The organism is Sphingomonas sp. Tas61C01 (genome assembly GCF_052567495.1).
Genome location: NZ_CP199583.1, coordinates 744,951 through 1,196,853, shown reverse-complemented (window position 1 = coordinate 1,196,853; position 451,903 = coordinate 744,951). Strand labels below are relative to the sequence as shown.

Genomic DNA, 451,903 nt, shown 5'->3' with positions numbered 1-451,903 from the left:
CCGAACTGATCGTCTACGGTGCGATGGAAACCGTCGAGCAGCGCGCCAAGCGCGAGCCGGTCGGTGTGTTCCACGACGCGCTGAACAACATCAAGCCGGGCATCGAGGTCCGTTCGCGCCGCGTCGGCGGTGCGACCTACCAGGTTCCCGTCGAGGTTCGTCCCGAGCGGGCCCAGGCACTGGCGATCCGCTGGCTGATCACCGCTGCGCGCGCGCGCAGCGAGAACACGATGGCCGCACGGCTGTCCGGCGAGCTGCTCGACGCGTCGAACAACCGCGGCAACGCGGTGAAGAAGCGCGAAGACACCCACCGCATGGCCGAAGCCAACCGCGCCTTCTCGCACTACCGCTGGTAGGGTTGGAAGCGTCCATTACCTGAACTATATCGTGGGGAGCCGGCCAGAAGCCTGCTCCCCACATCGCTAAGGAAGCACCGATCATGGCCCGCAGCCATCCGCTCGAGAAGTATCGCAACATCGGCATCATGGCGCACATCGACGCCGGCAAGACGACGACGACCGAGCGCATCCTCTATTACACCGGCAAGTCCTACAAGATCGGCGAAGTGCATGAGGGCACCGCGACGATGGATTGGATGGAGCAGGAGCAGGAGCGCGGGATCACGATCACGTCGGCTGCGACGACGTGTTTCTGGAACGATCACCGGATCAACATCATCGACACGCCCGGCCACGTCGACTTCACCATCGAGGTGGAGCGGTCGCTGCGCGTCCTCGACGGCGCGGTCGCATGCTTCGACGGCGTCGCCGGCGTCGAGCCGCAGTCCGAGACCGTGTGGCGTCAGGCCGAGAAGTATCACGTCCCGCGGATGTGCTTCGTCAACAAGCTCGACCGCACCGGCGCGAGCTTCGAGCGCTGCGTCTCGATGATCAAGGATCGCCTCGGTGCGCGTCCGGCGGTGCTGTACCTGCCGATCGGCATCGAGGGCGGCTTCAAGGGTCTCGTCGATCTGGTCGAGAACCGCGCGATCATCTGGCTCGAGGAATCGCTCGGCGCGAAGTTCGAATATCAGGATATCCCCGCCGAGATGGCCGATGCCGCGGCGACCGCGCGCAGCGAACTGATCGAGATGGCGGTGGAGCAGGACGATGCGCTGATGGAAGCGTATCTCGAAGGCACCGAGCCGACCACGGCCGAGTTGAAGGCGCTGATCCGCAAGGGCACGCTGAACTTCTCATTCGTCCCCGTGTTGTGCGGATCGGCGTTCAAGAACAAGGGCGTTCAGCCGCTGCTCGACGGCGTCGTGGACTATCTGCCGTCGCCGCTCGACATCAAGGACGTCGAGGGTCTGAAGCTCGACGGCGAGACGACCGACTCGCGCCCGCCGCGCGACGATGCGCCGATGTCGGCGCTGGCGTTCAAGATCATGAACGATCCCTTCGTCGGCACGCTGACCTTCGCGCGCATCTATTCGGGCAAGCTCGACACCGCGTCGGTCGTGCTCAATTCGGTGAAGGACAAGAAGGAAAAGGTCGGTCGCATGCTGCTGATGCATGCGAACAGCCGCGAGGACATCCAGGAGGCGTTCGCAGGCGACATCGTCGCGCTGGCAGGGCTGAAGGATACCACGACCGGCGACACGCTGTGTTCGCAGCAGTCGCCGATCATCCTCGAGCGCATGGAATTCCCCGAGCCGGTGATCGAGCTGTCGGTGGAGCCGAAGACCAAAGCCGACCAGGAGAAGATGGGCGTCGCGCTCAATCGCCTGGCGCGCGAGGATCCGTCGTTCCGGGTGTCGTCGGACGCCGAATCGGGTCAGACCATCATCAAGGGGATGGGCGAGCTCCACCTCGAGATCCTGGTCGATCGCATGAAGCGCGAGTTCAAGGTCGAGGCGAACGTCGGTGCGCCGCAGGTGGCGTACCGCGAATATCTCGGCAAGAAGGTCGACATCGACTATACGCACAAGAAGCAGTCGGGCGGCTCCGGCCAGTTCGGCCGCGTGAAGGTGACGGTCGTTCCCGGCGAGCGTGGCTCGGGCTACCAGTTCTTCGACGAGATCAAGGGCGGCAATATTCCCAAGGAATATATTCCCTCGGTCGAGAAGGGCATGCGCGAGACGGCGGAAGGCGGCTCGATGATCGGCTTCCCGATCATCGATTTCGAGGTCCACCTGACCGACGGCGCATACCATGACGTCGATTCGTCCGCGCTGGCGTTCGAAATCTGTGCGCGCGGCGCGATGCGCGAGGCGGCACAGAAGGCGGGCATCAAGCTGCTCGAGCCGATGATGAAGGTCGAGGTCGTGACGCCCGAGGATTATCTAGGCGACGTGATCGGCGACATGAACAGCCGTCGCGGGCAGATCCAGGGCACTGACAGCCGTGGCAATGCGCAGACGGTGGAGGCGATCGTGCCGCTCGCCAACATGTTCGGCTACGTCAATCAGCTGCGGTCGTTCACGCAGGGCCGCGCGCAGTACAGCATGCAGTTCTCGCATTACGACGAAGTCCCGACGAACGTCGCCGAGGAAATCAAGGCGAAGCTGGCGTAAAGTTCGTGTCGAAGCTCGCGGCAAAGCGAGCTTCGAGGCACCGCGAACGCGTGAACGCGCGTTTCCGACGGACTGCGGTCCGCACGGGGCTGGCGTAACCACAATCCAGCCGCTATGGGGCCGCGTTCGCGTGACCCCCGGCGGCACCGGAATTCGAATCAGAAGGTAGGAAAGCAATGGCAAAGGCGAAATTCGAGCGGACCAAGCCGCATCTCAACATCGGCACGATCGGTCACGTCGATCACGGCAAGACGTCGTTGACGGCAGCCATCACCAAGGTGCTGGCCGAGACCGGCGGCGCCACGTTCACCAGCTACGACAACATCGACAAGGCGCCGGAAGAGCGTGAGCGCGGCATCACGATCTCGACCGCACACGTCGAGTACGAGACCGCGGCGCGCCACTATGCGCACGTCGATTGCCCGGGCCACGCCGATTACGTGAAGAACATGATCACCGGCGCCGCGCAGATGGACGGCGCGATCCTGGTCGTGTCGGCGACCGACGGCCCGATGCCGCAGACCCGCGAGCACATCCTGCTCGCCCGTCAGGTCGGCGTCCCGGCGATGGTCGTGTTCATGAACAAGGTCGATCTGGTCGACGACGCCGAGATCCTCGAGCTCGTCGAGCTGGAAATCCGCGAGCTGCTCAGCTCGTACGAGTTCCCGGGCGACGACATTCCGATCATTCAGGGTTCGGCAGTGGCAGCACTGAACGACAAGACCCCCGAAATCGGCCATGACGCCGTCCTGAAGCTGATGGCGGCAGTCGACGAGTACATCCCGCAGCCCGAGCGTCCGCTCGACAAGCCGTTCATGATGCCGATCGAGGACGTGTTCTCGATCTCGGGTCGTGGCACGGTCGTCACCGGCCGCGTCGAAACCGGCATCGTGAAGGTCGGCGAAGAGGTCGAGATCGTCGGCATCAACGACACCCGCAAGACCACGGTCACGGGCGTCGAGATGTTCCGCAAGCTGCTCGACCAGGGCCAGGCCGGCGATAACGTCGGCGCGCTGATCCGCGGCGTGGGCCGTGAAGAGGTCGAGCGTGGCCAGGTTCTCTGCAAGCCGGGCTCGATCAAGCCGCACACCGACTTCTCGTCGGAGGTCTACGTGCTGTCGAAGGAAGAGGGTGGCCGTCACACGCCGTTCTTCGCCAACTACCGCCCGCAGTTCTACTTCCGCACGACCGACGTCACCGGCACCGTCGAGCTGCCCGAGGGCACCGAGATGGTCATGCCCGGCGACAACGTCGCGCTCGGCATCAAGCTGATCGCGCCGATCGCCATGGACGTGGGCCAGCGCTTCACCATCCGCGAGGGCGGTCGTACCGTCGGCGCAGGGGTTGTCAGCGGCATCACGAAGTAATATAGCGCGTTTCATCGGCCGGCTCCCTCTCACGGGGGAGTCGGCCGGTTTGCTTTTTATGTAACAGGTTACGGAGTGGTCCGGGTTCCACGCCGTCGTGTCGGGTCAGCCCGACAGGGCGGATACCGGGACGGCTCCTCGCTCTTTCGCATCGGTAGGGACTATGGACAGCAACATTCGCATTCGTCTGAAGGCATTCGATCACCGCGTGCTCGATCAGGCGACCGGCGACATCGCCGATACCGCCCGTCGCACCGGCGCGCTCATCCGTGGCCCGATCCCGCTCCCGACCCGCACCGAGAAGTTCACGGTGCTCCGCGGGCCGCACATCGACAAGAAGTCGCGCGAGCAGTTCGAAGTCCGCACCTACAAGCGGATGCTCGACATCGTGCAGCCGACGCCGCAGACGGTCGATGCTCTGATGAAGCTCGACCTCGCCGCCGGCGTTGACGTGGAGATCAAGCTGGCCTAAGGGCCTGCTTCCGCGGTCGACCTTCAGGTCCCGCGGATCGCCTCCCTGCCCAGGCAGGGGCCAGACTGGGTTCCCGCAATGCGGGGACGCAACTGAAACTCGAAGAGATACCGCTGGTGGCTTGCCACCGGGTCAGCGTCTCCCGTCCGTTCCCTCGCAGGAACACCAGCCCGGGACGGGGGCACGCTTCGCACATCCGGGCTGACGGGATCCGTCGAACAGCAGTTCGGCGGGACCCGGCACGCACCGACGGAATCCTCCGGCGGTGCCTCTGTATGAGGAGCTTTGATCATGCGCACTGGCGTGATCGCGAAGAAGATGGGGATGACCCGCCTGTTCAAGGACGATGGCCGCCACGTGCCGGTTACCGTTCTTCAGCTCGAGGCGCTTCAGGTCGTTTCCGTTCGCGAAATGGATCGTGACGGCTACACCGCCGTCCAGCTTGGTGCAGGCGTCGCCAAGACCAAGAACGTCGCCAAGCCGCAGCGCGGCCACTTCGGCAAGGCCGAGGTCGAGCCCAAGGCGGTCGTCCACGAATTCCGCGTCACCGAGGACAATCTCCTCGACGTCGGCGCCGAGATCTCGGCGGAGCATTTCGTCGCCGGTCAGCTGGTCGATATCCAGGGTCGTACCCAGGGTAAGGGCTTCGCCGGCGGCATGAAGCGCTGGAACTTTGGCGGTCTGCGCGCGACTCACGGTGTTTCGGTGTCGCACCGTTCGCTCGGGTCTACCGGTCAGCGCCAGGATCCGGGCAAGGTCTTCAAGAACAAGAAGATGGCCGGGCACATGGGCGACAAGTATCGCACCCAGCAGAACCTGGAAGTGGTCGGCACCGATGTCGAGCGCGGCCTGATTTTCGTGAAGGGCTCGGTGCCCGGGTCGAAGGGTGGCTGGCTGTTCGTGAAGGACGCCGTGAAGGTCGACCGTCACGCCGACGCACCCTATCCCGCCGGCCTCCGCGCCGCCGCCAACAGCAACACCGCCGCAGACACGCCAGCCGAAACGGTTGACGCGCCTGAAGCGACCGACGGCCAGGAGGGCTGAACGTGAAGGTCAAGGTTCAATCCTTCGCCGGTGCCGCGAACGCGGATGTCGAGCTCAACGACGAGGTCTTCGGCCTCGATCCGCGCGCGGACATCCTGCACCGCGTGGTCACCTGGCAGCTCGAGAAGCGCCGCGAGACGGCTCGCGGCACCCGCGAGCGCGCCGACGTCGCCCGTACCGGCAAGAAGTTCGGTCGCCAGAAGGGCGGCGGTACGGCGCGTCACGGCGATCGCCGCGCGCCGGTCTTCATCGGTGGTGGTAAGGCTCACGGCGCTCGCGTCCGTGACTTCAACCCGTCGCTGAACAAGAAGGTTCGCGCGCTGGGCCTGAAGATGGCGTTGTCGAGCCACGCCAAGGCGGGTTCGCTGGTGATCATGGACAGCCTGGCCGTCGAAGGCGGCAAGACCAAGACGCTGCTCGCCAACATGGCCGAGCTCGGCTTCGGCAAGAAGGCGCTGGTGATCGATGGCGACATGGTCGAGACGAGCTTCGTGCTCGCGGCCGGCAACATCGGCAACCTCAACGTCATGCCGGCGGCGGGTGCCAACGTCTACGACATCCTGAAGCATGACACGCTGGTGCTGACGCGCGCTGCGGTCGAAAAGCTGGAGGCGCGCTTCAATGGCTAAGAAAGCCGACAAGGTCGTCGACAACCGTCATTATGACGTGATCGTCGCGCCGCACATCACCGAGAAGGCGACGCTGCTCAGCGAGCACAACGCCGTCGTGTTCAAGGTCGCGAACGACGCGACCAAGCCCGAGATCAAGGCAGCCGTCGAAGCACTCTTCGGCGTCGACGTCCTGGGCGTGAACACGATCGTCCAGAAGGGCAAGACCAAGAAGTGGAAGGGCGCTCCCTACCAGCGCTCGGACATGAAGAAGGCGATCGTCACCCTGAAGGACGGTCAGTCCATCGATGTGACGACGGGGATCTGAGATGGCACTAAAGCAATATAATCCAACGAGCCCGGCACGCCGTGGCCTCGTGCTGGTCGACAAGTCGTCGCTCTGGAAGGGCAAGCCGATCAAGGCGCTCGTCGAGGGCAAGAACAAGTCGGGCGGCCGCAACAACAAGGGCCATGTGACGTCGCGCGGCATCGCCGGCGGTCACAAGCAGAAGTACCGCTATGTCGACTTCAAGCGTCGCAAGTGGGACGTCGAAGGCACCGTCGAGCGGCTGGAGTACGACCCCAACCGTACCGCGTTCATCGCGCTGCTGAAGTATCCCGACGAGGAACTCGCCTACATCATCGCGCCGCAGCGTCTCGCTGTCGGCGACAAGGTGATCGCGGGCAAGAAGACCGACGTGAAACCGGGCAATGCGATGGAGCTCGGCCAGATGCCGGTCGGCACGATCGTGCACAATGTCGAGATGAAGCCGATGAAGGGTGGCCAGATCGCCCGTTCGGCCGGCACCTATGTTCAGGTCGTCGGCCGCGACAAGGGCATGGTCATCGTCCGCCTGAATTCGGGCGAGCAGCGCTACATCCGCAGTGATTGCATGGCGACGGTCGGCGCGGTTTCGAACCCCGACAACCAGAACCAGAACCTCGGCAAGGCCGGGCGTTCGCGCTGGATGGGCAAGCGTCCGCTGACCCGCGGCGTGGCCAAGAACCCGGTCGACCATCCGCACGGCGGTGGCGAAGGCCGGACCTCGGGCGGCCGTCATCCGGTTACCCCGTGGGGCAAGCCGACCAAGGGTGCGCGCACCCGTCACAACAAGTCGACCGACAAGATGATCATCCGGTCGCGTCACGCCAAGAAGAAGGGCTGATAGATGGCTCGCTCCGTATGGAAAGGCCCGTTCGTCGAACTGAGCCTGCTCAAGAAGGCCGAGACCGCACAGGACTCGGGTGGCCGCGCGCCGATCAAGACCTGGTCGCGTCGCTCCACTATCCTGCCGACCTTCGTCGGGCTGACGTTCAACGTGTATAACGGCCGCAAGTTCGTCCCCGTCTCGATCAACGAAGACATGGTCGGCATGAAGCTGGGTGAGTTCGCGCCGACGCGCTACTTCCCCGGCCATGCCGCGGACAAGAAGGGCAAGCGCTGATGTCGAAAGCGAAATCCCCCCGCAAGGTCGGTGACAAGGAAGCCTTGTCGGTTGGCACGCAGATCCGTGGCTCGGCACAGAAGCTGGGCCTGGTCGCAGGGCTGATCCGCGGCAAGAAGGCCGGCGACGCGATGAACATCCTGGCCTTCTCGACGAAGGGCATGGCGGTCGACGCGCGCAAGGTTCTGGCATCAGCCATCGCCAATGCCGAGAACAACCACAATCTCGATGTCGACGCGCTCGTCGTGTCGGAGGCGTCGGTCGGCAAGTCGATCACCATGAAGCGTTTCGCGACCCGTGGTCGCGGCAAGTCGACGCGCATCCTGAAGCCGTTCAGCCGGCTTCGCATCGTCGTCCGCGAGCAGGAAGAAGAAGCGTAATGGGTCAGAAGAGCAATCCGATCGGGCTTCGGCTGCAGATCAACCGCACCTGGGACAGCCGCTGGTTCGCCGAAGGGCATGACTATGCCCGCCTGCTGCTCGAGGATCTCAAAATTCGCAACTTCATCGTCAAGACGCTGCCCCAGGCCGCGATCTCGAAGGTGGTGATCGAGCGTCCGGCCAAGCTGTGCCGGATCTCGATCTTCGCGGCGCGCCCCGGTGTGATCATTGGCAAGAAGGGCACCGACATCGAGAAGCTGCGCAAGACGATCGGCGCGATGACCGCGTCGGACGTCTCGCTCAACATCGTCGAGATCCGCAAGCCCGAGGTCGACGCGAAGCTCGTCGCACAGTCGATCGCCGACCAGCTGGAGCGCCGCATCGCGTTCCGTCGTGCCATGAAGCGCGCGGTTCAGTCGGCGCTCCGCCTCGGCGCCGAGGGCATCCGCGTCGCTTGCGGCGGCCGTCTCGGCGGCGCCGAGATCGCGCGGTCTGAAAGCTATCGCGAGGGTCGGGTTCCGCTGCACACGCTGCGCGCGAACATCGATTATGCCGAGGCCCAGGCGCATACCTCCTACGGGGTGTGCGGCGTGAAGGTCTGGGTCTTCAAGGGCGAGATCCTGGGTCACGACCCGATGGCGCAAGACCGGCTGATGATGGAGGCTCAAACCTCCGGCGTCCGCCCGGCGCGCGACGACCGGCGCTAAGGAACGAGCAGATGCTGCAACCGAAAAAGACCAAGTTCCGCAAGGCGTTCAAGGGCCGGATCCATGGCGATGCCAAGGGCGGCACCGCGCTGAATTTCGGCGCCTATGGCTTGAAGGCCATGGAGCCCGAGCGGATCACCGCGCGCCAGATCGAGGCGGCTCGCCGCGCGATCACGCGTCACATCAAGCGCCAGGGGCGGTTGTGGATCCGCATATTCCCGGACGTGCCGGTGTCGTCGAAGCCCGCCGAAGTCCGCATGGGTAAGGGCAAGGGTTCGCCGGAGTTCTGGGCCGCACGGGTCAAGCCCGGTCGGATCCTGTTCGAGCTCGACGGTGTCGAAGGCAAGATCGCCGCAGAGGCGTTCGAGCGGGCAGCGATGAAGCTGCCGATCAAGGTGAAGGTGGTCGCCCGTCTCGGCGACACCTCGCATCTCGGAGGCGAGTAAGATGGCCCAGAGTAAGAAGAACGGGATCGATTTCGTCGGGAAGACCGACGACCAGCTGTCGGAGGATCTCGGCCAGCTGAAGCGCGAGCAGTTCAATCTGCGCTTCCAGGCTGCGACCAACCAGCTCGAGAAGCCGAGCCGCGTGCGCGAAGTGCGCCGCGACATCGCGCGGATCAAGACCATGCAGGCGCAGCGCACCAGCGCTGCGTCGGCCAAGTAAGGAACGAACGACATGCCGAAGCGCGTGCTGACCGGGCTGATCGTCTCGGACAAGACCGACAAGACGGTTGTGGTGAACGTCGAGCGTAAGGTGAAGCACCCGCTCTACGGCAAGATCATCCGCCGGTCGAAGAAGTACCACGCCCATGACGAGGGCAACGAATTCAAGCAGGGCGAGACCGTGCGGATCGAAGAGACCGCGCCGATCTCCAAGCTCAAGACGTGGAAGGTGATCGAGCGGGTCAACACCCACGCGACCCCGGAGCGGGCGTCGGCTGAAGGTTGATCCGCTGCCGCCCCCGGGCGGCAGATCGGAAAGGCCGGGCCTTGTGCCCGGCGGGTGGAACGGCTAGGTGGCCGCTCCCCCCGGTGCAGGTCTCCTGCGCCGGGGTAGTTTTTTAGGCGGGGCTCGGTCGGAATCGACCCCAAGAGAGAGAAGGAAGCGGATCGATGATCCAGATGCAATCCAATCTCGACGTCGCTGACAATAGCGGCGCGAAGCGGGTGCAGTGCATCAAGGTGCTTGGCGGGTCCAAGCGCCGGGTGGCGGGTGTCGGCGACATCATCGTCGTCAGCATCAAGGAAGCGCAGCCGCGCGGTCGCGTGAAGAAGGGCGACGTGCATCGCGCCGTCATCGTCCGCACCGCCAAGGACATTCACCGCGCCGACGGATCGACCATCCGGTTCGATTCGAACGCTGCCGTGCTGGTCAACAAGAACGAGGAGCCGATCGGCACCCGTATCTTCGGGCCGGTGGTGCGCGAGCTTCGCGGCAAGAAGCACATGAAGATCATCAGCCTCGCGCCGGAGGTGCTGTAATGGCCGCCGCTCGCATCAAGAAGGGTGACCGCGTCATCGTCCTGTCCGGCAAGGACAAGGGCAAGACCGGCGAAGTGACGCTGGCCATGCCGAAGGACGGCAAGGTCGTCGTGTCGGGCGTCAACGTCGCGACCCGTCACAAGAAGCCGACCCAGGCGAACCCGCAGGGTGGTCTCGAGAAGATCGAGGCGCCGATGCACATCTCGAAGGTCGCGCACGTGACCGCCGACGGCAAGCCCACCCGCGTGCGTTTCGAGACGCAGGACGGCAAGAAGGTCCGCGTTGCGGTGAAGACCGGAGACAAGATCGATGGCTGATTACAAGCCCCGCATGAAGGCGATGTACGACGACTCGATCGCGAAGGCGATGACCGAGAAGTTCGGGTACAAGAACGTCAACGAGGTCCCGCGGCTCGAGAAGATCGTGCTGAACATGGGCGTCGGCGAAGCCACCCAGGACAAGAAGAAGGTCGACCAGGCCGCGTCGGAAATGGAGCTGATCGCCGGGCAGAAGCCTGTCGTGACCAAGGCGAAGAAGTCGATTGCGCAGTTCAAGCTGCGCGAGGGCATGCCGATCGGCGTGAAGGTCACCCTTCGTCGCGAGCGCATGTACGAGTTCCTCGACCGCTTCATCACCATCGCGCTGCCGCGGGTCCGCGATTTTCGCGGGCTGAACCCGAAGAGCTTCGACGGACGCGGCAACTATGCCTGCGGCCTGAAGGAGCAGATCGTGTTCCCGGAAATCAACTATGACCGGATCGACAAGGTCCGCGGCATGGACGTGATCGTGACCACGACCGCGAAGACCGACGACGAGGCGCGCGAGCTGCTTCGCCTGTTCGGCTTTCCGTTCCCGATCGAGGAAGCCGCCGGCGACGAGAAGAAGGCGGCGTAATATACCTGGATGCGCCGCCCCGAGCGGGTGGTGCATCCTTCTATGGACTGGGTCCTCGCCTTCGCGGGGACACATAAGGACTTAAGTCGATGGCGAAACTGAGTTCAGTACTGAAGAACGAGCGGCGCAAGAAGCTGGTGAAGCAATACGCCGGCAAGCTCGCGAAGCTGAAGGCGACCGCGAATGACGAAAAGCTGGACGACAGCGAGCGTCTGATCGCGCGTCTCAAGATGGCCGAGCTGCCGCGCAACGCGAATTCTACCCGGATCCGCAACCGTTGCCAGCTGACCGGGCGTCCGCGCGGCAATTATCGCAAGTTCGGGCTCTCGCGCATCATGATGCGGGAATTGGGCAACAAGGGCCTGATCCCCGGTCTGACGAAGTCGAGCTGGTAAGGATCTAGAAATGGCAGTGACCGATCCCGTGGGTGACCTGCTCACCCGCATCCGCAATGGCCAGCGCGCGCGGAAGGACTCCGTCCTGACGCCAGCGTCCAAGCTGCGTGTCCGCGTCCTCGACGTGCTGCAGCGCGAAGGCTATATCCGTGGCTATAGCGAAGAGCAGATGGGCCCGGCGGCCGGCCTTCGTATCGAGCTGAAATATTTCGAGGGTCAGCCAGCGATCAAGCATGTCGCGCGAGTCTCGAAGCCCGGTCGCCGGGTCTATTCGGGCTCGCAGGAACTGCCGCGGGTCATGAATGGCCTCGGCATCACGATCGTCTCGACGCCGCGCGGCGTTCTGTCCGACGCCGAAGCGCGCGAACAGAATGTCGGTGGCGAAGTGCTGGCGGAGGTATTCTGATGAGCCGCATCGGCAAGAAGGCAGTCCCGGTTCCGGCCGGCGTCACCGCCAGCATCGACGGCAGCACGCTGAACGTGAAGGGCCCCAAGGGCACCCTGGCGCTCGCGATGCGCGACGAGATCACCTATACGATCGAGGACGGCGGCATCTCGGTGCAGCCTGCCAACGACACCAAGCAGGCGCGCGCCTTCTGGGGCATGCAGCGTACGCTGGTCCAGAACCTGGTGACGGGCGTGACCGACGGCTTCACCAAGAAGCTGCTGATCACCGGCGTCGGCTATCGCGCCGCGGCGCAGGGTCGCAACCTCCGGTTGCAGCTCGGCTACAGCCACGACGTCAATGTCGACGTGCCGGAAGGCCTCGAGGTCAAGACGCCGGACAACACGACGGTCGAGATCAGCGGCACCGACAAGCAGAAGGTTGGCCAGCTGGCCGCGGAGATCCGTCGCTGGCGCAAGCCCGAGCCGTACAAGGGCAAGGGCATCAAGTACGATGGCGAGTTCATCTTCCGCAAGGAAGGGAAGAAGAAGTAATGACCAAGGGACTTTCTCTCTTCGCGAAGCGGCGCCGCCGCAATCGTACCGCGCTCCGGGCGCGTGCAGGCACCCGTCCGCGGCTGTCGGTGCATCGTTCGGGCAAGCACATCTACGCGCAGGTGATCGACGACGAGGCCGGCAAGACGCTGGCATCGGCATCGACGCTGGAGAAGGACGTGCGCGGCACGTCGGGCGCCAACATCGACGCGGCGACCCAGGTCGGCAAGCGCGTCGCCGAGGCAGCCAAGCAGGCGGGCGTTACGCAGGTGGTATTCGACCGCGGTGGTTTCCTGTTCCATGGCCGCGTGAAGGCGCTGGCCGAGGCCGCGCGTGAAGCCGGATTGGAGTTCTAAGATGGCTGACGAGACCAACACAGAAGCACAGGTCGCAGCACCCGAAGCAGCCGCACCGCAGGAGTCCAATCCGGGCTTCGGTGGTCCTGGCGGCGGCGGCAATCGCCCCGGCGGTCCGCGTGGCGGCCGTGGTCGCGGTGGCCCCGGTGGCGGTGGCGGCGGTGGCAACCGCGGCGGCCGTGACGGCGGTCGCGGCGGACGCGACGGCAATCGCGGTCGTCCCGGCAGCGACGATGGCGGCGAAGAGCTGATCGAGAAGCTGGTCCACATCAACCGCGTCTCGAAGACGGTGAAGGGCGGCAAGCGCTTCGGCTTCGCGGCGCTGGTCGTGGTCGGCGACGGCAAGGGTCGTGCAGGCTTCGGCCACGGCAAGGCCCGCGAAGTGCCGGAGGCGATCTCCAAGGCGACCGCAGCCGCCAAGAAGAAGATGATCCGCGTGCCGCTGCGCGACGGTCGGACGCTGCATCACGACGGCAACGGGCATTTCGGTGCCGGCCGCGTGACGCTTCGCTCGGCGCCGCAGGGAACCGGCATCATCGCCGGCGGCCCGATGCGCGCGATCTTCGAATCGCTCGGCGTGGCCGATGTGGTGACCAAGTCGGTCGGCACGTCCAACCCCTACAACATGATCCGTGCGACGTTCGAGGCGCTGGGCGACCAGACTTCGCCTAAGGCCGTCGCGCAGCGTCGTGGCAAGAAGATCGCCGACTTGCTCGGCCGCGGTGGGTCGCAGACCGCCGAGGCCGATGCGGCCGCGATCGCGGAGTAATCGATCATGGCTACCATCAAGATCACGCAGACCGGTTCGCCGATCCGCCGCGAGAAGGACCAGCGCGCGACGCTGATCGGTCTCGGCCTCAACAAGATGCACCGGACCCGCGAACTCGAGGATACTCCCGAGGTTCGCGGTATGATCCGCAAGGTGCACCACATGGTGTCGGTCGAGGGCTGAACCCTCCGCCCGACCAGTGACAATGCGAGGGAAGGGGGCTAGTCGCCCCCTTCCTGTTTTTACCAAGCGCGACAAAAGCGAAAGCGAGTGCACGACATGAAACTGAACGAACTCCGCGACAATCAGGGCGCCCGCAAGTCAAAGATCCGCGTCGGACGCGGCATCGGCTCGGGCAAGGGCAAGACCGGCGGCCGCGGCCAGAAGGGCCAGAAGAGCCGTGAGGGCGTGTCCATCGCCGGCTTCGAGGGTGGCCAGATGCCGTTGCACATGCGGTTGCCGAAGCGCGGCTTCAACAACATTTTCGCCAAGGATTACGCCGAGGTGAACTTGGGCGCGATCCAGAAGGCGGTCGACGCCGGCAAGATCGAAGCGAACGCGACGCTCGACCACGACGCGCTGAAGGCCGCTGGCCTTGCACGCGGCGGCAAGGACGGCGTGCGGCTGCTCGGCAAGGGCGCGCTGACCGCGGTACTGAGCTTCACGGTCGCCGGCGCGTCGAAGGGCGCGATCGAGGCGGTCGAGAAGGCCGGCGGCAAGGTCGACGTCATCCACCTCGTCCCGGCCGCCGAGAAGGCAGCCGCCAAGAAGGGCGTGATGTACAAGGAACGCCAGGCGAAGAAGGCCGCGTTCAAGGCTTGATGCTAACTACGTTCGTCCTGAGTAGGGGCCGAGCGGAGGCGAAGACCCGTATCGAAGGACGATGCCCCCAGCCGGCTGGTCCTTCGATACGCGGCTTCGACAGGCTCAGCGGCTACTCAGGACGAACCGTTGGTTGGGGCAGCGTTCGGCTTCGATCGCTCCCGGCATTAGACAAGCCCGCACGGGCGCCTATATGAGCGGCGGGGCGGGCGAAACGCATCCCGCCGTTCCTTGTTTCCAGGACACCTGAATACGATGGCATCCGCAGCCGACCAGATGGCGCAAAGCATCAACCTGGCGAAGTTCGCCAAGGCGACCGACCTCAAGAAGCGGCTGTGGTTCACGATCGGTGCGCTGATCGTGTTCCGGCTGTTGAGCTACGTGCCGCTGCCGGGGGTCGATCCGACCGCGCTCGGCCTGCTCAGCGAGCAGACCAAGGGCGGCGTGCTCGACTTCTTCAACACCTTCTCGGGCGGTTCGCTCAGCCGGATGTCGCTGATCGCGCTCGGGGTCATGCCGTACATCACCGCGTCGATCGTGGTGCAGCTCGCGACATCGCTGTCGCCGACGCTCGCGGCGATCAAGAAGGAAGGCGAGAGCGGGCGCAAGCGGCTCAACCAGTACACCCGCTACGGCACCGTCGGGCTGACCGCGGTGCAGGGCTATTTCATCGCGGTGGGGCTGGAGACGCTCGGCGCGACCCAGGGCATCCAGGCCGTGATCGAGCCCGGCATGACGTTCCGCATCGCCGCGGTGATCAGCCTGATCGGCGGCACCATGTTCCTGATGTGGCTCGGCGAGCAGATCACCAGCCGCGGCATCGGCAACGGTGTCTCGCTCATCATCATGGCGGGGATCGTCGCGCATCTGCCCACGACGCTGTTCAATCTGCTCGAAGGCGGTCGGTCGGGCTCGGTCGATCCTGTCCGGCTGGTCGGCATCGTCGTCGCGGTGATCGGACTGGTGCTGCTGATCTGCTTCATGGAGCGGGCACAGCGGCGGATCCTCATCCAATATCCCAAACGACAGACCCAGCGCGGCATGCAGGCCGATCGCAGCCATTTGCCGCTCAAGATCAACACCGCGGGCGTGATCCCACCGATCTTCGCCTCGTCGCTGCTGCTGATGCCGCTGACGATCAGCCAGTTCGCGGGCCAGCGCGTGGCGGGCGAGAGCGCCTGGGGCGACTTCATCATCACGCTGAATCAATACCTGCAGCACGGATCGCCGGTGTACATGGCGCTCTATGCGGCGGGGATCATCTTCTTCTCGTTCTTCTACACCGCGGTGGTGTTCAACCCGGAAGAGACCGCGGACAATCTGAAGCGCTATGGCGGCTTCATCCCCGGCATCCGTCCGGGCAAGAACACCGAGACCTATTTCGATTACGTGCTGACGCGCATCACGGTGATCGGCGCGGCCTATCTGACCTTCATCTGCGTGGTGCCGGAATATCTGGTAACGGCGCTGCAGATCCCCTTCTATCTGGGCGGCACCAGCCTGCTGATCGTGGTCAACGTCACGATGGACACGGTAACGCAGATCCAGTCGCATCTGTTGGCGCATCAATATGGCGACCTGATCAAGAAGGCGAAGCTGAAGGGTGGCCGTCTCCGCTGAAGCGGGGCGGGGCTCGGATAGGTTCGGGGCTAGATTCTGGAGAGTGACGGCGTGAACATCATCCTTCTCGGGCCGCCGGGGGCAGGCAAGGGCACTCAGGCGAGCAAGCTCGTCGCCGATCGCGGCATGGTCCAGCTGTCGACGGGGGATATGCTCCGCGCGGCGGTAAAGGCGGGTACGCCGACCGGGCAGCAGGCGAAAGCGGTGATGGAATCGGGTGGGCTGGTGTCCGACGAGATCGTCTCCGCGCTGATCGGCGAGAAGCTCGATGCGCTCGACACCGCGACCGGCGTGATCTTCGACGGCTATCCGCGCACCGCGGCGCAGGCGACCGCACTGGACGAGCTGCTGGTGTCGCGCGGCCGCACGCTCGACTATGTTATCGAGCTGGAGGTCGACGAAGCGGCGCTGATCGAACGCGTCACCGGCCGCTACACCTGCGCGAATTGCGGCGAGGGCTATCACGACCGGTTCAAGCAGCCGAAGGTCGCGGGCGTCTGCGACGTCTGCGGCTCGACCGAGTTCAAGCGCCGGCCCGACGACAATGCCGAGACCGTGCACACCCGGATGGCCGAATACCGCGCCAAGACCGCACCGATCCTGCCGATCTACGAAGCCCGCGGGTTGGTACGGCCGATCGATGGCATGGCGGACATCGATCATGTGAGCGCGGCGATCGATGGGATCCTGGACGGGTAGCTCAGGCTACGCATCCGCGTGTCCCCGCAGAGGCGGGGCCCAGTACTGGGCTGCCGCCTGCCCGGGAGCACGGAGAACCTAACCAGATCCAATCTGGTATCGTCACCCGGATTTGAGTCTGGGCCCGCTAGGCTGCGCATCTAAGGGCCTCGTCCTTCGACTAGTAAGCGGAACCCCGGATGAAGTCCGGGGTGACGGAGTAGTCTTGCAGGGATTTTGCCTTCGTGAGAGCACAACCACGGGTAGCCCAAGCACGCCGGCGAATGCACCGACTCAGTTTAGTCACGGCCACGACACGGCTCGTCTCGCTGGGCAGGCTTCGTAGTTAATCGATTGATAAGCCCTCCACTCTACGATCGATAGCGAACGTGCGGCCGGGGGGTCGTCGGGGCAATCGGAAGGGACCGCTAATGTTGGGGGCGATCGTATTTACCTATGGGATGCTGGCGAGCTTCGTGCTGTCGGGCGCGTCGCGCAATCGCAAGATGCGCCGGCCCAATCCGCCGATCCTGGCCTATGTCGGCTATGTCCTGTGCGGGCTATCCGGTGGGCTGGCGCTGATGCTGTTCGTGGCGGCGTTCACCACGCCCGAGATCGTCGTCTTCTGATCCGCCGCGAACGCTGCGTCAGGCGGCGCGGCGTTGGTGCAGCGCGGCGTCGAGTCGTTCGATCAGATCGGCGATGGCGGGCGGCGTGTAGTCGGCGATGGGCGGGGATGACGCCGAGAGCAACTGCTCGATCAGGGCGAGTTCGCGATCCATCGTCGTCACTATCATGCTCCGCCTTTACTGCGACCCGATCTTGACGCGGCATGACTAACGAGTGGTGAAGATCGCCGGCCGGCCTGCGGCAAGCGGTTGAGATCGTGGATCGATATCGCGGCCGATCACGGCCGGACTGCCCGGTGCGAGCGTCACGACGCCGGAACCGATCGCTTGACACGGCGTTGGCGCGCGCTTAACTGATCCTTACTCCGACACACCGGTTCCCGGCGGCGCTTGTTTGCGCTCGCCGCAATCGTGCGTTCGGAGCCATTGCGTCGAGATGGGGCCGCGCTGCCATGCCGGATCCCGTGGAGCTAGGAGAACAAGTTCATGGCACGTATCGCGGGTGTCAATATCCCGACCAACAAGCGCGTGGTGATCGCGCTCACGTACATCCACGGCATTGGCCCGACCAAGGCCAAGGCAATCACGCAGAAGCTGGACATCGCTCCCGAGCGTCGCGTTCAGGATCTGACGGACCAGGAGGTCCTGCAGATCCGCGAGACGATCGACGCCGACCATACGGTCGAGGGTGATCTTCGCCGTCAGGTCGCGATGAACATCAAGCGCCTGATGGATCTCGCCTGCTATCGCGGTCTGCGCCATCGGCGTGGCCTGCCGGTCCGCGGCCAGCGCACGCATACCAATGCGCGCACTCGCAAGGGCAAGGCAAAGCCGATCGCCGGCAAGAAGAAGTAAGCTTGAGCCGCTCGCGAGGGCGGCTCGCTTCTCAGCTTTCAAGGATTACCAATGGCCCGTGAACCGCAGCGTATTCGCCGTCGCGAACGCAAGAACATCACCTCCGGCGTCGCGCATGTGAACGCCAGCTTCAACAACACCATGATCACCATCACCGATGCCCAGGGCAACGCCATCTCGTGGTCGTCCGCGGGCGCGATGGGCTTCAAGGGCTCGCGCAAGTCGACTCCGTACGCGGCGCAGGTCGCGGCCGAAGACGCCGGCAAGAAGGCCGCCGAGCATGGCGTCCGGACGATCGAGGTCGAGGTCAAGGGCCCCGGCTCGGGTCGCGAATCGGCGTTGCGTGCGCTCCAGGCGGTCGGCTTCCAGATCACCTCGATCCGTGACGTGACCTCGATCCCGCACAATGGCGTGCGGCCGTCGAAGCGCCGCCGCGTCTGATTCCTTCTCCGTGGGACTGACGAGTCCCGCGTGCTCATCTCCGGCCGCGGCAGCCCCCGCTGTGGCCCAAATTTAGGGGACCCATGTGTCTGTCAACGCAAAGAACTGGCAGGAACTCAAGAAGCCGCACGGCCTCGAAAAGAAGTCGGGTGGCGATGGCAAGCGCAAGGCGACGTTCGTCGCCGAGCCGTTGGAGCGTGGCTTCGGCCTGACGCTCGGCAACGCGTTGCGCCGTGTTCTCCTTTCTTCGCTTCAGGGCGCGGCGGTGACGTCGATCAAGATCGAGAACGTGCTTCATGAGTTCTCGAGTCTGACCGGTGTCCGCGAGGACGTGACCGACATCGTCCTCAACGTGAAGCAGATCGCGCTGAAGATGCAGGGCGAAGGGCCGAAGCGCCTCCAGCTCTCCGCGACCGGCCCGACCACGGTGAAGGCCGGCGACATCGCGGTGTCCGGTGACATCGAGGTGATGAATCCCGAGCTGGTGCTCTGCCATCTCGACGAGGGTGCGACGCTCAACATGGAGCTGACCGCCGACGTCGGGAAGGGCTATGTGCCCGCGACCGCGAACCGTCCGGCGGATGCGCCGATCGGCCTGATCCCGGTCGACGCACTGTATTCGCCGGTGCGCCAGGTGTCGTACAAGGTCGACCCGACCCGCGTGGGCCAGGACCTCGATTACGACAAGCTGACGCTGACGATCGAGACCGACGGTACGATCACCCCGGAAGACGCGGTCGGCTATGCCGGTCGGATCCTCCAGGACCAGCTCGCGCTGTTCGTGCAGTTCGACGATTCGTCGATCACGCGCTCGGCGGCACCGATCGGCCAGGCCGCGCCGGCATCGTCGGGCGAGGTGTCGGGCGATACCCAGCAGATCAATCGTTACCTGCTCAAAAAGGTCGACGAGCTCGAACTGTCGGTGCGTTCGGCCAACTGCCTAAAGAACGACAACATCATCTATATCGGCGATCTCGTCGGCAAGACCGAGGCAGAGATGCTTCGGACTCCGAACTTCGGCCGCAAGTCGTTGAACGAGATCAAGGAAGTGCTGTCTTCGATGGGGCTGCGGCTGGGGATGGAAATCCCCGGCTGGCCGCCCGAGAATATCGAGGAAATGGCCAAGAAGCTCGAGCAGGAAATTATGGGCTGATGCGCATGCGGGCAGCGAAAGCTGCTCGCATATCGCGGCAAGCCCGGCCGGCGGGCCTTGGCCCGTCCGACGTTCCCGACGCGGCTTCGCCGCGGCGTCGTCATCCCAGGACCGTGTCCCGGCGTTCGCCGGGGACTTGGTCGGCGCATCATCCGGTGGGCAGCGCCCCCACCAGGTCTGGGGTTCCGTCAAACGGCCCCTTAACGAACGAAGGAAGACATCATGCGCCATCGCGTAGGCGGCCGTAAGCTACAGCGGACCTCGGCCCACCGCATCGCGCTGTTCCGCAACATGGCGGCAGCGCTGATCAAGCACGAGCAGATCACCACCACCGTCGCCAAGGCGAAGGAACTGCGCCCCTATGTGGAAAAGCTGATCACGCTGGCGAAGAAGGGTGGCCTGTCCAACCGCCGCCTGGCGCATGCGCGCCTGCTCGACGACGCTCAGCTGGTGAAGCTGTTCGACGTGCTGGCCGAGCGCTACGCATCGCGTGCCGGCGGCTACACCCGGATCATCAAGGCGGGCATCCGCGCTTCGGACGCGTCGCCGATGGCGGTCATCGAATTCGTCGACCGCGACGTCTCGGCCAAGGGCCAGGATTCGGGGCCGGTGATGACTGATAACGAGTATGACGAGGCCGCTTAAGCCGCGACATCATCGATTGTGACGGAGGCCGTGCCCAGCGATGGGCGCGGCCTCTTTCGTTGTCGGGATCATCTGGCTATGCGGCATCGATGGAGCACCCCCACAGCATCCTCATCGTCGATTTCGGCAGCCAGGTAACCCAGCTCATCGCGCGGCGCGTCCGCGAGGCGGGGGTCTATAGCGAGATAGCGCCCTTCCAGTCCGCCGCCGCCGCGTTCGAGCGCATGCAGCCCAGGGGCATCATCCTGTCGGGCAGCCCCGCGTCGGTGGTCGACGCCGACAGCCCGCGCATTCCCGACGCGATCCTCGCCAGCGGCCTGCCGATGCTCGGTATCTGCTACGGACAGCAGGCGCTGATCCACCAGCTCGGCGGGACCGTCGAGAAGGGGCATAGCGGCGAGTTCGGCAGCGCCTTCATCGAGGTGTCCGACGGCTGTTCGCTGTTCGACGCGCTATGGGCACAGGGCGATCGGCACCAGGTGTGGATGAGCCATGGCGACAAGGTGACCGAGCTTGCCCCGGGCTTCCGCGCCGTCGCCGCCTCGCCCGGCGCGCCGTACGCGGTGATCGCGGACGACGAACGCCGGATCTACGCGATGCAGTTCCACCCGGAGGTGGTGCACACGCCCGATGGCGGCAAGCTGATCGCCAACTTCGCGCGCCACGTCTGCGGGCTGGCGGGCGACTGGACGATGGCGGAGTTCCGCGCCACCAAGATCGCCGAGATCCGCGCGCAGGTCGGCACGGGCAGGGTGATCTGCGGGCTGTCGGGCGGAGTCGATTCGGCGGTGGCCGCGGTGCTGATCCACGAGGCGATCGGCGAGCAGCTAACCTGCGTCTATGTCGATCATGGGCTGATGCGCGCGGGCGAGAGCGAGCAGGTCGTCAGCCTGTTCCGCGGGCATTACAATATTCCACTCATCCACGTCGACGCCGAGACGCTGTTCATGACCGGGCTCGCCGGCATCACCGATCCCGAAGCCAAGCGGAAGTTCATCGGCAAGACCTTCATCGACGTGTTCGAAGCCGAGGCGAAGAAGATCGGTGGCGCGGAGTTCCTGGCGCAGGGAACGCTCTATCCCGACGTGATCGAGAGCGTCAGCTTCACCGGCGGCCCGTCGGTGACGATCAAGAGCCACCATAATGTCGGCGGGCTGCCCGAGCGGATGGACATGAAGCTGGTCGAGCCGCTGCGCGAGCTGTTCAAGGACGAGGTCCGCGAGCTCGGCCGCGAGCTGGGGCTGCCAGAGATCTTCGTCGGGCGGCATCCGTTCCCGGGGCCGGGGCTCGCGATCCGCATTCCCGGTGAGGTCACGCGCGAACGCTGCGACATCCTGCGCAAGGCGGATGTGATCTATCTCGAGGAAATCCGCGCGGCGGGGCTCTACGACGCGATCTGGCAGGCGTTCGCGGTATTGCTGCCGGTGCGGACGGTGGGGGTGATGGGTGACGGGCGCACCTACGACTTCGTGCTGGCGCTGCGAGCGGTGACCTCCACCGACGGCATGACCGCCGCGGCGTTTCAGTTCCCGGGCGACTTCCTGCCGCGGGTGGCGACCAGGATCGTCAACGAGGTAGCGGGGATCAATCGCGTGACCTACGACTATACGTCGAAGCCGCCGGGCACGATCGAGTGGGAGTGAGCGGCGAGGACCGTTGAGCGGATCTGCGTCCTGGTAGCGCCCTGCGTCGCCGGGCCGGGGCCAGAGGTGGCAAATCGGCGCCTCATCGGCTATGTTGCAAGCCGCGAAAGGAGCGGTGGCTGAGATGGTTCTCCTGGCGGATTCGACTCCCGCGGGGATGCGGGCGCTGCGGCTCGTCACCGACAGTCCGATCGCATCGGTGATCAGCGACCCGCGGAGGCCCGACAACCCGATCGTCGCATGCAATCAGCCATTTTGCGATCTCACCGGCTATCCCGCGGACGAGGTGGTCGGGCGCAATTGTCGCTTCCTGTCGGGGCCGGGCACCGAGCCCTGGCTGTCGGAGGAAATCCGGCGCGGGGTGCGCGAGCATCGTCCGGTGCTGGTGGAGATCCTCAACTACAAACGCGACGGCCAACCCTTTCGCAACGCGGTGCTGGTCGCACCGATCTACGACGAGGACGACGCGTTGTTGTATTTCCTCGGGTCGCAGATCGAGATCGACGCCGACGCCGCGGCACCGGGTAGCATGCGCCGCATCCGCGCCGCCGAGATGGTCAACGCGCTGTCACCGCGGCAGGGCCAGGTGCTGAAGCTCGTCGCCAAAGGAATGCTCAACAAGCAGGTCGCAGCGGAACTGGGCTTGTCGGAAAAGACGGTGAAGATGCACCGCGCGATCCTGATGGGGCGGCTGGGGCTCAGCACGACGGCGGATCTCATCCGACTCGCCGTGGAGGCCGGGCTCTGACGAATAAGCGCGCTACGGCTTAAGGTCCGTATCGCAGGCCGCTCGTCACGTCGCTATTTGGGAATAGGTCGTCACAGCGGTCGCCCCACGGGTTGTTTTTAGCCACCCGGCCCGTGGTTCGGAACGAAGCCCTCTGTTGCCATGCAACCGTTGTGACGCCAACTTTCCCGCCGTTCGCGAGCTTCTATTTGTAATAGCGTACCATTTCGAGATTCCGCGAAGCAGCAGTTTCCGTAGCTATTCTGCACGATTTCGGTTAATGACTTGGTAACGGATCGGCCAAAGGTCGACCAAGGGTTGCAGACCAAGAAACTCGAAGTCAGGGAAATCTCATGATCAGCAAATTCGCAGTTGCAGCCGTACTGGCTGTCGCGACGGCTGGGCCGGCCTATGCCGCCAGCGTCGTCACCACCCCGGGAAGCACTACCTCGTTCGCACCGACGCCCGGTCTCGTCGTCGACTTCAACAGCGGCGTTCCCGCGTCGTTCGCGTTGACGACGTCGGGCACTGCCGGCATCGTACAGGGCAACTCGCCGACGTTCTACGCCCAGCCGGCGTACAGCGACGGCAGCCGTTACCTGGCGGTCCAGGCGGGTGCTTCGGCTACGCTCCAGGGAGCCGTTGGCTATAACAGCGTCAGCTTCTTCCTCGGGTCGATCGACACGTTCAACTCGGTCTCGTTGCTCGACACCGCCGGCAACCTGATCCAGTCGTTCAGTGGATCGGATTTCATCATCCCGGCGAACGGCAACCAGTCGCTGCCGCTGACCAATCGTCGCGTGACGATCACGCGCGGTGCGTTGGAGGCCCAGATCGGCGGCATCCGTTTCGCTTCGCGCCAGAACGCGCTCGAAGTCGACAACGTGGTGTTCGCGGTTCCCGAGCCGACCACGTGGGCGATGATGTTCGTCGGCTTCGGCATGATGGGCGCTTCGATGCGCTATCGTCGTCGCAGCACGAAGTTCGTCACCGCCTAAGCTTCGCGCTTTGCGGTAACAGAGGGGAGCCGCCGGCCTGTGGGTCGGCGGCTTTTCTCGTTCTGGGATGCGGCGTGCTGGCGCGCCCGGGTGGATTCGAACCACCGACCACAAGCTTAGAAGGCTCGTGCTCTATCCAACTGAGCTACGGGCGCGCACCACCGTCGCGTAGCGCGGATTGCGTGGGCGGGGAACCGGGATCATGATCGACGGCATGGACCAGGGGGATGAGCAGGCGGTCGCGGCGGGCGGCGGGGTGCCGCGGCAGTTTCGCTATTTCGACTTCGTGATGGCGGCGTTCGTCACCATCCTGCTGCTGTCGAACGTCATCGGCGCGGGCAAGCGCGCGGTGATCGATCTGCCGATCGTCGGGCTCTGGCCGTTCGGCGCGGGCATCCTGTTCTTTCCGGTCAGCTATGTGCTCGGTGACGTGCTTACCGAGGTCTATGGCTACGCGTATGCGCGGCGGTGCATCTGGGCAGGGTTCGCGGCGTTGCTGTTCATGGTCGCGATGTCAACGATCGTCGTTGCGCTGCCCCCCGATGCCGGATGGACGGGGCAGAGCGCCTACGAAGCGGTGTTCGGCCAGGTGCCGCGGATCGTCTTCGCGTCGATCTGCGCGTTCTGGGCGGGCGAGTTCGTCAACGCGTACGTGCTCGCGCGGATGAAGCTGTGGACCGGCGGCAAGCATCTCTGGGCGCGGACGATCGGGTCGACGATCGTCGGGCAGGGGGTAGACAGCCTGATCTTCTACCCGCTTGCCTTCTACGGCGCGGTCGGCTGGACCGGCGTGCAGGTCGGGCAGGTCCTGTTGACGCAATGGGTGCTGAAGGTGTCGTGGGAGGTCATCCTAACGCCCGTGACCTATGCGGTGGTCGCGTTCCTGAAGGCGCGCGAGGGAGTCGACGTGTTCGACCAGGGCACGGATTTCTCGCCGTTTCGGGCGCGGGTCTGATCCGGTTCAAGCGCCGACGGTCGCCAGCAACCCTTCGAACAGGCGTCGGCCGTCGGTGCCGCCATGCGCGGCCTCGATGCGACGTTCGGGATGCGGCATCATGCCGAGGACGTTACCCCTGGCATTGACGATCCCGGCGATGTCGCGCGCCGAACCGTTGACGCGTTCGGCATAGCGGAACGCGACCTGGCCCTCGCCTTCGACCCGGTCGAGCGTGTCGGCACCGGCGAAATAATTGCCGTCATGGTGCGCGACCGGAACGGTAATGCGCTCGCCGGGTTCGTAGCCGCCGGTGAAGCGCGATGCGCCCTCCACCTTCAGCGCGACGTCGCGGCAGACGAAGTTCAGCCCATCGTTGCGCATCAGCGCACCGGGCAGCAACCCGGTCTCGGTCAGTACCTGGAAGCCGTTGCATACCCCCAGCACCGGCAGGCCGTCGTTCGCCCGCTCGACCACCGCGCGCATCACCGGCGACCGCGCCGCAATCGCGCCGGAGCGAAGATAGTCGCCATAGGAAAAGCCACCCGGCACCGCGACCAGTGCGATATCGTCGGGCAGCGCGGCGTCGCCGTGCCAGACCATGGCCGGCGCGGTGCCGGTCACGGCCTCAAGCGCGACGGCGAGATCGCGATCGCAGTTCGATCCCGGAAAGACGATGACCGCGGTCTTCACGCGCGCTCGATCCGGTAGTTCTCGATCACGGTGTTGGCGAGCAGCTTGCGGCACATCGCGTCGACGGTGGCGTCGTCGGTCGCGTCGGCGACCTCCATCTCGATAAGCTTGCCCGCGCGGACATCCTCGACGCCGGAAAAGCCGAGCCCGTCGAGCGCGTGGTGGATCGCGCGACCTTGCGGATCGAGCACGCCGGGTTTCAGCGTCACGAAGATCCTGAGCTTCATCTTGTCATCCCGCTTGCGATCTGTCCGCGGTCCCTATGCCGCGGGGCGGGGACGAGCAAGCGCGGGATGGGTCAGAAATAGCGGGCGAGGGTGAATTCGTAGCGGCTGCGGCTCGTCTTGTAGAGGGTCAGCGACGAATCGATCCGCGACAAGGACCAACTGACCTGCGGCGACAGGCCGAGCACGCGGATCTTGCGGTTGCCGAGCGTCGCACGGCTGACGAAGCGCCAATCGTGGCGCGGGGTGGCGTCGAACAGCGTGAGCGGCGCGTCGTAGCGGGCATGCGAGACGCCGGCACTCAGCCCGAAGTTGATGCCGTAGCGGAGCTCGCCGCCGATCCCGGCATTGGCGCCGATCTCGGTACTGGAATAGGCGCGTTCGTTGAGCCAGTCGCGGCGCACGAACGGCCCCGCAGACAGCACGACCGCGGGCGACAGGCTCTGTTCGTAGGTCCCGTAGAGGCCGCCCTGCCAGCCGCTATAGCCCGAATCGAACAACGCGGTGGTGCGGCGGGCGTCGATCTGGAAGCCGATGCGGCGCTTGGTGCCGAGCACGGTCTGGGCGCCGCCGCGGACGCCGATCTGGCGGCTGACCGCGTCGCCGCCGAACCAGCGGCTGGCGCCGACGGTCTGGAGCGAGGCGCTGGTGCGATCGGTGAAGCGATACTCGCCGCCGAGCGCGAGCTGCGCAACATAATCGTCGAACGACGATCCCGAATAGTTGGTGCCGTTGAGGTCTAGGTCGGCGAGCGCGGAGAGCTTCTTGGCGGTGGGCAGGCGGAGGCGGGCGGAGAGCTGGCCGGTTTGGCCGAGCCCGGATCGCTTGCGGGCTCGATCGTCGAGCGTCAGCGGGATCGGGGTGTCGCCGAGCATCACCGTGACGGTATCGACCGCGGTCGCGTTGTTGATGTTGCTGTCGGGGGCGATGCCGACGCTGACGTCGACCTGCCAGGCTCGAGCGCTGCGGATCGTGTCGCGGACGGTGCGGATGGTGCGCAGCACCTCGGGCGAGAGCGTGGCATCCTGTTCGGCAATGCGGAACTGCTTGTCGGCGGCGGCGGGCTGCCGCATCGCCAGCATGATCTTGGCGAGCTCCAGCCGCACCGCGGTCTGCCGCGGATCGTCCGTGAGGATCGCGCGATATTGCGCGGCCGCCTCGGGCAGCTTGCCGGTCTGCGCGGCGATGAAGCCGGTGAGGAACCGGGTCTGCATGGTGAAGCCGGGCGCCTGGCGTAGCGCGGCGATCAGCGGGGTAGCTTCGGCGAAGCGCTGTTCGCGCACCAGCCGTTCGGCGGCGGCGAGCAGCTGTTGCGGGGTGAGCTGTAGCTCACACACGCCCGCTTCACATCGCGACCGTACGCCCGCCGCAGCGTTGCTGGGTGCGAGAATGCAGCCGCATAACGCCACGGCGCCGGCGATCAACGCCATCCGCATGGTTCGTCCCCCTCTGCGGGAAGCTACTTCTTCGCGCCCGTGAACGCGCCGAGTATGTCGATCCGCTGATCCGGGACGCCGCCGGTGATGCGGAAATTGCCGCCAACATTCTCCGCCCCGGGGCCGTAGAAGGCGCCGTCGATCGAGCTTGCGCCGGCGACGCTGCTGGCGGCGCTGATCGGCGCGAAATCGATGTTGGTGCGGGTCGCGCCGCTGGTGAAGTAGGCGTTCGTGAACTTGCCCGCGAAGCTGGTGCGCGAGCCGGTGAGCGAGGCGGTGCCGTTGGCGGTGAACACCGCCCCGGTCGGGATGTCGGAGAAGAAGTCGTTGACCGGCGAGTTGTTGACGAAAGTCTTACCGACCGTTCCGGTCAGACCCAGCGCAAGCGTCGACTTGCCGAAATCCACGTCGACCGAGCTGGTGCCGCTGATCCACTGGAGAGGCAGGCTGACCGACGCGGTTGCGCCGCCCGCGATCATCGTGGCGAGGAAGTCGCCGTCGAAATGGCCGCTGCCGGTGGAAGGGATCTGCAGCAGTGTGGACTTGCTGCCGAAGACCATGACGCCGCGCTCGGAGTGGAAGGCGCCTGTTGCGGCATCGAGCTTGCTCCGGTGGGTGAACCCTGCGAGCGTCACGAAGCTCGCGGTGTTGCCGGGACGCTTATAGAAGAAGGTGTCTGCCAAGCTGTCGCTCGACGCCGCCTCGAGATAGTTGAACGACGGCAGATCGGGAATCTCGCTCTGGACGAAGCCGATGTCGGTGCGATGCGCGGGATCCTGGTAGTTTACGTTGCGTGTCACGCCCGCAGCGGTATCGGCCAGCGCGACGGTGAAGATGCCGTCGCGGGGATTGAAGGTGATCGTCCCACTGGGCGTTCCGACCGTACTGGCGTTGCCGGTGTAAAGGCTGGCGCCCTTATCCGTGACGTCGATCGCATGAAGAGCGCCGATCGCATCGAAGGTCGTGGTCGTCTTCACGTCGAGGAACGACGTTGGCGTGCTGGTTGGCGTCGGTGTCGGAGCAACGGATACGACCCCGCCGCCCGACACGGTGCCGCCGGCGATCGGCGGGGCGATGGTGCCGAGCGACTGGGTGCCGCCGCCGCCACTACCGCCGCACGCGGCGAGGGACAGGAGCGGCAGAGACAGAATCGCAAGAGTGGCGCGCATGACAGGACCCCTTCAGACCCATGTTTCGGGTATGAGGGCGGGATACCGGCACAGGGTTAACAGCGTCTAAAGGGTGGCGTGTTGCTTAGCTTAAAGCTCGGTGCCACCGCTATTTACTGTCAGGATCACGCCAGACGACCGGGCTTTTCTGTGCTCCCGAGAAGGCGTGAGCCTAGCACTGAGTCCCCGCCTTCGCGGCGACACGATGCGCCGAACCTCAGGCCGGCTTACTTGCCGCGGCGCTTGCGGTGGCTTTCCAGGTCGAGCACGGCGTTGTCGCCGCCCTCGGGCAACAGGCCGAGACGGCGGGCGACCTCCTGATAGGCCTCGACCTCGCCGCCGAGATCGCGGCGGAAGCGATCCTTGTCGAGCTTCTCGTCGGTTTCCATGTCCCAGAGCCGGCAACCGTCGGGGCTGATCTCGTCGGCCAGGATGATCCGGCCATAGTCGTTGTCCCAGATCCGCCCGAATTCGAGCTTGAAGTCGACCAGCCGGATGCCGACCGCGGCGAACAGGCCGCAGAGGAAATCGTTCACGCGGATCGCGAGGTCGGCGATGTCGTGCATCTCCTCCTGGCTCGCCCAGCCGAACGCGGCGATGTGTTCGTCGGTGATCATCGGATCGCCGAGCGCATCGTCCTTGTAGTAATATTCGATGATCGTCCGCGGCAGCTGCACGCCTTCCTCGATCCCGAGACGCTTGGACAGCGAGCCCGCGGCGACGTTGCGGATCACGACCTCGATCGGAACGATCTCTACCTGCCGAATCAGCTGCTCGCGCATGTTGAGGCGGCGGATGAAGTGGGTCGGCACGCCGATCGTGCCGAGCAGCGTGAAGATGTGCTCGCTGATCCTGTTGTTGAGCACGCCCTTGCCGTTGATCGTGCCCTTCTTCTGGGCGTTGAACGCGGTGGCGTCGTCCTTGAAATATTGGATCAGCGTGCCGGGTTCCGGACCCTCGTAGAGGATCTTGGCCTTGCCCTCGTAGATCTGGCGGCGACGAGCCATGCGGGCGTTCCCCTGGAAATGAGCAGCCCCGGCGCACGGGTGAGCGGCCGGGGCGTAGGATCGAGCGGCGTATATCGAAGGGGGGCGGGGCGCGCAATCGGGAGGCGTCGCGGCGACCAAGAGTCACAAGAGTCTCACCTACACGCGTGTGCGTGGGTTCGGGGTGGCTGACAGACGATGAGAAACAGCGTGGCCGAGGGCTGCGCGTTGAAATCCTACATTGCAAGGTCGTCGCTGAGCATCTGCCGTCATCCTGGACCCGTTTCGGGGTCCACCGGTCCGCAAGAGCAGAAGCCGTCGAGTGCGCGGCACCGTGGACCCCGGAACTGGTCCGGGGTGACGGAGGGTGTGGCTGCGCCGGTGTCCGACGCAAGAACCCCACATCGCAGCGCAAGCGTGCAACGGGTCAGGTGACGGCGAGCCGTTGCGCGAAGCGGGGGTCGCGCCAGCTTCCCGTGGCGGTCACCTCGCCCAGGATCTCGCCGGCACGCCAGACGTCCTCGTGGCTCAGGTACAACGGCGTCAGGCCGAGGCGGAGGACGTCGGGGTCGCGGAAGTCGCCGATGACGCCGCGGCCGATCAGCGCCTGGGTGATCGCGTAGGCATCGGGGTGGCGGAAGCTGATGTGGCTGCCACGCGTCGCGGGATCGCTCGGGGTGATGCAGGTCAGGTCGTGCGCTTTTCCCGCGGCGGCGAGGATGTCGAAGAGGGCGGCGCTCTTTGCCCAGAGGGCGTCGCGGTCGAGGTCGTGCCAGAGCGACAGTCCGGATTCGAGCGCGGTCATGGCGAGGATCGGTGGGGTGCCGGCAAGCCAGCGGGTCATGCCGGGGGCGGGGCGGTAGGCGTCGGCGAAGGCGAACGGCTCGGCATGCCCCATCCAGCCCGACAAGGGGCTGGCGAGCCGGTCCTGCCAGCGTTCGGCGACGTAGAGGAAGGCAGGCGCGCCGGGGCCGCCGTTGAGATACTTATACGTGCATCCGACCGCGAGGTCCGCGCCCGCGCCGGTGAGGTCGACCGCGACGGCGCCGGTCGAGTGGCTGAGATCCCATAGCACCAGCGCCCCGGCGGCGTGCGCGGCGGCGGTGAGGGCGGCCATGTCGAAGCGCTCGCCGGTCTTGTAATGGACATGGGTGAGCATCAGCACCGCCGTGTCGTCGCCGAGCGCGTCGAGCAGCGCGCCGCGCGGCACTGCGTTCAGAGTCGCGCCGTCGACGCAGCCGATCGCGCCCTCTGCGATATGGAGATCGGTCGGGAAGTTGCCGGTCTCGCTAACAATTGCGCGGCGTGCAGGATCGATGCGAAGTGCGGCGACCAATAGCTTGAAGAGATTGGCGGACGTCGAATCACCGACGATCACCTCAGACTGTCCGGCGCCGATGAGCGGGGCGATCGCGGCGCCGAGGCGCTGCGGTGCGTCGATCCAGCCTTCGTTCCAGCTGCGGATCAGCCGATCGCCCCATTGCCGCTCCGCCGCGTCCGCGATCGCGGCGGGAGTCGCGCGGGGGAGCGCGCCGAGCGAGTTGCCGTCGAGATAGATCACGCCGTCGGGCAGCACGAACTGCGATCGCAGCGGCGCAAGCGGATCGGCGGCGTCGAGAGCGCGAGCCTGGTCGCGGTTCATCGGGTGAGCGCCGCGCGGATCAGCCGCCTGGTGGTGGCCCAGGCGGCGCTTTCGGGCACCACCAGCTCGACATGGCCGGTGTTCGCGACCTCGTGCAGCGTCGCCTCGTCGCCCGCGGCATTGGCGGCGGCGACGTAGGAGACCGCCATGCGGAACGGGATGATCTTGTCCTCCCTGCCGTTGACCAGATCCTGCGGCACCCCGAGCGGCAGCAGCCGCGGGACCGAGGTGTCGGCATAGGGATCGGCGCGGCCGGTGCCCACCAGCTTGGCGACGATCTCCGTCCCGCAGCCATTGTCGGGGCTGGCGGCGGTCGCGGCGAGATCGGGCAGGCCGCCGAGGCTGATGACGTGCGCGATTTGCAGGGGCTTGTCGCGCCGCAGCGGGCTGGACGCGGGCAGGCGCGGGCGTCCGGCGAGCCACAATGCGAGGTGACCGCCGGCGGAGTGGCCGACCGCGATGACCCGGCCGGTGTCGAGCCGATAGCGGGCCGCGACGTCGCCGAGCCGATCGGCGGCGGCGGCGGCGTCGGCGAAGGTGCCGGGATAGCCGCCGCCGACGCGATCGACGCCGCGATAATCGATGTTCCACACCGCGATGCCGCCCTGGCGCAGATCGTCCGCAATCCAGTCCATCAGGCGACGGTCGGCGATCGAGCTCTGCCAGCAGCCGCCATGCACCATCAGCACGACGGGGAAGGGGCCCTTGCCCTTGGGCAGCCACAGGTCGACCTTCTGCATGGCGTCCCTGCCATAGGCGATCGTCGCGCTGGCGACCGGGTGTTTGCGCTTGGCGAGATCGTCCCAGGTCAGGAGCGTGGGTTGGGCTGCGGTCAGCAGCAACGGGGCGAGCAGGGCGGGTAACGGCATCGCGCGACGCTAGCCGAGCGGGCGGTACGGGAAAAGTAACCTGCATACGATAGGACCCGCGGCATGAAGATCCTTACCCTGTCGAGCCTCTACCCAAATTCGGTGCAGCGCCGCCACGGCATCTTCATCGAACACCGGGTCGCGCATGTCTGCCGGCTGAGCGACGAGACCCGCGTGGTCGCGCCGGTGCCGTGGTTCCCGAGCGGGCACCGCATGTTCGGCCGCTATGGCGAGTTCGCGCGCGCGCCGCAGAGCGAATCGCGGCGCGGGGTCGACGTGACGTATCCGCGTTATCCGACGCTGCCGAAGATCGGCATGACGATGGCGCCGTGGCTGATGGCGACCGCGCTCTACCCGCATGTCGCGCGCCTGCAGCGCAGCTTCGACTTCGACGTGATCGACAGCTATTACCTCTATCCCGATGGAATCGCGGCAGCAATGCTGGCTCGGCGGTTCGATCGGCCATTCACGATGAGCGCGCTCGGCACCGATGTCAGCCTGATCCCGCGCTATCGCCGCCAGCGGGGCATGATCCTCGCCGCGATCGAGCGCGCGGGTGCGGTGACGACGGTGGCGGCGGCGCTGCGCGACGAGCTGCTGTCGCTCGGCGCGCATCCGGACAAGGTATCGGTGGTCGAGCACGGCGTGGACCTGGTGCTGTTCCGCCCGCCCGCGGATCGCGCCGAGCTGCGCGCGCGCTTCGGCCTGACCGGGCCGACGGTGCTGTCGGTGGGGCATCTGATCGACCGCAAGGGACATGACCTCGCGATCCGCGCGATCGCCGAGCTGCCCGACGTCAAGCTGATGATCGCGGGCGACGGGCCGCGCGAGGCGGACCTGCGGGCGCTCGCCAACACGCTGGGGGTCGCGCGACGAGTCGAGTTCCTCGGCCATGTCGATCAGCCGCGGCTCCCAAACCTCTACGGCGCCGCGGACCTGACGGTGAGCTGTTCGGACCGCGAGGGGATCGCCAACGTGCTGCTGGAGTCGCTCGCCTGCGGGACGCCGCTGGTCGCGACCCCGGTGTGGGGGTCGCCGGAGGTGGTGAAGGTGCCCGAGGCGGGGTTGCTGGTCGCCGACCGATCCGTCGCGGCGATCCGCGACGGCATCGCGCAGCTGCTCGCCGCGCTGCCCGATCGCGCGAAGACGCGTACCTATGGCGAGCGCTACAATTGGCACGAGACCGGGCGGCAGCATCGTGCGCTGCTCGACCGCGTGGTGAAGCGGCCTTCCTCGGCGACCGCCGTGGATTGATTGCCGAGCGGGCGATGCTATCGCGGGCTAAGGGTTCAAACCCAATCAGAACAGGGATCGTGATCGCCCGTGGAAGACCGCCGACAAGGAGCGCAGCGAAGACGCGTAGCTCCGCTACGCGCAAGCAAGCGACGCCGCTCGGCGGTCTTCCACGGGCGACCGCTTCGCGGCGGGCGGAATTTGGCGCCATGCGGCGTCGCGCGTCGGTCACGATGCGAGAGCATCGCTCCCTCCTTGCTCCTTGCCTGGCGCCAAATTCCGCTCCGTCACGACCCTGTTCTGATTGGGTTTGAACCCTGATGGTCGACGACTTCAAGGATCCCTTCGACAGCATCGTCGATTCGCCGTTCGATAGCGCGCTGTCGGAGCGGTATCTGGTCTACGCGCTGTCGACGATCACCGCGCGATCGCTGCCCGACGTGCGCGACGGGTTGAAGCCGGTGCATCGGCGGCTGTTGTGGGCGATGCGGCTGCTGCGGCTCGATCCGAGCCAGGGCTACAAGAAATGCGCGCGCGTCGTCGGCGACGTGATCGGCAAATATCATCCGCATGGCGATCAGTCGGTCTACGATGCGATGGTGCGGCTCGCCCAGACCTTCTCGCTGCGGTATCCGCTGGTCGACGGGCAGGGCAATTTCGGCAACATCGACGGCGATAACGCCGCCGCCTACCGTTATACCGAGGCGCGGCTGACCCAGGTCGCGATCGACCTGATGGACGGGCTCGACGAGGACGCGGTCGCGTATCGCCCGACCTATAATGGCGAGGAGCAGGAGCCCGAGCTGTTTCCCGGCGCCTTCCCGAACCTGCTGGCGAACGGCGCGGCGGGGATCGCGGTGGGGATGGCGACGAGCATCCCGCCGCACAACGCCGCCGAGCTGCTCGACGCCGCGATCATGCTGATCGACCGGCCCGAGGCCGACGACGCGGCGGTGATGGGGTTCGTTCGCGGGCCCGATTTCCCGACCGGCGGGCTGGTGGTCGATCCGCCCGCGGTGATCGCGGAGAGCTATGTGACCGGGCGTGGCGGCTTCCGGGTGCGAGCGCAGTGGAAGAAAGTGCCCGAGAAGGGCGGCGGGTGGCACGCTGTCATCTGGGAAATCCCGTACGGCGTCCAGAAGGGCAAGCTGATCGAACAGATCGCGGCGCTGATCAACGACAAGAAGCTGCCGATCCTGGCCGACGTCCGCGACGAATCCGACGCCGAGGTGCGCATCGTGCTCGAGCCGCGCAGCCGCACCGTCGATGCGGGCGTGCTGATGGACGGGCTGTTCCGCCTGACCGATCTGGAGACACGGGTCAGCCTCAACCTCAACGTGCTCGACAAGGATCGCACGCCGCGGGTGATGAGCCTGAGGCAGGCGCTGGCGGCGTGGGTCGACCACCAGTTCGTCGTGCTGCGGCGGCGCACCGAGCACCGGCTGGCGAAGATCGCGGACCGGGTCGAGCTGCTCGACGGCTATCTTGTCGCCTATCTGAACCTCGACCGGGTGATCGAGATCATCCGCACCGAGGACGAGCCCAAGGCGGTGATGATCGCCGAGTTCGCGCTGACCGACCGCCAGGCCGAGGCGATCCTCAACATGCGGCTGCGATCGCTGAGGCGGCTGGAGGAGTTCGAGATCCGCACCGAGCGCGGCAAGCTCGACAAGGAACAGGCAGATCTGACGACGCTGCTCGGGTCCGACGCGCGGCAGCGGACACGGATGAAGCGTGACCTGACCAAGATCCGCGACCGCTACGGTGCCGACACTCCGCTGGGGAAGCGTCGGACGACGATCGAGGAAGCGGCGCCTGCGCGCGAGATCCCGCTGGAGGCGATGATCGAGCGCGAGCCGATCACGGTGCTGCTGTCGCAGCGCGGGTGGATCCGGGCGATGCGCGGGCATGTCGAGCTCGCCTCGGCGGAGACGCTGAAGTTCAAGGAGGGCGATGGCCCCGCCTTCGCCTTTCATGCGCAGACCACCGACAAGCTGCTGCTCGCCGCCGCCAACGGACGGTTCTACACGCTCGGCGCGGACCGGCTGCCGGGCGGGCGCGGCTTCGGCGAGCCGGTGCGCGCGATGATCGATCTCGATGGCAATGTCGGCATCGTCGCGCTGCTGAAGGCGCGCGGCACCGACAAGCTGTTGCTGGCGGCGACCGATGGCCGCGGCTTCGTGGTGCCGGTGGCGGAAACGATCGCGGAGACGCGCAAGGGCAAGACGGTGATGACGCCGCGCATCGGGTCCAGCCTGCTGGTGGTTCGGCCGATCGCCGCGAAGGACGATTACGTCGCGGCGATCGGCGACAACCGCAAGATGCTGGTGTTCCCGCTCGCCGAGCTGCCCGAGATGACGCGCGGGCAGGGCGCGCAGTTGCAGCGGTTCCGCGAGGGGAGCCTGTCCGATGCGACGACCTTCGTGTTCGCGGAAGGGCTGAGCTGGCCGATGGGCGGCGACACCGGGCGGACGCGGAGCGAGCCCGACCTGTCGATGTGGCGCGCGGCGCGCGGCGCGGCGGGGCGCACGCCGCCGACCGGCTTTCCGCGCGACAACCGCTTCGGCTGACGCCGCCGGTGCGGGTCGGGTCGCCTCCCTAAAATAGATCAGGGTTTATCGCCCTTTAACGATCGCGGGTTAGACGGAGCGGATGGCATCCGCCGCCACCGACGCGCCCGGCGCCCTTTTCCTGACTCCAGGCATGCTGGAGCGCGGGCTCGAACTGATGCCGATCCCCGCGGCGCATGTGTCGCGCGGTGAGGACGGTTTCACGGTAGTCGCGGTCAATCGCGCCTATCGGCTAGCCGGACTTGGGGTGAATGCGGCGCGCTCGCCGATGCTGATCGCGCTCGGCGAGCGGATCGAGGAATTCCTGGACGGTGGCGAGCTGCGGCTCGATTTCGACTGGACGGTCGGCGACGCGATCGACTGCCGCTATTACCGCGTCACGATCGCGCGATCGGCGCTGACGTATCGCAACCGCTGCACGATCGCGTTCATCGACCAGACCTCGCAGATCCATACCGAGCGCACGCTGCGCCGCGAGATGACGACCGACAGCCTTACCGGGCTGCCAAATCGCGAGGGCTTCATCGACATGATCGAGCCGCTCTGCGCGTCGGGAACGCGGCATGCGGTGCTGATCGTCGACCTGCTCCGCTTCGGCCGGATCAACGCCTGCCTCAGCAGCCTGGCGGGCGACGAGCTACTGATCACCGTGGCGCGGCGGATCAAGGGTGCGCTCCGCGCGCGCGACGGGCTGGCGCGGATCGGCGGCGACGAGTTCGGGATCGCGATGACGATCGACGAGGACCCGCACGAGGCCGCGCAGCTCGCCGACCGGATCCAACGTGCGCTGATGGCGCCGTTCCGGCTTACCGACTACGAGATCGGGGTGGAATGTTCGATCGGTGTGGCGCTGAACGCCGATGCGGTCGAAGATGTCGAGGAGCTGATCCGCCACGCGCAGTTCGCGCTGAAGCGCGCGAAATCGACCGGCAAGACCGAATTCTACCAGACCCAGGCGTTCGCACTGGCGCGCGAGCAGTTCGCGATGGAGACCGCGTTGCGGCGCGCGATCGATCGACGCGAGCTGCGGCTGACCTACCAGCCGATCTGCGACCTATCGACCGGCGAGATCGTCTCTTTCGAGGCGCTGGCCCGGTGGCGCGACGAGGACGGGCGCGATCACATGCCGACCGACTTCATCCCCGTTGCCGAGGAATCGGGGCTGATCGTCCCGCTCGGCCGCTGGGCGATCGACGAGGCGGCGCAGACGCTTGCGGCCTGGGATGCGGCGATGGGCGGCGATTGCGGCGTGAAGGTCGCGGTGAACCTGTCCGCGATCCAGCTGCAACGCGACGACATCGCACCGGTGGTGGAGGCGGCGCTGATCCGTCACGGGTTGCCCGGCGACCGGTTCACGCTGGAACTCACCGAAAGCGCGATCGTCAGCGACCCGGATCGGATCGCGGGGATCATGCACGCGCTCCGCGCGCTCGGCACCACGCTGGCAATGGACGATTTCGGCACCGGCTATTCGAACCTCGCCTATCTGCAGAAGCTGCCGATCGACGTGCTGAAGATCGACCGCAGCTTCGTGACCGGCATGCTGGCGGATCGCGACAAGATCGCGATCGTGCGCGCGGTGCTCAGCCTCGCCCAGGCGCTGGGGATGAAGACCACCGCGGAGGGGATCGAGAGCAACGAACTGGCACAGACACTGGCGGCGCTCGGCTGCACCTATGGCCAGGGTTATCTCTACGCCAAGCCGCTCGAATCGGCGGATGCGTTGTCGATGCTCGATGCGCGCAGGGCCGCCGCGACGGCTTCGTCGGCGAGCTGATCGACTCGCGTCCTGTCGGGAAAGCCCTCGGCTACCCAGACGGTTTCGATCTTTCGTAGCGTCGCAGCGACTTCCGGGCCTTTGCGAAGACCGCGTGCGACCAGCGCACCGCCGCCGATCGGCATCGCCGGCGGGCTCCAGTCGGGCAGATCGTCGACCGGTTCGCCGGCCAGCAACAGGCGATCGACCGCGTGGGTGACGCCTACCCGGTAGGCGAGCGCGCGCGGACCTTCGTCACCCGGGCCGGCGGTCGCGGCGATCAGCCGGCGGCGGTCCGCGATCGACAGCTTGAGCCGTGAGCCGATCGCTTCGGCGGCGTCGGCCGGAACCAGCGCCGCGAGCCGGCGAATCGGATCCGGCACGATCCCTGCCGCAGCCTCGCGCTCGGCCAAAGTGGCGAGCGCGGCGGCGTCGGTGATCTCGGGCAGGACGGCGCGCAGGATCGCGCGGTTGATCATCAGCGCCACCGCCGCGACCGCGCCGGGCGCGACCAGCAGCTTCAGCAGCTCGCTCGCGATCCGCTCGCGTGACAAGGCCATCAGATCGTTGGCGCGCGCTGCGCAGGCGGCGAGGCCGTCGGCATCGATCGTCTCGCCGAAACGGGCATGGAAGCGGAAGAAGCGCAGGATGCGGAGATGATCCTCGGCGATCCGTGCGAGCGGATCGCCGATGAAGCGTACCCGGCGCGCGGCGAGATCGTCGAGACCGCCGAAATAGTCGAACACCTCGCCCGTCGCGGGATCGGCATAGAGCGCGTTGATCGTGAAATCGCGGCGTGCGGCGTCCTCCCGCCAGTCGTCGGTGAAGGCGACCACCGCGTGGCGGCCGTCGGTCGACACGTCGTGGCGCAACGTCGTCACCTCGACCGGGCCGGAGGGCAGGACTGCGGTGACGGTGCCGTGCGCGATGCCGGTCGGGACCGACCTTATCCGCGCATCCTGCAGCCGCGCGACCACCTCCTCGGGGGGATGCACGGTGGCGATGTCGAGATCGGCGGCGGCAATGCCGAGCAACGTGTCGCGAACGATACCGCCGACGTAGCGCGCCTCGCCCGCGCCGAGCGCGTCAAGCAATGCGGGGAGGCCGGTACGGTCGCGGAATGCTGCGGGGTCCAGCGTCAGGTCCATCGCAGCCGCCGGGACAGGTTGACGATCATCGCTGCGGTCGCGCCCCAGATCCGGCGATCCTGCCAGAAGATCTCGGTAAAGCGTCGCTCGGTGCCCTGCCACATCGCGCGTGCATCGCGGTGATTGGCGGGATCGAGCAGGAAGGCGAGCGGCACTTCGAACACGCTCGCGACCTCCGCCTCGCTCGGGCGCAGCGGCAGATCGGGCGCGACCACGCCCACGACGGGGGTAATGTGGTAGCCGGTGCCGGTGCGATAGCGATCGGCCAGCCCGGCGACGCGGACCGCAGTGGGCGGCAACCCGATCTCCTCCTCCGCCTCGCGCAGCGCCGTGGCGACCGCATCGACATCCTCCGGGTCGGCGCGCCCGCCGGGGAAGGCGACCTGACCAGGATGTTTGCGCATCGTTTCGGTACGCTGGGTGAGGATCACCCCCGGCTCGGCGCGATCGGTGATCGCGACGAGGACGGCCGCCTCGCTCAACGGATCGTCGGTGGCGGCGAGCGGGCCGTCGCCGATCAGATAGGGGTGATCGGGCACGCGGTTGGCGGTGAGCGCGTCGGCGAGCCGCTCGACCAGCGTCACGACGTTTCGCCGTCCTGCGGCTCGATGCCGAAGAACGCGCCGTCGCTCCAGACGCCGAACGCGCCGTCGTCCCCTTGCCCGGCACGGTCGGCTAGTTCGTAATAGACCGGGCGCGCGACGAGCGCCTCCATGCCACCGCGAACCGCGAGATAGGGGCGGGGGCCGTCCTCGCCCGCCGCGAAACGCAAGGGATTTGCAGGCCCCGCGGTAACGAGATCGCCGGTGTTGAGTCTAAAGGCGAGGCGGGTGTCGCGCCCCGACCCTTCGGCCTTCAGCTCGACCGCGACGAAGGGCGCATCCTCGACCACGATGTCGAGCTTTTCGACCGGGGTGACGAGCACGTGGCTGCCGTTAGGTTCGCGCCGCAGAATCGAGGCGAACAGCCGCACCATCGCCTCCCGCCCGATCGGCGAGCCTTGATGATACCAGGTGCCGTCGCGCGCGATCCGCATCTCGCTGTCGCCGCAATGTGTCGGGTTCCACTTGTCCACCGGGGGCAGGCGGCGCTCCTCGACCAGACGCACGATCTCGGCAAGGCTCAGCGTCGCGAGATCGGGGAGCGGGTCCATCGGCATGGCCGCGAGGTAGGGAGGCGCGCCGCTTGCGTAAAGCCCGGCGTTCGCGGTCAGGCGGTGGCGGCGACGCGCCGGCCGAGCATGCCCGGCGCGCGGGGCACGCGTGCGCCGCGGGCGAGGAGGCGGTGGCGCTCGACCGGGCCGGGCAGGCGCCAGTCGGTCGTGGCATTCGCGACGAAGCCGAAGAAGCGGCTGTAATAGTCCGGGTCGCCGATCAGCATCAGCGCGTCGTCGCAGCCGGTGGTGGCCGCAGCCTGGAGCATGTGGGTCATCAATCGCCGGCCGATGCCATCGCGCTGGCGGGCAGGATCGACCGCGACCGGACCGATCATCACCAGGTCGGACGTGGCGCCGCTGTCGGCGATCAGCGCGATCGGCCAGCTCTGGATCGAGCCGACCAGTATTTCGTCCTCGATCGCGGCGAAGCTCAGTGCGGGGATAGCGGGGGCGTCGCCGCGGATCTTGTAGGCGGTGCGATAGATGCGGTCGCGGCCGAACGCACGATCGAGCAGGTCCTCGACCGCGGTGGCATCAATTCGGGACAGGGGCACGATCTCGATCATCTGACGCCTCCCCGGTCAAATCGGCCCCGCGCGGGCGACGCAGCCGGTCGCGCGCAGTAGCGTGGATCGCGGCGAACGCAAGCCGGGCGCGCGATGGGTGGCGGCAGGAGGCTTCCCCGCGCCGTCGCGTCTGCTAGAGGCGCGCGATGGAAGACAGCCTCCAGCTCGAAGTGCACGACATGGAAGTGCCGGTCCTGACCGGCATCTATTCGGAGGAGACGCATCTCCCGCAGCCACTCCGTATCTCGATCACGGTCGACCTGCGCTGCCCGGCGCGGTTCGATCCGGATACGCCGCTGGCGGCGTCCAAGAATTATCTCGACCTGAAGCATGCCGCGACCACCGCGCTGCCGGCCGGGGTGCATTTCACGCTGATCGAAGGGGTTGCGGATCATATCTGCGAAACGCTGTTCCTTACCGACGAGCGCGTGCTGCGGGTAACGGTCAAGATCGTGAAGCTCGCGATCTCGGAGGCTGGAGAGGCGATCGGCATCACGCTGGTGCGGCACCGGCGCTGATGCGGCTGGAGCTGCGCGAGGCCGACGACCTGCCTGCGCGGGTGCGCGCGGTGGATGCCGAGTCGGTGGTGGTGGTGATCGATGCGGGCTGGTCACCGCTGGCGTCGGCACTCGCGCTGGCGTCGATCGCGCCGTTGGCGATCGAACGCGCCCCGGCAGGGCGGCTGAACCTCGTGGTCCGCGGCGCGGATGCGGCTGCCGCGGCGGTGGATGCCGCGGTGGCGTTCCTGGAAGGCGCGCGATCGACGACCGGGCAGGTGCTTACCGTCAGCTAGACCGACGGCAGGGGCCGAGCGCGGCGATCACGGTCGCATAGTCCTCGCCGGCGATAGCCGCGTTGGCCGCGTCGAGTGTGGTGGTGCTGCGTTCGGGCAGCGTCGCGGGCAGGGCACAGGCGAGGCGATACCAGAGCAGCGTGTCGCGCGCGGGCGGCGCTGCGGCCTCGTCGACGATCTCGCTCAGCGCGACCGCCCAGCGGGCCTGCTCGCCGGGGCGGCGCAGGATCGACAGCGACACCGGACGATTGTCGGCGGTCGTAAGGAAGATCTGGGTCTCGCCTTCGCCGGGCAGCGAGCCCGGGACGTGGAAGGCATTGCCGATCCCGGTGATCGTCGGGGGCGCCTCGGCCGCGACCAGCTCGGCCGCGATTCGGCGAGTGCGTGCATCCGAATCGGTCGTCCAGGGCAGCTGCGCCGACGCGCCGACGAGCTGGACCTGGCCGGGCGATCCCGAAACGGGACGCGCGAACAGTAGTACGCGTTGCTTCTTGAGCTTGGGCGGCCGGCCGCGCGCGTCGAGCGGCGCGTCGACCACATAGCCGATCCGCGGCGCGATGCCGCCGCTGCCGCGGACCAGCGAGGTGACGTCAGCCTCGGCGTAGAAGCGCACATGGCCGGGGGCGACCGATGCCGCTTCGGGGCCCTTGATCAGCGTCGCCGATCGGATCGTCGCATCGGCGATCACTGGGGCGGCGACTGCGAGATCGGCCAGGTCCGCGTAGCTCGGGCCGATCACGGCGGGTGCCTGGACAGCCTGTTGTGGCGACGTCGGAAGAGCGGCGGGGGGGGACGCGGCGATCAGCAGCGCGGCGAGGGAAAGGCTCGTAACCATCGGATCGCGCTAGCGCAGGCCACCTGAACGTTACAGAAATAATTCCCGGGCGCACCCATTGAACGTTTGTTGCGTTAGACAGTTTGCGTCCGACAAAGCGTTTGCGTGTCAAAGGGCGGGGCGATAGGACTCGCACTCCGTCGCGGGTGAACAGCCGTAGCGGACGGCCTCCTGCGTGCAACGCCGCGCCGGGGAGCGCCGTCAGATTTAGGGAGTGTCGTTGCTGAATGGCCTACGTTGACCAAAAGATGTCCGGTGGCAAAGTGGTCGCGATCGTTATCGTGGCGCTCATCCACGCGGCTCTGGGCTATGCTTTCGTCACCGGCCTTGCGTACCAGTACGTGAAAAAGGCCCAAGAAAAGCTTAATACGTTCGACGTGGAGGAGCCGCCTCCCCCGCCGCCGGACGAGCCCCCGCCGCCTCCGCCCGATCAGCCGATGACCCCGCCGCCGGTGGTGTCGCCGCCGCCGATCGTGCAGAATCCGAATCCGCCGCCGATGGTGATCAACACGGTGCCGACGCCCCCGCCGGTCTATATACCGACGCCGGTCGCCGCACCGCCCGCTCCGCCAGCGCCTGCTCCAGGACCGCCCAGGGTCGCCGTTCCGGTGTCCCCGCGCGGCAACCAGGGCGACTGGTTCCCGCAGGACAGCTATCCTGCCGCCGCACGCCGTGCGGAAGCGGAGGGTCGCGTGAGCGTCCGGGTGACGGTCGGTCCTAACGGGCGGGTCACCGCCTGCTCGGTGACGTCGTCGAGCGGCAACGCCGATCTGGACAGCACCACGTGCCGCCTCGCGCAGCGCAACGGGAAGTTCAATCCGGCCAAGGATGCCGCCGGCACGGCGATCGAATCCTCGTTCACTCTGCGCAACGTCGTGTGGAAGCTCGAGGGTAATTAACATCACGGCGGTGGCGCGGCATCTGGCCGGGCCACCGCCGCACTCCATCGTACAAGCTATCGCTGAATTAGAGGGATCAACCTGACCATGCTCATCACCATCCTCGCTGCTGGCGGCGAAGCGGCCGCCAAAGGCGCCAACCCGTACGGCCTCGGCCCGGCACTCCGCGAAGGCGGCCTCATCTCGCAGGCCGTGTTCTCGATCCTCGTGCTGATGTCGATCGTGTCGTTCTACATCCTGTTCTCGAAGCTCTTCGAGCAGCAGAAGGTCATGAACCAGGCCAAGCGCATGCGTCAGGGCTTCTGGAATGCCGGCAACCTGCGCGAAGGCTCGGCCAAGCTCGAGAAGAACTCGGCCTACAAGCAGATCGTCGACGACGGTCTGGCCGCGCAGGAGCAGCACACCCGCCTGACCGACCCGGTCGAGGCGCATGACTGGCTGCACGGTTCGCTCGCCCGTTCGGAAGCGGCGATCAACTCGAAGCTCGGCAGCGGCCTGGCGTTCCTCGCGACCGTCGGTTCGGTGTCCCCGTTCATCGGCCTGTTCGGGACGGTTATCGGCATCTACCGCGCACTGATCAAGATCGGCGCGGCAGGCCAGGCGTCGATCGACGCGGTCGCCGGCCCGGTCGGCGAGGCGCTGATCATGACCGCACTCGGCCTGGTCGTCGCGGTTCCCGCGGTGCTCGCGTACAACTGGCTGCAGCGCCGCAACAAGGCGATTGCCGAGGAACTGTCGACCTTCTCGAACGACGTGCTCGGCTATCTCGCCTCGAACGGTGCGGTTCGCCCCGTGACCGCAGGCGGCACCAAGGGCCCGGCGCCGGTGAAGACCACCGCGTCGACGACCACTGCCGGCCAGACCGGCGGCGTTCAGACCCGCGCGTGATCGGATGCGGCGGGGCGGTCCGGTGGATCGCCCCGCCACCCGTCGGCCGTGTGGCCGGCGGGACTGTTGATTGAATAGGAAAGCTCTCACATGGCGATGAGCGTTGGTGGCGATACCACCGATAAACCGATGTCGGACATCAACACGACGCCGCTGGTCGACGTCATGCTGGTTCTGCTCATCATCTTTCTGATCGCGGTGCCGGTCGTGGTCCAGACGGTGAAGCTGAAGCTTCCCGACGTGAAGTTCGATCCGACCACGACCAAGCCCGAGAACGTGTCACTGTCGGTGACGACAAAACCGGATGGATCGTGCGCGGTATTCTGGGGCACGTCCCCGGTGACGAGTGGGGAACTGCTCGATCGTGCGGTCGAGAAGCTGAAGGCCGAAATCGCGCGTCAGGGCGGCGTCGGCAATCCGGAGCTCGAACTGCCCGAGGCGCACATTCGCGGCGACGTGAACACGCCGTACCGCTGCGTCGGCGGGACCATCTACACCATGCAGATGGCGGGCTTCGCGAAGGTCGGCTTCATTTCCGAGCCACCGCCGGGATCCACCACCGCACGCATGTAATTCGGGCAACCGACCAGGAGTATTTTAGAAATGGCAATGAGCGGCGGCAGCGAAGACGGCGAGCCGATGATGGACATGAACATGACGCCGTTGATCGACGTGCTGCTCGTGCTCCTCATCATGTTCATCATTACCATCCCGATCCAGACCCATGCGGTTAAGGTCGATCTGCCGGTCAACGATCCGCGCCAGTCGCGGCCACCCGTCGACCCCGAGAAGAACAAGGTGTCGATCGATCCGGCCGGCACGGTGTCGTGGAACGGCGCACCGGTGGACGAGATCACGCTTCGGCAGTATCTCGACACGTCGGCGGGAATGAACCCGGAGCCGGAACTCCACTTCCAGCCCGATCCGTCGGCGCGATACGAGGTGGTGGATCGGACGTTGGCGGTGATCAAGCGGTCGCAGATCAGCAAGCTCGGCTTCATCGGCAACGAGCAGTATCGCAACGATTTCTAGGTTTTTCCCTCGCGGGAACAGCGATAGTCGAATGCAGGGCGGTCCTTCGGGGCCGCCCTTTTTCGTTGCGCGTCATCGCGGGACGGGACGTCGAAAGCGCCTCTTGCCGCGGAGTCTCAAAAGTGACACACTCGTGTCACAAATCTGAAACCTTTCGCCCCGGTAGTGAGGACGGAAGGGCAGCTGAGGAGACGATCGATGCGCATGATTGCTGTTCTCGCACTTGGCCTCGCCGCGGCGACCCCCGCCTTCGCCGCCGAACGTACCGGGTTCCAGGCGATCGCCGCGGGGAACTTCCCGATGGCCGAACGCCAGATCAATGCGGCTCTGCGTGCCGCGCCCGATCGCCCCGAACTGATGCTCAACCTGGCCGCGGTGTATCTCCAGACCGGCCGCTCCGCCGACGCACGGCGGCTTTATGCCGCGGTACTGGACCAGCCGGCGGTGGCGATGGACATGCCCTCGGGCGCGGTCGTGTCGTCGCACGACGTGGCGACGCGCGGCTTGCAGCGTTTCCCGAACCAGAGCTTCGCTTCACGCTGATCGCCACGCCAATGGTTGGAAAGGGTGGGCGCTGATCGCCCGCAAAATCGCGGTCGCTCGGCCTTCATAGTTTGGACGCGCATTCGATCAGGACCGATCACCCTCACCTTTCCGCGGCTTTGCCGCTCCCTCCCTCTCCCGCCGGGAGAGGGAAATACGCCGAAGGCGGCGAAGGGTGAGGGTGAGCATGGGTGATCGAAGACGGGTCTAATTAGCTGATGCCGCTACTGTATGACGGTACTCCGGAGAGTTTAGTCGACGATCATCTTAGCGCGATCGGTGGCTCTGCGCTGCATGCAGCGACCTGCGAGCCAGCCTTCGAATATGCCGAATGCGCATGTGGAGCACGTTCCTTCGCCATCCCGGACCCTTCGACTTCGCTCAGGAAAGCCTTGTTCCGGGATCCACCATTCCGCAGGAGTGGCGTCCTTTTCTCCGGCACAGTGGATCCCCGAACAACGCGGCGTGACGAGGCTGTTAGTTTGGTCGATGACGACCGTTTAGTCTTCAGGCGCCAATCAATCCTGGCGAAGCCCCGGATTGAGTAAGTCTTGAGTTCCGCCTCCGCGGAATCGACGGGCGAGCGCCGGGAGTGCCGCAGCTTTTTGCTCTTCCCTCAACCATCAAAGCTTCGGCAACGTCACCCCACGTTGCCCCATATATTTACCTGCCCGGTCCGCGTAACTCACCTCGCATGGTTCGTTGCCCTTCAGGAACAGGAACTGACACGCGCCTTCGTTGGCGTAGATCTTCGCGGGCAGTGGGGTGGTGTTCGAGAACTCCAGCGTCACATGGCCTTCCCAGCCGGGCTCAAGCGGGGTGACGTTGACGATGATCCCGCAGCGGGCATAGGTCGATTTGCCGAGGCAGATCACCAGGATGTCGCGCGGCACGCGGAAATATTCGACGGTGCGGGCCAGCGCAAAGCTGTTGGGCGGGATGATGCACACGTCGGTCTTGCGATCGACGAAGCTGTTCGACGCAAAGTCCTTGGGGTCGACGATCGCGCTGTCGACATTGGTGAAGATCTTGAATTCGTCGGCGACCCGCGCGTCGTAGCCGTACGACGACAGGCCGTAGCTGATGCAGCCGTCGCGACGCTGGTTCTCGACGAACGGCTCGATCATCGCCTGGGTCTGCGCGGCTTCGCGGATCCAGCGATCGGACAGGATGGACATGGTGGCTCCCCTTTGCGAGCGTGTCTCGCCGCCTTTGCCGCGCGAGGCAAGCGGGCTGGAGAGGCGATCCGATGAAGAAGCGCTGGCTCGATCGCGCGTACCGGTTTCGTCGGCGGGTCCAGGCGCTGGTCGGCTGGCGGACCCGCGGTGTGAAGGTAGCGGCGTTCCACCAGTCGGGCGAGGTGTTGCTGGTTCGGCATCGCTATGGCGATACCGCGGCGTTCATGCTGCCGGGTGGCGGGGTGAAATGGCGCGAGGACCCGCTCGACGCCGCGGCGCGGGAGATCCGCGAGGAAATTGGCTGCGGGATTACCGGGGTGACGATCGTCGGCACCTACCTGGCGGCTGGGGAGGGGCGGCGCGACACCGTGCATCTGTATCGCGCCATGCTCGTGGGCACGCCGATGCCGGATCGGGTAGAGATCGCCGAGGCCGCGTTCTTCGCGCTCGACCGGCTGCTCGCGACCGCATCTCCCGCCACGCGGCGGCGACTGGACGAGATCGCCGGCCGCGCGCCGATCGACGCCGCCTGGTAGGTCAGCCGATACCGAGATCGGCGGGCCCGAACGCGTCGGGCAGCAACTGCGACAAGCGATAGGTCGTCACCGCATCGCCGGTCGCGGCGCCGCAATGGACCAGGATGTCGCGGTGACCCATCTGTGCGGCCTCGTTGATCACCTGGCGGCAGCGGCCGCACGGGCTGACCGGCGTGGTGCCACTCGCCAAGCCGGCTGCGTCCATCGCGCCGCCGATCACGCCGATCGCGACGATGTCGGCGATCCGGCCCTGCGCGCTGGCGGAAGCGATGGCGACGGTTTCGGCGCAGAGCGACAGACCGTAGCTGGCGTTCTCGACATTGGCGCCGGTGACGATGGCGCCGTCGTCGAGCAGCAAGGCCGCGCCGACCGCGAACCGCGAATAGGGTGCATGGGCGTGGCGTGCCGCGTGCCGGGCAGCGTCGATCAGGCGGGCGATGTCGTCGTTCATGGCGCTACCACGTCCCAGTTGACCGGCCCTTCAATGCCGTCGACACGGCGGAAGTCGCTCGCGCGCCACATCCGCCAAGGCCGCGCGGCGTAATCCGAACGAACCATGTTGGCCACCGTCCAGATCGGTCGCTGGATCGCGCCGGTGATCTTGTACGTGCGTTCGGCGTCGCGGCCGATGCGCAGGAGCAGCGGCTTCTTGGTGTGCGTCTCGACCATCGTGACGAAGGTTTCGAGATCGGCGATCAACGCGGCGCGATCGGGGCGGGCGGCGCAATCGGCGCGGAACGAGACATCGACCGCGGCGGGCAGTGCATCGTCCGCGCGGGGCACGAAGGCGTTGAAGGCGTTGGCCTGTGAGCGTGCGGGCTGGCACAGCGAATAGAGGTGGATCGCACCGCGCCGCAGCCCCGCCTCGGGCAGCGCCGCCCAATGCGCCTCGAAGGCGGGATCGCGACGGTCGGCGCCCGAGGTCGCGACGACATAGGCGAAGTCGGCCCCGCGCGCGCGAACCATGCCCCATTCGACGGGCCCAGACTCGGCCCCGAGATCGACGCCCTGCAGCGGATATTGTGCGGTCGACGGCGCCCAGCCGGTGGCGCCGTGCCAGCCTAGCACGCCGACCAGCCCGATGCCCGCGAGCACCGCGGCTCCCTTGATCATGAACCTAGCCATCAGCCGCGGATATGAAGCACGCAGATCAACGTGAACAGCCGCCGCGCGGTATCGAAATCGACCTCGATCTTGCCGTCGAGCCGCTCCTTCAGCAGCTCCGCCGCCTCGTTGTGGACGGCGCGGCGGGCCATGTCGACGGTTTCGATCTGCTGCGGGGTGGAGGCGCGGATCGCTTGGTAGTAACTGTCGCAGATCGCGAAATAGTCGCGGATCGGGCGGCGGAATCGGCCGAGCGCGAGCACCAGCAGCTCGAGCGGGGTGTCGTCGGCGCGCTTGATCTGGATCGCGAGACGGCCTTCCTCGACGGACAGCGTGATCTTGTACGGGCCGGCATAGCCATCGGGATGCTCGCGCTGCGGGGCGAAATGATTGCCCTCGATCAAGTCGAAGATCGCAATTCGGCGCTCCTGCTCGACATCCGCCGACCGCCACAAGATGGTGCGTTCGTCGAGTTCGACATCGATGATCCGCGGATCGGCCATGGCCGCAGCGATAGCGAGGCGGCAGGAGGCTGTCACTTATCCCCATCATTCCAGCGCAGGCGGGGTTGAGGGGAGGCGCGCCGGGGGCGTATTACGCGGCGATGGCCACACTCGCATTCCCCACGCCAACTCCGGTCGAGCCACAGCAGCTGCCGCGCAACGTCGAGGCGGAGGCGGCGATGCTCGGCGCGATGATGATCGACAACCGGCTGGCGGACGACCTGCTCGACCGGCTCGAACCCACGCATTTCTACGAACCCCTGCACGGGCGGATCTTCGCGGCGATCAAGACGCTGCGGTCGAACGACATGCTGGCGTCCCCGGTAACGCTGCGGCCGATGTTCGAGGCGGACGAGGGCATGCGCGAGCTGGGTGGGCCGGCCTATCTGGCGGGGTTGACCGGCAGCGGCGCGGGGCTGATCGGTGCGCGGCAGTTCGCGCAGCAGATCTACGACCTGGCAATGCTGCGCGCGCTGGTCTCGGTGGGGCGCACGCTGGTCGATCGCGCGATGGACACGTCGGAGGAGGTCAATCCGCGCGGGCAGATCGAGCTGGCGGAGGAGGAGCTGTTCAAGGTCGCCGCGGACGGCGGCGCGGAGAGTAGCGTCAAGACCTTCGCACAGGCGACGACGATGGCGGTCAAGATGGCCGAACGCGCGCTTAATTCGGGCGGCAACCTGTCGGGCGTGACCACGGGGATCGACAGCATCAACGCCAAGATCGGCGGCATGCACCATTCGGATCTGATGATACTCGCGGGCCGCCCGGGGATGGGCAAGACCTCCCTCGCGACGAACATCGCGTTCAATGCGGCGCGGCGCTGGATGCGCGACATGGCGGACGGGATCGCGCCCGCCGATTCGGTCGGCGCCAAGGTCGCGTTCTTCTCGCTCGAAATGTCCGCGGACCAGCTGGCGACCCGCATCCTGGCCGAACAGTCGCGGATCAGTTCGGAAAGCCTGCGCATGGGCAAAATCAGCCGCGCCGAGTTCGGCCAGCTCGCCGCCGCCGCCGCGGAGCTGGAGAACCTGCCGCTGTTCATCGACGATACCGGCGGGCTGACGATCGGCGGCCTTCACACCCGCGTCCGGCGACTGCAGCGGCGCCACAACAACGAGATCGGGCTGGTGGTCGTCGACTACCTCCAGCTGCTGACCGGATCGGGCAAGAACAAGGACGGCAACCGAGTCCAGGAAATCTCCGAGATCAGCCGCGGGCTGAAGACGCTGGCCAAGGACCTCAACGTTCCCGTGCTGGCGCTGTCGCAGCTGTCGCGCGCGGTCGAGAGCCGCGAGGACAAGACGCCGATGCTGTCGGATCTGCGCGAATCGGGATCGATCGAGCAGGACGCGGACATGGTGTGGTTCGTCTACCGCGAGGATTACTACGTCGCCTCGAAGGAACCGAAGCGTCCGGTCGAAGGCGACAGCGCCAAGGTGCACGAGGACCACAACGCCTGGATGGCGGAGATGGAGCGGGTCTACGGCCTCGCCGAGCTGATCGTCGCCAAGCAGCGCCACGGCGCGACCGGCAAGGTACGGATGCGGTTCGACCCGACCTATACGAAGTTCTCGGACCTGGCGGAGTAGGGTGGAGGAATTCACCCGTCATTCTCTTCCGTAAATCATCACGTCACCCCGGACTTGATCCGGGGTCTCGCTGAACCGCACGAACACAGGTCTGTGGTTTCGCTGAAAAGCGGGATCCCGGATCAGGTCCGGGGTGACGGGAAGTCATACATGTTCCGGCCTTCGCGAGAAGTCGCAAGTTCGGTGTCTCGCAGGCGCACGCCCTCACCGATACGGCGCGAGGGCGATCACCAGTTCGGCCTGGCGGCGGGTGCCGGTCTTCTGGAAGATTGATTTGAGCTGACTGCGGATCGTCTCGATGCCGACACCGCGGCGGGTCGCGATGGTGGCGAGGTCGTGGCCAAGGCCGAGCAGCTCGGCGACCGCCGCTTCGGCCGCGGTCATGTCGAACGCCTTGCGCAGCGCGTCGGCGGTGGAGGTCGGTAGTTCGGGGCGCGGGGTGCGGACGGTGAGCAGGACGCGGGCATTGGCGGACCCTTGCTGATCGCGGCGGGGCAGGCGGTGTAGCTCCAGCAGCATCGGGGATCGATCGCGCACGCTGACGACGACGAGCTTGATCGGTACGCCCGGCATCGTTCCGGGGGCGATCGTGCGCCGGAAGGCTGCATCGAGCGCCGCCTCGCATTGCGCGATCATGGCACCGAGCCGGCCGGCGCGCATCGCCAGATGACTACCGCGTCGGAGCAATGCCTCGGCTTGGGCGGAAACGCCGACGATGCCGCGGTCGGGTCCGAGCAGGATCGCGGGTCCGCTCAGCATCTCGACGGTATCGAGCAGGGTGCCCGCCTTGCTACCTTCGAGATGCGTCGAGAGCGATAACGCCGCCGCCAGCGAAGGGGCGAGTGCCTCGACGATACGGCGCTTGAAGGTGTCGGCGGCGCCGGCGCTGGTCGACCAGAGGATGGTGAGCCCACCCATGCCATCCGCGGGCGAGGACGACAGCGGAACAAGCCCCGCGTGCGGCACATCGTGCGGCCTGAACAGCTCTTGATAGATCGGAGAGCGCGCGGCCTCCTGCGGGTCGATGAATTCCTCGTCGACGATGCACCGCATCGCCTGCCCGCTGACGATCGCGCGACTACGTGGATTGACCGCAGGGTCGTAGCCGCGCCAGGCCATATAGTCGTCGCTGGTGTCGAGCGCGTGCTGGGTGAAGACGTTCAGCAACAAATTGCCATGGCCGTCGACCATCGCGAGCTGGCCCATTTTGGCGCCTAGCATCTCGGTCAGCTCGGTGAGCGGCGCCATCCACGGCTCGCGGCCCACCGCAGCCGAGCGGAATCGCTCCTCCAGCCTGGCCATGTCGTGCATCGTTGTCCCCCGTCGCCCCGCACCAGTTCGTTACCGAAACGAACCATCTGCGCAAGCGTCACCCGAACGGGTGATGAAGCCCCGCACCCCCGTGGTTAGGGAGCACGGCGTCGCGACGGGGCGGGGAAGGTCCGCGGTCGCATCAACAGGGAGGGTATAATGAAGACGATCGGATGGTTCATCACCGCGGGGGCGGCGGCGCTGTCGGGCCAGGTGGCGGCGCAGGATGCGCCGGCGACGGCGAGCGGGCGTGGCGTGGTCTCGGCCGCGGTGACGGCCGGTACGCTCGGCATCGGGCCGGACGTCGGGTTCCGGTTCTCCGACCATGTCGGCGTGCGGGGCAGCGCAACGTTCCTCGGGGTGTCGAGCGACTTCGATTCGGACGACATCACCTATCGCGGCAAGCTGAAGCTGAAATCGTTCGGGGCGATGGTCGACGTGTTTCCGTTCGGCGGCGCATTCCGCATCTCGGGCGGCGCGCGAATCAACCGCAACCGCGTCAACGTATCGGCGACGCCGAGTGCGGACAGCACCGGCACCGTGACGGTCGGCGACGAGGAGTTCACCGCAGCGCAGGTCGGCACGCTGACCGGCCGCGCGACCGTGAAGAAATTCGCGCCTGCGCTGACGCTGGGCTGGGCGGGCAAGAACCGGCCCGGCTTCTTCTTCATGGCGGAGGGCGGCGTGCTGTTTCAGGGCGCAGCGCGCCTGCGCGATTTTCGCGCCAGCGGATCGGCCTCGACCAGCGCGCAGTTCAACGCGGCGCTGGAACGCGAACGCCGCGACCTGCAGGACGATGTCGACAAGGTGAAGGTCTATCCGATCCTGCAGATCGGCATCGGCTACCGGTTCTGATCGGCGGTCCGGCGCCTCCGGGAAGGCGCCGGACATCCTAGAGGAGTTCGTGATCTGACCTACTCATCCCTCCCCTTCAGGGGAGGGGCCCGGGGTGGGGTCTCTCCACGAGCGACTGCGTCCGAGGAGAGGCCCCACCCGCAACCCCTCCCCTAAAGGGGAGGGGCTTGATGACCGTAGCATCACGAACCGGGCTAGAAGATCGGGTCCTCGCCGGGTTCGGTCGGCTGGTGGATGCCGCATTCGACCTTGTCCCAGCCGCGCCAGCGACCGGCTCGCGGGTCTTCGCCCGGTTGGACGCGCGAGGTGCAGGGGGCGCAGCCGATCGACGGGTAGCCGGCCGCCTCCAGCGGGTGACGCGGCAGTTCGTGCGCGGTGAAGTATGCGTCGAGCCGGCTCTTGGTCCAATCCGCGAGCGGGTTGATCTTGAGCCGGCCCTCGTCGACCTCGAACCGCGGCAGCGCGAGGCGGGTGCCCGACTGGAAGCCCTTCCGGCCCGAGATCCACGCATCGAAGGGTGCCAGGGCGCGGCGCAGCGGCTCGACCTTGCGCAGGTCGCAGCAGCCGTCGGGATCGTAGGACCAGCGCAAGCCGGTCGCGTCCTTCGCCGCGAGCAGCCGCGGATCGGGGCGGAACACCCGCAGATCGGTGAGCCCCAGCCGCTCGGAAAGCTCGTCGCGATAGGCGAGCGTCTCGCCGAACATCTTCTGGGTATTGGTGAAGATCACCGGCACGTCGCGATCGATCGTCGCCACCATGTGCAGCAACACCGCGGATTCGGCACCGTAGGACGACACGGCCGCCGTGCGCCCGGCGAGTTCGCCGGTGAGCAGCAGGCGTAGCAAGGCCGGCGCCTCGACCCCGGCGTAGCGCGCTTCGAACGCCGTCGCATCGGCCGCGGTGAAGGCCGGCGCGACGTCGATCAGGTCGAGCTGGCGCGCGGCTTCACCCATGCCGCAGCTTCCACACCGGCACCGCGGTGTCGGCGGCAGGCTGATAATCATGATCGTAGCGATCGAGGCTGCGCTGGAGCACCGCGGGATCGATCGGCGCTTCGGGCGCGAAGCTGTCGAAGCCGCAACGGCGCATCAGCGGAACCTGATCGACCATTACGTCGCCCGCGGCGCGTAATTCGCCGGCATAGCCTGCCTCGCGCAGCACCCGCGCCGCCGAATAGCCGCGGCCGTCGCGGAAGGAGGGAAAGCTGACCTCGACGAGCCCGAGCTGACCGAGATGCGGCAGCAGCGCGCGCGCATCGTCGCCGGCCTCCAGCCGGACCGCGGTGGCGTTGGTCTGGCCTTCGAGGAACGCGTCGAGCGTCACCGCCGGTTCGTCATGAACCTCGTCGTCGCGGAAGCGGAGCAGCGCATCGGTGTTGCCGGCGAGATCAGCCATAGATCGCTTCCTTGAAGGCTTCCATGCCGACCCGGCGATAGGTGTCGAGGAAGCGCTCGCCCTCTTCGCGGACGACCAGATATTTGTCCGTGACCCGCTCGATCGCGTCGACGATGCCGTCTTCGGAAAAGCCGGGGCCGGTGATCTTGCCGAGGCTGACGTCCTCCGCACCAGACCCGCCGAGCAGCAGCTGGTAATTTTCGGTGCCCTTCTTGTCGACGCCGAGGATGCCGATGTGGCCCGCATGATGGTGCCCGCAGGCGTTGATGCAACCGCTGATCTTGAGCTTCAGTTCGCCCAGTTCGCGCTGCCGGCCGAGGTCGGCGAAGCGGGTCGCGATCTTCTGCGCGACCGGGATCGATCGGGCATTGGCGAGGCTGCAATAATCGAGGCCGGGGCAGGCGATGATGTCGCTGATCAGGTCGAGATTGGCCTCTGCCAGCCCGGCCTCGGCGAGCGCCTGCCACACCGCGTAGAGATCGGCCTTGCGCACGTGCGGCAGGACGATGTTCTGCGCATGGGTGACGCGGAGCTCGTCATGGCCGAAGCGCTCGGCGAGATCGGCCATGACGTCGATCTGGTCCGCCGACGCGTCACCGGGGATCTGGCCGATCGGCTTGAGGCTGATGTTGACGATCGCGTGGCCGACGCGCTTGTGCGGCTTGACGTTCTGGTCGACCCAGATCGCGAAATCGGGATCGCTGCGATCGATCGCGTCGGGCGCGTCGACGTCAAAATCGGGTTCGCCGAAGAAGGCGGTGATCCGCGCGAGTTCGGCGGCGGGCGGATTGATGCCGAGCGCCTTCACCGCGACGAATTCCTCCTCGACCTGCCGGGCATATTCGGCCGCGCCGAGTTCGTGGATCAGGATCTTGATCCGCGCCTTGTAGATGTTGTCGCGGCGCCCATAGCGATTGTAGACCCGCAGCGCCGCCTCGAGATAGCTCATCAGATCGTCTGCGACCACGAAGTCCTTGATCTCGGGCCCGATCATCGGCGTGCGGCCCATGCCGCCGCCGACGAAGATCTTGGCGCCAAGAACCAATTTTCCGGTTCCGTCGGCACGCTCCACCAGCTGGATGCCGATGTCGTGCAGCCGCATCGCCGCGCGGTCTTCGTCGGCGGCGATCACCGCGATCTTGAACTTGCGCGGGAGGTAGCTGAATTCAGGGTGGAAGGTGCTCCACTGCCGGATCAGCTCGGCCCAAGGGCGCGGGTCGGCGACCTCGTCCGCGGCGGCGCCGGCGAACTGGTCCGAACTGATGTTGCGGATGCAATTGCCGCTGGTCTGGATCGCATGCATTTCGACCGTGGCGAGATCGGCGAGGATGTCGGGTGCGTCCTCCAGCTTGATCCAATTATACTGGATGTTCTGGCGGGTGGTGAAATGCCCGTAGCCGCGATCATATTTGCGCGCGATGTGGCCGAGCATCCGCATCTGCCGCCCGTCGAGCGTGCCGTACGGCACCGCGACGCGCAGCATGTAGGCGTGGAGCTGGAGGTAGAGGCCGTTCATCAGCCGCAGCGGCTTGAACTGGTCCTCGGTGATCTGCCCGGCGAGGCGACGCTTCACCTGATCGCGAAATTCATCGACGCGGGCATCGACGATCGCCTGGTCGTAGCTGTCGTATTTATACATGGGCGGGGCCTTGCGATTTAGTCGATCTAGATCCTCTCCGGTACGGGGAGGGGGACCAGCGTAGCTGGTGGAGGGGGCTCTCCACAGGCCATACCTCTCGGGGGAGCCCCCCTCTACCAGCCTTCGGCCGGTCCCCCTCCCCGTGCCGGGGAGGATTTGCCGTTGCCGTCATATCACCCAGCTCCCCGCCGCCGGATCGGTCGGCTTCAGCGTCAGGTCGGGGCGTACCGTGGGTCCGAGCGCGCGGATGCGGTCCTTGATGTGCGCGGGGCGGGGGCCGTCAGCGGTTAGCGTCGCGTCGATCACATAGGGGCCGTTGACGCGGCGGGCGCCTTCCTCGGCCCGGGCGATCGCCTCGCCCTGGTCGGACACGTCCGTCGCATCCTCGACGTGGCGCGACCAGCCGCTGCCGGTCCACCAGATCACATCGCCGGTTGGCAGGTCGTTCCCGGTCAGCAGCTTCATGCGCCCATGCTCTCCGATACGCGCGCCCAGCGCGCCAGCTTGTCCTCGGCGTCCGACAGCTCGACGACCTCACCAACGACGATGATCGCGGGGCTCTGCACGCCCTCGCGCGTCACCATCGGGCCAAGATCGGCGAGCAGCGTCCGCATCGCGCGGTGATCCGCCAGCGTGCCCTTTTCAAGCACCGCGACCGGCATGTCGGGTGCAACGCCGTCCGCCATCAGCTTGTCGGCGATGTCGCCTGCCGTGGCGACGCCCATGTAGATGACGAGCGTTCTGCCCTGGCCCGCGAGCCCCGCCCAATCCTGATCGCTCAGCCCCTTGCACTGACCCGCGACGAAGCTGACCGCGCTCGAATGGTCGCGGTGGGTGAGCGGCAGCATCGCCTCCGCCGCACAGCCGAGCGCGGCCGACACGCCAGGGATGACCTCGACCGGCAGGCCGGCGGCGCGCACCGCCTCGACCTCTTCGCCACCGCGACCGAAGATGAACGGGTCGCCGCCCTTCAGCCGCACCACGATCGCGCCGGTCTTCACGTGCGCGACGATCAGTGCGTTGATTGCGTCCTGCGACAGGGTGTGGCGCGCGCGTTGCTTGGCAACCGAGATCCGCTGCGCGTCGGCAGGCGCGAGATCGAGCACGCGCGGGTCGATCAGGCCGTCATGGACGACGACGTCGGCGGTCTCGAGCGCCTTCACCGCGCGAATGGTGAGCAGACCGGGATCGCCCGGCCCCGCACCGACGAGGATGACGCGCCCGCGGGCGGTTGGGTCGAGGAGACTAGCCATGCCCCGCGAGATGGGCGCTGGTGGCGGTAAGCGCAAAGCAGCGATGCTTGGCGCGCGGGTAGGAGAGGTTTGGCGCCGCCTCAATGCGATGCGCGGGCCTTCCCGATCGCATGCACGACGAAGGCGATGATGCCGCCGACGATCAGGCCGACGATCCCGGACCCGATCGCGGTCACCACCCAGCTCGCGATCCCCGCGATTGCGCCGAGCGAATGGCCGACCGCCTCGGCGGCGTGGTGCAGCGTCTCCGCGGGCGCCGCGAGCCCGAGCGTCTCCGCGCCGTGCAGCAGGATGCCGCCGCCGACCCAGATCATCGCCGCGGTGCCGATCACCGATAGCGCGCTCATGATCACGGGGACACCCTTCACCAGCCCGCGCCCGATCGCGCGCAATGCCGGCGACTGCCGACCGGCGAGGTGGACGCCGACATCGTCCGCCTTCACGATCAGCGCGACGACGCCGTAAACGCCCGCGGTGATCACCACCGCGACGACCGCGAGGACGATGCCCTGGGTTACGATCGGCGAGGTCGCGACCTCCGCCAGCGCGATCGCCATGATCTCCGCCGACAGGATGAAATCGGTCCGCACCGCGCCCGAGACCTTCTGCTTCTCCAGTTCCTCGGGCGTGCCCGCGACCTCGTCGTCGTCGGCATGGCCGTGGCCGGTGATCGCCTCGATCACCTTCTCGGCGCCTTCGAAACACAGATACGCGCCGCCGATCATCAGCAGCGGGGTGATCGCCCAGGGTGCCAGCGCGCTGAGCGCCAGCGACACCGGGAGCAGGATCAGCAGCTTGTTGCGCAGCGATCCGAGCGCGATCTTGCCGATGATCGGCAACTCGCGCTGCGGGCTGAGCCCGACGACGTAGCGCGGGGTGACCGCGGTATCGTCGACCACCACCCCCGCGGCCTTGGTGCCCGCCTTGGTCGCCGCGGCGCCGACGTCGTCGAGCGAAGCGGCGGCGAGCCGGGTCAGGCCGGCGATGTCGTCGAGCAGTGCGACCAATCCGGAGGGCATGGTGGTTCCTTAGTCAAGCGGTGGTCGCTGATCCCACCTTCCGTTCGTCTCGAGCAGGGATCTAGCGAAGTCGAGAGCCTGTATCGAGAGACTGGGCCTGAGGAGGGGACCTCTCGATACGCCGTCTCGACAAGCTCGACAGCTACTCGAGGCTAATGGAATGGGGTGAGGGTAGCATCAGAGTCTCAAGCATCCCGCAGCCCCACGCCGAGCGACGCCCGCGCGCTTTCGGCTTCGTTGCTGACGACCGGATAGGCGCAGTAATCGGCCGCGTAGAACGCGCTGGGGCGGTGGTTGCCGGACCAGCCGACGCCGCCGAACGGCGCCGACGACGAGGCGCCGTTGGTGGGCTTGTTCCAGTTGACGATGCCGGCGCGGACGCCCGACCAGAAGCGGTCGTAGAGCGCTGGGGTCTGGCTGATCAGCGAGGCGGAAAGGCCGTAGCGGGTGTTGTTCGCCTCCGCGATCGCGGCGTCGAAATCGTCGGCGCGGATCACCTGGAGGATCGGGCCGAACAATTCGATGTCGGGCCGGTCGGTGACCGCGGTGACGTCGATGATCGCAGGCACCAGGAACGGCTTGTCCTCGATCGTGCGTTCGAGATGGCGGATCGGGCGGCCGCCGCGCATCAGCAGCGCCAGGAAGCTTTCGGTCAGCTGGTCGGCGACGTCGTTGTCGATCACCGGGCCCATGAACGGCGCGGGATCGTCATGCGGGCTGCCGACGATCAGCCGCCCGACCATCGTGTTGATGGTGTCGATCAGCGGATCGTAGAGCTTGTCGTCGACGATCAGCCGACGCGCGGCGGTGCAGCGCTGTCCCGCGGTGGTGAAGGCGGACTGGATCACCAGCACCGCCGCGGTGTGCAGGTCGGGAGTGTCCCAGACGATGATCGGGTTGTTGCCGCCCATTTCGAGCGCGAGGATCTTCTCGGGCTTGTTGGCGAAGGCGCGGTTGAGCGCCAAACCGGTCCGCGCCGATCCGGTGAAGAGCAGGCCGTCGATCTCGGCGTGATCGGCCAGCGCCTTGCCCTCCGCGGGGCCGCCGATCAGCAGCCGGATGCAGGCGTCGGGCACGCCGGCAGCCCGGTAGCAATCGACCAGGAAGGCACCGACCGCCGGGGTCTTCTCCGACGGCTTGAACACCACCGCATTGCCCGCGAGCAGCGCCGGGACGATGTGGCCGTTGGGCAGATGCGCAGGGAAATTATAGGGGCCGAGCACCGCGAGCACGCCGTGTGGCTTGTGGCGCAGCGCCATGCGACTGCCCATCGGCGCGTCGAGCCGGCGCTGGCTGGTGCGTTCCGCATAGGCGGCGACCGAGATGTCGACCTTGGCGATCACGCTTTCGACCTCGGTGCGCGATTCCCACAAGGGCTTGCCGGTTTCGCGCGCGAGCAGATCGGCGAAGGCGTCGGCGCGCTGGCGGACGACGTTGCCGAAGCGGCGCATCGTCTCGATCCGGACGGTCAGCGGCAAGGCGGCCCAGCTCGCCCAGCCCGATCGCGCGGCGGCAACCTCGGTATCGGCATCGCCGATGTCGCCGCTCCACAACAGGGTGCCGGTCGCGGGTTCGTAGGAATGGAGCTGGTCAGCCATGCGCGCCTCTATCGACGCTCGATCGGTCCGCTGCAAGGCGGGTCACGCGAGCGCTTCGCCCATCGCGCGGATCGCCGTCACCTTGGCGTCGAGCGCGGACCAGTCGTCGGCCTCGGCGATCCGTGCCCAGATCGCCTCGACCTCGTCGATCAGCATCGAACAGGGCGCGCCGAACCAATAGGGGTGGGCGCGATCCTTCCGCGCGCTGCGGCCGTCCAGCATACCGCGGACCTCGGCCCACTCCTCGCCATAGCCGTCGGGCAGATCCCCGCCGAATGCGTCGAAGAAGAAGCGGTCGATCGGCACGGCGGTGTCGCGCAGCGATCGTTCGACGGCCTTGACCAGGAGGCGATCGGCGTCGGCTTCGCCTGGGCTCACGCCGAGCCGCCACAGGATCGCCTCCGCCACCGCCTCGCCGTAACGCGGCGCGAACCGGTCGAGCGCGGCGATCAGCGGTTCGGTGTCGACCAGCTGCCGCAGCGACACCGCGAGCTGCATCACGTCCCAGTGGATCGCCTCGGGCTGGCGAGCGAAGGCGTAGAGGCCCTGATAGTCGAAATAGGCCGCGGTGAAACCCGGGTCCCAGGTCGGCGCGAACCGCCAGGGGCCATAGTCGAAACTCTCGCCGGTCACGTTGATGTTGTCGGAATTGAGCACACCGTGGACGAAGCCCGCCGCCATGTACCGCGCTGCCAGGGTAGCGGTGCGCGCCACGACGAGGTCGAGCAGCCGGACGGGATCGTCGCTGTCCTCGCCATAGAGGTTGCGCAACACGTAACCGACCAGCCGCCGCAACGCCGCCTCGTCCTGCTCGTAGGCGAGCCGCTGGAACGTGCCGATGCGGACATGGCCAAGGCTGAGCCGTACCAGCACCGCCGACCGCGTGGGGGAGGGTTCGTCGCCGCGTGCCAGCTGCTCGCCGGTCTCGATCAGCGACAGCGTGCGCGACGTCGGCACGTTCAGCGCCTGAAGCATCTCGGTCGCGAGGATCTCGCGCACGCCGCCCTTCAGCGTCAGTCGGCCGTCGCCGGAGCGGCTATGGGGGGTGGTGCCCGATCCCTTGGTGCCGAGATCCATCAGCCGACCTTGCGCATCGTGCATCTGCGCGAAGGTGAAGCCGCGGCCGTCGCCGATGTCGGGATTGTACGAGCGGAACTGGTGCCCGTGGTAACGCAGCGCGAGGGGCGACGGCAGCGTGTCCGGCAGCGGATCGAAGCGGCCGAAATGCCGGATCCACTCCGCGTTGGTCAGCGGATCGAGGCCGATCTCGGCAGCGGCGCGCTGGTTGCGGAAGCGCAGCCGCGTCTCCGGGAAGTCGGCGGCGGCAACGGCGTCGAAGAAGCCGTCGCCAAGGGTCAGAAGGGCGGTGGCCGGCCGATATGCTTGCGGGTCGAAGGGCATATCGCGATATGGAGGCCGCCAACCCGAGGACGCAACCATGCCCGCGTATGAAAATCGCTACTGGTGGTCCAACGACGGGCTGCGGCTCCACTATCGCGACTATGCCGGACCCGATGATCGGCCACCGATCCTGTGCCTGCCAGGGCTGACCCGCAACGCGCGCGATTTCGAGGGGCTCGCGGGTCGGCTCGCTGGGCAATGGCGGGTGATCGCGGTCGATTTCCGCGGCCGGGGCGAGAGCGCCTACGCCAAGGATCCGATGTCCTATGTGCCGCTCACCTATGTCCAAGACGTCGAGGCGCTGCTCGGCGAATTAGCGATCGACCGCTATATCGCGATCGGCACCTCGCTCGGCGGGATCGTCACGATGCTGCTCGCGGGCACAGCGCGGGCGCGGCTGGCGGGGGCGCTGCTCAACGACATCGGCCCGGAGATCGATCCGCGCGGGCTGTCGCGGATCCGCGGCTATGTCGGCAAGGGTGGGTCGTTCCCGACCTGGATGCATGCGGCGCGCGCGGTGGCGGAGGTCAATGCCGCGACGCATAGCGACTGCGCGATCGAGGATTGGCTGGCGATGGCCAAACGGCTCTATCGCCTGAACAGCGCCGGGCGGATCGTGCTCGACTACGACATGAAGATCGCCGAGCCGTTCCGCGTGGCGGGCAACGAGGCGGGACCCGACATGTGGCGGGCGCTGGCAAGCCTAGGCGGCGTGCCGACCTTGGTGGTGCGCGGCGAGAAGTCCGACCTGCTGTCGATGGCGACCGCGGAGCGGATGGTCGCGACCCTGGATGACGCGCGGCTGGTGAGCGTGCCGGGGGTCGGCCATGCGCCGCTGCTGACCGAGTCCGTGTTGGTCGCGCCGATCGACGACCTGCTGGCACGGGCCATGGCGACGGCATGAACCCGGTCCATATCCTTCACCTGCATTCGAGCTTCGACCTCGGCGGCAAGGAAGCGCGCGCGGTGCGGCTGATGAACGCGTTCGGCGACCGCGCACGCCACACCATCGTGTCGGGCGTGCCGGATGCGCTGTCGGCGCGGCAGTCGATCGCCAAGGGAATCAAGTACGAGATCGCCCAGGACCCGCCCGCGCTCACCGGGCGACCATCGGTGGCGCGGTACGAGGCGATCGCACGATTCATGCGCCGCTTCGATCTGGTGCTGACCTACAATTGGGGCGCGATCGACGGGGCCATGGCGAAGCGCGTCTTCGCCAAGGGGGCACCGCCACTTGTGCACCACGAGGACGGCTTCAACGCCGATGAGGCCGCGGGGCTGAAGATCGAGCGTAACGTCTATCGCCGCATCGCGTTGGGCGCAGCGGAGGCGCTGGTGGTGCCGTCCGACCTGCTCGAATGGATCGCGCGGAACCGCTGGAAACAGCCCGAGGCACGGATCCACCGCATCGCCAACGGCATCGACACCGCCCGCTATGCGGCGAAGCCCGATCCGCGCGCGATCCCGGGCTTCGTCCGGAACGAGAAGGAGGTCGTGATCGGCGCGCTCGCCGGCCTTCGCGAAGTGAAGGACCTGCCGATGCTGGTGCGCGCCGCAGGCGGGCTCGCGGGGCGGTTCCGGCTCGTGATCGTGGGAGAGGGGCCCGAGCGCGAGGCGATCCTGCGCGCGGCGTCGGCAATGGGGATCGCGGACCGGGTGGTGCTGCCGGGATTTCTGCCCCGGCCGGACCGGTTCGTCGGGCTATTCGACATCGTCGCGCTGTCGTCGAAGAGCGAGCAGTTCCCGATCTGCGTGGTCGAGGCGATGGCCGCGGGCGTACCGATCGCGAGCACCCCGGTAGGCGACGTCGCCAAGATGGTCGCACCCGAAAACGCGCCCTATATCGCCGAGCACCAGGGCGAGATCTGGCTGCGCGACGCGATTCAGCCGCTGCTCGCCGACGCGGCGCTTCGCCGCAACGTCGGCGCCGCGAACCAGGCGCGGGCGCACGCGATGTTCGACGAAGCGACGATGATCGCACGCTATCGTACCCTGTACGAAACAGCGATGGGCAGGCCCGGCGCATTGACCTGAAGTGGTATTTCCTCGCAACCGGGCGTCCAGGCGTTATAGCGGAGCGTCTTTTCGCTGAAGGGGTATGCGACGCCGTGTTCAAGGGCCTGAAGCCGATCCTGTACAATGGCCAAGAGGTCTGGCCGCTCGTCGAGGGGGGCAAAGGCGTTGCCGCGACCAACCACGCGTCGGCTGGCGCCTGGGCAGCCGCGGGCGGCATCGGCACGGTTTCGGCGGTGAATGCCGACAGCTATGATCCCGAAGGCAAGATCATCCCGCAGGTCTATCGCGCGCTCACCCGCCGCGAACGCCACGAGGAACTGGTCGAATATGCGATCGAGGGCGCGGTGCAGCAGGTCAAGCGCGCGTTCGACATCTCTGGCGGCCGTGGCGCGATCAACATTAACGTGCTGTGGGAGATGGGCGGGGCGCAGCGCGTGCTGCACGGCGTCCTCGAACGCACCCGTGGGATGGTTGCCGGGGTCACCTGCGGGGCGGGCATGCCGTACAAGCTGAGCGAGATCGCCGCTTCGTACAACGTTCATTACCTGCCGATCATCAGCTCGGGCCGCGCCTTTCGCGCACTATGGAAGCGCGCCTATTCGAAGGCCGCCGAATGGCTGGCGGCGGTAGTATATGAGGATCCCTGGCTCGCTGGTGGGCATAATGGCCTGTCCAATGCCGAGGATCCGCTGAAGCCGCAGGATCCGTATCCGCGCGTGAAGGAACTCCGCGACGTCATGCGCGAGGGCGGCATTTCCGACGACGTTCCGATCGTGATGGCGGGCGGCGTCTGGTATCTGCGCGACTGGAACGACTGGATCGACAACCCGGAACTCGGCGCGATCGCATTCCAGTACGGCACCCGCCCGCTGCTGACCCAGGAAAGCCCAATTCCGCAGGGCTGGAAGGACCGGCTGACGACGATCGAGGAGGGCGAGGTGCTGCTGCACAAGTTTTCGCCGACCGGCTTCTATTCTAGCGCCGTGCGCAACCCGTTCCTGCGCAGCCTGGAAGCCCGCTCGATCCGCCAGATCGCGTTCTCGACGCAGGAGGCGGGGGACCATGTCTTCCAGCTCGACGTCGGGGTGAAGGGCAAGAACTTCTGGGTGACGCGCAACGACCTGCTGCTGGCGCGGCAATGGTTCGGCGAGGGGCATACCGACGCGCTGAAGACCCCGGACAATACGCTGGTGTTCGTCAGCCCGCAGGAAAAGGGTATGATCCGCAAGGACCAGGCGGACTGCATGGGCTGCCTGTCGCAATGCTCCTTCTCGAGCTGGGCCGATACCGAGACTAACTCGACCGGTCGCTTGGCGGACCCGCGGTCGTTCTGCATCCAGAAGACGCTGCAGGACATCGCGCATGGCGGCGACATCGATCAGAACCTGATGTTCGCGGGGCACGCGGCGTACAACTTCAAGCGGGATCCGTTCTATTCCAACGGCTTCGTGCCGACGGTCAAGCAGTTGGTCGACCGGATTCTGACGGGGGATTGACGGTCGCCGCGTAGAGGCTCTGGGTTCGGCGCGACAGAAGGATTTAGGTTCGCGCGGAGACGGGGAAAACGCAGAGCTGGTATGCTCGAGGGATCAGCGGAGAACTGCGGACCTGCGGTAATTTCTGGACGGCGAGTCTTCAGTCTGGGGAGCGTCGCCATTACTTACATCCGGCAGCCAGTATCAATTCGCGCTTTCGCGGGGATGACGGGAAGGCAGGGGTTACTCTGCACAGCCAACATCGTCGATGCATCGTCCTCCACTACTCGGCACGCTCTCTGCGTCCTCCGCGACTCTGCGCGAGAAGCACTTCCCTTGGGCCCCTAGACCCAGCCCTCCAGCACCTGGTCGGGAGGGCGGTGACCGTCGGCCCACATGCGGATGTTGAGGATCACCTTCTCGCCCGAAGCGACGCGTCCTTCGTAGGTGGCGGAGCCCATGTGGGGGGTCATCACCACGTTCGGCAGCGCGAGGAGGCGGGGGTCGATCTGCGGTTCGTGGGTCCAGACGTCGAGGCCGGCACCCGCCAGACGCCCGGCTTCGAGCGCGTCGACCAGCGCTTCCTCGTCGACGATGCCGCCGCGGCTAGCGTTGATCAGGTAGACGTGCGGGCGCAGCAGCGCGATGCGGCGGCGATCGATCAGGTTCTCGCTGTCGGCATTGCGAGGCGTGTGGATGGTCAGGATGTCGACCGCGGCGAGCATCTCGTCGAGCGACGCGTGCCAAGTTGCGGCGAGCTGCGCCTCCAGCACCGCGGGCAGACGGTTGCGGTTGTGATAGTGGATCGACAGGCCGAACGCGCGCGCGCGCAGCGCCACCGCCTGACCGATCCGCCCCATGCCGACGATGCCGAGCGCCTTGCCGCCGATGCGGCGGCCGAGCATCCCGCCGGGGCTCCAACCCTTCCATTGCCCCGATCGCACCAGCTGTTCGCCTGCGGCGAGCCGGCGGGGCACCGAGACGATCAGCGCCATCGTCATGTCCGCAGTGTCTTCGGTGAGCACGCCGGGAGTGTTGGTGACGATGATCCCGCGCGCGCGCGCCGCACGCAGATCGATATGGTTCACGCCGGCGCCGAAATTGGCGATCAGCTTCAGCCGCTCGCCCGCCGCCTCGATCAGCGCGGCGTCGATCGTGTCGGTGACGGTCGGCACCAGCACGTCGCAGTCCGCGACCGTAGCGACGAGCTGGTCGCGGGTCATCGCCTCGTCGGTGCGGTTGGTGACGCTGTCGAAGAGTGCGTCGAACCGGTCCATGACGATGTCGGGAAGCTCGCGCGTCACGATCACCCGCGGATGAGGCACTCTGGTGGTGGCAGGGCGGCGGGTGTCGGACATCGTTCGCTGGATTGGCGAAGCCCATCCGGCGCGTCAACGGTGGTTGATGCGCGTCGCGGCTTCGCTACAGGTACGGGATCGTAAAGGACCGGAACCATGCGCCACCTCGCCCTCATCCTCGCCGGAGTCGCGATGCTCGCGCCCGACCTGGCGGCGGCGGCGGACGCGAAGAGGACCCCGCCCTATTACGCCTCGATCGCGGCCGGGCGTGCGCGGATGCGGACCGGCCCCGCGCGCACCTATCCCGCGAGCTGGCTGTACCAGCGCGCCGACCTGCCGGTGAAGGTGATCGCGATCTTCAAGGAATGGCGCCGGGTCGAGGATCCCGACGGCGCCCAGGGCTGGATGCAGGCGAACCTGCTCAGCGAGAACCGCACCGCTATGGTCCGCGGCACCCAGCCGATCGAGATGCGCGAACGACCCCAGGCCAGCGCCCCCCTGCAATGGCGCGCAGGGCCTGGGGTGGTCGGGCGGCTGAGCAAATGCGCCGACGGCTGGTGTCGCTTCGACGTGAAGGGGCAGGCGGGGTTCGTCCAGGTCGCGGGGCTCTGGGGCGTGGACGGCGGCGAGGTGCTGCCCTGAACGATTGCGCCACATACACCCCTTGGATCCCCGCAAAGGCGGGGATCCGGTGCCGTGCTCCCTGCCTTCGCCGGAGCACAAGCTCGGCCATCAGCGTAGGCATCGGTCGCCTGAAGGCCGACCGCCCTTAATTCATCAGCTCCACGGCCATCGCGGTGGCTTCGCCGCCGCCGATGCAGAGCGACGCCAAGCCGCGACGTTGGCCATTGGTTTGGAGCGCCGACAGTAACGTGGCAAGGATCCGCGCGCCGCTGGCCCCGATCGGGTGGCCGAGGGCGCAGGCGCCGCCATTGACGTTCACTTGCGCGTGATCGAGGCCGAGGTCGCGCATCGCGATCATCGCGACTGCGGCGAAAGCTTCGTTGACCTCGAACAGGTCGACATCGTCCTTGCTCCAGCCCGCACGGTCGAGCGCCTTCTTCATCGCGAACACCGGTGCGGTCGTGAACAGGGCGGGAGCGTGGGCGTGGGCGGCGTGACTGACGATGCGCGCGATCGGCGTGAGGCCGAGGCGCTCGGCGACACTGGCGCGGGTCAAGACCAGTGCCGCGGCGCCGTCGGAGATCGATGAGGCGTTGGCGGCGGTAATCGTACCTTCCTTCGAAAAGGCGGGCTTCAGCGTCGGGATCTTGGCGACGTCGCCCTTGGCGGGCTGTTCGTCGAGGATGATCGTGTCGGTGCCCTTGCGGCCCTTCACCTCGACTGCGACGATCTCGCGCTCGAACGCGCCGGACTTCTGCGCACGCTGCGCGCGGGTCAGCGATTCGATCGCGAAATCGTCCATCGCCTGCCGGGTGAACTGATAGTCGAGCGCGGTGTCCTCGGCGAAATTGCCCATCAGGCGCCCGGGTTCATAGGCGTCCTCGAGGCCATCGAGATACATGTGGTCGTACATCGTGTCGTGGCCGATCCGCGCACCGGAGCGGTGCGTTCGCGAAAGGTAGGGCGCGTTGGTCATGCTCTCCATTCCGCCCGCGACGAGCAGGTCGATCGATCCCGCGGCGAGCGCGTCCGCGCCGAGGATCGTGGCCTGCATGCCCGATCCGCACATCTTGTTGACCGTAGTCCCCTCGACATGATCGCCGAGCCCGGCCCCGATCGCGGCCTGACGGGCCGGGGCCTGGCCGAGCCCCGCGGACAATACGCAGCCCATGTAGATCCGCTCGACGTCCGCCGCGGATACCCCGGCGCGCTCGACCGCGCCGCGCACCGCCGCCGCACCGAGTTCGGTCGCGCCGACGCCGGCAAGGCTGCCCTGAAACGATCCCATCGGCGTGCGCGCATAGGACAGGATGACGATCGGATCGGTGGTCATGACAGGCTCCGGCAAGATGATGCAGCCGATCTGGGGTGTTACGCACGAATATGCAAAGCCCGGGTGTTTCGCTTGTGTCGGCGCGTGCGCTCGCTAGGCGTGCGGGATGCAGGGCGAGATGGTGACGGCCGCGATGATCTGGCCCCTAGGGCTCGGCGTGCTCGGGGCGATCGTCGGCAGCTTCGTCGCGGCGCTGGTGATCCGTTGGCCGCAGGACCAATCAGTGATGCACGGCCGATCGGCCTGCGACGCCTGCGGGCGGACGCTGACCGCGCGCGATCTGGTGCCGTTGCTAAGTGCGCTCTGGCTGCGCGGGCGCTGCCGGACCTGCGAGGGGCCGATCGATCCGCTGCACTGGCGGGTCGAAGCGATCGCGGCGTTGATCGGGGTGCTCGCCGGCGTCGCGACTGCATCGCCGCTTGCCGTGGCCGGCGCGATCTTCGGCTGGCTCTTGCTGGCGCTTGCGGCGCTGGATGCGACCGCCCTTTGGCTGCCCGACCGATTGACGATCACGCTGGCGATCGCGGGGGCGGGGACCGGGTTCGCCGGCGTGCCGCCTGCGATCCCGGATCGGCTGATCGGAGGAGCGGCGGGGTTCCTTACGCTCTGGGCGATCGCCGCGGGATATAGGCGCTTGCGTGGCCGCGACGGGATGGGCGGGGGCGATCCCAAGCTGTTCGGCGCGATCGGGCTGTGGCTCGGATGGCGGATGCTGCCGGCGGTGCTGCTGCTGGCGAGTCTCGTCGGGCTGGCCTGGGTGGTGTTCGCGGCGGTGCGGGGGCGGCGGATGGCGCGCGATGCCGCGCTGCCGTTCGGGGCGCTGCTCGCGGTGGCGGCTTACCCGGCGTGGATCGCCATGATAGTGTCGTCATCGTGATCATGACTCTGTTCCTGGCCGCGCAGGCGGCGACCATAGCCGCACCGTCGCCGATGTCGTTGGATGCGATCGGGCAGCAGAAGATGCCGGCGAAAGGCTGCGCGGCGTTCGTCTGGAGCATGGCCGACCGCAAGCTGGTGGCGATGGCGACCGCGGAGCCGGCGCAGATCCGGCTGTCGATCGACGGCCGCACCGTCGATCTCGCGCGCGTCGCCGAGCAGGGCGAGGGCGGGCTCGGGTTCGGCGGCAGCATCGACTATGCGGGGGGAGACGTAACCGTGAATTTCGAGATGAAGATCGTCGCCAGGCGCGATCTGACCAAGGGCGCGCAGGTCACCGATGCGGTGCTGCGGGTCGAACGACGCGGCGGCGACGCGCTGGTGGTACCGGTCGCCGGCCTGATCGGTTGCGCATGACCGCGCTGATCGACACGCTCGCCGCGCAGCGCGCCGCCTTCACCGCCGAGCTGCCGGTGCCGATCGCGACCCGCAAGGACCGGCTGAAGCGCGCCGCAGCGATGATCCGCGACAATGCGGATCGCTTCTGCGATGCGCTGTCGGAAGATTTCGGCCATCGCAGCCGCGAACAGTCGATGCTGACCGACATCGGCGGATCGATCGCGCCGATGGCGCATGCGCTGAAGCAGGTCGATCGTTGGGCGCGGCGCGAGCGGCGGGCGGTGCAGTTTCCGCTCGGGCTGCTCGGCGCACGGGCGTGGGTCGAATATCAGCCGAAGGGGGTGGTCGGCGTGATTGCACCGTGGAACTTTCCGGTCAACCTGGTGATGTCGCCCCTCGCGGGAATCTTCGCGGCGGGTAATCGCGCGATGGTCAAGACCAGCGAGTTCACGCCGGCCACCGCGGCGTTGTTCGAGAAGCTGTGCGGGCGTTATTTCGACGTGACGGAACTCGCCTTCGTCGCGGGTGGGGCGGAGGTGGGTAGGGCGTTTGCGGAGAAGCCGTTCGATCACCTGATCTTCACGGGGGCGACCGGCATCGGGCGCCACATCCTGCATGCCGCGGCGGACAATCTGACGCCGGTCACGCTCGAGCTAGGTGGCAAATCGCCGGTGATCGTCGGCAAGGGCGCCGACATCGCGCGCAGCACGGAGCGGATCGCGATCGGCAAGATGCTCAACGCCGGGCAGATCTGCCTCGCGCCCGATTATCTGCTGGTCGATGCCGCGGACGAGGCGCGGGTGGTGGACGGGCTGAAAACCGCAGCAAGCGCGATGTACCCGACGCTGCTCGCCAATCCGGACTATACCTCGATCATCAACGATCGGCATCACCAGCGGCTCGCCGACTGGCTCGACGATGCGCGTGCGAAGGGTGCGACGGTGGAAACGGTCAACCCGGCGGGCGAGGATTTCGCGGCGTCGAACAGCCGCAAGATGCCGCTCCACATCGTCCGCGACGTCACCGACGACATGACCCTGATGCAGGAGGAGATCTTCGGCCCGATCCTGCCGATCGTCCGCTATGCGGGGATCGACGACGCGATCGCGCAGGTGAACCGGCGCGACCGGCCGCTCGGCCTCTATTATTTCGGACCCGACGAGGGCGAGCGTCGACGCGTGCTCGACCGGACGATCTCGGGCGGAGTGACGATCGACGACGTGGTGATGCACGTGTCGATGGAGGACCTGCCGTTCGGCGGGATCGGGCCGTCGGGGATGGGGTCGTATCACGGGCACGACGGCTTCAAGACCTTCAGCCATGCCAAGGCGGTGCTGAAACAGGCGCGGATCGACGTGGCCAAGCTGGCGGGGTTGAAGCCGCCTTATGGCAAGGCGCTGCGGCGGTCGGTAGCGAAACAGATGAAGATGTGATTGCCTCTGTTGCTACCACCCCGGCGGAGGCCGGGCCCAGTTATGTAGGTAGTGGTAACGAAGCGCAGCGGCCGATTACCTTCGTCTCCCGACTGGGCCCCGGCCTCCGCCGGGGTGGTAGAAGCGCGAATTGGCGCCGATACAAACCCGCTTTACCCACGAAACCAATTGGAATTCCGCGCGTTGCGGGTAATGAGGGGCTGGGTCGAAAACGATCGTCCCGTAAAAGGGAATCGTTTTCGCGTGGCAGCTTCGACCGGTCGACACTATTGGCTTGCCGTTGCGCTCGTCGCCGCTTCGCCTGCGTTCGGACAGCTCAACAAGCCAGGAACAGCGCCGGCGCGCGGCCCCGATGCGCCGAAGGTCGAGACCGAGAAATCGTCCGCCAGCACGATTGAGGCCGATCCGCAGGGCAATGCGTCGATCGTCCCCGAAAGCGAATTCGACGCAGCCCTGCCGCCGCTTTCGGGTGACATCAACGCACCGCTCGAGGCGATGCCCGGCGTCGCGCCCGCCGCCCCGGCTAGCAGCGCGGAAGCGGCCGCGGCGGCGCCGATCGGCGACACGCTGCCGCCCCCCGCCGCGGAGGATCCGCAACTCGCCCAGCCGCTGGCGCCGCTGGGCACGTTCGACACTGCGCCGCTGGTCACCGCCGCCGACATCAAGGACAAGGACGCGCCGGAGATACGGTACGAGGCCGTGCTGCGCGGGCTCGAGAAGCTGGAGCTGAACGACGAATTCAAATCGCTGTCGGCGCTGGAGAAGGGGGACGGCAAGGCCGCCAACGCCACCCAGGTCGCGGCCCGCGGCAAGGAAGACGAGGCGCTCGCGGTGCGGCTCGCCAAGTCGATCGGCTATTACGACGCCACCGCGATCTCGACGATCGAAACGCCCGCGGTCGAGGCGGGCAGCGACAAGCCGGGCAAGCTGCGCGCGATCGTCAGTGTATCGCCGGGTCGGCTCTACAAGCTGTCCTCGGTGACGGTGAACGCGGCGGCGGTGACCCCGCCCGACCTGATCACGCGCAACCTGCCGCTGAAGGCCGGCGACGCGATCGAGGCCGCGCGGATCCAGGGCGCGGAGGCGAATGTCAGCCTCGTCCTGCCACAGCAGGGCTATCCGTTCGTGGCGGTCGGGGATCGGGACATCCTGCTCGACGATGTCGCCGCGGAGGCTACCGGCGCGTACACGCTGCCGGTCGATCCGGGTCCGCGTTCGAGCTTCGGGCAGCTTACCACCGCCGGCGATCCGGTGTTCGATATCGATCACCTCAACATCTTCCCACGGTTCCGGCAGGGCGATCTCTACGACCAGCGCAAGCGTGACGATCTGCGCGATGCGCTCGTCGCGACCGGCTTGTTCTCGACCGCATCGGTGGAGCCGGTACGCACCGGGCGCCCCGGCCCCGACGGCACCGAGCAGGTCGATCTGCTGGTCCGCCAGACCGCGGGACCGGCGCGATCGCTCGCGGGCAATCTGGGCTATTCGACGGGGCAGGGGTTCCGGGCCGAGGGGTCCTGGACCCACCGCAACCTGTTCCCGCCCGAAGGCGCGCTGATCGCGTCGGCGGTCGGGGGGACGCAGGAACAGGGGCTGTCGGGCACGTTCCGGCGCAGCAATGCGGGCAAGCGCGACCGGACCTTCACCGTTCTCGCCGCGGCGACGCACAGTAACTACGACGCGTTCAACGCCTTCACGGGCACGCTGTCGGCGCGGTGGAGCTACGACTCCACGCCGATCTGGCAGAAACGCATCACCTATTATTATGGCGGCGAACTCGTCGGCACCAACGAGAGCGTCTACGACTTCGCGGCCGGGGAGCGGCGTCGCCGCACCTATGGCATCGCGGCGTTGCCGGGGCAGGTGCAGTGGGACGCGTCGGACGACCTGCTCAATCCCACCCGCGGTTACCGCGTGCGGCTGACGGTGAGCCCGGAAACGGCGGTCAGCGGCGGCATCAAACCCTATGTCCGGACGATGGTCGAGGGCACCTTCTATTATCCCGCGACGAAAAGCCTGGTGGTCGCCGGGCGTGCGCGCGCCGGATCGATTCAGGGCATCGCGCGCGACGACCTCGCGCCGTCGCGTCGCTATTATGGTGGTGGCGGCGGATCGGTGCGCGGCTATGGCTATCAGCGGCTCGGGCCGTTCGACCCCAATGGCGATCCGGTCGGCGGGCGCAGCCTCAACGAATTCTCGCTGGAGGCGCGCTATCGCTTCGGCGATTTCGGGATCGTGCCGTTCGTCGACGCGGGCAACAGCTATGCGAGCAGCCTGCCCAAGGGCAGCGACCTGCGGATCGGCGCAGGCATCGGCGGGCGCTTCTATACCAATTTCGGTCCGATGCGGATCGACGTCGCCACGCCGCTCAACCGGCGTCCGGGTGACGGCCGCATCGCGCTCTACATCTCGATCGGGCAGGCATATTGATGGCCGACGAGCTGCCACAGGACAACGACGTCACCACCGAGCATGACGCGATCGCGGCCAAGCGACCGCTTTGGCAGCGCATCCTGAAGTGGATCGCGCTGACGCTGCTCGGGCTGGTGGTGCTGGCCGGGGTGGTGGTGCTGGGGATCAACACCGATCCGGGGCGGCGGTTCGTCGCCGATCAAATCGGCGGCTATTCGACCGCGTCGGGGCTGAACATCAAGGTCGGGCGGATCGACGGATCGCTTTACGGCGAGATGGTGCTGAGCGACGTGCGCGTCGCCGATCCCAAGGGCGTGTTCCTGACCAGCCCGCGGCTGGCAGTCGACTGGCGCCCGTTCGCCTTCGCCAACAATCATGTCGACGTGCGATCGCTGTCAACCGAGCTGGTGACGCTCGCGCGCCGTCCCGAGCTGAAGCAGACGCCGAGCGATCCGAATGCGCCACTGCTGCCCGATCTCGATATCGACATCGCACGGCTGCATATCGGCCGGCTGGTGCTCGCCAAGCCGATCACCGGGCAGGCGCATGCGATCCGGATCGACGGCAAGGTGCATGTCGCGGACCGCCGCGCGCAGCTGGTCACCGATGCCGCGGCGCTGCGCGGGCCGGGCTTCGCGGGCGGCGACACGCTGACGCTGCGGCTCGATGCGGTGCCCGACGACAACAAGCTCGATGTCGATGCGAAGATCTTCGCGCCGGTCGGCGGCGTGCTCGGCACGATGGGGTCGCTGAAGGCGCCGCTGACCGCGACGGTCGGCGGCAAGGGCAGCTGGGCGTCGTGGCAGGGCCGCGCGCGCGCGACGCTCGGCGCCGGGCAGCTTGCGGATCTCGCGCTCACTGCGAAATCGGGGCATATCGAGGTGCGCGGCTTCGCCAAGCCCGGCCTCTACCTGGAAGGGCCGGTCGAGCGGCTGACCGCGCCGCAGCTCGACATCGCGATCGACACCACGCTCGCCGAACGCCGCGCCGACACCCGGATGAAGCTGCGGTCGGACGCGCTGACGGTCGATGCGGGCGGGATCCTCGATCTGGCGAACAGCCGTTTCGGCAATTTCGCGGTCGACGCGAAGCTGCTGACCCCCGGTGCGATCGCGCCCAACCTGCGCGGGCGCGACGTCCTGGCGCGGGTGGTGCTCGACGGCGCGTTCGCGACGCCGACGGTGGATTACAAGGTACGCGCGGCGTCGATCGGCTTCGGCACCACCAACGTCGAGAACGTGTATGCCGAAGGGCTGGCGCGGGTGAATTCCGATCGCATCCTGGTGCCGATCAGGGCCAAGGCGCGCCGCGTCACCGGGCTGAACGCCGCGGTCGGCGGGCTTGCCAACAACGTGTCAATCGCGGGCGACTTCGCGATCTCGATGCCCAACATCCTGTCGGACAATCTGCGGATCAAATCCGACAATATCGACGCGACCGCGCTCGTCGTCGCGAACACCGCAACCGGGCGCTACACCGGCGCGCTGAAGGGGCGGATCGACAATTATCGCGTCGATAGCATCGGAATCATCAACCTGCAGACCGATGCCAAGCTGGTGCCCGGCGCCAATGGCGGCTTCGGCATAACCGGGCGGGTCGTTGCGCAGACCAAGCAGCTGTTCAACGACGGCGCGCGCAATTTCCTCGGCGGCAACGCGATCGTTCGAGCCGATGTCGGCTACAGCGCGGAGGGCATCGCGACCTTCCGCAACCTTCGCCTCAACGCGCCGCTCTTCCGCGTCACCCGCGGCGAGGGTCGCTTCGATCCGGCGACCGGCAGCGTGCTGGTCGATGCCGATGCCTTTTCGTCGCAATATGGGCCGCTCTCCGCCCGCGTCACCGGCAGCGCGACTGCGCCCGTGGTGGTGCTTCGCGCGGCGCGGCCGGGAGTCGGCATCGGGCTGGTCAACCTCAACGCCCGCGTCGTCGGCCGCGGCGGCGCCTATGCGGTGAACGCCACCGGCGGCACCAATTACGGGCCGTTCAGCGCCGACGTGCTGGTCCGTCCGGGCGCGCAGTTGACGGTCGACGTCCGCCGCGTGCTGTTCGCGGGGATCACCACCACCGGCCGGGTGGTGCAGACCGCCGCGGGGCCGTTCGCAGGGGCGCTGCGCTTCGCCGGGCGCGGGATCAACGGCAACGTCCAGCTCGCCAACCAGGGCGGCAACCAGCGCGCGGATGTGAAGGCGCGCGCCTTCAACGCGACGGTGCCGGGCACCGCCGACTTCACGATCGGCCGCGCGATCCTCGACGCCAGCGTGGTGATGTTGCCGCGCGCGCCGCAGGTGATCGCCGACGTTCAGATCGCCGACCTGCGCTACAATGCGGTGGTCATCCAGGCGGCGCGCGCGAAGGTGAACTACACCGGCGGGCGCGGCACTGCGCAGGCGCTGCTGACCGGATCGAGCGGCGTGCCGTTCCGCGTCGCGCTCAATGCCAAGCTGTCGCCGAGCGACTATCTGGTCGCATTGCAGGGCACCGCCAACAACATCGCGTTCCGCACCGCCAACCCGGCGCGGATCACCGCGTCGCGCGGCGCCTATCGCCTGCTGCCGACCCGGATCGATTTCGGCGGCGCGACCGGCGGATCGGCGCGGATCGCAGGGTCGTTCGGCGGCGGCACGACCGCGGCGCAGGCGCGACTCGATCGGCTCGACCTGTCGGTGCTCTCGGCATTCGCGCCGAGCCTCGGCATCTCGGGCAAGGCGACCGGCAGCGTCGATTACCGGCAGCAGGGCGCAGGCATCCCGCAGGCCGACATGCGGCTCAACATCGCCAATTTCCAGCGCACCGGGCTTGCCGCGGTCTCGGATGCGGTCGATCTGCAGATGGTCGGCCGGCTGGTCGCCGATGGCGGCGAGGCGCGCGCGATCGTCAAGCGCGGGCCGACCGTCGTCGGGCGTCTGGTCGCGACGCTGCGGCCGTTGCCGCCGGGGGCGGGATCCTGGACGACGCGGCTGATGCAGGCGCCGCTGTCCGGCGGAATCCGCTACAACGGCCCCTCCGCGGTGCTGTTCAGCCTTGCGGCGCTGCCCAACCAGCAATTGTCCGGGCCGATCGCGGTCGCGGCGGACTTCTCCGGCCGGGTCTCCGCGCCGCGGCTGACCGGGCTCATCCGCGGCGACAGCCTGACCTACGACAACGAGACTTATGGCACCCGGCTGTCGCAGATGCGGATCGCGGCGCGGTTCAACAACGATCGCCTCGAACTCACCAACCTGTCCGCCAAGGCCGGCGACGGCACCGTCCAGGCGCAGGGTTCAATCGGGCTCGCGGCGGACAGCGGCTTCCCGATCGATCTGCGCGCGACGCTGAACGAGGCGCAACTCGCCAAGAGCGACGCGCTGTCGGCGACCACGACGGGCACGATCCACCTGACCAACGGCCGCGACGGCGGGCTGATCGAGGGCGATCTTCGCATCCCCTCCGCGCGCTACGAGATCATCCGTCAGGGCCAGGCCGAAGTGCCCGAACTGACCGGCGTCCGGCGGAAAAGCGAGCTCCGCGTCGCACGGCCGACCGATCGCCCGAAGGTGGCTCCGGTCGGGTTGTTCAAGCTCGCGCTGCGCGTCCGCGCCCAGAACCAGCTGTTCGTGTCGGGCATGGGGCTCGATTCGGAATGGTCGATGGACCTGCGGATCGGCGGCACCTCCGCCGCGCCGGTGATCACCGGCGGGCTCGATATCGTGAAGGGGGCCTATTCGTTCGCCAGCAAGCGGTTCGAGATCAGCCGCGGCACGATCCGCTTCCGCGGCGGCGCACTGACCGATCCGGATATCAACATCCTGGCGACGACGACCACCAACGGCATCACCGCCAACATCGCGATCACCGGCACCGGGCTGCGCCCGCAGATCGCCTTCACCTCGACCCCGACGCTGCCGCAGGACGAGGTGCTGAGCCGGTTGCTGTTCGGCACCAGCCCGGCGAACCTGTCCGCGATCGAGGGCATCCAGCTCGCCGCTGCGCTCAACTCGCTGCGCGGATCGGGCGGGGGCGGGCTCAACCCCCTCGGCAAGCTGCGGTCGGCGACCGGGTTCGATCGTCTGCGCGTCGTCGGCGCGGACGAGGCGACCGGGCGCGGCACCTCGCTGTCGGCGGGCAAGTACCTGACCAGCAACATCTACATCGAGATCATCACCGACGCGAAGGGGATGACGGCGACCCAGCTGGAGATCGCGCTCACCAAGTCGCTGAGCCTGTTGTCCTCGGCGGGATCGTTCGGTGGCACCAATGCGAGCCTGCGCTACTCGCGCGATTATTGAGGGCGGCTGCCGGCGGCACCGCCCCAACGTTCGGGCCACTCACAAATCGAGAGACACCCTGCGCACGGTGCGATAGGTTCCTCTTAGCAACCGATCATAACGGTTGAGGAGGATGGCCGTGGTGGAACATGTCGACGTCGTCATCGTCGGTGCGGGGATTTCCGGCATCGGCCAGGGCTATCATCTCCAGACCCGCTGCCCCGATCGCAGCTACGTCATCCTGGAAGGGCGCGCGGCGATCGGCGGCACCTGGGACCTGTTCCGTTACCCCGGCATCCGGTCCGATTCGGACATGCACACGCTGGGCTTCTCCTTTCACCCCTGGACCGACGCCAAGTCGATCGCCGACGGCCCCTCGATCCGCACGTATGTCGAGGAGACCGCGCAAACGTTCGGCATCGATCGTCACATCCGCTTCGGCCACCACGTCAAGTCAGCCGCCTGGTCGACCGAGGAGGCACGCTGGCATGTCGAGGCCACCGGCGCGGACGGGGCGGCGGTCACCTTCACCTGCAATTTCCTGTGCATGTGTTCGGGCTATTATAACTACGCCAAGGGCCATGCGCCCGAGTTCGCCGGCGGCGACAGTTTCGGCGGAACGATCGTCCATCCCCAGTTCTGGCCGGCCGACCTCGACTATGCAGGCAAGCGCGTCGTCGTGATCGGCAGCGGCGCTACCGCGGTGACGCTGGTCCCCGAGATGGCGAAGCAGGCGGCGCACGTGACGATGCTGCAGCGCTCGCCGACCTATGTCGTCTCGCGTCCGGGCGAGGACAAGATCGCCAACTGGCTGCGGACCAAGCTGCCGAGCAAGACCGCGTATGGCGTGACGCGGTGGAAGAACGTGCTGTTCGGGATGCTGTTCTACCGCACCGCTCGACGGAAGCCCGAGCGGACCAAGCAGCGGCTGCTCGGCATGGTCCGCGAGCATCTCGGCCCCGATTACGACATCGCGACCCATTTCACGCCGCGCTACAATCCGTGGGACCAGCGCATGTGCCTGGTCCCCGACGCCGACCTGTTCGAGGCGATCAAAGCCAAGCGCGCCGACGTCGCCACCGGCACGATCGAGCGTTTCACCCCTGCGGGTATTCTGCTGGCGTCGGGCGAGGAGATCGCGGCGGACGTGATCGTCACTGCGACCGGGCTGGAGATGCAGTTGATGAGCGACGTCCGCTTCAGCATCGACGGCGACCCGGTCGATCTGTCGAAGGCGCTGCAGTATAAGGGCATGATGTATTCGGACGTGCCGAACCTCGCCTATACCTTCGGCTATACCAATGCGTCGTGGACGTTGAAGGCGGATCTGGTCGCGAAATATGTCGCGCGGCTGCTGAACACGATGAAGAAGCGCGGACTGCGGCAAGTGACGCCGCGGATCGGCGATGCGGCGATGGAGGCGGAGCCGTTCGTCGATTTCAGCTCGGGCTACATCCAGCGCGCGGCGCACATCCTGCCCAAGCAGGGATCGCGCAAGCCGTGGAAGCTGAACCAGAACTACGCGCTGGACGTGGTGTCGCTGAAGTTCGGGTCGGTGGATGACGATATGATGTTCAGCAACCCGGCGTCGGAGCGGACGATCGCGGCTTGAAGCGGATTTCTGCGTCTCGCGGGAACCAGCATCATGTTCAAGCGTATTTAACGCCAGATCCTGGTGAGCGCGCTTTTGTCGCGTAAGGATCGTGCCGCGGCGGGCCTATGCACCCCGCGGCTGGGCGGGTCGTGGATTATCGGCTCGGAAGCCGACCGATCGCTGCCTAAGCAGAAGCCGGCGGAGGATCCCGAGCCGACGGTACGGCTTACCAGGGACGGATGTCCGTCCCGTAGATCAGCGCCAAAATCAACTTCAGCATGGTTTTCTCCCTATTTGGCATCTCGAGGATGCCTTATCTGCTTAACGCAAAGTTAACGTGGTCACAATGGGCTAACATTGTTCACGCGTGCCGGTGGGGGCTCTGGACACCAGGCTTAAGGGTATCTTTAGCGGTGCGATCTACTCGTCCGCATCATGATCAACGCCGCCCGTCTCCCCGATCGGACAGCAAGCGCTGGGCAGGACGCCAAGGTCTTTCCCGAGCGCAAGCTGATACAGGATAGTCGAGCACTGCTGTTTCACCTGCTGGTCGAGGTCGCAAATTTCGCCGCCTTGCGCCGCCACATCGGTTTTCCTCGCGCAGAGTTGCTTGCCGCCGACCTGGCACAGCGGACGATAGCCGCCGTTCCCGGTGTCGACGTCGCTCCCGTCGGCCGGGCGGCGCTCGGCTTGTGGTTCTACGGAAGCGAGCGGCGCGAGATCGATCGCGTCGAGCGCCTGGTTCGTGCGGCATTTGCGCGGCCGATCGATCTGGACGGCGAGCAACACCTGGTCGAGCTGATCGTGGGCGGCGCATTCGCTCCGTCGCACGGTGCCGATGAAGTCCGGATCGCCGAAGATGCGGAGAGCGCCCTGTCGGCATCACGCATCGCGTACAAGGGCCAGTCTGCCGGCACGGATACGTCCGAAGCAACAGATGCTCGAGCGTTGGCGCGCGAACTCGATCACGCGATCGGCAACGACGAGCTGTTGCTGATGTATCAGCCGAAGATCCATGTACGGCGTCAGGAGATCAGCAGCGCCGAAGGATTGATGCGCTGGCGGCATCCTACCCGCGGGTTGATCCTGCCTGGCGATTTCATTCCGGTCGCCGAGGAGTCGCACCTCATCGGTCGTATGACCTTGTGGGCGATCCGCCAGGCGATCACCGATCAGCAGACGTTGGCGGCCAGCTCGCACGACCTACGACTATTCATCAACATTTCGGGCCAGTTGCTAGCCGATACGGCGTTCGTGCGTGAAGCATGTGACCTGGTTGCCAATAGCGACACCAAGCTGGGCTTCGAAATCACCGAAACCTCGGTGATCCGCGACCCCGCGAGTGCGATCGCCAATCTGCAGCTGTTCGCCGATTTCGGCATTACCATCGCAATCGACGATTATGGGGCCGGACTCTCGTCGCTGGCCTATCTGAAGCAACTGCCCGCGCGCGAGCTGAAGATCGACAAATTATTCATCACCAAGCTGACCAGCTCGAATCGCGATCCGCTGATCGTGCGATCGACCATCGATCTAGCTCATGCGCTCGAGATGGAAGTGGTCGCGGAAGGCGTAGAAACGCACGCGGCGCTGGCGCTACTCACCGTGATGGGTTGCGACATGGTGCAAGGCTTTCTGATCAGCCGACCGATCGCGCTCGATGCCTTGATCGCCTATCTCGACGAGGGTCGCCACCAGGCAACGCCCCTGGATGCACGATCGTCGCTGACCGATCTTGCACGCAACTGGAAGCGCGGCTGATCGTGCGCACGGCATTGTCGGCAGGGGGGCTCAGCCTGCTGCTGCTCTGGAGCTCGCCGACGCCGGCAGCCCCGGCGGCGCAGGTTGCGCAAATGGCGACCGCTGATCGCGCCGACACGCTGATCGCCGACGCGACCGCAGCGATGCTCGCCAATCCGGGCATGGCGGTCGATCGCGCGTTCGCGGCGGAACGGTTAGCGCGATCCATGCCTCCGTCGAACCGACGCGAGATCATGCAGGCGACCGCTCAGTGGCTGCGCGGAGAGGCTAACATTCGGCTCGAACGTTTGGCAATCGCGCGGCCGATCATTGCTCAGGCACTGGCTACGGCGGGGCGGATCGCTCCCCGCACCAGGCTCCACGCGGATCTGCTTTTGTCGAGCGGCGGCATCAACACCGTTTCCGGCGATGTCGGCCAAGCCTTGGCGGACTACCAGGGCGCCCACAGCATCTACGTAAAACTGGGCGAGGTACGCAGCCAGTCCAAGGCTCTGCAATCGATCGGTTCGCTTTACGGCAGTGGCAACGATTATGCGAACGCTCTGAAATACTACGATCAAGCTCTCGCAGCTTATCGCGGCGATCCTAATCTGCTGCTGTCGCTCTATAACAACCGGGGCAATGCCTACAAGGAACTGGGCCGCTTCGATGCGGCCGAAGCGCAATATCGTGAGGCGCTGTTGCTGGCCGAACGCATGGACAGCCCGCTGCTGCGCATGCTCGTCCTCAGTAATATCGCGGAAGGTTGGCTAGGCTCCAAGCGGCTCGATTTGGCGGCGCGGGCGATCTCGCAGGCGGGGGCAGTAGCCGCTGCTGGTCCGGACACCGCCGCCTTGCGGATGAAACTGGTGGCGCTTTCGGCGCAACTCGCCTTGCAGCGTCGCGATTATCCGCTAGCCAAATCCTTGATCGATCGGCGATTTGCGCGGGAGGACCTCAGCCGTACGACGCTGATGGATCGGGAGGCGCACCGGACCGCATACCATGTCTACGCCGCCACCGGCCGCAACGATCTCGCCTTGCCGCATCTCGCCGCACTCAAGCGTATCGACGACGAGGCGACCAAGCTCGCGCGGTCGACCAATGCGGCGTTGATGGGTGCGCGGTTCGATTTTGCGAATCAGGAACTGAAGATCGCCAAGCTTCGGCAGGACGAACTGCAGCGCAACGTCGCCTATGAGCGCGCGAGTGCGCAGACGCAGCGGACGATGTTCCTGGGGGCGGCGGTCGCGACGATGATCGTCATCGCGCTGCTGATCTTCGCGCTGTTCACCAGCCGCAGGAGCCGTGCGACGGTGCAGGCGGCGAATGCCGATCTCGCGGTCACCAACGACGCGCTCGGCAAGGCCCTCGCCGCCAAAACCGAGTTCCTGGCGACCACCAGCCACGAGATCCGGACGCCGCTGAACGGCATCCTCGGCATGACCCAGGTGATGCTCGCCGATGCGACGCTGCCCGCGCCGACCCGCGACCGGATCAGCGTCGTGCACGGTGCGGGCGTCACGATGCGGGCGCTGGTCGACGACATTCTCGACGTCGCCAAAATGGAGACGGGGAACCTAACGATCGAGGCGGCGCCGTTCGACCTGCGCGCGACGATCGCCGAATCGACGCGCCTTTGGGACGATCAGGCTGTCGCCAAGGGGCTCGCCTTCGTGCGCCGGCTCGATGCGTGTCCGACGATGATCGAGGGCGATTCGGCGCGGCTGCGGCAGATCGTGTTCAACCTGTTGTCGAACGCGCTGAAGTTCACCGCGTCGGGCGAGGTGTCGCTGACGATCGCGCCGTACGGCGACGATCGCTACCGCATCCTCGTCGCGGATACCGGGATCGGCATTCCCGCGGAGAAGCGCGAGGAAATTTTCGAGTCGTTCCGTCAGGCGGACGCGGGGACGACGCGGCAGTTCGGCGGCACCGGGCTCGGCCTGTCGATCTGTCGCAACCTGGCGCGGGCGATGGGCGGCGAGGTGACGGTGGAAAGCGTCGCGGGCGAGGGCACGACCTTCGTGGTCGATCTGCCGCTGATCCGCGTCGCAGCATCGACGGCGTCGGCGTCCGACGACGAAGCGGCACCGGGGCTGCTGATCGTCGATCGCAACCCGATCACGCGGTCGATGCTCAAGACCTTGTTCGCGCCGCGTTTTCATCGGATCGAGCTGGTCGGCAGCATCGACGACGCGATCGCTGCGGTCGATCGGGGGAGCATTGCGCGGGTGCTGATCGACGACGGTGCGGTCCGTGCCGGGGGCGAGCCGCTGACCGACCTGCGCCGTCTCGCCGAGGCTGCCGAGGGGCAGGGCGTCGGCGTCGCGCTGCTCTGGCCGGTATCCTCGCCAAGCGAGCGCGCCGAGTTGTTGGCGACCGGTATCGGGAGGGTGATCGCCAAGCCGATCACCGGGGCGGCGCTGGTCGCGGCGATGTTCTGCGATCCGGCGACGAGTATCGTCGATCCGCCGCTTGTGCCACAGGCGGCTTGAAGCGTAGACGATCGTCTATGCGACCCCTATCACTGCCCATGCTCATCGTGCGATTGCGCATATGAACGTTCTCTTCATCGAAGATGATCGGATGAATCGCCGCGTCGTCAAGGACATGCTCGACGTCGCTGGCGCGACGATGGAAGAGGCGGAGAATGCCGAGGAGGGCCTGAAGGCACTCGATTCGCATAATTACGATATGCTGCTGGTGGATTTGCGCATGCCCGGCATGGATGGGATCACCGCGATCCAGCATATTCGCGCACGTGGCGACGCGAAGGCGGCGGTGCCGATCATCGTGATCACCGCGGATACCGCGGTCGATCTGCGCGAACGCTGCCTCGCGGCCGGCGCGGACGAAGTGCTGTTCAAGCCGGTGGCGATGGACGCGTTGTTCGATGCGATGGGGCGGATACTCGCCCGCGACGACGACGGCGTCATTATCGGCTGACACCGCCGATACCCCGGCGACAGCGATGCCGCCGCCGGGGATTTTCGATCAGGCGTAGACGATCGAGGTCGAGCGGCGACGGTAGCGCGTCGCGGCCGCGACCATGCCGAAGCCGATCAGCATCATCGCCCAGGTGGTGGGTTCCGGCACCGCACTGATCGCGATTCCGAACAGGGCGCGATCGGTCTTGCCGAGTGCGGTGAGCGCGCCGGTGCCGAGATTGACGCGGTACAGCGTGTTGCCGTTGAACGCGAAGGCGTCGCCACCGGCGATATCGAAACTGGTGCGCGAGCCAAGATCGAGGCCGAGGGCACCGACGGTGGTCAGCGTTCCGGCGCTGTTCGCCTGCTTGGTGAGGACGTTGGCCGCGGTATCGATCGAATAGAGCTGCGTCGTTCCGGCGGGCTGACCGAAGCGCGACGTGGTGTAGGCGGCGGCGGTAATGTCGGGCATCGCACCCTGGTTGGCGTCACCCGCAGCATAGAAGACCGGGGTGGCGGGGGCCGCAAGCGTGCCGTTCTCCGGATTGAACACGTAATTCTCATTCGAATCGCTGACGATGCGCAGCCGATCGATCGTCGGGTTGAAGTCGAACCCGAATTCGCTGCCGGTGATCGCGAGCGGTCCGCTGACCGCGGTGGCGACACCCGTCATCGTATCGATCGTGTAGACGACCTTGTCGGTGCCCAGCCCGTACAGAACGTTGTTCCGCGGGCGGAAATCGAGCGCCTGGAAGCTGTTGGTCAGCCCCGTGATCGCGACCGACGAGACGACGGTGCCCGGCGCGGAACTGTCGAAGGTGATAAGGTTGTTGGTCTCGTCGATGCCGAACACGGTCGCCGCATTGGCGTTGGTCGACAGCAATAGAGCGGATAGCCCGCCCAGCAGCAGCTTGTTCATGGATCATTCTCCCGATGTTATGATGAGCGGAGTCGTGCGCAACGCCACCATCGCCGTAGAGAAAGGTTAACAAGCGGTACTCTGTCAACAGAAAGTCAGCATGAGTCATGGTTTGATACATAATGATGCGCGAAAACATTTACGGTTGCAGCTGCATCTTTATCTTCGCCCGCCCGTAGTCTTCGATTGCGTACGATTAGTATAGCGTCAGGATTTACGCGCCTGTGCAAGAGCCTGTGCGAGCGACGAGGTCGCGCTGCCGCGTTTGGCGGGCTTGGGCTGCGAGGCGTCGGGTGCCCAGGCGGTCAGGAAGACGATGTCGACGCGTTCGTGGGTGCGGCCGTCGGCATCGGCCGCCACGGCGAAGCTGGCGGCGGCGGCGGCCAGCGTGCCGCGGGTCAGCGCGACCCGGGTCTTCAGCAGATTGGTCGCCGCCATGCCGCGCAGATCGTCGAGCATCGTGGCGAAGTTGCCATAGTCGACCTCCAGCGTCTCGACATCGGCGACGGGCAGCGCGAAGCCGGCACGGACGAGCAGGTCGCCCGCAGACCGCACGTCGATCGGCGGGTGAAGCCGTGCGGCGGGGCGATCGCCCTCCGCGGCGCGAAACGCGGCACGTAACGTGGGCAGGCTGCCGCCGCCGACGAACGCGCCGAGAAACAACCCGTCGGGGCGCAGGACGCGCCGCGCCAGCGTCAGCGCACCGGGCAGATCGTTGACCTGATCGAGCACGCCGGCGCTGACGACACAGTCGAAGCTCGCATCGGCGAACGGCAGGCGGTCCTCGTCGGCCTGGACGCCGCCGGCGGCGCGCGCGAAGGCGAAGCCGGGGTCGAGCCGGGCGATGCGCGCGCCGGGCCGCGCAAAGCCGGCATCGAAGCATCCGAGGTCGAGAATATCGGCGAAATCGCGCTTCACGCTGTCGAGGCGCTCGGCGATGCCGTCGAGCATCGCCGCCCTGACGAAATCGAAGCGCGGAAAAGCGGGCTGGGCGCGGTCGCGGCGGCGGCGGCGCGCGGCACGATCGAAGATGTCGGTGATTTCGGGCACCACGGCCTTGTGCCCGGTGCGACCCGCAGCGACAAGCATCGGGTGGACGACCGTGCGATCCTGGGAGCCGGCTGGATAGCGCGCGCTGCGTCGATCGCGCTGCCGCCACGTTGCCCGGGTTGCGGCGTGTCGGTCGGGCGGGACCATCATTTCTGTGCGCGATGCTGGCAGGAGCTGCGCTTCCTGGGGCCACCCTGGTGCGCGGGATGCAACAAGCCGTTCGCGTTCGATCGTGGCGACGCGCGGTGCGCCGTATGCCTCGCCGATCCGCCGCGACATGCCGGGATCCGTGCCGCGGTCGCCTATGGCGATGTCGCGCGCCGGCTGGCACTGCGGCTCAAATATGCGGGCAAGACCGGCGGCGCCGAGACCATGGCGCGACTGATCGAGCGCGTCGTGCCCGCCGACATCGAGCTGCTGGTGCCGGTGCCGCTATACCGATGGCGGCTCTGGTCGCGCGGGTACAACCAGGCGGCGTTGATCGCAGTGGCGCTGGGCGAGCGGATGGAAATACCGGTCGATCGCGACGTGCTGGTGCGGCGTTCCCGCACCCCCGTGCTGCGCGGGCTGAGCGGCAGCCAGCGGCGGCGGGCGGTCCGTGGCGCCTTCGCGGTGACCGACCGCGCGCGGATCGCGGGCCGCGCGATCGGCTTGGTCGACGATGTCCATACCAGCGGCGCGACCGCCGACGCGTGCACCCGCAGCCTGCTCGCTGCGGGCGCAGCGTCGGTGACGATCCTGTGCTGGGCGCGAGTGCTGCCCGACACCGGCGGCGATTGACAATCGCGCGACCAGTCCACACTTCGTCACGATGGCCAAAGTCGAAATCTACACCAAGGCGTTCTGCCCCTATTGTTCGCGGGCAATGAAGCTGCTCGCCAACAAAGGCGTCGAGCCCGAGGAATATGACATCACGATGGGCGGCCCCAAGCGCCACGAGATGATCGAACGCGCCGGCGGGCGGACCACCGTGCCCCAGGTCTTCGTCGACGGGAAGCACATCGGCGGGTCGGACGATCTCGCTGCGCTCGATGCGCGCGGGGGGCTGGATCCTTTGCTGGCGGCATGAAGCTCGCGCTGCTGCAGATGACGAGCGGGATCGATCCCGCGCGCAACGCAGCAACGCTGGTCGATGCGGCACGAACGGCGCGGCGCGAAGGCGCGGCGATGCTGTTCACCCCCGAGATGTCCGGTTTGATCGACCGCGATCGCGAGCGGGGCAGTCGCTCGATCGTGGCGGAAGACGAGGACCCGGTGCTGGCCGCGGTCCGTGCATCGGCGGCGGCGGAGCGGATCTGGGTGCATCTCGGCTCGCTCGCGATTCGGCGCACGGACGGCAAGTTCGCCAACCGCGGATTCGTGATCGACGACCGTGGCGCAATCCGGGCGCGCTACGACAAACTCCACCTGTTCGACGTCGACCTGCCAACTGGGGAGCGCTGGCGCGAGAGCGCGGCGTATGCGACGGGCGAGCGAGCGGTGGTGGCAGCGACGCCGGCCGGGCCGTTGGGGCTGTCGATCTGCTACGACCTCAGGTTCGCCGGGCTCTATGCCGCGTTGAGCGGCGCCGGGGCGACCGTGATCGCGATCCCCGCGGCATTCACCCGGCCGACCGGCGCGGCGCACTGGCACGTGTTGATGCGAGCGCGGGCGATCGAGAGCGGCGCCTTCGTCGTCGCGGCGGCGCAGACCGGCGTGCACGAGGACGGCCGCGCGACCTATGGCCATTCGCTGGTTGTCGATCCCTGGGGCGAGGTATTGCTCGACATGGGCGAGGCGCCGGGGCTCGGCTTCGTGGAGATCGACCAGGCCCGGATCGCGGACGTGCGCGGCCGCATCCCGGTGATCGATCATCGCCGCGCGATCCCCGCGGTCGAGCAGGCACCGTGATCGTCTTCGACCTGCGATGCGCCAACGGGCATGTGTTCGAGGCGTGGTTCGGATCGAGCGATGCGTTCGCCGAGCAACGGTCGGCGGGGCAGCTCGCCTGCCCGATGTGCGGTGCGGCGGACGTCGACAAGGCGCTGATGGCACCAGGCATCCCGGCCAAGGGCAATCGTCGCGCGGACCTACCGTCCCCGCAGGCAGTGAAGGCAGCGCTCGCGACGCTGGCGAGCGAGCAGGCGAAAATGCTGGCCAAGTCGAACTGGGTCGGCGGCGCTTTCGCCACGCGTGCGCGGGCGATGCACCATGGCGAGGAGCCCGATGCCCCGATCCATGGGCAGGCGACGGTCGCGGAGGCGAAGGCACTGGTCGAGGAGGGTGTGCCGATCGCGCCGCTGCCGCTGCCGGTGGTGCCGCCGGAGACGGCCAATTGAGGTTTTCTGGAAGAAAGTCAGCGCCGTTGGTCGATCATCGGCGGCGCTGCCGGTGCTCGTGCTCCCGCGAAGGCGAGACCTCTGCGAAAGGCGCCGATCTCGCCTAATCCCTTCGTCACTCCGGACTCGTTCCGGGGTCCACCATCCCGCAAAGTCAACGGCTTATGCCGGTGCGGAACAGTGGATCCCGGAACAAGTCCGGGATGACGGAGTGAGTTTCGCAGACGTCGCGCGAACGCGGGAGTCCGGCACTTGGTCCCGCGTTCGCGGGGACACGGGGATGGTGGATGTCGGCCAGTAGATGGATGGGCGGGGTGTGGCAGCCGCTTGCTAGCCACTCGATCCTGCCATGTTGACCCTCGCCCGGCCGCCGCGTAATCGCGTCGGTGGCGCCCCCGTAGCTCAGCAGGATAGAGCGACGGTTTCCTAAACCGCAGGTCGGAGGTTCGAGTCCTCTCGGGGGCACCAGCGCCGATGCGCGGGCCCCCGATGGACGTCGTGATTACGCCTTCACGTGCTGCGAGATGTACTTGTTCATCTCGAACATGGTGCACTTGTCGCGGCCAAAGACCTTCTTGAGCTTTTCGTCCGCGAGGATCTCGCGCTTGTTCTCCGGATTCTGGAGTTTGTTGGACTTGATATAGTCCCAAACCTTGCTGATCACCTGGCTGCGCGGCAGCTTCTCGTTGCCGACGATCGCGCCGAGCTCCGGAGAGGGCTGGACCGGGGCATGAATCCCGCCGGTCTTCGTAGTGGTAGCCATCGCATTCCTTCCTGTTCGCGTCCGATCCTGTGCCGGACGTTCCAAGTCACGCTGGTTGTGAGCGCCCGCGCCTTGTGCGCTGCCTTTCGCGACTTGTCACTCTCTACGATGCGAGAGCCAGACAGCCGGTCGTGAGGGGCGATCGTCAGGGGCGATCGTCAGGGGCGGTTGTCAGGGGCGGTTGGGGCTGGGTAGAGGAAGCGCGATCGAGGAGACCTGTGATGAAGACCCGCGCCGCCGTTGCCTTCGAAGCCAAGCGACCGCTCGAGATCGTCGAGCTGGACCTCGAGGGCCCCAAGGCGGGCGAGGTATTGGTCGAGATCATGGCGACCGGGATCTGCCATACCGACGCCTATACGCTCGACGGGCTGGACAGCGAGGGGCTGTTCCCGAGCGTGCTGGGCCACGAAGGCGCAGGCGTGGTGCGCGACGTCGGCGTGGGGGTGACGTCGGTCGCGGTGGGGGATCACGTGATCCCGCTCTACACCCCCGAATGCCGGCAGTGTAAGTCGTGCCTCAGCCAGAAGACCAACCTGTGCACCGCGATCCGCGCGACGCAGGGCAAGGGGCTGATGCCCGACGGCACCTCGCGGTTCAGCTACAAGGGCCAGACGATCTTACACTATATGGGCTGTTCGACCTTTTCGAATTTCACCGTGCTGCCCGAGATCGCGGTGGCAAAGATCCGTCCCGACGCGCCGTTCGACACCAGCTGCTATATCGGCTGCGGGGTGACGACCGGGGTGGGGGCGGTGGTCAACACCGCCAAGGTCGAGGTCGGCGCGACAGTGATCGTGTTCGGGTTGGGCGGCATCGGACTGAACGTCATCCAGGGCGCGCGGCTCGCCGGCGCGGCGCGGATCGTCGGCGTCGACATCAACCCGGACCGCGAGGAATGGGGACGGCGGTTCGGGATGACCGACTTCGTCAACCCGAAGGACGTCGGCGATGTCGTCGCGCACCTGGTCGCGCTGACCGACGGGGGTGGTGACTACACCTTCGACTGCACCGGCAACACGACGGTGATGCGCCAGGCGCTGGAGGCGTGCCATCGCGGCTGGGGCGAGAGCATCGTGATCGGGGTCGCGGAGGCGGGCAAGGAGATCAGCACGCGGCCGTTCCAGCTGGTCACCGGACGGGTGTGGAAGGGCACTGCGTTCGGCGGCGCGCGCGGCCGCACCGACGTGCCGACGATCGTCGACTGGTACATGAACGGTCGCATCGAGATCGATCCGATGATCACGCATCGGCTGACGCTCGACGAGATCAACAAGGGGTTCGACCTGATGCACGCGGGCGAGAGCATCCGCAGCGTGGTGATCTTCTGATGGAGGTGGTGAGCACCACCAAGGCGCATGGCGGGGTGCAGGGGGTCTATCGGCACCAGTCCGATGCCACCGGTACGGCGATGACATTTTCGGTGTTCGTTCCCGCACATGCGCCCGGCGATCGGCTGCCGGTGCTCTGGTATCTGTCGGGACTGACCTGCACCCATGCCAACGTCACCGACAAGGGCGAGTATCGCGCCGCCTGTGCCGCGCGCGGGATCGTCTTCGTGGCGCCCGACACCAGCCCGCGCGGCGAGGGCGTGCCCGACGACGAGGCGTGGGACTTCGGGCAGGGCGCGGGGTTCTACGTCGATGCGACCGAGGAGCCCTGGCGCGGTAGCTTCCGGATGCGGTCCTATGTCGAGGACGAGCTGCCACAGCTGATCGCGTCGGCGTTCCCGGTCGACATGGCGCGGCAGGGGATCACCGGCCATTCGATGGGCGGCCACGGCGCGCTGACGCTGGCGCTTCGCAACCCAGAGCGGTTTGCGAGCGTCTCGGCGCTGGCACCGATCGTGTCGCCATTACGATGCCCGTGGGGGGAAAAGGCATTGGGCGGGTATCTGGGCGCCGACCGCGCGGCATGGCGCCCGTACGACGCGTGCGCGCTGATCCAGGACGGCGCACGGGTCGCTGCGCTGCTGGTGGATCAGGGCGAGGCCGACCCATTCCTGGCGGAGCAGCTGAAGCCCGAATTGCTGGCTGAGGCGTGTGCGCAGGCGGGCATCCCGCTGACGCTCAGGATGCAGCCGGGCTATGATCACGGCTATTCGTTCGTGTCGACGTTCCTGGCCGATCATGTCGGCTGGCATGCCGATCGGCTTGGGTAAAACGGGCTCTCCCGCAGGAGAGCCCGTGAAGGTCAGAACTTGAAGCCTGCCGCGACGCCGTAGCGGCGGGGTTCGACGGTGAAGACGTTGGTGAACAGGCCGGACGACTGATCGGTGACGTACTGGCCGGTGATCGCGTCATTGTTGGTCAGGTTGGACACGAACGCGCGGGCGTAGAAGCGCTCGTCGGGGCCGTTGACCTGGATCTGGGCGTTGACGATCTCGTAGCCCTGCACCCGATCGATGGTGTCGTTGAAGATCGAGGCACTGAACCCGCCGGTATAGTTGAGGTCGGCGCGCGGCACGATCGTCCAGCCGCTGGTGCCCATGTCGACGGTGTACTGCGCACCCACGGATGCCTTGTAGGTCGGCGCCTGTGGCAGGCGGTTGTCGCGGATGTTCACCTCGACCCCCGAGCCGAGCACCGAGATGCCGCCGAACGCCGCACCGACCGCGGAGGCCTGTGCGGTCAGCGCGGAGCAGATCCCGAAGGCGCCCGTGGTGTTGGTGCCCGCGACCGGGGTCGGTGCCCGCAGCCCGACCGCACTGTTGATCGCGGTGACGAAGGCGTTTGCGCCTGCCGCGTTGCCCGCGGTGGTTGGGACCACCGCGCAGTTGGATGCGTTGGTGATGTCCTTGATGATCACCGCGTCCGAGCGGCCACCCGAAGGATCGCGCGGATTGGCGAGGAATTTGTCCGCGGACACCTTGGACTTCAGGTAGCTCGCATTCATGTTGACCACGAACGCGGGGATCGGGCTGATGATCGATTCGAGCTCGACGCCGTAGATGTCGGCATTGACGTTGTCGTTGACGGCGGTGCGCGCGACGATCCGGCTGAGCTGGAGCCCTTGATATTTATAGTAGAAGCCGGTGACGTTGAGACGGAAGGTGCCGTTACCGAAGGTATTCTTCGAGCCGATCTCGAACGAGTCGACCTTCTCCGGCGAGAAGGTGGTCGGGACCGAGAACACCGCCGACAGCGGCGGGTTGATGCCGCCGGATTTGTAGCCGCGCGAATAGGACGCGTAGAGCAGCTTGTCGGGCGAGATCTTGAAATCGATCACCGCGCGGCCGGTGATCCGGTCGAAGCCGACCGAGCCTTCTGCGAATTCCTGGTTGCCGGGGGTGTTGGCATCGAAATCCAGCCCCGAATAACCAAGCGCCTGGTTGATGTTGGTCGAGCCGTAGGGGACGACCACGGCGAGCCCGTTGGCATCCTGGATGTAGGTGGTGCGGGCGCGGACGAACTTCTTGTCGTTGTTGTAGCGCAGGCCGGCGGTGAGTTTCAGGCGATCGTTGATGTCGAAATAGGCTTCGCCGAATGCGCCGTAGGATTTCAGGCGGTAGAAATCGGTGTTGTTCCGGTAGAAGGGCGAGGCGCGGAAGACGTTCGGATAGGTCGCCGCGCCCGCAGCCCGCGCGCCGATCGTCTGCGCGGCGCCGAGCAGGCCCGCAGCGTAGTCGAGCCCGAAGGCGTTGACATAATAGCTGTTGTTGTAGGTCCGCTTGTCGACATAGATGCCGCCGAGCAGGAAGTTGAACGGCCCGTCGAAGCTGCTGTCGAGATGCCCTTCGAGCGAATATTGCTTGTTGGTCTCGCCCGATTCATCGAAGTCGAGGCTGGTGGGATAGCAGCCGATGCTGTTCCCGCCATAGATGCCGACATTGTTGATGTCGGTATTCGACTGGCAGATCCCGCCCGCGGGGCCATTGGGGATCAGCGTGTTGCGCACCGCGGCGATCGGCCCCGGCACGAGCCCGCCGACCGGCCCGAACACGCCCGCCGCCTGCGCCGGGGTGAGGTTGGCGACGTTGTTGAGCGCGACCAGACCCGGATTGTTCGCGTAGCTGTTCTCTACCGCGAGGTTGTAATCCGACTGCGATCGCACCGTATTACGCGCATAGCCGCCGGTCAGGTTGAGCGAGATCGACCCGAAATCGTGGAAGAGCTTGCCCATATATTGCTCTTCTTCGGCGAAATAGGTCGGCTTGAAGTCGACCCGGACGGTACGGTTGTCGGCCGGGTTGACGACGCCGGTATAGGTGTCGGCGCCATAGACGCTCTGCAGCCCGAAATTGCGGAAGACGTGGCCAAGCGCGCCGAGCGCGATGCCGAGAAATTCGCGCGACGACTGCACGCCCGCCAGCGTCGAATTGCCGTTGGTGTGCTCATATTCCAGCCGGTCGGGCGAGCAGCCGAGCACGCCGGTCGCGTCGCGGTTGCAGAGCTGCTTCTGGATGCGGCTGCGGTTGTCGTTCTCGCGGAAATAGTAGGCCATCAGATCGAGCCGGGTGTCGCTGTTGGGCTCGTAGGACAGCGTACCGCGTACTGCGTAGAGATCGCGGTCGTCGATCCGGGAATTGTCGAACAGGTTCTTGGTAAAGCCGTCGCGCTTCAGATAGGTGCCGGCGACGCGGACGCCCAGGGTGTCGGTGATCGGCAGGTTGAACATGCCGCGCACGCGCTTGGAATCGTAATTGCCGTATTCGAACTCGCCCGCGGCATGGATGCTCGACAGGTCTGGCTTGGCGGTAATGAAGTTGACCACGCCCGACGTCGCGTTGCGGCCGAACAGCGTCCCCTGCGGCCCACGCAGCACCTCGATCCGTTCGAGGTCGAAGAATTCGGTCTCGAACAGGCGGGTCGTCAGCAGCGGCATGTCGTTGACGTGGATCGCGGTGGCCTGATCGCAGGTCACGCCGACGCAAAGATCGCCGATGCCGCGGATCGTGAAGCTGGACGAGGTGAAGTTGGTCTTGGTGAAGGTGACGTTCGGCAGCGATTGCTGCAACGCGACCGGATTGACGATCTGCTGCTTCTCCAGATTTTCGGCGGTGAAGGCCGACACCGCGATCGGCACGTCCTGCAGCCGCTGCGACTGGCGCTGCGCGGTGATGACGATATCGCCCACGCCGAGCTGCGCGGTTTCGGGTGCCTCGGCCTGGCCGGTGACGGCTTCCTGCCCCGCTCCGTTCGTCGGCGCTGTATTTTCGGCGGAGGTCGTGGCACCAGTCTGCGCCGTGGCCGGTACGGCAACGACCATGACGAGTGCGGATGCGGCAAGCAGTTCGAATTTCTTCATGGGCGTCGTCCTCTCCTGACCACGTCGGTCTTCTGCCGATCTGCGGTTGTTCAAACTTCCGGTATGCAGGCTAGGGTCGAGAAATTGCCGCCGTCAAATGAATTTTCATAGGATATCCGCCGCATTCGGCACATGTTGCAAGGATGGAACAGTTGCAAAATCGAACTTATGTTTTGCCGAGTGGCGGATGCCGTAACGTAAAGACCGCAGTCGGATGCTGCCATGACTGAGATCGTCGGATCGCCGGGCGACGGCGACTTGATCGAAGCCGCGCCGAGCAAGGAGATCCCCGCCGACGTGGCCGAGGCGATCCGCACGCTGATCCGCTGGGCGGGCGACGATCCAGCGCGGGAGGGACTCGTCGACACGCCGCGCCGGGTGGCCAAGGCGTGGAAGGAATATTGCGCGGGTTACGGCGACGATCCCGCCAAGCACCTCGAGCGCGTGTTCGAGGAGGTCGGCGGCTATGACGAGATCGTTCTGCTGCGCGACATTCCGTTCCAGTCGCATTGCGAGCACCACATGGCGCCGATCATCGGCAAGGCGCACATCGCCTATCTGCCGAGCAACTGGGTGGTCGGTATCTCCAAGCTGGCACGCGTGCTCCATGCCTATGCCCGGCGACTGCAAGTGCAGGAGCGGCTGACGGCCGAGGTCGCCAACTGCATCTGGGACAATCTCAAGCCGCTCGGCGTCGCGGTGGTGATCGAGGCAAACCATGCCTGCATGAGTGCGCGCGGCGTGCGGACTCCCGGCGTCTCGATGGTGACGAGCCGGATGATGGGCGTGTTCCGCGACGACGAACGGAGCCGCAAGGAAGTGCTCGCGCTGATGGGCATGAAGGGGTGAAGCGAACCGTTCTGGTTACCGGTGGTGGCAAGCGGCTTGGCGCGACGATCGCGCGGCGGCTGGCGGAGCTCGGCCACCGCGTGGTGATCCACCAGCATGACGAGCATGGCGAGGGCGGTGCGTTGGCTGCGGAGATCGGGGCGGTGACGATCGCGGGCGACCTCGCCGCTTTGGATACAGTCGGCGACTTGTTCGGCCGCGCGCGGGGGGCCGCAGGCGCACCGATCGACGGGCTGGTCAACAGCGCCTCGGCGTTCGTGTTCGATGATCCCGTGGCGATCGACCCGGCGCTGTATGCGCGGCTGGGCGCGATCAACGGCGGGGCGCCGGCAATGCTGGCGGCTGCCCTGGCGGCGCAGGACGATGTCGCGGACGGCGCGGTGGTCAACATCCTCGACCAGAAGGTCGCCAATCCGAACCCCGATTTCTTCTCCTATAGCTGCGGCAAGCTGGCGCTGGCGGGGGCGACCGCGATGCTGGCGCAGGCGTTCGCGCCGCGAATATCGGTGAATGCGGTGTCGCCCGGGCTGACCCTGCCGAGTGGCGACCAAAGTGAGGAGGAGTTCGCCGCGGTGGCGTCGATCAACCTGTTGCGGCGCCCGGTCGGCGCGGAGGCGGTGGCGGATGCGGTCGCGTACCTGATCGGTTCGCGCGGGGTAACCGGGCAGAACCTGTTCGTCGATTGCGGGCAGCGGTTCCTGCAGCGCACCCGCGACGTGATGTTCGAGCGCGACCATGGTTGAATTCACCACGATCCTGGAGGGGCTGGAGGTCGCGATGCGGATCGGCATCCACCCGCACGAGGTGGCACCGCAGCGGGTCAGGCTCTCGGTGTGGATGACCGTGGTCTATGACGAACCGGTACGAGACGACCGGATCGAGAGCGTGCTCGACTATGATTTCGTGCGAACCGGGGTGCTGGCGCTGGCGGACGCGCGTCATTTCGCGCTGCAGGAGACGCTGTGCGAGGCGGTCGCGGCGCTGTGCCTGGGCGATCCACGGGTGCGCGAGGTGCGGGTGCGGTCGACCAAGGTCGACGTCTATCCGGACGCGGCGATCGGGTGCGAGATCGTGCGGGGGCGGTGATCCGGTCGGTCGGCGTCCTGGATCAAAACTAAGGATGTCAATTGTGCTCCCGCGAAGGCGGGAGCCCAGTACTGGATCCCCGCCTTCGCGGGGACACAAGAAGAGGTGCATGCCCGAAAAGGGTGAGCGCTTAACAATTCCGGGAAAGGTAGGTTTCGCTGGCGCCGGGCGACCGAAATGTCAGGCCCGGTTCGCGGCGCTCAGCACCGCGCGGACCGAGGCGGTGGCGATGTCGGTGTCGAGACCGACGCCGAACACGGTGCGGCCTTCCGCGGTGCGGCATTCGACATAGGCGGCGGCCTGGGCGTCGGCGCCGTGGCCGATCGCGTGCTCGCTATAGTCGACGACGTCGAGCGCGGGGCCGGTGCTCTCGCCGAGCGCGGCGATCACGCCGGAGATCAGGCCGTTGCCACGACCCGAGATCGATCGTTCCTCGCCGTCGACATCCACGCGGCCGACGAACAGCCGCTGGCCGGCGCTGCCGCTCTCCTCGTAATCGCGCAGCACGAAGCGATCACCGGGGCGCGGCAGATACGCGGCTTCGAAGCGCTGCCAGATGTCGGCGGCGTTGAGTTCGCGGCTGGTCTCGTCGGCCATCGCCTGGACGTGGCGGCTGAAATCGGCCTGGAGGCGCTTGGGGAGTTTCAGCCCCTTGTCCTGTTCGATCACCCAGGCGACGCCGCCCTTGCCCGATTGCGAGTTGACGCGGATCACCGCTTCGTAGCTGCGGCCGAGATCGGCGGGGTCGATCGGCAGGTACGGGACCTCCCAATATTCGTCGTTGCGGGCCTCCTGCGCGGAGAAGCCCTTCTTGATCGCGTCCTGATGCGAGCCCGAAAAGGCGGTGAAGACGAGGTCGCCGGCATAGGGCGTGCGCGGGTGGACCGGCAGGTTGGTGCAGTAGTTCACGGTCTGCACGATCTCGTCGATGTCGGAGAGATCGAGCATGGGGTCGAGCCCTTGCGTGTACATGTTCAGCGCGACCGTCACGAGATCGCAATTGCCGGTGCGCTCGCCATTGCCGAGCAGGCAGCCCTCGACCCGGTCGGCGCCCGCCATCAGCCCGAGCTCGGCGGCGGCTACCCCGGTGCCGCGGTCGTTATGGGTGTGCAGTGAGATGACGCAGGCGTCGCGCCGGCGGATGTGGCGGCCGAACCATTCGATCTGGTCGGCATAGACGTTGGGGGTCGCGCATTCGACGGTGGCGGGCAGATTGAAGATGATCGGGCGATCGGGCGTCGGTTGCAGCACGTCCATCACCGCCTCGCAGACCTCGACCGAGAAATCGAGTTCGGCGGTAGAGAAGGTCTCGGGGCTGTATTCGAACTGCCAGTCGGTGTTCGAGCGCTTGGCGGCTTCGTCGCGGAGGATGCGGGCGGCGTCGACCGCGATCTGCTTCACCTCGGCGCGCGACATGCCGAAGACGATCTTGCGCCAGGCGGGCGAGACCGCATTGTAGACATGGACGATCGCGCGCGCTGCACCGTCGAGCGAGGCGAAGCTGGTTTCGATCAGGTCGCGGCGCGCCTGGGTGAGGACCTGGACTGCGACGTCGTCGGGGATGCGGCCGGCCTCGACCAGCCCGGCGATGAAGTCGAAATCGGTCGCACCTGCGCTGGGGAATCCGACCTCGATCTCCTTCAGCCCGACCTTCACAAGCAGGTCGAACAACCGGGTCTTCTTCTCGGCATCCATCGGATCGATCAGCGCCTGGTTTCCGTCGCGCAGGTCGGTGGACAACCAGCGCGGCGCGCGGGTGATGGTGCGCGACGGCCATTGGCGGTCGGGCAGGTCGATGGGGGGAAAGGGACGGTATTTAGTCGACGGATCGCGCAGCATGGCCTGTCTTCTCGTAACGGAGCGAGGGGAGCGGGTCAGCCCTTAGGCGCGGGCGGCGTGCGGCGCACGCCAAGCAACGTCGCGCCTAAGGGCGCGTAAGTCGTAGCAGCGAGAGGCGCGGTGCCGGATTCATCGAAAGGGGCCTACCGCGGCGTGGCCGTGCTTGTCCAGCACGTACCGTGGCCGCGGTGGCAGGCAGATTACTTCTGGAAGGCGGCGGCGATGTCGAGCTTCACCGAATCGCCGATCATCGGCAGGCCAAAGCCCAGGCCGAACTGGCTGCGCATGATCGTGCCGACCGCGTGGAAGCCGACATTCTCCTTGCCGCCCATCGCGGCCGGCATCTTGCCGGCGCCGTAGAAGTGGACGTCGAGCGTCACCGGCTTGGTGACGCCGTTGAGCGTGAGGTTGCCGGTCAGCTTCGCGTTCTGGCCGCTGGCGACGACCGAGGTCGAAACGAAGCGCGCATCCGCCGCGGCGGCGCCGAAGAAGTCGGGCTTGCCGCCGTCCTTGGCCGCGCGGGTGAGGTGAGCGGTGAGGCCGCTATTGGCGGTCGTGACCTTCGACACCGGGATCGTCATGTCGACCTTGGTGGCGTTGGGGTTCTTGGGGTCGAGCGTCAGCGTGCCCGACACGTCGCCGAAGATGCCGGTGTATGGCGTGAAGCCGAGATGATCGAGCGTCCAGGTGACGAGGGTATGGTTCGGATCGGCAGTGTAGGTGCCTCCGGTGATCGCGGCGATGTTCTTCGAGCCCGGCGCGGCGGTCGGCGCCTGCGCGAGAACGGGTGCGGTAGCGAGCGCCAGGATGGCGATGAGGGGAAGGCGCATGCGGGACACTCCGGGTGATTGTTCGCCGAGTTAACCATGCTTCGCCGGGAGGCGGAAGGGGCAAAGGCGAAACGGAGTGTTGGGGGTGGTGGTGATCATCGCCCGACTCGTCATCCCGGCGTACGCCGGGATGACGAAGGGGGTAAGCGGGCGATCTACTCCCAACTTCCAATCAGTTCTTCGCCTTGTCGACCAGCTTGTTGGCGCCGATCCACGGCATCATCGCGCGGAGTTCGGCGCCGACCTGTTCGATCGGGTGCGCAGCGGCGGCCTTGCGCGCGGCCTTCAGCTCGGGCTGGCCGGCGCGATTGTCGAGGACGAAGTTCTTCACGAAACGGCCACCCTGGATGTCCGCGAGAACGCGCTTCATCTCGGCCTTGGTCTCGCTGGTGATGATCCGCGGGCCGATGGTGATGTCACCATATTCGGCGGTGTTCGAGATCGAATAGCGCATGTTGGCGATGCCGCCTTCATACATCAGGTCGACGATCAGCTTCACCTCGTGAAGGCATTCGAAATACGCCATTTCCGGTGCGTAGCCGGCCTCGGTCAGCGTCTCGAACCCGGCCTGGATGAGGTGGGTGAGGCCGCCGCACAGCACCGCCTGTTCGCCGAACAAATCGGTCTCGCATTCCTCGCGGAAATTGGTCTCGATGATCCCGCTGCGGCCGCCGCCGACGCCGCTGGCATAGGCCAGGCCGATATCGTGGGCGTTGCCGCTCTTGTCCTGATGGACCGCGATCAGGCAGGGCACGCCGCCACCGCGGACATATTCGCTGCGCACGGTATGGCCCGGGCCCTTCGGCGCGATCATGATCACGTCGAGATCCTCGCGCGGCTCGATCAGTCCGAAATGCACGTTGAGGCCGTGCGCGAAGGCGAGGGTGGCACCCTGCTTCATGTGCTGGTGGTAATCGTCGGCGTAGATCGCCGCCTGATGCTCGTCAGGGGCGAGGATCATGACGATATCGGCCCAGGCCGCGGCATCGGCGTTGGACTTCACCGCGAAGCCCGCGTCGATCACCTTGCGCGCGGTCGAGGAGCCTTCGCGGAGCGCGATCGCCACGTCCTTCACGCCGCTGTCGCGCAGGTTCTGCGCATGGGCGTGACCCTGCGAGCCATAGCCGACGATCGCGATCTTCTTGTCGGTGATCAGGTTCAGATCGGCATCGCGATCATAATAGACACGCATTGTTGTTCTCCCTTTTCGTCACCCCGGCCCTGAGCCGGGGTCCCGCTGTTTTCCCGCCGTCACAAGGCAGCGGGACCCCGGCGCGAGGCCGGGGTGACGGGGTGGTTAAGTGATGATTCAGGCCGCCTCGCGGCCTCGTGCGATCGCGACGATGCCGGTGCGGGCGACCTCGATCAGGCCGACCTCGCCCATGAGCTCGACGAACTTGTCGATCTTGTCGCGGCCGCCGGTGACTTCGAAGACGAAGCTCGACGTCGTCGCGTCGACCACGCGAGCGCGGTAGACGTCGCCGAGGCGAAGCGCCTCGATGCGGTGGTCGCCGGTGCCGCGCACCTTCACCAGCGCGAGTTCGCGTTCGACATGCGCGCCCTGCGCGGTGAGATCGGTGACGGTGTGAACCGGCACCAGCCGGTCGAGCTGCGCGACGATCTGTTCGAGCGTGGCCGGGCTCGCCGAGGTGACGATGGTAATCCGGCTGACGGTCTTGTCGGCGGTGATCTCCGACACCGTCAGGCTTTCGATGTTGTAGCCGCGCGCGGTGAACAGCCCCGCAATCCGCGCGAGAATGCCGGGTTCGTTGTCCACGACGACCGCGAGCGTATGCCGCTCCGACTTCTCCTGCGTGATCCGCATCAGACGAGCGCCTTGGCTTCGTCGTCCATCGTGCCGGAGACTTCGTTGGCCTGGAGGATCATGTCGGTATGCGCGGCGCCCGACGGGATCATCGGGAAGCAGTTGGCGAGTTTGGCGACGCGGCAGTCGACGATCACCGGCCCGTCATGATCGAGCATCGCGGCAATCCCGTCGTCGAGCTGATCGGGGCGTTCGATCAGGATGCCCTTCCAGCCGTAAGCCTCGCCGAGCTTGACGAAATCGGGCAGGCTTTCCGAATAGCTTTCCGCATAGCGGCTGGAATAGGTCAGCTCCTGCCATTGGCGGACCATGCCCATATACTGGTTGTTGAGGATGAAGATCTTGACCGGGAGCCGGTACTGCGTGGCGGTCGCGAGCTCTTGGATGTTCATCTGGATCGACGCTTCGCCGGCGATGTCGATCACCAGCGCATGCGGATTGCCGAGCTGCGCGCCGATCGCCGCGGGAAGGCCGTAGCCCATGGTGCCGAGACCGCCGCTGGTCAGCCATTTGTTGGGCCCTTCGAAGCCGAAATGCTGCGCGGCCCACATCTGGTGCTGGCCGACCTCGGTGGTGATGATCGGGTTGCGGGCGTGGGTCGCCTCCCACAGCGCGCGGACCGCGCGCTGTGGCATGATCTCGCCGTTGTTGCTGTTCGGGGCGTCTTCGGGGAAGTCGAGGCACTTCTTCGCGCGCCAGCCCGCGATCCGGTTCTGCCAGTCGGTGGTGTCGGGCTTGGGATGCTGGCGCGATTTCCAGATCCGCACCATGTCCTCGAGCGCGTGCCCGGCATCGGCGATGATCGCGAGATCGACGCGGACGTTCTTGTTCACGCTCGACCGGTCGATGTCGATATGGACCTTGCGACTGTTCGGGCTGAACGCGTCGAGCCGCCCGGTGACGCGGTCGTCGAAGCGGCTGCCGATCGCGACCACCAGATCGGCCTCGTTCATCGCCATGTTGGCTTCGTAGGTGCCGTGCATCCCGAGCATGCCGAGCCATTGCGGGCCGGACGCGGGGTAGGCGCCCAGCCCCATCAGCGTCGATGTCACTGGGGCGCCGGTGATGCGGACGAGTTCGCGCAGGATCTGGCTGGCGGCGGGGCCGGCGTTGATCACGCCGCCGCCGGTGTAGAGGATCGGCCGCTCGGCGGCGGCGAGCATGTCGACGAGTTCCTCGATCTGGCTGCGATCGGCCTTCAGCGCGGGGCGATAGGTCTTGTGCTGGATCGGGCCGGGCTTGCCGTAGCGCGCGGTCGCGACCTGCACGTCCTTCGGGATGTCGACGACGACCGGGCCGGGGCGGCCGCTGGTCGCGATGTGAAATGCCTCGTGGATCACCGCGCCGAGCTGGGCGGGGTCCTTCACCAGATAATTGTGTTTGGTGCAGTGGCGGGTGATGCCGATGGTGTCGGCTTCCTGGAACGCATCGGTGCCGATCAGCGCGGTCGGCACCTGCCCGGTGATCACCACCATCGGAATCGAATCCATCAGCGCGTCGGTGATCCCGGTCACCGCGTTGGTCGCGCCCGGTCCCGAGGTGACGAGCACCACGCCGGGCTTGCCAGTGGAGCGCGCATAGCCCTCCGCCGCGTGGGTCGCCGCCTGTTCGTGGCGGACGAGCACGTGCTTGATCCGCTTCGACCGGAACATCGCGTCGTAGATCGGCAGCACCGCGCCGCCCGGATAGCCGAAGACGATCTCGACACCGAGATCGCACAGTGCCTCGACGAGGATGTCGGCTCCGCTTTGCTCGGTCATGTCGATCACCTTGGCCTTCTGAGTGGATTGCGGAAGCGCGGCTAGCCGCAACGGCATGTCGCGTCAACCCAGGTCATCATAATAAAGTTACGAGATTGGCGTCCGCTTCATTCGAATCTGTCGCTAGAAACCAGGTTTCCGGCGATTGATTGCGAAACCAGGTATATTGCCGCTTGGCGTAGCGTCGCGTTTCGAGTTGCAGGCGCGCGACCGCGGCCTGCTCGTCCAGTCTTCCGGCGAGGAGTTCCAACAACGGCGCGACGCCGATCGCACGGCGGATCGGTGCGTCGGCGGGTATCTCGGCACGTGCGGCGAGCGCCGCCACTTCGTCGAGCGCACCCGCAGCGAGCATGTCACGGGAACGCCGATCGATCCGCTCCATCAGCTGCGCGCGGGGCGGCAACAGGACGGCGGCGGCGAGATCGATTCGATCGCCGATGCCGCCGGTCCGCTGCCGCTGCCAATGCGCGAGCGGGCGACCGGTGGCGCGGACGACCTCAAGCGCGCGGGCGACGCGCGTGGTGTCGGCGGCCGCCAGGCGGGCGGCGGCGGGGGGGTCCTCGATCTCCAGTAGGGCATGCGCCTCTGCGACCGGGATCGCACGGACCGTGGCGCGGATTGCGGGATCGATGGAAGGGACGGGTGCGATCCCGTCGATCAGCGTGCGCATATAGAGCCCGGTGCCGCCGACCAGCACCGGCAGCAGGCCGGCAGCGTGCGCGGCGTCGATCTCGTGACGCGCCTCGGCGGCCCAGCGTGCGGCGGAATAGCCGGGATCGGCGCCGTCGACATGGCCGAACAGGCGGTGCGGTACGCGCGCCTCGTCGGCGGCGGAGGGCCTCGCGCTCAGGAGGCGCAGGTCGGCATAGACCTGGCTGGCATCGGCGTTGATGACAACGCCGCGGTGTCGCTCGGCGATCCTGATCGCGAGCGCCGACTTGCCGCTGGCGGTCGGCCCTGCGATGAGCGCCACCTTCGGGTGGGAGTTTGCGATGTTCACGGCGACGCTCATAGCAGCGCAGGCGCTAGCCGCGGGGGAGATTTCGGCAGCGGCGGATCGCCTTGCGGATGCGGGCTGCGCGCCGGCGACCTCGGGGTGGATCGACGAAGGCAAGGCCGCGGACCTGTGGTTCGGGATGGACCCCGCCGCGGCGCGCGCGGCGCTGGAGGGGCGGTTCGATGGGGTCGATATCGTCGTCCAGCCGTCGGAGGGCAGGGCCAAGGCGCTGCTCGTCGCGGATATGGATTCGACGATGATCACGGTCGAATGCATCGACGAACTGGCCGACTACGCGGGGATCAAGGAGCAGGTCGCGGCGGTTACCGAGCGTGCGATGCGCGGCGAGCTGGACTTCGAAGCGGCGTTGGACGCGCGGGTGGCGCTGCTCGCGGGGCTCGACGAAGCGGTGATCGAGCGGTGCCTGGCCGAGCGGGTCACGATCATGCCGGGCGCGACGGCGCTGGTGCGGACGATGCGGGCACGCGGGGCGCTGACGGTGCTGGTCTCGGGCGGGTTCACGCGGTTCGCGGAGCCGGTGGCGGCGGAGATCGGCTTCGACCGGGCGATCGCCAACCGGCTGACCATTGAGGGCGGAAGGCTGACGGGGACGGTCGCGAAGCCAATCGTCGGCGCCCAGACCAAGCGCGCGACATTGCTGGCGGCGGTGGAGGAGCGGGGGCTGGACGCGTCCGCGACGCTGGCCGTCGGGGACGGGGCCAACGATCTGGCGATGATCGAAGTGGCGGGGCTTGGAGTGGCCTATCACGCCAAGCCGATCGTGGCGGCGGCAGCTGGCGCGCGGATCGAACATGGGGATCTGACGGCGCTGCTATATGCGCAGGGGATCGGGCAGGCTCACTGGGTGGTGTGAGGCGGCGTTGCGTCTGGGGGAGGCCCCCTCCACCACGGCCTTCGGCCGCGGTCCCCCTCCCCCGCTTCGCGAGGGAGGAATCTACATGCTCTCTCGTTCTACGGTGGCCATTGGGCTGACTTAATTGAGTCGCGATCAGGGTGCCACGACGACGCAGCTCGTTCCCGCCGACGAGCAGGCGCGATTGGCTTCCGCCTTGCCCGCGTAGCCGCCAGCCTGGAGGCGGATGACGGCGCCGGCTTTCACGTAGGTCGGCTGGGCGCCGCCGAGCTTCGCGCGAACCTGCTTCCACATCGATTCCGCATTGGCGCGATCGTGGAAGGCGCCGAGCTGGATGCGCCAGGCGCCGTCGAACCTAGGCTTCGGGGCTGCCCGCGCGAGCTTCGGTGGCGCCGGCGGCTTGGCGACGGCGACCTTCGCGGGCGCGGGCGCGGGCGCGGTCGTGGGCGTGGGCTCCGGCTTCGGCGCCGGCGGCGTTGCGCCCGACAGCAGCCGGGTGCCCTTCTCGCGGTCTCCCGAGGAAATGTACTGGTCCATCTGCGCGAGCGTCTCGGAGGCGGATTTCAGGCCCTTCTGCGAGGCGAGGGTCATCAGCGAATAGGCGCGGGGGACGTCGCGAGCGACGCCGTCGCCGTTGAACAGCATCGTCCCGAGGACGAGCTCGGCGCGCGCTTCGCCGCGTGCGACCGACTTCTCCAGCCAGGGCACCGCCTCGCTCTTGCGACCGGCGGTGTAGAGCGCGAGGCCGTAATTGTCCTCGGCCTGTTGATGGCCTTGCCGCGCGGCCTTCAGGAACCAGTCCTGCGCCGCGGTCGCATCGAGCGGGACGCCGCGGCCGAGCTTGTAGGCCTGGCCGAGGTTGAACTGCGCGTCGGGGTCGCCGGCGAGCGCGGAAGGCCGCCATTTCTCGATCGCCGCCGGGTAATCGCCGCGCGCCCAAGCATCGACACCAAGCTTGACGTCGCCGGCGTTTACGGTCTGCGCGAGGGCCGGTGCCGTGGCGACCCCGAGTGTCGCCGCCGCGATCGTGCCAAGCCAGATCATCTTCGTCCCTCGCATCATCCCGACCCCCGTGAGCTCCGCGCGCGCACCATGGCGCACACCGTGCGTATGGCAAAGGTTCGCTTTACCATCTGTCGGCCCCGTCTATGACCAATCGGCGTTAACGGCTTCTTAGCGCCCCGCATGGCAATCCTCCCCTCGGTTAGCGGGAGTTCAGAGGTCCTATGCGCGTTCTCGCGATGGCATCGCAAAAAGGTGGTTCGGGCAAGACGACCTTGTCGGGGCACCTTGCGGTGCAGGCACAGATGGCCGGTCACGGCCCGGTCGTTCTCATCGACATCGATCCGCAAGGGTCGCTGGCGGATTGGTGGAACGAACGCACCGCCGAATATCCGGCATTCGCCCAGACGACGGTGGCGCGGCTCGCCGCCGATCTCGAGGTGCTGCGTCAGCAGGGCTTCAAGCTGGCGATGATCGATACGCCACCGGCGATCACCATGGCGATCCAGAGCGTCATCAACGTCGCCGAGCTGGTCGTCGTGCCCACCCGGCCGAGCCCGCACGATCTGCGCGCGGTCGGCGCGACGGTGGACCTGTGCGACCGCGCGGGGAAGCCGTTGATCTTCGTCGTCAACGCCGCGACGCCCAAGGCGCGGATCACCAGCGATGCCGCGGTCGCGCTGTCGCAGCACGGCACGGTGGCACCGATCACGCTCCACCAGCGCACCGATTTCGCGGCGTCGATGATCGACGGGCGGACGGTGATGGAGTGCGATCCGAAGGGCAAGTCGGCGGCGGAAGTCGCGGCACTGTGGTCGTATATCGCCGATCGGCTCGAGAAGAATTTCCGCCGCACCGTGTTTTCGGTGCCGAGCGCGAACGGCGGAGCGGGCTTCGGCCAGCGCAACGCCACCGGCGGCTTCGGTCGCCGGGTCGTCGGTTGAAGGGCGGCGCGATGCTGGGAAGTGCCAAGATCGGCTCGCTTTCGTCCAGCCTGCTCGCCCGCAAGGGACAGGCGCGGCCGGCGATGCGCAGCCAGGGTTATGCAGGGTTCAGCGGAGTCGGGCAGGGGCTCGACGATCTCGGCTGGAACGACATGGGATCGGGCGAGGCGGCGCCGCTGCCGGTAGCGTCGGTCGACGTCGCGCCGGTGGTCCGGATCGAGCCCGTCGAAAGCGAAGTGCCCGTCGAAGCGCCGGTGCCTCAGGTGCTTGTCGAGCGCGAAGCGCTGGAGGAGTTCATTACCGCGCCGGTCGCGGTGAAGTCGGTCTCGGTCGCGACCGCGACGCGGTTTCGGCGCGAGACCGCGCGGACGGGCAAGGCGGCGTTCACGCTGCGGCTCGATGCCGAGCGCCATCTGCGGCTGCGGCTCGCCAGTGCGGTGACCGATCGGTCGTCGCAGCAGCTCGTCACCGAAGCGCTGGACGCGCTGTTGAAGTCGGTCACCGAGGTGGAGACGCTGGTCGCCCAGCTCTCCGCGGCGACACGCAAGCGCTAACAAGGAAATAGATCGATGAAGATCCGGTTGGTTCTGACGCTCGGCCTGTCCGCGCTGGTGTTCGGCGGCACGATGGTCGGCTGCACCGCGGGCGGCGGCACGGGCGTCGCGTCGGCGAGCGACCGCAACACCGGTCTCGTCGCCAAGGCGGCGGCGGACAACGCACGCAAGGCCGAGAAGGCGCTGGCGCGTCGGGACGCAGGTGCCGCGATCCGCTTCGCAGAAGCCGCGGTCCAGCTGGCGCCGCGCACCGCGGGCTATCGCATGCTGCTCGGCCAGAGCTATCTCGAAGGCGGCCGCTTCGCGTCGGCGCAGCAGGTGTTCAGCGATGTGCTGACGCTGTCCCCGGGCAATTCCAAAGCGGCGCTCAACCTGGCGCTGACCAAGGTCGCGACCGGCGATTGGGCGGGCGCGCGGCGGACGCTGGATGCGAACGCGGCGGTGATCCCGGCGGCGGATCGCGGGCTGGCGATGGCGCTGGCGGGGGATCCCAACGGCGCGGTCGCGCTGCTGACGCAGGTCGCGCGAACTCCAGAGGCGGACGCCAAGGTGCGCCAGAACCTCGCGCTGAGCTTCGCGCTGGCGGGGCAGTGGAACATGGCGCGGGTCGTCGCGGCGACCGATATGTCGCCCGCCGATGTCGACCACCGGATCGAGGAATGGGCGGCGTTTGCGCAGCCCCAGGCGGCGTCCGACCAGATCGCGACGCTGCTCGGCGTGAAGGCGGCGGCGGATGGCGGCATGCCGGTCGCGCTCGCGCTCAACGCGTCGGCGCCGGTGATGCCGGCCGCAGTCGCGGTGGAACCGGTCCGGACCGCCGCGGTCGAGCCGATGGTGGTGCCCGTTTCGTCGCCGATCGCGGCGCCGTCGCCGGTGCCGGCGATGCTGGCCAAGATCGCGTTCGCGGCGCCGAGTGCGGTCGTCCAGCCGCTGCCGGTGACGCTGATCCGCGCCGACCGCATTCCGATGAAGGTCTTCCGCGCCGCGCAGGTGCAGTCGCAGATCGCCTCCCGTGTCGCCGCGAAGGGCAATTGGTACGTGCAGATCGGCGCGTTCCAGAACGCCGGGACCGCCAAGAACGGCTGGAGCCAGGCCTCCCGTCGCTTCGCCGTGCTGCAGGGCCATGTCCCGACCGGCACCGCGTTCAGCTCGAAGACCGGGTCCTTCTACCGGCTGTCGGTCGGCGGCTTCACCCGTGGCGACGCCGATGCGATGTGCCGCCGATATCGCGACGCGGGCGGGGCCTGCTTCGTCCGTGCGGGCGCCGGCGACCAGACCGCGCAATGGCTGCGCAAGCCCGACACCCAGCTCGCGTCTAGCTGATCTCGCGCCCGCCCTTCCAGAGCCGCAGCACGCGGCCCTGGACTGGGAGACCATCGAACGGGGTGTTGCCCGCCGACGCGCGCATCGCGCCGGCATCGATCCGCCACGGCGCATCGGCATCGAACAACAACAGGTCGGCGGGCTGGCCCGGCACCAGCGTGCCGGTGTCGAGCCCGAGCACCCGCGCCGGATTGCGCGCGAGCAACGCGAACAGCGCGGGTAGCGACAGCAGCCCGTCGCGCACCAGCATCGCCGCCAACGGCAGCAACGTTTCCGCCCCCGACATGCCCGCCGACGAATCGGCGAAGGGCAGGCGTTTCTGTTCGGCGCTGCGGGGATCGTGGCCCGACGCGATGACGTCGATCGTGCCGTCCGCTACCGCGGCGCGCGCGGCCAGACGGTCGCTTTCGGCACGCAGCGGCGGTGAGAGATGCGCGAAGGTGCGGAAGTCGCTCATCGCGATGTCGGAAAGGTGGAGATGCGCAGGCGTGATCCCGCAGGTCACCCGCACGCCGCGGCGCTTGGCGGCGCGGACCAGCTCGAACCCCGCCGCGGTGGTGACCTGGCGGATGTGGATCGCGGCGCCGGTATCTTCCGCCAGCATCAGGTCGCGCGCGATCGCCAGCGCCTCGGCGATCGCGGGAGCCGCAGGCAGGCCGAGCCGGGTCGCGGTCTCGCCCTCGGTCGCGACCGCGCCGGCCACCAGCGCGCCATCTTCGGCATGCACGACCACGACGATGCCGAGATCGTTGGCATAGGCGAGCACCCGGCGCATGACTCCCGAATCGGCGATCCAGCGATTGCCGGTGCCGACCGCGCGGGCGCCGGCGGATCGGCAGACCGCCATCTCGGCGAGGTCGGTGCCGTCGAGCCCGCGGGTCGCGGCCGAGATCGGGTGGATCCAGAGGTCGGGCTTCCCGATCAACGCCGCCCGCTGGACGATGCCGGGATCGTCGAGCACCGGCGAGCCGTCGGGGACGAGGCCGACGCGGACGATCCCGCCGGCGCGGCAGGCGGCACGATCGATCGCGAATACGCCGAGATCGACGATTCCGGGCGCGAGCACCGTGCCGCCGCCGTCGACGCGATCGGCATCGGCAGGCACGTCGACGTCGCCGATCGCCGCGATGACGCCGTCGCGGACGAGGATGTCGCCGCGGCGCTCGCCCGCGACCGGGCAGACCAGCCGGACATCGAGAATCGCGAGCGTCATGCCCACCCCGCCACGCCGCGTGCGCGCCGGGTCAAGACGTCGAGGCACGCCATCCGTACCGCGACGCCCATCTCGACCTGCTCGGTGATCGCGGATTGCGGACCGTCGGCGACGCTCGAATCGATCTCGACCCCGCGGTTCATCGGACCGGGGTGCATCACCAGTGCGTCGGGGAGCCGCGCGAGCCGTTCGGGGGTGAGGCCGTAGCGGAGCCGGTATTCGCGGCTCGACGGGATGTAGCCGCCGGCCATGCGTTCGTTCTGGACCCGCAGCATCATCACCACGTCGGCGCCGACCAACGCCGAATCGAAATCGGTGAAGGCGGTGACGCCCATCCGCTCGATCGCGGCGGGCATCAGCGTCGACGGCGCGCAGACCCGGACCTCGGCGGCGAGCGCGGTGAGCGCGAGAATGTTCGACCGCGCGACCCGGCTGTGGAGCACGTCGCCGCAGATCACCACGCGCTGCCCGGCGATGCTGCCGCGGCGGCGGCGGATCGTCAGCGCGTCGAGCAGCGCCTGGGTCGGGTGTTCGTGGCGCCCGTCGCCGGCGTTCAGCACCGGGCAGTCGACCTTGTCGGCGATCAGCCGCACCGCGCCCGACGACATGTGGCGGATGACGATGACGTCGGCGCGCATCGCGTTGAGCGTCTGCGCGGTGTCGATCAGCGTCTCGCCCTTCTTCACGCTCGATTGCGCGGCATGCATGTTGACGACATCGGCGCCGAGCCGTTTCCCCGCGATCTCGAACGACAACAAGGTGCGGGTGCTGTTTTCGAAGAAGGCGTTGATCAGCGTCAGCCCGGCGAGCCGCTCGTCGGGGGTAGCGTGGGTACGATTGGCGCCGACCCACTGCTCCGCCTCGTCGAGCAGGAACGCGATCTCATGCGGCTGGAGACCGTCGATCCCGGTGAGGTGCCGGTGCGGAAAGACGGCGCCGCCCTCGATCAGGGTGGCGGGGCGGTGATCCGATCGCGTCATCAAGCATGCCGGGTAGCGGCGGGGCGGGGCGGGGGCAAGCGGGTAGGGTCGCGGCGGTCGATCCCGCCAGCCACGGTCGCGCCGTCGGCAGGACGCGCGGCGCGAATGTTGAATAAGTTGAAGGTGGGTCGCGCAGTCGCCGGCATCGGTCCTCCCCCTGTTGGTTGTGCGCGAATGAACCTCGCCGGTCGGCCAGGGTGACACGAACGACGCGTGTAGGACAGCGCATGATCGGCCCGGCGACCGTTCCCCGCCGGGTGCGACGGCGGACGGGCAGTCAAGCTTTCCGGACGCTGGGTCAAATACGAGCGCCGCGCGCCGCCGTATATCGATGGGGTCGCTTCGGAGAGGCGGATCGGATCAGAATCGGACGTGGGATCGTCGGGCGGCATGCGCTTCGCCGCCGCGCGGCCTGGAGGAATCATGACGCGCAATCATCTCGTGGCCATCACCCTGGCGAGCCTGTCGCTGAGCGTCGCCGCACCGGCGGGTGCGGCTACCTATGTGTTCACCGATCTGGGCGACCTGCCCCTCGGAACCGACCAGAGCTTCGCCTACGGCATCAACGATGCCGGGCAGGTGGCGGGGTATAGTGGCGCGGTGAACGGCAACCGGGCGTTCCTGTGGAGCGCCAAGACCGGCATGGTCGATCTGGGCGAGCTTCCGGGCGGGGGCGACAACAGCCTCGCCTATGCGATCGACAAGGCAGGGAACGTCGTCGGTTCGAGCCGCGCCGCCGCGGGCACCCGCGCGTTCCTGTGGAATGCCAAGACGGGCATGCAGAACCTCGGCAACCTGACCGGCGGGGCGGGCGACAGCATCGCCTATGCGATCAACGACAAGGGGCAGGTCGCGGGATCGAGCCAGATCACGACGGGCACCCGTGCCTTCGCCTGGACCGTCAGCGGCGGCATGCGCAATCTCGGCGATCTGCCCGGCGGACCCGACAACAGCATCGGCTACGGCAACAACGAGGCGGGCGTCGTGGTGGGATCGAGCGCGGTGGCGTCCGGCCGGCACGCCTTCCGATGGGACGCGGTGCTCGGGATGCGCGATCTGGGCGACCTGCCCGGCGGACTGGACGTAAGTTACGCCTACGCCATCAACGAGGCGGGGCAGATCGTCGGTTCCGGCTCCGCGGCGAGCGGCCAGCGTGCGTTCCTGCTGAACCCGGGCGGGGTGATGCAGAATCTCGGCGACCTGCCGGGCGGGGCAGATACCAGCGTCGCCTATGCGATCAACGATAGCGGGCGGATCGTCGGATCGAGCGGTGGCGCGAAGGGCGATGTCGCGGTGCTGTGGGACGCGGCGGGGCGGATGCAAAACCTCAACAACCTGATCGACCCGCGGACCGGCTTCACGCTTGCGGTCGCGCGGGGGATCAACGCGCGCGGGCAGATCACCGGCTGGGGAACCAACGCGGCCGGGCTGACCCACGGCTTCCTGCTGACGCCGATCCAGGCCGCGGTGCCCGAGCCGGCGACCTGGGCGATGGTGCTCGTGGGGTTCGGGCTCGTCGGTGCGGCGATGCGCCGGCGGAGCAAGGTGCGTGTGACCTACGCCTGAGAGCGGCGGAAGGTCGGCTTCACTCGATTCCAGTGACACATTCAGGAGAACAGACATGAAGATCAAGATGACCGCACTCGTCGGTGCAGCCTGCGCGATCCTCGGCGCGAGCGGTGCGTCGGCCGCCGAGATCGTCAACGACCGACCGCTGCGCGGCGGACTTCAGATCTCGTACTTCGGTCCGATCGGGCAGAGCTTCGTCGCCTTCGCGCCGATGCTCACCAGTATCGGGTTCGTCTATCGCGTGAGCACTTCCTTCGTGCCGATCGCGCCGGTGACGATGAATCTGTACGGCGGTGCCGGGTTCGCTGGCGATCTGATCGCGACGCGGACCTTCACGCCGAGTGCGGACGGCAATAACTTCTTCGATACCGATTTCACCGGAACGGCATTGACCGTTGGATCGACCTACACCGCTGCGGTATCGACGCCGACCGCCTATTTCGGGATCGGCGTCACACCGAACATCTATGACGGCGGGCAGGCCTATACCAGGATCGACCTGGCGGACTACCCGATCGGCGCCGGCGGACGCACCCTCGACCTGCAGTTCCGCATCGTCGCCACGGATGCGATCGCCGCCGTACCCGAGCCTGCGACATGGGCGATGATGCTGGTCGGGTTCGGGTTGGTCGGCGCTTGGCTGCGGCGGCGGGCGCCTGCGGTGAAGCGGTCGGTGCGCTTCGGCTGAGGGTTTCGATCCTCCTCGGTGAGGGGCCATCGTCGATGGCGTGCGGCGTCCGATACCAAGTCGTCACCCCGGGCTCGACCCGGGGTCCCGCTGTCCTGGGCTCTAGGGGTCCGGCACGTGCGAGAAGCGGGACCCCGGATCAAGTCCGGGGTGACGAAGAGGAAGCGTAAGTTGCGAGAAGGTTACCGGTCCTAAATCATCACCAGCGCGTCGATCGCGGCTTGCAGGATGTGCGCCGCGGCGAGGTTGTCGATGCGTTCTGCGCGTTTGGCGCGGCTCATGTCCTGTTCGATCATCGTGCGTTCGACCGCGACGGTGGACCAGCGTTCGTCCCACAGCAGGATCGGGCCGAGGTCCTCGCAATTGCGCGCGAAGGCGCGGGTGGACTGAGAGCGCGGGCTCTCGGTGCCGTCGAGGTTGAGGGGCAGGCCGAGGACGAGGCCGCGGACGCCCTGCGCCGCGATCAGATCGGCGAGCGCGGCCTTGTCCTTGGTGAACTTGGTGCGGCGGACCAGCGTCGCCGGGCTCGCGAAGCTCCAGCCGGCGTCGCACAGCGCGGTGCCGATCGTCTTGGTGCCGAGGTCGAGGCCGATCAGCCGCCCGCCGTCCGGCAGCGCGTCGCGGAACGCCTCGCGTGCGGTGGTGATCATGGGGGAGTGATCATCGCTTCGTGAACGCGGCGAGGCGCCTTGCCGCGTCGGCGCGGACGTTGGCCCAGAACAGGCTGTAGTCGTAGACGTGATAGTTGTTGCCGGGGAGCACATAGCTGCCGAGATCGGGCGCGGCGCCGATCAGCAGGAATCCGCGGCGGTCGCATTTCGCGGGCACCGTGCCCGGGCGGATGTCCGCGGTGGCGAGGTCGGCGGCGGGGTAGAGCGTACCGAGATTGGCGGCGGCGGGCGCGGTGGCGCCGGGCGTGCCGGTCAGCGGGTTGGTGCAGATCATCGGCTGGTCCTTGCGGGGGCGGCCGTCGAAGCCCTTGGTAGCGTCGTACACGCTCAGGATCTGCGTGGGGTCGGCGGGCTCGGCGAAGCTCTGCCACGACAGCAGGCAGCCGGCCTGATCGGCGCGGGTGCATTCGGGCAAGCCCATCGCGACGAGATCGTTGGCGCGCGAAACCGGCCACCCGACCACATAGGCGGCGACGATCCGTCGCGCGATCGGCTTGCCGGCAATGCGTTCGCGGAGCAGCCGGGTGAGGTGGAGCGCGCCCTGGCTGTGGCCGGCGAGGATGATCGGACGGCCGGGATCGACCTGGGCGACGAACGCGTCGAAGGCGGCGAGCACGTCGGTATAGGCGAGCGCGAGCGCGCGGTTGGCGTCCTCCGCACTGGTCAGGAACGCGCCGAAGGTCGCCTGGCGGTAGCGCGGCGCCCAGACCTGGCCGACGTCGTTGAAGGCGCTCGCCTGGCCGCGGAGGAAGATGTCGGCGCGGGCATTGGTTTCGGCATCGGTCAGCGCGGCGTTCCAATGGTCGCGCCCGACATAGGAGGTCGGGTGGACGAAGAAGACCGCGGCGCCGGGGGTCTTGGCGGGTGCGTAGCCGGCGGGCGTCCACAGCGCGGGGTTGCGCGCGATATCGGGACGGGCGATCCACATCCGCGCGTCGCGGTACGCACCGGGCGCCACCGCAGCTTGGCTCCGGAACGCTTCGCGCGGAACGAGGGCGAAGCGCAGCATCTCCGGGCCGTAGAGCCGGTAGGCCACGAGGCCTGCGATCCCGAGCGCGACGAGGACGACGATTGCGTAGAGGAATTTACGGGCCAAGCGTGGACTTTCCGGGGCAGGAGCGCCGGCTACGCCTAGCCGCTGTGCCCGGCGGGGAACAAGGGCGCTGACGATCGATCGGCGCTTCGCGGTTGCGCCGCAGCGAGCCGGGATGCTAGCCGCTGCGGCCATGTCCGTAGACACTCAAACCGTGAACAAGATCGCGCGCCTGGCGCGCATCGCCATATCGGAGGAGGAGGCGAGCCGGCTCGCCCCCGAACTCGACAACATCCTCGGCTGGATCGAGCAGCTCGGCGAGGTCGACACCGCGGGCGTCGAACCGATGACCGCGGTGATCGCCAACACGCTGCGGCTGCGCGACGACGTGGTCGACGACGGCGGCGTGCGCGAGCAGTTGATGGCGAACGCGCCCCAGGCCGAGCACGGCTTCTTCACGGTGCCGAAGGTGATCGAATGACCGATCTGACCGATCTGACCGACCTGGGCGTCGCGGCGATCCGCGATGGAGTGCGCGGCGGGACCTTCTCCGCGGTGGAGGTGGCCGATGCCTTCGTTGCGAAGGTGGCGCGGGCCAAGCCGCTCAACGCGTTCCTGGTGGAGACGCCAGAGCACGCGCTAACCGCAGCGCGCGCGGCGGATGCGGCGCGCGCGGCGGGCGAGACGCCGAAGCCGCTCGCTGGCGTGCCGATCGGGATGAAGGACCTGTTCTGCACCAACGGCGTCGCGACCACGGCAGCGAGCCACATCCTCGAAGGCTTCGTGCCGCCGTACGAATCCGCGGTGTCGCAGAATCTGTGGGACGCGGGCGCGGGGATGCTCGGCAAGCTGAACATGGACCAGTTCGCGATGGGATCGTCGAACGAGACCAGCGCATTCGGCAACGTGATCTCGCCTTGGCGGCGCAAGGACGGCGGCAACGCGGCGCTGACTCCGGGCGGATCGTCGGGCGGCAGCGCTTCCGCGGTCGCGGCACGGCTGTGCCCGGGCGCGACCGGTACCGACACCGGCGGCTCGATCCGCCAGCCGGCGTCGTTCACCGGGATCAGCGGGATCAAGCCGACCTATGGACGCTGTTCGCGCTGGGGCACGATCGCGTTCGCCTCGTCGCTCGACCAGGCCGGGCCGATGGCGCGCGACGTTCGCGACTGTGCGATCCTGCTGGAGGCGATGGCCGGGTTCGACAAGCGCGACGCGACCTCGCTGAAGCTCGACGTGCCGGCGTGGGAACGCGGGTTGTCCGGAAGCATGGCGGGCAAGCGCGTCGGCATTCCCCGCGAATACCGGGTCGACGACATGCCGCGCGAGATCGAGGCGCTGTGGGAGCAGGGTATCGCCTGGCTGCGCGATGCGGGCGCGGAGATCGTCGAGGTGTCGCTGCCGCATACCAAGTACGCGCTGCCGGCCTATTACATCATCGCGCCGGCCGAGGCGTCGTCGAACCTCGCGCGCTACGACGGCGTCCGCTACGGGTTGCGCGACCTGCCCGAGGGAGCGGGGCTGCAGGACATGTACGCCGCGACCCGCGCGGACGGCTTCGGCGACGAGGTGAAGCGGCGGATCCTGATCGGCACCTATGTGCTGTCGGCGGGCTTCTACGACGCCTATTATACCCAGGCGCAGAAGGTGCGCACGCTGATCGCGCGCGATTTCGAGCGGGCGTTCGCGCAGTGCGACGTGCTGCTGACCCCGACCGCGCCCTCGTCGGCGTTCGCGCTGGGCGAGAAATCGGCGGATCCGATCGCGATGTACCTCAACGACGTGTTCACGGTGCCGTCCTCGCTGGCCGGTCTGCCGGCGATGAGCGTGCCGGGGGGCGTCGACGGTGCGGGGCTGCCGCTGGGCCTGCAGATCATCGGCCGGCCGCTCGACGAGCAGGGCGTGCTGAACGCCGGGCTGGCGATCGAGGAACGCGCCGGCTTCGCGGCGCGGCCGGAGGCGTGGTGGTAGTGGGGTCGCTGGACCATATTCGGGCGATCGCGTAAGCGTTGTCGCATGGGTAAACAGAGCCGCCTGACCAACGAAGGACTGGTCGCCATCCCCGATGACGTCCGCGAGAAGCTGGGTTTGCGCCCGGGGGATCTGGTCGCGTTCGAGCAGATCGACGGCACCATCCATGTGGTGAAGGGCGCGGAAGTCGAGCAGCCTAGTTTCGACGATCGTCTGCAACGGGCGCGAGCGCTGGCGGTGCCGTTTCCACTCGGCATGACGACGGACGAGTATATGTCGATGATCCGCGAGCCGTTGCCACCGCACCGGGCATGATCTTCGTCGACAGCAATATCGTCATCGACCTGGTCGAGGACGGCGCCTGGACGGAATGGTCGAAGCGCGTGCTTTCGGATCGGCAGGAGCCGTTGATCGCGAACCAAATCGTCTTCGCAGAAATCGCGCGCACGTTCCGCTCGGCCGCAGCCGTGAGTATTTTCCTGGCAGAGATCGGCATTGGGCTCGATCCGATCACGCCGGAGATCGCCTATGCGGCGGGGCGTGCGCATGTCGGATATCGGCTGGCAGGAGGAGGCCAGCAGTCGATCCTGGCCGATTTCCTGATCGGTGCTCATGCCGCGCATGTCGGCGCTGCGCTCATGACGCGAGACAGACGCCGCTTCGCTACCTATTTCCCCGATCTCACCCTCATCACGCCAGAGACGCATCCATGACCGACACCGATTACCGCATCCATGGCGACACCGGCGCGTGGGAGGTCGTGATCGGCCTGGAGGTGCATGCGCAGGTCACCTCGAATGCGAAGCTATTTTCGGGCGCGGCGACCGCGTTCGGGGCGGAGCCGAACACGCAGGTGTCGCTGGTCGATGCGGCGATGCCGGGGATGCTGCCGGTGCCGAACCGCGAGTGCATCCGACAGGCGGTGCGTACCGGGATGGCGATCGATGCGCAGATCAACAAATGGTCGCGATTCGACCGCAAGAACTATTTCTACGCCGATCTGCCGCAGGGCTATCAGATCAGCCAGCTCTACCACCCGCTGGTCGGCGAGGGGGCGATCGACATCAGCCTGGACGACAAGAACCCCGATGCCAGCGGCAAGCGGATCGGGGTGGAGCGCATCCATGTCGAGCAGGATGCGGGCAAGCTGATGCACGACCAGCATCCGACCCGCAGCTATGTCGATCTCAACCGGTCGGGCGTGGCGCTGATGGAGATCGTCAGCCGCCCGGACATGCGCTCGCCCGCCGAGGCCGGCGCGTACCTGCGCAAGCTGCGTGCGATCCTGCGCTATGTCGGCAGCTGCGACGGCAACATGGAAGAGGGATCGATGCGCGCCGACGTCAACGTCAGCGTGCGCAAGCCCGGCGACGAGCTCGGTACGCGAACCGAGACCAAGAACGTCAATTCGGTGCGCTTCGTGATGGCAGTGGTCGAGCAGGAGGCGCGGCGGCAGGTCGCGGTGCTGGAGCAGGGCGGGGCGATCGTCCAGGAAACGCGGCTCTACGATCCCGATCGCAACGAAACGCGGTCGATGCGGTCGAAGGAAGATGCGCACGACTATCGCTACTTCCCCGATCCCGATCTGCTGCCGCTGGAGCTGGACGACGCGTTTCTCGACGAATGCCGGGGGTCGTTGCCCGAGCTGCCCGACGCCAAGCGCAAGCGCTACGAGACGGCGGGGATCAGCGCCTATCAGGCGGCAGTGCTGACCGCCGAGGTCGAGGCGGCACGCTGGTTCGATGCGCTGCTGGAGACGGGCACGAAGCCGGTCGCCGCGGCGAACTGGACGACGTCGGAGCTGTTCGGCGCGCTAAATCGCACCGGCAAGGACATCGAGCATTCGCCGGTGTCGCCGGCGCAGGCCGCCGAGCTGCTCGGGCTGGTCGCGGACGGCACGCTGTCGGGCAGCCTCGCCAAGCAGGTGTTCGAGGTGATGCTGGAAACCGGCGAGAGCCCCGCGCGGATCGTCGAGGAGCGCGGGTTGAAGCAGACCAGCGACACCGGCGCGATCGACGCGGTGATCGCCGAGATCATGGCCGCGAACGCCGACAAGGTCGCCGACTATCGCGGCGGCAAGGACAAGCTGTTCGGCTTCTTCGTCGGGCAGACGATGAAGGCGATGGGCGGCAAGGCCAACCCCGCGGTGGTCAACGAACTGCTGAAGACTGCGCTGGGCTGACGGCCTCAGGCGGCGCGCTGGTCGGGCAGGTGGAGCGCGGCCAGGAAGGCGTCGGTGTCGAGCAGGATCACCGGATCGCCGGGCGTCTGGATGATCGCCTCGACGCCGTTGCCCGCCGCGCTGCCGAGTCCGGGACCGCTCATCCGGTCGGCGGGGACGGTCATCACTTCGCCCAGCGCGTCGACCGCGAGACCCTTCAGGCCCCGGTCGGTGCGGATCATGATCACCGGGCGGTGGGAATCGATCGCGGGAGGTAGCGCGAAATAGCTGCGCGGATCAACGACGAGCACGCCGCGGCCGTCATGCACCGCATAGCCGGCGATGCCGTGCGCCCGGTCCGATCTGCGCGCCATGCGATCGGGGATCACCGCCTCGACCAGCCGGTCGCAGGGTAGCGCGAGACGGTGCTGTCCGACCCGGAAGGTCGCGACGCGACGGCCGTCGCCCGAGGGACGGCCGGTGGCGATGGGGGTCACGGTGGCGGCGACGGGCTGTTGCTCGCCCAGCGGCACCAGGCAGATCGCGTGGACGGGGTTGCGATAGGCGTCGGCGGGGCCCTTGTATTCGCGGTAGCCGGCGCTGGCGCCGACGCCGACAGCATGGGTTCGGCCTCGCCACGGAACCAGCCGGGTCGAGGCGCCGGCATCGAGCGGAACCGGCGCGGCGAAGACGGTGCCGGGCGGATGTTCGTCCGAGGTGCTCGACAGGATGCGCCCGGCCGCGTCGACGAAGACCAGCGCGGCGCCGGGCAGCACGTCGCCCGCCGCGTCGGTGGGGAGCGCATCGGTCAGCATCGAGGTGAATTGCGGCGCGCCGTCGAAGACGATCGCGATGCCGCCGATCGCGCGGGCATGGTCGCGCGGATGCAGGACCGGCGCGCCGTAGATATAGGTCGCGCGGTCCGCGTAGAGCGGGGTCGGCTTGAAATCGGACACGCCGTAGAAGGCGGTGGCGGGGCGGGCCATGAAGCGCGCCGCGAGGCCGTCGGGAAGAATCGTGCCGACGAGATGGTCCTGCGCGGGATCCGAGACGGCCTGGATCCGGCCGTCGTGATCGAACAGGATCAGGTTGGTGTACACGGTATAGAGATCGTTGATGTAGCGCAGGATCGCGGTCAGCTCGTCGCGGGCGGCGACGATCGTGTCGGGCGCGGCGAGTGCGTCGCGGAAGCGGGTGGTCAGCGCCCACCAGCGGCAGTCGTTGGCGCGTTCGTAGAGGTTGCGGTCCATGATATCGACCGCGAGCGTCGCCGACGCCGCGCAATCCGCGGCGATGGCCTCGACCGCGGTGCGGGTCAGCATCGCGATCGCGTCGGCGAACACCTGCCGGGTGCGCGCGCCGGTGCCGCTGATTTCCGCGAGCAGCGTCCGTCGGGCGGCGGCATCGTGGCCGCGGCCATCGGCATCGTCGGTGCCGTCGATTATCGCGAGGGTGCCGTTCCACACGGTGAGGTTGAGCGCGGCCTGGATCGCCTCGGCGCGGCGCGGGATGTCGCGGACCGCGGGCGAGAAGATCTCGCTGTCGCAGGCGATCATATCCGCCGGGCCGGAAGCCGCGGTGTCGTCGGCGTCGAACGCGACCTCGACCGGGATCAGCGCGCAGCCGCGCCAGCCGGGGCCGGCATAGCCCTGGTATCCGCCGGTGGTGCGTGCGGCGGCGATGTAGCGGCGGCCGGCGAGGCGGACGATCTGCTGGTCGCGGCGGGGATCGACCGGCAGCGCGGTGCCGATCGGCAGCTGGGCGTGATCGCTCGACGCGAGCACCGCGCCGGCCGAATCGAGCAGCGCCGCAATCGTCCAGTCCTCGGGCGCGAGCAGGGTGTCGAACACGCCGGCGAGTTCTTCGGCGAAACCGAAGACGAGGGCGAGCACGCCCAGCGGGCGGCCCGCGGCGTCTTCGATGCGGTGCGAATAGATGAGCTGGGGGGCGGCGTCTTCCCCGAGGTCGGAGGGGGCGAAGGTCTCGACATAGGGCGCGGCGGTGGCGAGCGCCTGGGTGACGAAGGCGTCGTCGCTGCGATCGGGCAGGGCGGCGGGATCGGCGGCGGCGCGGACCCGGCCGGCGGTGTCGAGCAGGACCACGTTGCGGTACACCGAATATTTGGCGCGATATTCGATCAGCCGCTGGCGGATCGCGTCGGCGGTGAGGTTGCTGCCGGGCGTCAGGAAGCCGCGCAGATCCTCGTCGGTGGCGAGGAAGCCGATGTCGGCAGTGCGTTCGAACAGGTTGCGGACGACGATGTCGACGACGACCTGGGCCCGGGTGCCGATCGAGGCGGCGACCTTCTTGAGGCTCTCCTTCGCCAGCGCATCGATCAGCGCGGCGTTGAGCGCGCTGAATTCGCGGCGGGTGCGGCTGACCTCGGTCGGCACGTCGATGACGCGGCCGAGGATGTCGAGCAGGTCCCAGCGCTGCTCGAGCGCGGTCAGCGCCTCGCGACTTTCGTCGACGCACTCCATGTAGCGAACGACGTCCCGTACGCGGTCCGACACGGTGATGCCGCGATATGTCGCCATAGCCCCGATCCCGTCGCTCCCATGCCAGCGGGAGCCGCCGTGCAGTCGTCGAACCCTCCAGCTATTATATGCGGCGGTGCGGCATGTCGGGCGGGGCCGGCCTTTCCCGCACGTCGGTGGAGAAACCCTCCACTGGCACGGCATCAGCAGATATCGGGTCTTACAGGTAATGTAACACACCATACAAACGGTTGCTCGATAATCGATATCGGCAGCACATCAATATCACCGTCGTGCAAACAATTAGCTACTACAACTATATTATCTGCCAGTGCGAGGCAAAGATTTGTAAATCGAATTTATTGCTAAATTACATTATCGCTTATAGTCTGAAGGGATGGCCGGTAGCAGAAACACTGCGCCGGCGATCCGGGGAACTGACCTATGAGGCTGAAGCACTTTACCGCGGTTCTCGTTGCGATCGCAGGGCTGGTTCCATCCGCATCCGACGCGGCCAGGATCGTATTGATCGACCAGGGCGGCGTCGCCGGATCGGGAGCCGAGCGAGGCTACGAGATCGCGGCCGCCTATTGGGGGTCGATGATCAGCAACGACATCACTATCCGCCTCGGCGTGGACTTCCTGCCGCGGGATGAATGGGCGCTCGCCAGGGGTGGAACCTATTCGATGGCCTATGCGGTCGCAGACTGGGAGGCCGGTGTGTCACGGACGAAGAGTGACTCGCTGCTCGATCGCACCGTCAAGCTACCTACGCTCACCAACGGCGCCGCCGCCTTCGTCAAGAACGCGCCGGCACAAGGAGCAGGCGGCGTCGACCTTACCAAGCGCGTCTATGACGACGACAGCAGCGGGCCGGCCGCAACGAACAACAAGATCCTGGATCTGGGGGGCGCGCTCGTGAAGGCGATCGGGGGCACCCCGGTCTATGCGGCAAACAATGGTCTTCAGTTGGACGGCGGGATCGAGGTCGGCGCGCAGCACGACTATGACTTCGATCCATCCGACGGGACGCCTGCCGACAAGTTCGACTTCGTCGGCATTGCGACTTCACGAGATGGGGCACGCGCTCGGCTTCGTTAGCGGTATAGAGTCCTACGATTATTGCGCGACACCGGGAAGCGTTTGCGATGGCCCGGGCGACTGGAACGCGGTGAACTGGGACGAGCGCGGCGTGCTGACTCCGCTCGACATGTTCCGCTACAGCAGCGATCCAGCCGGCGGGGCACCGATCAGCCCCGTGCTCGACATGTCGGTAGGCACGGCCTCGTTCTTCTCGATCGACGGCGGCACTGCGCTGTTCGGGAACGCGTTCTCGACGGGTTATAACGGCGATGGACAATCGGTGTCGCATTGGCGGCACCGCACCAATTGCGTGAACCTCGCCGGAACCATGGAGCCGTTGACCTGCCCAGGGCAGCAGGATTCGGTTACCTCGCTCGATCTCGCGACCTTCGACGCCATGGGCTTTAATCTGACGGTGGATGTGCTGGCGGGCGGCGGCACGTACCGGCGCAGCAGTGCCCAGATCGCGGCCTGGTATGCGACGCTCGTGCCTGAACCTGCCACCTGGGCGACGATGCTGGCGGGCTTCGCGATGATCGCGGCGGCGCTGCGCCGCCGTCCGTCGATGCCACCGATGCCCGCTTTCGCCTGATGCGACGTGCGCTCGGCAAGAAGGGGCTGTTGCGCTCCGGCATGATGCTGTCGATGCTGGTCGCTCAGGGCGGTGCGCAGGCGGAGACGTGGCGAGATCGTACGTTCCGGTTCGCCGAGGGGCGGGCGGTCCGGATCGTCGTGGTCAAGGCGGAAGTGCTGGTCGGCTCGATCGATAGCGGCGGCGTCGAGACCGCGGATCCGGATTGGACCGCGGCGGCGCACGCGAAGCTGGTGGCGCAGATCGAGGCGCAGCAGCGGGCGATCGGCAACGAGATCGTCTTCATGCCCGAGCAGACCGGCGAGCAGGCGAAGCTGATCGCCGCGTACATCGCCCTGTTTCGGGTGGTGTGGACCGCGGCGGCGGCACAGGAGGTCGAACGCGGGTCGTTGCCGGCCAGGCGCGCCGGCGGGCGGTGGACGCTGGGGCCGGGCGCCGCGCGGATCGGGGAGATCGGCGGCGGCGACTACGCGCTGGTCGTGCAGAGCTACGATGCGTTCGCGACCGGCGGGCGCAAGGTGTTCAGCGTGTTGCGGGGCAAGGTGGCCGACGTCCTGCTGGAGGGCGCGAGCATCCATCGCGGCTATGCGGCGCTGGTCGATCTGGCGACGGGCGATCTCGTCTGGTTGAACGCCGATCGTCATGCGGGCGGGGATCCGCGCACCGACGACGGCGCGGCGAAGCGGGTTCGGCAGCTGCTCGCCGACTTTCCAACCAGGGAGCGGGCGCGGTGATCGCCCTGCTAGCTGGTGAGATGCGGGATCGCGTCGCTATCGCGCTGGCGGCGGCGATCCTCGCGCTATTCGCCGCCGGCGCTGCCGCCGCGCGTCCGACGGGTGCGGATCGGCTGCCGGCGGCGGGGCCTGGCTATGTGCCGACCGATGCCGATGAGCGTGGGCTGTGGATGCGGATCGAGCGGTACGAGCGCGAGACGCAGACCTCCGACTTTTTGGTGCGCGACCCCGTGCTGAACGCGTTCGTCCAGCGCGTGATGTGCCGCGTAGTGGGCGAGATACCGTGCAAGGGACTGCGGCTGTACGTGCTGCGCGACGCTTCGTTCAACGCGAGCATGGCCGCGAACGGGATGGTGACGGTAAATACCGGGATGCTGCTGCGGCTGCGCAACGAGGCGCAACTCGCCGCGGTGCTGGGTCACGAATACAGCCATTTCGCCGAGCGCCATACGCTGCGCGAAGCGCGTGACGAGCGGGTCAAGGCGGGCCGGATGGCGCTGCTGTCGGTGCTGCCGGCGGTCGATCGCATCTCGGCGTCGGTGATCCGGCTGGCGCAGGTCGCTACCCAGGGGTCCATCTACAGCTTCTCGCGCGACATGGAACGCGAGGCGGACGAGGGCTCGGTGCCGCTGATGACCGCGGCGGGCTATGATCCCGCGATCGCGCCGACAGTCTGGCAGCGCCTGCTGGACGAGGAAGACGCGGCGCGGACGGCGCGGCGGCGCAAGATCGCGTGGCGCCAGAACCGCTTCTTCGCCACGCATCCGGCGAAGCCCGATCGTATTGCGGCGCTCACGAAGCTGTTGCGCGCATTCGGCGGTCGCCGCTTCGCCGGGGACGGTGCCGAGACTTACCGCGCGGCGGTGGCGCCGTGGTGGCCGCAGCTGATCGACGACCAGATCAAGCTCAACGATTTTGGTGGGACGGACTGGCTGATCAACGAGCTCGCGACCGATGGCTGGACCCCGGCGCTGCTGTATGCGCGCGGCGAACTCTACCGGACGCGCGGGCGTGCGGAGGATTTGCGGCAGGCGGCGTCGTTCTACCGGCAGGCGTTGGCGGGCGATGCGCCGGTCAATGCGTGGCGTGGGCTCGGGCTGGTGTCGCTACGCGGCGGGGATGCCGCGGACGGGAGAAAGGCGCTGCGAACCTATCTTGCGCGCAAGCCGGACGCGGCGGATCGCGCGATGATCGCGATGCTTGCCGAGGAACCGCGCGAGGAACCGCAGTGACGTGGCGGTGGTTTGCGGCGTGGCTGGTGGTCGTGGTGCTCGCCGCGCCGGCGCTCGGCCAGCGGCTGGTGCCGCATGGCCAGGCGGTCGCGGTGGCGGGGTCGGTGCTCGTGGTGGTGCCCACTAGCGATTGGGGACGGCTCCAGGCACGGCCAGGGCGCCATGCGGAGTGCTGGACGCTCGACGGGGCGGGGTTGAACGCCGTGACCTTCTACGCCGGGATCAAGCGCGGCATGGCGCTGTTCCGCGAGGTCGACCGGCATCTCCGCCCGTTGCCGCGCTTCTCGGCGTCGATGCTGCCGACCGACGTCGCGCAGTTCTACGAGAGCAGCTACCGGGTGGCGGGGGGATCGGCGCTTTTCGCGATCGACGAGATCGCGCCGGCGCGGTTCGCTGGGCGGCCGGGGTTCCGCTTCGCGTATCATTTCCTGCGCGAGGCGGACGGGGTAAACCGGCGCGGCGAGGCGACGGGGGCGGTGATCGACCAGCAACTATACCTGATCACCTACGAGGCGCCGGTGATCCATTACTTCGAGCGGGACCTGGCGGAGTATCGCGCACTTGTGGCGACGGCGCGAGTGGGGGAGGGGAAGGGAGGCTAGCGCTTTTCGTGTTCGGTCCCAGTCACCCTCACCCTTCAACCCCCGGCTGTGCCGGGCGGGCCTAGTGGCGGGTCGGCCATGCCCCCGGCACGGCCCGGACAGCGCCGGGCGCTGTCCACCCGCCACTCCTATCACGGTGGGAGAGAGAGGGAAGCGCGAACCGCCGGAAGGGTGAGGGCGATCGAAGCTGATCGGGAAATTCGCCAGCCTTCCGCGATAGATATCCGCGTCCGCATGTTCAGCGAACCAGGATCACTGCTGCGCCGAATCCTGGTTCTTCACGTCGCCGCCGGTGCCGCCGACGCCGTCGGCGCGGCCGCTGTCGGTGAAGGTCGCAGGTTCCTCGCCGCCTTCGCCGCCTTCGCCGCGTTCGACCGCGTCGGATCGGGCGGCGACGACCTGTTCGAGATCGCTACGCTCGTCGGCGCCGCGTTCCTCGGGCAGGGTTTCGGGATCGGTGCCGGTGTTGTGGTCGGTGTCGTTCATGCAGCGGTCCTCACATCGGGTTGGTGGGAGCGGGATCGCTCGCGGGCATGCCGGGAGCGGGCACGTCGATGTCGGGCCCCGGCGGGCTGATCTCCGGCGGCGGGGCGTCGGGCTGCGCCGGCTGGGTCGGTTGCGCCGGGCTTTCGGGGTAGGGCTGGGTCGCCATGTCGATCTCCTTGTCGCCACCCAACGCGCCGCCGGGCGGGGGGTTGCCTCCCCGCTTGCCCCGGACCGCGCGGGTGGTATAGACGCGCGCCGAAAGCCGATGTTCGATGCGGGCGTGGCGGAACTGGTAGACGCAGCAGGTTTAGGTCCTGCCATCGCAAGATGTGGGGGTTCGAGTCCCTTCGCCCGCACCAGACCTGCTGCCAATCGCGTGACGGCAGCGGTCAAGAATTTCTCAAGATGAAGGCGTAGCATGCAGACTGTCGAGACGTTGAACGAGGGGCTGAAGCGCGCCTACACCCTGACCATCGCGGCGAAGGACATCGACGCCAAGGTCGACGCCGAGGTGAAGCGCGTCGCGCCGCAGATCCGCATGCCCGGCTTCCGTCCCGGCAAGGTGCCGACCAACCTCGTCCGTAAGATGCATGGCGAGGCACTGACCCAGGACGCGCTCAACGCCGCGATCCAAGAGGGTATCCAGGGGCTGATGGCCGAAAAGCAGCTGCGTCCGGCGATGCAGCCGACGGTCGAGCTGGGCCAGGACTATGCGCCAGGCAAGGACGCCGAGATCAAGGTCGCGCTCGAAGTGCTGCCGACGGTGCCGACGCCCGCGATCGAATCGCTGACGCTGGAGCGGCTGACGGTGCCGGTCGCCGACGATGCGGTCGACGCTCAGCTGCAGAAATTCGCGGACCAGCAGAAGAAGTGGGACGATGCGGCCGACGATTACGTCGCCAAGATGGGTGACCTGGTCACCGTCGACTTCCTCGGCAAGACCGCCGACGGCGTCGCGTTCGAGGGCGGCACCGGCGAGGACATGGCGGTCGAGCTCGGTTCGGGCCGGCTGATCCCCGGGTTCGAGGACCAGCTGGTCGGCGTGAAGCAGGGCGACGAGAAGGTCCTGAACGTGACCTTCCCGGACGATTACCCCGCTGCCGAGCTTGCGGGCAAGCCCGCGACCTTCGACATCACCGTCAAGTCGGTGAAGACCGCGGGCGAGAGCGCGATCGACGAGACGCTGGCCAAGTCGCTGGGGCTCGAGAGCCTGGATCAGCTGAAGGGCCTGCTGCGTACGCAGATCGAGCAGGAGCATAATGGGCTCACCCGCACGCACATGAAGCGCAAGCTGCTCGACCAGCTCGCCGAGGGTCATGATTTCGAAGTGCCGCCGTCGATGGTCGACGCCGAGTTCGCGCAGATCTGGTCGCAGCTCGAGCATGAGGCGACCCACGAGGCCGATCCCGCCGCGGCGATGGCCGAGATGGAAGCCGAGCGCGACGACTATAAGAAGATCGCCGAGCGGCGCGTCCGCCTCGGGCTGTTGCTGTCGGAGATCGGCCAGGCGAACGGCATCGAAGTCAACCAGCAGGAGATGAACCGGCTGATCGCGCAGGCCGCGCAGCAATATGGCGCCGAGGATCGCCAGAAGTTCATCCAGTACGTCCAGCAGGAGCCGATGGCGGCCGCCCAGCTGCGCGCGCCGCTGTACGAGGACAAGGTGGTCGACTTCCTGTTCGAGAAGGCAACGGTCACCGACCGCGAGACGACACGCGAGGAACTGGAAGCCGCGATCGAGAGCGAGGACGGCTTCGCGACCGGCACGCACACCCACGATCACGACAACCACAAGCCGAAGAAGGCCGCCAAGGCGAAGAAGGCCAAGGCTGCACCGTCTGCCGAGGCGACCGAAGAGGACGCCGCGCCGGCAGCCGAGCCCGTCAAGCCGGTGAAGAAGACCAAGGCCGCTGCGGCACCGGTCGAGGCGCCGGTTGCCGAGGCGGCTCCGGTTGCCGAGCCCGTGAAGAAGGCGACGCGCAAGAAGGGCGCGCCGGTCGAGGCCGAGACCGCGCTGCTTGAATCGTCGCCGGTCGCGGCCGAAGCGGCAGCGGGCACCGGCGCCGCCGACGCGCCGGTCAAGAAGCCGCGCGCCAAGAAGGTCAAGAGCGAGGCTTGATCGCGTTCGGCGTGCCTCGTTTGGACTGGTGCCGGCCGGGGCGTTGCACAGATCAGGCGGCTGGTGACGGCCCGGGATCGTATCCCCGCCAAGGCGGAGATCCAGGGTTGAGCAGAGCAACGTATGTCGATTCTGCTTGGTCCTGGGCTCCCGCCTTCGTGAGGCCTCTGCGAAACTCGCTCCGTCATCCCGGGCTCGTTCCGGGATCCACTGTTCCGCACGGGCATAAGCCGTTGATCTTGCGGGACGGTGGAACCCGGAACGAGTGCGGGGTGACGAAGGGATCTGGCGAATTCGGCGATTTTTGCAGAGGTCTCGCCTTCGCGGGGGCACGGGTAGCTGGCATGGCGACGGCAGCACCCCGGCGGAGGCCGGGGCCGAGTTGCGGCGAGGGAAGTAACGAAGCGATGAGCGCCGTTACCAGTGTCTCGCACCTGAGCCCCGGTCTCCGCCGGGGTGGTGGAAGTTGGCAGAGCACCGGAAGCGCCAGGCAGATCTCGCCATGCCGGTAACCACGCCCAAGATCGCGGTCCTGCTGCCGTGCTTCAACGAGGAAGCGGCGGTCGCGCAGACGGTCGCGAGCTTTCGTGCGGCGCTGCCGGAGGCGCGGATCTACGTCTACGACAACAACAGCAGCGATCGCACGGCGGAGGTGGCGCGCGCGGCAGGAGCGATCGTGCGGTGCGAGCGGATCCAGGGCAAGGGCGCGGTCGTTCGGCGGATGTTCGCGGACATCGATGCCGACATCTACGTCATGGCCGATGGCGACGCGACCTACGACGCGGAGGCGGCGCCGGGGCTGATCGCGCGGCTGATCGACGAGCAGTTCGACATGATCGTCGGCAGTCGGATCAGCGAGATCGAGCTCGCCTATCGTCGGGGGCACCGGTTCGGCAACGCGCTGCTGACGGGCATGTTGGCGCGGCTGTTCGGGCGCAGCTTCACCGACATTTTGTCGGGTTACCGGGTGTTCTCGCGGCGCTTCGTGAAGAGCTTCCCGTCGCTGTCGGCGGGGTTCGAGATCGAGACCGAGATCAGCGTCCACGCGCTCGAACTGAAGATGCCGTGCGCCGAGATCGAGACGCGGTATTTCGCGCGGCCGGAAGGATCGACGTCGAAGCTCAGCACCTATGGCGATGGCTGGCGGATCCTGCGGACCATCGCGACGCTGTATCGGATCGAGCGGCCGATGCTGTTCTTCGGTACGATCGGGCTGCTGCTGACGATCGCCGCGGTGGTGCTCGCGGTGCCGCTGGCGATCACCTATGTCGAGACCGGGCTGGTGCCGCGCTTCCCGACTGCGATCCTGGTGACCGGGCTGGTGATCCTGGCGGCGCTTAACGTCTTCGCAGGGCTGATCCTGGATACGGTGGTGCGCGGGCGGCGGGAAGTGCGGCGGCTGGCGTATCTGGCGTTGAGGGCACCGGGGGCGTGACCCGCATCCTATGATGCCGGGGGCGGGCTTGAACTACCAAGCGCAAGCGCCGATGTTGGCGGTTCCGAGGGCATAAGAGAGAATTTCATGCACAGTTCGTTCGAGTCGGGCGTATTCGAGACCGGCGATTATATGGCTCCCCTGGCGAACGCCGGCGTCGGAGTCGTGCCCGGTCGCGCTGGCCTGGTGCCGATCGTGATCGAGCAGTCGAACCGCGGCGAGCGGTCGTTCGACATCTTCTCGCGGCTGCTGCGCGAACGGATCATCTTCGTGACCGGCGGGGTCGAGGACGGCATGGCGTCGCTGATCTGCGCGCAGCTGCTGTTTCTCGAATCCGAGAACCCGAAGAAGGACATCTTCATGTACATCAACTCGCCGGGCGGGGTGGTGACGGCAGGCATGGCGATCCACGACACGATGCAGTACATCCGCCCGCGCGTCGGCACGCTGTGCATCGGCCAGGCGGCATCGATGGGCAGCTTCCTGCTGTCGGCGGGCGAGCCGGGAATGCGGGTCGCGACGACCAACAGCCGGATCATGATCCACCAGCCGTCGGGCGGCGCGCAGGGCATGGCGGCGGACATCGAGATCCAGGCGCGCGAGATCCTGCGGATGCGCCACGATCTAAACACGCTGTACGCCCGGTACACCGGCAAGCCGCTGGAAGAGATCGAGCGCGCGATGGATCGCGACAAGTTCATGTCGGCCGAGGACGCCAAGACGTTCGGGCTGATCGACGAGGTGTTCGACAAGCGGCCGGCGCCGACCGACGAGATGGCGAAGGCGGCCTGATCGGCCAAGTGGTTCGACGATCGCCCTTTTTTGGCATTGTCGAAAGCGTAGGGGCCGGGTTACCATGCCCGGCCCACGACACCGCGGGACTCCTTCCCGCGGCGTCCGGTTCAAGTCGCGCATGCGCGAGAGGTGATTGAATGACGAAGCTGAGCGGCGGCGACTCGAAGAGCACCCTGTATTGCTCCTTCTGCGGCAAGTCGCAGCACGAGGTCCGCAAGCTGATCGCGGGACCGACCGTCTTCATCTGCGACGAGTGCGTGGAGCTGTGCAACGACATCATCCGCGAGGAGACCAAGTCGGCGCTGGTGAGCAAGAAGGACGGCGGCGTGCCGACCCCGCAGGAAATCTGCAACGTGCTCGACGACTATGTCATCGGGCAGAAGCAGGCCAAGCGCGTGCTGTCGGTGGCGGTGCACAACCATTACAAGCGGCTCAACCACGGCGCCAAGGGCGCCGATGTCGAACTCGCCAAGTCGAACATCCTGCTGGTCGGGCCGACCGGGTGCGGCAAGACGCTGCTGGCGCAGACGCTGGCGCGGATCCTCGACGTGCCGTTCACGATGGCCGATGCGACGACGCTGACCGAGGCGGGCTATGTCGGCGAGGATGTCGAGAACATCATCCTGAAGCTGCTCCAGGCGTCCGACTATAATGTCGAGCGGGCGCAGCGCGGGATCGTCTATATCGACGAGATCGACAAGATCAGCCGCAAGGCGGAGAACCCGTCGATCACCCGCGACGTGTCGGGCGAGGGCGTGCAGCAGGCGCTGCTCAAGCTGATGGAGGGCACGACGGCATCGGTGCCGCCGCAGGGCGGGCGCAAGCATCCGCAGCAGGAATTCCTGCAGGTCGACACCACCAACATCCTGTTCATCTGCGGCGGCGCGTTCAGCGGGCTCGAAAAGATCATCGGCGACCGGCTGCAGGGCAAGTCGATCGGCTTCGGCGCCTATGTCGCCGCGCCAGAGGAACGCCGCACCGGCGAGATGCTGCGCCAGACCGAGCCGGAGGATTTGCTGAAGTTCGGGCTGATCCCCGAATTCGTCGGCCGCCTGCCGGTGATCGCGACGCTCGAGGATCTCGACATCGACGCGCTGGTCAAGATCCTGAGCGAGCCCAAAAACGCGCTGGTCAAGCAGTACCAGAAGCTGTTCGAGATGGAGGAGGTCGAGCTCGGCTTCACCGACGACGCGCTGGTCCAGGTCGCGCGCAAGGCGATCGACCGCAAGACCGGTGCTCGCGGGCTGCGATCGATCCTCGAGGCGATCCTGCTCGACACGATGTTCGAGCTACCGGGGATGGATGGCGTCGACGAGGTGATGATCGACAAGGACGTGATCGAAGGCCGCAAGGAGCCCATCCGGGTGTATGCGGAGAAGAAGAAGGCGGGCGACGCGGCCTGAGGGGGTGGGGCAAGACGCCATGGCCGGTGATCGGAGAACGTCGTCATTAATGGGCTATTAGTGCGTTAACGACGAACTTCTATTGTCAGCAGTCACAATTGCGATAGCTTCCTTGTCATGAGATCCTGAACAGGACGCATAATCATGGCAGAGGCAGTTACCAGTCCCGATCTTCATGCGATCGGCTTTTTAAAAGAGCGGGTCGACCCGCTTCGTTATAGTGGCCATACGGAAGAGCCGATGGAGGTCGGGTCGATCCTGCGATCCATGATGCCGTCCGGCGTGCGGGTGCTCGACGTCGGGTGCGGCACAGGATCGGTCACAGCCATAGCCAATCGCGCCAAGGGCAACGACGTGGTGGGCGTCGAGCCGGACGAGGATCGCGCGGGGATCGTGCGATCGCGCGGGATCGCCGTTAGAGTTGGTGAACTCGACGGCGACATGCAGCGCGAGCTTGGTTTGTTCGACGTGGTGATGAGTTCCGACGTGCTCGAGCATGTCGCGGCGTCGCAGACCTTCCTCGCGCTGCTAAAGGCATCGTTGCGGCCGGGCGGGATGTTGTTGCTGTCGGTCCCCAACGTCGCGCATTGGAGCGTGCGCGCCATGATCCTGTCCGGACGCTTCGACTATGAAGACGTGGGGATCATGGATGCGACGCACCTCCGCTGGTTCACCGCCAAGTCGCTGCGCGCGCTGCTGGACGGCTGCGGGTTCGATGTCGTCGAGATGCGCCAGACCGCGGGTTCGACACTGCCGATCTACCAGCGTGGGTTGTTGGGCAAGATCCCCGGGAGAGTCCGCCGCCCGGCGGTGCGTGCCGGCACCCGGTTGCTACCGCTGATGTTCGGCGTGCAGCATGTGGTGAAGGCGGTCGCCAGGAACTGACCGGCCGCCCCGCCACTAACATCGCCTCTATTTCTCGCCGCGTTCGACGGCGTCGCGGGTCGCTTCGAGCCACGCACGGCCGTGTTTCAGATCGGGCTCCAGGTGGCAGCCCTCGGCCCACTCGTTCCACGCGTTAATGAATACGAGTTGCTCGGCCGGTCGATGTGCCGACGCGCGACGGACGGCATGTTCAAGCCATTTGCCATACATCGCGGGATCGTCGTTCTGGCACACGAGGCCTGTCGTTGGCCGACGGGCGGTGTTATCCCAGCCCGGGGCGACGCAGGGGTGGATGGTGATCGGTTCTTCGGGGTTATAGCGAACGCCGTCGGCGACGACCTTGTCATAGTCGTAGATGTTGAAGTGATCGATCTTCCACTTGCCCAGCTTGCTGGCGACCAGCTTGTTCCAGGCACGCGCGGGGAGGGTGAGATGGTTCCGCAAATTGCGCTGATGCGGATAGAATTGCGGGGCAAATTCGACGACGGCATCGAAGTTCGCTGCCAGCGCCTGATCGGTCGACAGGGGGCGACGAGCCAGCATCGCGCAGATATACAAATCCTCGATCCCCCACCGCTTGGCGGCGGCTCGCCAGGCCGCAACGGTAGCGCCGGGGTCGGGCAGATCGGACGCGGTGTAGATCATCCAGACCGGCTTGCCGTCGACCCGCACATAGCGCGGGTCCGCGAAGGCAGGTGCGAGCGCTTCGATGTGCGCATCAGGATCATAGTCTTCGTAGTTCTGGTGCATAAGAACGCTGCGTTCCTGCCCGTCCCAGGTCCGCGTCCAGTTCTCGTTTGCCCAGCACACCAGAAACTTCTGATCAGGCTGATTGGTGCTAAGCACCTCGTTCAGCGGTCGTTCGAGCAACTGCTTGCCGTTGAACCAATAGTGATAATAGGCGAAGGCATCGACCCGGTATTCTGTGGCGAGCGCGCCTTGTTGTTCCCGCGCTTCGGCAAGTCGCAGGTCATAGTAGCCAAGCTCGCCGGGAATGTGCGGCTGGTGGTGACCCCGGAACTTGGGGCGGGCGCGGGCGACGTTGGTCCATTCGGTGAATCCGCGGCCCCACCATTCGTCGTTTTCAGGGATAGGGTGATATTGGGGTAGATAAAATGCGACCGTAGTTACCATTGCCGCCCTCCTTGCAATGAGCTCGATCGGAAAAGTCGAGATGATCCGACACGCGGGGGGTGCTTAGGCGAGGACGCACGAAAGCAATAGCCCTTGGTGGCCGCAACGCGGATATCGGTCGCACCATAACGGAACGAGGTTTTCGGGCTTGCGGCGCGCCAACTGCCTATCTCGACGAGGACACACCGTCACAAAACGATCCGATAGTCGCCTTCACCAGAATCTTCAGGCGATCCGAGCTATACGCTGCATGCACCTTTGCTTCCCCGCGCTCGGCCAAGGCGGACGTGCGGTCCGGATGCTGCAGGGCGTCGACGCACTGCTCGATCCACTCCGCAGGCGAGGATGCGACGCTCAGATGCTCGCGGTCGTGCAGATCATCGGCGAACCCGGCATGCGCGAACGCCGACACCAAGGTCGGCCGGCCGTGGGCTAGGGCGTCGATCACTTTGATCTGTGTGCCGCCGCCCGAGATGACCGGTGCGATGACCAGCGCGGCCTCGTCGTAGGTCGTCGGCAGGTCGTCGACGTAGCCGCGGAAGTTGACCTCGGGCAGCAGCGCGACGTGCTCGGGTTCGTGGCGGCCGACGGCGTGGAGTTCGGCATGGGGTACGCGCGCTCTGACCGCTGGCCAGACATTGGCGCAGAACCACGCAAGGCCGTCGATGTTCGGCTGGTGGGAGAAGAACCCGACCATCAGCAGCCGCCCCGGGATCGCGGCGGCGCGCGGGCGATCGGGGTCCGGCAGCGCGATGACGTTGGGTAGCCAGCTCCGCCGCTCGCTCGGGGGCAGATGCTCGGGAGTCGGGTTGGAGTACCAGACGTGGAGCGCGCGACGCGCGAGCCGCCGGGCGACCAGGTTGCGGACACCCATCTTGATGCGATGCGCCAGCCTGACGCCGGAGCCCGCGACCGCGGATTTGACGAAGTCGTCGGCGTCGAAGATCAGCCGATCGTGCGCGCTGGACGGGACCAGCCCGGCAATGCCGACATATTGGGCGACGATCAGATCGTAGCCGCCCTCCTGGATGGCCGAAGCGACCCATCCGCTTACCAACCGGCGCTGGCGCAGGGCCTCGACGGACCAGCCCCAATGGCTGATCAGTGCGGTGCGGATGCCACGCTCGTCCTTTTCCTTGCCGAGCGCGAAATCCGGCCCGCCATGGATCACCAGCGTATCGACATCGGCGACGTCGCGGAGCGCATCGTAGATGTAGTTGGCGCGCATCGCTCCGCCGAAGGAGCGGTCTCCGATCCGGGCGAGCGTCATGTAGAGTATCTTCACCGGGCCAGGACCTGAGCTTGAAGGCAAGTGGCGGCGGTCACGATGGGCGGCCCTTGCGCAGTGGCGCGCGGATCCCGGCCCAGACCGCCTTCAGTCGAAGTGCCGCGCCGCGTCTTGGGTCGCCCTTGAAGAGATAGCGTCCCACGACCGCGGCCGACACGACGCTCACGCTATAGACCAACATCAGCGGATTGGCTGCCTTGCGCAGCAGGATGATCCGGTTCTTGTATTGCTGGTAGAGCGAGAAGTCGGACATCATGCCGCCGGTGAGGATGCTTGCCTTGTGCCGGATGCGCAGCGCCGGTGTCACGACGATCTTGAGCCCCGCGGCGTGCATCCGTAGACAATGCTCGGCGTCCTCCCAGTAGACAAAGAAATCTTCGTCGAGCAGGCCCGCGGTTTCCATCGCCGATCGTGTGAACAGCATGCAGCAGGCCGGGCAGAAGCCCGTTTCGAACGGAGCCGTTCCTGCGAGCGCGACCGGCTGTTCGAAATGCTCGTGGATGACCTTCACGCCGCGCGTCCAGTCGAGATGGCCACCGGCATACCAGATCAGGTTCGGATCGTGATCGAAGACGATGACCGGCGAGATCGCGTCCGCGCCGCTATCCGCCAGGCGCGAAGATAATCCGACGATCATGTCCGCCTCGAATACGGTATCGTTGTTCAGGAGCAGGACCGACGTAGCGCCGCCATCGAGCGCCGCCCTGATGCCGATGTTGGTGCCGGCGGCAAATCCGTCGTTGGTCGGATTCAGGATGACAAGAATACGGTCGCTGTCGATCCGTTCCAATCGTCGTCGGGTGCCGTCGGTGCTGGCATTGTCAACGATGATCAGCGACCAATCGCCGTGCTGGCGCTCCATGCTTGCGAGAAAATCGTCGAGCACGTCGGCGCTGTTGTAGGTGACCGTCACCGCGACGACCGGGGCGAGCGTCCCCGTCGCGTCGATCGGCGCCGGTTCGCCACTGTCCTGTCGGTTCATCGGTTTGCTCCCCTGCGGGCTGTGGCTATCAACACGGGCTCTACCGCTGCCGCTGGGCTGGTATCGCAAGACCCGGCGCCGGGCCATGTCCTATTTCGGGATCGGCGATTCGTTAACGCGACGAAAAATGTTGCAGTTGCGAAGGAATTAAGCTTTAGATGATGCGCTGCAATGATAGTGACACGAAGCGCTCCTAAAGGGGGGTCATCGGTTGCTCGCTTGCATCGGCATTCGGGTCCTGCCCCAGGGAGAAAAACGATGATGAAGACCATTCTTGCTATTGCGACGGTCGCGGCAGCGGCGATCGCCAGCCCCGCGGCTGCGGTTACGTTCGTGACCACCCCCGGCAGCGTCGCCAGCTTCGCGCCGACCGCGGGCACGCTCGTCGATTTCAACGGCGCGCTGCCGACCGGCTTCACGCTGACGGGCACCGGCTACGCGGTCGCTGCGGGCAACATCGCCGGCGTGCGTGCTACGCCTGCTTTCTCGAGCACGTCCAACCCGTACCTGTCGGTCAACCCTGGCGGTATCGCGACGCTGGCGTCGACGATGGCGTATTCGTCGGTCAGCATCTTCCTCGGTTCGATCGACTCGTTCAACACCGTGCAGATCCTGAACAGCGCGGGTGCCGTGCTTCAGAGCTTCGCTGGCGGACAGTTTGTTGCGGATGCGAACGGTAACCAGTCGTTGCCGTCGACCAACCGTCGTATCACCTTCAAGGCCGGCGTCGGCGAGTCGATCTCGGGCATCCGCTTCCTGAGCCGCGGTCCGGCGCTCGAAGTCGACAACGTCGTGTTCGCGGTTCCCGAGCCGTCGACCTGGATGATGATGCTGATCGGCTTCGGTCTGGTCGGCCAGGCGATGCGCTCGCGCCGTCGCAGCAACGTCCGCGTCGTCTACGCGTAATCCTCGCCGCCTGATCCTGCGGGATCGGTGACGACACAGCCCGGCTGCTGCTTCGACGGAAGCGGTGGCCGGGCTTTTTGTTTGTGGGGCGGGATACCGGCGACCGGTTCGATCGGTGCCCGGCCAACGCCGACGGTGCGCGCTTGCAACGCGGTTTGCCGAATTTGCACAATGATGCCCTGCGAACCGCGAGCGTGCGTATCTGTTGCTGCCGGTCGGGACCAACACCGGCGTAAGTGCGGTCGGCTTCAGCGGCCCTGCTTCAGCGTAGCACCAGTTAGGCCAAATTAATTCTCAATATCTACACGACAAAAATCTAGACGCTGTATGATTGGTGTAGAGGTTGATCGAGTACATCAGGTCTCTGACTCATCGAATATATTTATATTTGATTTTATGTGCGAATATATCATTCGATAAATGTCCGATTTGCATCAGATCTCTGTTCTGATCTCAGCATATTGCTGGTGACGATAGAAGTAAACTGCTGCAGCAATTGATCTCGGCACGCAGCAGATTGCGTCAGGTAATTTAGTGCGCCTGCTAACCAGGCCGCTGATCCAGCGGAAATTATTTAACAAGGGCCTGCGCTACGCTTCGGTATTGCCTTGGAGGTCGCGTTCGTAGATCGTAGCTGCAAGGAGATGGCTGCATGATCGACACTCGGCCGCTGATGACTGAACGTGAGTTCGCCGAAGCGGCAGCTTACGTTCATCCGCGATCTTGGATGACCGGCGAGAGCTTGGTGCATGTTGGATCGGTGATGGATGTGGAAGGGTGGAACTTCTTCGGCCATCCCGGGAATCAACAGCTCACGCCCGCTCAGCGAACGCTCATGATGTGGTCGGACGTCATTGGGCAGGTCTGCAATGGAGGATTCACGCAATTTTGCGAGAACTTCGCCGCCAATCTTTCCGAAGCGGTGAATGCCGTCGATGCGCTCGATTGGCCCGATTTGCGTGACCGGTTCCGGCGGGCGATGACCGAGCAGGCAGGCGATGCGGATAGCCCCTGTTTGATCAGGCCAGTGCCGCGAGAGGACGAACCCGACAAATGGCAGGCAAGTCGTGCACGCTTGATCCGCCACCTGGCGCGCAGGGAAAAACGCTGGTGGCAGTGGATCGGGGCCAGCGATCTCGCCCAAGTCGAGGCTTCCCACCCGGACTGGCTTCTGGAATGGCGCTACCGCGAAGCTGTCGAAGCCGGTGAAATTCCGAGCGGGGGAGAGCGGTTTCTGGACTTCATCGATCCGCCGCAAGTGGAGGCGGACGCGTTCGGCGACTGGTTCTACGAGGACGAGACGAAGGCCGCTTCGTGCGACTTCGTTCACGCCTTCATCCTCAAAAGTCGCGATCAACTCTATCGATCCGCCTGACGGTAGGAGCGGCACGGAGCCTCCGCGCGATCGGGCAAATCGCGGACGCCCTCACTTCCCCGCGGCTTGCGCCGCCTTCCACGCCTGGAACGCGTCGATCGTGTCGGACTGGCGGAGCACGCGGCTCATCGGGTCGATCACCACGTGCGCGCCGATGGGAACCGTCAGCGTGGCGGTGTTGCCGGTCATCGGGAGCTTTTCGAGGCGGTCGTCGATCTGGACCTCGATCGGGAGCGGGAAGGGTTTGTCGCCCGTGGTCTTCCAGCGCAGCGTGAGGCGGTCGCCGGTGCGGGTCTGGATCAGCTGCGGTAGCGCGGCCTGGTAGAGATAGACGTCGAAGAACCAGCCGTAATCGGTGCCGGTGAGCTGCTTCAGCGCCGCGGCGACCTCGGGCGTGGTGCGGTACAGGGGGGTGAAGTTGCCGGGGGCGGGATCGATGCGACCGTACACGATCATCCTGATCCAGTCGAAGAACACGCGGTCGCCGACCAGATTGCGCAGTGTGTGGAGCGTCCACGAACCGCGGGTATAGACGTCCGCGCCGCGGCCGGGCTGCTTATCGTAGACTTCCTCGGCGGTCTGCGGCTTGCCGGCGACGAGCGGAGACCTGGCCTGGATGCCGGGGCGGCTGGCGAGCATCATCGCGTCGTAGGTCGCATCGCCCGCCAGCCAGCGGCCGTAGAGCGGCTGCATGTAGCTGGCGAAGCCTTCGTGGAGCCACAGATCGTCCCAGTCGGCCACCGTCATCTGGTTGGCGAACCATTCGTGCGCGAATTCATGCTGGAAGAGGTCGTCGAAGCCCCACTGCGTCTTGGCGTAATCGTTGCCGTAGGCGTTGATCGTCTGGTGCTCCATGCCCCTATAGGGGGTCTCGACAACGCCGACCTTCTGGTCCGCGAATGGGTAGGGGCCGATCGTGCGTTCGAAGAAGTCGAGCGTCGGTGCGAATTCGGCAAAGAGCTTTTCGGCCTTGTCCTTCTCGCCCGGCAGATACCAGTAATGCAGCGGGATCTCGTTGCCGAAGCGGCTCTTGTAGGTGCCGGTCAGTTCCTCATAGGGGCCGACGCTGAGCGCGATGCCGTAAAGGGTTGGGTTGCGCGCTTCCCAGTTCCAGATCGAACGGCCGTCGGGCAGCATCTCGACGCCGACCAACTTGCCCGCGGCGGGGGCCTTCAGCCCCTTCGGCACGGTGATGTGGAGATCGATCTTGTCGGGCTCGTAGGTCGGGAAGTCGATGCACGGCCAGACGAGGTCGCAGCCCTCCATCTGCACCGCCGATCCCATCCATGGCCGGCCGTCCCTGGTCTTGGACCAGACGAAGCCACCGTCCCACGGCGCGCGCACCGCGACATGCGGGCGACCGCCATAGACGATCCTGACCGCGAGCTTGGTCTGGGCGGCGACGCGCTTGACGAGCTTGATCGTCATCCGCCCTTCGGGATTGGCGAAGCTCGCGGCGTCGACCCCGTCGATCGTAACCGAGGTGACGGTGTAGTTCTTGTCGAGATCGACGACGACGCGATCGGTGCGCGCGAGCGCAGTGAGGGTGAGGGTCGCGACGCCGTTGATCACCTCACGCTCGGGATCGACCTCGATCGCGAGATCGACGGTGTCGAGCCGCAGCCTCTTCTGGGCCGGATCGAGCGCGCCGCCCGATTGCGCGGTCTGCGGCGTGATCGCGGGCTTGCCCGGCTCGGACGCCGTGGCGGGCGAGGGCGGGGCGGCGGCGGCGAGCAGGGCGGTAACGAGCGACAGGCGAAACATCATCTAGGTAGCAGCCCCGGCGGTGTAGCGAGGGAGGGGGTTTCGCGCGTCGCCGACACGAAGACAAGGTCCATCGAGGCGACGATTGATGGATCGCCGCCGCTCCCCATATATAGGACCGTTGAGGGGCGCGTGGGCGCGCCCCACCGGAGTATGCATGACCCATTATCCCGTCCTTCCCCTGCGTGACATCGTCGTCTTCCCGCACATGATCGTGCCGCTGTTCGTCGGCCGCGACAAATCGGTCGCGGCGCTGGAGGCCGCGATGGCGGCGGACAAGGAGATCTTCCTCGTCGCGCAGCTCGATCCCGCGCAGGACGATCCGGCGCGCGAGGACCTGTACGAGATCGGCGTCACCGCGACGGTGCTGCAGCTGCTGAAGCTGCCTGACGGCACGGTCCGCGTGCTGGTCGAGGGCAAGGCGCGCGGCCGGCTGAACGAGCTGGTCGAGGCGGGCGAGTTCCTGACCGCGACGATCGACCCGGTCGACGATCTCGAGGCGGAAGGCACCGAGGTCGCGGCGCTGATGCGGTCGGTGGTCGACCAGTTCGAGAATTACGCCAAGCTCAACCGCAAGCTGCCCGCCGAGACCGCGGTGCAGCTCGGCGAGCTGGAGGATGCGGGCAAGCTGTCCGACGCGGTGATGGCCAACATCTCGGTGAAGGTCGCCGACAAGCAGGCGCTGCTGGTGGAGCTCGATCCCGCCAAGCGGCTGGAGATGGCATTCGCGCTGATGGAGGGCGAGCTCGGCGTCCTGCAGGTCGAAAAGAAGATTAAGAGCCGGGTCAAGCGCCAGATGGAGAAGACCCAGCGCGAATATTACCTCAACGAACAGTTGAAGGCGATCCAGCGCGAGCTCGGCAACGAGGGCGACGAGGGCGACGGCGACGAGATCGCCGAGCTGACCCAGAAGATCGCAACGTTGAAGCTGTCCAAGGAAGCGCGGACGAAGGCGACCGCGGAGCTGAAGAAGCTGAAGACGATGGCGCCGATGAGTGCCGAGGCGACCGTGGTGCGCAACTATCTCGACGTGCTGCTCGGCCTGCCCTGGGGCAAGAAGTCCAAGATCAAGAAGGACATCGCCGCAGCGCAGCTGACGCTCGACGAGGATCATTACGCGCTGGAGAAGGTGAAGGACCGGATCGTCGAATATCTCGCGGTCCAGGCGCGCACCAACAAGCTGAAGGGGCCGATCCTGTGCCTCGTCGGCCCGCCGGGCGTCGGCAAGACCAGCCTGGGCAAATCGATCGCCAAGGCGACCGGGCGCGAGTTCATCCGTCAGTCGCTGGGCGGGGTGCGCGACGAGGCCGAGATCCGCGGCCATCGCCGGACCTATATCGGCTCGCTGCCGGGCAAGATCGTCACCAATTTGAAGAAGGCCGGGACGAGCAATCCGTTGTTCCTGCTCGACGAGATCGACAAGCTCGGCCAGGATTTCCGCGGCGATCCCGCTTCGGCGCTGCTCGAGGTGCTGGATCCGGAACAGAACAGCAAATTCCAGGATCATTATCTGGAGGTCGACATCGACCTGTCGGACGTGATGTTCGTGACCACCGCGAACACGCTGAACCTGCCGCAGCCGCTGCTCGACCGGATGGAGATCATCCGTCTGGAAGGCTATACCGAGGACGAGAAGGTCGAGATCGCCGAGCGGCATCTGATCGCCAAGCAGATCGAGGCGCACGGGCTGAAGCCCGGCGAGTTCGAGCTGACCCAGGACGGGCTGCGCGCGCTCATCCAGCGTTACACGCGCGAGGCCGGGGTGCGCACGCTCGAGCGCGAGATCGCCAAGCTGGCGCGCAAGGCGTTGCGCCGCATCCTCGAGGGCAAGATGGCGAGCGTGGTGATCACGCCCGACAATCTCGGCGACTATGCGGGGGTGCAGAAGTTCCGCCACGGGCTGAGCGAGACCGAGCACCAGATCGGCGCGGTCACCGGTCTGGCCTGGACCGAGGTCGGCGGCGAGCTGCTGACGATCGAGAGCGTCACCGTGCCGGGCAAGGGCGCGGCGAAGGTGACCGGCAAGCTCGGCGACGTGATGAAGGAATCGATCGAGACCGCGTTCAGCTTCGTTAAGGCGCGGAGCCCGAGCTACGGGATCAAGCCGAGCCTGTTCGCGCGCAAGGACATCCACATCCACCTTCCCGAAGGCGCGGTGCCGAAGGATGGCCCGTCGGCGGGCATCGGCATCGTCACCTCGATCGTGTCGACGCTGACGGGTGTGCCGGTGAAGCGCGAGATCGCGATGACCGGCGAGGTCACGCTGCGCGGCCGGGTGCTGCCTATCGGGGGGCTGAAGGAGAAGCTGCTCGCGGCGCTGCGCGGCGGGATCGAGACCGTGCTGATCCCCCAGGAGAACGAGAAGGATCTCGCCGAGATCCCGCAGAACATCAAGGACGGGCTGACGATCATCCCGGTCAACCACGTCGACGAGGTGCTGCGGCTGGCGCTGACCGAGCCGCTGGAGGCGATCACCTGGACCGATGCGGACGAGCTCGCGGCGCTGCCGCCGGCGCCGATCGCCCCGGTCGGCGGCGAACTCCATCATTGATGGATCCGGGCCGGACCGATTCGTTGACATAGATCAACCGGACCGCCCGGCCCGTCTTTCGCGTACCTATCGTCAGAGCTCGTCGCTTTTTGTCGCGCCGGGGCGGTGTTGCCACGGCGGGTGGAGCCGTTCCGGGGGGTAGAGCGGATTGACTCGGGTCCGCCGGCCCGCCTTATTAGCGGCTCGGCTGCGCCAACGATTCTCGTGTGGCAGCGCCCGACGATTTCTCACGGGGGTAGTTGATGAATAAGATGGAGCTGATCGCGACGGTCGCGGATACGTCCGGCTTGACCAAGGGCGACGCATCCAAGGCGGTCGAAGCGGTGTTCGATGCGATTTCGGGAAGCTTGAAGAAGGGTGACGAGGTGCGTCTGGTGGGGTTCGGGACCTTCTCGATCTCGAAGCGTAAGGCATCGACTGGCCGCAATCCCCGGACCGGCGAACCGATGACGATCAAGGCATCGACCCAGCCCAAGTTCAAGGCGGGCAAGGGGCTGAAGGACTCGGTGAATTAAGGCGCGGAGCGTCGGCGTGGCGGGGCTGGACAGCACGCGCTTCGCCGACTAATTGCCCGCCTCCGGTTTCGCCCGCAAGGCGTCCGGGCGCGTAGCTCAGTGGTAGAGCACTGTGTTCACACCGCAGGGGTCGCTGGTTCAATCCCAGCCGCGCCCACCATCTTCGAGAGGCAGGAAGCATCGGTTTCCTGCCTCTTCGTTTGTCCGGGCTCGCTCCAGGGCGGCTGAGTGGATCGATTGTCTGCACCAAGCTAAGTCCGTAGAGTTGATAGGTTTCGGGTGGGGGTGAGGCAATGAAGTCGAGAATAGCGAGGGCCGTAGCCTTGTTGGCGCTGTGCAGCGGCACAGCAACGGCACAGGTCGCGCCGCCGATGGGCAGTAGCCCGACACCGGGTGCCGGCCTGAACTACGACGCCTCGGCCCATGATAAGGCGACCGACTATTCGGCCCTGGACGATGTCAACAATGCAAGGCGAGCCAAGCGGGTCCAGCAAGTCGATGCGATTGGGTCAGTCGGCGGTGGTGCAGTGGCGGCCACCAGTGGCGATCTGCTGCCCGGCAGCCACATCTTCGATAAGCGCGGTCAGATGCTTGGCGATGTCGAGCGCGTCGATGCGCTCAGCGTGACGGTGGCGTCCGGTGCGGGCAGGGTCGCCGTTCCTGCCGAGGCTTTCGGCAAGAACAAGCGCGGACTGATGTTGGAGCTGACGAAGAAGCAGTTCGACGAGCTGGTGAAGTCAACTGTTCCCACCAAATAGCGACCACGTCGTCCGTCGTCATCGTCGGTGCTGACGCTGCGGGAGCGCCCTCGGCGCAGGTTGGCATGCCGCATATGGTTGCTGAACCTCACTGTAACCGGACTGTCACGGAAGTCTCATCGTAGAGTCATCATCGACCCCTAGGCGCCGGATCGGGATCGGCGTCGGGGGACCTGAGTCGATCGCTGGGCACTCCGCCCGCAACGCAACGAAATCGACCGGGAGTCTTCCGTCATGGCGAGCTACACGCGCTTGAGCCTTACTCTTCTCACCAGCGCCGCCGCGCTCGCGCTCGGCAGCTGCGGTGGCGCCGACAGCGTCGCTTCGCCGGGGGCGGGCACGGTCGTGATCAATCCGCCGGCACCCGCGCCGTCGCCGACCCCGACCCCGGGCGTCGCCGCGATCACTGCCGCGCAGTTCGCCGCGGTCACCACCGTCAACACCATCTCGGTCACCGCCGACGAGCAGTTCGCGCTGGTCAATGCGGGCAGCAACAACAACGTCAACGGCGTGTCGAACACGCTGAACGGCATCTACCCGACGAGCGCGACGTCGCTGACCCCGGCGACCGACCCGTCGACGCTCAACAGCTTCTTCACCAGCACCAACTTCGTCGGCGCGGTGAACGGGCCGACCGACACCGCCTTCCAGGGATGGACCTGTAATTCGTCGAGCGCGCAGTTCGGCGGGTCGGGCGCGGCCTGCACCGCGGTGCCCGCGATCGGCAGCGGCGGCGCCAGCGCCGCCTGCCCGACCGGCACGATCGACGACGGCCTGGTGCAGACGTTCCGCGCCTGCCGCCTGCCGACCGTCATTACCGGCACGCTCAACCTGCCGAAGATCGCGGGCGTGTTCTACCGCTTCCGCGGTCAGACCGAAGTCGGGACCGATGTCGGCACGACCGGCGCGGATTCGGGCGCTGTGCTGAACATCGAGCCGGGCGTGGTGCTCGCTGCCGACGGCAGCGAATCGACCAGCGACCTGCTGCTCGTCAACCGCGGTGCCAAGATCAACGCGGTCGGCACCGCGACCAACCCGATCATCTTCACCTCGCAGCAGAACCTGGCGGCCAACGCCGTCAGCGATGCGACGCAGGGGCAGTGGGGCGGGGTCATCCTGCTCGGTCGCGCGCCGGTCGGCGTGTGCGCCGCCGGCACCGGCCCGAACAATGCGGCGGGCAGCAGCACGACCTGCCAGCAAGCCATCGAGGGCGTCACCGGGCGCTTCTACGGCGGGCCGACCGCGGCGGACAGCAGCGGTGCGTTCCAGTACGTCCAGATCCGCTACAGCGGCATCGCGATCAGCGACGGCAACGAGCTGCAGGGCCTGACGCTGGGCGGCACTGGGTCGGGGACCGTGATCGACCACGTCCAGAGCCACAATTCGTCGGACGACGGCGTGGAGATCTTCGGCGGCACTACCAACATGAAATACATGGTGATGACCGGGGCCGACGATGACGGCTTCGACATCGACAACGGCTATCGCGGCTTCATCCAGTTTATGATCACCGCGCAGAAGCTGAGCGGCGCGACGTCCGATTCCTTCTCGACCGAGATCGATTCGAACAATGCCGAGGACCTGCTGCCGCGGACCTTCGGACGCTACGCCAACTTCACCTTCATCCAGACCGCGCTCGCCCCGGCGGCGATCCGGCTGCGTGGCGGGGCGGACATGACCTTCGTCAACGGCGTGGTGAAGACGCCGAACGGGGTCGCCTGTCTCAACGTCATCGCGGGCGAGCAGACCGCAGGCGGCCGGACCACCGTCCGTCCCGCCGATGCCGCGCTGCAGGACGTCGGGCCGCCGGTGTTCAACTCGATCTACTTCGCCTGCCAGGGCCGCTGAGCCCCGCACCAGGCATGACGAGCCGTGGAGCCGGGGTGGTCGCGAAGGCCGCCCCGGCTTCGCCTATGAATTCAAGATCGGGATACCAGGCCATGCACAAGCGCCTTGCCTATGGAACGCTTCTCCTGCTGACATCGACGCTGGTCGCCCCTGCGGCGCTCGCCCAGACCAGCGGCGGTGCGGCACCGGCGCCGGCGACCCCGCCGCCCGCCGCGACGCCGACCCCCGCCCCGCAGGCCGGCGCCGCGACGGGGGACGCCGCCGCCAGCGACCCCGCGCAACAGGAGACCGAAGTGTCGAGCCCGGGCTACGACGCGTCGGCGGGCGAGGACATCGTCGTGGTCGGTCGCAACATCCCCAACACCGTCCGCGCCACCGCGCAGGTGATCTCGGTGCTGTCCAGCGACGACATCGCGCGGACCGGCGAAGGCGATATCGCGGGCGCGCTGACCCGGGTTACCGGTCTCAGCGTCGTCGGCAACGGTTTCGTGTTCGTCCGCGGCCTCGGCGATCGCTATTCGTCGTCGTTGCTCAACGGATCGCCGCTGCCGAGCCCCGAGCCGCTGCGCCGGTCGGTGCCGCTCGACATCTTTCCGACCAGCATCGTCGGATCGGCGCTGGTGCAGAAGACCTATTCGGTCAACTACCCCGGCGAGTTCGGCGGCGGCGTCATCAACCTGACGACCAAGGCGATCCCGGAAAAGAACTTCATCTCGGCGGGCGCGTCGATCTCTGCGGACACCGCGACGACCAGCGAGCTCGGCTATACCTATGGCGGCGGAGATGCCGACTGGATCGGCTTCGACGACGGCACCCGCAAGGTGCCCGCGTTCATCCGCAACGCGCCGAAGGGCAGCGGGATCATCCCAACCGACCAGGTCGCGCAGCTGACCAACGCCAACACGACGCTGCTCCAGCGCAACAATCAGCTGCCCGCCAACTGGTCGGGCGAGCTCAGCAGCGGCACCGTGTTCGACATCGGCGCGGATCGGCTCGGCGTCGTCGCGTCGCTGAGCGCGAGCAATACGTTCCGGACGCGATCGACCACGCAGCAGGATTCGGTGTCGCAGGACGGCACACTGCGCAACGATTACCAGACGCTGCTGACCGACAACCGGATCGTCGCCAACGCGCTGATCGGCATCGGCTACCAGTTCGGCGAGAACACGATCCGCGCGACCACGGTCTACATCCACGACACGCTGAAGCAGGGGCGTGGTTCGTCGGCGACGCTGTACAACAATCCGAGCGGGCTGCGCTTCCAGCAGAACACCAACTGGTTCGAGCGGCAGCTGGTCGAGGGTCAGCTGGTCGGCGAATTCAAGTTCAACGATGCGGTGAAGCTAGACCTGCGTGGCGCCTATGCCAATTCGAAGCGCAACGCGCCGTACGAGCGGCAGTTCGACTATCTGTGTTCGCCGACGACCACGACGGGGCTGCCGATCACGGTCACCGATCCCAACGGATCGGAGGGTGCGCAGTGCAATGGGGCGTACCAGGTCACACAGCGCTTCTCGCCGTTCGCGTCGATCATCTTCAGCGCGCTGAAGGAGGATTTGTACAGCGGGCAGGGCGATCTGACCTACAAGCTCGACAGCGAACGGCCGTTCACGCTGTCGACCGGCTATTATTATGCCGACACCAAGCGCAATTCGACGCGGCTGCAGTTCAACTACCAGACCGATCGCGGCGGCGGCACCGCGCCGGGCTACCCCTACAATCTATTGCGGCCGGACTATCTGCTGTCGGTCGATTCGCTCAACGCCAACAACATCCAGCTGCAATTCAGCACGCCGCTGGGTGCCTATGCCTATGACGCCTCGCTGGAGATCCATGCGGGCTATGTCCAGGCCGAGGCGGAGGCGATCGACGGGGTGCGCGCCACGATCGGCGTCCGCTACGAGACCGCGGACGAGCGGGTGACCCCGATCGACAGCCCGACGACGCGGCTGAACAACGAATATTTCCTGCCGGCGTCGACGCTGACCTGGAACTTCGCGACCGACATGCAGCTGCGGGCGAGCGCGTCGAAGACCATCTCGCGGCCGCAGTTCCGCGAGCTGGCGCCACAGCAGTTCCGCGATCCGGATTCGGACCGGCTGTTCTTCGGCAACCCGCTGCTGCGCGATTCGAAGCTCTACAATCTGGAAGCGCGGTACGAATGGTTCTTCGCGCGCGACCAGCGCTTCACGCTCGGTGGCTTCTACAAGCGGATCGACAATCCGGTCGAACAAGTCGGCTTCTACACCGGCGCGGACGACCGGCTGCAGACCGGCTTTACCAACCTGCCGAGTGCGCGGCTGTACGGCGGCGAGGTCGAGGTGCAGAAGTTCTTTCCGCTCGATTTCCTGAAGAGCGACTTCTTCACGACGCGCCGTGCGGTGCTGATCGCGAACTACACCTATACTAACAGCTCGATCACGTCGGACGCGCAGTGCGTGCCGAACGTGCTGAACCAGACGCTCGGCGGGTGCCAGGCGGGCTTCGGGCCGGCGGCGACGCAGTTCCGTGACGGTGCGCCGCTGACCGGCCAGTCGGACCACCTTGTCAACGTCCAGCTCGGGATCGAGGATACGGGCTCGCTGTCGCAGCTGACGCTGTTGTTCAACTACGCCAGCGATCGCGTCACCAATCGCGGGCCGGCCAATCTCAGCGGCGTCGGCTTCCAGCCCGACATCATCGAGAAGCCGGGGATCCGGCTCGATCTGGTCGGGCGGCAGGGCTTCGAGGTGCTCGGCGGACGCTGGGAGCTGAAGGCCGAGGCACGCAACCTGACCGGCACCCGGTATCAGGAAAGCCAGACCTTCGACGGCGGCAACCAGGTGTTCATCAACCGCTACAAGCAGGGGCGGGTGTTCACGCTGGGGGTGAGCACGACGTTCTGAGGGAAGGTGCCCACTCCCGTCATCCCCGCGCAGGCAGACTTCTGTGAAAGGCGTAAATCCCGCGAGCATATAGCTGTATCCCCGCGCAGGCGGGGATCCAGGGTCAAGTAGAGCAACGGCTTATGGTTCTGCTTGGTCCTGGGCTCCCGCCTTCGCGGGAGCACAAACTTCGTTTCGCAGAGCTCGTCTGCGGAGGTATGATGGGCAGGGGGAGGGGCTGGCCTGCCTCTCGAGCATTCGCGGTTGCCGCGTCGCTGATCGTCCCCTCACCCCACCCACGGCAGCTCGCGAAACCATTTGGTGATCACGTATTTTACCCCGCTGCGCACCTTCATGCCGTGGTGGAGCGTGGCGGGGTTGAGGGTGCCGTCGAGGCGGCGGTTGTTCCAGGTGACGAGCTTGCCGGTTTCGGGCTGGACGATCTTGTCGATCGCTTTGAAGCGCGTCGCGCCGCCCGCGGCGGGTTCGTTGAGATAGACCATCACGGTCCACGTGCGGTTGCCCGATCGGCCGCAATAGCGTTCGAAGTCGATGCCCTGCGGCTCGAAATAGTCGGTATGGCCCTTGAACTCCTGCCCGACGGCGTAGCGCTGGCCCTGCAGCGGCTCGCCGTGGACAGGGTCGAGCCCGGTGAGTTCGGCGATCCGGCGTTCGACCTCGATCGTCACCGGATCGCTCGCGTCGAGATCGCCGGTTTCGCTGGTCCGGTAGGCGGTGTCGCCGTTGGGATCGGCGATCGTGGAAGGGCGGCGGACCGCGTCGATCCGCTCGATCACCGCGGCGCAGAGCGCGGCGTCGAGGAAGTCGCGCTTCACGAACAGCGTCAGTTTGGGCGAGGGCACGCGCTGGACCCCGGGGGCGGTGAGGATGCGATCGACGATCGGCTGCCCGTCCAACCCGCTACCTAATGAAAGATTAAGCTTTTCCATGAGATAAATCTGCCGCTCGCTTCCGTGGTGCGCTGGTGTTACCGTCCCGTTTCGGGCCATGACACATCATACCAGGATGCGTTGCGTAGGGCATCGAGCCGCGGACGGGGACGTGTATGCGATTGAAGTTCGACGCGCGTGCCAGTCGCATCCTGCGACGCCTGCCCGTCGTCAATATCTATTCGGTCGCGGAGCTGCTGCTGCTCGCGGGGCTCGCCGTGCAGGGCGCGCGGCTGGTGTGGGCGGTGCTGACCCCGGTGGCGCCGCTCGGTGACTGGCGCCCGGCGGCGCTGGTGGTGCCGGGGCAGCCCGGTTCGATCCTGGCGGGCTTCGATCCGTTCTTCCGGTTGGAGCAGGCGCAGCAGGGGCCGGCGGTGGTGACCGCGCTGGCGCTGACGTTGTTCGGGACCCGCGTCGACGAGGCATCGGGGCGCGGATCGGCGATCATCGCCGGCGCCGACGGCGTGCAGAACAGCGTCGCGGTCGGCGACGAGATCCAGCCCGGCGTCACGCTGAAGGCGGTTGCGTTCGACCATGTCACGATCGATCGCGGTGGCGCACAGGAGGATCTGTTCCTGGTCCAGGCCGATGCGACCCCGGCGTCGCCCGAGGCGAGCGGCGCACCGACGGGTGGGGGCTACACCCCGCCGGTCGTGCAGAGCCCCGGCGCGCTGCAGCCGCCACCGCCGCCGATCGGCGGCGCCGCGGCAGGCGGGGTGCCGGTGACCCAGCTGCGCAGCGAGATCGGCTTCATCCCGCGGATCGATTCCGGTCGGATCAGCGGGCTCGTGGTCCGATCGCAGGGCACCGGCACGGTGTTCCGACAGGCGGGGCTGCGCGACGGCGACGTCGTCACCTCGATCGGTGGCCGACCGGTGACCGGGCAGGGCGACCTCGAACGCGTCACCACGGACTTTGCCAAAGGGGGCAACATTCCCATAACAGTCGAGCGCGGCAGCAACACGCTGCCGCTCGCCATCACGATCGCTGCGAGTAAATGAAGAAGCTATTCCTGGCCTCGGCCCTGTCGCTTACCCCGATGCTGTCGATCGTCCTCGCCGCCCAGGCGCAGGCGCAGACCACACTCAACGTGCGCGATGCCGATATCCGCGCCTTCATCGCCGACGCCGCCAAGGTGACCGGGCGGACCTTCATCATCGACAACCGAGTACAGGGCAAGGTGACGGTGGTTACCGATCGGCCGCTGAGCCGGTCCGAATATCTCGAGATCTTCCTGGCGACGCTGCGCTCAAACGGGCTCGTCGCGGTGCCGTCTGCCAACGGCGCGTTCCGGGTCCAGCCGGTCGACAACGCCGCGTCGCAGCCCGGGCGGATCGGCAGCGCGGGGGCGGCGCGCAACAGCTTCGTCACCGAGATCGTCCGGCTGCGATCGATCGACGCGGCGAGCGCGGTGGAAACGGTGCGGCCGCTGGTCAGCGCGCAAGGATCGGTCAGCGCCAATCGCGGCAGCAACAGCCTGGTCATCGTCGATTTCACCGACAACATCCGCCGCGTGCGCGAGGTGATCCGGCGGATCGATACCGACAATGCGTCGACCCGCGTGATCGCGCTGAAGAACGCCAATGCCAAGGAAATCGCGGCAGCGCTGAGCGGCCTGTCCGGCGGCGGCGCGGGCGGCGCCGGCGGCGGCGGCGGATCGTCCGGCGTGGTCGGCGGCGCGGCGGTGTCGGTGATCGCGATCGAAAGCTCCAATTCGGTGGCGCTGCGCGGCGATGCCGCGACCGTCGCCAACCTGTCGCGGATCGCCGCGGAGCTGGACCAGAAGGCGAAGAGCGGGACCGAGATCCGCGTCGTGTTCCTGGAGAATGCCGACGCCGCACAATTGCTGCCGGTGCTCCAGCAGCTCGTGGGGCAGACTCCAGACCCGGTGCCGCAGACCAGCCTGTCGCAGTCGAGCTTCGGCCAGGGCGGCGCGAGCGGCAGCAGCGGCCAATCGGGCGGTTTCGGCGGTAACAATGGCGGCGGCTTCGGCCGCAGCAGCGGCGGGCAGGGGTTCGGCCAGCAGGTGCCGCAGGCGGGGGGCGCGGGCGGCGCACCCACCGAAGCCGCGATCACCACCCAGGGCGGGCGTACCGCAGCAGTAGTGACGCGCTTTTCGGGGGCCAACGCGATCGTCATCGCCGCGCCGGCGGACATCCAGCGGCAATTGTCCGAGGTGGTCCGCCAGCTCGACACGCGGCGCGAACAGGTCCTGATCGAGGCGATCGTCGCCGAGGTATCCGACACCACGGCCAAGGAACTCGGCGTCCAGCTGGCGATCGGCAACACCAAGACCGGGACCTTCGCCGCGACCTCCTATTCGGGATCGTCGCCGAGCCTGCTCACCATTGCGGGCGCGGTGGCGGCGACCAGGCTCGGCACCACGACGACGACGGTGACCGACCCCAACGGCAACACGACCACGTCGACGGGCAACAGTTCGTCCAATACGCTGCTGGAATCCGCGGTCAGCTCGATCATCGGGGCGAGCGGCGCACTGGGCGGGTTCGCGACGACGATCGGCGACACCGTTTTCGGCGGGATCATCAACGCGGTGAAACGCGATTCGACGTCCAACCTGCTGCAATCGCCGCACGTCACCACGCTCGACAATTCGCCCGCGCGCATCCTGGTCGGACAGGAGATCCCGATCACCACCGGGCAGGCGCTCAGCAACAATTTCGACAATGCGTTCCGCACCACCCAGCGCGAGAATGTCGGCATCGAGCTGGAGGTGAAGCCGCAGGTCAATTCGAGCGGCGCGATCAAGCTGGCGCTGCACCAGACAGTTAGCAGCATCTCCGGCACGGTGTCGGCCAAGAACGACGATTTGATCCTCAACAAGCGCGAGATCGAGACGACGCTGACCGTCGACGACGGCCAGATCGCCGTGATCGGCGGGCTGCTCGACGACAATGAGAGCCGCACGCTCGAGAAGATTCCGGTGCTCGGCGACATCCCCGGGCTCGGCGCACTGTTCCGCAACAAGGCGCGGTCGCGGACCAAGCGCAACCTGATGATCTTCATCCGCCCGACGATACTGCGCAGCGCCGCGGATACCCGTCGCGTGACCGAGCAGCGCTACGGCTACCTGCGCCTGCAGCAGGGCGTAGCGACGCCCGGCCGCGAGCCGTCGATCGACGAGCTGGTCCGCGACTATCTGGGCGCCGCGGCGCCGGTGCCGTCGACGCCGATCCCGGGCAATATCGAGGATCCGCGGATCGGCGTGCCGGTGCAGATCCCGCACCCCGGCGTCCGGAACAAGCGATGATCATCCGCCGCGGCAGCGAGGCGGTGGCGACGCCGGCGATGCTCGACGAGCCACGGGTGGCGGACACCGGCACGGTGGCGGAGGCGGCGCTGCCGATGCTCACCATCCCGTACGCGTTCGCGCGCAAGTTCGGCGTGGTGGTCCAGCATAGCGACACCGACAGCCACCTGACGATCGCGATGCGCGAGGGCGCGGATCCCAAGGCGCTGCTCGAGGTGCGGCGCTATCTCGGCCGTGCGTTCGACATCGGCTTCGTCGATGCCCCCGCGTTCGACCGGCTGCTGTCGGACAACTACGCGATGGACGGGCAGGCGCGGGCGCTGGCGGCGGTGGGGATGGGCGACGAGCTCGACCTGCTGGCCGGCGACCTGCCGACCGCGGAGGATCTGCTCGACACCGCGGACGATGCGCCCGCGATCCGGCTGATCAACGGCGTCATCGCCGATGCCGCGCGCAACGGCGTGTCGGACATCCATATCGAACCCTATGAGAGCGGCCTCGTCGTTCGGATGCGGATCGACGGCGTGTTGCGCGAGACGTTGCGGATGCCGCCGCACGTCGCACCGGTGGTCGTCAGCCGCGTGAAGGTGATGGCGCGGCTCGACATCGCCGAGCGGCGGGTGCCGCAGGACGGGCGGATGGGGCTGACGCTGGGCGGCAAGCTGCTCGACGTCCGCGTCTCCACCCTGCCGAGCCGCGCGGGCGAGCGCGTGGTGCTGCGCATCCTCGACAAGGACAATGCCGGGATCGACCTCGACGTGCTCGGGCTGACGCCGCAGCTCCATGCGCTGATGACCGAGGCGTTGAGCGAGCCCAACGGCATCATCCTGGTCACCGGCCCGACCGGATCGGGCAAGACCACCTCGCTCTACGCGGCGTTGCGCCAGCTGAACGACGGCAGCCGCAACATCCTGACCGTCGAGGACCCGGTCGAATATGCGATCGACGGGGTCGGGCAGACCCAGGTCAACGCCAAGGTCGGGCTGACCTTCGCGGCGGGGCTGCGCGCGATCCTCCGCCAGGATCCCGACGTGGTGATGGTCGGTGAGATCCGCGACCGCGAAACCGCGGAGATCGCGGTGCAGGCGTCCCTGACCGGGCATCTGGTGCTGTCGACGGTCCACACCAACGATGCGATCGGCGCGATCACGCGGATGCGCGACATGAAGGTCGAGCCGTTCCTGCTCGCCTCGACGCTGCGCGCGGTAATTGCGCAGCGGCTGGTGCGGCGGCTGTGCGAACATTGCCGGAAGCCGGTCGAGGCACGCGACGGCGTCGCCTCGCTGCTCGGCTTCGATCCCGGCGCGATCGTCTACGAGCCGGTCGGCTGCGACCAGTGCGGGCATAGCGGCTTCAAGGGGCGGATGGGCGTGTTCGAGGCGATCCGCATCGACGAGACCGTACGCCGGTTGATCAACGACGGCGGCGACGAGATCAGCATCGCCCGCCATGCCTTCGCCGGTGCGCCGACGCTGGGCGCCGCGGCGCGGCAGCTGGTGCGGGAGGGCAAGACCACCCCCGAAGAGGCGATCCGCGTATCGCGGCGCGACGCCACCGATCCGGTCGTGGACCTGGTCGATGGCTGATTACGACTTCATCGCGATCGACACCCGCGGCAACGAGCGCCGCGGGCATATCGCCGCGGAGACGATCGACGCCGCGCGCCATGCGCTCGACGCGCGCAAATATTATGTGGTGAAGATCGATCCCGGCGCGCCGCCGGTGGTACGGGGGCGCCCGCTGTTCGGCCTGCAGCTCGGCAAGCCGAAGATGAACACCAAGCATCTGACGCTGTTCACGCGACAGCTGGCGACGCTCAACCGGGTCTCGCCGCTGGAGGAATCGCTCCGCACGATCACCAAGCAGACCGAGCAGGAGAATATCCGCGTCATCGTCGAGCAGGTCCATGGCGGCGTCGTCGAGGGGCGTCGGCTGGCGGATTCGATGGCGCGCGAGCCGAAGAGCTTTCCGCCGCTTTACCGCGCGATGGTCGCGGCTGGGGAGAGTTCGGGGACGCTGCCGACGATCCTCGACCGGCTGGCGGCGTTGCTGGAGCGGCAGGCGGAGATCCGCGGCAAGCTGATCACCGCGCTCGCCTATCCGACGATCCTCGCGGTGGTCGCGCTCGGCGTGGTCGCGGCGCTGATGATGTTCGTGGTGCCGCAAGTCGTCGAACAGTTCGACAATGTCGGGCAGGCGCTGCCGTTCCTGACGCGGATGGTGATCGCGTTGTCGGATTTCCTGGTGAACTACTGGTGGGTGATGCTGCTCACCCTCGCGGCCGCGGGGTTCCTCGGGTGGCGCGCGCTGAAGGACCCGGGGCTGCGGCTGGCGTTCGACAGCTGGCTGCTGCGGATCCCGCTGCTCGGCCGGCTGCTGCGCGACCTGCACGCGGCGCGGATGGCGCGCACGCTCGGCACGATGGTCGCGAGCCGGCTGCCGCTGCTCGAGGGCCTGACGCTGACCGCAGGGACGATCCACAACCGCCGGCTGAAGCTGGCATCGGACGAGATCGTCGAGAACATCCGCGGCGGCGGCAGCCTGTCCGCGGCGATGCGACGGGCGGGCGTGTTCCCGCCGCTGCTGACCTACCTCGCCGCGAGTGGCGAAGCGGCGGGGCGGCTCGACGAGATGCTGGAACGCGCCGCCGATTACCTGGAACGCGAATTCGACCGCTTCACCGCGACCGCGCTGTCGTTGCTCGAACCCGCGATCATCGTGCTGATGGGCGGGATCGTAGCGACGATCGTGCTCGCGATCCTGCTGCCGATCCTCCAGCTCAACACGCTGGCAGGCCAATGAGGAAATTCATGCGTACCGACACCAAGAACCGCCGCCGCCGTCGCGAGGATGGCTTTACGCCCGTTAGGCGTTCCGCCGAACACGGCTTCACGCTGGTGGAGCTGATGGTCGTGATCGTGATCATCGGGCTGCTCGCGACGATCGTCGCGATCAACGTCCTGCCATCGGGGGATCGCGCGCGGACCGAAAAGGCGAAGGCGGACATCGCGCAGATCGAGGGCGGGCTCGAGCTGTACAAGCTGCAGAACATGACCTTCCCGAACACCTCGCAGGGGCTGAACGCGCTGGTGAGCGCGCCCGCGGGGCTGACCGATCCGTCACGGTATCAGGCGGGCGGCTATCTGAAGAAGCTGCCGAACGATCCGTGGGGCCGGCCCTATCTCTACGCATCGCCCGGCCAGCATGGCGAGGCAGACGTCTGGACCTTCGGCGCGGACGGCAAGGAAGGCGGCGAGGGGATCGATGCCGATATCGGCAATTGGCAATAAGCGCGTCGGATCGCGGGTGAGGCGTTCCGCCGAACACGGCTCCACGTCGGCGAGGCGTTCCGCCGAACACGGCTTCACGCTCGTAGAGCTGATGGTCGTCATAACCGTGATCGGTCTCGTCTCGGCTGTGGTGTTGTGGGCGATGCCCGATCCGCGCGGGCGGGTCGGCGACGAGGCGGCGCGTTTCGCGTTGCGGGCGCGGGCGGCGCATGACGCGGCGATCGTGGGCGCGCGTCCGGTCAGCCTGTGGATCACGGCGGGTGGCTATGGCTTCGACCAGCGCATCGCGGGCGCATGGGCGCCGATCGCGGAGAAGCCGCTGCGGGTCGAGCGCTGGTCCGACGGCACCGTCGCGACGCTGGGCGAGGCAGGCGCGCGGGTGCGGGTGACGTTCGACAGCACCGGGCTCGCGGACCGCGCCACGACGCTGACGCTCAGCCGGTCGGGCGCGCAGGCGTTCGTTCGGATCGACGCCGATGGCAGCGTGCGTGCCGATGCGATCTGACCTGGCCCTCCGCCCGGATCGTCAGGCGGGATTCACGCTGATCGAGATCATGGTCGCGCTCGCGGTGTTCAGTCTCGCGGTGCTGGCGCTGGTGCGGCTGGAAAGCGCGACGATCCGCGGCGCCACGATCCTCGACGAGACGATGGTGGCGGGCCTGGTCGCGCGCAACGTCGCGATTTTGGCGGTGACTGATCCTTCGCCGCCAGCGCGGGGGGTCAGCAACGGCGTCGAGCAGAATGGCGGGCGCGGCTGGGCGTGGTCGCGCAGCGTGCAGGCGACGGGCAACCCGGCAATCGTGCGCATCGACGTCGCAGTCGCCGATCGTAACGGCGCGGTGATCGGGCGGGCATCGATGGTCCGGCCAGCGAACACCGATGTGCCGCTGCCGACCGCGTCGGGCAACAGCGCCGGAGCGGCCCAGCCATGACGCGGCGGTCGGTAAACGGCGGGGCGGGGCCCCGGATCGGATCCGTGGTGACGGTGGGAGACGGCGTCGTTGCCCGCGAAGCAGGCTTCACCCTCGTCGAGGTCATGGTGTCGCTGCTGATCTTTGGGATGCTCGCTGCAGCGGGCGTGTCGATCCTGTCGTTCAGCGTGCGGGCGCAGGGCGCGACCGCGGCGAAGCTCGACGACCTGTCCGCGCTCAACCGCACGATCGCGCTGCTGTCGGGCGATCTCGCTCAGGCGAGGCCGCGCTCGACGCGGGATACCGAGGGGCAGGTAATCCCCGCCTTCGTCGGCACCGCGTCGGGGGTGCCGCTGGTACGCTTCGTCCGCGCCGGGTGGAGCAACATCGACGCCGCCGCGCGGCCGAGCACGCAGAAGGTCGAATACCGGCTGGTCGACGGCACACTCGAACGCGTCGCCTACCCGATGCTGGACGGTGCGGCGCCGCTGCCCCCGGTGGCGCTGCTCACCAAGGTGCGGGCGGTGACCGCACGCTATCGCTACAAGGGCGCGTGGGCGGATCGCTGGGACGGCAGCAACGGCGTGCCGCTGCCCGACGCGGTCGAACTCGCGGTGCTGCGCGACACCGGGGTGCAGTACCGCGCGATCGCGCTGATCGGGTCGGGCTATGCCCCCGACGACAAGCCGAAGACGGCCAATGCAGCGCCCTGATCGCGGGGCCGAGCGCGGCGCGGCGCTGCTGACGGTGCTGATGCTGGTGGCGATCATCGCGGTGCTGGCGGGCGGCGCGCTCGAACGGCTGCGGCTGTCGACCCGGCTGGCCGGAAACGCGATCGGCGGGGAGCAGGCGCGCGCCTATGCCTATGCCGCGGAGGCGCTGGCGCTGAGCCGGGTCACCGACCAGCTCGCGCGCGACAAGACGCGGGTGACGCTGGCGGGCGGGTGGAGCGGGCGGCCGTTCGGGCTGCCGCTGCCGGGCGGCGGGGTCGCGGTGGCGCGGGTCACCGACGGGGGCAATTGCTTCAACCTGAATGGCCTGGTGCTGCCCGGCGACGTTCCCGGCACCTACAGCAGCAACGGCGCGGCTCGGGTGGTGTTCGTGCGGTTGATGCGGCTGATCGAGGTGCCGGCGCAGGCCGCGGAGACGATCGCGGCGAGCGCCAGCGACTGGATCGATACCGATCAGGACCAGCAACCCTCAGGCGGCGAGGACGAGCTCTATCGTGGGCGCGAGATCCCTTATCGCACCGCCAACACGTTGATGAGCGACACGAGCGAGCTGCGCGCGGTCAACGGCATGACGCCGGAGATCTATGTGCGGCTGCGGCCGTGGGTTTGCACGCTGCCCAAGGCCGAGATGTCGACGATCAACGTCAACACGGTGGCGCCCGAACAGGCCGCGCTGCTGGCGATGCAGATGCCGGATACCGCGACGGTGCAGGCCGTGCGCGGCGCGCTGCTGCGCCGTCCGCCGCAGGGGTACAAAGTGGCGGACGAATTCTGGAAGCAGGTCACGCTCGCCGATGGCGCGGGACCGGACCAGGGTTCGGGCCAGACCGCCGTCACCTCGTCTTGGTTCGCGCTGCGGGTCGACGTGACGATGGGCGACACGGTGATCGAAGAACATGCATTGATCGATGCGAACCGGCTTCCCGCACGCCTCGTGGCACGGCAATGGGGGGAGGACTCATGACGATGCTCATCTTCCTTCCCTCGGCGCAGCGCGGCTATCGCTGGATCGACCTCGCCGAGGGCGCGATGCCGCGCGAGGGCGACGGCATCCCGACCAGCGACGCGTCGTTCGTCGCAATCGCGCCGGCCGAGGCGGTGACGCTGCACTGGGCGACGCTGCCCGATCGATCGATGGCGCAGGCGATCGCGACGGCGCGCATCCTGGTCGCGGAGGCGAGCGCCGCCCCGCTCGGCGAGTTGCACGTCGCGGTGGGCGACGAGGGCGGCGGCGAGCGCCCGATCGGAGTCGTCGCGGCGGCGCAGATGCAGGAATGGCTCGCGGCACTCGCGGCGGTCGGGATCGATCCGGTCGCGGTGATCCCGGCGCCGATGCTGCTGCCGCAGCCTGACGAGGGCTATGTCCGCGCGCAGCTCGCGGGCGAGGGGGTGGTCCGCGGGACCGCCGCCGGGTTTGCGGACGAGGCGCGGCTGACCGAGCTGGTGACCGGGGGTAAGGCGCCCGTGACGCTCGACCGCGCGACGCTGTCCGCGGCGTTGATCGACGCCGCCGGGACGCCCGGGCTCGATCTGCGCCAGGGTGCTTTCGCCAAGCGGACCCGGCGCGCGATCGATTGGCCGCTGATCCGGCGGCTGGCGATGCTCGGCGCGGGCATCCTGCTGCTGACGCTGGCGATCGATGTGGTGCGGATCATCCGCTATTCCACCGGCGCCGACGCGCTGGAGGCCCGCGCCGACGCGCTGGGCCGGACCGGGCTGCCGCGCGGCGAGACCGTGACCGATGTAGATCGGCAGCTGACCGAGCGGCTGTCCGCGGTGCGCGGGCCCGGCGCCGGCTTCACCGCGACGACCGCAGCGGTCTATGCGGTGGTGCGGACGCTGCCCGGCGTCGAGATCACCGGGCTCGATTTCCAGCCAAATGGCGAGCTGCGGCTGTCGATCGCGGTTGCACGCGAGGCGCTCGCCACCGACCTGCGCACCGCGCTGATCGCGGCCGGGTTCGAGGTGCGCGCCGGGGTCTTCCAGTCGGGCGGCGGCAGGGTCACGGGCGAGATGACGGTGAGCCGACCATGACCGGACTTCGCACCTGGTTCGCGGGGCGATCGCTGCGCGAACGCCGGCTGTTGCTGGTGATGGCGGCGCTGGCGCTGGTGACGCTGGTCTGGGCCGGAGTGATCATCCCGGTCCGCGACGGCCTGTCGAGCGCGCGCGAGCGGCACGATGCCGCCGCGGTGCGGCTCGGCGAGACCCAGGCCGCGATCGATTCGATCAAGACGATCCGCGCGCTGCGTTCGGCGCCGCTTGCGGGCGCGCTGCAGGACGTGGTGCGGGCAGAGGCGGACCAGGCGGGGTTCGCGCTGGAAAGCCTCGATCCCCAGGGCCCGCAGCGGGTGCGCACCACGATCCGTTCGGCACGGCCTGGGGCGCTGACCGCGTGGCTGGCGCGGCTCGAACGGATCGGCATCCTCGTCGACACCGCGACGCTGCGCGACAATGGCGATCGCACCGTCGGCGTCGATCTGGTGCTGAAGGTCCGTTCGCTGTGAGGCGGATCAGGCTCGCCACCGGACCCGGCGTGTTGTTCGGCGCGCTGCTGCTGGCCGCGCTGCTGCTGTTCCTGCCGATGCGCCTCGCGCTCGCCTGGTCCGGGCTTGACGAGACCGGGTTCGCGGCGCGCGCGGTGACCGGCAGCGTGTGGGACGGGCGGATCGCGGAGGCGCAGTTCGGCGATCTCGCGCTCGGCGACTTGGACGCGAGCTTGTCGCCGCTGTCGCTCTTGATCGGCCGGGCGCGGCTGTCACTCGACGGGCGATCGCGCCCGTTGAGCGGTGCGGTGACGGTGACGCGGCACGGCTTCGCGATCGATCACGTCACCGCCTCGCTGCCGACCGGGCGCATCTTCCAGCCGCTGCCGGTGGGCGGGCTCGACCTCACCGACGTCAGCGTCGAGTTCGCCGACGGTCGGTGCGTGCGAGCCGAGGGGCGAGTGCGTGCGACGCTGGCGGGCGATGCTTCGGGCGTCGCATTGCCGCCGTCGGTGGCGGGCAACGCGCGCTGCGAGGGCGGGGCGCTGCTGCTGCCGCTGGCGAGCGATGCGGGCCGCGAGACGGTGGCGCTGCGGATCACCGGCGGCGGCCGCTACACTGCGGTGTTCACGCTGCAGCCCACCGATCCGGCGACGCTGGAGCGGCTGACCGCCTCGGGCTTTGTCGAGCGAGCGGGCGGCTATCAGCTGTCGGTCGAGGGTAGTTTCTGAGGACGCGCCGGTGCTCCTGCGAACGCAGGAGCCCAGAGCCACGAGCGGTGCCCTTCGTAATCCTGGGCTCCTGCTTTCGCAGGAGCATGGGGATGGACAAGCCTTGACGGCCACCGCGCCTGCCCGCTAGGGGCGCGGGCTTCGCGGCGATCGTAGTTCAATTGGTTAGAGCGTCGGCTTGTGATGCCGGATGTTGCGGGTTCAAGTCCCGTCGGTCGCCCCACTTCTTCCTTCCCGGGTTTCTCACATGACCAGCGGCTGGGGTTTCCCCGACTTCGACGACCATGAGGGCGTGCACCTCTTCACCGACCCGGCATCGGGCTTGCAGGCGGTGATCGCGATCCATTCGACCAAGCTGGGTCCTGCGGCAGGCGGCGTGCGCTTCTGGCATTATGCCAGCAGCGACGGCGCGATCACCGACGCGCTGCGGCTGTCGCGCGGGATGAGCTTCAAGAATGCGATGGCGGGCCTCGATCTAGGCGGCGGCAAGGGCGTCGTGCTGGCGGGGCGCGCTGGCGAATCGATCAGCGAGGCGCAATTGCAGGCGTTCGGCCGGTCGGTCGAATCGCTCGGCGGACGCTACGTTACCGCCGAGGATGTCGGCATGTCCGAAGCCCGGATGAAGGTGATCGCCGGCGAGACGCGCTACGTCTCCGGCCTGCCGGTCGAGAGCGGCGCGGCGGGCGGCGACCCTGGTCCCTATACCGCGCACGGCATCTATCTGGGCGTGAAGGCGGCGGCGAAGCGCGGCCTCGGCGCGACCGACATGAAGGGCGTTCGCGTCGCGATCCAGGGCGTCGGTTCGGTCGGCGGCGGGCTCGCCCGGCTGCTCGCCGGGGACGGCGCGGTGCTGACGCTCGCCGATGTCGACGAAGGCCGCGCCCAGGCGCTCGCGGGTGAACTCGGCGCGACCGTCATCGCCGCCGAGGCGATCCTGTCGGCAGACGCTGACATCGTCAGCCCGAACGCGCTCGGCGCGATCCTGACCGAAGCGAGCATCGCCGACCTGAAGGCGCGGGTGATCGCCGGCGGCGCCAACAACCAGCTCGCGACCCCGGCGGACGGCGCGCGAGTCCACGACCGCGGCATCCTCTACGCGCCCGACTATGTCATCAACGCCGGCGGCATCATCAATGTCGGGCTGGAATATCTCGGCCATGGCGACGAGGCCGAGGTGATGGCGCGGATCGCCAAGATTCCCCAGCGGCTGGACCAGGTATGGGACGAGAGCGAGCGCAGCGGCAGCCCCGCGAGCGACGTGGCGGACATGTTGGCGAAGCGACTGATCGGGCGGTAGGCCGGGGCGCTTCCACTCGGTAAGAAGAAAGCGCCCGAGCCCTTCGGCCCGGGCGCTCCTCAGGCGCTCTCAGGGAGTGGCAAGAGCGCCGAGCTGGTTACGCGGCCTTCGCCTCGTCGCTGGCCTCGACCGCGGCGAGCGGCGCGCCGGTACGGATCGCGACCGACTTCGGCTTCATCGCCTCAGGGACTTCGCGGACCAGGTCGATGACGAGCAGGCCATCGTTGAGCCGGGCGTCCTCGACGAACACGAAGTCGGCGAGTTCGAATCGACGTTCGAAGCTGCGATTGGCGATGCCGAGGTGCAGGAACTGCGCGTTCTCCGCCTTCTCGTCCTTGCGACCGGTCACCAGCAGCAGGTTCTGCTGCGCGGTGATGTCGATCTCGTCACGGGCGAACCCGGCAACGGCGAGGGTGATGCGGTAACGGTCGTCGGCCACGCGTTCGAGGTTGAACGGCGGGTAGTTCTCGGCAGCGCCACGTGCATTCGCCTCGATCAGGTCGAACAGGCGGTCGAAGCCGATGGTGGAACGGCGATAGGGGGTAAGATCGAGTCGCATTGATCAAGTCCTCTTGTGAGCGAGTTGACGAGTGAGCGGCATCCGCCGAAGCGCGATGCCGTGTCCGCTCTCCGCATGAAGCAGCGAACGACCGGAATCTGGTGTGGCCGCAGAGCCGGTCAAGGGTGCGGACGGCGATTTTTTCGCGCTCCTAGCGGCGCGGCAAAGCCCCGCTTCGCGACGGCCAAGCTTCTCCTTCTTTTAACATCCACGTCATTGATGGAGTTTGCAGGCGAGATCTCCTGGAGACCCGCATGTCATTGACCCTCGCTCTACTTCTGGCTGGCCAGGCCGCGACCGCTCCGGCGGCCCAGACGACCCCCGTCCCGCCGGATGCTGCCGCGGTCGATGCCCAGGTGCCGGATGCCGAGGCCGGGCGCGCCGGTCCCGCGATCGCCGACGCCGGGGGCGACATCGTCGTCACCGCGCGCCGTCGCAACGAAACCATCCAGCGGGTGCCGATCGCGATGTCGGTGATCGGCGGCACTGCGCTGGCCGAAACCGGCGCCAACACCGTCGGCCGGCTGACCCAGCTACAGCCCAGCCTGCAATTCTATTCGACCAACCCGCGCAATTCGGCCGCGAACATCCGCGGGCTGGGCGCGCCGTTCGGGCTGACCAACGACGGCATCGAACAGGGTGTCGGCATCTATGTCGACCAGGTCTATAACAGCCGCATCGCCGCGGCGACGTTCGACTTCACCGATGTCGACCGGGTCGAGATCCTGCGGGGGCCGCAGGGCACGCTCTACGGCAAGAACACCACCGCGGGCGCGATCAACGTCACCTCGCGCGCGCCGAGCTTCTCGCCCGAGGCGCGCGGCGAGATCACACTGGGCAACCTAGATTATGTGCAGGCGAAGGCGTCGGTGTCGGGTCCGCTGGTCGACGACAAGGTCGCGATCCGGCTTTCCGCCTCGGTGACCAGCCGCAAGGGCACGATCTACAACGTCACCAGCCGCGAATACGTCAATTCGCAGGACAATCTGTCGCTACGCAGCCGCATCCTGTGGCGCGCCGCGCCCAATCTCGATCTGACGCTGTCGGGCGACTATAATTACCAGAACCCGGATTGTTGCGCGCAGATCTACGCGCGGGTCGGGCCGACCCAGCGCCCCGCCAACCGGCAGTACGCCGCGCTCGCCGCTGCCTTCGGCTATGCGCCGCCCAGCACCGACGCGTTCGACCGGATCACCGATCTCGATACGAAGCTGCGCGCCAAGCAGGAGCTCGGCGGCCTCTCGCTGCTCGGCGAGTGGGACCTCGGCGCGGGCACGCTGACGTCGGTGACCGCGTGGCGATTCTGGAACTGGAACCCGTCCAACGACCGCGACTTCACCGGGCTGCCGATCACCTCGGTATCGGCGAATCCGTCGCAGCAGCGCCAGTACAGCCAGGAGCTGCGCTTCGCGAACAACGGGACCAACCGCATCGACTATGTCGGCGGGCTGTTCCTGTTCCACCAGACGATCGACACCCAGGGGCTACAGGTTCAGGGCAGTGCCGCGAGTCGCTGGTTGCTCAATCCGGGCGCGAGTGTGCCCGCCGGGGCCGCGGGCTGTTCGACGCCAACCACCAACGCTTGCAATCCCGCGGTGCTGAACGGGCTGCGGTCCGAGAACGAGATCGGGTTCAAGAACACCAGCGTCGCTGCGTTCGGCAAGCTGACGTGGCATGTCACCGATCGCTTCAGCGTCCAGCCCGGCGTGCGCGTCAACTACGACAAGAAGGACGGCAGCTACGTGTCGACCGTCACCACCGGGACGGGCAGTACCAATCTCAACGCCGACCAGCGCGGGGTGCTCGCGCCGCAGAGCTACAAGCCGAGCTTCGACGACTGGAACCTGTCGGGCGACCTGACGCTGGCCTATGACCTGAGCGACGATCTCCACGCCTACGCCACCTATGCGCGCAGCTTCAAATCGGGGGGCATCAACCTTTCGGGTTTGCCGCTTGACGCTGCCAACAACCCGATCCTGTCGGCAAGCACGGTCAAGCCGGAGACGGTCAACCATTACGAACTCGGGTTGAAATCGCAGTTTCTCGATCGCCGCGCGACGGTGAACCTCGCGGCGTTCTGGACCGAGATCGGTGACTATCAGGCGACCGTCACCAACAACCAGATCGGGGTGCTGCGCGGCTATCTGGCCAATGCCGAGAAGGTGCGGGTGAAGGGCATCGAGATCGACGCCGCGTTCCGTCCGGTGTCGCAGCTCAACCTATATGCCAACGCGGCCTATACCGACGCCAAATATGCGCGCTTCGTCGATGCGCCGTGCCCGCCCGAGCTGTCGGGCGGATCGGCGAGCCCGGCCAATTGCGACATCTCGGGCCAGATCCTGCCCGGCACCTCCAAATGGGCGTTCTCCTACGGCGGCGAATACAACATCCCCGCCACGGTGTTCGGCACCACGGGGCAGCTCTACGCGGGCGTCGACGGCAGTTATCGGTCGAAATTCTCGTCCAACCCGTCGAGGTCGATCTCGACCGACATCGATGGGTATGCCCTGACCAACTTTCGCCTCGGCTTCCGCAAGGAAGGATCGTGGAACCTGTTCGGCTGGCTGCGCAACGCGTTCGACACCGATTATTTCGAGCTGCTCGCGACCCAGTCCGGCAGCACCGGGCTGGTCGTCGGCCAGCCGGGCGATCCACGCACCTATGGGCTTACACTGTCGAAAACGTTCTGACCCGGTTCAGGTGACCGGGCCGACAACCGCATTGCCGGGGAGAGGAAGCCGGGCAGGGGGCGTTGGATGGAAGCTCCGCCGCCTGCCCGGCTGATCCTTTGCGCCGGCATAGCCGCCACCCCGGCGAAGGCCGGGGCCCAGTGGCGAAACGATCATAACGAATGGCAGCGCGCCGTTGCCTCTGCCTTCTCACCTGGGCCCCGGCCTGCGCCGGGGTAGGAAGGTTGGATATCAGCGCCGGCCAACGCACCCGCCGACGCCGGACATGCAAACGCCCGGATCGTTTCCGACCCGGGCGCCTGCGTGACGAAAACTCGTCAGCCCCCTTAGTTGCTCCGGACCCGCGCGTTTTCGCTGCGAAACCCTCGGCTAGATCCCCGAACCACGGCCATTGCCTGTGCATCAGTGATTGTTTTGCTAGGCATCGACACCGCGCTTGTCACGGCCGATCTGGCCCCTCGGAATCGATTGCGCCGCACCTGTGTCGAATCCGCAACATTTGTTGCACGGGGCCGGACGCCGCCCTAGAGCGGCGCCATGATCCTCTCACGCTACGAACGGATGATCGCCCGGCGCTATCTGCTGCCGGGCAAAGGTGAGGCGTTCATCTTCCTCGTCGCCTCGATCAGCCTGGTCGCGGTGATGCTCGGAGTCGCCGCTCTGGTGATCGTGATGAGCGTCATGAACGGCTTTCGCGCCGAGCTGTTCGACAAGATCGTCGGGCTCAACGGCCATGCGGTGGTCCAGGGGATCGGTGGGCGGCTGCCCGACTGGCGCGAGATCGTCGCCGAGGCGCAGCGCACCAAGGGCGTCACGAAAGCGGTGCCGCTGATCGACCAGCCGCTGATGGGCACCTATAACGGCCGGGTCGAGGCGGTGCTGGTGCGCGGCATGCGCGTCGCCGACATCCGCGGCAATTCGACGATCCGCAACAAGGTGGTGATGGGCTCGCTGTCCAGCATCACCCGCGGCAGCGGCCGGATCGCGATCGGCGTGCGGCTGGCGGAGGCGCTGGGCGCGCAGGTCGGCAGCGAGATCTCGCTGATCAGCCCGCAGGGACAGGCGACGCCGTTCGGCACCGTCCCGCGGATCGTCAACTACACGGTCGGCGCGATCTTCGAGATCGGAGTGTATGATTACGACAAGGCCTATGTCGTCATGCCGATCGAGGACGCGCAGACGCTGTTGCTGATGGGCGACGCCGCCGGGATGGTCGAGGTCGAGACCGTCGATGCGGACCGGGTCGGCGAGATCCTCGCGCCACTCGCGGACAAGGTCGGCGGCCGCGCGGTGATCGCCGACTGGCGGACGATGAACGCGCAGTTGTTCGAAGCGCTCGCGGTCGAACGCGTCGCGATGTTCACGGTGCTGTCGATCATCATCCTGGTCGCGGTGTTCAACATCCTGTCGTCGCTGATCATGCTGGTCCGCGCCAAGACCCGCGACATTGCGATCCTGCGGACGATGGGTGCTACCCGCGGTGGGCTGATGCGGATCTTCATGATCGTCGGCACCACGATCGGCGCGCTCGGCACGCTCGCCGGCCTCGCGCTCGGTTTCGTTTTCCTGTTCTATCGTCAGGGTGTGGTGAACTTCGTCCAGCTGGTGACGGGTCAAAACCTGTGGGATCCGTCGATCCGCTATCTGACCGAGCTGCCGTCGAAGACCGATCCGGTCGAGGTCGTCGTGATCACCGCGATGGCGCTGATCTTCAGCTTCCTGGCGACGCTCTACCCGGCGTGGAAGGCGGCGAGTACCGATCCCGTGCAGGTGCTCCGTTATGAGTGACGCCGTCCTCCAGACCATCGGCCTCGCGCGCAGCTTCACCCAGGGCGGCGAGACGATCGAGGTGCTGCGCGGGGTCGATCTCGCGGTCGCGCCCGGCGAGATCGTCGCGCTGCTGGGGCCGTCGGGATCGGGCAAGTCGACGCTGTTGCAGGCGGTCGGGCTGCTCGAAGGCGGCTTCCAGGGATCGATCCGGATCGCGGGCACCGAGGCCGCTAAGCTCGATTCGCACGGTCGCACCGTGGTGCGCCGCGACAGCCTCGGCTTCGTCTATCAGTTCCATCACCTGCTGCCCGATTTCAACGCGACCGAGAACGTCGTCCTGCCGCAGCTCGTCCACGGCGCCGAGCGCGACGCGGCGGACGCGCGCGCGACCGATCTGCTGACCCAGCTCGGGCTCGGCCACCGGCTGACCCATCGGCCGAGCCAGCTGTCGGGCGGCGAGCAGCAGCGCGTCGCGGTCGCCCGCGCGCTCGCCAACCGCCCCGCGCTGATCCTCGCCGACGAACCAACCGGCAACCTGGACGAGACCACCGCCGACATCGTCTTCGTCGAATTCCTGCGGCTGGTTCGCGAGGAAGGCTCCGCGGCGTTGGTAGCGACCCACAACGAACGCCTGGCCGCGCGGATGGACCGGGTGCTTCGACTCCACGAGGGGCGGCTGCAAGGGCAAGGAACGGCATGACCGCGATCACCGACTATGAAGTCCGCGCCGCCGACGGTGGCCCGGCGACACTCGACACCTGGCGGGGCAAGGTGCTGCTGATCGTCAACACCGCATCCAAATGCGGGTTCACGCCGCAATATGAGGGGCTCGAGACGCTCCACCGCGATCTGGGCGAGCGCGGGTTCGAGGTGCTCGCCTTTCCGTGCAACCAGTTCGGCGCGCAGGAGCCGGGCGATGCCGCCGAGATCGCGAATTTCTGCACGCTGACCTACGACGTGACTTTTCCGGTGTTCGCGAAGATCGACGTGAACGGGCCGGAGGCCGATCCGCTGTTCGAACGACTGAAGGCCGACGCGCCGGGGGTTCTGGGGTCGCGCGCGATCAAGTGGAACTTCACCAAGTTCCTGGTCGACCGGCAGGGCCGCGTGGTCCGCCGCTATGCGCCGACGACGAAGCCCGAGGATATCGAGCGGGATATCGTGAAGCTGTTGTAACTCGCCCGATCCGCGCTTCCCGAATCGCGCCCGGCCCCCCATACCGGGTCGATGCACGCCGGCTTCGTTCCTCTCCGCATCTTCTCGTCCTACACGATGCTCGACGGCGCGATCGAGCCGAAGGCGATCGCCAAGCAGGCGAAGACGCTGCGCTTCCCCGCGGCGGGGCTCACCGATCGCAACGGCCTCTATGCCGCCATGGCGTTTTCCGATGCGGCCAAGAAGGACGGGGTGCAGCCGATCATCGGCACGTTGCTGGGGCTCGCGCGTCCCGACATGCCCGAGGGCGTCGAGGTGCCGCTCGACTGGATCGCGCTCTATGCGCAGGACGCCGCCGGCTACGACAATCTGTGCGCGCTGGTCAGCCACGCACATCTCGATCGTCCGATCGAACAACCCGCGCATGTCGATTTCGACATACTCGCCAAGCACAGCGCCGGCCTGATCGCGCTGACCGCGGGCGGCGAGGGCGGGGTCGCGCGGCTATTCGCGGAGGAGCAGCCGGCACGCGCCGAGGCATATGCCGATCGGCTGCAACGGCTGTTCCCGGACCGGCTCTATGTCGAGATCGCGCGACGTGGCGACGCCGTCGAGCTGGCTGCCGAAGCCGCGCTGATCGACCTGGCCTATGGGCGAAACCTGCCGCTGGTCGCGACCAATCCCTGCTGCTTCGCCGAGAGCGCGTTCGGCGATGCGCACGACGCCATGCTCTGCATCGCTCATTCGACCTATGTCGAGAGCGAGGACCGCCCGCGCAGCTGCCCCGAAGCGTGGCTCAAGCCCGCGGAGACGATGCGGACGCTGTTCGCCGATCTGCCGGAAGCGATCGAGAACACGCTGGTAGTCGCACAACGCTGCGCGGTGATGGCGCCGAGCCGCAAGCCGATCCTGCCGAGCCTGGCGGGCGACATTGCCGGCGAAGCGCAGCTGCTGCGCGACGATGCGAGAGCGGGGCTTGAGGCGCGGCTGGACCGGATCGAGTTGTTACGGCGGGCTTCCTTCACTCCGTTCGTTTCGAGCGAAGTCGAGAAACCTGCGCTTGAGGAGACCGGTGTCTCGACGTCGCTCGACACGAACGGCTTGGACTGGCGCCAGCCTTACCGCGACCGGCTCGACTTCGAACTCGACGTCATCATTCAGATGGGCTTTCCCGGCTATTTCCTGATCGTCGCGGACTTCATCAAATGGGCGAAGGATCATGACATTCCGGTCGGACCCGGCCGTGGATCGGGCGCGGGATCGGTGGTGGCGTGGGCGCTCACGATCACCGATCTCGATCCGATAAAGCTCGGGCTGTTGTTCGAACGGTTCCTCAATCCCGAACGCGTGTCGATGCCCGATTTCGACATCGATTTCTGCGAAACCAGGCGCGGCGAGGTGATCCGCTACGTTCAGGAGAAATATGGCCGCGATCAGGTGGCGCAGATCATCACCTTCGGTAAGCTGAAGGCGCGCGCGGTGCTGAAGGACACCGGTCGCGTGCTGCAGATGAGCTACGGGCAGGTCGATCGGCTGGCGAAGCTGGTGCCGAACCATCCGACCGATCCGTGGACGCTGGAGCGCGCGCTGAACGGCGTCGCCGAGCTCGCCAAGGAATATGCCAACGACAACGGCGTCCGTCGGCTGCTCGATCTGGCGATGAAGCTGGAGGGGCTGCCGCGCCATTCCTCGACCCATGCCGCCGGCGTGGTAATCGGCGATCGCCCGCTCGCGCAGCTGGTGCCGCTCTACCGCGATCCGCGATCCGACATGCCGGTCACGCAGTTCGACATGAAATATGTCGAGGGCGCGGGCCTGGTGAAGTTCGACTTTCTCGGCCTGAAGACGCTGTCGGTGCTGCAGAAGGCGCTGAAGCTGCTGGCGAAACGCGGCATCGCCGTCGATCTCGATGCGCTCGAATGGGACGACGAGGGCGTCTATTCGCTGCTCCAGAAAGGCGACACGGTCGGCGTATTCCAGCTGGAGTCCGAGGGCATGCGCCGCACCCTCGCGGCGGTGCGCCCGTCCAACTTCAACGACATCATCGCGCTCGTGTCGCTCTATCGGCCGGGGCCGATGGATAACATCCCGAGCTTCGGCCGCCGCAAGAACGGGCAGGAGCCGATCGCGTATCCGCACCGCCTGCTCGAACCGATCCTGGCGGAGACCTACGGGATCTTCGTCTACCAGGAACAGGTCATGCAGGCCGCGCAGGTGCTGGCGGGGTTCAGCCTCGGCGGCGCCGATCTGCTGCGACGCGCGATGGGCAAGAAGGTTAAGGCGGAGATGGACGCGCAGCGCGCGGGCTTCGTCGAAGGCTGCGCCACCGTCAACGGCATCAAGGCCGCCGAGGCCAATGCGCTGTTCGACCTGATCGACAAGTTCGCGGGCTATGGCTTCAACAAGAGCCACGCCGCCGCCTATGCGCTGCTCGCCTACCAGACCGCGTGGCTGAAGGCGCACCATCCGCACGAATTCTACGCCGCGTCGATGTGCTACGACATGGCGCAGACCGACAAGCTCGGCATCTTCGTCGACGATGCTCGGCGGATGGGGATCGCGCTGCTCGGCCCCGACATCAATGCCAGCGGGGCGGAGTTCGACGTCGAGACCACCGGCCGGTACGACGACGGCAAGGAGATGCTGGCGGTTCGCTATGCGCTCGCGGCGCTGAAGTCGGTCGGCGAAGGGGCGATGGACCGGTTGGTCGCCGAGCGCGAGGGCAATGGCGCGTTCGTCAGCCTCGACGATCTCGCCACCCGGGTCGATCCGCGGCTGATCAACAAGCGGCAGCTCGAGACGCTGGCGGCGGGCGGCGCGTTCGATTCGCTCGACCCCAACCGCGCCGGCATCCATGCCACCGCCGAGACGATCCTGGCGGTCGCCGCGCGCACCCATGAGGGGCGTACCAGCGGGCAGGGCGGCCTGTTCGGCGCCGCCGATGTGGCGGGCGACACGATCAAGCTGCCGCAGTCGGTCATCTGGACGCTGGCGCAGCGGATGGAGCAGGAGAAGGAGGCGTTCGGGTTCTACTTCTCGTCGCACCCGGTCGATCGCCATTCGCACCTCGCGCGGATGCATGGCGCGCGGCAGTTCACCGCGCTCGGCGAGCTCCACATTCCCGACGACGGGACCCGCGCCGGCGCGATGATGGCGGTGCTGGTGGAGGATGCGCGCTGGCGGACGTCCGCGCGCGGACGGCGTTATCTGATGGCGACGTTGTCGGACGCGAGCGGGCAGTTCGTCGCGACCTGCTTCGACGATGCGGTGGCGAAGGACCTGGAGGATGCCGCCCGCGCCGGCGGGTGCGGACTCGCGACCGTCGAGCTCGATCGTCGGCCGGGAGAGGATACACCGCGGGTTTCGATCAAGCGGATCCAGCCGTTCGAGAGCCTCGCCTCGACTGCGCGCTTCGTGGTCGAGATCGTGGTGGAGGATCAAGCGGCGTTCCCCGCGCTTGCCGGGTTGCTCGCGGATCACCGCGGCGCGCGGGGCGAGGTGCGGGTGCGGACGCGGCTGGCGGACGGGGAGGCGACGGTGCTGCTCGGGCGCGACTTCCTGCTCGATGGCGAGCTGGCGGGGCATCTCGAGCGGCTGCCGGGCGTGGCGAGCGTCGCGTTCAAGACGTCGGAGACGCGGTTGCAGCTGGTGGGGTGACCCGTGGCACCCGCCTTTGTCGGGGGTAAGGGAGGATGCGGCCGGGCGGGCGTTCGAAGTCGGGGTACGCCGTCGCCATTCCGCAACAATTCCTCACACCGGCGGGATTGCCCCCGCGCGCTCCTGACGCCATCCTTGGTCGAGCAGGCGCATCAACGCGTCGCGAGAGGATCACCATGCTAGGCGGAATGCAGGATTTCGAACTTCGCGTACCCCGGCTGATCGATCATGCGGCGCGCGAGCACGGGCATCGCGAACTCGTCAGCCATTGGGCCGACGGACGCGAGACCCGCACCGACTGGGCCGGCATCGCGCGCGATTCGCGCAAGCTGGCGCAGGCGCTCGAACGGCTCGGCGTCCGACCTGGCGACCGGGTCGCGACGCTGGCGATGAACCACGCGCACCATCTCGTTGCCTGGTACGGTGCGATCGGAATGGGCGGGGTGATCCACACCATCAACCCGCGGCTGTTCGACGAACAGCTGGTCTACATCGCCAACCACGCGGAGGACCGCGTGCTGTTCTACGACGTCGTGTTCCAGCCGATCGTCGATCGGCTGCGCACGCAATGGACGAGCATCCGCCACTTCGTTGCGTTCGACGATCTCGGCCCCGACGGATTCGCCGCGCTGATCGATCGCGAGGAGGGCGACTATGCCTGGGTCGAGGGGCCGGAGCGCGATCCGTGCATGCTCTGCTACACCAGCGGCACCACGGGCAATCCGAAGGGCGTGCTCTACGAACACCGCTCGACGATGATCCATGCGATGGCGGAGGTCGCGCCCTGGGTGTTCAACCTGTCCCCTTCCGCGGTGGTGCTGCCGGTCGTTCCGTTGTTCCATGCCGCCGCCTGGGGGCTGCCGTTCGCATGCGCGCTGGCGGGCGCCAAGCTGGTCTATTCGGCGGTCAACGATCCCGCGGTGCTGTGCCGGCTGATGAACGACGAGAAGGTGACCCATTCCGCGGGCGTGCCGACGGTGTGGCTCGCGATGTTCGGCCATATCGACGCGACCGGCGAAGCGCCGGCGCACCTCCAGCAGGTCACGATCGGCGGCTCCGCGGCGCCGCGCGCAATGATCGAGCGGATCATGGCGATGGGCGCGACGGTCAAGCATCTATGGGGCATGACCGAGACGTCGCCGATCGGCACCGCCGGCTGCGAGCCGCCGCACTGGCGCGACATGACGCACGACGAGCGCCTCGACCTCGTCTGCAAGCAGGGCAGCGTGCCGTTCGGTATCGAGCTCCGGATCGTCGACGATGCCGGCGCCGTGCTGCCCCGCGACGGCGTGGCGGCGGGCCGGTTGCAGGTTCGCGGGCCATGGGTGGTGAAGCGCTATTTTGGCGCCGAAGCGGACGCGGTCGATGCCGAGGGCTGGTTCGACACCGGCGACGTGTCGGTACTGCACGCAGACGGCACGATGCAGATCACCGATCGATCGAAGGACGTGATCAAATCGGGCGGCGAATGGATCAGCTCGGTCGATCTGGAGAACGCCGCGATGGGATGCCCCGGGGTCGCCGAAGCGGCGGCGATCGGCGTGCGCCATCCGAAATGGGACGAACGCCCGCTGCTGCTGGTCGTCCGCAAGCCGGGCGCGACGGTGACCCCGCAGGAGATCACCCGGCATCTGGCGCAGCACGTCGCCAAATGGTGGCTGCCGGACGCGATCGAGTTCGTGGAGTCGCTGCCGCATACCGCGACGGGGAAGTTGCTGAAGACAACGTTGCGGGAGCGGTACAAGGATTTTCGACTGGAAGCCGCTTAGGCCACTGCTGCCGAATTGTGCTCCCGCTGGCTTGAGACCTCTACTAACTTTCCGTCACCCCGAATTCGTTCCGGGGTCCACCGTTCCGCAAAATCAACGGCTTATGCCCGTGCGGAACAGTGGATCCCGGAACAAGGCTCTCCTGAGCGAAGTCGAAGGGTCCGGGATGACGGCGTGAGTTTCGCAGAGGTCCCGCTGAACCAGGACACGGCCGGTATCGCGCTGGCAGAGCGGGACCCCGGATCAAGTCCGGGGTGACGAAGATGGTTGACGTGCTGTGACCGACGCCGTGCTCCCGCGGAGGCGGGAGCCTCGTGCTGGGTTCTCGCCTTCGCGGGGACACATGGGCGAGGGCGACCCTCGTGCCGCTATGCGTACCGGGACGCCGTCTCGCGGATCAGGGCGATCATGTTGGGGATGCCCTGGGTCCGGTTGGAGCTCAGCTGTTTCGACAGGTCGAACGGGGCGAGTGCGGCGGAGATGTCGGTCGCGAGGATCTCGGCGGCGGGGCGATCCTGGACCGTCAGCAGGACCAGCGCGATGATACCCTTCGTGATCGCCGCGTTCGAATCGGCGAGGAAATGCAGTGTCTGCCCGTCGGTCGCCATCGGGTATACCCACACCGACGCCGAGCAGCCCCTGACCAGCGTCGCGTCCGATTTCAGCGCCGTCGGCATCGGCTCCAGCTCGCGGCCGAGATCGATCAGCAGTCGGTAGCGATCGTCTGCTTCCAGGAACGCGTATTCGTCACGAACGTCGGCAAGATTGATGGCGGGGCTGGGCATTTGCGGCGGGTACAAAAGGCGGGGTCAGAGGTCCACCCCTGCGGCGATCGCCTCGAGCTTCTTGATGCGTTCCTTCAGGTCCGCAATCTCGATCCGTGCGCCGGCGGTCGGCTGCGGAGCGGTGGGGCCGTGTGCCTGGTCGAGTTCCGAATGCTTCAGCGCCAGCCAGCTGCGCCAGCCCGAAAGCCCGGCGGTGGTGATCATCGCGAGCCCGGCGAGCGAGGCGGTGGCGAGGGTCAGATAGAGATTGGCATCGATCATGTCCGCCTCCTTCAGCGGTCGCGCAGCCGTTCGATCTCCTGGGTGAGATCGGTGCTGCCATGGTTGTCGGTGATCACGCGTTCGAGGACCTGGATGCGTTCGCGCAGCAGCTGGACCTCGTCGCGAAGCATCGCGGTGTGCAGTTCGGCGAGGCTCGGCTCGGCCGGTGCCTGCCTGACGCGGCGGCGCTGGACGACCAGGACGGCCACCACAATCGCCAGCACCAGCAGGAAGAGATCGGCGAACACCATCTTGTCAGTCGCGGCCCGCGAGGATGCGCGGTTCGTCGCGCAGCTGATCGATCTCGTGCGCGAGATCGGCGCCGCGGTCGGTGGCGATCCGTTCGAGCACGCGGACCCGCTGTTCGAGCTGCTGGGTGTGTGCGGCGTATTGCGCGGCCTTCTCGGCGACCATGGTCGCTTCGATCTCAAGGCGGCGCTGCTGATAGGCGAACCAAGGCTTGACGAAGACGCCGCCGAAGATCGCGAGCAGGCCGCAGGAGATGCCGAGGATGGGGATGAGGAGCGGGCTCATGATGTCGCTTTCCGATGCTGGGGAGGGTTCGGGCCGGGCTATTGGCCGCGCAGCGCTTCGATCTCGCGGGCGGTGCGCTCGGCAGGATCGGTGGCGATCCGTTCGAGGACCGCGATGCGCTCCTCCAGCCGCGAAACCTGGCCGTTCAGCCGTTCGTTCTCGCCGGTCAGCAGTTCGACCTTGCGGCCTTCGTCGACCGCGTCGTTGCGGTGGCTGAAGCCGCGGCGGCGCCGGCCGTGGCCTTCGTCTTCGAGCGGGTAGCCGTGCTTGGCGCGGACCCAGGTGGTGAATGCGCCGCGTGCCATGACCACGCCGACGATGCCGATCGGTACGATCCAACCCATATCCATGATGCTTCTCCCCGTGGCCTTGCGCTCGGTTCAGCGCAGGCTGTCGATTTCCTGTGCGAGCTGGCTGTTGCGGCTGGTGTAGTGCAGCTCGATGTCGGCCAGGCGGCGATCGATATCGCGGAACTTGGAGCGGACCTCCGCGGTCGAACGCTTGGGGTTCGATCGGACGCCTTGCCAGAATTTCTGGTCCTCGTCGGTTTCGTACAGGCCGACCGGCTTGGGCTGACCCATCCAGGCGACCAGCCAATAGCCGATCAGCGTCCAGGGAAAGCCGCCGGCGAAGGTCAGCAGGACCATCGCGACGCGGACCCAGAGCACCTCGATCCCCGTATAATCGGCGATCCCGGCGCACACGCCCTTCCATTTGGCATTCTGCTTGTCGAGGTAGAATTGGGTGCGGCTGGCGGACATCTCAGTTCCTCCGATCGATCTGGTAAGTGGCCTGGGGCGCGCTGATGCTGCGCTTCCAGTCGGGATTGTCGGCGGCGATGATCCGCTCGACGGTGTTGACGCGGTCTTCGAGGCGGCGGGCGAGCATCTGCATCTCGTCGAGCAGGCGTTCGTCCTCGTCGGTGATCTTCGGTGCGGTCTTCCACCGGGTGACGTAGTGGAGGATCACCCAGGGCAGGCCGATGAACAGCATGCCGCAGACCAGGACGGGCAACAGAACTTCGTCCATCTCATGATTCCTTGTTCATGCGCGCCTTCAGCGCGGCGAGTTCGGCGTCGACCTTGTCGCTGGCGCGCAGCTCCGAGATCTCGTCGTCGAGCGTCTTCGGCAGCCCCAGGCCCATCGCGTCGGCGCGGCCCTCGGCATCGTCGACCCGGCGTTCGAGCACGTCGAAGCGGCTGAACGCGTCGTGCGTCTTCGGCCCGTTGTACATTTCGCGCAGGCGGTAGCGATTGGTCGCGCTCTCCATCCGGGTCTGCACGCTCGACTGCTTGGCACGTGCCTCGCTGAGCTTCTTCTGCAGCTTGGCGATGTCCTCTTCCGACGCGCGCAGCGCATCGTCGAGCACCGCGATCTCGATCTTCAGCTGGTCGGCCATGTCGACCGCCTTCTGCCGCTCGACCAGCGCCGCCTTGGCGAGATCCTCGCGGTCTTTCGACAGCGCGAGTTCCGCCTTCTCGGTCCAGTTCGCCTGGAGCTGTTCGAGCTTCGAGATATGCCGGCGCATCTCCTTCTGGTCGGCGATCGTCCGGGCGGCGGACGCGCGGACCTCGACCAGCGTCTCCTCCATCTCGAGGATGATCATGCGGATCAGCTTCGCAGGGTCCTCCGCCTTCTCGAGGAGATCGGCGAAGTTGGCGGCGACGATGTCGCGGGTGCGGGAGAAAATGCCCATCTGTACTGGTGCTCCTGGGTAGTGGTGACCGGGACCGGTCAGGGAAGTAGCCGGCCCCGGTGCGGCCGTCACGCCTGCGGGCGGGCGGCCATCTCGGTCGTCGCGCCGGCATGGGCCGGTCCGACCGCGCTCAGCACGCAGGTGGTGCTGAACAGGATCGAGCAGGCGATGGCTGCGAGCGTGCGGCTGAAATCCGATTTGAACATGGTGTCCTCCTTGACTTTGTCTGAACCTCGACCGCCTCGTCAGCGGTATGAACACGGCATTGCAGAAGCCGTGCCAGTTTCTCGAATGACGGTAAATCAGCTACTTAGCCAAGGTGTGGCATATGGGCGACACACTTAATGCTTGCCAAGCGTTGGTGGAATTCGCCAGAGGTTGGCAATGGAACGAACGACCCAGGTGATCGGCCAAAGCGGCGCCTTTCTCGATGCGCTCGAACACGCTTCGCGCGCGGCGGCGCTGGACCGGCCGGTGCTGGTGATCGGGGAGCGCGGAACGGGCAAGGAACTGGTCGCCGAGCGGCTCCACCGGCTGAGCCCGCGCTGGGATCATCCACTGGTGGTGATGAACTGCGCGGCGCTGCCGGAGACGCTGATCGAGGCCGAATTGTTCGGGCACGAGGCAGGATCGTTCACCGGTGCGACCAAGGCACGGGTGGGGCGGTTCGAGGAGGCGGACGGCGGCACGCTGTTCCTCGATGAACTCGGCACGCTGTCGATGGGCGCGCAGGAGCGGCTGCTCCGCGCGGTCGAATATGGCGAGGTGACGCGGATCGGGTCGTCGCGTCCGATCCGCGTCGACGTCCGCATCGTCGCCGCGACCAACGAGCATCTGCCCGACAAGGTGGATGCCTACGAGTTTCGCGCGGATCTGCTCGACCGGCTGTCGTTCGAGGTAGTGACCCTGCCGCCGCTGCGCGCGCGGGCGGGCGACATCGTCGTGCTGGCGGATCATTTCGGCCGGCGGATGGCATCGGAGATCGGGCGTGATCGTTGGCATGGCTTCGGCCCGGTCGCGCTAGATTCACTGGTCAGGCATCCCTGGCCGGGCAACGTCCGCGAACTCCGCAACGTCGTCGAGCGCGCGGTATACCGCTGGACCGAGGACGGCCCGGTCGACGCGATCGAGATCGACCCGTTCCAGTCGCCCTATCGCCCCCAGAGCCGCCGCGCCGCGCCCGCCGCGTCGCCATCCGCCGAGGCCGTCACGCCGCTGCCAGAGGATTCCCCGGTGGTCGCCTGCGATGCGGGGCCGTCCGACTTCAAGTCGCGGGTGGCGCGGTTCGAACGCGACCTGCTGGCGCGGTCGCTGGCCGAACACCGGTTCAACCAGCGATCGACCGCGGAGGCGCTCGGGCTGAGCTACGATCAATTGCGGCACGCGTTGCGTCGGCACGACCTGATCAATGCAGGTGCGGTTGCGTAACGATCCGTCCGGAGCCATTGCGGGCCGCAGACGTTGTTGAGCCCGAACCCGAAAAGTGGAGAAGAACCGATGGCCTTCGAACTGCCGCCGCTGCCGTACGACTATGACGCGCTGGAGCCCGTCATCAGCTCGGAAACGATGCACTTCCACCACGACAAGCATCACAAGGCCTATACCGACAAGCTGAACGAGGGCGTCGAGAAGGACCCCGCGCTGCAGGGCAAGACGATCGAGCAGATCCTGGGCATGATCTCGTCGCAGCCGCCGCTCGTCCGCAACAATGGCGGTGGCTATTGGAACCACGACTTCTTCTGGAAGAGCATGAAGAAGGGCGGCGGCGCGCCGTCGGGCACTCTGGCCGATGCGATCGACGCCTATGGCGGGCTCGACAAGTTGAAAGAGGATTTCAACACCAAGGGCGCGGGCCAGTTCGGCTCGGGCTGGGCGTGGGTGATCGTCGATGCATCGGGCAAGCTCGAGGTCGTCTCGACCCCGAACCAGGACAACCCGCTGATGGACGACGCCAAGGACAAGGGCACCCCGATTCTCGGCAACGACGTCTGGGAGCACGCCTATTACCTGACGTACAAGAACGATCGGCCGGGATATCTGAAGGCGTGGTGGGATATCGTCGACTGGGACATCGTGGGCCAGCGCTTCGACGCGGCGGCCTGACTTAGATCCTCCCTCGCTTTAGCGGGGGAGGGGGACCGCGGCCGCAGGCCGTGGTGGAGGGGGCGGTGCCGCAGGAGAGGTCCCGAGTTACCTCCCCCTCCGTCAGCCTTACGGCTGCCACCCCCCCCCGGGCGGGGGAGGATTATTCGGGGGGAACATCCCCCACCGCATCCTCGCCCACGCTCAACCCATGCCGCATCAGCATCGGGATGTTCGCCATCGCGAACAGCAGGGTCAGCGGAATCGCGCCCCATAGCTTGAAGCCTACCCAGAAATTCCAGCTGGTCGACCGCCATACCGCCTCGTTGAGGCAGGCCATCGCCACGAAGAAGATCGCCCAGTTGCGCGTCAGCTTCTGCCAGCCCGCTTCGGTCAGCCCCGGATAGGCCGAGCCGAGCAGTCCCTGCAGCAACGGCCGCCCGGTCAGCATCCCGATCCCGAGCACGCCCGCGAAGATCGCATAGACGAAGGTCGGCTTCATCTGGATGAAGCGAGGATCGTGGAAGTAGATCGTCAGCCCGCCGAACACGACGACCAGCGCGCCCGAGATCCACAGCATCGGCGAGATGCGGCCGAGCTTGGCCTGCGACACGATCATCGCGATCGCGGTGGCGAGCACGAACGCCGCGGTCGCGACGATCACCTTGGCGATCACCAGCGCGCCGACGCGGTCCATGTCCGACAGGAAGGACGAGAACTGCGCCACCAGCCGCATCGCGGTCGCCGAGGGCAGGAGGAAGTTGGCAGCGAAGAAGATCAGCAGCGGGCCGTATTCCAGGCCGAGGCGAAGGCCGGGGGCGGGGGGAGTGCTGGAGTGTTGGGTCATGCCTCGCGCTCCACCCGCCTATGCGGTGATTGCCGTGTACTCGACACATTTCCGTCGCCCCGGACTTGTTCCGGGGTCCACCGTGCCGCCCAACCCACGTTCGTCGCCCTTGCGGCGCGGTGGATCCCGGAACAAGTCCGGGATGACGGCGCGGGTATAGGGGTCGTTGATGCCAGCTTGGTGGATCGGGACACGATCTGCATCACTTCCGCACCCCCGCATCGACGCCGGCGATGATCCGGCTGACTTCGCGCGCGTCGAACGGGCGCAGGTCGGTCATTCCCTCGCCGACGCCGATCGCGTGGATCGGCAGGCCGTATTTCTCCGCCGCCGCCACCAGCACGCCGCCGCGGGCGGTGCCGTCGAGCTTGGTCATCACCAGTCCGGTGACCCCGGCGACTTCCTTGAACACCTCGATCTGGCTCAATGCATTCTGGCCGGTGGTGGCGTCGAGCACCAGCACCACGTCGTGCGGCGAGGCGGGGTTGATGCGGCCGAGGACGCGGCGGATCTTGGCCAGCTCGTCCATCAATTCGCGCTTGTTCTGAAGCCGTCCTGCGGTGTCGACGATCAGCACGTCGATGCCGGTCTCGGTCGCCTGCTTGACCGCGTCCCACACCACGCCCGCGGCGTCGCCGCCCTCGGGTCCGGTGACGATCGGCACCCCGACGCGCTCCGCCCAGGTGCGCAATTGCCCGATAGCGGCGGCGCGGAAGGTGTCGCCCGCCGCGAGCATGACGCCGTAGTCCTGCTCCATCAACAGGTGCGCGAGCTTGGCGATCGTGGTCGTCTTGCCCGATCCGTTGACCCCGATGACCAGGATCACCTGCGGCCGCGGAAACGCCTCGATTGCCAGCGGCATCGCGACCTTGGCGAGCGCCTTCTCGACCTCGTCGGCGACGACGAGCCGGATGCCGAGTTCCTCCATGTCGCGCTCGAACGTGCCTTCGGCCAGCCGCGTGCGGATCTTCCCCGCGGTCTGCGGCCCGAGATCGGAGGCGATCAGCGCCTCTTCGATGTCGTCGAGCGTCGCATCGTCGAGCCGCGCGCCGCCGAGCCCGGCGAGATTGCCGACGAGCCTGTCCGACGTCTTGCGAAAGCCGCCGATCAGCCGTTCGTGCCAGGTTGGTGTGGTGCTCATGCGAGGGTTCCGATGAGGTGGGTGTCGGTGGCGCCGACGATCCGCGCACGGATCACCGTGCCGGGGTCGATGGGGGCGGGGAGGCGGACCTCCGCGAAGTTGCCGGCATGGCCGCGGTCGCCGGGCTGTTCGACGACGATGTCGTGGCAGGTGCCGACCTGCGCGGCGAGCCAATCCTGTTTGCGAGCCGCAGCGACCTCGCGCAGCCGCTGCGCACGCTCGCGGCGGACGGGTTCGTCGACCTGCGGCATCCGGGCGGCGGGGGTGCCCGCGCGCGGCGAATAGGGGAAGATATGCGCGTGGACAATATCGGCGTCGTCGATCAGCGCCAGCGTATCCGCGAACATCCCCGCGTCCTCGGTCGGAAAGCCTGCGATCAGGTCCGCCCCGATCGCAAGGCTTGGGCGCGCGGCCTTCAGCCGGGCGACGATCGCGACCGCCTGCGCGCGGGTGTGGCGGCGCTTCATGCGCTTGAGGATCAGGTCGCTGCCCGCTTGAAACGAGAGGTGAAGGTGCGGCATGACACGCGGCTCCTGCGTCACCAGCGCGAACAGCCGGTCGTCGATCTCGATCGAGTCGAGCGACGACAGCCGCAGCCGCTCGAGCACGGGAACGTGGCGCAGGATCCGTTCGACCAGCTGGCCGAGCGTCGGCGTGCCGGGCAGGTCGTGGCCGTAGCTGGTCAGGTCGACTCCGGTGAGCACCACCTCGCGGTGCCCCGCCGCGACCAGCCCGGCGATCCGGTCGACCACCGCGCCGGCGGGCACCGATCGGCTGGGCCCGCGGCCGAACGGAATCGCGCAGAAGGTGCAGCGATGGTCGCAGCCATTCTGCACCTCGACGAACGCACGGGCATGATGCGCGAAGCTCGCGGCGAGATGGGGCGCGGTCTCCCGCAGCTGCATGATGTCGCCGACCACGACCGCCTCGGTGCTGCGCCAGGCGGCGGGCAGCAGCTTCTCGCCGTTGCCGACGACGCGATCGACCTCCGCCATCGCCGCGAAGCTCGCCGGGTCGATCTGTGCGGCGCATCCGGTGACGACGATCTCGGCACCCGGCCGATCGCGGCGCGCGCGGCGAATGGCGGCGCGCGTGGCTTTCACCGCGGCGTTGGTCACCGCGCAGCTGTTGACGACCACCGTGTCGCGCTCCCCGAGGAGCGTCCGGATCGTCTCGCTTTCGGCGATGTTGAGACGGCAGCCGAGGGAGATCACCTCTGGCGCGGAGACTGGCATGGGCTTCGATCTAGGCGGTGCCGGGCCTCAAGTAAATCGCGCGCCGCACGAAGCAAGCGGCGTCAGGTGCGCAAGCCGTTGAGTTCGGCGAGCTTGTCCTCGGGCACCATGCCCTCCAGCACCGCCCAATAGCCCGACACCGCGTTCTGCCCCGCCTTGGCATAGGCGGCCGACATGTTGACGCGGATCGCCTCGAACAGGTCGCTCTCCATCCGCGCGCCCTCCGCGGTCAGCCGCAGCAGCCGCTGGCGGCGGTCGCGCTCGCCGGGGCGAATATCGACCAGCCCGCGTTCGGTGAGTTCGTTGAGCACGCGGCCGAGCGATTGTTTGGTGATCGTCAGCAGTGACAGCAGCTCGCTAACGGTTAAGTCGGGCTTGCGCGCGATGAAGTAGAGCGCGCGGTGATGCGCGCGGCCAAGCCCTTGTGCGGCAAGGCCTTCGTCGACCGATCGGGTCAGGTGCGCGTGGCCGAAATAGAGGAGTTCCAAGCCACGCCGCAGTTCGGGTTCGCGGAGGAAAAGTGCGGATGCGGAAGGTGCTGTGGCAGCCATATTGACCGGTTTGTACATCGGTCCTAGGCCCCATGTAACCCCGTAACACGAGAGAAAACGATGCTCGCTGCCCGAACCGCGGACCATGGCTCGTTCCGTCTGGAACCAAGCACGACCTGCGTCGACGCCAACGAGCGTGCGGCCCGGCTGGTCGATCCCGGATTCGGGCGGGTCTTTACCGATCACATGGCGGTGGTCCGTTATAACGAGGCCGATGGCTGGCACGACGCGACGATCACCGCGCGCGCGCCGCTCTCGATCGATCCGTCGACCGCGGTGCTGCATTATGCGCAGGAGATCTTCGAGGGGCTGAAAGCCTATCGGCTGGCCGACGGCAGCACCGCGCTGTTTCGCCCCGCCGCTAACGCCCAGCGCTTCCGCAGCTCCGCACGCCGGCTGGCGATGCCCGAGCTGCCCGACGACCTATTCGTCCAGTCGGTCGAGCAGCTGGTGCGCACCGAGCGCCAGTGGATCCCGGAGGGCGAGGGCGGCGCGCTTTACCTCAGACCGTTCATGATCGCGAGCGAGGCGTTCCTCGGGGTGAAGCCCTCGGCCGAATATCTCTACATGGTGATCGCCTCGTCGGTCGGCGCCTATTGGAAGGGCGGTGCGCGCCCGGTGTCGATCTGGGTGTCGCGCAACTTCACCCGCGCTGCGCCGGGCGGCACCGGCGCCGCCAAATGCGGGGGCAATTACGCCGCGAGCCTGCTCGCCCAATCGGAAGCGATCCGCCAGGGGTGCGACCAGGTCGTGTTCCTCGATGCGGTCGAGCGACGCTGGGTCGAGGAGCTCGGTGGCATGAACGTGTTCTTCGTGTTCGACGACGGCAGCCTGTCGACGCCGCCGCTGACCGGAACGATCCTGCCCGGGATCACCCGCGATTCGATCCTCCAGCTCGCACGCGACCAGGGCGTCACGGTGCGTGAAGAGCCCTATGCGCTCGATCAGTGGCGTGCCGATGCCGAGAGTGGCCGCCTGACCGAGGCGTTCGCCTGCGGCACCGCCGCGGTGGTCACCCCGATCGGCAGCGTCGTCGGCGCCGACGGCCGGTTCACGATCGGATCGGGCGGAACCGGGCAGCTGACCCAGCGGATGCTCGACAGCCTGACCGCGATCCAGCGCGGCCATTCCCCCGACCCCTATGGCTGGCGCCACGCCGTCGATTGATCAGTCATGCCAGCCGTGGCAGCGGCGCGCCGGGGGTTTCCACCCGCGTTTGCGCCGCTATAAGCCCGGCACCGTTGGGGCGTCGCCAAGTGGTAAGGCAGCGGCTTTTGATGCCGCCATTCGCAGGTTCGAACCCTGCCGCCCCAGCCAACTCTCTCGACCGAGCATGTAACCTGATCGCAGCATGGGCGTTGTCGGTGGATGAAAGCACTTGCCTCTGTCGAGCGCCCGGCGCGTGAAACGGCCGATCCGCCTGCGCGGCTGTGGCGGCCGAAGCGGGTGCTGGTTTCGCGGTCGGCGATGGCGTGGTCACATGGGCGCGCGATCATCGCGCGGGCGGAGGGGCTTGGGATCGCCGTCGAGGTGCTGGCGTCGGATCGGTTGTCGCTGGCCTTTCCCGAGGATGAGCGGCAGGCTTATGCGTTGGCCAAGCAAACCTTGACGGTGGTGGTGGCGTCGCCGTCGAAGCGGCGGCTGCAGCCGATAGCGCCGTCGGCCGATTGGCGAGTGGATCTCGCCGAGGGGTGTCCAGCGCATTGCAGCTATTGCTATCTGGCGGGGTCGCTGAAGGGGCCGCCGATCACGCGAACCTATGCCAATCTGCCCGAGATCTTCGCCGAGCTGCCGCCGCATCTGGGCACGGGCAAGGTGACGTCGCGATCGGTGCGGCGCGCGCACGAGGGGACGACGTTCGAGGCGAGCTGCTACACCGATCCGCTGGCACTGGAGCATCTCACCGGGTCGCTGTCGGCGCTGATCGCGTATTTCGGCGAATGGGAGGCGGATGCGCAGCTGCGATTCACCAGCAAGTTCGCGGCGGTGGATGCGCTGGTCGGGCTCGATCATCAGGGGCGGACGCGGATGCGGGGGTCGGTCAACCCGGAGCCGTTCGCGCGGTTCGAGGGCGGGACCAGCCCGGTGGCGGCGCGGCTCGCCGCGCTCGCGCGGATGGCGGCGGCGGGATATCCGGTCGGGCTGACGATCGCGCCGATCATCGCGGCGCCGGGCTGGGAAGAGGCTTATGCGGTGCTGATCGCGCAAGCGGCGGCGTTGCTCGCCGAGGTGCCCGACCTGACGATCGAGCTGATCACCCACCGCTATTCGCCGACGTCGAAGGCGGTGCTCGAGAGCTGGTATCCGGGATCGGACCTGGAGATGGGCGCGCCGAATCGCGCCGAGAAGCGCACCAAGTTCGGGTCGATAAAATATGTCTACGATGCCGATACGATGCGGACGCTGCGGCGTTTCTTCGAAGCGGAGATCGCACGCCAGCTGCCGCTGGCGCGGATCCTGTACTGGACCTGATTACTTCATCAGGCCGGCGGCGCGCATCGCGTCTTCGATCACCTTCTGGACGCCGGCAGCCACAGGTGGGCGGGGTGGGGGCGTGCGCGGCGTCGGGCGAGTGGCGGTCTTCGCCGGCTCGGCCTTGGTGACCGTCGCGGGGACGATGCCCCAGGACCGCGCGATCGCGGCGGTGCTGTCGATCCCGGCGTCGAGCATATAGGGGCCGACCGCGCCGAGCCGGTCGGGGCCGGCGGGATCGATCGGGACGCCGTGGCCCATCGCGGCGATCCGCCAGGTCTCGACGACGACGCGGCCGTCGCGGGTCCAGCGCTGGTGCTCCCAGCCCTTGCCATGCTCCACCGCGGCGGGGACGGCGCCTGCGCCGTGGACGCCGCGCCACTGCGCCGCGAGGTGATCGGCATTAGCGACCGCGACGGTCGGGTCGGCGCCGCCGTGCCAGATCGAGACGGTCGGGATGCGACCCGCGGGGGTGCCGGCGACGCGCGCGACCGAATCGATCAGCGCGGCGGTGCCACGATCTTCGCGGCCCGCCATTCGGCCGAGCGCCGCCGAGACGCCGGGCGCGCCGCCATAGGGCAGGCCGCCGATGATCGCGCCACCGGCGAACATCTCGGGATAGGTGGCGAGCATCACCGTCGTCATCGCGCCGCCCGCGGAAAGGCCGGTGACGTAGACGCGGTCGCGATCGAGGCCGTGTTCGGCGATCATCGCGGCGACGATCTGTGCGATCGATTCGGCCTCGCCGCCGCTGCGGACGACATCGAGCGATTCGAACCAGTTGAAGCACAGGTTCATGTTGTTGCTGCGGGATTGTTCGGGGAACAGCACCGCAAAGCCGGCGCGGTCGGCGAGCGTCGACCAGCCGGTGCCCGTGTCGTAGCCGGCCGCGGTCTGGGTGCAGCCGTGCAGGACGACGACGAGCGGCGCACCGGGCGCGAGCGTGGCCGGCACGTGGCGCCAGGCGGCAAGCGCGCCGGGGTTGCTGCCGAAGCCGGTCAGCGGCGTCAGGCGATTGGGCGCGCGTGTCGCCGGCTGGATCGGCAGGCGGTTGGCGGCCAGTTTCGCCAAGGTTTCGGAAATTCGCATCGTGTCGCTCCTCGGCCGGCTAGGCGGCCATCATGCGATCAACGATACGCCAAGTGGATCGTTGCTGCACTGCACAAATTCAGGCGGTGACACCTTCGTCGGCATCGGGATCGCGGCCCTGCTGCCGATCGAGCGAGCGCATGATCGGCGTCACCGTCAGTCCGTGGAGCAGGATCGAGAACAGCACGACCAAGCCGACCAGGCCCCACAGCCGTTCGGCCGAAGCGATCGCGACATGGTTGAGCCCGTACGCGAGATAATAGATCGAGCCGACCCCACGGATGCCGAAGAAGGCGAGCGTCAGCCGTTCCTCGCGATCCGCCTTCAGCCCGGCAAGGCCGATCAGGCCGGTGACGGGGCGGATCACCAGCAGGATCACCAGCGCGACGCCGACGTCGCTCCACGACACCGGCTCGAGCAGGCCGCTGACCAGCGCGCCGCCGAACAGCAGCAGCAGCACCATCATCGCGATGCGTTCGATCTGTTCGGTGACGTCGTGCATGTCGCGCTGGAAATCATGCTCGCGGTGGGTGTGGCGGAAGCTGAGCGCGGTGACGAAGACCGCGAGGAAGCCATAGCCGTGGATCATCTCGGTCAGGCCGTACGACACGAAGGTCGCGGCGATCGCGATCAGCCCGTCGCCGGTCGCGACCAGCTTGGTCTCGGCGGGCACGTGGAAGGTGAGCCAGCCGAACACGCGACCGATTACCCAGCCGGCGGCAACGCCCGCGCCGATTTCCCAGATCACGCGGTATCCGAGCCATTCGGCGAACCACGGCTCCGTGCCTGCGCTCGCCGCCAGGATGATCGCGAGATGGACGAAGGGGAAGGCGAGCCCGTCGTTGAGCCCGGCTTCGGAGGTCAGCCCGAAGCGAACCTCGTCCTCGTCGCCGGTCTTGGGCGGACCGACCTGGACGTCGGAGGCGAGCACCGGATCGGTCGGCGCCAGGCTCGCGGCGAGTAGCAGCGCCACCGCCCAGGGCAGGCCGAGCGTCGACCAGACCAGCGCCGCGATCGCGAGGATGCCGAGCGGCATGGTGATCGCGAGCAACCGCCACGTCACGCCCCAGTGACGCCAGTGGAACACCCGGTCGATCTTCAGCCCCGCGCCCATCAGCGCAATGATCACCACGAACTCGGCGAAGCGTTCGGTGATGTCGGGATAGAGGATCGGCAGCGGCCGCAGCGTCACCTGCGGGAAGGAGAAGATCGCGGCGCCGAGCGCGATGCACACGATCGGAAGCGACAGCGGCAGCCGCTTCAACGCCAGCGGCAGCCACGCCACCAGTGCGACAAGTAGGCCGAAGCCGGCGAGGATCAGGATGTAGGTTTCGGGCAACCAGTGTTCGGGGATGATCACCGGGCCAGCGGCGATGCGTCATAGTCGGCGAGCAGCGCCGCCACATCGTCGTACAAGGCGACTGCGCCTGCTTTCAGCAGGATCGAATCGGAGAACCCGCCGGATCGTACCGCAATCGCGGCGATCCCGCACTTGGCGGCGGCCTCGACGTCATAGGGCGTGTCACCGACCACGATCACCTCGTCGGCGCCGAGCGGCGCGACCTTCTTCAGCGCAGCGGCGAAGATGTCGCCCGCGGGCTTCGACGTGTCGACGTCGTCGCTGCTGGTGGTCGCCGCCAGGACCGCTTCGATATCGAGCAGCGTGGCATAGTGCGACACCTCCTTGCCGTCGGCCGAGGAGGCGAGCACCGGCTGCTGGCCGCGATCGTGGACTGCCCGGATCAGCGCGGTCGCAGCGGGGAAGGGGCGGACGCGATCGATGTAGTTGGTCTTGAAGATCTCGCCGTGGCGCTTGCTCAAGGCGTCGATCATCCGATCGGTGGCGCCGGGCACCAGGCTCGGCACCAGCAGGTCGCCGCCCTTGCCGATCTGGCCGCGGATCGCGTCGGTATCGAAGGTCAGGTTGCGTTCGGCGAAGGCGGTGACCCATGCCTCGACATGGCATTCGTTGCTGTCGACGAGCGTGCCGTCGACGTCGAAGAACACCGCCTTGATCTGCCGGGCGGGCGGTGGCGTCCGTTCACGGCGGAGCCACGCGAGCGCCGCGGCGCCACCGAGCAGTGCAGCGCCGGGACCTGCGCGTCCGCGCCGGAGGAGGCTGAGGCCAAGCGTTGCGGCGATCGAGCCGGACCAGCCGACCTTCGGCAGCCCGACCAGCCGCGCGGCGCCGTTGCCGGCCCGGCTGGCGGCGAAGGCGGCGCGTGTGCCGGTTGAATCGGCGGTCACCTTCCGCTCGGCCGGCGGCGCCGGGTCGTCGCTCGCGACATGGTCCGCGACCCAGGCGCCGCGATCGCCGATCGGTGCGTCGCCGCGGGTGGTGTCCTGCGCGGTCTGGTGCTCGAATTCGGAATTGAGTTCGGCACCGAAGATCAGGATGTAGCTCGACAGATAGAGCCAGGTAAGGGTGACGACGACCGCGCCGAGCGATCCGTAGGTGGCGTTGTAGTTGCCGAAATTGGCGACGTAGATGCCGAAGCCGATCGTCAGCGCCAGCCACAGCAGCGCGGCCAGCAACGAACCCGGGGTGAGCCACACCCACTCGGCGCGGCGGCGCGCCGGGCCGTAGCGGTAGAGGGTCGCGGCCGCACCCGCGCCGGCGAGCGTCAGCAGCAGATAGGCGCCGACCTTGCCGGCGACGATGACGATGCCCGGCGCCGCGGGCAGCAGGCTTTCGAGATGACCGAGCGCGGCGATCGCGACCAGCGCGAGGATCGCGACGACCACCGCGGTCGCGGTCATCGCCAGCGCGAGCAGGTTCACCTTCACGAACCCGCGGGTTTCCTTTTCCTCATAGGCGATGTTGAGCGCGGTGATCACCGCGCCGGCGCCGTTGCGCGCGCCGAACAGCGCCAGCGCGAGCGCCAGCAACAGGCCGAAGCCCTTCTTGCCGTCCGATGTCTTGACGACGTTCATCAGCTGTTCGCCGACCAGCTTGGCGGCGTCGGCGGGCATCACCGAGGTGAGCTGCATCATGTCGCGCATCACCGTCTGCGGCTCGGCGACGATGCCGTACAGCAGCACCATTGCGCCAAGCAGCGGCACCAGCGCGAGGAAGCCGTAGAAGGCGACCCCCGCAGCGATCAACCCGACATTGTCGGCGGTGGTCTCCGCCCAGGTGCGCCTGGCGACCGCGATCCAGCCCGCGCGTGGCATCTGCCACGGGCTGGTCGCCTCATGTCCTCGATCGATCACGCTGATTTTATTCGCTTTACCGTCATGAGGACTCAACCGTCGCGGCAAGCGCACGTTCCCCCCAACGGTGGCGGCGGGCTCAGGGATCGACGCCGAGCGCTGCGTAAAGCGCCGTCGTCGCCGCCTCGATCTCGGCGATCAACGCGGGATCGGCGATCGCGTCGGGGTCGATCGTATCGGGCCAATGGCGTTCCACCAGCGCGGAAATCACGTCGAGCCGCGCATCGTCGACCAGGAAACGCGGATCGACCGTCGTGGGATCGGCGACCACGCGCAGGCGCAGGCATGCGGGGCCGCCGCCATTGGCCATCGATTCGCGTACGTCGACGATCGTCAGGCGGCGGATCGGGCCGTTGCCGGCGACGAGCGCCTCCAGCCAGCGGCGCACCGGCACCGCAGCGCTGACCTCGCCCGGCAGGATCAGCGCCATGCCCTCGGGCGTGCTCACCAGCTGCGCGTTGAACAGGTAGGACGACACCGCATCGGCGAGGCTGACCGCGCTGGCGGGGACTTCGACGATCTCGACGCTCGGCAACAGACGGCGGAGGTCCGCGTGGAACCCTTCACGGTCGGCAAAGGCATGTTCGTGGGTGAACAGTACCTGTTCGTTGGCGACCGCGACGACGTCGTTGTGGAAAGCGCCCGCGGCGATCGCGGCGTCGGACTGGCGCACGAACAGCGTCCGAGCGGGATCGAGGCCATGCGCGCGCGCGACCGCCTCGCTCGCCTCGCGGTGCTGGCGGGCAGGGAAGGGGCCGCCGGCAACGCCGTAGACGAATATCTCGACCCCCGCCGAACCGTGGCCGTCGCACAGCCGCATATGGTTGGCCGCGCCCTCGTCGCCGAAGGGCGCTGGAACCGGCGAATGGACGACGAAGGCGGGATCGGCGAAGGCCTGGCGTAGCTGCGCGAGCGTCCAGCGCCATTCGTGGCTGCGGTGCGGCATCGTCACGAGATTGGCGACGGTCAGGTGGCAGCGGCCGTCCGCGGTGTCGGGCGCTGGTGAGACCGTGGCGGCATTGGCGGCCCACATCGCCGAGGCCGACAACGCCTGCGCCTTCAGGTGGAGCGGGGCCGCGTCGTAGCTGGTCGTCAGATCGGACAGCCAGCGATGATCGGGGCGGGGGTGCGGCAGCAGGATGCCCTGAGTGAGCCCGAGCGCAATGTTCGCACGCATCTTGGCGATGCCCTGCAACGCCGCGGCGCGGGGGCGCGACGCCTTGCCGGCGTTGCGGGTGGCCGCGAGGTTGCCGGGGGACAGGCCGGCATAATTGTGGCTGGGGCCGACGATGCCGTCGAAGTTGATCTCGCGGAGCATCACAGCCTCGGCACATGAAGGACGACGTCGTCTTCGCCGACGCCGAGTGCTGCGGCGCAATCCGCGGAGAGGACGATGCCGTCGCCGACCGGGCGGACCTTGCCGAACGCGCAGCGGAACCGGGCGAGGCGACCGGTGGCGACCAGCGCCTCGGTGCCGCCCTCCGCATCGATCGCGACGATCGGCGCCTCGCGCGCCTCGGCGATCGAGCGGACCCGGTCGGTGCGGGTGGTCATGGTGGGGCCGCCGTCGAAGATGTCGACATAGTTCTCGTAGTGGAAGCCCTCGTTCTCCAGCATCCGCATCGCCGCGCGGCCGGAGGGATGCGGCAGGCCGATCGCGGCGCGCGCGGTCTCGGTCAGCATCGCGGTGTAGATCGGATGCTTGGGCATCAGATCGGCGATGAACTGGTGGCCGTTGATCGCGTTGAACTGGTCGGCATCCTGGAAATTCATCCCGAAGAAGCGGCCCGCCAGCCCGTCCCAGAAGGGCGAGCCGCCGGCCTCGTCGATCACGCCGCGGAGCTCCGCGAGGATGCGATCGGCGAAGCGGGCGCGGTGGGCGCGAATGAACAGGTAACGGCTGCGGGCGAGCAGCAGCCCGAGACCGCCGGCGCGCTCGCCGGGGTGGAGGAACAGGCCGCCGACCTCGCACGATCCCTCCAGATCGGTGGTGAGCGCCAGCATCTCCGCGCGGAAGGTGCGTTTCAGATGCTCGCTATGCTGGGTGAGGGTGCCGAGGCGGTAGCTGTAGAAGGGGTGTTTCTGGCCGACCTGCGTGAATAGCTGACAGGTGCCGCGGACCTCGCCGCTCTCGACATGTTCGAGCACGAGGACGAACAATTCGTCGGCGATCGTCGCCTCATCGCGCGCAAAGGCGGTGGCGCTGCGTTCGACCTTGGTGGCGAGCGCGCGGCGATCGGGGGGCAGGTTGGTGAAGCCGCCGCCGGTCAGCTTGGCCATCTCGTAGAGATGCTGGAGGTCGCTTTCGACCGCGGCGCGGATGCGGAAGCTCACAGCCCGCCCCGTTCGGCGATCCGCAGCACGGTCAGCGCCGACAGCGCCGCGCGCTCGGCAAGGCTGTCGACGATCATGAATTCCTCCGCAGAATGGATCGCGCCGCCGCGGACGCCCATCGTGTCGACCACCGGCACGCCGGCCGCGGCGATGTTGTTGCCGTCGCACACCCCGCCGGTCGCGCGCCAGCCGATGTCGAGCCCTAAATCGCCGCCCGCCGCGCGGACCAAGGCGAACAACCTGGCGGCGCCGTCGTCGATCGGCTTGGGTGGGCGGTTGAAGCCACCATGGACGCTGACCTGGACGTCGTGCTCGGCCGCGACCATCGCCACCGCGCCGTCGATATGCGCCTGGGCGCGGACGATGTCGTCGGCCGTGGCGGGCCGGAAGTTGACGCGGAGCACGGCGAGGTCTGGGACCACGTTGTTGGGGCCGCCGCCCTCGATCCGCGCGGGGTTGACCGCGAGGCGGGGGCCGCGCGCCTTAGCGAGCCGCAGGGCGATGTCGGCGGCGGCGACGATGGCGTTGCGGCCGTCCTCGGGATTGCGGCCGGCATGCGCGCTGCGGCCGCGGACGACGATCGAGAAATTGCCGGTGCCGCCCCGCGCGCCCGCCAGCGTGCCGTCTGCGAGCGCGGGTTCGTAGGTGAGTGCGGCGACCTTGCCCCGGGCGGCGCCGGCGAGCAGCGCCGACGAGGAGAAGGAGCCGGTCTCCTCGTCCGAATTGATCACCACCTCGTAGCCGATGCGGGAGGCGAGCGGGCTGGCCTCCACCGCGGCCAGCGCGGCGAGCATCACCGACAGGCCGCCCTTCATGTCGGCGGTGCCGGGGCCGTTGATCGTGCCGTCGCCGCAGTCGGTGAGCGCCTGGAACGGGTGATCGACCGGGTAGACGGTGTCCATATGGCCGGTGAACAGCATCCGCACCGGAGCGTCCGGACGGACGTCGAGGTGGAGATGCCGGCCATGCTCCAGCACCGAGACGCTACCGTCTGCGCCGACGCTCTCGACCGGGTCCGCGTCGACCAACGCGATGTCGCCTGGTAGCATGGAGAAGGCGTCGGCGAGCAAGGTCGCCATCGTCGCCACGCCGGGCAGGTTGCGGGTGCCGCTGTTGACCGCCGCCCAGCGCTCAACCTGCGCGCGCATCGCGGGTTGATCGATGCGGTCGACAGCCTGCGCTTCGGGGGGTGACATGGCGCTCATGCTTCATCCCTAGAGGGGAAAGCGGGGCGGTCAAATCGCGTCGTTGCGAGCGGCTAGAAGCTGTACACCAGCGAGGCGCGGCTGGTGGTGTCGGTGGACACCGAACCGATCGGCGGCATGCTTTCGTACTGGACGTTGTACGACACCTGCGCCGATAGCGGGCCGATCAGGCGCGCGTTGAGCGCGGTCGTGCCGCTGAGCGTCGAGTTGAACCGCTGGACATAGGCCGAACCCTGCTGGTTGATCGACAGGCCCGGCAGCAATCTCCAGTTGAACGCGAGCGTCCCGCGCGCCGCGGCGCTGCTCTGCACGGTTTGATCGGTAAAATAGGTGTGGCGGAAAGCGGGGCCGAGTTCGATGTCGAGCCGCACCGCGGGCGACTTGATCGCGCTGTAGCCGACCCCGGCGGAGGCCGAATAGCGATCGTAATAGCCGAGGAACCGGTCGCCTTCATATTGCGCCGCGCCATAGGCGTAGAGCCGGTCGTCGAACTTGAAGTTGGGTTCGTACGAGGCGAGATAATGCTCGCGCGTCGCGATGCCCTGGTTCTCGTTGTAATCGACCTGCGCCCGGAACTTGTGGCGCCAGCGCAGCCCTTCGCGGGTGGCGTCGATCACCGCGGTGACGCCGAGCGTATCCGAGTTGCCGGTGGTCAGATAGCCGCCGATTTCCGCACGCCCCGACCAGAGATCGAACAGGCTGGCCTCGCGGATCGTCTTGCTGCGTTCGGCGGCGCGATCGTTGCGCCACTTTTCCGCGATGGCGAGCACCACGTCGGCGCTCGCAGGATCGGCGAGCCGCGCATATTTGACGATCGTCGAGACCTCGCCCTCGTTGCCCGAGGCGAGCGCGGCATCGAGCATCGCCTTGATCCCGGCGGGAACGGGGATCGCGTCGTCGCTGACCGACGCGACATCGACATTCCCCAGCAGCACGGGCACGGCGGCACCGAGCAGGACCAGGGGGAGGCGACGAGATCGGGGCACGGGGCCTCCTATAGCCCAGGATTCGTCGAGAAAAGCCGTTACTGCGACTTGGACGGGTCGAGATGGGGCGCGAACGCGGCCAGCACCGCTTCGTACAAGGTCCGTTTGAACGGCACGATGATCGCCGGCAGATCGGCCGGATCGGCCCAGCGCCAAGCGCGGAATTCCTCGTGTACGGTCGCGATGTCGACGTCGCTGTCCTCGCCGAGAAACCGATAGAGGAACCAGCGCTGACGCTGGCCACGCCACCGTCCCTTCCAGATCTTGCCGACCATCTCGGGAGGCAGATCGTAGAACAACTCGTCGGGTGCGACCGCGACGAGTTCGACGAGATCGGCCGCGATCCCAGTCTCCTCGCCGAGCTCGCGGATCGCCGCCTCCTCGGCCTGTTCGCCGTCGTCGATCCCGCCCTGCGGCATCTGCCACGCCTCCAGCGTCGAATCGAGACGCTGGCCGACGAACACCTTGCCGTCGCGGTTGAGCAGCATGATCCCGGCGCAGGGGCGGTAGGGGAGGTCGGCCTGGTCGGTCATGGATCGTCTTTCCTTCCGGGTGTCAGCCGGCGGCCTGGGTCATGACGCGCTGCGCCTCGGCCTCGCCGATCATCGCCTTCACCGCGGCGAGATAGGCGGCGACGTCGCCCTGGCTCGACGGGATCGCCTGGCGGATGTTGGCGAAGCCGTGGATGTTGCCCGACGCCTCGCGGAACACCACCGGCACGCCCGCCTCGATCAGCTTGGCGGCATAGGCGCGCCCCTGGTCGCGTATCGGATCGAGGCTGGCGGTGATCACCACCGCGGGCGGCATGCCGCGCAGGTCCGACTGCAGCGGCGAGGAACGCGCATGCGCCAGATCGGCGGCATAGGCGTCGACGAACCATTCCATCGTGTCGCGGGTGAGCAGATAGCCGTCGGCGAATTCGACATAGGAGGGGAACTCGCGGCCCATGTCGGTCGCGGGGTACATCGGCGCCTGCACGATCACCGGCACCGCGGCAGCGTCGTCGCGCAGCGCCATCGCAACCACGATCGCGAGGTTGCCGCCCGCGCTGTCGCCGCTGACGATCAGGCTGGTGACCTTGCGCCCCAGCTCCGCGGGGCTGCCCGCGACCCAGCGCGTCGCCGCCTCGCAATCGTCGGGTGCGGCGGGCCACCGATGCTCGGGCGCGAGCCGGTAGTCGACCGAGATCACCGGCACGTTGAGCACGCGCGACATCTCCGCGCACAGGCTCGCATGCGTGCCGATGTCGCCGATCACGAAGCCGCCGCCATGATAGAAGACGAGCGCCGGACCGGGCTCGCGCGACGCCGCCGCGTCGAACAGCCGCGCCGGGATCGCGCCCGCGGGGCCGGGGATCGACAGGTCGACGATCGTCGCCAGCTCGCCGATCGGCAGTTCGGCGACGCTGCCGAGCATCGTGAACATCTGCCGCGCGGTGGGGGCGTCGAGTTCGTGGGTCTTGGGGCCGGGCGCCGCGTTCAGGTAATCGAGGAAGCCGCGGACGTCGGGACGCACGAAGGGCGCTGAGGGCTGGACGAGAGGCGCAGGCGCATCGGGCACTCGGCTGTCGGTCATGCTGCGGCTCTCCATTGCCCGCTTGGGCGCGGGGCGGTCGACGCCTATCTATGCCGGGTGATCGCGATCGTCCATCACCCGGCCTATGTCGCCCCGGCGCCCGCCCGCTCCACCTATCGCTGGAACAAGAACGGCCTGATCCGCGACCTGTTGCTGGCCGAAGGACCGGCGGTGACGTGGCACCAGCCAGAACCGATGCCGCGGCGCTGGCTGGAGGCGGTGCACGATGCGGACTATGTCGCCGAGGTGATCGAGGCGCGGGTGCCGTATGAAAAGACCCGCCGGATCGGCTTTCCGGTGACCGCCGAGGTAGCGGCGCGCGCGGTGACGGTGCCCGGCGGCACCTGGCTCGCGGCGATGCTGGCGCTGGAGCACGGCTTCGCCGCCAACACCGCGGGCGGTAGCCACCATGCGCTGGCGAGCACCGGCGCCGGCTATTGCGTGTTCAACGACCTCGCGATCGCGGCGGTGCGGCTGATCGAGGAGGACAGCGTGGCCCGGCTGCTGGTGGTCGACTGCGACGTCCACCAGGGCGACGGCACCGCGTCGCTGCTCGCCGGGCGGCCGGGGATCGCGACCTATTCGATCCATGCGGAGAAGAACTTCCCGGTGCGCAAAGCGCGATCGACGCTGGATGTCGAGCTGCCGGACGGGGTGGGGGACGATGCGTATCTGGAGCGGCTGGAGACCACGCTGGTGCCGCTGCTCGACGAGGTGCGGCCGGAGCTCGTGCTGTACCAGGCGGGGGTCGATCCGTTCGAGGGCGATGGGCTGGGGCGGTTGTCGCTGACGCTCGAGGGATTGTTGCGGCGGGAGCGGTTGATCGCGCGGTTGATGAAGGCGCGGGGGGTGCCGGTCGCGAGTACCGTCGGCGGCGGCTACGGCGACGACGCCGAAGAGATCGCGCGGCGGCATGTGGCAACGGTGATGGAATTGGGACGGGCGTTTGCTTGAGGGGGGCCGGGCTCCCGGAGGTACCTCCCCCTCCGTCAGCCTGACGGCTGCCACCTCTCCCCGCCAGGGCAGGGCTATCGCATGTGACGTGCGGCCTCTTGATCTTCTTTCGTCACCCCGGACCCGATCCGGGGTCCCGCTGACCGCACGAGGCGGGTTCGTGGAGCTCGTAGGAAGCGGGACCCCGGATCAAGTCCGGGGTGACGAAGATTAGGAGGAAGTCTGATGACGACTTCGCTTGACCGAGCAGCCATCGTCCATGTGCGATTGCACTCCCTGGCGGGGGAGGAATGAGAAATCCTCCCTCGCTTTAGCGGGGGAGGGGGACCGCGCCCGAAGGGCGTGGTGGAGGGGGCGGCTCCGCTGATGCCACCGCCGAAAGTGTGCGCGGCTCCGCAATCGGCAAGCACGCCAACCACCGCAAAGGCAAAGCCGGGTTGCGGCGGGGCGAGATCATTCTACGTTGGTACTGAAGCGCCCCGGACCTAGAGAGCGCGCCAACGACGTCCGACAGGAAGCAAGAATGGCAACCGCCGCCCACGAAGTGACTCCCGCCGAATCCTCGGCACATCCCCCCGCCGATTCGATCGTGGTGCGCTTCGCCGGAGACTCCGGCGACGGCATGCAGCTGACCGGCGGGCAGTTCACGCTGTCGACCGCGCTGGCGGGCAACGACCTGGCGACCTTCCCCGACTTTCCGGCCGAGATCCGCGCGCCGCAGGGCACGCTGTTCGGCGTGTCCGCCTTCCAGATCAATTTCGGGTCGACCGCGATCGAGACCGCGGGCGATCAGCCCGACGTGCTGGTCGCGATGAACCCGGCGGCGCTGAAGACCAACGTCCAGGCGCTGAAGGCGGGTGGGCTGATCATCGCGGACGAGGGCGAGTTCGGCGAGCGCAACCTGGCGAAGGCCAAGTACGACGCCAACCCGCTGACCGACGGCAGCCTCGACAAGTGGCAGCTGATGAGCTTCAACATCTCGCAGCTGACGCTCGACGCGGTGAAGCCGTTCGGGCTGGGCAACAAGGAAGCGCTGCGCTGCAAGAACATGTGGACGCTGGGGCTGGCGCTCTGGATGTTCGATCGTGATCGCCAGCCGATCGTCGACTGGCTGAAGAGCAAGTTCGCCAAGGCGCCGACGCTCGCCGAGGCCAATATCGCGGCGCTGAACGCGGGCCATGCCTATGGCGAGACCGCCGAGCTGACCGGCCCGATGAAGCAGCACCACGTCGGCGTCGCGCCGGTCGAGGCGGGGCTGTGGCGGACCGTGACCGGGGCGGACTCGATTTCGCTCGGGCTCGTCGCCGGGACCCAGCTCGCCAACATCCCGATGTTCTTCGGCGGCTATCCGATCACGCCGGCATCGGCGATCCTGCATTCGCTGTCGCGGCTGAAGGAATTCGGGGTCACCACCTTCCAGGCCGAGGACGAGATCGCCGCGATCGCATCGGCGATCGGCGCGAGCTTCGCCGGGCAGCTCGGCGTCACCTCGTCGTCGGGGCCGGGCATTGCGCTGAAGGGCGAGGCGATGGGCCTTGCGATCATGACCGAACTGCCGCTGGTGATCGTCAATTCGCAGCGCGGCGGGCCCTCCACCGGGCTGCCGACCAAGACCGAGCAGAGCGATCTCTACCAGGCGGTCTACGGTCGCAACGGCGACGCGCCGATGCCGGTGATCGCGGCGCGCAGCCCGGCGGACGCGTTCGACTGCGCGATCGAGGCGGTGCGGATCGCGGTGCAGTACATGACGCCGGTGATGCTGCTGACCGACGGCTATATCGCCAATGCCGCCGAGCCGTGGAAAGTGCCCGACATCTCCAGCTATGCGCCGTTCGCGGTCGAGTTCCTCGATACCGTGCCGGAGGGCGGGTTCGAGCCTTATGCGCGAAACGACGAACTGAAGCGCCCCTGGGCGCGGCCGGGGACGCCGGGGCTGCTCCACCGCATCGGCGGGATCGAGAAGAAGCAGGGCACCGGCAACATCGACTATTCGCCCGAAAACCATCAGGCGATGACCGACATCCGCAAGGCGAAGATCGACAACATCGCGGTGCCCGACCAGCAGATCGAACTCGGCAATGACAGCGGCAAGCTGGTGATCGTCGGCTGGGGATCGACCTTTGGGCCGATCCACCAGGCGGTGCGGCGCGCGCGCGGGCGCGGGCAGGACGTCAGCCATGTCCATATCCGCCACATCTGGCCGATGCCGAAGAATCTCGGTGCGCTGCTGAAGGGTTTTGACCAGATCCTGGTTCCCGAGATGAACACCGGCCAGCTGAAGACCGTGCTGCGCGACCAGTTCCTGGTCGACGCCAAGCCGCTCAACAAGGTGTCGGGGCAGCCGTTTCAGATCGCCGAGATCGAGGCCGCGATCTTTGCGGCGCTCGGCGGCGACGTGGGCGGCACGGTGTGGCCGAACGCGGACCAGCTGCCCGAGCCTTTCTCCGGCCATGACGACGGCCACACCAAATCCGACGGGGCGACGTTGTCGCCGCAGTCGGCAGCCTGACCTACCGGGACGCATCATCATGAACGACATGACCCGCATCGCGAAGACCACGCCCAAGGATTGGGAAACCGACCAGGAGGTGCGCTGGTGCCCCGGGTGCGGCGACTATGCGATCCTGAAGGCGGTCCAGCGGACGATGCCGGAGATCGGCGCGCGGCCGGAAAACACCGTGTTCGTATCGGGCATCGGCTGTTCGTCGCGCTTCCCCTATTACATGGAGACCTACGGCTTCCACACGATCCACGGCCGTGCGCCCGCGGTCGCAACGGGGGTGAAGCTCGCCAATCCCGAGCTCGACGTGTGGATCATCACCGGCGACGGCGATGCGCTGTCGATCGGCGGCAACCACACCATGCACCTGCTGCGCCGGAACCTGAACTGCCAGGTGCTGCTGTTCAACAACGAGATCTACGGCCTTACCAAGGGGCAGTATTCGCCGACCAGCCGGGTGGGCACGCGCAGCCCGTCGACGCCGCTCGGGTCGGTCGACCGGCCCGCCAACCCGTGCGCGTTCGCGCTGGGATCGGGCGCGCGCTTCGTGGCGCGCGCGATCGACATCAACAAGAACCTCGTCGGCGTCCTGAAGGCGGCGTATGCGCATCAGGGCGCGGCGTTCGTCGAGATCTTCCAGAACTGCATCGTCTATAATGACGACGTGTTCGCGCCCTTCGCGGCGAAGCCGAACGCGTCGACCGGACAGCTCTGGGTCGAACACGGCAAGCCGCTGCTGTTCGCGGGCGGGACCAAGGGGCTGGCGATGGACGTCGATCGGCTGATGCTGAAGGTGGTCGACGTCGACGGCGGCGACTGGGCGGCGGCAGGGGTCGCGGTGCACGACCAGGCCAACCGCGGGCTCGCGCACATGCTGGTCGAGATGCCGTTCGGCGAGTTCCCGATGGCGCTCGGCGTGCTCTACGACGATCCGGCGCCGACGTTCGACAGCGCGGTGATCGTCCAGAACGCCGAGGCGGCGGCGGGGAAGAAGCCCGATCTGCAGAAGCTGCTGAGCCAGGGGCAGACCTGGCAGGTGGAGAAGCAGCCTCACGCGATCTGAGGGCGTTCGGCTCCCTCTCGTCACCCCGGATCGGGTCCGGGGTGACGAAGCGGGGGAGGTTCGATCGAAATGCCTATCCTGCTCACAACCCGATCACCCGGTGACCCAGCAATGACCCAGCCCGTCCTCCTGTGGCTCCGCCAGGATTTGCGCCTCGCCGATCAGCCGGCGCTCGTCGCGGCGGCAGCGGAGGGGGCGGTGATCCCGGTATATATCCTCGATGACGAATCGCCCGGCGACTGGCGGATCGGCGGGGCGCAGCGGTGGTGGCTGCATCATTCGCTCACCTCGATCGCGGCGGCGCTGACCGCGAAGGGCTCGCGGCTGATCCTTCGCCGCGGCCGTGCCGTCGAGCAGCTTCGGGCACTGATCGAGGAAACCGGGGCGACCCACGTCCATGCGGTCCGGCATTACGAGCCCTGGTGGCGCGCGGCCGAGGACGAATTGGGCGATCTGCTGGTGCGCCATGAGGGCAATCACCTGGCGCCGCCCGAGGACGTCGTCACCGGATCGGGCGGGCAGTTCAAGGTCTTCTCGTCATTCTGGAAGGCGTTGTCGCAGGTCATGCCGCCTGCCGATCCGCTGCCCGCGCCCGATTCGATCGCGGCGCCATCGCGTTGGCCGAAGAGCGACCGGCTGGCCGACTGGGCGCTGCTGCCGACCGATCCCGACTGGTCCGCCGGCTTCGACGAGTGGACGGTCGGGGAGGATGCCGCGACCGACGCCGTCACGCGCTTCGTCGAACTGGCCGACGATTATGGCGAGGCGCGCAACCTGCCGGCGACGCAGGGCACCTCGCGGCTGTCGCCACACCTTCACTTCGGCGAGGTCAGTCCGCGCCAGGTCTGGCATGCGATCCACAGCCGGAGCGACGGCGCGACGACCTTCCGCAAGGAGCTCGCCTGGCGCGATTTTACCGATGGCGTGGTGCTGTCGCTGCCCGATTATGCCGAGAAGAACGGCCGCGCGGGGTTCGATCGGCTGCCGTGGCGCACCGGCGCGGCGGCCGAGACGGATCTGAAGGCGTGGCAGCAGGGGCGTACCGGCTACCCGATCGTCGACGCGGGGATGCGCCAGCTGTGGACGACGGGCTGGATGCACAACCGGGTGCGGATGATCGCGGCGAGCTTCCTGGTGAAGCATCTGCTGATCGACTGGCGCGAGGGCGAGCGCTGGTATTGGGACTGCCTGGTCGACGCCGATTACGGCAACAACGCGGTCAATTGGCAATGGATCGCGGGCACCGGGGTCGATTCGAACATGTTCAGCCGGATCATGGCGCCGCTCGGCCAGTCGGAGAAGTTCGGCGCCGGCGATTACATCCGGCAATGGGTGCCCGAACTTCGCGACGTGCCCGATCCCGCGATCCACGATCCCGACGAGCATGGTCGCCGCCCCAAGGCTTACCCCGCCAAGATCATCGGCCACCGCGAGGCGCGCGCCCGTGCGCTGGAGGCGCTGAAAAAGACCAAGTAGCGACCGATCGCGGGGTGAGGGACGCCATCCCCTTTCCTCGGACGCGGTCGTGCGGCATGAGCCGCGGCGATGAACGTGACCCAGCCGATCCCCGTCCCCGCCGCCGGCAAGCGATCGGCGCGGGTCGTCGCGCCGGTGTTCCACCGGTTGCTCGACCGGATCGACGCGGGGCTGCTGAGCGGCGGCATCGATGCGCGGCTGCCCGACGGCACGCACCGGTTGCTCGGCGGACGGGGCGAGGGTCCGGTGCCGATCGTGACGCTGCACCGCTGGCGCGCGTTGGTGCGGCTGACGACCGGCGGTTCGGTCGGCTGGTACGAGGGCTGGGCGGCGGGCGACTGGTCGAGCCCCGACCCGGTGCCGCTGTTCGACCTGTTCATGCGCAACCGCGTGGCGTTGGGCGATGCGGCGCGATCGGGCGCCACCACGCGCATCGCGGCGCGAACCTGGCGCTGGCTGCGCCGCAACCACCGGCGCGGCGCGCGGCGCAACGTCGCGGCGCATTACGATCTCGGCAACGATTTCTACCGCGAGTGGCTCGACGAGGGGATGACCTATTCGAGTGCGCTGTTCGCGTCACCCGATCAGTCGCTGGCGGCGGCGCAGGCGGCCAAGCTGCAGGCGATCCTCGATCGCACCGCGACCGCGCCGGGCGACACCATCCTGGAGATCGGCTGCGGCTGGGGATCGTTCGCGGCGCTCGCAGCGGCCGGGGGCCGCAAGGTCCGCGCGCTGACGCTGTCGACCGAGCAGAAGGCGGTGGTCGACGCGCAGGGGCTGCCGGGGGTCGCGGTCTCGCTGACCGATTATCGCGATGTCGACGGCACCTACGACGCGATCGCCAGCATCGAGATGGTCGAGGCGGTCGGGCAGGAATATTGGCCCGCTTATCTCGACACGATCGCACGGACGTTGAAACCGGGCGGGCATGCCGCGATCCAGTATATCGCGATCGCCGACGATGTGTTCGAGGCCTATGCCGACAGCATCGACTTCATCCAGCGCTACGTGTTTCCAGGCGGGATGCTGCTGTCGCGAAGCCGCTTCCGGGCGCTGGCCGAGGCGCGGGACTTGGTGTGGACCGACGAGGTGAGGTTCCCGCTGGATTACGCGGAGACGTTGCGGCGGTGGCGGGTGCGGTTCGATGCGGCGGTGGCGGACGGGCGGCTGCCGGCCCGGCTGGACGCGCGGTTCGTCGCGATGTGGCGCTACTATCTGATGTATTGCGAGGGTGGTTTTCGCGGGGGCGGGATCGACGTCGCGCAGGTGACGTTGGTCAAAGGATGACAATCCCTCCCTCGCTTTAGCGGGACCTCTGCGGAACACCCCCGTCACCCCGGACTCGATCCGGGGTCCCGCTAACCGCACGAAGCGGTTCGGGAATTTGGGAGAAAGCGGGACCCCGGATCAAGTCCGGGGTGACGATGATTAGGGGGGGGATCTCGCGACGACTGCGGCTCACCGAGCAGCCCTATCGAACGCGATACTTGATTTGGCGGGTCAGGAATTAGCCAACCCGCTCGCGGTGCCCGTCCTCGAACCCTGTCACCGCCAGCGCGACGATACGGTCCGCTACCACCTGCGGGTCCTTCACCGACGCTGGGTCTTCGCCGGGATAGGCACGGGCGCGCATCTTGGTGCGGGTGGCGCCGGGGTCGAGGATCATGGTGCGGATGCGGCTGATCTGCGCGACCTCGTCGCCGTACGCCAGCAGCAGCGTCTCGAACGCCGCCTTGGAGGCGCCGTACGCGCCCCAATAGGCGCGCGCGTCGCGACCGACGCTGGAGGTCACGCCGATCACGCGCGCGGCCTGCGACTGTTTCAGCATCGGATCGAATGCGGCGATCATGGCCGCCTGCGCGCTGACGTTGAGGGTCAGGACCTGCGCCAGCTCCTTGGGATCGATCGCGGGTACCGCCGCCAGCGAACCCAGCATCGCGGCGTTCAGCACCAGCACGTCGAGTGCCGTCCAGCGTTCGCCGATCGCGGTCGCGAGGCGTGCGATGCTGTCCGATTCGGCGAGATCGAGCGGTGCGATCGTCGCCGATCCCCCCGCGGCGAAGATCGTCTCTTCGACTTCCTCAAGCCCCTTGGCGGTGCGCGCGGTGAGGACGACGTGCGCCCCCGCGGCGCCGAGCGCGATCGCGGTGGCCGCGCCGATGCCGCGGCTCGCGCCGGTGACGAGCGCCAGCTGCCCGGCGAGAGGCTGAACGGTCAAACGATCCTCCGAATATCTAGATGACGCGCTCGGCGAGCAGCGCGAACTGATCGACCGACACGCTCTCGTCCTGGTCGGTGAGCGTGGTCGGGTAGTCGCCGGTGAAGCAGGCGTCGCAATATTTGGGGCGGATGTCGGCACGGTGCGCCTCACCCAGCGCCTTGTAGAGCCCGTCGATCGACACGAAGGCCAGGCTGTCGGCATGGATGAAGTCGGTCATCCCGCCGACGTCGTGCTTCGCCGCGAGCAGCTTGGCGCGTTCGGGGGTGTCGACCCCGTAGAAGCAGCTGTGCCGGGTCGGCGGGCTCGCGATCCGCATATGGACCTCCGCCGCGCCGGCATCGCGCATCATCTGCACGATTTTGAGGCTGGTGGTGCCGCGCACGATCGAATCGTCGACCAGGATGACGCGCTTGCCCTTGATCAGCGCGCGGTTGGCGTTGTGCTTCAGCTTGACGCCGAGATGGCGGACCTTGTCGCCGGGCTGGATGAAGGTGCGGCCGACATAATGCGAGCGGATGATGCCGAGCTCGAACGGGATGCCCGATGCCTGGGCATAGCCGATCGCGGCTGGCACGCCCGAATCGGGAACCGGGATGACGAGGTCGGCATCGACCGGCGATTCGGCCGCCAGCTGCGCGCCGATCTCCTTGCGCACGGTATAGACCGATTGATCGCCCGCGATCGAATCGGGGCGCGAGAAATACACCCATTCGAAGATGCAGGGCCGCGGCGCCATCGGCGTGAACGGGCGGATCGATCGGATCTCGTGACCCTGGACGATGATCAGCTCGCCCGGCTCGACGGTCCGATCGAAGGTCGCGCCGCAGACGTCGAGCGCGACGGTTTCCGACGCGAAGATCACCGCGCCGTCGAGCCGGCCCATCACCAGCGGGCGGATGCCGAGGGGATCGCGGCAGGCGATCATGCCCTCGGGCGTCATCACCACCAGCGAATAGGCGCCTTCGATCTGCTTCAACGCATCGATGAAGCGATCGAGCAGCGTGCGGTAGTTGGAGGTCGCGACGAGATGGATGATCGTCTCGGTATCGCTGGTCGACTGGAAGATCGAACCGCGTCGGACGAGTTCGCGGCGCAGGCGGATCGCGTTCGAGATGTTGCCGTTGTGCGCGATCGCGAAGCCGCCCGACTGCAGCTCGGCATAGAGCGGCTGGACGTTCCGGAGCGCAGTCTCACCGCTGGTCGAATAGCGGACATGCCCGCAGGCGACCTCTCCGGGCAGGGATCGAATGACGTCGTCGCGATCGAAATTGCCCGCGACATGACCCATTGCGCGATGGGTATGGAAATTCGTGCCGTCGAAGCTGGTGATCCCCGCGGCTTCCTGGCCGCGATGCTGAAGCGCATGCAGGCCGAGCGCGACCAGCGCGGCGGCGCTGGCGCCGTCGCTGCCGGACACGCCGAAGACGCCACACTCCTCGCGCAGCTTGTCGTCGTCATACGGATTGGTTGTCAGCATCGCGGGGTCGCTCACGTGGTGCATGCGGGCCCATAGCCGCTGTCGGCGGGCTTGTCGCCTCTTTGTCACATCGCTCGGGAGCGATCCGTCGCAAGGCGGGTTCTGGGCGGAGAGCAGGAGGAGCGGAACATGGCGAAGGACCACGGCGCGCAGATCAAAGACGACAAGCTGTACGAGGACCTGATCGCGCAGGGCAATTCCAAGGAGAAGGCGGCGCGGATCGCCAATGCCAAGGCGGCGGGAACGCTCCATCATCGGGGGACGACCCTCGAGGACCGCAGCAAGGCGGACCTGATGAAGGAGGCGCGGGAGATCGGGATCGAGGGTCGGTCGAAGCTGGACAAGGCCGGGTTGGTGAAGGCGATCCGGGGGCATGGGCGGTAAGCTCCCGGAGTTACCTCCCCCTCCGTCAGCCTGACGGCTGCCACCTCCCCCTTGCGGGGGAGGATCTAAATTCCTCCCTCGCGTAGCGGGGGAGGGGGACCGCTCGCGCAGCGAGTGGTGGAGGGGGTCTGTCCGCTGGACGCCGCCCTTTGATCGGCCGAACATTGTCCCCAGCCGACCGACCCCTTACCAACCCAGCCATGCCCGACCGTGACACCACCCTCGTCCTCGACCCGAAATACGACGCTGCCGGCCTGATCACCGCCGTCGTCGTCGATCGCCACGGCGCGCCGCTGATGGTCGCGCACATGAACTCCGAGGCGCTTGCCGCCACGCAGGCGACTGGCGAGGCGCATTTCTGGTCGCGCAGCCGGGCGCGGCTGTGGAAGAAAGGCGAGAGCTCCGGCAACGTGCTCCGTGTCGTCGAGCTGCGGATCGATTGCGACCAGGACGCGATCTGGATCGTCGCCGATCCCGCCGGACCCGCTTGCCACACCGGGGCGGACACCTGCTTCTACCGGCGTATCGAGGGTGACGATCTGGTGCGGATCGCGTGAGGGCGATCGTCATCGCCGCGTTGCTGCTCGCCGGCTGCGGCGATCGCGCGGGGCAGACGCAGGCGGACACGCCGGGCGCGCGGCTCGAGTCGGCGGCGCGGGAAGCGGGGCTGGTGCCGGGCGGGGAGACGGCGTCGCTGGTCGGGTCGTGGGGCCGCGACACCGACCGGCTCTGCGTGGTGCCCGGCAGCGGCGGCGACTACCGCGTCGGCGCAGTGGTCGATTATGGCGAGGGGCAGAGCTGCGCCGCCGCGGGCACCGCAGCTCGGTCGGGCGGCCGGCTCGATATCAGGTTCGGCGCCTGTCGCTTCGCTGCACGGATCGACGGCGACCGGATCGTCTTCCCGGCCGAGCTGCCGGTTGAATGCGAGCGCGTCTGCGCGGGGCGGGCATCGCTGGCAGCGGTCACCGTCGACCGGATCAGCGCCTCCGCCGCGGAAGCATCGACGCTACGGCTCGGCACGGGCAAGCCACTCTGCGGCGCTTGACGTTGACGTAAAGGAGAGGTAGGTGAGCAGCATGGCCTCCAGTCATGCCTATGCCGTCCTCGAACCGCGCGTCGACCGCGAGGATTTCTCGATATCGGATCTGTGCGCGGAGTTCGGCGTCACTGCGCGCGCGCTGCGCTTTTACGAGGACGAAGGGCTGATCGCGCCGCAGCGCCGCGGCACCCAGCGGATCTATTCTCATCGCGATCGCGCGCGGCTCGCCTGGATCCTGCGCGGCAAGCGCGTCGGCTTCAGCCTCGGCGAGATCCGCGAGATGATCGACCTCTACGATGTCGGCGACGGGCGGCGTCTGCAACGCCAGGTCGCGATCGATCGCGGCCGTGCGCGGATCGCGCTGCTCGAGGCGCAGAAGCACGACATCGATGCCGCGATTTCCGAACTCACCGATTTCGTCGACCTGCTCGAGGCGGGTCGCGCCCAGGATCACCAAGGATAAGCCATGCCCCAGTACACGCCCCCCGTCCGCGACACGCGCTTCGTGCTCGATCATGTCCTGAACCTCGGCAACTACGCCAACCTGCCGGGCTTCGAGGCCGCGACGCCCGACATCGTCGACGCGGTGCTGGAGGAGGGTGGGCGGTTCGTCGCCGACGTGCTGTTCCCGCTCAACCAGTCGGGCGACCAGGAGGGTTGCACCCGCCATGCCGACGGCAGCGTCACCACGCCGGCGGGCTTCAAGGAAGCGTATCAGCAATATGTCGAGAGCGGCTGGGCGACGCTCGGCAACCAGCCCGAATATGGCGGGCAGGGCATGCCGCACGTCGTCTCGACCGCGTTCCAGGAATACATGATCTCGTCGAACATGGCGTTCGCGATGTATCCGGGGCTCACCCATGGCGCGATCGCCGCGCTGATCGCCAAGGGCTCGGACGAGCAGAAGGCGATGTACGTGCCCAAGATGGTGTCGGGCGAATGGGGCGGGACGATGAACCTGACCGAGCCGCAGTGCGGCACCGATCTCGGCCTGATCCGCACCAAGGCCGAGCCGCAGGCCGACGGATCCTATGCGATCACCGGCACCAAGATTTTCATCTCGTCGGGCGAGCACGACCTGACCGAGAACATCATCCACCTGGTGCTCGCCAAGACCCCGGGCGCGCCCGACAGCTCCAAGGGCATCTCGCTGTTCGTGGTGCCCAAGTTCATGGTCGAGGCGGACGGCAGCCTCGGCGCGCGCAACGCGGTGACCTGCGGCTCGATCGAGCACAAGATGGGCATCCACGCCAATTCGACGTGCGTGATGAATTACGACGGCGCGATCGGCTGGCTGGTCGGCGACGAGATGAAGGGCCTTGCGGCGATGTTCATCATGATGAACGCGGCGCGGCTCGGCGTCGGGCTGCAGGGACTGGCGGTGGGCGAGACCGCCTATCAGAACGCGGTCGCCTATGCGGGCGATCGTCGCCAGGGCCGCGCGCTGACCGGCCCCAAGGAGCCGACCGAGAAGGCCGATCCGCTGTTCGTCCACCCCGACGTCCGCCGCATCCTGATGGAGGGCAAGGCGCTGACCGAGGGGCTTCGCGCGCTGTGCCTGTGGGGCGCGCTGCAGGTCGATCTCGAACATGTCGCGACCAGCGAGGAGGATCGCGAGGTCGCGGCCGACCTGATCGGGCTGCTGACCCCGGTGATCAAGGGCTACGGCACCGACAAGGGCTACGAGATCGCCACCAACGCGCAGCAGGTCTATGGCGGGCACGGCTACATCGCCGAATGGGGCATGGAGCAGTATGTCCGCGATGCGCGGATCGCGATGATCTACGAAGGCACCAACGGGGTGCAGGCGATGGACCTGGTCGGTCGCAAGCTGGCGCAGAATGGCGGCCGCGCGGTGCAGACGCTGTTCCGCATCGTCGGCGAGGAAGTCGCCGCGGCAAAAGCCGACCCCGCGACCGCGACGATCGCGACCGCGCTGGAACGCGCCAATGGCGAGCTACAAGCGGCGACGATGTGGTTCATGGCGAACGGCATGAAGAACCCGGACAATGTCGGCGCCGGGGCGACCAGCTATCTCCACCTGATGGGGATCGTCGCGGTCGGGCTGATGTGGCTGCGCATGGCGGTGGCGGCATCCGCGCTGAAGACGTCGGGCGACAGCGGGCAGTTCGGTGAAGGCTTCCTCGACGCCAAGCTGATGACGGCGCGCTTCTTCGCCGAGCGCATCGTGCCCGAAGCCGGCGCACTGCGGCGCAAGATCGAGGGCGGCGCGGAGTCGCTGATGGCGCTGCCGCCGGCGATGTTCCTGGCGGCATAAAGGACGCGCTACCGAGATCGGCGGCGCGCCCTTCATCGCGGACGGCCCTGAGGGTCGTCCGTCAACCGTCAACTCGGATCAGTTGCTGTCCGAATTGTCGTTGTCGTTCTCGTTATCGACGATCAGATAGGTCACGCCGGCGATGATGCCGGCACCGATCAGGAGCGGGATCGTGCTCGCGCCGCCGATCTTGTTCGACTTGGACGTCGTCGTTCCGGCGCGAACCGACTTGGCGACCGACAGGCTCGACGCCGGGTTGGTTGCCGTGGCGGCGCTCGCGGCGACCGGCGCTGCGACAAGTGCGAGGCCGGCTGAGGCCATCGCAAGCGATTTGAGGATCATGAGGTTCTCCGTTGCTGCAACATACACGTCGCAGGCGTCAGAACGGGTCGAACGCGGTCTTGTTCAAATATACTTTTGTAAACGGCTCTACTCAGGGCATTTTAGTGGCGGCCGCCGGCGGAGAAGGGGCCCGGGAGACCGGCGTAATCTTCGGCGATGACGTCGGTCCGGGTATTGCGGGTCTTGCCGATTGCGCCTTGCCGAGTGGCTTGATCACCAGGGGGCGATCCGGCGCCAACTGACTGACGGGTTCGATGATGGCGCTGGTACCAGGCCTGGCGTCCTTCACCCGCCGCACCCCACCGAGCTCGATCGGCGCGCGAGGCTCGCCCGCCGCGAGCGCTGGCGCGGCCACCACCGGCGATCCGGTCATCAGCACCTGCACCTTCATGCATTGGGTGGGATCGTTTCGCTTGATCTGCTGGCAGTTCCACAACGCCTTCTGGTAGCCCGTCGATCGGTCGCGCAGATAGCTGAAGGTCATCGTGGCGATCTGCTGAGGTTCGAGCGGCAGGGTCGCAGGCGTACGGGCGCGGTCGCTCCAGGCGGAGAATTTGCACAGCGGGCGGTCGCCGCAGGTCTGCTCGGCGAGTTGGGGGAAGCTCTCCGCGATCAGGCCGGCGGGTAGCGTCACGAGGAAGCTGTTGGGATCGCTGGCGAGCGGACCGGAAATCGTCCCGGTCGCGGCGGCGCCTTCGGCCAGCGCGGCGTCGGCCTCGGCGAGCGCGGCGCCGGTGCGATGCGCGTCGGAGATCGCGGCGAGCTGCGCGATTGCGGGTTCGCCCGCGATCTGGCGGCGGTCGAACGCCGGGGGCGTGCCCCACCAGCCCTCCCATCGGAAAAACAGGTGCGAGCCGACCGCAGCGAGCTTGACCAGGCTCGACTGCCAGTACGGCACCACCCAGTCGGTGTGGTAGTGCGTGGCATAGCCGACCGGCTTGTACACCGATCCGGCGAGCGCCGCGGCGGCGACCTCGCGGGCGCGGCGCCATCCGGCCTCGTTCGGCTTCCAGCGCGCGATCGCGCCGTCGCAGGTGAAGCTGAATTGGCAGCCGGTGCTGCGTTCGGAGCCCTCGAACACGACGCCGCACACCGTCTTGGGGAAGGCGGGGTGGCGCAACCGGTTGAGCACGACCTGCGCGACCGCACGCTCGCCCCGGGTGTCGTCGCCGGCCTCGTAGAGCACCGCGGTGGCGAGGCAATCGAGCGCGCGGGCGCGATCGTCGCCGGTGCCGGCGAAGCGGAACGGCCGCGCGGCGGGGTTTGGCGCGGTGGAGAAGGGAATCTGATCGTTATAGGCGCGGGCGTCGTCCATCGAGAGCCGGACGAACTCGACCGGCTCGACCGGCGGCAGCTCGGCCTGGGGCACGACTCGCTTGGGGGGCAGCGGCACGCGGACGCGATGGGGGATCGCGGGCGCGTGCGTCACCACATAGGCGGGCGCCGCGATCGCGAGGATCGCGACGCCGGAGAGGATCGCGCGCACCCGGGGGGTGACGCGCGCGGGAAGGGCGGGGCTCACTGTTCGGGCAGAAAATCCGGGACCGACAGATAGCGCTCGCCGGTGTCGTAGTTGAAGCCGAGCACGCGGGCGTCGTCGGGGAGGTCGGGCAGCTTCTGCAGGATCGCGGCGAGCGTCGCGCCCGAGCTGATGCCGACCAGCATGCCTTCCTCGGTCGCGGAACGGCGGGCCATGTCCTTGGCGACCGCCGCATCGACCTCGATCACGCCGTCGAGCGCCTGGGTGTGGAGATTGCGCGGGATGAACCCCGCACCGATACCCTGGATCGGATGCGGGCCGGGCTGACCGCCGGCGATCACCGGCGAGGCGGCGGGCTCGACCGCGAAGACCTTCAGCTGCGGCCAATGCTGCTTCAGCGTTTCGGCGACGCCGGTGATGTGGCCGCCGGTGCCGACCCCGGTGATCAGCACGTCGATCGGCGCATCGGCGAAGTCGGCGAGGATTTCCTGCGCGGTGGTGCGGACATGGACCTCGATGTTGGCGGGGTTCTCGAACTGCTGGGGCATCCAGCTGCCCGGGGTCTGATCGACCAGCTCCAGCGCGCGTTCGATCGCGCCCTTCATGCCCTTTTCGCGCGGCGTCAGGTCGAAGGTCGCACCATAGGCGAGCATTAGGCGGCGGCGCTCGAGCGACATGCTCTCGGGCATCACCAGCACGAGCTTGTAGCCCTTTACCGCGGCGACCATCGCCAGCCCGACGCCGGTGTTGCCGCTGGTGGGTTCGATGATGGTGCCGCCGGGCGTGAGGCTGCCGTCGGCCTCGGCCGCCTCGATCATCGCGAGCGCGATGCGATCCTTGATCGAGCCGCCGGGGTTCGACCGCTCCGATTTGATCCAGACCTCCGAATCGGGAAACAGCTTCGACATCCGAACGTGCGGGGTGTTGCCGATCGTATCGAGGATCGTGGTGGCTTTCATGGCGCAGGCTCCGGTTTGACTGGCGCGGGATCGATCAACGTCGCGGGCGGATCGAAGCTCCGGGCTTGGCGGATCGAGGGGAAGAGGAAGGTCCATAATAGGGTCACGACGATCGCTCCGCCACCACCGATCAGCACCGCGCCGACCGGGCCGAACCCGGCGGCGAGAAATCCCGATTCGGCCTCGCCGAGTTCGTTGGAGGCCGATATCGTCAGCTGCGACACCGCGCCTACCCGCCCGCGCATCTCGTCGGGAGTGTGGAGCTGGATCAGCGACTGGCGGATATACACCGAGAACATGTCCGCGGCGCCCGTCACCGCGAGCGCGAACAGGCTGAGCGGCATGCTGGTCGACAGCCCGAACGCGATCGTCGCGGCGCCGTAGACCAGCACCGACACCAGCATGCGCGGACCTACATTGTGCTTCAGCGGGCGGACCGAGAAGACCAACGCGACCGCGGCGGCGCCGACCGCGGGGGCGGCGGCGAGTTCGCTGAGTCCGGTCGGGCCGACTTTCAGGATGTCGTGCGCGTAGATCGGCAGCAGCGCACTGGTGCCTGCCAGGAACACCGCGAACAGATCGAGCGTGATCGTGCCGAGCACCAGCTTGTTCTGCCAGACATAGGCCATGCCGTCGGCGATCGCCTTCAGCGGGTGGGCGCGGCCGACCTGGTTGGCGCGGGGGACCTTGCCGATCATGAACATCGCGACCGCTGCGACGGCGAAAAGCGATGCGGCGAGGAAATAGGCGGCGGACGGGGTGCGCGCATAGGCATAGCCGCCGATCGCGGGGCCGATGATCGTGCCGACCTGCCACGAGATCGACGACAGCGCGATCGCGGTCGGCAGCACTTCGCGCGGCACGAGATTGGGCGCGAGCGCAGAGAAGGCAGGGCCGGCGAAGGCGCGCGCGACGCCGAGCAGCACGGCGATGCCGAACAGCACGGGCAGCGACATCGCGTTCTCGTAAGTCACCAGCGCCAGCGTCAGCGCGCACGCGAATTGCAGGGTGACGGTGAGCCGCGCGATCCAGCGGCGGTCGAATCGGTCGGCGACCAGCCCCGTCACCGGCGTCGTCACGAACAGCGGCAGGAACTGGAGCAGCCCGATCAACCCGAGCTGCGCGGCGGCGGCGCTGGGCGACATGGTCTGCCGCGCGATCGTGTAGGTCTGCCAGCCGATCACGATGATCATCGCGTTCTGCGCCAACGTCATCGCGAAGCGCGCGGCGAAATAGGCGCGGAAATTGGCGATCGTCAGGGGGTGCGGCGGGCGCGCGGCGGGAGCATCGGCGGTCGGCGAGGGTAGGGTCATCGCGCGCAGCCTTAATCGCCCGGACGCCCCGGCGACAACAACGCTTGCTTGGCCGTGCCCAACCGATCGGTACGCCGGATTGCCTTGCGCAATTGATGTTCGCGCCGTTGCCGGACTATAGGCAGCGCTCCTCCCCAAGGACCTTCGAGGTTTATACGTGGCAAAAGCCCCCGCTCTCTCCGCCGAACCCGCCATTCCGAACCGCGAGCGGCCGTCGGAACCGACGCCTTATCAGGCGACCCGCGACGAACTGATCGCGTTCTACAAGGAAATGCTGCTGATCCGCCGCTTCGAGGAGAAGGCCGGGCAGCTCTACGGACTCGGCCTGATCGGCGGCTTCTGCCACCTCTATATCGGCCAGGAAGCGGTCGCCGTCGGGCTGCAATCGGCGCTGTCGGACAAGGACAGCGTGATCACCGGCTATCGTGATCACGGCCATATGCTGTTGTGCGGGATCCCGCCGAAGGACGTGATGGCCGAGCTCACCGGCCGCGCTGCGGGGATCTCCAAGGGCAAGGGCGGTTCGATGCACATGTTCAGCGTCGAGCATAAATTCTACGGCGGCCACGGCATCGTCGGCGCGCAGGTGTCGCTCGGCACCGGGCTCGGCTTCAGCCACAAGTACAAGAATGACGGCGGCGTCTGCCTCGCCTATTTCGGCGACGGCGCGTCGAACCAGGGCCAGGTCTACGAGAGCTTCAACATGGCCGAGCTGTGGAAGCTGCCGGTGATCTACGTCATCGAGAACAACCAGTATGCGATGGGCACGTCTGTGAACCGCAGCAGCGCCGAGGATCAGCTGTATCGCCGCGGCGAGAGCTTCCGCATCCCCGGCATCCAGGTCGACGGCATGGACGTGCTCGCCTGCCGCGGCGCGGCGGAGGAGGCGCTCGCCTGGGTCCGCGCGGGCAAGGGGCCGATCATCCTCGAGATGAAGACCTATCGCTATCGCGGCCATTCGATGTCGGATCCCGCCAAGTATCGTAGCCGCGAAGAGGTGCAGGCGGTGCGCGAGAAGAGCGATCCGATCGAACACATCAAGAAGCTGCTCGCGGAACAGGGCGTGAAGGAAGACGAGTTGAAGCAGGTCGAGCAGGACATCCGCAAGCAGGTCAACGAGGCCGCCGATTTCGCGGAAAGCACCCCCGAGCCACAGGCGGGCGAGCTCTACACCGACGTGCTGGTGGAGTCGTACTGATGGGTATCGAGATCAAGATGCCCGCGCTTTCCCCGACGATGGAGGAGGGCACGCTGGCCAAGTGGCTCGTGAAGGAAGGCGATAGCGTCAAGTCTGGCGACATCATGGCCGAGATCGAGACCGACAAGGCGACGATGGAGTTCGAGGCGGTCGACGAGGGCGTGATCGGCAAGATCCTGATCGCCGAGGGCACCGACAATGTGAAGGTCGGCACCGTTATCGCCACGCTGAACGGCGAGGGCGAGGAACCGGGCGAGAAGGCGAGCGAGGCGACGCCTGCCGCCGCCGAGTCCGCGCCGCCAAGCGAAACGCCGTCGGACCAGAAGGCCGAGCCGGCGCTGCCCGATGCCCCGAAAAAGGCCGAGACCGGGACCACCCAGCTGGTCGCCGCTGCCGAGCAGAAGGGTCGCCTCGATCCCGCCGTTCCCGCGGGCACCGAGATGGTCAAGCTCACCCTGCGCGAGGCGCTGCGCGACGCGATGGCCGAGGAAATGCGCCGCGACGACCGCGTCTTCGTGATGGGCGAGGAGGTCGCGCAGTATCAGGGTGCGTACAAGGTCACGCAGGGGCTGCTCGACGAGTTCGGCGACGCACGTGTGATCGACACGCCGATCACCGAATATGGCTTCGCGGGGGTCGGCACCGGCGCGGCGATGGGCGGTTTGCGGCCGATCGTCGAGTTCATGACCTTCAACTTCGCGATGCAGGCGATCGATCACATCGTGAACTCTGCGGCGAAGACCAACTATATGTCGGGCGGCCAGATGCGTTGCCCGATCGTGTTCCGCGGCCCCAATGGCGCGGCTTCGCGAGTCGGCGCGCAGCATTCGCAGAATTATGCGCCCTGGTATGCGAGCGTCCCCGGGCTGATCGTGATCGCGCCCTACGACGCCGCCGATGCCAAGGGCCTGCTGAAGGCCGCGATCCGCACCGAGGATCCGGTCGTCTTCCTCGAGAACGAGCTGCTCTACGGTCGCACCTTCGAGATCCCGAAGCTCGACGACTGGGTGCTGCCGATCGGCAAGGCGCGGACGATGCGCGAGGGCAAGGACGTGACGCTGGTCAGCTATTCGATCGGCGTCGGCCTTGCGCTCGACGCCGCCGAGACGCTGGCGGGCGAGGGGATCGATTGCGAGGTCATCGACCTGCGCACGCTGCGCCCGCTCGACAAGCAGGCGGTGCTCACCAGCCTCGCCAAGACCAACCGGATGGTCGTCGTCGAGGAAGGCTGGCCGACCTGCTCGATCGCGTCGGAGATCATCTCGATCTGCATGGAAGAGGGCTTCGACGACCTCGACGCTCCGGTCATGCGCGTGGCGAACGAGGACGTACCGCTGCCCTATGCGGCGAACCTGGAGAAGGACGCGCTGATCAGCGTGGACAAGATCCTGGCGACCGTACGGAAGGTCCTGCATCGGGGGTGAGGGGGTACAGGAGTTACCTCCCCCTCCGTCACCGCTGCGCGGCGCCAACTCGCCCCTTGGTGGGGGAGGAGTTTAGATCCTCCCTCGCTTCAGCGGGGGAAGGGGACCGCTCGCGGACCAAGTGCTGGAGGGAGCGTTTCCGCCGGACGCCATCGACGTGTTGGCCCTACCCGTTATCCAGCGGGATCTTGTCCGACGCGCGCGGGCTCATGATCATCTGTTCCTTCAGCGGGATCGTGCCGAGGACGCCGCTCGCGATGATCGGCGTGTAGGTATAGACGATCTGGCTGACGATCAGCGACGTGCTGTTCTGCTTGATCGTCGTCGGCAGCGTGAAGGCCGAATTCACCGCCAGCGCCGAGGTGTTCTTGCCGCGGCTCCAGGCGACCTTGCTGATACCCTTGTCGTCGGTGTCAATCTGCGACACCGTCATCTGTGCCGCCGACGGCTGGTAGGGCGACATCACCTGCTGGCTGGCGTTGAGGATCATGTCGAGGTCCGAGTTCGACACCTTGGTATAGCGGGTGGTGAGATCGCTGATCGTGCGGGTCGCGAGCGTGACCTTGCGATAGGCGAACAGCGCGTCGCTGAGCTGGTACCCGCCGACGAACAACAGCATCAGGATCGGCACCGAAAAGGCGAATTCGATCAGCGCGACGCCGCCTTCGTCGTGCCGTAGATCGGCCGAGCGGCGGCGCATCATCGTGGCGGCGCGGGCGATCATGAGTAGAACTCCGTCTTGAACACCGAGGTGGCGATCAGCAGGCGCTTGCCCCCGCTGAGCGTCGACAGGTCGAAGCCGAGCGGCCCTCGCGCGGTATCCCACACGTACATCGTCTTCACGATGACGATGTCGCCGGGTACGCCGGCATTGTACGACCAGGCGTTGTTAGGCTGGCCGGACGCATTGTAGGTGATGGTCGGCGACGCGATGTTGGCGGCGGAGAAGCTGGTGGCGACGCTGACGTCCACCATCAGATTGGCGCATTTCATGAACGTCGGCAGCTGCGCGCAGGTCAGTGCCTTGAAGTCGGCCGCGGACATCTTCGCCTGCTGCGCCTCGCCGGTCATCAGCACGCGGGTGCTCTTTTCGGCCGCGGTTTCCAGATTCTGTTGCGCGAAGAAGGTGAGGCTGACCTGGAGGATCGCGATCAGCAACGCCATCAGCGGCCCGGCGACGAACGCGAATTCGATGATCGTGACGCCGCGCCGATCGCGGCCGAAGCGGCGCAGCGACGCAGTTGCGCCGAGGCGGAGCGGTCGGATACGGGCTAACGGGTTCGGCAACGGGACAGCTCCAATCGATCACCGAAAATACCGGCCCATGATTACCAATCCCTCAACGGCGGAACGGCCGGCGGAGGACGATCGTGGCTGAGCTCCGTAGCGAGGCGCAGCGGCTGGTGCTGCGGCATGCGCCGGCAGGTGCGCGCGAGGCGGTCGCGGTGCTGTTCGCGCTCGACGAGCGGTTGGGCGACATCGTGCGATCGACCCGCGAGCCGCTGGTCGGCCAGATGCGGCTGACCTGGTGGCGCGACGCCCTGACCGCGCTGGACGAGCGACAGCCCGCCCCCGCCGAGCCGGTGCTGGTCGAGGTGCGACGCCTGCTGTTGCCGCGCGGCGTGTCGGGCGCGGCGCTGGCGCCGATGGCGGAGGGGTGGATGATGATCCTGCACGATGGCTATGCGAGCGACGGCAGCCTGGCCGACTATGCGGTCTTGCGCGGGGGTACGCTGTTCGCGGCGGCGGCGCGGGTGCTGGGTGCGGCGGAGGTCGCGATGCTCCACGAAGCGGGGCGGGGCTGGGCCTTGGGCGATCTCGCTGCCAACATTTCGTCGGCGACCGATGCGGTGGCGGTACGTACGGATGCAGATGTTGCGCTAAGCTTGGCGTTCTCTTCGAGATGGAGCAAAGCACTTCGCCCAATCGGACTGCTGGCATTACTGATGATGCTTGATGCTGATACTGTCAGTGCTTACGTAAAGATACGTAGAGTGTTGTCGTTTAGGATGTTTGGCCGCTGAATCATTGCGTCGTCGTGTGCGTCTGTTATCCTCCTTGCAAAGGGAGGGAACGATGATGTGGCGCTATCTGGCAGGGGCGGGGGCGATCTCGGCGACGGTGGTCGCGGGGATCCTGGTCGTCGGGCGCGAGCAGCCCAAGGCGGCGGTGCTGCCGATTCGGCCGGTCGCGACGCAGGGGGAACGCGCGGCCGCGCTGCCCGACGCAGCGCCGGAGGCGACCGCCGAGACCCGCGAACAACGGCGCTTCGGGCGCTACGACAAGGACGAAAATGGGGGCATTACCCGCGACGAATATCTCGCCCAACGCCGCAAGGCGTTCGCGCGGCTCGACACCGACGGTGATGGCAAGCTGTCGTTCGAGGAATGGGCGGTTAAGGCGACCACCAAGTTCACCGCTGCGGATCGCGACCGATCGGGCGCGATGACCCCCGCCGAGTTCGCGACCACCGCGGTCAAGCGGAAACCGGCTCCGCGCTGTCCGCCGGCACGAGCACAGGGGACGGACGAGGAGGGTTGATCCAGTCGGCGAGCGCGGCGCGCGCGCGATCGGTGTAGACGCGCTTGCGGTCGGCCTTCTTGCGGCCCTCGACCGGGGGGAACAACCCGAAATTGACGTTCATCGGCTGATATGTCGCGGCTTCCGCGCCGCCGGTGATGTGGCCCAGCAACGCGCCGAGGGCGGTTGTGACCGGCGGCGGCGCGATCGTCGCGCCGGCCAGATCGGCGGCGGCGAACCGACCCGCAAGCAGCCCGATCGCGGCGCTCTCGATATAGCCCTCGCACCCGGTGATCTGGCCGGCGAAGCGGATGTTGGGGAGCGACTTCAGCCGCAGCGTTCCGTCGAGCAGTTCTGGCGAGCGAATGAAGGTGTTGCGGTGCAGCCCGCCCAGCCGCGCGAATTCGGCATTCTGCAGCCCGGGGATGGTGCGGAACAGCCGTACCTGCTCGGCATGCTTGAGCTTGGTCTGGAAGCCGACAATGTTCCACAAGGTCGCCTGGGCATTGTCCTGGCGCAGCTGGACGACGGCATAGGGCCAGCGGCCGGTCTTGGGATCGTCGAGCCCGACCGGCTTCATCGGGCCGTAGCGCAGCGTGTCGACCCCGCGCTCCGCCATCACCTCGATCGGCATGCAGCCGTCGAAATAGGGCGTGTCCTTTTCCCATTCCTTGAAGGCGGACTTCTCGCCCGCGATCAGCCCGGCGTGGAAGGCGAGGTATTCGTCCTTCGTCATCGGGCAGTTGATGTAATCCTTGGTCTCGCCCTTGTCCCAGCGCGAGGCGAACCAGGCGATCTCCATGTCGATCGATTCGCGGTGGACGATCGGCGCCAGCGCATCGAAGAAGGCGAGCGCCTCGCGCCCCGTCGCGTCGCCGATCGCGCCCGCGAGCGAGGCGCCGGTCAGCGGCCCGGTCGCGATGATCGCGGGGCCGGCGGGCAGGGCGTCGACCCGTTCGCGGACGAGATCGAGGTTGGGGTGCGCAGCGATCGCATCGGTGACGCTGGCCGAGAACAGGTCGCGATCGACCGCCAGCGCCGATCCCGCGGGCACGCGGTGGCGATCCGCCTCGCGCATGATCAGCGAACCGAGGGTGCGGAGTTCCTGGTGGAGCAGCCCGACGGCGTTGCTCTCCGCGTCGTCCGAGCGGAAGCTGTTGGAACAGACCAGTTCGGCGAGCCCGTCGGTGCGGTGCGCGGGTGTCTCTTCGCCCCCGCCGCGCATTTCCGACAGGCGGACCCTGTGCCCGGCCTCCGCCAATTGCCAGGCGGCCTCGGATCCGGCGAGCCCGCCGCCGATGATGTGGATGTCGTGGGTCATGCCTGCGTCGATACGCTGCCGCGCTTGCCGTGTCAGGCCCGCAATGCCACCTCGGGATCATGACGATCTACACGATAGGCTACGAAGCCACGACGATGGCCGATTTCCTCGCCGCGCTGACGACCGCGGGGGTGAAGCGCGTGATCGACGTCCGCGCGCTGCCGCTGTCGCGCCGGCCGGGCTTCTCCAAGTCGTCGCTGGCGGCGAGCCTGAAGGAGGCGGGGATCGACTATGTCCACCTGAAGGCGCTCGGCACCCCCAAGCGTGGACGCGACGCGGCGAAGAAGGGCGACGTCGCCACGCTGGAGGCGGTCTATGCCGAACAGCTCGACCTGCCAGAAGCGCAGGCGCAGGCGGCGATCATGCTGGGGCTCGCGGCCGAGACGCCGAGCGCGCTGCTGTGCTTCGAGCGGGACCCTTGCCATTGCCACCGACGGCTGTTGCTGGACGCGGTGGGCGAGGGGGTGGCGGTGGTGGATCTATATGCGTGAGGGGGCGGGGTTGCCTTTGCGGTGACACCTTTCGACGCCCTACTCATCTTCGTCACCCCGGACTTGATCCGGGGTCCCGCTTTGAAGGAACCCACGACCTTCGGATCTGGGGCTTAGCGGGACCCCGGATCAAGTCCGGGGTTGTCTGTTATCGCCAGTTTAGAAGTCGCTCGTTCCGCGCATAAGCGGGATGCCCGGGTCGGGTGGCCACCCGACCCGGGCGCGGATAGCTGGACCGTTCCGGGGTTGGGCTCGCGCCCGTCGTCATCTTGGTCGGCTATCCGCTTCGCCTTGACGCTTGGTGAGTTGCCTGGGCCACTGGTGAAAACCACGCCCGCAGACGATCACAAGCCACTGGAGGATAATGTCCGATGCATGATTCTGCTACCATTCCCGACAGCTTTATCGGCTGCGATGTCGGCAAGGCCGAGATCGTCGTGTTCGACAGCCGAAGCGGACGCACGACCAGGATCGCCAACGATCCCCAGGCGCTGGCCGACTTCGCGGGCACGCTCGAGCCGACGGGCCTGGTCGTCTGCGAAGCCACCGGCGGCTACGAGGCCGGCCTGCTGAACGCGCTGGTCGCCGCCGGCCGCCCGGTGCACCGTGCCGATGCCCGCAAGGTGAAGGCCTTCATCCGCTCGTTCGGGATCCTCGGCAAGACCGACGGCATCGACGCCCGCGCGCTCGCCGCCTACGGGCGCGAACGGCACGGCGCGCTGGCGCGCTGGCAGCCCCGCGACGAGCAGCGCGACCAGCTCGCCCTGCTGGTCTCGACCCGGCGCGAGTGCGTTCGCCAGCGCGTCGCCTGCCGCAACCGGCTACAGGCGCCCGGCACGGCACCGGTCGCGCCCCGCCTGCAGCGCATCCTCGCCACGCTCGATGCCGAGATCGCCGGCATCGACGCCGACATCGCGACCCTGATCGACGCCTGCGAACCACTGAACCGGGCCGCCACGACCCTGCGCGCCATCCCCGGCATCGGCCCCGCCACCGCCGCCCAGCTCGTCGCCCTCATGCCCGAGCTCGGCACCCTCGGACGCCGCCAGGCCGCCGCGCTCGCCGGCCTCGCGCCACATCCGAGACAGAGCGGCAGCCACGACGCCTACCGCAGGACCCGCGGTGGCAGGCCCGAGGTCAAGCAGGCCCTCTTCATGGCAGGCCTCGCCGCGGCCAGACACAACCCCACCCTCAAAAGCTTCTACAAACGACTGATCGCAAACGGCAAGAAACCGATCGTCGCCCTCGTCGCCGTCATGCGAAAACTCCTCGTCATCGCCAACGCACGCATCCGCGACACCATGGCGATGAACTGAGTTGATGACGGTGCGTTTTGCCGAGCGCCGGAGCCCCGCCCCACCTCACCTCACCCCGTAACCGGCAACCTCACGCTGCCATCATCGTTCCGCTGCAGCTTGCCGTACGCAACCACGGTCTCCAGCAGCAGCGGCTCGTACAAATGGGGGAACAGCTGCCCCCCGCGCGACTCCTCCCACTTCAGCGAACCGCCGAATGCGCCCAGATCGACCGCGGCGACGTACAGGTCGTCCTGACCCACGAAATGCTTGTCGACGGTCTCGGTCAGCTGCTCGCAGGTCGATAGATGGATGTAGCCGTCCGCCACGTCCACCGGAGCACCCGCGAAGCTGCCGTCGCGTTCCAGCGTCGCCATCTCCTCGGCGGTCAGCACCTTGTAGGCGGTGGTGTCCGCCGGCGCGCCGCCGCTCATTGACCGTCGTCCGGGCCGGCGGCGAGGTTCTCGTCGGTCTCCGCGTCCGGTGTCGCCTCTCCCACGACGGTGCCGTCGCCCAGGTCGATCTCGGCCTCGCTTTCGGTTTCCTCGATCCGCGCCGCACCGACGACGTGTTCGTCCTTGGCGACGCGGAACAGGATGACCCCCTGCGTATTCCGCCCGGTGACCCGGACCGATCCGACGGTGGTGCGGATCAGCTTCGCCTGGTCGGTGACCAGCATCAGCTGCTCGCCATTGTGCGCAGGGAAGCTCGCCACGACCGGGCCGTTCCGATCCGAGCTGACGATGTTGGTGATGCCTTGGCCACCGCGATTGGTGCGTCGGTATTCATAGGCCGATGTCCGCTTGCCATAGCCGTTGGCGGTGACGGTGAGGATGAACTCCTCCGCCGCCTCGAATTCGGCCATGCGATCGGTGGAGAGTGTGATCTCGCGATCGCCTTCCTTCCACGGCGCCGCCTTCAGATAATCCTCGCGCTCCTGCGGGGTCGCGTCGAAGCCGTGCAGCACCGACAGCGAGATCACCTCGTCGCCGTCGCCCAGCCGCGCGCCGCGTACGCCGGTGGAGTCGCGGCTCTGGAACTCGCGTACGTCGGTCGAGGCGAAGCGGATCGCGCGGCCCTTCTTGGTGGCAAGCAGCACGTCGTCGGTCTCGGTCAGCAGCGAAACGCCGATCAGCCGGTCTTCGGAGCCTTCCTCGAACTTCATCGCGATCTTGCCGGACGTGCGAATATTGGCGAACGCGTCCATCGAGTTGCGGCGCACCGAACCTTTGGCGGTCGCGAACATGACGTGCAGGTCGCCCCAGGTCGCCTCGTCCTCCGGCAGCGGCAGGACGGTGGACACCACCTCGCCCGCCGCCAGCGGCAGGAGGTTGATCATCGGCCGGCCACGCGTCGCCGGCCCGCCTTCGGGCAGGCGCCAGACCTTCATCCGGTACACCTTGCCGTGGTTCGAGAAGAACAGCACCGGTGTGTGCGTCGAGGTGACGAACAGGTTGGTGATCGCGTCGGCGTCCTTGGTCGCCATGCCCGCGCGGCCCTTGCCGCCCTTGGCCTGCGCGCGGAACGTCTCGAGCGGAGTGCGCTTGATATAGCCTTCCATGGTCACGGTGACGACCATGTCCTCGCGCTCGATCAGATCCTCGTCGTCGATGCCGTCGGCGGCGGCGGCGATCTCGGAGCGGCGCGGGGTGGCGAACTCGTCGCGCACCGCGATCAGCTCCTGGCGCATCACCTCGAACAGCTTGACGCGGTTGGCGAGGATATCGAGCAGCTCGGCAATCGTTTCTGCGAGAGTCTTCAGCTCGCCGCCGATCTCGTCGCGGCCTAGCGCGGTCAGGCGATGGAGGCGCAGGTCGAGGATCGCGCGGACCTGCAGGTCCGACAGGCGATAGACGCCGCCTTCCTGCTTGTGCTCGACCGCCTCGACCAGCCGGATATAGGGCGCGATCTGCTCGACCGGCCATTCGCGCATGAGCAGCGCGTTACGCGCCTCGGCGGGCGACGACGACCCGCGGATGATGCGGACGACCTCGTCGAGATTGGTGACCGCGATGACCAGGCCGAGCAACAGATGCGCACGGTCACGGGCCTTCGCCAGTTCGTATTTCGAACGGCGGGTGATGACCTGTTCGCGGAACTGGACGAACGCCTCGATGATGTCGCGCAGGTTGAGCAGTTCGGGCCGACCGCCGCGGATCGCGAGCATGTTGGCGGGGAAGCTCGACTGTGCGGGGGTGTGCCGCCACAACTGGTTGAGCACGACCTCCGGGGTCGCGTCGCGCTTCAGGTCGATGACGATGCGCACGCCTTCGCGGTTCGATTCGTCGCGAATGTCGCTGACGCCCTCGATCCGCTTGTCCTTCGCGGCTTCGGCGATCTTTTCGACCAGGCCGTTCTTGCCGGTCTGGTACGGGATCTCGGTGAGCACGATCGAGCGCCGGTCGCCGCGGTTTTCCTCGACGACGTGGCGCGATCGGACGATCACCGAGCCACGGCCGGTCGAATAGGCCGACCGCGCGCCGGCGCGGCCGAGAATGATCGCGCCGGTCGGGAAATCGGGACCGGGGACGATCTCGAACAGTTCCTCGGTCGTGATCGCGCCGTTATCCATATAGGCGAGGCAGGCGTTGATCACCTCGCCGAGATTGTGCGGCGGGATGTTGGTCGCCATGCCGACCGCGATGCCGCCGGCGCCGTTCACCAGCAGGTTGGGGAAGCGCGCGGGCAGCACGGTCGGCTCGCGCTCGGAGCCGTCGTAATTGGGCTGGAAGTCGACCGTGTCCTTGTCGAGATCGGCGAGCAGCGCGTTGGCCACCTTGGCGAGCCGCGCCTCGGTGTAGCGCATCGCTGCGGGGGGATCGGGGTCCATCGAGCCGAAATTGCCCTGGCCATCGACCAGCGGCACCCGCATCGACCAATCCTGCGCCATCCGCGCAAGCGCGTCGTAGATCGAACTGTCGCCGTGCGGATGGTATTTACCCATCACGTCGCCGACGATACGCGCCGACTTGCGATACGGCTTGCCCGTGACGAAGCCGCTTTCCGACGCCGAGAACAGGATGCGGCGATGCACCGGCTTCAACCCGTCGCGAACGTCGGGCAACGCGCGCGCCACGATGACGCTCATCGCATAGTCGAGATAGCTCGACTTCATCTCGTCGACGATCGAGATCGTCGAAATGTCGGAGGGTTCGGCGAGCAGGGTCTCGTCGGCCAAGTTTCACGCTTTCAGGTTGTTACGGGAACCGGGTCTTTCTAGGCCTTCGTCACGCGAATGTCACGCTCGGCGGGGGGTGTAGAGCTCAGGTGCACCGACCGCATTTGTGCTCCCGCGAAGGCGGGAGCCCAGTACTGGGTCCCCGCCTTCGCGGGGACACACGACGGGTAGATGTTCCGAGCGAGCGACCGCGATGACGCGTCTACGGAATGATCTCGACACCCTCGTGATCGAACACCTTGCCGCTGTCGGTCATCTTCAGCCCGTCGACCACGTCGAGCAACTGCATCGCCGCGCGATCGGGCGTGAACAGCGTGCCCGGGCGGACATTGGCCTGGAATGGTTTGGACAGCGCGGTGTCGACCGTGCCGGGGTGGAGGCCGACGACGATCGAGCGATCGTTGCGGCGGCGTTCTTCGATCGCGAGGGTGCGGATCAGCTGGTTGAGCGCGGCCTTCGCGGCGCGGTAGCCATACCAGCCGCCGAGCCGGTTGTCGCCGATGCTGCCGATCCGCGCCGACAGCGCGGCGAAGACGCTGCGGTCGCCGCGTGGCATCAGCGGCAGGAAATGCTTGGCGACCAGCGCGGGGCCGATCGCGTTGACCGCATATTGCCGCGCAAGCCAGGTTGCATCGAGCTCGGCGAACGCCTTTTCGGGGCCGCGGCCGTCCTCGTGAAGCAGGCCGGTCGCGACGATCACCAGCGTCGGCTTGGCGCCCGCCGCGACCCTTGCCGCCGCCGCCACGATGCTCGCCTCGTCGGTCACGTCGATCTGATCGGCGCCCGTCGCCGATCGCGCGAAGCGGTAGACGGTGCCGGCGCTGCCCTCGTCGTCGAGCGCATCGGCGATCGCCTTGCCGATGCCGCCCGACGCGCCGATCACGACCGCGCTGCCGGTCATCGGACGAACCGCAATTGCGCATCCGAACTGGCCTCGGCGTCGAAGCGGTAGCCGTCGCTGTCGAACCCGCGCAGCGACGCGATGTCCTCGATGCGGTGCTCGACCACCCAGCGCGCCATCGCCCCGCGCGCCTGCTTGGCGTGGAAGCTGACGAAGCGGGCGTCGGGACCTTCGCGGAAATCGACCGCGACGGTGCGCACATGGGCGGGCAGGCGGCCGTCGACCACGGCCCAATATTCCTGGCTCGCCAGGTTGAGGACGACGTCCGATCCCGACGCGGCGAGATCCTCGGCCAGCGCGACGGCGACGCGGTCGCCCCACCAATCGGTCAGCTTCTTGCGACGCGGCGCCCAGTGGGTGCCCATCTCCAGCCGGTAGGGGCGCATCAGGTCCAGCGGCCGGAGCAGGCCGTAGAGCCCCGACAGCATCCGCAGGTGATCCTGCGCATAGTCGATCCCTGCCTCGTCCAGCGTCGGCGCGTCGAGCCCGGTATAGACGTCGCCTGCGAAGGCGAAGATCGCGGGGCGCTCCGGCTGGTCGGCGAACGCGGCGAAGCGATCGGCATTGAGCTTCGCGAGCGCGGGCGAGATATGCATCAACTCGCGCAGCCGCTTCTGGGTGAGGTTCGCCGCCGACCGCGCGAGCGACAGCGCCTCGTCGGCGAACCGGGCGCGGGTCGGCTCGACGGCGGGGAGCGGAGTCTCGTAGTCGAGCGTCTTGGCGGGCGAGATGACGGCGATCATCCGCGGCGGGTAGCGGCGCATCGACGCCCGTTCAATCGCTGTTCACCGCGTGTCCGACATCGCACGCTGGCGCGGCGGATCGCTTGAACGAGGTGGTCGGGAGCTTTAGGGTCCAAACTCAACCATAACAGGGTCGTGACGGAGCGGAATTGGGCGCACAGGTAGGAGCAAGGAGAGAGCGATGCTCTCGCATCGTGATCGACGCGCGACGCCGCTGTGCGCCCAATTCCGCCCGCCGCAAAGCGGTCGCCCGTGGAAGACCGCCGAGCATCGTCGCTTGCTTGCGCGTAGCTATGGCTACGCGTCTGCGCTGCGCTCCTTGTCGGCGGTCTTCCACGGGCGATCACGATCCCTGTTCTGGTTGAGCTTGGACCCTTAGGCCCGCGCGAAGGTTTAGGCAGCGATGCCCCATCAGGAGACACTCGGTATGAAGATCCTTTCGAAGCTAGCGGTTGCCGCGCTGCTGACCACCAGCGTCGGCGGTCTTACCGTCGCCGTTCCTGCCGCCGCCGCCAAGAAGGAAGAAGACAAGGGCGGCATGAAGCTCAGCAAGCCGGTCGCCGCGATCGCCAAGTCGGCGCAGGACGCGATCGCCGCGAAGAACTTCGCGGTCGCCGAGCCGATCCTGGTCCAGGTCGAGACGCTGGCGACCACCGACGACGACAAATATGTCGCCGCGGCGCTGCGCTACGACTTCGAGAACCAGAAGCTCGCCGCCGCGCAGGCCGCCAACCCGAAGGCGCCGCTCGACCAGACCGCGCTCGCCAAGCCGCTCGACATGCTGATCGCGGCGAAGAACACGCCGCCCGCCGACCGCGGCAAATACCTGTTCCGCCGTGGCCAGCTCGCGTCGATCGGCGGCCAGTATCAGGTCGCGACGCAATATTATCAGCAGGCGAAGGCGGCGGGCTACACCGATCCCGATTTCGAGCTGCAGTTCATCAAAACCAAGTTCCAGTCGGGCGACACCACCGGTGGCCTCGCCGATCTCGAGGCCGAGGTGAACAAGCAGGAGGCCGCGGGCACCAAGGCGCCCGAGGCCTATTATCGCTACGCGATCGCGCAGGCCAACCAGAAGCAGCTGAAGCCGCAGACGATGACGTGGCTGAAGAAGTACATCACCGCCTATCCGACGACCGCCAACTGGCGCGCGATCCTGATCACCTACGGTCTGCAGCCGACCAGCCTGGTCAAGCTCGACAAGAACCAGTCGATCGACCTGTTCCGCCTGCTGCGCGCGTCGGGCTCGCTCGCCGATCAGGCGCTGTACGAGGAATATGCGCAGAGCGTGTACGATCGCGGACTGCCCTACGAGGCGCAGGCGGTGGTCCGCGAGGGCCAGGCATCGGGCAAGCTGCCCGCGACCAGCTCCTCGGCGAAGGCGATCGCCGCCGACTCGGCGACCGCGATCCGCGAGGAAGGCTCGCTGGCCGCGCAGGAGAAGAAGGCGTCGGCCGGGGCCAACGGCAAGCTGTCGCAGCAGGTCGGCGACGCGTATCTCGGCCAGGGCAACTACGCCAAGGCGGTCGAACTGTACCGCGCCGCGCTCACCAAGGGCGGCGTCGATGCCGACGAGGTCAACACCCGCCTCGGCATCGCGCTTGCGCGGTCGGGCGACAAGGCGGGCGCGACCACCGCGTTCGCCCTCGTGAAGGCCGAGCCGCGCGCGGGGATCGCGCAGCTGTGGTCGACCTATGTGGCGGTCGGCTCGACCCCGTCGGCACCGGGCGCGCCGTCGTGATGTGAGGGGGGGGGCGGGGTTTCGCCTCGTCCCCTTCACCGTCATCCTTTCGAGCACGATGCAACCGTGACGTTGATTTTGCTCCCGCGAAGGCGGGAGCCCAGTACTGGGTCCCCGTCTTCGCGGGGACACAATCAGGTACATGCCCGAGAGGGCGAGCGGTGGTAGAGCAACGACCTACCCCGCCCGCGCCAGCACCTCGTACGCCATCACCGCGGTCGCAACCGCGGCGTTGAGGCTGTCCGCCTTCCCCAGCATCGGGATCTTCACCAGCAGGTCGCACGCCGCGGCATAGTCGGCGGGCATGCCCTGCGCCTCGTTGCCGGTCAGCAGGAACGTCGGCGCAGCATAGGTGGCGCTGCGGTAATCGGTGTCGGTGTCGAGGCTCAGCCCGACCAGCTGCCCCGGCCCGCTGCGCAGCCAGGCGTGGAACGGCGCCCACTCGGTTTTCACCACCAGCACCGTGAACAGCGCGCCCATGCTGGCGCGGACCGCTTCGACCGAGAAGGGATCGACCGACTCGCCGATCAGGATCAGCCCGCCCGCGCCGACCGCATCGCCGGTGCGCAGGATCGTGCCGAGATTACCCGGATCGCGCAGTCGTTCGGCGACCAGCCAGATCGACGCGGACGACCGATCGAGATCGTCGAGCGTCGTCGTCAGCTCGTCATAGACCCCGACGACGGTCTGCGGATTGTCCTTGCCCGACAGCTTGGCGAGGATGTCCGGGGTGGTCTCGATCACCTCGCCGCCATCCGCCTCGACCGCGCGGACGAGGTCCCATACCAGCGCATGCGAGGCGCTTGCCGCCGCGTAGAACAGCAGGCGGGGCAGATAGCCCATGTCCTTGGCTTCGGTGAGGATCCTGAGCCCTTCGGCGAGGAACTGGCGGGCGGCGCGGCGGTGGCGCTTGTCGCGCAGGTCGCGAACCTGCTTGATCAGGGGATTGGAATAGGCGGTGATCTCGCGCGGCATCAATCCTCGCCGAACTTCGCCTCGACGAGGTCGCACAGCGCGGTGACCGCGAGGCCGGCGCCGGCGCCGCTGGCGCTGATCGTGATCTCGTCGCCCATCGCCGCGCCGAGCATCATCAACCCCATGATCGAGGTGCCGGTGACGGTGCCCGCGCCGGCCTTGGTGACCGCGACCTCGCAGGGTTGGGTGGAGGCGAGGGTGACGAACTTGGCGCTGGCGCGCGCATGCAGGCCGCGCTTGTTGAGCACGGGGACGGTTCGCGTCACCTCGCTCACGCCGCCGCCTCGCCGAGCACTTCGGAGGCGACCGAGATGTATTTGCGTCCCGCCTCGCGGGCGGCGGCGACCGCGGCGACCACGGTCATCGACTTGCGCGCGGAGCCGAGGCGGATCAGCATCGGCAGGTTCATCCCCGCGATCACCTCGACCTGGCCGCGCCGCATCAGCGAGATGGCGAGATTGGACGGGGTGCCGCCGAACAGGTCGGTGAGCACGATCACGCCGCGCCCGGAATCGACCTGCTGGATCGCCGCGGCGATGTCCGCGCGGCGTTCCTCCATGTCGTCGTCGGGGCCGATGGCGATCGTCGCGACGCGCTCCTGCGGGCCGACGACATGCACCATCGCGGTCACGAACTCCTCCGCGAGGCGTCCGTGCGTCACCAGAACGAGGCCAATCATCTCAGGCGCTTCACCACTCATTTGCTGGCCGGGGACCCTTCGAGCGAGTCCTGCGGTGCGGCCCCCAGGTCGCGATGCGTGATGGTGGGCGAAAAACCTTCTGCGCGCAACCTCGCGCCGATCCGTTCGGCGACATGGACCGACCGGTGTCTCCCTCCGGTACAGCCGATCGCGACGGTCACATAGGCTTTGCCCTCGGCGCGGTAGCGGGGAACGAGCAGCGCCAGCAGCGCCTCGATCTGCGTCAGCGCGGGGTCGTAGGCGGGGTCGGCGGCGACATAGGCGGCGACGTCGGGATCGAGCCCGGTACCGGGCCTGAGCACCGGATCCCAGTGCGGATTGCGCAGGAACCGCATGTCGAACACCAGATCGGCATTGCGCGGCAGCCCGCGCGCGAAGCCGAACGACATCACCGAAAGCACCGGCGCCTGCGCATCGGTTCCGTCGAAGGTCGCGCGCACCTGCTGCGCGAGCTCGTTGGCGGTCATGCTGGTGGTATCGATCAGCCGGTTCGCCCAGTCGCGCAGCGGCATCAGCAACTCGCGTTCGCGCGCGATGCCATCGCCCGCGGGCCGGTCCAGCGCCAGCGGATGCCGCCGCCGCGTCTCCGAATAGCGGCGTTCGAGCTCCCCGCCCGCGCAATCGAGGAACAGCATGCCGACGTCGTGGCCGTGGCGGTCGCGGAGCGCGCTGATCCGCTGGATGATCCGTTCGGGGTCGAAATCGCGGGTACGCGCGCCGATCCCGATCGCGAGCGGGTGTTCGCCGCCCGCGGCGCCCGCGGGCAGCGGCGAATCGAGCAGCCGATCGAGCAGCCGCAGCGGAATGTTGTCGACCGTCTCCCACCCGAGATCCTCGAGCGTCTTGAGGACCGTCGACTTGCCGGCGCCCGACAGGCCGGTGACGATCAGGATGTCCTTCGCGGTGCCGGTCACGACGGCTCGTCGGCGGGCTGGCGCAGCGCGAGTTCGACCTTGATCGGGGCGGACGCATGAAAGGCGTCCACCGCCACTTCGCGCACCGCGATCCCCGCGATCCGCCGAACCCGCCGCTCGGGCATCCGCATCGTCTCGCCACCCAGCCGGATGATCAGCCCGACCGGCACGTCGGCGACGTGGGGCATCGCGACAATACCGAGCCCGCGGACCTCGATCCGGCCCGCCATCGCGCCCGGATTGCGCGCGAGCAGCGCCTCGCCCGATCGCACCAGCAGCGTGTAGTCGTCGCTGATCAGCGTCGCGCCGCGATCGATCAGCCGCAGCGCCAGATCGGACTTGCCCGCGCCAGACACGCCTTCGAGCAGCACCGCGCGGCCGTCGATCGCGACCGCGGTGGCGTGCAGGGTTTCGGACGAGATGAGCGGCATGGGATCCTGTCAGCAGCGGGTCAGCGGCGGTCCGCGAGTGGCAGGCGAACGACGAAGCGCGCGCCGCTCAGCCGATCCTCGCGCGATTCGACGACGATCGATCCCTGATGCCCGTCGACGATGGTGCGCGCAATGGCGAGGCCGAGCCCCGAATGCTGGCCGAACGCCTCCGCCTCGGGCCGGACCGACTGGAACCGACCGAAGATCGCTTCGCGCGACTCTTCGGGCACGCCGGGGCCCTCGTCGTCGACGCGGATCACCAACTCGTCCTGTTCGACGAAGGCGGCGAGGGTGATCAGGCCGCCATCGGGAGAGAAGGAGAGCGCGTTGTCGATCAAATTCTCGAACACGCGCTCCAGCCGGGCGCCCTCGCCGAGCACGACCGGTGCCTCCGCTGCGTGCGAATCGAAGACCAGCCGGATGCCGCGCTCGACCCCGCGGGCGCGACGCTGGTCGAGCAGCCCGGCAATCATCCGCGCCATGTCGACCGGCTCGAACTTGGCGCGGCTGAGCTGCGCGTCGAGCCGCGACGCCTCCGAAATGTCGGTGATCAGCCGATCCATGCGGTGGACGTCGTCGCGCACGATCGCGAGCAGCCGGCCGCGCAGTTCCTCGTCCTTTACCGTCTCCAGGCCGTCGACCGCGCTGCGCATCGACGCCAGCGGGTTCTTCATCTCATGGGTGATGTCCGCGGCGAATGCCTCGGTGGCGTCGATCCGCGCCCGCAGCGCCAGGCTCATGTCCGACAGCGCCCGCGCCAGCGAGCCGATCTCGTCGCGGCGCGAGGGCAGGCGGGGCACCACCACCTCGCGGGCGCGCCCCAGCCGGACCCGCACCGCGGCGCGGGCGAGACGGCGCAACGGGCGCACGATGGTGCGCGCGAGGAACAGCGACAACAGCACCGACACGATCGTCACCAGCAGCAGGACGAGACTGAGGCGGAACCGCTCGATCCGCACCGTCTGGGTGATGTCGCGCGCGTTGATGGTGGTCATCACCACGCTGCCGTCGGCGAGCGAGGCGGCGGCGGTGATCACCGGCGTCCGATCGGGCGCGCGCCACACCGTCGCCGCGATCGGCTGCCCGCCGCGCACCGAGGCGACGTCGGGCCAGCGCCGCCCATCCGCCCGCTCGCGGTATAGCGGCGGGCGCGGCGCCCCCACCACGGTGTCGATCACCGCGTCGAGGAATCGCGCCGCGGTCTGGTCCCACGCCTGTTTGTCGGGATCGGCGAGCACGACGTTGCGCAACCCGAGCGCGCGGCTGTCGAGCAGCGTGCGCCCCGCCGGATCGAACAGCCGCAGCCGCGCGCCGGTATCCTCGGCGAGCCGCAGGACCAGCGCGGTGCGCCGCTCGCCGCCGACGATCGCCACCGCCTCGCCGATCAGCCGCGCCTCGCGCCCGGCCTGCGCGACGCGGCTGTCGACGATCCGGCTGCGGTAGGAATCGAGGTAGAAGAACCCGCCTGCCAGCATCAGCAGCGCGATGATGTTGACCGCCAGGATCCGCCGCGTGAGCGAGATCTGGCCCGACCAGCGCAGCGCAAGATCGGGACCGTCAGTCCTCTGCGAATCGATAACCGGCGCCATACAGCGTTTCGATGGAGTCGAAGTCGGCGTCGACCTGACGGAACTTGCGCCGCAGCCGCTTGATGTGGCTGTCGATGGTGCGATCGTCGACGTAGATGTCGTCCTGATACGCAGCGTCCATCAGCTGGTTACGGGTCTTCACGATGCCCGGCCGCTGCGCCAGCGTCTCCAGGATCAGGAATTCGGTGACGGTCAGCGTCACCGGCTCGCCCATCCAGGTGGTGCGGTGGCGCGCCGGGTCCATCGTCAGCCGGCCGCGCTCGATCGGGCCCAGCGCCTCGGCGTCCTCCTGGCCCTCGGTCGCCTGGACGACCTCGGCCCGGCGGAGGATCGCGCGGATCCGGGCGATCAGCAGCCGCTGCGAGAATGGCTTGGCGATATAATCGTCGGCACCCATTGCGAGGCCCAGCGCCTCGTCGAGCTCGTCGTCCTTGCTGGTCAGGAAGATCACCGGGATCTGGCTCTTTTCGCGCAGCCGGCGGAGCAGCTCGAGCCCGTCCATCCGCGGCATCTTGATGTCGAAGATGCCGAGATCGGGCGGGTTGTCGATCAGCGCCTTCAGCGCGGTCTCGCCGTCCGAATAGACCCGCGTCACGAACCCTTCGGTCTGCAGCGCGATCGATACCGAGGTCAGGATATTGCGGTCGTCGTCGACCAGCGCGATCGTCGCGGTCATCGATACGGCGGATCCCAGCGGAACATCGCGCCGGGGTAGTGCAAAGGCGGGACAGGCTCAAGCCGCGTACGGCGACGCATGGTTTGACCCGCGCGCCGCGGCTGCCCTATGCGCGGTGGCAGCAAACGTAAGCGCCGAAGAGCGCGACGTATCTGGGGAAAGGAAGCATGATGAACGAGCGGATACCCGAACGTGGCCTGGAAACGCAGTCGATCGAGACGCGGGCCGACGTCCACTGGAACCTCACCACCGCCAGGCTCGTCGAGGTCGCGGTCGCCCGCGGCGAGGGCAAGCTTTCCGCCGACGGCCCGCTGGTAGTCGAGACCGGCGCGCACACCGGCCGATCTGCGCAGGACAAGTTCATCGTCCGCGATGTCGAAACCGAATCGTCGGTATGGTGGGGCAAGTCGAACAAGGCGATGACACCCGATCAGTTCGCAACGCTGAAGGCCGATTTCATGGCGGCGCTGCGCCACAAGGAGGATCTGTACGTCCAGGATCTCTACGGCGGATCGCAGCCCGAGCACCGCGTCCGGGTCCGCGTCGTCACCGAACTCGCCTGGCACAACCTGTTCATCCGCACGATGCTGGTCCGCCCGGAAGAGCATGAGCTGAAGGCGTTTTCCGCCGAATACACGATCATCGACCTGCCGAGCTTCCGCGCCGATCCCGCGCGCCATGGCTGCCGCAGCGAGACCGTGATCGCGGTCAACTTCACCGAGAAGCTGATCCTGATCGGCGGCACGCGCTATGCCGGCGAGATGAAGAAATCCGTCTTCGGGCTGCTCAACTACCTGCTGCCGCCGACCGGCGTGATGCCGATGCATTGTTCCGCCAACATGGGCGCGGACGGCTCGACCGCGGTGTTCTTCGGCCTGTCGGGCACCGGCAAGACGACGCTCAGCGCCGATGCCAGCCGAACCCTGATCGGCGACGACGAACATGGCTGGTCCGACACCGCGGTCTTCAATTTCGAAGGTGGCTGCTACGCCAAGATGATCCGGCTGTCGGCGGACGCCGAGCCCGAGATCTTCGCGACCACGAAGCGCTTCGGCACGGTGCTGGAGAACGTCGTGATGGATCCCGTCACCCGTCAGCTCGACCTCAACGACAACAGCCTCGCCGAGAACAGCCGCGGCGCCTATCCGATCGACTTCATCCCCAACGCCTCCGACGAGAATATGGGCGGAGTGCCGCGCAACATCGTGATGCTGACGGCAGATGCGTACGGCGTGCTACCGCCGATCGCGAAGCTGACGCCCGACCAGGCCATGTACCATTTCCTGTCGGGCTACACCGCGCGGGTGGCGGGCACCGAGATCGGCGTCACCGAGCCCGATGCGACCTTCTCGACCTGCTTCGGCGCGCCGTTCATGCCGCGGCACCCGTCGGTCTACGGCAATCTGCTGAAGGAGCGGATCGCGAAGGGCGGGGTGGATTGCTGGCTGGTCAACACCGGCTGGACCGGGGGCAAGTATGGCGTCGGCAACCGCATGCCGATCAAGGCGACGCGCGCGCTGCTCAATGCGGCGCTCGACGGTAGTCTCAACCATGTCGAGTTCCGGACCGATCCGAATTTCGGGTTCAAGGTGCCGGTCAGCGTACCCGGCGTCGACGCCGCGATCCTCGATCCGCGGCAGACCTGGGTGGACAAGGCGGAATACGACGCGACCGCCAAGCGGCTCGTCGGCCTGTTCGTGGAAAACTTCGCGCAGTTCGAAGAGCATGTCGACGAGGGCGTGCGCCAGGCCGCGCCGCAGGTGGCGGCGGCGTAGGCAGCCAGATCTGCGCGTCACCGTGCCCCGGCCTTGGCCGGGGTACGGTGCGCTCAGGCCGGGGTGCTGGCAGTGGAACCCAGCGGTTCGACCACCACGACCCCGTCCTTCACCCCGACCACCCGGACGTCCGTCCCCGGCGCGAGGTCCGGCCCCTGCGCCGGCCACGTTCCGTCGCCGACGCGCACCCGCCCCGCGCCGTTCACGAGCGCGACGTCGATCCTTGCGACCTGGCCGATCATCCGCGCCGCCCGATCGTTGAGCAGGGGGTCCGCCGCCGCCACCGGATAGTCGGTGTACCAGCGTCGGCCGATCATTACCGTCACCGCGCTCCACGCCGCGAACGAGGCGAGTTGCGCCGCCACCGGCAGATCGGCGAGCACCAGCACCGCGACCCCGGTGATCGCCGCGGCGATCGCGAGGAACACCAGGAACACCCCCGGTGCGGCGAGTTCGGCGATGCCCAGCACCAGTGCCGCGATCAGCCAGGCGCCACCCGCGCCGCCGATCGAATCGAGCGTCACGGCTTGGGCAGCTCGAACGGCCCGCGCTTGGGTTCGGGCTTCGGCGCGGTCGCGGTCGGCGACATCCGGTCGCCGAGCGCATCCTTGGCGAGTTCGCCGATTCCGCCCAGCGTGCCCATCAACTGGGTCGCCTCGACCGGGAACAGGATGGTCTTGGCGTTGGGGCTGGTCGCGAACTTGCCGATCGCCTCGACATATTTCTGCGCGATGAAATAGTTGATCGCCTGCGTCCCGCCGCTCTCGATCGCGTCGGAGACCGCGCGGGTGGCGCTGGCCTCCGCCTCGGCGGCGCGTTCGCGGGCCTCGGCGTCACGGAAGGCGGATTCCTTGCGGCCTTCGGATTCGAGGATCCGCGCCTGCTTCTGCCCCTCGGCACGCAGGATCTCGGAGGCGCGCGCGCCCTCGGCGTCGAGGATGTTGGCGCGCTTTTCGCGCTCCGCCTTCATCTGCCGGCCCATCGCGTTGACGATGTCGGCGGGTGGACGGATGTCCTTGATCTCGACGCGGGTGATCTTGACGCCCCAGGGGGTGGTCGCGTGATCGACGACGTTCAGCAGCCGCGCGTTGATCTCGTCACGCTTCGACAGCGTCTCGTCGAGATCCATCGAACCCATCACGGTGCGCAGGTTGGTGGTCGTGAGCTGGAGCAGCGCCTGGTAGAGATCGGACACCTCGTACGCCGCCTTCGCCGCATCGAGCACCTGGAAGAACACGACCCCGTCGGTCGAGATCATCGCATTGTCCTTGGTGATGATCTCCTGACCCGGGATGTCGATCACCTGCTCCATCATGTTCACCTTGCGGCCGACACGGTAGAAGAAGGCGGGATAGAAGTTGAAGCCCGGCCGCGCGACGGTGGTGAAGCGGCCGAAATGTTCGATCGTATATTGATAGCCCTGATGAACGATCTTGATCGAGGTCATCAGGTAGAACAGCACCAAGGCCATGGCGAGCACGGCGGCGATCAGGCCCATCGTAACGTTCCTCACTTTGCGGCCCGAGGTTTAGCAGCATCCACGTTGCCGGAAAGTGAAATGCTCGGCGAGGGGGCGGGGGCCTAGCCGGAACCGGCATGACTGGTTACATGGCCCGCCACCTCATCACCCCCGCGCAGGATTCGGCACCTCATGGACATTCGCCTCGGCCTCACGTTCGACGACGTGCTCCTCTATCCGGGCGAATCGGACGTGCTGCCGAGCCAGGCCGACACCAGGACCCGGCTGACCCGCGGCATCGCGCTCAACATCCCGATCCTGTCGTCGGCGATGGACACCGTGACCGAAGGCGCGATGGCGATCGTGATGGCGCAGCTCGGCGGGATCGGGGTGCTGCACCGCAATTTGTCGCTCGAGGAGCAATGCGCCGCGGTGCGCCAGGTGAAGCGGTTCGAGAGCGGCATGGTCGTCAACCCGATCACGATCGCGCCGAGCGCGACACTGGCACAGGCCCGCGCGCTGATGACCGAGAACCGGATCAGCGGCATTCCGGTGGTCGAGGCGAACGGCCGGCTGGTGGGGATCCTCACCAACCGCGACGTGCGTTTCGCAGGCAATCCGAACCAGCCGGTCGCCGAGCTGATGACCCACGAGAACCTCGCCACGGTATCGACCGACGTCGGCCAGGAAGAGGCACGCCGGCTGCTCCACCAGCGGCGCATCGAGAAGCTGCTGGTGGTGGACGAGGCCTATCGCTGCGTCGGGCTGATCACCGTGAAAGATATCGAGAAGGCGGTGATGTACCCCGATGCGACCAAGGACGCGGCGGGGCGGCTGCGCGTCGCCGCGGCGACTACGGTCGGCGACAAGGGCTTCGAGCGGACCGAGGCGCTGGTCGATGCCGAATGCGACCTGATCGTGATCGACACCGCGCACGGCCACAATCGCGACGTCGCCCGCGCGGTCGATCGCGTGAAGAAGCTGTCGAACGCGGTGCAGGTGGTCGCGGGCAACGTCGCCACCGCAGCGGCGACCCGCGCGCTGATCGACGCGGGCGCGGACGGGATCAAGGTCGGGATCGGGCCGGGCTCGATCTGCACCACGCGGGTAGTCGCCGGCGTCGGCGTGCCGCAGCTGACCGCGGTGATGGACTGTGCCGAGGAAGCCGCCAGGGACGGCGTGCCGGTGATCGCCGACGGCGGCCTGCGCACCTCGGGCGACATGGCGAAGGCGCTGGCGGCGGGCGCGTCGACGGTGATGATCGGATCGCTGCTCGCGGGCACCGAAGAGGCACCGGGCGAGACCTTCCTGTATCAGGGCCGCGCGTATAAATCCTATCGCGGGATGGGCTCGGTCGGCGCAATGGGCCGTGGGTCGGCGGATCGTTATTTCCAGGGCGACATCAAGGACCAGCTGAAGCTGGTGCCCGAGGGGATCGAGGGGCAGGTCGCCTTCAAGGGGCCGGCGCGCGACGTCATCCACCAGCTGGTCGGCGGGGTGAAGGCGGCGATGGGCTATACCGGCTCGGCGACGATCCCCGATCTGCAGCAACGCGCCCGCTTCATCCAGATCACCGGCGCGGGCCTGCAGGAAAGCCATGTCCACGACGTGACGATCACCCGCGAGGCGCCCAATTATCCGACCCGCTGATTCGGCGCGTTTCACGATCCGCGTGTGACGTTCTACAGGGACGCATGATTTCAGCTTCCAGCGCCGCGCGCGCTTCCATCCGATGACCCCGGCCGCACGGGCGCAGGCCGCGATCGACCTGCTCGACCAGATCATCCTTGCCGCGCGCGAAGGCGGCGCGGCGGCGGACACGCTGGTCGCACGATATTTCGCGACGCGACGCTATGCCGGATCGAAGGACCGGCGCGCGGTCCGCGAGCTCGTCTATGCCGCAATCCGCGGCGCCGGCGATCTGCCGCCGAGCGGCCGTGCGGCGTTGATCCGCGTCGCCGCGGACGATCCCGCGCTGGCGGAAAGCTTCGATGGATCACCCTATGGTCCCGCTCCGATCGCGGCTGACGAGCCCGTCGCGGCGCCCGGGATCGCGCCGAATTGGCTGGTCGATCTGCTGCTGCGGTCGGGGATCGCGCGCGCCCAGATGCCGGCGCTGATCGACCGCGCGCCGCTCGACGTGCGGGTCGACCCTGCGAAGGCGACGCGCGACGAGATCATCGCCGCCATCCCCGATGCGACGCCGACCCCGCACGCCCCGGACGGTGTAAGGCTGCCGGCCGGCACCAACGTCGAGGCGCTGCCTGCGTTTGCGACGGGCGCGATCGAGGTGCAGGACGAGGGCAGCCAGATCGTCGGCGCCGCGCTTCGGGCGCTACCGGGCCAGCGCGTCGTCGATCTCTGCGCGGGGGCGGGGGGCAAGACCCTCGCGCTCGCCGCGGCGATGTGCGGCGAGGGCGCGATCCTTGCCTGCGACACCGATCGCGGCCGGCTGTCGCGGCTGCCGCCGCGTGCGGAGCGGGCAGGGATCGGGATCATCGAGACGCGGCTGCTCAACCCCGGTCGCGAGGCAGAGATGCTGGCTGACTGGCGCGCGGAGGCCGATGGCGTGCTGATCGATGCGCCCTGTTCGGGCACCGGCACGTGGCGCCGCAATCCCGAAGCGCGGTGGCGGCTCAGCCCCGATCGGTTGGCGCGGCTACGGGCGACGCAGGGGCATGTGCTCGACATCGGCGCGGCCTTGGTCAGGCCGGGCGGTGCGCTGGTCTATATCGTCTGTTCGCTGCTCGACGGGGAGGGCGCAGACCAGGTCGCGCTGTTCCTGGCGCGGCATCCGGGCTGGGCGGTCGATCCGCTGACGCTGCCCGCCGGCCGGCCGCACCGCGACGGTGTCCGTCTCGACCCCGCAAGCGACGGCACCGACGGCTTTTTTGTCGCGCGGCTAACGGCGCCATGCTAGCCAGCCGCATTGTGCCAGTTTCGGAGACGATCATGCGCGTTTCGTCCGTCGCCCTTGCCGCCGCGTTGACCATCGTCTGCGTGTCGACCTCGCTCACCGCGCAGCGCCCGGACGACCAGATCGACGCGCGCTCTTTGCAGTTGCTAGCGCAGGGCAAGGCGGCGCGTGCGGCCGGCAATTTCGACACCGCGACCGATCTGCTGGAGACCGCGGTCGCGGTCGATCCGCGCAACCGCTCGGCGTTCGTCGTGCTCGGCGAGGTCGCGACCGCGCGCGGGCTGCCGGGCAAGGCGATCCGGCTTTACCGCGAGGCGCTGCTGCTCGAGCCCAACGACGTCGTCGCCTTGGGCGGTCAGGGGCAGGCGATGGTCGCGAAGGGCGCGGTGACCCGCGCGCGCGACAACCTCACCAAGATCAAGACGCTGTGCAAGGGCGCCTGCCCGGAGGCGACGCAGCTCGCCGCAGCGATCGCGAAGGGCCCGCCGATCGCGACCGCGCAGGTCGAGACGAAGCCGGCGGTCTCCAAGGAGTAGGTTGGCGCCCGGCGTTACCCAACCGGCGCATCAGCCCCGATCGACCTCCCGCGCCAGATCTACGAACTCCGCCACCGACACCGTCTCCGCACGGCGCATCGGGTCGATCCCCACCACCTCCAGCGCGGCGAGCGCGCCCGGCACGCCCTTCAGGCTCTGGCGCAGCATCTTGCGGCGCTGGCCGAACGCGGCGGCGGTGATGCGTTCGAGCACCGCCATCGCTACCCCCGCCGGCGCGTCCGTCGGCAGGATGTGGACCACCGCGGACATCACCTTGGGCGGCGGCGTGAAGGCGGAGCGGTGGACCGGCATCGCGATCCGCGCGGTGCTGCGCCACTGGGCGAGCACCGCCAGGCGGCCATAGGCGTCGTCATCGACGCCCGAGACGATGCGGTCGGCGACTTCCTTCTGGAACATCAGCGTCAGCGATCGCCACCAGGGCGGCCAGGGCCCCGTCAGCCAGCCGACCAGCAGCGCGGTGCCGACATTATAGGGAAGGTTCGAGACGATGTGCGGCGACCCCGCGAACAGCGACGGCGCGTCGATCGCGAGCGCGTCGCCCTCGATCAGGGTCAACATGCCGGGATAATGATCCGCCAGCTCGGCGAGTGCGGGGATGCAGCGCCGGTCGCGCTCGATCGCCGTCACCCGCGCGCCGGCCCCGAGCAGCGCGCGGGTCAGGCCGCCGGGGCCGGGGCCGACTTCGAGCACTTCCGCCCCCGCCAGGTCGCCGGGCACCGCCGCGATCCGCGCCAGCAATTGCCCGTCGAACAGGAAGTTCTGCCCGAGCGCCTTGCTGGCGGTAAGCCCGTGGCGCGCGATCACCTCGCGCAGGGGCGGCAATGTCACGCCGCCGCGCGCGCACGCCGATCGGCGGCGTCGCCCGCCATCGCGATCGCGGCGATCATCGCCCCCGGCTCCGCCTGGTTGCGCCCCGCGATCCCGAAGGCGGTGCCGTGATCGGGCGAGGTCCGCACGATCGGCAGGCCGAGCGTGATGTTGACGCCTTCGTCGAAGTGCAGGGTCTTGATCGGGATCAGCGCCTGATCGTGATAGCAGCACAGCGCTGCGTCGTAGCGTAGCCGCGCTCGGCCATGGAACAGCGTGTCCGCCGCGAACGGGCCGGTCGCGTCGATTCCCTCGGCGCGGAGCTGCGCGATCGCGGGCTCGATCAGCTCGATCTCTTCACGCCCGATCGCGCCGCTTTCGCCGGCGTGCGGGTTGAGCCCTGCGAAGGCGAGCCGCGGGGCGTCAATGCCGAAATTGCGCGTCAGCCCGCGTGCGGTGGCGCGGCCCTTGGCGACGATCAGGTCGATCGACAGCAGCGCGGGAACGTCGGCGAGCGGCACATGGGTGGTGATCGGCACCACCCGCAGCGACGGGCCGGCGAGCATCATTACCGCGTTCTCGCCCGCGATGCCGCAGCGTTCCGCGACGAATTCGGTTTGTCCCGGATGGGTGAAGCCGATCGCGTAGAGCTGCGACTTCGATACCGGCCCGGTGACCAATGCGCGCGCCGCGCCCGACCGCACCAGTCCGGCGGCCAGCTCGAGCGAATGCAGCGCGCAGCGGGCGCCCTCGACGTCGGGAACCCCCGGGACGATGTCGCCCGCATCCTCGACGGTGAGGATCGGCAGCGCGTCGGGAAAGTAGTGCGCCGCGTCGGTCAGGTCGCTGATCGGTGCGATCGGGCCGTCCCACACCCGCGTCACCGCACGGGCGTCACCGACCGCGACGAAATCGGGCAGGCCGTGGACCTTGCGCAGGCTCCACGCCTTGGCGACGATCTCGGGCCCGATCCCCGCAGGATCGCCCAGCGACACCGCGATCGGTGCCGTGACGGTGGCGCGCAAGCCGTTCACGGGCGCAGCCTCACCGATACTCGATCACCGCATCGCGCCGCAGATCGCGCAGCTTGCCCTGCGCGCGCAGGTTGACGCGCTGCTGTTCGAGCTGCCCCTGGATCGCTTCCGCCTTCGGCAGCTCGCCGGTCTTGGGATCGTCGCGCCCGCACAGTACCAGCGACCGCACTCCTTCCTGCGGCGACCCGAACGGCGGCGTCGCCTGCCCGATCTGGAGCTTCAGCATGATGTCCTGCAGCGGCGCGGGCAGATCGCGGACCCGCACGGTGTCGTTGTCGACGACCTCGGCACGGATCGTCGCCGCGATCTTCTCGACGGTGCCGCAGCCCTGGATGGTCTGCACCGTCTTGGCGAATTCGGCGGCGCGCGCGGTAGCGTCGGCTTGCGAGGTGTTGGCGGGGAAGCGCACCGTCAGCTGCTTCAGGCTCAACCGGGCGTCGCGCGGATCCGCGGTCAACACCGCGCGCTTGTCGGTCAGATAGAGGATCGAATAGCCGCCGGGCGTCTCGATCGGCCCCGCAACCTGGCCGATCTGCATCTGTTGGGTAGCCTCGGCGAGCTGTTCGGGCAGCGTGTTCAGCCGGATCCAGCCGAGATCGCCGCCGACGCCCTTGGTCGAGGCTTCGGAGAAATTGCGCGCGTAATATTCGAACGGCTGCTGCGCCTTCTGGATCTCGCCGATCAGCTGGCGTGCATTGGCGAGCACCTGCGCGTTGTTGCTGCCGTCGGTCCCGAGATAGATCTCGTGGAGGTTGTACTCCGCGGTGCCCTTGGCTTCCTGCAGCCGGTCCATGATCGCCTTCACCTCGGCATCGCCGACGTTAACGAACGGCTCCACCTTGCGACGGAGGTAACGCTGCCAGGCGAGCTCGCCTTCGATCTGGCGCTTCAGCGACCGCTCCGACGATCCGCTCTCGCGCAGATAGGTGCGCATGCCCGCAGGCGTGCGCTGAAAATTCTTGGCGATGCGATCGAAGCTCTGGGTGAGTTCGTCGTTGGTGATCGTGATCTCGTTGGTGCGCGCTTCCTGTATCTGGAGCGTCTCGTCGATCAGCTGACGCAGCACCTGGAAGCGCAGCCGATCGCGTTCCTCGGTGGTCAGCTTGGCGGCGTTGTTGGCGGCGGCGATCAGCGCGACGCGCTGGTCGACGTCGGTGCCGGTGATCACGGTGTCGTTGACGATCGCGGTCGGCTTGCGGACGTTCGGGTCGAGCTTGCCGAAAATCTGGAGATTGGTCGGGATGTCCAGGTTGGTCTCGGGCACCGACTGGTCGGGCACCGTCTGCGCGATCGCCGCGGAGGCGAGCGCCGTCAGGATCACGGTGCCGATCATCCGGCCCTTGCGTGCCGCCGGTCGAAAGTCATGCGTCAAAATCTCGTGCCCTCATCATCGCCCGACCCACCCGGTCGCACGTGCGCTGCCGAATGCGGAAATTCAGCTGAACCGGGGCTTAGCGACCGAGATTGGTCAACGCCAGCGTCAACAGGAAGCTGTTGCCGGCGCGCGCGTCGCCGGTCGCCTGATAGTCCCGGCGCCAGGCGACCCCGAGCCGCAGGCAATCGTCCTCATATTGGACACCGATGCGGTGGCGGACCGGATCGAAGCCGTCGGACAGCGACAGCACGTCTTCTTCGCGGTCGGTGAGATCGACCACCGCGGAGCCGAACGCCGACCAGAATTTGGCGAACTGCACACGGCCGCCGATGCGGAGCTCCTCGCGATCCTGAAGGTCCTCGATGTTCACGTCGATGTCGCGATTGAGGCGAAGATAGCCGAGCAGCAGATAGGTGGCACGCGAGCCGATCGTCGCGTCGAGCTCGTTGCGGCGGATCGCGAAACCGTCCTTGTCGAGCCGGTAACGATGGGTGATCGAGACGAGATCGTGGAAGCGAACCTCGGTGCGGCCGACGAAATCGGACCAGCGGTCGCTCAGCCCGGTGCCGTCGGGAAGGATCGTCGGGCGGGTCGACAGCCGATAGCTCTGGCCGATCGTGGCATCGATACTGATTCCGGGCAGCGTCGCGCCCCATTGCGCGCCATAGGTCACGCGCGAGCTGTCCTCGAACCGGTCGTAGCCGGGGAAGCGATTGAGCGAGAACAGGTTGCTGTCGTCGAGGTCGACCGCGCGGCTGTCCTCGTTGGGCAGCGACAGGTTGGCGACGCGCGGAGCGGCGACGATCTGGACGCGCGGCGTGAAGCGCTGGGTGCCGCCCAGGAATTCGCCGACGAACGGCCAGCGCACGTCGGCGGCGAGCGCGCCGATCGCGCGGGTGTGGAATCCCTCGATCCCGCGATAGCTCTCCACCGCCGTCGTCAGCGTGTCGTTGGTGTTGTACGCATCGCCACGCGCGAAGGCGGTGAAGGTTACCTCCTGCCCCCAGCGGGTCAGCTTGCGCAGATCCCACCGTGCGCTCGCGAACGCGCGCTGGGTGTCCTGGCCGTCGGTGCGGGTCAGCGCGAGCGAGTTGACCTGGAGCATCACCCGCCCGCCGAACCCGACATCGTCGATCCGCCGGCGATAATCGATCTCGGGCAGCGCGATCGGCTGCAAACCCTGGTCGTCGTTGACCCTGAGTGTCTGCACCGCCCAGCCGTTGATCGCGAAATAGCTGTTGGCGTCGATCCGCTCGACGCTGATCGTCGAGCGCAGCCGATCGTCGCGCGAGATGTCGTAGCGGCGCAGGAAGGTGCGGTCGGTGGTCACGCGGAGTGAACCCGAAATGCTCCAGGTCGGCGACAGCTGATACCGACCGATGCCGTCGATATAGCCGCGAAACGCGTTCTCGGTGTTGGTCGGCGTCGCGGTCTGCAGGTCGTCGCTGCGGCGGCTATAGGTGCCCAGTGCGGTGACGCGGAACGCGCCCTCTTCGCTGAGTGCGCTATATTGCGTCTCGAGCATCGGCAGCACGCCGGTGAAGACGTGCGGGGTGATGATCAGTCCGCGATTGGGCGCCAGGCGAAAGTAATAAGGGGTCGCCACTTCCAGCCCGTTGACCTGCCGGTAGCGGATCGTCGGGGTCAGCAGCCCGCTTTCCGAGCCGCCGCCGATCGGATTGGAGAAGTCGGGCAGCGGGATCGGCGGCAGCCCGAACAGGTGGAAACGGCCGCCCTTGTAGTAGATCCGGCTGCGATCGGGGCGATAGGTGACGCGGACCGCGGTGATCTTCCACGACGGTTCCTTGGGGCAGCCATCGCCGGTCGTGACCGCGCAGGGCGTATAGGCCGCGCTCTCCATCTCCAGCCTGCCGTCGTCGAAGCGGGTGCCCTTGGCCGCGGCCAGCCGGCCGCCCTGTTCGAGCACGACGAGCATGTTCTGCACCGCGCCGTCGCGCAGCGAATCGGTCAGTTCGATCGAATCGCCATAGGCGATGTCGCCCTCGGGATTGGTGACCGCGATGTTGCCGGTGGCGACGACCTTGCCGGTCTTGCGGTTCCACACCACCTGATCGGCGCGCAACCGGTTGCCCTCGCGGAACATCCGCACGTCGGTCTTGGCGGTGACGATGTCGGCGTTGGTATCGTATTCCAGCGCACCCGCGCTGAACTGGACCTGGTCGTCGGGCGTCGGCGCGACCGGCGGCGGCGGCGGGGCCGCGGGGCGGTCCTGGAAATCCTGCGCGGCGGCGGGAATGCCCGCGAGCAGGGCGACGGGCAGGGCACAGCCGGCCAGGAGGCGTAGACGCAACACGATTCCCGACCAACCCCATTCAAGACGGTGCGACCGCCCCGAACGGCGACACCATAGCGGGCCTATCGCAATTTCAGCGGCTTGCTGCAATCGCGCGCTTTGCCACGCGCGCCGGCTGGCCTAGAGCGACCGGAATTCGTCTTATCTTCGAGGCCTGCCATGCACATCCGTTTCGTAACCACGGCGCCCGCCGACGCCGCGATCATCGCGCTGCCGGTCGGCAAGGATGGCGTCGATCGCCTCGACTGGACCCGCTTCGGCGCGTCGGCGGCCGCGATCGGATCGGCGGCGGCACGCGCCGGGCGCTTCGCCGGCGATGCCGGTAGCGTGCTCGAGGTCTTCCTGCCGACCGACGGCGGCGTGCGGCAGCTGCTGCTGCTCGGTATCGGCAATGGCGACGAGGCGGCGTGGGAGAAGGCGGGCGGCGCGCTCACCGCGCGGTTGCTGACGTCGGGCGCTGCGGAGGTCGTGGTCGATCTCGCCGCGACGGCGGATTCGCCGACCGCGAAGGCGGCGGCGCGGTTCGCCGCCACCGCGCACCAGCGCGCGTGGCGCTACGACGTGTATCGCACCAAGCTGGCGGAAAAGGCCAAGCCGACGCTGGAGACGATCACGATCGCGGGTGCGCCCGCGGGCACCGACGACGCGTGGACCAAGGTCGATGCGGTGACGCAGGGCATGGCGCTCACCCGCACCTTGGTCTCGGCACCGCCCAACATCCTCTATCCCGAAAGCTTCGTGGAATGGGTGACGAAGGACGTCGAGGGGCTGGGGCTCGAGATCACCGTGCTCGGCGAGGACGAGATGGCGGCGCTCGGGATGGGCGCGCTGCTCGGGGTCAGCCAGGGTTCGCGGCGCGAGGCGCGGCTGCTCGCGCTGAAATGGGCCGGCGCGGGTGCCGAGGATCCGACGGTCGCGCTGGTCGGTAAGGGCGTGACGTTCGACACCGGCGGCATCTCGATCAAGCCCGCCGCCGGCATGGAAGACATGAAGTGGGACATGGGCGGTGCCGGCGCGGTCGCGGGCGCGATGAAGGCGATCGCGACGCGCAAGGCGAAGGCCAACGTGATCGGCGTCTGCGGGCTGGTCGAGAACATGCCGGACGGTGCCGCGATGCGCCCGGGCGACGTCGTCACCTCGATGTCGGGGCAGACGATCGAGGTGCTCAACACCGACGCTGAGGGGCGGCTGGTGCTCTGCGACGCGATCACCTGGGTGCAGAAGACGCATGCCCCCGACACGATCGTCGATCTCGCGACGCTGACGGGGGCGATGATCGTCGCGCTCGGCAACGAACATGGCGGGCTGTTTTCGAACAACGACGCGCTGGCCGGGCAGCTGATCGCCGCGGGCCTGGCGACCGGCGAGAAGCTGTGGCGCTTTCCGCTCTCGGATACTTACAACAAGATCATCGATTCGCAGATCGCCGACGTGAAGAATGTCGGCCCGCGCGGCGCCGGATCGATCACCGCGGCGCAGTTCATCCAGCGCTTCGTCGAGGAGGGCGTCGAATGGGCGCATCTCGACATCGCCGGGATGGTCTGGTCCGACAAGGCGGGAAGTGTCCACGACAAGGGCGCGACCGGATACGGCGTGCGCCTGCTCGACCGCTTCGTCGCGGACAATTTCGAGGGTTGAGCATCGGGCGGGGAGCGGGAGCGTGAAGGTCGACTTCTACCATCTGACCGCGACCCCGCTCGACCGCGCACTGCCGCAGATCGCCGAGAAGGTGGTCGGCAGCGGCGGCCGGTTGCTGATCGTCGCGGGCGATCCGGTGCAGCGGGTCGCGATCGATCGGCTGCTGTGGAGCTATGCGCCCGACAGCTTCCTGCCGCATGCGGAACAGGGTGCGGGCGACGACACCGCGCAGCCGATCCTGATCGCGGGCGAGGTCGACGCCGCCAATCGCGCGCGCAACATCGCGCTGGTCGACGGCGTCTGGCGCGACGACGCGCTCGATTTCGACCGCGCCTTCCACTTCTTCGACGACGACGCGATCCGTGAGGCGCGCCTTGCCTGGAAAGCGCTCGGCGAGCGCGAGGGCGTGGAGCGGCGCTACTGGAAGCAGAACGACGCCGGGCGCTGGGAACAGGCCGCCTAGCTTGCATCCGGGTCGCCCTCCGCCTAGGGGAGCGCCACTTTTCCACCGCCTCACATCCAGGAGCCCGTGACCATCATGGCCGCGAACCGTACCTTTTCGATCATCAAGCCCGACGCAACGCGTCGCAACCTGACCGGCGCGGTCACCAAGATGCTGGAAGATGCCGGCCTGCGTGTCGTCGCCTCCAAGCGCATCCACATGACCCGCGAGCAGGCCGAGGGCTTCTACGCGGTGCACAAGGAGCGGCCGTTCTTCGGCGAGCTGGTCAGCTTCATGATCTCGGGCCCGGTCGTCGTCCAGGTGCTCGAGGGTGAGAACGCGATGCAGCGCAACCGCGACATCATGGGCGCGACCAACCCCGCCAATGCCGAGCCCGGCACGATCCGCAAGGAACTGGCCGAGTCGATCGAGGCGAACACCGTGCATGGATCGGATTCGGACGAGAATGCCGAGATCGAGATCGCCTATTTCTTCAAGCCCGAAGAAATCGTCGGCTGATCCGGTGACGGGTTCGCCCGTCTGGCGGCTGCGGCGCGCGTCGACCGCCGACGCGCCCGCGGTCGCGATGGTGGCTCAGGCGAGCTTCCTGGAAACCTTCGCCGGCATCCTCGCGGGCGCGGACATCGTCGCGCATTGCGGCAAGAACAGCTCGCCCGCCGCTTTCGCCGCCTGGGCGGGCGACCCGCGCGCGGCGGTTACGCTGGCCGAACATGCCGATGGTGCCGCACCGATCGGCTACACGCTGCTGGTGCCGCCCGACCTACCGATCGCGCTATCCTCCACCGATATCGAGTTGCGCCGCATCTATGCGCTGTCGCTGGCGCACGGCACCGGACTGGGGCGGGCGATGATGCAGCGCGCGATCGACGACGCACGAGGCATGGGGATGACCCGGCTCCTGCTGGGGGTGCTCGGCCGCAACACGCGGGCGCGCGCGTTCTACGAACGCGGCGGCTTCGCGGTGGTCGGCGAGCGGCAGTATCTGGTCGGCAGCACGCTGTACGACGATCTGGTCTACGCGCTGGATTTGTGAGGGCGTAACCTTCGGGCAAGTACCCCGGCGAAGGCCGGGGCCCAGTCGCGGAGGTGGACGTAACCACGCAACGCCTCTGCCAATCTGCGTCGCTTAACTAAGCCCCGGCCTTTGCCGGGGTGTGACTTTGCTGGGGCGAGCATCTCAGCGCCAACTTGTGCTCCCGCGAAGGCGGGAGCCCAGTACTGGGTCCCCGCCTTGGCGGGGACACAAGGGAGGGTCGGCTACCGCTTCCCGCTCGCGGGCTTGGCCTTGGCCCAGGCCGTGTTCAGCCCGGCCACCGTCGCGGATCGATCACGCAGGCGGAAGTCGGTGATCTTCAGCGACCGGCCGAGCAGCACCCGCCCGCTGGTCTGCCAGACGATGTCGTACAGCGCGGTGCGCGACGCCTTCACGTCGTCGACGCTGTAGTCGTAGCGGACCAGAACCGGCAGCCGTCCCTCGGCGTCGTCGGCGCCGCCGTCGGTGAGTTTCAGCAACGCCGGCGCGAACCAGTCGCGGTCGATGCGGTGGTCGACCGCATCCTTCGGCGCGACGCCGAGCGCGGCCGGGAAGGTCACGCTGACGTCGCCGAGCGCGTGGGTGTCGTCGCGGAGCAGCTTCACCGCGGCACCGCCGTCGATCACCTGACCTTTCAGCTCGAACCGGATCCGCTCACGGGTCTGGCTCGCTTGGGTTGCGACCTTGTCGGCCTCGTCGGCACGCCGATCGGACCAGTTGCTCCACAGCCCCAGCGCCGCGATCACGACGCCGGCGATCGCGAGGACTTCGGCGAGCGTCACCCAGCGGCGGCGGGTCGCGGCGGCCTCGCGGCGTTCGGCCGGCGTTTCGTTGCTCATCGCCCGCCCGCCTCCAGCAGCCGGCGCGGCGCGGCGAGTTCCCAGCTGCGCGCGATCCGGTCCTCGACCAGCGGCCAGTCGAAATCACCGGTCAGGTCGACCGCCACCCACCCCGACGAGGCGAGATAGGCGGGCAGCGAATAGGTTTCGGGCGCGGCCTCGACCAGCATACCCTGCTCGTCGTCGCCGCCGGTCCGCACGCAGACCACGTGTCGTCCGTCGCCGTGATGATCGTCACGGACCTGCGCGAACTGCTTGCCCGCGACGAAGAAGGTCGGTTGCCCGTGGCTGACGCGCTCCTCGGTCTCCGGCATGGCGAGCGCGACCTCGCGGATCCGGGCGAGGACGTCCACATGGTTGTCGGTCATCGGCGCACGAACTCCGCGAGGATCCTGGGATAGAGCCGATGTTCGGCGATCAGCACGCGCGCGGCAAGCGCGTCGGCATCGTCGCCCGGCAGGATCGGCACCAACTCCTGGCCGAGCACCTCCCCCGCATCCAGTTCCTCGGTGACGACATGGACCGAACATCCCGCCTCCGCGTCCCCCGCCGCGATCGCGCGGGCGTGGGTGTCGAGGCCCTTGTACTTCGGCAGCAGCGACGGGTGGATGTTGACGATCCGACCGCGCCACGCCGCGACGAACGCGTCCGACAGCAGCCGCATATAGCCCGCGAGCGCGATCACCTCGACCTCGGCATCGCCGAGCGCAACGTTCAGCGCGGCTTCGTAGGCGGGCTTGCCGATGCCCTTGGGCGACAGCGCGAAGGTCGAGAGGCCATGGTCGCGGGCCCAGGCGAGACCGGCGGCGTCGGGCTTGTCGGAGGCGACCAGCGCAACGTCGATACCCGCCTCCACCAGCGCCATCATGTTCGATCCGCGCCCGGAAATCAGGATGCCGACGCGCTTCGTCACGCCGGTGTCATTGGGCATGCGTGGCGGTCCAGTCGCCGCGCGCGCTCCACGTCTCGGCCGATCCGCTGACGGTGCAGCCCCTGGCGCCCGCCTCGATCCGTCCGATCGCGTGAACCGCCTCGCCGCTCGCGGACAGCGCCTCGGTGACCTCCGCAGCGTCTTCGGCCGCGACGATCACCGCCATGCCGATCCCGCAGTTGAAGGTCCGCGCCATCTCCTCGGGCTCGATGCTGCCCTGCGCCTGCAGAAACGCCATCAGCCGGGGCTGTTCCCACGCGTCGGCGTCGATCACTGCGTGAGTCTGTTCGGGCAGCACCCGCGGGATATTCTCGAGCAGCCCGCCGCCGGTGATGTGCGCGAGCCCCTTGATCCGCCGCGTCTTCAGCAGCGGCAACAGGCTCGATACGTAGATGCGGGTCGGTGCCATCAGGTGATCGATCAACAGCTTGTCCTGATCGAACAGCGCCGGCCGATCGAGCTTCCAGCCGCGATCGGTGGCGAGGCGGCGGACTAGGGAGAAGCCGTTCGAATGGACGCCGGAGGAGGCGAGGCCGAGGATCACGTCGCCCGCGGCGATATCGCGCCCCGTCAGCACCGCATCGCGTTCGACCGCGCCGACGCAGAAGCCGGCGAGGTCGTAGTCTCCCTCCGCGTACATGCCCGGCATCTCCGCGGTCTCGCCACCGATCAGCGCGCAACCGGCCTGTTTGCAGCCCTCCGCGATCGAGGCGACGACGCGCTCGGCGATCCCGCCGTCCAGCTTCGCGCAGGCATAATAATCGAGGAAGAACACCGGCTCGGCGCCCTGCACGATCAGATCGTTGGCGCACATCGCGACCAGATCGATCCCGACGCCCTCGTGCCGGTCCCATTCGATCGCGAGCTTCAGCTTGGTGCCGACGCCGTCGTTGGCGGCGACCAGCAGCGGATCGACGAAGCCCGCCGCCTTCAGGTCGAAAAAGCCGCCGAAGCCGCCGAGATCGGCGTCGGCGCCGCTCCGCCGGGTCGACCGGGCGAGCGGACCGATCGCGCGGACGAGCGCATTGCCCGCCGCGATCGAGACGCCGGCATCGGCATAAGTATAGGGTGCGGCGGGCGTGTCGGTGGTCATGCGGGACGCTGCTATCGATATCCCGCTTGGATTTCCACGTCTGGTTCGCCAAAAGGCCGCGGATGCGTGTCCGTCCCCCGTCGACCCTGCTGGCGATCGCCGCGCTTCTCGCCGGGGCCGCCGCGATCGCGCAGATCGATACCGGCCAGTCCGAGGGCGGCAAGGGGGTCACCCCGATCGACAGCTCGGGCAGTTACGAGGTCAGCGGGATCACGGTCGACGTCGCCGCCAAGACCGCCGATGCCGCGCGATACGGCGGTTGGCGACTGGCGCAGCGCAAGGCCTGGGGACAGTTGTCCAGCCGGCTCGGCGCGGGCGGCGGATCGGTTTCCGACGGCACGCTCGACCAGATGGTGTCGGGGATCGTCGTCGAGAACGAACAGATCGGCCCGACCCGTTACATCGCCAAGCTCGGCGTGTTGTTCAACCGCGCGCGGGCGAGCAGCCTGCTCGGCATCTCGGCCTATGCGGATCGCTCGCCGCCGATGCTGGTGATCCCGTTGCAGGTGTCGGGCGGGGTCGCCACCGCGTTCGAACGCCGCAACGACTGGCAGGAGGCGTGGGCCCGGTTCCGCACCGGCAACAGCAGCGTCGACTATGTCCGTCCGTCGGGCACCGGCGCCGATTCGCTGTTGATGAATGCAGGGCAGGTGTTGCGGCCCGGGCGGGGCTGGTGGCGGACGATCCTCGATCAATATGGCGCCGACGACATCCTGGTGCCGACCGTGCGGCTGTATCGCACCTATCCCGGCGGGCCGGTGATCGGCGTGTTCCAGGCGCGGCACGGGCCCGACAATCGCGAGCTCGGCAGCTTCACCTTGAAGGTCGGCACCGCGGCGGGTCTGCCGCAATTGCTCGATGTCGGGGTCAAGCGGCTCGACGAGCTGTACCAGCGTGCGCTCAGGGGCGGCGCGCTGCGCCCGGACTTCAGCCTGCAACCGCCGCCGGCCCCGACGCCGGAGGTGATCGACGAGGTGGCGGTCGACGACGACTTGACCGACGTGAGCGGGGTGCTGACCACCACCGGTCAGGAGGTGGCGATCACGATCCAGTTCGACACCCCGACCGCGTCCGCAGTGGCGAACACCGAACAGGCGCTGCGCGCGATCCCCGGCGTGAAGTCGGCCGCGACCACCAGCCTGGCGCTCGGCGGGGTGTCGCTGCTGCGGGTCAGCTTCGACGGCAGCCCCGACACGCTGCGCGCGGCGCTCGAGTCGCGCGGCTATCAGGTGCTCGGCAGCGGGCAGACGATCCGCATCCGCCGCGCGCCCCGCCTGGTGCCGCCCGATCTGCCCCCGGACGGCGCGCCGACCGGATGAGCCAGATCGCGCTGCCGCTCGCCTGGCCGGACGATCCGCGCGCCGACGCATTCCTGGTCACGCCGTCGAACGCCCGCGCGGCCCACCAGCTCGAACATTGGGGCGCATGGCCGGTGATGGCGGCGGTGCTGACCGGCCCGCGCAAATCGGGACGCAGCCTGCTCGCCCGCATCTTCGCCGCAAAGAGCGGGGGCACGATCATCGACGACGCCGAACGGCAGAGCGAGACCGCGATCTTCCACGCCTGGAACACCGCACAAGCGGAGCGGCGGCCGCTGGTGATCGTCGCCGACGCGGTGCCGCCGGAATGGGCGGTAAAGCTCCCCGATCTGCGGTCGCGGCTGGTCGCGAGCACGCATGTCGCGATCGGCGCGCCAGACGACGAGCTGATGCGCGCGCTGTTCACCCACCTGTTCGCGCGCCGCGGGCTCGATGCGCGCGCCGACCTGATCGATTGGCTCGCCGCGCGCGTGGAGCGGAGCCATGTCGCGATCCAGCGCGTTGTCGACGTGCTCGATCAGGAGGTGCTGGAACGACGCAAGCGGCTATCGATACCGCTCGCCCGGACCACGCTCGCCGAGGCGGGCATTGTCACGAGCCAGCAATCCTCGCAGCCTAGAACCGACCGATGACCCGTCCAGCGCACATCGCCCATCTCGCCGATCCCGATGACGATCCCTTCGGTCCGGAGGCGAGCGATCGTTATTTCAATCGCGAACTCTCCTGGCTCGCGTTCAACCGCCGCGTGCTGGAGGAGGCGTGCAATCCTGCGCATCCGCTGCTGGAGCGGCTGCGCTTCCTGTCGATCTCGGGGTCGAACCTGGACGAATTCTTTATGGTCCGGGTCGCGGGGCTGAAGGGCCAGCAGCTGAAGGAGGTCGACCGCCGCTCCGCCGACGGGCTCACCGCCGGGCAGCAGCTGGGCGCGATCACCGAGGAAGCCGATGCGCTGATGGCGAGCCAGCAGGCGGTGTGGGGCGACCTGCGCAACGCGCTCGACGAGGCGCGGCTCCACGTGCTGCGTCGCGACGAGGTGGATGCCGAGGCCACGGAATGGCTGGAGACGCATTTCCGCGAACAGATCTTCCCGATCCTCACCCCCCAGGCGCTCGACCCCGCGCACCCGTTTCCGTTCATTCCCAACAAGGGACTGTCGGTGATCTTCGACCTGGTCCGCCGATCGGACAAGGAGCCGGTGCGCGAGCTGGTGATGCTGCCGGTCAGCGCTGCCCGCTTCGTGCGGATTCCCGGGGAGCCTGCGCGCTACGTCACCATCGAATCGATCCTCAAGCGGTTCGCGCCGCTGCTGTTCCCGGGCTACGAGATCGGCGGCGCCGCGGCGTTCCGGGTGCTGCGCGACAGCGACATGGAGATCGACGAGGAAGCCGAGGATCTGGTCCGCTACTTCGCCAACGCAATCAAGCGCCGCCGCCGCGGCCGGGTAATCCGGCTCGAGCTCGAGACCGGCATGCCGGAGGCGCTGGCCGCGGTGCTGAAGAGCGAGCTCGGCAAGACCGATGCGATCATCACCGAAAGCGGCAATCTGCTCGGGATCGGCGATCTCGACACGATCGTCGACGAGAACCGGCCCGACCTGAAATTCCCGCCCTACGTCCCGCGCTTCCCCGAACGGATCCGCGAGTTCGGCGGCGATTGCTTCGCGGCGATCCGGGCGAAGGACATCATCGTCCACCACCCGTATGAGAGCTTCGACGTGGTGCTCGAATATCTCAAGCAGGCCGCGATCGATCCCGACGTCATCGCGATCAAGCAGACGCTGTACCGCGCGGGCAAGCAGCCCGCGGTGATCAATGCACTGATCGCCGCGGCCGAGGCGGGCAAGTCGGTCACCGCAGTGGTCGAGCTGCGCGCGCGGTTCGACGAGGAACAGAACATCTACTGGGCGTCGGCGCTGGAGCGCGCCGGGGTGCAGGTGGTCTATGGCTTCCTCGAATGGAAGACCCACGCCAAGGTATCGATGGTGGTGCGGCGCGAGGGCGGCAAGTTCCGCACCTACTGCCATTTCGGCACCGGCAACTACCACCCGGTCACCGCGCGGATCTATACCGATCTCAGCTTCTTCACCGCCGATGCGCGGATCGGCCGCGATGCCGCGCAATTGTTCAACTACGTCACCGGCTATGTCGAGCCGGTCGACATCGCCAAGGTCAGCCTGTCGCCGCGCGACCTGCGCAGCGACCTGCTCGCGCTGATCGATACCGAGATCGCCAATGTCCGCGCCGGGCTGCCCGGTGGGGTGTGGGCGAAGATGAATTCGCTGGTCGATCCGGCGATCATCGACAAGCTGTACGAGGCGAGCGGCGCGGGGGTCGAGGTCGAGCTGATCATCCGCGGGATCTGCTGCCTGCGCCCCGGCGTGCCCGGCATGTCGGAGAACATCCGCGTCAAATCGGTGATCGGCCGCTTCCTCGAACACAGCCGCATCTTCGCGTTCGGCAACGGCGCGGCGCTACCCAACGACGGCGCGCGGGTGTTCATCTCCTCGGCGGACTGGATGCCGCGCAACTTCGACCGCCGGGTCGAATATATGCTGCCGATCGAAAATCCCACGGTACACGATCAGGTGCTCGACCAGGTGATGGTCGCGAACCTGATCGATACCGAACAAAGCTGGGAGCTGGAGCCGGATGGCCGCTATGTGCGTGACGAGCCCGGCGACAAGCCGTTCAACCTGCATCGGTATTTCATGATCAATCCGTCGCTGTCCGGCCGCGGTGCGGCGATCGGCGCCAGCGATGCGGTGCCGACGCTCTCGCTCAGGCGCCGCCGCTAGGTGGCATTGTTCTCGCGCAGGACGGCCGCCGACCCGGCGGAGGCGCAGCCGCGCACCGCGATCATCGATATCGGGTCGAACTCGATCCGGCTGGTGGTGTATCAGGGCCATCCGCGGCTACCCGCTATCCTGTTCAACGAAAAGGTCATGGCCGGGCTCGGCCGCAGCCTCGCGACGACGGGCACGATCGACCGCTCGTCGTTCAAGGCCGCGGTCGCGGGACTGGCGCGGTTCGCGGCGGTCGCGCGCGAGATGGAGGCGGCGGTCCGGACCGTCGCCACCGCCGCGGTCCGCGATGCGTCGAACGGCCCGGCGCTGATCGCCGCGGCGGAGGAACTCGGGCTGAAGGTCGAGCTGCTGTCGGGCGAGCAGGAGGCGGTCGCGGCGGGGCAGGGGGTGATCTCGGCACTGCCCGAGGCGGACGGGATCGTCGGCGATCTCGGCGGCGGCAGCCTGGAGCTGGTGCGCGTCGTCGCCGGCACGATCACCGACCGGGTCTCTTTTCCGCTCGGCGTGCTGCGGATCTCGGCATTGCGCGCGCGGCGCGACAAGGCGTTCGAGCGCCACGTCACGCGGCTGATCCGCGATGCGGGCTGGGCGGGCCGGGGCAAGGGGCTGCCGGTCTATATGGTCGGCGGTTCGTGGCGGGCACTCGCCAAGCTCGACATGATCGACTCGGGGTATCCGCTGCCGATTATCCACGGTTACACGCTGTCGTCGGCGACCGTCGTGCGGCTCGGTCGCGTCATCTCGCATCTCACCAAGCCGCGGCTGCGCGCCATCTCCGGCCTGTCGTCGGGCCGCGCGACGACGCTCGGCGACGCGGCGGCGCTGCTGTCGGTGCTGCTGCGCGAACTCGGCAGCACCACCGCGATCGCGTCGTCGTTCGGGCTGCGCGAGGGGCTGCTGTACGGCAACCTCGATGCCGAGACCCGCGCGCTCGATCCGCTGATCGTCGGCACCCGCGAGGAGGGCAGGCTGCTCGGTCGCTTCGCCGAACATGGCGACCTGCTCGACCGCTGGATCGCGCCGCTGTTCCCCGTCGAGCCGGCGGCGCACGCTCGCATCCGCCACGCGGCCTGCCTGCTCGCCGACGTCGGCTGGCACGCCAACCCGGATTTCCGCGCCGAACGCGGGGTCGAGATCGCGCTGCACGGCAATTGGGTCGCGATCGACGCCGCCGAACGCGCGATGCTCGCCCAGGCGCTTTACGTCAGCCTGGGTGGCGGGGCGGTTCCGCCGGAGCCGCTAGCGGTGCTCGCGTCCCCGGCCGACCTCGCGATCGCGGCGCGGTGGGGGCTCGCGATCCGGCTCGGCCAGCGACTGTCGGGCGGCATCGCCGCGCCGCTGAAACGCTCGCAACTCGCGCTGGATGGCGGCGGCGTGGTGCTGACGATCGAGCCGGGCGACCGTGCGCTGTACGGCGACGCCGTGGAGCGGCGGCATCAGGCGCTGGCGGCGCGGATGGGGCTGGCCGCGGTGCTGGGGTGACGGGCTAAGCTCACGCGACCGTCGTTGCGGGGACACAAGGAAGATGAGTCCGGACGCTAATCCGGTCCGCTACTCCGTCCGCGTCATCTTCAGCTTGCCGCCGATCACCGCGAACGCCAGCCGGCCCTCGACCAAATCGAGCGCGTCGCGACCGAACTGGTCGAAGCGCCAGCCCTCCAGCATCGGCAACCCGGTCCGTGCGCCCGCCGCCAGTGCCTCGAGCTCGTCGGTGCGCGCCAGCAGCTTCGACGCCACGTCGATGTCGCGTGAACGGATCTTGAGGAGCAGCTTCAGCAGGTCCGCGACCAACGATCCGTCCTTGCCGAGTCCGGGCTTGCGATCGTCGCGCGGCGGCAGTTCGTCGGCGTCGAGCGGGGCGGCGTTTTCGAGCGCCGCCATCATCCGGGCGCCGATGTCGTTCTGCGCCCAGGTCTGCGACAGGCCGCGCACCCGCGCGAGATCGGCCTGCTTGCGCGGCGGATGGCCGGCGATGTCGCCGAGCGTCTCGTCCTTCACGATGCGGCCGCGCGGCAGATCCTTGGCCTGCGCCTCCAATTCGCGCCAGCGGGCGAGCGCCTTCAGCCGGCCGAGCACCTCGGGCTTGCGGCCGGCGATCTTGACGCGCTTCCATGCCTGATCGGGATCGTTGGCGTAATTGGCGGGGTCCGCCAGCCGCTCCATCTCCTGGTCCAGCCAGCCGCCGCGCCCGGTCTTGCGGAGCCGTTCGAGCATCTTGGGGAAGATCGCCGACAGGTGCGTGACATCGCCGATCGCATAATCGATCTGCCGTTCGTCGAGCGGCCGGCGCGCCCAATCGGTGAACCGCGCGCCCTTGTCGATCTGGATGCCGAGCCAGCTGTCGACGAGATTGGAATAGCCGATCTGTTCGCCCTGGCCGAGCGCCATCGCCGCGACCTGGGTGTCGAACAGCGGATGCGGGGTCTTGCCGGTCAGATTGTAGACGATCTCGATGTCCTGCCCGCCCGCGTGGAAGACCTTCAGCACATCCTCGTTGTCGGTCATCAGGTTCAGCAGCGGCGTCATGTCGAGCCCCGGCGCCATCGGATCGATCGCGGCCGCCTCGTTGGTGTCGGCGATCTGGATCAGGCAGAGCTCCGGGTAATAGGTGCTCTCGCGCATGAATTCGGTGTCCACCGTCACGAAGTCGGCGGCGCTGAGGCGGGTGCAGAGATTGGCGAGGGTCGCGCTATCTGTAATCAACGGGTGTACGTGCATCGCACGGTCCATAGCCACACCCGTCCGCCTTGACAAAGTGCGTTGCGCACCGGAAGCGCCCGGGCTCGCACCCGCCGGCGCAACCCGGCGCGAAATCCTGACGAGAAGACCCGATCATGCACGCCTATCGCACCCATAATTGCGCCGCCCTCCGTCCCGAACAGGTCGGCGAGCAGGTCCGCGTCTCGGGCTGGGTCCACAAGAAGCGGGATCATGGCGACCTGGTCTTCATCGACCTGCGCGACCATTACGGCATCACCCAGATCGTCACCGACGTGTCGGGCCCTGCATTCACGGTCATCGAATCGCTGAAGAGCGAGAGCGTGGTGACGATCACCGGCACCGTCACGGCGCGCAGTACCGAGGCGGTGAACCCGAACCTGCCGACCGGCGGCATCGAGGTCCGCGCGACCGAGGCGGTGGTGCAGAGCCACGCCGGCGAGCTGCCGATGCCGGTCGCGAGCGACAACGAATATCCCGAGGATATCCGCCTGCGCTACCGCTTCCTCGACCTGCGGCGCGAACGGCTCCACGCCAACATCATGCTCCGCAGCCAGGTCATTACTTCGCTGCGTAACCGCATGAACGGGCAGGGTTTCACCGAGTTTCAGACCCCGATCCTGACCGCCTCATCGCCCGAGGGCGCGCGCGATTACCTGGTGCCGAGCCGGGTTCATCCGGGCAAGTTCTATGCGCTGCCGCAGGCGCCGCAGATGTTCAAGCAGCTGCTGATGGTTGCAGGCTTCGATCGTTATTTCCAGATCGCGCCCTGCTTTCGCGACGAGGATGCGCGCGCCGATCGGTCCCCAGGTGAATTCTACCAGCTCGATTTCGAAATGAGCTTCGTCACCCAGGAAGACGTGTTCGCCGCGATCGAGCCGGTGCTGCACGGTGTGTTCGAGGAATTCGCCGACTGGCAGGGGCGCGGCCGCACCGTCTCCGCGCTGCCGTTCCAGCGCATCCCCTACCGCGAATCGATGCTGAAATACGGCAACGACAAGCCCGACCTGCGCAACCCGATTCTGATCACCGACGTCTCGGAGCAGTTCCGCGGGTCAGGCTTCGGCCGGTTCGCGTCGATGGTCGAGGGCGGCGACGTCGTCCGTGCGGTGCCGGCGCCGAACACCGCGGAGAAGAGCCGCAAGTTCTTCGACGAGATGAACAGCTGGGCGCAGGGCGAGGGCTTTCCCGGGCTGGGCTACGCGACCCAGAAGGACGGCGTGTTCGGCGGCCCGATCGCCAACAACCATGGCCAGGAGGGGATGCAGGCGATCGCCGCCGCGCTCGGCATCGGGCCGAACGACGGCATCTTCTTCGCCGCGGGCAAGGAAGCGCAGGCCGCCAAGCTCGCCGGCCTCGCGCGCACGCGGGTCGGCCAGCAGCTCGGGCTGATCGACGAGTCGCGCTTCGAATTCTGCTGGATCGTCGATTTCCCGATGTTCGAATATGACGAGGACGCCAAGAAGGTCGACTTCAGCCACAACCCCTTCTCGATGCCGCAGGGCGAGATGGAGGCGCTGGAGACCAAGGATCCGCTCGATATCCTCGCCTATCAGTACGACATCGTCTGCAACGGCGTGGAGCTGTCGTCGGGCGCGATCCGGAACCACCGGCCGGAGATCATGTACAAGGCGTTCGAGATCGCGGGCTATACCCAGGCCGATGTCGACACCAACTTCGCTGGCATGATCAACGCCTTCAAGTGCGGCGCACCGCCGCATGGCGGATCGGCGCCCGGGATCGACAGGATGGTGATGCTGCTCGCGGGCGAGCCGAACCTGCGCGAGGTGGTGCTGTTCCCGATGAACCAGCGCGCCGAGGACCTGATGATGGGCGCGCCCAACTATGCGACGGCGAAGCAGCTGAAGGAACTCAACATCAAGGTGACGGTCGACGGCCCCAAGCCCGGCTGAAGCGCGTTATCGCCTCCGCAACCCCGGAGACGCGCATGAGCATTGACCTTGCCGACTATGAACGCGGCCGCCGCTACAAGGGCCATTACAAGCGCGATCTTGCCGCGCTGCAGGTGACTCTGGAGCACATCCAGGTCGCGCACATCGTCCACCACAAGGCGGCGGTGGTGATGCTCGAGGGCTGGGATGCGGCGGGGAAGGGCGGCATCATCCAGCGGCTGACGGCGCAATGGGATCAGCGCAACTACGAGGTCTATCCGATCGCCGCGCCGAGCGCGGAGGAAAAGAGCCACGATTTCCTGTGGCGGTTCCGCACCCGGCTGCCCGAGCCCGGCAATATCGCGGTGTTCGACCGCAGCTGGTACGGCCGCGTGCTGGTCGAACGGGTCGAGGGCTATGCGACGCCCGCCGAATGGCAGGCGGGCTATGCGGAAATCGACGCGTTCGAGGCGGCGCTGGTCGAATCGGGCACGACGCTGGTCAAGCTGTTCGTCCACACCAGCCAGGAGGAGCAGGACAAGCGCCTGCTCGCCCGCCTCGACGATCCGTGGAAACGGTGGAAGACCGGCCTCGACGACTTCCGCAACCGCGCACACCGCACCGATTACCTCGCCGCGATGCACGACATGTTCGCGCAGACCGACACGTCGATCGCGCCATGGCACGTCGTCGACGGCAACGACAAGAAAGCCGCCCGCATCGCCGCCCTCACCTTGGTCGCCGACCGCCTCGCGAAGGAGGTGCCGATGGCCCCGCCCGAGCTCGACCCGGAAGTGGAGCGCGTCGCGCGCGCGGCGTTGGCGGGCTGAGGCTCACTGCGCCGGCGGATCAGTCCGCCATGCTCAGTTCCGACGGCGCCGGGCCATGGACGGTCAGCCACGGCTTCACCGCGATCTCGCGTTCAATAGCGCGCGGGAGCACCCAGCGATCGTCATGCTGGTCGAACCCGGCCTCGGCATACACGCCTTGGCAGGGTTGATTGAAGTCGGTCTTGACCAGCAATCCCGACAGCGCTTCGCCCGCCCCGGTCAGACGGCGCGCATGCTCCAGCAGGGCAAATTCCATGCCGTAGCCGAACACGCGGCAGCTCAGCACGAAGTAGAGCACGCCCAACCCGTCGGGCCCGCGCTTCAGCACCAGCACCGAGATCGTGCCCATCGCGCCGAACCGGTCGGCGGCGTCGGCAATCAGCACCCACGAATCGTCACCCTCTGCGAGCGCGGCGATCTCGCGCTTGGTCACCCGGGCGCCGGTCATGTTGAACTGGTTGGTGCGGTTGATCAGATCGGTCGCGCGATCGACATCCGCCGGCGCAGCCTCGCGGATCGTCAGCGTGAGGCCGAGCTTGGTCAGCGTCGCCTCGCGCTCGCTAGCGTCGGCCTCGACCTCGCTCGCGATGAACGCCTGGCGGCTGTCGCGCTGGCGGTAGAAGTCGGTGCGGTCCGCTCCGGCCTTCGCCGGCAGCAGGTCGGCCCATAGCGACATCAGCCGCCATGTCCGCGCGTCGAGCGCATCCAGCGAGAGCACCGTCGGCAGTTCCTCCGCGACCTGGGCGCGTTCGTCGGCGCGGTCGTCGATGAAGACGAAGTCCTTCACCTTCAGGTTCAGGTGCTCGGCGATGCGCCGCATGTTGAGCGGCTTCGGATCCCAGTTGATCTGCCGCGACACGAAGTCGTCGAAGTCGAGCAGCCCCGCCTCGGGCGCCCATTTCGCCTTTACCGGATCGTTCTTGGAATTGATCGTCAGGACGATCCCGCGCGCCTTCAGCCTGGCCAGGGCGTCGTGCCGGTCGCGGTGGTGCGTCACCCCGAGGCCCTCGCCAATCACCCCGCTCCACAAGGTGTTGTCGAGATCGGATGCGATCAGCTTGCGCTTCAGCAGCCGCCCGACGACCATGACGATGTCGCGATAGCTGCTCGCCAGCAGCGCGCCGAACACCGCCGGATGCTGCAGGTCCGATCGGAACAGGAAGCGACCCGCCTCTGCCATCCCGTGCTTGCCGATGACGGCGTGTTCGTCGAGCGTGTAGATGACCTGGCCACGCTCGTTGCGCTGTTCGGCCCGCGACTTGATCGCCGCCGCCAGACGCCGCGTCGCGCGGTGGCGCAGCGGTGCGGTGCTGGCCGCCGCCATACGCTCCCGCAGCGTGCCTTCGCTCCGCAGCAGCGGCGCCGGCAGGTGCGCGACGATCGGGCAATCGAACAGGTCGGCGATCACGTCGAACGTGTCGACACCCTCGGCCACCGCGCGATCGACGGTCGCGAACGCGTCGGCAGGATTGCGGAGCACCCGCGGACGATGCAGCGCCTCGTACGAGCCGAGGAAAGCGTAGGTGAAGGGGCTGAAGAAGACGACGTCGAACCGCTCGTCGGCGAGCGCCGATACCTGCGCCTTGATATCGCGCGCGTCGTGCGAGGTGACGAAGGTCGGGACGATGCGGATGCCGTCCGCGAGCGCGGGCGCGGTGAGGAAGCTGATCACGTCGAGGAACAGGCAGTCGCCGACGAACAGCGCCTTCACCTCGGCGACCGCCTCGCCGGTGAGGGCATTGTCGACCCGGTCGAACGCCGCGTCGACGAACGGACGCGCGGCATCGTCGACCGATCGCAGGAATACCCCCCGCTCGCCAGCCAGCAACTCGGCCTCGCGCGCCTTGCGAGCCTCGGCCGGGGAGGCGGGATCGTGAAACTGCTTGGCCTTCTCCCCGATGTAGAGGCTCAGATAGGTCTCGTCGTCGCCCTCCACGGCACGCGCCAGATAATCCACCAGCGCGTGATATTCCGTCGCGGCGAAACCGGCGGGATCGGCGGCGTAGGACGTTGCGTATTTGGGCCAGCCGCCGACGAGCGCAGCGAGGCTGGCAGCGATCTCGGCGCGCTGGGCACGGAGCGATGCGCCGGCAGCCGCCCGGTCGCGTGAGGAATCTACCATGCTGTCTCCGCTGCGTCGCACGCCTGTCTAGTCCGTCGGGCGGCCAAGATGGAGAGGCTTATGCTTCTCATCGATCAACATGAGGTGCGTCGCACCCACAGGCACGGCGCTCACCACCTCGCGTTCGATCCGGCTTCGTCCGCTTGCCCGTGGCCTCCGCATGCGGGCCCGGATCTTTCCAGCAAAACGTCACCCACCACCGGCTGCCTCTGCCGCTGGCGGATATAACATCATGAGTGCCGGTCGCAAGCGGTGGGCGCGCTTCGTCAGCGGGCGGCGACTGGTTCCGTCGTCGACCGGGAGCCACGCCTCTCGGCGAACAGCGTCTTGGCCAGACGATGCGTCGGTCGCTCGACGATCGCCCACAGGATCCAGGCCGCGACGACCGACGCCGCGGTGGCGAGGACGAGCGCCGCCACGCTGGCGAACACGGTATCGCCCAGCGCGCGTCGTGTGACGAAGCCGACCGCGCCGGTAACCGGGCTATGCAGCAGATATAGGCTGTAGGAGATCGTGCCGAGGAACTGCAGCCAACGCCAGTTGAGGCCCGACAGGATCCAGCCCGATCGCAGCGCGAAGAAAAGCCCGACCGCGGTGACCGCACTGGTCTGCGTGAAGCTGTTGTAGGACGCGAGTGCGATCGACAGAACGCCCAAGCCGACGATCGCGATGTTCGATCGACCGGCCCGATAGGCCATGACCCCGACGTAGAAGCAGCCCCAGAGCGGCAGGAACACGCCCTTGGGCACGAAATCGAGCTGACCGAGCGCGGCGAGGATCGCCACCGCCAGCAGGAAGACGTCGACACCGACCGCCGCCGGTCTCGATCGCCGCGCCAGCGCGTGACGCGCGACCAGCGCACCGACGAAGAAGAGGTAGAACTGGACCTCGTAGGCCAGCGTCCAGAACGCGTCGTTGATCGGTCGCTCGCCGAAGATGCCTTGCAGATAGAGGATGTGCAGCAACACCGTCCGCAGGCCGATACCGGGCCATGCCGCGCCCGTGACCTTGGCGGACAGAAATGCGAGCGCGATCGCGAAGGCGATGGCGCACCAATAGGCCGGATCGAGCCGCAGCGAGCGACGCAGGATGAACCTGCCGAAGAAGGCGGGCGTGGCCTCCTTACCCGCCAGGCTGTGCGCGATCACGAACCCGCTGAGCGCGAAGAAGATCGGCACGCCGAGATGACCGGCGTCGAACACCGCGTGCTCACACCACCCCGGCAACGCTCGCTTCAGCGCCGCGACATGCCCGCCTTCGCTCAGATGGAACAGCACCACCCACATCGCCGCGAACCCGCGCAGCGCCTGGATGACGGTGAAATTGGCGCCGGGTCTCACTGTCGTCACGCAACGGCGCCTACCGGCTCACGCCTCGCCACGCAACGGGCGGTAGCTCCCCGTGCTGCGGTGCGCATGGATCGCCAGGGATAAGGGATTGGAGGCCCGACCGGGAATCGAACCCGGGTGCGAGGATTTGCAGTCCTCTACGTCACCACTCCGCCATCGGGCCAAGGCGGCGCCAGATGGGGGGTTTTTCGGCGGCGGTCAACCGGGATCGGGAAAACTTGCGGGGCGGGGCCGCTCCGGTCGACGCGTCGCATGCGCATCGAAACCGTCCTTGCGGCGCGGAGCCGGCTTGGCGGGACGGACGCTGCGCGATACAAGCCAATTGTCGAATTAGTGTATTGCACGGCTAAGACAGCTGTGCGACAGGGGTGGGCATGAATACGAGCTTCGAAAGCAACGTCTCCGGCGGCGTCGATCATCGTGCGATGCGGCACGCCATGGTCGCCAGCCAGCTTCGTACCAACGCGGTCAGCGACGTACGGATCGTCGAGGCAATGGCGCAGGTGCCGCGTGAGCGGTTCGTGCCCGATGCCGTGAAGGCGATGGCGTATCGCGACACCGCGCTACCCGCCGGCAATGGTCGCGCGATCAACCTGCCGATCGCGACCGGGCGGCTGCTGACCGAGGCGTATCTGCTCGCCACCGATCGCGTGCTGCTGATCGGGGCCGCGGGCGGCTATACCGCCGCGGTGCTCGCCGAGATCGTCGCGCAGGTCGTTGCGGTGGAGGAGGATGCGGACCTCGTCGCGCTCGCCCGTGATGCGCTCGCCGGGATCGGCAATGTCAAACTGGTCGAGGGGTCGCTCGCCGCGGGGCACGCGGCCGGCGCGCCCTATGACGTGCTCGTCATCGACGGCGCGATCGAGGCGGTACCGTCGGCGCTGGTCGGCCAGGTCGCGCCCGGTGGCCGCGTAGTCGGCGGCGTCGTCGATCACGGCGTGATCCGGCTGGCGAGCGGCCGCAAGACCGATGGCGGGTTCGGGCTCGCCGCGTTCGTCGATAGCGACTGCGTGGTGCTGCCCGGCTTCGCCAAGCCCCAGGGCTTCCGGTTTTGACCTTGCGGCTGTTGCGTATCCTGCTGCTGGCGGGGATCACCGCGTCGCCGGCGGGGGCCGAGACCCTGCGCGAGGCGCTGGCGAAGGCCTATGCCAGCAATCCGACGATCACCGCGCAACGCGCCGCCCAGCGCGCGACCGACGAGGCGGTGCCGATCGCGCGGGCGAGCGGACTGCCGGGCGTCAACGCCACGACGTCGGTGATCGACAATTTCCTGGTCGCGAACAACAACTTCATCAATCCCGAGCGCAACGCGTCGGGGGCGCTGAACCTGACGGTGCCGCTTTACCAGGGCGGAGCGGTCAAGAATTCGGTGCGCGCGGCGGAGACCCGCGTCGATGCCGGGCGCGCGACGCTGCGCGGGGCGGAGGCGAACACCTTCACCAACGTCGTCGCCGCCTATCTGAACGTGATCCGCGACGAGGCGATCACCTCGCTCAACCAGCAGAACGTCCGCGTGCTCGAGGTCAATCTGCGCGCCAGCCGCGACCGGTTCCAGGTCGGCGACCTGACCCGCACCGACGTCGCCCAGTCCGAAGCCCGGCTCGCGCTGGCGCGTGCGCAGCTGCAGCAGGCCGAGGCGCAGCTGATCACCAGCCGCGAGAACTATATCCAGGTGGTCGGCTCGCCGCCGGTCGCGCTGGAGGAGCCGCCGGCGCTGCCCAACCTGCCCAATTCGCCGACCACCGCGGTCACCGTGGCGCTGGAGAACAACCCCAATCTGATCGCGGCACGGCGCCAGGCGGACGCGACCCGTTACGACATCAGCGTCGCGCGCGCCAACCGGCTGCCGCGCGTCTCGATCGTCACCGGGCCCAATTATTTCAATTATTTGGGCTCGCTTCCTGCCGGCAGCCCGCAGCCCAATTCGGGCACTTCGGCGTCGGCCGGCGTGCAGCTGACCTTGCCGCTGTTCCAGGGCGGCCGACCCGCCGCGCAGGTCCGCCAGGCGCAGGCGCAACGCAGCCAGGCGCTGGAGAACGTCACGGGCACCGAGCGCGCGGTGATCTCGCAGGCGCGCTCCGCCTACGCCATCTGGCAGTCCTCGCGGCAGGTGATCGCCTCGTCCGAGACCGCGGTGAACGCCAACAAGCTCAGCCTGGAGGGCGTGCGCGCCGAGAACAGCGTCGGCACCCGCACCATCCTCGACATTCTCAATGCCGAGCAGGAGCTGCTCAACAGCCAGGTCACGCTGGTGACCGCGCGCCGCGACGCCTATGTTGCCGGCTTCGCGCTGCTGGCGGCGATGGGCAATGCCGAGGCGCGCGACCTGGGACTGGAGGGCGGCGCGCTCTACGATCCGGTCGCGAACTACAAGCGCGTGCGCAACAACATCAACGATTTCGCGAGCGACAGCGAACCCGTGCCGGTGGCGGTCACGACCGCGCAGACGCCGCCGCAGAACGCCGCGGTCAGCAAGCCGCTAGATCCGATGCTCGACACGCCGGTTGACAGGAGCCCGGCGTTGACGACAGGTGCAGCCTCGCCGAACCGCCAATAGAGGCGTCGGCGCGCGTACGGGATGCTTCGCATGGGGGACATCAGCGCCGAACCGTCGATGGAGGAGATCCTCTCGTCGATCAAACGGATCATCGCCGAGGAAAGCGAACCGGGTCAGTCGCGCCCGCGCCGCCCGCGGCCGACCACGGAACTCGCGCCCGAGCCACGCCCGCCTGCCGCCCCCGCTGCCGCGGCGCCCGCGCCGGTCGAGCGTGCGGAGGAAGTGCTCGAACTGAGCGACCCGATCCGCCAGCCGCCCGCACCCCCGGCGGAGGCGATCGCGCCCGCGCCGGTCGCGGTGCCGCCTTCACCGGCACCCACCCGCGCCGCCGAGCCTGCCGATGCGACTGCCGAACCGATCGTGTCGCGCCAAGCCGCTGCCGCCAGCCGCGGTTCGCTCGAGGCGCTCAGCAAGATGCTGGTCAAGCCTGAGGCCGACGGCGACGGCACGCTCGAAGGACTGGTCCGCGAGATGCTGCGCCCGATGCTGCGCGACTGGCTCGACGCCAATTTGCCGACGCTGGTGGAGACGATGGTCGCCCGCGAGATCGAGAAGATCACCGCCCAGCCGAAATGACCGGCGGCCCCGTTGCCCGCCACCGCGCGGTCTGCTCTACGTCGGGGATGAAGCACCTCCTTGCTGCCAGCCTGCTTGCGCTGGCGATCGCCCAGCCGGCCACCGCGCGCCAGCTCACCATCGACGACGTCACCATGCTCAGCCGGATCGCCGCGCCCGCGGCATCGAGTGACGGGCATTGGCTGGTCTGGCAGCAGCGCGAGACCGATCTCGCCGCCGATCGCGGGCGTACCGACCTCTGGCGGCTCAATCTGACCCGTAAGGGCGCCAAGCCCGAACGGCTGGTCGCCGAGGCCGAGGTGAACGAGGGGTCGCCGCAATTCTCGCACGACGGCAAGATCGTGTATTTCCAGTCCGACAAGGGCGGCGACGATGCGATCTGGTCGGTGCCGGTAGCGGGTGGCGAGCCGCGCAAGCTGACCGGCTTTCAGGGCGGGTTCGGCGGGTTCAAGGTCTCGCCCACCGACGACCGGATCCTGGTGTGGGCGGATCGCAAGCCCGGCGCGCCCAGCCTTGCCCCGGCGATGGAGAAAAAGGACCCGAACGCGGGGGCGGCGCGGGTCTACGACAAGCTGTTCGTGCGGCATTGGGACACGTGGGCGGACGGCAACCGGTCGCAGCTGTTCGTGTTGCCGCTGACCGCCGATGGGGCGCCGGGCGACGGCGTCGCGGTGTCGCGCCCGCTGATCGGCGACTCGCCTTCGAAGCCGTTCGGCGGCGGCGAGGAAGTGTCGTGGAGTGCGGACGGGCGAACGATCTTCTTCGCGCTGCGCGAGGCGGGCCGGATCGAGGCGCTGTCGACCAATCTCGACATCTTCTCGGTGCCCGCCGACGGCTCGGCGCCGCCGACCAACCTGACCGCGGGCAACCGCGCGACCGACACCTTCCCGACGGTATCGCCGGACGGGCGGACGCTCGCCTGGGTGGCGATGAAGCGGCCGGGGTTCGAGGCCGATCGGCAGGTGCTGATGGTGCGCGATCTCGCCAGCGGGCAGGTGCGGGCGCTGACCGAGACCTGGGACCGATCGATCGGGTCGATCGCCTGGGCCCCCGATTCGCGGACGATCTACGTCACCGCCGAGGATGTTCAGGAGACCCCGATCTGGTCGGTCGATCCGGCTAGCGGCAAGGTGTCGCGGCTGACCCAGGCAGGCACCGTGTCCGCGGTGGTGCCGACCGCGCGCGGCCTGGTGTACGCGATGAACAGCCTGGTCGCGCCCGACGATCTCTACCGACTGGTCGGCAAGCGGACGTCGCGGCTGACCGCGGTCAATGCGGAAAAGCTCGCCGGGATCGAAATGCCGACGGTGACGCGGTTCGATTTTACCGGTGCCAACAACGATCGCGTCTGGGGTTACGCGGTGCGCCCGGCGGGCAGCACCGGCAAGGTGCCGATCGCGTTCATGGTGCATGGCGGGCCGCAAGGATCGAGCAACAACAGCTGGTCGTACCGCTGGAATCCGGCGGTGTTCGCGGGCGCCGGCTTCGGGCTGGTCGCGATCGATTTCCACGGATCGACCGGTTACGGGCAGGCCTTCACCGATTCGATCAGCAACAATTGGGGCGGGTGGCCGCTCGATGATCTGAAGGCCGGATTGAAAGCGGCGACGGATCGCTTCGGCTGGCTCGACGCGAGCAATGCCTGCGCGCTCGGCGCCTCCTATGGCGGCTACATGATGAACTGGATCGAGGGCAAGTGGGCCGATCGCTTCAAGTGCATCGTCCAGCATGACGGCGTGTTCGACGCCCGCGCCATGGCATACGAGACCGAGGAGCTGTGGTTCGACGAATGGGAGCATGGCGGCAAGGCGTACCATGAGGATCCCGCGGCGTTCGAGAAGTGGAACCCGGTCAACTACGTCAACGACTGGAAGACGCCGATGCTGGTGATCACCGGGGAGAAGGACTTCCGCATTCCGTACACGCAAGGCTTGGCGGCGTTCACCGCGCTGCAACGCCGCGACATCCCGTCGCGGCTGGTGGTCAACCCGGACGAGAACCATTGGGTGCTGAAGCCGAAGAACAGCCGGCAATGGTATCGCGAGGTGCTCGGCTGGATGGATCGCTGGACGGGGAAGTAGCGAGGCGATGTAGCGGCGCGCAGCTACACGACCCCGGCGGGGGCGGGACCCAGTCGGGCGCCGTGATTCGGCGTGTGCTGCGGCTCGTTACGTCCACCTTCGCGATCGGGCCCGGCCTTCGCCAGGGTGGTGGGAACGTTCGCACCTCGACACCCCTTCAGGAATCTCGCGCTGCACGCGGCGCATCCGAGTTCCGTTCCCCGCCGGTACTCGACCGCACCGAAGCCCGCCTGCGTCAGCCGGTCCGCGACTTCGCGCATTGCCGCCCTCGGCCATGCCACCGCATCGCCCTCGAACGCCACGACCAGCGCATCGCTGCCGACGATCCCGTCGCAGCGGAACCGGCCGGGACACACGATCGTAAACAGGTCCTTCGCCACCGGGCTGAAGCGGGAGAAGGCGCTGATCCGCAGCTCGCAGTCCGCGAACGCGTCGAGCACGGCCAGCCCTAGCGGCGCCCGCAGCGCAAAACGGAACTTGGCGCGATCGAGGCAGTCGAGATCCTGCGTCGCGACCACCGGCTCCCGCCGGGACGTCATGCGCCGCCGCGCGTAATTCGGAACACCGATGCCGGATCGCCCATCGCGGTGCAGCGCTCGACGCTCGATCGATAGGCGTCGGGGCGGCGGCACAGCGCGTCGTAGAAATGCTCGGTCAGCGCCGGGCGTTCGTGGATCGCGCCGTTGTAGACCAGGTTCATCATCCCCCGGAACCCGCCCGGCAGCAGATAGGTGGTCGCGAAATCGGCGCGGCCGTAGAGATCGAGATAGCCGACGCTCTCGTAATCGTCATGGACGACGAAGACCGCCTCCTCCTCGCTCAGCGACGTGCACGCGACCCGCCCCCAGCCGGCGCAGTTGATGATCGCGATCAGCCCCGCGATCCAGTCCTCGCGGGTCCGGCACATCGGCTCCACCAGCGCCGCCCATTCGGGCGAGCGCCAGATGCCGCCGAAGGTACGGAAGCCGCAGCGATGCCCGGCCTCCTCCAGTAGCGGCTCGATCAGCTCGCGGCCCTGCTGGCCGTGCCGCCGGATCGTCTCGCGCAACGTCTCGAAACTGATCCGGTCGTAGAAGCGGTGCGGCTGCCAGGTGATCATGACGTCGAAGTTGCGGATCAGCCCGGCATTGACCGCGGCCGATCCGAACAGCGGCAGCGTCCGGATACCGTCGCGCACCGCATCGGCGTCGATCGTGTGATCGATCCCGACCGCGGGCGATCCGCTTGCCGAAAGCGGACCGAGGCCCGTGCCGCCCTCGAACAGCGTGAAGTTGGCACCGTCCGGGCGGAGCGTGAACGCATTGTCGCGGCCTCCGGTCATCGCGGCGCATTCGCGCTGGCCGACCGCGAAATGATCCTGGGGCAGGTCGTAGATCGCGGATGCCGCGCCCGCGAGCCAGCCCTGGGTGATGAAGCCGACCGGCGCATCGGATCGCCCGAACTGCGCGCGCCATCCCTCCGCATAGTGCTGGCTGTTCGAAACGGTCGTACCACCGGCCTCGCCGATCCCCGCAAGGTCGAGCGTGCCGAGGCCCTGCCAGCTGTACAGGTTGCTCGCGAAGGCCTTGCGATGCTCGACGCTGCGGATTTCGTGCTGTGCGAACAAGGCGGTCAACTGGGTGAATGCCTGTTCGACGCTGGCGCCGATCAGCAGCGGCACCGAATCGATGATCTGCCCGGCATCCTTCCAGATCGTCCGCAGCAGATAGTTGTTGTAGTAATTGCAGTGCAGGATGTGCGCCCGCGCCGCTGCGCCCTGGCCGACGATCACGCGGCTATGCAGATCGTCCATCGCGACGAGGAGGTCCGGTGTGGTCATCGCACGATCTCCATCGTCACTTGGGGCACGGCTTGCCGGCGACGACGCCGGCCTCCCGGCGCAGAGCGGCGAGGTATTCGGGCGAACAGACCGTGTCGCGGCCGATCGCGCGCACGCTCAGCTTCTCGCGTGAGGTCGCGTCCATCATCCGCACGTCGAGCCGCGCGAGCGCCAGGATCTCGCCGTTGCGCTCGAGCCACTGGATGATATCGAAGGCTACCGACACGGACGCTTTTTCCCGGCTGCTGTGCCCTATTCATAGGAAGGAACGCGCGCCCGCGGTTCGACACGGCGGCGATTGCGCGCCGGGGTGACGACCGCGGCGGGGCGGGTTATGGCCGCGCGCATGACCGAACTCACCAAGACCTTCGATCCCGCCGCCATCGAGGCGCGCTGGTACGCGCATTGGGAAGACAAGGGGCTGTTCCGACCGGAGCGGCCGGGCGCGGAGCCGTGGACGATCGTCAATCCACCACCCAACGTCACCGGCAGCCTGCATATCGGGCATGCGCTCGATAATACATTGCAGGACATCCTCACCCGCCACGCGCGCCTGAAGGGCAAGGACGCGATGTGGGTGGTCGGCACCGACCATGCCGGGATCGCCACGCAGATGGTGGTCGAGCGGCAGATGGCCGAACGCCAGCAGAAGCGCACCGATTTCACCCGCGAGGAATTCGTCGCCAAGGTCTGGGAATGGAAGCACGAATCCGGCGGCACCATCACCGGCCAGCTGCGCCGGCTCGGCTGTTCGATGGACTGGTCCAACGAACGCTTTACGATGGACGAAGGCTTTTCGAAGGCCGTGCTGAAGGTGTTCGTCGACCTGCACCGGGAAGGGCTGCTGTACCGCGACAAGCGGCTGGTGAACTGGGATCCGGGCCTCGGCACCGCGATCAGCGATCTCGAGGTGGAGACGCGCGAGATCGCGGGCAAGTTCTGGCATCTGCGCTATCCGCTCGCCGACGGCAGCGGCACGATCTCGGTCGCGACGACGCGGCCGGAGACGATGCTCGCCGACATGGCGGTGGCGGTGAACCCGTCCGACGCGCGCTATGCCGCGGTGATCGGCAAGCAGGTCCGGCTGCCGATCACCGGACGGCTGATCCCGATCGTCGCCGACGAACATGCCGATCCCGAGCTCGGATCCGGCGCGGTGAAGATCACGCCGGGTCATGATTTCAACGACTTCGAGGTCGGCAAGCGCGCCGGGTTCAAGGCGGGCGACATGCTCAACATGCTCGATGGGAAGGGCGCGGTGGCGCAGACCGCCGACGGGCTGATTCCGGCCAGCTTCGTCGGCCTGGATCGCTTCGCCGCGCGTACCGCGGTGATCGAGCGGCTCGAGGCGGAGGGCGCGCTGGAACGGGTCGAGGATCGCACGATCCAGACGCCCTATGGCGACCGGTCGGGAGTCGTGATCGAGCCGTGGCTGACCGACCAATGGTATGTCGACGCCGCCACGCTGGCGCAGCCCGCGATCGAGGCGGTGCGATCGGGCGAGATCCGGATCGTGCCGAAGACGTGGGAGAAGACCTTCTTCAACTGGATGGAGAACATCCAGCCCTGGTGCGTGTCGCGGCAGCTGTGGTGGGGGCACCAGATCCCGGCCTGGTTCGCGGACGACGGTCAGGTGTTCGTCGCCGAGACCGAAGCCGAGGCGCAGGCCGCAGCGGGGCTGGGGGTGACGCTCACCCGTGATCCCGACGTGCTCGATACGTGGTTTTCCAGTGCCTTGTGGCCGTTCGCTACGCTGGGGTGGCCGGATCGAACTTCTCCCCGGAACGGGGAAGGGGACCATGCGCAGCATGGTGGAGGGGGCTCGCCACAAGCGACAACCTTTGCGGCAACCCCCCTCCACCCCTCGACTGCGTCGAGCGGTTCCCCTCCCCGTGCCGGGGAGGAATGGGAGCGTCGCTACCCCAACGATGTGCTGATCTCGGGCTTCGACATCCTGTTCTTCTGGGACGCGCGGATGATGATGCAGGGCATCCACTTCATGGGAGAAGTACCGTTCAAGACGCTGTATCTCCACGGTCTCGTCCGTGCGGCGGACGGCGCGAAGATGTCCAAATCGAAGGGCAACACGGTCGATCCGCTCGGGCTGATCGATCGATACGGCGCCGACGCGCTGCGCTTCTTCATGGCGGCGATGGAGAGCCAGGGCCGCGACATCAAGATGGATGAGAAGCGGGTCGAGGGCTATCGCAACTTCGCGACCAAGCTGTGGAACGCGGCGCGCTTCTGCCAGGCGAACGGCATCGTCGCCTCGACGATGCTGGACGCGCCGGCGGCGTCGCGCGCGGTCGACAAGTGGATCGTCGCGGAGACGATCAAGACCGTGCAGGCGGTCGATCTCGCGCTCGCCGACCACCGGTTCGACGGCGCCGCCAACGCGATCTACCAGTTCGTGTGGAGCCGATTCTGCGACTGGTATCTGGAACTGATCAAGCCCGCCCCGGTCCGTACCGAAGAGAATGAGCAGCGCGGCGAGATCGACGCGGAAAGCAGGCTGGTGGCCGGCTGGGTGCTCGACCAGATCCTGGTCATGCTCCATCCGTTCATGCCCTTCATTACCGAGGAACTGTGGCACGCGATGGGCGCGCGCGACCACGAACTGATCGTCGCGGCGTGGCCGATGGCCGACGCGCGCTCGATCGATCCGGCCGCGGAGGAGGAGATCGACTGGCTGATCCGCCTGGTGAGCGAGATCCGCACCGCGCGGACCGAACTCAACGTGCCCCCGGGGGCGCGGCTGCCGCTGCACGTGAGGGACGCGAGCCCGCAGACGACGGCACGGCTCGATCGACAGGCGGTGGCGCTGGCGCGGCTGGCGCGGATCGACCGGGCCGACGGCGAACCGGGCGGCGGCGCGGCGCAGGTGGTGGTCGACGAAGCGACCTTCATCCTGCCGCTCGCCGGCGTCATCGATCTCGAGGCCGAACGCGCCCGCCTGACCAAGGCGATCGCGGCGGCGGAGAAGGAGCGTGACGGCTTGGCCGGGCGGCTGGGCAATGCGAGCTTCGTGGAACGCGCGAAGCCAGAGGCGGTGGAGAAGGCGAAGGCCGACCATCTCGACAAGATGGCCGAAGCCGCGCGTCTGCATGCGGCGCTGGGGCGGCTGGGGTAGGGGGCTTGCCGTCGTCCCCGCCTGCGCCCGGATGACGAGCGTGGGCAGGACAGCAACCAACCGCGCGCCTCACCTCAGCCCGAGGCGTCGTCCGGGACCGGCGCCATCACCTCGATCACCCCCGCGGCGATCTTCGCGGTGACCGGGGTGCGCGCGAGTACCTCGCCGTCGATCGAGATCGGCAGCGGCGGTTCGGTGCGGATCTTCAGGCTCTTGCCGTGGAAGTTGCGGACTTCCTCGTGCCGCGACTTGTGGCGCAGCACGCTCGCGGCCCAGTTCTTCACCAGCCGCCGCTTCACATGGCCGCCGACCGCCTGGACGACGATCTCGCCCGAATCCACCGCGGCAGCGTCGACCAGTTCGGTGCCGCCGTGATAGGGGCCGTTGGAAATCCGCACTTCGACCACGCGCAGGCGGACTTCGTCGTCGCCCTCGCCGACGATCAGCGTGAACGGCCGGAAGCGGGTGAACTGATACGCCGCCCAGCCGAGATAGCCGATCCGGCCAAGGACCTTCTTCAGCCCGTGCGGCACCGTCTCCGCGATTTGCGGGCTGATCCCCATCGCCGCGCAATTGGCGAAATAATCGCCGTCGATCATGCCGAGATCGATCCGCCGCGGTGCGCCGGTGCGGATCACCTCGACCGCGCCGGCGATGTCGATCGGGATGCCGAGCGTCCGGGCAAAGCTGTTGGCGGTGCCGAGCGGCAACACGCCGAGGATGACGTTATGCCCGACCATCAGGTCGACCAGCCCGCTGACGGTGCCGTCGCCGCCGCCGAGGATCAGCAGATCCGGCTTTTTCGCTAAGGCTTTGCGGACGGTCGCTTCCAGATCCTCCGGGTTCTCGACCGCATGCGCGTCGACCGGGTAGGGCAGTCCGTCCATCGCCGCGCAGGCGCGCTTGAAGAGGTGCTGGCCCTTGCGGGACTTGGCGTTCACCACCAGCGCGGCGGACTTGATCGGGCGGCTCATGATCGATCCCTAGCGCTTGCGCCGCGCTTGCGCATCCCGCAAAGCCACGGGCATGTCAGCCGCCTATCCCGCGCTTCGCCTTCGCCGTACCCGCGCGAGCGAATGGAGCCGCCGGCTCCATGCCGAGACCACGCTCGCCCCCGCCGACCTGATCTGGCCGCTGTTCGTCAGCGAGGGACAGGGCGTCGAGGAACCGATCGCAAGCCTGTCGGGGGTGTCGCGCTGGTCGGTCGACGGCATCGTCGCGCGCGGCCGCGAGGCGCAGGCGCTCGGCATTCCCTGCCTGGCGCTGTTCCCGAACACGCCGCCAGGATTGCGCAGCGAGGACGGGGCCGAGGCGCTCAACCCCGACAATTTGATGTGCCAGGCGATCCGTGCGCTGAAGGACGCGGTACCGGACATCGGCGTGCTGACCGACGTCGCGCTCGATCCCTATACCAGCCACGGCCATGACGGGCTGGTCGACGCCGCCGGCTATGTGATCAACGATGGCACTGCGGCCAGGCTGGTGGAGCAGGCGCTCAACCAGGCGCGTGCCGGCGCCGACATCATCGCGCCGAGCGACATGATGGACGGCCGCATTGGCATGATCCGAGCCGCGCTGGAGGCCGAGGGTGCGCACAACGTCCAGATCATGTCCTACGCCGCCAAATATGCCAGCGGCTTCTACGGTCCGTTCCGCGACGCGGTCGGCAGCCGCGGCCTGCTGAAGGGCGACAAAAAGACCTACCAGATGGATCCCGCCAATGCCGAAGAGGCGCTGCGAGAAGTCGCGCTCGATCTAGCCGAGGGCGCTGATACGGTGATGGTGAAGCCGGGCCTGCCCTATCTGGACATTATCTGCCGGGTAAAGGATCGCTTCCAAGTCCCTGTCTTCGCTTACCAAGTGTCGGGCGAATATGCGATGATCGAGGCGTCGGTCGCGGTCGGCGCCGGGGATCGCGACGCGCTGGTGCTGGAGACGCTGATGGCGTTCAAGCGCGCCGGCTGCTCGGGCGTGCTGACCTACCACGCGGCGCACGCCGCGCGGCTGCTCAATGGCTGAGCAAGCGGGCGTCGCGGTCCGCACCGACCGGCTGGTGCTGCGCGCCTGGCGCGATGACGACGCGCTGCCCTTCCACGCGATGGGTCAGGACGCCGACGTGATGCGCTACCTCGGTCCGCCAATGACACTCGAGGATTGCCACGCAGCGATCGCGCGATCGGCAACTACCCTGGCGGAGCAGGGCAGCTGCTTCTGGGCGATGGAGCGGACCGCCGATGGTGCGTTCCTCGGCTTCTGCGGGGTCAAGCGCGGCCCGCCCGGCACCCCGATCGCCAACGATCTCGAGATCGGCTGGCGGCTCGGACGCCCCCATTGGCGGCAGGGCTATGCGCGCGAGGCCGCGGCGGCGGTGCTCGACTGGTCGTGGGCGCAAACGCCGGCGCCGCGGGTTACCGCGATAACGGTTCCGGCCAACATCGCCAGCTGGGGGCTGATGATCCGGCTGGGCATGAAGCGGCTCGACGACGGCGATTTCGATCATCGTGCGGTCGCGATCGGCGATCCGCTGCGCCGCCACCTGACCTATGCTATCGGACGCCCGGCTTGAGCCCTGAATCAATGCCGCGGCGCGGGCAGCGCGCGTTGTTCGTCGCGGCGATCCTCGCGGGGTCGTTCCTGCTGTTCCTCGTCCAGCCGTTGGTGGCGCGGATGGCGTTGCCGCGGCTGGGTGGGGCGCCGGCGGTGTGGAATTCGGCGATGCTGGTCTATCAGCTGCTGCTGCTCGCGGGCTATTCCTATGCGCATTGGCTGGGGCGGTTCGCGCCGCGGGTGCAGGCGGGCGTGCATCTGGGCGTGCTCGCCTTCGGCGCGCTGTGGCTGCCGATCGGGCTGATCGCCAGCGACATGCCAGCCGGGATCAGCCCCGCGCTCTGGGTGCCGTGGCTGCTCGGGCTGTCGATCGGGCCGCTGTTCTTCGCGGTCTCGGCGCAGGCGCCGCTGCTGCAGCGCTGGTTCAGCGTCGCAAGCGCGGGCAGCGATCCCTACGCGCTTTACGCCGCGTCCAACCTCGGCAGCTTCGCCGGGCTGATCGCTTATCCCCTAATTGTCGAGCCGATGATGGCGCTGAAGGCGCAGAGCCTGTTGTGGACCGGCGGCTATGCGCTGCTGATCCTGCTGGTGCTCGCTTGCGCCGCGCGCCTGCCGCGTGTCCTCGCGGCCGAGCGGACGATGCCGCCGACCAGCCCGCCGCCGGCGCTGCGCCGGGTGCTCCACTGGATCGTGCTGGCGCTGGTGCCGTCGGCGCTGATGCTGGCGACGTCGACCTACATCACCACCGATATCGTCGCGATGCCGCTGCTCTGGGTGCTGCCACTCGGGCTCTACCTGCTGAGCTTCACGATCGCCTTCGCAGCCAACCGCGACGTCGCCGATCTGCTCACCCGGATCGTGCCGATCACGATCCTGCTGTTCGGCGGGATCATGATCGGCGGGGTCCAGCAGCGCCCGATCTTCAACGTCGCGATCGCGCTGGCGCTGCTGTTCATGGCGTCGGTCGCGCTCCATACCGCGATGTACCGGCTGAGGCCCGAGCCCGACCGGCTCACCGGCTTCTATCTCGCAATGTCGGTCGGCGGCGCGCTCGGCGGCGCGTTCGCGGGGCTGATCGCGCCGGTGGTGTTCGACTGGACCTACGAATATCCGCTGATGATCCTCGCCGCCGGCCTGCTGGTGCCGCAGGTCTATCTGACCGCGGGGTTGCGCACCATCTGGTTCGATCCGGTCCGTCGCCGGGTCGCCTATGCGACCGTCGCGTTCGCGCTCGTCGCGCTGTTCGCGCTGACCTTCCTGGGGCCGCAGGACCTGTTCGGGCCGGGGCACCAGGGCGTCGCGTTCATCGTCATCGCCGCGATCGGGGTCGCCGCGATCGGTGCACGGCCGGCCTATGCGCTGATCCTCGCCTCGGCGCTGATGATGTTCGGTGGCTATCGCTCGCTCGAACTGTCGCTGACCCGCGACGCACGCATCCGCAGCTATTTCGGCGTGTACACGATCCGCCGGGAACCGCGGGTCAGCGAGCTCGATCACGGCTCGACGGTGCACGGCATCCAGCTCACCGGATCGCCCGAGCGAGAGCGGATGCCGACCACCTATTACGTACCCGCATCGGGGGTCGGGCAGGCGATGGAGGCGCTGCCCGCTTTCTACGGCCCCCATGCGCGCGTCGGCGTCGTCGGCCTCGGTACCGGCACGCTCGCTTGCTACGCGCAGCCAGGCCAGCAGTGGCGCTTCTACGAGATCGATCCGGCGGTGGTGCGGATCGCGCGCGACAGCGGCCAGTTCAGCTATCTCGCGCGGTGCCTGCCCAACCCGGTGATCCGCATCGGCGACGCGCGCATCAGCCTGGCGCGCGAAGCACCCGGGAGCCTCGACCTGCTCGCGCTCGACGCCTTCTCGTCCGACGCGATCCCGATGCACCTGATGACCCGCGAGGCGTTCGCGACCTATGCGCGGGTCGTCGCCAGGGATGGGCTGCTGCTGGTGCACATCTCCAACCGCTTCCTCGATCTCGAGCCCGTGGTCGCGGCGATCGCGGTCGAGGATCACTGGCACGCCGCGCGGCTGTACTACCAACCCGGCCCGCTGGAGGGCACCGCATCGGGTAGCCAGTGGATCGCGCTGTCGCGGAACCCGCGCGCGATCGCGGCGCTACGGACGCTCGATGACGATTGGGCGCCGCTCAGGCCGCGCCCTGGTCTCGCCGCCTGGACCGACGATTATTCGACGATCCTGCCGCTGCTGAAATGGTCGATGTAGCGGGTCAGGCCTGTTGGCTGCGGACGATCGCCGCAGCGCCCGCGACCACCGCGGCATCCTCGACGAAGCCGGTCGGGGTCTGCCCCTGCCGCTTCATCGCCGCCATCCGCAGCCGCCAGCCCGGATAGGAGGCGACCACCGCGGTCACCCCGCCGATCAGCGCGGCGAGATTGCGCTGCCGGCGGGGGGCGAGCGCCGCCCCCGCGATCGCCGAAGTAACGAAGCGGGCGGCCAGGCCGATCGGCACGATCCGGTCGGGCGCGGTCTTCTGCTTGTCGCCCGCCATCTCCGCGACCGCCAATGCCAGCGCGCCCGCCGCGACCAGCGGATGGCCGAGCAGCTTGGGCGCGCCGTTATCCTCGGGCAACTCGCCCCGCGCGGCAGCGATCGCGACCGCCGCGAGCGGCGTCATCGCGCGCTGTCCCCCGACGAGTCCCATCTGGACCGAAGCGAGCATCATGGTTCTCCTGAAACAGTGTCCCAGGTTGAACCGGGGGAGGGGGCGGTTGTTCCGATTATCGGTTTGACAGGCGTTCCCTTCTTCATCGCCATCCCCGCGCAGGCGGGGATCCAGACTGGCTGGCCGACCGGTTCAATCACGACGGTTCGCCATTATGGATCCCCGCCTGCGCGGGGATGACGGAAGAAGAGCGGGGGGGGTGCCGCTCCTCCTACCGCCCCCTACCAGCGCCACGGCCGCCGAAGGTCGCCAGGCTCTCCGCACCGGTCGCGCCGATCGCCGACACGCCCACGAAATTGTCGTCGACCACCACGCCCTTCAGCACCGTCGTCGCGGTCGCCTGGCCGACAACGTCGACATGGTCGGTCCAGCGATTGGTGTCCGCGCGGCGCCACTGGACGCGGTAGCCGGTCGCGCCCGGCACCGGAGTCCATGTGACCGTGGTGTCGCGCGACAGGGCGCCGCTCAGCGTCACCGTCGCCGGCGCGGCGGGGGCAGCGGCGAGCCGACGGATCGTGGCGACGTTGATCGCGGTGACCTTCGCCAGATAGGGGAAGTCCATCTTGTCGACGGTGTCACCATAGCCGGGCCGCAGGTCCTGATGCTGCGCGTCGTAATTCTCGACGCCGACCGAGAAGCGCACCGCGGTGTAGCCGAGGTCGAGGAACGGCGAATGGTCGCCGCCGCGCCCGAAACGGTCGGGTCGCCGAACCACCAGCACGTCGAGCCCGCCGGGCACCGTCTTCGCCACCTCGCGCACCGTCTTGGCCAGCGTGCGCGACAGCCCGTCGTCCTCGCCGCCATCGTTGCGCCGGGTCAGCTGCGCGGGCAGCGGCTCGGCGGTCGCGATGCCTTCCGAAAACACCCGGACGCGGTCTGCGACCCGGGTTCCGTCGGTGCCGACGGTGTTGCCGACGATGTCGTTGTTGAGCACCGCGGTCACCGTCCAGCCGCGCTCCTTGGCGGTGTCGGCGAGCAGCTTGCCGCCGAACAGCCCCTGTTCTTCGCCGGACAACGCCGCATAGACGATCGTCGCCGCGAACTTCTCGCGCGACAGGATCCGCGCCGCCTCCAGCACCAGGGCGGTTCCCGAGCCGTCGTCGTTGGCGCCGGGTGCGTCTGCGGTGGCGTTCATCACGTCGGTCACGCGGCTGTCGAGGTGCCCCATCACGATCACCACGCGCGTCGGGTCGCTGCCTGCCTGGACGCCGAGCACGTCGACGATGTTGACCCCGTTGGGTGCGCGCTCGCCGGTGAACACCCGCTCGACGGTCGATGCCTTGATGCAGCGGCCGCAGCCCGCGCCGATCCGCGTCAGCTCGTCCGCGAACCAGCGCCGTGCCGCGCCGATCCCGTGGGTCTTGCCGGCGGGCTCGGACAGCGTGTGCCGGGTGCCGAAGCTCACCAGTTTCTCGACGTCCGCCTTCAGCCGGGCGGGCTGCGGCGCAACCTGCGCGGCGGCAGCGGCGGCGAGCGACAATGCGGCGAGCGCGGCGGCGGTGAGTGATCGCATCGGGTTCAACCTATCTTGCAAGACGTTGGTCGGGTCGGCGGCTTGACCGCGCGGGGCCGCCGCTGCCATCGTGACGTCAACAACTCAATCCACAAGGGTATCGTTCATGCGTACAGTTTCTTGCGCCGCGATCGCGGTGGCGCTCCTCGCCGCGCCGGTATTCGCGCAGACCGCCAAGCCCACCGCTGCGGAGGCCGACGCCTATGTCGCCGCGGTGGAGAAGGAGGCCGCGGACCTGTCCGTCCGCGTGCAGCAGACCGCATGGGTCAACGCGACCTACATCACCGACGACACCGATGCGTTGGCGGCGCGATCGGGTGCCGAGAATACCGAGAAGTCGGTATTGTGGGCGAAGGGCGCCGCGCGCTTCAACGGTGTCGCGGGCGTGACCGGCGACACCCGCCGCAAACTCGATCTGCTGAAGAACGGCGTCAACCTTCCCGCGCCGACCACCGCCGGCGCCGCGACCGAGCTGGCGACGCTCACCACCCGCATGTCGTCGAGCTACGGCAAGGGCAAGGGCACGCTCGACGGCAAGCCGATCAACGGGTCGGACATCGAGGCGGCGATGGGCACCACCCGCGATCCCGCCAAGCTGCAGGAGATGTGGGTCAGCTGGAACGACAATGTCGGCGCGCCGATGCGCAAGGACTATACGCGGATGACCGCGATTTCGAATGCGGGCGCCAAGGAGCTGGGCTTCGCCGATGTCGGCGCAATGTGGCGGTCGGGCTACGACATGACGCCCGAACAAGTCGCGGTCCTGACCGACAAGATCTGGAAAGAGGTCGAGCCGCTCTATCTGTCGCTGCACACCTATGTCCGGTGGAAGCTCAACGAGAAATACGGCGATGCGGTGCAGGCCAGGACCGGGCCGATCCGCAGCGACCTGCTCGGCAACATGTGGGCGCAGGAATGGGGCAATATCTATGACATCGTCGCGCCGAAGGGAGCGGGCGACGTCGGCTACGACACCGGCGAGCTGCTCGCCGCCAAGGGCTACGACCCGGTCAAGATGGTGCGCCAGGGCGAGGCGTTCTACTCCTCGCTCGGCTTCGCGCCGCTGCCGGATACGTTCTGGGCCCGGTCGCAGATCGTCAAGCCCGCCGACCGCGAGGTGATCTGCCACGCATCGGCGTGGGACATCGACAATCTCGACGATATCCGCATCAAGATGTGCACCAAGGTGAACGGCGACGACTTCGTGACGATCCACCACGAACTCGGCCACAATTATTATCAGCGCGCCTACAAGGCCCAGCCTTACCTCTACAAGAATGGCGCGAACGACGGCTTCCACGAAGCGATCGGCGACACCGTCGCGCTGTCGATCACGCCCGATTATTTGGTGAAGATCGGGCTGCTCGCCCCCGCCCGGGTGCCGAGCGCGGACAAGGACATCGGGCTGCTGCTGCGGCAGGCGATGGACAAGGTCGCGTTCCTGCCGTTCGGGCTGCTGGTCGACAAATGGCGCTGGGGCGTGTTCTCCGGGCAAATCGCGCCGGGCGACTACCAGAAGGGCTGGGACGCGCTGCGGCTCCAGTACCAGGGCATCAAGCCGCCGGTCGCGCGCGACGAGACCAAATTCGACGCCGGCGCCAAATACCACATCCCGGCGACGGTGCCGTACACCCGCTACTTCCTGGCGCGGGTGCTGCAGTTCCAGTTCTACAAGGCGGCGTGCGAGCAGGCCGGGTGGAAGGGCCCGCTGCATCGGTGCTCCTTCTACGGCAACAAGGCGGTGGGCGATCGGCTGAACGCGATGCTGAGCATGGGGCAGTCGAAGCCCTGGCCCGACGCGCTGCAGGCGATGACCGGCAGCCGCGAGATGTCGGGCAAGGCGCTGGTCGATTACTTCGCGCCGCTGAAGACGTGGCTTGATCAGCAGAACAAGGGCAAGCCGACCGGCTGGTAAACGCGGCGGCGATCCGTCCCGCCCCGATACGCGGCGAAACGCAGGCTGGCGGAGGCGCGTGCTTTGCCCGACAAGCGGGGCATGAGTAGCAGCGCCTCCGCCCGCCGTGGCAGCAGTTCCGTCACCCGGATGGCGGCGGCGGCGGTGCTCGTCGCGGCGCTGGTCGCGCTCGTCGCCGCGCTGATCCTGCATCGCCCGCCGGCCCCGGTGGTGCGCAGCGTGCCACCGCCGATCGCGCGCGCGCAGCCGGTGGTCGCCCCGGCTGCCGCGGCGCCCGACCCTCGCTTCGTGGTCAAGCACATCCTGTCGGTGCGCACCCCGATGCGCATCGGCGACCATTATTGGGACGAGAGCGCCGCCCCCGCGGGCAGGATCGTCGTCACCGTCGATCTCGCCGCACGGGTGCTGTCGGTGTTCCGCGCCGGCTACGAGATCGGCACCGCGGTGATCATCTTCGGCGCCGAGAAAAAGCCGACCCCGCTCGGCATCTTCCCGATCACGCAGAAGGACGCGACCCACAAATCGACCATCTATGGCGGGGCGCCGATGCCGTACATGCTGCGGCTCACCAACGACGGCATCTCGATCCACGGCAGCGATGTGGCGGACGGCTATGTCACCCATGGCTGCGTCGGCATCCCGGTCGCCTTCGCGCGCAAGCTGTTCGCGGCGGTGAAGCTCGGCGACAAGGTGATCGTGACCCGAGGCGAGACGCTGAAGATCGGGGACGCTATCACGGCGGCGTGAGAAAATTCCTCCCTCGCGAAGCGGGGGATGGGGACCGCCGGCGTTAGCCGGTGGTGGAGGGGGCGGTGCCGCGAGCGCAGGTCCCGAGTTACCTCCCCCTCCATCGCCTCTCCGCGGCGCCACCTCCCCCTGGCGGGCGGGGCGATCGCATATGAAGTGCGGCTCCTTTATCTTCCTACGTCATCCCGGACTAGTTCCGGGATCCACTGTTCCGCACGGGCATAAGCCGTTGATTTCGCGGAACGGTGGACCCCGGAACAAGGCTCTCCTGAGCGAAGTCGAAGGGTCCGGGGTAACGACAATTGGGGGTTAAGTCTGACGAGAACCCCTCAGGCTGGGGTGCCAAGTTCCTATGCGATCGCCCTGCCCGCCCGGGGAGGACCTGAGTTCGATACAGCTAGCCCCGCCACCAGACGCGCTCCACCCCCAACCAGTCCACATGCGGATGGTAATCTAAGCTAAACCGATGTTTAAGACGCGCGGTCTAAGCCCGTCACGGGCCGGGTCGTTCCGGCGTCACGCGTTCGTCAACAAGGTTCTCCACGGTGCTGCATTCGGCCGATTTCGACAGCGATCCGCAGGCGCGCCCCGCTGCCGCGCCGGGGATGCCGGCCGCGTGGCAGTATCTGGCGACCGCCGACTCGGCGGCGCTGTCGGGCACCGCGCTGCTCGCGGTCGTACCGGTCGCATTGTGCATGACCGACGCCGATGCCCGGCTGACCTTCTTCAACGAGGCCGCGGTCGCGCTGTGGGGGCGCGCCCCCGCGCTCGGCGATGCACACGCGTCGGTATGGCCGATCTTCGACGGCGAGGGCGTCCCCTTGCCCGCCAGCAAGAGCGGCCTGGCGCAGGCGCTCGCCACGCGCGAGGCGGTGCACGGGATCGAGGCGATGGCGCGCCGCGCGGACGGGCGCGAGATCTTCTTCGCTTCCGACGCGACGCCGCTGTTCGACGCGACCGGCTCGCTGATCGGCGCGATCGAGGTCGTCACCGACCTGACCGCGCGCTGCACCGCCGAGCGCCAGCTGCGCGACAGCGAGGCGCATTATCGCCACGCGGTCGAGCTCAACCCGCAGATGCCGTGGATCGCCGATCCTCAGGGCCGCATCCTCCACTTCAACGAACGCTGGTGCCGCTTCACCGGCCAGACCGCCGAGCAGGCGCTGGCCAAGGGATGGTTCGGCATCGCCAATCACGAGGACCTGCCGGGCGTGCTGAAGGCGGTCGAGCTGGCGCTGACCACCGGCACGCCGCTCGACGTGCGGTTCCGCGTGCTGACGCATGACGGCACCCAGCGCTGGGTGCGATCGCGCGCCGCCGCGCGGCGGCACGACGACGGCACGATCTTCCGCTGGTACGGTTCGACCGAGGACATCCACGACGCTGTGATCGCGGAGGCCGAGCTCGCGCAGGCCGAGGAACGCTACCGTTTCGCCGCGCTCGCCACCCGCGACGTGTTCTGGGACCATGATCTGGTCGGGGACACGATCATGTGGTCCGAAGGCATGCAGGACACCTTCGGGCACGCGATCACCGCGGACACCGATGTCGGCAGCTTCTGGACCAGCCACATCCACCCGCAGGACCGCGATCGGGTCGCCGACAGCCTGGATCGCGCGATCCGCGACGGCGATGCGCGCTGGACCGCGGAATATCGGTTCCGCCGCGGCGACGGCAGCTATGCGCAGGTACTCGATTGCGGATCGCTGCTGCGCGACGACAAGGGTCGCGTCACTCGCGCGATCGGTGCGATGCTCGACCTCAGCGATCGCCGCCAGACCGAGGCGGAGCTGCGGCTCAGCGAGGAACGGCTTCGGCTCGCGACCGCAGCGGCGGGGCTCGGCATCTCCGATTATTCGGTCGCGGACAATCGCGAGCATTGGTCGTCCGAATTGCGCCGCATCTTCGGGGTCGACGCGACGACGCCCGCCGGCCCCGAAACCTATTTCGCGATCCTCCATCCCGACGATCGCCCCGAGGCGGAGGATCAGCACCGCCGCGCGATTGCCGGCGATTTCCGGCACGGCTTCCAAGGGCTCCGCCGCATCCTGCGCAAGAACGACGGCGCGCTGCGCTGGATAGCGACCGGTGGCCACGTCATCCACGCGCCCGATGCCGCCGTGTTGCGGGTGCTGATCACGGTGCGCGACGTCACCGAGGAAAAGCTGGCGCAGGATGCGGTCGGCTGGGCGGCGACCCACGACGCGCTGACCGGCCTGCCAAACAAGGCGGCATTCCAGCGCGTGCTCGAGGAGCTGGTGTCGTCGTCGATCGCACCGTCGTCGCTGCTGCTGGTCGACCTCGACGATTTCAAGCTGGTCAACGACACGCTCGGCCATCAGGCCGGCGATGCGCTGCTAGTCGAGGTGGCGGCGCGGCTGGCGCTCGATCTGCCGGCGGGCGCCACCGTCGCGCGCTTCGGCGGCGACGAATTCGTGCTGACGCTGCCCGATGTCGACAATGCCGCCGCGGTCCGGCTCGGCGAATCGATCCTTACTCGGTTGCAGACGCCGTGCGAACTTGGCGAGCGCAAGGTCGACGTCCGCGCCAGCGTCGGCGTCTCGACCTATCCGCGCGACGGCGAGGACGCCTCGACGCTGCTCCAGGCCGCGGACATCGCGCTCTATTCGGCGAAGGCGGCGGGGCGGCATGCGGTGCTGCCCTTCGCGTCGGCGATGCGCGCCGGCCTGCAGGGCCAGGTGTCGATGCTGCGGCTGGCGCGCGAGGCGATCGCGCGCGGCTCGATCACGCCTTATTACCAGCCCAAGGTCTGCCTGCGGACGATGCGCGTCGTCGGCGCCGAGGCGCTGCTGCGCTGGCATCATCCGCGCCATGGCCTGCAGCTCGCCGGGACGATCGCCGCGGCGTTCGACGATCCCGAACTCGCCTCGATCGTCGGCGCGGTGATGATCGATGCGGTGCTGGCGGACATCCGCGGCTGGCTAGACGCGGGGGTGCCGATCGGGCGAGTGGCGCTCAACGCGTCGCCGCGCGAGATCGCGACCCGCGGCTATGCCGATCGGCTGCTCGGGGCGATCGCGACTCACGGGGTCCCCGCGAGCGCGATCGAGGTCGAAGTGACCGAGACCGCGCTGTTCGGTGCGGGGGTGGAGGGCGCGGTCGCCGAACTCGCGATCCTGCGCGCGGCGGGCGTGACGATCGCGCTCGACGATTTCGGCACCGGCTTCTCGTCGCTGTCGCATCTGTCGCGCTATCCGATGGACGCGATCAAGATCGACCGGTCGTTCGTCGCCGGGCTGTCGAACCGCACCGATCGCGCCGTGGTGGAAGCGGTGCTGCTGCTGTCCGTCGCGCTCGATACGCAGTGCGTGGCGGAAGGGGTGGAGACCGTCGAGCAGCTCGACCATCTGCGGCGTGGCGGCTGCAGCCTCGCGCAGGGCTATCTGTTCTCGCCAGCGGTCGGTGCCGACCGGTTCGACTGGACCGCCACCTACTGACGCCGTCGCCAGTGTCGGGCGGCACGGCGCACGCGGGTTGACGCCGCGGCGTTTCGCTCGACAGCGTCGACGCCGCGCCGGCAGCCTGCCCGCGCCCGTCACCGAGTGTTTCGCCGACCATGCGCTTTCCCCGATTCTTCTCCCTGCCGTCGAGCGACATCGCGATCGACCTCGGCACCGTGAACACCGTCGTCTATCTCCGCGGGCGCGGGATCGTCCTCAACGAACCCTCGGTGGTCGCGATCGAGACCCGCGACGGCGTCAAACGGGTCCGCGCGGTCGGCGCAGAGGCCAAGCTGATGATGGGCAAGACGCCGGAAGGCATCGTCACGGTACGGCCGATGCGCGACGGCGTGATCGCCGATCTCGACGTCGCCGAACAGATGATCAAGTTCTTCATCGACAAGGCGCATGGCGGCCCCAGCCGGCTGCCGCGCCGTCCCGAGGTGGCGATCTGCATCCCTTCGGGCGCCACTCCCGTCGAGCGTCGCGCGATCCGCCAGGCCGCGACCAGCGCTGGTGCGCACCGGGTCCACTTGATCGAGGAACCGATGGCGGCGGCGATCGGCGCTGGGCTGCCGGTCACCGAGCCGGTCGGCGCGATGGTCGTCGATATCGGCGGCGGCACCACCGAGGTCGCGGTGCTGTCGCTCCGCGGACTGGCGTACAGCACCTCGGCACGGGTCGGCGGCGACAAGATGGACGATGCGATCGCCTCCGCGATCCGCCGCAAATACAACCTCATCATCGGCGAGGCCACCGCGGAGCGGGTCAAGCTCGCGATCGGGGTCGCCCGCGCGCCGGACGACGGCCGCGGGATCATCCTGCCGGTTCGTGGCCGCGACTTGCGCGCCGGGGTGCCCAAGGAGATCGAGGTCAGCCAGGCCGACATCGCCATCGCGCTCGCCGATCTGGTCGGCCAGATCGTCGAGACGGTGCTGAGCGCGCTCGAACATACCGAGCCCGAGCTCGCCGCCGACATCTGCGACCAGGGCATCGTCATGACCGGGGGCGGGGCGCTGCTCGCCAACCTCGACGAGGTGCTCGCACGCGCGACCGGACTGCCGGTGATCGTCGCCGAAAACGCGCTGACCTGCGTCGCCACCGGCGCCGGCCTGGCGATGGAGGATCCGATCTACCGCGGGGTGATGACGCTGGATTGAGCTGGGGAGGGTACGATCCTACCCTGGCGAATGGGGATCGCGTATGTTTGGCTGCTCGTTCAGCCTGAGTCGTCATCATACCCCTAAGCTTCGTCACCTCGGACTTGATCCGGGGTCCCGCTTTCTCTCAAGATTACGAACCGGCCTTGTGCGGTAAGCGGGACCCCGGATCGGGTCCGGGGTGACGGAAGAAGATTAGGAGGCAGCGACATACGCGATCGCCCGACGGGCAAGGGAAGGATTGGTCGCGGCTGACACGTTTCGCAACACCGAATCGATACCCTTTCGGCTATGATGATGCGATCGCACGATTCGAACGGGATGCTGGACTGACATGGCCATGACCGAAGCCCGCACGCATCTCTATCCGATCGGGGTCGATCCCGCCGACATCGATTTCATGGGCCATGTCAACAATGCCAGCTATCTGAAGTGGGTGCAGGCGGCGGTGATCGATCATTGGCGGACGCTGGCGCCCGCGGAGGCGGTCGCGCAGCATCTGTGGATCGCGCTGAAGCACGAGATTACCTATCGCAAGCCGACGTTCCTCGGCGACGACGTGATTGCGACCGTGCTGCTCGAACGCGTGCAGGGCGCGCGCGCCTTCTACGAAACGATCATCAAGCGGGGCGAGGAAGTGCTGGCGGAGGTGAAGTCGAGCTGGTGCTGCGTCGATGCCGACACCCTGCGCCCGGCGCGGCTGGCACGCGACATCGTCCAGCGCTTCTTCCCGGCCGAAGCCTGATCGCATGACCGATGGCGTAGACCGGCGCACGCTACTCGCCGCCGGCCTGGCGGCGTCGTTCGCCACGCCTGCCGCGGCGACGACCAAAGCGAAACGGCTACCGCTCGCGCCGACCCCGCCGATGGGGTGGAACAGCTGGAACAGCTTCGCGACCACGATCACCGAGGCGCAGGCGCGAGAGACCGCGCGGATCATGGCGGCGCAGCTGCTGCCGTTCGGCTATGACGTCTTCACCGTCGACATCCAATGGTACGAGCCCGAGGCGTCGAGCTACGCCTATAATCGCGACCCGAAGCCTGCGATGGACGGCTATGGCCGGCTGCTCCCGGCACCCAATCGCTTCCCGTCGAGCGCCGGCGGCAGCGGCTTCGCGCCGCTCGCCGCCGAGGTCCACGCGCTGGGGCTGAAATTCGGGATCCACCTGATGCGCGGCATCCCTCGGCTGGCGGTCCAGCGCAACCTGCCGGTGCTGGGCACCCGCTACCGCGCTGCCGACATCGCCGACGTTACCAGCGTGTGTTCGTGGAACCCCGACATGTACGGCGTCGACATGCGCAAGCCCGGCGCGCAGGCATATTATGACAGCGTCTTCGCGCTCTACGCCTCCTGGGGCGTCGATTTCGTCAAGATGGACGACATGAGCCGCCCCTATGATTCGCACGCGCCGGAGATCGAGGCCGCGCACCACGCGATTGCGGCGACCGGTCGGCCGATGATCCTCAGCCTGTCGCCGGGCGAGACCCCGGTGCCGCGCGCCGACCACGTCCGCCGCTATGCGCAGATGTGGCGGATCTCGGACGATTTCTGGGACGAATGGCCGTTGCTGGAGGCGCAGTTCGTGCGGCTGGAAAATTGGAACGCGGCGCGTCGCCCGGGCGGGTGGCCCGATGCCGACATGCTGCCGCTCGGCCGCCTCGCGCTCGGCAAGCGCGATACCAAGTTCACGCCCGACGAACAGCGCACGCTGATGACCCTGTGGTCGATCGCACGGTCACCGCTGATCATGGGCGGCGACCTGCGCCACCTCGACGCCGCGACGCTCGCCCTGCTCACCAACCGGGCGGTGATCGCAATCAACCAGTCGAGCACCGACAACCGCCCGCATTATGTCGAGGACGGCGCCCGGATCTGGTCGGCCCGCGCCGCCAACGGCGACCGCTATGTCGCGCTGTTCAACACCGGCGACAAACCGCGTGAGGTCGGGCTGCCGTTGCGCGATCTCGGCATCACCGGCAGCGCAGAAGCCCACGACCTGTGGAGCGGACGATCGATCGGCCGCATCGCGGATCGATTGGTTCGGCCGATCCCACCGCACGGCGCCGGGCTCTACCGGCTGGTTGCATGATCCGCCGCGTCGCGCTCGCCGGCGCGCTGTTGCTCGCGGGCTGCGGCGAACCCGCCCCCGATGACGGCCCGCCACAGGTCACCGCCGAAGACCGCGCGCTGGGCGCCGAGCAACATCCCAAGCTGCTCGCCGAGTTCGGCGGCGCCTATCCCGGCGAGGAAGCGCGCTACGTCTCCGCGATCGGCGACCGCATCGCCACCGCCGCGGGGCTGCCGGGGCAATGCACCTTCACCCTGGTCAACAGCGACGTCGTCAACGCCTTCGCGGTGCCCGGCTGCTACATCTACGTCACCCGCGGGCTGGTCGCGGTGATGACCAACGAGGCCGAGCTTGCCTCGGTGATCGGGCACGAGGTCGGCCACATCGTCGCCAGCCATTCGCAACGCCAGCAGCGCCGCTCGCTGTGGCGACGGCTGGGCGTGATCGCGGTCGGGCTGACCGGGTCGGATCGCCTGACCCGGCTGGCCGGGCAGGCGGCACAATATTTCACGCTGCGCTATTCCCGGAACCAGGAAAATGAGGCCGACGATCTCGGCGTGCGCTATTTGCGCGCGACCGGCTACGACCCCTATGCCGCTGCCGAGATGCTCGGCGCGCTCGGACGGCAGCAGCGCTTCATGCTCAGCACCGATGGCCGCGACGAGGCACGCAGCATCCCCGAATGGACGTTGAGCCATCCGCTGACCGAACACCGGATCGAGCGCACCCGTGCCGCCGCCAAGGCCACCGGCCTCGCCGACGGCGCGCTGCCCGAGCGCGCGGCGCCGTTTCTCGCCGAAGTCGACGGGCTGCTCTACGGCGACGATCCCGAACAGGGCTTCGTGCTCGGCCGCCGGTTCGCGCACCCGGTGATGCGGATATTCTTCGCCGCACCCGAAGGTTTCTCGCTCACCAACAGTCCGCAGGCGATCCGGCTGAGCGGCCCCGACGGCGTCGCGGGCGAGTTCGGGGGCGGCACGCTGCCTCCGGGCGGGATCGGCAATTATGCCGAGCTGCTCGCGCGCCACGTCGTCAGCAACGGCAAGGCCGACGTGATCGCCGCCGATCAAGTGACGATCAACGGGCTGCCCGCGGTGATCATGCAATTGCGGCTGGCGGTACAGCAGGGGGCGGTGCCGCTGTCGATCGCGGTCTATGACGGCGGCCAGGGCCGCGCCTATCATTTCATCATGATCTCGCCGCCCGCGAACCGGAGCGCCGCAGCACTGGCGGCGTTGTTCGCCTCGTTCCGCCCGCTATCCGACGCCGAGGTCGCGCAACTGCGCCCGCGCGTGATCCGGACGGTGCGGGCAGGGCCGGGGGACAGTGTCGACACCCTGTCTCGCCGCATGGCCGACCCGGCCCCCCGCGCGCTGTTCCTGATGCTGAACGGCCGCGACGAAGGCCGGCGGGTGAAGGCGGGGGAACTGGTGAAGATCGTGACCTACGCCGACGGGCGGTAGGGCGGTCGAGTCACTTGCGCTAACTCTCCATACCACCCCGGCGGAGGCCGGGGCCCAGTTGCGAGAGCGGATGTAAGGTAGCGATGCGCCCGCCAAGTTGCGTCGCGTATCTGGGCCCCGGCCTTCGCCGGGGTGGTCAGACAACATGCCGGCTGTTTCCCAAAAAAATTGCCGGCTGCGAGGAAGTCGCAGCCGGCCAGGGGAGGCTTGGATCAGGTGAACGAAAGGATCAGAGGAACCGGTTGATCAGATTCTCGATGCGCTCCTGCTGCCCGCTGCGGGGCTGCGGATCGAGGTCGCGCTCGATCGCCAGGTCGGCGATGCCTGCCAGGTCGCGTTCGGCGAGCGCGTTGCCGATCTCGCCGTCCCAGCCGGCGTAGCGATCGGTGCGGATTTTATCGAGACGCCCGTCCTCGATGATCGCGGCGGCGTTGAGCAGGCCCTTGGCGACGACGTCGATGCCGCCGACATGGCCGTAGAACAGGTCGGCCGGATCCATGCTCTGGCGCCGCACCTTGGCGTCGAAGTTGAACCCGCCGGTGGTGAAGCCGCCGGCACGGACGATCTCGAGCATCGCGAGCGTCAGCTCCTCGACCGAATTGGGGAACTGGTCGGTATCCCAGCCATTCTGCGGGTCGCCGCGATTGGCGTCGATCGACCCGAAGATGCCGAGCGCGCGCGCGGTGGCGATCTCGTGCTCGAAGGTGTGGCCGGACAGCGTGGCGTGGTTCGCCTCGATGTTGACCTTGACCTCGTTCTCCAGCCCGTAGCGCTTCAGGAAGCCGTAAACGGTCGCGGTGTCGAAGTCGTACTGGTGCTTGGTCGGCTCGTGCGGCTTCGGCTCGATCAGGATCGTGCCGGTGAATCCGATCTTATGCTTGTGCTCAACGACCAGGCTCAGGAAGCGACCGAAATTGTCGAGCTCGCGCTTCATGTCGGTGTTGTGCAGCGTCTCGTAGCCCTCGCGACCGCCCCACAGCACGTAGTTCTGCCCACCGAGGCGATGGGTCGCCTCGAGCGCGTCGCGGACCTGCATCGCGCCGAACGCGAACACCTCGGGATCGGGGTTGGTCGCGCCGCCGGCGGCGAAGCGCGGGTGGCTGAACAGATTGGCGGTGCCCCACAGCAGCTTGCGACCCGACGAGGCCTGGAGCTGTTCGAGATGGTCGACCGCCTCGGCGAAGAAGCGGCGATGCTCGGTCACGTTGGCGGCGTCCGCCATGACGTCGACGTCGTGGAAGCAGTAGAACGGCACGTCGAGCTTCTGGAAGAATTCGAACGCGACCTCGCGCTTCTGCGCCGCGGCGGCGCTGTCGTTGGCGCCGCTGTGCCACGGGCGGTTGAAGGTCGGGCCGCCGAACACGTCGCTGCCCGGCCAGCAGAAGGTATGCCAGAAGCAAGCGGCGAAGCGGAGATGATCCTCCATCCGCTTGCCGAGCACGACCTTGTCCTTGTCGTAGAAACGATAGGCGAGCTCGTTGCGGCTGTCCGGGCCCTCATAGGCGATCGGAGGTATATCGGCGAAGAAGTCGGACATCAGTGGTTCCTTGGCGTGGATTGCGGAGAAATGCGGGAATAGGCTTCGCGGAAGGCGATCTTCTTGTCGGCCAGCGCCGCGACCAGCGCGGGATCGGGCGAGACGGTGTGCGATACCGGCGGGGCCACGCAGATCGTCGCGGGATCGCCGCCGTCGACCGCGAGCTGCGCCAGTCGGGCCGCGCCGAGCGCGGGGCCGACCTCGCCGCCTTGCAGATAGACCAGCTCGACCTCCATGGCAGCGGCGATCACGCGACCCCAATAGCTCGATCGTGCGCCGCCGCCGATGACCGCGAGCCGTTCGACCGTCGTACCCGCCTCGCGCAGCACGTCGAGCCCGTCGGCGAGCGCGAAGGCGACGCCTTCCAGCACCGCCTGCGACAGCCGGCCGGCATCGGTATCGTTGTCGAGCCGGAGGAACGCGCCACGCACCTCGGCATCGTTGTGCGGGGTGCGCTCGCCGGAGAGATAAGGGAGGAAGATCTCCGGGCCGCTCGCCGGGCCCGCGGCTTCGGCGCGCGCGAACAGGTCGGCGGCGCCGGCGGCGCCGGTGATCCGCGCGACCCAGTCGATGCACGAAGCGGCGGACAGATGCACCGACATCTGATGCCACATGCCCGGCAGCGCGTGGCAGAAGGCGTGAACCGCGCGCGCCGGGTTGGGGCGGAAATCCTTGGTGGCGACGAAGATCACGCCCGACGTGCCGAGCGACAGCAGCGCGTCGCCGTCGCGGACCACGCCGACGCCGACCGCGCCCGCAGCGTTGTCGCCGCCGCCTGCCGCGACCGGCACCTGCGGCATGCCCCAGAGTTCGGCGACCTCGGCGGTCAACGTGCCGGTGATCGCCGAGCCTTCGAACAGCGCCGGCATCTGGGCCTCGGTCAGCCCGCAGGCGTCGAGCAGCGCAGTGCTCCACTGCCGCTTCCCGACGTCGAGCCACAACGTGCCCGCACTATCCGACAGGTCCGACGCCTTGTCGCCCGTCATCCGCAGTCGGACATAATCCTTCGGCAGCAGCACCGTCGCGATCCTGGCGAACGCATCGGGTTCGTGATTGCGCACCCAAAGCAGCTTCGGCGCGGTGAAGCCCGGCATCGCGATGTTGCCCGCAATCTCGCGGAGATCGGGCACCGCCTGCTCCAGCGCCGCACATTCCGCGAAGCTGCGTCCGTCGTTCCACAGGATCGCGGGCCGGATCGGCTTGTCGTCGGCATCGAGCAGCGTCGCCCCGTGCATCTGTCCCGCGAGCCCGACGCCGCGCACCGATCGCCGGACGTCCGGATCGATCGCCTGCACCGCGGCGATGGTCGCAAGCCACCAGCTTTCGGGATCCTGTTCGGACCACAAGGGCTGCGGCCGCTGCACCGTAAGCGCGGCGGTGCCCTGGCCCGCGACCGCACCGGCGGCGTCGAGCACGACCGCCTTCACCCCGGACGTACCGATATCGATCCCAAGAAACATGCGGCTGTGGCTTACTTTACGAAGGGATCGATGGGGCGGATCGTACCGTCCGGATTGAAGAACAGCTCGGTCACCTTGGCGGAACGCAGGTGGTTCTTATTGGTCAGCTGGGTGTCGTGGTAGAATAGATACCAGCGGTTCTTGAACGCGACGATCGAGTGGTGCGTCGTCCAGCCCTGCACCGGCGACATGATCCGCCCGGTATAGCGGAACGGCCCGTAAGGGGTATCGCCGATCCCGTAGGCCAGGAAGTGCGTATCGCCGGTCGAATAGGTGAAGTAATATTTGCCGCCGCGCTTGAACAACCACGACGCCTCGAAGAATCGGCGATCATGGTCGCCGCCGAGAATAGGCTTGCCCGCCGCGTCGACGATCTGGACGTCGCGCGGCGCTTCGGCGAACTGCTTCATGTCCGCGGTCAGCTTCGCGACCTTGGGCGACAGCGCAGGCTTGTCGTCCTGCTTCAGGTCGGTGTCGCCGCCGTTCGGATCGTAGGTGCCGGTCGCCCAGCGCTGGAGCTGCCCGCCCCAGATCCCGCCGAAATACATGTAGCTCGATCCGTCCGCATCGGTGAACACCGCGGGATCGATCGAATAGCTGCCGCGGATCGCCTCGGGCTCTGCCTTGAACGGGCCGGTCGGCGACTTGGAGGTCGCGACCCCGACGCGGAAGACGCCCTGCTTGTCGCGCGCAGGCATGTAGAGGTAATAGGTGCCGTTCTTGTACGCGGCATCGGGGGCCCAGGTCTGCTTCGACGCCCAGGGGATGTCCTTCACGTCGATCGCGACGGGATGGATCGTCACCGGTCCGCCGACCCGGTCCATGCTCAGGATGCGATAGTCGTGCATCGCATATTGATTGCCGAGATCGTCGTCTGGGATGCCGGCGTCGACGTCGTGGCTCGGATAAACGTAGATCTTGCCGTTGAAAACGTGCGCCGATGGATCGGCCGCATAGATCTCGGTGACCAGCGGCTGCGCCAGATAGCGCTTGCCGTCGGGGCTGAGCTGCTCGGCCTTGGCGGCGGGCTTCGGCGCCGCGACGGTCTGCGCGGTCGCGTAGCCGGCGGCGAGGGCGACGGGCAGGGCGGCGATGGCGACTCGTCGGGAAACGCGCTTCACTGGCAATCCTTTCCTGGGCGATCTTCTATCGAGATCTTCGTACCGCACCTGCGGCATAGATAGCGCTACCATAAAGCATATGGTTGGACGCGGGGCAAGGTCTTCGCACCTATAAAAGCTCGTTCACGATGATCAGCCACTTGCCGCCGGGTCGAGTTGCGCTAATCGAAGGCTATGGACCTACCAGCGCCCGTCATCAACAAGCCGTCTCGTCGGGCTGGAAGCGCTCCCACGATCAGCGACGTCGCGCGTCGTGCCGGGGTGTCGCCGATGACGGTCTCGCGCGTGATCAACGGCGAAAGCAATGTCCGGCCGGCGACGCGCGACGCGGTGAACACCGCCATCTCCGCGCTGAACTACGCGCCCAACCCCGCGGCACGGAACCTCGCTGGGGCAGGGCAGACCCGCATCGGCCTGCTGTACAGCAACCCGAGCGCCGGTTTCCTGAGCGAATTCCTGCTCGGCAGCCTCGATCAGGCCGCGCGCAGCGACGTTCAGATCATCGTCGAGAAATGCGAACTCGGCGAGCACGAGATCGAAGTTACCAAGCACCTGATCGACGGCGGCATCGACGGTATAGTTCTGCCGCCGCCGCTGTGCGAGGCGCAGGCGGTGCTGGCGCTGCTCGCCGAGGCGAAGATCCCGACCGTCGTCGTCGCCTCCGGCTTCCCGGCGACCCATCAACTCGCGGTGCGGATCGACGATCGTGAAGCGGCATTGACGATGACCCGCCACATCATGGCGCTCGGCCATCGCCGGATCGGCTTCATCACCGGCAATCCCAACCTGTCCGCAAGCGCGCGCCGGCTCGAAGGCTATGGCGACGCGCTGCGCGAGGTCGGGGTGCCGCTCGACGAGGCGCTGATCACCCACGGGCTCTATACCTATCGATCGGGGCTGGACGCGGCGGAGCAGCTGCTCGACCTGGACGACCCGCCGACCGCGATCTTCGCCTCGAACGACGACATGGCCGCGGCAACCGTCGCGGTCGCGCATCGCCGGCGGCTCGACGTGCCGGGCGACCTGACGGTGTGCGGGTTCGACGATACGACGCTGTCGACCGCGATCTGGCCCGAGCTGACCACGATCCACCAGCCGATCGCGGATATGTCGCGGGCCGCGGTCGAATTGCTCGTCTCGACCATCCGCACCGCGCGCAACAACGAGCGCGGCGAACGCCATCGCACGCTCGACTACACGCTGATCCGCCGTCAATCCGACGCCGCGCCCAGGCGCCGGCCACCGACGCGCCGTGCTTGACGGAGCGCGAATTGATGTTAGCGATAACACGCAACGCGCGGGCTTGGTGACCAGTCGCGTTCGGCAGGAGAGCTTCGCGTGACCGATCGACCGGACCGTGCCTTTCGATCGCGGGATTGGTTTGCCGATCCCGCGCGGTCCGACATGACCGCGCTCTACCTCGAACGCTTCATGAACTACGGCCTGACTCCCGCGGAGCTGCGGTCGGGGCGGCCGATCATCGGCATCGCGCAGACCGGCAGCGACCTCTCGCCCTGCAACCGCATCCATCTCGATCTTGCCCGGCGCGTGCGCGACGGTATCCGCGACGCGGGCGGGATCGCGATGGAATTCCCGGTCCACCCGGTTTTCGAGAATTGCCGCCGCCCGACCGCGGCGCTCGATCGCAACCTCGCCTATCTCGGCCTGGTCGAGACGCTCTACGGCTACCCGATCGACGCGGTGGTGCTGACCACGGGCTGCGACAAGACCACGCCATCGGGGATCATGGCGGCGTCGACGGTCGACATTCCCGCGATCGTGCTGTCGGGCGGGCCGATGCTCGACGGCTGGCACGAGGGCGAGCTGGTCGGCTCGGGCACCGTGATCTGGCGGTCGCGCCGCAAGCTCGCCGCCGGCGAGATCAGCGAGGAAGAGTTCCTCCAGCGCGCCACCGACAGCGCGCCCTCCGCCGGCCACTGCAACACGATGGGCACCGCCTCGACGATGAACGCGGTTGCCGAGGCGCTCGGCCTGTCGCTGACCGGCTGCGCCGCGATCCCCGCGCCCTATCGCGAGCGAGGGCAGTTCGCCTACGAAACCGGACACCGTATCGTCGAGATGGCGTTCGAAGATCTGAAGCCGTCGCGCATCCTGACCCGCGAGAGCTTTCTCAATGCGATCCGTGTCGTCACCGCGATCGGTGGATCGTCGAACGCGCAGCCGCATATTCACGCGATGGCGCGGCATGCGGGGATCGAGATCACCGCGGCGGACTGGTCCGAACATGGCTACGACCTGCCGCTGCTGGTCGACGTGCAGCCCGCCGGGCGTTTTCTCGGCGAGCGGTTCCACCGCGCCGGCGGCGTTCCCGCGGTGATGACCGAGCTGCTCGGCGCGGGCAAGCTCGACGGCGACTGCCTCACCGTCACCGGGCGCACGCTGGCGGAGAACCTGACCGGCCGCACCACCACCGATCGCGAAGTGATCCGCCGGTTCGATCAGCCGCTGAAGGAACAGGCGGGCTTCCTGGTGCTGTCGGGCAATCTGTTCGACGTCGCGATCATGAAGACCAGCGTGATCTCTCCCGCCTTTCGCGAACGCTATCTCCAGCGCCCCGGTGCCGAGGACGTGTTCGAGGCGCGCGCGGTCGTGTTCGACGGCTCGGACGATTACCACCACCGGATCAACGATCCCGCGCTCGGGATCGACGAGGACTCAATCCTGGTGATCCGCGGTGCCGGCCCGATCGGGTGGCCGGGCTCGGCCGAAGTCGTCAACATGCAACCGCCCGATCACCTGATCCAGCGCGGCATCATGACGCTGCCGACGCTCGGCGACGGGCGTCAATCGGGCACGTCGGACAGCCCGTCGATCCTCAACGCGAGCCCGGAAAGCGCGATCGGCGGGGGGTTGTCGTGGCTGCGCACCGGCGACATCATCCGCATCGACCTGAAGGCGGGCAGTTGCAATGCGCTGGTCGACGATGCCGAGATCGAGTGCCGCCGCGGCGAACCCGCGCCGGCGGTGCCGCCTAGCAAGACGCCGTGGGAGGAACTCTACCGCGAAAAGACCGGGCAGCTCGCCGATGGCGCGGTGCTCGAATTCGCGGTCAAATATCGCCGGATCGCGGAAGAAACGCCCCGGCACAATCACTAAGCCGGCACGAACCGGACAAGGGAGAGGAAGCATGACGGACACCACAAGGGCAAGCGGAGCGGGAACGGGAGGAGACATGGTCAACCATGGCTTCATCACCGCGATCGTCGCGGTGGCGACGATCGGCGGGTTCATGTTCGGCTATGATTCGGGCGTCATCAACGGCACCCAGAAGGGCCTTGAAGCAGCCTTCGACCTGGGTCGGTTCGGGATCGGCGTCAACGTCGGCGCGATCCTGGTCGGGTCGGCGATCGGCGCGTTCGGCGCCGGGCGCCTGGCCGATGCGATCGGCCGTCGCAACGTCATGATGATCTCCGCGATCCTCTTCCTCGGCAGCGCGCTGCTCGCGGGGGCCGCGAGCGGGTCGGGCATCTTCATCTTCGCACGCATCATCGGCGGCCTCGGCGTCGGCGCGGCGAGCGTGATCTCGCCCGTGTACATCTCCGAAGTTACCCCGGCATCGATCCGCGGGCGGCTGTCGAGCCTCCAACAGGTGATGATCATCACCGGCCTGACCGGCGCCTTCGTCGCGAACTTCGCGCTGGCGCGCTACGCCGGGGGATCGACTGCCGAATTCTGGATGGGTTACCCCGCCTGGCGCTGGATGTTCTGGCTGCAGGCGATCCCGGCCGCGATCTACTTCTTCGCGCTGCTCGTGATCCCGGAAAGCCCGCGCTTCCTGGTGACCAAGGGCCGCGAGGCCGAGGCGCACATCGTGCTCACCCGGCTGTTCGGGTCGGACGAAGCCGATCGCAAGGTCGTCGAGATCCGCAACTCGCTCGCCGCCGATCACCACAAGCCCAAGCTCTCCGACCTCGTCGACAAGCGCACCGGCAAGATCCGCCCGATCCTGTGGGCGGGCATCGGCCTCGCGATCTTCCAGCAGCTAGTCGGCATCAACGTCGTGTTCTACTATGGCGCGACGCTGTGGGAGGCGGTCGGCTTCTCGGAGGATTACGCGCTCCAGACCAACATCCTGTCCGGCGTGCTGTCGATCGCGGCGTGCCTGTTCACGATCGCGACCGTCGACAAGATCGGCCGCAAGCCGCTGCTGCTGGTCGGTTCGGCGGGCATGGCGGTGACGCTGGCGACCGTCGCCTACGCCTTCTCGACGGCGGTGACGGGGGCGGACGGCGCGGTGTCGCTGCCCGGCAACAACGGCGTCCTCGCGCTCGTCGCGGCGAACCTCTACGTGATCTTCTTCAACGCCAGCTGGGGCCCGGTGATGTGGGTGATGCTGGGTGAGATGTTCCCGAACCAGATCCGCGGATCGGGCCTCGCGGTTGCGGGCTTCGCGCAATGGATCGCCAACGCTGCGATCTCGGTGAGCTTCCCGTCGCTGGCGGTCTCGCCGGGTCTGGCGGTCACCTACACCGGCTACGCGATCTTCGCGGCGATCTCGTTCTTCTTCGTGAAGGCGATGGTGCAGGAAACCCGCGGGCGCGAGCTCGAGGACATGGAAGGCTGATCGGGGAGGCGGCGTGTCCTTCGGGGCACGCCGCCTTCGCGCCGCCATGTGTCCCCGCGAAGGCGGGGACCCAGTACTGTGCTCCCGCCTTCGCGGGAGCACATCTTGGTTCAGAGCAGCGTCAACCCCAACGCCTGCACTTCGAACGCAGGCTGCCCCGCTACCCCAGCGTCGAACGAGAACACATCTCCCGCCATCGGCTGCTTCGCGCGATCCTCGTCGCTCAATCCCTTCGCGGCGGTCGTCGCATAGCCGGTCCGTCCATTGGCGCCGCCGATCGCGATCTTGGTGACGTTCGCCACCGGCAAGCGAACCTTCGCTACCAGGCTTCCGTCGGGCGCATAACGACGCACGCACCAGCCCGAGAAGAACCCGACCCAGACATGCCCGTCGGCGTCGACGATAGGTCCATCGGGATAGCCGTCGACCGCCGGATCGACCTGCACGAACACGCGCGAGCCGGTCAGCGCGCCGTCGTCGCCGATGTCGCAGGCGTGGATCGTCCCGCGCAGCGTGTCGCAATGAAATAGCGTGCGCCCGTCCGGCGCGACCGCCGGGCCGTTGGTGATCGCGATGCCGTCGACCACCGGCGCGATGCCACGCGCGTCGGCGCGGTAGATGCGACCGGTGAGCGCGCGTTCGCCGTCGTCCATCGATCCGAACCACAGCCGCCCATTAGGGTCGACGCAGGAATCGTTCAGCCGGTTGCCCGACGCATGCGGCTCGACCGCCACGAGCAGGTCGAACGCGCCGGTCGCGGGATCGAAACGGTGCAATCCGCTCTGCAGGCCCGCCAGCATCCCGCCGCTCGCCAGCGGCTGGACCCAGCCGACCTGCGCGGGCGCGGTCCAGCTGTCGAGACCGCCGGTCTCGGGCACGAAGCGGTGGACCTTGTGCTGTTTGATGTCGACGAACCACAAGGCGTCGCCAATCCACACCGGCCCTTCACCGAGCGTCGCGCCGACGCTGCAGGCCCGTTCAACCTCGATGTTCAGCGCCACCCGGCATCCACCCAGTAATTATGTCCGGTGCACATCCTGGCATCGTCCGAGGCGAGGAACAATGCCATCGCGGCGATGTCGGCGGGCTGGATTCTGCCGTCCAGGCATTGCGCGGTGACGATTTCGGCCTCGCCTTCGGGTGTGTACCATTTCTCCTGACGTGGCGTCTGGACGTTGCCGGGGATGATCGCGTTGACACGGATGCCGTCGCGGCCGAGATCACGCGCGAGGCTGCGGGTCATGCCCTCGATCGCGGCCTTGGCGGTCTGGTAGAGGATGAGGTCCGCGAGCGCGAGGTGCCAGCTGATCGATCCGAAGTTGACGATCGCGCCACTGCGGTTCGCCTTCATCGACGGCACCACCGCCTGCGCGGCGAAGAACAGATGCCGCAGATTGACGTTCATCCGCTGATCCCAATAGGCCGGCGTGACCTGCTCGACGGTGTGGCGATCGTCGTTGGCGGCGTTGTTGATCAGCACGTCGACGCCGACGAGCTCGTCGATCATCGTCGCGAACACGCCGCCCAATGCATCAAGATCGGTGAGGTCGAGCCGGTGGAAGATCGGCCGATGCCCGGTGCCGTTGCCGAGCCGTTCGACCAGCGCACGGCTGTCGTCCTCCGCGACGTCGACGAACGCGACGCGGGCGCCCTGCGCGACGAAGCCCTCGACCAGCCCGGCGCCGATGCCGGAGCCGCCGCCGGTGACGATGACGCGTTTGTCGCGCAGCGACGGATAGAGCGCGCGGCCTGCCGCAGCCTGTTGGGTGTCGCTCATGCCGCCAGCAACCCGCGCGCGGCGAGATTGCGCACCAGCGCCACGACCCCGAATTCCCAGGGCGGCGCCGCCTTCGACGTGGTTACGCGGTTCACCAGCCGGCCGAGCCCCGGCATCGCGATCGATACGGTGTCGCCAGGCTTGTGGGTGAAGCCGCGGCCCGGCTCGTCACGGTCCTTGGTCGGCGCGAACAGCGTGCCCAGGAACAGCACGAAGCCGTCGGGATATTGATGCTCGCTCAGCGCCTGGCGGACCAGCTCCTCGGGATCGCGGCTGATCTGGTCCATCGAGCTCGCGCCATCGAGTTCGTACCCGTCCGCTCCCTCGATCCGCAGCGTCACCTGCGCGTTGCGCACGGCGTTCATCGTGAAGCGGTCGTCGAACAGCCGCACGAACGCACCGAGCGAGCACGACGCGTTGTTGTCCTTGGCCTTGCCGAGCAACAGCGCCGATCGACCCTCGAAGTCGCGCAGGTTGACGTCGTTGCCGATCGTCGCGCCGATCGCGCGCCCGTCGGGGGCGACCAGCAGCACCACCTCGGGCTCCGGGTTGTTCCAGGTCGAATCGGAACGCACCCCGATCTCCGCGCCCCAGCCGACCGTCGACAGGATCGGCGCCTTGGTGAATATCTCCGCATCGGGGCCGATCGCGACCTCCAGATATTGCGACCACAGTCCTTCCTCGATCAGCGCCGCCTTCAGCGTTGCCGCCTCCGGCGTCCCCGGCTCGACCCGCGCGAGCCCACCGCCTATCCGCTCCTCCAGCCGCGCACGCACTGAAGCTGCCGCGCTCGCATCCCCGCGTGCCTGCTCCTCGATCACGCGCTCCAGCGCCGAGGTCGCGAAGGTCACGCCCGCGGCCTTCACGCACTGGAGGTCGATCGGGCTCAGCAGCCGTGGGATCGCACCCACGCTCAGCCCGAGCGCATCGAGCTCGCCGATCGGCTCGCCCGCACTCGCGTCGAGCGTGCCGCGCGCCACCAGTTCGGCCACGGTCGGCGCGACCATCGCCATGTCGTGGACCACGCCATGCTCGATCAGCACCGGGGTCGGGCCCGCGCCACGATCGATCCGCCCGATCCAGCGGCCCTCGCGCCAATCGGGTCCGAGTGCGTCGGCGGGGTCGAAGCCAAAGGTCACGCGTCGTTCTCCAGTCAGTTGCACAGGCCGGCGGGAGGGCCGGCGAGCGGGAAGGGGTCGGGCGAGCCCGCCAGCGAGGCGGTCGGTCCGGGCAGCGCGGGATCGATCGCCGACGCGTAATAGGGATCGGCCTCGGCTTGCGCGAGAGGCACGAAGCGAAAACCGAGCGAGCGGTAGAGATCGAGCAGCCGCGGCAGCATGTGCGCGTCGAAGCTGCCGACGTGCATCAGCAGCACGTAAGGGACATCGCGCCCCAACTGCGCCTTGGCGCGCCCTTGCGACGACAGCACCGCGGCGCGCGCATCGGCGAGCCACGCGGTCTCCAGCTTGGCGAGCCCCACCTGATCGCGCTTGGCGACGCAGCGGACATAGGGTTCGTTCCAGTTATAGTCGGCAAAACTCATCGTCACTGCCGCGATCCGGTAGCCGCGTGCCTTCAGCGTGGCACGGACGGCGTCGCGCGCTGCGGGATCGCTGCCCTCGGCGAGGAAAGGGTAACGGAACCAGTGCCAGTCGGCGCCGCCGGCGACCGTCGCCAGCTTGGCTTCGTTCCGCAGGATGTCGTCGGTGAACCCCGCCGCACCGACCTTGTCGAGATTGGCGTGGGTGAAGCCGTGGTTGCCGATCGGCAGCCCCGCCGCCCGCCACGCCGCGATCGCCGCGTCGCCATCGGCCGCATCGGCGGCAGGAACGCTCGCGTTGAGGAACCCGAACGCGGGGACCTTGGCCGCCGCCAGCGCCGCGGCGATCCGGCCGACCACGTCGCGCCGGGTCTCGCCCGCGATCATCGGGCCGTGCACCGGGATGTCGTCGAAGGTGATCGCGATTTCGGGTCCGGCGCCCGCCACGCCCGCTCCCGAGCCAGCGCCGCCGAACAGCGTCAGCGGCACCGCCTCGCCCATCACCCGGTAGCCCGCTTCCGAAGGATGCAGGTGATCGCCCGAGTCGTAGGCGGGGAGCAGCCGGTCGGGATGAGCGGGATCGCGCATGATCCGGTCGAAGTCGATCACCGAATCGAACACGCCGGCGGTGCGGATGAAGCGGTTGATCGCCTGGCGATCGGCTTCGGTGTCGGCACCCGCATGATAATAATCGTTGCCGACGAAGGGCATGATCGTGCCGCCGGTCACCTTGATCCCATGGGTATGCGCGCGCGCGACGACCTGGCGAAAGCCCGCTGTAACCTGCGCGACGATCGCGGCGTGCTGGGCTGGGGTCACCGGGGCATCGCGGGTCAGCATGCCGAGGTCGTTGACCCCTTCGAGCAGGATCGCCCAGCGCACCCCGCTGCGCGCGATCACGTCGCGATCGAACCGCGCCAGCAGATTGGGGCCGAGCCCGTCGAGCAGCACCCGGTTGCCGCCGATTCCGGCATTGACCAGGCCGATGCCCCGGGTCGCCGGATCGCCGCGCATCCGGGTGGCGAGCACGTCGGTCCAGCGGCTGTTGCGCTCGGGCTTCACGCCGTAGCCGTCGGTGATGGAATCGCCGATCGCGACCAGCGTGCCGGCGCCGCCCGCCACCTCGACATCCGCGATCGCATACCAGCGCGTCGTCGTCGTCGCGCCGGCCAGCCGGCGGTCGCTGACATGCTCCCCGGGCAGCACGAAGCTGGTGGCGCGGGCACCGGGATGGCTGGTCTGCGGGCTGGCGGCGTCGGCCAGATAGAGGCTGATCGCGAGGTCCGCGCCCGGTGCGACCGCCAGCTTGACCGGGTCCGAATAGATCTCGGCGCCCGCCGGGATCACCGCCGTCTTCTGCCCCGCGAAGCTGACGCGCTCGCCGCGGCCGATCGCGGGTGTGCCGGGGGCAGTCGCGAGCGCGAGATGCGCGGCGCCGATCGTCAGCGGTCGGGTGCCGAACGCATTCGACAGCCGCACCCGGATCGTGTCGCCGCCTGCCGACAAGCGCACGACCTGGCGGATCGTCACGTCGGCGGCACGATCGGCCGGAAGGATGTTCTCGCCCTCGGGGATCATCTGCGCCGATCCCCAGCTCGCGGTCCAGCCCATCGCGGGCGGAGAGGCGTGTTGCGCATCGGCGGCGGTGACGAGCAACAGCCATCCCGCCAACGCCGTTGGCCACCGCTTGGTCATCGATCCGCCCCTATTGCTGTCGTTAGCGCTATCATTAAACCAAGAAGGGCTAATCGCAAGGGCTTGGGCCGGCACACCGCTGCCTGGCGATGTGGCGCCCGGCGGTAGCTTCCGTTATCGTGCGCATCATGAAGATCGACCATCCAGCCGCCACCGAACGCCGTGTCGATGAACGCGCCGCGGTCGATGCCGCGACCTTCGCCGCCGAGATCGCGCCACGATCGGCGCCGATGATCCTGCGCGGGCAGGTCGCGCATTGGGCGAGCGTCGCCGCGGCGGCGGGGGGCGACGCCGCCATCGCGCAATATCTCGCCGGGCTCGACCAGGGTGGTCGGCCGCTCGAGGTACTGATCGCCGCGCCCGAACATCGCGGGCGGTTCTTCTACCGCGGCGACGCGCTGGAGGGATTCAACTTCCACCGCCAGCAGGTGCCGCTCGGCGCCTTGCTCGGCGAGTTGCTCAAGCTGGCGCCGCTGCCTGCGGGCGAGTGCCACACGCTCTACGCCAACGCCGCCACCGCGCCCGAACATCTGCCCGGCTGGTCCGCCGCCAACGCGCTCGATCTGCCGCTCGGCGACGCGACTCCGCGGCTGTGGATCGGCAACGCCACCCAGACCGCGACCCATTTCGACGAATCGAGCAACCTCGCCTGCGTGGTGGCGGGGCAGCGCCGCTTCACGCTGTTCCCGCCGGAGCAGGTCGGCAACCTCTATGTCGGCCCGCTCGACCGCACGCTGGCGGGGCCACCCGCGAGCATGGTCGATCCACTCGCGCCCGACCTGACCCGCTATCCGCGCTACGCCGACGCGCTCGATCATGCGCTGGTCGCCGATCTCGGGCCGGGCGACGCGCTCTTCATGCCCGCGATCTGGTGGCATCATGTCCAGTCGTTCGGGACGCTCAACGTGCTGTGCAATTACTGGTGGACGATCGACGCGGGCGCTTCGCCGTTCCAGGCGCTGATCCACGCGTTGCTGGCGGTGCGCGACCGGCCCGCCGCGGAGCGCGCCGGCTGGCGCGCCTGGTTCGATCATTATGTGTTCGACGACGACGGCGGGGCGGCGTCGGCGCACCTGCCGCTCGCGGCGCAAGGCGTACTCGGGCCGAGCAGCCCGGAACGGAACGAGCGGATCAGGCTTTACCTGCTGAAGATGCTCGGGCGCTGACGCCCGCGGGCTTGCCACTGCCCGCCATCGACGCTTATCGCCACCGGTGAGAGCGCTATCAATGAGGCGCCGGCCGAGGAGACACGCCGATGCAGCGCTACACGATCATCACGCTGGCATCGCTCGCGCTGGTCGGCGCCGCACCGGTCGATCGCAGCGCCCGGTTCGACTGGCTCGACTACAGCGGCACCGACGGCACGGCGGTGCCCGCCGGCAGCTACCGCAATCCGGTGCTCGCGGGCTATCATCCCGACCCCAGCGTCACTCGCGTCGGCGACGATTTCTACCTCGTCAACTCCACCTTCTCCTGGTTTCCGGGGGTCCCCGTGTTCCACAGCCGTGACCTGGTGCACTGGCGCCAGATCGGCAACGCGATCGATCGCCCGACCCAGCTCGATTTCGCCAGGCTCGGCATGTCGCGCGGGATCTTCGCGCCCGACATCAGCTACCATGAAGGCCGCTTCTACATCGTCACCACCTGCGTCGATTGCGGCGGCAACTTTGTCATTACCGCCAAGGACCCGCGCGGGCCTTGGTCCGATCCGGTGTTCCTGCCGAGCGTGGAGGGTATCGATCCGTCGCTGTTCTTCGACGACGACGGCACCGCCTGGATCGTCAACAACCGCGCCCCGGTCGGTAAGCCGCGCTACGATGGTCACCGCGCGCTGTGGGTCGAGCGGTTCGATCCGGTCGCGCTGAAGATGCTCGGCAATCCCACCATGATCGTCGACGGCGGGGTCGATCCCGCCGCGCGGCCGGTGTGGATCGAGGGGCCCCACATCCTTCGCGTTGGCGGCAAATATTACCTCACCGCGGCGGAGGGCGGCACCGCGGTTGCGCATAGCCAGGTCGTGTTTCGCGCCGACCGCCCCGACGGCCCGTATCGCCCCGCGCCGGCGGGGGTGAACCCGATCCTGACGCAGCGCGACCTCGATCCTGCGCGCGCCGCGCCGATCACCTCGGCAGGGCATGCCGATCTGGTGCAGCTCGCGAACGGCGAGTGGTGGGCGACCTTCCTCGCCACCCGTCCTTATGAGGGCGACCTCTACAATATCGGGCGCGAGACGTTCCTGCTGCCGGTGACGTGGCGTAACGGCTGGCCGACGATCCTGCCGCACGGCGAGCCGATCCCGCGGATCGCGCGCGCGCCGAATTTGCCGCGCGGCCCCGCCGCGCCGCCGATGACGGGCAGCTTCAGCGTCCGCGACGGGTTCGACGGCACGACGCTCGGGCGCGAATGGATGACGATGCGCGCGACCACGACGCCGCGCTGGCGCGTCGGCGACGGCACATTGTCGATCCTGCCCGGCGAGGCGATTGGCGCGCACGGCCATCCCGCCTTTGTCGCCCGTCGCCAGGCCCACCGTGATGCGGTGGTGACGACGTCGGTGACGTTCGACCCGGTCGAGGGGTCCGAAGCCGGGCTCGCCGCGGTGCAGGACGACGATCACTTCCTCGGCATCGGGCTGACCAGCGACCGTGGCAGGCGCGCGGTCCGTGCCTTCGCACGCGCTGCGCCGGGCGAGCCGGCGATCGGCCGCACGCTGGCACTGGTGCCCGTGACGTCGACCGGCCCGATCCGGCTGCGGGTGACCGCAAGGGACGGCCGCTACGATCTCGATTACGCGCTAGCGCAGGGCGGCTGGCGGGTCGTGGCACACGACGTCGACGGCACGATCCTCAGCACCGCGCGCGCCGGCGGGTTCACGGGTACGATGATCGGCCCGTTTGCCCGCGCGGCGCGCTGACGGTTCAGTTCTTCGGCAACTTGGCGAGATCGTAATTCGGCCCGAAATCGAGCACGAAGACCGGGCCCAATTCGATTACCTGCTTCGCGCCGGCGAGGTGCGCCGTTACCCGTGCGGTGTTCGGCGCATACGCCTTGGGCGACTTGCCCGACGCGTAGTAGAGCTTCCATTCCTTGCCGATCGAGACGTTGCCCGGGGCGATGTTGCCATAGGGCTCCGCCGCCTCGGTCGCGCCGAGGAAGGAGATGTCCGCGGTCTCGCCTTCCTTCAGATTGGGGGCGCGCAGATATACCGCGACCAGGATCGCGTCGCCCGCGGCGATCCCCTTCTGGATCGGCGACAGGGCACCGACATCCCACGGATTGGCCCCTTTCGCGGTGACCTCGACATGCATTGCCTGGTCGCCCGGAACCCCCTTGGTGGCGATCACCTTCGCCTTCTGGTTGGGGCCGTAAACCGACCAGTTGGTGCCGGGCAGGTTGATCGCGCGGTCGAGCACGTTGCCGCCAGCAGCGGGCGCGGGCGCGGGGGCCGGGGCCGCCGCAGTCTGGGCGAGTGCGGGGGATGCGAGTGTCGCCAGCAACGTGGCGGCGAACAAGACTGACTTCATCTTCCTCTCCTGTAGGGCCGGCCACGCATCTACGGCATGGTCCGACAGTTGAACCTCAGCGTCGCGCCGGTGCCGCGGCGATGGCGGCGGCGATGGCCGCCCGCATCGGTTTGGCGACGAACGCGTCGTCATAGGGGCATGGCCGACGTCGCGCGCCGTCGCTGCGGGGTTCGAAGCCTTCGATCCAGCTGTATCGATCGCTCATGCCCCACAGCAGCACGTCGCGCACCGCCGGATACGCGAACATGACGTCGAGATAAGCCTGCGTAAAGTCCGCGACGGCACGGTCGCGCACCGCGACGTCGGCGGGCAGGTTGTTGTCGCGGACGTCGAGCTCGGTGATCACCAGGCCATAGCCCATCGCGGTCACCGCATCGAGGAACCGCCGCCATTCGCCGCCGAGCGCCGCCGCGGTGCCCTTCGCGTCCGCCCCTTGCGTGACGAGATGCGATTGCACCCCCAGCGCATCGACCGGCACACCGCGCTTCTTGAAGCCGTCGAGCAGCTTCAGCACGCCGGCCCGGTGATTGGCGTTGCCCGGCTCCCAGCTCATATAGTCGTTATAGACCAGCTGCGCACCCGGCGCCGTGGCGCGCGCGGTTCGGAACGCGAGGTCGAGCGTCGGCTCGGCGCCGCCGAGCGCGCGCGACAAGGCGGTCTGGTAAAGCGTACCGTCGCTCGGGTTCACCGCCTCGTTGACGACATCGTAGCTGTGGATGCGACTGCCATAGCGCTGGCACACCGTGGTGACATGCTCGACCAGCAACCGCTCCGCCTCGCGCTGCGGATTGGCGCCATAGTCGTAGCTTTCCGCCCAGGACGGCATCCATTTGGGCTGGTGCCACAATAGGTTGTGGCCGCGGACCGGCAGCGCGTTCGCCTCCGCCCACGTCATCATCGCGTCGAATCGGTCGAACGCGAAGCTGGTCGCGCTAGGGCGGATCGCCTGCCACTTCAGCTCGTTCTCGGGCACCAGGATGCCGCAGTCGCGGGTCAGCAGCCGCGCATAGTCGGGATTGGCGAACGATCCGCGATCGGCGTTGCGATCGCTCCAAGCGAAGCACGACCCGATCCGCAGCCCTTTCGCTGCGGCGACCGATTGGAGGCTCGGCGGGTCGAGCACCGCCGCGGTCGGCGAGGCGGTCGGGGTCGGCGTCGGGCTAGGCGTGGGCAGGGGCGGGGCCGGGGGCGCCGCGGCGATCGGCGTCACGCCGGCCCGCCCATCGCTGCCGCAGGCGGTCGCGGCCAGCCCCGCCAGCATCACGAGCCCGTTGCGCCGGGTGATCTCCATCTTCGTTCCTTCGCCAGTCGAGGTCATTACGGGTTGCCCGGTGCATCGGGAAAGCTCTGCGCCTTGTACCAGGCGAGATCGTGCGCGGGTGCACGCGCGCCGGCGGGCAGCGGCAGCTGGTTTAGCGACATCCAATAGGCGAGGCTGGCGTCGCGCCACCAGATCGCCTCGCGCTCCTGTGTCGCCAGCATCGCCGCGGTCTTGGTCCAGCGCTCGTCATCGACGAGCGGCCGCAGGGCGTCCCACTCGCGTCGAAGTTCGCCGACCGTCGCGACGCCGCGATCGTAATGCGCGACCATCGCGTCCCACAGCGTCGCACCCGAAGGCATCCGATAGGTCCAGGGCAGGTGGTGGAACCACAGCAGCTCGGCTTCAGGCGTGGTGCGCGGATCGGCGTACAGCTTCGCGATCGCGGGCGAATATTGCGCGACGGCGTTGCTGCCGGTCCTGGTACGATCGAAGCCGATCCCGCCGCGGTCGGCGCGGTGATAATAGACCGGGTTCCATTCGGGGCGCTTGAGTTCCGACACCCACGGCCCCGGCCCGTAATGATGCCCCGTCGCCATCAGATGCGCGAGGCCGAGCGGACCGGTATAATCCACGACCGCCTCGCGCGACTTCATCATCATTTGCACCACCGGATCGACGATGCGCGGATCGGCGCCGAAGGTCTGCGCCGCCCATTCGCGCGCGATCGTTTCGGGCTTGAGCGTCGGGTCCCAGGCGAGCCGGCCGAACGCGTACCAATTAGCCTGGTTGAAGGTCGTCCCGCTCCAGTCGCGCGCGCTGCCGATGTTGGCGACCCCGGCCATGGCGGATAGCTGGTGGGCGCCGACCACCTGCGCGACCGTCACCTGCTTGCCACGGCCGCGTGTGTCGGCGTCCAGCGTCTCGCTGAACAGCGGCGCGAGATAGGCGAGGTGGCTCGCGAAGCCGAGATATTCCTTCGTGATCTGGAATTCGATCGCCAGCGGCGTCCGCGGCATCGCGCCGAACAGCGGATGGAACGGCTCGCGCGGCTGGAAGTCGATCGCGCCGTTCTTGACCTGGACGATGACGTTGTCCGCGAATTGGCCGTCGAGCGGCTTGAACTCGTCATAGGCCTGCTTGGCGCGATCGTTGGGGTCGGTATCGGCATAGACAAACGCCCGCCACATCACGATGCCGCCATGCGGCCGCACCGCCGCGGCCAGCATGTTGGCGCCATCGGCATGGCTCGCGCCGTAATCGCGCGGGCCCGGCTGGCCCTCGCTGTTGGCCTTCACCAGGAAACCGCCGAAATCGGGGATCTCGCGGTAAATCTCGTCCGCCTTGGCGCGCCACCACGCGGCGACCTTCGGGTCCTTCGGGTTGGCGGTCGTCAGCCCGCCGAGCTCCACGGGCGCCGAGAAGCGCGCCGACAGGTACACCTTGATGCCATAGGGCCGGAACATGTCGGCGAGCGCCGCGGCCTTGGCGATGTAACGCGGCGTCAGGCTTTCGGCCTTGGCGTTGACGTTGTTGAGGACCGTCCCGTTGATGCCGATCGATGCATTGGCGCGGGCATAGTCGAAATAGCGCGGGTCGCGGTCGTCGGGCAGGTTCCACCAGTCCCAGATCGATTGCCCGGCATAGCCGCGCTCGACTCGGCCATCGAGATTGTCCCAATGGTTGAGCACCCGCAGCTTGATCGTCGGCGTCGAACTCAGATCGATCATCGCGGCCGAGCCGCCGCTGTCGAGATGCCGTAGCAGCGCGAACGAACCGTAGAGGATGCCGCGATCGTCCTTGGCGGTGACCAGCGTCACCGCCCGGCCGTCGAGGGTCACCGACCGCACCAGATACCCTTCGTCACCCAAGCCGGCGACCGGCAACCGTAAGGCGGCGACGCGGGGATCGGCGGCATTCGCGAGCAGCACCGGCCCGGCGCCTACCGGCAAGCCGCGCCGCAGTTCCGCCGCCGCCGCCGCCAGCATCGGCGACGATCCTTGCACGACAACGGCATTGGCGGGCACGGTCGTTGCACCGTAGCGGAGCCACAGGCGATAGCCGCCATCGGCGCATGCCGGTCCGCTTGCCAGCGCAAGCCACAGGGTGGCGAACAGGGCCGATTTTCGCATATCCTCTCCTCGCGAGGCACCGCGGCGTTGACAGCCGCGTCATCCCTCCACCATGATATCGCTACCATATGCGCGGTGGCAGGAGCAATGCCACGCCGAACGAGAGGATCCTGGATTGGCCGATTCAATGACGCGCCGCGGGGCGAGGAGCCGCCGCGATCTGCTCCGTTTGGGTGCGAGCGCGTCGATGCTCGCCTTCCTGCCGGCCGCGGCACGCGTGCCGACGATCTACAAGGATCCGCGCGCGCCAGTCGATATGCGGGTCCGCGATCTGATGGCTCGGATGACGCTCGACGAGAAGGTCGCGCAGATGATCGCGCTATGGGCCACCAAGTCCGAGGTGATGGCCTCGGGCGGGCTCGACTTCGATCCTGCCAAGGCGAGCGCGGCCTATCCGAACGGCATCGGCCAGATCACCCGCCCCTCGGACCGCCGCGGCGGGCCGCAAGTGTCCGAGGTCGCCGGCGGCACCGGCGCGCGCTGGCGGGGTAGCGCCTCGACGATCGCGTTCGTCAACGCGGCGCAGCGCTGGGCGCGCGCGACCCGGCTCGGCGTTCCGATCCTGTTCCATGAAGAATCGCTCCACGGCTACATGGCGCCCGACGCGACGATGTTCCCCCAGGCGATCGCGCTCGCCGGCAGCTTCGATCCCGATCTGATGTATCGTGTCCAGTCGGTGATCGGCCGCGAGGTGCGTGCGCACGGCAGCCACCTGACCTTGTCCCCCGTTGTCGACATCGCGCGCGATCCGCGGTGGGGCCGCATCGAGGAGACGTTCGGGGAGGACCCCTTCCTGTGCGGCGAGATGGGCGTCGCCGCGGTGCGCGGGCTGCAGGGCGACAGCGCGACGCTGCAGCCGGGCAAGGTGTTCGCGACGCTGAAGCACATGACCGGCCACGGCCAGCCCCAGGCCGGCAACAACATCGCCCCCGCACCGATCGCCGAGCGCGAGCTTCGCGAATCCTTCTTCCCACCGTTCCGCGCGGTGGTCGAGCGGACCCGCATCGCGGCGGTGATGCCGTCCTATAACGAGATCGACGGCGTGCCGTCGCACGCCAACCGCTGGCTGCTCGGCAAGGTGTTGCGCGGCGAATGGCATTTCGACGGCGCCGTCGTCAGCGATTACGGCGCGGTCGAGGAGCTCGAGCGCATCCACCACATCGCCGGGGACCGGCGCCAGACGGCGCGGCTCGCGCTCGCCGCTGGGGTCGACAGCGAACTGCCCGATGGCATCGCCTACCGCACCCTCGCCGAGCAGGTCCGTGCCGGAACGGTGGCGCAAGCGGCGGTCGACCAGGCGTGCGCGCGCATCTTGACGCTGAAGTTCCGAGCCGGGCTGTTCGAAACGCCGTTTGCCGACGCTCGCGCGGCGGCGCGGCTTACCGGCAACGCCGAGGCGCAGGCGCTCGCGCTCGAGGCCGCCCGTAAGTCGATGTGCCTGCTGACCAACGACGGCACGCTGCCGCTGGCGGCTAAGGGCCGGATCGCCGTGATCGGCCCCAATGCCGAGATCGCACGGCTCGGCGGCTATTCGTCGGAGCCGCGCCATGCGATCGGGCTACTCGCAGCAATCCGGACGCTGGTCGGCGGCAGTGCGACGATCGTCCACGCGCCGGGTGCGCTGATCGTCGAGGGCGACGACCGCTCCGACGACGAGGTGCGTCTCGCCGATCCGGCGCGCAACCGCCAATTGATCGCCCAAGCCGCGACGCTGGCGGCGACCGCCGACGTCGTCATCCTGGCGATCGGCGATACCGAGCAGACCAGCCGCGAAGGCTTCGCCGCCAATCACCTCGGCGACCGTACCGAACTCGATCTGGTGGGCGATCAGACCGCGTTGTTCGACGCGCTGAAGGCAACCGGCAAGCCGATCGTCATCGCCGCGATCAACGGCCGCCCGCCGAGCTGGCCGACGGTGGTGTCGCGCGCCAATGCGGTGCTCGAATGCTGGTATCCGGGACAGGAGGGCGGCACCGCGATGGCGGAGGCACTGTTCGGGCGGATCAACCCCGGCGCAAAGCTGCCGGTGACGGTCGCGCGCGAGGTCGGACAGGTGCCGCTCTACTACAACGCCAAACCCTCCACGGGCCGCGGCTATCTGTTCGCGAGCACTGCGCCGCTGTTCCCGTTCGGGCACGGGCTCAGCTACACCAAGTTCGAGATCGGCGCGCCGCGGCTGTCCTCGCCCAAGATCGGGCTTGCCGGGACGGTCACCGTGGAAGTCGATATCGCCAACATCGGCGGTCGCGCTGGTGACGAGGTCGTCCAGCTCTATGTCCACGACCAGGTCGCCTCCGTCGCCCGGCCGGTGAAGGAGCTGAAGGCGTTCGACCGCGTCACCCTCCAGCCGGGCGAACGCCGCACGGTGAAGTTCACGCTCGGCCCGGCGGCGTTCCGGATGTGGAATGTCGATCTGGAAGAGGTGGTCGAGCCGGGAATGTTCGACATCTTGGTGGGGCCGAATTCGGTGGATCTGAAAAAGGCGGTGCTGGAGATCGGCTGATTCGGTGCTTGTGGGATGCTTCTCATCTTCGCGCCTTTGCGCCTTCGCATGAACCAAGCCCTTTCACCCCAACTCCGTTCGTCTCGAGCAGGGATCGAGCGCAGTCGAGAGCCCGTATCGAGAGACACCGCCTCAAGAGAGCACCTCTCGATACGCCGTCTCGACGAGCTCGACGGCTACTCGAGGCGAACGGGTTGGGCTTGAGCGAGAGAACGGGTTGAACCAAGTCCACCCCCTAGCAACCCCGCCCAACTTCCGCTCTAAACCCCAGAAACCCGAGAGGACGCCGCCATCGCCACGCACGCCACCGCGCCCGATCACGGCAAGCAGAGCCAGCCGCTGATCATCATCGCCTCGTCGCTCGGCGCAGTGTTCGAATGGTATGATTTCTACCTCTATGGGCTGCTCGCGACGATCATCACGGCGCAGTTCTTCTCGGGCGTCAACGAGACCACCGGCTTCATCTTCGCGCTCGCCGCCTTCGCCGCCGGATTCGCGGTGCGGCCGTTCGGAGCACTCGTCTTCGGGCGGATCGGCGACGTGGTGGGGCGCAAGAACACGTTCCTCGTCACCATGGCGATCATGGGCCTGTCGACCTTCCTGGTGGGGCTGCTGCCCAGCTACGCCACGGTCGGGGTCGCCGCGCCGATCGCCCTGGTCGCGCTACGCCTGTTGCAGGGTCTGGCGCTCGGCGGCGAATATGGCGGCGCCGCCACCTATGTCGCCGAACACGCCCCGGCCCACCGTCGCGGGCTGTTCACCAGCTTCATCCAGACCACCGCGTCGCTCGGGCTGTTCGCGGCGCTGCTGATCGTCATCGGCGTGCGCACGCTGCTCGGCGAGGAGGCGTTCGCGGCGTGGGGCTGGCGGATCCCGTTTCTCGTCTCGATCGCGCTGCTCGCGGTGTCGCTATGGATCCGCATGCAGCTCGAGGAGAGCCCGGTATTCCAGAAGATGAAGGAGGAAGGCAAGACGTCGAAGGCGCCGTTGTCGGAGGCGTTCGCGCGCTGGGGCAATCTGAAGATCGTGCTGATCGCGCTGTTCGGCGCGGTCGTGGGGCAGGGCGTGGTGTTCTACACCAGCCAGTTCTACGCGCTGTTCTTCCTCGAAAAGAACCTTCGCGTCGATGGCGCGACCACCAACGTCCTGGTCGCGATCGCGCTGTTGATCGCGACGCCCGCCTTCGTGTTCTTCGGCTGGCTGTCCGATCGGATCGGGCGCAAGTGGATCATCCTCGCGGGCTGCGCACTGGCGGCATTGACGTACATGCCGCTGTTCCACGCATTGTCGCGCGCCGCCAATCCGGCGCTCTATGCCGCGCAGGCCGCGTCGCCGGTCGCGGTGGTGGCGAACCCGGCAGAATGCTCGGTGCAGTTCGATCCGGTCGGCAAGAACAAGTTCGACGGCAGCTCCTGCGACATCGCCAAGTCGTTCCTCGCCAAGGCCGGTATCTCCTACGCCAACGTCGCCGCTTCCGCGGGCGACGTGGCGCAGATCCGGATCGGCGGCACGACCATTCCGGTGGTCGATCCCGCAACCGTTCACGGCCCGGACAGGGCGGCAGCGATCAAGGCGTTCGGGGCGGAGGTACGCACGGCGCTGGCGGGCGTCGGCTATCCCGAGAAGGCCGATCCCGCGCGGATCGATCGCCCGATGGTGGTCGCGATCCTTGCGATCATGGTCCTCTACGTGACCATGGTCTACGGCCCGATCGCCGCGCTGCTGGTCGAGCTGTTCCCGACCCGGATCCGCTATACCTCGATGTCACTGCCCTATCATATCGGCAATGGCTGGTTCGGCGGTTTCCTGCCGACGACCGCCTTTGCGATGGTCGCCGCGACCGGCGACATCTATTACGGCCTCTGGTATCCGATCGTCGCCTGCGCGGTGACCGCGATCGTCGGGCTGATGCTGCTACCCGAAACCTTCCGGCGTCCGCTCCACGACTGATTGCGGTCGGACGCTATTGGATTTTTACCTCCACGACCTATTCGGGGCGCGATGTCGATTCTGTGGCCCCTCGTCGCCCGTAGCCTGCGTCCCGCCACGTTGGCGGCGGGGCGGCGCGTCTATGCGGTCGGCGACATCCATGGCGAGGCGGCGCTTTTCAAGCTGCTGCTCGACCGGATCGAGGCGGATTCGGCCACGCGTGACGACGAAGCCGGCACGCGCGCCGATGTGACGATCGTCCTGCTCGGCGACTTCATCGATCGCGGCCCGGCGGCGGCGGGGCTGTTGCTGACGCTGGCGGGGGCAAGCGATCCGCGGCTGGTGATCCTGAAGGGCAATCACGAGGCGTCGATGGTCGCCGCCTGGCACGGGGACCCCGGTGCGCTGGCGCTCTGGCTGCGGTTCGGCGGCGTCGCGACTCTGCTCGGCCTCGGCGCCGATCCCGCGGCTCTGGAGAGCGATGAGCCCGATCGCGTGCTGGCGGCGGTGCGGCGGTGCATCGCGCCGGAGATGATCGACTGGCTCGATGCGCTGCCTACCTCGTACGATCTCGACGATTATTTCTTCACCCATGCCGGGATCCGGCCGGGCGTGGCGCTCGACGAACAGGTCGAGGAGGATCTGCTGTGGATCCGCCGGCCGTTCCTCGCCAGCCGCCGGCGGCATGCCAAGGTCATCGTTCACGGCCACACCATCGATCCCGCGGTCAGGCTCGGCAGCAACCGGATTGGGTTGGATACCGGCGCGCATCGCTATGGCCGGCTGACCGCGCTCGGCCTTCAGGATGATCGGCAATGGACGCTGGAGGCGACCGACGACCGCGATTTTGTATGATCGGACAGCGACTTCCTTGACCTGGGTCAAGCTCGGCCCGCGTTAACGACCTTCGGTGAGAAGTTAGTCGCAAAGACATCGTAAGCAAGATGCCTGAGGAAGGGTGTCTTATGCCGAAAATCGTCGCCGGATTCTGCGCCGCGCTGTTGTTCGCCACGACGAGCAATGCCGCGATGGCGCAATCGCTCACCTGGCGCATCTCCGAGGCCGCGGGTGCGGTGTCGGTGCGGCGTGGCGCGGAGCTGCGCCCCGCAGTCCGCGATGCGGTCCTGGCGCCGGGGGATGCGGTGGTGACCGGCGCGGGCGGACGCGCGGTGCTGGTGCATGACCGCGACTTCGTGACGGTCAGCGCCAACAGCCGAGTCACGGTGCCGGCGGTGCAGGAGGCGAGCGGCTTCACCCAAATCATCCAGAATATCGGCAACGCGATCTTCCGCATCGAAAAGCTGAAGACGCCGCACTTCGGGGTCAAGACGCCGTACCTCGCGGCCGTCGTGAAGGGCACGACCTTCTCGGTCACGGTCGATGGAACCGGCACGTCGTTGCAGGTCGTCGAGGGTGCGGTCGAGGTCGCGACTCTCGACGGCGGCGCGAAGGACCTGATCCGGCCGGGCGCGGTCGCGACGATCGGAGCGGGCGATCTGTTCCGTCTCCAGGTCCAGGGCGACAGCGCACGGACGATCGATTCGCCCGGACGCCCCGCCGACGCCCCGGCAGCCGCCACGCCGGCCGCCGCGCCGTTGAGCAGCCAGGCGACCCCGACCCCGGTCCAGTCGGCGGACGCGGTCGCCGTCGACGCCGGGCGCCAGACGATCGGCGAGGCGATCTCCTCGAAGCCGGTCGATCTTGCCTCGATCACCGGCGGGATGATGACCGGGACCACCGCGGCGGCGCCCGCGATGCTGGTCGCGGCGGTGAAGCTCGAAACCGCCGCACCGACGCCGGCCGCGCCCGCAGCGCAGCCCATGCCGGCTCCAGTCACGGTGGCCGGGGCGCAGCCCGCCGCGCCGACGGTACAGTCCACGCCGACACCCGCAGCGGTGGCCGAAGCGCCGCCGGCCGCATTGCCCGTGGTCGTCGCCGATGCGCCGGTGATCGGCTCGCCGGCAAAGAATGACCCGGTCGCGACCACACCGACATCTGATGTTCCGAAGCCGGACGCCGCGGTGTCCCAGCCGGCGAAGGATACCGCCCCTACTGTCGTGAAGGACAAGGCCGACGACGCCAAGACGGCGGCAGACGATCTCGCCAAGGCGCAGGATCGGGCCGCCAAGGACGCCGAAAAGGCTGCCAAGGACGCCGAAAAGGCGACAAAGGACGCTGAAAAGGACGGCGGCAAGGCCGACAATGCCGGGAAGGACTCGGACAAGGAAGCGGACAAGGCTGCTAAGGATTCGGACAAGGACGCCGACAAGGCGGCAAAAGACGCAGACAAGGCGGCCAAGGACGCTGCGAAGAACGCCGACGACGCGGCTAAGCAGGCCGCCAAGGACGCCGACGACGCGAAGAAGGCAGCCGACGACGCGGCCAAGCAGGCCGCCAAGGATGCCGACGACGCGAAGAAGGCCGCGGACGACGCGGCTAAGGATGCCGCCAAGGTCCTCGAGGATGCCGCCAAGGCCGCCGCGAAAGCTACGCAGGATGCGATCGATGTCGCCGCCGAACTCGCCAAGGCCGCGCTCGACAAGCTGTTGCCGCCCCTGCCGGGGGGGCATTGATGGCCACCCCGTCGCGACGCAGCGAGCCGCGCCTGAAGGTGTTCCAGCCGGCGACCCTCCACACCGGGGGTGATCCGGCGCGGGTGCATGTGCTCGACGTGTCCCCGCGGGGCGCGCTGGTCCACGGGCTGGCGCAGGTCGCGCCCGGAAACCTGATGGCGCTGGTATGCTGCGGCTGGACGCGCGCGGCGAACGTCGCGTGGAAAACCGACAAGCGGTTCGGCGTCCGCTTCGTCGAGCCGTTGTCGAGCGGCGAGATCTCCGCCGCGACCTCGATCGTCCGCAAGCGCGGCGATCCCGCCTGAAGCGCCGCCGGAATTGACGTCATCTTAGGACGATCGCTGCATCGTACGCGAACGACCGGCGGAGCAATGACGTGACGTTCAATCCCTTGCGCAATCATGCCGCGCTGATCCTGGCGAGCGCGCTCGCGATCGCGATCGTGGCCAGCCTGTCGGGATTCGCCGGCGTACTCGATCGCGCGCTCGATCCGCTCCGCTTCCAGCTGCTCTCGCATCCCGCCAGCGGTAGGATCGCGGTGGTCGAGATGGATGCCGCCTCGATCGCCGCGATCGATCGCTGGCCCTGGTCGCGCGACAATCATGCGCGGCTGGTCGATCGGCTACGGCAGGCGGGCGCGGCGTCGGTGGTGTTCGACGTCGACTTCTCCTCGCCCTCCGACGCGGCCGGCGATCGTGCGTTCGCGGCGGCGTTGCAGCGATCGCCCGGCCTGGTTGCGTTGGCGACGCTGTCTCAGGAAGCGCAGATGGGCGCCGCCCGCCAGATCGATTCGCTGCCGATCCCGATCCTGCGCGATCATGCGACGCTCCAGTCGGTCAGCATCGCGCCCGATTCCGACGGCACGATCCGCGCGGCGCCGTTCGGCACGATCACCGACGCGACCCCGCGCCCCTCGCTGTCAGCCTATGTCGCGGGCCGATCCGGCGCCGCCGACGATGATTTCACGATCGACTATTCGATCGACGCCGCCACCATCCCGCGGCTGAGCTTCGTTGCGGTGCGTGACGGCCGCTTCGATCGGACGGCGGTCGCCGGGCGCGACGTCATCGTCGGCGCGACCGCGGTGGAGATGGGCGATCGCTATGCGACGCCGCGCTGGGGCGTGATCCCGGGTGTGATCATCCAGGCGCTCGCCGCGGAGACGCTGATCGCGGGCGTGCCGAGGCCGGGCGGCGAGACCATCCCGATCCTTGCCGCGCTGGTGCTGGCGATCGCGATCCTGCGCGCGCGAACGGTAATCCATATCGCGGTGACGTCGCTGGTCGCGACGCTGGTGCTGATCGGCGCGGCGCTGGCGGCGCAGCGCGGGGCGTCGACGATCTTCCCGATCGCGGCCGGCCTGCTGCTGCTGCTGGCGACGCTCGCCGGACGCTATGCGCAGCATGTGCTCGGGCGCTTCCGTCACCAGCAGCTGATCGACGAGGAGACCGGACTCGGCAACCGCAAGGCGATGGTGCTCGCGCTCGCCGCTCGGCCGGCGCTGCGGCTTGCGGTCGCGCATATTGCCGATCTCGAGAGCCTGGTCGCGGTGCTCGGGCATAGCGGCGAGCGCGATCTGGTGCTGCGGGTCACCGATCGACTGCGGCTGGCGAGCCGCGACGGCGCGATCTTCCGCCTGACCGATCGGCTGCTCGCCTTCGAACTCGGCGATCGCGACACCGTCGACGACGCGATGGCGGGCCTGCGTACCGTGATGCTGCAGCCGGTCGAGGTTGCCGGTCGACGCGTCGACGTCGCGCTGACGATCGGGGTCGCGGACGGGCAGGGCGATGCCGCCGACGCCTGCCTGACCAGCGCCGCGCTGGCGGCGGAGAACGCGGCGCAGGGTGGCGTGTTCTGGCGCCAGACCGTCGCCGACATGGCGGTGCTGGAACGCCGCCTGTCGCTGATGGGCGAACTAGACGACGCGCTGGCGAACGGCCAGATCGAAGTCCATTACCAGCCCAAGCTTGCCCTGGCGCAGGATCGGATCGCGAGCGTCGAGGCGCTGGTGCGCTGGCGCCATCCCGAACGCGGGTTCATCGGCCCCGATCATTTCATTCCGCTCGCCGAGCAGACCGGGCGGGTCGCACCGCTGACCCTGTTCGTGCTGGCGCGGGTGATCGAGGACCTCGCGCATTGGCGATCGATCGGGCTCGATCTGACCGCGGCGGTCAACATCTCCGCCAAGCTGGTCACCGCGACGCGCTTCAACGCCGACGTGCGCGGGCTGCTGGCGCAGGACCATGTACCGATCGACCGGCTGATCTTCGAGGTCACCGAAAGCGCGACCCTGGCGGACCCGCAGGCCGCGGTCGCCGCGCTGGTCGCGCTGCGCGATCTCGGGATCGGGATCTCGATGGACGATTACGGCACCGGCCAATCCACGCTGACCTATTTACGGACGCTGCCGCTGTCCGAACTCAAGATCGACCGATCGTTCGTCCAGCACGCGCACGTCAATCACAAGGACGGAGTCATGGTGCGGTCGACGATCGACCTGGCGCACGATCTCGGGCTGAAGGTGGTGGCGGAGGGGATCGAGGACGCCGACTGCCTCGCCTTCCTGCGCGCCGCGGGGTGCGACATGGCGCAGGGCTATCACATCAGCCGCCCGATCCCCGCCGCTGCGCTCGTCGAGCTGCTCCGGGGGGATCAGGCGCTGGCGGCGTGACCTATTCGAGGTCGTTTTCGCTGACGACGACCATCGACTGGGATTCGTCGCGAGCCAGGGCGCTGAGCGCGGCGTCGCTGATCGGATCGATGAAGCGGTTGAACATGTCGACCGCATCGTCCTCCGGCGCATCGCCGCTCAGCGCTTCGAGCAAGTCGTATTGCACCGCGAACTGATATTCGTCGCCATCGACTTCACCGGCGAATTCGACCTGTCGTTCGTCGACATTGTCGAGGATCGTGGTGTTATCGATGTCGAGGCGGTTTGCGGCCATGTGGTTCTGCTCCTGATCGAGGCGTAGCGCCTCACGACGCTGCTAATCGCGCGAGCGGCGATCCTGTTCCCCGGGAGCTGACGAGAAGCAAGCTCGGTCTAGAACTCGACCTTGTTCCGGCCGCTTTCCTTGGCGCGGTAGAGCAACTGGTCGGCGTCGGTCACCGCCTCGTCGAACTTGCAGCCGTGGAGCGGCGACACGCCCGCGGAAAAGGTGATCGGGCGCATCGGTTCGTCGGTGGTGCGTAGGCGGACCATGCGGCCGGCTAGATCGGTGCGGGCGCGGTCGACCAACTCGGCGGCTTCCTCGACGGTGACGCCGTTCATCAGGATGATGAATTCCTCGCCGCCCCAGCGCGCGACCAGATGCGGGTCGCAGCTCTTGCTGAGCGAGGTGGCGACCAGCTGGAGCACGCGGTCGCCGACGACATGGCCGTAGCGATCGTTGATCGATTTGAAGAAATCGATGTCGCAGATCGCAAGCGCGGCCTGGCCGCGCGCCGGGAGCACGCGAATCTCCTCTTCGACACCGCGGCGGTTGTGGAGCCCGGTCAGCGCGTCGCGCGCGGCATCGCCCTTGGCGGCTTCCACCTCCTGACGCAGCGCCTCGATCTGCCGGGTCGCGGCGGCGAGTGCGGCTTCGGTGGTCTGCGAATAGGCGACCATCGCGGTGACGATCGCGACCGTGTCGGCGCCGTTGCCGATCTCCGCCAGCCCGCCGCTGAGATCGCGGCCGAACTGCCCGGTGGTCGCAAGCGCGCCCGCGGCAAGATCGGCGAGCTGGAGCGTCTGGTGACGTACCTGGCGCGCAGTGTCGATTTCGCCCGGCGCCTGGGTATGCGCGAGGCGGATCTGGTCGGCGGTGATCTGGGTCAGGCGCTCGCCTGCCATCAGCACCGCATCGACCGCCCGCGCGAGCGCGCTGTCGCGATCGATGCGATAGCGGTAGGCGAGCTCGTAATTGGTCGGCGTCGCGGCGAGCCGCTGTTCGGCGAGGAACGCGACGGCTTCGAAGCCGACATCGTTGACCGGCTCCGCCGTCGCCTTGTTCGCCGCCGCCGCTCGCCCCAGTCGTTCAAACACACGCGTCTCCGCCTATTGGATCAGGCTCGATAACGCGAAAACGTAAAGGGCGGCTTTCCAAGCCGGCGGCGATATTCCCGCCTAGACGCCGGTCACCACCGGGATATTGGGGTCGCAGGGCGGGGTGATCGCCGCCGGCACGCCGGCCGGGACCTGCGGCGCGGTAGCTGCGAAGACCGCCTTTCGTGCCTGCGGCACCGTCGCGACCGCGGTGACCATCAGCGCGGGCGGGCAGACGCACATCGCCGCCTTCGCCAGCAGGCTCATCTTCGATCCGCCGCCGATCCCGGCGGTCATCGCCTGGACCGGTTCGAGCAGGCTCCACAGGATTCCGCCGCCGGCAAGGCCGACACTACGCCGCCGCCGGCGCAACGAATGGCGGCTGCCACTACGACGTGCGCCGCCAACAGGTGCCCGCACCTTCGCGGGCGCGCGGCTGCGCAGCGCGGCACCGAGCAGGCCGAAGCCGAGCAGCATCATCGACCAGGTCGCGGGCTCGGGCACCGCGGGCAGGGGCGTTTCGCCACCCCCGCCGCCGGGTCCGCCCGTTCCGGGTCCACCGCCCGGTCCCGGCCCACCACCGCCGACATTGCTGCCGGGAACGCCACCGCCGACGATCGTACCGACAGAGGACGGGCTACCGAAATAATTGCTCGTCACGCCATCGGGCGGCACCGCCGCCGCGAAGGTCGACTGCGGCACGATCGGCGCATTGGCGAAAGCGGGCGGGCAGGGCACCGGTGCCGCAACGGCAGCAGTACGCTGCGGTCGCGCACGGTTCGGCTGCGCCTTGGGCGCCGGGCGGGTCGCATGATGCACCGCGTTGCGAACCGGCGGAACATAGGCGGTCGTGGCCGCCAGCATTGCCGGAGGGCAGATGCACAGGGCTGCTTTACTGAGTAGCGCCGCCTTCATTCCGTGCCGCCCCTTTGTGCATTAACGTTTCGTTGTCGTTCCAACGTCCCGACTGGACTTTGGTTCAACGAAGTAGAGTCAAGTTCGCGTTAACTATTTGCGAATACGCAGCGTTACCACCCCGGCGCGCAAAAGCAAAGCGGCGCCGTCGTCTCAATTGCATCAGGCAGGGACACGACCGGCGACTCGGGATGCGTCGGTATGCGAGGCAAATTCGCTAGCGCTTTATTGGTCGGACTGTCGATCGCCGCGGCCTCACCTGTGCGTGCGCAAACAATGCTCGAACGAAATGTACTAATCGAAATTAATCGCGTGCGTGCTGATCCGGCTGCCTATGCCGAGCATCTACGCGACTATCGCCGCTATTATAAAGGCAATATCGTCGCCGCACCGGGGATGAAAGTACGCTACCTCACGGAAGAAGGGGTCGCGCCGGTCGACGAGGCGGTCGATTATCTCGAGCGCCAGGGCCGGCGTCGCCCGCTCGCCCCCGCCGAGTTGCTGCGCGCGGCCGCGATCGATCATTGTGCCGAACAGGCCGCCGATGGCACGCTCGGCCATGCCGGCGCCGACGGATCGGATCCCGGCGCGCGCGTGCGACGGCGTGGCGGCGGCATCTATGTCGGCGAAGTGATCACCTACGGGTCGGACAACGCCGCCGATGTCGTTCGCCAACTGATCGTCGACGACGGCGTGGCCGACCGCGGTCATCGCAAGCTGGTGTTCGCGGACGATATCGACTTCGCCGGGGTCTCGTGCGGGCCGCACCCGGCATTCGGCACGATGTGCGTCGTCGATGTCGCACGCACCGTCGACGGAAGATCGCGGATGCAGTTCGCGGCGAACTGATCCTACTTAATCGTATCCGGCGTGGTGCGACCCGGAACGCATTGCCACGACCCATGGTTGTGCCCGCATGCGGACCCGTCGGGTCGGCGTCGCTGGAGTTGCTGCCATGTTGTGGACCATTGCCGTCATCCTGCTGATCCTGTGGGTCCTGGGTTTCTCGCTGCACGTCGCCGGTGGGCTCATCCACATCATCCTGGTGATCGCGGTGGTCGTGGTCCTCATCAAGCTCTTCACCGGCCGCAGCGCGGTATAGCCTCAGCGCGGGTGCCGCGCCGCGAGCGCGATACCCGCGAGGTTCTTGGCGCGCGGCACCAACCTGACGCGGACGCTGGCGAAACCGGCGACCGCGTCGCGGTAGTTTGCGAGATGATCGGTCCGGCCTGCCCCGGTGCCGCTCGCTTGCGCCACGACGAACGCCGAATCGCCCACGAACTCGACATCGTCGATGCCCAGCTCCCGCGCCAGCCGCGCTGCGGCGATCAGCGCCAGCCATTCGGCATCGTTGTTGTCGCCTAAACCCGCGTCGCCGTTAACCCGCGCGACGCCGTTCGCGACCACCGCGGTCTCGATGCGCCCGGGATTGGGCCGGCAGCCGCCGTCGAAGAAGATCCGCTGGCGCGCGTGGGCCGACCGCATCGGTTCAGCGGACGCGGCGGGCGGTAAGGATCTTGACCTTGGGCTGCAGCATCTGCCCCTTCATCGGCCCGTCGCCATCGGTCGGCGAGGTCGGCGCGGCGAGGATGCGGCGGACGATGTCCATGCCCTCCACGACCTGGCCGAACGCGGCGAACCCGGCATTGTCGCCGGGCTGGTCAGGCTGCGAATCGAGCGACGGCATCGGCCCGACGATGATGAAGAAGTCCGCCCGCGCGCTGTCCGGTGCCGCGCGCGCCATCGAGATCGTCCCGTCGACATGCCTGAGCCCGGTCTTGCTGGTCGGCTCGAGCGCGATCGGCGGGTAGAGCAGCTTGCCCTCGCGTACGCCTCCCTGGATCAGGCCGTTGTCGGACGCGAGCTTCATCGCACGGTAGAAATCGATGCCGTCGAGCCGCTTGCCATCGACATAGCGCAGGAAATTGGCGGTCGTGATCGGCGCACGGTCCTTCTCCAGGGCGAGCGTGATCGGCCCCTCGCTGGTGGTAAGCACGACCCGCACGGTGGCGGCGGGAACGGGGGCGGCGGGAAGCGGAGGGGGCGGCACCGTCGGTACGGTTGGGGCGGTCGAGATCGTCTGGGCGGCGAGCGGCGCCGCGCAGCCGAGGATCAGCAGGGTGAGTCGGATCATCATGCCCTTTGCTACCCGCCGCCCGGCGCCCGCGAAACGGCAAAGACCGCCGCCGGCTATCGTACTGATGCACATTAAGCATTCCCAAGGCTCGGAAACGATGCGCGGATTTGCGCGTTCGCCCGGCAATGACTGTTCTAGATACCCCTCCCGCCTATGCGGATAACGACCATCCCCTGACCGAACGTTTTCGCGATTTCGTCACCGATTCTGGGTTCCCCTGCGTCGGCGCAAAGGCGGCGTTGGCGAAAGGAACCATGCGGTTCGTGGTCGCGCGCGATCTGCAATCCGGCTGGGACGACCTGCGACTATGGCCCGCGCTGTATCAGTTGGCGCAGGACTACAAGGCCGACCCGGCGCTGTTCCAGTCGCTCGTGGTGCTGTTCGAAGGTCCCGACGACCTGACCGAGGAGTGCTTCGAGCAGGCGCTGTGGCAGCGTGTCCAGTCGCTCAGCGACAAGGACGCCTGGTTCGGCCAGGAACCCGATGCGCGGGTGAGCAGCGATCCCGACGATCCGCATTTCTCGTTGAGCTTCGGCGGCGAAGGGTTCTTCGTGGTCGGTCTCCACCCCAATGCCAGCCGCCCGGCGCGTCGGTTCGACCGGCCGGCGATGGTGTTCAACCTTCACGACCAGTTCGAACAACTGCGCGCGCAGGGACGGTACGAGAAGCTGCGTGATTCGATCATCGCGCGCGACATCGCGCTGGCGGGGTCGGCGAACCCGATGCTCGCGCGTCACGGCAGCGCGTCGGAGGCGCAGCAATATAGCGGGCGGCTGATCGACTCCGCCTGGGCCTGCCCCTATGCCCGGCGCGAAACGGAGCCCGGCCTTGACGCATGAGATCCCGCCCCGCAGCGGCGCGGGCTTCGAATTGAAGGCCGGCCAACGCCTGACCGTGATCGATCCGCGTGGCGAACAGGTGGCCGATCTGCTGGCCTATTCGCTCGCCGATGTGGACGAGGTGATTTCGAGCGGCCGGACGCTCGATTACGCCAACCGGATCTACCTGACGACCGGCGATGTGCTGTATTCCAACCGGTCGACGCCGATGCTCGAGATCGTGCAGGACGATGTCGGACGGCATGATTTCCTGCTGACGCCGTGCTCCGCCGACACGTTCCGGATCATCTACGGCGATACCGATCCCCACCGCGGGTGCTTCGGCAACCTTGCCGCGGCACTGGCGCCCTGGGGCGTGTTGCCCGATCGCATCCCGATCGCGTTCAATTGCTTCATGAACGTCCCCGTCGATGGCACGACCGGCGCGTTCACGGTCGAGGCGCCGTTGAGCAAGGCCGGCGATTCGATCGTGTTCGAAGCCAGGATGGACCTGGTGATCGGGCTGACCGCGTGCTCGGCGCTGCAATCGAACAACGGCAGCTTCAAGCCGATCCACTACCGGGTGGATTGAGGGCCGAAGCCCTTACATCCGCTGTCCTTGTGCTCCCGCGAAGGCGGGAGCCCAGTACTGGGTCCCCGCCTTCGCGGGGACACATTGTCGATGTCCGTTATCCTGGGCTCCTGCGTGCGCAGGAGCACGGCTTCAGCCGTCCACCGCGATGCGGCCCAAGGCAGGATCGTCGGTGAAGAACCCGTCGATCCCGCAGGCGATGCAGCGCCGCATCTCCTCGATCGATCCCTCCGGATGGCGGGCGTCGGGGCCACCCGGCCCTTGCAGGTCCGCAGGGAGGAAGCGGTTTTCCGGGCGAAAGGTCCAGATCCGCGCCAGCAGCCCGGCGGCTTGCGCGTCCGCGACCAGCGTCGTCGGCTTGGTCAGCCGGTTGTCGGCACCGACCGGGATCACCGCGCGGATCTGCGGCGCGACGACATCGGCATAGCCCGCGATCTCGCGCAGGCCGGCGGGCGTGATCATCCGACCGTAGGTCAGCGTCCCCCCGACCGCGGCGACATCGGCAGGGCGGGTCGCGGGTTCGGCGATCAGCTGCATCAGGCGGATGTTCGCGGGCTTGCCGAGCTTCTTGCGGAGCACGCGCAGATTGGCGGTCTCGAACGACTGGATCTCGACCGGCGCGGTGCGGGTATAGGCGTGTGCGCCGATCCGCTCGACGAACGCGTCCTCGAACCCGCGGCCGATCGAATGGAAATAGGTCGAATGCTTCAGCTCGGGCACGAGGCCGATCACCCGCCGCCGCGCCGCGCTCTCGGCGGCGGCGAAGTCGATGATCTCGTCCAACGTGACCACCTGGAACTGGCCGTCATAGCTGCGGCTCTCGGGCCGCACCGCGCCGAGCCGCTCGATCGCGCATAGCGTCTTCAGCTCGTCGAGCGTGAAATCCTCGACGAACCAGCCGGTGATGGCCGCGCCGTCCACCGTCTTGGTGGTGCGCCGCGCCGCGAAATCGCGGCGGGAGGCGATATCGGTGGTGTCCGCGATGTTGTTCTCGTGACGCGCGACCAGCACCCCGTCGCGGGTGATGACCAGATCGGGTTCGATATAATCCGCGCCGTCCTCGATCGCCTTGGCATAGGCCGCTAGGGTGTGTTCGGGGCGCAGCGCGGAGGCACCCCGATGCGCGAAGACCAGCGGCTTGGCCGCTCGGCCCGCGGCCGTGGTGGTTGCCGGCAGGGTCATCGCGCCGCCGATGATGGTCAGCGCGGTTCGGCGGGTCAAGGTGCCGGGCATTGGTTCTTCCTGATCTGGCTGGCCGCTGATCGGCGTCGATCGCGCGCTAGCCCCGGCATATGACCGCTCGGTGACACCAGCCACGGGAGCCTTCCTCTCCGACACGGGTTCTGCTGCGATGCAAACGATCGAACAGGCCATCCCCGATTGGCTCGCGCGCTTCGGTGGTGTCGCGGTGCTGCTGCTGACCGTGATCGTCGCGCACAGCGTCGCCATCGCGGTGATGCGGCGCCTGACCTCGCGGACCAAGACCCGGACCGACGACATCCTGGTCGCACGGTTGCGCTGGCCGACCTTCTGGCTGCTGATCGGCATGGCGCTCGCCGCGTCGGGGCCTAGCCTCGATCTGCCTGCCTATTGGGACCGGATCTGGCAGCGCGTGCTCGGGCTGATCTCACCCGCGATCCTCGGCTGGGTGTTCTACGCGCTGCTCACCGCCTATCGCGACATCGGCGAGGCGCGGTTCGACATCAGCGTCGCCGACAATCTGCGCGCACGGCGGCGGCGGACGCGGATCGGCATCCTCTACCGCGTCGGCGTCGTCCTGCTCGGGCTGGTCGTGTTCTGCCTGATGCTGATGAGCATCCCCAGCGTTCGCAACATCGGCGTCACCCTGATCGCCTCGGCGGGTCTCGCCGGCCTCGCGCTCGGCGCCGCGGCGCAGCCGGCGCTGAAGAACCTGATCGCGGGTATCCAGATGGCGTTCACCGAGCCGATCCGCCTCGACGACGTCGTCATCATCGAGAACGAATGGGGGCGGATCGAGGATATCCGGCTGACCTATGTGGTGGTCAGGATCTGGGACGATCGCCGGCTGATCGTGCCGGTGTCCAAGTTCCTCGAGAACAGCTTCCAGAACTGGACCCGCGACACCAGCGCGCTGATGGGATCGGTGTTCTGGTATCTCGATCCCGCCGCCGACGTCGCGCGGATTCGCGCCAAGGTGGAAGAGGCGGTGCGCGCCAGCGAGCGGTGGGACGGGCGCTTCTTCAACTGCCAGGTTACCGACAGCAAGCCCGACGGCATCATGGAAGTACGTGCGCTGATGACCGCCCAGAACGCCTCGATCGCGTTCGACCTGCGCTGCGAGGTGCGCGAGGCGATCTACGCGTTCATCCGCAACGACATGCCCGAGGCGCTGCCGCGCGAACGGCTCATGCGGGCACCGGCTCCCGCTCCATCAACGCCGACGTGAAGGTGTCGAGCCACCAGCTGATATCCTGCTGCTCGATCGCCGCCATCATCTTGCGCCAGCGATCGATGCGCTCCGTCCTGGACATCCGCAGCGCCCGGATGATCGCGTCGGACATCTCCTCCGCGCTGTACGGGTTGACCAGCAACGCGTCGGTCAGCTGGGTCGCGGCGCCGGCGAAGCGCGACAGGATCAGCACGCCCGGATCCTCCGGATCCTGCGCGGCGACATATTCCTTCGCGACCAGGTTCATGCCGTCGCGCAGCGGCGTCACCAGCCCGATCTTGGCGGCGCGGTAGATGCCGGCGAGCACGTCGCGCGAATAGCCCTGGTTGACGTAGCGGATCGGCACCCAGTCGATATCGGCATATTCGCCGTTGATCCGCCCCGACAGTTCCTCGAGCGTGCGGCGGATCTTCTGGTAGCTGCCGACCGCTTCGCGCGACGGCGGCGCGATCTGCAGCAGGAACACCTCCTTGCGCTCCTCGGGATGCTCGGTGAGGAAGCGTTCGTAGCCGAGGAACCGCTCCTCCAGCCCCTTGGAATAATCGAGCCGGTCGACCCCGACGATCATGTCGCGCCCGGTGGCGCTGTCGCGCATCTGGCGATAGGCGAGCCGCGCCTTGGTGCCCGCCGCGAGATCGACGAACTCCTGCACGTCGATCCCGATCGGCACCGCCATCACCCGCACCCGGCGCCCGTCGAGCACCAGATCCTCGCCGTCGCGCACCGCGCCCAGCTCCTGCTCCGCGAAGTCGCAGAAGGATTGCAACCATTCGTCGATGTGGAAGCCGATGACGTCATAGGCGAACAGCGATCGCGCCAGCGCCTGCGCCTCGGGCAGGATCGACATCAGCCGACGCGGCGGCCACGGAATGTGGAGGAAGAAGCCGATCCGGTTCCCGCAGCCCCGCTTGCGCAGCTCGTCGCCGAGCGGGAACATGTGGTAGTCCTGGATCCAGATCGCGTCGCCGTCCTCGATCAGCGGGTAGACCGTCTCGGCAAAGCGTTCGTTGACCCGCCGATACCCACCTGCATATTCGCGCTCGTACTCCGCCAGATCGACGCGGTAGTGGAACAGTGGCCATAGCGTGCGGTTCGCATAGCCGTTGTAATATTCGTCGACGTCCTGGTCCTCCAGGTCGATCGTCGCGGTGGTGACGCCGTCGCTGCGCTCGAAATGGATGTCGCCGGTGAAGCTGTCGGCCCGGTCGCCCGACCAGCCGAACCAGATCCCCTTATATTCGCGCAGCGCCGAGGCGAGGGCCACCGCCAGACCGCCCTGCGCGCCCGAATGCGACCCGGTCGGCGCCGACACCCGGTTCGAGATGACGATCAGCCGGCTCACCGGATCGAGCTCCACGGCTTGCTCAGCAGCGAGGCGCAGTTGATCATGCCGACCAGCGAATAGGTCTGCGGGTAATTGCCCCACAACTCGCCGGTATGCGGATCGATATCTTCGGACAGCAGCCCGGCCGCGGTTCGCCGCCCCAGCATCTCCTCGAACAGCGCGCGCGCATCGTCGCCGCGCCCGGTGAAATGCAGCGCCTCGATCAGCCAGAAGGTGCAGACGTTGAACGCGGTCTCGGGCAGCCCGAAATCGTCTTCGGTATCGTAGCGCAGCATGTGGCTGCCGCGCCGCAAGCCCGCCTCGACCGCGGCGAGTGTGCCGAGGAAACGCGGATCGTCGGGTTCGAAGAAGCGCAGGTCGAGCAGCTGGATCAGGCTGGCGTCGAGATCGTCGCCCGAGAAGGTCGCCGACATCCGGTTGGTGTCGGGGCGCCAGGCGCGGTCCTCGATCACCTTGCGGATGTGATCGGCGCGTTCCTGCCAGAAGGTGCAGCGCTTCGGCAGGTCGAGCACCTTGGCGGCGTTGGCGAGGCGGTCGCACGCCGCCCAGCACATCGCCGCCGAATAGGTGTGGACGCTCTGCCGGGTGCGCAGCTCCCACAGCCCTGCATCGGGCTGGTCGTAATGCGTCCAGGCGCGCTCGCCGATCTTCTCCAGCGCCTCGAAATCCTCGATGCCGCTCGGGCGGAACAGCCGCTGGTCGAAGAAGGCGTGGACGCTGCACAGGATGATCTGGCCATAGGCGTCGTATTGATGCTGCGAATAGGCGGCGTTGCCGACCCGGACCGGGCCCATCCCGCGATAGCCCGCTAGATCGGGCGCAAAGCGTTCCTCCAGCGTCGCCTCGCCGAGCACGCCGTAAAGCGGCTGGATGTGCCCGCCGCGCGCCTCGTCGACGATATTGCGGAGGTAGCCGAGATACCCTTCGAGCACGTCGAGCGCGCCGAGCCGGTTGAGCGCCTGCACGGTGTAATAGGCGTCGCGCACCCAACAGTAGCGATAGTCCCAATTCCGCTCCGACCCGGCATGTTCGGGGATCGAGGTGGTCAGCGCCGCGACGATCGCGCCGGTTTCCTCGTGCTGGCACAGCTTCAGCGTGATCGCCGAGCGGATCACGACATCCTGCCATTCGAGCGGGATCGCGAGCCCGCGGACCCATTCCTGCCATTCCAGCGTGGTGTCGTGCAGCATCGCGTCGACCGTCGCCGCCAGATCGCCGCTGAAGCTTTCGTCGGGCCCCAGGAAGAAGTGCAGCGGCTGTTCCAGGCGGAACGAGCGCTCGTCCTGGATCATCCCGATCGGCGCGGTGGTGGTCAAACGTAGCGACATCTTGTCGAGCAGGACGCGGAGGTGGTTCGACCCGCCATTATGCTCCTGGCACGATCCGCCCCACCCGCAGGTGGTGCGCAGCGTGACGCGGATGCGCGGCGATCCCGCCACCGGCCGAACGATCCGCGCGAACGCGACCGGTCGATAGGTGCGCCCCTGGCGTTCGAACCGCGGGCAGAAATCGATCACCTCGATCGCATTGCCCGACGAATCGGTGTGGCGGCTGACCAGTATCGCGGTGTTGCGGATATAGCGTTGCTCGACGCTCGCCGAATCCTCGATGTCGATGGCCCAATAGCCGCGCTCGGGCTCGGCACCGCCGACCAGCGCGGAGAACAGCGGATCGCCGTCGACCCGCGGTACGCATGCCCAGATGTAGCGTCCCGCGCGATCGACCAGCGCGCTCACCTGGCAATTGCCGATCGGCCAGAGATCCACCGACGTCATGCCACTCGCTCCGTCGCCGCAGTCAGCCAGGTCCTCGTCTCGGCAACCGATCGCAGCCGGTATGCCGCCGCGGTCGCGCGCACGGCGCCGACAAGGATGCCGGCGCCGCCATGTGCTGCCGCCGCGACCATCGCAGGCTCGTCGGTATCGTCGTCGCCGAGGAAGACCGGGCGATGCCCGGCGAGCGTCGGCGCCGCCATCATCGCGGCGAGCGCGGTGCCCTTGTCGGCGCCGGGAACCCGCACCTCGACCATCATCTTGCCGGTCTGGAGCTGGAGCCCCGCGTCCGCCGCGAGGCTGCGGGCGAGATCGGTGCTCGCGGATTCGGCGGCGGGAAGGTTGCGATAGTGAAGCGCCGCACCCAGCGGCTTCTCCTCGACCAGCACCCCGGTTTGTGCAGTTGCGAAGGCTTTCATACGGGTGACTATACGGTCGAGGGCCATCGGCCGTTCCACCCGATCGTGCCGCCCGTCGGGCCACGCGATCTCCAGCCCGTGGCTACCCGAGATCGTGAAGTCCGCATTTCCGAAGAGTGCCCGCACTCCCTCGACCGGCCGACCGCTGACGATCGCCACCCGCCCGTCGAGCGCCACCACCAGCCGCGCCATCAGCGCCGCCAGCGCGTCGTCCACCGCCGCCGCATCCGGTGTCGCGACGAGATCGACCAGCGTCCCATCGAAATCGAGAAACAGCGCGGCCCCGCGAAGCAGGTCGAGTGGCGGAGGGGGGAGGGTGATCACCGGCGCCGTGTCGGTGATCGGGCGGGGAGGGTCAAGCGGGCGGACCGTCGCGTGGCCGCCAAGAACGGGAGCGACGCGTGCCGCAGTCCCGGCGATACAGATTTTTCGGGGTAGTCGCGATATCGCCTGCGACATAGGTGCCTTCAGGTATGAACATGCAGATCAACGAAGGTTTTTGGGGGCTTACCGACAAAGAGAAGCAGACCCTTCGCCTCATCGTACGGGGGCACGACGCGAAATCGAGCGCACGCAATCTCGGCGTCTCGGTTCATACGATCAACGAACGACTGCGGGATGCACGGCGCAAGATGACAGTGTCGAGCAGCCGCGAGGCGGCACGCATGCTGCTCGACGCGGAGGGTTCCGCCGAGGATCGGCCACAGCCCAATTTCCTTGGAGACGAAGGAATCAGGGAAGACGGCGCGCTGTATCCGGTGAACCACGAAACGACGCCGAACAGCGGCGTGCGGCGGGCACACCGCTCGTCCTGGATCATAGGAGTTTGTCTGATGACGCTTGCCCTCGGCCTCATCGCGCTAGCCGCGTTCCCGCAAGTCGCTTCCACGCCTTCCTCGCCACCTGTCGCCGCACGCGAGGCGCCGAACGCCGCGGTCGTGGACGCCGCGCGTCGGTGGCTGACCCTGGTCGATCAGGCGCGCTGGGAGGAAAGCTATCGCGCAACGGGCGCATCGTTCCGCCAACTGAACACGCTCGCGATGTGGACCGCCGCATCCGAAAGCGCGCGTGCCCCGCGAGGCGCGATGGTGTCCCGGACGTTCGCCGGCCAAGAGAGCCTGCCCGCCCCACCGAACGGCTATGAAGTCGTTAAATTCCGCACCCGCTTCGCCAACAAGGACGACGTGGTGGAGACGGTCTCGCTTGCCTACGAAGACGGCACTTGGCGCGTCGCGGGCGTCTATATCGAGTAGAGTGGACGATGCGCCGCCGATCGTAAAGGCATGCGGCGCGGGTAGCCACGACGGCGCACCGCTACGACGCGAGTGGAGGCTGCCGTTTTGTGCGGTCGCCACTCACCCCTCGCGCCAAATCCCAGGCGCCAAGTCTCTCAATCGCCAATCCCCGATGCTCACCCGGATCAGCCGCAGCGTCGGGAACCCCACCGCGGCGGTCATCCGCCTTATCTGGCGGTTACGTCCCTCGCGGATCGTGAGGCTCAGCCACCGGTCGGGGATCGCGGCGCGGACGCGGATCGGGGGGTCGCGGGGCCAGATCGCGGGGGCGTCGATGCGCTCGACGTCGGCGGGGCGGGTGTCGCCATCGTTGAGGCGGACGCCGCGGCGCAGGCGGTCGAGCGCGGCGTCGTCGGGGTCGCCCTCGACCTGCACCCAATAAGTCTTGGGCAGCTTGAACTTGGGGTCGGCGATCCGGGCCTGCTGACGGCCGTCGTCGGTGAGCAGCAACAGCCCCTCGCTGTCGCGGTCGAGCCTGCCGGCCGGATAGACGCCGGGAAGGTCGACATAGTCCGACAGCGTGGCGCGGGCGGTGGGGCTGCCGCGGTCGGTGAACTGGCTGAGGACGCCGTAGGGCTTGTTGAACAGGATCAGCACGCGTCAGGCCGCGAGCTTCGTCATCCAACCCTCGGCATGCGCGAATGCGGGCGCGTCGTCGACGTCGAGCCAGTCGAGGTCGCTGCAATCGACGATCTTCGCCCTGCCTGCCGCAGCCAGGATGCGGACCCCGTCGGTGATCGAGGGGCTGTCGAGCGTCTCCAGCGTCGCGAAGAAGCGTTCGGAGACCGCGAAGATGCCGGTATCGTAGCAATCGTGCGGCTCGAGCCCCTTGCCGATCGCGACGATCGCGTCGCCCTCGCTCGCGACGCAGGTGACGTCGAGCGGGTCGACCCAGGCATGGCCGAGCCGCCGGTCGATGCCGAGGCGCAGGCCGTCTCCCGCGCCGGCCTTCGCCAGCCGGCGATAGTGGCGCGGCTGGACCAGGTGATCGCACATCGCCATCACCGCGCCCCCGGCCCCCACCAGCGCGCGCGCCGCCAGCGCGCTGACGCCGTTGGGCTGGCGATAGTCGGTCATCACCGTCACGACCTCGAGCGGCCAGCTGCGGCCGGCGAGGTGCGCGGCGATCGCGTCGGCGCCGTAGCCGAGCGAGACGACCGCGCGGGTCAGCCCCGCCGCGGCCATCCCGTCGAGCGCGTGATCGATCAGCGCTCGTCCTGCCACCGGGCAGAGCGGCTTGAAGGGGGTGACGTCACGAAGCCGGCTGCCCTCACCGGCGGCGAGCAGCAGGCCGGTGGTGATCATCAGGCGGCCTTGATGAAGTCCTCGACCGCGACCTGGGCGAGATCGTCGGTCATCTGGTGGCGCGGGTGCTTGCAGAAATAAGCCGAGGCGGGATCGATCACGCCGGCGATGCCGCGGTCCTTGGCGATCGCGGCGCAGCGGATCATGTCGATCGCGACGCCCGCCGAATTCGGGCTGTCCTCGACCGAGAGGCGCAGTTCCAGGTTCATCGGCACGCCGCCGAACAGCTGGCCTTCCATGCGCAGGAAGCAGATCTTGTTGTCGTTCTGCCACGGCACGTAATCCGACGGCCCGATATGGACGTTGTCGTCGTCGAGCCGCTCGGCCGCGACCGACTGGACCGCCTCGGTCTTCGAGATCTTCTTCGATTCCAGCCGGCGGTGGTTCGACATGTTGAGGAAGTCGGTGTTGCCACCGGTGTTGAGCTGGTAGGTCCGGTCGAGCTTCACGCCGCGCTTGGCGAACAGATCGGTCAGCACGCGGTGGACGATCGTCGCGCCGAGCTGCGCCTTGATGTCGTCGCCGATGATCGCGACCCCGGCATCCTCGAACCGCTTCGCCCAGGCTGGGTTGGACGCGATGAAGACGGGAATGTTGTTCACGAAGGCGACGCCGGCTTCGAGCGCGCATTCGGCATAGAATTCGGTCGCTTCCTGGCTGCCGACCGGCAGGTAGTTCATCAGCACGTCGGCGCCGGTGCGCTTCAGCTCGGCGACCACGTCGGCCTTGTTCGGCTGCGAATCATTGGCGACGATGAAGGTGCGGTCGTCCTTGTAATCGGCCATGTGGTCGGCGACGCCGTCCATCACCGCGCCCATCTTCACCACGGTGCCGGTGGCGGGGATGTTGGCGGCGAACACCGCGGTGCAATTCGGCTTGGCGAAGATCGCCTCGGCGACGTCTTTGCCGACCTTGCGCGCATCGACGTCCCAGGCGGCGACGACCTTGATGTCGGAGGGCTTATAGCCGCCGACTTCCCAATGCATCAGCCCGACGAGATCGTTGACGCCTTCGCGGTAATGCTCGAGCCCCTGGACGAGCGAGCTCGCACAGTTGCCGATGCCGACGATGGCGATGTTGATGCTCTTCATGAATGACCCTGTTCGCTTGACAATAGGATGGGGAGGGGGGCGTCGCCGCGGAGAAATCCCCGTTCGACGCCGCGATGGCGCATCAGCCCGACGATGACAATGATTGTCAGAGGTACGATCTCGAACCACCAAAAGAGGCGGGGATCGGCGACCAGGCACGCGATGAAGATCACCCAGACCCGCACGTTGGCGGTCAGCAGCGACTGCAACCGCATCGTCGGCACCGCGCGCGCGCCGTACCGTGCGCCGAGCGAGACTGGATCCGGGCTGGCCGCGAGCTTGCGCTCGAACGGCATCGTGAGGCGGTCGAGGCTACCCGCGACGCTGTCGTACAGGCGCACCAGGAACATGCCCGCAGGCACTGGCACCGCGGTCAGCGCCTCGCCGCGCACCCGGCGATGGAAGCGAGCGCGCTCGCCCTCGTAAAGGCTCGACTGTACCGCATGGCAAAGCGCGGCGGTGACCGAGAGGACCCATGCCTCCACCGTCCCCATCGACGCGGCGAGAACGATATACAGCAGCGCGAACACGCCGTGGTCGCACATCCCGTCGAGCGCGCGGCCGAGCGGACTCGACGTGCCGGTCGCGCGCGCGATCATCCCGTCCAGCCCGTCCGCGATCAGCCACAGGATCGAGAAGACCAGGCCAACCAGCGCCAGCCACGGATTGCCCCAATGCGAATAGGCGAGGGCGGCGATCGCGCCGCACGACAAGCCCATGATCGACACCGAATTGGCCGAGAGACCAAGCGCCAACGCTCGCGGCAGCAGCGCGCGGGCGGCGGGGTGGATCAGATACAGGTTCGATGGGTCCTCGATCCGGCGATCGCGTGAGCCATCCCGGGCCGGCGGTGTCATCAGAACTTCACAATGCGCCTGCCCCTGCGCGAACGCAAGAAATTACGGGACGTTCGCATGCAATTCATCCAGCCATGTTGCCGCGATACCATCCGACGGCGCGCGCCAATCGCCGCGTGGCGACAGCGCCCCGCCCGCCGAAACCTTGGGCCCGTTGGGCAGTGCGGATCGCTTGAACTGGCTGGTCTTGAAGAACCTGACCAGGAATTTGGCGAGCCAGTGGCGGATCGTCGGCAAGTCGTAGGCGACTCGCGCATCGGCGGGGAAATCCTCCGGCCATCGCCCCGCCGCGACGTCGTGCCAGGCATTCCAGGCGAGGAACGCGATCGTCGACGGCGCCATGCCGTGGCGGACCACGTAATGTGCGAAGAAGTCGTTCAGCGCATAGGGCCCGATCATCGCCTCGGTGCTCTGCATCGCGCCGTCGGCGTCGGCGGGGACGAGTTCGGGCGAGATCTCCTGCGCCAGGATCGCGGTCAGCACCGCGTCGGTCGCGGGGTCGTACTGGTCGGTGCGGATGCACCAGCGGATCAGGAACTGGATCAGCGTCTTGGGCACGCCCGCATTGACCGCATAATGGCTCATCTGGTCGCCGACGCCATAGGTGCACCAGCCGAGCGCCAGTTCGGAAAGATCGCCGGTGCCGAGCACTAGCCCGCCGCGCTGGTTGGCCAGCCGGAACAGATAGTCGGTGCGCAGGCCCGCCTGCACGTTTTCGAACGTGATGTCATAGACCGGCTCGCCGCCCGCGAACGGATGCCCCAGATCTTCCAGCATGCGCCGCGCCGCGGGGCGGATGTCGATCTCCGCCGCGGTGACGCCGAGCGCGTTCATCAGCGCCCAGGCATTGGCCTTGCTGCCCTCGCCGGTCGCGAAGCCGGGCATGGTGAAGGCGAGGATGTCCGATCGCGGCCGCTCGAGCCGGTCCATCGCCTTCGCCGCGACGATCAGCGCGTGGGTCGAATCGAGCCCGCCCGACACCCCGATCACCAGCCGCTGGACTCCGGTCGCGACGAGCCGCTTGGCGAGCGCCACGACCTGGATGTTGAAAGCCTCGTAACAATCGGCGTCGCGCTTGGCGGGATCGTTGGGGACGAACGGAAAGCGCCGGATCGCGCGTTCCAGGCCGATGTCGGCAAGCGACGGCGCATGATCGAACGCGATCCGCCGCATCCGCGTCTCGGGATGTCCGGCGAGGACGGCGGCATCGTTGAAGGTTCCCATCCGCAGCCGTTCCTGCGTCAGCCGCCCGGTGTCGACGTCCGCCACCACCAGCTCGGCATCGGTCACGAAGCGGCGGGATTCGGCGATCAGCTCGCCCAGTTCATGGACGAAGCCCTGGCCGTCCCAGGCGATGTCGGTGGTGCTCTCGCCCGGCCCGGCGGCGGAATAGACATAGGCGCAGACCGCGCGCGCCGACTGCGCCGACGCCAGCATCATCCGCTCGCGCGCCTTGCCGATCACGATGTTGCTGGCCGACAGGTTGCAGCAGATCAACGCCCCCGCCAGCGCCCCTTGCGTGGAGGGCGGGGTCGGCGCCCAATAATCCTCGCAGATCTCGGCATGGAAGACGAAGCCCGGCAGGTCGTTCGCTGCGAAGATCATGTCGGTCCCGAACGGCACCTCGACCCCGCCGAGCATGATCGTGCCGCCCGTGATCGCCGCGCCGCTCGCGAAATAGCGCTTCTCGTAATATTCGCGGTAGTTGGGCAGGAAGGTCTTGGGCACCACGCCGAGGACCCGTCCCCGCGCGATCGCCACCGCGCAATTATACAGCCGCCCGTTACGTACCAGCGCCGCGCCGACCAGCAGTACCGGCGCGAGCTCGGCGGTCGCCGCCGCCACCCGCAGCAACGCCGCCTCGGTCGCGCGCTGCTGCGCCGCCTGAAGATGCAGATCGTCGATCGCATAGGAGGTGAGGTTGAGTTCGGGGAACACCACCAGATCGACCCCGCGGGCGTCCGCCTCAGCCGCCAGCGCCACCGTCGCATCGGCGTTCGCCACGGTGTCGCCCACCGACGCCAGCGGGGTCGCTGCGGCGACCCGCACCAGTCCGTGGCTATGGATCGAGTGGAAAGGATGGCCAATCATGCCGCCGTCTTAGCGGTCCATTCCGACCTTGGCCACGCAGCCTCGGCAGCCGGCCCGATCGGCAACCGGGCTAATCCAGTTACTGCCGCCAGTTAGTCAGTTTACCTTCCGGTCGTTAACCGTTCCTGCTAACCCGAATCGACTCGGTAGAAGTCGAACAGACAAGGGTCGCTCTGATCATGATAACTAGCTGAAAACTCAGCTATTCATCGAAGGGGCGAATAGATGCAGCGTAATTTCAACTACTTAGTGTTTGCGGCAAGCGTAGTGCTCGCGGGTGCGCCTGCTTACGCCGCGCCGGTCGTATTGACCGGGAATTATATAAAGGCCGGGATCAGCGACTTTGGAACGCTGGGCAGCAACGGCAATACCAGCCCGGGCCTGATCCATGATCCGTCGGGTACGGGAACCTTCGATTCCAGTACCGACTACGTTAGTCCGGGAACGCCGCACGAAGGGTTCTCGGTCAATTCCGCAGAAACCGGCTTTCGGCAGAACGACAATACCGGTCTGAACGCGTTCGCGTCAGTGGGTGGGCCGACGCTGCTCGTCGGCGCCGCCGCTAACGGCTTCACCAATGCCGCAACCTGGACCGGCGCCAACGCCTTTCTGCGCATCACCAACTCCTATTTCTTCAACGATGGTGACGAGCGGATCAATGTCGTGACCACGATCACGGCGCTCAGCGACATCACTGGCCTGGCGTTCGCGCGATCCGTGGATCCCGATTCGGGCGGGGCCGGCGACCCGACGAAGAACCAGCTGGGTAATAGCCTGTTCGGCCCGACCGATTTCGTGGGATCTTCCAGCACCATCAATGGTCGGACGCTCGCCTTGGTCAATCTGAGCGGGGAAACCTACGCCCACAACACGCAGATCAATGGAAGCTGCTGCACCAACATCAATCCGCTGGATGTGCTTGCCGGCAACGGTGCGCTCGGAGCGACCTCGAGCGGCGACAATGGGCTCAACATGGCGTGGAGCATCGGGAATCTTGCTGCGGGCAATAGTGCCGTCATCAATTACGCCTATGCGGTCGGCTTGAAGATCGACGTCGTCGGCGGTGATCCAACGCCGGCCGTGCCAGAGCCCGCGACCTGGGCGATGATGCTGGTCGGCTTCGGAATGATGGGCGGCACGCTGCGCTATCGCCGACGCAGCATGAAGGTCGCCCATAGCTGAGCCTGATCGACGGATCGCCGGCGGTGACGGGCTTCGGCCTGGCATCGCCGGAAGTCGATGCTATGCGGAGCCACACGGCCCCGCAGATTGAGGATGCCAGCGTTGATCATGTACGGCATTCGTAATTGCGACACGATCAAGAAGGCCCGCGGGTGGCTCGATGCGGCGGGCGTCGCCTACGCCTTCCACGACTATAAGACGGCGGGCGTCGATCCGGCGGCGCTGGCGCGGTGGATGGATCGACTGGACTGGACGATGCTGCTCAACCGGAGCGGAACGACGTTCCGCAAATTGCCCGACGCGGACACGGCGGACCTGGACCGCGATCGCGCGGTGGCGTTGATGCTGGCCAACCCGTCGATCATCAGGCGCCCGGTGCTGGAACGCGGCGATGTCCTGATCGTCGGCTTCTCGCCGGAACGCTACGCCGTGCTGGAATAGCGCTCGCAACCTTCGTGTCCTGCGAAGCGGGGAGAACAAGCCGCGACCGAGCGCCATCACCGTTGCGACCGCGCCCCGAATGGCGCACAATCCTGCCGAACAAAAGGGGGTAGGATCCGATGGCCACAACGTCGCGGCAGACGCCGCTCTGGTTTCGCATCGCAGCGGTAGTTCTGCTCATCTGGAGCGTCGTGGGCTGCTACGCCTGTCTGCAGCAGTTCCGCCTCGGCGCCGACGCGATGGGCCCGGCGAGCGATTACGATCGGGCGCTCTATGCGTCGTTGCCGGTCTGGTACAACGCGATCTACGCGGTCGCGGTGGGCACCGGGCTGCTCGGCGCCGTCGCGTTACTGACCCGGTCGGTGCTCGCGGTGCCGCTCTACGCGATCTCGCTGGTGGCGGTCGTCGTCCAGTTCGGCTGGCTGTTCGCGACGACGGACATCGTCGCGGTTCGCGGGGCGGCGCAGGTGGTGCCGTTCCCGATCCTGATCGTCGCGATCGGTGCCGGTGCGCTGTGGCTGAGCCGCCATGCGCGCCGCCGCGGCTGGATCGGGTGACGCGCGGATGGCCCTGAGCGCGGCGACCCGCTAGGACCCGGCGATGTCCACGACCTACACGCTCGACACCGCGACCAGCCGCGCCAATCCGACGCCCGCGCCGCTCAAGCGGCTGACGATCCCCGCGATCCGGCGGCAGAAGGGAACGACGCCGCTGGTGATGCTCACCGCCTATACGGTGCGTACCGCGCAGCTGCTCGATCCGCATTGCGACCTGCTGCTGGTCGGCGACAGCCTCGGCCAGGTGATCTACGGCCTGCCGTCGACGGTGCCGGTCACGCTCGAGATGATGGCGGCGCATGGCGCGGCGGTGGTGCGCGGCAGTTATCACGCCGTCGTGGTGATCGACATGCCGTTCGGCAGCTACGAAGCCTCGCCCGAAAAGGCGTTCGAGAGTGCGGCGTGGCTGCTGAAGCAGACCGGCGCGGCGGCGGTGAAGCTGGAGGGCGGGGCGGCGATGGCGCCGACGGTCCGTTTCCTGTCCGAACGCGGCATCCCGGTGATGGCGCATGTCGGGTTGACCCCGCAGGCGGTGAACATGCTCGGCGGCTACGGCGCGCGCGGGCGCACCGCGGCGGAGGCCGAGAAGATCGTCGCCGACGCGGTCGCGGTCGCGGAAGCCGGCTGCTTCGCGCTGGTGATCGAGGGTGTGGTCGAGCCGATCGCGATCGAGATCACCCGCGCGGTCGCGTGCCCGACGATCGGCATCGGCGCCTCCGCCGAATGCGACGGGCAGGTGCTGGTGGCGGAGGACATGCTCGGCCTGTTCGAACGCACCGCGCGCTTCGTGAAGCGGTTCGACGATCTCGCCGGGCGGATCTCCACCGCGGCGGAGACCTACGCCGCCGACGTGCGATCGCGCGCCTTCCCCGGTGCCGACCAGGTCTACGCCCCCAAGGATTAGCGCGCCCGCGCAGCCCGCTTCCGTTTCTCGGATCGCGCGGCTAAGGTCCGCGCCGCTACTTTCTCCCCGAACTCCCGGAGTATTTCTTGGCCCTCCCGCCGAACACCAACGAAGCATTTCTGCGCGAAGTCGACGAGGAACTGCGTCGCGATCAGCTCGCGACCTTCTGGGAACGGTGGGGTCGCTGGGTGATCGTCGCGATCGTCGTCGGCCTCGCCGCGTTCGGCGCGTTCCTCTACGCGCAGCACCGCACCGAACAGGCCGCCGGTATCGAGGGCGAGAAGCTCCAGGCCGCGTTCGCGAAGCTGGGGGCGAACAACCCGACCGCCGCCGCCGCGCCGCTGGCCGATATCGCCGCGTCGAAGCGGGACGGCTATCGCGCGCTCGCCAAGTTTACCCAGGCCGACATCGCGCTGCAGAAGAACGACCTGAAGGGCGCCGCCGCAAAGTTCGCGGAGGTCGCCGCGGATACCTCGGTCGCGCAGCCGTTCCGCGATCTGGCGCTGATCCGCCAGACCTCCGCCGAGTATGACGGGTTGAAGCCCCAGGTGGTGATCGAGCGCCTGCGGCCGCTTGCGGTCCCCGGCAACGCCTGGTTCGGCAGCGCCGGCGAGATGGTCGCGATGGCGCACCTGCGCATGAACCGCCGCGACCTTGCCGGCGCGCTGTTCGGCCAGATCGCGCGGAACGACGATGTGCCCGATACGATCCGTCAACGCGCGGTTCAGATGGCGGGCGTACTGGGTGTCGACGCGATCGCGCCGAACGAGGGAAGCAAAGCGCAATGACGACTAAGTACCGGGCCAGCGTGGCGATCGCCGCGCTGATGGCCCTCAGCGCATGCGGTATCTTCAAGGGTGGGCAGAAGAAGACCCCGACGGTCGGCGAGCGCATCCCGATCCTGGTGTCGGAGAACGGCGTCCAGGCCGATAAGACCATCGCCGACATCCAGGTGACGCTGCCCGCGCCCGCCGAGAACGACAGCTGGGCGCAGTCGGGCGGCAACTCCGCCAAGTCGATGGGCCAGCTCGCGCTCGGCGCGTCGCCGGTCCGCGCCTGGACCGCGACCGTCGATGGTGGATCGGACCGCGAGCGGCTCGGCGCCGCACCGGTGGTCGCGGACAACAAGCTGTTCATCGTCGACGTGACCGCCACCGTCCATGCCTTCGCCGCCGATACCGGCGCGGCGCTCTGGAAGACGGAGATGGCGCCCGCCAAGGAAAACCGCGGTTCGCGCTTCGGCGGCGGGGTAAGCTACGACGACGGCAAGGTCTACGCCACCGACGGCCTCGGCGACGTGGTCGCGTTCAACGCCGCCGACGGCAAGGAGATCTGGCGCACCAAGCCCGGTGGCCCGCTGCGCGGCGCGCCGACCGTCGCCAACGGCTCGCTCTACGTGCTCAGCCAGGACAACCAGCTGTTCGCGCTCTCGCAGGCCGATGGCAAGACCCAGTGGGCGCAATCGGGCACGCTGGAGACGCAGGGCGTGTTCGGCGTCGCCGCGCCCGCCGCGAGCCAGGGCTCGATCGTCGCCGGCTTCTCGAGCGGCGAACTCAGCGCCTATCGCTACGAGAACGGCCGCGTGCTCTGGGGCGACGCGCTGTCGCGCACCTCGATCACGACCTCGGTGTCGAGCCTGTCGGATATCGACGCCGATCCGGTGATCGATCAGGGCCGCGTCTACGCGGTCGGGCAGGGCGGCCGCATGGTCGCGCTCGACCTGTCGACCGGCCAGCGGATCTGGGAACAGAATTTCGCGGGGATCTCGACCCCGTGGATCGCGGGTGAATGGCTGTTCGTCGTCACCGACGACGCGCGTCTCGTCTGCCTGTCGCGCGCCAACGGCAAGGCGCGCTGGATCGCGCAGCTGCAGCGCTTCAAGAACGCCAAGAAGAACAAGGGCAATCAGGTCACCTGGTTCGGCCCGGTGCTCGCGGGCAACCGGCTGGTGCTGACCAATTCGCTCGGCGGCATCGTCTTCGCCTCGCCGAGCGACGGCAGCGTGCTGTCTACGGTCGACGCGAAGGAATCCTTCGCGCTGCCGCCGATCGTCGCCAAGTCGACGATCTACACCGTCAGCCAGAAGGGGCGGATCGCGGCATATCGGTAAGCCGTTTCCTTCCCGCACCGCGGGGAGGGGGGACTGCCCGGCGCGGCCGGATGGTGGAGGGGAGCGCCACGAACGCAGGCGCCTCGCCGCCTCCCCGTCCGGGGTGACGAATGGTAGGACTCGATGGCCGTGCTCCGGTGAGCGTGAGGTGAGTCTCAGCGCCTAGCAATACACCTCCATTCCCTTATCCCCCCGCCTCTTCTAAGACGCCGGCATGTCCCGTCTCCCTATCGTCGCGATCGTCGGTCGTCCCAACGTCGGCAAGTCGACGCTCTTCAATCGTCTCGTCGGCAAGAAACTCGCGCTCGTCGACGATCGGCCGGGCGTCACCCGGGATCGCCGCGAAGGCGATGCGCATCTGCTCGGCATCGATTTTCGCATCGTCGACACCGCGGGGTACGAGGATCACGACGCACAGTCGCTGCCTGGCCGAATGCGCCAGCAGACCGAGGCCGCGGTCGCGCAGGCCGACGTCGCGCTCTTCATGTTCGATTCTCGCGCCGGGATCGTCCCGCTCGACGAGGAGATCGCGCGCTGGTTGCGGACCGCGGACGCGCCGGTGATCCTGCTCGCCAACAAGGCGGAGGGTCGCGCGGGCGAACAGGGCATCCTCGAATCCTTATCGCTCGGCTTCGGCGATCCGGTGCAATTCTCCGCCGAGCATGGCGAGGGGCTCGCCGACCTGTTCGAGGCGCTGCTACCGTACCTCGATCGCGGCGACGACGACATCGTCGAGGAAGAGGATGACGAGCGCCCCGACGCGCCGCTGAAGCTCGCGATCGTCGGCCGGCCCAACGCCGGCAAGTCTACGCTGGTCAATCGCATGCTCGGCGAGGAGCGGATGATCACCGGCCCGGAAGCCGGCATCACCCGCGATTCGATCGCGATCGACTGGCTGTGGGAGCCCGCGGGCGGCGAGGCGCGGCAGGTGCGGCTGATCGACACCGCGGGCATGCGCAAGCGCGCCAAGGTGCAGGACAAGCTGGAGAAACTGTCGGTCGCCGACGCGCTCCACGCGGTCGACTTCGCCGAAGTGGTGGTGCTGCTGCTCGACGCGACGCTGGGGCTGGAGGCGCAGGACCTGCGGATCGCCGACCGGGTGCTGGAGGAAGGCCGCGCGCTGATCATCGCGCTCAACAAATGGGACGTCGCCGAAAACGCCTCGTCGCTGTTCAACGGCGTCAAGAAAGCACTCGAGGACGGGCTCAGCCAGGTGAAGGGCGTTACCGTGCTCACCGTCTCGGCAGCGACCGGCAAGGGCATCGACCAGGTGATCCAGGCCGCGTTCGACACCCGCGAGGCGTGGTCCAAGCGGGTCGGCACCGGCGAGCTCAACCGCTGGTTCGAACGCGCGATCGAGGCCAATCCGCCGCCCGCGCCCGGCGGCAGGCGGATCAAGATGCGCTACGTCACCCAGGTGAAGACGCGGCCGCCGAGCTTCGTGATCTTCGGTACCCGCGTCGATCAACTGCCCGCGAGCTACGAACGCTATCTGGTCAATTCGATGCGGCGTGAACTCGGCTTCGGCGCGGTTCCCGTGCGGCTGTCGCTGCGCGCTGCCAAAAATCCCTTCGATCCAAAATGATCGGCGACGTTGGCAACGTCGTGTTTACTGATCAGGACTAATGCTTCGGCCATACCTTCGCGGATCAGTCTGCGGCGCAGGGAGATGGCAGTGTCGTTCGAAGGCAGCACGTTGGTGGATTGGACGGCCTATGCCCAGGCGCGTAGCGAACTGGGCGCGGGCTTTGTGCGGATCCTCGGTTATTTCCGCGAAGACGGCGTCAAGTCGGTCGCCGCGATCGAGCAGGCGATGCGCGTCGGCAGCGCCGCGGCGCTGGTGATTCCCGCGCACACGCTGAAGGGCGAGGCACGCCAGTTCGGCGCCGAACCGCTCGCGACCCTCGCCGAACAGATCGAGACGACCGCGCGCGATTGCGTCGAGTTCCAGGATACCTGCGAACATGCGCTGGAACACGTCGTCAAGCTGCGCCCGCTGTTCGCGGAAACCCTGGCGCTGCTGGAACGCGAGGCCAACCCGCTGGTGGCACGCAAACCGCAGGGCGGCGGCTTCGGCCGCAAGACCGCCAGCTTCTGAGCGCCCCGTGCTCCTGCGTTCGCAGGAACACGCGGGAGTGGTCGCTTGACAGTAAGCTGTCAGTCCTGAACTTCTAGCGCTCGGCACCGCATGATGCGAAATGCCACGGAGCGCGCCCATGACCCCGATCGTCCTTGCCCTCGCTTTGCAGATCACGTCGGTCGCCCCCATCGTGAAGGGCACCGCGCTGCCGCCGCCGGTCAGCGAGGAGAGTGCGCCGCTCGCGGTCGTCGATGCGCTGTTCCGCGGGATCGCCGCGCGCGATGCCGCCGCGGTCGGCGCGACGATGCGGAACGATGCGACCGCCACCGTCGCCAACGAGAAGTCGGATGGCACGCGTACGATAAGCCATATGTCACGCGAGGCGATGCTGGCGAGCTTCAAGCCCGGCCCCGAGCGGTTCGAGGAGCGGATGTACACTCCCGCGGTCGAGATCGACGGCGACATCGCGATGATCTGGGGCCGCTACGATTTCCTGATGAACGGCAAGGTCGTCCACTGCGGCTATGATCATTTCGACATGGTTCGCGAAAATGGCAGCTGGAAGATCCAGAACATCACCTGGTCGTCGCGGACCACCGGTTGCGGCGCCTGACGAGGCTGTCCTACGGCGCTGCTTGGGCCTAGATGAGGGCATGACCCACCTTCAACTTATTCAACATTCGCGGACGCGGGCATGATCGATTCGCTCCTGATCGCCAACCGCGGCGAGATCGCCTGCCGGATCATCCGCACCGCGCGCGCGCTCGGCATCCGCACTGTCGCGGTCTATTCCGATGCGGACGCGCAGGCGCTGCACGTCCGCCAGGCCGACGAGGCGGTGCATATCGGCGCGAGCCCGGCGCGCGAAAGCTATCTGGTCGGCGACCGCATCATCGCCGCGGCGCGCGAGACCGGCGCCGCCGCGATCCATCCGGGCTACGGCTTCCTCAGCGAGAACGCCGACTTCGCGCAGAGCGTGCTCGACGCCGGGCTGGTCTGGGTCGGCCCCGATCCGTCGAGCATCCGCGCGATGGGGCTGAAGGATGCGGCGAAGGAACGGATGATCGCCGCGGGGGTGCCGGTCACGCCGGGCTATCTCGGGGCGGACCAGTCGCCCGACCGGCTACAACGCGAGGCCGACGCGATCGGCTATCCGGTGCTGATCAAGGCGGTCGCCGGCGGGGGCGGCAAGGGCATGCGCCGGGTCGACGACGCCGCGGACTTCGCCGACGCGCTGGGATCGTGCCGGCGCGAGGCGGCGTCGTCGTTCGGCGACGACCGCGTGCTGATCGAAAAGTACATCCTGTCCCCGCGTCATATCGAGGTGCAGGTGTTCGGCGACCGCCACGGCAACGTCGTCCATCTGTTCGAACGCGATTGTTCGCTCCAGCGCCGTCATCAGAAGGTGATCGAGGAGGCGCCGGCGCCGGGGATGGACCCGGCGACCCGCGAGGCGGTGTGCGCGGCGGCGGTGAAGGCGGCGCAGGCGGTCGACTATGTCGGTGCGGGCACGATCGAGTTCATCGCCGATGCCAGCGACGGGCTCCGCGCCGATCGTATCTGGTTCATGGAGATGAATACCCGGCTACAGGTCGAACATCCGGTCACGGAGGAGATCACCGGGCAGGACCTGGTCGAATGGCAGCTGCGCGTTGCGAGCGGCGAACAATTGCCGCTTACCCAGACCGATCTCGCGATCGACGGCTGGGCGATGGAGGCGCGGCTCTATGCAGAGGATCCCGCCAAGGGGTTCCTGCCGTCGATCGGGCGGCTCGACCTGTTCGATCTCGGCGACGCGACGCGGGTCGATACCGGGGTCCAGCAGGGCGCGGAGATCTCGCCCTTCTATGATCCGATGATCGCCAAGGTGATCGCCTGGGGCGAGACCCGCGAGGACGCCCGCGAGACGCTGGCCGATGCGCTCGACGCGGCGGTGGTCTGGCCGGTGCGATCCAATGCCGGGTTCCTCGTGGAGGCGCTCGATCACCCCGCCTTCGTGGCGGGCACGCTCGACACCGGGCTGATCGCGCGCGAGGGCGATGCGCTGATGCCGCCGGTGCAGCCGACCGAGGAGGCGCTGATCGATGCCGCCGCGTCGCTGGCGATGCCGGGGCTGGTGCCGGGCTTCCGCCTCAATGCGTCGCCGCGGCTGTCGGGCAGCTTCCTGCTCGACGGCGAGCCGGTGACGATCGACTTCACCGATGCCGATCCGGGCGAACTCGCCGAAGCGGACAGCGTGCTGATCGCCGAGGGCGGGCAGGTGTGGGAGCTGCGCCGCTGGCGCGCGACCGGCGTCGCCGCGGGTGCCGCCGCTGACGGCGCGATCCTGTCGCCGATGCCGGGGCGGATCATCGCGGTCGACGTGAGCGTCGGCGACAGCGTTATCAAGGGCCAGAAGCTGGTCACGCTGGAGGCGATGAAGATGGAACACAGCCTCGTCGCGCCGTTCAACGGCGTGGTCGAGGATCTCACGGCCATCGTCGGTGGGCAGGTGTCCGAAGGCGCGACCCTGTCGCGGATCGTGGCATCGGGAGAGGCACCACTCGCGGGCGAGTGACTGCTCGTGGGGCTGCGGGCGCCGCTACTCCCCCCGTCCCGCGAAGCGCAGGTGCAACTGCCGCTGCCACGCCGCGAGGTCGGCATAGGACAGCATCTCGTGGAACGCGAAGCCGAGCCGGTGGTCCTTCGCCCAGCGCAGCGTCGCATGGCGTGGCGGCAGGCCGGGGATCGAGATGCGGACGTCGCCAGTCATGGGCGTATGCGACGACAGATCGATCCGGCACCCGGTCTGCGACACGTCCTGGAGCTGCGCGGGGCTCATCTGCCCATCGTGCCAGATGAGCACGGTGCAGGTCGCGGACAGGCGCGGGGTGCGTGCCAGGCTGCCCGCGATCCCGGCGGGCGGGTGGAGCAGCGCGTCGACCGGGATCTCCGCGTCGAACTTGGCGCCGAAGCGCCCGTCCTCCGCCCATACCACGATGACATCGACCGCGCTGCCGTTGCGGAATTCGACACACACTCGCTCGCCGGGCTGGAACGGTACGTCGCAATCGATCATCATGCCGCCGGGCGCGACATTACGGATCCGGCAGAGATAATCGCCCGACGCCGCGATCACCCGGCCGACGAGGAGGATCGTGGTCAGCCGAACTTCGCCGCGCCGGTGCCGCCCGCCCGCGGCGGCGTCGTCACCGGACGGATTCGGGTGGTGGGATGGATGGTTGTGCATGTCGTTCATCAAGCGGGCTCCGCTCTGGTGATCGCGACGCGGCGCACCACGCCGCGACCGAACGCTTCGGGAGCGGCGGCGAGAGCCACCGCGCGCAGCCCGTCGACGTCGGGCAGCAGGCCGTCGGGCCCCGCGGCCAGCGGCATCCTATAGGTGCGCATGTTGATCGCGTGGAGCAGCATCGGCAGCTGCTGGGTGACCGTGGCGACCTGGTCGGCCTCCACCTCGAGCCCGAGATCGAACGAAACATATCCCGCCAGCCGGCCATCGGCCATCACCAGCGGCGCGAGCACCTTGGGCACCGCGACGAACGCCAGCACCGGCGCGGGCGGCGCGGCCTCCGCGGCAGGCGGTTTGAGCAGCCGCAGCGCGAACGCACCCGCGGCGCCACTGCCGAGCCCCGCCGCGAGCAGCACGGGAAGGAGGACGAGGCGCTTCATCGCCGGGTCAGAACCGGAAGCTCGCATCGCTGGGCAGCGCAGGGGCCGCGCCCTTGGCGATGATGGTGATGCGCCGATTCTCGGGCCGGCCCGGCTGGTTCGGGTAGAGCGGCCGGGTGTCGGCGAGCGCGACCAGCTCGGCGAAACGCCCGGCCGGGAGCCCCGCGGCGATCAGCGCGCTGCGGGCGGCGATCGCGCGGTCCCCCGACAGCCGCCAATTGGCGTCGTTGCCGCTCTGCCGCCCGTCGCCGTCGGTGTGCCCCTCGATCGCGATCTGCGCGTCCGACCGCGCCAGCTTCGTCGCCAGCCCGGCGAGCATCGCCTGCGCGAACGGGTTGAGCTGCGCGGTGCCGGTGCGGAACAGCGACCGCCGCGCGCTGTCCATCAGCACGATCCGCAAGCCGTCGCGCTCGCTTTCGACCTTCACCGTTCGCTTGCCGTCGTCGTCGGGCGGGGTGCTGTCGATCGCCACCCGCATCTCCTGCGCCAGCACCCGCAGCGACGCGTCGGGGATCGTCGCGGTGCCACCCCGCGACGTGCCCGCGGTCGCCGATTCCATCGCCGGCTCGCCCGCGGCGGGCACTTGGCTGTCCGATTGCGCGCGCCGGGTCTGTCCGCCGGCGCCGGGCATGCCGCCGATGCCCTTGGCCGACGACACCGGTTCGCCGGGCGCAGTGATCGAGGTCGAGGTGGAGGGCGAGAAATATTCGGCCAGCCCCTTCTTGCGTTGCTTGTCGGGGTTGCTGATCAGCCAGAGCAGCATGAAGAACGCCATCATCGCGGTGACGAAATCGGCATAGGCCACCTTCCACGCGCCGCCATGATGCCCGCCCGCGATCTTCTTGACGCGGCGGATCACGATCGGGCGTTGGTTGGCGCGGGCGGCCATGGTGCTACGCCGCCTGCGCCAGCGCGGCGCGCAGCCGGTCCTGGATATGCCCCAGCCGTACCGGCGCGACCGCATCGTGCGCGCAATCGCCCGCCGACAGCCGGTCGAGCACCGCTGCGCTTTCATGGGTGCACTGGACCAGCAGGTCGAACGCCTGAAGCTGATCGAGATACTTGCTCGCGAAATGCTCGTCGCCGACCAGCACCTCGGCGAGCCGTTCGAGCAGGTCGCTGATGTGGCGCAACTCGTCCGCGATGGCGCTTTGCAGCAGGGCGGCGAGCGGTTGTGAATTGGGCATGGTGACGCGCTTCTTCGGCAAGAGGGGCGGGGGACGGCTCAGAACAATTCCAGCTCGCCGTCGGCATGGATCGGCGTCGGCTTGGGGGTGGCGATCAGCGGTACGGCCTGCGCGACGAGTTGTGCGCGCGCCTTGCCGTCATAGGGTAGGAATTCGACCTTGCGGGCGCGGCTGCCGCCGACGTCGACATGGCCGATCGCGATCCCTTCGGTCTCGATGAAGCGCCTGGCAAAGGCGGCGTTCTCGGTGCCGATGCCGCCGAGTCCCGCCACGATCGTCGCTCCGCCATAGATGTGCGCCCGCAGCCGGTCGCGCGCGGCGCCCTGCGCCATCATCGCGTTGATCAGCAACTCCATCGCATGGACGCCGTAGCGCTGCATGTCGTAGCTGCCGAGCTTCGCGCCTTCTTCGGGCTGGCCGAGCAGGAAATGGTTCATGCCGCCGACATGCGCGACCGCGTCGTGCAGGCACACCGCGATGCACGATCCGAGCAGCGTCGTGATCACGGTGTTCGGCTCGCCGAGCGCGACGTGATCGCCCTGGATGATCGAGATGCGGCGCATCGCGTCAGGAAAGCTCGCCGAAGACGCGCTCGATCTTGTCCTTCAGCGCGGCGGGCGCGAACGGCTTGACCAGATAGTTGTTCACGCCGAGCGCCGCCGCCTTCTGAACGAGATCACGATCGGACGAGCCGGTGAGCATGATGAACACGGTCTTGCCGATCACGGGATCCTCGCGGACCGCCTTCAGCAGTTCGAGCCCATCCATCTCGGGCATGTTGAAGTCGGAGATGATCAGGTGGACCCGGTCGCTCTTGATCGACGCGAGCGCCTCCGTCGCAGCGCCCTTGTCGCGGACGTCGCGGAAGCCGAGATCCTGCAGCGAACGGCGGATCATCGCCCTCATGCTGGCCTGATCGTCGACAACCATCACCTTGATCGCAGAAGCAGCCGGCATCTCAGTTCCCCAGTTTCTTGCCGCAGGCAGCCAGGATGGCTCCCGGCAGCGCCGACAGACTCAGTTCGCGCTCCACCGCGCCGATCGTCTTCGCCGCGCGCGGCATGCCGTAGACCACGCAGCTTTCCTGCGACTGGCCGAAGGTCCGCGCGCCGGCCTGGCGCATCGCCAGCAACCCCTCCGCCCCGTCGCAGCCCATGCCCGTGAGGATCGCGCCCACCGCCGCGGCGCCGCGTTTCGCGACCGACCGGAACAGCACGTCGACCGAGGGCCGGTGACCGCCGACCGGATCGCCGCGGGTGAGCCGCAGCGCCCCGGAGGGGCCACCGAGGAGCGTCATGTGCGTGTCGCTCCCTGGTGCAATATAGACGGTCCCGCGCTCGATTGGGCTGCCGTCGGTGGCTTCCTTCACGCGGAGCTGGCATTCGCGGTCGAGCCGCGCCGCGAAGCTGCCGGTGAACGCCGCGGGCATGTGCTGGACGATCAGGATCGGCGGGCAATCCGCGGGCAGCGCGCCGAGCAGCGAGAACAGCGCCTCCACCCCGCCGGTCGACGATCCGATCGCGACGACCGCGTCCTCGCGCGCGCCGGCAGGCATTGTCACCGGGGTCGTGATGGCCGTGGCGGTCGCGCGCACCGACGACCGTGCCGCCGCCTTCACCGTCGATCGCAGCAGCGCCGCGTCGCGGAGCAGGTCGTCGGCGTTGCCCGACGGCTTGGCGATGCAATCGACCGCACCCAGGCGCAGCGCCTCGATCGTCACCGCCGCGCCCTTCGCGGTCAGGGTCGAACACATCACCACCGGCATCGGCCGAAGGCGCATGATCCGTTCCAGGAACGACAGCCCGTCCATGCCCGGCATTTCGACGTCGAGGGTGATGACGTCGGGCTCGAGATCCTTGATCATCTGCCGCGCGGTATGCGGCTCCGGCGCCTGTCCGACGACCTCGATCTCGGGATCGGCGGACAGGATGCGCGCCAGCACCGCGCGAATCGAGGCGCTGTCGTCGACGATGAGCGTACGGATGCGTCCGGTCACGCCGCGCCCCCGCGCTTGACGTAGATGGTCTGGCCGCAGCCCTCCATCACCCGGGCGGCAGCGCCGATCAGGCGTTCGGAATGGCCGATATAGAGGTGCCCGCCGGGGACGAGCATGTCGATGAAGCGATGCTCCAGCTCCTCCTTCGCGCGGTCGTCGAAATAGATCATGACGTTGCGGCAGAAGATCACGTCGTAGCGCTGCTTCATCGGCCACGCGTCGAACAGGTTGAGCACCCGCGCGGTCACCAGCTCGCGCGCCTGCGGCGCGATCTCGAACTCGCTGCCCACGGGGTGGACCCAGGCGTTGCGATACGCCGGCGGGATCGCTGCGACGGTGGTGTCGGCATAGGTCGCGCGGCGGACGCTCTCGACCACGTGCGGCGCGAGATCGGTGGCGAGCAGCTTGACGTCGGCGCTGCGCAACCACGACGCCGCGGTGCGATCCTCGCCGAGCAGGCACATCGCGATCGTGTAGACCTCCTCGCCGCTCGAACAGCCGGCCGACCAGATCCTGACCGGGCGGGTGCGTGCCTGGGTCTTCAGCGCCGGCATCACCGCGCTGCGGAAATGTTCGAAATGGTGGTTCTCACGGAAGAAATGCGTGTGGTTGGTGGTCAGCGCGACGACCATCTCGCCGCGCTCGACCGGATCCGACTGCACCATCCGCACGTAATCGCGGCAGGTCGCGATGCCGTGCATCCGCAGACGGCGCGACAACCGCCCATGGACCAGCGTCTTCTTGATGTCGGTGAGGTGGATCCGCGCATCGCTCTGCATGATCGCGGCGATCGCCGCGAATTCCGGGTCGCCAAGTTGTGCGACGCCCGGCTGGTCCACCACAGCACCGGCGGTGGTCACGCGGCGATGTCCAGGCTCGGCGTCAGGCTCAGCGCATCGAGATCGAGCAGCAGCACCATGATGCCGTCGTCGTCGGTGTGCGCGGCGGCACCCTCGCCGGCGCGGGTGGTGGTCTTGACCAGCCCCGCGATGACGCTCGGCTCGCCGATCTCGACGTCGGGGGCAGGGCGGATCTCGCTGTCCTGGATCAGCACGATGTCGGCGACCTCGTCGACCAGGAAGCCCGCCTGCTTGCCGACGATGTTGACGACCAGGATGCACGATCGCGCATGGATCACGCTGGGTGGCCAGCCGAGCCGTTCGGCCAGGCACACCACCGGCACGACGGTGCCGCGCAGGTTGGTGACGCCCTTGATGAAGCTCGGCACGCCGGGCAGCGGGGTGGGCTCGTCCCATTCGCGGATCTCGATCAGCGAGGACATGTTGATCCCGAAGATCTGCTCGCCGAGCGAGAAGGTGACGATCTTGCGCTCGCCGGGGCTGTCGATGGTGCTCATGCGGCCATTCCTTTCGTGATGTGGCGTAGCGGCGGCGCAGCGGGCGCGACCAAGGCTTCGATGTCGAGGATCAGCGCGATCGATCCGTCGCCGAGGATGGTCGCGCCGCCCAGCCCGCGGATCGGGTGGAGGTTCTTGTCGAGGCTCTTGATCACCACCTCGCGGCGATCGTCGATGGTGTCGACCATCAGCCCGACATGGCCCGCGGTCTCGCTCTCGACGATGATCACCAGCGACTCTTCGGGCGCGGAGGTGTCGTTGTCGCCGAGCCCGAAGGTGCGGGTCAGCCGTCGCACGGGCAGGTAGTTGCCGCGCAGTTCGATCACCTCGCCGGTGGTGCTGGTCGGGCGGACCTGGCCGGGTTCGGGCTGGACCGTCTCGACCACGTTGGCGAGCGGCAGCACGAAGCGCTGCCCCGCCAGCCGCACGATCATGCCCTCTAGGATCGCGAGCGTCAGCGGCAGGATCATCGTAAAGGTCGTGCCCTTGCCCGGCACCGACGTGATCTCGACCCGGCCGCCCAGCGCCTCGACGTTGGAGCGGACCACGTCCATGCCCACGCCGCGCCCCGAGATGTTCGATATTGTCTCCGCGGTCGAGAAGCCCGGCGCGCAGATCAGCTGGTCGATCTCCTCGTTGGTCAGGGTCACGTCGGCGGCGACGATGCCCTTTTCGATCGCCTTGGCGAGCACACGCTGGCGATCGATCCCGCCGCCGTCGTCGGCGACCCGGACGAAGATCCGCGCGCCCTTCTGCTCGGCCGACAGCTTGATCGTGCCCTCCGCCGGCTTGCCCGCGGCGGCGCGGCGTTCGGGGCTCTCGATGCCGTGATCCATCGCGTTGCGGATCATGTGGGTCAGCGGGTCGCCGATCTTCTCGATCACGCCCTTGTCGACCTCGGTGGTCTCGCCACTGGTTTCGAGGATGACCTGCTTGCCGGTCTCGACCGACAGATCGCGCAGCATTCGCGGTACGCGGCTGAACGCCTGTTTGATTGGCTGCGCGCGCAGCGACATGACCGTGTCCTGGATCTCGCGGGTCAGCCGCGACAGTTGCGGCAGCTCGACGCGCTCCTGATCCTTGGGGCTGAGCCGATCGGCGAGGATCGATCCGCGGATCACCAGCTCGCCGACCAGGTTCAGCAGCATGTCGAGCTTGACCAGATCGACGCGGATCGTCTGTGCGGCCGCGTCCGGCACGCGCGCGACGTCGCCGGTCGGCGCGTCGGGCGTCGGGCGCGGGGGCGGCGCGGCTGCGGGAGTGCTGGCGGCCGGCGGCGGCGGGAGCGCCGCGACCGGGGCGGACGGCGCCACCGCTTCCTCCACGACCGGCGCGGGCAGGCCCATGCGCTGGATCGCGACGATCGAATCGGGCGGCACGAAGTCGAAGCAATCCGCGATCGCGGCTTCCTCGACGGTGCCCGGCACCTCGAACGTCCAGCCGACATAGCTGTGCTCGGGTTCCAGATCGCGCAGCGGCGGCAGGCTGCTCAGATCGACCGCCGTGATCGATCCGCCCAGCCGCTCGATCTCGCGCACCGTCAGCAGCGGCTCGGCGCCGTTGGCGAGCGCGGCGTCGGATGGCCTGAAGCGCACCGTCCAATTGCCGATCGGTGCCTCGTCCAGCGCCTCGAGCGCAACGCCGACAGGCTCGAACCCGAACTCATCGATCTCGACCACTGCGGCGACGGGTTCGAAGCCGAACGGATCGGCGTCCGCCGCCGCGATCGGCGCAGGCGCAGGCGCAGGGGGCGGGGGCGGGGCCGCGGCAGGGGCCGCGCCGACATCGGGCGCGCCGCCGGTCTTCAGGATCTGGTCGAGCGCCTCGAGCACCGGCCCGTCCTGCGGCAGGGCGGCGATGCCCTTGGCCGCGGCGACGTGATCCGACAGGATGTCGAACGCCGCGAGCATCACCTTGGTGACGCCGGCGGTCGGCGCGATCCGCTCGGCGCGAACCTCGTCCAGGACGTTTTCGAACCGGTGCGAGAACGCGGTCAGCGCCGCATGCCCGAACGCGCCCGCACCGCCCTTGATCGAATGGACCGCGCGGAACACGCCGGCGATGACCTTGGGCGACACGTCGCCCGCATCCATCGCCGACAAGCCCGCTTCCGCGGTGACCAATCCCTCGGCGCATTCTTCGAAGAAGATCGCCTGGATATCGTCGAGTTCCTCGCTCATGGGCACACCCGACGGATCGCCGTCCCCAGCTTGATGGCGTCGAACGGCTTGGTGATCCAGCCGGTGGCGCCGGCGACGCGCGCCCGCGTCTTCTTCTCTTCCGAAAATTCGGTCGACAGCACCAGGATCGGCACGCCGCGGAACTCGGGCCGCGCGCGGACCGCCTCGATCAGCTCGAAGCCGTCCATCTCGGGCATGTTGATGTCGGTGATCAGCAGGTCGGGCTTGACCTCGTACATCCGTTCGAGCCCGTGGCGGCCGTCGTTCGCGGCTTCGATGCGGAAGCCCTGCGCGGTCAGCGACGCCTTCAGCAGCATTCGCATGCTCGCAGAATCGTCGACGGTGAGTATCATCTTGCTCACGCTTGGATGTCCTTCCGAAGGTCGAGGCCGATCGCGTCGGCGAGGCGGCAGCCGTTCACGCGATCGGTGAAGGCCTGGCTGGGATCGATGATCGCGAAGCGCTGGCCGTTGGCCGTCGCCTCGATACGGGCGGCGACGAGCAGCTGGAGCGTCGCCTGGCCGATGCTCTCGACCTCCGAGGCATCGACCTCCATCGCGCCGTCGAGATCGGCGGCGAGGACCAGCCGGACGCGGGTCTCCTCCGCGGTCACGGTGGTGCAATGCGCGGGGAGGCGGAGCGAGCGCTCGTCGTCGCGCTCGGCTTCAGGCGGGAACGGCAGAGAGTTCATTCTTGGCCTCCTCGATAACGGTCTCGAGTTGCTGGAAGGTCGGGGACTTGGCGGACGGCGCGGCGCGCCGGGCGATCTCGATCGCGACCTGGGTGGGAATGCCCTGGGCGTGGGCGACGATCGCGGCCTTCACGACCGCGAACGCCTTGCCGTCGGCATCGATCGTCTCGAGCAGCTTGGCCGCGAGCGGACCGACCAGGCAGTAGGCCAGCAGCACGCCCAGGAACGTACCCATCAGCGCCCCGCCGATCATCGCGCCGAGCACCTCGGTCGGCTGGTCGATCGATCCCATCGTCTTGATCACGCCGAGCACCGCGGCAACGATGCCGATCGCGGGCAGCCCGTCGGCCATCTGCTGGAGCGCGTGCTGGGGCGCGAGCTCCTCGTGATGATGCTTGTCGATGTCGTTCTCCATCGCCTCTGCGATCTGGTGCGGATCCTCGAAGTTCATCGTCATCATCCGCAGGTAATCGCAGATGAAATCGACGAGGTGATGATCCGCGAGCAGCCGCGGATAGCGCGAGAAGATCGGGCTTTCCTTGGGCACGTCGAGATGCGGCTCGATCCCGATCGCGCCCTTCTTCTTGAAGGTCGACAGCAGCGAATAGAGCAGGGTGAGCAGGTCGCGGTAATCCGCATCGGTCCAACGCCCGCCCTTGAACGAGCGCAGCAATCCCTTGCCCGCGAGCTTGATCGTCGCCATCGAATTGCTGACCACGAACGCCCCGATCGCAGCGCCCGCGATCGCCAGCATCTCGTGCGGCAAGGCGTGCAGCACGATATCCATCTTGCCGCCCGACCACATGAAGCTGCCGAACACGCACAAGAGGATGATCAGGAGGCCGACACCGTTCAACATGGTAAAAAGGCTGTCCTCCGGATCGAGCGGCAATGGGAAGATTATAGGAAACCGTAAGCATCGCTGGTCGCGGCGCGATTTTTATGCTGCTTGGTGGTGACTGCCTGCACCGATCGAGGCAGCCGGTCTTCGGCGTCTGCGAGATGCAAGCGCGTGGCCCGGTGAGCACGACCGGATGGCGCGCCGTTAACCGTTTATAGGGCGCGGCGACGACCGACGGTTCGGTGCCCGGCCTAATATGTCCGCATCACCATCAATGGAGCGGCCATGTCCCTCACTGCCTATCAGCGTACCCGCACGATCACTGAAACCTCGCGCGCTACCGAACATCGGTTGATGATGCAGATCACCGGTGAGTTGATCGCGGCGCGTGATTCGGGGCAGAGCGGGCTCGCCCTGACGCCCGCGCTGTTCCGCAACCGCGAGCTGTGGAGCGCGCTTGCTGCCGCTTGTGCGGCGCGCGGCAATCTGTTGCCCGATCCGCTGCGCGCGGCGATCGTGTCGCTCGGCCTGTGGGTCGATCGCTATACGTCGGACGTCGTCGCCGGACGCGACCGGATCGATCCGCTGATCGAGGTCAACCGGACGATCATGGAAGGCCTGCACCAGGGCAGCGCCGCTGGCGAAGCGACCGCCGCCGGGCGGTGATCCGCTTGGATCAGAGCTGGTCGATCATCCCGGCGGCGTAGACCAGCCGCATGACGTCGGCGAGGTGCGCGGCGCCGAGCTTGTGCATCAGATTGGCGCGGTGGATCTCGACGGTGCGGGGCGACAGATCGAGGTCGCTCGCCATCCGTTTGTTCGACCAGCCCCGCACCACCCCGGTTAGCACGGTGCGCTCGCGACGCGACAATTGATCGATGCGCGCGCGGGCCGCCATTCGTGCGGTGCGAACCGCGAAGCGTCGTTCGACCTGGTCGAACGCGGCCTCCATGCTCGTCGCCAGCGATTGCGGCGTGCACGGCATCTCGATGACGTCGACCGCGCCATGCTTCATCGCCCGGACCGCCAGCGCCACGTCGGCGCGCAGCGTCAGCACGATCACCGCGAACGCGAACTCGCCGCTCCGAAGCCCCGACAGCAGGGCCATGCCGCCCGATTCGGAAAGGCAACCATTGACGATCACCACGCCGGGCTGATGGTCTTTCGCCTTGGCGAGAAACGCGTCGGTCGTGCGATAGGTGCGGATCACGCTGGTCTCGACCGGGAGGATCGAACGTACCGCGCCGCGGACATCTTGCCCGGCAGGTGCGCCGTCCTCGACGATATAGACCATCTGCGGCGGGATCGCCGGTTCGACGTCGATATGGCCGTGCTGGCGCTCACCCGGAAAAGCCGATTTGGCGAGCCCGACCTCGTGATCGTCGTCCATGATCGCTAACCAGGGTGACACTCGTTCGCCGGCATCGAAGGTGAACATTCGCATCGACTCCGCATGATGACCAGATCGGTCGCTTCAAATCCTATATCGGATGATACTGGTTTTAGCGATCATATAATCGTCATCAAGCGCAAATAAAATATATTTTCAGGCTCGATCGCGCATCTCTGTGTCCCATACTCGACTGCTGACGAATGGTTCGTTACCACCTCGATCAGGCTTCGTTATAAGCCGTCACGGCATGAGTGTGTGCAATACCATGGCGCTGACGTACCGAATGCAGCCGACCCTTCGCCTTTCCGCCGGTGTCGAAGCGGCTGGTCTTGTCGCCCAGATACCCGACCTCGCTCACCAGGTTGCGGGCGGCAGCGGAGGTCTCCTCGACCATCGCGGCGTTCTGCTGGGTGGACTGGTCCATCGTCCCGACCGCGGCCGAGATCTGGGTGATCGCCGCCGACTGCGCCTGGTTGTCCGCGGCCATCGTCGCGAGCAGTTCGTGGACCTGGGTGACGTCGCCAGAGATCGCCGCGAGCGCGCCGTCGACCTTCTGCACCGCCTCGACCGCGGTGACGATGTCGGTCTGGGTGACGGTCAGCTGGTCGCGCGCGCGCTTGGCCTCCTCCTCGGCGCGCATCGCCAGCGCGGAGACGAGATCGGCGACCACCGCGAAGCCGCGCCCGGCATCGCCGGCACGCCCCGCCTCGACCGCGGCGTTCATCGCCAGCACCCGGGTCTGAAAGGCGATCTTGTCGAGCCCCTCGATGACGCTGTCGATGCCCTTGGCGCTGTCCGAGACGCGGCCCATCGCCTGTACCGCCTCGTCGGCGACCGCCCGCCCGCCGCCGACGGTGGCGATCGCCTGGTCGGCGCGCTCGACGGTGCGGCTCGCCGCCCCCGCCGATGCCTTCAGCCGGCCGTCCATCTGGGTAATCGACGCCGCGGTCTCCTCCAGGCTGGCCGCGTTGCTCTCGGTACGCCGCGCCAGATTCTCCGAGGCCTGCGCGATCTCGCCCGATCCGGCGCGGATCGTGTCGGCGCTTTCGGTGATCGCGGCGACCAGCGTCCGCAGCATCTCCAGCGCATCGTTATAGTCGCTGCGCAGCGTCGCATAGGCCGCGGGAAAGTCGGACGAGATCGCCATCGTCAGGTCGCCGTTCTTCAACGCGCGGAGGTGAGTGCCGAGCCGCTGGACTAGCTGCTGCTGTTCGGCGGCGTACAGCGTGTGGGCGGTCGCGGTAGCGCGGAAGGTGAACATCGCCTTAGTCATGCGGCCGACACAATCGAGATGGTCGGTGAACATGATCGGTGCATCGGTTTCACCCGCCGCCAACGCCTCCATCCTGATCACGGTGGTGACATAGGGATCGCACACTGCGGTACGAAAGTGCGCGCCGACGATCGCGGCGGCGATCGTCGCGAGCAGCCCAATCGCGATACCGAGCACGGGCATGCCAAGGAGCCAGCCGAGCGCGGCGCCGAGTGTCGCTGCACCGACGAGGCCGGTCATCGTCCCGAAGGCGACGAGCATCTTGAGGCGGATCGGCGCGGTCGTGCGGAACCAATGCATGGATGCTCCCTGGTAGGGCGGAGCGGTGATCAGACCGCCTTATTCATCAACCTAGGTATAGGCCGATTAGAAGGCATCCGGGCAGCACCGACCCTGATAAGATGATCCTCGCGCAACCGGTCGCAGACGCTGACGATATGTGTTCGGGCACGATCCACCGCTAATATTTGCTGTTCACCGCGATCGGGGTCGCCTGATCGGCATGGGTCAGCGCGCCTTTCTTGCCGTAGACAATGCTGCGACCGCCCGCCGCTCGCTTGGCTTCGGTGGTGATCGCGCCGAGCAGGTCGTCGCAGATCGCCATCCGCCGGTTGAGCAGGTGCTGGTTGAGGTCGAGCTTGTCGAACAGCGACCCGATCGATTCACGCAACGCTGCGTGCGCATCGTCGTCGAGTTCCGTACGCCAATCGCGATCGTCGCCGCCGAGGCGGACGTTCTCCGCCTCGATGATCCCGACCAACCGGATCTTGGCCGCGACCAGACCCGCCAGTAGCGGGTCGTAGCCGGCCTCCTGCAAACGGGCATTCTCCTCGTCGAGCACCATCTCGAGCGACAGGATCGCCTCGATCAATTCAATCGACATGCGGCTGGTTCCCTTGCAACTTGATGATCTGTTCCATGACCAGCGGCGCCAGCCCGATACCCCCGCGCTTGGCCATCGCGGTGCCGATCTGTTCGCCGAGCACGCCGCGAAACATCTCCTCGGCATGACCGCCCGAAAATTCGCCGTCACTGTCCAGCGATCCGATCATCAGCTGCGCCATCTGGCCGAGGAACACCGCCTCGAACGCCTCGGCGGTACTGGCGGCGGTGGGGCCGGGGGCCACGCGTGGAACGGGCGTCGCCGGCGTGGCGATAGGGGTGACAGGATCGATCACTGGACGCCGATCTCGGCTTGCAGCGCGCCTGCGGTCTTTACCGCCTGGAGGATCGAGATCAGGTCGCGCGGCGACACGCCGAGGGTGTTGAGCCCGCCGACCAGCGACCTGAGCGAGGCGCCGCCGCCGACCATCGCCAGTGACGCGCCGCTGCCGTCGTCGACGTCGATCCGGCTTCGCGGCAGCACCACCGTCTCGCCTTGCGAGAAGGGCGCAGACTGCGACGCGACCGGCGTCTCGCTGACGCTGATCGTCAGCCCGCCCTGCGCGATCGCGACCGGGCTGATCCGCACGTCGTCGCTCATCACCACGGTGCCCGACGCTTCGTTGATGACGATGCGCGCGACCTGATCGACCTCGATCGGCAAGTTCTCGACGTCGCCGAGCAGATCGACGACGTCGCCCGCGAAGCCGCCGACGGGCCCGATCTCGACGGTCCCTGGATCGAGCACGGTCGCGGTGCCGCGATGGCGCTGGTTGATCGCCGCGGCGATGTGGCGCGCGGTGGTGAAATCGGGGTTCTTGAGCGCGAGCTTCAGGCTGGTCGCCGAGCGCAACGTATAGGGCACCTCGCGCTCGACGATCGCGCCGCCCGCAACCCTGGCGGAGGTCGCGACCCCGCGGCTGACGCTGCCGCCCGCGCCCTGCGCCTTGAAGCCGGAGACCGCGACCGGCCCTTGCGCGACCGCATAGATCTCGCCGTCGAGCGCCCGCAGCGAGGTAACCAGCAGCGTCCCGCCCTGGAGGCTGGTCGAATCGCCGAGCGCCGAAACCTGGACGTCGATGGTCGATCCGGCCCGCGAAAAGGGCGGCATGGTCGCGGTGACCGAGACCGCGGCGACGTTGGCTGGCTTCATCTTGGCATCGCGGACGTTGACGCCCATGCGTTCGAGCATCGCCTTCATCGTCTCTTCGGTGAAGGGCGAGTTGGTGGTGCGGTCGCCAGTGCCGGCGAGCCCGACGACCAGGCCGTAGCCGACCAGCTGGTTGGTGCGGACGTTCTGGACGTCGACGATGTCCTTCACCCGCGTCGATGCCTGCGCCGCACCACCGGCAACCAGCGCCAGCACCAGCACGGGGCGCAACGCACGCAGCAGGGCAGGGGGAGCGACACGCATCGTTACTGGTTTCCCGCGGGACAATGGATTATCGTTTTGTTATAGGATACGATCTAGTCTCGAGGTTCGGCTGCGGAGGTTTAAATGCGCGTCGAGGGTGTCCCGCCGTTGCTTGGGCTCGCCGCGATGGCGGCGAGTGCGGAACGTCGCTCGCAGCAAAGCTTCGATCCCGATCACGGCACCAATGGAGCGCCTCCACCCGGGCCGGGGCTGACGCCGCCCACGACATCCGTGGAGATGCTGGTCGCGCTCGCGTCGGTCGATCCGGCGATCGAGCGGCGACGCAAGATGGCGGTGGAGGCCGAACGCGGGCTGGTGCTGCTGGAACGGCTGCACCAGGAGGCGTTGGGAGGCGACATCCACCCCGAACGCATCGCGCAACTGGCCGAATGGTCGGCGAGCTTCGCGCTGCCCGACGATCCCGCGCTGGCCGCGGTCGCCCGCGACATCGACCTTCGCGTGCGGGTGGAACTGGCCAAGCACGACATCCGCGCCTGACGCGGCGGCTCAGCCGGCACGCCGGGCGAGCCGCATGACGTAGCCGATGATCTCGGCCACCGCGGCGTAATGCTCGGTCGGGATCGGATGGTCGATCTCCGCCGACGCATGCAGCGCCCGCGCGAGCGGCCGGTTTTCGACGATCGGCACCCCCGCCGCGGTCGCGACCTCGCGGATCTTCAGCGCCACCGCGTCGGTGCCCTTCGCCACCACCACCGGCGCGCCCATCTTGCCGTGATCGTAGCGGAGCGCGACCGCATAATGCGTCGGGTTGGTGATGACGACGCTCGCCTGCGGCACTGCCGCCATCATCCGCTGGCGCGACCTCCGCATCGCGATCTCGCGGATCTTGCTCTTGATCCTGGGATCGCCCTCGCTGTCCTTGTGCTCGTCCTTCACCTCCTGGAGCGTCATCTTCAGCTTGGTGAACCAGCTGTGGCGCTGATAGACGAGGTCGAACAGCGCCAGCGCGCCGACCGGCACCGCGACCGCCTTACGAGCAGCAGGACCATGCCCCCCGCGACCGCGCCGGTCGTGACCGCGTCGGCGCCGACCAGCCCGCCGAGTGCGGCAACATGGGGCCGCAGCGTCAGGTAGGTCACGATCAGGATTGCGGAGAGCTTGGCCAGCGTCTTGGCGAACTCGACCAGCGCGGGAAGCCTGAACAGTCGCTGCAATCCGGTCGCCGGCGACAGCTTGTTCCATTTGGGCGCGACCCGAGTCCAGCTGATCGTCGGCAGCCCGTGGAGCATGCCCCCGAGCAACGCGAACGCGATCAGCGTGGCGAACAGCGGCGCGAAGATGAGCGCCAGGTGCCGCAGCAGCCCGGCGACTAGCGCGTGGGCGCCGGACGGCTCGACGCGGAAGCCGTCCGCCCCTCCCCAAAGCGCGGCGCAGAGCGTCGCCACCCGCGAAAACGCGTCGATGCCCAGCCAGCCGAGGATCACCAGCATCGCCGCGAAGGCGACGGCGTTGCGCATCTCCGGCGCCATCGGCGTGTCGCCCCGGCGCCGCGCATCGGCGATGCGCTTGCCGCTGGGATCGAATCTCTTCTGGTCCTTGTCCGCCATGTCAGCGCCAACCCAACTGGATCCAGTCGATCGACGCATCCCCGAATTGCGACAGGATCGTCCCGAACAGCGCCGCGAATAGCGCGATGCCGAGCAGCAGATTGAGTGGCTGGGCGACGAAGAACACCTGGATCGCTGGGGTCAGCCGCGCGGCGAGCCCCAGCGCGACGTTGAAGACGATGCCGTAGACCAGCATCGGCGCGGCGAGGCTGACCGCCAGCGACAGCGAGCGCCCCACGGTCCGGATCGCCAACGCCGCGAAGTCGCCCGCGGGCGGCAGGCCACCGACCGGGAACACCGCATAGGATCGGATCAGCGCCCCGATCCACAGATGATGCACCAGCAGCCCCAGGCAGACCACGGCGGCGGCGACGCTCAGCGCCTTGCCGAGCACGGTCGATTGCCCGCCCTGCGCCGGATCCATGATGATCGCTGAGGTGACCCCGACCTGCAGGCTGATGATCGATCCCGCGGTCGCGATCGCGAGGAACATGATCCGCACCAGCATGCCGAGCGCGAGCCCGGTCAGCAGTTCGGCGAGGATCACGCCGGTCGCCGCATCCATGTTCCGGGCGGCGGGCAGGGCGTAGGGCGACAACAGCCCCCACAGCCCCGCGGTCATCCCGAACGCGATCATCAGCCGGATGCGGCCGGGCACCGCGTCTTCCGAGAACACCGGCAGCACCATCAGCACCGCGCCGACGCGCGCGAACAGGATCAGGAAGGCGGTCGCCTCGACCGGGAGTTGCTGGATCGGAACGGGGTTCACCGATTCACGATCCGGTCGGCGATCACGTCGGTGAAGGCGCCCAGCGCGTGACCCATCATCGGCAACGTCAGCAGCAGCAGCAGCCCCATTACCGCCAGCTTGGGGATGAAGGTGAGCGTCTGCTCCTGGAGCTGGGTTAGCGCCTGGAACAGGCTGACGACCACGCCGACGATCAGCGACGCCATCAGCATCGGCCCGCAGACCGTCAGCGCCAGGACCATCGCGGCCTTGCCGATCTCCATCGCGTCTTCGGGGGTCATCGCGGATCGGCCTGTCGCGGGAGGAGCGGTCGGGCGGGACGGGCGAGTGGCGTCAGATCTGCATCCGCATGATCTCGGAATAGGCGCTGACCACCCTGTCGCGGACCGCGACCACGGTGTCGAGCGCGGTCTCGGCCGCGCCCATCGCGGTGACGGTGTCGATCAGGTCGCCCTTGCCCGCGACCTGTCGGGCGCTCGCGGTGTCGGCGGTGCGCAGCGATCCCGCGGCGTCGCCGACCAGCGACTGGACGAGCCCGGCGAAACTGCCGTCGTCCGATGCGGCGATGCCGCCGGCCGGGCTCGTGCCGCCGATGCCGTCCTTGCCGATGCCGAGCGCGCGGCCATAGGCGGCGGTGGCGTCCAATGCTCCGATGGACATGATGGTCGCTCCTTACTTCAAGAGGTCGATGGTGCGCATCGTCAGGCTCTTGGCCGCTTCGATGGCGTTCAGATTGGCTTCGTAGGATCGTTGCGCGGCCTTCATGTCCGCGGCCTCGATGAGCGAATTGACGTTCGGCATCGCGACGTATCCCTGCGCGTCGGCGGCGGCGCTGCCGGGCCGGTACACCTTCTTGAAGGCGCCCTTGTCGGTGTCGATCGACTGTACCTTCACCCCGACCGATCCGTCCTTGCGGTCAATTTCTGGCTTGAAGGTCGCGACACGCCGCCGGTACGGATCGCCGCCGGCCACGGTCGCGGTCGAATCCGCGTTCGCCAGGTTCTCGGCGATGATCCGCATCCTGAGCGATTGCGCGCGCAGTCCGGACGCCGATACCTGCACCGAATTGGTCAGGTCCATGATGGTCTCCCGGGCAGCCGACAGGTGGCGCCCACTGTTCCAATCATAGGCAAGAATTGCCCGGCCCGGTCGGGACCCGGCAATTCTTTCCTATGATTACCGCACGGAAGGAACGGTCATGACGATCTTAGAAGACATCCATATCGAGCTTTCGATCGTGCTGGGATCCGCCAACATCCCGATCCGCCAGATCCTGCACATGAGCCGCGGCGCGATGATCCTGCTCGATTGCGGGCATGACGACCCGACCATGGTGTTCGTCAACGGCAAGGCGGTCGCCAAGGGCAAGGTGCTGGTCAACGAAGACCAGATGTCGCTGGAGGTGACGGAGGTCCTGCCGCGGGGCCGCGGCTGATGGAACTCGCCGCGCTCGGACGGACGCTGGGGTCGCTCGGGATCATCCTAGGGTTGCTCGCGGCGGCGTTGTGGGTGGTGCGGCGCTACGACATCGCGCTGCCGGGTCGCGTGGGCGCGGGCACGGCGAGCGGTCGTCGCGTCGCGGTGATCGAGCGGGTGCAGCTCGATGCCAAACGCTCGCTGGTGCTGCTGCGCCGTGACGATCGCGAACACCTGTTCGTGCTGCTGCCGGACCGGGTGGCGGTGCTCGAAACCGGCATCGTGCCGCCATGCTTAGCGCCGGCGAAGCAGGACATGGTGCTCTGCGCCGATCTGGAGGACGGCTGGTATGCGCAATAGGCTGCTGCGCCCGGCGCTCGGGATCGCGCTCGTCTGCACGCCCGGCGCGGCGTTCGCGCAGACCGCGAGCGTCGCGTTCGGGGACGGCACGCTTTCGGCCAAGGCGATCCAGCTGGTCCTGATGCTGACGGTGCTGAGCCTCGCGCCCGGCATCCTGATGACCGTCACCTCCTTCACCCGGATCGTCGTCGCGCTGTCGCTGCTGCGCACCGGGCTCGGCGCGCAGGGCGTGCCGCCCAATCCGGTGATCATCAGCCTCGCGCTGTTCCTGTCGTTCTTCGTGATGGCGCCGACCTTCGATCAGGCGTGGCAGCAGGGCGTGAAGCCCTATACCGCGGGCAAGATCAACGAGACCGAGGCGTTCGCCAAGACCGCCAAGCCGTTTCGCCGCTTCATGCTGACCCAGGTCCGCGACGACGACCTGAAGCTGTTCACGACGCTGGCGAAGAAGCCGCCGGTCGCGCGCGCCGAGACCGCGCTGCCGACGCTGGTGCCCGCCTTCATGATCTCCGAACTGCGCCGCGCGTTCGAGATCGGCTTCCTGCTGCTGCTGCCGTTCCTGGTGATCGACCTCGCCGTGGGCGCGGTGCTGATGGCGATGGGGATGATGATGCTGCCGCCGCCGACGATCTCGCTGCCGATGAAGATCATCTTCTTCGTGCTGGTGGACGGCTGGGCGATGGTCGCCGGATCGCTGGTGCGAAGTTTCGGAACGGGGTGAGGGGGCAGTACGTGACGCTTACGCGATCCGAAGCAGCTAAGCGCCAGCCGAAACTCTCTCGCTACCCCGGGGCAGGCCGGGGCCCAGGGGGGAAGGCCCATGTGACTTCGCGCTGACTTCATTACCTGCCGTCCCCGACTGGGCCCCGGCCTTCGCCGGAGTGAGGGTAGAACGTGCGGTCGATGCTCGGATCACCCACCCCGGTTCGATCACCCCTTCAGGTAAGGCGCCGCTCCCGATTTTGGCGCATCATGCTCGCTCAGCGAGTTCAGCTGGATATAATTATGGATCCCCATCCGCTCGATCATCTCGAACTGGCGTTCTAACGTGTCGACATGCTCCTCCTCGCCCGCGAGGATGTATGCGAACAGGTCGCGGCTGACGAAGTCCCTTACCGTCTCGCAATAGGCGATGGCCTCCTTCAGCTGGCCGACCGCCTCGAGCTCGAGCGCGAGATCGGAGCGGAGCGCTTCCTCCACGGTGTCGCCGATCCGCAGCCGGCCGAGCAGCTGGAAATTGGGGAGGCCGTCGAGGAACAGGATGCGTTCCGACAGCGAATCGGCGTGCTTCATCTCGTCGATGGACTCGTGCCGCTCGAACTGCGCGAGCTTGTACACGCCCCAATGATCGAACAGCCGGTAGTGAAGCCAATATTGGTTGACCGCGGTAAGCTCGTTCTTGAGCGCCTCGTTCAGATATTCGATGACCCGCGGGTCGCCCTTCATCGCCATACTCCGCCCCTTTGCTGTTACGAGTGTAGCGAAGCGCTGAGCCTCGCGGCAAGCGCCAAGGTCGGAACTGCGGCTACTACCTAGATGGCGCGCCTCGTTCAGGCGGCGGCGCGCTCTTCGTCGATGATCGCGCGTGCGATGACGGTGCATTGCCCGCATTTCGGCTGCCGGCCCATCGATCGGAATGCCTGGCAGGCGGTCATGCAGCCGCTGCGCGCGGCGTCGCGCACCTGGTGTTCACGGATAGCATTGCAGACGCACACGACCATCGGGATCCCCCTCGTAGGCGAACCCAGTACCGCTAATGAGAACAACTCGCAAGCCTTTTGCGCTGCAGTCGCAATAACAAGCGTCAGGCGAGCGCCGCGTCGGCGCCCATCAGCTTGGGGAAGAACCCTTCGTGCGCAGTCCGCAGATCGTCGAGCGTGACGGCATGGTCGCTATCGGGAAGCTCGAAGATCAGCCGGCGGCCACCGGTGCGGCCGAGCGGCTCGACCTCGACGCCGGCAGCGTGCGCCTCCGCCAGCACGTCCATCAACGCGTGGTCGTGGACGGTGACCAGATACACGCCCTGATCCTCGGCGAAGAAGGATCGGGGGCCGTCGAACGGCTGCTTGCGGTCGATCATCGCGCCGATATTGCCCGCCAGCGCCATCTCCGCGACCGCGACCGCGATCCCGCCATCGGCGACGTCGTGGACCGCGCTCAGCTGGCCCGCGTCGATGCATTTGCGGACGAAGTCGCCTGCGCGGCGCTCCGCCGCCAGATCGACGGTCGGTGGCGGTCCGGCATCGGCGCCCTCGCGGCCGTGGAGCTCGCGCAGCCACAGCGACTGGCCGAGATGTCCGGCGCGCGTGCCCACGGTCAGGATGATGTCGCCGATCCCCTTGAATGCGATCGTCGCGCTCTTGGTCCAATCGGCGAGCAGGCCGATGCCCCCGATTGCCGGGGTCGGCAGGATCGCGGTGCCGCTACTGTCGGCGTCGCTCTTGGTCTCGTTATACAGGCTGACGTTGCCCGACACGATCGGGAAGTCGAGCGCGGCGCAGGCCGCCGCCATGCCCTCGATGCAACCGACCAGCTGGCCCATGATCTCGGGCCTTTGCGGGTTGCCGAAATTGAGGCAGTCGGTCGTCGCGAGAGGCCTGGCGCCGACCGCGGTCAGGTTGCGCCAGCACTCGGCGATCGCCTGCTTGCCGCCCTCATAGGGGTCCGCAAAGCAATAGCGCGGCGTGCAGTCGGTGCTGATCGCCAGGCCCTTGGCAGTGCCGTGGACGCGCACCACCGCAGCGTCCCCGCCCGGCCGCTGAACGGTGTCGGCGCCGACCATGTGGTCGTACTGCTCCCAGATCCAGCGCCGCGAGGCGAGATCGGGCGACGCCATCAACGCCAGCAGGTCCGCGGCAATGTCGGTGTCGGTCGGCAGCGCGCCGAGCGGGGCGGGGGGCGCCGTCCTCGTGTGCGGGCGGTCATAGGCGGGCGCATCGTCGGCCAGCGGCCCGAGCGGGATGTCGCAAACCGTCTCGCCGCGGAAGGTCAGGACCATCCGCCCGGTGTCGGTCACGCGGCCGATCACGGCGAAGTCGAGCTCCCATTTGCGGAAGATCGCCTCCGCCTCGGCCTCGCGACCGGGCTTCAGGACCATCAGCATCCGTTCCTGGCTCTCGCTCAGCATCATCTCGTAGGGTGTCATGCCGGTCTCGCGCTGCGGCACGTCGTCCATCTTCAGCTCGATGCCGACCCCGCCCTTCGACGCCATCTCCACCGACGAGGAGGTCAGGCCCGCCGCGCCCATGTCCTGGATCGCGACGATCACGTCGGTCGCCATCAATTCGAGGCACGCCTCGATCAGCAATTTCTCGGTAAAAGGGTCGCCGACCTGGACCGTCGGGCGCTTCTCCTCCGAATCATCGGAGAAATCCGCGGACGCCATCGTCGCGCCGTGGATGCCGTCGCGCCCGGTCTTGCTGCCGACATAGACGATCGGATTGCCGATTCCCGACGCGGCCGAATAGAAGATCTTGTCGGCATCGGCGATGCCGACGGTCATCGCGTTGACCAGGATGTTGCCGTCAAAGGCGCTGTGGAAGTTTACCTCGCCACCGACCGTGGGCACCCCGACGCAGTTGCCGTAGCCGCCGATGCCGTGGACCACGCCGGCGATCAGATGCCGCATCTTCGGGTGATCGGGCCGACCGAAGCGCAGGGCGTTGAGATTGGCGATCGGCCGCGCGCCCATCGTGAACACGTCGCGCAGGATCCCGCCGACCCCGGTCGCGGCGCCCTGATAGGGCTCGATGTACGAAGGGTGATTATGGCTCTCCATCTTGAAGATCGCCGCCTGGCCGTCCCCGATATCGACGACGCCCGCATTCTCGCCGGGGCCGCAGATCACTTGCGGACCGGTGGTCGGCAGCTTCTTCAGATGGATCCGGCTCGATTTGTAGCTGCAATGCTCGGACCACATCACCGAAAAGATGCCGAGTTCCACCAGGTTCGGCTCGCGGCCGAGCGCGTGGAGGACGCGGTCATATTCGTCCGGGGAAAGGCCGTGCTCGGCGACGATCTGCGCGGTGATTTCGGTCATGCGGGCACGCCTTAGCGGCGCGGCCGCACCGCGTCACTATCGGCGCCGGCAGATGGTTGACGCCGCGACAACCATGTTCACTAAATCCGCTGCAACGGAGTCGCCGTTACACTGACACCGAAGGAGGTGCTCATGTCGACCGACAGCATCGGATATCCCCTACCCGTCCTCAAGAATGGTTATGCCTGCCTGAACGCCGTCGAAATCGAGCTGGCGAGCAAGAACATCGATCCGGCACGGCCACGGGCCGGTCCCGAGTCGAGCAGGCCACCGCTCGCTGCCGTACAGGGCGCCTCGGAGCGATCCTTGCCGTCGGCATACGCAAGAGAGCCCGGCAGCGTGACCGGCTATGCCGCGGATGCGGTTCGGCGATCCCCGGCCTCGTCCGGTACACGGCTGTCGCTGAGCGCCTGAGCGATCGGCCGCGTCAGGCGTGCGCCGATCAAGTATAAAGTCCCGTTTAGAGCGCTCAGTCGTAGGGCGGCTGGTGCAAGCCCGCCGGGCTCACCGTGAAGATCTCGCACCCGCTGTCGGTGATCCCGACCGAATGCTCGAACTGCGCCGACAGCGAGCGATCCCGAGTCACCGCCGTCCACCCGTCCTCGAGCAGCTTCACGTCCGGCCGGCCGATGTTGATCATCGGTTCGATCGTGAAGATCATCCCCGGTTTCAATTCGGGTCCGGTGCCGGGGCGGCCGACATGGACCACCTCGGGCGCGTCGTGGAACAGGCGCCCGACGCCGTGGCCGCAGAAATCGCGGACCACGCCGTAGCGGTGCTTTTCGGCATGGCGCTGGATCGCATGCGCGACGTCGCCCATCGTGTTGCCGGGAACCGCCTTCTCGATGCCGAGCATCAGGCATTCATAGGTGACCTCGATCAGCCGACGCGCCTTCAACGGCACGTCGCCTACCAGGTACATGCGGCTGGTGTCGCCGTGCCAGCCGTCGACGATCGGCGTGACGTCGACGTTGACGATGTCGCCCGACTTCAGCGTCTTGTCGCTCGGGATGCCGTGGCAGACGACATGGTTGATCGAGATGCAGGTCGAATGCGTGTAGCCGCGATAGCCGAGCGTCGCCGGTACGCCGCCGCCCGCCAGCACAAAATCGTAGATCAGCCGGTCGATCTCGGCGGTGGTGACGCCCGGCACCATGTGCGGCACCAGCATGTCGAGCGTTTCGGCCGCGAGCCGCCCCGCCTTGTGCATCCCAGCAAAGGCGGCGGGGCCGTGGAGCTTGATGGCGCCGGTGCGGCCTTCGGGCGCGTCGGAGGTGACGGTCACGTAATCGGTCATGCCCCTTTATAGCGTGGCGTGCGCGATTTTGCGAGGCTATGGCGGCGGCGTGGACGCGCGAGAGAACCCCGAACGAATCTGGACCGCCGCGCTGGTGGTGATCGGCGACGAGATCCTGTCCGGACGGACGCAGGACAAGAACATCGCGCAGCTGGCGTCGTGGTTGAACGTCCAGGGTATCCGCCTGGCCGAGGTCCGCGTGGTCGCCGACGACACCGCTGCGATCGTCGAGGCGGTGAATACGCTGCGGGCGCGTAACGACTATCTGTTCACCACCGGCGGCATCGGGCCGACGCACGACGACATCACGGTTGACGCGATCGCCGAGGCGCTGGGCGTCGCGGTCGAGCATCATCCGCAGGCGATGGCGATCCTCGAACGCTATTACGAGACTCGCGGCGGGCTGACCGAAACGCGTGCGCGGATGGCGCGGGTGCCCGCGGGCGCATCGCTGATCGAGAACCGGGTATCCGGCGCGCCGGGCATTAGCACCGGCAACGTCTTCATCATGGCCGGCGTGCCGCACATCACCGCGGGCATGCTCGACGCACTCACCGGAACGCTGGAGGGCGGGCGTCCGGTGGTATCGAAGACGATCGGCTGCTGGGTCGCGGAAAGCGAGGTCGCCGACCTGCTGCGCAACGCCGAGAAGGCGCATGACGGCGTTTCGATCGGAAGCTACCCCTTCTTCCGCGACGGCCGCACCGGCGCGAATTTCGTCGTCCGCAGCCCCGATGCCGCGCTGGTCGACACCTGCATCACCGCGCTTTCGGCCGCGCTCCAAGCCACCGGGCGCGAGGTCGCAGTGGGCGGGATCTGAACGCGGGGTGCTGCCGCGGAGGTGATCGTCGCGAGAATGCTTCGTTGACTGAGCATACGCAAACTGTCGGACATGGCGATCTGGTGCAGTGTGGACGATTCGGCGGTGCACGAAGTATTGCGCTGAGGTCCATTTAGCTCCCTAACCAACGTCGCCTTGTGGTTTGTGCTGCGATATTGAGCTTCGCCGGGCGGACCTTCTATGCCGGGATGAACCTCAAGTTCGACGATCTCTTCCGGTAGGGCCCGACGCGGCGGCGCGTGGGTGATCCCCGCGCCGCCCGGTGCCTGCTGCGATCGTCGCTGGAGCGGGTGAAGGGAATCGAACCCTCGTCGTAAGCTTGGGAAGCTTCTGCTCTACCATTGAGCTACACCCGCGACGGCGTGCGATTGCCACAGGGACTGCGGTGCGGTCAACGCCCTTGAGCGCGAGGCGATCGCGATGACCGACACCGCAAACGCGGTCCGGTGCGCGTCAGCCGGCGACCCACCCGGTCACGAGATAGGTAAGCGCGCCGATCGCGCCGGCCGCGGGCAGGGTGACCACCCAGGCGATCACGATCCGGCTGGCGATGTTCCAGCGCACCGCCGACAGCCGCCGCGCCGAACCGACGCCGACGATCGCGCCGGTGATGGTGTGGGTCGACGAGACCGGGATGCCGCCCATCGTCGCCATGAACAGGGTGATCGCGCCGCCGGTCTCCGCGCAGAAGCCCTGCGCGGGCGTGAGCCGGGTGATCTTGGAGCCCATCGTGTGGACGATCTTCCACCCGCCCGACATCGTGCCGAGCGCCATCGCCGCCTGACACGACAGCACCACCCAGAACGGCACGTGGAAGCCGCCGGTCAGGAGCCCCTGAGAATAGAGCAGGACGGTGATGATCCCCATCGTCTTCTGCGCGTCGTTGGCACCGTGGCCAAGCGAGTAGAGCGCCGCGGACACCAGCTGCAGCTTGCGGAACCGGCGATCGACCCCGATCGGCGTCAGCCGCAGCGAGGTCCAGGCGACCAGCAATACCAGCAGCAGCGCCAGGATCATGCCGATGCTGGGCGACAGGAAGATCGCGGCGACGGTCTTGCCGACACCCCCCCAGACGACGCCGTCGAACCCCGCCTTGGTGATGCCGGCACCGAGCAGCCCGCCGATCAGCGCGTGGCTCGAACTCGACGGGATGCCGTAGCGCCAGGTGATCACGTTCCACACGATCGCGCCCATCAGCGCGCCGAAGATAACCTGCGGATCGATCACCGCAGCGTCGATGATCCCCTTGCCGACGGTCTTGGCGACATTGTGATCGAAAATTGCGAAGGCGATGAAGTTGAAGAACGCCGCCCACAGTACCGCATGATGCGGCTTCAGCACGCGCGTCGACACCACGGTCGCGATCGAATTCGCGGCATCGTGGAGGCCGTTGAGGAAATCGAACAGCAGCGCGACGCCGATCAGCGCGACCAGCAGCGTGAAGGATATCGTCATCGTTTAAGCATGGTCGATCACGAGACCCTGGATCTCGTTGGCGATGTCCTCGAACCGATCCGCGGTGCGTTCCAGATGGCTGTAGATCTCGCGGCCGATGATGAACTGCATCGGATCGTGCGCGGTCGCCTTCAGCAGCGCCTTCAGGCCCGTCGCGTGGAACTCGTCGGCCCGGCCTTCGAGCTCGACCAGCCGTGCGGTGAGCGTGTGCAGCTCGGCCGCGTTGCCGCCGACCGAGCGGAGCAGCGGGATCGCCTCCGCGGTCACGCGTGCCGCCTCGACCACCACGGCGACCATCTCGCGCATCTCGGGCGCGAAGCTGGTGACGGCGTAGAGCTCGATCGACATCGCGGTCTGGTTCATCTGGTCGATCGAATCGTCCATCACCCCAATAAGGTCGGTGATCGCGCTGCGATCGAACGGGGTGACGAAGACGCGCCGGACGTCCTGCAGCACGTCGCGGGTGATGTCGTCCGCCTGGTGTTCGCGGTCGACGATCTCGGCGATGTGCTGCGCGATGTCGCCGTCGCCGCTGAACAACCGATCGAGTGCCGCTGCGCCCGCGACCAGCGTCGCGGCATGCGCCTCGAACTGTTCGAAGAACCGCCCCTGCTTGGGCATCAGCGCCTGGAACCAGGCAACCATTCCATGTACCCCCAATGGTGTCCGCGGCTCCATCGTTCGCCACGGGCGAGCAAGCAAGCCGAAACTTGCGGCTCGCTCCGGCGACATTGGTACGCAGGGCAGCTTTTCCCGTTAAGCCGCGTTCAGGAAGCCATGATCAAGCTATTCCATGTCAGCGACGTTCACTTCGGCGCCGAGGATCCCGCCGCGATCGCCTGGTTCGGCGAGCGCGTCGCCGACGAGCGGCCCGACGCGGTGATCATGACCGGCGACCTGACGATGCGGGCGACGCGTGAAGAGTTCCAACGCGGCGGCGACTGGCTCCGCAGCCTGGGCGTGCCGGTAACGCTGGAGGTCGGCAACCACGACATCCCTTATTATTGGGATCCGTTCCGCCGGCTGATGTCGCCCTACCAGCGCTATGCCGCGGTCGAGAAGATGATCGAGACGCAGCTCGACATCGCCGGCGTGACGATCGTGCCGCTGAAGACGACCGCCCGCGCGCAGTGGCGGTGGAACTGGTCGAAGGGGCGGGTCAGCAAGGGATCGCTGCGCCGGGCGCTGGCGATGATCGAAACGGTGCCCGCGGGAAACCTGATCTTCGTCGCCGCGCATCACCCGCTGATCGAGGGACCCACCACCGGCACCGCGCGCACCCGCGGCGGCGATGCCGCGCTAAGCGATCTTGCCGCGGCGGGTGCGCATGCGGTGTTGTCGGGTCATGTCCACGATCCGTTCGACGTTCCGGTCGAGCGCGGCGGCTGGACGCTGCGGATGATCGGCGCCGGCACGCTGTCGAAGCGGACCCGGGGATCGCCACCCGCGTTCAACGAAATCCGGATCGAGGGCGGGAGCTTCTCGACGATCGCTCGGACGATGGACAAGGAACCGGCGCGGTCGATCAGCGAAACGGTGGAGGCGGGGCGCTAGTGGTCTTGCTCCGGGGGCGAGATCGGTCCGAAACTCAGTCGTCATCCCGGAACATGTCCGGGGTGACGAACCGATCGAGTGACCCAGTTACTTCGCGGAGGTCTCGCTGGCGGGGCGCCCCGTTATGGAATGCAGCGAAGTTGCCTCCGTGTTCCTGCGTGCGCAGGAGCACGGTCGGCTTTTAGGCCGCGCATTACCGCGCCATTGGCGCGTTCAAGTTCGTCGATCTCGCGTTCGACGATCGCGATCAACGAGGTCACCAGGCCGCAGATGTCGGCGTCGCGGTGCATCAGGCGGTAGTGCATCAGCCCGAGCGACATCGCCAGTATCGTGTCGGCGAGGGTCGATCGCCGCGGGCACATCTCCGGCGCAGGCGCGAACAGGCTGAGCGCGGTCAGCATGTTGGCGCGGGAATCGGCCTGGATTGTCGTGAAGATCGCGGCGATGCGTTCGTTTCGCGAGGACTCCGCCAGGATTTCGGCGAACATGCGGCCGTCATTGTCGCGGGTGCCGGGGTCGACGAAGTTCCTGACCCAGGCCCTGACCGAGTCGCGATCGCCGCGTCCTACCGCCTCCTTCAGCGGCTCGCCGGCCATGAAATCCACGCAATCGGTTTGTACGATCGCGGCAACAATTTCTTCTTTGCTGGCAAAATCCCGATAGAGCTGGCCAACCGCGACACCGGATTCCTTGGCAATCTGGGCGATACCGGTCGCATGGAAACCATTGTCGGAAAACAATAACCGCGCTGCATCGATCACCTTCCGGCGACGTGCCGCGGCCCGGCCTCCGGACACGGCTGCCATTAGGCATCCATCGATCAGCATGGGTCTTCACCTTCCTTCGAGCTTCCCCGCCTTGACGGGCGCATCTTGTTCGCAGTAGCAGCATATTGAGAGTGAACGATCACTCACATACATCAATACGGCAGACCTGGCATGTCCTTTATTCGTACTCTCACTCCGCTTCTCCTTCTGTCGGTGGCGGCTTGCGGCGGCAAGCCGCCCCAGCAGCCGCAGCAGGGGCCGGCGCAGGTCGGATACGTCGTCGTTAGTGAACAGCCGGTGACGCTGACCACCGAGCTGCCGGGCCGCACGTCGGCCTTCGAGACGTCCGAGGTGCGCCCGCAGGTCAACGGGCTGATCCAGGCGCGGCTGTTCGAAGAGGGCCAGCAGGTCCGCGCCGGGCAACCGCTCTACCGGATCGATTCGGCGCCCTATGTCGCGCAGGTCGCCAGCGCCCGCGCGGCGCTCGCTCGCGCCCGGGCCTCTATCGCATCGAGCGGGGCGCTGGTCCGCCGCTATGGCGAGCTGGTCAAGATCAACGCGATCGCGCGCCAGGATTACGAGAACGCGATCACCACCGCGCAGCAGTCTCAAGCGGACGTCGCCGCGCAGCAGGCCGCGCTGCGCAGCGCCGAGATCGACCTGCGCCGTACGACGATCACCGCGCCGATTTCCGGGCGGATCGGCCGGTCGATCTCGACCACCGGTGCGCTGGTATCGGCGTCGCAGACCAACGCGCTGGTCACGATCCAGCGGCTCGACCCGATCTATGTCGATATCCAGGAATCGAGCGCCGACCTGTTGAAGCTGCGCCAGCAGATTCTCAGCGGCCAGCTGACCCGCGACGGCAACGCCCGGGTCAAGCTGAAGCTGGAGGACGGCAGCGACTATGGCGCGCAGGGCACGCTGCGCTTCGCGGACGTCACCGTCGATCCGACGACCGGATCGCAGGTGATCCGCGCGCAGTTCCCCAATCCGAACGGGCTGCTGCTGCCAGGGATGTTCGTCCGCGCTTCGCTGGTCGAGGGTACGCAGGCCAAGGGCATGCTGGTGCCGCAGCGCGCGGTCGGCCGCGACGAGAAGGGGCAGGCGACCGTCATGGTGGTCAATGCGGGCAACAAGGTTGAGGTCCGATCGCTCCAGACCAATCGATCGATCGGCGACAATTGGCTCGTCACCGGCGGGATCAAGCCGGGCGACAAGATCATCGTCGAAGGCGGCATGATGCTGCGACCCGGCATGCCCGTCCAGGGCAAGCCATGGAATCCCAACGCCAAGCCCGCCGGCGCACCGCCGCAGCAGGGACAGGCGCAGGCACAAGCGAAGTAATCCGCCATGTCACGCTTCTTCATCGATCGCCCGATCTTCGCCTATGTGCTGGCGGTCATGGTCGTCATCGCGGGCGTCCTGTCGCTGCGCACCCTGCCGATCGCGCAGTTCCCGGCGATCGCGCCGCCCGCGGTCGCGATCACCGCAACCTACCCGGGTGCGGACGCCCAGACCCTCGAGAACACGACGACCCAGATCATCGAGCAGCAGCTGAAGGGCATCGACAACCTTCGCTACTTCTCGGCATCGTCCTCGTCGGCCGGCTCGGTGACGATCACGCTGACCTTCGAACAGGGCACCGATCCGGACATCGCGCAGGTCCAGGTGCAGAACAAGCTGCAGGCGGCGACTCCGCTGCTGCCGCAGGAGGTCCAGCGCCAGGGAATTCTGGTCGCTAAGGCGACGCAGAACATCCTGCTGTTCGTCGGGCTCTATTCGGAAAACGGCAAGCATGATGCCGAGGATCTCGGCGACATCGTCGCCTCGCGGATCGCCGACCCGCTGTCCCGCGTGCCCGGTGTCGGCGACACCCAGCTGTTCGGCTCGCAATATGCGATGCGGATCTGGGTCGATCCGGTGAAGCTCAACAATTACGCGCTGACGATGGCGGACGTGACCACTGCGGTCACTGCGCAGAACGCTCAGGTGTCCGCCGGCCAGATCGGCGCGCAGCCTGCGCCCAAGGAACAGATGCTCAACGCGACTGTCTCGGTCTCGTCTCGCCTGACCACGCCGGATCAGTTTTCCCAGATCAGGTTGAAGAGCAACACCGACGGTTCGATCGTCCGGCTCGGCGACGTCGCGCGGGTCGCGATCGGCGCGGAGAATTACGGTTTCTCGGCGCAGTGGAACGGCAAGCCCGCTTCCGGCATCGGCGTGAAGCTCGCCCCCGGCGCCAACGCGCTCGACACCGTGGTCGCGGTCAAGGCGCGCGTCACCGAACTCGCCAAGCAGTTCCCACCCGACGTGAAGGTGGTGTTCCCGTACGACACCTCGCCGTTCGTGCGGTTGTCGATCGAACAGGTCGTCGAGACGCTGGTCGAGGCGGTGGTGCTCGTGTTCCTCGTGATGTTCCTGTTCTTGCAGAACATCCGTGCGACGCTGATCCCGACGATCGCGGTGCCGGTGGTGCTGACCGGCACGTTCGCGGTGCTCGCGGCTTTCGGCTATTCGATCAACACATTGACCCTGTTCGGCATGGTGCTGGCGATCGGCCTGCTCGTCGACGATGCGATCGTCGTCGTCGAGAACGTCGAACGGCTGATCACGACCGAGCATCTGACGCCGAAGGAAGCGGCGCGGAAGTCGATGGACGAGATTACCGGGGCGTTGATCGGCATCGCGCTGGTGCTGTCCGCGGTGTTCCTGCCGATGGCGTTCTTCGGCGGATCGACCGGCGTGATCTACCGCCAGTTCTCGATCACGATCGTGTCGGCGATGGTGCTGTCGGTCGCGGTCGCGCTGATCCTGACCCCTGCGCTGTGCGCGACGATCCTGAAACCGCACGACCCTAACCGGGGCGAGGGCAACGGTCCGCTCGCGCGCTTCTTCCGCTGGTTCAACGACAAGTTCGATCGCGGGCGGGCCCGCTACGAACGCGGGGTGCGCACCACCGCCAACCGCTGGGGCCGGTCGCTGATCGCCTATGCGCTGATCGTCGTCGGCATGGTCTTCCTGTTCACCAGGCTACCGACCGGCTTCCTGCCCGACGAGGACCAGGGCGTGATGATCGCCCTGGTCCAGGGGCCGCCAGGAGCCACCAGCGCGCGCACCCAACAGGGGCTCGACCTTGTGCGCGATCACTTCCTGAAGAATGCCGCGGGCGCGATCCGCGGAGTCTACACCGTCAACGGCTTCAGCTTCGCAGGTCAGGGGCAGAATAGCGGCATCGCCTTCATCCCGATGAAGGAATGGAAGGACCGCCCGGGCGCCGAGAACAAGGCGCAGGCGATCGTAGGGAAGGCGATGGGGGCATTCGCACAGTATAAGGACGGGCTGATCTTCGCGGTGATCCCGCCGGCGGTGCAGGAATTGGGCAACGCCACGGGGTTCGATCTTCAACTGGTCGACGAGGGCGGCATTGGACACGACAAGCTGCTCGCCGCGCGCAACCAGCTGCTCGGCATGGCGTCGCAGAACAAGTCGCTGGTCGGGGTCCGTCCGAACGCTATCGACGATGCGCCGCAGCTGAAGGTCGACATCGATCAGGACAAGGCGCGCGCGCTGGGGCTCGACCTCGGCACCGTGAACAGCACGATCGCGACCGCTTGGGGCGGATCCTACGTCAACGACTTCATCGACCGGGGCCGCGTCAAGCGCGTCTACATCCAGGCCGATGCCGCCTACCGCATGTCGCCCGAGGATATCGGCGACCTCTACGTTCGCGGCGCGACCGGCAGCATGGCACCGTTCACCGCGTTCTCGAGCGTGTCGTGGCACCAGGGGCCGATGCAGCTGACCCGCTACAATGGCCAGCCGTCGATGGAGATCCTTGGCCAGCCCGCGCCGGGCGTGTCGTCGGGGGTCGCGCTGCAGGCGATGCAGGACATGCAGGCAAAGCTGCCGCCGGGTACGCGGCTCGACTGGACCGGGCTCAGCTACGAGGAGCAATTGTCGGGCGGGCAGGCACCGGCGCTGTACGGGCTGTCGCTGCTGATCGTGTTCCTGTGCCTCGCCGCGCTGTACGAGAGCTGGTCGGTCCCGATCTCGGTCATGCTGGTGGTGCCGCTCGGCATCGTCGGTGCGCTGCTGGCGGCGAGCCTGACCGGGCTCAACAACGACATCTACCTGCAGGTCGGCCTGATCACCACGATCGGCGTTTCCGCCAAGAACGCGATCCTGATCGTGGAATTCGCGGAGGAGCGGATCCGCGACGGGCTGGCGCCGTTCGACGCTGCGATCGAGGCGGCCAAGCTGCGGCTGCGACCGATCCTGATGACCAGCCTCGCCTTCATCTTCGGTGTGTTCCCGCTGGCGATCGCCAACGGCGCCGGCGCAGGCGGGCAGAATGCGATCGGCCGGGCGGTGGTCGGCGGCATGTTGTCGGCGACGGTACTCGCGATCTTCTTCGTGCCGATGTTCTTCATCGTGGTCCTGCGCCTGTTCGGTCACCGCGGGAATGCCGAGCACGCCACCACCGATACCACCGATAACACCGATACCACCGGCGCCACCACCGCGCCGCAGGGAGCCTGACCGTCGTGACCCTTCGTCTCCACCCGCTGCTGGCGCTCGCCGCCAGCACCGCGCTCGCCGGCTGCAATCTTGCGCCGACCTATGTCCGTCCGGTCGGTGCAGTGCCGGTGGAGCTGCCGCAGGGCGGCGTCTATCCAGTTGCCGCCACCGACGCGCCCGACATCACCAAGGTCGGCTGGCGCGACTTCTTCACCGACGATCGTCTGCGGCGGGTGATCGCGCTGGGCCTCGACAACAACCGCGATCTGCGGCTGGCAGCGGCGAATGTGCTGCAGGCGCGCGCCAATTACCGCGTCCAGCGCGCCGATCTGGTGCCGAGCACGACGGCATCGGGATCGGCCAGTTACACCAACAATATCGCGAGCCTCGGCGGTTCGGGCACGACTGGCGGTGGCACGGGAACCGGCGTCGGCGTCGGCACCGGCGGCGCGGTGGGCGCGGGGACGGGGACGTCCAGTTCCAACATCGAGATCTATTCGGCGACGGTCGGCTTCTCGGCTTTCGAGCTCGACCTCTTCGGGCGTCTTCGCAATCTCACCCGCGCGGCGCAGGAGCAGTACTTCGCGAGCGAGGAAGCGCAGCGTTCGACCCGGATCAGTCTGATCGCGGAGATCGCGACCGCCTGGCAGACGCTGGCATCGGACCAGGACCAGCTCCGTCTGTCGCGCAACACGCTGAAGGCGTTCGAGCAGACTCTGGAGCTCACCCGCGCGCAGTTCCGGATCGGCGTCGCGTCGGAGCTGGAAGCCAAGCAGGCCGAAACCAACTACCAGGCCGCACGTAACGACATCGCGACGGGGCTGACGCGAATCGCGCAGGACCAGAACGCGCTTAACCTGCTGGTCGGTACCGCCGTGACCGCGGACCTGCTGCCGACCGGGCTCGGCGCAGCCGATGCGACGCTGGCGACGCTGCCGGGCAATATCGCCTCCGACGTGCTGCTGCGCCGTCCCGACGTGCTGCAGGCCGAGCACCAGCTGATCGCGCAGAACGCCAATATCGGCGCGGCGCGGGCGGCGTTCTTTCCGCGCATTTCCCTGACCGCCGCGCTGGGCACGTTGAGCACCGCGCTGTCGGGCCTGTTCGGCAGCGGCAGCGCGACCTTCTCGGCGGCGCCGGGAGTTTCGCTGCCGCTGTTCGACGGCGGCCGCAACAAGGGCAACCTCGATTACGCCCGCGCCTCGCAGCAGGCGGCGGTCGCGACCTACGAGCGAACCGTCCAGACCGCGTTCCGCGAGGTCGCCGATGCGCTGGCCCAGCGCGGCACGATCGACGAACAAGTCGCGGCGCAGACCGCGCGGGCCGATGCGGCGCAGACCGCGGCACGGCTGTCGGACGCGCGATACCGTGCCGGGGTCGATTCGTTCCTGGTGTCGCTCGACGCCCAGCGCACTGCTTATGGTGCGCAGCAGCAGCTCGTCACCACCCGGCTCGCGCGGGGTAGTAACCTCGTCGAGGTGTACCGATCGCTCGGCGGTGGCCTGAATTGAGCCAAGCTTTGCCGGTTGCATACCGGACAGAAAGGCATAGTCTCTCCGCATAATACGCTTAGGAGAGCGATCATGGGTTCATACATGGACTCGAACCGGGAAGCCGCGGCGATGAATTCCGCCGCCGCTGCACTCGATTCGGCTGACATCAGTCAGGGCGAGCAGAGCCTGATCATCCTGCAGAGCTTGTTGTGCCTGATGCGCGAGAAGAACCTGCTGACGCGCGCCGACATCGAGGATCTCTGCCACAAGGTCGAGATGCGCGCGGCGGGCGAAGGCGGCAATGCGCTGCCCTGCTGCGCCGAGAGCGCGTCGGCGGCGTCGACCAAGATGCAGCGTCTGACGAGCTATATCGGGCAACGCTACGGCGGCAAGCACGCGCGCACGTTCCGCTGATACAAGCGATCCGGCGCGATTTACCGCGCCGCAGCGATCGCCTTCAGCACTGTGTCCGCCAGTTCCTCGCGGCAGATCAGTAGGTCGGGCAGCAGCGGGTCTTCGCAATTATAGACCAGCGGGCTGCCGTCGATCCGCGATGCGTGTAATCCTGCGGCGATCGCGACCGCGGCGGGCGCGCAATTGTCCCATTCATATTGCCCGCCGTCGTGGAGATAGATGTCGGCACGGCCGTCGACCACCGCCATCGCCTTTGCGCCCGCCGAGCCCATCGGGATCAGCCGCGCCCCGATCGCCTCGCCGACCAATCGCGCGATGTCGGGTGCGCGGGTCCGGCTAACGACCATGCGCGGCGGGCTGAGGACAGGATGGAAGCGCGGTCCGTCGTCGGTCGCGTAGACTTGGGCGAGGGCGGGTAGGGCGACGGCGGCGGCATGCGGACGGCCGTCGAGGGCGAGGCCGATATGCACCGCCCAATCGTCGAGCCCCTCCGCATATTCGCGGGTGCCGTCGAGCGGATCGACGATCCATACCCGCCGCGCCGCACACCGCGCGCGATCGTCGACCGACTCTTCCGACAGGATGAAGTCCGCCGGCCGGGCGGCGCGCAGTCGGTCGATGATCAGCTGGTTCGCCTCGGCATCGCCACGCGCGCCGAGTGCCTTGCCCGTATCGCGACCGTCCGCCCTGATCGCCAGCAGCAGTATGCCGGCCTCGTCGGCGACCGAGCGGGCGAGTTCGGCGTCGGTCACGTGCGCAGGCTCACAGGTCGGGGCTCCAGACGCCGAGGATATGCTCGACGATCCGCTCGGCCGCCGCGTCGGCACGCTCGCGGCGCGTGTCGATGCGGAGGTCGGGCGCGCTCGGCGGTTCGTAGGCGCTGGTGATGCCGGTGAAGTTGGCGATCTGCCCGGCGCGCGCCTTGGCGTAGAGGCCCTTCACGTCGCGCGCCTCGGCATCCTCGATCGGAGTATCGACGAAGATCTCGACGAAGGTGTCCGGCGGCAGCATCGCGCGCACCATGTCACGTTCCGCGCGGAACGGCGAGATGAACGCGGTGAGGACGATCAGCCCGGCATCGGTCATCAGCTTGGCGACCTCGCCGACCCGGCGGATGTTCTCGATCCGGTCGGCATCGGTGAAGCCGAGATCGCGATTGAGCCCGTGGCGGACATTGTCACCGTCTAGAAGAAAGCTGTGCCGACCGAGCGCGTGGAGCTTCTTCTCGACCAGGTTAGCGATCGTCGACTTCCCCGAACCCGACAGGCCGGTGAACCACAGGACGCGCGGCACCTGACCCTTTTGCGCAGCATGTGCGGCGGGGCCGATATCGACCGACTGCCAATGCACGTTCTGCGCGCGGTGGAGCGAGAAGTTGATCATTCCCGCCGCGACCGTCGCGTTGGTCTCCCGATCGACCAGGATGAAGCCGCCGAGCTCGTGGCTGTCGGCATAGGGTTCGAACACCAGCGGGCGATCGGTATAGACCTCCGCCACGCCGATGTCGTTCAACTGGAGCGTCTTGGCGGACAGTTCGGCCTGAGTGTTGACGTCGACGACGTGACGCGGCGCCTGCACGGTGGCGCCGATCGTCTGCGTAGCGAGCTTCAGCCAATAGCCGCGACCAGGCACCAGCGCGGCATCGTCGAGCCATACCAGCGTCGCCTGGAACTGCGACGCGGCCTGCGGCGCGTCGGCGGCGGCGGCGATGACGTCGCCACGCGAGCAATCGACCTCGTCGGCGAGCACCAGCGTGATCGCCTCACCGGCCTCGGCCGCCTCGCGATCGCCGCCCGCCGCGACGATCCGCGCAACCCGGGTGGTGCGGCCCGACGGCACGATCCGGACCGGGTCGCCGACGCGGACGACGCCGCTCGCGATCGTGCCCGCAAAGCCGCGGAAATCGAGATCGGGGCGGTTGACCCATTGCACCGGCAGCCGGAACGTACCGGCGGCGGCGCGATCCGCGTCTACCGCGACCGTCTCCAGATGCGGCAGCAGCGCGGGGCCGTCGTACCAGGGCGTATCGGCCGATGCGGTGGCGACGTTGGCACCGGTGAGCCCCGACAACGGTATCGCGGTAAAGCGATCGATCCCGATCGAGGTCGCGAACGCGCGATAGTCGGCGACGATCGTGTCGAACACCGCCTGGTCGTTGCCGACCAGATCCATCTTGTTGACCGCTAGCACGATCTCGCGGATGCCGACGAGCTGCGCGAGATAGCTGTGCCGCCGGGTCTGGGTGAGCACGCCCTTGCGTGCATCGATCAGGATCACAGCGAGATCGGCGGTCGAAGCGCCTGTGACCATGTTGCGGGTATATTGTTCGTGGCCGGGCGTGTCGGCGACGATGAATTTGCGTTTTTCGGTCGAGAAGAACCGATAGGCGACATCGATGGTGATGCCTTGTTCGCGCTCGGCGGCGAGCCCGTCGACCAGCAGCGCGAAGTCGATGTTCTGCCCCTGCGTGCCGAGCCGCTTCGAATCCGCCTCGAGTGCGGCGAGCTGGTCCTCGAAGATCGTCTTCGAATCGTAGAGCAAGCGTCCGATAAGGGTCGACTTGCCGTCGTCGACCGAACCGCAGGTGATGAACCGCAGCATCGATTTTCGGGCGTGCGTGTCGAGATAGCGGTCGATGTCCGCGGCGACGAGCGCGTCGGGGGTGTAGGCGCTCATCAGAAATACCCCTCGCGCTTCTTCTTCTCCATGCTCGCGGCTTGGTCGTGGTCGATGGCGCGGCCCTGGCGTTCGCTGGTGGTGGTCAGCAGCATCTCCTGAATGATCGCCGGAAGGGTGTCCGCCTCGCTCTCAACCGCGCCGGTCAGCGGGTAGCAGCCGAGCGTGCGAAACCGGATCGAGCGTTCGACCGGGGTCTCGCCGGGCGCGAGCCTAAAGCGATCGTCGTCGACCATCAGCAGCATGCCGTCGCGCGTCACCGTCGGGCGCGGCGCGGCGAAATAGAGCGGTACGATCTCGATCCCCTCGGCGAGGATGTATTGCCAGATGTCGAGTTCGGTCCAGTTGGACAGCGGAAAGACGCGGATGCTCTCGCCCTTGTGGATCCGGGCGTTGAACAGGTGCCACAATTCGGGGCGCTGTGCCTTGGGGTCCCAGCCATGCGCGGCGGAGCGGAACGAGAAGATGCGTTCCTTGGCGCGGCTCTTCTCTTCGTCGCGGCGGGCGCCGCCGAACGCGGCGTCGTAGCCGCCGGCGGTCAGCGCCTGCTTCAGCCCTTCGGTCTTCCACAGATCGGTGTGGCGGCTGCCATGATCGAACGGGTTGATGCCCGCGGCTTCGGCCTGCGGATTGCGGTGGACGATCAGCTCCATGCCCGCGGCCGCCGCCGCCCGATCGCGCAACTCGTACATCGCACGGAACTTCCAGGTGGTGTCGACATGGAGCAGCGGGAAGGGCGGGCGCGCCGGAAAGAACGCCTTCCTGGCGAGGTGCAGCATCACCGCGGAATCTTTACCGACCGAATAGAGCATCACCGGTCGCTCCGCCTCGGCCACGACCTCGCGCAGGATATGGATGCTCTCGGCTTCGAGCCGTTGAAGATGGGTGAGCCCGCTCATGCCCGCCGAGATAGCGGCGCCGACGCCATGTGCGACCAAGTTATCCTGTGCCGGCCCCTAGTCGGCCTGCGAGCGCTCGATCGAATCGAGGATCCGGGTGCCCGCCATGAACACCGCTAGCGGCGATGCTGCGAACAGCAGCCAGCCGCCATAGCCCGGATATTGCTGGAGATAATGCACGCCGCGTTCGACTGCGCCGAGGCCGAGGCCATAGATAACGACGAACGCCTCGAACTTGGTCTTGATCGTGAAGAGCCGCGCGATCCTGTTCATGGGCTGGGCGATGCAACCACCGGGCCAGTGGCGGATTCGCGCCGATCCACCTTAACGAAGATGGTTACTTGTAAGTTAACCCGACGCATTCGGTGGCCGTCATCGACCAGCCTGGCTGAAGTGCGAGCGGAGATTATCAATTGTCGTAGATGGTCGGGGAGACAGGATTCGAACCTGCGACCCCCTGGTCCCAAACCAGGTGCGCTACCAGCCTGCGCCACTCCCCGAAGGATCGGTGCCCTAGGCCGGGTTGGCCGCGACCGCAAGCGATTGGTGGGCCCGGCAGGACTCGAACCCGCAACCTAGCCGTTATGAGCGGCCAGCTCTAACCATTGAGCTACAGGCCCCACCTGGCTTGCCGGTAGCGCAGCCCCGGAAAAAGCAAAAGCCGGACAACGAAAAAGGGCGCCCCGACCAGCGGAGCGCCCTTTTCCATGATCGTGCACCGGGGGCAAACCCCGATGCGGTCGATCACATGTTGTCGGCCTTCTCGTCCGCGGCATCGCGGACGTTGTCGGCTGCTGCGTTCATGTTGTCCGCGGCGTTCGACATCGCACCGGCGGCGGCGCCGGTCGTTGCGTTGTCCGCCATGGCGTCCATGTTGTCAGCCTGCATTTCCATGTTGTCGGCCAGCATGTCCGCGTTGTTCTCAACGGCGGCAGCTTCAGGCGACTTCGAGCACGCAGCGACGGACATCAGGCCGGCGGCAGCGAGAACGAAAGCGATCTTCTTCATTCGATTGCTCCCAAGCATAGCAATAATCGCGGCCGACCCGATTGCCGTCGCGAAGCGGCTCAAATACCGCACGACTCCTCGCGGTCAATGCGCAAATTCACACGGCTGTCATGTTTGCGACGAAATTGCGTCACTTTCGTGGTGTGACCGGGCCGAATTCCTCGGAAGCGTTGGCGACGATCGCGAGCATCGTCGTCCAGGCGGCGACGTTTTGCGCGAGCTGCGTGGGGTCGATCCGGTCGAGCACGTCGTCGGGCGTGTGGTGCGTATCGAAGTAGCGTAGGCCCGACTGGTTGAGGTCGACCGCTGGCGCGCCAAGCGCGAGCATCGGACCGACATCGGTGCCGTCGCCGCCGACCCCGGTGCCGCGGCCGATGCCGAGCGGCGCAAGCGCGGACGCCAGGCGGTCGCCGACCGCCGTGGCGGTGGCGGGCAGGTTGACCTCGAAGCGCCAAACTCGATCCGCGCCGAAATCGCTCTCGCTCGCGAGCGCGTGCGGTTCGCTGCCGTGGACGCGAGCATAGTCGCGACCGCCATACCCGCCGGGCTCCTCGGCGCCGAACCAGACCACGCGAATGGTGCGGCGTGGCCGCGGTCCGTCGAGCAGGCGCTTGGCGGCGGCGGCGGTGATCGCGACGCCCGATGCGTCGTCGATCGCCCCGGTGCCGAGATCCCAGCTGTCGAGGTGGCCACCGATCAAGACGATGCCGGCTTTGGGATCGGAGCCGGGGACCTCGGCGATGACGTTGCCGGAGGTGCCGGTGCCCCCTGACCGTGGGGTTAGCACCAGCTTCATCCGCACCGGCTTGCCGCGCTGGGCGACGCGTTCGAGCAGCTCGGCGTCGGGCACCGACAGCGCTGCAGCGGGGATCGCGGCGACGCCGGCGGGAAAGTTGGTCCCGCCGGTATGCGGGTTGCGGTGCTTGTCGGTGCCGATCGAGCGGATCACCACCGCCGCGGCGCCCTTGCCGGCGGCGATGCCGGGGCCGACGAAGCGGGCGGGGCCGAAGGCGCCGTAGCTCGATCCGTCCTGGGTCGGCTCCATGGCGTTGCCGACATAGACGATCTTGTTGGCGACGGTGGCGGCCGGCGCGGCGACGAGCTCGCCATAGGTCTTGAACACCACGACGTCGGCGGTGATGCCCTCCGGCGGCGTCGCCCCCGAATTGCCCAGCGCGACGAGCTTCAGCGTCTGCGGGAAGGGCGAGACGATCTCCGCGGTCTCGGCGCCGCGCAGCCAGACCGGCATCTGGTAGGTTTCCACGCGAACGTTCTTGAAGCCGAGCGCCTTCAGCCGCGCGACCGCCCAGGTGCGCGCGCGTGCCTCGGCCTCGGTGGCGGCGAGGCGCTGGCCGACCTCGGTGGTGAGGCCTTCGACCAGGTCGTAGGCGAGCGTGTCGTTCAGCGCGGCGTCGCGCAGCGCCGCGACCTTCGGATCGACCGGCGCCGGGGGCGGGGGCGCGGCACGTTGCGCGAGTGCGGGGGTGGCGAGCAGGGCGGAGGCGAGCAACAACGAACGGATGGGCATGCAGTGATTCCTTCGGTGCGACCGGCGGACGAACGGCGCACGCGTTGCCAATGCACGCCGCCGTCGCTATCTGCGATCCATAATTCCCGCCCTTTTCAAGCACGGAGCGCGCGACCGCAATGGCCGTCCAGTATACCTACGTCATGAAGGGTCTGACCAAGACCTTCCCCGGCGCCAACAAGCCCGTCCTCAACAACATCAGCCTCCAGTTCCTGCCGACCGCGAAGATCGCGATCATCGGCCCGAACGGATCGGGCAAGTCGACCCTGATGAAGATCATGGGCGGAATCGACTCCGACTTCACCGGCGAGGCGTGGGCGGCCGAGGGCGTCCGCGTCGGCTATCTGCCGCAGGAGCCGCAGCTCGACCCAACCAAGGACGTGATGGGCAACGTGAAGGACGGGGTGCGCCCGGTCGCCGACCTCGTCGACCGCTTCAACGCGATCTCCGCCGAAATGGGCGATCCGCAGGACGACACCGACTTCGACGCGCTGATGGAGGAGATGGGCGAGCTGCAGGCAAAGATCGACGCAGTCGACGGCTGGGCGCTCGACAGTCAGCTCGAACAGGCGATGGAGGCGTTGCGCTGCCCGCCCGGCGACAGCCCGGTCGACAACCTGTCCGGCGGCGAGAAGCGTCGCGTCGCACTGTGCAAGCTGTTGCTGGAAAAACCCGACATCCTGCTGCTCGACGAACCGACCAACCATCTCGACGCCGAGAGCGTGCAGTGGCTGGAGAATTACCTGAAGGAATATGCCGGCAACGTCATCCTGGTGACGCATGACCGCTACTTCCTCGACAACGTCGTCAACTGGGTGCTCGAGCTCGATCGCGGCCGCTACTACACCTATGAGAGCAACTATTCGGGGTATCTCGAAAAGAAGGTCAAGCGGCTCGAGCAGGAAGAGCGCGAGGAGCAGGGCAAGCAGAAGGCGATCGCCGACGAGCTGGCCTGGATGCGCCAGACCCCCAAGGCCCGGCAGACCAAGTCCAAGGCGCGGATCCGTGCGTTCGACGAGCTGATGGAGAAGCAGGAGAACCGCGTCGCGGGCAAGGCGCAGATCCTGATCCAGCTTCCCGAGCGTCTGGGCGGCAAAGTGATCGAGGCCAAGGGGCTGACCAAGGCTTATGGCGACAAGCTGCTGTTCGACGGGCTCGACTTCACGCTGCCGCCCGGCGGCATCGTCGGGGTGATCGGGCCGAACGGCGCGGGTAAGTCGACCCTGTTCAAGCTGATCACCGGGCAGGAACAGCCCGACACCGGCACGATCGAGGTCGGGACGACGGTGAAGCTCGGCTATGTCGACCAGAGCCGCGACGATCTCGATCCCAACAAGAACGTCTGGCAAGAAATATCCGACGAGCTCGAGATCTTCCGCTTCGGCAAGCAGGAGATGGGCACGCGGGCCTATGTCGGCGCGTTCAACTTCCGCGGGCCGGACCAGCAGAAGAAGGTCGGGCAGCTATCGGGCGGCGAGCGCAACCGCGTACACATGGCCAAGATGCTGAAGGAGGGCGGCAACGTCCTGCTGCTCGACGAGCCGACCAACGATCTGGACGTCGAGACGCTGCGCGCGCTGGAGGAGGCGCTCGAAACCTTCGCGGGCTGCGCGGTGGTGATCAGCCATGACCGCTTCTTCCTAGACCGGCTCTGCACGCACATCCTGGCGTTCGAGGGCGACAGCCATGTCGAATGGTTCGAGGGCAATTACGAGGCGTACGAAGAGGACAAGCGCCGCCGTCTGGGCGACGCCGCCGACCGGCCGACGCGGCTGGCGTACAAGAAACTGACGCGGTGATCCGCGGCCTCGACGAGGAACTGGCCGCCCACAAATACGCCCATGTCGAGCGAGAGCGGCGGTTCCTTGTCGATGCGGAGCGGTGCCCTGATCTGAGCGGGGCGCCTGCGATTCGGATCGAGGATCGCTATGTTATCGGCACGCGTTTCCGGTTGCGTCGGATGACGGAACTAGGGTCCGGACGGGTCGTGCTGAAGCTGGCGAAGAAGTATGACGTCGCGGATGTGCTGGCGCGGCCGATGGTCACGGCTTACCTGACCGATGCCGAATATTCGCTGTTCGCGACAATGCCGGGGCTGCCGATCGAGAAGGTGCGATATCGTGTCGTCGAAGGCTCGGACGTGTTCGGAATCGATCGCTTCGAAGGAGCGCTGGCCGGGCTCCTGATGGCCGAGATCGAGTGCGAGGATGCCAAAACGCTCGCTGCAGTAACGGTGCCGGCATGGGTGACGCGGGAAGTCACGAACGATGCGGCTTATCAGGGCGGATCGTTGGCGGCTCGCGGGCTTCCGACCTGATCGGCGCTAAAGCCTGTCTGCCAAAATCCTAAGCGACCCAAGGGTCGTCGAGGTCAGCTCATCACCGACACGTAGCTGCCGAGTGGCAGCGAACCACTCTCCTTCCGGCGGCCACACCTGGTGTAATACCCGGTTGGTCACGTCGACGATCCAATATTCCGCTAACCCGGCCGCCGCATAGACGGCGGACTTGACGGTCAAATCCTACTCCAGGGTGCTCGCGGACACCGAGACGACCGGCGCCACCGACGGGCTCGGTACGGCATCATTGCCCATGATGTCGCCCGTCAGGAGAATGTCACGGCACGGCATCGACTCATCGCCGAGTGTCGCACTGCCACCCGTGCCGACGAACAGCGTGCTGCCCAAGTCCTCTAGCGCGCGTCCAAGGCGATAGGCGAATTCGTCCTTCATCCACATGTGCGGATGCCATTCGGGGCTAATGACTATCTTTCTCCGGCGTTCAGTCCGGTGCCGGAAGCGCCGAAAGTACCGTGTTCGACGACGCGAAGGTAGTCGTCGATGCGGACGCTGTACTTGCCGGGCGAAAGGCGTTCCTGCAGCGTAACCGGTCTAATTACCACTTCGGACCCGCGGCCTCAGTAACTAGTCACCGCAGCCGCTTCACGAACGATCGGCCGCCCTCGCGGCGTTCGATCTGGAAGTTGGGGACCGCCTCCATCAGGTCGGACAAACGGTTGTAGCCGTAGTTGCGGGCGTCGAAGCTCGAGCGGTTGGCGGCGAGCTGGCCCATCGCCGACAGGCTGACATAGCCGCGTTCGTCGCGCTTCGACGCGTCATAGGCATCGACCAACAGCTTGAGCAGTTCGGGGCCGACCGGTGCCTTCGCCTTGGATCGCGGCGCGCCGGCGATGGCGGGGGGCAGGACTTGGTCGATCGGGATCTCGGCGCTCGGCGGGCCGGTGGGGGCGGGCGCCTCGCCGAGGCTGGGGGATGCGGTCGAGGTCAGCGCGCCGACGTCGATGAAGCGGGTGCAAGCCTGCTTGAACGCTTCCGGGGTCTTGCTGGCGCCGAAGCCGTAGACCGGGAGGCCGTCCTGGCGGATGCGCATCGCAAGCGGCATAAAATCGCTGTCCGACGACATGATCCCGAAGCCCTCGACCCGACCGCGGAACAGCAGGTCCATCGCGTCGATCGTCATCTTCATGTCGGTCGCGTTCTTGCCCTTGGTGATGTCGAACTGCTGCTGCGGTTCGATGCCGTGCTTGATCGACATGTCGCGCCACGGCTTCAACCCGGGCTTGGTCCAGTTGCCGTAGACGCGCCGGACGTTGACCGTGCCGAGTTCGGCGAGGACCGTGAGCACGGGGTCGAGCGTCGCCGCGGACGCGTTGTCGGCGTCGATGAGCAGGGCGATGTTGCGGGTGGGCGTCTGGTCGGTCATGCGCCACCCTTGCCCCGCCGCCCGCGACGGTCAACCATAGCTGATCGCGAGCACCTCATATTCGCGCTCGCCCGACGGCAGCACGACGCGGCGGAGATCGCCGACCGCGGCGCCGCGCAGCGCCCGGGCGATCGGCGCGTTCCAGCCGATCCGGCCCGCCGCCGTGTCGGTCTCGTCGTCACCGAGCAAGGTCAGCACGCGCTGCTGGTCGTCCTCATCGACGATCGTCACGGTGGCGCCGAACCAGATGCGGGAGCGATCCGACTGGGCCGAGGCATCGACCACCTTCGCGGCCTTCATTCGTCGGGACAGCCAGCCGAGGCGGCGGTCGATCTCGCGCAGCCGCCGCTTCCCGTAGATATAGTCGCCATTTTCCGACCGATCGCCATTGCCGGCGGCCCAGGAGACGGTTTCGACCAGCGCCGGTCGTTCGGTCGCGAAAAGCTGGTCGTATTCGGCCCGAAGCGCGGCATAGCCGGCGGGCGAGATGTAGTTCGGCGCGTCCAACGATCAGCCCGGGCGCGACTTGCCGAGATACCAGCTGAGCCGCGCGGCGCCGGTGCTCTTGGCGCGAGCCGGATTCATCAGGTCGTAGACGACCGCGTTCTCGATCACCCGCTGGACGTAGTTCCGGGTCTCTTGGAACGGGATCATCTCGATCCAGTCGACCATGTCGACCGCGCCGGTTCGGGGATCGCCGTTCGCGCGGAGCCACTTGTTCACGTTGCCGCCACCGGCATTATAGGCAGCGATCGCAAGTGGATAGCTGTTATAGTTGGCATAGATACGTTGAAAGTAGCTCGATCCTAGCATGATCGACAGATTGGGATCGGTGGTGAGTGCGGCAGGCTGGTAGGCCAGGCCGATCTTCCCCGATTGCTCGCGGGCGGTGCCCGGCATCAGCTGCATCAGCCCGCGCGCGCCGGCGCTGCTGACCGCGGTCTTGTCGAACTGGCTTTCCTGGCGGGCGATCGCATGGATGATCGTCCAATTGTCTTCGTAGCCGGCGGGCACCGATACGGTCGGGAAGGCGGTGGCGGCGTGATCGGTGAGACCGTTCTGCATCGCGTTGCGGCCGACCATGACCGCGAGATCGGGCCGGTTGATGGTCCGCGACAGTTCCGCGACGAGGATGTGGTCGTCGCTGGTCGATGCATCGGCGGCGATCTGGCGGACGAAGGCGGTCTGATCCTGCCAGTCGGCGATCTGGCCGAGGAACTTGACCGCGCGCACCGTTTCGCGCGCGTCAAAGGCGGCGCGGGCGGCGGGATCGATCACCGGCGCGGTCAGCGGGGTCGGCGCGACCAGCGGCTTGCCGGTACGTTCGAGCGCGAGCTGCCCGTAGAACTGGTCCCGATAGCCCGCGGCACGACCGTAGAAGCCGGCAGCCTCCACCGATTTCCCCGCGGCCTCGGCAGCGCGTCCGGCCCAGTAGAAGCCCTTGGCGCGGGTCTGCGGCGATTGGCTGCCGCGGCCGTAGCGATCGAACATCGTCATCGCGTCCGCCGGGCGGGCAAGCTGCTTCAACGCCACCTGGCCGGCGAGCCAGGCGAGGCTCGTATAATCGTCGCGCTCGCCATAGGGTTTGGCGGAGACGTCGGTGCCGGGCGGGTAGGCGTCGTCGACCTGGCGCGCGATGTCGTAGGCGAGCTGATACTGCGCGTCGGCGCTGGCGGCGCGCGCGTTGGTCAACAGGACCTCGTACCATTTCTCGACATTGGCGGGACGTCGCGCCAGCGAGCGCGTCTGCGCCAGCCAGGTCCGCGCGGTCGGCCCGGCGCCGCTGTCGCGCAGCCACACCGCCCGATCGGCGATGTAGCCGGGATCGTCGGCGTAGAGCGTCTGGGTGGTCATCGCCAGGTTCGCGGCGTCGGCGGCGTTGGTGCGGAACGATAGGCGCGCGGCGAAGGCGGAACGGCGTTCGGGGCTGGTATTGCCGAGCTGGCGAGCGGCGGTGCCGGTCGATCCCTGCCACAGCAGCGCGTCCATCCGCGCGTCGTGATCCGCGGGGGTGAGCGCGACGGTGAAGCCGGTAAGGATCAGGCTTTCGTCCGGGGCCGACAGCGAGCCCATTCGCCAGGCGGCGCGGGCGGCGGCATCGGCCTCCGCGTTCCGGCCGAGCGCGCGGAGTGCGCGGGCGTGGGCGACGGCGCCGGCGGCGGACTGCGGCGGGTAGCGCTGGAAGAAGGTGACGACCGACGAGGGCGAGGCGGTGCTCGCCTGACGCTCGGCGGCGCGGCGGTTGGCCGACTGGCCGGGCCAGCCGGGATGCGCGCTCACGAAGCCGGCATAGCTGTCGAAGGGCAAGGCGTCGGTCTGCTGGAGCGCGCGCCACTGCGCGATGGTCGCGGCGATCGCACCGTCGGCCGGATTGGCGGGTGGCTGCGCGCTCATGTTCGCCATCTGGGTGCGGTAACGGTCCAGCTGGTCCTGCGCGACGGTCGAGGTGCCGCCCGCGAGGAGCGCGATGATCATGCCGGTGCGGAGGCTGGTTGCGTTCATATGGACAGGATACGTATCCAACCCGTATCTGTCCTGAACAAAACGACCCAATCGGCGCAGCAGGAGCGCGTATCATCATGTTTTCAGGATCGATCCCGGCGCTCGTCACGCCGTTCGCCGCCGATGGCGCGATCGACGCGGCGGCGTATCGAGCGCTGATCGACTGGCAGATCGCCGAAGGATCGTCGGCGCTGGTGCCGTGCGGGACGACCGGCGAGGCGGCGACGCTGTCCGCCGAGGAGCATTTCGGCGCGGTGCGGGTGTGCGTCGATCAGGTCGCGGGCCGGGTTCCGGTGATCGCCGGCGCAGGATCGAACGACACGCGGGTTGCGGCCGACAATCTGCGCCGCGCCAGGCAGGCGGGGGCGGACGCGGCGCTGATGGTGCCGCCCTATTACAACCGGCCGAGCCAGGAGGGCATCTTCCGCCACTTTGCCGCGCTGGCCGAGCAGACCGAGCTGCCGATCGTGCTGTACAACGTGCCGGCACGGACGGTGACCGACATCCTGCCGGCGACTCTGGCGCGGATCGTGACCGCATTTCCGGAGATCTTCGTCGCGGTGAAGGACGCGAGCGGCGCGATCGCGCGGGTGTCGCAGCACCGGGCGAGCTGCGGCGATCGCTTCGTGCAGCTTTCGGGCAACGACGACATGGCGCTGGCGTTCAACGCGATGGGCGGCAGGGGGTGCATCTCGGTATCCGCCAACGTCGCGCCGCGACTCTGCGCCGACCTTCAGGCGGCGTGCGCGGCGGGCGACTATGCGGCGGCGCTGGCGCTGCAGGACCGGCTCTTCCCGCTGCACGACGCCCTGTTCAGCGATGCCTCGCCGGGGCCGGTGAAATATGCGCTGTCGCGGGTGCGGGCAGGGTTCCCGACGGGGATCCGGCTGCCGATGACGTGGCCGTCGGTAGAGTCGCAGCGCATGGTGGATGCGGCGCTGGCGCATGCCGGGTTGGCGTGAGGGCGGCGGGCGAAGAGTCACAAGAGTCGCACCACCCGCGTGAGTCGGTGAGGGTGGACCGACGATGAGAAACAGCTGGACGTGTCGAGTGCGTGGGCTTGTCCAACATTGCAAGCGGGCCGGCACCTTCTAAATTCTTCACCGCCAGGGGAGGCGATCGGATATGAATTGCGGCGTTGTTACACTGCTCCGTCATCAACTCAGTTCATCGCCATGGTGTCGCGGATGCGTGCGTTGGCGATGACGAGGAGTTTTCGCATGACGGCGACGAGGGCGACGATCGGTTTCTTGCCGTTTGCGATCAGTCGTTTGTAGAAGCTTTTGAGGGTGGGGTTGTGTCTGGCCGCGGCGAGGCCTGCCATGAAGAGGGCCTGCTTGACCTCGGGCCTGCCACCGCGGGTCCTGCGGTAGGCGTCGTGGCTGCCGCTCTGTCTCGGATGTGGCGCGAGGCCGGCGAGCGCGGCGGCCTGGCGGCGTCCGAGGGTGCCGAGCTCGGGCATGAGGGCGACGAGCTGGGCGGCGGTGGCGGGGCCGATGCCGGGGATGGCGCGCAGGGTCGTGGCGGCCCGGTTCAGTGGTTCGCAGGCGTCGATCAGGGTCGCGATGTCGGCGTCGATGCCGGCGATCTCGGCATCGAGCGTGGCGAGGATGCGCTGCAGGCGGGGCGCGACCGGTGCCGTGCCGGGCGCCTGTAGCCGGTTGCGGCAGGCGACGCGCTGGCGAACGCACTCGCGCCGGGTCGAGACCAGCAGGGCGAGCTGGTCGCGCTGCTCGTCGCGGGGCTGCCAGCGCGCCAGCGCGCCGTGCCGTTCGCGCCCGTAGGCGGCGAGCGCGCGGGCGTCGATGCCGTCGGTCTTGCCGAGGATCCCGAACGAGCGGATGAAGGCCTTCACCTTGCGGGCATCGGCACGGTGCACCGGGCGGCCGGCGGCGACCAGCGCGTTCAGCAGGCCGGCCTCGTAGCCGCCGGTGGCTTCGCAGACGACCAGGCCCGTCGGCTCGAGCGTGCCCGCGAAGTCGGCCAGCGCCTGGGGATCGTTGGCGATCCTGGTCGTGCGTCCGCTTCGGCTGTCGAACACGACGATCTCGGCCTTGCCGACATCGCAGCCGATAAAGCTGTCGGGAATGGTAGCAGAATCATGCATCGGACATTATCCTCCAGTGGCTTGTGATCGTCTGCGGGCGTGGTTTTCACCAGTGGCCCAGGCAACTCACCAAGCGTCAAGGCGAAGCGGATAGCCGACCAAGATGACGACGGGCGCGAGCCCAACCCCGGAACGGTCCAGCTATCCGCGCCCGGGTCGGGTGGCCACCCGACCCGGGCATCCCGCTTATGCGCGGAACGAGCGACTTCTAAACTGGCGATAACAGACAACCCCGGACTTGTTCCGGGGTCCACCCGTCCGCACGTTCATAGGCCGTTGATTTGCGGGACCGTGGACCCCGGAACAAGGCTCTCCTGAGCGAAGTCGAAGGGTCCGTGGTGACGAAGAATTGGGCGTTGCGATCGCGAAGTGCTGCCCGGCTGGGAGGATATCCTGGTCTGCGGGCGGACCGAGCAGCCATACCGCTTGAAGCCGCTCCCGCCTCGATACGGCGAGCCAGCGTTGCCCAAGGCGGAGGTGAGGGTGCTCAGCGAAAACCTGCTCAACCAGGATCGATTTGGATTAGCGCCCCGCTTGCAGGGACGCCGCTAAGCGCCCTTCCGCTGATACGCTGACGGGTGGCGGTGCCCACCCCCTTGCGGCGACGAAATCGATCGTTCCGCAACCGCGCCCGCGCACCGGATCGTCGCGGGCGGCTTCCCAGCGGGCGTGGTTGCTCCTACATCGCAGGCCGATGGCTCGTCCCAAACCCCCCGTTTTCGAAAAAACCAAGATCGTCGCCGAGAACCGGCGCGCACGGTTCGAATATTCGATCGACACCGTCTACGAAGCCGGCATCGCGCTGACCGGGACCGAGGTGAAGTCGCTTCGCTTCGGCCAGGGCTCTATCGCGGAGAGTTATGCCGAGGTGAAGGACGAGCAGGTCTGGCTGATCAACGCCAACGTGCCCGAATTCAGCCACGGCAACCGCTTCAACCACGAAGCCAAGCGGCCGCGTAAATTGCTCCTTCACGAGCGCGAGATAAACAAGCTCCACGGGGCGGTGGCGCGGCAGGGCATGACGCTCGTCCCGCTATCGGTCTATTTCAATTCGAAGGGGCGCGCGAAGGTGGAGCTGGCCTTGGCCAAGGGTCGCAAGGACCATGACAAACGCGAGGCCATCAAGGAGCGCGAATGGAAGCGCGAGGCCGGCCGCGTGCTCCGCGACCGCGGCTGATGGCGAGCGCCGCGCCGACCTTGTGGCAGCGCGCGGTCGCATGGGGCCGGCGCAACCTGCCGACCCGCGAATCGATGGAGCAGAATCGGCTGCTGCGCCCGGTCGCCCACCGCGTGTTGGCGCCCGAGCTGTGGCGGTTCACGCGGCGATCGGTGCCGCGCGGGGTTGCGCTCGGGATGATTACGGGGATCCTCTGCCCGGTGGCGCAGATCCCGCTGTCGGCGGTGCTGGCGCTGCCGGTGCGCGCCAACGTGCCGACCGCGGCGCTGACGACGCTGATCACCAACCCGCTGACCACCCCGCCCTTGTGGGTCGCGGCGTATTGGATCGGGCGCTGGATCCTGCATCTCGACGATCACCTGCCCGGCGCCCCGGTGGCGGATGCCGCCAATCTGGGGTGGGTCCAGTGGCTGTTGTCGGAGGCGGGGCCCGCCACCGCTATTGGGTTGCTGATCATCACCGCGGTGTTCGCGATCGGCGGGTTCCTGTTGTCGGCGCTCGGCTGGCGGTTGTGGATCGCGCGGAAATGGCGGCATCGGCACGACCATCGCCACGGTCAGCTTCACTGATCGCTTGACGACGCCGCGCCGCTGACCAGAAGGCATACGCCGTGGCATCGCTTCCCCTTCCATCCGGGTCGTCCCCGATCAAGATTGCGGCGCTGCTCGCGATCGGCACCACCGTCGTCGCGGCGGCACTGGTGCTGTTGCTCGCCGACAGCCTGGTCGCGGCGGTCGGTTTCCTGGCGATGGGGCTGGTCACGGGCGGGGCGGTGTTCGCCTGGCGGCTGCTGGGCCCGCAGCAGCGCGTCGAGCAGCGGACGATCGACTGGGATTTCACCCGCAAGCTGGCAGAGGCGAGTAGCGGCGCGGTCGCGGTAACCGACCGCGCCGGTCGGCTGATCTGCGCCAACGACGCGTTCGAGGCGTTGTTCGCGGGCTTTCCGACACCACCGGGTCTGCCGCTGGACGATGACGGGGTCGATCGGCTCGGCGCCGCCGGTCGGCATGGCTGGCGCGACGGCAGCGGCTATGCCGCGGGGTTGTCGATCGATGGCAAGCGATTGTCGGCGCAGGTCGCGCGGGCTGGCGACGACGCCGACATGCTGGTCTGGTCGTTCACCGTGCTCCACGAGGAAGACCTGGCCGCCTCGACCGAGGCGATGATCGCGGGGCACCCCGGCGATCGGCTGGGCGGCGCCGGGGTGATGGCCGCGCTGATCGCGTCGGACGGGCGGATCCGCGCCGCCAACCGGGTGTTCGCGGCGCGCGCGCTGGGCGGCGATGGCGAAATCGAGGGGCGCGACTTCGCGCGGCTGTTGATCACCGACAGCCGCGGGCTGGTGCGGTTCGAGCGCGAGGGACTGGACGGGACGCCGCTGCGGGTTCTCCAAATCCCGTTCATGGAGGGCGATCACGCCCCGGTGCTGGTGGCGATGCTCGACGACGAGGATACCGCGCCTGCGATCGGCGCGAGTGCGTCGGCGCACGTCCGCAGCCTCGTCAGCCTGATGCCGTTCGGGATGGCATTGGTCGACCGCGAGGGGCGGTTCCTGCAGATGAACGATTCGTTCGTGCGCGCGGCATCGGTCGATCCGGCGGCGCCGCCGCTCTATCCGGGCGATCTGGTGGTGCGCGAGGACAAGGGCGCTGTGGCGGACGCGATCCGGCGCTTTGCGGGCGGGGCGACGCACTCGACCGACATGGCGGTGCGGCTGAAGGACCATCCCGACGAGCCGGTGGCGCTGACCATCGCCGGCGCGCGCGGGTTGGGCGATGCCGCGGTGTTCCTGAGCCTGAAGGACAATACCGAGGAGACGCGGTTGAAGCGGCAGGTCGCGCAGGCGACCAAGATGCAGGCGGTCGGCCAGCTCGCGGGCGGTGTCGCGCACGACTTCAACAACATTCTGACCGCGATTATCGGGCATTGCGATCTGATGATGATGCGCCATTCGCCGGGTGACAGCGATTACGATGACATCCAGCAGATCCGGACCAATTCCAACCGCGCGGCGAGCCTGACCCGCCAGCTGCTCGCCTTCTCGCGTCAGCAGACGCTGCGGCCGCAGGTGTTGCAGCTGCCCGACGTCGTGTCGGAGGTATCGAACCTGCTGAAGCGGCTGATGGGCGAGACGGTGCGGCTCGACGTCAGCCACGGCCGCGGGCTGGGCGCAGTGCGCGCCGATCCGGGGCAGCTGGAGCAGGTCGTGGTCAATCTGGCGGTCAATGCGCGCGATGCGATCATGGCGGCGAACCCGCGGGGCGGAGGGACGCTGACGATCCAGACTCGTGCGCTGCCCGCGGCGCAGGTGCGCGCGCTCGGCTACGACATCCTGCCTGTCGCGGACTATACGACGCTGATCGTCAGCGACACCGGGACCGGCATCCCGCCGGAGGTGCTGCCGAAGATCTTCGAGCCGTTCTTCACGACCAAAGAGGTCGGCAAGGGCACCGGGCTGGGGCTGTCGACGGTCTACGGCATCGTCAAGCAATCGGGCGGCTACATCTTTGCGGATTCGAAGCCGGGGCAGGGATCGAGCTTCACGCTGTACCTGCCGGTGCACACCGCCAACACCTCGCCCGCGCCGGCCCGACTGTCGGCGCCGCGATCGACGGTGAAGCCCGCCGAGATGTGGGGCACGGGGACGATCCTGCTGGTCGAGGACGAGGACATGGTCCGCGCGGTGGCCGAACGCGCGCTGACGCGGCAGGGTTATACCGTGCTGACCGCGGAAAATGGCGAGGTGGCGCTGCAAATACTCGACAAGACCGAGCGTCCCGATCTGCTGATCAGCGACGTGGTGATGCCGTTGATGGACGGCCCGACGATGGTCCGTCATGCACGTGAAAAGTATCCGGACCTGCCGATCATCTTCATGTCGGGTTATGCCGAAGAACAGTTGCGGCGATCGATCGACCTGGATCGCGTCGCGTTCCTGCCCAAGCCGTTTTCGGTCCAGCAATTGGCGGAGGCGGCGCGCGACGTGCTGGCCAATCGCTGATCCGACTGGCAACGGCGCAGGTAAGCGGTTAAGGCCGGGGAATGACAGGACCCAGGCAGATCCTCATCGTCGAGGACGAACCGCTTATCGCCATGATGCTCGAGGATTTCCTCGAGGTGCTCGACAAGCAGGCGGCGGGGGTCGTCGACAGCGTCGCCGATGCGCTGGCACGGATCGACAAGGGCGAGATCGACGCCGCGATCCTCGACGTGAACCTGCGTGGCGGCGAGAAGAGCACGTCGATCGCAGAAGCGCTCGCGGCCAAGAACATCCCCTTCGTGTTTGCGACCGGCGGCGGCGACGACAGCGTCGACGAACGATTTCGCGATCGCCCGCGGTTGCAGAAGCCGTTCACGATGGACGGGGTCGCCAAGGCGCTCGACGGTCTGGTGGTCGCCGACGCGCGCTGAGGCGCGCTACAGAGTATTGGGCTCCCGCGTTCACGGGCGCACATCGAATTGCGATTGCGGCGAACCTGCATCCGCTGACGCTTAGATGCTTGCGTGAGTGGCTTACCCGACGCAATAGCCTGTCGCCATGACCCAGTTCGACAAGTCTCGCCTGCCGAGCCGCCACGTGTCGGTCGGTCCCGAAAGGGCGCCGCACCGCAGCTATTATTATGCGATGGGGATCTCCGAGGAGGACATCGCCAAGCCGTTCGTCGCGCTGGCATCGGCGGGCAACAATTCGGCGCCATGCAACACCACGCTGGATGCGCAGGCCGATGCGGCGCAGGCCGGGGTGATCCATGGCGGCGGAATGCCGCGACGGTTCAATACCATCACCGTCACAGACGGGATCGCGATGGGCCACCAGGGGATGAAGTCCTCGCTGGTCAGCCGCGAGGTGATTGCGGATTCGGTCGAGTTGTCGGTACGCGGGCATTGCTACGACGCGCTGGTGGGCTTTGCGGGGTGCGACAAATCGCTGCCCGGCATGATGATGGCCATGCTGCGGCTGAACGTGCCGTCGATCTTCGTCTATGGCGGGTCGATCCTGCCCGGACGATTCAATGGACGCGACGTCACCGTTGTCGACGTGTTCGAGGCGGTCGGCCGGTTCGCGGCGGACGATAACAGCTGCCCGCTGTCCGAGCTGACCGCGCTCGAGAAGGTCGCCTGTCCGGGGCACGGTGCGTGCGGCGGGCAGTTCACCGCCAACACCATGGCCTGCGTCGGGGAAGCAATCGGATTGTCGTTGCCGAACAGCAATATGGTGCCTGCTCCTTACAGCTCGCGCGAGCAGATCGCGGTGGCAGCTGGCGCACAGGTGATGGAGCTGGTCGCGCGCAACCTGCGGCCGCGCGACATCTGCACGCGCGAGGCCTTCATCAACGCCGCGCGCGTGGTCGCGGCGACCGGCGGATCGACCAATGCCGCGCTGCACCTGCCCGCGATGGCGCACGAGGCTGGGATCGAGTTCGACCTGTTCGACGTCGCAGAGGCGTTCCGGTCGACCCCGTACATCGCCGACCTGAAACCCGGCGGGCGATATGTGGCGAAGGACATGTACGAGGCCGGCGGCGTCTACATGCTGATGAAGACGATGCTGTCGGGCGGCTTCCTGGACGGCAATTGCCTGACCGTGACGGGGCGGACGCTCGGCGAGAACATCGGCGAGGTGACGTGGAATCCCGACCAGAAGGTGATCTACGACGTCAAGGCGCCGCTGTCGCCGACGGGCGGCGTGGTCGGCCTGCGCGGCAGCCTGGCGCCCGACGGTGCGATCGTGAAGGTCGCGGGGATGCACCGGCTGCAGTTCGAGGGCCCGGCGCGGGTGTTCGATTGCGAGGAGGATACATTTGCGGCGGTCGAGGCGCGGCAGATCCGCGAGGGCGAGGTGGTGGTGATCCGCTACGAAGGGCCCAAGGGCGGACCCGGCATGCGCGAGATGCTGTCGACCACCGCGGCGCTCTACGGGCTGGGAATGGGCGAGAAGGTCGCGCTGATCACCGACGGACGCTTTTCGGGCGCGACCCGCGGATTCTGCATCGGCCATGTCGGGCCCGAGGCGGCGGACGGCGGGCCGATCGCGCTGGTCGAGGATGGCGACACCATCCGGATCGATGCCGAGGCCGGGACGATCGACCTGTTGGTCGCCGACGAGGTGCTGGCCGAGCGGCGTGCGGCGTGGCGGCCGCGGGTCAACGACTATCAGTCGGGCGCCTTGTGGCGCTATTCGCGCAATGTCGGTCCGGCCTATCAGGGCGCGGTCACGCATCCCGGCGCGGCGGCCGAGCGGCACGTCTATGCGGACATCTGAGCGGGGCCGATGACGCCCGTCGAGGGCAGCGCGATCCTGACCGCCACGGCGATGCGGGCGGCGGAAGATGTGGCGGTGGCGGAAGGATCGAGCGTCGAGGCGCTGATGGACCGCGCGGGCGAGGCGATCGCCACGGCGGTACAGCGGCTGGCGGGTGGGCGCGCGGTGCTGGTGCTGTGCGGCCCGGGCAACAATGGTGGCGACGGCTATGTCGCGGCAGCGCGGCTGCGCGCGGCGGGGCTGACGGTGCGAGTAGCGGCGAGTGGTCCGCCGCGCACAGAGGCGGCGTCGCGGGCGCGTGCGGCGTGGGGCGGAGAGGTCGTGGCGCTCGGCGAAGCGGCGGCGGCGCCGGTGCTGGTGGATGCGCTGTTCGGAACGGGACTTGGCCGACCGCTGGCGGCCCCGGTCATCGAAGCGCTGCACCGGCTGGCCGCGGAAGCGTGGCTGTCGATCGCGGTCGACCTGCCGAGCGGGGTCGCGACCGACGACGGTGCGGTGATGAGCGAGCCGCCGCGGTTCGCGGTGACGCTGGCGCTGGGTGCGGCCAAGCCGTCGCACCTGCTGCAGCCCGCGGCGCGCTTTGCGGGCGCGGTGCGGGTCCTCGACATCGGCGTGGTCGCGCACGGGCCGACGCGCGCGTTGGCGCCACCGGTGCTCGGCGCGCCGGGGCCTGACGCGCACAAGTTCGCGCGCGGGATGGTCGCGATCGTGGCGGGTGCGATGCCCGGGGCGGCGGCGCTTGCGGCCACGGCAGCGGCGCGGACCGGGGCGGGTTACGTGCTGGCGCTGGGGAGCGGCGGCGCCGTGCCGCACGCGATCGTCCGCCGGCCGTTCGCTGCGGAGGCGCTGGCGGACGCGCGGTTCGGCGTGGTGCTGATCGGGCCGGGGCTCGGCCGCGACGAGGAGGCGCGCGCCAGGCTCGGCGCGTCGCTGGCATCGGGCCGCGCCTTGGTAATCGATGGCGATGCGTTGCACCTCACCCAGCCCGCGGCGCTCCACGGTCATGGCGGCACGATCGTGTTAACGCCGCACGAGGGCGAGTTCCGGGCGATGTTCGGCGCGCTGCCGGGCAGCAAGATCGATCGTGCGCGCGCGGCGGCGTCCGCGGCAGGGGCAGTCGTCGTCTACAAGGGCGCGGACACCGTGATCGCGGCGCCGGGCGGGCGGGTGTGCGTGGCGGGCGCGGCGAGCGGGTGGCTCTCCACCGCGGGCAGCGGCGACGTGCTCGCAGGCGCTGTCGCGGCGATGGTCGCGGGCGGGCTCGATCCGTTCGATGCGGCGTCGGCGGCGGTATGGCTCCACGGTGAGGCGGCGCGGCTCTGCGGCGGGAGCTTCGTCGCCGACGACCTTGCCGCGGCGCTGTCCGCTGCTAGGGCATCGCGATGACCGAGATCCTCCGCGTCGCGGCGCGCGGCGATGGCGTCACCGCCGACGGCCGCCACGCCGCCTTCGCCGCGCCGGGCGACATGCTGACCGACGAGGGCGTCGTCGTGCCGGGACCGCACCACCAAATGCCGCCCTGCGTCCATTTCCCGGCCTGTGGGGGGTGCCAGCTCCAGCATCTCGACGATTCCGCCTATGCCACGTTCGTCACCGACCGGGTATTCTCCGCGCTCGACGGGCAGGGGATCGCCGCGCCGTTGCGCGCGCCGCTGGTTTCGCCGCCACGGACGCGGCGCCGGGCGACGCTGCATGCGGACGGGAAGGGCGGGCGGATCACGCTCGGCTTCACCGGGCAGGAGAGCCATGCGATCGTCGACATGAAGATGTGCGACATCCTGCACCCGGTGCTGTTCGCGCTCGTCGCGCCGCTGCGCGGGCTGCTCCGGCAGCTGGGATTGCGGCGGCGGGCTGACATCCACCTGGCGCTGATCGACCAGGGCCCCGACGTGCTGGTCTCGGGGATCGCCGCGGAAGGGCTGGCGGCGGCAGAGGCGATCAATGGCTTTTGCGAACGCCACGGCATCGCGCGGTTCGCGATCGACGACGGGATCGGACCCGAGACACGGTGGGAGCCAGACGCGGCGACGATCACGCTCGGCGGCGTGCCGGTGCCGTTCCCGCATGCCGCGTTCCTGCAGGCGACTGCGGAGGGCGAGGCGGTGCTGGTCGCGGCGATGCGCGAGGCGGTGAATGGCGCGGCGACGGTGGCGGATCTGTTCGCGGGGTTGGGCACTTTCGCCTTGTCGGTGCCGGGCAAGGTTTATGCGGCGGAGGGCGCGCGCGATGCGCTCTATGCGCTGAAGGCGGCGGCCGGGCTTGCGCGGCGACCGGTGTTCCCGGAGCATCGCGATCTGTACCGGCGGCCGTTGACGACCGCCGAGCTCGACCGGTTCGATGCGGTGATCATCGATCCGCCGCGGTCGGGCGCGCGCGAGCAGATCGAGGCAATGGCGGCGACACGGGCGCCGGTTATAGGGTATGTTTCGTGTAATCCCGGTAGCTTCGCACGGGATGCGAAGATCTTGTGCGATGCCGGGTGGCGACTCGATTGGGTACAGCCGGTGGGGCAGTTCCGGTGGTCGACGCATGTCGAGCTGGCGTCTCGGTTCTTTCGGTAGCGTTCGCGGCTTGGAAGGAGGTGGGTTCGCGCGGAGACGCGGAGGAGGTTGCCCCTGCGACAGCTATATCTGCTCTTTCCGCCTGAACTCTTGCTGCTGCCGCCGGTTGGAGAATGCCGCAGTCGCGGCAGGCGACACTTTCTCCGCGTCTCCGCGCGAACCATCTTCTTCAGCCCGCAGGATAGTTCGCCGCTACGAAGAACAGGCCGTCCGGGGGTGCGTTGAGGCCCAGGCGGGAACGGTCGCGGGCGGAGAGCGCCTCGCCGACCTGGTCGATGGTCCAGCGGCCCATGCCGACCAGCGCCAGGCAGCCGACCATCGAGCGGACCTGATGGTGGAGGAAGGAGCGCGCTTCGGCGTGGATGGCGAGGCGGTCGCCGGTGCGGACGACGTCGAGGCGGTCGAGGGTGCGGACCGGGCTGTCGGCCTGACAATGCGCGGAGCGGAAGGTGGTGAAGTCGTGCCGGCCGACGAGCAGGTGCGCGGCGCGGTGCATTGCGGTGGCGTCGAGCGGTTGCGGGACCTGCCAGGCGCGGCCGGCCTCGTGGGTCAGCGGCGCGCGGCGGCTGACGATGCGGTATTCATAGGCGCGGCCGGTGCAGGAGAAGCGCGCGTGCCAGTCGTCCGGCACTAGCTCGCAGGCGAGGATCGCGACCGGGGCGGGGCGGAGCAGTGCATTCAGCGCCTCCATCAGGCGGAATGCGTCGACCGGCTTGGCGATATCGAGATGCGCGCGCATCGCCAACGCGTGGACCCCGGCGTCGGTGCGGCCGGCGGCATGCACCGCGACGGTCTCGCCGGTCATCGCGCCGGCGGCGGCCTCGATCGCGGCCTGGACGCTGGGGCCGTGCGACTGCCGCTGCCAGCCCATGAACGGGCCGCCGTCATATTCGACGGTCAGGGCGAAACGGGTCAAAGCCGGGTGCCGGCCGGGACCGGGAAGCCCCTGAGCAGATCCGCGGTCGGCCCGGCGGCGCGACCGGCGCGCTGCACCCAGGTCGGCCGGATTGCGCCGCTGCCGCAGGCGATCGTCAGGCGATCGTCGAGCACCATGCCGGGGACGCCCTCGCCCGGCGCTATCTCGGTGGCGAGGATCTTCACGCGGTCGCCGGCGATCTCGATCCAGGCGCCGGGGGCGGGGTTGAAGGCGCGGACGAGCCGATCGATTGCCGCGGCAGGCTCGGCGAAGTCGATCCGCGCCTCGGCCTTGTCGATCTTGGTTGCGTAGGTCATGCCGTCCTCGACCTGCGCGACCGCGGGGTAGCGATCGAGGTCGCCGAGCACCTCGATCATCAGCCGGGCGCCCATCGCGGACAGCTCGGTGGTGAGCTCGCCCGCGGTCTTGCGGTCGATCGGGGTGCGGCCCTCTAGCCGGACCGGGCCGGTATCGAGCCCGCTCTCCATCTGCATGATGCCGACCCCAGTTTCCCTATCGCCGGCGAGGATCGCGCGCTGCACCGGCGCCGCCCCACGCCAGCGCGGCAGCAGCGAGCCGTGGACGTTGAGGCAGCCATGACGCGGTGCCGCCAGGATCGGCCGCGGCAGGATCAAGCCATAGGCGGCAACGACCGCGACATCGGCGTCGAGCGCGGCGAAGGCGGCCTGTGCCTCGGCATCGCGCAGGCTCGTCGGGGTGCGGACCTCGATCCCGAGCGCCTCGGCGCGGCGATGGACCGGTGACGCGACCAGCTCGCGACCCCGCCGCCCGCCCGGCCGCGGCGGCTGGCAATAGGCGGCGACGACGCCGTGGCCGGCGGCGACCAGCGCGTCGAGCACCGGCACCGCGAACTCGGGCGTTCCCATGAAGACGATACGCATGGACCGGGCTTCAACGCGCTGGCGCCGCCTCATGCAAGCCCCTATCTGTCGGTCATGGCGTCACCCGAGATCGAAGCACTGACCCAGGCGCTGGCCAGGCTTCCCGGTCTGGGCCCGCGATCGGCGCGGCGCGCGGTGCTCCATCTGCTGAAGAAGCGCGAGGCGGCGATGGGGCCGTTGCTCGCGGCGCTATCCGCGGTCGACGAACGGCTCGCGACCTGCGGGGTGTGCGGCAATGTCGACACCACCGATCCATGCTCGATCTGTGCCGATCAGCGGCGCGACGCGCGGGCGCTATGCGTGGTCGAGGAGGTCGCAGACCTGTGGGCGCTGGATCGGTCGCGCCTGTTCCCGGGCCGCTATCACGTGCTCGGCGGGCGGCTGTCGGCGCTGGAGGGGGTGCGGCCCGAGGATCTCACCATCGACATGCTGGTCCGGCGGATCGAGGCGGGCGGCATCGACGAGGTGGTGCTGGCGATGAACGCAACGCTGGAGGGGCAGACCACCGCGCACTATGTCGCCGAGCGGATCGAGCGGTTTCCGGTGCGGGTGACCCAATTGGCGCACGGGTTGCCGGTCGGCGGCGAGCTCGACTATCTCGACGAAGGCACGCTGGCCCAAGCACTTCGGGCGCGGCGTCCGGTGGGTTGACGCTGGGCGAGAGCTTTCCTAGCTGACGCCGATGGCCGTCCTCCCGATCGTAGAAATTCCCGACCCGCGGCTGCGCGCGGTCTCCACGCCGGTCGACACGGTCGACGACGTGACCCGCACGCTGATCGCGGACATGTTCGACACGATGTACGACGCCAACGGGATCGGGCTCGCCGCGATACAGGTGGGCGTCGCGTCGCGCGTGCTGGTGATCGACCTGCAGGAGAAGGAAGGTGAGGACGGCAAGCCGATCCGCGCACCGCGCGCCTTCGTCAATCCCGAGATCCTGTCGGTCAGCGAGGAGCTGTCGGTCTACAACGAAGGCTGCCTGTCGATCCCCGAGCAATATGCCGAGGTGGCGCGGCCCGCGAGCTGCCGGGTGCGCTGGCTCGACGAGCAGGGCGCGACGCAGGAACAGGAGCTGGACGGGCTGCTCGCGACCTGCATGCAGCATGAGATCGACCATCTGAACGGCGTGCTCTTCATCGATCACATCAGCCGGCTGAAGCGGGACATGGTGATCAAGAAGCTCAACAAGATGCGAAAATCCGGCGGGTAAGCTGTTGTTTTGACATTGGTTTCGATCGCCTTGTGAGGCTATGAGTTCGCGAAAGTCGAACCCGGTCAATTCAGCTCGTCACCCCGGACTTGATCCGGAATACCGCTTTGTAGCGTACGGTCCTGAAGCTCAGCGGGACCCCGGATCGAGTCCGGGGTTACGGATTGATTGCGCAGAGGTCTTGCGTAGACGAGGGTGAGGCCCGTTTTCGGGACTTCCCCCTCAGAACAGCCCTTCGATCCTGCCCCGATCGTCGAACCGGATCGCCTCCGCCGCCGGCACGCGGGGCAGGCCCGGCATGGTCATGATCTCGCCGCAGATCGCGACGACGAAGCCGGCGCCGGCACATAGTCTTACCTCGCGGACGGGCACGATGTGGCCGGTGGGTGCGCCCAGCGCTGCGGGGTCGGTGGAGAAGCTGTACTGGGTCTTGGCCATGCAAACGGGCAAGTGGCCGTGTCCGGCCGCCTCCCAGCGGGCGAGCTGGGCATGGACCGCGGGATCGGCGACCGCGGCTTCGGCGCGGTAGATGCGGGTCGCGACGGTGGCGATCTTGTCGAACAGTGGCAGCGCGTCGTCGTAGAGCGGCGCGAATTGCGTGGTGCCGTCGGCGATCGCGACCACGCGGTCGGCGAGCGCGGTGGCGCCGGCCCCGCCATCCGCCCAATGCGTGCAGACCACCGCCTCCGAGCCGTGGCTCGCCGCGATCTCGGCGACCGCGGCGAGTTCGATGTCGGTGTCGGTCGGAAAGCGGTTGATCGCGACGACCGCGGGCACGCCGAACTGGCGGATATTCTCGATGTGGCGGACGAGGTTGACGCCGCCGCGGGTGACGGCGGCGACGTCCTCGCGGCCGAGGTCGGGCTTGGCGACGCCGCCGTTCATCTTCAGCGCTCGGACGGTCGCGACGATCACCACCGCGGCGGGGCGCAAGCCGGCCTGGCGGCACTTGATGTCGAGGAACTTTTCCGCCCCCAGATCGGCGCCGAAGCCGGCTTCGGTGACGACGTAATCGGCGAGGCGGAGGCCGGTGCGGGTCGCGATCACCGAGTTGCAGCCATGCGCGATGTTGGCGAACGGCCCGCCATGGACGAGCGCGGGATTGCCCTCCAGCGTCTGGACCAGATTGGGCTTGATCGCCTGGGCGAGCAGCACCGCCATCGCGCCGTCGGCCTTCAGGTCGCGCGCGGTGACCGGACGGCGGTCGCGGGTGTAGCCGATCACGACGCGGCCGAGCCGCGACTCCAGATCTGCGAGGTCTTCGGCGAGGCAGAGGATCGCCATCACCTCCGACGCGACGGTGATGTCGAAGCCCGATTCGCGCGGGAATCCGTTCGCCGCGCCGCCGAGCGACTGGGCGATGTCGCGCAACGCACGGTCGTTCATGTCGAGCACGCGGCGCCAGACGATCCGCCGCACGTCGATATCGAGCGCGTTGCCCCAGTGAATGTGGTTGTCGATCATCGCCGCGAGCAGGTTGTGCGCGCTGGTGATCGCGTGGAAATCGCCGGTGAAGTGGAGGTTGATGTCCTCCATCGGCACGACCTGCGCATAGCCGCCGCCCGCCGCGCCGCCCTTGGTGCCGAAGCAGGGGCCGAGCGAGGGTTCGCGCAGGCACAGCATGGTCCGCTTGCCGATCAGCGCGAGCGCGTCGGCGAGGCCGACCGAGGTGGTCGTCTTGCCTTCGCCTGCGGGGGTGGGGTTGATCGCGGTGACGAGGATCAGCTTGCCCTGCGCGTCGCCGCTGCCGAGTGCGGCGACGTCGATCTTCGCCTTGTGACGGCCATAGGGCTCGACCGCGTCGGCGGGGATGCCGGCACGGTCGGCGACCTGCTGGATGGGGCGGACCGCGGCGGCGCGGGAGATCTCGATGTCGGTCGGCATGCGGCTGTCTACCGCGGCGGCGCGACGGGGCAACTATCCTCTGTCCCTGCGCGCATGTTCAATCTATGTTCCTGCGATCGGCAAGGCGGGGATGGTTGGTGATCGAGGTGATTTTGGCTGCGGTGCTGGCGCTGGTCGCCGGGCTGGCGATCGGCTGGCTGATCGCGGGCCGGCGCGCGGCGGCGCTGGCGAGCGATCTTGCGGTGGCACAGGCGCGAGCGGCGGATGCGGAGCTGGTGCGGCAGGCACGCGATGCGGTGGAGCGCGAACGCAACGACGCCATGCAGGAACTGGCGGCGCTGCGGGCGCAGACCGGCGAGCGCGACGCGGCGCACCAGGCGACGCTCGCCGAACTGAGGCAGGCGCGCGAGGCGATGACCGCGCAGTTCGGGGAAGTCGCCAACAAGCTGCTCGGCGAGGCGCAGCGGACTTTCCTGGAGCGGGCGGACGCGCGGTTCAGGCAGTCGGAGGAGACCGCGGGGCAAAACCTCAAATCGATGCTCCAGCCGGTGAGCGATCGGCTGCAACGCTACGAAGAGGCGGTCGGCAAGGTCGAGACCGAGCGCAAGGGCGCATTCAGCGAGCTGAAGGGCCAGATCGAGCAGATGCGACTGGGCCAGGAGAAGGTGAGCACCGAAGCCGCCAAGCTGGTCAATTCGCTCCGCAACGCGCCGAAATCGCGCGGGCGCTGGGGCGAGCAGCAGCTGAAGAACGTGCTCGAGACGTGTGGGCTGAGCGAACATACCGACTTCCAGACCGAGGTCAGCGTGTCGGGCGGGGACGAAGGCGGGCGGCTGCGGCCCGATGCGATCATCACGGTGCCGGGGGGGCGATCGCTGGTGATCGACGCCAAGGTTTCGCTCAACGCCTATCAGGATGCGTTCGGCGCGGTCGACGATGGCGAGCGACTGCGCGGGCTGGGGCTGCACGCGACGTCGATGCGCGCGCACGTCAACGGGCTTGGCAACAAGGCCTATTGGAGCCAGTTCAAGGATGCGCCCGATTACGTGATAATGTTCGTGCCCGGCGAACATTTCCTGTCGGCGGCGCTGGAACATGACCCGACGCTTTGGGATTTCGCGTTCGAGAAGCGCGTGCTGCTCGCGACCCCGACCAATCTGATCGCGATCGCGCGCACGGTGTCGGCGGTGTGGCGGCAGGAGAAACTGGCGGACGAGGCGCGGCGGATCGGCGAGCTCGGCAAGGAGCTGTACGACCGGCTCGCCAAGGCGGCGGGGGATTTGCGCAAGGTCGGCGGCGGGCTGACGTCGGCGGTGAACAACTACAACAGCTTCGTCAGCAGCTTCGAGAGCCGGGCGCTGGTGAGTGCACGCAAGTTCCGCGATCTCAACATCGAGACGGGTGCGCGCGAGATCGAGGAGGTGCAGCCGGTCGAAGCACTGGCGCGCTACGGCGACGCGGGGGCCGGCGGCCCGGCAGGGCTGATCGAGCAGCGGGAGGAGGCTGCGGAGTAGCCTTCAATTGGCTCGCGACAGGAGAAGATTGGTTCGCGCGGAGGCGCGGAGGCGCGGAGATGGTGCCTATGCGATGGCTGCGGTTCTGCTTTGTCATGAGTACACTGAATATAGGCCTCTTGACCTTCTTCCGGACCTGATCCGGCGTCCCGCTAACCGCACGAGGCAGGATCGTGGATCTTGGAAAAAGCGGGACCCCGGATCGCGTCCGGGGTGACGAAGATCCGGGGGAATCTAATGACGACTGCGCCTGAACGGGGGGCTATCGTCCGTATGCGATTGCCCTGTCTCCAAGGGGAGGGTGATTTGGCGAGACCGGCACCGCCTTAGCGGCACTTCGTGCCAGAGCGCTTCTGCGTCCTCCGCGTCTCTGCGCGCGTTCTTCTTGTTGCCACGTCAGTCGGGGTTGACCGGGATACCCGACAGGGCCTTGGCGGTACGGATTGTCAGGGAGGTCTTCACGCTGGCGACGTTGGGGGCGGGGGTGAGATGGGTGGTGAGGATCTCCTGGAACCCCTTCAGGTCGCTGGCGACGATCTTCAGGATGAAGTCGATCTCGCCGTTGAGCATGTGGCATTCGCGGACTTCGGGGATTGCGGCGACGTGCGCCTCGAAGGCGGCGAGGTCGTGTTCGGCCTGGCTGCGGAGCGAGACCATCGCGAAGACGGTGATCGGAAAGCCGAGGCTCGCGGCGTCCAGATCGGCGTGATAGCCACGGATGACGCCGCCTTCCTCGAGCGCGCGTACCCGGCGAAGGCACGGCGGCGCGGTCAGGCCGACGCGCTCGGCAAGATCGACGTTGGTCATGCGCCCGTCGTCCTGAAGCAGCGACAGTATCTGCCGGTCGATTCGATCGAAAGCCATTGCGCGCTACCCTCCCTGCGCTTGCCGTTTCGGACCGGCCAGCCACATCGTTGATAAGAAAATTGCGGGGAAACGCAATTGTCCCACAATGCGACGCGTGGTTTTTTGTGCGTTTGGCATCGGCCTCAAGAACGGTAATGGTTGTTGCGCGACCGATGTGGGCGCGACCAGGGGTAGATGTGCGCTTCGATGACAGCCTGAACACGGTCCTTGCCGCCGACGCAACCAGTGGCGTCGGTGCGCAGGCGACATGGCGTCAGCTCGTCGATCTGGTCGGGCGCGGTCGGGTTGCAGCGGACGAACCGGTGATCGCGCGGCTGCGGATGCTTCGCGAGGTCGTGCCGGTCGGGGTGCGGGCGGCGAGCGCGCGGTCGCTGGCGTTCGCGACGCCGGGCGCGCGGCTGGTCGGCTTCTTCGCGGAGGATATTCTCTCGGTCGCCGCGGCGGTGTTGTCCACCGCGACGCTGCCGGCGGAGGAGTGGACCGCGATGCTGCCGCGGCTGACCCCGGCGGGGCGGGCGGTGCTGCGCAACCGCCGCGATCTGCCGGAATCGGTGACGCGCGCGCTCGCCAGCTTCGGATCGACCGATTTCGTGCTCCCCAACCACGCGCCGGCGAGCGACGCCGAGGCGGTGGCCGAACCCGCACCGCCCGCCAAGGACACCCCGCTCAGCACGACGCCGTTCGTGGCGCTCGGCGTCGTCGCGCGCGGGCTGCCGCTGGTCGCTGAGGCGCTGCGCCAGTCGCGGATGCCGGACACCGACCAGGCGAGCGTCGACCGGTTCGAGATCGCCGATTTGGTCGCGCGTATCGATGCGTTCAACCGCAAGCGCGACGAGCAGCCGGTGGCGGCGCCGCCCGCGCCGCCGCGTGCCCGAACCTTTCGACTCGCGACCGATGCGGCGGGGATCGTGATGCATGTCGACGGGGTCGCGCCGGGTGCGCTGGTCGGCGTGTCGATCGCGCATGCCGTGCGGCAGGGGATGGTCAGCGTCGATGCGGTTATGAGCGGCGCGCTACGACGCCGGGCGCGGTTCTGCGATGCGCGGATCGACATCGACGGGCATTCGGATGCCGCCGGGGCCTGGCTGGTCTCGGGCGTCCCCGCGTTCGACGATCGCAGCGGCCGGTTCATCGGCCTGCGCGCGACCGCGCGGCGACCGCGGCTCGACGAGCGTGCCGAACCCGATGCGGATCGCCAGGCCGCCTCGGACACGCTGCGCCAGCTGGTGCACGAACTGCGCACGCCGGCCAACGCGATCTCGGGGTTCGCGGAGCTGATCGAGGCGCAGCTGCTCGGCCCGGTCGACGCTGCCTATCGCGAGCGCGCGATCGTGATCCGTGACCAGGCGGCGCGGCTGATCGCGGCGATCGAGGATCTGGATACTGCGGCGCGGATCGAGGGCGGGGCGCTGGACCTGCGGCCGACCGCGTTCGCGCTGCTGCCGATGATCGAACGGGTGATCGCCGATCTGGCGCCGCTCGCGACCCTGCGCGGTGCGGCGATCGCGCTCGATGCTGACGGCGATCATGTGGTGGTTTCCGACGATCGGACCGTCGAGCGCCTCGTCGCGCGGCTGCTGTCCACGCTCGTGTCCGCGGCGGGTGGCGCGGAAATCATCGGGGTGCGGCTCGGCGGGGGGACGCCGGGTACGGCGACGATCGAGTTCGACCGGCCGGCCGCGCTGGTGACCGATGCCGAGGAGGACCTGCTGCGGATCGGCGTGGATGCCGAGGACGAGGATGCGCCGCTGCTCGGCACCGGGTTCGCGATCCGCCTGTCGCGCAACCTGGCGAGCGAGCTGGGCGGCGTGCTGACGATCGGCGCCGACCGTCTGACGCTGCGGCTGCCTGTGGCGGGCGCCGACCGCCTCGACCAGGCGATGCGTTGACGCCGACGCCGTACCGCGTGCTGGCGCCGGCGCCGGATCAGCTGATCGACTGGCCGGCCTCGTTCGGAACGCGGTATCTGGTCTGTGTCGATGTCGAGGAGGAGTTCGACTGGCGCGCGCCGCTCGATCCGCGCAATCGATCGACCACGGCAATGAGCGCCTTTCCTGCGGCGCATCGCTGGTTCGCCGATCGCGCAATCGGCTTGGCGTGCTTCGTCGATCATCCGGTGGCGAGCGACGCCCGCGCGGTGGAGATCCTGCGCCAGGTCGCGGCGGACGGCGGCAGCGAGATTGGCGCGCAGCTCCACGCCTGGGTAACGCCGCCCTATGCCGCGGCGGCACCCGGAGACAGCTATGCGGGCAATCTGCCGATAGAGGAGGAGCGGGCCAAGCTGGCGGCGCTTACCGACCTGCTCCGCGCCGCATTCGGCGGATCGCCGCGCATATATCGGGCCGGCCGGTACGGGATCGGGGCGCGGACGCTGGGGCTGCTGCGCGATCAGGGGTATCTGATCGATAGCTCGGTGCGGGCGCGCTACGATTATCGCGCGGATCTCGGCCCGGATTTCGGCGCGGTCGGCAATGCGGCCTACCGGCTCGGCGGGCTGATCGAGCTGCCGCTTTCGAGCGTGTTCACCGGACGGTTTCGCGGCATCGGACCCTCGCTATACCGCGGGCTCAGCCGGGTGCCGCGGGGACGCGGGACGGCGGCGCGGAGCGGCATGCTGCAACGGGTCGCGCTGACGCCTGAGGACATGCCGATCGCGGAGGCGCTGGAGGCGGTGACCGTCGCGGTCGCGAACGGCGAGCGGCTGCTGACCTTCTCCTTCCATTCGCCGACCCTGGTGCCGGGGAACACGCCTTACGTTCGCGACGCGGCCGATCTGGCGCGGTTCTGGCGCTGGTGGGCGGCGATGGCCGCGCATCTCGACCGGCTCGGGGTGCGGGCGACGACGATCGGGGAGATCATCGCCGCGAGCGGTCAGGCGGGGACGCCGTAAAGGTCGTGCTCGTCGGCGTCCTCGATCGTGACCGGGACGATGTCGCCGAGCTTCAGATGGCCCGCATCGCGCAGGAAGACCTCGCCGTCGATCTCGGGCGCGTCGGCCTGCGAGCGGCCGGTGGCGCCGCCCTCGTCGTCGACTGCGTCGATGATCACGTCGAGCGTGCGGCCGATCTTGGCGTAGAGCTTGGCGGTCGAGATCGCCGCGGTCTTTTCCATGATGCGGGAGTAGCGTTCTTCCTTCACCGCCTCGGGCACCTGATCGGGCAGCGCATTGGCCGCGGCCCCCTCGACGGGTTCGAAGCGGAACGCACCGACGCGGTCGAGCTGTGCCTCGTCAAGCCAGTCGAGCAGATACTGGAAGTCCGCCTCGGTCTCGCCGGGGAAGCCGACCACGAAGGTCGAGCGGATTGCGATGTCGGGCGCGATCGCGCGCCAGCCGCGGATGCGTTCCAGCACCTTGGCGTCGTTCGCCGGGCGCTTCATCCGCCGCAGCACCGACGGCGCGGCATGCTGAAAGGGAATGTCGAGATAGGGAAGCACCAGCCCCTCGGCCATCAGCGGGATGACCTGATCGACATGCGGATAGGGATACACGTAGTGGAGCCGCACCCATGGCGCGATGCGGCCGAGTTCGCGGGCGAGATCGGTCATGTGCGCGCGGACCTCGCCGCCCGACTTCAGCGGCCAGACCGAATGGCGCAGGTCGACACCGTAGGCCGAGGTGTCCTGGCTGATGACCAGCAATTCCCTGGTGCCCGCGGCGACCAGCTTCTCCGCCTCCCGCAGGATCGCGTCGGGACGGCGGCTGACGAGATCGCCGCGTAGCGACGGGATGATGCAGAAGGCGCAGCGGTGATTGCAGCCCTCCGAGATCTTCAGGTAGCTGTAGTGGCGCGGGGTGAGCTTCAGCCCCGCATCGGGGACGAGGTCGAGGAACGCGGAGGGCGGGATCGGCGCGGCGTCGTGGACTGCGCCGACGACCTGTTCATATTCGTGCGCACCGGTGATCGCGAGCACGCCCGGGAAGCGCGTGCGGATGACTTCGGCTTCCTTGCCCATGCAGCCGGTGACGATGACGCGACCGTTCTCCGCAATCGCCTCGCCGATCGCTTCCAGGCTCTCCTCCTTGGCAGAATCGAGGAAGCCGCAGGTGTTGACCAGCACGACGTCGGCGCCGGCGTAATCGGGCGACATCTGGTAGCCGTCGCTGCGCAGCTGGGTCAGGATCCGCTCGCTGTCGACGAGGTTCTTCGGACAGCCGAGCGAGACCATGCCGATCTTCGGCGGGGTGGGGAGTATCGTTGCCATGGGAGCGCGGTCACATAGGCGAGCGAGCCCGGTTTTTCCAGCGCTTGCATAATCGTCGATCCGCCGCGAAGGCGGAGGAGGCGGGAGAACGGCGATGCTTGCGATCGGATTGATGTCGGGAACGTCGCTGGACGGGGTCGATGCGGCGCTGATCGAGACCGACGGCGAAGGGCTGGTCCGGCCCCTCGCGTTCTGCGGCGAGACGTACACGGACGCGGCGCGGGCGCAGCTGGCGGCGGCGACGGTGCTGGCGCTGACCTTCGATCGGCCGCGGGACGAATATGCTATCATTGCTGCGGCCGAACTCAGCACGCGGTTCCACATCGAAGCGGTGGAGCAGTTGCTGCGACGGGCGCAGCTTCACGCGGCGGACATCGGGGTGATCGGCTATCACGGGCAAACCATCGCGCACCGGCCCGATCGTGGCTGGACGTGGCAGATCGGCGACGGTGCCGGGCTGGCGGCGGCGACCGGGATCACGGTGGTGTCGGCCCTGCGATCCGCGGATGTGGCGGCGGGGGGGCAGGGGGCACCGTTGCTCCCGGTCTATCATGCGGCGCTGGTGCGGGATTTGGCAGGGCCGGTGGCGGTGCTGAACCTCGGCGGGGTGGCGAACGTCACCTATGTCGGCGACGACGGCACGCTGATCGCGTTCGATACCGGGCCGGCCAACGGGCTGATCGACACCTGGGTCGAGGCGACGACGGGCGCGCGGTTCGATGCGGGCGGCACGTTGGCGGCGGGCGGGCGGATCGACGCGACGGTGCTGGATTCGATGCTCGACAATCCCTGGTTCGACCTGGCGCCGCCCAAGTCGCTCGATCGCAGCGACTTCACCGTCCAGCCGGCGCGGGGGCTGTCGCCGGCCGACGGCGCCGCGACGCTGACCGCGTTCACCGCGGCAACGGTGGCGCTGGCGCTGGATCACCTGCCGGGCCGGCCGAAGCGGCTGCTGGTCGCGGGGGGCGGTCGGCATAATTCAACGATGCTGGCGATGATCGAGGCGCGAACCGGGCTGGTGGCGGAACCGACCGACGCGCTGGGGTGGAACGGGGATGCGATGGAGGCGGAGGGCTTCGCCTATATGGCGGTGCGCGCGTTGAAGGGGTTGCCGATCAGCTTCCCGGGAACGACCGGGGTGGCGGCGCCGATGACGGGTGGCGTGATCTGCCGCCCTTGAGAGCTCTTGGGTAACCAGACCATCCCGGGAAGGCCGGGGGCCCAGGCAGGAAGGCGCAGTAACGCAGGCACGCTCTTCATTACTCGCGTTCCCCAACTGGGCTCGGCCTTCGTCAAGGTGGTGACAGCGTTTCGATGATCCGGTCACTACCGCTTCCGCGTCAGTTCGCGCATCGAGTCGTCCAGCCCGGCCAGCGTCAGCGGGTACATGCGGTCGTTCATCAGTTCGCGCAGGATCTTGACCGATTGCGAATAGCCCCATTGCTGCTCCGCGACCGGGTTGAGCCATACCGCGGCGGGGTAGGTGGTGGTCAGCCGATGCATCCAGGTGGCGCCTGATTCCTCGTTGAAATGTTCGACCGAGCCGCCGGGATGGGTGATCTCGTAGGGGCTCATCGAGGCGTCGCCAACGAAAACCAGCTTATAGTCGTGACCGAACTTGTGGAGCACATCCCACATCGGCGTGCGCTCGGCGAAGCGCCGTAGATTGTCCTTCCACACGCCCTCGTACGGGCAATTGTGGAAGTAGAAGAATTCGAGGTTCTTGAATTCGGCGGTCGCGGCGGAGAACAGTTCCTCGCAGAGCTTGACCCACGGATCCATCGAGCCACCGACGTCGAGGAACAGCAGCAGCTTCACCGCGTTCTTGCGCTCCGGCCGCATCCGCACGTCCAGCCAGCCCTGTCGTGCGGTGCCGTCGATCGTGCCGTCGATGTCGAGCTCGTCGGCAGCGCCCTCCCGCGCGAAGCGGCGAAGTCGGCGGAGCGCGACCTTGATGTTGCGGGTGCCGAGTTCGCGGGTATTGTCGAGGTTCTTGAACTCCCGCTGGTCCCAGACCTTGAGCGCGCGACCATGCTTGCTCTCGCCGCCGATCCGCACGCCTTCGGGATTGTAACCGGAATTGCCGTACGGGCTGGTGCCTCCGGTACCGACCCATTTGCTGCCGCCCTGGTGCCGTTTTTCCTGCTCTTCCAGCCGCTTCTTGAGCGTCTCCATGATCTCGTCCCAGGAGCCCAGCGACTCGATCGCGGCCATTTCCTCGGGCGTCAGGTATTTCTCGGCGACCGCCTTCAGCCAATCGGCGGGAATCTCGGCATTGTCGGTGCCGAAGGTGGTGGCGATGCCGCGGAAGACCTTGGCGAAGACCTGGTCGAACTTGTCGAGCAGCCCTTCGTCCTTCACGTACACCGCGCGGGCGAGATAGTAGAAATCCTCGGGCGTGCGATCGATCACGTCGCGGTCGAGCGCCTCGAGCAGGATGAGATGCTCCTTCATGCTCGCCGGGATGCCCGCGGACCGCAGCTCGTCGAGGAAGTTCAGGAACATCGGTCCGGGTCCTCAAAAGTCACAAGAGTCGCACCACGCGCGTGAGAAGCGGTGTGATGCGTCGTTCAAACGGGATGACAGATATCGGCGGTGTAGGACAAGGGGGGCATTGCCGCTGGGCTGCTTGTGCTCCCGCGAGGCGGAGCACAGTACTGGGTCCCCCGCCCTCGCCGGGTACACGAGGGCAGATTGGGGTGGCTGGCGTCAGTGAGGGACGTAGGCGTCGATCAGCGCGCCGACGTAATCGGGCTGGCGGGACGATAGGCTGGGCGCGGGGCGCGCGTTCTTTTCGCCGTCGACCGCCGTGCCGTAGATGAAGCCGTGGACGGGGTAGACGCCGCCGCCGAGCCCCTCGACCCCGCGGAACCAGACGCGGACGCTGCTCCAGTCGTTGCCGCGCGAGACGTCGAACAGCGTGACGTCCTGTTCGGCATGGCCGCGGGCGCCGCTGTCGGTGCGTGACCAATTGGCGTGGGTGAGCATCACGACGCGCTTCTCGACGACCCGGCTGACGACCGCCACATGGCCGAGCGGGAGTCGGCCGGTCTTTTCGAAGACGATCACCGAGCCGACCCGCGGCTTGCTGCCGCGCTGGTAGCGGCCGTCTGCCTGGCTCCACCAGGTCCAGGCGTCGCCGTAGATCTGAATACCCGACGCGGCACGGGCGAAGGGGACACACTGGCCGACATAGTCGAGCAGCGACGCGGCAGGAGCGACGGTGGCGGCGAGCAGCGCGAGGACGAGACCGGCATTGGGCAACAGCTTGCGCATCGTCACGCCCCCATTTCGTACCGTCGGCTATGCCGGTCGGTAGCGTGGTGGTGTTGAGGATAGGCTAATCGGGGGGTGGTGGGAAGGTTTGGACGCGTTGGTCGTGACCGCGTTATCCACGTCGTGTCGCACCACCCCGGCGAAGGCCGGGGCCAAGTTGCGGAGGTGGAGGTAATGACGCGCTGTTAGCTGCCATTGGCGTTGCGTGACTGGGCCCCGGCTTTCGCCGGGGTGGCTTGGGCTGTTGGGTTGAATTTTTGTCGCGGCGCGACCGCTCGCACCGCTCATTGTGTCCCCGCGAAGGCGGGGACCCAGAACTGGGCTCCCGCCTTCGCGGGAGCACAAGGGTGGGGCGTGCGCCTAAGGCCGGTTCTGCTGCCGCTTGGCCATGAAGGCCAGGCGTTCGAAGAGCATGACGTCCTGTTCGTTCTTCAGCAGCGCGCCGTGGAGTGGGGGGATGGCCTTAGTCGGGTCGCGGTTCTGCAGGACTTCAAGCGGCATGTCTTCGTGGAGCAGCAGCTTGAGCCAGTCGAGCAGTTCGCTGGTCGAGGGCTTTTTCTTGAGGCCGGGGACGTCGCGGACGTCGTAGAAGATGTCCATCGCCTTCGACACCAGGATCTTCTGGATGCCGGGGAAGTGGACATCGACGATCGCCTGCATCGTCGCGCGATCGGGGAACTTGATGTAGTGGAAGAAGCAGCGGCGCAGGAAGGCGTCGGGCAGCTCCTTTTCATTGTTCGAGGTGATCACCACGATCGGACGCTCGACCGCGCGAATAGTCTCCTTGGTCTCGTAAACGTGGAATTCCATGCGATCGAGTTCCTGCAACAGATCGTTGGGGAATTCGATGTCGGCCTTGTCGATCTCGTCGATCAGCAGGACGGGCGGCGCGGGCTGGGTGAACGCCTCCCACAGCTTGCCGCGGCGAATGTAGTTGCCGATGTCGTGGACGCGTTCGTCGCCGAGCTGGCCGTCGCGCAGGCGGGCGACCGCGTCATATTCGTAAAGGCCCTGCTGCGCCTTGGTGGTCGACTTGACGTTCCATTCGATCAGCGGCGCGCCGACGGCCTTCGCGATTTCGTAGGCGAGCACGGTCTTGCCGGTGCCGGGCTCGCCCTTCACCAGCAGCGGGCGGCGCAGCGTGACCGCGGCATTGACCGCGACCTTCAGGTCGTCGGTCGCGACATAGCTCTGGGTGCCGTCGAAGCGCTTCATCGTTCGTCCCGTCTCGTTCGAAGATCGGGTACGCGATTGGCGTAAAGCGTGCGCCCACGCAAGTGGGTCGCTTAGGCGTCGCGGGCGCTCGCTCGGGCCTCGAGCAGCGACCAGAGGCCGCGGTGCTGGGCGAGCAACTGTTGCGCGCCGAAGGTAATCGCGCGTTCGGTGGCGGCGGTCGAACCAAGCATCGCGACGGTGGTGGCGGTCTCCGCCCTCACCGGCAATCGGCAGACGGGTATGTCGACCGCGAAGCGATCTGCGGCACATTCGAGCACCGAGCGGATCGCCGCCCAATCGAGCGCCAGCGCGGCGGCGGCGCCGGTCGCACAGCCGCGACGATCGGATCGGGCGAGCATGTCGAGCGTATGGCGTTCGCCGATCAGCGCGGCTTCGGTCTCGGCCTGGCCCGGGGTCGAGGGCAGCGGTCCCGCGGCGGCGGCGAGCTGCGCGATCCAGGCGCGTTCGCCGGCAAAGGCGCTGGCGATCTCGTCGAGCCAGTCGGCGGCGTCGGGCTGCGCGCCGGTGGCGACCGCGTCGTCGGCGAGCCCCGGGGGCTGGCCGTGGATCGCACAGATCGCGTGGACCGCGTCGGCGAGGTCGCGCGTCGCGGCGTCCGCCGCGGCGAGGCGCGCCAAGAACGGGTGCGTGGCACTGCCGTCGTTCATGGCCAGCCGTTCCAGGAACTCCCAAGTGCCTGCCTGCCAAGCCGGCTCTGCAATATCCAACGCCATGGGTCCCCGATGCTTCGTCGCTCGCGCAGCCTGACCGCCGCGCGATGCCGTAATGAGCGCTGCTTCTATACCGAAGCACGTAAAGACGCGGTTTATGACGGGGTAACGCAACGGCGACCCGCTTTACGTGGCTGAGATTGGCCGCGATAACGCGCCGTCGCCGGCAGTCGTCGGGCGACGGACCACGGAGAGTCGGGATGCGTGCATGGGTGCTTGGACTTGCGTTGGCGTCGGTCGGGAGCGCCGCGATGGCCGCTGACGAGACCGCCAAGACGGGCGACCTGACGCTCGCGCGCGTGTTCGGCAACCCGGACCTGTCGGGGCCGCAGCCGCGCGCGCTGAAGCTGTCGCCCGATGGATCGCTGCTGACGTTCCTGCGGCCGCGCGCCGACGAGAAGGAGCGGCTCGACCTCTGGGCGCGGGACACCGCCAATGGCAGCGAGCGGATGCTGGTCGATTCGAAGAAGGTCGGATCGGGCGCCGAACTGACCGAGGCCGAGAAGATGCAGCGCGAACGCGCGCGGATCGCGGGATCGAAGGGGATCGTGGCCTATGACTGGGCACCCGACGGCAAGACCATCCTGGTGCCGCTCGACGGCGATCTCTACCTCGCGGGGCTGGACGGGCGGACGCGGCGGCTGACCGACACGCCGGGGGGCGAGCTGAACCCGGTGGTGTCGCCGCAGGGCAGCTATGTCAGCTTCGTGCGCGACCAGAACCTATGGGTGCAGCCGCTCGGCGGCGGCGCGGCGACGGCACTGACCAAGGAAGGTGGCGGCACCGTCCATTTCGGCGAGGCGGAGTTCGTCGCGCAGGAGGAGATGGACCGCCGCACCGGCTATTGGTGGAGCCCCGACGAGCGCCATGTCGCGGTCGAGCGGTTCGACGAGGCGGCAGTCCATGTCGCGACGCGCGCGTCGATCGGCGCGACCGGGACCAAGACCTACGAACAACGATATCCGGCGGCAGGAACGCCCAACGCCGCGGTCGAGCTGTACGTGATGAAGCCCGACGGCAGCGGGCGGGTGAAGGTGGATCTCGGGCGCGATCCCGACATCTATCTGGCGCGGGTCGACTGGACGCCCGACGGATCGACGATGCTGGTGCAGCGCGAGAGCCGCGACCAGAAGACGCTCGACATGCTGCGGGTCGACCCGGCGACCGGCAAGGCGCAGGTGATGTTCACCGAGAAGGCGGGCGCGCGAAGCTGGATCAACCTGTCCGACGATTACCGGCCGCTGAAGGACGGCGGGCTGCTGTGGCGGTCCGAGCGCGACGGCTATGGCCATCTGTACCGGTGGAGCAAGGCCGGCAAATGGACCCAGCTGACCAAGGGCGACTGGGTGGTGACCAACCTGGTCGGCATCGACGAGACGCGTGGCAAGGCGTGGTTTACCGGCACCAAGGACGACGTGCTCGAACAGCAGCTCTACACGATCGACCTGGTCCGCGGCGGCGAGCCGGTGCGGCTGACCGAGCGCGGCTTCACCAACAGCGCGACGATGGACGGCGCGGCGTCGCGGCTGATCGTGACGCGATCGAGCCCGACCCAACCGCCGCAAGTCTACCTCGCTGATGCGGCGGGCACGCGGCTGGCATGGATCAACGAAAATGCGGTGAGCGGCGCGCACCCCTATGCGCCGTTCCTGCAGAGCCACCAGCCGACCAAGTTCGGGACGATCAAGGCCGCGGACGGCACCGCGCTGTATTGGGAGATGATCACGCCGCCGCTGGTCGCGGGCAAGAAATATCCGGTGTTCTTCGAACATTATGGCGGCCCCGGCACCGGGCAGATCGTGACCCGCGGCTGGCAGGGCGCGCTGCCACAGTTCCTGGTCGACCAGGGCTGGATCTACTTCAAGATCGACAATCGCGGCTCGTACAATCGTGGCAAGGCGTTCGAGGACCAGATCTACCACGCGATGGGAACGGTGGAGGTCGCGGATCAGCTGGCGGGCGCGCGCTACCTCCAGTCGCTGCCGTTCGTCGATGGCACGAAGATCGCGACCTATGGCTGGTCCTATGGCGGTTATATGTCGTTGAAGATGCTCCAGAAGAACCCGGGCGTCTATGCGGCGGCGGTATCGGGCGCGCCGGTGACCGACTGGCAGCTCTACGACACCCATTATACCGAGCGCTATCTCGGCGATCCGGCGAAGGACCCCAAGAGCTATTCGGCCTCGGCGGCGGTGGCGGAAGCGGACAAGATCCGCGATCCGTTGCTGCTGATCCACGGGATGGCCGACGACAACGTGTTCCTCGACAATTCCACCAAGGTCGTCGCACGGATGCAGGAGACGAACACGCCGTTCGAAATGATGTTCTACCCCGGCTACACCCACCGCGTGGCTGGGCCGGGGATCAGCGAGCATGTCTGGGGGACGATCCTGCGCTTCCTGGATCGCACAGTGAAGAACAAGCCCGCGAAGTAAAGCTTGCTGGCACCGCGCGCGCGGCGGGGCTAAGGGCCGCCGCGCAGCATAAGGGACTTGGGGTTATGGGATATCGGATCGCGGTCGTCGGCGCGACGGGCAATGTCGGGCGCGAGATGGTCAACATCCTCGCCGAGCGGGAATTCCCCGCCGACGAGATCGCGGTGTTGGCGTCGTCGCGCAGCCAGGGCGACCAGATCGAATATGGCGACACCGGGCGGATGCTGAAGGTCCAGAACGTCGAGCATTTCGATCCGGCGGGCTGGGACATGGCGCTGTTCGCGATCGGATCCGAGGCGACCGCGGTCTATGCGCCGAAGTTCGCGGCAGCGGGCTGCACGGTAATCGACAATTCGTCGCTGTACCGGATGGATCCCGATGTCCCGCTGATCGTGCCGGAGGTGAATGCCGGCGCCATCGACGGCTATCTGGCGAAGAACATCATCGCGAACCCGAATTGTTCGACCGCCCAGATGGTCGTGGTGCTGAAGCCGTTGCACGACAAGGCGCGGATCAAGCGCGTCGTCGTCGCGACCTATCAGTCGGTGTCGGGCGCGGGCAAGGTCGGGATGGACGAGCTGTTCGAGCAGAGCCGCAACATCTTCGTCGGCGATCCGGCGGTGGCGACCAAGTTCACCAAGCAGATCGCGTTCAACGTCATACCGCACATCGACAGCTTTCTCGACGACGGATCGACCAAGGAAGAGTGGAAGATGGTGGTCGAGACCAAGAAGATCCTCGATCCCAAGATCAAGGTCAGCGCGACCTGCGTCCGCGTGCCGGTGTTCGTCGGCCATTCGGAGGCGATCAACATCGAATTCCATGACGAGATCTCCGCTGCCGAGGCGAAGCGGATCCTGCGCGAGGCACCGGGGATCATGCTGATCGATAAGCATGAGGACGGTGGCTACATCACCCCGATCGAGGCAGCGGGCGACGACGCGACCTATGTCAGCCGCGTCCGCGAGGACCCGACCGTCGACAACGGGCTGGTGCTGTGGTGCGTCAGCGACAACCTTCGCAAAGGTGCTGCGTTGAACGCGGTGCAGATCGCCGAGCTGCTCGGCCGTCGGCATCTGAAGAAGGCGGCCTGACGACTCGGGAGGCGAACGATGCGCGAGACGATGACCGGTGGCTGCCAGTGCGGACGGGTCCGCTACACGGTGACGGTCGACGATCGCGACGCGTATCTCTGCCATTGCCGGATGTGCCAGCGCGCGGTCGGCAACGTCTCGGTCGCGTTGAAGCAGGTCGCGGTCGCTGACGTTGCGTGGATCGGGACGGCGCCCGATCGCTACCGCTCGTCGCCGTTCGCGCAACGCGGCTTCTGCGCGGCGTGCGGGACGTCGCTGACCTACGAGGGTGACGATCATCATCTGCTCGATCTGATGGTGGGAAGCTTCGACGAGGCCGAGGTCTTCCTGCCAGTCAGCCATTCGGGGGTCGAGAGCCGCCACGATGCCTGGCTCGACACGCGCGGCCTGCCCGAACAACGAACCGACGAGAACGAGCGCATCGCGCAGAAATGGATCGATAGCGTTGGCCATATCCCTGCCTGAGCCGCAGTATTTCACCAGCCCCGACGGCGTTCGCCTGGCGTGGCGCGAGGTCGGTGGGGGGCGACCGGTGGTACTGCTCCACGGCTACATGTCGGATTCGGTGACCAACTGGATCCGCTACGGGCATGCGGAGGCGATCGCGGCGAAAGGCTTCCGCGTGATCATGCTCGACTTCCGCGCGCACGGCGCGAGCGACAAGCCGCACGATCCCGCCTTCTACAAGCCCGACATCCTCACCGACGACGCGCATGCGCTGGTCGCGCATCTGGAGCTCGAGGAGTATGATCTGGGCGGCTATTCGCTCGGTGCGCGGACGGTGTCGCGGATGCTGGCGACGGGCGCGAGGCCGGGGCGGGTGATCCTGTCGGGGATGGGGCTGGAAGGGCTCACCGACGTCGATCGCCGGGCGGGGCATTTCCGCGGCATCCTAGAGAATCTGGGCAAGCACGAACGCGGCAGTCCGGCGTGGATGGTCGAGGCGTTCCTGAAGACGACGAACGGCGATCCGGTGGCGCTGCTAGAAATCATCCGCAGCTTCGCGGGGACTCCACTTGAGACGTTGCAAACCTTCGCGATGCCGATCCAGGTGCTGTGTGGGGCCGAGGACGAGGATAATGGCTCGGCGCCGGAATTGGCGGCGGCGTTGCCGAACGCGGTCTATGCCGAGGTGCCGGGCGGGCACATGAGCGCGGTGGTGAAGCCGGAGCTAGGCGCGGCAATGGCGGCGTTTCTGGCTGGGTAAGTATTGGGGGCGGCCCGTCCTGTCATCCTTGCACAGTCATCCTCGCGAAGGCGGGGATCCAGACTGGCAAGCGTCGCGGTTCTCTCGCTGACGTCATATGTTCTGCATCCCCGCCTGCGCGGGGATGACGGAAATAGTCGGCTAAGGGCGGCGTGCTGGCACGGGCCGCAAAGGGCGGGCCGAGGCCCACGCCCCTCACTGCTCCGGGATCGTGTTCTCGTCGGCGATGCCGGCCTCGAACGACTTGGACGAGTCGCTGCCGTCGGGCTGGTGGGCGCCCTTGGCGTCGTTGGCTGGCTTCGACTTGGGGGTGCTGCCGCGTAGCGACAGCAGCGCTGCGGCGGCGGCACCGGCGGCGGCGACCCCGCCGGCGATCGCAGCGAGGCCCCATTTGCCGCCGACCTTGTCACCGGCGCGATCGACCGCGGTCTTGGCGGCGGTGGTTGCGGCGCCGACCTTCGTGGGCTTGCGCGCAGCGGGGCGCGGGGTGGCGCGCTTGGTGGAGCGAGGCTTGACCGCCTTGGCAGCGGGCTTGGACGCGGCGGCCTTGGCAGGGGGTTTGGCGGCAGCCGTCGGCTTGGCTGTGTCCGCGTCCCCGGCTGCCTTCGTAGCGGCCTTGCGCGGTGCGGCCGGCTTGCGCGTCGAGGCGCGCGGCGCGCGGCGGCGGGCGGCGGGCTTGTCGGCTTCGGTCTTGGGGGTGTCGGGCGTGTCGGCCATGGTCAGGCTCCCTGGATTGATTCGCAACCGTAACGCACCACGCGCTCTTGGTTTCCGGATCAGCGAAACGGAGGCTCGTCGAACGCGCGCAATTTGCGGCTATGCAGCTTCTCACCCTCCAGGCGCAACTGCTCGCACGCCTGGATGCCGATCCGCATATGTTCGCTGATCGCGCGTTCGTAGAAGCGGTTGGCCTGGCCGGGCAGCTTGAGTTCGCCGTGGAGCGGCTTATCCGACACGCAGAGCAGCGTCCCGTAGGGAACGCGGAAGCGGTAGCCCTGCGCCGCGATCGTCGCCGATTCCATGTCGATCCCGACCGCGCGCGACAGCGAGAAGCGCAGCGCCGAGGCGGAATACCGCAGCTCCCAGTTGCGGTCGTCGGTCGTGACGATGGTGCCGGTGCGCAGGCGGCGCTTGAGTTCCTCGCCGGACTGGCCCGAGACGATCTCCGCGGCCTTGGCTAGCGCGACCTGGACCTCGGCGATCGCGGGCACCGGGATCTCCGGGGGCAGCACGTCGTCGAGCACGTGATCGTCGCGCAGATAGGCATGGGCAAGGACATAGTCGCCGATCCGCTGCGACGGGCGCAGGCCGCCGCAATGCCCGATCATCAGCCACGCCTCGGGCCGCAGCACCGCGAGATGGTCGCAGATCGTCTTGGCATTGGACGGGCCGACGCCGATATTGACCAAGGTGATGCCGGTACGGTCGTCGGCCATCAGGTGATAGGCGGGCATCTGGTGCCGGCGCCAGGCGCTGTCGGTGACGAGCTTGTCGGGGTCCTCGCCCGCCTTCACGACGACGTTGCCCGCGCCCGAGACCGCGGTGAAGCGGCTTGGGTTGCCGTCGGCGTCGGGGCCAAGCTGCGCCACCGCCCAGCGGACGAATTCGTCGACATAGCGGTGATAGTTGGTGAACAGCACGAAACGCTGCGCGTGCTCGGACGGCGTGCCCATGTAGTGACGCAGGCGGGCGAGCGAGAAATCGGTACGCAGCGCGTCGAACAGCGCGAGCGGGCGGGCGTCTCCGCCGAACCACAGGCCGTCGGCAATCTCGTCGCCAATATGCGCGAGCTCGGTCGCCGGGAAGAAGCGCGCGAGTTCGGTCGCGGAAACCTGATCGAGGCTCAGCGCGTGGCCGGGATCGAGCACGTAAGGAAAGGGGATCTCCTGCCGCCCCGGCACCGCCTCGACCTCGACGTCGTAATCCTCGATGAGCAGGGTGAGCTGTTCGGTGAGGTAATCGGCGAAATGGCCGGGCTTGGTGACGCTGATCCTGTAGTCGCCGGGGGAGACGAGGCGACCGAACGATCGGAGCGGCGTGGGGCGATCGTCGGCGCCGCGATAGTGGAGCCGGATCTCGGGATAGGCGAAGGACCCGTCGCTGCGCGCGGCCGGATCGGGCTGGGTGCCGTCGGTCAGATACGCGGTCAGTGCCGCCTGGAGACGATCGACGGAAGCGCGGTAGAGCCGGTCGAGTTCGGCGACGAGATGCGATGCAGTGGACATCGGGCAGCGTTACGCGGGGGGCGGTGTGGAGGCAAGGCGGGGGTGGGCAGTCCTCGCCGCCGCCAACCCGGCCTTCCGTCACCCCGGATCCGATCCGGGGTCCCGCCCGAGTGTGCGAGCCACTAGGACGATCCCCGATGGGACACGCCTGACGAAGCGGGACCCCGGATCAAGTCCGGGGTGACGGGTGTGCCGTTGCAAGCGCTAGAAGATCAGATCTCGCTCAGCAGGTGTTCGGCGGAGCTCACCTTGAATTCGCCTGGGCCTTCGACATTGAGTTGTTCGACGACGCCGTCGTTGACGATCATCGAATAACGCTGGCTGCGGGTGCCCATGCCGAACTTGCTGCCGTCCATCGTCAGCCCGAGCGCTTCGGCGAAGGCGCCGTTGCCGTCGGCGAGCATGGTAATGCCGGCAGCGTCGGCGGACTTGCTCCAGGCGCCCATCACGAAGGCGTCGTTGACGGAGGTGCAGGCGACCTCGTCGATGCCCTTGGCGAGAAGGTCGGCGCGCTTTTCGACGAAGCCGGGAAGGTGCTTGGCGGAGCAGGTCGGGGTGAAGGCGCCCGGCACCGCGAACAGCGCGACCTTGCGGCCGGCGAAGAAGGTGTCGGTATCGACCTGCTCGGGTCCGCTGTCGGTGACCTTCACGAGCGTGGCGCTGGGCAGTTTGTCTCCGACGCTGATCGTCATGGCGTATCCTTCGTTGCGGCCGCGGGAGCGCGGCCTTCGCGATCCCCTTTCGCGACTGCGGGACGGAATTCAAGATGGCGAGCGCCGATGTCGGCGGTTATGATCGGTGCATGACCGATAATCGCTTTCTTTCCGGGCAGTTCCTCCTAGCGATGCCGGGCATGCACGATCCGCGGTTCGAACATGCGGTGATCGCGATGTGTTCGCACGACGAGAGCGGCGCGGTCGGGATCGGGCTCGGCGCTACGATCCAGGGGCTGACCTTCCACGATCTGCTCGACCAGTTCGAGATCGCGCACGGCGCAGCGCCCGACGTGCCGATCCATTTCGGCGGACCGGTGGAGACCCGGCGCGGATTCGTGGTGCATTCGCTCGACTGGAGCGGGCAGGACAGCATCGACGTCGGCGGGCGCTGGGCGCTGTCGAGCACCATCGACGTGCTGAGATCGATCGCGGATGGCAGCGGGCCGACGCGCTGGGTGGCGGCGATCGGCTATGCCGGTTGGGACGGCGGGCAGCTCGAAGGCGAGCTGGCGAGCCCCGGCTGGTTCAACGTCGTCGGCGACGAGGCGCTGCTCTACGACACCCCCGCCGGACTGCGCTGGACGCGCGCGTTCCACGGCGCGGGGGTCGATCCGCGCCTGCTGGTAGCGGACACCGGGACCGCCTGATCGTCATATAAAGATATCTTTATATTTGATCCGCGGCGCTGCTTCTTCTATGGGCGCGGCAACCGGCACGGGCATTCGGCCCGCCGACCTATGCAGTTTCAGGAGAATTCGCGTGGCCACTGCTCTTGCCGCCGAGACCGTCGATTATGTCGTAAAGGACATCTCGCTTGCCGCTTTCGGGCGTAAGGAGATCGATATCGCCGAGACCGAGATGCCGGGCCTGATGGCGCTGCGCGACGAGTTCGGCGCGTCCAAGCCGCTGAAGGGCGCGCGGATCACCGGGTCGCTGCACATGACGATCCAGACTGCGGTGCTGATCGAAACGCTGACCGCACTGGGCGCCGACGTGCGCTGGGCGACGTGCAACATCTTCTCGACCCAGGACCACGCCGCCGCTGCGATCGCCGCGACCGGCGTGCCGGTGTTCGCGGTGAAGGGTGAGAGCCTTGCGGATTATTGGGATTATGTCGGCGACATCTTCAACTGGGGTGCGGGCACCACCGGCGAGACCGCGAACATCATCCTCGACGACGGTGGCGACGCGACGATGTTCGCGCTGTGGGGCGCGAAGCTCGAGGCCGGCCATTCGCTCGGCGAGCCCGAGAACGACGAAGAGGTCGAGTTCCAGCGCGCGCTGAAGGCGTATATCGCCAAATATCCGGGCTATCTGACCGAGACGGTCAAGAACCTGAAGGGCGTCAGCGAAGAGACCACGACCGGCGTCCACCGCCTGTACGAGATCGCCAAGAAGGGCGAGCTGCCCTTCCCCGCGATCAACGTCAACGACAGCGTCACCAAGTCGAAGTTCGACAATCTGTACGGCTGCAAGGAATCGCTGGTCGACGCGATCCGCCGTGCGACCGACGTGATGCTGGCGGGCAAGGTCGCCTGCGTCGCCGGCTTCGGCGATGTCGGCAAGGGATCGGCGCAGTCGCTCCGCAACGGCGGCGCCCGCGTGATGGTCACCGAGGTCGACCCGATCTGCGCGCTGCAGGCGGCGATGGAAGGCTTCGAGGTCGTGACGATGGACGAGGCGGTCGAGCGCGCGGACATCTTCTGCACCGCGACCGGCAACGCCGACGTCATCACCGCCGATCACATGAAGGCAATGAAGCCGATGTCGATCGTCTGCAACATCGGCCACTTCGACAGCGAGATCCAGATCGCGGCGCTCAGCAACTACGAGTGGGACGAAGTGAAGCCGGGCACCGATCTGGTAAAGTTCCCGGACGGCAAGCAGATCATCATCCTGGCGAAGGGTCGCCTGGTGAACCTGGGCTGCGCGACCGGCCACCCGTCGTTCGTTATGTCGGCGAGCTTTACCAACCAGACGCTGGCGCAGATTGAGCTGTGGACCAAGGGCGACGACTACAAGAACGAAGTCTACGTCCTGCCCAAGCATCTCGACGAGAAGGTCGCTGCGCTTCACCTGGAGAAGCTCGGCGTCAAGCTGTCGAAGCTGACCCCGAAGCAGGCTGGCTATATCGGCGTGCCGGTCGAGGGCCCGTTCAAGCCGGACCATTATCGGTACTGATCGCCAAATCATCGGCAATGCAACGAAGCCACGCGCGAGCAATCGTGCGTGGCTTTGTCGCGTTCGGATGAGATCGTTCGGCAACTGTTCATGTGGCACGACTGTCACACCAGCTCGAAAAGCGATTCGATGCGCTTGCAGCATGCGCCCGGCCGTGGCCAAACATAGTGGCCGGGGGGCGACAGTCACTGGAGTGGCATACCACTTCAACCAAAGGGGTTTACACGATGTCCTCACGTCGCCTCGAGCTCGCCGTTCGTAGTTCCCTTGCGTGCCTCGCCGTATCGCTACTCAGCGCATCGCCGGGATTTGCGCAAACGGCGCCGACGCCAACGCAGGATCCGGTTACCGCTGCGCCGACGGCCGATGATGCCGCACCGCCGACCGATAGCCGTAGCGATGAGGAGATCATTGTCACCGGATCGCGCATCGCACGTCCCGAATTGTCGTCGCCGACGCCGGTCATCAGTTATTCCGCAGCGACGTTGGAGCAGTCCGGCCGGACCAACATCACTGACTTCCTGACACAAAACCCGGCGTTGCTAGGATCGTCGACCAGCGCGCAGCAATCGGGCTCGACCAGCGGCTTCGGACAAACCGGCGTCAATCTGTTGAACCTCCGCAATCTTGGAACCGCGCGCACGCTGGTCCTGGTCGATGGTCGCCGGCATGTCGCAGGTCTGCCGGGTTCGGCATCTGTCGACATCAACACCATCCCTCAAGATCTGATCGACCGGATCGACGTGACGACGGGCGGCGCATCGGCGGTCTACGGCGCTGACGGTGTGTCCGGAGTTGTCAACTTCGTGCTGAAGCGGAATTTCGAGGGATTGAGCCTGCGCTCACAGACCGGCATCTCCGAAAGCGGGGACGCAGGCAACCGTTACTTTTCGGCGACGGCAGGCAAGAATTTCGCAGGTGATCGCGGCAACATCGCGCTTTCGTATGAATTCCGCGACGACGATCGGGTCAGTTCGTTCAATCGGGCACGTACGGGCGATCCGCTCCAAGCCTACGGGCTTGTGCGCGATCCGACAGACATACCCGATCAGCCGGGCGGCTTCGACCGCGTGCTGACCAACAACCTACGCTACGCCGACAGCTCGCGCGACGGCGCGGTTGACCTCGACCTCGATGAACTTCCGGACTTCACCGGTAGCGGCAAGGTCTACGATCGTGGTCGTTTGCTGCCGGGTTCAGGCGGCCTGACCCAGGGTGGCGACAGCACGCCGACGGCGGGCTATCAGGGCGATCTCCAACCCAAGAACCGCATCCATAACTTCAACCTGCTGTCCAGCTTCCAAGTTGCGCCAGCGCTGCGGCTGTTCGCGCAGGGCAAGTATACCAACACCAAGAGCTTCTCGGTCGCGCAGCCTAGCTTCGACTTTTTCACCTATCTCGCGCCCGACAATGCGTTCCTGAACGATCGCTTCGGCGTCGATGCGAGCGCGAATGGTGCCTATATCTCACGCGATAATTTCGATCTTGGCGTTCGGGGCGAGTCGACGAAGCGCGAAACCTATCGGTCGGTGATTGGCGCCGATGGCAAGATCAACGATCACGCCACATACGAGCTGACCTATGTCTATGGCAGGACGGACAGCCAATTCATCAGCAGCAACTACCGCATCGCCGATCGTTACTACGCCGCCCTCGACGCAGTTCGCGCGCCGAATGGCCAGATCGTCTGTCGGTCATCGCTCGACCCGACGGCCAATATCGATCCGAACAATTACGATCAGCCGGCCAGCACTTTCACGCCCGGCGCGAACGGCGGATGCCAGCCGCTCAATCTGCTGGGCGAGAATGTGACAAGTGCGGCGTCGCTGGCTTTCATCAACGCCGACCTGCTCAATCGGTATCGTGTGCAGCAGCATGTTCTGACCGGTTCCTTGAGCGGCGACTTCGGACAATTTTTCGAACTACCCGGGGGACCGATCAGCTTCGCGATAGGTGGTGAATACCGGAAGGAAATCAGCCGCTTCATCTCCGATCCACTCCAGGTGCAAGGCGCACTGCTCGATCTGGCGCAGATCGATTCTGAGCGTGGTAGCTTCGACGTGAAGGAGGCCTTCGGCGAATTGCGAGTTCCGCTGCTTAAGGATTTGCCGTTTGCGGATACCCTCGAACTGAACGCTGCGCTGCGGCTCTCGGATTATTCAACGGTGGGTAAGACCACCACTTGGCAGCTGAGCGGCATCTGGGCACCGGTTCGCGACATCAGGTTCCGCGGCGGCTATTCGCAGGCGGTGCGTGCGCCGAACATCACGGAGCTGTTCTCGCCGACCAACGGCACCTTCTCGTTCATCGACGACCCCTGTGATCCCGAGAACCTGCCCGAAGGCACTCAGTACCGCGTTGCCAATTGTCAGGCCGCGTTGACTGCAGCGGGGCTCAGCCCTGCGCAGATTGCCGCGTTCAACCCGGTCAACGATCCGACTGCCACTGTCAGTCTGCCTGGCCGAGCAGGTGGCAACCGAAACCTCAACGAGGAGGTCGCCAAGACTTGGACTGCGGGTGTCGTGTTCCAGCCCCGTTTCGTTCCGGGGCTAATGGTGACCGCCGACTGGTACAACATCAAGCTGACCAACGCGATTAATACGCCGACGGCGCAGCAACTCGTCGATCTGTGCGTCGATCAGCCCTCGCTGACCAACGTCTATTGCGCCAACGTCACGCGCAGCGGCACCACCGGCTACGTCAGCAACTATCTCGTCGGCCCGCAGAACGTCGCGGCGTTCCGTACGCAGGGGCTCGACGTGCAAGCCAATTACCGCTTCGATGCCGGCTCGGTCGGCATCTTCAACCTGCGGTTGGTCGGCAACTATCTCGATCGATTGGACTTCGTGCCAACACCGGGCGCCGATCGCGAGAATGACTTGCTCAACTCGGCTTACCCGGCACCCAAGTACAGCGGCACGTTCGATCTGACGTGGACGTCAGGGCCGATCACGCTGAATTACGGCCTCGCCTACCTCAGTAAGGTGCGCCGCTACAGCGAGGATCAGATCCGCGCCAACCCAGACATCTCAGATCCGAAATATTTCTTCTATCGGGAGAAGTGGGAGCACGACCTTCAGGCGTCGATCGAGGCAACCGAAGACTTCAGCTTCTACTTCGGTGTCAATAACTTCACCGGTAAGGAGGGCGATGTCGCCAGTGTATCGACCCCTTACGGGTTTGTCGGGCGGTATTTCTACGCTGGCGCACGGATCCGGATGCCGAAATTTTAAAGCTTGGCAAGGGGAGCGCTCGTTAGTCCGCTCCCCGGCTGTGACAATCGCAAAGCCACGTACGGTACGCCGTGCGTGGCTTTGTCGTTGGTGATGCGCGCTGGATTCGGCGGAGAGCGCTTCCCCGCGGGTATCGACTTGGCCTAGGGTAGGGCGATGCACTCGACCCGCCGCCGTTCGGATCATGTCCGATGATCACTCTCGGGGTCGGGCCGGCGCTGATCATCGGCGGGATCGTCTTCGCGCTGCTCGGCGGGGCTGGGTATCTGTTGTTCCTGGGGTTGCTGGCACGCGCCGAGGCGGCGCGGGTGATCGCGGCGAACCTCGACCTCGATGCGGTACGGCAGAGCGCGCCCGCGCTGGCGATGCTGGTGCGTGCGGACGGGCGGGTCGAGATGCCGGCGCGGATGGCGGATTGGCTCGGGCTGCCAGCGTCGCCGCGGTTCCTCGCGGATCTGAGCGCGGAGGGACACGGGCTGTCGGGCGACGACGCGGCGCTGGTCGCTGGCGACGTCGCGGCGGCGCAGCGGGCCGGGCGCGGCTTCGTGCGCGCGGTGACGCCGGTGGGCTCGAACCGGTCGATCACGATGCACGGCAGCCGCGCGCCGGGGGATCTCGGCGCAACCGGGGCGGTGGTGATCTGGGCGTTCGATGCGACCGAAAGCGAGGCGGAGATCGCGCGGCTGTCGAACGAATCCGCGCGGCTGTCGGCAGCGTTCGAGGCGCTGACCGGGCTGATCGAGGCGGCACCGCTGCCGATGTGGTATCGCGGGCCCGATCTGAAGCTGGCAATGGTCAATTCCGCTTATGTCCGCGCGGTGGAGGGGGCGAGCGCGTCCGACGTGGTGGCGCGAGGACTCGAACTGGTCGAGGGTTCGGGACGCGGCGGACCGCTCGCCGGGGCGGCGGCGGCGCGCGAGCAGGGGCGGCCGCACGCGCAGGTGCTGCCCGCGACGATCGACGGAGAGCGGCGCTCGCTGCAGGTGCACGACGTGCCGCTGCCGACCGGCGGGATCGCGGGGTTCGCGGTCGATATCGAGGATCTCGAACAGAGCCGCGCGCGGCAGAAGCGGTTCGCGGATGCGCAGCGTGCGATGCTCGACCAGCTGTCTGCAGGCGTTGCGCAGTTCGGGCTCGATCGCGGACTGGTGTTCTGCAACCAGCCGTTCCGGCGGATGTTCGCGATGCGCGCCGAATGGCTCGCGGATCGGCCGGAATTCGATCGGGTCATCGAGCGGATGCGCGAGGCGGACCGCTTGCCGGACGTCCGCGACTTTCCGGCGTGGAAGGCGGAGCGGCGCGACTGGTTCGTGCTGACCGACGAGGCGGTCGAGGAAAATTGGCACCTGCGCGGCGGTACGCATCTTCGCGTCGTCGCGCAGCCGCTGCCCGATGGCGGGCTGCTGCTGATCTTCGAGGATCGCACCGAGCAGGTCCAGCTGGCGAGCGCGCGCGACACGCTGCTGCGGGTGCGGACCGCGACGTTCGACAACCTGTTCGAGGCGCTGGGCGTGTTCGCGGCGGATGGCCGGCTGCAATTGTGGAACAACCGGATGCGCGCGGTGTGGGGGTTCGAGGAGGAGTTCCTCGCGTCGCACCCGCGGGTCGATGCGTTCGCGGACGCCGCCAAGGACAAGCTGGCGACGCCGAGCCGGTCGGTGCTGATCCCCGAGCTGGTCCGGTCGGCGACGATCGAGCGGCAGCAGCGCGGCGGCCGAGTGGCTTTTGCGGACGGGCGCTATTTCGAATTCGCCGCGGTGCCGCTGCCCGACGGCAACGCGCTGTTCACGATGCTCGACATCACCGACAGCCGCCGCGCCGAACAGGCGCTCCGTGATCGGGCGGATGCGCTGGAAGCCGCGGACAAGGTCAAGACCGCGTTCGTCGCCAATATGAGCTACGAACTGCGTACGCCGCTGACGTCGATCAGCGGCTTCGCGGAGATGCTGCACGGCGGCTATGCGGGCAAGCTGCCCAAGGAAGCCGACGTGTATGTCGAGGCGATCCTCGAATCAGTCGAGCGGCTCGGTCTGCTGGTCGACGATGTGCTCGATCTGACGCGCGGTGACGAGGCGTCGGACGAGCTGGAACGCGAGGATCTGGATCTGGCGGTGATCGCGCGCGAGGCGGCGGACACGATCATGCCGACCGCCAAGCGCCGGCATCTCGACTTCGCGGTCGAGATCGCGCGGTCGACCGGTCGCGTCAGTGGCGATCGCCGGCGGCTGCGCGAGACGATCGAGCACCTGCTGCGCCACGCGATGTCGGCAACGCCCGAGGGCGGGCGTATCTTGCTGCATGCCGACGGCAACGCCACGGCGGCGCGGATCGTGGTGTCGGACGATGGACCGGGAATGGACGAGGTGGCGGTCGCGGCGGCGTTCGACCGGTTCGCCGAGCCCGCGACACGGACCGGCGAGCGTGCGCTGGGCCTGGGGCTGCCACTCGCTCGGCAGTTCGTCGAGGCGCATGGCGGCACCATCGACCTGGTTTCGGAACCGGGCGCGGGCACGCTGGTGACGATCGAGCTGCCGCGGCGGTGATCCGGCTCGCCGATCCGCAGGCGACCGAGGCGTTCGGCGCGTCCCTGGCGCCGCTGCTGCGCGCCGGTGACGTGATCACGCTGCAGGGAGACCTGGGTGCGGGCAAGACCAGCATCGCACGCGGGCTGCTGGCCGCGCTGGGTCTTGCGGGCGAGGCGCCGTCGCCGAGCTTCGCGATCGTCCAGCCCTATGCGCCGCCCGAGGTGCGGATGCCGGTGATGCACGTCGACCTGTACCGGATCGAGGACCCCGCCGAAATCGAGGAACTGGGGCTCGACGAGGCGCGCAGCGATTCGGCGCTGTTGATCGAATGGCCGGAGCGGGCGCCGGGCTGGTGGCCCGACGCGCTGGCGCTGACGCTGGCGATCGAACCGGACGGCGCACGTGCCTTGACAGTCGCGGTGCCGGCGGCTTGGAGCGCGCGATGGCCGAGATGATCCCCCCCGCCGGCGCCGGCGCCTTTCTCGACGCGCATGGCTGGGGCGGTGTGATCGAACCGCTATCGGGCGACGCGTCGTTCCGGCGCTATTTCCGGGTGCGTTCGCAAGGCCGCGACGCGATCTTGATGGACGCGCCGCCGCCGCAGGAGGCGCCGCAGCGATTCCTCGATGTCGCGGCGTGGCTCGCCGCACACGGCTTCGCGGCGCCCGCGATCCACGCGGCCGATGCCGAGGCGGGGTTGGTGCTGCTGGAGGATTTCGGCGACGCGCGGATGCGCGAGGCGGTCGACGAGGATGGCGGCGTCGTAGACCGGCTGTATGGCGCGGCGATCGATCTGCTGGTGACGTTGGCCGCGGTGCCGGCGGGGCCGTTTCCGCCCTATGATCGCGAACTGCTGCAGCGCGAGGCGGGATTGCTGCTGGAATGGTATTGCCCCGCGCTGGGGATCGAGGTCGATCGCGCGGGCTATGTCGAGGCGTGGGACGCGGTGCTCGGCCACGTGATCGCAACGCCGCCGGTGACGGTGCTGCGCGACTATCATGCGGAAAATCTGATGCTGGTGGGCGAGGCGCAGACGCTGGGCCTGCTGGACTTCCAGGACGCGCTGGTCGGGCATCCCGCCTATGATCTGGTGTCGCTGTTGCAGGATGCGCGGCGCGATGTCGCACCCGAGACCGAGCGGGCTATGCTGGCGCGCTATCGTGCCGCGACCGGGGCGGCCGACGATTTCATGAAGGCGTATCACGTGCTCGGCGCGCAGCGGAACGCGAAGATTATCGGCATCTTCACGCGGCTGTGGCGGCGTGACCGCAAGGTTCGGTATCCGACGCTGTGCCCGCGGGTGTGGACCTATTTGGAGCGCGATCTGGCGCAGCCGGTGCTGGCGCCGGTCTCGCGGTGGTTCGACGCCAACATCCCGCCCGAATTGCGCGGCGATCCGCTGGCGCTGGCTCGATGACCCGCCAGCTGGCGATCCGTCCGCGGCTGGAGGTCGCGGTGCCGGAGACCGCGATGGTCATGGCGGCAGGCCTTGGCAAGCGGATGCGGCCGCTGACAGCGACGCGGCCCAAGCCGCTGGTCGAGGTCGCGGGCAAGCCGCTGATCGATCACGTGTTCGACCGGCTGGTCGCGGCAGGGGTGAAGCGCGCGGTCGTCAACGTTCATTATCTCGCGCACATGCTGGAGGCTCACTTGGAGGCGCGCGAGGGGATCGAGGTCGTGATCTCCGACGAGCGCGCGCGGCTGATGGAGACCGGCGGCGGGCTGGTGCAGGCGCGAGCCTTGATTGGCGACGCGCCGGTTGTGGTCGTCAACAGCGACAATCTGTGGCTCGACGGTCCGATCGACACGATCGAGCTGCTCGCCTCGCGCTGGGACGCGGCGACGATGGACGTGCTGCTATTGGTCGTCCCACTGGCCCGCGCGCACAATCATGGCGGGCTGGGCGACTTCGTGGTCGCCGCGGACGGGCGGATCACGGGTCGACGCAAGCCCGGCCGGGTAGCGCCGTTCGTCTATACCGGCATTCAGATCCTCCATCCGCGGGTGATCGTGGACGCGCCCGAAGGGCCGTTCTCGCTCAATCTGTTCTGGTCCCGAGCGATCGCGGCGGGGCGCGCCTATGCACAGGTCCACCAGGGATCGTGGTTCGACGTCGGCACCCCGGCGGCGATCCCGCGGACCGAAGCGTTGCTGGCCTATGGCTGAGCCGCGGGAGGGCGGGGGGCGGCTCCAGCTCTTCACGATCCCGGCGCACCGCGGCTTCGCCGATTCGCTCGTGGCGGGGTTGATGCGGCGCGCCGGTAGCGAGCCGCTGGCATTGGCACGCGGCTTGGTGCTGCTGCCGAACAACCGCGCGGTCAGGGCGGTGACCGAAGCGTTCGTACGCGCGAGCGGGAGCGGGCTGTTGCTGCCGCGGCTGGTGGCGCTCGGCAGCCCCGATCTGGGCGAGGCGATCGGTGCGGCGCTCGAACCCGCGGACGCGGCGGCGCCGCCCGCGCCGGCGGTGGCACCGCTGGAACGGCGGATGATCCTGGCGCGGCTAGTGGGCGAGGAACGGCGGCGTGCCGGAACGCCGATCGATGCCGCCGAGGCGGTGCGGCTGGCGGGGGAGCTGTGCCGGACACTCGACCAGCTGCTGGTCGAAGAGGTCGCGCCCGAGCGGCTCGGCGAGATCGATCTCGGTCCCGAGCTGACCGAGCATTGGCAGCGTGCGCTGTCGACCTTCTCCGTCGTGCTCGACCGCTGGCCGCTTGAGCTGGCACGAATCGGGCGGATCGATGCGGCCACGCGGCGGAGCCTGCTGCTCGACCGGCTGGTCGCGCGCTGGCGGCAGGCCCCGCCGGCGAGCTTCGTGTGCGCGGCGGGGGTGACCGATCCGGCACCGGCGGTCGCGCGGCTGCTGCGCTGCGTGGCCGAACTGCCCAACGGGATGACGGTGTTCGCGGGGCTCGACCTGGCGTTCCCGCAGGACGAGTGGGACGCGCTCGGCCCGCATGCGCCCGATCCGGTGACCGGTAGCGTGCGGCGATCGATCGAGACGCATCCGCAGTTCCACTTGAAGCTGCTGCTCGAGCGGATGAGCGCTGGACGCGGCGAGGTGGCGACGTGGCGCGGTGGCGGCGACGGGCCCGATGCGGGTGCGGCGCGGGGGCGCGCGATCGCCAATGCGCTGGCGCCGCCGCTGTTCACCGCGAAATGGACCGACCTTAAGGCGGAGGATCGACGTCTGTCGGGGGTGGCGGCGGTGGAGGTGGCGACCGCGGCGGAGGAGGCGCAAGCGATCGCGCTGGCACTTCGCGAGGCACTCGAGACGCCGGGCCGGACCGCCGCGCTGGTCACGCCGGATCGCGCGCTGGCGCGGCGGGTGGCGGCGCATTGCGCGCGCTGGGGCATCGAGATCGACGACTCCGCCGGATCGCCGCTGTCGTTGTCGCCGCCCGGCACGCTGCTCCTCGCGCTGGTCGAGGCGGCGGCGCAGCGGTTCGCGCCGCTCGCCCTGCTGGCGCTACTGAAGCACCCGCTGGTGCGGAGCGGCGACGCGCGGCTGGCGTGGCTCGATGGGGTTCGGGCGCTCGATCGGGCGCTGCGGGGGCCGCGGCCGGCGGCGGGGCTCGCGGGGATTGATACGCAGCAGCGTGGCGACTGGTGGGCGGAGCCGCGCGGGTTGCTCGGCGATATCGAGCGGGCGTTCGATTTGGGGTCGCAGCCGCTGGCCGCCTTACTGGCAGTGGTGCGGGAGACTGCGCAGGCGATGTGCGGCGACGAGCTGTGGGCAGGCGCGGCGGGGCGTGCGGCGGCGACGTTCCTCGACGAGCTGGAACGACACGCCTCGCTCGGCCCCGAGACGATCGACCCGGCCGCGCTGGCACCGCTGCTGCGCGGCTTGCTCGACGAGGTGGCGGTGCGGCCGCAACAGGGCGGTCATCCGCGCCTCGCGATCTACGGGCTGATCGAGGCCCGGCTGCAATCGGCGGACCTGATGATCCTCGGCGGGCTCAACGAGGGTGTCTGGCCGGGGCGGCCGGCGCCCGATCCGTGGCTGGCGCCGCGGATCAGGGCGGAGCTGGGGCTGCCCGGGCTGGAACGATCGATCGGGCTCGCCGCGCATGATTTCGGGCAAGCGCTGGGCAACCCCGCGGCGCTCGTCACGCGGGCGCGGCGCGATGCGGCGTCGCCGGCGCTGGCGTCGCGGCTGTGGCTTCGGCTCCAGGCGATGGCGGGCGACCGCTTCGTCCGGGCGAGCGTGTACGAGCATTGGGCGCGGGCGCTCGACGATCCGGGGGAGCATGCGCCCGCCGACAGGCCGGCGCCGACGCCACCCGCGATCCTGCGGCCGACCAGGATATCGGTGACCGAGATCGACCGGCTGAAGGCGGATCCATTCGCCTTCTACGCGCGGCGGGTGCTCGGCCTGATGCCGCTCGATCCGGTCGATGCGGACGCCAGCGCGGCGTGGCGCGGGACCGCGGTGCACGACATTCTCGAATGCTGGTGGAAGGAGGACCGGTGCGCGATCGACGCGCTGCGGCCGCGCGCGCTGGCGATGCTCGACGACGTCGCGGCGCACCCGATGATGCGCGCCTTGTGGGGGCCGCGGCTGATGGAGGCGATCGACTGGATTGCCCAGCAGGTTGCGACCGATGCGGCGATGGGCCGGGTGGTCGCGAGCGCGGAGGGACGCGGCGAGATCGCGGTCGGCGGGGTGACGCTGTCGGGACGGTACGACCGGATCGACCGTCTGCCCGACGGCGCGCTCGCGATCGTCGACTACAAAAGCGGCAAGCCGCCATCGGCGACCGCGGTGCGGGCGGGGTACAGCCTGCAGCTCGGGCTGCTCGGCGCGATCGCGGAGCGCGGCGGGTTCGAGGGGATGTCGGGCAAGGTCGGCGCGTTCGAATATTGGTCGTTGGGGCGCAATCGCGACGGCTTCGGCTATGTCGCCACCCCGGTCGATCCGGAGGGCAAGAAGGACCGGATCGTGACGAGCGAGTTCACCACCGTCGCCGTCACCAACTTCGTCGGGGCGGCGGCGCGGTGGCTGACCGGCGACGACGCGTTCACCGCCAAGCTGGTGCCCGAATATGCCCCCTATGCCGAATACGACCAGTTGATGCGTCGCGACGAATGGTATGGCCGTGAGTGACGGCCCGATCCGCGCGCTGCCCCGGCTGAAGGGCGCACAGGCCGCGGCGAGCGATCCGCAGGCGCATGTCTGGCTGTCGGCGTCGGCGGGGACGGGCAAGACCCAGGTGCTGGCGGCGCGAGTGTTCCGGCTGTTGCTGCGCGGGGTCGATCCGGCGGCGATCCTGTGCCTCACCTTCACCAAGGCTGGCGCGGCGGAGATGGCGCAGCGGATCAACGACCGGCTCGCCGCGTGGGTGCGGATGCCGCCCGCGCAGCTGTTCGCCGATCTCGATGCACTCGGCGAACGCGCGACCCCGGCGTTGCAGCAGCGGGCGCGGACGTTGTTCGCGAGCGTGCTGGATGCGGCGGGAGGGGGATTGCGGATCCAGACGATCCACGGCTTCTGCCAGGGGCTGCTCGCGGCGTTCCCGGTTGAGGCGGGGCTGACGCCGGGGTTCCGGCCGCTGGAGGCGCGCGAGGAGGCGGTGCTGGCGCGCGAGACGCTGGCGGCGATGCTGTCGGATGCCGAGCGCGAGGGGCGGACCGCACCGATCGAGACGATCGGTGCGCTGAGCCGACGGATGGGCGAAGGCGGGGCGGAGTCGTTCCTGATCGCGTGCGCGCGGTCGCTACCGGCGCTGGAGGCGCTGCCGTCGGGGATCGGACCGTGGCTGCGCCGCGCACTCGATCTGCCGCAGGGCGACATCGCCGCGGCAATCTCGGATGGGCGCGAGGCGATCGACGAGGCCGCGATCCGCGCGGTGGCCGAGCATAATCGCGACTGGGGCACCAAGGTCGGGCTGACCCGCGCCGCAGCGGTCGAGGCGTGGCTCGGCGCGTCGGCGGAGCAGCGGGTCGAGTCGCTCGGCGATCTGCACGGCGTGTGGGCGCGTGCGGACGGCGATCCGCGCTCGGTCGCCAAGGGGCAGGCGCCGCAGCATCCGGACTATGGCGAGATCGTCGCCGACCTGCACGGCCAGTGTTCGGACCTGCTCTCGCTCGGCATCCGTGCGGCCTATGCCGATCTGCTCGCGGACGCGCTGACGGTCGGGCGCGACTATGCGCGGGACTATGCCGCCGCCAAGCGCCGCGTCGGCGGGGTCGATTTCGACGATTTGATCGCGACCACGGTGGCGTTGCTCGACCAGCCCGGGATCGGCGAGTGGGTACGCTACAAGCTCGACCAGGCGACCGAACACGTGCTGATCGACGAGGCGCAGGACACCAACGCGCACCAGTGGCGGATCGTCCGCGCGCTGGCCGACGAGTTCTTCGTCGGGCGCGGCATCTATGCGCCGTCGACGCGGACGCTGTTCACGGTCGGCGACTACAAGCAGGCGATCTTCGGCTTCCAGGGCACCGACCCGGTGAATTTCGCCGCGGCGGGGAAGCATTTCGAACGGCGTGCCGAGGAAGTGTCGGGTGACGACGACTGGCCCGAGAACGAGCGCGGGCTGCCGCTGGCGCGGCTATCGCTGACGCACAGCTTCCGGTCCACCCGACCGATCCTCGATTTCGTTGACGCGGCGATCGATGCGGTCGGCGAGCCCGGACTGGGCGTGGTCGGCGAGATCGACCGGCACGCCAGCGAAGTGCCGGGGCCGGGCCTGGTCGAGCTATGGCCGCCGGTGGTGGCGGGCGGCAGCGAAGAGGAAGAGGAAGGCTGGATCGACGATGCGGTCCGCGCTCAGGCGACTGCGATCGCGCGGGCGGTGAAGGGCTGGCTCGATGCGGGCACGATGCTCGGCAGCAAGGGACGCGCGCTCCGGCCCGAGGACATCATGATCCTGGTCAAGCGCCGCGGCGATCTCGCCTCGCTGCTGGTCGCGCGGCTCTATGCGGAGGGGGTGCCGGTCGCAGGGGTCGATCGGCTGCGGTTGAACGCGCCGCTGGCGGTGCAGGACCTGCTCGCCGCCGTGCGCTTCGTCCTGCAACCCGACGACGATCTGTCGCTGGCGGCGCTGCTGGTGTCGCCGCTGCTAGGCTGGACGCAGGACGAGCTGATGGCAGCGGCGCCACGCGAGAGCGGGAGCCTGTGGCGGCACCTGATACGAACCCAGCCGGCGGAGCGGCTGGCGCCGTTACGGACGATCCTGGCGCGGGCGGATTTCGCGACGCCCTACCGGTTCCTGGAGGATATGCTGTCGGGTCCGCTCGACGGCCGGCGCAAGCTGCTGCGACGGCTGGGGGCGGAGGCCCGTGATCCGATCGAGGAATTGCTCGGCGCGGCGCTGGCGTTCGAGACGGGGTCGACGCCGTCGTTGCAGCGCTTCCTCGACTGGTTCGATCGCGGCGATGTCGAGATCGTGCGCGATCCGTCGGCGCCGCTCGATGCGGTGCGGGTGATGACCGCCCACGGGGCGAAGGGGTTGCAGGCGCCGCTGGTGATCCTGGCGGATGCGACCGTCGATCCGACCGCGGCGCCGCGATCGCTGGTGCGCTGGACGCCCGAGGGCGCGGCGGCGGCGATCCCGGTCTTCCGCCCGCGCGCGGCGGAGCGGGGCGGGCCGCTCGACGAGGCGATCTCGGCGGTCGAGGCGCGCGAACTGGCCGAGCATTGGCGGCTGTTCTACGTCGCCGCGACCCGCGCCGAGGAGCGGCTGGTGATCGCGGGCGCGCTCGGCGTGCGCAGCAAGGGCGTGCCGCCGGCGGCTAGCTGGTATGCGGTCGCGGCGGCGGCGTTCGACGCGCTGGGGGTCGAGGCGGGACCGGGCGTACGGCACTATATGGGCGACGGCGCAACGTCGCCGGCGGTGCGCCCGACGAGGACGGTCGATGCGGGTGGCGAACCCTATCCGCTGCCGGCATGGGCGCGGTTGGCGGCGCCGGTCGAGGCGCGGCCCTCGCGACCGCTGGCGCCGTCGGCGCTCGGCGAGGACCAGGTGAGCGATCCGCCGCCCGGGCCCGAGATGCTGGCGGCGGCGGAGCGAGGGCGGATGCTGCATGCGCTGTTCGAGCGGCTGCCGCCGGTTCCGCCGGCCGACCGCGCGGCGGCGGGCGAGCGCTGGCTGCGGCAGGCGGGCGGGGTCGAGGATGCGGGCAGGCGCGCGGGGATCGTCGCCGACGTGATGGCGGTGATCGACGACGCGGCGTTCGCGGACCTGTTCGGGCCCGAATCGCTGGCGGAGGCGCCGATCGCGGCGACGCTTGCGGACGGGCTGGTGGTGTCGGGCACGGTGGACCGGCTGACCATCGCCGCCGATCGCGTGCGCATCGTCGACTTCAAGACCGGGCGGCGCGCGCCGGCGACGGTGGATAAGATCCCGCACTATCACCTGCGCCAAATCGCGGCCTATGTCGCGGCGTTGCGGATCATCTTTCCGGATCGACCGGTCGAGGGCGGGCTGCTGTATACGGCGGGGCCGGCACTGTTCATGCTGCCGGACGATCTGCTGGCGCGGTACAAGCCGGGCTTTGCCACCACGGAGCAAAGCTAGCGCGCCGCCCGTTGAGCCCGCGACGACGCCATCCTAGAGGGGTGGAGAAGGAGAATTTTCATGGCGACCAAGGCAATCACCGATGCGAGCTTCCAGGCCGACGTGCTCAACGCCGACGGGCCGGTGCTGGTCGATTTCTGGGCGGAATGGTGCGGCCCGTGCAAGATGATCGGCCCGAGCCTCGAGGAGATTTCGGAGGAACTCGGCGAGCAGGTGACGATCACCAAGCTGAACATCGACGAGAACCCGGATGCGCCAGGCCGCTACGGCGTGCGCGGCATCCCGACGATGATCCTGTTCAAGGGCGGCGTGCCCGCCGCGACGAAGGTCGGCGCGGAGCCGAAGGGGCGGTTGAAGGCATGGCTCGAGGGCGAGTTGGTCTGAGGATCGCCGCATTGTGTCCCCGTGAAGGCGGGGACCCAGTACTGGGCTCCCGCCTTCGCGGGAGCACAAACTTGTGGAGGCAGCGCTCTTCCGTCAGCTCCGGTAATCGGCGTTGATCGCGATGTAGCCGTGGGTCAGGTCGCAGGTCCACACCGTGGCGGCGCCGTCGCCTAGCGCAAGATCGACGCCGATCTCGATCTCGCTGCCGGCGAGGTGCGATGCGACCGGTGCTTCGTCGTAGCCGTCCACCGCCAGGCCATCGCGCGCGACCTGAGTATCGCCGAAGCGGATCGATAGGGTGTCGCGCTCGGCGGGTTCGCCGGCCTTGCCGACCGCCATCACCACGCGGCCCCAATTGGCGTCGCCGCCCGCGACCGCCGTCTTGACCAGCGGCGAGTTGGCGATGCTCATTGCTATCCGGTGCGCGCTGCGGTCGCTTTCGGCGCCGGTGACGCGGATCTCGATCAGCTTCTGCGCGCCCTCGCCGTCGCGGACGACGAGCTGGGCGAGCTGGTGGCAGAGATCGGCGAGCGCGGCGCGGAAGGCGTCGGCGCCGTCGCTATCGTGATCGACCAGTGGCGCGTTGCCCGCCGCGCCCGTCGCGAAGGCGAGCACGGTGTCGCTGGTCGACGTGTCGCCGTCGACGGTGATGCAGGAGAAGCTCTTCGCGTTGGCCGCGACCAGCGCGCCGTGGAGGAAGGCGGCGTCGGCGGCGGCGTCGGTGAAGACGAAGCCGAGCATCGTTGCCATATCGGGCGCGATCATGCCCGATCCCTTGATGATGCCGACCAGAGTCACGGTGCGGCCGTCAACGATCGCACTGGTTGTCGCGCCTTTCGGGTAAGTGTCGGTGGTGCCGATCGTCTCGGCGGCGGCAAGCCAATCGCACGGCGTCGCGGCGAAGGCGGCGTCGAGGCCCGCCTCCGCTTTGTCGACGGGCAGCGGCACGCCGATCACACCCGTCGAGGCGACGAACACGTCCGACGGCTGGCAGCCGAGATGCGCGGCGGTGCGCGCGGCGATCGCCTCCACCGCGACGCGTCCACGCGCGCCGGTGAAGGCGTTCGAGTTGCCGGCATTCACGACCAGCGCCCGCGCGGTGCCGAGGGTGAGCGCCTTGCGGCACCATTCGACCTCGGGCGAGGGGCAGCGGCTCTGGGTCAAGACGCCCGCGATCACGGTGTCGGGCGCTAGCTCGACATAGGTGAGGTCGCAGCGGTCCCAGGTCTTGTAGTGCGCGCGGGCGACCCGCGGTACGACCCCGCGGATCGTGGGAAGCGCGGGGAAGGATGCGGGGGCGAGCGGAGAGCGGGGGTGATCGGCCATGGCGGCGGTATAGATGCTCGCCCGGTTGCGGCAACCGGTGCGGGGCGTGCCGTCCCGCCCGTGCGCGCTATTTACGTGGATTTATCGCGTTGCTGCGATTATCTCCGCATCCTCCGATCGCTTTGGTGCCACGCTTGAACCTTCTGCTGCTGTTTTCCGCGCTGCTGTCCGCCCTGACCGGGGTGGTATCGACCGCGCGCGCGCCGACCGCGGCGCATGCGGCGGCAGCGGCGACGGCGATCCGGACCGCGGTGGTGACGATGCCCCGCGAGGCGACGGCGCGTCCCGCCAATGTCGTCGTGGACCTGCGCACGATCGCGGTGCCGGTCGTGACGCCCGTCGTGGCGTCGGTCGCGCCGCTCTATGCGAGCCGCCGGCGCGAATAGCCACGAGACCTTCGGCGACCATCGCCGGATCCGTTTCGATCGACCTATCCACGTGCGCCTTGTCGCGCGTCCTCCATCTTCAGGAAATTGCCATGCTCGGCGGCTTTGCCAAATCGCTGTTCGGTTCGTCCAACGACCGCTACGTCAAATCGCTCAACCCGATCCTCGCCAAGGTCGCGAGCTACGAACCCGCCATGAAGGCGATGTCGGACGACCAGCTGGCGAACCAGACGGTCCTGTTCCGCGAGCGACTGGCGAACGGCACCAAGATCGACGACCTGCTGCCGGAGGCGTTCGCCACGGTGCGCGAGGCCGCCAGCCGGACGCTGGGCCAGCGTCATTACGACGTGCAGATGGTCGGCGGCATCGTGCTCCACCGCGGCGAGATCGCCGAGATGCGCACCGGCGAGGGCAAGACGCTGGTCGCGACGCTCGCGACCTATCTCAACGCGCTGCCGGGCGACGGCGTCCATGTCATCACCGTCAACGATTATCTCGCCGCGCGCGACGCCGACTGGATGGGCCAGGTATATCGCTTCCTGGGGCTGACCGTTGGCGTGATCATCCCGAACCTGACCGACGAGCAGCGCCGCGACGCCTATGCCGCGGACATCACCTACGGCACCAACAACGAATTCGGCTTCGATTACCTGCGCGACAACATGAAGTATGAGCGCACGACGATGGTTCAGCGCCCGTTCGCGATGGCGATCGTCGACGAGGTCGATTCGGTGCTGATCGACGAAGCGCGCACGCCGCTGATCATCTCCGGCCCTACCGACGACAAGTCCGAGCTGTATATGCAGGTCGATGCGGTGGTGAAGCGGCTCGACGCGATCGATTACGAGAAGGACGAGAAGCAGAAGTCGATCATCCTGACCGAGGACGGCACCGAGAAGGTCGAGCGGATGCTCGAGACCGCGGGGCTGCTGGAGGGCGACAACCTCTATGATTTCGAGAACACCCAGGTCGTTCATCACCTGAACCAGGCACTGCGTGCGAACATGATGTTCAAGCGCGATACCGACTACATCGTGAAGGACGACAAGGTCGTCATCATCGACGAGTTCACCGGGCGGATGATGGACGGTCGGCGCTGGTCGGACGGCTTGCACCAGGCGGTCGAGGCCAAGGAGGGCGTGCAGATCGAGCCCGAGAACCAGACGATGGCATCGATCACCTTCCAGAATTATTTCCGTATGTACCCGAAGCTGAGCGGGATGACCGGCACCGCGGCGACCGAGGCGGCCGAGTTCTACGACATCTACAAGATGAACGTCGTCACGATCCCGACCAACGTCGAGATCCGCCGGGTCGACGAGGAGGACGAGTT

The 451,903-nt window shown here is 67.6% G+C and carries 428 protein-coding genes, 10 tRNA genes and 3 pseudogenes (2 of these 441 only partly in view); 244 read left to right on the top strand and 197 right to left on the bottom strand.

What is annotated here, in order from left to right; genetic code table 11:
• The 27 genes from rpsG to ACT009_RS05535 form a co-directional block, all read left to right on the top strand.
• A protein-coding gene (rpsG, locus tag ACT009_RS05665; protein WP_445193373.1) for a 30S ribosomal protein S7 crosses the window boundary here: on the top strand, window positions 1–356 show its 3' portion. 115 nt of this gene lie to the left of the window's left edge; the window shows 356 of its 471 coding nt (coding positions 116–471); its start codon lies beyond the left edge, outside the window; the stop codon is at window positions 354–356.
• Window positions 357–439: 83 nt separating this feature from the next.
• On the top strand, window positions 440–2,515 hold the full coding sequence (gene fusA, locus ACT009_RS05660; RefSeq protein ID WP_445193372.1) for an elongation factor G: 2,076 nt from the start codon (window positions 440–442) through the stop codon (window positions 2,513–2,515).
• 176 nt (window positions 2,516–2,691) lie between these two features.
• Complete coding sequence (tuf, locus tag ACT009_RS05655) at window positions 2,692–3,882, top strand: elongation factor Tu (RefSeq protein WP_445193371.1); 1,191 nt, start codon at window positions 2,692–2,694, stop codon at window positions 3,880–3,882.
• 163 nt (window positions 3,883–4,045) lie between these two features.
• Window positions 4,046–4,354: a 30S ribosomal protein S10 gene (gene rpsJ, locus ACT009_RS05650; protein WP_095999177.1), complete on the top strand. Its 309-nt coding sequence runs from the start codon at window positions 4,046–4,048 to the stop codon at window positions 4,352–4,354.
• Window positions 4,355–4,645: 291 nt separating this feature from the next.
• Window positions 4,646–5,398 carry a 50S ribosomal protein L3 gene (gene rplC, locus ACT009_RS05645; protein WP_445193370.1) on the top strand — a complete coding sequence of 251 codons (753 nt, stop codon included), beginning with the start codon at window positions 4,646–4,648 and terminating at the stop codon, window positions 5,396–5,398.
• 2 nt (window positions 5,399–5,400) lie between these two features.
• Window positions 5,401–6,027, top strand: a complete 627-nt coding sequence (rplD, locus tag ACT009_RS05640) for a 50S ribosomal protein L4 (protein ID WP_445193369.1) — start codon at window positions 5,401–5,403, stop codon at window positions 6,025–6,027.
• Window positions 6,020–6,334 carry a 50S ribosomal protein L23 gene (locus ACT009_RS05635; protein WP_445193368.1) on the top strand — a complete coding sequence of 105 codons (315 nt, stop codon included), beginning with the start codon at window positions 6,020–6,022 and terminating at the stop codon, window positions 6,332–6,334. The genes rplD and ACT009_RS05635 overlap by 8 nt, the downstream gene beginning before the upstream one ends.
• A 1-nt stretch (window position 6,335) precedes the next feature.
• Window positions 6,336–7,172, top strand: coding sequence for a 50S ribosomal protein L2 (gene rplB / locus ACT009_RS05630; RefSeq protein ID WP_445193367.1), 837 nt, complete (start codon window positions 6,336–6,338; stop codon window positions 7,170–7,172).
• Window positions 7,173–7,175: 3 nt separating this feature from the next.
• The gene (rpsS, locus tag ACT009_RS05625; protein WP_445193366.1) at window positions 7,176–7,451 is read left to right on the top strand and encodes a 30S ribosomal protein S19; all 276 of its coding nucleotides are present in this window, start codon (window positions 7,176–7,178) and stop codon (window positions 7,449–7,451) included.
• Complete coding sequence (gene rplV, locus ACT009_RS05620) at window positions 7,451–7,831, top strand: 50S ribosomal protein L22 (RefSeq protein WP_445193365.1); 381 nt, start codon at window positions 7,451–7,453, stop codon at window positions 7,829–7,831. The genes rpsS and rplV overlap by 1 nt, the downstream gene beginning before the upstream one ends.
• Complete coding sequence (rpsC, locus tag ACT009_RS05615) at window positions 7,831–8,538, top strand: 30S ribosomal protein S3 (RefSeq protein WP_445193364.1); 708 nt, start codon at window positions 7,831–7,833, stop codon at window positions 8,536–8,538. The genes rplV and rpsC overlap by 1 nt, the downstream gene beginning before the upstream one ends.
• Window positions 8,539–8,549: 11 nt before the next feature.
• A complete protein-coding gene (gene rplP, locus ACT009_RS05610; RefSeq protein ID WP_445193363.1) occupies window positions 8,550–8,984 on the top strand; it encodes a 50S ribosomal protein L16 in 435 nt (144 codons plus the stop codon).
• Between the two features lies 1 nt (window position 8,985).
• Window positions 8,986–9,204 carry a 50S ribosomal protein L29 gene (gene rpmC / locus ACT009_RS05605; protein ID WP_445193362.1) on the top strand — a complete coding sequence of 73 codons (219 nt, stop codon included), beginning with the start codon at window positions 8,986–8,988 and terminating at the stop codon, window positions 9,202–9,204.
• A gap of 12 nt (window positions 9,205–9,216) precedes the next feature.
• A complete protein-coding gene (rpsQ, locus tag ACT009_RS05600) occupies window positions 9,217–9,489 on the top strand; it encodes a 30S ribosomal protein S17 (RefSeq protein ID WP_445193361.1) in 273 nt (90 codons plus the stop codon).
• Window positions 9,490–9,653: 164 nt separating this feature from the next.
• Complete coding sequence (gene rplN, locus ACT009_RS05595) at window positions 9,654–10,022, top strand: 50S ribosomal protein L14 (protein WP_174291909.1); 369 nt, start codon at window positions 9,654–9,656, stop codon at window positions 10,020–10,022.
• Complete coding sequence (rplX, locus tag ACT009_RS05590; protein ID WP_445193360.1) at window positions 10,022–10,339, top strand: 50S ribosomal protein L24; 318 nt, start codon at window positions 10,022–10,024, stop codon at window positions 10,337–10,339. Before rplN ends, rplX begins: the two co-directional genes overlap by 1 nt.
• Entirely contained in the window at window positions 10,332–10,916 is a 585-nt protein-coding gene (gene rplE, locus ACT009_RS05585; protein WP_445193359.1) for a 50S ribosomal protein L5, read from the top strand. Before rplX ends, rplE begins: the two co-directional genes overlap by 8 nt.
• 89 nt (window positions 10,917–11,005) lie before the next feature.
• Window positions 11,006–11,311 (top strand): 30S ribosomal protein S14, encoded by a 306-nt coding sequence (gene rpsN / locus ACT009_RS05580; protein ID WP_445193358.1) that lies wholly within the window; start codon window positions 11,006–11,008, stop codon window positions 11,309–11,311.
• A gap of 10 nt (window positions 11,312–11,321) precedes the next feature.
• Window positions 11,322–11,717 (top strand): 30S ribosomal protein S8, encoded by a 396-nt coding sequence (gene rpsH, locus ACT009_RS05575; RefSeq protein ID WP_375422546.1) that lies wholly within the window; start codon window positions 11,322–11,324, stop codon window positions 11,715–11,717.
• A complete protein-coding gene (gene rplF / locus ACT009_RS05570; protein WP_445193357.1) occupies window positions 11,717–12,250 on the top strand; it encodes a 50S ribosomal protein L6 in 534 nt (177 codons plus the stop codon). The genes rpsH and rplF overlap by 1 nt, the downstream gene beginning before the upstream one ends.
• Window positions 12,250–12,606 carry a 50S ribosomal protein L18 gene (gene rplR / locus ACT009_RS05565; protein ID WP_375422544.1) on the top strand — a complete coding sequence of 119 codons (357 nt, stop codon included), beginning with the start codon at window positions 12,250–12,252 and terminating at the stop codon, window positions 12,604–12,606. The genes rplF and rplR overlap by 1 nt, the downstream gene beginning before the upstream one ends.
• A gap of 1 nt (window position 12,607) precedes the next feature.
• Window positions 12,608–13,375: a 30S ribosomal protein S5 gene (gene rpsE / locus ACT009_RS05560; protein WP_445193356.1), complete on the top strand. Its 768-nt coding sequence runs from the start codon at window positions 12,608–12,610 to the stop codon at window positions 13,373–13,375.
• Window positions 13,376–13,381: 6 nt separating this feature from the next.
• On the top strand, window positions 13,382–13,558 hold the full coding sequence (gene rpmD, locus ACT009_RS05555; RefSeq protein WP_375422542.1) for a 50S ribosomal protein L30: 177 nt from the start codon (window positions 13,382–13,384) through the stop codon (window positions 13,556–13,558).
• A gap of 96 nt (window positions 13,559–13,654) precedes the next feature.
• Window positions 13,655–14,197, top strand: coding sequence for a 50S ribosomal protein L15 (rplO, locus tag ACT009_RS05550; RefSeq protein ID WP_445193355.1), 543 nt, complete (start codon window positions 13,655–13,657; stop codon window positions 14,195–14,197).
• Window positions 14,198–14,452: 255 nt separating this feature from the next.
• Window positions 14,453–15,817 carry a preprotein translocase subunit SecY gene (secY, locus tag ACT009_RS05545; RefSeq protein WP_445193354.1) on the top strand — a complete coding sequence of 455 codons (1,365 nt, stop codon included), beginning with the start codon at window positions 14,453–14,455 and terminating at the stop codon, window positions 15,815–15,817.
• Window positions 15,818–15,868: 51 nt separating this feature from the next.
• Window positions 15,869–16,516 (top strand): adenylate kinase, encoded by a 648-nt coding sequence (locus ACT009_RS05540; RefSeq protein WP_445193353.1) that lies wholly within the window; start codon window positions 15,869–15,871, stop codon window positions 16,514–16,516.
• Window positions 16,517–16,926: 410 nt separating this feature from the next.
• Window positions 16,927–17,124: a hypothetical protein gene (locus tag ACT009_RS05535; RefSeq protein WP_445193352.1), complete on the top strand. Its 198-nt coding sequence runs from the start codon at window positions 16,927–16,929 to the stop codon at window positions 17,122–17,124.
• A gap of 18 nt (window positions 17,125–17,142) precedes the next feature.
• On the opposite strand, the gene ACT009_RS05530 is transcribed toward ACT009_RS05535, so the two are convergent.
• The gene (locus ACT009_RS05530; RefSeq protein WP_445193351.1) at window positions 17,143–17,277 is read right to left on the bottom strand and encodes a hypothetical protein; all 135 of its coding nucleotides are present in this window, start codon (window positions 17,275–17,277) and stop codon (window positions 17,143–17,145) included.
• A 333-nt stretch (window positions 17,278–17,610) separates the two neighbouring features.
• Between ACT009_RS05530 and rpsM the strand changes: the two genes are divergently transcribed.
• The 7 genes from rpsM to ACT009_RS05495 all read left to right on the top strand — a co-directional run bounded on the left by rpsM (window position 17,611) and on the right by ACT009_RS05495 (window position 23,586).
• The gene (gene rpsM / locus ACT009_RS05525; protein ID WP_445193350.1) at window positions 17,611–17,979 is read left to right on the top strand and encodes a 30S ribosomal protein S13; all 369 of its coding nucleotides are present in this window, start codon (window positions 17,611–17,613) and stop codon (window positions 17,977–17,979) included.
• A gap of 51 nt (window positions 17,980–18,030) precedes the next feature.
• Window positions 18,031–18,420 (top strand): 30S ribosomal protein S11, encoded by a 390-nt coding sequence (rpsK, locus tag ACT009_RS05520; protein ID WP_163959464.1) that lies wholly within the window; start codon window positions 18,031–18,033, stop codon window positions 18,418–18,420.
• 85 nt (window positions 18,421–18,505) lie between these two features.
• A complete protein-coding gene (locus ACT009_RS05515) occupies window positions 18,506–19,573 on the top strand; it encodes a DNA-directed RNA polymerase subunit alpha (RefSeq protein WP_445193349.1) in 1,068 nt (355 codons plus the stop codon).
• A 222-nt stretch (window positions 19,574–19,795) separates the two neighbouring features.
• The gene (rplQ, locus tag ACT009_RS05510) at window positions 19,796–20,218 is read left to right on the top strand and encodes a 50S ribosomal protein L17 (protein WP_445193348.1); all 423 of its coding nucleotides are present in this window, start codon (window positions 19,796–19,798) and stop codon (window positions 20,216–20,218) included.
• A gap of 89 nt (window positions 20,219–20,307) precedes the next feature.
• Window positions 20,308–21,861 carry a glutamine-hydrolyzing GMP synthase gene (gene guaA / locus ACT009_RS05505; RefSeq protein WP_445193347.1) on the top strand — a complete coding sequence of 518 codons (1,554 nt, stop codon included), beginning with the start codon at window positions 20,308–20,310 and terminating at the stop codon, window positions 21,859–21,861.
• Window positions 21,862–21,985: 124 nt separating this feature from the next.
• A complete protein-coding gene (locus ACT009_RS05500; protein WP_445194027.1) occupies window positions 21,986–22,609 on the top strand; it encodes a PAS domain-containing protein in 624 nt (207 codons plus the stop codon).
• Window positions 22,610–22,941: 332 nt separating this feature from the next.
• Window positions 22,942–23,586, top strand: a complete 645-nt coding sequence (locus ACT009_RS05495) for an Npun_F0296 family exosortase-dependent surface protein (protein ID WP_445193346.1) — start codon at window positions 22,942–22,944, stop codon at window positions 23,584–23,586.
• A gap of 78 nt (window positions 23,587–23,664) precedes the next feature.
• Here the strand turns inward: ACT009_RS05495 and ACT009_RS05490 are convergent.
• Window positions 23,665–23,741: transfer RNA gene (locus tag ACT009_RS05490), tRNA-Arg, on the bottom strand.
• Between the two features lie 59 nt (window positions 23,742–23,800).
• Between ACT009_RS05490 and ACT009_RS05485 the strand changes: the two genes are divergently transcribed.
• Window positions 23,801–24,541, top strand: coding sequence for a queuosine precursor transporter (locus ACT009_RS05485; RefSeq protein ID WP_445194026.1), 741 nt, complete (start codon window positions 23,801–23,803; stop codon window positions 24,539–24,541).
• Between the two features lie 6 nt (window positions 24,542–24,547).
• On the opposite strand, the gene purQ is transcribed toward ACT009_RS05485, so the two are convergent.
• From purQ to ACT009_RS05450, 7 genes are all read right to left on the bottom strand, one after another.
• Window positions 24,548–25,213: a phosphoribosylformylglycinamidine synthase subunit PurQ gene (gene purQ, locus ACT009_RS05480; protein WP_445193345.1), complete on the bottom strand. Its 666-nt coding sequence runs from the start codon at window positions 25,211–25,213 to the stop codon at window positions 24,548–24,550.
• Window positions 25,210–25,440, bottom strand: a complete 231-nt coding sequence (gene purS / locus ACT009_RS05475) for a phosphoribosylformylglycinamidine synthase subunit PurS (RefSeq protein ID WP_445193344.1) — start codon at window positions 25,438–25,440, stop codon at window positions 25,210–25,212. Before purS ends, purQ begins: the two co-directional genes overlap by 4 nt.
• Before the next feature lie 71 nt (window positions 25,441–25,511).
• Complete coding sequence (locus ACT009_RS05470; RefSeq protein ID WP_445193343.1) at window positions 25,512–26,774, bottom strand: surface lipoprotein assembly modifier; 1,263 nt, start codon at window positions 26,772–26,774, stop codon at window positions 25,512–25,514.
• A 122-nt stretch (window positions 26,775–26,896) separates the two neighbouring features.
• Window positions 26,897–28,042, bottom strand: coding sequence for a transferrin-binding protein-like solute binding protein (locus ACT009_RS05465; protein WP_445193342.1), 1,146 nt, complete (start codon window positions 28,040–28,042; stop codon window positions 26,897–26,899).
• 227 nt (window positions 28,043–28,269) lie between these two features.
• On the bottom strand, window positions 28,270–29,049 hold the full coding sequence (purC, locus tag ACT009_RS05460; protein ID WP_445193341.1) for a phosphoribosylaminoimidazolesuccinocarboxamide synthase: 780 nt from the start codon (window positions 29,047–29,049) through the stop codon (window positions 28,270–28,272).
• A 406-nt stretch (window positions 29,050–29,455) separates the two neighbouring features.
• Window positions 29,456–30,670, bottom strand: coding sequence for a kynureninase (kynU, locus tag ACT009_RS05455; RefSeq protein WP_445193340.1), 1,215 nt, complete (start codon window positions 30,668–30,670; stop codon window positions 29,456–29,458).
• Window positions 30,667–31,539: an alpha/beta hydrolase family protein gene (locus tag ACT009_RS05450; protein WP_445193339.1), complete on the bottom strand. Its 873-nt coding sequence runs from the start codon at window positions 31,537–31,539 to the stop codon at window positions 30,667–30,669. The genes kynU and ACT009_RS05450 overlap by 4 nt, the downstream gene beginning before the upstream one ends.
• Before the next feature lie 63 nt (window positions 31,540–31,602).
• Here ACT009_RS05450 and ACT009_RS05445 point away from each other — a divergent pair, with 63 nt between their 5' ends.
• From ACT009_RS05445 to ACT009_RS05435, 3 genes are all read left to right on the top strand, one after another.
• A complete protein-coding gene (locus ACT009_RS05445; protein ID WP_445193338.1) occupies window positions 31,603–32,793 on the top strand; it encodes a glycosyltransferase in 1,191 nt (396 codons plus the stop codon).
• A gap of 299 nt (window positions 32,794–33,092) precedes the next feature.
• Window positions 33,093–35,342: a DNA topoisomerase IV subunit A gene (parC, locus tag ACT009_RS05440; protein WP_445193337.1), complete on the top strand. Its 2,250-nt coding sequence runs from the start codon at window positions 33,093–33,095 to the stop codon at window positions 35,340–35,342.
• Window positions 35,343–35,424: 82 nt separating this feature from the next.
• On the top strand, window positions 35,425–37,119 hold the full coding sequence (locus ACT009_RS05435; protein WP_445193336.1) for a putative bifunctional diguanylate cyclase/phosphodiesterase: 1,695 nt from the start codon (window positions 35,425–35,427) through the stop codon (window positions 37,117–37,119).
• Here the strand turns inward: ACT009_RS05435 and ACT009_RS05430 are convergent.
• From ACT009_RS05430 to ACT009_RS05415, 4 genes are read right to left on the bottom strand one after another with little or no spacing between them, the layout of a single operon-like run.
• A complete protein-coding gene (locus ACT009_RS05430) occupies window positions 37,035–38,246 on the bottom strand; it encodes a CCA tRNA nucleotidyltransferase (RefSeq protein ID WP_445193335.1) in 1,212 nt (403 codons plus the stop codon). The two genes, ACT009_RS05435 and ACT009_RS05430, sit on opposite strands and share 85 nt — an antisense overlap.
• Complete coding sequence (locus ACT009_RS05425) at window positions 38,237–38,830, bottom strand: CoA pyrophosphatase (RefSeq protein WP_445193334.1); 594 nt, start codon at window positions 38,828–38,830, stop codon at window positions 38,237–38,239. Before ACT009_RS05425 ends, ACT009_RS05430 begins: the two co-directional genes overlap by 10 nt.
• Window positions 38,827–39,405 carry a DUF1285 domain-containing protein gene (locus tag ACT009_RS05420; protein ID WP_445193333.1) on the bottom strand — a complete coding sequence of 193 codons (579 nt, stop codon included), beginning with the start codon at window positions 39,403–39,405 and terminating at the stop codon, window positions 38,827–38,829. The genes ACT009_RS05425 and ACT009_RS05420 overlap by 4 nt, the downstream gene beginning before the upstream one ends.
• A 50-nt stretch (window positions 39,406–39,455) precedes the next feature.
• On the bottom strand, window positions 39,456–39,968 hold the full coding sequence (locus ACT009_RS05415; protein WP_445193332.1) for a GNAT family N-acetyltransferase: 513 nt from the start codon (window positions 39,966–39,968) through the stop codon (window positions 39,456–39,458).
• A 146-nt stretch (window positions 39,969–40,114) separates the two neighbouring features.
• Here ACT009_RS05415 and ACT009_RS05410 point away from each other — a divergent pair, with 146 nt between their 5' ends.
• Together ACT009_RS05410 and ACT009_RS05405 are read left to right on the top strand one after the other, a co-directional pair.
• Window positions 40,115–40,486: a dihydroneopterin aldolase gene (locus tag ACT009_RS05410; protein ID WP_445193331.1), complete on the top strand. Its 372-nt coding sequence runs from the start codon at window positions 40,115–40,117 to the stop codon at window positions 40,484–40,486.
• Window positions 40,486–40,761 carry a Rossmann fold domain-containing protein gene (locus tag ACT009_RS05405; RefSeq protein ID WP_445193330.1) on the top strand — a complete coding sequence of 92 codons (276 nt, stop codon included), beginning with the start codon at window positions 40,486–40,488 and terminating at the stop codon, window positions 40,759–40,761. The genes ACT009_RS05410 and ACT009_RS05405 overlap by 1 nt, the downstream gene beginning before the upstream one ends.
• On the opposite strand, the gene ACT009_RS05400 is transcribed toward ACT009_RS05405, so the two are convergent.
• Window positions 40,754–41,596, bottom strand: a complete 843-nt coding sequence (locus ACT009_RS05400; protein ID WP_445193329.1) for a hypothetical protein — start codon at window positions 41,594–41,596, stop codon at window positions 40,754–40,756. The genes ACT009_RS05405 and ACT009_RS05400 overlap by 8 nt on opposite strands.
• A gap of 227 nt (window positions 41,597–41,823) precedes the next feature.
• Here ACT009_RS05400 and ACT009_RS05395 point away from each other — a divergent pair, with 227 nt between their 5' ends.
• The 5 genes from ACT009_RS05395 to ACT009_RS05375 all read left to right on the top strand — a co-directional run bounded on the left by ACT009_RS05395 (window position 41,824) and on the right by ACT009_RS05375 (window position 44,958).
• Complete coding sequence (locus ACT009_RS05395) at window positions 41,824–42,495, top strand: TonB family protein (RefSeq protein ID WP_445193328.1); 672 nt, start codon at window positions 41,824–41,826, stop codon at window positions 42,493–42,495.
• An 87-nt stretch (window positions 42,496–42,582) separates the two neighbouring features.
• On the top strand, window positions 42,583–43,383 hold the full coding sequence (locus tag ACT009_RS05390; protein ID WP_445193327.1) for a MotA/TolQ/ExbB proton channel family protein: 801 nt from the start codon (window positions 42,583–42,585) through the stop codon (window positions 43,381–43,383).
• 90 nt (window positions 43,384–43,473) lie between these two features.
• Window positions 43,474–43,956 (top strand): ExbD/TolR family protein, encoded by a 483-nt coding sequence (locus ACT009_RS05385; RefSeq protein WP_445193326.1) that lies wholly within the window; start codon window positions 43,474–43,476, stop codon window positions 43,954–43,956.
• 30 nt (window positions 43,957–43,986) lie between these two features.
• Window positions 43,987–44,415 (top strand): ExbD/TolR family protein, encoded by a 429-nt coding sequence (locus ACT009_RS05380; protein ID WP_445193325.1) that lies wholly within the window; start codon window positions 43,987–43,989, stop codon window positions 44,413–44,415.
• Between the two features lie 198 nt (window positions 44,416–44,613).
• Window positions 44,614–44,958 carry a tetratricopeptide repeat protein gene (locus ACT009_RS05375; protein WP_445193324.1) on the top strand — a complete coding sequence of 115 codons (345 nt, stop codon included), beginning with the start codon at window positions 44,614–44,616 and terminating at the stop codon, window positions 44,956–44,958.
• Window positions 44,959–45,581: 623 nt separating this feature from the next.
• Here ACT009_RS05375 and dcd read toward each other — a convergent pair.
• Window positions 45,582–46,136, bottom strand: a complete 555-nt coding sequence (dcd, locus tag ACT009_RS05370) for a dCTP deaminase (protein WP_445193323.1) — start codon at window positions 46,134–46,136, stop codon at window positions 45,582–45,584.
• Window positions 46,137–46,207: 71 nt separating this feature from the next.
• Between dcd and ACT009_RS05365 the strand changes: the two genes are divergently transcribed.
• Window positions 46,208–46,672, top strand: a complete 465-nt coding sequence (locus ACT009_RS05365) for an NUDIX domain-containing protein (RefSeq protein ID WP_445193322.1) — start codon at window positions 46,208–46,210, stop codon at window positions 46,670–46,672.
• Window position 46,673: 1 nt separating this feature from the next.
• Here the strand turns inward: ACT009_RS05365 and ACT009_RS05360 are convergent, their stop codons facing one another.
• Genes ACT009_RS05360 through ACT009_RS05350 form a run of 3 tightly spaced genes read right to left on the bottom strand, consistent with a single transcriptional unit; the run spans window position 46,674 to window position 48,279 of the window.
• A complete protein-coding gene (locus tag ACT009_RS05360; RefSeq protein WP_445193321.1) occupies window positions 46,674–47,123 on the bottom strand; it encodes a cytidine deaminase in 450 nt (149 codons plus the stop codon).
• A complete protein-coding gene (locus tag ACT009_RS05355) occupies window positions 47,120–47,797 on the bottom strand; it encodes a GH25 family lysozyme (RefSeq protein ID WP_445193320.1) in 678 nt (225 codons plus the stop codon). Before ACT009_RS05355 ends, ACT009_RS05360 begins: the two co-directional genes overlap by 4 nt.
• Entirely contained in the window at window positions 47,797–48,279 is a 483-nt protein-coding gene (locus ACT009_RS05350; protein ID WP_445193319.1) for a UPF0262 family protein, read from the bottom strand. The genes ACT009_RS05355 and ACT009_RS05350 overlap by 1 nt, the downstream gene beginning before the upstream one ends.
• A 101-nt stretch (window positions 48,280–48,380) precedes the next feature.
• Here ACT009_RS05350 and ACT009_RS05345 point away from each other — a divergent pair, with 101 nt between their 5' ends.
• On the top strand, window positions 48,381–49,868 hold the full coding sequence (locus tag ACT009_RS05345) for a replicative DNA helicase (RefSeq protein ID WP_445193318.1): 1,488 nt from the start codon (window positions 48,381–48,383) through the stop codon (window positions 49,866–49,868).
• Between the two features lie 204 nt (window positions 49,869–50,072).
• Here the strand turns inward: ACT009_RS05345 and ACT009_RS05340 are convergent, their stop codons facing one another.
• On the bottom strand, window positions 50,073–51,179 hold the full coding sequence (locus ACT009_RS05340) for a helix-turn-helix transcriptional regulator (protein WP_445193317.1): 1,107 nt from the start codon (window positions 51,177–51,179) through the stop codon (window positions 50,073–50,075).
• 159 nt (window positions 51,180–51,338) lie between these two features.
• Here ACT009_RS05340 and ACT009_RS05335 point away from each other — a divergent pair, with 159 nt between their 5' ends.
• On the top strand, window positions 51,339–52,034 hold the full coding sequence (locus tag ACT009_RS05335) for a hypothetical protein (protein ID WP_445193316.1): 696 nt from the start codon (window positions 51,339–51,341) through the stop codon (window positions 52,032–52,034).
• Window positions 52,035–52,228: 194 nt separating this feature from the next.
• On the opposite strand, the gene ACT009_RS05330 is transcribed toward ACT009_RS05335, so the two are convergent.
• The 8 genes from ACT009_RS05330 to ACT009_RS05295 all read right to left on the bottom strand — a co-directional run bounded on the left by ACT009_RS05330 (window position 52,229) and on the right by ACT009_RS05295 (window position 60,339).
• Window positions 52,229–52,987: a phosphoadenylyl-sulfate reductase gene (locus ACT009_RS05330; RefSeq protein ID WP_445193315.1), complete on the bottom strand. Its 759-nt coding sequence runs from the start codon at window positions 52,985–52,987 to the stop codon at window positions 52,229–52,231.
• Complete coding sequence (locus ACT009_RS05325; RefSeq protein ID WP_445193314.1) at window positions 52,980–53,429, bottom strand: DUF934 domain-containing protein; 450 nt, start codon at window positions 53,427–53,429, stop codon at window positions 52,980–52,982. Before ACT009_RS05325 ends, ACT009_RS05330 begins: the two co-directional genes overlap by 8 nt.
• Complete coding sequence (locus tag ACT009_RS05320; protein WP_445193313.1) at window positions 53,422–55,068, bottom strand: nitrite/sulfite reductase; 1,647 nt, start codon at window positions 55,066–55,068, stop codon at window positions 53,422–53,424. Before ACT009_RS05320 ends, ACT009_RS05325 begins: the two co-directional genes overlap by 8 nt.
• Window positions 55,069–55,236: 168 nt before the next feature.
• Window positions 55,237–55,533, bottom strand: a complete 297-nt coding sequence (locus ACT009_RS05315; RefSeq protein ID WP_445193312.1) for a DUF2849 domain-containing protein — start codon at window positions 55,531–55,533, stop codon at window positions 55,237–55,239.
• On the bottom strand, window positions 55,530–56,321 hold the full coding sequence (cobA, locus tag ACT009_RS05310; RefSeq protein ID WP_445193311.1) for a uroporphyrinogen-III C-methyltransferase: 792 nt from the start codon (window positions 56,319–56,321) through the stop codon (window positions 55,530–55,532). Before cobA ends, ACT009_RS05315 begins: the two co-directional genes overlap by 4 nt.
• 80 nt (window positions 56,322–56,401) lie before the next feature.
• Window positions 56,402–57,340: a DUF808 domain-containing protein gene (locus ACT009_RS05305; RefSeq protein ID WP_445193310.1), complete on the bottom strand. Its 939-nt coding sequence runs from the start codon at window positions 57,338–57,340 to the stop codon at window positions 56,402–56,404.
• Window positions 57,341–57,525: 185 nt separating this feature from the next.
• The gene (gene astD / locus ACT009_RS05300; protein WP_445193309.1) at window positions 57,526–58,938 is read right to left on the bottom strand and encodes a succinylglutamate-semialdehyde dehydrogenase; all 1,413 of its coding nucleotides are present in this window, start codon (window positions 58,936–58,938) and stop codon (window positions 57,526–57,528) included.
• A gap of 42 nt (window positions 58,939–58,980) precedes the next feature.
• On the bottom strand, window positions 58,981–60,339 hold the full coding sequence (locus ACT009_RS05295) for a protein adenylyltransferase SelO family protein (RefSeq protein WP_445193308.1): 1,359 nt from the start codon (window positions 60,337–60,339) through the stop codon (window positions 58,981–58,983).
• Window positions 60,340–60,376: 37 nt separating this feature from the next.
• Here ACT009_RS05295 and ACT009_RS05290 point away from each other — a divergent pair, with 37 nt between their 5' ends.
• The 3 genes from ACT009_RS05290 to ACT009_RS05280 all read left to right on the top strand — a co-directional run bounded on the left by ACT009_RS05290 (window position 60,377) and on the right by ACT009_RS05280 (window position 63,851).
• On the top strand, window positions 60,377–61,243 hold the full coding sequence (locus tag ACT009_RS05290) for an alpha/beta fold hydrolase (RefSeq protein ID WP_445193307.1): 867 nt from the start codon (window positions 60,377–60,379) through the stop codon (window positions 61,241–61,243).
• The gene (locus ACT009_RS05285; protein WP_445193306.1) at window positions 61,240–62,373 is read left to right on the top strand and encodes a glycosyltransferase family 4 protein; all 1,134 of its coding nucleotides are present in this window, start codon (window positions 61,240–61,242) and stop codon (window positions 62,371–62,373) included. The genes ACT009_RS05290 and ACT009_RS05285 overlap by 4 nt, the downstream gene beginning before the upstream one ends.
• A gap of 74 nt (window positions 62,374–62,447) precedes the next feature.
• Window positions 62,448–63,851: an NAD(P)H-dependent flavin oxidoreductase gene (locus tag ACT009_RS05280; protein WP_445193305.1), complete on the top strand. Its 1,404-nt coding sequence runs from the start codon at window positions 62,448–62,450 to the stop codon at window positions 63,849–63,851.
• A 323-nt stretch (window positions 63,852–64,174) separates the two neighbouring features.
• Here the strand turns inward: ACT009_RS05280 and ACT009_RS05275 are convergent, their stop codons facing one another.
• A complete protein-coding gene (locus ACT009_RS05275) occupies window positions 64,175–65,188 on the bottom strand; it encodes a 2-hydroxyacid dehydrogenase (RefSeq protein WP_445193304.1) in 1,014 nt (337 codons plus the stop codon).
• Between the two features lie 96 nt (window positions 65,189–65,284).
• On the opposite strand from ACT009_RS05275, the gene ACT009_RS05270 reads away from it, so the two are divergent.
• Window positions 65,285–65,770 carry an SH3 domain-containing protein gene (locus ACT009_RS05270; protein WP_445193303.1) on the top strand — a complete coding sequence of 162 codons (486 nt, stop codon included), beginning with the start codon at window positions 65,285–65,287 and terminating at the stop codon, window positions 65,768–65,770.
• Between the two features lie 127 nt (window positions 65,771–65,897).
• Here the strand turns inward: ACT009_RS05270 and ACT009_RS05265 are convergent, their stop codons facing one another.
• Complete coding sequence (locus ACT009_RS05265; RefSeq protein WP_445193302.1) at window positions 65,898–67,085, bottom strand: thiolase family protein; 1,188 nt, start codon at window positions 67,083–67,085, stop codon at window positions 65,898–65,900.
• A gap of 106 nt (window positions 67,086–67,191) precedes the next feature.
• Here ACT009_RS05265 and ACT009_RS05260 point away from each other — a divergent pair, with 106 nt between their 5' ends.
• The 9 genes from ACT009_RS05260 (at window position 67,192) to ACT009_RS05220 (ending at window position 82,732) form a co-directional block, all read left to right on the top strand.
• The gene (locus ACT009_RS05260; RefSeq protein WP_445193301.1) at window positions 67,192–67,962 is read left to right on the top strand and encodes a prepilin peptidase; all 771 of its coding nucleotides are present in this window, start codon (window positions 67,192–67,194) and stop codon (window positions 67,960–67,962) included.
• A 2-nt stretch (window positions 67,963–67,964) separates the two neighbouring features.
• Complete coding sequence (locus tag ACT009_RS05255; RefSeq protein WP_445194025.1) at window positions 67,965–68,378, top strand: hypothetical protein; 414 nt, start codon at window positions 67,965–67,967, stop codon at window positions 68,376–68,378.
• Window positions 68,375–69,793 (top strand): coniferyl aldehyde dehydrogenase, encoded by a 1,419-nt coding sequence (locus ACT009_RS05250; protein ID WP_445193300.1) that lies wholly within the window; start codon window positions 68,375–68,377, stop codon window positions 69,791–69,793. Before ACT009_RS05255 ends, ACT009_RS05250 begins: the two co-directional genes overlap by 4 nt.
• A 243-nt stretch (window positions 69,794–70,036) precedes the next feature.
• Window positions 70,037–72,223 carry an autotransporter assembly complex protein TamA gene (locus tag ACT009_RS05245; protein ID WP_445193299.1) on the top strand — a complete coding sequence of 729 codons (2,187 nt, stop codon included), beginning with the start codon at window positions 70,037–70,039 and terminating at the stop codon, window positions 72,221–72,223.
• Window positions 72,223–76,470 carry a translocation/assembly module TamB domain-containing protein gene (locus tag ACT009_RS05240; protein ID WP_445193298.1) on the top strand — a complete coding sequence of 1,416 codons (4,248 nt, stop codon included), beginning with the start codon at window positions 72,223–72,225 and terminating at the stop codon, window positions 76,468–76,470. Before ACT009_RS05245 ends, ACT009_RS05240 begins: the two co-directional genes overlap by 1 nt.
• A gap of 112 nt (window positions 76,471–76,582) precedes the next feature.
• Window positions 76,583–78,061 (top strand): flavin-containing monooxygenase, encoded by a 1,479-nt coding sequence (locus tag ACT009_RS05235; RefSeq protein WP_445193297.1) that lies wholly within the window; start codon window positions 76,583–76,585, stop codon window positions 78,059–78,061.
• 417 nt (window positions 78,062–78,478) lie between these two features.
• Window positions 78,479–79,804, top strand: a complete 1,326-nt coding sequence (locus ACT009_RS05230; protein WP_445193296.1) for an EAL domain-containing protein — start codon at window positions 78,479–78,481, stop codon at window positions 79,802–79,804.
• A gap of 92 nt (window positions 79,805–79,896) precedes the next feature.
• The gene (locus ACT009_RS05225) at window positions 79,897–82,281 is read left to right on the top strand and encodes an ATP-binding protein (protein ID WP_445193295.1); all 2,385 of its coding nucleotides are present in this window, start codon (window positions 79,897–79,899) and stop codon (window positions 82,279–82,281) included.
• A 61-nt stretch (window positions 82,282–82,342) separates the two neighbouring features.
• A complete protein-coding gene (locus ACT009_RS05220; protein WP_445193294.1) occupies window positions 82,343–82,732 on the top strand; it encodes a response regulator in 390 nt (129 codons plus the stop codon).
• A gap of 48 nt (window positions 82,733–82,780) precedes the next feature.
• Here ACT009_RS05220 and ACT009_RS05215 read toward each other — a convergent pair whose 3' ends face one another.
• Window positions 82,781–83,632, bottom strand: coding sequence for a DUF4394 domain-containing protein (locus ACT009_RS05215; RefSeq protein WP_445193293.1), 852 nt, complete (start codon window positions 83,630–83,632; stop codon window positions 82,781–82,783).
• 207 nt (window positions 83,633–83,839) lie between these two features.
• Window positions 83,840–84,721, bottom strand: coding sequence for a class I SAM-dependent methyltransferase (locus tag ACT009_RS05210; protein WP_445193292.1), 882 nt, complete (start codon window positions 84,719–84,721; stop codon window positions 83,840–83,842).
• A 3-nt stretch (window positions 84,722–84,724) separates the two neighbouring features.
• Between ACT009_RS05210 and ACT009_RS05205 the strand changes: the two genes are divergently transcribed.
• From ACT009_RS05205 to ACT009_RS05185, 5 genes are all read left to right on the top strand, one after another.
• On the top strand, window positions 84,725–85,462 hold the full coding sequence (locus ACT009_RS05205) for a double zinc ribbon domain-containing protein (RefSeq protein ID WP_445193291.1): 738 nt from the start codon (window positions 84,725–84,727) through the stop codon (window positions 85,460–85,462).
• A gap of 31 nt (window positions 85,463–85,493) precedes the next feature.
• Window positions 85,494–85,751 (top strand): glutaredoxin 3, encoded by a 258-nt coding sequence (gene grxC / locus ACT009_RS05200; RefSeq protein ID WP_445193290.1) that lies wholly within the window; start codon window positions 85,494–85,496, stop codon window positions 85,749–85,751.
• Window positions 85,748–86,572 (top strand): carbon-nitrogen hydrolase family protein, encoded by an 825-nt coding sequence (locus tag ACT009_RS05195; protein ID WP_445193289.1) that lies wholly within the window; start codon window positions 85,748–85,750, stop codon window positions 86,570–86,572. The genes grxC and ACT009_RS05195 overlap by 4 nt, the downstream gene beginning before the upstream one ends.
• Entirely contained in the window at window positions 86,569–87,000 is a 432-nt protein-coding gene (locus ACT009_RS05190; protein ID WP_445193288.1) for a DUF1178 family protein, read from the top strand. Before ACT009_RS05195 ends, ACT009_RS05190 begins: the two co-directional genes overlap by 4 nt.
• Before the next feature lie 391 nt (window positions 87,001–87,391).
• A tRNA-Arg gene (locus tag ACT009_RS05185) sits at window positions 87,392–87,468 on the top strand.
• Between the two features lie 34 nt (window positions 87,469–87,502).
• Here the strand turns inward: ACT009_RS05185 and ACT009_RS05180 are convergent.
• On the bottom strand, window positions 87,503–87,763 hold the full coding sequence (locus ACT009_RS05180) for an SWIB/MDM2 domain-containing protein (protein WP_445193287.1): 261 nt from the start codon (window positions 87,761–87,763) through the stop codon (window positions 87,503–87,505).
• A 221-nt stretch (window positions 87,764–87,984) separates the two neighbouring features.
• On the opposite strand from ACT009_RS05180, the gene ACT009_RS05175 reads away from it, so the two are divergent.
• Both ACT009_RS05175 and fghA read left to right on the top strand, forming a co-directional pair.
• The gene (locus ACT009_RS05175) at window positions 87,985–89,091 is read left to right on the top strand and encodes an S-(hydroxymethyl)glutathione dehydrogenase/class III alcohol dehydrogenase (protein WP_445193286.1); all 1,107 of its coding nucleotides are present in this window, start codon (window positions 87,985–87,987) and stop codon (window positions 89,089–89,091) included.
• Window positions 89,091–89,921 (top strand): S-formylglutathione hydrolase, encoded by an 831-nt coding sequence (gene fghA, locus ACT009_RS05170; RefSeq protein ID WP_445193285.1) that lies wholly within the window; start codon window positions 89,091–89,093, stop codon window positions 89,919–89,921. Before ACT009_RS05175 ends, fghA begins: the two co-directional genes overlap by 1 nt.
• A 32-nt stretch (window positions 89,922–89,953) precedes the next feature.
• Here the strand turns inward: fghA and ACT009_RS05165 are convergent, their stop codons facing one another.
• On the bottom strand, window positions 89,954–93,007 hold the full coding sequence (locus tag ACT009_RS05165; protein WP_445193284.1) for a TonB-dependent receptor: 3,054 nt from the start codon (window positions 93,005–93,007) through the stop codon (window positions 89,954–89,956).
• A 222-nt stretch (window positions 93,008–93,229) separates the two neighbouring features.
• Here ACT009_RS05165 and folE point away from each other — a divergent pair, with 222 nt between their 5' ends.
• The 3 genes from folE to ACT009_RS05150 are packed head-to-tail and all read left to right on the top strand — an operon-like array spanning window position 93,230 to window position 94,942.
• Window positions 93,230–93,856 (top strand): GTP cyclohydrolase I FolE, encoded by a 627-nt coding sequence (folE, locus tag ACT009_RS05160; protein WP_445193283.1) that lies wholly within the window; start codon window positions 93,230–93,232, stop codon window positions 93,854–93,856.
• Window positions 93,853–94,599: an SDR family oxidoreductase gene (locus tag ACT009_RS05155; protein WP_445193282.1), complete on the top strand. Its 747-nt coding sequence runs from the start codon at window positions 93,853–93,855 to the stop codon at window positions 94,597–94,599. The genes folE and ACT009_RS05155 overlap by 4 nt, the downstream gene beginning before the upstream one ends.
• Window positions 94,592–94,942, top strand: a complete 351-nt coding sequence (locus ACT009_RS05150; protein ID WP_445193281.1) for a dihydroneopterin aldolase — start codon at window positions 94,592–94,594, stop codon at window positions 94,940–94,942. Before ACT009_RS05155 ends, ACT009_RS05150 begins: the two co-directional genes overlap by 8 nt.
• 180 nt (window positions 94,943–95,122) lie before the next feature.
• On the opposite strand, the gene leuA is transcribed toward ACT009_RS05150, so the two are convergent.
• From leuA to miaA, 6 genes are all read right to left on the bottom strand, one after another.
• On the bottom strand, window positions 95,123–96,781 hold the full coding sequence (leuA, locus tag ACT009_RS05145; RefSeq protein WP_445193280.1) for a 2-isopropylmalate synthase: 1,659 nt from the start codon (window positions 96,779–96,781) through the stop codon (window positions 95,123–95,125).
• Between the two features lie 200 nt (window positions 96,782–96,981).
• Window positions 96,982–97,611, bottom strand: a complete 630-nt coding sequence (locus ACT009_RS05140; protein ID WP_445193279.1) for a YceI family protein — start codon at window positions 97,609–97,611, stop codon at window positions 96,982–96,984.
• Window positions 97,612–97,783: 172 nt separating this feature from the next.
• The gene (ilvC, locus tag ACT009_RS05135; protein ID WP_445193278.1) at window positions 97,784–98,803 is read right to left on the bottom strand and encodes a ketol-acid reductoisomerase; all 1,020 of its coding nucleotides are present in this window, start codon (window positions 98,801–98,803) and stop codon (window positions 97,784–97,786) included.
• 117 nt (window positions 98,804–98,920) lie between these two features.
• The gene (ilvN, locus tag ACT009_RS05130; protein ID WP_445193277.1) at window positions 98,921–99,436 is read right to left on the bottom strand and encodes an acetolactate synthase small subunit; all 516 of its coding nucleotides are present in this window, start codon (window positions 99,434–99,436) and stop codon (window positions 98,921–98,923) included.
• Window positions 99,436–101,196 carry an acetolactate synthase 3 large subunit gene (locus ACT009_RS05125; RefSeq protein WP_445193276.1) on the bottom strand — a complete coding sequence of 587 codons (1,761 nt, stop codon included), beginning with the start codon at window positions 101,194–101,196 and terminating at the stop codon, window positions 99,436–99,438. The genes ilvN and ACT009_RS05125 overlap by 1 nt, the downstream gene beginning before the upstream one ends.
• 76 nt (window positions 101,197–101,272) lie before the next feature.
• Window positions 101,273–102,208, bottom strand: coding sequence for a tRNA (adenosine(37)-N6)-dimethylallyltransferase MiaA (gene miaA / locus ACT009_RS05120; protein ID WP_445193275.1), 936 nt, complete (start codon window positions 102,206–102,208; stop codon window positions 101,273–101,275).
• On the opposite strand from miaA, the gene serB reads away from it, so the two are divergent.
• Window positions 102,189–103,067 (top strand): phosphoserine phosphatase SerB, encoded by an 879-nt coding sequence (gene serB, locus ACT009_RS05115; RefSeq protein WP_445193274.1) that lies wholly within the window; start codon window positions 102,189–102,191, stop codon window positions 103,065–103,067. The genes miaA and serB overlap by 20 nt on opposite strands.
• Window positions 103,068–103,202: 135 nt before the next feature.
• Here serB and ACT009_RS05110 read toward each other — a convergent pair whose 3' ends face one another.
• Window positions 103,203–104,111: an SPOR domain-containing protein gene (locus ACT009_RS05110; RefSeq protein ID WP_445193273.1), complete on the bottom strand. Its 909-nt coding sequence runs from the start codon at window positions 104,109–104,111 to the stop codon at window positions 103,203–103,205.
• A gap of 182 nt (window positions 104,112–104,293) precedes the next feature.
• Between ACT009_RS05110 and ACT009_RS05105 the strand changes: the two genes are divergently transcribed.
• From ACT009_RS05105 to ACT009_RS05095, 3 genes are read left to right on the top strand one after another with little or no spacing between them, the layout of a single operon-like run.
• On the top strand, window positions 104,294–105,013 hold the full coding sequence (locus ACT009_RS05105; RefSeq protein WP_445193272.1) for an AAA family ATPase: 720 nt from the start codon (window positions 104,294–104,296) through the stop codon (window positions 105,011–105,013).
• An 11-nt stretch (window positions 105,014–105,024) separates the two neighbouring features.
• Window positions 105,025–105,567 carry a hypothetical protein gene (locus ACT009_RS05100; RefSeq protein ID WP_445193271.1) on the top strand — a complete coding sequence of 181 codons (543 nt, stop codon included), beginning with the start codon at window positions 105,025–105,027 and terminating at the stop codon, window positions 105,565–105,567.
• A gap of 15 nt (window positions 105,568–105,582) precedes the next feature.
• Complete coding sequence (locus ACT009_RS05095; protein WP_445193270.1) at window positions 105,583–106,890, top strand: SPOR domain-containing protein; 1,308 nt, start codon at window positions 105,583–105,585, stop codon at window positions 106,888–106,890.
• Here the strand turns inward: ACT009_RS05095 and ACT009_RS05090 are convergent.
• Together ACT009_RS05090 and ACT009_RS05085 are read right to left on the bottom strand one after the other, a co-directional pair.
• Window positions 106,883–108,103 carry a dihydroorotase gene (locus ACT009_RS05090; RefSeq protein WP_445193269.1) on the bottom strand — a complete coding sequence of 407 codons (1,221 nt, stop codon included), beginning with the start codon at window positions 108,101–108,103 and terminating at the stop codon, window positions 106,883–106,885. The genes ACT009_RS05095 and ACT009_RS05090 overlap by 8 nt on opposite strands.
• Window positions 108,100–109,083, bottom strand: a complete 984-nt coding sequence (locus ACT009_RS05085) for an aspartate carbamoyltransferase catalytic subunit (RefSeq protein WP_445194024.1) — start codon at window positions 109,081–109,083, stop codon at window positions 108,100–108,102. The genes ACT009_RS05090 and ACT009_RS05085 overlap by 4 nt, the downstream gene beginning before the upstream one ends.
• Window positions 109,084–109,473: 390 nt before the next feature.
• On the opposite strand from ACT009_RS05085, the pseudogene ACT009_RS05080 reads away from it, so the two are divergent.
• From ACT009_RS05080 to ACT009_RS05070, 3 genes and pseudogenes are all read left to right on the top strand, one after another.
• Window positions 109,474–110,277 (top strand): annotated as a pseudogene (locus ACT009_RS05080) (hypothetical protein); the annotation flags it as partial.
• Window positions 110,278–110,544: 267 nt separating this feature from the next.
• Window positions 110,545–110,649 (top strand): annotated as a pseudogene (locus ACT009_RS05075) (PEPxxWA-CTERM sorting domain-containing protein); the annotation flags it as partial.
• A gap of 55 nt (window positions 110,650–110,704) precedes the next feature.
• Window positions 110,705–111,340: a PEPxxWA-CTERM sorting domain-containing protein gene (locus tag ACT009_RS05070; RefSeq protein WP_445193268.1), complete on the top strand. Its 636-nt coding sequence runs from the start codon at window positions 110,705–110,707 to the stop codon at window positions 111,338–111,340.
• 191 nt (window positions 111,341–111,531) lie between these two features.
• Here the strand turns inward: ACT009_RS05070 and ruvX are convergent, their stop codons facing one another.
• Window positions 111,532–111,990: a Holliday junction resolvase RuvX gene (ruvX, locus tag ACT009_RS05065; protein ID WP_445193267.1), complete on the bottom strand. Its 459-nt coding sequence runs from the start codon at window positions 111,988–111,990 to the stop codon at window positions 111,532–111,534.
• 10 nt (window positions 111,991–112,000) lie between these two features.
• The gene (locus ACT009_RS05060; protein WP_445193266.1) at window positions 112,001–113,107 is read right to left on the bottom strand and encodes a DUF3089 domain-containing protein; all 1,107 of its coding nucleotides are present in this window, start codon (window positions 113,105–113,107) and stop codon (window positions 112,001–112,003) included.
• 130 nt (window positions 113,108–113,237) lie between these two features.
• On the opposite strand from ACT009_RS05060, the gene gatC reads away from it, so the two are divergent.
• From gatC to gatB, 5 genes are read left to right on the top strand one after another with little or no spacing between them, the layout of a single operon-like run.
• Entirely contained in the window at window positions 113,238–113,525 is a 288-nt protein-coding gene (gatC, locus tag ACT009_RS05055; protein ID WP_445193265.1) for an Asp-tRNA(Asn)/Glu-tRNA(Gln) amidotransferase subunit GatC, read from the top strand.
• 5 nt (window positions 113,526–113,530) lie between these two features.
• The gene (gatA, locus tag ACT009_RS05050) at window positions 113,531–115,015 is read left to right on the top strand and encodes an Asp-tRNA(Asn)/Glu-tRNA(Gln) amidotransferase subunit GatA (RefSeq protein WP_445194023.1); all 1,485 of its coding nucleotides are present in this window, start codon (window positions 113,531–113,533) and stop codon (window positions 115,013–115,015) included.
• A gap of 45 nt (window positions 115,016–115,060) precedes the next feature.
• On the top strand, window positions 115,061–115,330 hold the full coding sequence (locus ACT009_RS05045; RefSeq protein ID WP_445193264.1) for an AbrB/MazE/SpoVT family DNA-binding domain-containing protein: 270 nt from the start codon (window positions 115,061–115,063) through the stop codon (window positions 115,328–115,330).
• Window positions 115,327–115,728, top strand: a complete 402-nt coding sequence (locus ACT009_RS05040; RefSeq protein ID WP_445193263.1) for a type II toxin-antitoxin system VapC family toxin — start codon at window positions 115,327–115,329, stop codon at window positions 115,726–115,728. Before ACT009_RS05045 ends, ACT009_RS05040 begins: the two co-directional genes overlap by 4 nt.
• A complete protein-coding gene (gatB, locus tag ACT009_RS05035) occupies window positions 115,725–117,197 on the top strand; it encodes an Asp-tRNA(Asn)/Glu-tRNA(Gln) amidotransferase subunit GatB (RefSeq protein ID WP_445193262.1) in 1,473 nt (490 codons plus the stop codon). The genes ACT009_RS05040 and gatB overlap by 4 nt, the downstream gene beginning before the upstream one ends.
• A 5-nt stretch (window positions 117,198–117,202) precedes the next feature.
• On the opposite strand, the gene ACT009_RS05030 is transcribed toward gatB, so the two are convergent.
• A complete protein-coding gene (locus ACT009_RS05030) occupies window positions 117,203–119,713 on the bottom strand; it encodes a chemotaxis protein CheW (RefSeq protein WP_445193261.1) in 2,511 nt (836 codons plus the stop codon).
• Between the two features lie 540 nt (window positions 119,714–120,253).
• Here ACT009_RS05030 and ACT009_RS05025 point away from each other — a divergent pair.
• Genes ACT009_RS05025 through ACT009_RS05005 form a run of 5 tightly spaced genes read left to right on the top strand, consistent with a single transcriptional unit; the run spans window position 120,254 to window position 123,896 of the window.
• A complete protein-coding gene (locus ACT009_RS05025) occupies window positions 120,254–120,754 on the top strand; it encodes a hypothetical protein (RefSeq protein ID WP_445193260.1) in 501 nt (166 codons plus the stop codon).
• On the top strand, window positions 120,660–121,328 hold the full coding sequence (locus ACT009_RS05020; RefSeq protein ID WP_445193259.1) for an NF038122 family metalloprotease: 669 nt from the start codon (window positions 120,660–120,662) through the stop codon (window positions 121,326–121,328). Before ACT009_RS05025 ends, ACT009_RS05020 begins: the two co-directional genes overlap by 95 nt.
• Entirely contained in the window at window positions 121,328–122,062 is a 735-nt protein-coding gene (locus ACT009_RS05015) for a hypothetical protein (protein WP_445193258.1), read from the top strand. The genes ACT009_RS05020 and ACT009_RS05015 overlap by 1 nt, the downstream gene beginning before the upstream one ends.
• Window positions 122,059–123,294: a M48 family metalloprotease gene (locus ACT009_RS05010; protein ID WP_445193257.1), complete on the top strand. Its 1,236-nt coding sequence runs from the start codon at window positions 122,059–122,061 to the stop codon at window positions 123,292–123,294. The genes ACT009_RS05015 and ACT009_RS05010 overlap by 4 nt, the downstream gene beginning before the upstream one ends.
• Window positions 123,291–123,896 (top strand): hypothetical protein, encoded by a 606-nt coding sequence (locus tag ACT009_RS05005; protein ID WP_445193256.1) that lies wholly within the window; start codon window positions 123,291–123,293, stop codon window positions 123,894–123,896. Before ACT009_RS05010 ends, ACT009_RS05005 begins: the two co-directional genes overlap by 4 nt.
• A 252-nt stretch (window positions 123,897–124,148) precedes the next feature.
• Here the strand turns inward: ACT009_RS05005 and ACT009_RS05000 are convergent, their stop codons facing one another.
• Complete coding sequence (locus ACT009_RS05000) at window positions 124,149–124,382, bottom strand: hypothetical protein (RefSeq protein WP_445193255.1); 234 nt, start codon at window positions 124,380–124,382, stop codon at window positions 124,149–124,151.
• Between the two features lie 10 nt (window positions 124,383–124,392).
• Window positions 124,393–124,548 carry a hypothetical protein gene (locus tag ACT009_RS04995; RefSeq protein ID WP_445193254.1) on the bottom strand — a complete coding sequence of 52 codons (156 nt, stop codon included), beginning with the start codon at window positions 124,546–124,548 and terminating at the stop codon, window positions 124,393–124,395.
• A gap of 108 nt (window positions 124,549–124,656) precedes the next feature.
• Here ACT009_RS04995 and ACT009_RS04990 point away from each other — a divergent pair.
• From ACT009_RS04990 to ACT009_RS04965, 6 genes are all read left to right on the top strand, one after another.
• Window positions 124,657–124,741, top strand: a tRNA-Leu gene (locus tag ACT009_RS04990).
• Between the two features lie 59 nt (window positions 124,742–124,800).
• Complete coding sequence (gene tig, locus ACT009_RS04985; RefSeq protein WP_445193253.1) at window positions 124,801–126,501, top strand: trigger factor; 1,701 nt, start codon at window positions 124,801–124,803, stop codon at window positions 126,499–126,501.
• Window positions 126,502–127,003: 502 nt separating this feature from the next.
• Complete coding sequence (locus ACT009_RS04980; protein WP_445194022.1) at window positions 127,004–127,936, top strand: glycosyltransferase family 2 protein; 933 nt, start codon at window positions 127,004–127,006, stop codon at window positions 127,934–127,936.
• Between the two features lie 87 nt (window positions 127,937–128,023).
• Complete coding sequence (locus ACT009_RS04975; RefSeq protein ID WP_445193252.1) at window positions 128,024–128,728, top strand: ATP-dependent Clp protease proteolytic subunit; 705 nt, start codon at window positions 128,024–128,026, stop codon at window positions 128,726–128,728.
• 140 nt (window positions 128,729–128,868) lie between these two features.
• Entirely contained in the window at window positions 128,869–130,134 is a 1,266-nt protein-coding gene (clpX, locus tag ACT009_RS04970; RefSeq protein WP_375420934.1) for an ATP-dependent Clp protease ATP-binding subunit ClpX, read from the top strand.
• 144 nt (window positions 130,135–130,278) lie between these two features.
• Window positions 130,279–131,019, top strand: coding sequence for a class I SAM-dependent methyltransferase (locus ACT009_RS04965; protein WP_445193251.1), 741 nt, complete (start codon window positions 130,279–130,281; stop codon window positions 131,017–131,019).
• A gap of 27 nt (window positions 131,020–131,046) precedes the next feature.
• Here ACT009_RS04965 and ACT009_RS04960 read toward each other — a convergent pair whose 3' ends face one another.
• The 3 genes from ACT009_RS04960 to ACT009_RS04950 all read right to left on the bottom strand — a co-directional run bounded on the left by ACT009_RS04960 (window position 131,047) and on the right by ACT009_RS04950 (window position 134,423).
• Entirely contained in the window at window positions 131,047–132,153 is a 1,107-nt protein-coding gene (locus ACT009_RS04960) for a glycosyltransferase WbsX family protein (RefSeq protein WP_445193250.1), read from the bottom strand.
• Between the two features lie 166 nt (window positions 132,154–132,319).
• Window positions 132,320–133,438: a glycosyltransferase gene (locus ACT009_RS04955; RefSeq protein WP_445193249.1), complete on the bottom strand. Its 1,119-nt coding sequence runs from the start codon at window positions 133,436–133,438 to the stop codon at window positions 132,320–132,322.
• A 37-nt stretch (window positions 133,439–133,475) separates the two neighbouring features.
• Entirely contained in the window at window positions 133,476–134,423 is a 948-nt protein-coding gene (locus tag ACT009_RS04950; RefSeq protein ID WP_445193248.1) for a glycosyltransferase family 2 protein, read from the bottom strand.
• A 258-nt stretch (window positions 134,424–134,681) separates the two neighbouring features.
• Here ACT009_RS04950 and ACT009_RS04945 point away from each other — a divergent pair, with 258 nt between their 5' ends.
• A complete protein-coding gene (locus ACT009_RS04945) occupies window positions 134,682–135,329 on the top strand; it encodes a PEPxxWA-CTERM sorting domain-containing protein (protein ID WP_445193247.1) in 648 nt (215 codons plus the stop codon).
• A gap of 652 nt (window positions 135,330–135,981) precedes the next feature.
• On the top strand, window positions 135,982–136,704 hold the full coding sequence (locus ACT009_RS04940) for a DMP19 family protein (RefSeq protein WP_445193246.1): 723 nt from the start codon (window positions 135,982–135,984) through the stop codon (window positions 136,702–136,704).
• 51 nt (window positions 136,705–136,755) lie between these two features.
• On the opposite strand, the gene ACT009_RS04935 is transcribed toward ACT009_RS04940, so the two are convergent.
• Window positions 136,756–138,468, bottom strand: a complete 1,713-nt coding sequence (locus ACT009_RS04935) for a M1 family metallopeptidase (RefSeq protein WP_445194021.1) — start codon at window positions 138,466–138,468, stop codon at window positions 136,756–136,758.
• A gap of 157 nt (window positions 138,469–138,625) precedes the next feature.
• Between ACT009_RS04935 and lon the strand changes: the two genes are divergently transcribed.
• From lon to ACT009_RS04905, 6 genes are all read left to right on the top strand, one after another.
• On the top strand, window positions 138,626–141,019 hold the full coding sequence (gene lon, locus ACT009_RS04930; protein WP_445193245.1) for an endopeptidase La: 2,394 nt from the start codon (window positions 138,626–138,628) through the stop codon (window positions 141,017–141,019).
• Between the two features lie 242 nt (window positions 141,020–141,261).
• Entirely contained in the window at window positions 141,262–141,534 is a 273-nt protein-coding gene (locus ACT009_RS04925) for an HU family DNA-binding protein (RefSeq protein WP_445193244.1), read from the top strand.
• Between the two features lie 85 nt (window positions 141,535–141,619).
• Window positions 141,620–141,694 (top strand) — tRNA-Val (locus ACT009_RS04920).
• A 166-nt stretch (window positions 141,695–141,860) separates the two neighbouring features.
• On the top strand, window positions 141,861–142,292 hold the full coding sequence (locus tag ACT009_RS04915) for a hypothetical protein (protein ID WP_445193243.1): 432 nt from the start codon (window positions 141,861–141,863) through the stop codon (window positions 142,290–142,292).
• Between the two features lie 252 nt (window positions 142,293–142,544).
• On the top strand, window positions 142,545–144,140 hold the full coding sequence (locus ACT009_RS04910; RefSeq protein WP_445193242.1) for a hypothetical protein: 1,596 nt from the start codon (window positions 142,545–142,547) through the stop codon (window positions 144,138–144,140).
• A 92-nt stretch (window positions 144,141–144,232) separates the two neighbouring features.
• A complete protein-coding gene (locus ACT009_RS04905) occupies window positions 144,233–147,025 on the top strand; it encodes a TonB-dependent receptor domain-containing protein (protein WP_445193241.1) in 2,793 nt (930 codons plus the stop codon).
• 266 nt (window positions 147,026–147,291) lie between these two features.
• On the opposite strand, the gene ACT009_RS04900 is transcribed toward ACT009_RS04905, so the two are convergent.
• The gene (locus ACT009_RS04900) at window positions 147,292–147,954 is read right to left on the bottom strand and encodes a prolyl hydroxylase family protein (protein WP_445193240.1); all 663 of its coding nucleotides are present in this window, start codon (window positions 147,952–147,954) and stop codon (window positions 147,292–147,294) included.
• 116 nt (window positions 147,955–148,070) lie between these two features.
• Here ACT009_RS04900 and ACT009_RS04895 point away from each other — a divergent pair, with 116 nt between their 5' ends.
• From ACT009_RS04895 to ACT009_RS04830, 14 genes are all read left to right on the top strand, one after another.
• A complete protein-coding gene (locus ACT009_RS04895) occupies window positions 148,071–148,955 on the top strand; it encodes a type II secretion system protein N (RefSeq protein WP_445193239.1) in 885 nt (294 codons plus the stop codon).
• Window positions 148,952–151,225 (top strand): type II secretion system secretin GspD, encoded by a 2,274-nt coding sequence (gene gspD / locus ACT009_RS04890; protein ID WP_445193238.1) that lies wholly within the window; start codon window positions 148,952–148,954, stop codon window positions 151,223–151,225. Before ACT009_RS04895 ends, gspD begins: the two co-directional genes overlap by 4 nt.
• 95 nt (window positions 151,226–151,320) lie before the next feature.
• Entirely contained in the window at window positions 151,321–152,811 is a 1,491-nt protein-coding gene (gspE, locus tag ACT009_RS04885) for a type II secretion system ATPase GspE (RefSeq protein WP_445194020.1), read from the top strand.
• Window positions 152,804–154,027, top strand: a complete 1,224-nt coding sequence (gspF, locus tag ACT009_RS04880; RefSeq protein WP_445193237.1) for a type II secretion system inner membrane protein GspF — start codon at window positions 152,804–152,806, stop codon at window positions 154,025–154,027. Before gspE ends, gspF begins: the two co-directional genes overlap by 8 nt.
• A gap of 8 nt (window positions 154,028–154,035) precedes the next feature.
• Window positions 154,036–154,515, top strand: a complete 480-nt coding sequence (gene gspG / locus ACT009_RS04875; protein ID WP_445193236.1) for a type II secretion system major pseudopilin GspG — start codon at window positions 154,036–154,038, stop codon at window positions 154,513–154,515.
• A gap of 16 nt (window positions 154,516–154,531) precedes the next feature.
• Window positions 154,532–155,020: a GspH/FimT family pseudopilin gene (locus tag ACT009_RS04870; protein ID WP_445193235.1), complete on the top strand. Its 489-nt coding sequence runs from the start codon at window positions 154,532–154,534 to the stop codon at window positions 155,018–155,020.
• A complete protein-coding gene (gene gspI / locus ACT009_RS04865) occupies window positions 155,010–155,447 on the top strand; it encodes a type II secretion system minor pseudopilin GspI (protein WP_445193234.1) in 438 nt (145 codons plus the stop codon). The genes ACT009_RS04870 and gspI overlap by 11 nt, the downstream gene beginning before the upstream one ends.
• Window positions 155,448–155,494: 47 nt before the next feature.
• Window positions 155,495–156,139 (top strand): type II secretion system minor pseudopilin GspJ, encoded by a 645-nt coding sequence (gene gspJ / locus ACT009_RS04860; protein WP_445193233.1) that lies wholly within the window; start codon window positions 155,495–155,497, stop codon window positions 156,137–156,139.
• Window positions 156,126–157,121, top strand: coding sequence for a type II secretion system minor pseudopilin GspK (gene gspK, locus ACT009_RS04855; protein ID WP_445193232.1), 996 nt, complete (start codon window positions 156,126–156,128; stop codon window positions 157,119–157,121). Before gspJ ends, gspK begins: the two co-directional genes overlap by 14 nt.
• Entirely contained in the window at window positions 157,118–158,191 is a 1,074-nt protein-coding gene (gene gspL / locus ACT009_RS04850; protein WP_445193231.1) for a type II secretion system protein GspL, read from the top strand. The genes gspK and gspL overlap by 4 nt, the downstream gene beginning before the upstream one ends.
• Window positions 158,188–158,664: a type II secretion system protein GspM gene (gene gspM / locus ACT009_RS04845; RefSeq protein ID WP_445193230.1), complete on the top strand. Its 477-nt coding sequence runs from the start codon at window positions 158,188–158,190 to the stop codon at window positions 158,662–158,664. The genes gspL and gspM overlap by 4 nt, the downstream gene beginning before the upstream one ends.
• Window positions 158,661–159,374 carry a type II secretion system protein N gene (locus tag ACT009_RS04840; protein WP_445193229.1) on the top strand — a complete coding sequence of 238 codons (714 nt, stop codon included), beginning with the start codon at window positions 158,661–158,663 and terminating at the stop codon, window positions 159,372–159,374. The genes gspM and ACT009_RS04840 overlap by 4 nt, the downstream gene beginning before the upstream one ends.
• A gap of 146 nt (window positions 159,375–159,520) precedes the next feature.
• Window positions 159,521–159,597: transfer RNA gene (locus ACT009_RS04835), tRNA-His, on the top strand.
• Between the two features lie 24 nt (window positions 159,598–159,621).
• Window positions 159,622–160,671 (top strand): Glu/Leu/Phe/Val family dehydrogenase, encoded by a 1,050-nt coding sequence (locus tag ACT009_RS04830; RefSeq protein WP_445193228.1) that lies wholly within the window; start codon window positions 159,622–159,624, stop codon window positions 160,669–160,671.
• Between the two features lie 97 nt (window positions 160,672–160,768).
• Here the strand turns inward: ACT009_RS04830 and ACT009_RS04825 are convergent, their stop codons facing one another.
• Window positions 160,769–161,230 carry an Hsp20 family protein gene (locus ACT009_RS04825; RefSeq protein WP_445193227.1) on the bottom strand — a complete coding sequence of 154 codons (462 nt, stop codon included), beginning with the start codon at window positions 161,228–161,230 and terminating at the stop codon, window positions 160,769–160,771.
• Window positions 161,231–161,484: 254 nt separating this feature from the next.
• On the opposite strand from ACT009_RS04825, the gene ACT009_RS04820 reads away from it, so the two are divergent.
• The 6 genes from ACT009_RS04820 (at window position 161,485) to ACT009_RS04795 (ending at window position 172,271) form a co-directional block, all read left to right on the top strand.
• On the top strand, window positions 161,485–163,920 hold the full coding sequence (locus ACT009_RS04820) for a TonB-dependent receptor (protein ID WP_445193226.1): 2,436 nt from the start codon (window positions 161,485–161,487) through the stop codon (window positions 163,918–163,920).
• A 537-nt stretch (window positions 163,921–164,457) separates the two neighbouring features.
• Complete coding sequence (locus ACT009_RS04815) at window positions 164,458–165,708, top strand: lipoprotein-releasing ABC transporter permease subunit (RefSeq protein WP_445193225.1); 1,251 nt, start codon at window positions 164,458–164,460, stop codon at window positions 165,706–165,708.
• Window positions 165,701–166,390, top strand: coding sequence for an ABC transporter ATP-binding protein (locus tag ACT009_RS04810; RefSeq protein ID WP_445193224.1), 690 nt, complete (start codon window positions 165,701–165,703; stop codon window positions 166,388–166,390). Before ACT009_RS04815 ends, ACT009_RS04810 begins: the two co-directional genes overlap by 8 nt.
• A complete protein-coding gene (locus ACT009_RS04805; RefSeq protein WP_445193223.1) occupies window positions 166,387–166,866 on the top strand; it encodes a glutathione peroxidase in 480 nt (159 codons plus the stop codon). The genes ACT009_RS04810 and ACT009_RS04805 overlap by 4 nt, the downstream gene beginning before the upstream one ends.
• A 51-nt stretch (window positions 166,867–166,917) precedes the next feature.
• Window positions 166,918–170,502 carry a DNA polymerase III subunit alpha gene (gene dnaE / locus ACT009_RS04800; protein ID WP_445193222.1) on the top strand — a complete coding sequence of 1,195 codons (3,585 nt, stop codon included), beginning with the start codon at window positions 166,918–166,920 and terminating at the stop codon, window positions 170,500–170,502.
• 176 nt (window positions 170,503–170,678) lie between these two features.
• Complete coding sequence (locus ACT009_RS04795; RefSeq protein WP_445193221.1) at window positions 170,679–172,271, top strand: long-chain fatty acid--CoA ligase; 1,593 nt, start codon at window positions 170,679–170,681, stop codon at window positions 172,269–172,271.
• A gap of 368 nt (window positions 172,272–172,639) precedes the next feature.
• On the opposite strand, the gene ACT009_RS04790 is transcribed toward ACT009_RS04795, so the two are convergent.
• The 9 genes from ACT009_RS04790 to ACT009_RS04750 all read right to left on the bottom strand — a co-directional run bounded on the left by ACT009_RS04790 (window position 172,640) and on the right by ACT009_RS04750 (window position 175,753).
• The gene (locus ACT009_RS04790; protein WP_445193220.1) at window positions 172,640–173,056 is read right to left on the bottom strand and encodes a SufE family protein; all 417 of its coding nucleotides are present in this window, start codon (window positions 173,054–173,056) and stop codon (window positions 172,640–172,642) included.
• Window positions 173,057–173,080: 24 nt separating this feature from the next.
• Entirely contained in the window at window positions 173,081–173,317 is a 237-nt protein-coding gene (locus tag ACT009_RS04785; protein WP_445193219.1) for a hypothetical protein, read from the bottom strand.
• A gap of 11 nt (window positions 173,318–173,328) precedes the next feature.
• A complete protein-coding gene (locus ACT009_RS04780) occupies window positions 173,329–173,568 on the bottom strand; it encodes a hypothetical protein (protein ID WP_445193218.1) in 240 nt (79 codons plus the stop codon).
• 4 nt (window positions 173,569–173,572) lie between these two features.
• Window positions 173,573–173,851, bottom strand: coding sequence for a hypothetical protein (locus tag ACT009_RS04775; protein ID WP_445193217.1), 279 nt, complete (start codon window positions 173,849–173,851; stop codon window positions 173,573–173,575).
• 38 nt (window positions 173,852–173,889) lie between these two features.
• Entirely contained in the window at window positions 173,890–174,195 is a 306-nt protein-coding gene (locus ACT009_RS04770) for a hypothetical protein (RefSeq protein WP_445194019.1), read from the bottom strand.
• A 36-nt stretch (window positions 174,196–174,231) separates the two neighbouring features.
• Entirely contained in the window at window positions 174,232–174,612 is a 381-nt protein-coding gene (pspC, locus tag ACT009_RS04765; protein WP_445193216.1) for an envelope stress response membrane protein PspC, read from the bottom strand.
• Between the two features lies 1 nt (window position 174,613).
• Complete coding sequence (pspB, locus tag ACT009_RS04760; protein WP_445193215.1) at window positions 174,614–174,880, bottom strand: envelope stress response membrane protein PspB; 267 nt, start codon at window positions 174,878–174,880, stop codon at window positions 174,614–174,616.
• A 1-nt stretch (window position 174,881) separates the two neighbouring features.
• The gene (pspA, locus tag ACT009_RS04755) at window positions 174,882–175,547 is read right to left on the bottom strand and encodes a phage shock protein PspA (protein WP_375421562.1); all 666 of its coding nucleotides are present in this window, start codon (window positions 175,545–175,547) and stop codon (window positions 174,882–174,884) included.
• 68 nt (window positions 175,548–175,615) lie between these two features.
• Entirely contained in the window at window positions 175,616–175,753 is a 138-nt protein-coding gene (locus ACT009_RS04750) for a hypothetical protein (RefSeq protein WP_445193214.1), read from the bottom strand.
• Window positions 175,754–175,931: 178 nt separating this feature from the next.
• Here ACT009_RS04750 and pspF point away from each other — a divergent pair, with 178 nt between their 5' ends.
• Both pspF and ACT009_RS04740 read left to right on the top strand, forming a co-directional pair.
• Window positions 175,932–176,975 (top strand): phage shock protein operon transcriptional activator, encoded by a 1,044-nt coding sequence (gene pspF / locus ACT009_RS04745; RefSeq protein ID WP_445193213.1) that lies wholly within the window; start codon window positions 175,932–175,934, stop codon window positions 176,973–176,975.
• Between the two features lie 69 nt (window positions 176,976–177,044).
• Entirely contained in the window at window positions 177,045–177,650 is a 606-nt protein-coding gene (locus ACT009_RS04740; RefSeq protein ID WP_445193212.1) for a superoxide dismutase, read from the top strand.
• A 142-nt stretch (window positions 177,651–177,792) separates the two neighbouring features.
• Here ACT009_RS04740 and ACT009_RS04735 read toward each other — a convergent pair whose 3' ends face one another.
• The 4 genes from ACT009_RS04735 to ACT009_RS04720 form a co-directional block, all read right to left on the bottom strand.
• Complete coding sequence (locus ACT009_RS04735) at window positions 177,793–178,476, bottom strand: septation protein A (RefSeq protein WP_445193211.1); 684 nt, start codon at window positions 178,474–178,476, stop codon at window positions 177,793–177,795.
• A gap of 202 nt (window positions 178,477–178,678) precedes the next feature.
• On the bottom strand, window positions 178,679–179,617 hold the full coding sequence (gene ftsY / locus ACT009_RS04730) for a signal recognition particle-docking protein FtsY (RefSeq protein WP_445193210.1): 939 nt from the start codon (window positions 179,615–179,617) through the stop codon (window positions 178,679–178,681).
• Window positions 179,614–180,852: a tRNA (N(6)-L-threonylcarbamoyladenosine(37)-C(2))-methylthiotransferase MtaB gene (mtaB, locus tag ACT009_RS04725; protein ID WP_445193209.1), complete on the bottom strand. Its 1,239-nt coding sequence runs from the start codon at window positions 180,850–180,852 to the stop codon at window positions 179,614–179,616. The genes ftsY and mtaB overlap by 4 nt, the downstream gene beginning before the upstream one ends.
• A gap of 62 nt (window positions 180,853–180,914) precedes the next feature.
• Window positions 180,915–181,403, bottom strand: a complete 489-nt coding sequence (locus ACT009_RS04720) for a MarR family transcriptional regulator (protein ID WP_445193208.1) — start codon at window positions 181,401–181,403, stop codon at window positions 180,915–180,917.
• Between the two features lie 60 nt (window positions 181,404–181,463).
• Between ACT009_RS04720 and ACT009_RS04715 the strand changes: the two genes are divergently transcribed.
• The 3 genes from ACT009_RS04715 (at window position 181,464) to ACT009_RS04705 (ending at window position 183,875) form a co-directional block, all read left to right on the top strand.
• Entirely contained in the window at window positions 181,464–182,570 is a 1,107-nt protein-coding gene (locus ACT009_RS04715; protein ID WP_445193207.1) for a branched-chain amino acid aminotransferase, read from the top strand.
• Window positions 182,571–182,645: 75 nt separating this feature from the next.
• Window positions 182,646–182,720, top strand: a tRNA-Gln gene (locus tag ACT009_RS04710).
• 51 nt (window positions 182,721–182,771) lie between these two features.
• Complete coding sequence (locus ACT009_RS04705; RefSeq protein ID WP_445193206.1) at window positions 182,772–183,875, top strand: spore photoproduct lyase family protein; 1,104 nt, start codon at window positions 182,772–182,774, stop codon at window positions 183,873–183,875.
• Here ACT009_RS04705 and ACT009_RS04700 read toward each other — a convergent pair whose 3' ends face one another.
• The 9 genes from ACT009_RS04700 to ACT009_RS04660 form a co-directional block, all read right to left on the bottom strand.
• Window positions 183,876–184,964, bottom strand: coding sequence for an extracellular catalytic domain type 1 short-chain-length polyhydroxyalkanoate depolymerase (locus tag ACT009_RS04700; protein WP_445193205.1), 1,089 nt, complete (start codon window positions 184,962–184,964; stop codon window positions 183,876–183,878).
• Between the two features lie 79 nt (window positions 184,965–185,043).
• Window positions 185,044–186,318 (bottom strand): cation:proton antiporter, encoded by a 1,275-nt coding sequence (locus ACT009_RS04695; protein WP_445194018.1) that lies wholly within the window; start codon window positions 186,316–186,318, stop codon window positions 185,044–185,046.
• A gap of 2 nt (window positions 186,319–186,320) precedes the next feature.
• The gene (locus ACT009_RS04690) at window positions 186,321–188,177 is read right to left on the bottom strand and encodes a YhjD/YihY/BrkB family envelope integrity protein (RefSeq protein WP_445193204.1); all 1,857 of its coding nucleotides are present in this window, start codon (window positions 188,175–188,177) and stop codon (window positions 186,321–186,323) included.
• Window positions 188,178–188,256: 79 nt separating this feature from the next.
• Window positions 188,257–189,498 (bottom strand): N-succinylarginine dihydrolase, encoded by a 1,242-nt coding sequence (locus tag ACT009_RS04685; protein ID WP_445193203.1) that lies wholly within the window; start codon window positions 189,496–189,498, stop codon window positions 188,257–188,259.
• Window positions 189,495–190,511, bottom strand: a complete 1,017-nt coding sequence (locus ACT009_RS04680; RefSeq protein WP_445193202.1) for an arginine N-succinyltransferase — start codon at window positions 190,509–190,511, stop codon at window positions 189,495–189,497. The genes ACT009_RS04685 and ACT009_RS04680 overlap by 4 nt, the downstream gene beginning before the upstream one ends.
• On the bottom strand, window positions 190,508–191,707 hold the full coding sequence (locus ACT009_RS04675; RefSeq protein WP_445194017.1) for a hydrolase: 1,200 nt from the start codon (window positions 191,705–191,707) through the stop codon (window positions 190,508–190,510). The genes ACT009_RS04680 and ACT009_RS04675 overlap by 4 nt, the downstream gene beginning before the upstream one ends.
• A gap of 62 nt (window positions 191,708–191,769) precedes the next feature.
• Window positions 191,770–192,702: a DUF481 domain-containing protein gene (locus ACT009_RS04670; protein WP_445193201.1), complete on the bottom strand. Its 933-nt coding sequence runs from the start codon at window positions 192,700–192,702 to the stop codon at window positions 191,770–191,772.
• 38 nt (window positions 192,703–192,740) lie between these two features.
• Entirely contained in the window at window positions 192,741–193,235 is a 495-nt protein-coding gene (locus ACT009_RS04665; protein WP_445193200.1) for an RNA pyrophosphohydrolase, read from the bottom strand.
• Between the two features lie 22 nt (window positions 193,236–193,257).
• On the bottom strand, window positions 193,258–194,277 hold the full coding sequence (locus ACT009_RS04660) for an alpha/beta hydrolase (RefSeq protein ID WP_445193199.1): 1,020 nt from the start codon (window positions 194,275–194,277) through the stop codon (window positions 193,258–193,260).
• A 57-nt stretch (window positions 194,278–194,334) separates the two neighbouring features.
• Here ACT009_RS04660 and ACT009_RS04655 point away from each other — a divergent pair, with 57 nt between their 5' ends.
• From ACT009_RS04655 to ACT009_RS04635, 5 genes are all read left to right on the top strand, one after another.
• On the top strand, window positions 194,335–195,231 hold the full coding sequence (locus ACT009_RS04655) for a histone deacetylase family protein (RefSeq protein WP_445193198.1): 897 nt from the start codon (window positions 194,335–194,337) through the stop codon (window positions 195,229–195,231).
• A gap of 523 nt (window positions 195,232–195,754) precedes the next feature.
• A complete protein-coding gene (locus ACT009_RS04650; protein WP_445193197.1) occupies window positions 195,755–197,740 on the top strand; it encodes a 2-oxoacid:acceptor oxidoreductase subunit alpha in 1,986 nt (661 codons plus the stop codon).
• A 19-nt stretch (window positions 197,741–197,759) separates the two neighbouring features.
• Window positions 197,760–198,794: a 2-oxoacid:ferredoxin oxidoreductase subunit beta gene (locus tag ACT009_RS04645; protein WP_445193196.1), complete on the top strand. Its 1,035-nt coding sequence runs from the start codon at window positions 197,760–197,762 to the stop codon at window positions 198,792–198,794.
• 111 nt (window positions 198,795–198,905) lie between these two features.
• Window positions 198,906–200,270 (top strand): cryptochrome/photolyase family protein, encoded by a 1,365-nt coding sequence (locus ACT009_RS04640; protein ID WP_445193195.1) that lies wholly within the window; start codon window positions 198,906–198,908, stop codon window positions 200,268–200,270.
• A 69-nt stretch (window positions 200,271–200,339) separates the two neighbouring features.
• Window positions 200,340–201,557 carry a class I SAM-dependent methyltransferase gene (locus ACT009_RS04635; RefSeq protein ID WP_445193194.1) on the top strand — a complete coding sequence of 406 codons (1,218 nt, stop codon included), beginning with the start codon at window positions 200,340–200,342 and terminating at the stop codon, window positions 201,555–201,557.
• Window positions 201,558–201,777: 220 nt separating this feature from the next.
• Here ACT009_RS04635 and ACT009_RS04630 read toward each other — a convergent pair whose 3' ends face one another.
• Window positions 201,778–202,488: an SDR family NAD(P)-dependent oxidoreductase gene (locus tag ACT009_RS04630; RefSeq protein WP_445193193.1), complete on the bottom strand. Its 711-nt coding sequence runs from the start codon at window positions 202,486–202,488 to the stop codon at window positions 201,778–201,780.
• Between the two features lie 16 nt (window positions 202,489–202,504).
• Window positions 202,505–203,968, bottom strand: coding sequence for an amidophosphoribosyltransferase (gene purF, locus ACT009_RS04625; RefSeq protein ID WP_445194016.1), 1,464 nt, complete (start codon window positions 203,966–203,968; stop codon window positions 202,505–202,507).
• A gap of 129 nt (window positions 203,969–204,097) precedes the next feature.
• Between purF and ACT009_RS04620 the strand changes: the two genes are divergently transcribed.
• The 5 genes from ACT009_RS04620 to ACT009_RS04600 all read left to right on the top strand — a co-directional run bounded on the left by ACT009_RS04620 (window position 204,098) and on the right by ACT009_RS04600 (window position 207,669).
• Window positions 204,098–204,352, top strand: a complete 255-nt coding sequence (locus tag ACT009_RS04620) for a DUF7218 family protein (protein ID WP_445193192.1) — start codon at window positions 204,098–204,100, stop codon at window positions 204,350–204,352.
• 200 nt (window positions 204,353–204,552) lie between these two features.
• Window positions 204,553–204,909, top strand: a complete 357-nt coding sequence (hisI, locus tag ACT009_RS04615) for a phosphoribosyl-AMP cyclohydrolase (protein WP_445193191.1) — start codon at window positions 204,553–204,555, stop codon at window positions 204,907–204,909.
• Complete coding sequence (locus ACT009_RS04610) at window positions 204,906–205,397, top strand: hypothetical protein (RefSeq protein WP_445193190.1); 492 nt, start codon at window positions 204,906–204,908, stop codon at window positions 205,395–205,397. The genes hisI and ACT009_RS04610 overlap by 4 nt, the downstream gene beginning before the upstream one ends.
• A 31-nt stretch (window positions 205,398–205,428) precedes the next feature.
• The gene (locus tag ACT009_RS04605; RefSeq protein WP_445194015.1) at window positions 205,429–205,854 is read left to right on the top strand and encodes a MerR family transcriptional regulator; all 426 of its coding nucleotides are present in this window, start codon (window positions 205,429–205,431) and stop codon (window positions 205,852–205,854) included.
• Between the two features lie 3 nt (window positions 205,855–205,857).
• Window positions 205,858–207,669: an acyl-CoA dehydrogenase C-terminal domain-containing protein gene (locus ACT009_RS04600; protein ID WP_445193189.1), complete on the top strand. Its 1,812-nt coding sequence runs from the start codon at window positions 205,858–205,860 to the stop codon at window positions 207,667–207,669.
• A gap of 78 nt (window positions 207,670–207,747) precedes the next feature.
• Here ACT009_RS04600 and ACT009_RS04595 read toward each other — a convergent pair whose 3' ends face one another.
• The 4 genes from ACT009_RS04595 to ACT009_RS04580 form a co-directional block, all read right to left on the bottom strand.
• The gene (locus tag ACT009_RS04595; RefSeq protein WP_445193188.1) at window positions 207,748–208,011 is read right to left on the bottom strand and encodes a hypothetical protein; all 264 of its coding nucleotides are present in this window, start codon (window positions 208,009–208,011) and stop codon (window positions 207,748–207,750) included.
• Window positions 208,012–208,102: 91 nt separating this feature from the next.
• Window positions 208,103–209,533 carry a cell wall hydrolase gene (locus ACT009_RS04590; RefSeq protein ID WP_445193187.1) on the bottom strand — a complete coding sequence of 477 codons (1,431 nt, stop codon included), beginning with the start codon at window positions 209,531–209,533 and terminating at the stop codon, window positions 208,103–208,105.
• The gene (gene cysK / locus ACT009_RS04585) at window positions 209,530–210,450 is read right to left on the bottom strand and encodes a cysteine synthase A (RefSeq protein WP_445193186.1); all 921 of its coding nucleotides are present in this window, start codon (window positions 210,448–210,450) and stop codon (window positions 209,530–209,532) included. Before cysK ends, ACT009_RS04590 begins: the two co-directional genes overlap by 4 nt.
• Entirely contained in the window at window positions 210,447–211,763 is a 1,317-nt protein-coding gene (locus tag ACT009_RS04580; RefSeq protein ID WP_445193185.1) for an MFS transporter, read from the bottom strand. The genes cysK and ACT009_RS04580 overlap by 4 nt, the downstream gene beginning before the upstream one ends.
• A 157-nt stretch (window positions 211,764–211,920) precedes the next feature.
• Between ACT009_RS04580 and pdhA the strand changes: the two genes are divergently transcribed.
• On the top strand, window positions 211,921–212,961 hold the full coding sequence (pdhA, locus tag ACT009_RS04575) for a pyruvate dehydrogenase (acetyl-transferring) E1 component subunit alpha (RefSeq protein ID WP_445193184.1): 1,041 nt from the start codon (window positions 211,921–211,923) through the stop codon (window positions 212,959–212,961).
• Window positions 212,961–214,385, top strand: a complete 1,425-nt coding sequence (locus ACT009_RS04570) for a pyruvate dehydrogenase complex E1 component subunit beta (protein ID WP_445193183.1) — start codon at window positions 212,961–212,963, stop codon at window positions 214,383–214,385. The genes pdhA and ACT009_RS04570 overlap by 1 nt, the downstream gene beginning before the upstream one ends.
• A gap of 166 nt (window positions 214,386–214,551) precedes the next feature.
• Here ACT009_RS04570 and ACT009_RS04565 read toward each other — a convergent pair whose 3' ends face one another.
• Window positions 214,552–215,109: a TadE/TadG family type IV pilus assembly protein gene (locus tag ACT009_RS04565; protein ID WP_445193182.1), complete on the bottom strand. Its 558-nt coding sequence runs from the start codon at window positions 215,107–215,109 to the stop codon at window positions 214,552–214,554.
• Entirely contained in the window at window positions 215,106–215,672 is a 567-nt protein-coding gene (locus tag ACT009_RS04560; protein ID WP_445193181.1) for a TadE/TadG family type IV pilus assembly protein, read from the bottom strand. The genes ACT009_RS04565 and ACT009_RS04560 overlap by 4 nt, the downstream gene beginning before the upstream one ends.
• Before the next feature lie 83 nt (window positions 215,673–215,755).
• Between ACT009_RS04560 and ACT009_RS04555 the strand changes: the two genes are divergently transcribed.
• Both ACT009_RS04555 and ACT009_RS04550 read left to right on the top strand, forming a co-directional pair.
• The gene (locus ACT009_RS04555; RefSeq protein ID WP_445193180.1) at window positions 215,756–216,409 is read left to right on the top strand and encodes a squalene/phytoene synthase family protein; all 654 of its coding nucleotides are present in this window, start codon (window positions 215,756–215,758) and stop codon (window positions 216,407–216,409) included.
• 52 nt (window positions 216,410–216,461) lie between these two features.
• Window positions 216,462–216,926 (top strand): EF-hand domain-containing protein, encoded by a 465-nt coding sequence (locus tag ACT009_RS04550; protein ID WP_445193179.1) that lies wholly within the window; start codon window positions 216,462–216,464, stop codon window positions 216,924–216,926.
• Here ACT009_RS04550 and trmFO read toward each other — a convergent pair.
• Window positions 216,862–218,226 (bottom strand): methylenetetrahydrofolate--tRNA-(uracil(54)-C(5))-methyltransferase (FADH(2)-oxidizing) TrmFO, encoded by a 1,365-nt coding sequence (gene trmFO, locus ACT009_RS04545; RefSeq protein WP_445193178.1) that lies wholly within the window; start codon window positions 218,224–218,226, stop codon window positions 216,862–216,864. The genes ACT009_RS04550 and trmFO overlap by 65 nt on opposite strands.
• A gap of 59 nt (window positions 218,227–218,285) precedes the next feature.
• Between trmFO and ACT009_RS04540 the strand changes: the two genes are divergently transcribed.
• Window positions 218,286–218,717, top strand: a complete 432-nt coding sequence (locus tag ACT009_RS04540) for a DUF488 domain-containing protein (RefSeq protein WP_445193177.1) — start codon at window positions 218,286–218,288, stop codon at window positions 218,715–218,717.
• 371 nt (window positions 218,718–219,088) lie between these two features.
• Window positions 219,089–220,033 (top strand): IS110 family transposase, encoded by a 945-nt coding sequence (locus ACT009_RS04535; protein ID WP_445193022.1) that lies wholly within the window; start codon window positions 219,089–219,091, stop codon window positions 220,031–220,033.
• 50 nt (window positions 220,034–220,083) lie between these two features.
• On the opposite strand, the gene ACT009_RS04530 is transcribed toward ACT009_RS04535, so the two are convergent.
• The 4 genes from ACT009_RS04530 to yaaA all read right to left on the bottom strand — a co-directional run bounded on the left by ACT009_RS04530 (window position 220,084) and on the right by yaaA (window position 224,834).
• Window positions 220,084–220,446, bottom strand: coding sequence for a DUF952 domain-containing protein (locus ACT009_RS04530; RefSeq protein WP_445193176.1), 363 nt, complete (start codon window positions 220,444–220,446; stop codon window positions 220,084–220,086).
• Window positions 220,443–223,190: a DNA gyrase subunit A gene (gyrA, locus tag ACT009_RS04525; RefSeq protein WP_445193175.1), complete on the bottom strand. Its 2,748-nt coding sequence runs from the start codon at window positions 223,188–223,190 to the stop codon at window positions 220,443–220,445. The genes ACT009_RS04530 and gyrA overlap by 4 nt, the downstream gene beginning before the upstream one ends.
• Window positions 223,191–223,392: 202 nt before the next feature.
• On the bottom strand, window positions 223,393–224,091 hold the full coding sequence (locus tag ACT009_RS04520) for an SDR family NAD(P)-dependent oxidoreductase (RefSeq protein ID WP_445193174.1): 699 nt from the start codon (window positions 224,089–224,091) through the stop codon (window positions 223,393–223,395).
• Entirely contained in the window at window positions 224,088–224,834 is a 747-nt protein-coding gene (gene yaaA / locus ACT009_RS04515; protein ID WP_445194014.1) for a peroxide stress protein YaaA, read from the bottom strand. Before yaaA ends, ACT009_RS04520 begins: the two co-directional genes overlap by 4 nt.
• Window positions 224,835–225,261: 427 nt before the next feature.
• Here yaaA and ACT009_RS04510 point away from each other — a divergent pair, with 427 nt between their 5' ends.
• Window positions 225,262–226,575, top strand: a complete 1,314-nt coding sequence (locus tag ACT009_RS04510) for a hypothetical protein (protein WP_445193173.1) — start codon at window positions 225,262–225,264, stop codon at window positions 226,573–226,575.
• 177 nt (window positions 226,576–226,752) lie between these two features.
• On the opposite strand, the gene ACT009_RS04505 is transcribed toward ACT009_RS04510, so the two are convergent.
• Genes ACT009_RS04505 through ACT009_RS04475 form a run of 7 tightly spaced genes read right to left on the bottom strand, consistent with a single transcriptional unit; the run spans window position 226,753 to window position 231,860 of the window.
• A complete protein-coding gene (locus ACT009_RS04505) occupies window positions 226,753–227,550 on the bottom strand; it encodes a TrmH family RNA methyltransferase (RefSeq protein WP_445193172.1) in 798 nt (265 codons plus the stop codon).
• On the bottom strand, window positions 227,550–227,825 hold the full coding sequence (locus ACT009_RS04500) for an HPr family phosphocarrier protein (RefSeq protein ID WP_445193171.1): 276 nt from the start codon (window positions 227,823–227,825) through the stop codon (window positions 227,550–227,552). The genes ACT009_RS04505 and ACT009_RS04500 overlap by 1 nt, the downstream gene beginning before the upstream one ends.
• Window positions 227,822–228,229, bottom strand: a complete 408-nt coding sequence (locus ACT009_RS04495) for a PTS sugar transporter subunit IIA (RefSeq protein ID WP_445193170.1) — start codon at window positions 228,227–228,229, stop codon at window positions 227,822–227,824. The genes ACT009_RS04500 and ACT009_RS04495 overlap by 4 nt, the downstream gene beginning before the upstream one ends.
• A 17-nt stretch (window positions 228,230–228,246) precedes the next feature.
• Window positions 228,247–229,164, bottom strand: coding sequence for an RNase adapter RapZ (gene rapZ / locus ACT009_RS04490; protein ID WP_445193169.1), 918 nt, complete (start codon window positions 229,162–229,164; stop codon window positions 228,247–228,249).
• Entirely contained in the window at window positions 229,161–229,595 is a 435-nt protein-coding gene (locus ACT009_RS04485; protein ID WP_445193168.1) for an HPr kinase/phosphorylase, read from the bottom strand. Before ACT009_RS04485 ends, rapZ begins: the two co-directional genes overlap by 4 nt.
• A 20-nt stretch (window positions 229,596–229,615) precedes the next feature.
• Window positions 229,616–231,184 carry a stimulus-sensing domain-containing protein gene (locus ACT009_RS04480; protein WP_445193167.1) on the bottom strand — a complete coding sequence of 523 codons (1,569 nt, stop codon included), beginning with the start codon at window positions 231,182–231,184 and terminating at the stop codon, window positions 229,616–229,618.
• Window positions 231,153–231,860, bottom strand: a complete 708-nt coding sequence (locus ACT009_RS04475) for a response regulator (protein WP_445193166.1) — start codon at window positions 231,858–231,860, stop codon at window positions 231,153–231,155. The genes ACT009_RS04480 and ACT009_RS04475 overlap by 32 nt, the downstream gene beginning before the upstream one ends.
• A gap of 170 nt (window positions 231,861–232,030) precedes the next feature.
• On the opposite strand from ACT009_RS04475, the gene ACT009_RS04470 reads away from it, so the two are divergent.
• Window positions 232,031–233,635, top strand: a complete 1,605-nt coding sequence (locus tag ACT009_RS04470) for a phosphoenolpyruvate carboxykinase (protein ID WP_445193165.1) — start codon at window positions 232,031–232,033, stop codon at window positions 233,633–233,635.
• Between the two features lie 53 nt (window positions 233,636–233,688).
• Here ACT009_RS04470 and ACT009_RS04465 read toward each other — a convergent pair whose 3' ends face one another.
• Window positions 233,689–234,159, bottom strand: a complete 471-nt coding sequence (locus ACT009_RS04465) for an NfeD family protein (protein WP_445193164.1) — start codon at window positions 234,157–234,159, stop codon at window positions 233,689–233,691.
• The gene (locus tag ACT009_RS04460; protein ID WP_445193163.1) at window positions 234,156–235,133 is read right to left on the bottom strand and encodes an SPFH domain-containing protein; all 978 of its coding nucleotides are present in this window, start codon (window positions 235,131–235,133) and stop codon (window positions 234,156–234,158) included. Before ACT009_RS04460 ends, ACT009_RS04465 begins: the two co-directional genes overlap by 4 nt.
• A 153-nt stretch (window positions 235,134–235,286) precedes the next feature.
• Between ACT009_RS04460 and guaB the strand changes: the two genes are divergently transcribed.
• From guaB to ACT009_RS04445, 3 genes are all read left to right on the top strand, one after another.
• Complete coding sequence (gene guaB, locus ACT009_RS04455) at window positions 235,287–236,744, top strand: IMP dehydrogenase (RefSeq protein ID WP_445193162.1); 1,458 nt, start codon at window positions 235,287–235,289, stop codon at window positions 236,742–236,744.
• An 82-nt stretch (window positions 236,745–236,826) separates the two neighbouring features.
• Window positions 236,827–238,014, top strand: coding sequence for an RsmB/NOP family class I SAM-dependent RNA methyltransferase (locus tag ACT009_RS04450; RefSeq protein WP_445193161.1), 1,188 nt, complete (start codon window positions 236,827–236,829; stop codon window positions 238,012–238,014).
• Window positions 238,015–238,046: 32 nt separating this feature from the next.
• Window positions 238,047–238,547: a tetratricopeptide repeat protein gene (locus tag ACT009_RS04445; RefSeq protein WP_445193160.1), complete on the top strand. Its 501-nt coding sequence runs from the start codon at window positions 238,047–238,049 to the stop codon at window positions 238,545–238,547.
• A gap of 30 nt (window positions 238,548–238,577) precedes the next feature.
• Here ACT009_RS04445 and rsmA read toward each other — a convergent pair whose 3' ends face one another.
• The 4 genes from rsmA to ACT009_RS04425 form a co-directional block, all read right to left on the bottom strand.
• Window positions 238,578–239,390: a 16S rRNA (adenine(1518)-N(6)/adenine(1519)-N(6))-dimethyltransferase RsmA gene (rsmA, locus tag ACT009_RS04440; RefSeq protein WP_445194013.1), complete on the bottom strand. Its 813-nt coding sequence runs from the start codon at window positions 239,388–239,390 to the stop codon at window positions 238,578–238,580.
• 2 nt (window positions 239,391–239,392) lie between these two features.
• Complete coding sequence (gene pdxA, locus ACT009_RS04435) at window positions 239,393–240,409, bottom strand: 4-hydroxythreonine-4-phosphate dehydrogenase PdxA (RefSeq protein WP_445193159.1); 1,017 nt, start codon at window positions 240,407–240,409, stop codon at window positions 239,393–239,395.
• Window positions 240,410–240,419: 10 nt separating this feature from the next.
• Window positions 240,420–241,781: a peptidylprolyl isomerase gene (locus tag ACT009_RS04430; protein ID WP_445193158.1), complete on the bottom strand. Its 1,362-nt coding sequence runs from the start codon at window positions 241,779–241,781 to the stop codon at window positions 240,420–240,422.
• A 79-nt stretch (window positions 241,782–241,860) separates the two neighbouring features.
• Entirely contained in the window at window positions 241,861–244,098 is a 2,238-nt protein-coding gene (locus ACT009_RS04425; RefSeq protein ID WP_445193157.1) for an LPS-assembly protein LptD, read from the bottom strand.
• A gap of 159 nt (window positions 244,099–244,257) precedes the next feature.
• Here ACT009_RS04425 and ACT009_RS04420 point away from each other — a divergent pair, with 159 nt between their 5' ends.
• The 4 genes from ACT009_RS04420 (at window position 244,258) to ACT009_RS04405 (ending at window position 247,232) form a co-directional block, all read left to right on the top strand.
• Window positions 244,258–245,736: a leucyl aminopeptidase gene (locus tag ACT009_RS04420; RefSeq protein ID WP_445193156.1), complete on the top strand. Its 1,479-nt coding sequence runs from the start codon at window positions 244,258–244,260 to the stop codon at window positions 245,734–245,736.
• Window positions 245,737–245,758: 22 nt separating this feature from the next.
• A complete protein-coding gene (locus ACT009_RS04415; RefSeq protein WP_445193155.1) occupies window positions 245,759–246,199 on the top strand; it encodes a DNA polymerase III subunit chi in 441 nt (146 codons plus the stop codon).
• A gap of 75 nt (window positions 246,200–246,274) precedes the next feature.
• Complete coding sequence (gene ndk / locus ACT009_RS04410) at window positions 246,275–246,697, top strand: nucleoside-diphosphate kinase (RefSeq protein WP_445193154.1); 423 nt, start codon at window positions 246,275–246,277, stop codon at window positions 246,695–246,697.
• Between the two features lie 4 nt (window positions 246,698–246,701).
• Window positions 246,702–247,232: a GNAT family N-acetyltransferase gene (locus ACT009_RS04405; RefSeq protein ID WP_445193153.1), complete on the top strand. Its 531-nt coding sequence runs from the start codon at window positions 246,702–246,704 to the stop codon at window positions 247,230–247,232.
• A 224-nt stretch (window positions 247,233–247,456) separates the two neighbouring features.
• Here ACT009_RS04405 and ACT009_RS04400 read toward each other — a convergent pair whose 3' ends face one another.
• The 4 genes from ACT009_RS04400 to purM are packed head-to-tail and all read right to left on the bottom strand — an operon-like array spanning window position 247,457 to window position 250,095.
• Window positions 247,457–248,071, bottom strand: coding sequence for a hypothetical protein (locus ACT009_RS04400; protein WP_445193152.1), 615 nt, complete (start codon window positions 248,069–248,071; stop codon window positions 247,457–247,459).
• Window positions 248,068–248,439: an MmcQ/YjbR family DNA-binding protein gene (locus ACT009_RS04395; RefSeq protein WP_445193151.1), complete on the bottom strand. Its 372-nt coding sequence runs from the start codon at window positions 248,437–248,439 to the stop codon at window positions 248,068–248,070. The genes ACT009_RS04400 and ACT009_RS04395 overlap by 4 nt, the downstream gene beginning before the upstream one ends.
• Window positions 248,436–249,002, bottom strand: a complete 567-nt coding sequence (purN, locus tag ACT009_RS04390) for a phosphoribosylglycinamide formyltransferase (RefSeq protein ID WP_445193150.1) — start codon at window positions 249,000–249,002, stop codon at window positions 248,436–248,438. The genes ACT009_RS04395 and purN overlap by 4 nt, the downstream gene beginning before the upstream one ends.
• The gene (gene purM, locus ACT009_RS04385; RefSeq protein ID WP_445193149.1) at window positions 248,992–250,095 is read right to left on the bottom strand and encodes a phosphoribosylformylglycinamidine cyclo-ligase; all 1,104 of its coding nucleotides are present in this window, start codon (window positions 250,093–250,095) and stop codon (window positions 248,992–248,994) included. Before purM ends, purN begins: the two co-directional genes overlap by 11 nt.
• A 62-nt stretch (window positions 250,096–250,157) precedes the next feature.
• On the opposite strand from purM, the gene ACT009_RS04380 reads away from it, so the two are divergent.
• Genes ACT009_RS04380 through ACT009_RS04365 form a run of 4 tightly spaced genes read left to right on the top strand, consistent with a single transcriptional unit; the run spans window position 250,158 to window position 255,699 of the window.
• Window positions 250,158–251,414 carry a heavy-metal-associated domain-containing protein gene (locus tag ACT009_RS04380; protein ID WP_445193148.1) on the top strand — a complete coding sequence of 419 codons (1,257 nt, stop codon included), beginning with the start codon at window positions 250,158–250,160 and terminating at the stop codon, window positions 251,412–251,414.
• Window positions 251,411–252,046, top strand: a complete 636-nt coding sequence (locus ACT009_RS04375) for an HdaA/DnaA family protein (protein WP_445193147.1) — start codon at window positions 251,411–251,413, stop codon at window positions 252,044–252,046. Before ACT009_RS04380 ends, ACT009_RS04375 begins: the two co-directional genes overlap by 4 nt.
• Window positions 252,043–254,208: an RNA degradosome polyphosphate kinase gene (locus ACT009_RS04370; protein WP_445193146.1), complete on the top strand. Its 2,166-nt coding sequence runs from the start codon at window positions 252,043–252,045 to the stop codon at window positions 254,206–254,208. The genes ACT009_RS04375 and ACT009_RS04370 overlap by 4 nt, the downstream gene beginning before the upstream one ends.
• Window positions 254,209–255,699, top strand: a complete 1,491-nt coding sequence (locus tag ACT009_RS04365; RefSeq protein WP_445193145.1) for a Ppx/GppA phosphatase family protein — start codon at window positions 254,209–254,211, stop codon at window positions 255,697–255,699. It begins immediately after the preceding gene.
• Between the two features lie 69 nt (window positions 255,700–255,768).
• Here the strand turns inward: ACT009_RS04365 and rnd are convergent, their stop codons facing one another.
• Window positions 255,769–256,935, bottom strand: coding sequence for a ribonuclease D (rnd, locus tag ACT009_RS04360; RefSeq protein ID WP_445194012.1), 1,167 nt, complete (start codon window positions 256,933–256,935; stop codon window positions 255,769–255,771).
• A gap of 116 nt (window positions 256,936–257,051) precedes the next feature.
• Here rnd and aspS point away from each other — a divergent pair, with 116 nt between their 5' ends.
• Together aspS and ACT009_RS04350 are read left to right on the top strand one after the other, a co-directional pair.
• Window positions 257,052–258,848 carry an aspartate--tRNA ligase gene (aspS, locus tag ACT009_RS04355; RefSeq protein WP_445193144.1) on the top strand — a complete coding sequence of 599 codons (1,797 nt, stop codon included), beginning with the start codon at window positions 257,052–257,054 and terminating at the stop codon, window positions 258,846–258,848.
• Window positions 258,849–258,883: 35 nt separating this feature from the next.
• Window positions 258,884–259,657, top strand: coding sequence for a polyphosphate kinase 2 family protein (locus ACT009_RS04350; protein ID WP_445193143.1), 774 nt, complete (start codon window positions 258,884–258,886; stop codon window positions 259,655–259,657).
• Window positions 259,658–259,676: 19 nt separating this feature from the next.
• On the opposite strand, the gene ACT009_RS04345 is transcribed toward ACT009_RS04350, so the two are convergent.
• The 3 genes from ACT009_RS04345 to ACT009_RS04335 all read right to left on the bottom strand — a co-directional run bounded on the left by ACT009_RS04345 (window position 259,677) and on the right by ACT009_RS04335 (window position 263,291).
• The gene (locus tag ACT009_RS04345) at window positions 259,677–261,779 is read right to left on the bottom strand and encodes an HAD-IIIC family phosphatase (protein ID WP_445193142.1); all 2,103 of its coding nucleotides are present in this window, start codon (window positions 261,777–261,779) and stop codon (window positions 259,677–259,679) included.
• Window positions 261,780–262,045: 266 nt separating this feature from the next.
• Window positions 262,046–263,128 (bottom strand): acyltransferase family protein, encoded by a 1,083-nt coding sequence (locus ACT009_RS04340; protein WP_445193141.1) that lies wholly within the window; start codon window positions 263,126–263,128, stop codon window positions 262,046–262,048.
• 89 nt (window positions 263,129–263,217) lie between these two features.
• A tRNA-Cys gene (locus tag ACT009_RS04335) sits at window positions 263,218–263,291 on the bottom strand.
• A gap of 211 nt (window positions 263,292–263,502) precedes the next feature.
• On the opposite strand from ACT009_RS04335, the gene ACT009_RS04330 reads away from it, so the two are divergent.
• Genes ACT009_RS04330 through ACT009_RS04315 form a run of 4 tightly spaced genes read left to right on the top strand, consistent with a single transcriptional unit; the run spans window position 263,503 to window position 268,342 of the window.
• Window positions 263,503–264,183: a protein-L-isoaspartate O-methyltransferase family protein gene (locus ACT009_RS04330; RefSeq protein ID WP_445193140.1), complete on the top strand. Its 681-nt coding sequence runs from the start codon at window positions 263,503–263,505 to the stop codon at window positions 264,181–264,183.
• Between the two features lie 11 nt (window positions 264,184–264,194).
• Window positions 264,195–265,685: a TolC family outer membrane protein gene (locus tag ACT009_RS04325; protein WP_445193139.1), complete on the top strand. Its 1,491-nt coding sequence runs from the start codon at window positions 264,195–264,197 to the stop codon at window positions 265,683–265,685.
• 30 nt (window positions 265,686–265,715) lie between these two features.
• Complete coding sequence (locus ACT009_RS04320) at window positions 265,716–266,261, top strand: DUF2497 domain-containing protein (protein ID WP_445193138.1); 546 nt, start codon at window positions 265,716–265,718, stop codon at window positions 266,259–266,261.
• 47 nt (window positions 266,262–266,308) lie between these two features.
• A complete protein-coding gene (locus ACT009_RS04315; protein ID WP_445193137.1) occupies window positions 266,309–268,342 on the top strand; it encodes a prolyl oligopeptidase family serine peptidase in 2,034 nt (677 codons plus the stop codon).
• A 23-nt stretch (window positions 268,343–268,365) separates the two neighbouring features.
• On the opposite strand, the gene ACT009_RS04310 is transcribed toward ACT009_RS04315, so the two are convergent.
• Genes ACT009_RS04310 through ACT009_RS04300 form a run of 3 tightly spaced genes read right to left on the bottom strand, consistent with a single transcriptional unit; the run spans window position 268,366 to window position 270,387 of the window.
• Complete coding sequence (locus ACT009_RS04310; protein WP_445193136.1) at window positions 268,366–268,881, bottom strand: hypothetical protein; 516 nt, start codon at window positions 268,879–268,881, stop codon at window positions 268,366–268,368.
• Complete coding sequence (locus ACT009_RS04305) at window positions 268,878–270,161, bottom strand: hypothetical protein (RefSeq protein ID WP_445193135.1); 1,284 nt, start codon at window positions 270,159–270,161, stop codon at window positions 268,878–268,880. The genes ACT009_RS04310 and ACT009_RS04305 overlap by 4 nt, the downstream gene beginning before the upstream one ends.
• 16 nt (window positions 270,162–270,177) lie before the next feature.
• Window positions 270,178–270,387 (bottom strand): hypothetical protein, encoded by a 210-nt coding sequence (locus ACT009_RS04300; RefSeq protein WP_445193134.1) that lies wholly within the window; start codon window positions 270,385–270,387, stop codon window positions 270,178–270,180.
• 120 nt (window positions 270,388–270,507) lie between these two features.
• On the opposite strand from ACT009_RS04300, the gene ACT009_RS04295 reads away from it, so the two are divergent.
• Window positions 270,508–273,291: a valine--tRNA ligase gene (locus ACT009_RS04295; protein ID WP_445193133.1), complete on the top strand. Its 2,784-nt coding sequence runs from the start codon at window positions 270,508–270,510 to the stop codon at window positions 273,289–273,291.
• 74 nt (window positions 273,292–273,365) lie between these two features.
• On the opposite strand, the gene ACT009_RS04290 is transcribed toward ACT009_RS04295, so the two are convergent.
• Window positions 273,366–274,265 (bottom strand): diacylglycerol/lipid kinase family protein, encoded by a 900-nt coding sequence (locus tag ACT009_RS04290; RefSeq protein WP_445193132.1) that lies wholly within the window; start codon window positions 274,263–274,265, stop codon window positions 273,366–273,368.
• 52 nt (window positions 274,266–274,317) lie between these two features.
• Between ACT009_RS04290 and hemB the strand changes: the two genes are divergently transcribed.
• From hemB to ACT009_RS04275, 3 genes are read left to right on the top strand one after another with little or no spacing between them, the layout of a single operon-like run.
• Window positions 274,318–275,310 carry a porphobilinogen synthase gene (gene hemB / locus ACT009_RS04285; protein ID WP_445193131.1) on the top strand — a complete coding sequence of 331 codons (993 nt, stop codon included), beginning with the start codon at window positions 274,318–274,320 and terminating at the stop codon, window positions 275,308–275,310.
• Window positions 275,303–275,857, top strand: coding sequence for a GNAT family N-acetyltransferase (locus ACT009_RS04280; protein ID WP_445193130.1), 555 nt, complete (start codon window positions 275,303–275,305; stop codon window positions 275,855–275,857). The genes hemB and ACT009_RS04280 overlap by 8 nt, the downstream gene beginning before the upstream one ends.
• Window positions 275,858–275,868: 11 nt before the next feature.
• The gene (locus ACT009_RS04275; protein ID WP_445194011.1) at window positions 275,869–278,064 is read left to right on the top strand and encodes a fused MFS/spermidine synthase; all 2,196 of its coding nucleotides are present in this window, start codon (window positions 275,869–275,871) and stop codon (window positions 278,062–278,064) included.
• Between the two features lie 4 nt (window positions 278,065–278,068).
• Here ACT009_RS04275 and ACT009_RS04270 read toward each other — a convergent pair whose 3' ends face one another.
• Entirely contained in the window at window positions 278,069–278,524 is a 456-nt protein-coding gene (locus ACT009_RS04270; RefSeq protein WP_445193129.1) for a DUF4126 family protein, read from the bottom strand.
• A gap of 211 nt (window positions 278,525–278,735) precedes the next feature.
• Window positions 278,736–280,037, bottom strand: coding sequence for a M20/M25/M40 family metallo-hydrolase (locus tag ACT009_RS04265; RefSeq protein ID WP_445193128.1), 1,302 nt, complete (start codon window positions 280,035–280,037; stop codon window positions 278,736–278,738).
• A gap of 106 nt (window positions 280,038–280,143) precedes the next feature.
• Between ACT009_RS04265 and ACT009_RS04260 the strand changes: the two genes are divergently transcribed.
• The 7 genes from ACT009_RS04260 (at window position 280,144) to ACT009_RS04230 (ending at window position 290,852) form a co-directional block, all read left to right on the top strand.
• Window positions 280,144–281,952: a M2 family metallopeptidase gene (locus ACT009_RS04260; RefSeq protein WP_445193127.1), complete on the top strand. Its 1,809-nt coding sequence runs from the start codon at window positions 280,144–280,146 to the stop codon at window positions 281,950–281,952.
• Window positions 281,953–282,033: 81 nt separating this feature from the next.
• Window positions 282,034–282,699: a L,D-transpeptidase family protein gene (locus tag ACT009_RS04255; protein WP_445193126.1), complete on the top strand. Its 666-nt coding sequence runs from the start codon at window positions 282,034–282,036 to the stop codon at window positions 282,697–282,699.
• 545 nt (window positions 282,700–283,244) lie between these two features.
• On the top strand, window positions 283,245–286,157 hold the full coding sequence (locus ACT009_RS04250) for an EAL domain-containing protein (protein ID WP_445193125.1): 2,913 nt from the start codon (window positions 283,245–283,247) through the stop codon (window positions 286,155–286,157).
• 119 nt (window positions 286,158–286,276) lie between these two features.
• Window positions 286,277–287,320, top strand: a complete 1,044-nt coding sequence (locus ACT009_RS04245; protein ID WP_445193124.1) for a rod shape-determining protein — start codon at window positions 286,277–286,279, stop codon at window positions 287,318–287,320.
• A gap of 340 nt (window positions 287,321–287,660) precedes the next feature.
• Window positions 287,661–288,065: an acyl-CoA thioesterase gene (locus ACT009_RS04240; protein WP_445194010.1), complete on the top strand. Its 405-nt coding sequence runs from the start codon at window positions 287,661–287,663 to the stop codon at window positions 288,063–288,065.
• A gap of 4 nt (window positions 288,066–288,069) precedes the next feature.
• Window positions 288,070–289,410: a glycoside hydrolase family 27 protein gene (locus tag ACT009_RS04235; protein ID WP_445193123.1), complete on the top strand. Its 1,341-nt coding sequence runs from the start codon at window positions 288,070–288,072 to the stop codon at window positions 289,408–289,410.
• A complete protein-coding gene (locus ACT009_RS04230; protein WP_445193122.1) occupies window positions 289,407–290,852 on the top strand; it encodes a M48 family metalloprotease in 1,446 nt (481 codons plus the stop codon). Before ACT009_RS04235 ends, ACT009_RS04230 begins: the two co-directional genes overlap by 4 nt.
• Window positions 290,853–291,081: 229 nt before the next feature.
• Here the strand turns inward: ACT009_RS04230 and xylA are convergent, their stop codons facing one another.
• From xylA to ACT009_RS04215, 3 genes are read right to left on the bottom strand one after another with little or no spacing between them, the layout of a single operon-like run.
• On the bottom strand, window positions 291,082–292,392 hold the full coding sequence (gene xylA / locus ACT009_RS04225) for a xylose isomerase (protein ID WP_445194009.1): 1,311 nt from the start codon (window positions 292,390–292,392) through the stop codon (window positions 291,082–291,084).
• Complete coding sequence (gene xylB / locus ACT009_RS04220) at window positions 292,389–293,849, bottom strand: xylulokinase (RefSeq protein WP_445193121.1); 1,461 nt, start codon at window positions 293,847–293,849, stop codon at window positions 292,389–292,391. The genes xylA and xylB overlap by 4 nt, the downstream gene beginning before the upstream one ends.
• Window positions 293,850–293,860: 11 nt before the next feature.
• A complete protein-coding gene (locus tag ACT009_RS04215) occupies window positions 293,861–294,976 on the bottom strand; it encodes a glycoside hydrolase family 43 protein (RefSeq protein ID WP_445193120.1) in 1,116 nt (371 codons plus the stop codon).
• 168 nt (window positions 294,977–295,144) lie between these two features.
• Between ACT009_RS04215 and ACT009_RS04210 the strand changes: the two genes are divergently transcribed.
• The 3 genes from ACT009_RS04210 to ACT009_RS04200 all read left to right on the top strand — a co-directional run bounded on the left by ACT009_RS04210 (window position 295,145) and on the right by ACT009_RS04200 (window position 299,555).
• Window positions 295,145–296,230 (top strand): LacI family DNA-binding transcriptional regulator, encoded by a 1,086-nt coding sequence (locus ACT009_RS04210; protein ID WP_445193119.1) that lies wholly within the window; start codon window positions 295,145–295,147, stop codon window positions 296,228–296,230.
• A gap of 78 nt (window positions 296,231–296,308) precedes the next feature.
• Window positions 296,309–298,087: an IlvD/Edd family dehydratase gene (locus ACT009_RS04205; RefSeq protein WP_445193118.1), complete on the top strand. Its 1,779-nt coding sequence runs from the start codon at window positions 296,309–296,311 to the stop codon at window positions 298,085–298,087.
• Window positions 298,088–298,118: 31 nt separating this feature from the next.
• On the top strand, window positions 298,119–299,555 hold the full coding sequence (locus tag ACT009_RS04200) for a sugar porter family MFS transporter (protein WP_445193117.1): 1,437 nt from the start codon (window positions 298,119–298,121) through the stop codon (window positions 299,553–299,555).
• Between the two features lie 110 nt (window positions 299,556–299,665).
• Here ACT009_RS04200 and ACT009_RS04195 read toward each other — a convergent pair whose 3' ends face one another.
• The 4 genes from ACT009_RS04195 to ACT009_RS04180 are packed head-to-tail and all read right to left on the bottom strand — an operon-like array spanning window position 299,666 to window position 304,567.
• Window positions 299,666–300,556 (bottom strand): SMP-30/gluconolactonase/LRE family protein, encoded by an 891-nt coding sequence (locus ACT009_RS04195; RefSeq protein ID WP_445193116.1) that lies wholly within the window; start codon window positions 300,554–300,556, stop codon window positions 299,666–299,668.
• Window positions 300,547–301,332, bottom strand: a complete 786-nt coding sequence (locus ACT009_RS04190) for an SDR family NAD(P)-dependent oxidoreductase (protein WP_445193115.1) — start codon at window positions 301,330–301,332, stop codon at window positions 300,547–300,549. Before ACT009_RS04190 ends, ACT009_RS04195 begins: the two co-directional genes overlap by 10 nt.
• Window positions 301,329–302,471 (bottom strand): fumarylacetoacetate hydrolase family protein, encoded by a 1,143-nt coding sequence (locus ACT009_RS04185; RefSeq protein WP_445193114.1) that lies wholly within the window; start codon window positions 302,469–302,471, stop codon window positions 301,329–301,331. The genes ACT009_RS04190 and ACT009_RS04185 overlap by 4 nt, the downstream gene beginning before the upstream one ends.
• A 14-nt stretch (window positions 302,472–302,485) precedes the next feature.
• Window positions 302,486–304,567, bottom strand: coding sequence for a GDSL-type esterase/lipase family protein (locus tag ACT009_RS04180; RefSeq protein WP_445193113.1), 2,082 nt, complete (start codon window positions 304,565–304,567; stop codon window positions 302,486–302,488).
• A 128-nt stretch (window positions 304,568–304,695) separates the two neighbouring features.
• On the opposite strand from ACT009_RS04180, the gene ACT009_RS04175 reads away from it, so the two are divergent.
• Window positions 304,696–305,733, top strand: coding sequence for a cupin-like domain-containing protein (locus ACT009_RS04175; protein WP_445193112.1), 1,038 nt, complete (start codon window positions 304,696–304,698; stop codon window positions 305,731–305,733).
• Between the two features lie 89 nt (window positions 305,734–305,822).
• Entirely contained in the window at window positions 305,823–307,481 is a 1,659-nt protein-coding gene (locus ACT009_RS04170; RefSeq protein ID WP_445193111.1) for a glycoside hydrolase family 43 protein, read from the top strand.
• Between the two features lie 4 nt (window positions 307,482–307,485).
• Here the strand turns inward: ACT009_RS04170 and ACT009_RS04165 are convergent, their stop codons facing one another.
• Genes ACT009_RS04165 through ACT009_RS04155 form a run of 3 tightly spaced genes read right to left on the bottom strand, consistent with a single transcriptional unit; the run spans window position 307,486 to window position 311,481 of the window.
• A complete protein-coding gene (locus tag ACT009_RS04165; RefSeq protein WP_445193110.1) occupies window positions 307,486–308,091 on the bottom strand; it encodes a hypothetical protein in 606 nt (201 codons plus the stop codon).
• Between the two features lie 55 nt (window positions 308,092–308,146).
• On the bottom strand, window positions 308,147–309,382 hold the full coding sequence (locus ACT009_RS04160) for an endo-1,4-beta-xylanase (RefSeq protein ID WP_445193109.1): 1,236 nt from the start codon (window positions 309,380–309,382) through the stop codon (window positions 308,147–308,149).
• Between the two features lie 26 nt (window positions 309,383–309,408).
• On the bottom strand, window positions 309,409–311,481 hold the full coding sequence (locus ACT009_RS04155; RefSeq protein WP_445193108.1) for an alpha-glucuronidase family glycosyl hydrolase: 2,073 nt from the start codon (window positions 311,479–311,481) through the stop codon (window positions 309,409–309,411).
• A 127-nt stretch (window positions 311,482–311,608) separates the two neighbouring features.
• Here ACT009_RS04155 and ACT009_RS04150 point away from each other — a divergent pair, with 127 nt between their 5' ends.
• The 6 genes from ACT009_RS04150 (at window position 311,609) to ACT009_RS04125 (ending at window position 321,160) form a co-directional block, all read left to right on the top strand.
• Entirely contained in the window at window positions 311,609–313,984 is a 2,376-nt protein-coding gene (locus tag ACT009_RS04150; protein WP_445194008.1) for a glycoside hydrolase family 3 N-terminal domain-containing protein, read from the top strand.
• Between the two features lie 291 nt (window positions 313,985–314,275).
• On the top strand, window positions 314,276–315,934 hold the full coding sequence (locus ACT009_RS04145) for an MFS transporter (protein ID WP_445194007.1): 1,659 nt from the start codon (window positions 314,276–314,278) through the stop codon (window positions 315,932–315,934).
• 51 nt (window positions 315,935–315,985) lie between these two features.
• Window positions 315,986–316,768, top strand: a complete 783-nt coding sequence (locus tag ACT009_RS04140; RefSeq protein ID WP_445193107.1) for a metallophosphoesterase — start codon at window positions 315,986–315,988, stop codon at window positions 316,766–316,768.
• Between the two features lie 110 nt (window positions 316,769–316,878).
• Window positions 316,879–318,486, top strand: coding sequence for a FecR domain-containing protein (locus tag ACT009_RS04135; protein ID WP_445193106.1), 1,608 nt, complete (start codon window positions 316,879–316,881; stop codon window positions 318,484–318,486).
• Window positions 318,486–318,791: a PilZ domain-containing protein gene (locus ACT009_RS04130; RefSeq protein WP_445193105.1), complete on the top strand. Its 306-nt coding sequence runs from the start codon at window positions 318,486–318,488 to the stop codon at window positions 318,789–318,791. The genes ACT009_RS04135 and ACT009_RS04130 overlap by 1 nt, the downstream gene beginning before the upstream one ends.
• 71 nt (window positions 318,792–318,862) lie before the next feature.
• Window positions 318,863–321,160: a putative bifunctional diguanylate cyclase/phosphodiesterase gene (locus ACT009_RS04125; RefSeq protein WP_445193104.1), complete on the top strand. Its 2,298-nt coding sequence runs from the start codon at window positions 318,863–318,865 to the stop codon at window positions 321,158–321,160.
• Window position 321,161: 1 nt separating this feature from the next.
• Here ACT009_RS04125 and ACT009_RS04120 read toward each other — a convergent pair whose 3' ends face one another.
• From ACT009_RS04120 to ACT009_RS04110, 3 genes are all read right to left on the bottom strand, one after another.
• Window positions 321,162–321,434: a DUF1488 family protein gene (locus ACT009_RS04120; protein ID WP_445193103.1), complete on the bottom strand. Its 273-nt coding sequence runs from the start codon at window positions 321,432–321,434 to the stop codon at window positions 321,162–321,164.
• A gap of 98 nt (window positions 321,435–321,532) precedes the next feature.
• Window positions 321,533–322,516 carry a GGDEF domain-containing protein gene (locus ACT009_RS04115; RefSeq protein ID WP_445193102.1) on the bottom strand — a complete coding sequence of 328 codons (984 nt, stop codon included), beginning with the start codon at window positions 322,514–322,516 and terminating at the stop codon, window positions 321,533–321,535.
• 81 nt (window positions 322,517–322,597) lie between these two features.
• Window positions 322,598–323,380: a PEPxxWA-CTERM sorting domain-containing protein gene (locus tag ACT009_RS04110; protein WP_445193101.1), complete on the bottom strand. Its 783-nt coding sequence runs from the start codon at window positions 323,378–323,380 to the stop codon at window positions 322,598–322,600.
• Window positions 323,381–323,743: 363 nt separating this feature from the next.
• On the opposite strand from ACT009_RS04110, the gene ACT009_RS04105 reads away from it, so the two are divergent.
• The gene (locus ACT009_RS04105) at window positions 323,744–324,280 is read left to right on the top strand and encodes a CAP domain-containing protein (RefSeq protein ID WP_445193100.1); all 537 of its coding nucleotides are present in this window, start codon (window positions 323,744–323,746) and stop codon (window positions 324,278–324,280) included.
• Between the two features lie 106 nt (window positions 324,281–324,386).
• Entirely contained in the window at window positions 324,387–324,533 is a 147-nt protein-coding gene (locus tag ACT009_RS04100) for a lmo0937 family membrane protein (RefSeq protein WP_445193099.1), read from the top strand.
• A 2-nt stretch (window positions 324,534–324,535) separates the two neighbouring features.
• Here the strand turns inward: ACT009_RS04100 and ACT009_RS04095 are convergent, their stop codons facing one another.
• Together ACT009_RS04095 and ACT009_RS04090 are read right to left on the bottom strand one after the other, a co-directional pair.
• Window positions 324,536–324,916: a reverse transcriptase-like protein gene (locus ACT009_RS04095; RefSeq protein ID WP_445193098.1), complete on the bottom strand. Its 381-nt coding sequence runs from the start codon at window positions 324,914–324,916 to the stop codon at window positions 324,536–324,538.
• A 4-nt stretch (window positions 324,917–324,920) separates the two neighbouring features.
• Window positions 324,921–325,565 (bottom strand): peptidylprolyl isomerase, encoded by a 645-nt coding sequence (locus ACT009_RS04090; protein WP_445194006.1) that lies wholly within the window; start codon window positions 325,563–325,565, stop codon window positions 324,921–324,923.
• 128 nt (window positions 325,566–325,693) lie between these two features.
• On the opposite strand from ACT009_RS04090, the gene gntA reads away from it, so the two are divergent.
• Together gntA and ACT009_RS04080 are read left to right on the top strand one after the other, a co-directional pair.
• The gene (gene gntA, locus ACT009_RS04085) at window positions 325,694–326,407 is read left to right on the top strand and encodes a guanitoxin biosynthesis heme-dependent pre-guanitoxin N-hydroxylase GntA (RefSeq protein WP_445193097.1); all 714 of its coding nucleotides are present in this window, start codon (window positions 325,694–325,696) and stop codon (window positions 326,405–326,407) included.
• On the top strand, window positions 326,397–326,978 hold the full coding sequence (locus ACT009_RS04080) for a DUF1989 domain-containing protein (RefSeq protein WP_445193096.1): 582 nt from the start codon (window positions 326,397–326,399) through the stop codon (window positions 326,976–326,978). The genes gntA and ACT009_RS04080 overlap by 11 nt, the downstream gene beginning before the upstream one ends.
• A 132-nt stretch (window positions 326,979–327,110) precedes the next feature.
• On the opposite strand, the gene ACT009_RS04075 is transcribed toward ACT009_RS04080, so the two are convergent.
• Entirely contained in the window at window positions 327,111–328,211 is a 1,101-nt protein-coding gene (locus ACT009_RS04075) for a glycerophosphodiester phosphodiesterase family protein (RefSeq protein WP_445193095.1), read from the bottom strand.
• 118 nt (window positions 328,212–328,329) lie between these two features.
• Between ACT009_RS04075 and ACT009_RS04070 the strand changes: the two genes are divergently transcribed.
• Window positions 328,330–329,406: a mechanosensitive ion channel family protein gene (locus ACT009_RS04070; RefSeq protein WP_445193094.1), complete on the top strand. Its 1,077-nt coding sequence runs from the start codon at window positions 328,330–328,332 to the stop codon at window positions 329,404–329,406.
• Here the strand turns inward: ACT009_RS04070 and ACT009_RS04065 are convergent.
• The 3 genes from ACT009_RS04065 to otsB are packed head-to-tail and all read right to left on the bottom strand — an operon-like array spanning window position 329,366 to window position 333,269.
• Complete coding sequence (locus ACT009_RS04065) at window positions 329,366–330,766, bottom strand: alpha,alpha-trehalose-phosphate synthase (UDP-forming) (protein WP_445193093.1); 1,401 nt, start codon at window positions 330,764–330,766, stop codon at window positions 329,366–329,368. The genes ACT009_RS04070 and ACT009_RS04065 overlap by 41 nt on opposite strands.
• On the bottom strand, window positions 330,748–332,529 hold the full coding sequence (locus tag ACT009_RS04060; RefSeq protein ID WP_445193092.1) for a glycoside hydrolase family 15 protein: 1,782 nt from the start codon (window positions 332,527–332,529) through the stop codon (window positions 330,748–330,750). Before ACT009_RS04060 ends, ACT009_RS04065 begins: the two co-directional genes overlap by 19 nt.
• Window positions 332,526–333,269, bottom strand: coding sequence for a trehalose-phosphatase (gene otsB / locus ACT009_RS04055; protein WP_445193091.1), 744 nt, complete (start codon window positions 333,267–333,269; stop codon window positions 332,526–332,528). The genes ACT009_RS04060 and otsB overlap by 4 nt, the downstream gene beginning before the upstream one ends.
• A gap of 149 nt (window positions 333,270–333,418) precedes the next feature.
• Between otsB and ACT009_RS04050 the strand changes: the two genes are divergently transcribed.
• Window positions 333,419–334,198: a helix-turn-helix domain-containing protein gene (locus tag ACT009_RS04050; RefSeq protein WP_445193090.1), complete on the top strand. Its 780-nt coding sequence runs from the start codon at window positions 333,419–333,421 to the stop codon at window positions 334,196–334,198.
• Window positions 334,199–334,300: 102 nt separating this feature from the next.
• On the opposite strand, the gene ACT009_RS04045 is transcribed toward ACT009_RS04050, so the two are convergent.
• From ACT009_RS04045 to ACT009_RS04025, 5 genes are read right to left on the bottom strand one after another with little or no spacing between them, the layout of a single operon-like run.
• Window positions 334,301–334,837, bottom strand: a complete 537-nt coding sequence (locus ACT009_RS04045) for a pseudouridine synthase (RefSeq protein ID WP_445193089.1) — start codon at window positions 334,835–334,837, stop codon at window positions 334,301–334,303.
• Window positions 334,838–334,840: 3 nt separating this feature from the next.
• Window positions 334,841–335,545, bottom strand: a complete 705-nt coding sequence (locus tag ACT009_RS04040) for an NTP transferase domain-containing protein (RefSeq protein ID WP_445193088.1) — start codon at window positions 335,543–335,545, stop codon at window positions 334,841–334,843.
• Window positions 335,545–336,636, bottom strand: coding sequence for an inositol-3-phosphate synthase (locus ACT009_RS04035; protein ID WP_445193087.1), 1,092 nt, complete (start codon window positions 336,634–336,636; stop codon window positions 335,545–335,547). The genes ACT009_RS04040 and ACT009_RS04035 overlap by 1 nt, the downstream gene beginning before the upstream one ends.
• Window positions 336,633–337,493 (bottom strand): CDP-alcohol phosphatidyltransferase family protein, encoded by an 861-nt coding sequence (locus ACT009_RS04030; protein WP_445193086.1) that lies wholly within the window; start codon window positions 337,491–337,493, stop codon window positions 336,633–336,635. Before ACT009_RS04030 ends, ACT009_RS04035 begins: the two co-directional genes overlap by 4 nt.
• 42 nt (window positions 337,494–337,535) lie before the next feature.
• Entirely contained in the window at window positions 337,536–339,584 is a 2,049-nt protein-coding gene (locus ACT009_RS04025; protein WP_445193085.1) for an NAD(+) synthase, read from the bottom strand.
• Window positions 339,585–339,809: 225 nt separating this feature from the next.
• On the opposite strand from ACT009_RS04025, the gene ACT009_RS04020 reads away from it, so the two are divergent.
• The 10 genes from ACT009_RS04020 to ACT009_RS03975 all read left to right on the top strand — a co-directional run bounded on the left by ACT009_RS04020 (window position 339,810) and on the right by ACT009_RS03975 (window position 349,415).
• Complete coding sequence (locus tag ACT009_RS04020) at window positions 339,810–340,766, top strand: PEPxxWA-CTERM sorting domain-containing protein (RefSeq protein WP_445193084.1); 957 nt, start codon at window positions 339,810–339,812, stop codon at window positions 340,764–340,766.
• A 93-nt stretch (window positions 340,767–340,859) separates the two neighbouring features.
• Window positions 340,860–341,207, top strand: coding sequence for an arsenate reductase (locus tag ACT009_RS04015; protein WP_445193083.1), 348 nt, complete (start codon window positions 340,860–340,862; stop codon window positions 341,205–341,207).
• 119 nt (window positions 341,208–341,326) lie between these two features.
• Window positions 341,327–341,764, top strand: coding sequence for a hypothetical protein (locus ACT009_RS04010; protein ID WP_445193082.1), 438 nt, complete (start codon window positions 341,327–341,329; stop codon window positions 341,762–341,764).
• A gap of 43 nt (window positions 341,765–341,807) precedes the next feature.
• Window positions 341,808–342,668: a 3-methyl-2-oxobutanoate hydroxymethyltransferase gene (panB, locus tag ACT009_RS04005; RefSeq protein ID WP_445193081.1), complete on the top strand. Its 861-nt coding sequence runs from the start codon at window positions 341,808–341,810 to the stop codon at window positions 342,666–342,668.
• An 86-nt stretch (window positions 342,669–342,754) separates the two neighbouring features.
• Entirely contained in the window at window positions 342,755–343,456 is a 702-nt protein-coding gene (locus ACT009_RS04000; RefSeq protein ID WP_445193080.1) for a tetratricopeptide repeat protein, read from the top strand.
• Window positions 343,453–344,778: an outer membrane protein assembly factor BamB family protein gene (locus ACT009_RS03995; RefSeq protein WP_445193079.1), complete on the top strand. Its 1,326-nt coding sequence runs from the start codon at window positions 343,453–343,455 to the stop codon at window positions 344,776–344,778. The genes ACT009_RS04000 and ACT009_RS03995 overlap by 4 nt, the downstream gene beginning before the upstream one ends.
• Before the next feature lie 214 nt (window positions 344,779–344,992).
• Entirely contained in the window at window positions 344,993–346,363 is a 1,371-nt protein-coding gene (gene der, locus ACT009_RS03990) for a ribosome biogenesis GTPase Der (RefSeq protein ID WP_445193078.1), read from the top strand.
• 84 nt (window positions 346,364–346,447) lie between these two features.
• Window positions 346,448–346,876: an Hpt domain-containing protein gene (locus tag ACT009_RS03985; protein ID WP_445193077.1), complete on the top strand. Its 429-nt coding sequence runs from the start codon at window positions 346,448–346,450 to the stop codon at window positions 346,874–346,876.
• 118 nt (window positions 346,877–346,994) lie between these two features.
• On the top strand, window positions 346,995–347,471 hold the full coding sequence (locus tag ACT009_RS03980) for a DUF4440 domain-containing protein (RefSeq protein WP_445193076.1): 477 nt from the start codon (window positions 346,995–346,997) through the stop codon (window positions 347,469–347,471).
• A gap of 81 nt (window positions 347,472–347,552) precedes the next feature.
• The gene (locus ACT009_RS03975; protein WP_445193075.1) at window positions 347,553–349,415 is read left to right on the top strand and encodes an acetyl/propionyl/methylcrotonyl-CoA carboxylase subunit alpha; all 1,863 of its coding nucleotides are present in this window, start codon (window positions 347,553–347,555) and stop codon (window positions 349,413–349,415) included.
• Window positions 349,416–349,439: 24 nt separating this feature from the next.
• On the opposite strand, the gene ACT009_RS03970 is transcribed toward ACT009_RS03975, so the two are convergent.
• Genes ACT009_RS03970 through motA form a run of 13 tightly spaced genes read right to left on the bottom strand, consistent with a single transcriptional unit; the run spans window position 349,440 to window position 358,797 of the window.
• Window positions 349,440–350,096 (bottom strand): PilZ domain-containing protein, encoded by a 657-nt coding sequence (locus ACT009_RS03970; RefSeq protein ID WP_445193074.1) that lies wholly within the window; start codon window positions 350,094–350,096, stop codon window positions 349,440–349,442.
• Window positions 350,096–350,527, bottom strand: a complete 432-nt coding sequence (locus tag ACT009_RS03965) for a hypothetical protein (protein WP_445193073.1) — start codon at window positions 350,525–350,527, stop codon at window positions 350,096–350,098. The genes ACT009_RS03970 and ACT009_RS03965 overlap by 1 nt, the downstream gene beginning before the upstream one ends.
• A gap of 7 nt (window positions 350,528–350,534) precedes the next feature.
• A complete protein-coding gene (locus tag ACT009_RS03960) occupies window positions 350,535–351,416 on the bottom strand; it encodes a flagellar motor protein MotB (protein WP_445193072.1) in 882 nt (293 codons plus the stop codon).
• A 4-nt stretch (window positions 351,417–351,420) separates the two neighbouring features.
• Window positions 351,421–351,714, bottom strand: coding sequence for a hypothetical protein (locus tag ACT009_RS03955; RefSeq protein WP_445193071.1), 294 nt, complete (start codon window positions 351,712–351,714; stop codon window positions 351,421–351,423).
• A gap of 38 nt (window positions 351,715–351,752) precedes the next feature.
• Window positions 351,753–352,277, bottom strand: coding sequence for a chemotaxis protein CheD (locus ACT009_RS03950; protein WP_445193070.1), 525 nt, complete (start codon window positions 352,275–352,277; stop codon window positions 351,753–351,755).
• Window positions 352,278–352,281: 4 nt separating this feature from the next.
• A complete protein-coding gene (locus ACT009_RS03945) occupies window positions 352,282–352,671 on the bottom strand; it encodes a response regulator (RefSeq protein WP_445193069.1) in 390 nt (129 codons plus the stop codon).
• A 1-nt stretch (window position 352,672) separates the two neighbouring features.
• Window positions 352,673–353,710, bottom strand: coding sequence for a protein-glutamate methylesterase/protein-glutamine glutaminase (locus ACT009_RS03940; protein WP_445193068.1), 1,038 nt, complete (start codon window positions 353,708–353,710; stop codon window positions 352,673–352,675).
• The gene (locus ACT009_RS03935) at window positions 353,707–354,570 is read right to left on the bottom strand and encodes a CheR family methyltransferase (RefSeq protein WP_445193067.1); all 864 of its coding nucleotides are present in this window, start codon (window positions 354,568–354,570) and stop codon (window positions 353,707–353,709) included. Before ACT009_RS03935 ends, ACT009_RS03940 begins: the two co-directional genes overlap by 4 nt.
• Window positions 354,567–355,067, bottom strand: coding sequence for a chemotaxis protein CheW (locus tag ACT009_RS03930; protein WP_445193066.1), 501 nt, complete (start codon window positions 355,065–355,067; stop codon window positions 354,567–354,569). Before ACT009_RS03930 ends, ACT009_RS03935 begins: the two co-directional genes overlap by 4 nt.
• A complete protein-coding gene (locus ACT009_RS03925; protein ID WP_445193065.1) occupies window positions 355,064–357,247 on the bottom strand; it encodes a chemotaxis protein CheA in 2,184 nt (727 codons plus the stop codon). The genes ACT009_RS03930 and ACT009_RS03925 overlap by 4 nt, the downstream gene beginning before the upstream one ends.
• Window positions 357,244–357,609, bottom strand: a complete 366-nt coding sequence (locus ACT009_RS03920) for a response regulator (RefSeq protein ID WP_445193064.1) — start codon at window positions 357,607–357,609, stop codon at window positions 357,244–357,246. Before ACT009_RS03920 ends, ACT009_RS03925 begins: the two co-directional genes overlap by 4 nt.
• Window positions 357,606–357,938, bottom strand: coding sequence for an STAS domain-containing protein (locus ACT009_RS03915; RefSeq protein WP_445193063.1), 333 nt, complete (start codon window positions 357,936–357,938; stop codon window positions 357,606–357,608). Before ACT009_RS03915 ends, ACT009_RS03920 begins: the two co-directional genes overlap by 4 nt.
• A complete protein-coding gene (motA, locus tag ACT009_RS03910; protein WP_445194005.1) occupies window positions 357,913–358,797 on the bottom strand; it encodes a flagellar motor stator protein MotA in 885 nt (294 codons plus the stop codon). The genes ACT009_RS03915 and motA overlap by 26 nt, the downstream gene beginning before the upstream one ends.
• Before the next feature lie 267 nt (window positions 358,798–359,064).
• On the opposite strand from motA, the gene flaF reads away from it, so the two are divergent.
• Window positions 359,065–359,445: a flagellar biosynthesis regulator FlaF gene (gene flaF / locus ACT009_RS03905; protein ID WP_445193062.1), complete on the top strand. Its 381-nt coding sequence runs from the start codon at window positions 359,065–359,067 to the stop codon at window positions 359,443–359,445.
• A gap of 10 nt (window positions 359,446–359,455) precedes the next feature.
• Here flaF and ACT009_RS03900 read toward each other — a convergent pair whose 3' ends face one another.
• The 5 genes from ACT009_RS03900 to ACT009_RS03880 form a co-directional block, all read right to left on the bottom strand.
• A complete protein-coding gene (locus ACT009_RS03900; RefSeq protein WP_445193061.1) occupies window positions 359,456–360,223 on the bottom strand; it encodes a response regulator transcription factor in 768 nt (255 codons plus the stop codon).
• A gap of 169 nt (window positions 360,224–360,392) precedes the next feature.
• Window positions 360,393–361,745 (bottom strand): methyl-accepting chemotaxis protein, encoded by a 1,353-nt coding sequence (locus ACT009_RS03895; RefSeq protein ID WP_445193060.1) that lies wholly within the window; start codon window positions 361,743–361,745, stop codon window positions 360,393–360,395.
• A gap of 160 nt (window positions 361,746–361,905) precedes the next feature.
• The gene (locus tag ACT009_RS03890; protein WP_445193059.1) at window positions 361,906–362,328 is read right to left on the bottom strand and encodes a hypothetical protein; all 423 of its coding nucleotides are present in this window, start codon (window positions 362,326–362,328) and stop codon (window positions 361,906–361,908) included.
• Complete coding sequence (locus ACT009_RS03885) at window positions 362,318–362,572, bottom strand: rod-binding protein (RefSeq protein WP_445193058.1); 255 nt, start codon at window positions 362,570–362,572, stop codon at window positions 362,318–362,320. The genes ACT009_RS03890 and ACT009_RS03885 overlap by 11 nt, the downstream gene beginning before the upstream one ends.
• A 47-nt stretch (window positions 362,573–362,619) precedes the next feature.
• Entirely contained in the window at window positions 362,620–363,741 is a 1,122-nt protein-coding gene (locus ACT009_RS03880) for a flagellar basal body P-ring protein FlgI (protein ID WP_445193057.1), read from the bottom strand.
• A gap of 84 nt (window positions 363,742–363,825) precedes the next feature.
• Between ACT009_RS03880 and ACT009_RS03875 the strand changes: the two genes are divergently transcribed.
• Window positions 363,826–364,239 carry a flagellar assembly protein FliX gene (locus tag ACT009_RS03875; RefSeq protein WP_445193056.1) on the top strand — a complete coding sequence of 138 codons (414 nt, stop codon included), beginning with the start codon at window positions 363,826–363,828 and terminating at the stop codon, window positions 364,237–364,239.
• Window positions 364,240–364,248: 9 nt separating this feature from the next.
• Here the strand turns inward: ACT009_RS03875 and ACT009_RS03870 are convergent, their stop codons facing one another.
• From ACT009_RS03870 to flgC, 6 genes are read right to left on the bottom strand one after another with little or no spacing between them, the layout of a single operon-like run.
• Window positions 364,249–364,722 carry an EscU/YscU/HrcU family type III secretion system export apparatus switch protein gene (locus ACT009_RS03870; RefSeq protein WP_445193055.1) on the bottom strand — a complete coding sequence of 158 codons (474 nt, stop codon included), beginning with the start codon at window positions 364,720–364,722 and terminating at the stop codon, window positions 364,249–364,251.
• A complete protein-coding gene (locus tag ACT009_RS03865; protein WP_445193054.1) occupies window positions 364,656–365,309 on the bottom strand; it encodes an EscU/YscU/HrcU family type III secretion system export apparatus switch protein in 654 nt (217 codons plus the stop codon). The genes ACT009_RS03870 and ACT009_RS03865 overlap by 67 nt, the downstream gene beginning before the upstream one ends.
• A 1-nt stretch (window position 365,310) precedes the next feature.
• Window positions 365,311–366,078, bottom strand: coding sequence for a flagellar biosynthetic protein FliR (gene fliR / locus ACT009_RS03860; RefSeq protein WP_445193053.1), 768 nt, complete (start codon window positions 366,076–366,078; stop codon window positions 365,311–365,313).
• Window positions 366,075–366,338, bottom strand: a complete 264-nt coding sequence (gene fliQ, locus ACT009_RS03855; protein ID WP_445193052.1) for a flagellar biosynthesis protein FliQ — start codon at window positions 366,336–366,338, stop codon at window positions 366,075–366,077. The genes fliR and fliQ overlap by 4 nt, the downstream gene beginning before the upstream one ends.
• Window positions 366,339–366,390: 52 nt before the next feature.
• On the bottom strand, window positions 366,391–366,717 hold the full coding sequence (locus tag ACT009_RS03850) for a flagellar hook-basal body complex protein FliE (RefSeq protein ID WP_445193051.1): 327 nt from the start codon (window positions 366,715–366,717) through the stop codon (window positions 366,391–366,393).
• Between the two features lie 12 nt (window positions 366,718–366,729).
• Window positions 366,730–367,137: a flagellar basal body rod protein FlgC gene (gene flgC / locus ACT009_RS03845; protein WP_445193050.1), complete on the bottom strand. Its 408-nt coding sequence runs from the start codon at window positions 367,135–367,137 to the stop codon at window positions 366,730–366,732.
• A 118-nt stretch (window positions 367,138–367,255) separates the two neighbouring features.
• On the opposite strand from flgC, the gene ACT009_RS03840 reads away from it, so the two are divergent.
• The 3 genes from ACT009_RS03840 to fliP are packed head-to-tail and all read left to right on the top strand — an operon-like array spanning window position 367,256 to window position 368,554.
• The gene (locus tag ACT009_RS03840) at window positions 367,256–367,492 is read left to right on the top strand and encodes a FliM/FliN family flagellar motor switch protein (protein WP_445193049.1); all 237 of its coding nucleotides are present in this window, start codon (window positions 367,256–367,258) and stop codon (window positions 367,490–367,492) included.
• A complete protein-coding gene (locus tag ACT009_RS03835; RefSeq protein WP_445193048.1) occupies window positions 367,492–367,833 on the top strand; it encodes a flagellar biosynthetic protein FliO in 342 nt (113 codons plus the stop codon). The genes ACT009_RS03840 and ACT009_RS03835 overlap by 1 nt, the downstream gene beginning before the upstream one ends.
• Window positions 367,823–368,554 (top strand): flagellar type III secretion system pore protein FliP, encoded by a 732-nt coding sequence (gene fliP / locus ACT009_RS03830; RefSeq protein WP_445193047.1) that lies wholly within the window; start codon window positions 367,823–367,825, stop codon window positions 368,552–368,554. Before ACT009_RS03835 ends, fliP begins: the two co-directional genes overlap by 11 nt.
• Before the next feature lie 209 nt (window positions 368,555–368,763).
• Here the strand turns inward: fliP and bfr are convergent, their stop codons facing one another.
• The 3 genes from bfr to purL all read right to left on the bottom strand — a co-directional run bounded on the left by bfr (window position 368,764) and on the right by purL (window position 371,872).
• Window positions 368,764–369,279 carry a bacterioferritin gene (gene bfr, locus ACT009_RS03825; protein ID WP_445194004.1) on the bottom strand — a complete coding sequence of 172 codons (516 nt, stop codon included), beginning with the start codon at window positions 369,277–369,279 and terminating at the stop codon, window positions 368,764–368,766.
• 104 nt (window positions 369,280–369,383) lie between these two features.
• Window positions 369,384–369,554, bottom strand: coding sequence for a (2Fe-2S)-binding protein (locus ACT009_RS03820; protein WP_445193046.1), 171 nt, complete (start codon window positions 369,552–369,554; stop codon window positions 369,384–369,386).
• Window positions 369,555–369,637: 83 nt separating this feature from the next.
• The gene (gene purL / locus ACT009_RS03815; RefSeq protein ID WP_445193045.1) at window positions 369,638–371,872 is read right to left on the bottom strand and encodes a phosphoribosylformylglycinamidine synthase subunit PurL; all 2,235 of its coding nucleotides are present in this window, start codon (window positions 371,870–371,872) and stop codon (window positions 369,638–369,640) included.
• Window positions 371,873–372,004: 132 nt separating this feature from the next.
• Here purL and ACT009_RS03810 point away from each other — a divergent pair, with 132 nt between their 5' ends.
• Window positions 372,005–372,286, top strand: a complete 282-nt coding sequence (locus ACT009_RS03810) for a hypothetical protein (protein ID WP_445193044.1) — start codon at window positions 372,005–372,007, stop codon at window positions 372,284–372,286.
• 55 nt (window positions 372,287–372,341) lie between these two features.
• Here ACT009_RS03810 and map read toward each other — a convergent pair whose 3' ends face one another.
• A complete protein-coding gene (gene map, locus ACT009_RS03805) occupies window positions 372,342–373,169 on the bottom strand; it encodes a type I methionyl aminopeptidase (protein ID WP_445193043.1) in 828 nt (275 codons plus the stop codon).
• A 49-nt stretch (window positions 373,170–373,218) separates the two neighbouring features.
• On the opposite strand from map, the gene ACT009_RS03800 reads away from it, so the two are divergent.
• Complete coding sequence (locus ACT009_RS03800) at window positions 373,219–373,989, top strand: competence/damage-inducible protein A (protein ID WP_445193042.1); 771 nt, start codon at window positions 373,219–373,221, stop codon at window positions 373,987–373,989.
• A gap of 303 nt (window positions 373,990–374,292) precedes the next feature.
• Here the strand turns inward: ACT009_RS03800 and ACT009_RS03795 are convergent.
• From ACT009_RS03795 to ACT009_RS03785, 3 genes and pseudogenes are all read right to left on the bottom strand, one after another.
• Window positions 374,293–374,366 (bottom strand) — tRNA-Gly (locus tag ACT009_RS03795).
• A gap of 97 nt (window positions 374,367–374,463) precedes the next feature.
• Window positions 374,464–375,465: an anion permease gene (locus ACT009_RS03790; protein WP_445193041.1), complete on the bottom strand. Its 1,002-nt coding sequence runs from the start codon at window positions 375,463–375,465 to the stop codon at window positions 374,464–374,466.
• A gap of 3 nt (window positions 375,466–375,468) precedes the next feature.
• Window positions 375,469–376,113: pseudogene (locus ACT009_RS03785) on the bottom strand (DUF47 domain-containing protein); the annotation flags it as partial.
• 129 nt (window positions 376,114–376,242) lie between these two features.
• On the opposite strand from ACT009_RS03785, the gene ACT009_RS03780 reads away from it, so the two are divergent.
• Window positions 376,243–377,019, top strand: coding sequence for a metallophosphoesterase family protein (locus tag ACT009_RS03780; RefSeq protein WP_445193040.1), 777 nt, complete (start codon window positions 376,243–376,245; stop codon window positions 377,017–377,019).
• A 122-nt stretch (window positions 377,020–377,141) separates the two neighbouring features.
• Here the strand turns inward: ACT009_RS03780 and ACT009_RS03775 are convergent, their stop codons facing one another.
• Complete coding sequence (locus tag ACT009_RS03775) at window positions 377,142–377,846, bottom strand: TetR/AcrR family transcriptional regulator (RefSeq protein WP_445193039.1); 705 nt, start codon at window positions 377,844–377,846, stop codon at window positions 377,142–377,144.
• A 111-nt stretch (window positions 377,847–377,957) separates the two neighbouring features.
• Here ACT009_RS03775 and ACT009_RS03770 point away from each other — a divergent pair, with 111 nt between their 5' ends.
• From ACT009_RS03770 to ACT009_RS03755, 4 genes are all read left to right on the top strand, one after another.
• On the top strand, window positions 377,958–379,133 hold the full coding sequence (locus ACT009_RS03770; protein WP_445193038.1) for an efflux RND transporter periplasmic adaptor subunit: 1,176 nt from the start codon (window positions 377,958–377,960) through the stop codon (window positions 379,131–379,133).
• A 6-nt stretch (window positions 379,134–379,139) separates the two neighbouring features.
• Window positions 379,140–382,328, top strand: coding sequence for an efflux RND transporter permease subunit (locus ACT009_RS03765; protein WP_445193037.1), 3,189 nt, complete (start codon window positions 379,140–379,142; stop codon window positions 382,326–382,328).
• A gap of 5 nt (window positions 382,329–382,333) precedes the next feature.
• Entirely contained in the window at window positions 382,334–383,818 is a 1,485-nt protein-coding gene (locus tag ACT009_RS03760) for an efflux transporter outer membrane subunit (RefSeq protein ID WP_445193036.1), read from the top strand.
• Between the two features lie 72 nt (window positions 383,819–383,890).
• Window positions 383,891–384,214 carry a hypothetical protein gene (locus tag ACT009_RS03755; RefSeq protein ID WP_445193035.1) on the top strand — a complete coding sequence of 108 codons (324 nt, stop codon included), beginning with the start codon at window positions 383,891–383,893 and terminating at the stop codon, window positions 384,212–384,214.
• Between the two features lie 20 nt (window positions 384,215–384,234).
• Here ACT009_RS03755 and ACT009_RS03750 read toward each other — a convergent pair whose 3' ends face one another.
• From ACT009_RS03750 to ACT009_RS03715, 8 genes are all read right to left on the bottom strand, one after another.
• Window positions 384,235–384,966, bottom strand: a complete 732-nt coding sequence (locus ACT009_RS03750; RefSeq protein ID WP_445193034.1) for a 3'(2'),5'-bisphosphate nucleotidase CysQ — start codon at window positions 384,964–384,966, stop codon at window positions 384,235–384,237.
• Between the two features lie 10 nt (window positions 384,967–384,976).
• Window positions 384,977–386,890 (bottom strand): sulfate adenylyltransferase subunit CysN, encoded by a 1,914-nt coding sequence (cysN, locus tag ACT009_RS03745; protein ID WP_445193033.1) that lies wholly within the window; start codon window positions 386,888–386,890, stop codon window positions 384,977–384,979.
• Complete coding sequence (gene cysD / locus ACT009_RS03740; protein ID WP_445194003.1) at window positions 386,890–387,801, bottom strand: sulfate adenylyltransferase subunit CysD; 912 nt, start codon at window positions 387,799–387,801, stop codon at window positions 386,890–386,892. Before cysD ends, cysN begins: the two co-directional genes overlap by 1 nt.
• A 45-nt stretch (window positions 387,802–387,846) precedes the next feature.
• Window positions 387,847–388,062 carry a hypothetical protein gene (locus ACT009_RS03735; RefSeq protein WP_445193032.1) on the bottom strand — a complete coding sequence of 72 codons (216 nt, stop codon included), beginning with the start codon at window positions 388,060–388,062 and terminating at the stop codon, window positions 387,847–387,849.
• Window positions 388,063–388,212: 150 nt separating this feature from the next.
• Window positions 388,213–388,289, bottom strand: a tRNA-Pro gene (locus ACT009_RS03730).
• A gap of 44 nt (window positions 388,290–388,333) precedes the next feature.
• A tRNA-Ile gene (locus tag ACT009_RS03725) sits at window positions 388,334–388,409 on the bottom strand.
• Window positions 388,410–388,533: 124 nt separating this feature from the next.
• A complete protein-coding gene (locus tag ACT009_RS03720; RefSeq protein ID WP_445193031.1) occupies window positions 388,534–388,797 on the bottom strand; it encodes a hypothetical protein in 264 nt (87 codons plus the stop codon).
• A gap of 130 nt (window positions 388,798–388,927) precedes the next feature.
• Complete coding sequence (locus ACT009_RS03715; protein WP_445193030.1) at window positions 388,928–390,325, bottom strand: M20/M25/M40 family metallo-hydrolase; 1,398 nt, start codon at window positions 390,323–390,325, stop codon at window positions 388,928–388,930.
• A gap of 119 nt (window positions 390,326–390,444) precedes the next feature.
• Here ACT009_RS03715 and ettA point away from each other — a divergent pair, with 119 nt between their 5' ends.
• Together ettA and ACT009_RS03705 are read left to right on the top strand one after the other, a co-directional pair.
• Window positions 390,445–392,124 (top strand): energy-dependent translational throttle protein EttA, encoded by a 1,680-nt coding sequence (gene ettA, locus ACT009_RS03710; RefSeq protein WP_445193029.1) that lies wholly within the window; start codon window positions 390,445–390,447, stop codon window positions 392,122–392,124.
• On the top strand, window positions 392,121–392,642 hold the full coding sequence (locus ACT009_RS03705) for a hypothetical protein (protein WP_445193028.1): 522 nt from the start codon (window positions 392,121–392,123) through the stop codon (window positions 392,640–392,642). Before ettA ends, ACT009_RS03705 begins: the two co-directional genes overlap by 4 nt.
• A 204-nt stretch (window positions 392,643–392,846) precedes the next feature.
• Here ACT009_RS03705 and ACT009_RS03700 read toward each other — a convergent pair whose 3' ends face one another.
• From ACT009_RS03700 to ACT009_RS03685, 4 genes are all read right to left on the bottom strand, one after another.
• Window positions 392,847–393,056, bottom strand: coding sequence for a hypothetical protein (locus ACT009_RS03700; protein WP_445193027.1), 210 nt, complete (start codon window positions 393,054–393,056; stop codon window positions 392,847–392,849).
• 196 nt (window positions 393,057–393,252) lie between these two features.
• Complete coding sequence (locus ACT009_RS03695; RefSeq protein ID WP_445193026.1) at window positions 393,253–394,047, bottom strand: NYN domain-containing protein; 795 nt, start codon at window positions 394,045–394,047, stop codon at window positions 393,253–393,255.
• 30 nt (window positions 394,048–394,077) lie between these two features.
• On the bottom strand, window positions 394,078–394,554 hold the full coding sequence (gene greB, locus ACT009_RS03690) for a transcription elongation factor GreB (RefSeq protein WP_445193025.1): 477 nt from the start codon (window positions 394,552–394,554) through the stop codon (window positions 394,078–394,080).
• A 3-nt stretch (window positions 394,555–394,557) separates the two neighbouring features.
• A complete protein-coding gene (locus ACT009_RS03685; protein WP_445193024.1) occupies window positions 394,558–396,549 on the bottom strand; it encodes a transglycosylase SLT domain-containing protein in 1,992 nt (663 codons plus the stop codon).
• Window positions 396,550–396,626: 77 nt separating this feature from the next.
• Here ACT009_RS03685 and dapA point away from each other — a divergent pair, with 77 nt between their 5' ends.
• Window positions 396,627–397,511 carry a 4-hydroxy-tetrahydrodipicolinate synthase gene (gene dapA, locus ACT009_RS03680; RefSeq protein WP_445193023.1) on the top strand — a complete coding sequence of 295 codons (885 nt, stop codon included), beginning with the start codon at window positions 396,627–396,629 and terminating at the stop codon, window positions 397,509–397,511.
• 200 nt (window positions 397,512–397,711) lie between these two features.
• On the opposite strand, the gene ACT009_RS03675 is transcribed toward dapA, so the two are convergent.
• Window positions 397,712–398,656: an IS110 family transposase gene (locus ACT009_RS03675; RefSeq protein ID WP_445193022.1), complete on the bottom strand. Its 945-nt coding sequence runs from the start codon at window positions 398,654–398,656 to the stop codon at window positions 397,712–397,714.
• Between the two features lie 694 nt (window positions 398,657–399,350).
• Between ACT009_RS03675 and smpB the strand changes: the two genes are divergently transcribed.
• The 7 genes from smpB (at window position 399,351) to ACT009_RS03640 (ending at window position 407,657) form a co-directional block, all read left to right on the top strand.
• The gene (gene smpB, locus ACT009_RS03670; RefSeq protein WP_375422479.1) at window positions 399,351–399,833 is read left to right on the top strand and encodes an SsrA-binding protein SmpB; all 483 of its coding nucleotides are present in this window, start codon (window positions 399,351–399,353) and stop codon (window positions 399,831–399,833) included.
• Window positions 399,833–400,402 (top strand): DUF2062 domain-containing protein, encoded by a 570-nt coding sequence (locus ACT009_RS03665; protein ID WP_445193021.1) that lies wholly within the window; start codon window positions 399,833–399,835, stop codon window positions 400,400–400,402. Before smpB ends, ACT009_RS03665 begins: the two co-directional genes overlap by 1 nt.
• A gap of 41 nt (window positions 400,403–400,443) precedes the next feature.
• Window positions 400,444–402,834 carry a response regulator gene (locus tag ACT009_RS03660; RefSeq protein ID WP_445193020.1) on the top strand — a complete coding sequence of 797 codons (2,391 nt, stop codon included), beginning with the start codon at window positions 400,444–400,446 and terminating at the stop codon, window positions 402,832–402,834.
• A 41-nt stretch (window positions 402,835–402,875) separates the two neighbouring features.
• Window positions 402,876–403,244: a response regulator gene (locus ACT009_RS03655; protein ID WP_445193019.1), complete on the top strand. Its 369-nt coding sequence runs from the start codon at window positions 402,876–402,878 to the stop codon at window positions 403,242–403,244.
• A gap of 127 nt (window positions 403,245–403,371) precedes the next feature.
• Window positions 403,372–405,096 (top strand): dihydroxy-acid dehydratase, encoded by a 1,725-nt coding sequence (ilvD, locus tag ACT009_RS03650; protein WP_445193018.1) that lies wholly within the window; start codon window positions 403,372–403,374, stop codon window positions 405,094–405,096.
• Between the two features lie 9 nt (window positions 405,097–405,105).
• Window positions 405,106–406,482, top strand: coding sequence for an NAD(P)H-hydrate dehydratase (locus tag ACT009_RS03645; RefSeq protein ID WP_445193017.1), 1,377 nt, complete (start codon window positions 405,106–405,108; stop codon window positions 406,480–406,482).
• Entirely contained in the window at window positions 406,479–407,657 is a 1,179-nt protein-coding gene (locus ACT009_RS03640) for a class I SAM-dependent RNA methyltransferase (protein WP_445193016.1), read from the top strand. Before ACT009_RS03645 ends, ACT009_RS03640 begins: the two co-directional genes overlap by 4 nt.
• Before the next feature lie 169 nt (window positions 407,658–407,826).
• Here ACT009_RS03640 and truA read toward each other — a convergent pair whose 3' ends face one another.
• Together truA and fmt are read right to left on the bottom strand one after the other, a co-directional pair.
• Window positions 407,827–408,573, bottom strand: coding sequence for a tRNA pseudouridine(38-40) synthase TruA (truA, locus tag ACT009_RS03635; RefSeq protein WP_445193015.1), 747 nt, complete (start codon window positions 408,571–408,573; stop codon window positions 407,827–407,829).
• On the bottom strand, window positions 408,570–409,475 hold the full coding sequence (gene fmt / locus ACT009_RS03630; protein WP_445193014.1) for a methionyl-tRNA formyltransferase: 906 nt from the start codon (window positions 409,473–409,475) through the stop codon (window positions 408,570–408,572). The genes truA and fmt overlap by 4 nt, the downstream gene beginning before the upstream one ends.
• A 54-nt stretch (window positions 409,476–409,529) precedes the next feature.
• Here fmt and recR point away from each other — a divergent pair, with 54 nt between their 5' ends.
• Both recR and def read left to right on the top strand, forming a co-directional pair.
• Window positions 409,530–410,126, top strand: a complete 597-nt coding sequence (gene recR, locus ACT009_RS03625) for a recombination mediator RecR (RefSeq protein ID WP_445193013.1) — start codon at window positions 409,530–409,532, stop codon at window positions 410,124–410,126.
• A 31-nt stretch (window positions 410,127–410,157) separates the two neighbouring features.
• On the top strand, window positions 410,158–410,685 hold the full coding sequence (gene def, locus ACT009_RS03620) for a peptide deformylase (protein WP_445193012.1): 528 nt from the start codon (window positions 410,158–410,160) through the stop codon (window positions 410,683–410,685).
• Window positions 410,686–410,907: 222 nt separating this feature from the next.
• On the opposite strand, the gene ACT009_RS03615 is transcribed toward def, so the two are convergent.
• A complete protein-coding gene (locus ACT009_RS03615; protein ID WP_445193011.1) occupies window positions 410,908–412,569 on the bottom strand; it encodes a formate--tetrahydrofolate ligase in 1,662 nt (553 codons plus the stop codon).
• Between the two features lie 65 nt (window positions 412,570–412,634).
• Here ACT009_RS03615 and ACT009_RS03610 point away from each other — a divergent pair, with 65 nt between their 5' ends.
• On the top strand, window positions 412,635–414,044 hold the full coding sequence (locus ACT009_RS03610; protein WP_445193010.1) for a DNA recombination protein RmuC: 1,410 nt from the start codon (window positions 412,635–412,637) through the stop codon (window positions 414,042–414,044).
• A 396-nt stretch (window positions 414,045–414,440) separates the two neighbouring features.
• Here ACT009_RS03610 and ACT009_RS03605 read toward each other — a convergent pair whose 3' ends face one another.
• Complete coding sequence (locus ACT009_RS03605; RefSeq protein ID WP_445193009.1) at window positions 414,441–414,908, bottom strand: Lrp/AsnC family transcriptional regulator; 468 nt, start codon at window positions 414,906–414,908, stop codon at window positions 414,441–414,443.
• Between the two features lie 179 nt (window positions 414,909–415,087).
• Between ACT009_RS03605 and ACT009_RS03600 the strand changes: the two genes are divergently transcribed.
• Window positions 415,088–416,800: a sensor histidine kinase gene (locus tag ACT009_RS03600; RefSeq protein ID WP_445193008.1), complete on the top strand. Its 1,713-nt coding sequence runs from the start codon at window positions 415,088–415,090 to the stop codon at window positions 416,798–416,800.
• A complete protein-coding gene (locus tag ACT009_RS03595; RefSeq protein ID WP_445193007.1) occupies window positions 416,797–417,801 on the top strand; it encodes a polysaccharide deacetylase family protein in 1,005 nt (334 codons plus the stop codon). The genes ACT009_RS03600 and ACT009_RS03595 overlap by 4 nt, the downstream gene beginning before the upstream one ends.
• On the opposite strand, the gene rimO is transcribed toward ACT009_RS03595, so the two are convergent.
• Window positions 417,783–419,114 (bottom strand): 30S ribosomal protein S12 methylthiotransferase RimO, encoded by a 1,332-nt coding sequence (gene rimO, locus ACT009_RS03590; RefSeq protein WP_445193006.1) that lies wholly within the window; start codon window positions 419,112–419,114, stop codon window positions 417,783–417,785. The two genes, ACT009_RS03595 and rimO, sit on opposite strands and share 19 nt — an antisense overlap.
• A 94-nt stretch (window positions 419,115–419,208) precedes the next feature.
• Between rimO and ACT009_RS03585 the strand changes: the two genes are divergently transcribed.
• A complete protein-coding gene (locus tag ACT009_RS03585) occupies window positions 419,209–420,294 on the top strand; it encodes an anhydro-N-acetylmuramic acid kinase (RefSeq protein WP_445193005.1) in 1,086 nt (361 codons plus the stop codon).
• 146 nt (window positions 420,295–420,440) lie between these two features.
• Here the strand turns inward: ACT009_RS03585 and ACT009_RS03580 are convergent, their stop codons facing one another.
• The 4 genes from ACT009_RS03580 to ACT009_RS03565 form a co-directional block, all read right to left on the bottom strand.
• A complete protein-coding gene (locus ACT009_RS03580) occupies window positions 420,441–421,619 on the bottom strand; it encodes a vWA domain-containing protein (protein WP_445193004.1) in 1,179 nt (392 codons plus the stop codon).
• A gap of 204 nt (window positions 421,620–421,823) precedes the next feature.
• Complete coding sequence (locus ACT009_RS03575) at window positions 421,824–422,390, bottom strand: CHAP domain-containing protein (protein ID WP_445193003.1); 567 nt, start codon at window positions 422,388–422,390, stop codon at window positions 421,824–421,826.
• A 360-nt stretch (window positions 422,391–422,750) separates the two neighbouring features.
• Complete coding sequence (locus ACT009_RS03570) at window positions 422,751–423,605, bottom strand: AAA family ATPase (protein ID WP_445193002.1); 855 nt, start codon at window positions 423,603–423,605, stop codon at window positions 422,751–422,753.
• A 71-nt stretch (window positions 423,606–423,676) separates the two neighbouring features.
• Entirely contained in the window at window positions 423,677–424,339 is a 663-nt protein-coding gene (locus ACT009_RS03565; RefSeq protein ID WP_445193001.1) for a DUF6975 family protein, read from the bottom strand.
• 197 nt (window positions 424,340–424,536) lie between these two features.
• Here ACT009_RS03565 and ACT009_RS03560 point away from each other — a divergent pair, with 197 nt between their 5' ends.
• From ACT009_RS03560 to ACT009_RS03545, 4 genes are all read left to right on the top strand, one after another.
• Window positions 424,537–426,771: a S9 family peptidase gene (locus ACT009_RS03560; RefSeq protein ID WP_445193000.1), complete on the top strand. Its 2,235-nt coding sequence runs from the start codon at window positions 424,537–424,539 to the stop codon at window positions 426,769–426,771.
• 65 nt (window positions 426,772–426,836) lie between these two features.
• Complete coding sequence (locus tag ACT009_RS03555) at window positions 426,837–427,865, top strand: aspartate-semialdehyde dehydrogenase (RefSeq protein ID WP_445192999.1); 1,029 nt, start codon at window positions 426,837–426,839, stop codon at window positions 427,863–427,865.
• Between the two features lie 18 nt (window positions 427,866–427,883).
• Window positions 427,884–428,330, top strand: a complete 447-nt coding sequence (locus ACT009_RS03550; protein WP_445192998.1) for a GFA family protein — start codon at window positions 427,884–427,886, stop codon at window positions 428,328–428,330.
• Complete coding sequence (locus tag ACT009_RS03545; RefSeq protein WP_445192997.1) at window positions 428,311–429,072, top strand: alpha/beta fold hydrolase; 762 nt, start codon at window positions 428,311–428,313, stop codon at window positions 429,070–429,072. The genes ACT009_RS03550 and ACT009_RS03545 overlap by 20 nt, the downstream gene beginning before the upstream one ends.
• Before the next feature lie 195 nt (window positions 429,073–429,267).
• Here the strand turns inward: ACT009_RS03545 and ACT009_RS03540 are convergent, their stop codons facing one another.
• From ACT009_RS03540 to ACT009_RS03530, 3 genes are all read right to left on the bottom strand, one after another.
• Window positions 429,268–429,789 carry a hypothetical protein gene (locus ACT009_RS03540; RefSeq protein WP_445192996.1) on the bottom strand — a complete coding sequence of 174 codons (522 nt, stop codon included), beginning with the start codon at window positions 429,787–429,789 and terminating at the stop codon, window positions 429,268–429,270.
• A gap of 59 nt (window positions 429,790–429,848) precedes the next feature.
• Window positions 429,849–431,297, bottom strand: coding sequence for an AMP nucleosidase (locus ACT009_RS03535; RefSeq protein WP_445192995.1), 1,449 nt, complete (start codon window positions 431,295–431,297; stop codon window positions 429,849–429,851).
• A gap of 212 nt (window positions 431,298–431,509) precedes the next feature.
• Window positions 431,510–431,989, bottom strand: a complete 480-nt coding sequence (locus ACT009_RS03530) for a peroxiredoxin (protein WP_445192994.1) — start codon at window positions 431,987–431,989, stop codon at window positions 431,510–431,512.
• A 110-nt stretch (window positions 431,990–432,099) separates the two neighbouring features.
• Here ACT009_RS03530 and ACT009_RS03525 point away from each other — a divergent pair, with 110 nt between their 5' ends.
• The 10 genes from ACT009_RS03525 (at window position 432,100) to trxA (ending at window position 448,858) form a co-directional block, all read left to right on the top strand.
• Window positions 432,100–432,660: a YqgE/AlgH family protein gene (locus ACT009_RS03525; protein WP_445194002.1), complete on the top strand. Its 561-nt coding sequence runs from the start codon at window positions 432,100–432,102 to the stop codon at window positions 432,658–432,660.
• A gap of 112 nt (window positions 432,661–432,772) precedes the next feature.
• Window positions 432,773–434,194 carry an adenosylhomocysteinase gene (ahcY, locus tag ACT009_RS03520; protein ID WP_445192993.1) on the top strand — a complete coding sequence of 474 codons (1,422 nt, stop codon included), beginning with the start codon at window positions 432,773–432,775 and terminating at the stop codon, window positions 434,192–434,194.
• Between the two features lie 227 nt (window positions 434,195–434,421).
• Entirely contained in the window at window positions 434,422–437,427 is a 3,006-nt protein-coding gene (locus ACT009_RS03515) for a TonB-dependent receptor plug domain-containing protein (RefSeq protein ID WP_445192992.1), read from the top strand.
• Window positions 437,428–437,618: 191 nt separating this feature from the next.
• On the top strand, window positions 437,619–439,970 hold the full coding sequence (locus ACT009_RS03510; protein ID WP_445192991.1) for a PAS-domain containing protein: 2,352 nt from the start codon (window positions 437,619–437,621) through the stop codon (window positions 439,968–439,970).
• The gene (gene tsaE / locus ACT009_RS03505) at window positions 439,970–440,407 is read left to right on the top strand and encodes a tRNA (adenosine(37)-N6)-threonylcarbamoyltransferase complex ATPase subunit type 1 TsaE (RefSeq protein WP_445194001.1); all 438 of its coding nucleotides are present in this window, start codon (window positions 439,970–439,972) and stop codon (window positions 440,405–440,407) included. Before ACT009_RS03510 ends, tsaE begins: the two co-directional genes overlap by 1 nt.
• Complete coding sequence (locus ACT009_RS03500) at window positions 440,404–441,369, top strand: aminoglycoside phosphotransferase family protein (protein ID WP_445194000.1); 966 nt, start codon at window positions 440,404–440,406, stop codon at window positions 441,367–441,369. The genes tsaE and ACT009_RS03500 overlap by 4 nt, the downstream gene beginning before the upstream one ends.
• Window positions 441,366–442,118: a nucleotidyltransferase family protein gene (locus ACT009_RS03495; RefSeq protein WP_445192990.1), complete on the top strand. Its 753-nt coding sequence runs from the start codon at window positions 441,366–441,368 to the stop codon at window positions 442,116–442,118. The genes ACT009_RS03500 and ACT009_RS03495 overlap by 4 nt, the downstream gene beginning before the upstream one ends.
• On the top strand, window positions 442,111–445,056 hold the full coding sequence (locus ACT009_RS03490; RefSeq protein WP_445192989.1) for a PD-(D/E)XK nuclease family protein: 2,946 nt from the start codon (window positions 442,111–442,113) through the stop codon (window positions 445,054–445,056). The genes ACT009_RS03495 and ACT009_RS03490 overlap by 8 nt, the downstream gene beginning before the upstream one ends.
• A complete protein-coding gene (gene addA / locus ACT009_RS03485) occupies window positions 445,043–448,474 on the top strand; it encodes a double-strand break repair helicase AddA (protein WP_445192988.1) in 3,432 nt (1,143 codons plus the stop codon). The genes ACT009_RS03490 and addA overlap by 14 nt, the downstream gene beginning before the upstream one ends.
• 60 nt (window positions 448,475–448,534) lie before the next feature.
• A complete protein-coding gene (gene trxA / locus ACT009_RS03480; protein ID WP_375421340.1) occupies window positions 448,535–448,858 on the top strand; it encodes a thioredoxin TrxA in 324 nt (107 codons plus the stop codon).
• Window positions 448,859–448,951: 93 nt separating this feature from the next.
• Here trxA and argJ read toward each other — a convergent pair whose 3' ends face one another.
• On the bottom strand, window positions 448,952–450,184 hold the full coding sequence (gene argJ, locus ACT009_RS03475) for a bifunctional glutamate N-acetyltransferase/amino-acid acetyltransferase ArgJ (protein ID WP_445192987.1): 1,233 nt from the start codon (window positions 450,182–450,184) through the stop codon (window positions 448,952–448,954).
• 134 nt (window positions 450,185–450,318) lie between these two features.
• Between argJ and ACT009_RS03470 the strand changes: the two genes are divergently transcribed.
• Window positions 450,319–450,570: a hypothetical protein gene (locus ACT009_RS03470; RefSeq protein ID WP_445192986.1), complete on the top strand. Its 252-nt coding sequence runs from the start codon at window positions 450,319–450,321 to the stop codon at window positions 450,568–450,570.
• Between the two features lie 92 nt (window positions 450,571–450,662).
• A protein-coding gene (gene secA, locus ACT009_RS03465; protein WP_445192985.1) for a preprotein translocase subunit SecA crosses the window boundary here: on the top strand, window positions 450,663–451,903 show its beginning. 1,504 nt of this gene lie beyond the right edge of the window; 1,241 of the gene's 2,745 nt are visible here — the first part of the coding sequence; it begins with the start codon at window positions 450,663–450,665; the stop codon falls past the right edge of the window.

Bases quoted from the DNA above. Each gene is read 5' to 3' on its own strand.
- fusA (WP_445193372.1), top strand. From the start codon at position 440: ATGGCCCGCAGCCATCCGCTCGAGAAGTATCGCAACATCGGCATCATG.
- tuf (WP_445193371.1), top strand. From the start codon at position 2,692: ATGGCAAAGGCGAAATTCGAGCGGACCAAGCCGCATCTCAACATCGGC.
- rpsJ (WP_095999177.1), top strand. From the start codon at position 4,046: ATGGACAGCAACATTCGCATTCGTCTGAAGGCATTCGATCACCGCGTG.
- rplC (WP_445193370.1), top strand. From the start codon at position 4,646: ATGCGCACTGGCGTGATCGCGAAGAAGATGGGGATGACCCGCCTGTTC.
- ACT009_RS05635 (WP_445193368.1), top strand. From the start codon at position 6,020: ATGGCTAAGAAAGCCGACAAGGTCGTCGACAACCGTCATTATGACGTG.
- rplB (WP_445193367.1), top strand. From the start codon at position 6,336: ATGGCACTAAAGCAATATAATCCAACGAGCCCGGCACGCCGTGGCCTC.
- rpsS (WP_445193366.1), top strand. From the start codon at position 7,176: ATGGCTCGCTCCGTATGGAAAGGCCCGTTCGTCGAACTGAGCCTGCTC.
- rplV (WP_445193365.1), top strand. From the start codon at position 7,451: ATGTCGAAAGCGAAATCCCCCCGCAAGGTCGGTGACAAGGAAGCCTTG.
- rpsC (WP_445193364.1), top strand. From the start codon at position 7,831: ATGGGTCAGAAGAGCAATCCGATCGGGCTTCGGCTGCAGATCAACCGC.
- rplP (WP_445193363.1), top strand. From the start codon at position 8,550: ATGCTGCAACCGAAAAAGACCAAGTTCCGCAAGGCGTTCAAGGGCCGG.
- rpmC (WP_445193362.1), top strand. From the start codon at position 8,986: ATGGCCCAGAGTAAGAAGAACGGGATCGATTTCGTCGGGAAGACCGAC.
- rpsQ (WP_445193361.1), top strand. From the start codon at position 9,217: ATGCCGAAGCGCGTGCTGACCGGGCTGATCGTCTCGGACAAGACCGAC.
- rplN (WP_174291909.1), top strand. From the start codon at position 9,654: ATGATCCAGATGCAATCCAATCTCGACGTCGCTGACAATAGCGGCGCG.
- rplX (WP_445193360.1), top strand. From the start codon at position 10,022: ATGGCCGCCGCTCGCATCAAGAAGGGTGACCGCGTCATCGTCCTGTCC.
- rplE (WP_445193359.1), top strand. From the start codon at position 10,332: ATGGCTGATTACAAGCCCCGCATGAAGGCGATGTACGACGACTCGATC.
- rpsN (WP_445193358.1), top strand. From the start codon at position 11,006: ATGGCGAAACTGAGTTCAGTACTGAAGAACGAGCGGCGCAAGAAGCTG.
- rpsH (WP_375422546.1), top strand. From the start codon at position 11,322: ATGGCAGTGACCGATCCCGTGGGTGACCTGCTCACCCGCATCCGCAAT.
- rplF (WP_445193357.1), top strand. From the start codon at position 11,717: ATGAGCCGCATCGGCAAGAAGGCAGTCCCGGTTCCGGCCGGCGTCACC.
- rplR (WP_375422544.1), top strand. From the start codon at position 12,250: ATGACCAAGGGACTTTCTCTCTTCGCGAAGCGGCGCCGCCGCAATCGT.
- rpsE (WP_445193356.1), top strand. From the start codon at position 12,608: ATGGCTGACGAGACCAACACAGAAGCACAGGTCGCAGCACCCGAAGCA.
- rpmD (WP_375422542.1), top strand. From the start codon at position 13,382: ATGGCTACCATCAAGATCACGCAGACCGGTTCGCCGATCCGCCGCGAG.
- rplO (WP_445193355.1), top strand. From the start codon at position 13,655: ATGAAACTGAACGAACTCCGCGACAATCAGGGCGCCCGCAAGTCAAAG.
- secY (WP_445193354.1), top strand. From the start codon at position 14,453: ATGGCATCCGCAGCCGACCAGATGGCGCAAAGCATCAACCTGGCGAAG.
- ACT009_RS05535 (WP_445193352.1), top strand. From the start codon at position 16,927: ATGTTGGGGGCGATCGTATTTACCTATGGGATGCTGGCGAGCTTCGTG.
- ACT009_RS05530 (WP_445193351.1), bottom strand. From the start codon at position 17,277: ATGGATCGCGAACTCGCCCTGATCGAGCAGTTGCTCTCGGCGTCATCC.
- rpsM (WP_445193350.1), top strand. From the start codon at position 17,611: ATGGCACGTATCGCGGGTGTCAATATCCCGACCAACAAGCGCGTGGTG.
- rpsK (WP_163959464.1), top strand. From the start codon at position 18,031: ATGGCCCGTGAACCGCAGCGTATTCGCCGTCGCGAACGCAAGAACATC.
- rplQ (WP_445193348.1), top strand. From the start codon at position 19,796: ATGCGCCATCGCGTAGGCGGCCGTAAGCTACAGCGGACCTCGGCCCAC.
- guaA (WP_445193347.1), top strand. From the start codon at position 20,308: ATGGAGCACCCCCACAGCATCCTCATCGTCGATTTCGGCAGCCAGGTA.
- ACT009_RS05500 (WP_445194027.1), top strand. From the start codon at position 21,986: ATGGTTCTCCTGGCGGATTCGACTCCCGCGGGGATGCGGGCGCTGCGG.
- ACT009_RS05495 (WP_445193346.1), top strand. From the start codon at position 22,942: ATGATCAGCAAATTCGCAGTTGCAGCCGTACTGGCTGTCGCGACGGCT.
- ACT009_RS05485 (WP_445194026.1), top strand. From the start codon at position 23,801: ATGGACCAGGGGGATGAGCAGGCGGTCGCGGCGGGCGGCGGGGTGCCG.
- purS (WP_445193344.1), bottom strand. From the start codon at position 25,440: ATGAAGCTCAGGATCTTCGTGACGCTGAAACCCGGCGTGCTCGATCCG.
- ACT009_RS05465 (WP_445193342.1), bottom strand. From the start codon at position 28,042: ATGCGCGCCACTCTTGCGATTCTGTCTCTGCCGCTCCTGTCCCTCGCC.
- purC (WP_445193341.1), bottom strand. From the start codon at position 29,049: ATGGCTCGTCGCCGCCAGATCTACGAGGGCAAGGCCAAGATCCTCTAC.
- kynU (WP_445193340.1), bottom strand. From the start codon at position 30,670: ATGAACCGCGACCAGGCTCGCGCTCTCGACGCCGCCGATCCGCTTGCG.
- ACT009_RS05450 (WP_445193339.1), bottom strand. From the start codon at position 31,539: ATGCCGTTACCCGCCCTGCTCGCCCCGTTGCTGCTGACCGCAGCCCAA.
- ACT009_RS05445 (WP_445193338.1), top strand. From the start codon at position 31,603: ATGAAGATCCTTACCCTGTCGAGCCTCTACCCAAATTCGGTGCAGCGC.
- parC (WP_445193337.1), top strand. From the start codon at position 33,093: ATGGTCGACGACTTCAAGGATCCCTTCGACAGCATCGTCGATTCGCCG.
- ACT009_RS05435 (WP_445193336.1), top strand. From the start codon at position 35,425: ATGGCATCCGCCGCCACCGACGCGCCCGGCGCCCTTTTCCTGACTCCA.
- ACT009_RS05430 (WP_445193335.1), bottom strand. From the start codon at position 38,246: ATGGACCTGACGCTGGACCCCGCAGCATTCCGCGACCGTACCGGCCTC.
- ACT009_RS05420 (WP_445193333.1), bottom strand. From the start codon at position 39,405: ATGCCGATGGACCCGCTCCCCGATCTCGCGACGCTGAGCCTTGCCGAG.
- ACT009_RS05415 (WP_445193332.1), bottom strand. From the start codon at position 39,968: ATGATCGAGATCGTGCCCCTGTCCCGAATTGATGCCACCGCGGTCGAG.
- ACT009_RS05410 (WP_445193331.1), top strand. From the start codon at position 40,115: ATGGAAGACAGCCTCCAGCTCGAAGTGCACGACATGGAAGTGCCGGTC.
- ACT009_RS05405 (WP_445193330.1), top strand. From the start codon at position 40,486: ATGCGGCTGGAGCTGCGCGAGGCCGACGACCTGCCTGCGCGGGTGCGC.
- ACT009_RS05400 (WP_445193329.1), bottom strand. From the start codon at position 41,596: ATGGTTACGAGCCTTTCCCTCGCCGCGCTGCTGATCGCCGCGTCCCCC.
- ACT009_RS05395 (WP_445193328.1), top strand. From the start codon at position 41,824: ATGGCCTACGTTGACCAAAAGATGTCCGGTGGCAAAGTGGTCGCGATC.
- ACT009_RS05390 (WP_445193327.1), top strand. From the start codon at position 42,583: ATGCTCATCACCATCCTCGCTGCTGGCGGCGAAGCGGCCGCCAAAGGC.
- ACT009_RS05385 (WP_445193326.1), top strand. From the start codon at position 43,474: ATGGCGATGAGCGTTGGTGGCGATACCACCGATAAACCGATGTCGGAC.
- ACT009_RS05380 (WP_445193325.1), top strand. From the start codon at position 43,987: ATGGCAATGAGCGGCGGCAGCGAAGACGGCGAGCCGATGATGGACATG.
- ACT009_RS05375 (WP_445193324.1), top strand. From the start codon at position 44,614: ATGCGCATGATTGCTGTTCTCGCACTTGGCCTCGCCGCGGCGACCCCC.
- dcd (WP_445193323.1), bottom strand. From the start codon at position 46,136: ATGTCCATCCTGTCCGATCGCTGGATCCGCGAAGCCGCGCAGACCCAG.
- ACT009_RS05365 (WP_445193322.1), top strand. From the start codon at position 46,208: ATGAAGAAGCGCTGGCTCGATCGCGCGTACCGGTTTCGTCGGCGGGTC.
- ACT009_RS05360 (WP_445193321.1), bottom strand. From the start codon at position 47,123: ATGAACGACGACATCGCCCGCCTGATCGACGCTGCCCGGCACGCGGCA.
- ACT009_RS05355 (WP_445193320.1), bottom strand. From the start codon at position 47,797: ATGGCTAGGTTCATGATCAAGGGAGCCGCGGTGCTCGCGGGCATCGGG.
- ACT009_RS05350 (WP_445193319.1), bottom strand. From the start codon at position 48,279: ATGGCCGATCCGCGGATCATCGATGTCGAACTCGACGAACGCACCATC.
- ACT009_RS05345 (WP_445193318.1), top strand. From the start codon at position 48,381: ATGGCCACACTCGCATTCCCCACGCCAACTCCGGTCGAGCCACAGCAG.
- ACT009_RS05340 (WP_445193317.1), bottom strand. From the start codon at position 51,179: ATGCACGACATGGCCAGGCTGGAGGAGCGATTCCGCTCGGCTGCGGTG.
- ACT009_RS05335 (WP_445193316.1), top strand. From the start codon at position 51,339: ATGAAGACGATCGGATGGTTCATCACCGCGGGGGCGGCGGCGCTGTCG.
- ACT009_RS05330 (WP_445193315.1), bottom strand. From the start codon at position 52,987: ATGGGTGAAGCCGCGCGCCAGCTCGACCTGATCGACGTCGCGCCGGCC.
- ACT009_RS05325 (WP_445193314.1), bottom strand. From the start codon at position 53,429: ATGGCTGATCTCGCCGGCAACACCGATGCGCTGCTCCGCTTCCGCGAC.
- ACT009_RS05320 (WP_445193313.1), bottom strand. From the start codon at position 55,068: ATGTATAAATACGACAGCTACGACCAGGCGATCGTCGATGCCCGCGTC.
- ACT009_RS05315 (WP_445193312.1), bottom strand. From the start codon at position 55,533: ATGAAGCTGCTGACCGGGAACGACCTGCCAACCGGCGATGTGATCTGG.
- cobA (WP_445193311.1), bottom strand. From the start codon at position 56,321: ATGGCTAGTCTCCTCGACCCAACCGCCCGCGGGCGCGTCATCCTCGTC.
- ACT009_RS05305 (WP_445193310.1), bottom strand. From the start codon at position 57,340: ATGCCCTCCGGATTGGTCGCACTGCTCGACGACATCGCCGGCCTGACC.
- astD (WP_445193309.1), bottom strand. From the start codon at position 58,938: ATGGCTGACCAGCTCCATTCCTACGAACCCGCGACCGGCACCCTGTTG.
- ACT009_RS05295 (WP_445193308.1), bottom strand. From the start codon at position 60,339: ATGCCCTTCGACCCGCAAGCATATCGGCCGGCCACCGCCCTTCTGACC.
- ACT009_RS05290 (WP_445193307.1), top strand. From the start codon at position 60,377: ATGCCCGCGTATGAAAATCGCTACTGGTGGTCCAACGACGGGCTGCGG.
- ACT009_RS05285 (WP_445193306.1), top strand. From the start codon at position 61,240: ATGAACCCGGTCCATATCCTTCACCTGCATTCGAGCTTCGACCTCGGC.
- ACT009_RS05275 (WP_445193304.1), bottom strand. From the start codon at position 65,188: ATGTCCGACACCCGCCGCCCTGCCACCACCAGAGTGCCTCATCCGCGG.
- ACT009_RS05270 (WP_445193303.1), top strand. From the start codon at position 65,285: ATGCGCCACCTCGCCCTCATCCTCGCCGGAGTCGCGATGCTCGCGCCC.
- ACT009_RS05265 (WP_445193302.1), bottom strand. From the start codon at position 67,085: ATGACCACCGATCCGATCGTCATCCTGTCCTATGCGCGCACGCCGATG.
- ACT009_RS05260 (WP_445193301.1), top strand. From the start codon at position 67,192: ATGCAGGGCGAGATGGTGACGGCCGCGATGATCTGGCCCCTAGGGCTC.
- ACT009_RS05255 (WP_445194025.1), top strand. From the start codon at position 67,965: ATGACTCTGTTCCTGGCCGCGCAGGCGGCGACCATAGCCGCACCGTCG.
- ACT009_RS05250 (WP_445193300.1), top strand. From the start codon at position 68,375: ATGACCGCGCTGATCGACACGCTCGCCGCGCAGCGCGCCGCCTTCACC.
- ACT009_RS05240 (WP_445193298.1), top strand. From the start codon at position 72,223: ATGGCCGACGAGCTGCCACAGGACAACGACGTCACCACCGAGCATGAC.
- ACT009_RS05235 (WP_445193297.1), top strand. From the start codon at position 76,583: ATGGCCGTGGTGGAACATGTCGACGTCGTCATCGTCGGTGCGGGGATT.
- ACT009_RS05230 (WP_445193296.1), top strand. From the start codon at position 78,479: ATGATCAACGCCGCCCGTCTCCCCGATCGGACAGCAAGCGCTGGGCAG.
- ACT009_RS05225 (WP_445193295.1), top strand. From the start codon at position 79,897: ATGGCGACCGCTGATCGCGCCGACACGCTGATCGCCGACGCGACCGCA.
- ACT009_RS05220 (WP_445193294.1), top strand. From the start codon at position 82,343: ATGAACGTTCTCTTCATCGAAGATGATCGGATGAATCGCCGCGTCGTC.
- ACT009_RS05215 (WP_445193293.1), bottom strand. From the start codon at position 83,632: ATGAACAAGCTGCTGCTGGGCGGGCTATCCGCTCTATTGCTGTCGACC.
- ACT009_RS05210 (WP_445193292.1), bottom strand. From the start codon at position 84,721: ATGCTTGTCGCTGCGGGTCGCACCGGGCACAAGGCCGTGGTGCCCGAA.
- grxC (WP_445193290.1), top strand. From the start codon at position 85,494: ATGGCCAAAGTCGAAATCTACACCAAGGCGTTCTGCCCCTATTGTTCG.
- ACT009_RS05195 (WP_445193289.1), top strand. From the start codon at position 85,748: ATGAAGCTCGCGCTGCTGCAGATGACGAGCGGGATCGATCCCGCGCGC.
- ACT009_RS05180 (WP_445193287.1), bottom strand. From the start codon at position 87,763: ATGGCTACCACTACGAAGACCGGCGGGATTCATGCCCCGGTCCAGCCC.
- ACT009_RS05175 (WP_445193286.1), top strand. From the start codon at position 87,985: ATGAAGACCCGCGCCGCCGTTGCCTTCGAAGCCAAGCGACCGCTCGAG.
- fghA (WP_445193285.1), top strand. From the start codon at position 89,091: ATGGAGGTGGTGAGCACCACCAAGGCGCATGGCGGGGTGCAGGGGGTC.
- ACT009_RS05165 (WP_445193284.1), bottom strand. From the start codon at position 93,007: ATGAAGAAATTCGAACTGCTTGCCGCATCCGCACTCGTCATGGTCGTT.
- folE (WP_445193283.1), top strand. From the start codon at position 93,230: ATGACTGAGATCGTCGGATCGCCGGGCGACGGCGACTTGATCGAAGCC.
- ACT009_RS05150 (WP_445193281.1), top strand. From the start codon at position 94,592: ATGGTTGAATTCACCACGATCCTGGAGGGGCTGGAGGTCGCGATGCGG.
- leuA (WP_445193280.1), bottom strand. From the start codon at position 96,781: ATGCTGCGCGATCCGTCGACTAAATACCGTCCCTTTCCCCCCATCGAC.
- ACT009_RS05140 (WP_445193279.1), bottom strand. From the start codon at position 97,611: ATGCGCCTTCCCCTCATCGCCATCCTGGCGCTCGCTACCGCACCCGTT.
- ilvC (WP_445193278.1), bottom strand. From the start codon at position 98,803: ATGCGTGTCTATTATGATCGCGATGCCGATCTGAACCTGATCACCGAC.
- ilvN (WP_445193277.1), bottom strand. From the start codon at position 99,436: ATGCGGATCACGCAGGAGAAGTCGGAGCGGCATACGCTCGCGGTCGTC.
- ACT009_RS05125 (WP_445193276.1), bottom strand. From the start codon at position 101,196: ATGACCGAGCAAAGCGGAGCCGACATCCTCGTCGAGGCACTGTGCGAT.
- serB (WP_445193274.1), top strand. From the start codon at position 102,189: ATGTTCACGGCGACGCTCATAGCAGCGCAGGCGCTAGCCGCGGGGGAG.
- miaA (WP_445193275.1), bottom strand. From the start codon at position 102,208: ATGAGCGTCGCCGTGAACATCGCAAACTCCCACCCGAAGGTGGCGCTC.
- ACT009_RS05110 (WP_445193273.1), bottom strand. From the start codon at position 104,111: ATGATCTGGCTTGGCACGATCGCGGCGGCGACACTCGGGGTCGCCACG.
- ACT009_RS05105 (WP_445193272.1), top strand. From the start codon at position 104,294: ATGCGCGTTCTCGCGATGGCATCGCAAAAAGGTGGTTCGGGCAAGACG.
- ACT009_RS05100 (WP_445193271.1), top strand. From the start codon at position 105,025: ATGCTGGGAAGTGCCAAGATCGGCTCGCTTTCGTCCAGCCTGCTCGCC.
- ACT009_RS05095 (WP_445193270.1), top strand. From the start codon at position 105,583: ATGAAGATCCGGTTGGTTCTGACGCTCGGCCTGTCCGCGCTGGTGTTC.
- ACT009_RS05090 (WP_445193269.1), bottom strand. From the start codon at position 108,103: ATGACGCTCGCGATTCTCGATGTCCGGCTGGTCTGCCCGGTCGCGGGC.
- ACT009_RS05085 (WP_445194024.1), bottom strand. From the start codon at position 109,083: ATGACGCGATCGGATCACCGCCCCGCCACCCTGATCGAGGGCGGCGCC.
- ACT009_RS05070 (WP_445193268.1), top strand. From the start codon at position 110,705: ATGAAGATCAAGATGACCGCACTCGTCGGTGCAGCCTGCGCGATCCTC.
- ruvX (WP_445193267.1), bottom strand. From the start codon at position 111,990: ATGATCACCACCGCACGCGAGGCGTTCCGCGACGCGCTGCCGGACGGC.
- gatC (WP_445193265.1), top strand. From the start codon at position 113,238: ATGTCCGTAGACACTCAAACCGTGAACAAGATCGCGCGCCTGGCGCGC.
- ACT009_RS05045 (WP_445193264.1), top strand. From the start codon at position 115,061: ATGGGTAAACAGAGCCGCCTGACCAACGAAGGACTGGTCGCCATCCCC.
- ACT009_RS05040 (WP_445193263.1), top strand. From the start codon at position 115,327: ATGATCTTCGTCGACAGCAATATCGTCATCGACCTGGTCGAGGACGGC.
- gatB (WP_445193262.1), top strand. From the start codon at position 115,725: ATGACCGACACCGATTACCGCATCCATGGCGACACCGGCGCGTGGGAG.
- ACT009_RS05030 (WP_445193261.1), bottom strand. From the start codon at position 119,713: ATGGCGACATATCGCGGCATCACCGTGTCGGACCGCGTACGGGACGTC.
- ACT009_RS05025 (WP_445193260.1), top strand. From the start codon at position 120,254: ATGATCAGCAACGACATCACTATCCGCCTCGGCGTGGACTTCCTGCCG.
- ACT009_RS05020 (WP_445193259.1), top strand. From the start codon at position 120,660: ATGACTTCGATCCATCCGACGGGACGCCTGCCGACAAGTTCGACTTCG.
- ACT009_RS05015 (WP_445193258.1), top strand. From the start codon at position 121,328: ATGCGACGTGCGCTCGGCAAGAAGGGGCTGTTGCGCTCCGGCATGATG.
- ACT009_RS05000 (WP_445193255.1), bottom strand. From the start codon at position 124,382: ATGAACGACACCGACCACAACACCGGCACCGATCCCGAAACCCTGCCC.
- ACT009_RS04995 (WP_445193254.1), bottom strand. From the start codon at position 124,548: ATGGCGACCCAGCCCTACCCCGAAAGCCCGGCGCAACCGACCCAGCCG.
- tig (WP_445193253.1), top strand. From the start codon at position 124,801: ATGCAGACTGTCGAGACGTTGAACGAGGGGCTGAAGCGCGCCTACACC.
- ACT009_RS04980 (WP_445194022.1), top strand. From the start codon at position 127,004: ATGCCGGTAACCACGCCCAAGATCGCGGTCCTGCTGCCGTGCTTCAAC.
- ACT009_RS04975 (WP_445193252.1), top strand. From the start codon at position 128,024: ATGCACAGTTCGTTCGAGTCGGGCGTATTCGAGACCGGCGATTATATG.
- clpX (WP_375420934.1), top strand. From the start codon at position 128,869: ATGACGAAGCTGAGCGGCGGCGACTCGAAGAGCACCCTGTATTGCTCC.
- ACT009_RS04965 (WP_445193251.1), top strand. From the start codon at position 130,279: ATGGCAGAGGCAGTTACCAGTCCCGATCTTCATGCGATCGGCTTTTTA.
- ACT009_RS04960 (WP_445193250.1), bottom strand. From the start codon at position 132,153: ATGGTAACTACGGTCGCATTTTATCTACCCCAATATCACCCTATCCCT.
- ACT009_RS04950 (WP_445193248.1), bottom strand. From the start codon at position 134,423: ATGAACCGACAGGACAGTGGCGAACCGGCGCCGATCGACGCGACGGGG.
- ACT009_RS04945 (WP_445193247.1), top strand. From the start codon at position 134,682: ATGATGAAGACCATTCTTGCTATTGCGACGGTCGCGGCAGCGGCGATC.
- ACT009_RS04940 (WP_445193246.1), top strand. From the start codon at position 135,982: ATGATCGACACTCGGCCGCTGATGACTGAACGTGAGTTCGCCGAAGCG.
- ACT009_RS04935 (WP_445194021.1), bottom strand. From the start codon at position 138,468: ATGTTTCGCCTGTCGCTCGTTACCGCCCTGCTCGCCGCCGCCGCCCCG.
- lon (WP_445193245.1), top strand. From the start codon at position 138,626: ATGACCCATTATCCCGTCCTTCCCCTGCGTGACATCGTCGTCTTCCCG.
- ACT009_RS04925 (WP_445193244.1), top strand. From the start codon at position 141,262: ATGAATAAGATGGAGCTGATCGCGACGGTCGCGGATACGTCCGGCTTG.
- ACT009_RS04905 (WP_445193241.1), top strand. From the start codon at position 144,233: ATGCACAAGCGCCTTGCCTATGGAACGCTTCTCCTGCTGACATCGACG.
- ACT009_RS04900 (WP_445193240.1), bottom strand. From the start codon at position 147,954: ATGGAAAAGCTTAATCTTTCATTAGGTAGCGGGTTGGACGGGCAGCCG.
- ACT009_RS04895 (WP_445193239.1), top strand. From the start codon at position 148,071: ATGCGATTGAAGTTCGACGCGCGTGCCAGTCGCATCCTGCGACGCCTG.
- gspD (WP_445193238.1), top strand. From the start codon at position 148,952: ATGAAGAAGCTATTCCTGGCCTCGGCCCTGTCGCTTACCCCGATGCTG.
- gspE (WP_445194020.1), top strand. From the start codon at position 151,321: ATGCTCACCATCCCGTACGCGTTCGCGCGCAAGTTCGGCGTGGTGGTC.
- gspF (WP_445193237.1), top strand. From the start codon at position 152,804: ATGGCTGATTACGACTTCATCGCGATCGACACCCGCGGCAACGAGCGC.
- gspG (WP_445193236.1), top strand. From the start codon at position 154,036: ATGCGTACCGACACCAAGAACCGCCGCCGCCGTCGCGAGGATGGCTTT.
- gspI (WP_445193234.1), top strand. From the start codon at position 155,010: ATGCGATCTGACCTGGCCCTCCGCCCGGATCGTCAGGCGGGATTCACG.
- gspK (WP_445193232.1), top strand. From the start codon at position 156,126: ATGCAGCGCCCTGATCGCGGGGCCGAGCGCGGCGCGGCGCTGCTGACG.
- gspL (WP_445193231.1), top strand. From the start codon at position 157,118: ATGACGATGCTCATCTTCCTTCCCTCGGCGCAGCGCGGCTATCGCTGG.
- gspM (WP_445193230.1), top strand. From the start codon at position 158,188: ATGACCGGACTTCGCACCTGGTTCGCGGGGCGATCGCTGCGCGAACGC.
- ACT009_RS04830 (WP_445193228.1), top strand. From the start codon at position 159,622: ATGACCAGCGGCTGGGGTTTCCCCGACTTCGACGACCATGAGGGCGTG.
- ACT009_RS04825 (WP_445193227.1), bottom strand. From the start codon at position 161,230: ATGCGACTCGATCTTACCCCCTATCGCCGTTCCACCATCGGCTTCGAC.
- ACT009_RS04820 (WP_445193226.1), top strand. From the start codon at position 161,485: ATGTCATTGACCCTCGCTCTACTTCTGGCTGGCCAGGCCGCGACCGCT.
- ACT009_RS04815 (WP_445193225.1), top strand. From the start codon at position 164,458: ATGATCCTCTCACGCTACGAACGGATGATCGCCCGGCGCTATCTGCTG.
- ACT009_RS04810 (WP_445193224.1), top strand. From the start codon at position 165,701: ATGAGTGACGCCGTCCTCCAGACCATCGGCCTCGCGCGCAGCTTCACC.
- ACT009_RS04805 (WP_445193223.1), top strand. From the start codon at position 166,387: ATGACCGCGATCACCGACTATGAAGTCCGCGCCGCCGACGGTGGCCCG.
- dnaE (WP_445193222.1), top strand. From the start codon at position 166,918: ATGCACGCCGGCTTCGTTCCTCTCCGCATCTTCTCGTCCTACACGATG.
- ACT009_RS04795 (WP_445193221.1), top strand. From the start codon at position 170,679: ATGCTAGGCGGAATGCAGGATTTCGAACTTCGCGTACCCCGGCTGATC.
- ACT009_RS04790 (WP_445193220.1), bottom strand. From the start codon at position 173,056: ATGCCCAGCCCCGCCATCAATCTTGCCGACGTTCGTGACGAATACGCG.
- ACT009_RS04785 (WP_445193219.1), bottom strand. From the start codon at position 173,317: ATGATCGATGCCAATCTCTATCTGACCCTCGCCACCGCCTCGCTCGCC.
- ACT009_RS04780 (WP_445193218.1), bottom strand. From the start codon at position 173,568: ATGGTGTTCGCCGATCTCTTCCTGCTGGTGCTGGCGATTGTGGTGGCC.
- ACT009_RS04775 (WP_445193217.1), bottom strand. From the start codon at position 173,851: ATGAGCCCGCTCCTCATCCCCATCCTCGGCATCTCCTGCGGCCTGCTC.
- ACT009_RS04770 (WP_445194019.1), bottom strand. From the start codon at position 174,195: ATGGGTTGGATCGTACCGATCGGCATCGTCGGCGTGGTCATGGCACGC.
- pspC (WP_445193216.1), bottom strand. From the start codon at position 174,612: ATGTCCGCCAGCCGCACCCAATTCTACCTCGACAAGCAGAATGCCAAA.
- pspB (WP_445193215.1), bottom strand. From the start codon at position 174,880: ATGGACGAAGTTCTGTTGCCCGTCCTGGTCTGCGGCATGCTGTTCATC.
- pspA (WP_375421562.1), bottom strand. From the start codon at position 175,547: ATGGGCATTTTCTCCCGCACCCGCGACATCGTCGCCGCCAACTTCGCC.
- ACT009_RS04750 (WP_445193214.1), bottom strand. From the start codon at position 175,753: ATGTTCAAATCGGATTTCAGCCGCACGCTCGCAGCCATCGCCTGCTCG.
- pspF (WP_445193213.1), top strand. From the start codon at position 175,932: ATGGAACGAACGACCCAGGTGATCGGCCAAAGCGGCGCCTTTCTCGAT.
- ACT009_RS04740 (WP_445193212.1), top strand. From the start codon at position 177,045: ATGGCCTTCGAACTGCCGCCGCTGCCGTACGACTATGACGCGCTGGAG.
- ACT009_RS04735 (WP_445193211.1), bottom strand. From the start codon at position 178,476: ATGACCCAACACTCCAGCACTCCCCCCGCCCCCGGCCTTCGCCTCGGC.
- ftsY (WP_445193210.1), bottom strand. From the start codon at position 179,617: ATGAGCACCACACCAACCTGGCACGAACGGCTGATCGGCGGCTTTCGC.
- mtaB (WP_445193209.1), bottom strand. From the start codon at position 180,852: ATGCCAGTCTCCGCGCCAGAGGTGATCTCCCTCGGCTGCCGTCTCAAC.
- ACT009_RS04720 (WP_445193208.1), bottom strand. From the start codon at position 181,403: ATGGCTGCCACAGCACCTTCCGCATCCGCACTTTTCCTCCGCGAACCC.
- ACT009_RS04715 (WP_445193207.1), top strand. From the start codon at position 181,464: ATGCTCGCTGCCCGAACCGCGGACCATGGCTCGTTCCGTCTGGAACCA.
- ACT009_RS04705 (WP_445193206.1), top strand. From the start codon at position 182,772: ATGAAAGCACTTGCCTCTGTCGAGCGCCCGGCGCGTGAAACGGCCGAT.
- ACT009_RS04700 (WP_445193205.1), bottom strand. From the start codon at position 184,964: ATGCGAATTTCCGAAACCTTGGCGAAACTGGCCGCCAACCGCCTGCCG.
- ACT009_RS04675 (WP_445194017.1), bottom strand. From the start codon at position 191,707: ATGTCACCCCCCGAAGCGCAGGCTGTCGACCGCATCGATCAACCCGCG.
- ACT009_RS04665 (WP_445193200.1), bottom strand. From the start codon at position 193,235: ATGACCGACCAGGCCGACCTCCCCTACCGCCCCTGCGCCGGGATCATG.
- ACT009_RS04660 (WP_445193199.1), bottom strand. From the start codon at position 194,277: ATGACCGACAGCCGAGTGCCCGATGCGCCTGCGCCTCTCGTCCAGCCC.
- ACT009_RS04650 (WP_445193197.1), top strand. From the start codon at position 195,755: ATGGCAACCGCCGCCCACGAAGTGACTCCCGCCGAATCCTCGGCACAT.
- ACT009_RS04645 (WP_445193196.1), top strand. From the start codon at position 197,760: ATGAACGACATGACCCGCATCGCGAAGACCACGCCCAAGGATTGGGAA.
- ACT009_RS04640 (WP_445193195.1), top strand. From the start codon at position 198,906: ATGACCCAGCCCGTCCTCCTGTGGCTCCGCCAGGATTTGCGCCTCGCC.
- ACT009_RS04635 (WP_445193194.1), top strand. From the start codon at position 200,340: ATGAACGTGACCCAGCCGATCCCCGTCCCCGCCGCCGGCAAGCGATCG.
- purF (WP_445194016.1), bottom strand. From the start codon at position 203,968: ATGCTGACAACCAATCCGTATGACGACGACAAGCTGCGCGAGGAGTGT.
- ACT009_RS04620 (WP_445193192.1), top strand. From the start codon at position 204,098: ATGGCGAAGGACCACGGCGCGCAGATCAAAGACGACAAGCTGTACGAG.
- hisI (WP_445193191.1), top strand. From the start codon at position 204,553: ATGCCCGACCGTGACACCACCCTCGTCCTCGACCCGAAATACGACGCT.
- ACT009_RS04605 (WP_445194015.1), top strand. From the start codon at position 205,429: ATGGCCTCCAGTCATGCCTATGCCGTCCTCGAACCGCGCGTCGACCGC.
- ACT009_RS04600 (WP_445193189.1), top strand. From the start codon at position 205,858: ATGCCCCAGTACACGCCCCCCGTCCGCGACACGCGCTTCGTGCTCGAT.
- ACT009_RS04595 (WP_445193188.1), bottom strand. From the start codon at position 208,011: ATGATCCTCAAATCGCTTGCGATGGCCTCAGCCGGCCTCGCACTTGTC.
- cysK (WP_445193186.1), bottom strand. From the start codon at position 210,450: ATGAAAGCCACCACGATCCTCGATACGATCGGCAACACCCCGCACGTT.
- ACT009_RS04580 (WP_445193185.1), bottom strand. From the start codon at position 211,763: ATGACCCTACCCTCGCCGACCGCCGATGCTCCCGCCGCGCGCCCGCCG.
- ACT009_RS04570 (WP_445193183.1), top strand. From the start codon at position 212,961: ATGGGTATCGAGATCAAGATGCCCGCGCTTTCCCCGACGATGGAGGAG.
- ACT009_RS04565 (WP_445193182.1), bottom strand. From the start codon at position 215,109: ATGATCGCCCGCGCCGCCACGATGATGCGCCGCCGCTCGGCCGATCTA.
- ACT009_RS04550 (WP_445193179.1), top strand. From the start codon at position 216,462: ATGATGTGGCGCTATCTGGCAGGGGCGGGGGCGATCTCGGCGACGGTG.
- trmFO (WP_445193178.1), bottom strand. From the start codon at position 218,226: ATGACCCACGACATCCACATCATCGGCGGCGGGCTCGCCGGATCCGAG.
- ACT009_RS04540 (WP_445193177.1), top strand. From the start codon at position 218,286: ATGACGATCTACACGATAGGCTACGAAGCCACGACGATGGCCGATTTC.
- ACT009_RS04535 (WP_445193022.1), top strand. From the start codon at position 219,089: ATGCATGATTCTGCTACCATTCCCGACAGCTTTATCGGCTGCGATGTC.
- ACT009_RS04530 (WP_445193176.1), bottom strand. From the start codon at position 220,446: ATGAGCGGCGGCGCGCCGGCGGACACCACCGCCTACAAGGTGCTGACC.
- ACT009_RS04520 (WP_445193174.1), bottom strand. From the start codon at position 224,091: ATGACCGGCAGCGCGGTCGTGATCGGCGCGTCGGGCGGCATCGGCAAG.
- yaaA (WP_445194014.1), bottom strand. From the start codon at position 224,834: ATGATCGCCGTCATCTCGCCCGCCAAGACGCTCGACTACGAGACTCCG.
- ACT009_RS04510 (WP_445193173.1), top strand. From the start codon at position 225,262: ATGAAGATCCTTTCGAAGCTAGCGGTTGCCGCGCTGCTGACCACCAGC.
- ACT009_RS04505 (WP_445193172.1), bottom strand. From the start codon at position 227,550: ATGCCGCGCGAGATCACCGCCTATTCCAATCCCCTGATCAAGCAGGTT.
- ACT009_RS04495 (WP_445193170.1), bottom strand. From the start codon at position 228,229: ATGATTGGCCTCGTTCTGGTGACGCACGGACGCCTCGCGGAGGAGTTC.
- ACT009_RS04485 (WP_445193168.1), bottom strand. From the start codon at position 229,595: ATGCCGCTCATCTCGTCCGAAACCCTGCACGCCACCGCGGTCGCGATC.
- ACT009_RS04480 (WP_445193167.1), bottom strand. From the start codon at position 231,184: ATGGCGCCGGTTATCGATTCGCAGAGGACTGACGGTCCCGATCTTGCG.
- ACT009_RS04475 (WP_445193166.1), bottom strand. From the start codon at position 231,860: ATGACCGCGACGATCGCGCTGGTCGACGACGACCGCAATATCCTGACC.
- ACT009_RS04470 (WP_445193165.1), top strand. From the start codon at position 232,031: ATGAACGAGCGGATACCCGAACGTGGCCTGGAAACGCAGTCGATCGAG.
- ACT009_RS04460 (WP_445193163.1), bottom strand. From the start codon at position 235,133: ATGGGCCTGATCGCCGCCGTGCTCGCCATGGCCTTGGTGCTGTTCTAC.
- guaB (WP_445193162.1), top strand. From the start codon at position 235,287: ATGGACATTCGCCTCGGCCTCACGTTCGACGACGTGCTCCTCTATCCG.
- ACT009_RS04450 (WP_445193161.1), top strand. From the start codon at position 236,827: ATGACCCCGGCCGCACGGGCGCAGGCCGCGATCGACCTGCTCGACCAG.
- ACT009_RS04445 (WP_445193160.1), top strand. From the start codon at position 238,047: ATGCGCGTTTCGTCCGTCGCCCTTGCCGCCGCGTTGACCATCGTCTGC.
- ACT009_RS04420 (WP_445193156.1), top strand. From the start codon at position 244,258: ATGCACATCCGTTTCGTAACCACGGCGCCCGCCGACGCCGCGATCATC.
- ndk (WP_445193154.1), top strand. From the start codon at position 246,275: ATGGCCGCGAACCGTACCTTTTCGATCATCAAGCCCGACGCAACGCGT.
- ACT009_RS04400 (WP_445193152.1), bottom strand. From the start codon at position 248,071: ATGAGCAACGAAACGCCGGCCGAACGCCGCGAGGCCGCCGCGACCCGC.
- ACT009_RS04395 (WP_445193151.1), bottom strand. From the start codon at position 248,439: ATGACCGACAACCATGTGGACGTCCTCGCCCGGATCCGCGAGGTCGCG.
- purN (WP_445193150.1), bottom strand. From the start codon at position 249,002: ATGCCCAATGACACCGGCGTGACGAAGCGCGTCGGCATCCTGATTTCC.
- purM (WP_445193149.1), bottom strand. From the start codon at position 250,095: ATGACCACCGACACGCCCGCCGCACCCTATACTTATGCCGATGCCGGC.
- ACT009_RS04380 (WP_445193148.1), top strand. From the start codon at position 250,158: ATGCGTGTCCGTCCCCCGTCGACCCTGCTGGCGATCGCCGCGCTTCTC.
- ACT009_RS04375 (WP_445193147.1), top strand. From the start codon at position 251,411: ATGAGCCAGATCGCGCTGCCGCTCGCCTGGCCGGACGATCCGCGCGCC.
- ACT009_RS04370 (WP_445193146.1), top strand. From the start codon at position 252,043: ATGACCCGTCCAGCGCACATCGCCCATCTCGCCGATCCCGATGACGAT.
- rnd (WP_445194012.1), bottom strand. From the start codon at position 256,935: ATGCACGTACACCCGTTGATTACAGATAGCGCGACCCTCGCCAATCTC.
- aspS (WP_445193144.1), top strand. From the start codon at position 257,052: ATGCACGCCTATCGCACCCATAATTGCGCCGCCCTCCGTCCCGAACAG.
- ACT009_RS04350 (WP_445193143.1), top strand. From the start codon at position 258,884: ATGAGCATTGACCTTGCCGACTATGAACGCGGCCGCCGCTACAAGGGC.
- ACT009_RS04345 (WP_445193142.1), bottom strand. From the start codon at position 261,779: ATGGTAGATTCCTCACGCGACCGGGCGGCTGCCGGCGCATCGCTCCGT.
- ACT009_RS04330 (WP_445193140.1), top strand. From the start codon at position 263,503: ATGAATACGAGCTTCGAAAGCAACGTCTCCGGCGGCGTCGATCATCGT.
- ACT009_RS04320 (WP_445193138.1), top strand. From the start codon at position 265,716: ATGGGGGACATCAGCGCCGAACCGTCGATGGAGGAGATCCTCTCGTCG.
- ACT009_RS04315 (WP_445193137.1), top strand. From the start codon at position 266,309: ATGAAGCACCTCCTTGCTGCCAGCCTGCTTGCGCTGGCGATCGCCCAG.
- ACT009_RS04310 (WP_445193136.1), bottom strand. From the start codon at position 268,881: ATGACGTCCCGGCGGGAGCCGGTGGTCGCGACGCAGGATCTCGACTGC.
- ACT009_RS04305 (WP_445193135.1), bottom strand. From the start codon at position 270,161: ATGACCACACCGGACCTCCTCGTCGCGATGGACGATCTGCATAGCCGC.
- ACT009_RS04295 (WP_445193133.1), top strand. From the start codon at position 270,508: ATGACCGAACTCACCAAGACCTTCGATCCCGCCGCCATCGAGGCGCGC.
- ACT009_RS04290 (WP_445193132.1), bottom strand. From the start codon at position 274,265: ATGAGCCGCCCGATCAAGTCCGCCGCGCTGGTGGTGAACGCCAAGTCC.
- hemB (WP_445193131.1), top strand. From the start codon at position 274,318: ATGTCAGCCGCCTATCCCGCGCTTCGCCTTCGCCGTACCCGCGCGAGC.
- ACT009_RS04280 (WP_445193130.1), top strand. From the start codon at position 275,303: ATGGCTGAGCAAGCGGGCGTCGCGGTCCGCACCGACCGGCTGGTGCTG.
- ACT009_RS04275 (WP_445194011.1), top strand. From the start codon at position 275,869: ATGCCGCGGCGCGGGCAGCGCGCGTTGTTCGTCGCGGCGATCCTCGCG.
- ACT009_RS04270 (WP_445193129.1), bottom strand. From the start codon at position 278,524: ATGATGCTCGCTTCGGTCCAGATGGGACTCGTCGGGGGACAGCGCGCG.
- ACT009_RS04265 (WP_445193128.1), bottom strand. From the start codon at position 280,037: ATGCGATCACTCACCGCCGCCGCGCTCGCCGCATTGTCGCTCGCCGCC.
- ACT009_RS04260 (WP_445193127.1), top strand. From the start codon at position 280,144: ATGCGTACAGTTTCTTGCGCCGCGATCGCGGTGGCGCTCCTCGCCGCG.
- ACT009_RS04255 (WP_445193126.1), top strand. From the start codon at position 282,034: ATGAGTAGCAGCGCCTCCGCCCGCCGTGGCAGCAGTTCCGTCACCCGG.
- ACT009_RS04245 (WP_445193124.1), top strand. From the start codon at position 286,277: ATGCGCTTTCCCCGATTCTTCTCCCTGCCGTCGAGCGACATCGCGATC.
- ACT009_RS04240 (WP_445194010.1), top strand. From the start codon at position 287,661: ATGACCGAAGCCCGCACGCATCTCTATCCGATCGGGGTCGATCCCGCC.
- ACT009_RS04235 (WP_445193123.1), top strand. From the start codon at position 288,070: ATGACCGATGGCGTAGACCGGCGCACGCTACTCGCCGCCGGCCTGGCG.
- ACT009_RS04230 (WP_445193122.1), top strand. From the start codon at position 289,407: ATGATCCGCCGCGTCGCGCTCGCCGGCGCGCTGTTGCTCGCGGGCTGC.
- xylB (WP_445193121.1), bottom strand. From the start codon at position 293,849: ATGTTTCTTGGGATCGATATCGGTACGTCCGGGGTGAAGGCGGTCGTG.
- ACT009_RS04210 (WP_445193119.1), top strand. From the start codon at position 295,145: ATGGACCTACCAGCGCCCGTCATCAACAAGCCGTCTCGTCGGGCTGGA.
- ACT009_RS04200 (WP_445193117.1), top strand. From the start codon at position 298,119: ATGACGGACACCACAAGGGCAAGCGGAGCGGGAACGGGAGGAGACATG.
- ACT009_RS04190 (WP_445193115.1), bottom strand. From the start codon at position 301,332: ATGAGCGACACCCAACAGGCTGCGGCAGGCCGCGCGCTCTATCCGTCG.
- ACT009_RS04180 (WP_445193113.1), bottom strand. From the start codon at position 304,567: ATGACCAAGCGGTGGCCAACGGCGTTGGCGGGATGGCTGTTGCTCGTC.
- ACT009_RS04175 (WP_445193112.1), top strand. From the start codon at position 304,696: ATGAAGATCGACCATCCAGCCGCCACCGAACGCCGTGTCGATGAACGC.
- ACT009_RS04170 (WP_445193111.1), top strand. From the start codon at position 305,823: ATGCAGCGCTACACGATCATCACGCTGGCATCGCTCGCGCTGGTCGGC.
- ACT009_RS04165 (WP_445193110.1), bottom strand. From the start codon at position 308,091: ATGAAGTCAGTCTTGTTCGCCGCCACGTTGCTGGCGACACTCGCATCC.
- ACT009_RS04160 (WP_445193109.1), bottom strand. From the start codon at position 309,382: ATGGAGATCACCCGGCGCAACGGGCTCGTGATGCTGGCGGGGCTGGCC.
- ACT009_RS04155 (WP_445193108.1), bottom strand. From the start codon at position 311,481: ATGCGAAAATCGGCCCTGTTCGCCACCCTGTGGCTTGCGCTGGCAAGC.
- ACT009_RS04150 (WP_445194008.1), top strand. From the start codon at position 311,609: ATGACGCGCCGCGGGGCGAGGAGCCGCCGCGATCTGCTCCGTTTGGGT.
- ACT009_RS04140 (WP_445193107.1), top strand. From the start codon at position 315,986: ATGTCGATTCTGTGGCCCCTCGTCGCCCGTAGCCTGCGTCCCGCCACG.
- ACT009_RS04135 (WP_445193106.1), top strand. From the start codon at position 316,879: ATGCCGAAAATCGTCGCCGGATTCTGCGCCGCGCTGTTGTTCGCCACG.
- ACT009_RS04130 (WP_445193105.1), top strand. From the start codon at position 318,486: ATGGCCACCCCGTCGCGACGCAGCGAGCCGCGCCTGAAGGTGTTCCAG.
- ACT009_RS04120 (WP_445193103.1), bottom strand. From the start codon at position 321,434: ATGGCCGCAAACCGCCTCGACATCGATAACACCACGATCCTCGACAAT.
- ACT009_RS04110 (WP_445193101.1), bottom strand. From the start codon at position 323,380: ATGCTGGCGGCCACGACCGCCTATGTTCCGCCGGTTCGCAACGCGGTG.
- ACT009_RS04100 (WP_445193099.1), top strand. From the start codon at position 324,387: ATGTTGTGGACCATTGCCGTCATCCTGCTGATCCTGTGGGTCCTGGGT.
- ACT009_RS04095 (WP_445193098.1), bottom strand. From the start codon at position 324,916: ATGCGGTCGGCCCACGCGCGCCAGCGGATCTTCTTCGACGGCGGCTGC.
- ACT009_RS04090 (WP_445194006.1), bottom strand. From the start codon at position 325,565: ATGATCCGACTCACCCTGCTGATCCTCGGCTGCGCGGCGCCGCTCGCC.
- gntA (WP_445193097.1), top strand. From the start codon at position 325,694: ATGACTGTTCTAGATACCCCTCCCGCCTATGCGGATAACGACCATCCC.
- ACT009_RS04075 (WP_445193095.1), bottom strand. From the start codon at position 328,211: ATGCCCGGCACCTTGACCCGCCGAACCGCGCTGACCATCATCGGCGGC.
- ACT009_RS04070 (WP_445193094.1), top strand. From the start codon at position 328,330: ATGCAAACGATCGAACAGGCCATCCCCGATTGGCTCGCGCGCTTCGGT.
- ACT009_RS04060 (WP_445193092.1), bottom strand. From the start codon at position 332,529: ATGACGTCGGTGGATCTCTGGCCGATCGGCAATTGCCAGGTGAGCGCG.
- ACT009_RS04050 (WP_445193090.1), top strand. From the start codon at position 333,419: ATGAACATGCAGATCAACGAAGGTTTTTGGGGGCTTACCGACAAAGAG.
- ACT009_RS04040 (WP_445193088.1), bottom strand. From the start codon at position 335,545: ATGATCACCACCGGCCTGCTGCTCGCCGCCGGTGAGGGCAGCCGGCTT.
- ACT009_RS04035 (WP_445193087.1), bottom strand. From the start codon at position 336,636: ATGAAGAGCATCAACATCGCCATCGTCGGCATCGGCAACTGTGCGAGC.
- ACT009_RS04030 (WP_445193086.1), bottom strand. From the start codon at position 337,493: ATGACACCGCCGGCCCGGGATGGCTCACGCGATCGCCGGATCGAGGAC.
- ACT009_RS04025 (WP_445193085.1), bottom strand. From the start codon at position 339,584: ATGATTGGCCATCCTTTCCACTCGATCCATAGCCACGGACTGGTGCGG.
- ACT009_RS04020 (WP_445193084.1), top strand. From the start codon at position 339,810: ATGCAGCGTAATTTCAACTACTTAGTGTTTGCGGCAAGCGTAGTGCTC.
- ACT009_RS04015 (WP_445193083.1), top strand. From the start codon at position 340,860: ATGCCAGCGTTGATCATGTACGGCATTCGTAATTGCGACACGATCAAG.
- ACT009_RS04010 (WP_445193082.1), top strand. From the start codon at position 341,327: ATGGCCACAACGTCGCGGCAGACGCCGCTCTGGTTTCGCATCGCAGCG.
- panB (WP_445193081.1), top strand. From the start codon at position 341,808: ATGTCCACGACCTACACGCTCGACACCGCGACCAGCCGCGCCAATCCG.
- ACT009_RS03995 (WP_445193079.1), top strand. From the start codon at position 343,453: ATGACGACTAAGTACCGGGCCAGCGTGGCGATCGCCGCGCTGATGGCC.
- der (WP_445193078.1), top strand. From the start codon at position 344,993: ATGTCCCGTCTCCCTATCGTCGCGATCGTCGGTCGTCCCAACGTCGGC.
- ACT009_RS03985 (WP_445193077.1), top strand. From the start codon at position 346,448: ATGGCAGTGTCGTTCGAAGGCAGCACGTTGGTGGATTGGACGGCCTAT.
- ACT009_RS03980 (WP_445193076.1), top strand. From the start codon at position 346,995: ATGACCCCGATCGTCCTTGCCCTCGCTTTGCAGATCACGTCGGTCGCC.
- ACT009_RS03975 (WP_445193075.1), top strand. From the start codon at position 347,553: ATGATCGATTCGCTCCTGATCGCCAACCGCGGCGAGATCGCCTGCCGG.
- ACT009_RS03970 (WP_445193074.1), bottom strand. From the start codon at position 350,096: ATGAACGACATGCACAACCATCCATCCCACCACCCGAATCCGTCCGGT.
- ACT009_RS03965 (WP_445193073.1), bottom strand. From the start codon at position 350,527: ATGAAGCGCCTCGTCCTCCTTCCCGTGCTGCTCGCGGCGGGGCTCGGC.
- ACT009_RS03960 (WP_445193072.1), bottom strand. From the start codon at position 351,416: ATGGCCGCCCGCGCCAACCAACGCCCGATCGTGATCCGCCGCGTCAAG.
- ACT009_RS03955 (WP_445193071.1), bottom strand. From the start codon at position 351,714: ATGCCCAATTCACAACCGCTCGCCGCCCTGCTGCAAAGCGCCATCGCG.
- ACT009_RS03950 (WP_445193070.1), bottom strand. From the start codon at position 352,277: ATGCGCCGCATCTCGATCATCCAGGGCGATCACGTCGCGCTCGGCGAG.
- ACT009_RS03945 (WP_445193069.1), bottom strand. From the start codon at position 352,671: ATGCCGGCTGCTTCTGCGATCAAGGTGATGGTTGTCGACGATCAGGCC.
- ACT009_RS03930 (WP_445193066.1), bottom strand. From the start codon at position 355,067: ATGAGCACCATCGACAGCCCCGGCGAGCGCAAGATCGTCACCTTCTCG.
- ACT009_RS03925 (WP_445193065.1), bottom strand. From the start codon at position 357,247: ATGAGCGAGGAACTCGACGATATCCAGGCGATCTTCTTCGAAGAATGC.
- ACT009_RS03915 (WP_445193063.1), bottom strand. From the start codon at position 357,938: ATGAACTCTCTGCCGTTCCCGCCTGAAGCCGAGCGCGACGACGAGCGC.
- motA (WP_445194005.1), bottom strand. From the start codon at position 358,797: ATGTTGAACGGTGTCGGCCTCCTGATCATCCTCTTGTGCGTGTTCGGC.
- flaF (WP_445193062.1), top strand. From the start codon at position 359,065: ATGTCCCTCACTGCCTATCAGCGTACCCGCACGATCACTGAAACCTCG.
- ACT009_RS03900 (WP_445193061.1), bottom strand. From the start codon at position 360,223: ATGCGAATGTTCACCTTCGATGCCGGCGAACGAGTGTCACCCTGGTTA.
- ACT009_RS03895 (WP_445193060.1), bottom strand. From the start codon at position 361,745: ATGCATTGGTTCCGCACGACCGCGCCGATCCGCCTCAAGATGCTCGTC.
- ACT009_RS03890 (WP_445193059.1), bottom strand. From the start codon at position 362,328: ATGTCGATTGAATTGATCGAGGCGATCCTGTCGCTCGAGATGGTGCTC.
- ACT009_RS03880 (WP_445193057.1), bottom strand. From the start codon at position 363,741: ATGCGTGTCGCTCCCCCTGCCCTGCTGCGTGCGTTGCGCCCCGTGCTG.
- ACT009_RS03875 (WP_445193056.1), top strand. From the start codon at position 363,826: ATGCGCGTCGAGGGTGTCCCGCCGTTGCTTGGGCTCGCCGCGATGGCG.
- ACT009_RS03865 (WP_445193054.1), bottom strand. From the start codon at position 365,309: ATGGCGGACAAGGACCAGAAGAGATTCGATCCCAGCGGCAAGCGCATC.
- fliQ (WP_445193052.1), bottom strand. From the start codon at position 366,338: ATGACCCCCGAAGACGCGATGGAGATCGGCAAGGCCGCGATGGTCCTG.
- ACT009_RS03850 (WP_445193051.1), bottom strand. From the start codon at position 366,717: ATGTCCATCGGAGCATTGGACGCCACCGCCGCCTATGGCCGCGCGCTC.
- flgC (WP_445193050.1), bottom strand. From the start codon at position 367,137: ATGGACCTGACCAATTCGGTGCAGGTATCGGCGTCCGGACTGCGCGCG.
- ACT009_RS03840 (WP_445193049.1), top strand. From the start codon at position 367,256: ATGACGATCTTAGAAGACATCCATATCGAGCTTTCGATCGTGCTGGGA.
- ACT009_RS03835 (WP_445193048.1), top strand. From the start codon at position 367,492: ATGGAACTCGCCGCGCTCGGACGGACGCTGGGGTCGCTCGGGATCATC.
- fliP (WP_445193047.1), top strand. From the start codon at position 367,823: ATGCGCAATAGGCTGCTGCGCCCGGCGCTCGGGATCGCGCTCGTCTGC.
- bfr (WP_445194004.1), bottom strand. From the start codon at position 369,279: ATGAAGGGCGACCCGCGGGTCATCGAATATCTGAACGAGGCGCTCAAG.
- ACT009_RS03820 (WP_445193046.1), bottom strand. From the start codon at position 369,554: ATGGTCGTGTGCGTCTGCAATGCTATCCGTGAACACCAGGTGCGCGAC.
- purL (WP_445193045.1), bottom strand. From the start codon at position 371,872: ATGACCGAAATCACCGCGCAGATCGTCGCCGAGCACGGCCTTTCCCCG.
- ACT009_RS03810 (WP_445193044.1), top strand. From the start codon at position 372,005: ATGTCGACCGACAGCATCGGATATCCCCTACCCGTCCTCAAGAATGGT.
- map (WP_445193043.1), bottom strand. From the start codon at position 373,169: ATGACCGATTACGTGACCGTCACCTCCGACGCGCCCGAAGGCCGCACC.
- ACT009_RS03790 (WP_445193041.1), bottom strand. From the start codon at position 375,465: ATGACGATATCCTTCACGCTGCTGGTCGCGCTGATCGGCGTCGCGCTG.
- ACT009_RS03780 (WP_445193040.1), top strand. From the start codon at position 376,243: ATGATCAAGCTATTCCATGTCAGCGACGTTCACTTCGGCGCCGAGGAT.
- ACT009_RS03775 (WP_445193039.1), bottom strand. From the start codon at position 377,846: ATGCTGATCGATGGATGCCTAATGGCAGCCGTGTCCGGAGGCCGGGCC.
- ACT009_RS03770 (WP_445193038.1), top strand. From the start codon at position 377,958: ATGTCCTTTATTCGTACTCTCACTCCGCTTCTCCTTCTGTCGGTGGCG.
- ACT009_RS03765 (WP_445193037.1), top strand. From the start codon at position 379,140: ATGTCACGCTTCTTCATCGATCGCCCGATCTTCGCCTATGTGCTGGCG.
- ACT009_RS03755 (WP_445193035.1), top strand. From the start codon at position 383,891: ATGGGTTCATACATGGACTCGAACCGGGAAGCCGCGGCGATGAATTCC.
- cysN (WP_445193033.1), bottom strand. From the start codon at position 386,890: ATGAGCGCCTACACCCCCGACGCGCTCGTCGCCGCGGACATCGACCGC.
- ACT009_RS03735 (WP_445193032.1), bottom strand. From the start codon at position 388,062: ATGAACAGGATCGCGCGGCTCTTCACGATCAAGACCAAGTTCGAGGCG.
- ACT009_RS03720 (WP_445193031.1), bottom strand. From the start codon at position 388,797: ATGAAGAAGATCGCTTTCGTTCTCGCTGCCGCCGGCCTGATGTCCGTC.
- ACT009_RS03715 (WP_445193030.1), bottom strand. From the start codon at position 390,325: ATGCCCATCCGTTCGTTGTTGCTCGCCTCCGCCCTGCTCGCCACCCCC.
- ettA (WP_445193029.1), top strand. From the start codon at position 390,445: ATGGCCGTCCAGTATACCTACGTCATGAAGGGTCTGACCAAGACCTTC.
- ACT009_RS03700 (WP_445193027.1), bottom strand. From the start codon at position 393,056: ATGAAGGACGAATTCGCCTATCGCCTTGGACGCGCGCTAGAGGACTTG.
- ACT009_RS03695 (WP_445193026.1), bottom strand. From the start codon at position 394,047: ATGACCGACCAGACGCCCACCCGCAACATCGCCCTGCTCATCGACGCC.
- ACT009_RS03685 (WP_445193024.1), bottom strand. From the start codon at position 396,549: ATGAACGCAACCAGCCTCCGCACCGGCATGATCATCGCGCTCCTCGCG.
- dapA (WP_445193023.1), top strand. From the start codon at position 396,627: ATGTTTTCAGGATCGATCCCGGCGCTCGTCACGCCGTTCGCCGCCGAT.
- ACT009_RS03675 (WP_445193022.1), bottom strand. From the start codon at position 398,656: ATGCATGATTCTGCTACCATTCCCGACAGCTTTATCGGCTGCGATGTC.
- smpB (WP_375422479.1), top strand. From the start codon at position 399,351: ATGGCTCGTCCCAAACCCCCCGTTTTCGAAAAAACCAAGATCGTCGCC.
- ACT009_RS03665 (WP_445193021.1), top strand. From the start codon at position 399,833: ATGGCGAGCGCCGCGCCGACCTTGTGGCAGCGCGCGGTCGCATGGGGC.
- ACT009_RS03655 (WP_445193019.1), top strand. From the start codon at position 402,876: ATGACAGGACCCAGGCAGATCCTCATCGTCGAGGACGAACCGCTTATC.
- ilvD (WP_445193018.1), top strand. From the start codon at position 403,372: ATGACCCAGTTCGACAAGTCTCGCCTGCCGAGCCGCCACGTGTCGGTC.
- ACT009_RS03645 (WP_445193017.1), top strand. From the start codon at position 405,106: ATGACGCCCGTCGAGGGCAGCGCGATCCTGACCGCCACGGCGATGCGG.
- ACT009_RS03640 (WP_445193016.1), top strand. From the start codon at position 406,479: ATGACCGAGATCCTCCGCGTCGCGGCGCGCGGCGATGGCGTCACCGCC.
- fmt (WP_445193014.1), bottom strand. From the start codon at position 409,475: ATGCGTATCGTCTTCATGGGAACGCCCGAGTTCGCGGTGCCGGTGCTC.
- recR (WP_445193013.1), top strand. From the start codon at position 409,530: ATGGCGTCACCCGAGATCGAAGCACTGACCCAGGCGCTGGCCAGGCTT.
- def (WP_445193012.1), top strand. From the start codon at position 410,158: ATGGCCGTCCTCCCGATCGTAGAAATTCCCGACCCGCGGCTGCGCGCG.
- ACT009_RS03615 (WP_445193011.1), bottom strand. From the start codon at position 412,569: ATGCCGACCGACATCGAGATCTCCCGCGCCGCCGCGGTCCGCCCCATC.
- ACT009_RS03610 (WP_445193010.1), top strand. From the start codon at position 412,635: ATGTTCCTGCGATCGGCAAGGCGGGGATGGTTGGTGATCGAGGTGATT.
- ACT009_RS03605 (WP_445193009.1), bottom strand. From the start codon at position 414,908: ATGGCTTTCGATCGAATCGACCGGCAGATACTGTCGCTGCTTCAGGAC.
- rimO (WP_445193006.1), bottom strand. From the start codon at position 419,114: ATGGCAACGATACTCCCCACCCCGCCGAAGATCGGCATGGTCTCGCTC.
- ACT009_RS03585 (WP_445193005.1), top strand. From the start codon at position 419,209: ATGCTTGCGATCGGATTGATGTCGGGAACGTCGCTGGACGGGGTCGAT.
- ACT009_RS03580 (WP_445193004.1), bottom strand. From the start codon at position 421,619: ATGTTCCTGAACTTCCTCGACGAGCTGCGGTCCGCGGGCATCCCGGCG.
- ACT009_RS03575 (WP_445193003.1), bottom strand. From the start codon at position 422,390: ATGCGCAAGCTGTTGCCCAATGCCGGTCTCGTCCTCGCGCTGCTCGCC.
- ACT009_RS03570 (WP_445193002.1), bottom strand. From the start codon at position 423,605: ATGAAGCGCTTCGACGGCACCCAGAGCTATGTCGCGACCGACGACCTG.
- ACT009_RS03565 (WP_445193001.1), bottom strand. From the start codon at position 424,339: ATGGCGTTGGATATTGCAGAGCCGGCTTGGCAGGCAGGCACTTGGGAG.
- ACT009_RS03560 (WP_445193000.1), top strand. From the start codon at position 424,537: ATGCGTGCATGGGTGCTTGGACTTGCGTTGGCGTCGGTCGGGAGCGCC.
- ACT009_RS03555 (WP_445192999.1), top strand. From the start codon at position 426,837: ATGGGATATCGGATCGCGGTCGTCGGCGCGACGGGCAATGTCGGGCGC.
- ACT009_RS03550 (WP_445192998.1), top strand. From the start codon at position 427,884: ATGCGCGAGACGATGACCGGTGGCTGCCAGTGCGGACGGGTCCGCTAC.
- ACT009_RS03540 (WP_445192996.1), bottom strand. From the start codon at position 429,789: ATGGCCGACACGCCCGACACCCCCAAGACCGAAGCCGACAAGCCCGCC.
- ACT009_RS03535 (WP_445192995.1), bottom strand. From the start codon at position 431,297: ATGTCCACTGCATCGCATCTCGTCGCCGAACTCGACCGGCTCTACCGC.
- ACT009_RS03530 (WP_445192994.1), bottom strand. From the start codon at position 431,989: ATGACGATCAGCGTCGGAGACAAACTGCCCAGCGCCACGCTCGTGAAG.
- ACT009_RS03525 (WP_445194002.1), top strand. From the start codon at position 432,100: ATGACCGATAATCGCTTTCTTTCCGGGCAGTTCCTCCTAGCGATGCCG.
- ACT009_RS03515 (WP_445192992.1), top strand. From the start codon at position 434,422: ATGTCCTCACGTCGCCTCGAGCTCGCCGTTCGTAGTTCCCTTGCGTGC.
- ACT009_RS03510 (WP_445192991.1), top strand. From the start codon at position 437,619: ATGATCACTCTCGGGGTCGGGCCGGCGCTGATCATCGGCGGGATCGTC.
- ACT009_RS03500 (WP_445194000.1), top strand. From the start codon at position 440,404: ATGATCCCCCCCGCCGGCGCCGGCGCCTTTCTCGACGCGCATGGCTGG.
- ACT009_RS03495 (WP_445192990.1), top strand. From the start codon at position 441,366: ATGACCCGCCAGCTGGCGATCCGTCCGCGGCTGGAGGTCGCGGTGCCG.
- ACT009_RS03490 (WP_445192989.1), top strand. From the start codon at position 442,111: ATGGCTGAGCCGCGGGAGGGCGGGGGGCGGCTCCAGCTCTTCACGATC.
- addA (WP_445192988.1), top strand. From the start codon at position 445,043: ATGGCCGTGAGTGACGGCCCGATCCGCGCGCTGCCCCGGCTGAAGGGC.
- trxA (WP_375421340.1), top strand. From the start codon at position 448,535: ATGGCGACCAAGGCAATCACCGATGCGAGCTTCCAGGCCGACGTGCTC.
- argJ (WP_445192987.1), bottom strand. From the start codon at position 450,184: ATGGCCGATCACCCCCGCTCTCCGCTCGCCCCCGCATCCTTCCCCGCG.